Origin of the sequence: Pseudomonas sp. s4, assembly GCF_046764235.1 — a bacterium.
Lineage (GTDB): Bacteria > Pseudomonadota > Gammaproteobacteria > Pseudomonadales > Pseudomonadaceae > Aquipseudomonas > Aquipseudomonas asiatica.
Genome location: NZ_CP177209.1, coordinates 197501 through 560000 on the forward strand (window position 1 = coordinate 197501; position 362500 = coordinate 560000).

The 362500-nt window shown below is 62.4% G+C and carries 303 protein-coding genes, 6 tRNA genes, 6 rRNA genes and 4 pseudogenes (1 of these 319 only partly in view); 168 read left to right on the forward strand and 151 right to left on the reverse strand.

Translation table 11 applies throughout. The features are described from left to right. From ACK56M_RS00940 to rrf (ACK56M_RS00975), 8 genes are all read left to right on the forward strand, one after another. Positions 1 to 1655, forward strand: a 23S ribosomal RNA gene (locus ACK56M_RS00940); it begins 1237 nt to the left of the window's first position. A 131-nt stretch (positions 1656 to 1786) separates the two neighbouring features. Further along, positions 1787 to 1902, forward strand: a 5S ribosomal RNA gene (gene rrf / locus ACK56M_RS00945). Positions 1903 to 2349: 447 nt separating this feature from the next. Then, positions 2350 to 3886, forward strand: a 16S ribosomal RNA gene (locus ACK56M_RS00950). Positions 3887 to 3971: 85 nt separating this feature from the next. Beyond that, positions 3972 to 4048, forward strand: a tRNA-Ile gene (locus ACK56M_RS00955). A 24-nt stretch (positions 4049 to 4072) separates the two neighbouring features. Beyond that, positions 4073 to 4148 (forward strand) — tRNA-Ala (locus ACK56M_RS00960). Positions 4149 to 4391: 243 nt separating this feature from the next. Continuing rightward, positions 4392 to 7283 (forward strand): 23S ribosomal RNA (locus tag ACK56M_RS00965). Positions 7284 to 7414: 131 nt separating this feature from the next. After that, positions 7415 to 7530: ribosomal RNA gene (rrf, locus tag ACK56M_RS00970) — 5S ribosomal RNA — on the forward strand. Between the two features lie 109 nt (positions 7531 to 7639). Continuing rightward, positions 7640 to 7755: ribosomal RNA gene (rrf, locus tag ACK56M_RS00975) — 5S ribosomal RNA — on the forward strand. Together the 16S, 23S and 5S rRNA genes with 2 tRNA genes alongside form the textbook arrangement of a ribosomal RNA operon. Before the next feature lie 90 nt (positions 7756 to 7845). On the opposite strand, the gene ACK56M_RS00980 is transcribed toward rrf (ACK56M_RS00975), so the two are convergent. From ACK56M_RS00980 to ACK56M_RS00995, 4 genes are all read right to left on the reverse strand, one after another. Then, complete coding sequence (locus ACK56M_RS00980; RefSeq protein ID WP_139657337.1) at positions 7846 to 10311, reverse strand: TonB-dependent siderophore receptor; 2466 nt, start codon at positions 10309 to 10311, stop codon at positions 7846 to 7848. 246 nt (positions 10312 to 10557) lie between these two features. Then, the gene (locus ACK56M_RS00985; RefSeq protein ID WP_015268510.1) at positions 10558 to 11514 is read right to left on the reverse strand and encodes a FecR family protein; all 957 of its coding nucleotides are present in this window, start codon (positions 11512 to 11514) and stop codon (positions 10558 to 10560) included. A 4-nt stretch (positions 11515 to 11518) separates the two neighbouring features. Continuing rightward, positions 11519 to 12022 (reverse strand): sigma-70 family RNA polymerase sigma factor, encoded by a 504-nt coding sequence (locus ACK56M_RS00990; RefSeq protein WP_015268511.1) that lies wholly within the window; start codon positions 12020 to 12022, stop codon positions 11519 to 11521. A 107-nt stretch (positions 12023 to 12129) separates the two neighbouring features. Next, entirely contained in the window at positions 12130 to 12819 is a 690-nt protein-coding gene (locus tag ACK56M_RS00995; protein ID WP_015268512.1) for a GntR family transcriptional regulator, read from the reverse strand. Positions 12820 to 13024: 205 nt separating this feature from the next. On the opposite strand from ACK56M_RS00995, the gene lapG reads away from it, so the two are divergent. Next, positions 13025 to 13786 carry a cysteine protease LapG gene (gene lapG, locus ACK56M_RS01000; RefSeq protein ID WP_015268513.1) on the forward strand — a complete coding sequence of 254 codons (762 nt, stop codon included), beginning with the start codon at positions 13025 to 13027 and terminating at the stop codon, positions 13784 to 13786. Between the two features lie 10 nt (positions 13787 to 13796). After that, entirely contained in the window at positions 13797 to 15743 is a 1947-nt protein-coding gene (gene lapD / locus ACK56M_RS01005; protein ID WP_411959214.1) for a cyclic di-GMP receptor LapD, read from the forward strand. Between the two features lie 154 nt (positions 15744 to 15897). On the opposite strand, the gene ACK56M_RS01010 is transcribed toward lapD, so the two are convergent. Together ACK56M_RS01010 and ACK56M_RS01015 are read right to left on the reverse strand one after the other, a co-directional pair. Further along, positions 15898 to 17274, reverse strand: a complete 1377-nt coding sequence (locus tag ACK56M_RS01010) for an HlyD family type I secretion periplasmic adaptor subunit (protein WP_015268515.1) — start codon at positions 17272 to 17274, stop codon at positions 15898 to 15900. Next, positions 17264 to 19420 carry a type I secretion system permease/ATPase gene (locus tag ACK56M_RS01015; RefSeq protein WP_015268516.1) on the reverse strand — a complete coding sequence of 719 codons (2157 nt, stop codon included), beginning with the start codon at positions 19418 to 19420 and terminating at the stop codon, positions 17264 to 17266. Before ACK56M_RS01015 ends, ACK56M_RS01010 begins: the two co-directional genes overlap by 11 nt. Before the next feature lie 141 nt (positions 19421 to 19561). On the opposite strand from ACK56M_RS01015, the gene ACK56M_RS01020 reads away from it, so the two are divergent. The 9 genes and pseudogenes from ACK56M_RS01020 (at position 19562) to ACK56M_RS01060 (ending at position 38742) form a co-directional block, all read left to right on the forward strand. After that, positions 19562 to 19744 (forward strand): hypothetical protein, encoded by a 183-nt coding sequence (locus ACK56M_RS01020; protein WP_137108949.1) that lies wholly within the window; start codon positions 19562 to 19564, stop codon positions 19742 to 19744. 662 nt (positions 19745 to 20406) lie between these two features. After that, entirely contained in the window at positions 20407 to 32607 is a 12201-nt protein-coding gene (locus ACK56M_RS01025; RefSeq protein WP_411959215.1) for a retention module-containing protein, read from the forward strand. Positions 32608 to 32912: 305 nt separating this feature from the next. Beyond that, complete coding sequence (locus ACK56M_RS01030) at positions 32913 to 33254, forward strand: hypothetical protein (RefSeq protein ID WP_015268518.1); 342 nt, start codon at positions 32913 to 32915, stop codon at positions 33252 to 33254. A gap of 199 nt (positions 33255 to 33453) precedes the next feature. Then, positions 33454 to 34353: a TauD/TfdA dioxygenase family protein gene (locus ACK56M_RS01035; protein WP_015268519.1), complete on the forward strand. Its 900-nt coding sequence runs from the start codon at positions 33454 to 33456 to the stop codon at positions 34351 to 34353. 18 nt (positions 34354 to 34371) lie between these two features. Next, complete coding sequence (locus ACK56M_RS01040; protein WP_015268520.1) at positions 34372 to 35391, forward strand: ABC transporter substrate-binding protein; 1020 nt, start codon at positions 34372 to 34374, stop codon at positions 35389 to 35391. Positions 35392 to 35397: 6 nt separating this feature from the next. Then, positions 35398 to 36261: an ABC transporter ATP-binding protein gene (locus tag ACK56M_RS01045; protein WP_100414145.1), complete on the forward strand. Its 864-nt coding sequence runs from the start codon at positions 35398 to 35400 to the stop codon at positions 36259 to 36261. 14 nt (positions 36262 to 36275) lie between these two features. Beyond that, positions 36276 to 37139: an ABC transporter permease gene (locus tag ACK56M_RS01050; RefSeq protein ID WP_015268522.1), complete on the forward strand. Its 864-nt coding sequence runs from the start codon at positions 36276 to 36278 to the stop codon at positions 37137 to 37139. A gap of 224 nt (positions 37140 to 37363) precedes the next feature. After that, positions 37364 to 37723: pseudogene (locus ACK56M_RS01055) on the forward strand (Hcp family type VI secretion system effector); the annotation flags it as partial. A 635-nt stretch (positions 37724 to 38358) separates the two neighbouring features. Beyond that, positions 38359 to 38742, forward strand: a complete 384-nt coding sequence (locus ACK56M_RS01060; protein WP_411959216.1) for a hypothetical protein — start codon at positions 38359 to 38361, stop codon at positions 38740 to 38742. 143 nt (positions 38743 to 38885) lie between these two features. Here ACK56M_RS01060 and ACK56M_RS01065 read toward each other — a convergent pair whose 3' ends face one another. Beyond that, complete coding sequence (locus tag ACK56M_RS01065; RefSeq protein ID WP_100413107.1) at positions 38886 to 39449, reverse strand: WYL domain-containing protein; 564 nt, start codon at positions 39447 to 39449, stop codon at positions 38886 to 38888. A gap of 207 nt (positions 39450 to 39656) precedes the next feature. On the opposite strand from ACK56M_RS01065, the gene ACK56M_RS01070 reads away from it, so the two are divergent. The 10 genes from ACK56M_RS01070 to ACK56M_RS01115 all read left to right on the forward strand — a co-directional run bounded on the left by ACK56M_RS01070 (position 39657) and on the right by ACK56M_RS01115 (position 47774). After that, positions 39657 to 40451 (forward strand): tetratricopeptide repeat protein, encoded by a 795-nt coding sequence (locus tag ACK56M_RS01070; RefSeq protein WP_100413106.1) that lies wholly within the window; start codon positions 39657 to 39659, stop codon positions 40449 to 40451. Between the two features lie 237 nt (positions 40452 to 40688). Next, positions 40689 to 41141, forward strand: coding sequence for a MarR family winged helix-turn-helix transcriptional regulator (locus tag ACK56M_RS01075; protein ID WP_100413105.1), 453 nt, complete (start codon positions 40689 to 40691; stop codon positions 41139 to 41141). Then, positions 41138 to 43225, forward strand: a complete 2088-nt coding sequence (locus ACK56M_RS01080) for an FUSC family protein (RefSeq protein WP_411959217.1) — start codon at positions 41138 to 41140, stop codon at positions 43223 to 43225. Before ACK56M_RS01075 ends, ACK56M_RS01080 begins: the two co-directional genes overlap by 4 nt. After that, complete coding sequence (locus ACK56M_RS01085) at positions 43222 to 43434, forward strand: DUF1656 domain-containing protein (RefSeq protein ID WP_003255905.1); 213 nt, start codon at positions 43222 to 43224, stop codon at positions 43432 to 43434. Before ACK56M_RS01080 ends, ACK56M_RS01085 begins: the two co-directional genes overlap by 4 nt. Next, a complete protein-coding gene (locus tag ACK56M_RS01090; protein WP_010951565.1) occupies positions 43431 to 44306 on the forward strand; it encodes an HlyD family secretion protein in 876 nt (291 codons plus the stop codon). The genes ACK56M_RS01085 and ACK56M_RS01090 overlap by 4 nt, the downstream gene beginning before the upstream one ends. Beyond that, positions 44303 to 45721 carry an efflux transporter outer membrane subunit gene (locus ACK56M_RS01095; protein WP_015268531.1) on the forward strand — a complete coding sequence of 473 codons (1419 nt, stop codon included), beginning with the start codon at positions 44303 to 44305 and terminating at the stop codon, positions 45719 to 45721. Before ACK56M_RS01090 ends, ACK56M_RS01095 begins: the two co-directional genes overlap by 4 nt. A 526-nt stretch (positions 45722 to 46247) precedes the next feature. Next, the gene (locus tag ACK56M_RS01100; protein WP_411959218.1) at positions 46248 to 46574 is read left to right on the forward strand and encodes a type II toxin-antitoxin system RelE/ParE family toxin; all 327 of its coding nucleotides are present in this window, start codon (positions 46248 to 46250) and stop codon (positions 46572 to 46574) included. A 13-nt stretch (positions 46575 to 46587) separates the two neighbouring features. Then, the gene (locus ACK56M_RS01105) at positions 46588 to 46872 is read left to right on the forward strand and encodes a helix-turn-helix domain-containing protein (RefSeq protein ID WP_003260206.1); all 285 of its coding nucleotides are present in this window, start codon (positions 46588 to 46590) and stop codon (positions 46870 to 46872) included. Positions 46873 to 47250: 378 nt separating this feature from the next. Continuing rightward, entirely contained in the window at positions 47251 to 47526 is a 276-nt protein-coding gene (locus ACK56M_RS01110) for a hypothetical protein (RefSeq protein ID WP_003260202.1), read from the forward strand. Then, positions 47523 to 47774 (forward strand): DUF3077 domain-containing protein, encoded by a 252-nt coding sequence (locus tag ACK56M_RS01115; RefSeq protein WP_015268532.1) that lies wholly within the window; start codon positions 47523 to 47525, stop codon positions 47772 to 47774. Before ACK56M_RS01110 ends, ACK56M_RS01115 begins: the two co-directional genes overlap by 4 nt. A 204-nt stretch (positions 47775 to 47978) precedes the next feature. On the opposite strand, the gene ACK56M_RS01120 is transcribed toward ACK56M_RS01115, so the two are convergent. Next, the gene (locus ACK56M_RS01120) at positions 47979 to 48434 is read right to left on the reverse strand and encodes an REP-associated tyrosine transposase (protein ID WP_015268533.1); all 456 of its coding nucleotides are present in this window, start codon (positions 48432 to 48434) and stop codon (positions 47979 to 47981) included. Between the two features lie 319 nt (positions 48435 to 48753). On the opposite strand from ACK56M_RS01120, the gene ACK56M_RS01125 reads away from it, so the two are divergent. After that, positions 48754 to 50697, forward strand: a complete 1944-nt coding sequence (locus ACK56M_RS01125) for an FTR1 family protein (RefSeq protein WP_264209714.1) — start codon at positions 48754 to 48756, stop codon at positions 50695 to 50697. A 133-nt stretch (positions 50698 to 50830) separates the two neighbouring features. Here ACK56M_RS01125 and ACK56M_RS01130 read toward each other — a convergent pair whose 3' ends face one another. Both ACK56M_RS01130 and ACK56M_RS01135 read right to left on the reverse strand, forming a co-directional pair. Next, a complete protein-coding gene (locus ACK56M_RS01130) occupies positions 50831 to 51076 on the reverse strand; it encodes a TIGR02647 family protein (protein ID WP_015268535.1) in 246 nt (81 codons plus the stop codon). A 70-nt stretch (positions 51077 to 51146) separates the two neighbouring features. Then, the gene (locus tag ACK56M_RS01135; protein ID WP_015268536.1) at positions 51147 to 51449 is read right to left on the reverse strand and encodes a hypothetical protein; all 303 of its coding nucleotides are present in this window, start codon (positions 51447 to 51449) and stop codon (positions 51147 to 51149) included. A gap of 147 nt (positions 51450 to 51596) precedes the next feature. On the opposite strand from ACK56M_RS01135, the gene ACK56M_RS01140 reads away from it, so the two are divergent. Beyond that, positions 51597 to 52259 carry a glutathione S-transferase gene (locus ACK56M_RS01140; protein ID WP_015268537.1) on the forward strand — a complete coding sequence of 221 codons (663 nt, stop codon included), beginning with the start codon at positions 51597 to 51599 and terminating at the stop codon, positions 52257 to 52259. Positions 52260 to 52391: 132 nt separating this feature from the next. Here the strand turns inward: ACK56M_RS01140 and argH are convergent, their stop codons facing one another. Next, the gene (gene argH, locus ACK56M_RS01145) at positions 52392 to 53786 is read right to left on the reverse strand and encodes an argininosuccinate lyase (protein ID WP_015268538.1); all 1395 of its coding nucleotides are present in this window, start codon (positions 53784 to 53786) and stop codon (positions 52392 to 52394) included. Between the two features lie 298 nt (positions 53787 to 54084). On the opposite strand from argH, the gene ACK56M_RS01150 reads away from it, so the two are divergent. The 7 genes from ACK56M_RS01150 to ACK56M_RS01180 all read left to right on the forward strand — a co-directional run bounded on the left by ACK56M_RS01150 (position 54085) and on the right by ACK56M_RS01180 (position 60536). Next, positions 54085 to 54828, forward strand: coding sequence for a LytR/AlgR family response regulator transcription factor (locus ACK56M_RS01150; protein ID WP_015268539.1), 744 nt, complete (start codon positions 54085 to 54087; stop codon positions 54826 to 54828). Positions 54829 to 55020: 192 nt separating this feature from the next. Beyond that, complete coding sequence (hemC, locus tag ACK56M_RS01155; protein WP_015268540.1) at positions 55021 to 55962, forward strand: hydroxymethylbilane synthase; 942 nt, start codon at positions 55021 to 55023, stop codon at positions 55960 to 55962. Continuing rightward, positions 55959 to 56726, forward strand: coding sequence for a uroporphyrinogen-III synthase (locus tag ACK56M_RS01160; RefSeq protein WP_015268541.1), 768 nt, complete (start codon positions 55959 to 55961; stop codon positions 56724 to 56726). Before hemC ends, ACK56M_RS01160 begins: the two co-directional genes overlap by 4 nt. Before the next feature lie 45 nt (positions 56727 to 56771). Then, the gene (locus tag ACK56M_RS01165; RefSeq protein ID WP_015268542.1) at positions 56772 to 57872 is read left to right on the forward strand and encodes a uroporphyrinogen-III C-methyltransferase; all 1101 of its coding nucleotides are present in this window, start codon (positions 56772 to 56774) and stop codon (positions 57870 to 57872) included. After that, positions 57869 to 59107 carry a heme biosynthesis protein HemY gene (locus ACK56M_RS01170; protein WP_015268543.1) on the forward strand — a complete coding sequence of 413 codons (1239 nt, stop codon included), beginning with the start codon at positions 57869 to 57871 and terminating at the stop codon, positions 59105 to 59107. Before ACK56M_RS01165 ends, ACK56M_RS01170 begins: the two co-directional genes overlap by 4 nt. A gap of 221 nt (positions 59108 to 59328) precedes the next feature. Then, complete coding sequence (locus tag ACK56M_RS01175; protein WP_015268544.1) at positions 59329 to 59835, forward strand: disulfide bond formation protein B; 507 nt, start codon at positions 59329 to 59331, stop codon at positions 59833 to 59835. A 230-nt stretch (positions 59836 to 60065) separates the two neighbouring features. After that, complete coding sequence (locus ACK56M_RS01180; protein WP_015268545.1) at positions 60066 to 60536, forward strand: Rsd/AlgQ family anti-sigma factor; 471 nt, start codon at positions 60066 to 60068, stop codon at positions 60534 to 60536. Positions 60537 to 60545: 9 nt separating this feature from the next. On the opposite strand, the gene ACK56M_RS01185 is transcribed toward ACK56M_RS01180, so the two are convergent. Beyond that, positions 60546 to 61184, reverse strand: a complete 639-nt coding sequence (locus tag ACK56M_RS01185; protein WP_411959219.1) for an FKBP-type peptidyl-prolyl cis-trans isomerase — start codon at positions 61182 to 61184, stop codon at positions 60546 to 60548. Between the two features lie 380 nt (positions 61185 to 61564). On the opposite strand from ACK56M_RS01185, the gene ACK56M_RS01190 reads away from it, so the two are divergent. Further along, positions 61565 to 62683, forward strand: coding sequence for an AlgP family protein (locus ACK56M_RS01190; protein ID WP_015268547.1), 1119 nt, complete (start codon positions 61565 to 61567; stop codon positions 62681 to 62683). Here ACK56M_RS01190 and ACK56M_RS01195 read toward each other — a convergent pair. Beyond that, the gene (locus tag ACK56M_RS01195) at positions 62659 to 63141 is read right to left on the reverse strand and encodes a TIGR02444 family protein (protein WP_100413102.1); all 483 of its coding nucleotides are present in this window, start codon (positions 63139 to 63141) and stop codon (positions 62659 to 62661) included. The genes ACK56M_RS01190 and ACK56M_RS01195 overlap by 25 nt on opposite strands. A 50-nt stretch (positions 63142 to 63191) precedes the next feature. On the opposite strand from ACK56M_RS01195, the gene ACK56M_RS01200 reads away from it, so the two are divergent. The 3 genes from ACK56M_RS01200 to ACK56M_RS01210 all read left to right on the forward strand — a co-directional run bounded on the left by ACK56M_RS01200 (position 63192) and on the right by ACK56M_RS01210 (position 66525). Beyond that, positions 63192 to 65102 (forward strand): ATP-binding cassette domain-containing protein, encoded by a 1911-nt coding sequence (locus ACK56M_RS01200; protein WP_015268549.1) that lies wholly within the window; start codon positions 63192 to 63194, stop codon positions 65100 to 65102. Continuing rightward, on the forward strand, positions 65102 to 65689 hold the full coding sequence (locus tag ACK56M_RS01205; RefSeq protein WP_015268550.1) for a mechanosensitive ion channel family protein: 588 nt from the start codon (positions 65102 to 65104) through the stop codon (positions 65687 to 65689). The genes ACK56M_RS01200 and ACK56M_RS01205 overlap by 1 nt, the downstream gene beginning before the upstream one ends. 203 nt (positions 65690 to 65892) lie before the next feature. Beyond that, entirely contained in the window at positions 65893 to 66525 is a 633-nt protein-coding gene (locus ACK56M_RS01210; protein WP_015268551.1) for a LysE family transporter, read from the forward strand. Positions 66526 to 66573: 48 nt separating this feature from the next. Here ACK56M_RS01210 and ACK56M_RS01215 read toward each other — a convergent pair whose 3' ends face one another. Next, positions 66574 to 67326: a slipin family protein gene (locus ACK56M_RS01215; RefSeq protein ID WP_015268552.1), complete on the reverse strand. Its 753-nt coding sequence runs from the start codon at positions 67324 to 67326 to the stop codon at positions 66574 to 66576. Between the two features lie 2 nt (positions 67327 to 67328). Beyond that, positions 67329 to 68675, reverse strand: a complete 1347-nt coding sequence (locus tag ACK56M_RS01220) for an NfeD family protein (RefSeq protein WP_015268553.1) — start codon at positions 68673 to 68675, stop codon at positions 67329 to 67331. A gap of 98 nt (positions 68676 to 68773) precedes the next feature. Between ACK56M_RS01220 and ACK56M_RS01225 the strand changes: the two genes are divergently transcribed. The 3 genes from ACK56M_RS01225 to ACK56M_RS01235 all read left to right on the forward strand — a co-directional run bounded on the left by ACK56M_RS01225 (position 68774) and on the right by ACK56M_RS01235 (position 70244). After that, a complete protein-coding gene (locus tag ACK56M_RS01225) occupies positions 68774 to 69232 on the forward strand; it encodes an aminoacyl-tRNA deacylase (RefSeq protein WP_015268554.1) in 459 nt (152 codons plus the stop codon). A 61-nt stretch (positions 69233 to 69293) separates the two neighbouring features. Beyond that, entirely contained in the window at positions 69294 to 69536 is a 243-nt protein-coding gene (locus ACK56M_RS01230; RefSeq protein ID WP_015268555.1) for a DUF2789 domain-containing protein, read from the forward strand. 69 nt (positions 69537 to 69605) lie between these two features. Then, positions 69606 to 70244 (forward strand): hypothetical protein, encoded by a 639-nt coding sequence (locus ACK56M_RS01235; protein WP_015268556.1) that lies wholly within the window; start codon positions 69606 to 69608, stop codon positions 70242 to 70244. 6 nt (positions 70245 to 70250) lie between these two features. On the opposite strand, the gene ACK56M_RS01240 is transcribed toward ACK56M_RS01235, so the two are convergent. The 6 genes from ACK56M_RS01240 to ACK56M_RS01265 form a co-directional block, all read right to left on the reverse strand. After that, positions 70251 to 70688, reverse strand: coding sequence for a CBS domain-containing protein (locus ACK56M_RS01240; protein ID WP_015268557.1), 438 nt, complete (start codon positions 70686 to 70688; stop codon positions 70251 to 70253). A 232-nt stretch (positions 70689 to 70920) separates the two neighbouring features. Further along, a complete protein-coding gene (locus ACK56M_RS01245) occupies positions 70921 to 72651 on the reverse strand; it encodes a dipeptidase (RefSeq protein ID WP_015268558.1) in 1731 nt (576 codons plus the stop codon). Between the two features lie 174 nt (positions 72652 to 72825). Next, positions 72826 to 73149 (reverse strand): hypothetical protein, encoded by a 324-nt coding sequence (locus ACK56M_RS01250; RefSeq protein WP_015268559.1) that lies wholly within the window; start codon positions 73147 to 73149, stop codon positions 72826 to 72828. 57 nt (positions 73150 to 73206) lie between these two features. Further along, positions 73207 to 73737: a DUF5384 family protein gene (locus ACK56M_RS01255; RefSeq protein WP_015268560.1), complete on the reverse strand. Its 531-nt coding sequence runs from the start codon at positions 73735 to 73737 to the stop codon at positions 73207 to 73209. Positions 73738 to 73748: 11 nt separating this feature from the next. Then, positions 73749 to 74258, reverse strand: coding sequence for a hypothetical protein (locus tag ACK56M_RS01260; protein WP_003260236.1), 510 nt, complete (start codon positions 74256 to 74258; stop codon positions 73749 to 73751). A 210-nt stretch (positions 74259 to 74468) separates the two neighbouring features. Beyond that, positions 74469 to 74545, reverse strand: a tRNA-Arg gene (locus ACK56M_RS01265). Positions 74546 to 74753: 208 nt separating this feature from the next. Between ACK56M_RS01265 and ACK56M_RS01270 the strand changes: the two genes are divergently transcribed. The 8 genes from ACK56M_RS01270 (at position 74754) to ACK56M_RS01305 (ending at position 81950) form a co-directional block, all read left to right on the forward strand. Further along, on the forward strand, positions 74754 to 75503 hold the full coding sequence (locus ACK56M_RS01270) for a GntR family transcriptional regulator (RefSeq protein ID WP_015268562.1): 750 nt from the start codon (positions 74754 to 74756) through the stop codon (positions 75501 to 75503). Continuing rightward, entirely contained in the window at positions 75500 to 77224 is a 1725-nt protein-coding gene (locus ACK56M_RS01275; protein WP_411959220.1) for a fumarate reductase/succinate dehydrogenase flavoprotein subunit, read from the forward strand. Before ACK56M_RS01270 ends, ACK56M_RS01275 begins: the two co-directional genes overlap by 4 nt. A gap of 63 nt (positions 77225 to 77287) precedes the next feature. After that, positions 77288 to 77533, forward strand: coding sequence for a ferredoxin family protein (locus ACK56M_RS01280; protein WP_008096634.1), 246 nt, complete (start codon positions 77288 to 77290; stop codon positions 77531 to 77533). Positions 77534 to 77651: 118 nt separating this feature from the next. Further along, complete coding sequence (locus tag ACK56M_RS01285; protein WP_100413099.1) at positions 77652 to 79058, forward strand: ABC transporter substrate-binding protein; 1407 nt, start codon at positions 77652 to 77654, stop codon at positions 79056 to 79058. A gap of 15 nt (positions 79059 to 79073) precedes the next feature. After that, positions 79074 to 79856: an ABC transporter permease gene (locus ACK56M_RS01290; protein ID WP_100413098.1), complete on the forward strand. Its 783-nt coding sequence runs from the start codon at positions 79074 to 79076 to the stop codon at positions 79854 to 79856. Further along, positions 79856 to 80707 carry an ABC transporter ATP-binding protein gene (locus ACK56M_RS01295; RefSeq protein WP_054573374.1) on the forward strand — a complete coding sequence of 284 codons (852 nt, stop codon included), beginning with the start codon at positions 79856 to 79858 and terminating at the stop codon, positions 80705 to 80707. Before ACK56M_RS01290 ends, ACK56M_RS01295 begins: the two co-directional genes overlap by 1 nt. Continuing rightward, positions 80704 to 81669: a HEAT repeat domain-containing protein gene (locus ACK56M_RS01300; RefSeq protein ID WP_015268567.1), complete on the forward strand. Its 966-nt coding sequence runs from the start codon at positions 80704 to 80706 to the stop codon at positions 81667 to 81669. The genes ACK56M_RS01295 and ACK56M_RS01300 overlap by 4 nt, the downstream gene beginning before the upstream one ends. Beyond that, complete coding sequence (locus tag ACK56M_RS01305; RefSeq protein ID WP_100413097.1) at positions 81669 to 81950, forward strand: DUF971 domain-containing protein; 282 nt, start codon at positions 81669 to 81671, stop codon at positions 81948 to 81950. Before ACK56M_RS01300 ends, ACK56M_RS01305 begins: the two co-directional genes overlap by 1 nt. Before the next feature lie 33 nt (positions 81951 to 81983). Here the strand turns inward: ACK56M_RS01305 and ACK56M_RS01310 are convergent, their stop codons facing one another. Then, on the reverse strand, positions 81984 to 82847 hold the full coding sequence (locus ACK56M_RS01310; RefSeq protein WP_100413096.1) for an ABC transporter ATP-binding protein: 864 nt from the start codon (positions 82845 to 82847) through the stop codon (positions 81984 to 81986). After that, positions 82844 to 84433, reverse strand: a complete 1590-nt coding sequence (locus ACK56M_RS01315) for an ABC transporter permease (RefSeq protein WP_249353021.1) — start codon at positions 84431 to 84433, stop codon at positions 82844 to 82846. The genes ACK56M_RS01310 and ACK56M_RS01315 overlap by 4 nt, the downstream gene beginning before the upstream one ends. A gap of 297 nt (positions 84434 to 84730) precedes the next feature. On the opposite strand from ACK56M_RS01315, the gene ACK56M_RS01320 reads away from it, so the two are divergent. Next, positions 84731 to 85768, forward strand: a complete 1038-nt coding sequence (locus ACK56M_RS01320; RefSeq protein ID WP_191472023.1) for an ABC transporter substrate-binding protein — start codon at positions 84731 to 84733, stop codon at positions 85766 to 85768. A gap of 37 nt (positions 85769 to 85805) precedes the next feature. After that, a pseudogene (locus ACK56M_RS01325) lies at positions 85806 to 86724 on the forward strand (TauD/TfdA dioxygenase family protein). 129 nt (positions 86725 to 86853) lie between these two features. On the opposite strand, the gene ACK56M_RS01330 reads toward ACK56M_RS01325, so the two are convergent. Then, a complete protein-coding gene (locus tag ACK56M_RS01330) occupies positions 86854 to 87768 on the reverse strand; it encodes a LysR family transcriptional regulator (protein ID WP_411959221.1) in 915 nt (304 codons plus the stop codon). Positions 87769 to 87924: 156 nt separating this feature from the next. On the opposite strand from ACK56M_RS01330, the gene ACK56M_RS01335 reads away from it, so the two are divergent. The 5 genes from ACK56M_RS01335 (at position 87925) to ACK56M_RS01355 (ending at position 96632) form a co-directional block, all read left to right on the forward strand. Continuing rightward, on the forward strand, positions 87925 to 90297 hold the full coding sequence (locus ACK56M_RS01335; RefSeq protein WP_411959222.1) for a TonB-dependent receptor: 2373 nt from the start codon (positions 87925 to 87927) through the stop codon (positions 90295 to 90297). A 17-nt stretch (positions 90298 to 90314) separates the two neighbouring features. Then, the gene (locus tag ACK56M_RS01340) at positions 90315 to 91991 is read left to right on the forward strand and encodes an aryl-sulfate sulfotransferase (protein ID WP_015268575.1); all 1677 of its coding nucleotides are present in this window, start codon (positions 90315 to 90317) and stop codon (positions 91989 to 91991) included. Between the two features lie 338 nt (positions 91992 to 92329). Beyond that, positions 92330 to 93772, forward strand: coding sequence for an NADP-dependent succinate-semialdehyde dehydrogenase (gene gabD, locus ACK56M_RS01345; RefSeq protein ID WP_015268576.1), 1443 nt, complete (start codon positions 92330 to 92332; stop codon positions 93770 to 93772). A gap of 183 nt (positions 93773 to 93955) precedes the next feature. Beyond that, positions 93956 to 95233: a 4-aminobutyrate--2-oxoglutarate transaminase gene (gene gabT, locus ACK56M_RS01350; protein WP_015268577.1), complete on the forward strand. Its 1278-nt coding sequence runs from the start codon at positions 93956 to 93958 to the stop codon at positions 95231 to 95233. A gap of 136 nt (positions 95234 to 95369) precedes the next feature. Further along, positions 95370 to 96632 carry a response regulator gene (locus ACK56M_RS01355; protein ID WP_411959223.1) on the forward strand — a complete coding sequence of 421 codons (1263 nt, stop codon included), beginning with the start codon at positions 95370 to 95372 and terminating at the stop codon, positions 96630 to 96632. Between the two features lie 115 nt (positions 96633 to 96747). Here the strand turns inward: ACK56M_RS01355 and ACK56M_RS01360 are convergent, their stop codons facing one another. Both ACK56M_RS01360 and desA read right to left on the reverse strand, forming a co-directional pair. Then, positions 96748 to 97776: a GGDEF domain-containing protein gene (locus ACK56M_RS01360; protein ID WP_137137833.1), complete on the reverse strand. Its 1029-nt coding sequence runs from the start codon at positions 97774 to 97776 to the stop codon at positions 96748 to 96750. Positions 97777 to 97876: 100 nt separating this feature from the next. Further along, a complete protein-coding gene (gene desA / locus ACK56M_RS01365; protein WP_411959224.1) occupies positions 97877 to 99061 on the reverse strand; it encodes a delta-9 fatty acid desaturase DesA in 1185 nt (394 codons plus the stop codon). A gap of 146 nt (positions 99062 to 99207) precedes the next feature. On the opposite strand from desA, the gene dibA reads away from it, so the two are divergent. Further along, positions 99208 to 101103 (forward strand): phosphodiesterase DibA, encoded by a 1896-nt coding sequence (gene dibA, locus ACK56M_RS01370; protein ID WP_043935215.1) that lies wholly within the window; start codon positions 99208 to 99210, stop codon positions 101101 to 101103. 92 nt (positions 101104 to 101195) lie between these two features. Here the strand turns inward: dibA and ACK56M_RS01375 are convergent, their stop codons facing one another. The 9 genes from ACK56M_RS01375 to tcyJ all read right to left on the reverse strand — a co-directional run bounded on the left by ACK56M_RS01375 (position 101196) and on the right by tcyJ (position 110229). Next, complete coding sequence (locus tag ACK56M_RS01375) at positions 101196 to 101840, reverse strand: methionine ABC transporter permease (RefSeq protein WP_008096606.1); 645 nt, start codon at positions 101838 to 101840, stop codon at positions 101196 to 101198. Next, positions 101830 to 102939 (reverse strand): methionine ABC transporter ATP-binding protein, encoded by a 1110-nt coding sequence (locus ACK56M_RS01380; protein WP_139657345.1) that lies wholly within the window; start codon positions 102937 to 102939, stop codon positions 101830 to 101832. Before ACK56M_RS01380 ends, ACK56M_RS01375 begins: the two co-directional genes overlap by 11 nt. A 1-nt stretch (position 102940) precedes the next feature. Then, positions 102941 to 103741, reverse strand: coding sequence for a MetQ/NlpA family ABC transporter substrate-binding protein (locus tag ACK56M_RS01385; protein WP_054573381.1), 801 nt, complete (start codon positions 103739 to 103741; stop codon positions 102941 to 102943). Next, positions 103734 to 105125 carry an LLM class flavin-dependent oxidoreductase gene (locus ACK56M_RS01390; protein WP_015268584.1) on the reverse strand — a complete coding sequence of 464 codons (1392 nt, stop codon included), beginning with the start codon at positions 105123 to 105125 and terminating at the stop codon, positions 103734 to 103736. Before ACK56M_RS01390 ends, ACK56M_RS01385 begins: the two co-directional genes overlap by 8 nt. After that, entirely contained in the window at positions 105125 to 106306 is a 1182-nt protein-coding gene (locus ACK56M_RS01395; protein WP_411959225.1) for an SfnB family sulfur acquisition oxidoreductase, read from the reverse strand. The genes ACK56M_RS01390 and ACK56M_RS01395 overlap by 1 nt, the downstream gene beginning before the upstream one ends. 134 nt (positions 106307 to 106440) lie before the next feature. Then, the gene (locus ACK56M_RS01400) at positions 106441 to 107682 is read right to left on the reverse strand and encodes an SfnB family sulfur acquisition oxidoreductase (protein ID WP_191472021.1); all 1242 of its coding nucleotides are present in this window, start codon (positions 107680 to 107682) and stop codon (positions 106441 to 106443) included. Between the two features lie 326 nt (positions 107683 to 108008). Next, on the reverse strand, positions 108009 to 108767 hold the full coding sequence (gene tcyN / locus ACK56M_RS01405) for an L-cystine ABC transporter ATP-binding protein TcyN (protein ID WP_013970435.1): 759 nt from the start codon (positions 108765 to 108767) through the stop codon (positions 108009 to 108011). Between the two features lie 2 nt (positions 108768 to 108769). Continuing rightward, positions 108770 to 109438, reverse strand: coding sequence for a cystine ABC transporter permease (tcyL, locus tag ACK56M_RS01410; RefSeq protein ID WP_003255849.1), 669 nt, complete (start codon positions 109436 to 109438; stop codon positions 108770 to 108772). Next, positions 109435 to 110229 (reverse strand): cystine ABC transporter substrate-binding protein, encoded by a 795-nt coding sequence (gene tcyJ / locus ACK56M_RS01415; protein ID WP_015268587.1) that lies wholly within the window; start codon positions 110227 to 110229, stop codon positions 109435 to 109437. Before tcyJ ends, tcyL begins: the two co-directional genes overlap by 4 nt. A 392-nt stretch (positions 110230 to 110621) precedes the next feature. Between tcyJ and epsC the strand changes: the two genes are divergently transcribed. Both epsC and betT read left to right on the forward strand, forming a co-directional pair. After that, complete coding sequence (gene epsC, locus ACK56M_RS01420; RefSeq protein WP_015268588.1) at positions 110622 to 111554, forward strand: serine O-acetyltransferase EpsC; 933 nt, start codon at positions 110622 to 110624, stop codon at positions 111552 to 111554. A 333-nt stretch (positions 111555 to 111887) separates the two neighbouring features. Continuing rightward, positions 111888 to 113849 (forward strand): choline transporter BetT, encoded by a 1962-nt coding sequence (gene betT, locus ACK56M_RS01425; RefSeq protein WP_167506610.1) that lies wholly within the window; start codon positions 111888 to 111890, stop codon positions 113847 to 113849. Positions 113850 to 113963: 114 nt separating this feature from the next. Here betT and tauD read toward each other — a convergent pair whose 3' ends face one another. From tauD to tauA, 4 genes are read right to left on the reverse strand one after another with little or no spacing between them, the layout of a single operon-like run. Continuing rightward, positions 113964 to 114797, reverse strand: coding sequence for a taurine dioxygenase (gene tauD, locus ACK56M_RS01430; RefSeq protein ID WP_015268590.1), 834 nt, complete (start codon positions 114795 to 114797; stop codon positions 113964 to 113966). Between the two features lie 48 nt (positions 114798 to 114845). Next, positions 114846 to 115685 (reverse strand): taurine ABC transporter permease TauC, encoded by an 840-nt coding sequence (tauC, locus tag ACK56M_RS01435; RefSeq protein WP_411959226.1) that lies wholly within the window; start codon positions 115683 to 115685, stop codon positions 114846 to 114848. Continuing rightward, on the reverse strand, positions 115682 to 116470 hold the full coding sequence (tauB, locus tag ACK56M_RS01440; RefSeq protein ID WP_023660883.1) for a taurine ABC transporter ATP-binding subunit: 789 nt from the start codon (positions 116468 to 116470) through the stop codon (positions 115682 to 115684). Before tauB ends, tauC begins: the two co-directional genes overlap by 4 nt. 27 nt (positions 116471 to 116497) lie before the next feature. After that, positions 116498 to 117469, reverse strand: a complete 972-nt coding sequence (gene tauA, locus ACK56M_RS01445; RefSeq protein WP_013970443.1) for a taurine ABC transporter substrate-binding protein — start codon at positions 117467 to 117469, stop codon at positions 116498 to 116500. Between the two features lie 508 nt (positions 117470 to 117977). Between tauA and ACK56M_RS01450 the strand changes: the two genes are divergently transcribed. From ACK56M_RS01450 to ACK56M_RS01485, 8 genes are all read left to right on the forward strand, one after another. Then, positions 117978 to 119312, forward strand: coding sequence for an OprD family porin (locus ACK56M_RS01450; RefSeq protein WP_015268593.1), 1335 nt, complete (start codon positions 117978 to 117980; stop codon positions 119310 to 119312). A 165-nt stretch (positions 119313 to 119477) separates the two neighbouring features. Continuing rightward, positions 119478 to 120116 (forward strand): peroxiredoxin, encoded by a 639-nt coding sequence (locus ACK56M_RS01455; protein ID WP_015268594.1) that lies wholly within the window; start codon positions 119478 to 119480, stop codon positions 120114 to 120116. 289 nt (positions 120117 to 120405) lie between these two features. Then, positions 120406 to 120999 (forward strand): NADPH-dependent FMN reductase, encoded by a 594-nt coding sequence (ssuE, locus tag ACK56M_RS01460; protein WP_024087992.1) that lies wholly within the window; start codon positions 120406 to 120408, stop codon positions 120997 to 120999. Positions 121000 to 121083: 84 nt separating this feature from the next. Continuing rightward, on the forward strand, positions 121084 to 122049 hold the full coding sequence (locus tag ACK56M_RS01465; protein ID WP_015268596.1) for a sulfonate ABC transporter substrate-binding protein: 966 nt from the start codon (positions 121084 to 121086) through the stop codon (positions 122047 to 122049). Between the two features lie 58 nt (positions 122050 to 122107). Next, entirely contained in the window at positions 122108 to 123256 is a 1149-nt protein-coding gene (gene ssuD, locus ACK56M_RS01470) for an FMNH2-dependent alkanesulfonate monooxygenase (RefSeq protein WP_100413091.1), read from the forward strand. Between the two features lie 10 nt (positions 123257 to 123266). Further along, positions 123267 to 124064 carry an aliphatic sulfonate ABC transporter permease SsuC gene (ssuC, locus tag ACK56M_RS01475; protein ID WP_015268598.1) on the forward strand — a complete coding sequence of 266 codons (798 nt, stop codon included), beginning with the start codon at positions 123267 to 123269 and terminating at the stop codon, positions 124062 to 124064. Continuing rightward, a complete protein-coding gene (gene ssuB, locus ACK56M_RS01480; protein ID WP_013970450.1) occupies positions 124061 to 124873 on the forward strand; it encodes an aliphatic sulfonates ABC transporter ATP-binding protein in 813 nt (270 codons plus the stop codon). Before ssuC ends, ssuB begins: the two co-directional genes overlap by 4 nt. A gap of 44 nt (positions 124874 to 124917) precedes the next feature. Further along, complete coding sequence (locus ACK56M_RS01485) at positions 124918 to 125133, forward strand: TOBE domain-containing protein (protein ID WP_003255829.1); 216 nt, start codon at positions 124918 to 124920, stop codon at positions 125131 to 125133. 127 nt (positions 125134 to 125260) lie between these two features. On the opposite strand, the gene ACK56M_RS01490 is transcribed toward ACK56M_RS01485, so the two are convergent. The 4 genes from ACK56M_RS01490 to ACK56M_RS01505 form a co-directional block, all read right to left on the reverse strand. Next, a complete protein-coding gene (locus ACK56M_RS01490) occupies positions 125261 to 125887 on the reverse strand; it encodes a TetR/AcrR family transcriptional regulator (RefSeq protein WP_054573387.1) in 627 nt (208 codons plus the stop codon). Next, entirely contained in the window at positions 125887 to 127464 is a 1578-nt protein-coding gene (gshA, locus tag ACK56M_RS01495; protein WP_411959227.1) for a glutamate--cysteine ligase, read from the reverse strand. The genes ACK56M_RS01490 and gshA overlap by 1 nt, the downstream gene beginning before the upstream one ends. A 153-nt stretch (positions 127465 to 127617) precedes the next feature. Next, on the reverse strand, positions 127618 to 128001 hold the full coding sequence (locus ACK56M_RS01500; protein ID WP_003257433.1) for a PaaI family thioesterase: 384 nt from the start codon (positions 127999 to 128001) through the stop codon (positions 127618 to 127620). Next, the gene (locus ACK56M_RS01505; protein ID WP_015268601.1) at positions 128001 to 130325 is read right to left on the reverse strand and encodes a Tex family protein; all 2325 of its coding nucleotides are present in this window, start codon (positions 130323 to 130325) and stop codon (positions 128001 to 128003) included. The genes ACK56M_RS01500 and ACK56M_RS01505 overlap by 1 nt, the downstream gene beginning before the upstream one ends. Positions 130326 to 130542: 217 nt before the next feature. Between ACK56M_RS01505 and ompR the strand changes: the two genes are divergently transcribed. After that, positions 130543 to 131283 carry a two-component system response regulator OmpR gene (ompR, locus tag ACK56M_RS01510; RefSeq protein WP_012270052.1) on the forward strand — a complete coding sequence of 247 codons (741 nt, stop codon included), beginning with the start codon at positions 130543 to 130545 and terminating at the stop codon, positions 131281 to 131283. A 13-nt stretch (positions 131284 to 131296) separates the two neighbouring features. Further along, entirely contained in the window at positions 131297 to 132610 is a 1314-nt protein-coding gene (locus ACK56M_RS01515) for an ATP-binding protein (protein ID WP_013970454.1), read from the forward strand. Positions 132611 to 132724: 114 nt separating this feature from the next. Here ACK56M_RS01515 and rimK read toward each other — a convergent pair whose 3' ends face one another. Beyond that, complete coding sequence (gene rimK, locus ACK56M_RS01520; RefSeq protein WP_013970455.1) at positions 132725 to 133630, reverse strand: 30S ribosomal protein S6--L-glutamate ligase; 906 nt, start codon at positions 133628 to 133630, stop codon at positions 132725 to 132727. Then, positions 133627 to 134043 (reverse strand): ATP-dependent zinc protease, encoded by a 417-nt coding sequence (locus ACK56M_RS01525; RefSeq protein WP_230491514.1) that lies wholly within the window; start codon positions 134041 to 134043, stop codon positions 133627 to 133629. Before ACK56M_RS01525 ends, rimK begins: the two co-directional genes overlap by 4 nt. Positions 134044 to 134218: 175 nt before the next feature. Here ACK56M_RS01525 and ACK56M_RS01530 point away from each other — a divergent pair, with 175 nt between their 5' ends. Further along, positions 134219 to 134620, forward strand: a complete 402-nt coding sequence (locus tag ACK56M_RS01530; RefSeq protein ID WP_013970457.1) for an RNA-binding S4 domain-containing protein — start codon at positions 134219 to 134221, stop codon at positions 134618 to 134620. 194 nt (positions 134621 to 134814) lie between these two features. Here ACK56M_RS01530 and ACK56M_RS01535 read toward each other — a convergent pair whose 3' ends face one another. Continuing rightward, a complete protein-coding gene (locus tag ACK56M_RS01535; protein WP_015268603.1) occupies positions 134815 to 135609 on the reverse strand; it encodes a phosphatase PAP2 family protein in 795 nt (264 codons plus the stop codon). Positions 135610 to 135731: 122 nt separating this feature from the next. On the opposite strand from ACK56M_RS01535, the gene hslO reads away from it, so the two are divergent. The 3 genes from hslO (at position 135732) to ACK56M_RS01550 (ending at position 138969) form a co-directional block, all read left to right on the forward strand. Continuing rightward, positions 135732 to 136631, forward strand: coding sequence for an Hsp33 family molecular chaperone HslO (gene hslO, locus ACK56M_RS01540; RefSeq protein WP_015268604.1), 900 nt, complete (start codon positions 135732 to 135734; stop codon positions 136629 to 136631). A 179-nt stretch (positions 136632 to 136810) separates the two neighbouring features. Then, on the forward strand, positions 136811 to 138352 hold the full coding sequence (locus ACK56M_RS01545; RefSeq protein WP_015268605.1) for a phosphoenolpyruvate carboxykinase: 1542 nt from the start codon (positions 136811 to 136813) through the stop codon (positions 138350 to 138352). 176 nt (positions 138353 to 138528) lie between these two features. Then, on the forward strand, positions 138529 to 138969 hold the full coding sequence (locus ACK56M_RS01550; protein WP_411959228.1) for an acyl-CoA thioesterase: 441 nt from the start codon (positions 138529 to 138531) through the stop codon (positions 138967 to 138969). 55 nt (positions 138970 to 139024) lie between these two features. Here ACK56M_RS01550 and ACK56M_RS01555 read toward each other — a convergent pair whose 3' ends face one another. From ACK56M_RS01555 to fdhD, 3 genes are all read right to left on the reverse strand, one after another. Next, positions 139025 to 139507 carry a glycine zipper domain-containing protein gene (locus ACK56M_RS01555; RefSeq protein ID WP_015268607.1) on the reverse strand — a complete coding sequence of 161 codons (483 nt, stop codon included), beginning with the start codon at positions 139505 to 139507 and terminating at the stop codon, positions 139025 to 139027. Between the two features lie 317 nt (positions 139508 to 139824). Further along, complete coding sequence (locus tag ACK56M_RS01560; RefSeq protein WP_015268608.1) at positions 139825 to 142170, reverse strand: FdhF/YdeP family oxidoreductase; 2346 nt, start codon at positions 142168 to 142170, stop codon at positions 139825 to 139827. A 5-nt stretch (positions 142171 to 142175) separates the two neighbouring features. After that, the gene (gene fdhD / locus ACK56M_RS01565) at positions 142176 to 143006 is read right to left on the reverse strand and encodes a formate dehydrogenase accessory sulfurtransferase FdhD (RefSeq protein WP_015268609.1); all 831 of its coding nucleotides are present in this window, start codon (positions 143004 to 143006) and stop codon (positions 142176 to 142178) included. 185 nt (positions 143007 to 143191) lie between these two features. On the opposite strand from fdhD, the gene lysM reads away from it, so the two are divergent. Beyond that, the gene (lysM, locus tag ACK56M_RS01570) at positions 143192 to 143632 is read left to right on the forward strand and encodes a peptidoglycan-binding protein LysM (protein WP_054573391.1); all 441 of its coding nucleotides are present in this window, start codon (positions 143192 to 143194) and stop codon (positions 143630 to 143632) included. 112 nt (positions 143633 to 143744) lie between these two features. On the opposite strand, the gene yrfG is transcribed toward lysM, so the two are convergent. Continuing rightward, a complete protein-coding gene (gene yrfG / locus ACK56M_RS01575; RefSeq protein ID WP_054573392.1) occupies positions 143745 to 144407 on the reverse strand; it encodes a GMP/IMP nucleotidase in 663 nt (220 codons plus the stop codon). Positions 144408 to 144471: 64 nt separating this feature from the next. Here yrfG and nudE point away from each other — a divergent pair, with 64 nt between their 5' ends. Both nudE and cysQ read left to right on the forward strand, forming a co-directional pair. Next, positions 144472 to 145038: an ADP compounds hydrolase NudE gene (gene nudE, locus ACK56M_RS01580; RefSeq protein ID WP_015268611.1), complete on the forward strand. Its 567-nt coding sequence runs from the start codon at positions 144472 to 144474 to the stop codon at positions 145036 to 145038. Continuing rightward, positions 145035 to 145853, forward strand: coding sequence for a 3'(2'),5'-bisphosphate nucleotidase CysQ (gene cysQ / locus ACK56M_RS01585; protein WP_054573393.1), 819 nt, complete (start codon positions 145035 to 145037; stop codon positions 145851 to 145853). Before nudE ends, cysQ begins: the two co-directional genes overlap by 4 nt. 213 nt (positions 145854 to 146066) lie before the next feature. On the opposite strand, the gene ACK56M_RS01590 is transcribed toward cysQ, so the two are convergent. From ACK56M_RS01590 to rfbC, 4 genes are read right to left on the reverse strand one after another with little or no spacing between them, the layout of a single operon-like run. After that, the gene (locus ACK56M_RS01590; protein WP_015268613.1) at positions 146067 to 146522 is read right to left on the reverse strand and encodes a YiiD C-terminal domain-containing protein; all 456 of its coding nucleotides are present in this window, start codon (positions 146520 to 146522) and stop codon (positions 146067 to 146069) included. Further along, positions 146522 to 147928 carry a sigma-54-dependent transcriptional regulator gene (locus ACK56M_RS01595; protein WP_015268614.1) on the reverse strand — a complete coding sequence of 469 codons (1407 nt, stop codon included), beginning with the start codon at positions 147926 to 147928 and terminating at the stop codon, positions 146522 to 146524. Before ACK56M_RS01595 ends, ACK56M_RS01590 begins: the two co-directional genes overlap by 1 nt. Then, a complete protein-coding gene (locus ACK56M_RS01600; protein ID WP_054573394.1) occupies positions 147925 to 149739 on the reverse strand; it encodes a sensor histidine kinase in 1815 nt (604 codons plus the stop codon). Before ACK56M_RS01600 ends, ACK56M_RS01595 begins: the two co-directional genes overlap by 4 nt. A gap of 42 nt (positions 149740 to 149781) precedes the next feature. Then, complete coding sequence (rfbC, locus tag ACK56M_RS01605) at positions 149782 to 150327, reverse strand: dTDP-4-dehydrorhamnose 3,5-epimerase (RefSeq protein WP_015268616.1); 546 nt, start codon at positions 150325 to 150327, stop codon at positions 149782 to 149784. 279 nt (positions 150328 to 150606) lie between these two features. Between rfbC and aguA the strand changes: the two genes are divergently transcribed. Then, complete coding sequence (gene aguA, locus ACK56M_RS01610) at positions 150607 to 151713, forward strand: agmatine deiminase (protein WP_054573395.1); 1107 nt, start codon at positions 150607 to 150609, stop codon at positions 151711 to 151713. A gap of 186 nt (positions 151714 to 151899) precedes the next feature. Beyond that, a complete protein-coding gene (locus ACK56M_RS01615; protein WP_080563721.1) occupies positions 151900 to 152097 on the forward strand; it encodes a hypothetical protein in 198 nt (65 codons plus the stop codon). A gap of 131 nt (positions 152098 to 152228) precedes the next feature. Here ACK56M_RS01615 and ACK56M_RS01620 read toward each other — a convergent pair whose 3' ends face one another. After that, positions 152229 to 154307 carry a TonB-dependent receptor gene (locus ACK56M_RS01620; RefSeq protein ID WP_015268618.1) on the reverse strand — a complete coding sequence of 693 codons (2079 nt, stop codon included), beginning with the start codon at positions 154305 to 154307 and terminating at the stop codon, positions 152229 to 152231. A 502-nt stretch (positions 154308 to 154809) separates the two neighbouring features. Here ACK56M_RS01620 and ACK56M_RS01625 point away from each other — a divergent pair. Beyond that, positions 154810 to 156129 carry an OprD family porin gene (locus ACK56M_RS01625; protein WP_015268619.1) on the forward strand — a complete coding sequence of 440 codons (1320 nt, stop codon included), beginning with the start codon at positions 154810 to 154812 and terminating at the stop codon, positions 156127 to 156129. 117 nt (positions 156130 to 156246) lie between these two features. Here the strand turns inward: ACK56M_RS01625 and ACK56M_RS01630 are convergent, their stop codons facing one another. The 3 genes from ACK56M_RS01630 to ACK56M_RS01640 form a co-directional block, all read right to left on the reverse strand. Then, positions 156247 to 157914, reverse strand: a complete 1668-nt coding sequence (locus tag ACK56M_RS01630) for an FMN-binding glutamate synthase family protein (protein WP_054573663.1) — start codon at positions 157912 to 157914, stop codon at positions 156247 to 156249. Between the two features lie 240 nt (positions 157915 to 158154). Next, positions 158155 to 159522 (reverse strand): ATP-binding protein, encoded by a 1368-nt coding sequence (locus ACK56M_RS01635; protein ID WP_411959229.1) that lies wholly within the window; start codon positions 159520 to 159522, stop codon positions 158155 to 158157. 1 nt (position 159523) lies between these two features. Beyond that, positions 159524 to 160243, reverse strand: coding sequence for a response regulator (locus tag ACK56M_RS01640; protein WP_054573664.1), 720 nt, complete (start codon positions 160241 to 160243; stop codon positions 159524 to 159526). Positions 160244 to 160383: 140 nt separating this feature from the next. Between ACK56M_RS01640 and ACK56M_RS01645 the strand changes: the two genes are divergently transcribed. Then, positions 160384 to 162681 (forward strand): TonB-dependent siderophore receptor, encoded by a 2298-nt coding sequence (locus ACK56M_RS01645; RefSeq protein WP_309671931.1) that lies wholly within the window; start codon positions 160384 to 160386, stop codon positions 162679 to 162681. 281 nt (positions 162682 to 162962) lie between these two features. Here the strand turns inward: ACK56M_RS01645 and ACK56M_RS01650 are convergent, their stop codons facing one another. From ACK56M_RS01650 to ACK56M_RS01660, 3 genes are all read right to left on the reverse strand, one after another. Continuing rightward, the gene (locus ACK56M_RS01650; protein ID WP_015268624.1) at positions 162963 to 163169 is read right to left on the reverse strand and encodes a DUF3079 domain-containing protein; all 207 of its coding nucleotides are present in this window, start codon (positions 163167 to 163169) and stop codon (positions 162963 to 162965) included. Between the two features lie 152 nt (positions 163170 to 163321). Further along, positions 163322 to 163397 (reverse strand) — tRNA-Thr (locus tag ACK56M_RS01655). 98 nt (positions 163398 to 163495) lie between these two features. Continuing rightward, positions 163496 to 163744, reverse strand: coding sequence for a hypothetical protein (locus ACK56M_RS01660; RefSeq protein WP_015268625.1), 249 nt, complete (start codon positions 163742 to 163744; stop codon positions 163496 to 163498). Between the two features lie 563 nt (positions 163745 to 164307). Here ACK56M_RS01660 and ACK56M_RS01665 point away from each other — a divergent pair. Beyond that, a complete protein-coding gene (locus ACK56M_RS01665; protein WP_015268626.1) occupies positions 164308 to 164583 on the forward strand; it encodes a DUF3077 domain-containing protein in 276 nt (91 codons plus the stop codon). 351 nt (positions 164584 to 164934) lie between these two features. Here the strand turns inward: ACK56M_RS01665 and ACK56M_RS01670 are convergent, their stop codons facing one another. The 5 genes from ACK56M_RS01670 to ACK56M_RS01690 form a co-directional block, all read right to left on the reverse strand. Beyond that, complete coding sequence (locus tag ACK56M_RS01670; RefSeq protein ID WP_054573666.1) at positions 164935 to 166140, reverse strand: methyltransferase; 1206 nt, start codon at positions 166138 to 166140, stop codon at positions 164935 to 164937. 128 nt (positions 166141 to 166268) lie between these two features. Beyond that, a complete protein-coding gene (locus ACK56M_RS01675) occupies positions 166269 to 166958 on the reverse strand; it encodes an ABC transporter permease (RefSeq protein ID WP_015268628.1) in 690 nt (229 codons plus the stop codon). Continuing rightward, positions 166958 to 167650 carry an ABC transporter permease gene (locus tag ACK56M_RS01680; protein WP_015268629.1) on the reverse strand — a complete coding sequence of 231 codons (693 nt, stop codon included), beginning with the start codon at positions 167648 to 167650 and terminating at the stop codon, positions 166958 to 166960. Before ACK56M_RS01680 ends, ACK56M_RS01675 begins: the two co-directional genes overlap by 1 nt. 54 nt (positions 167651 to 167704) lie before the next feature. Continuing rightward, positions 167705 to 168460, reverse strand: a complete 756-nt coding sequence (locus ACK56M_RS01685; RefSeq protein ID WP_015268630.1) for an ABC transporter substrate-binding protein — start codon at positions 168458 to 168460, stop codon at positions 167705 to 167707. An 11-nt stretch (positions 168461 to 168471) separates the two neighbouring features. Then, on the reverse strand, positions 168472 to 169245 hold the full coding sequence (locus ACK56M_RS01690; RefSeq protein ID WP_003257472.1) for an ABC transporter ATP-binding protein: 774 nt from the start codon (positions 169243 to 169245) through the stop codon (positions 168472 to 168474). 664 nt (positions 169246 to 169909) lie between these two features. Between ACK56M_RS01690 and gabP the strand changes: the two genes are divergently transcribed. Further along, complete coding sequence (gene gabP / locus ACK56M_RS01695) at positions 169910 to 171295, forward strand: GABA permease (RefSeq protein WP_013970487.1); 1386 nt, start codon at positions 169910 to 169912, stop codon at positions 171293 to 171295. Positions 171296 to 171474: 179 nt separating this feature from the next. Here the strand turns inward: gabP and ACK56M_RS01700 are convergent, their stop codons facing one another. Both ACK56M_RS01700 and ppk2 read right to left on the reverse strand, forming a co-directional pair. Then, on the reverse strand, positions 171475 to 171918 hold the full coding sequence (locus ACK56M_RS01700) for a hypothetical protein (RefSeq protein ID WP_013970488.1): 444 nt from the start codon (positions 171916 to 171918) through the stop codon (positions 171475 to 171477). A 57-nt stretch (positions 171919 to 171975) separates the two neighbouring features. Further along, a complete protein-coding gene (gene ppk2, locus ACK56M_RS01705; protein WP_015268631.1) occupies positions 171976 to 172956 on the reverse strand; it encodes a polyphosphate kinase 2 in 981 nt (326 codons plus the stop codon). 243 nt (positions 172957 to 173199) lie between these two features. Between ppk2 and ACK56M_RS01710 the strand changes: the two genes are divergently transcribed. Next, positions 173200 to 173502: an addiction module antidote protein gene (locus ACK56M_RS01710; protein ID WP_015268632.1), complete on the forward strand. Its 303-nt coding sequence runs from the start codon at positions 173200 to 173202 to the stop codon at positions 173500 to 173502. Between the two features lie 138 nt (positions 173503 to 173640). Here the strand turns inward: ACK56M_RS01710 and ACK56M_RS01715 are convergent. The 4 genes from ACK56M_RS01715 to ACK56M_RS01730 form a co-directional block, all read right to left on the reverse strand. Further along, positions 173641 to 173716 (reverse strand) — tRNA-Phe (locus ACK56M_RS01715). A 90-nt stretch (positions 173717 to 173806) separates the two neighbouring features. Then, on the reverse strand, positions 173807 to 174079 hold the full coding sequence (locus ACK56M_RS01720; protein WP_003257478.1) for an oxidative damage protection protein: 273 nt from the start codon (positions 174077 to 174079) through the stop codon (positions 173807 to 173809). Beyond that, on the reverse strand, positions 174076 to 175143 hold the full coding sequence (gene mutY / locus ACK56M_RS01725; RefSeq protein WP_015268633.1) for an A/G-specific adenine glycosylase: 1068 nt from the start codon (positions 175141 to 175143) through the stop codon (positions 174076 to 174078). The genes ACK56M_RS01720 and mutY overlap by 4 nt, the downstream gene beginning before the upstream one ends. Beyond that, positions 175140 to 177386, reverse strand: a complete 2247-nt coding sequence (locus tag ACK56M_RS01730) for an AsmA family protein (protein WP_191472015.1) — start codon at positions 177384 to 177386, stop codon at positions 175140 to 175142. The genes mutY and ACK56M_RS01730 overlap by 4 nt, the downstream gene beginning before the upstream one ends. Positions 177387 to 177691: 305 nt before the next feature. Here ACK56M_RS01730 and ACK56M_RS01735 point away from each other — a divergent pair, with 305 nt between their 5' ends. The 6 genes from ACK56M_RS01735 to hisF all read left to right on the forward strand — a co-directional run bounded on the left by ACK56M_RS01735 (position 177692) and on the right by hisF (position 182676). After that, positions 177692 to 179353 (forward strand): OFA family MFS transporter, encoded by a 1662-nt coding sequence (locus tag ACK56M_RS01735; RefSeq protein WP_015268635.1) that lies wholly within the window; start codon positions 177692 to 177694, stop codon positions 179351 to 179353. 283 nt (positions 179354 to 179636) lie between these two features. Continuing rightward, positions 179637 to 180230: an imidazoleglycerol-phosphate dehydratase HisB gene (hisB, locus tag ACK56M_RS01740; RefSeq protein WP_003255736.1), complete on the forward strand. Its 594-nt coding sequence runs from the start codon at positions 179637 to 179639 to the stop codon at positions 180228 to 180230. Continuing rightward, positions 180231 to 180869 carry an imidazole glycerol phosphate synthase subunit HisH gene (gene hisH / locus ACK56M_RS01745; protein ID WP_013970493.1) on the forward strand — a complete coding sequence of 213 codons (639 nt, stop codon included), beginning with the start codon at positions 180231 to 180233 and terminating at the stop codon, positions 180867 to 180869. Next, positions 180870 to 181130 (forward strand): DUF2164 domain-containing protein, encoded by a 261-nt coding sequence (locus tag ACK56M_RS01750; RefSeq protein ID WP_003257483.1) that lies wholly within the window; start codon positions 180870 to 180872, stop codon positions 181128 to 181130. It begins immediately after the preceding gene. Between the two features lie 27 nt (positions 181131 to 181157). Beyond that, the gene (hisA, locus tag ACK56M_RS01755; protein WP_003257484.1) at positions 181158 to 181895 is read left to right on the forward strand and encodes a 1-(5-phosphoribosyl)-5-[(5-phosphoribosylamino)methylideneamino]imidazole-4-carboxamide isomerase; all 738 of its coding nucleotides are present in this window, start codon (positions 181158 to 181160) and stop codon (positions 181893 to 181895) included. A 10-nt stretch (positions 181896 to 181905) separates the two neighbouring features. Continuing rightward, on the forward strand, positions 181906 to 182676 hold the full coding sequence (hisF, locus tag ACK56M_RS01760) for an imidazole glycerol phosphate synthase subunit HisF (protein ID WP_013970495.1): 771 nt from the start codon (positions 181906 to 181908) through the stop codon (positions 182674 to 182676). Between the two features lie 120 nt (positions 182677 to 182796). On the opposite strand, the gene choV is transcribed toward hisF, so the two are convergent. The 3 genes from choV to ACK56M_RS01775 all read right to left on the reverse strand — a co-directional run bounded on the left by choV (position 182797) and on the right by ACK56M_RS01775 (position 185849). Beyond that, entirely contained in the window at positions 182797 to 183975 is a 1179-nt protein-coding gene (gene choV, locus ACK56M_RS01765) for a choline ABC transporter ATP-binding protein (RefSeq protein WP_003257485.1), read from the reverse strand. Further along, complete coding sequence (gene choW, locus ACK56M_RS01770) at positions 183972 to 184820, reverse strand: choline ABC transporter permease subunit (RefSeq protein ID WP_169774667.1); 849 nt, start codon at positions 184818 to 184820, stop codon at positions 183972 to 183974. The genes choV and choW overlap by 4 nt, the downstream gene beginning before the upstream one ends. An 81-nt stretch (positions 184821 to 184901) precedes the next feature. Continuing rightward, a complete protein-coding gene (locus ACK56M_RS01775; RefSeq protein WP_015268637.1) occupies positions 184902 to 185849 on the reverse strand; it encodes a choline ABC transporter substrate-binding protein in 948 nt (315 codons plus the stop codon). A gap of 453 nt (positions 185850 to 186302) precedes the next feature. Here ACK56M_RS01775 and ACK56M_RS01780 point away from each other — a divergent pair, with 453 nt between their 5' ends. Continuing rightward, entirely contained in the window at positions 186303 to 187679 is a 1377-nt protein-coding gene (locus tag ACK56M_RS01780) for an L-serine ammonia-lyase (RefSeq protein WP_015268638.1), read from the forward strand. A gap of 456 nt (positions 187680 to 188135) precedes the next feature. Continuing rightward, positions 188136 to 189242, forward strand: coding sequence for a GlxA family transcriptional regulator (locus ACK56M_RS01785; protein ID WP_015268639.1), 1107 nt, complete (start codon positions 188136 to 188138; stop codon positions 189240 to 189242). A 120-nt stretch (positions 189243 to 189362) separates the two neighbouring features. On the opposite strand, the gene ACK56M_RS01790 is transcribed toward ACK56M_RS01785, so the two are convergent. The 5 genes from ACK56M_RS01790 to choX all read right to left on the reverse strand — a co-directional run bounded on the left by ACK56M_RS01790 (position 189363) and on the right by choX (position 193413). After that, entirely contained in the window at positions 189363 to 189620 is a 258-nt protein-coding gene (locus ACK56M_RS01790; protein WP_003257487.1) for a hypothetical protein, read from the reverse strand. Between the two features lie 367 nt (positions 189621 to 189987). Next, positions 189988 to 190464, reverse strand: coding sequence for a thioesterase family protein (locus tag ACK56M_RS01795; protein ID WP_411959230.1), 477 nt, complete (start codon positions 190462 to 190464; stop codon positions 189988 to 189990). Positions 190465 to 190474: 10 nt separating this feature from the next. Beyond that, positions 190475 to 191440 carry an L-carnitine dehydrogenase gene (locus tag ACK56M_RS01800; RefSeq protein ID WP_411959231.1) on the reverse strand — a complete coding sequence of 322 codons (966 nt, stop codon included), beginning with the start codon at positions 191438 to 191440 and terminating at the stop codon, positions 190475 to 190477. Positions 191441 to 191458: 18 nt separating this feature from the next. After that, positions 191459 to 192343: a 3-keto-5-aminohexanoate cleavage protein gene (locus ACK56M_RS01805; protein ID WP_015268642.1), complete on the reverse strand. Its 885-nt coding sequence runs from the start codon at positions 192341 to 192343 to the stop codon at positions 191459 to 191461. 125 nt (positions 192344 to 192468) lie between these two features. Further along, a complete protein-coding gene (gene choX, locus ACK56M_RS01810) occupies positions 192469 to 193413 on the reverse strand; it encodes a choline ABC transporter substrate-binding protein (protein WP_015268643.1) in 945 nt (314 codons plus the stop codon). A 147-nt stretch (positions 193414 to 193560) separates the two neighbouring features. Between choX and ACK56M_RS01815 the strand changes: the two genes are divergently transcribed. Next, complete coding sequence (locus ACK56M_RS01815) at positions 193561 to 194505, forward strand: GlxA family transcriptional regulator (protein WP_015268644.1); 945 nt, start codon at positions 193561 to 193563, stop codon at positions 194503 to 194505. Positions 194506 to 194626: 121 nt separating this feature from the next. Here the strand turns inward: ACK56M_RS01815 and ACK56M_RS01820 are convergent, their stop codons facing one another. From ACK56M_RS01820 to ACK56M_RS01850, 7 genes are all read right to left on the reverse strand, one after another. Further along, positions 194627 to 194878 carry a bacteriocin immunity protein gene (locus tag ACK56M_RS01820; protein ID WP_015268645.1) on the reverse strand — a complete coding sequence of 84 codons (252 nt, stop codon included), beginning with the start codon at positions 194876 to 194878 and terminating at the stop codon, positions 194627 to 194629. A 2-nt stretch (positions 194879 to 194880) separates the two neighbouring features. Beyond that, positions 194881 to 196197 (reverse strand): S-type pyocin domain-containing protein, encoded by a 1317-nt coding sequence (locus ACK56M_RS01825; protein ID WP_411959232.1) that lies wholly within the window; start codon positions 196195 to 196197, stop codon positions 194881 to 194883. Between the two features lie 250 nt (positions 196198 to 196447). Next, the gene (locus tag ACK56M_RS01830; protein ID WP_058178368.1) at positions 196448 to 197428 is read right to left on the reverse strand and encodes an IS5-like element ISPpu18 family transposase; all 981 of its coding nucleotides are present in this window, start codon (positions 197426 to 197428) and stop codon (positions 196448 to 196450) included. Between the two features lie 40 nt (positions 197429 to 197468). Continuing rightward, a complete protein-coding gene (locus tag ACK56M_RS01835; RefSeq protein WP_411959233.1) occupies positions 197469 to 198005 on the reverse strand; it encodes a hypothetical protein in 537 nt (178 codons plus the stop codon). 780 nt (positions 198006 to 198785) lie between these two features. Then, positions 198786 to 199337, reverse strand: a complete 552-nt coding sequence (locus ACK56M_RS01840; protein ID WP_015268648.1) for a hypothetical protein — start codon at positions 199335 to 199337, stop codon at positions 198786 to 198788. Between the two features lie 66 nt (positions 199338 to 199403). Continuing rightward, positions 199404 to 200120, reverse strand: a complete 717-nt coding sequence (locus ACK56M_RS01845) for a hypothetical protein (protein WP_080958440.1) — start codon at positions 200118 to 200120, stop codon at positions 199404 to 199406. Between the two features lie 115 nt (positions 200121 to 200235). Continuing rightward, positions 200236 to 200637 carry a lysozyme inhibitor LprI family protein gene (locus ACK56M_RS01850; protein WP_003257504.1) on the reverse strand — a complete coding sequence of 134 codons (402 nt, stop codon included), beginning with the start codon at positions 200635 to 200637 and terminating at the stop codon, positions 200236 to 200238. Positions 200638 to 200924: 287 nt separating this feature from the next. Between ACK56M_RS01850 and ACK56M_RS01855 the strand changes: the two genes are divergently transcribed. The 7 genes from ACK56M_RS01855 to ACK56M_RS01885 all read left to right on the forward strand — a co-directional run bounded on the left by ACK56M_RS01855 (position 200925) and on the right by ACK56M_RS01885 (position 210166). Next, positions 200925 to 201902: a dipeptidase gene (locus tag ACK56M_RS01855; RefSeq protein ID WP_003257506.1), complete on the forward strand. Its 978-nt coding sequence runs from the start codon at positions 200925 to 200927 to the stop codon at positions 201900 to 201902. Positions 201903 to 201979: 77 nt separating this feature from the next. Further along, positions 201980 to 202510: a DUF5943 domain-containing protein gene (locus ACK56M_RS01860; protein ID WP_013970507.1), complete on the forward strand. Its 531-nt coding sequence runs from the start codon at positions 201980 to 201982 to the stop codon at positions 202508 to 202510. 15 nt (positions 202511 to 202525) lie between these two features. After that, entirely contained in the window at positions 202526 to 204586 is a 2061-nt protein-coding gene (dgcA, locus tag ACK56M_RS01865) for a dimethylglycine demethylation protein DgcA (protein ID WP_025337383.1), read from the forward strand. A gap of 177 nt (positions 204587 to 204763) precedes the next feature. Continuing rightward, positions 204764 to 206716, forward strand: coding sequence for a dimethylglycine demethylation protein DgcB (gene dgcB, locus ACK56M_RS01870; protein ID WP_411959234.1), 1953 nt, complete (start codon positions 204764 to 204766; stop codon positions 206714 to 206716). Then, positions 206716 to 207948 (forward strand): electron transfer flavoprotein subunit alpha/FixB family protein, encoded by a 1233-nt coding sequence (locus tag ACK56M_RS01875; RefSeq protein ID WP_411959235.1) that lies wholly within the window; start codon positions 206716 to 206718, stop codon positions 207946 to 207948. Before dgcB ends, ACK56M_RS01875 begins: the two co-directional genes overlap by 1 nt. 10 nt (positions 207949 to 207958) lie before the next feature. Then, positions 207959 to 208729, forward strand: a complete 771-nt coding sequence (locus tag ACK56M_RS01880; RefSeq protein WP_003257512.1) for an electron transfer flavoprotein subunit beta — start codon at positions 207959 to 207961, stop codon at positions 208727 to 208729. Between the two features lie 678 nt (positions 208730 to 209407). Continuing rightward, a complete protein-coding gene (locus ACK56M_RS01885; protein ID WP_411959236.1) occupies positions 209408 to 210166 on the forward strand; it encodes an RHS repeat-associated core domain-containing protein in 759 nt (252 codons plus the stop codon). Between the two features lie 33 nt (positions 210167 to 210199). Here the strand turns inward: ACK56M_RS01885 and gbcA are convergent, their stop codons facing one another. Next, on the reverse strand, positions 210200 to 211492 hold the full coding sequence (gene gbcA / locus ACK56M_RS01890) for a glycine-betaine demethylase subunit GbcA (RefSeq protein WP_015268653.1): 1293 nt from the start codon (positions 211490 to 211492) through the stop codon (positions 210200 to 210202). Between the two features lie 294 nt (positions 211493 to 211786). Here gbcA and gbcB point away from each other — a divergent pair, with 294 nt between their 5' ends. The 6 genes and pseudogenes from gbcB (at position 211787) to ACK56M_RS01920 (ending at position 216700) form a co-directional block, all read left to right on the forward strand. Next, positions 211787 to 212887 carry a glycine-betaine demethylase subunit GbcB gene (gene gbcB, locus ACK56M_RS01895; protein ID WP_015268654.1) on the forward strand — a complete coding sequence of 367 codons (1101 nt, stop codon included), beginning with the start codon at positions 211787 to 211789 and terminating at the stop codon, positions 212885 to 212887. A 118-nt stretch (positions 212888 to 213005) separates the two neighbouring features. Further along, positions 213006 to 213713 carry an RHS repeat-associated core domain-containing protein gene (locus ACK56M_RS01900; RefSeq protein WP_102059501.1) on the forward strand — a complete coding sequence of 236 codons (708 nt, stop codon included), beginning with the start codon at positions 213006 to 213008 and terminating at the stop codon, positions 213711 to 213713. A 342-nt stretch (positions 213714 to 214055) separates the two neighbouring features. Next, positions 214056 to 214286: a hypothetical protein gene (locus tag ACK56M_RS01905; RefSeq protein WP_003257514.1), complete on the forward strand. Its 231-nt coding sequence runs from the start codon at positions 214056 to 214058 to the stop codon at positions 214284 to 214286. Further along, complete coding sequence (locus tag ACK56M_RS01910) at positions 214283 to 214585, forward strand: cell division protein ZapA (protein ID WP_003257516.1); 303 nt, start codon at positions 214283 to 214285, stop codon at positions 214583 to 214585. Before ACK56M_RS01905 ends, ACK56M_RS01910 begins: the two co-directional genes overlap by 4 nt. 360 nt (positions 214586 to 214945) lie before the next feature. Further along, positions 214946 to 215788 (forward strand): annotated as a pseudogene (locus tag ACK56M_RS01915) (cache domain-containing protein); the annotation flags it as partial. Positions 215789 to 215995: 207 nt separating this feature from the next. Then, complete coding sequence (locus tag ACK56M_RS01920; RefSeq protein ID WP_397427731.1) at positions 215996 to 216700, forward strand: methyl-accepting chemotaxis protein; 705 nt, start codon at positions 215996 to 215998, stop codon at positions 216698 to 216700. Positions 216701 to 217003: 303 nt separating this feature from the next. Here ACK56M_RS01920 and ACK56M_RS01925 read toward each other — a convergent pair whose 3' ends face one another. After that, positions 217004 to 218044 carry a threonine aldolase family protein gene (locus ACK56M_RS01925; RefSeq protein ID WP_015268657.1) on the reverse strand — a complete coding sequence of 347 codons (1041 nt, stop codon included), beginning with the start codon at positions 218042 to 218044 and terminating at the stop codon, positions 217004 to 217006. A 338-nt stretch (positions 218045 to 218382) separates the two neighbouring features. Here ACK56M_RS01925 and ACK56M_RS01930 point away from each other — a divergent pair, with 338 nt between their 5' ends. From ACK56M_RS01930 to purU, 6 genes are all read left to right on the forward strand, one after another. Beyond that, a complete protein-coding gene (locus tag ACK56M_RS01930) occupies positions 218383 to 219636 on the forward strand; it encodes a serine hydroxymethyltransferase (protein WP_013970518.1) in 1254 nt (417 codons plus the stop codon). A 15-nt stretch (positions 219637 to 219651) separates the two neighbouring features. Beyond that, entirely contained in the window at positions 219652 to 220902 is a 1251-nt protein-coding gene (locus tag ACK56M_RS01935; RefSeq protein WP_003255680.1) for a sarcosine oxidase subunit beta family protein, read from the forward strand. Between the two features lie 14 nt (positions 220903 to 220916). Continuing rightward, positions 220917 to 221252: a sarcosine oxidase subunit delta gene (locus tag ACK56M_RS01940; RefSeq protein WP_039613194.1), complete on the forward strand. Its 336-nt coding sequence runs from the start codon at positions 220917 to 220919 to the stop codon at positions 221250 to 221252. Further along, positions 221249 to 224266, forward strand: coding sequence for a sarcosine oxidase subunit alpha (locus tag ACK56M_RS01945; protein WP_061303832.1), 3018 nt, complete (start codon positions 221249 to 221251; stop codon positions 224264 to 224266). Before ACK56M_RS01940 ends, ACK56M_RS01945 begins: the two co-directional genes overlap by 4 nt. Positions 224267 to 224445: 179 nt before the next feature. Then, positions 224446 to 225078 (forward strand): sarcosine oxidase subunit gamma, encoded by a 633-nt coding sequence (locus ACK56M_RS01950; RefSeq protein WP_013970521.1) that lies wholly within the window; start codon positions 224446 to 224448, stop codon positions 225076 to 225078. Positions 225079 to 225090: 12 nt separating this feature from the next. Then, entirely contained in the window at positions 225091 to 225948 is an 858-nt protein-coding gene (gene purU / locus ACK56M_RS01955; RefSeq protein ID WP_013970522.1) for a formyltetrahydrofolate deformylase, read from the forward strand. A gap of 6 nt (positions 225949 to 225954) precedes the next feature. Here the strand turns inward: purU and ACK56M_RS01960 are convergent, their stop codons facing one another. Then, positions 225955 to 226287: a hypothetical protein gene (locus ACK56M_RS01960; RefSeq protein WP_061550718.1), complete on the reverse strand. Its 333-nt coding sequence runs from the start codon at positions 226285 to 226287 to the stop codon at positions 225955 to 225957. 271 nt (positions 226288 to 226558) lie between these two features. Here ACK56M_RS01960 and fdhA point away from each other — a divergent pair, with 271 nt between their 5' ends. Continuing rightward, the gene (gene fdhA / locus ACK56M_RS01965; protein WP_039613198.1) at positions 226559 to 227758 is read left to right on the forward strand and encodes a formaldehyde dehydrogenase, glutathione-independent; all 1200 of its coding nucleotides are present in this window, start codon (positions 226559 to 226561) and stop codon (positions 227756 to 227758) included. Between the two features lie 175 nt (positions 227759 to 227933). Here fdhA and ACK56M_RS01970 read toward each other — a convergent pair whose 3' ends face one another. Continuing rightward, positions 227934 to 228866, reverse strand: coding sequence for an RHS repeat-associated core domain-containing protein (locus ACK56M_RS01970; protein ID WP_191472011.1), 933 nt, complete (start codon positions 228864 to 228866; stop codon positions 227934 to 227936). A 221-nt stretch (positions 228867 to 229087) separates the two neighbouring features. Here ACK56M_RS01970 and ACK56M_RS01975 point away from each other — a divergent pair, with 221 nt between their 5' ends. After that, the gene (locus ACK56M_RS01975) at positions 229088 to 229669 is read left to right on the forward strand and encodes a DUF2780 domain-containing protein (protein ID WP_100413394.1); all 582 of its coding nucleotides are present in this window, start codon (positions 229088 to 229090) and stop codon (positions 229667 to 229669) included. 214 nt (positions 229670 to 229883) lie between these two features. Here the strand turns inward: ACK56M_RS01975 and ACK56M_RS01980 are convergent, their stop codons facing one another. After that, positions 229884 to 231233: an APC family permease gene (locus ACK56M_RS01980; RefSeq protein WP_003257525.1), complete on the reverse strand. Its 1350-nt coding sequence runs from the start codon at positions 231231 to 231233 to the stop codon at positions 229884 to 229886. A 246-nt stretch (positions 231234 to 231479) separates the two neighbouring features. Beyond that, the gene (locus tag ACK56M_RS01985) at positions 231480 to 232367 is read right to left on the reverse strand and encodes an acyltransferase (protein WP_025337401.1); all 888 of its coding nucleotides are present in this window, start codon (positions 232365 to 232367) and stop codon (positions 231480 to 231482) included. Between the two features lie 182 nt (positions 232368 to 232549). Between ACK56M_RS01985 and ACK56M_RS01990 the strand changes: the two genes are divergently transcribed. From ACK56M_RS01990 to creD, 4 genes are all read left to right on the forward strand, one after another. Beyond that, positions 232550 to 233050, forward strand: a complete 501-nt coding sequence (locus ACK56M_RS01990) for an ATP-dependent zinc protease (protein WP_015268670.1) — start codon at positions 232550 to 232552, stop codon at positions 233048 to 233050. 240 nt (positions 233051 to 233290) lie between these two features. Beyond that, on the forward strand, positions 233291 to 233971 hold the full coding sequence (creB, locus tag ACK56M_RS01995) for a two-component system response regulator CreB (RefSeq protein ID WP_309672021.1): 681 nt from the start codon (positions 233291 to 233293) through the stop codon (positions 233969 to 233971). Beyond that, entirely contained in the window at positions 233971 to 235407 is a 1437-nt protein-coding gene (creC, locus tag ACK56M_RS02000; RefSeq protein ID WP_015268672.1) for a two-component system sensor histidine kinase CreC, read from the forward strand. Before creB ends, creC begins: the two co-directional genes overlap by 1 nt. Before the next feature lie 190 nt (positions 235408 to 235597). After that, positions 235598 to 236926 (forward strand): cell envelope integrity protein CreD, encoded by a 1329-nt coding sequence (gene creD / locus ACK56M_RS02005; RefSeq protein WP_309672024.1) that lies wholly within the window; start codon positions 235598 to 235600, stop codon positions 236924 to 236926. A 131-nt stretch (positions 236927 to 237057) separates the two neighbouring features. On the opposite strand, the gene ACK56M_RS02010 is transcribed toward creD, so the two are convergent. From ACK56M_RS02010 to aceE, 5 genes are all read right to left on the reverse strand, one after another. Continuing rightward, complete coding sequence (locus ACK56M_RS02010; protein ID WP_061550870.1) at positions 237058 to 237681, reverse strand: glutathione S-transferase; 624 nt, start codon at positions 237679 to 237681, stop codon at positions 237058 to 237060. A gap of 3 nt (positions 237682 to 237684) precedes the next feature. After that, on the reverse strand, positions 237685 to 238353 hold the full coding sequence (gene msrA, locus ACK56M_RS02015) for a peptide-methionine (S)-S-oxide reductase MsrA (RefSeq protein ID WP_003257532.1): 669 nt from the start codon (positions 238351 to 238353) through the stop codon (positions 237685 to 237687). Between the two features lie 168 nt (positions 238354 to 238521). Further along, the gene (locus ACK56M_RS02020) at positions 238522 to 241212 is read right to left on the reverse strand and encodes a putative bifunctional diguanylate cyclase/phosphodiesterase (protein WP_015268675.1); all 2691 of its coding nucleotides are present in this window, start codon (positions 241210 to 241212) and stop codon (positions 238522 to 238524) included. 282 nt (positions 241213 to 241494) lie between these two features. Further along, a complete protein-coding gene (gene aceF / locus ACK56M_RS02025) occupies positions 241495 to 243135 on the reverse strand; it encodes a dihydrolipoyllysine-residue acetyltransferase (protein ID WP_015268676.1) in 1641 nt (546 codons plus the stop codon). A gap of 13 nt (positions 243136 to 243148) precedes the next feature. Continuing rightward, entirely contained in the window at positions 243149 to 245794 is a 2646-nt protein-coding gene (gene aceE, locus ACK56M_RS02030) for a pyruvate dehydrogenase (acetyl-transferring), homodimeric type (RefSeq protein WP_003258640.1), read from the reverse strand. 383 nt (positions 245795 to 246177) lie between these two features. On the opposite strand from aceE, the gene glnE reads away from it, so the two are divergent. From glnE to ACK56M_RS02070, 8 genes are all read left to right on the forward strand, one after another. After that, the gene (glnE, locus tag ACK56M_RS02035) at positions 246178 to 249111 is read left to right on the forward strand and encodes a bifunctional [glutamate--ammonia ligase]-adenylyl-L-tyrosine phosphorylase/[glutamate--ammonia-ligase] adenylyltransferase (RefSeq protein WP_411959237.1); all 2934 of its coding nucleotides are present in this window, start codon (positions 246178 to 246180) and stop codon (positions 249109 to 249111) included. 224 nt (positions 249112 to 249335) lie between these two features. Then, a complete protein-coding gene (gene waaF / locus ACK56M_RS02040) occupies positions 249336 to 250385 on the forward strand; it encodes a lipopolysaccharide heptosyltransferase II (protein WP_013970536.1) in 1050 nt (349 codons plus the stop codon). Next, positions 250386 to 251444: a lipopolysaccharide heptosyltransferase I gene (gene waaC, locus ACK56M_RS02045; protein ID WP_015268679.1), complete on the forward strand. Its 1059-nt coding sequence runs from the start codon at positions 250386 to 250388 to the stop codon at positions 251442 to 251444. Then, a complete protein-coding gene (locus ACK56M_RS02050) occupies positions 251444 to 252568 on the forward strand; it encodes a glycosyltransferase family 4 protein (protein WP_015268680.1) in 1125 nt (374 codons plus the stop codon). Before waaC ends, ACK56M_RS02050 begins: the two co-directional genes overlap by 1 nt. After that, positions 252565 to 253371, forward strand: a complete 807-nt coding sequence (gene rfaP, locus ACK56M_RS02055; RefSeq protein WP_013970539.1) for a lipopolysaccharide core heptose(I) kinase RfaP — start codon at positions 252565 to 252567, stop codon at positions 253369 to 253371. The genes ACK56M_RS02050 and rfaP overlap by 4 nt, the downstream gene beginning before the upstream one ends. Next, a complete protein-coding gene (locus ACK56M_RS02060) occupies positions 253371 to 254105 on the forward strand; it encodes a lipopolysaccharide kinase InaA family protein (protein WP_015268681.1) in 735 nt (244 codons plus the stop codon). Before rfaP ends, ACK56M_RS02060 begins: the two co-directional genes overlap by 1 nt. After that, complete coding sequence (locus ACK56M_RS02065; protein WP_015268682.1) at positions 254102 to 254854, forward strand: lipopolysaccharide kinase InaA family protein; 753 nt, start codon at positions 254102 to 254104, stop codon at positions 254852 to 254854. The genes ACK56M_RS02060 and ACK56M_RS02065 overlap by 4 nt, the downstream gene beginning before the upstream one ends. Further along, positions 254854 to 256296, forward strand: a complete 1443-nt coding sequence (locus tag ACK56M_RS02070; protein WP_013970541.1) for a lipopolysaccharide kinase InaA family protein — start codon at positions 254854 to 254856, stop codon at positions 256294 to 256296. The genes ACK56M_RS02065 and ACK56M_RS02070 overlap by 1 nt, the downstream gene beginning before the upstream one ends. Here the strand turns inward: ACK56M_RS02070 and ACK56M_RS02075 are convergent. From ACK56M_RS02075 to ACK56M_RS02110, 8 genes are all read right to left on the reverse strand, one after another. Continuing rightward, on the reverse strand, positions 256257 to 259076 hold the full coding sequence (locus ACK56M_RS02075; protein WP_411959238.1) for a dermonecrotic toxin domain-containing protein: 2820 nt from the start codon (positions 259074 to 259076) through the stop codon (positions 256257 to 256259). The genes ACK56M_RS02070 and ACK56M_RS02075 overlap by 40 nt on opposite strands. Before the next feature lie 66 nt (positions 259077 to 259142). Then, positions 259143 to 259328, reverse strand: a complete 186-nt coding sequence (locus ACK56M_RS02080; protein ID WP_100413392.1) for a hypothetical protein — start codon at positions 259326 to 259328, stop codon at positions 259143 to 259145. Continuing rightward, positions 259325 to 260437 carry a PepSY-associated TM helix domain-containing protein gene (locus ACK56M_RS02085; RefSeq protein ID WP_100413391.1) on the reverse strand — a complete coding sequence of 371 codons (1113 nt, stop codon included), beginning with the start codon at positions 260435 to 260437 and terminating at the stop codon, positions 259325 to 259327. Before ACK56M_RS02085 ends, ACK56M_RS02080 begins: the two co-directional genes overlap by 4 nt. A gap of 129 nt (positions 260438 to 260566) precedes the next feature. Then, complete coding sequence (locus ACK56M_RS02090; protein ID WP_015268685.1) at positions 260567 to 263002, reverse strand: TonB-dependent siderophore receptor; 2436 nt, start codon at positions 263000 to 263002, stop codon at positions 260567 to 260569. A 219-nt stretch (positions 263003 to 263221) separates the two neighbouring features. Further along, complete coding sequence (locus ACK56M_RS02095; protein WP_015268686.1) at positions 263222 to 264178, reverse strand: FecR domain-containing protein; 957 nt, start codon at positions 264176 to 264178, stop codon at positions 263222 to 263224. Next, entirely contained in the window at positions 264175 to 264693 is a 519-nt protein-coding gene (locus tag ACK56M_RS02100) for an RNA polymerase sigma factor (protein ID WP_015268687.1), read from the reverse strand. The genes ACK56M_RS02095 and ACK56M_RS02100 overlap by 4 nt, the downstream gene beginning before the upstream one ends. 205 nt (positions 264694 to 264898) lie before the next feature. After that, complete coding sequence (locus ACK56M_RS02105) at positions 264899 to 265609, reverse strand: PolC-type DNA polymerase III (protein WP_015268688.1); 711 nt, start codon at positions 265607 to 265609, stop codon at positions 264899 to 264901. After that, complete coding sequence (locus ACK56M_RS02110; RefSeq protein WP_015268689.1) at positions 265606 to 267543, reverse strand: putative nucleotidyltransferase substrate binding domain-containing protein; 1938 nt, start codon at positions 267541 to 267543, stop codon at positions 265606 to 265608. Before ACK56M_RS02110 ends, ACK56M_RS02105 begins: the two co-directional genes overlap by 4 nt. A 116-nt stretch (positions 267544 to 267659) precedes the next feature. On the opposite strand from ACK56M_RS02110, the gene ACK56M_RS02115 reads away from it, so the two are divergent. Further along, complete coding sequence (locus tag ACK56M_RS02115) at positions 267660 to 268199, forward strand: response regulator (protein ID WP_043935237.1); 540 nt, start codon at positions 267660 to 267662, stop codon at positions 268197 to 268199. Positions 268200 to 268338: 139 nt separating this feature from the next. Here ACK56M_RS02115 and ACK56M_RS02120 read toward each other — a convergent pair whose 3' ends face one another. After that, positions 268339 to 270516, reverse strand: a complete 2178-nt coding sequence (locus ACK56M_RS02120; RefSeq protein WP_015268691.1) for a malate synthase G — start codon at positions 270514 to 270516, stop codon at positions 268339 to 268341. 450 nt (positions 270517 to 270966) lie between these two features. On the opposite strand from ACK56M_RS02120, the gene ACK56M_RS02125 reads away from it, so the two are divergent. Beyond that, positions 270967 to 271485: a glycine cleavage system protein R gene (locus ACK56M_RS02125; protein ID WP_013970551.1), complete on the forward strand. Its 519-nt coding sequence runs from the start codon at positions 270967 to 270969 to the stop codon at positions 271483 to 271485. Between the two features lie 92 nt (positions 271486 to 271577). On the opposite strand, the gene ACK56M_RS02130 is transcribed toward ACK56M_RS02125, so the two are convergent. From ACK56M_RS02130 to ACK56M_RS02150, 5 genes are all read right to left on the reverse strand, one after another. Next, entirely contained in the window at positions 271578 to 272549 is a 972-nt protein-coding gene (locus ACK56M_RS02130; RefSeq protein WP_411959049.1) for an IS110 family transposase, read from the reverse strand. Between the two features lie 493 nt (positions 272550 to 273042). Next, positions 273043 to 273930 (reverse strand): EamA family transporter RarD, encoded by an 888-nt coding sequence (gene rarD / locus ACK56M_RS02135; protein WP_013970552.1) that lies wholly within the window; start codon positions 273928 to 273930, stop codon positions 273043 to 273045. Positions 273931 to 273994: 64 nt separating this feature from the next. Further along, positions 273995 to 274969: a serine/threonine protein kinase gene (locus ACK56M_RS02140; RefSeq protein WP_100413389.1), complete on the reverse strand. Its 975-nt coding sequence runs from the start codon at positions 274967 to 274969 to the stop codon at positions 273995 to 273997. 101 nt (positions 274970 to 275070) lie between these two features. Then, the gene (locus ACK56M_RS02145) at positions 275071 to 275835 is read right to left on the reverse strand and encodes a TOBE domain-containing protein (RefSeq protein ID WP_024086132.1); all 765 of its coding nucleotides are present in this window, start codon (positions 275833 to 275835) and stop codon (positions 275071 to 275073) included. Positions 275836 to 276008: 173 nt separating this feature from the next. Next, the gene (locus ACK56M_RS02150; protein WP_100413387.1) at positions 276009 to 276740 is read right to left on the reverse strand and encodes a ComF family protein; all 732 of its coding nucleotides are present in this window, start codon (positions 276738 to 276740) and stop codon (positions 276009 to 276011) included. An 89-nt stretch (positions 276741 to 276829) separates the two neighbouring features. Here ACK56M_RS02150 and bioB point away from each other — a divergent pair, with 89 nt between their 5' ends. The 10 genes from bioB (at position 276830) to ACK56M_RS02200 (ending at position 288620) form a co-directional block, all read left to right on the forward strand. Beyond that, a complete protein-coding gene (gene bioB, locus ACK56M_RS02155; RefSeq protein WP_013970556.1) occupies positions 276830 to 277888 on the forward strand; it encodes a biotin synthase BioB in 1059 nt (352 codons plus the stop codon). A gap of 1 nt (position 277889) precedes the next feature. Then, positions 277890 to 279062 (forward strand): 8-amino-7-oxononanoate synthase, encoded by a 1173-nt coding sequence (bioF, locus tag ACK56M_RS02160; RefSeq protein WP_139657361.1) that lies wholly within the window; start codon positions 277890 to 277892, stop codon positions 279060 to 279062. Continuing rightward, complete coding sequence (locus tag ACK56M_RS02165; protein WP_015268698.1) at positions 279055 to 279786, forward strand: alpha/beta fold hydrolase; 732 nt, start codon at positions 279055 to 279057, stop codon at positions 279784 to 279786. Before bioF ends, ACK56M_RS02165 begins: the two co-directional genes overlap by 8 nt. Further along, positions 279779 to 280597, forward strand: coding sequence for a malonyl-ACP O-methyltransferase BioC (gene bioC, locus ACK56M_RS02170; RefSeq protein WP_137137858.1), 819 nt, complete (start codon positions 279779 to 279781; stop codon positions 280595 to 280597). Before ACK56M_RS02165 ends, bioC begins: the two co-directional genes overlap by 8 nt. A gap of 10 nt (positions 280598 to 280607) precedes the next feature. Continuing rightward, on the forward strand, positions 280608 to 281288 hold the full coding sequence (bioD, locus tag ACK56M_RS02175; protein WP_015268700.1) for a dethiobiotin synthase: 681 nt from the start codon (positions 280608 to 280610) through the stop codon (positions 281286 to 281288). A gap of 230 nt (positions 281289 to 281518) precedes the next feature. After that, positions 281519 to 281815 (forward strand): hypothetical protein, encoded by a 297-nt coding sequence (locus tag ACK56M_RS02180; RefSeq protein WP_003258614.1) that lies wholly within the window; start codon positions 281519 to 281521, stop codon positions 281813 to 281815. Positions 281816 to 282101: 286 nt separating this feature from the next. After that, positions 282102 to 283907 (forward strand): phenylacyl-CoA dehydrogenase, encoded by a 1806-nt coding sequence (locus ACK56M_RS02185; RefSeq protein ID WP_015268701.1) that lies wholly within the window; start codon positions 282102 to 282104, stop codon positions 283905 to 283907. A gap of 269 nt (positions 283908 to 284176) precedes the next feature. Further along, positions 284177 to 285460, forward strand: a complete 1284-nt coding sequence (locus ACK56M_RS02190) for a diguanylate cyclase (RefSeq protein WP_411959239.1) — start codon at positions 284177 to 284179, stop codon at positions 285458 to 285460. Positions 285461 to 285583: 123 nt separating this feature from the next. Then, the gene (locus ACK56M_RS02195) at positions 285584 to 287362 is read left to right on the forward strand and encodes an acyl-CoA dehydrogenase C-terminal domain-containing protein (RefSeq protein WP_054573689.1); all 1779 of its coding nucleotides are present in this window, start codon (positions 285584 to 285586) and stop codon (positions 287360 to 287362) included. A 286-nt stretch (positions 287363 to 287648) separates the two neighbouring features. Further along, entirely contained in the window at positions 287649 to 288620 is a 972-nt protein-coding gene (locus ACK56M_RS02200) for an IS110 family transposase (protein ID WP_411959049.1), read from the forward strand. Between the two features lie 322 nt (positions 288621 to 288942). On the opposite strand, the gene ACK56M_RS02205 is transcribed toward ACK56M_RS02200, so the two are convergent. Further along, positions 288943 to 289866, reverse strand: a complete 924-nt coding sequence (locus tag ACK56M_RS02205) for a LysR family transcriptional regulator (protein WP_004375209.1) — start codon at positions 289864 to 289866, stop codon at positions 288943 to 288945. 208 nt (positions 289867 to 290074) lie between these two features. Here ACK56M_RS02205 and ACK56M_RS02210 point away from each other — a divergent pair, with 208 nt between their 5' ends. Beyond that, entirely contained in the window at positions 290075 to 291355 is a 1281-nt protein-coding gene (locus ACK56M_RS02210; RefSeq protein ID WP_015268704.1) for an aspartate aminotransferase family protein, read from the forward strand. A gap of 153 nt (positions 291356 to 291508) precedes the next feature. Further along, positions 291509 to 291667, forward strand: coding sequence for a YqaE/Pmp3 family membrane protein (locus ACK56M_RS02215; RefSeq protein ID WP_009681539.1), 159 nt, complete (start codon positions 291509 to 291511; stop codon positions 291665 to 291667). Positions 291668 to 291799: 132 nt separating this feature from the next. Here the strand turns inward: ACK56M_RS02215 and ACK56M_RS02220 are convergent, their stop codons facing one another. From ACK56M_RS02220 to ACK56M_RS02260, 9 genes are all read right to left on the reverse strand, one after another. Beyond that, positions 291800 to 293623, reverse strand: coding sequence for a prolyl oligopeptidase family serine peptidase (locus ACK56M_RS02220; protein WP_411959240.1), 1824 nt, complete (start codon positions 293621 to 293623; stop codon positions 291800 to 291802). After that, on the reverse strand, positions 293589 to 294749 hold the full coding sequence (gene pqqE, locus ACK56M_RS02225; RefSeq protein WP_015268706.1) for a pyrroloquinoline quinone biosynthesis protein PqqE: 1161 nt from the start codon (positions 294747 to 294749) through the stop codon (positions 293589 to 293591). Before pqqE ends, ACK56M_RS02220 begins: the two co-directional genes overlap by 35 nt. Next, positions 294721 to 294996, reverse strand: coding sequence for a pyrroloquinoline quinone biosynthesis peptide chaperone PqqD (gene pqqD / locus ACK56M_RS02230; protein ID WP_004375207.1), 276 nt, complete (start codon positions 294994 to 294996; stop codon positions 294721 to 294723). Before pqqD ends, pqqE begins: the two co-directional genes overlap by 29 nt. Beyond that, positions 294993 to 295748: a pyrroloquinoline-quinone synthase PqqC gene (pqqC, locus tag ACK56M_RS02235; protein WP_003255592.1), complete on the reverse strand. Its 756-nt coding sequence runs from the start codon at positions 295746 to 295748 to the stop codon at positions 294993 to 294995. The genes pqqD and pqqC overlap by 4 nt, the downstream gene beginning before the upstream one ends. A 156-nt stretch (positions 295749 to 295904) precedes the next feature. After that, positions 295905 to 296816, reverse strand: a complete 912-nt coding sequence (gene pqqB / locus ACK56M_RS02240; RefSeq protein WP_253153046.1) for a pyrroloquinoline quinone biosynthesis protein PqqB — start codon at positions 296814 to 296816, stop codon at positions 295905 to 295907. A 78-nt stretch (positions 296817 to 296894) separates the two neighbouring features. Continuing rightward, positions 296895 to 296966 (reverse strand): pyrroloquinoline quinone precursor peptide PqqA, encoded by a 72-nt coding sequence (gene pqqA, locus ACK56M_RS02245; protein WP_003243383.1) that lies wholly within the window; start codon positions 296964 to 296966, stop codon positions 296895 to 296897. A 158-nt stretch (positions 296967 to 297124) separates the two neighbouring features. Further along, entirely contained in the window at positions 297125 to 299425 is a 2301-nt protein-coding gene (pqqF, locus tag ACK56M_RS02250; protein ID WP_411959241.1) for a pyrroloquinoline quinone biosynthesis protein PqqF, read from the reverse strand. Between the two features lie 159 nt (positions 299426 to 299584). Next, the gene (locus tag ACK56M_RS02255; RefSeq protein WP_411959242.1) at positions 299585 to 300379 is read right to left on the reverse strand and encodes a carbon-nitrogen hydrolase family protein; all 795 of its coding nucleotides are present in this window, start codon (positions 300377 to 300379) and stop codon (positions 299585 to 299587) included. Between the two features lie 14 nt (positions 300380 to 300393). Beyond that, complete coding sequence (locus ACK56M_RS02260) at positions 300394 to 302076, reverse strand: flavin monoamine oxidase family protein (protein WP_015268710.1); 1683 nt, start codon at positions 302074 to 302076, stop codon at positions 300394 to 300396. Positions 302077 to 302676: 600 nt separating this feature from the next. Between ACK56M_RS02260 and ACK56M_RS02265 the strand changes: the two genes are divergently transcribed. Further along, entirely contained in the window at positions 302677 to 302967 is a 291-nt protein-coding gene (locus tag ACK56M_RS02265) for a hypothetical protein (protein ID WP_015268711.1), read from the forward strand. 13 nt (positions 302968 to 302980) lie between these two features. On the opposite strand, the gene ACK56M_RS02270 is transcribed toward ACK56M_RS02265, so the two are convergent. Further along, positions 302981 to 303442, reverse strand: coding sequence for an Lrp/AsnC family transcriptional regulator (locus tag ACK56M_RS02270; RefSeq protein WP_015268712.1), 462 nt, complete (start codon positions 303440 to 303442; stop codon positions 302981 to 302983). 469 nt (positions 303443 to 303911) lie between these two features. Between ACK56M_RS02270 and nicB the strand changes: the two are divergent. After that, positions 303912 to 304850, forward strand: a pseudogene (gene nicB, locus ACK56M_RS02275) (6-hydroxy-3-succinoylpyridine 3-monooxygenase). Between the two features lie 74 nt (positions 304851 to 304924). Here nicB and ACK56M_RS02280 read toward each other — a convergent pair. From ACK56M_RS02280 to rpsU, 5 genes are all read right to left on the reverse strand, one after another. After that, positions 304925 to 305001 (reverse strand) — tRNA-Ile (locus tag ACK56M_RS02280). A gap of 16 nt (positions 305002 to 305017) precedes the next feature. After that, on the reverse strand, positions 305018 to 308761 hold the full coding sequence (locus ACK56M_RS02285) for a bifunctional diguanylate cyclase/phosphodiesterase (protein WP_015268714.1): 3744 nt from the start codon (positions 308759 to 308761) through the stop codon (positions 305018 to 305020). Between the two features lie 313 nt (positions 308762 to 309074). Continuing rightward, positions 309075 to 310925, reverse strand: a complete 1851-nt coding sequence (gene rpoD / locus ACK56M_RS02290; protein ID WP_013970578.1) for an RNA polymerase sigma factor RpoD — start codon at positions 310923 to 310925, stop codon at positions 309075 to 309077. A gap of 67 nt (positions 310926 to 310992) precedes the next feature. Then, on the reverse strand, positions 310993 to 312975 hold the full coding sequence (dnaG, locus tag ACK56M_RS02295; protein ID WP_013970579.1) for a DNA primase: 1983 nt from the start codon (positions 312973 to 312975) through the stop codon (positions 310993 to 310995). A 303-nt stretch (positions 312976 to 313278) separates the two neighbouring features. Then, positions 313279 to 313494, reverse strand: coding sequence for a 30S ribosomal protein S21 (gene rpsU, locus ACK56M_RS02300; RefSeq protein WP_003255575.1), 216 nt, complete (start codon positions 313492 to 313494; stop codon positions 313279 to 313281). A 204-nt stretch (positions 313495 to 313698) separates the two neighbouring features. Here rpsU and tsaD point away from each other — a divergent pair, with 204 nt between their 5' ends. Next, positions 313699 to 314724 (forward strand): tRNA (adenosine(37)-N6)-threonylcarbamoyltransferase complex transferase subunit TsaD, encoded by a 1026-nt coding sequence (gene tsaD, locus ACK56M_RS02305; protein ID WP_015268715.1) that lies wholly within the window; start codon positions 313699 to 313701, stop codon positions 314722 to 314724. Between the two features lie 3 nt (positions 314725 to 314727). Here the strand turns inward: tsaD and plsY are convergent, their stop codons facing one another. Further along, entirely contained in the window at positions 314728 to 315297 is a 570-nt protein-coding gene (gene plsY, locus ACK56M_RS02310; RefSeq protein WP_004375186.1) for a glycerol-3-phosphate 1-O-acyltransferase PlsY, read from the reverse strand. A 74-nt stretch (positions 315298 to 315371) separates the two neighbouring features. Between plsY and folB the strand changes: the two genes are divergently transcribed. Continuing rightward, positions 315372 to 315728 (forward strand): dihydroneopterin aldolase, encoded by a 357-nt coding sequence (folB, locus tag ACK56M_RS02315; protein ID WP_004375185.1) that lies wholly within the window; start codon positions 315372 to 315374, stop codon positions 315726 to 315728. Further along, complete coding sequence (folK, locus tag ACK56M_RS02320; protein ID WP_015268716.1) at positions 315719 to 316228, forward strand: 2-amino-4-hydroxy-6-hydroxymethyldihydropteridine diphosphokinase; 510 nt, start codon at positions 315719 to 315721, stop codon at positions 316226 to 316228. Before folB ends, folK begins: the two co-directional genes overlap by 10 nt. A 48-nt stretch (positions 316229 to 316276) precedes the next feature. On the opposite strand, the gene ACK56M_RS02325 is transcribed toward folK, so the two are convergent. The 11 genes from ACK56M_RS02325 to ACK56M_RS02375 all read right to left on the reverse strand — a co-directional run bounded on the left by ACK56M_RS02325 (position 316277) and on the right by ACK56M_RS02375 (position 330413). Beyond that, on the reverse strand, positions 316277 to 317383 hold the full coding sequence (locus tag ACK56M_RS02325) for a multifunctional CCA addition/repair protein (protein WP_015268717.1): 1107 nt from the start codon (positions 317381 to 317383) through the stop codon (positions 316277 to 316279). Between the two features lie 55 nt (positions 317384 to 317438). Then, positions 317439 to 319007, reverse strand: coding sequence for a SpoVR family protein (locus ACK56M_RS02330; protein ID WP_013970585.1), 1569 nt, complete (start codon positions 319005 to 319007; stop codon positions 317439 to 317441). After that, positions 319004 to 320275, reverse strand: a complete 1272-nt coding sequence (locus tag ACK56M_RS02335) for a YeaH/YhbH family protein (RefSeq protein WP_013970586.1) — start codon at positions 320273 to 320275, stop codon at positions 319004 to 319006. The genes ACK56M_RS02330 and ACK56M_RS02335 overlap by 4 nt, the downstream gene beginning before the upstream one ends. 130 nt (positions 320276 to 320405) lie before the next feature. After that, positions 320406 to 322328 (reverse strand): PrkA family serine protein kinase, encoded by a 1923-nt coding sequence (locus ACK56M_RS02340; protein ID WP_015268718.1) that lies wholly within the window; start codon positions 322326 to 322328, stop codon positions 320406 to 320408. Positions 322329 to 322611: 283 nt separating this feature from the next. After that, complete coding sequence (gene glpE, locus ACK56M_RS02345) at positions 322612 to 322941, reverse strand: thiosulfate sulfurtransferase GlpE (RefSeq protein ID WP_100413378.1); 330 nt, start codon at positions 322939 to 322941, stop codon at positions 322612 to 322614. 14 nt (positions 322942 to 322955) lie between these two features. Beyond that, entirely contained in the window at positions 322956 to 323822 is an 867-nt protein-coding gene (locus ACK56M_RS02350) for a symmetrical bis(5'-nucleosyl)-tetraphosphatase (RefSeq protein ID WP_100413377.1), read from the reverse strand. Continuing rightward, complete coding sequence (gene apaG, locus ACK56M_RS02355) at positions 323822 to 324202, reverse strand: Co2+/Mg2+ efflux protein ApaG (protein ID WP_013970590.1); 381 nt, start codon at positions 324200 to 324202, stop codon at positions 323822 to 323824. Before apaG ends, ACK56M_RS02350 begins: the two co-directional genes overlap by 1 nt. Before the next feature lie 320 nt (positions 324203 to 324522). Beyond that, positions 324523 to 325323 carry a 16S rRNA (adenine(1518)-N(6)/adenine(1519)-N(6))-dimethyltransferase RsmA gene (rsmA, locus tag ACK56M_RS02360; RefSeq protein ID WP_100413376.1) on the reverse strand — a complete coding sequence of 267 codons (801 nt, stop codon included), beginning with the start codon at positions 325321 to 325323 and terminating at the stop codon, positions 324523 to 324525. Then, positions 325320 to 326309: a 4-hydroxythreonine-4-phosphate dehydrogenase PdxA gene (gene pdxA, locus ACK56M_RS02365; RefSeq protein ID WP_038408583.1), complete on the reverse strand. Its 990-nt coding sequence runs from the start codon at positions 326307 to 326309 to the stop codon at positions 325320 to 325322. Before pdxA ends, rsmA begins: the two co-directional genes overlap by 4 nt. Then, positions 326306 to 327625 (reverse strand): peptidylprolyl isomerase, encoded by a 1320-nt coding sequence (locus tag ACK56M_RS02370; protein ID WP_054573706.1) that lies wholly within the window; start codon positions 327623 to 327625, stop codon positions 326306 to 326308. Before ACK56M_RS02370 ends, pdxA begins: the two co-directional genes overlap by 4 nt. Then, positions 327606 to 330413, reverse strand: coding sequence for an LPS-assembly protein LptD (locus tag ACK56M_RS02375; RefSeq protein WP_102084038.1), 2808 nt, complete (start codon positions 330411 to 330413; stop codon positions 327606 to 327608). The genes ACK56M_RS02370 and ACK56M_RS02375 overlap by 20 nt, the downstream gene beginning before the upstream one ends. Positions 330414 to 330543: 130 nt before the next feature. On the opposite strand from ACK56M_RS02375, the gene ACK56M_RS02380 reads away from it, so the two are divergent. Genes ACK56M_RS02380 through ACK56M_RS02390 form a run of 3 tightly spaced genes read left to right on the forward strand, consistent with a single transcriptional unit; the run spans position 330544 to position 333000 of the window. Next, positions 330544 to 331563: an aminoglycoside phosphotransferase family protein gene (locus ACK56M_RS02380; protein WP_015268724.1), complete on the forward strand. Its 1020-nt coding sequence runs from the start codon at positions 330544 to 330546 to the stop codon at positions 331561 to 331563. Then, a complete protein-coding gene (gene murU / locus ACK56M_RS02385; RefSeq protein WP_015268725.1) occupies positions 331560 to 332231 on the forward strand; it encodes an N-acetylmuramate alpha-1-phosphate uridylyltransferase MurU in 672 nt (223 codons plus the stop codon). The genes ACK56M_RS02380 and murU overlap by 4 nt, the downstream gene beginning before the upstream one ends. 1 nt (position 332232) lies before the next feature. Continuing rightward, positions 332233 to 333000, forward strand: coding sequence for a TerB family tellurite resistance protein (locus ACK56M_RS02390; RefSeq protein WP_015268726.1), 768 nt, complete (start codon positions 332233 to 332235; stop codon positions 332998 to 333000). Positions 333001 to 333108: 108 nt separating this feature from the next. Here the strand turns inward: ACK56M_RS02390 and ACK56M_RS02395 are convergent, their stop codons facing one another. After that, on the reverse strand, positions 333109 to 334107 hold the full coding sequence (locus ACK56M_RS02395) for an alpha/beta hydrolase family protein (RefSeq protein ID WP_054573709.1): 999 nt from the start codon (positions 334105 to 334107) through the stop codon (positions 333109 to 333111). A gap of 94 nt (positions 334108 to 334201) precedes the next feature. On the opposite strand from ACK56M_RS02395, the gene ACK56M_RS02400 reads away from it, so the two are divergent. The 9 genes from ACK56M_RS02400 (at position 334202) to trpE (ending at position 345223) form a co-directional block, all read left to right on the forward strand. Beyond that, positions 334202 to 336589 (forward strand): PAS domain S-box protein, encoded by a 2388-nt coding sequence (locus tag ACK56M_RS02400; protein WP_100413372.1) that lies wholly within the window; start codon positions 334202 to 334204, stop codon positions 336587 to 336589. Positions 336590 to 336596: 7 nt separating this feature from the next. Next, positions 336597 to 337229: a response regulator transcription factor gene (locus ACK56M_RS02405; protein WP_170929296.1), complete on the forward strand. Its 633-nt coding sequence runs from the start codon at positions 336597 to 336599 to the stop codon at positions 337227 to 337229. A 294-nt stretch (positions 337230 to 337523) separates the two neighbouring features. Beyond that, positions 337524 to 338648 carry an ABC transporter ATP-binding protein gene (locus ACK56M_RS02410; RefSeq protein ID WP_012270208.1) on the forward strand — a complete coding sequence of 375 codons (1125 nt, stop codon included), beginning with the start codon at positions 337524 to 337526 and terminating at the stop codon, positions 338646 to 338648. A gap of 40 nt (positions 338649 to 338688) precedes the next feature. Next, positions 338689 to 339723: an ABC transporter substrate-binding protein gene (locus ACK56M_RS02415; protein ID WP_015268730.1), complete on the forward strand. Its 1035-nt coding sequence runs from the start codon at positions 338689 to 338691 to the stop codon at positions 339721 to 339723. 154 nt (positions 339724 to 339877) lie between these two features. After that, positions 339878 to 341125: an ABC transporter permease gene (locus tag ACK56M_RS02420; protein ID WP_013970602.1), complete on the forward strand. Its 1248-nt coding sequence runs from the start codon at positions 339878 to 339880 to the stop codon at positions 341123 to 341125. Between the two features lie 11 nt (positions 341126 to 341136). Next, the gene (locus ACK56M_RS02425) at positions 341137 to 341964 is read left to right on the forward strand and encodes an ABC transporter permease (protein ID WP_015268731.1); all 828 of its coding nucleotides are present in this window, start codon (positions 341137 to 341139) and stop codon (positions 341962 to 341964) included. Between the two features lie 218 nt (positions 341965 to 342182). After that, a complete protein-coding gene (gene rpe / locus ACK56M_RS02430) occupies positions 342183 to 342857 on the forward strand; it encodes a ribulose-phosphate 3-epimerase (protein WP_411959243.1) in 675 nt (224 codons plus the stop codon). After that, positions 342854 to 343672, forward strand: a complete 819-nt coding sequence (locus ACK56M_RS02435) for a phosphoglycolate phosphatase (protein WP_013970605.1) — start codon at positions 342854 to 342856, stop codon at positions 343670 to 343672. Before rpe ends, ACK56M_RS02435 begins: the two co-directional genes overlap by 4 nt. A gap of 69 nt (positions 343673 to 343741) precedes the next feature. Further along, on the forward strand, positions 343742 to 345223 hold the full coding sequence (gene trpE, locus ACK56M_RS02440; protein WP_013970606.1) for an anthranilate synthase component I: 1482 nt from the start codon (positions 343742 to 343744) through the stop codon (positions 345221 to 345223). A gap of 32 nt (positions 345224 to 345255) precedes the next feature. Here trpE and estP read toward each other — a convergent pair whose 3' ends face one another. Continuing rightward, entirely contained in the window at positions 345256 to 347136 is a 1881-nt protein-coding gene (gene estP / locus ACK56M_RS02445) for an esterase EstP (protein ID WP_015268733.1), read from the reverse strand. A 368-nt stretch (positions 347137 to 347504) separates the two neighbouring features. Between estP and ACK56M_RS02450 the strand changes: the two genes are divergently transcribed. The 4 genes from ACK56M_RS02450 to ACK56M_RS02465 all read left to right on the forward strand — a co-directional run bounded on the left by ACK56M_RS02450 (position 347505) and on the right by ACK56M_RS02465 (position 350795). Then, entirely contained in the window at positions 347505 to 348098 is a 594-nt protein-coding gene (locus tag ACK56M_RS02450) for an aminodeoxychorismate/anthranilate synthase component II (RefSeq protein WP_015268734.1), read from the forward strand. Between the two features lie 9 nt (positions 348099 to 348107). After that, positions 348108 to 349157, forward strand: a complete 1050-nt coding sequence (gene trpD / locus ACK56M_RS02455) for an anthranilate phosphoribosyltransferase (protein WP_013970609.1) — start codon at positions 348108 to 348110, stop codon at positions 349155 to 349157. Further along, positions 349154 to 349987, forward strand: coding sequence for an indole-3-glycerol phosphate synthase TrpC (gene trpC, locus ACK56M_RS02460; RefSeq protein WP_015268735.1), 834 nt, complete (start codon positions 349154 to 349156; stop codon positions 349985 to 349987). Before trpD ends, trpC begins: the two co-directional genes overlap by 4 nt. 103 nt (positions 349988 to 350090) lie before the next feature. Continuing rightward, complete coding sequence (locus ACK56M_RS02465) at positions 350091 to 350795, forward strand: biotin/lipoate A/B protein ligase family protein (RefSeq protein WP_015268736.1); 705 nt, start codon at positions 350091 to 350093, stop codon at positions 350793 to 350795. Here ACK56M_RS02465 and crp read toward each other — a convergent pair. Beyond that, entirely contained in the window at positions 350792 to 351436 is a 645-nt protein-coding gene (gene crp, locus ACK56M_RS02470; protein ID WP_012270218.1) for a cAMP-activated global transcriptional regulator CRP, read from the reverse strand. The genes ACK56M_RS02465 and crp overlap by 4 nt on opposite strands. Before the next feature lie 191 nt (positions 351437 to 351627). Between crp and ACK56M_RS02475 the strand changes: the two genes are divergently transcribed. Beyond that, positions 351628 to 352056, forward strand: a complete 429-nt coding sequence (locus ACK56M_RS02475) for an OsmC family protein (protein WP_013970613.1) — start codon at positions 351628 to 351630, stop codon at positions 352054 to 352056. Positions 352057 to 352172: 116 nt separating this feature from the next. On the opposite strand, the gene ACK56M_RS02480 is transcribed toward ACK56M_RS02475, so the two are convergent. The 6 genes from ACK56M_RS02480 to hemJ all read right to left on the reverse strand — a co-directional run bounded on the left by ACK56M_RS02480 (position 352173) and on the right by hemJ (position 356599). Beyond that, positions 352173 to 353213: a hypothetical protein gene (locus ACK56M_RS02480; RefSeq protein ID WP_015268737.1), complete on the reverse strand. Its 1041-nt coding sequence runs from the start codon at positions 353211 to 353213 to the stop codon at positions 352173 to 352175. A gap of 10 nt (positions 353214 to 353223) precedes the next feature. Next, a complete protein-coding gene (gene coq7 / locus ACK56M_RS02485; protein WP_015268738.1) occupies positions 353224 to 353871 on the reverse strand; it encodes a 2-polyprenyl-3-methyl-6-methoxy-1,4-benzoquinone monooxygenase in 648 nt (215 codons plus the stop codon). Between the two features lie 65 nt (positions 353872 to 353936). Continuing rightward, positions 353937 to 354275, reverse strand: coding sequence for a histidine triad nucleotide-binding protein (locus tag ACK56M_RS02490; RefSeq protein WP_013970615.1), 339 nt, complete (start codon positions 354273 to 354275; stop codon positions 353937 to 353939). Between the two features lie 63 nt (positions 354276 to 354338). Continuing rightward, on the reverse strand, positions 354339 to 355121 hold the full coding sequence (locus tag ACK56M_RS02495) for an SDR family NAD(P)-dependent oxidoreductase (protein WP_013970616.1): 783 nt from the start codon (positions 355119 to 355121) through the stop codon (positions 354339 to 354341). 67 nt (positions 355122 to 355188) lie between these two features. Further along, complete coding sequence (locus tag ACK56M_RS02500) at positions 355189 to 356145, reverse strand: NAD(P)H-dependent flavin oxidoreductase (protein WP_410952077.1); 957 nt, start codon at positions 356143 to 356145, stop codon at positions 355189 to 355191. Between the two features lie 28 nt (positions 356146 to 356173). Continuing rightward, positions 356174 to 356599 carry a protoporphyrinogen oxidase HemJ gene (gene hemJ, locus ACK56M_RS02505; RefSeq protein ID WP_003258833.1) on the reverse strand — a complete coding sequence of 142 codons (426 nt, stop codon included), beginning with the start codon at positions 356597 to 356599 and terminating at the stop codon, positions 356174 to 356176. 141 nt (positions 356600 to 356740) lie between these two features. Here hemJ and argC point away from each other — a divergent pair, with 141 nt between their 5' ends. Both argC and erpA read left to right on the forward strand, forming a co-directional pair. After that, the gene (gene argC / locus ACK56M_RS02510) at positions 356741 to 357775 is read left to right on the forward strand and encodes an N-acetyl-gamma-glutamyl-phosphate reductase (RefSeq protein WP_411959244.1); all 1035 of its coding nucleotides are present in this window, start codon (positions 356741 to 356743) and stop codon (positions 357773 to 357775) included. Between the two features lie 146 nt (positions 357776 to 357921). Further along, a complete protein-coding gene (gene erpA, locus ACK56M_RS02515) occupies positions 357922 to 358272 on the forward strand; it encodes an iron-sulfur cluster insertion protein ErpA (protein ID WP_015268740.1) in 351 nt (116 codons plus the stop codon). 59 nt (positions 358273 to 358331) lie between these two features. On the opposite strand, the gene ACK56M_RS02520 is transcribed toward erpA, so the two are convergent. Continuing rightward, positions 358332 to 359423, reverse strand: a complete 1092-nt coding sequence (locus tag ACK56M_RS02520; RefSeq protein WP_217190200.1) for an anhydro-N-acetylmuramic acid kinase — start codon at positions 359421 to 359423, stop codon at positions 358332 to 358334. Positions 359424 to 359427: 4 nt separating this feature from the next. Continuing rightward, on the reverse strand, positions 359428 to 360849 hold the full coding sequence (locus tag ACK56M_RS02525) for a peptidoglycan DD-metalloendopeptidase family protein (RefSeq protein ID WP_015268742.1): 1422 nt from the start codon (positions 360847 to 360849) through the stop codon (positions 359428 to 359430). Between the two features lie 213 nt (positions 360850 to 361062). Here ACK56M_RS02525 and tyrS point away from each other — a divergent pair, with 213 nt between their 5' ends. After that, positions 361063 to 362262, forward strand: coding sequence for a tyrosine--tRNA ligase (tyrS, locus tag ACK56M_RS02530; protein ID WP_411959245.1), 1200 nt, complete (start codon positions 361063 to 361065; stop codon positions 362260 to 362262). The last annotated feature ends 238 nt before the right edge of the window (positions 362263 to 362500 follow it).

A 362500-nucleotide genomic window follows, 5' to 3' on the forward strand; every position in this document is an offset into this window, starting at 1 on the left:
TGCGAATGCTGACATGAGTAACGACAATGCGAGTGAAAAACTCGCACGCCGAAAGACCAAGGTTTCCTGCGCAACGTTAATCGACGCAGGGTTAGTCGGTCCCTAAGGCGAGGCTGAAAAGCGTAGTCGATGGAAAACAGGTTAATATTCCTGTACTTCCAGTTATTGCGATGGAGGGACGGAGAAGGTTAGGCCAGCCTGGCGTTGGTTGTCCAGGTTTAAGGTGGTAGGCTGAAATCTTAGGCAAATCCGGGATTTCAAGGCCGAGAGCTGATGACGAGTTGCCTTTAGGCGACGAAGTGGTTGATACCATGCTTCCAAGAAAAGCTCCTAAGCTTCAGATAACTGGGAACCGTACCCCAAACCGACACAGGTGGTTAGGTAGAGAATACCAAGGCGCTTGAGAGAACTCGGGTGAAGGAACTAGGCAAAATGGCACCGTAACTTCGGGAGAAGGTGCGCCGGCGAGGGTGAAGGACTTGCTCCGTAAGCCCATGCCGGTCGAAGATACCAGGCCGCTGCGACTGTTTATTAAAAACACAGCACTCTGCAAACACGAAAGTGGACGTATAGGGTGTGACGCCTGCCCGGTGCCGGAAGGTTAATTGATGGGGTTAGCGCAAGCGAAGCTCTTGATCGAAGCCCCGGTAAACGGCGGCCGTAACTATAACGGTCCTAAGGTAGCGAAATTCCTTGTCGGGTAAGTTCCGACCTGCACGAATGGCGTAACGATGGCGGCGCTGTCTCCACCCGAGACTCAGTGAAATTGAAATCGCTGTGAAGATGCAGTGTATCCGCGGCTAGACGGAAAGACCCCGTGAACCTTTACTATAGCTTTGCACTGGACTTTGAATTTGCTTGTGTAGGATAGGTGGGAGGCTTTGAAGTGGGGACGCCAGTTCTCATGGAGCCATCCTTGAAATACCACCCTGGCAACTTTGAGGTTCTAACTCAGGTCCGTTATCCGGATCGAGGACAGTGTATGGTGGGTAGTTTGACTGGGGCGGTCTCCTCCCAAAGAGTAACGGAGGAGTACGAAGGTGCGCTCAGACCGGTCGGAAATCGGTCGTAGAGTATAAAGGCAAAAGCGCGCTTGACTGCGAGACAAACACGTCGAGCAGGTACGAAAGTAGGTCTTAGTGATCCGGTGGTTCTGTATGGAAGGGCCATCGCTCAACGGATAAAAGGTACTCCGGGGATAACAGGCTGATACCGCCCAAGAGTTCATATCGACGGCGGTGTTTGGCACCTCGATGTCGGCTCATCACATCCTGGGGCTGAAGCCGGTCCCAAGGGTATGGCTGTTCGCCATTTAAAGTGGTACGCGAGCTGGGTTTAGAACGTCGTGAGACAGTTCGGTCCCTATCTGCCGTGGACGTTTGAGATTTGAGAGGGGCTGCTCCTAGTACGAGAGGACCGGAGTGGACGAACCTCTGGTGTTCCGGTTGTCACGCCAGTGGCATTGCCGGGTAGCTATGTTCGGAAGAGATAACCGCTGAAAGCATCTAAGCGGGAAACTTGCCTCAAGATGAGATCTCACTGGGATCTTGAATCCCCTAAAGGGCCGTCGAAGACTACGACGTTGATAGGTTGGGTGTGTAAGCGCTGTGAGGCGTTGAGCTAACCAATACTAATTGCCCGTGAGGCTTGACCATATAACACCCAAGCAATTTGCTAGCGCAGATTGCGGTGGTGAAGACGAAACAACCGAAAGTTCGCAACATCACAAATATCGCATATCCGAATTCGCTGGGCTGTCCATCTGGACATTCTGGCAGCAGAATTTCTTGACGACCATAGAGCATTGGAACCACCTGATCCCATCCCGAACTCAGCAGTGAAACGATGCATCGCCGATGGTAGTGTGGGGTTTCCCCATGTGAGAGTAGGTCATCGTCAAGATTCATTTCGCAAAACCCCTATCTGCGCATGCAGGTAGGGGTTTTGTCTTTAAGTAGAAGCTATCGCTTCTCCTGGTAGGCTGAAGGCCAGCCGGTGGTGGTAAAAAGGTGGTTGACAGCGTTTCTGAATGCTGTATTATTCACCTCCCGCGACGAGAGATCGAAGCGAGTTAAGTGTCTGAAGTTAAACGAGTTTCTCGCCAAAAACTTCAAAATAAACGCTTGACAGCAAATGAGGAAAGCGTAGAATGCGCGCCTCGGTTGAGACGAAAGGCTCTTAACCAAATGCTCTTTAACAAATCGAATCAAGCAATTCGTGTGGGTGCTTGTGAGTACGGACTGATAGTCACAAAGATTATCAGCATCACAAGTGGCCATGCGAGAAATCACATAGTCATTTGAGATTGCTGAGCCAAGTTTAGGGTTTCTTAAAAACCCAAGCAGTATTGAACTGAAGAGTTTGATCATGGCTCAGATTGAACGCTGGCGGCAGGCCTAACACATGCAAGTCGAGCGGATGACGGGAGCTTGCTCCTTGATTCAGCGGCGGACGGGTGAGTAATGCCTAGGAATCTGCCTGGTAGTGGGGGACAACGTTTCGAAAGGAACGCTAATACCGCATACGTCCTACGGGAGAAAGCAGGGGACCTTCGGGCCTTGCGCTATCAGATGAGCCTAGGTCGGATTAGCTAGTTGGTGAGGTAATGGCTCACCAAGGCGACGATCCGTAACTGGTCTGAGAGGATGATCAGTCACACTGGAACTGAGACACGGTCCAGACTCCTACGGGAGGCAGCAGTGGGGAATATTGGACAATGGGCGAAAGCCTGATCCAGCCATGCCGCGTGTGTGAAGAAGGTCTTCGGATTGTAAAGCACTTTAAGTTGGGAGGAAGGGCAGTAAGTTAATACCTTGCTGTTTTGACGTTACCGACAGAATAAGCACCGGCTAACTCTGTGCCAGCAGCCGCGGTAATACAGAGGGTGCAAGCGTTAATCGGAATTACTGGGCGTAAAGCGCGCGTAGGTGGTTCGTTAAGTTGGATGTGAAAGCCCCGGGCTCAACCTGGGAACTGCATCCAAAACTGGCGAGCTAGAGTACGGTAGAGGGTGGTGGAATTTCCTGTGTAGCGGTGAAATGCGTAGATATAGGAAGGAACACCAGTGGCGAAGGCGACCACCTGGACTGATACTGACACTGAGGTGCGAAAGCGTGGGGAGCAAACAGGATTAGATACCCTGGTAGTCCACGCCGTAAACGATGTCAACTAGCCGTTGGAATCCTTGAGATTTTAGTGGCGCAGCTAACGCATTAAGTTGACCGCCTGGGGAGTACGGCCGCAAGGTTAAAACTCAAATGAATTGACGGGGGCCCGCACAAGCGGTGGAGCATGTGGTTTAATTCGAAGCAACGCGAAGAACCTTACCAGGCCTTGACATGCAGAGAACTTTCCAGAGATGGATTGGTGCCTTCGGGAACTCTGACACAGGTGCTGCATGGCTGTCGTCAGCTCGTGTCGTGAGATGTTGGGTTAAGTCCCGTAACGAGCGCAACCCTTGTCCTTAGTTACCAGCACGTTATGGTGGGCACTCTAAGGAGACTGCCGGTGACAAACCGGAGGAAGGTGGGGATGACGTCAAGTCATCATGGCCCTTACGGCCTGGGCTACACACGTGCTACAATGGTCGGTACAGAGGGTTGCCAAGCCGCGAGGTGGAGCTAATCTCACAAAACCGATCGTAGTCCGGATCGCAGTCTGCAACTCGACTGCGTGAAGTCGGAATCGCTAGTAATCGCGAATCAGAATGTCGCGGTGAATACGTTCCCGGGCCTTGTACACACCGCCCGTCACACCATGGGAGTGGGTTGCACCAGAAGTAGCTAGTCTAACCTTCGGGAGGACGGTTACCACGGTGTGATTCATGACTGGGGTGAAGTCGTAACAAGGTAGCCGTAGGGGAACCTGCGGCTGGATCACCTCCTTAATCGACGACATCAGCCTGCTGATGAGCTCCCACACGAATTGCTTGATTCATTGTAAAAGACGATGCTGTAACGCGACCCTGTTATAGGTCTGTAGCTCAGTTGGTTAGAGCGCACCCCTGATAAGGGTGAGGTCGGCAGTTCAAATCTGCCCAGACCTACCATTACATGGTTCAGCCGTAGAATACGGGGCCATAGCTCAGCTGGGAGAGCGCCTGCCTTGCACGCAGGAGGTCAGCGGTTCGATCCCGCTTGGCTCCACCACTTTCGCCGTACGCAGTAGCTTGTCAGAACTTAGAAATGAACATTCAGTTCGAATGTTGATTTCTGACTTTTGTCAGATCGTTCTTTAAAAATTCGGATATGTGATAGATATAGACTGATGGCCAGTTTCACTGCTGGTTAATCAGGCTAAGGTAAAATTTGTGAGTTCTGCTCGAAAGAGCAACATGCGAATTTTCGGCGAATGTCGTCTTCACAGTATAACCAGATTGCTTGGGGTTATATGGTCAAGTGAAGAAGCGCATACGGTGGATGCCTTGGCAGTCAGAGGCGATGAAAGACGTGGTAGCCTGCGATAAGCTTTGGGGAGTCGGCAAACAGACTGTGATCCAGAGATCTCTGAATGGGGGAACCCACTCAGCATAAGCTGAGTATCTTGTACTGAATACATAGGTGCAAGAGGCGAACCAGGGGAACTGAAACATCTAAGTACCCTGAGGAAAAGAAATCAACCGAGATTCCCTTAGTAGTGGCGAGCGAACGGGGACCAGCCCTTAAGTTGATTTGAGATTAGTGGAACGCTCTGGAAAGTGCGGCCATAGTGGGTGATAGCCCCGTACACGAAAATCTCTTGTCAATGAAATCGAGTAGGACGGAGCACGAGAAACTTTGTCTGAATATGGGGGGACCATCCTCCAAGGCTAAATACTACTGACTGACCGATAGTGAACCAGTACCGTGAGGGAAAGGCGAAAAGAACCCCGGAGAGGGGAGTGAAATAGAACCTGAAACCGTATGCGTACAAGCAGTGGGAGCCTACTTTGTTAGGTGACTGCGTACCTTTTGTATAATGGGTCAGCGACTTATATTCAGTGGCGAGCTTAACCGAATAGGGGAGGCGTAGCGAAAGCGAGTCTTAATAGGGCGTTTAGTCGCTGGGTATAGACCCGAAACCGGGCGATCTATCCATGGGCAGGTTGAAGGTTAGGTAACACTGACTGGAGGACCGAACCGACTACCGTTGAAAAGTTAGCGGATGACCTGTGGATCGGAGTGAAAGGCTAATCAAGCTCGGAGATAGCTGGTTCTCCTCGAAAGCTATTTAGGTAGCGCCTCATGTATCACTCCAGGGGGTAGAGCACTGTTTCGGCTAGGGGGTCATCCCGACTTACCAAACCGATGCAAACTCCGAATACCTGGAAGTGCCGAGCATGGGAGACACACGGCGGGTGCTAACGTCCGTCGTGAAAAGGGAAACAACCCAGACCGTCAGCTAAGGTCCCAAAGTCATGGTTAAGTGGGAAACGATGTGGGAAGGCTTAGACAGCTAGGAGGTTGGCTTAGAAGCAGCCACCCTTTAAAGAAAGCGTAATAGCTCACTAGTCGAGTCGGCCTGCGCGGAAGATGTAACGGGGCTCAAACCATGCACCGAAGCTACGGGTGTCATCTTTGATGACGCGGTAGAGGAGCGTTCTGTAAGCCTGTGAAGGTGAGTTGAGAAGCTTGCTGGAGGTATCAGAAGTGCGAATGCTGACATGAGTAACGACAATGCGAGTGAAAAACTCGCACGCCGAAAGACCAAGGTTTCCTGCGCAACGTTAATCGACGCAGGGTTAGTCGGTCCCTAAGGCGAGGCTGAAAAGCGTAGTCGATGGAAAACAGGTTAATATTCCTGTACTTCCAGTTATTGCGATGGAGGGACGGAGAAGGTTAGGCCAGCCTGGCGTTGGTTGTCCAGGTTTAAGGTGGTAGGCTGAAATCTTAGGCAAATCCGGGATTTCAAGGCCGAGAGCTGATGACGAGTTGCCTCTAGGCGACGAAGTGGTTGATACCATGCTTCCAAGAAAAGCTCCTAAGCTTCAGATAACTGGGAACCGTACCCCAAACCGACACAGGTGGTTAGGTAGAGAATACCAAGGCGCTTGAGAGAACTCGGGTGAAGGAACTAGGCAAAATGGCACCGTAACTTCGGGAGAAGGTGCGCCGGCGAGGGTGAAGGACTTGCTCCGTAAGCCCATGCCGGTCGAAGATACCAGGCCGCTGCGACTGTTTATTAAAAACACAGCACTCTGCAAACACGAAAGTGGACGTATAGGGTGTGACGCCTGCCCGGTGCCGGAAGGTTAATTGATGGGGTTAGCGCAAGCGAAGCTCTTGATCGAAGCCCCGGTAAACGGCGGCCGTAACTATAACGGTCCTAAGGTAGCGAAATTCCTTGTCGGGTAAGTTCCGACCTGCACGAATGGCGTAACGATGGCGGCGCTGTCTCCACCCGAGACTCAGTGAAATTGAAATCGCTGTGAAGATGCAGTGTATCCGCGGCTAGACGGAAAGACCCCGTGAACCTTTACTATAGCTTTGCACTGGACTTTGAATTTGCTTGTGTAGGATAGGTGGGAGGCTTTGAAGTGGGGACGCCAGTTCTCATGGAGCCATCCTTGAAATACCACCCTGGCAACTTTGAGGTTCTAACTCAGGTCCGTTATCCGGATCGAGGACAGTGTATGGTGGGTAGTTTGACTGGGGCGGTCTCCTCCCAAAGAGTAACGGAGGAGTACGAAGGTGCGCTCAGACCGGTCGGAAATCGGTCGTAGAGTATAAAGGCAAAAGCGCGCTTGACTGCGAGACAAACACGTCGAGCAGGTACGAAAGTAGGTCTTAGTGATCCGGTGGTTCTGTATGGAAGGGCCATCGCTCAACGGATAAAAGGTACTCCGGGGATAACAGGCTGATACCGCCCAAGAGTTCATATCGACGGCGGTGTTTGGCACCTCGATGTCGGCTCATCACATCCTGGGGCTGAAGCCGGTCCCAAGGGTATGGCTGTTCGCCATTTAAAGTGGTACGCGAGCTGGGTTTAGAACGTCGTGAGACAGTTCGGTCCCTATCTGCCGTGGACGTTTGAGATTTGAGAGGGGCTGCTCCTAGTACGAGAGGACCGGAGTGGACGAACCTCTGGTGTTCCGGTTGTCACGCCAGTGGCATTGCCGGGTAGCTATGTTCGGAAGAGATAACCGCTGAAAGCATCTAAGCGGGAAACTTGCCTCAAGATGAGATCTCACTGGGATCTTGAATCCCCTGAAGGGCCGTCGAAGACTACGACGTTGATAGGTTGGGTGTGTAAGCGCTGTGAGGCGTTGAGCTAACCAATACTAATTGCCCGTGAGGCTTGACCATATAACACCCAAGCAATTTGCTAGCGCAGATTGCGGTGGTGAAGACGAAACAACCGAAAGTTCGCAACATCACAAATATCGCATATCCGAATTCGCTGGGCTGTCCATCTGGACATTCTGGCAACAGAATTTCTTGACGACCATAGAGCATTGGAACCACCTGATCCCATCCCGAACTCAGCAGTGAAACGATGCATCGCCGATGGTAGTGTGGGGTTTCCCCATGTGAGAGTAGGTCATCGTCAAGATTCATTTCGCAAAACCCCTATCTGCACATGCAGGTAGGGGTTTTGTCTTTAAGTAGGAACTACAGAGATTCGCAGGTACGTCCGAGGGACGGGCCAGCACACAGAATTTCTTGACGACCATAGAGCATTGGAACCACCTGATCCCATCCCGAACTCAGCAGTGAAACGATGCATCGCCGATGGTAGTGTGGGGCTTCCCCATGTGAGAGTAGGACATCGTCAAGATTCAAATCCAAAGCCCCTGTCTGCGATGCAGACAGGGGCTTTGTCTTTCAGGGCCCAAAGACCCCAGGGCTTGTGTGCGTCGCAATCAGCTCAGAACTGATAGCTGACCGTGGCACTGACATTGCGCTCTTCACCCATGTAGCAGTAGTTCAAGCTGGCACACGAAGTGATGTAGCTTTCATTGGTAAGGTTGTTGGCGTTCAAGCGCACATCCATCCCCCGCAGCCCGACCTTGCCCAGGTCATAGCCGATCGAGGCGTCGAACAGGGTATAGGAGGGCACCTTCATACTGTTTTCCGCATCCACCCAGCTGTACCCCACATACCGCACCCCACCACCCAAGCGCATGCCATCCAGGGCCCCCTGGTGGAAGTTGTAGTCAGCCCAAAGCGAGAACATCTGTTTCGGTGCCTGGGTTGGCGAATTGCCCTTGTTATCCAGATTGCCGGACACCAGGCTGGGCATCGACTTTGCGTACTCGATATCGGTAAAGGTATAGCCGCCCAGCAGCTTCAAGCTGTCGGTCAGTTGCACATGGGCCTCCAGTTCAAGCCCTTGTGAGCGAACTTGCCCTACAGGGCGATAGAAGTCCTCGTCAGGCTGCTTCGAGGCCAGGTTCTCTTGCTCGATGCGGAACACCGATGCGGTGAACAGATTGTCGCTACCCGGCGGCTGATACTTGATGCCAGCCTCCCATTGAGTGCCTTCGGTCGGTGCCAGAGGGCGTCCTTCCTGGTCGGACACGGTATTGGGGTTGAACGACTCCGAGTAGCTGAAATAGGGCGCAATGCCGTTCTCGAACAGGTAGAGCACCCCTGCGCGGGTAGTGAACCTGGAGCGCTGGTCACTGACCTTTGTGTTGCTGTCGCGATTTTCCTCGGACACCTTCACCCAGTCCTGGCGCAGCCCCAACGAGAAGCGCCATTGGTCCAGCTCCACCAGGTCCTGCAGGTAAACGCCCGTTTGCTGCAAGCGCCGCTGGTAGCGGTTCTCGCCCAGCACCTGAAGGTTGCCGTTGCCGTACTGCGGGTTGCCTGCATCCAGCGGATCGACTGTGCCATAACGCCAGGCCACGTCAGCCTTGCGTCGCTGGTAGTCGGTGCCCAGCAGCAAGGTGTGTTTGGCGGCCCCGGTGAAGAATTCCGCCTGCAGCATGTTGTCGATGATGTACGAATGCAGGCGTTCGTCGCCGCCGGTATAGGCGCGGTTGAGGATATTGCTGTCGGCATCCGCCCAGCCGGCGGAATACACCTGGTCCATCGACACGTCGGAATCCTGATAGCGGAAGTTCTGGCGTGCCGTGAACACATCGTTGAAGCGATGCTCGAACTGATAGCTGAAGGACTGTTGGGTACGCTCGTAGTTGTCGATACCCGGCTCGCCTTCGAAGAAATGGTCCGAAAGGCGCAAGCCGTTGCGCTTGTGCAGCATGCCATCTGCGGGGTTACCGCCGTGATAGCCGCCGTTGGGGTCATGTTGCAGGTAGGCCTGCAGGGTCAGCGAAGTGTCTTCGCTGAAGTCGATGCTGACGGCCGGCGCGATGGCATAGCGTTCTTCCTTGTTGTGGTCGAACTGCGTGTCGGAAGCATCCGCCAGGCCTGTCAGGCGATAAGCGATACGCTTGTCGTCATCCACGGGGCCGCTGAAATCGAAACCCATGCCGCGCTGGCCTTGGGTACCGAGGGTGGCCTGGACTTGATGGTAGGGGGTGAACAGCGGCTTCTTGGTGGTCAGTGCCACCAGGCCTCCTGGCGAGCTACGGCCATACAGTACCGAAGACGGTCCCTTGAGGATATCGATGCGCTCCAGGAAGTACGGGTCCACCTGCATGGTGCTGTAGGTGCCGTTGTCTCCCATCGACTTGAGCCCGTCGACGTAGATGTTGTCTACCGAGCCGTCGTTGAAGCCACGCATGGCCACATAGTCATAACGATGGGTCGCCCCGTAGGGGTTGGTCAGTACCCCAGGTGTGTAGCGCATGGCTTGGGCAACCGTTTGTGAGCCTTGGTCGTCCATCTGCTGTCGGGTAACCACCGAGACCGATTGTGATGTCTCTACCAGCGGCATGCTGGTCTTGGTCGCCACCTGGCTGTGGGTAGCGTTGTAACCCTCCATGCTGCCCAATGCATTGCCAAGTGTGAAGCTACGGACATCGGTGTCTGGCAATGACAATGCAGCGCCTTGGGGTTGTACCTGCAGCACGTAGCTGCGGCCGTTCTGGTTAACGGCTCCCAGGCCGCTGCCATTTAGCAACTGGCGCAGTGCCTGATCGGTAGAGTACTGCCCCTGCAGACCATTCGACTGCAAGCCTTGGGTGAGCTGGGGTGTGCTCGACAGGGTGATGCCAGCCTGGCGGGCGAACTGGTTGAGCACATCATCCAACTGGCCGGCCGGGATCGCGTAGTGGTGGCTTACCTGGGCCGTTTCTGCTGCTATGGACAGTGGTGTGACGGCTGTCAGGCCCAAGGAGGTGCCAAACAGGGCAGCCCGGACTGCATTGCGTAAATATACTGAGTGCAAGACAGGTCGAAAATCATTCGCGTTAAATGTGCGCATATGCGCGGGAGCGGTAGGCATGAGGGGTCCGTTGAAGTGAGAGGGCAGGAGGTGTCGCTTACTGTCCTAGCCGGACCGACATTCAAAACCCGTCAAAAAAGTTATTGGGGCCGCCACGCGCCCCATCGCCGGCAAGCCAGCTCCCACAGGTATTGCATAGCCCTCAGGCCTTTTGCGATCTCTGTGGGAGCTGGCTTGCCGGCGATGGGCTGCATAGCAGCCCTGAACGCAAAAGCCGCCGTCAGTTCAGGCCAGCCCCTCCACGCGCACCCACCAGCGTGTACGTTGGCGAAGCCGTACGGGTAGCGTCCGTGGTATCAGCTGTAGCAGTTGCTCCGGGTCTTCGAGGCGAAATACACCCGACAGGCGCAAATCGGCAATGTCGTCGCTACAGCCCAGGTAACCATGGCGATAACGGCTGACCTGCGCAAGGAAGTCGAACAGGCGCATGTCCCGGGTGACGATCAGGCCTTCTGTCCAGGCCATCGCATCCATGTCCACCTGTTCGAGCTGGTGTGTGCCTAGCGCATCCAGGCGCCAGTTCTGGCCGCTTTCGATCCATTGCAGCTGGCCATTGTCAGGCCGGTGTATCGCCACCCTGCCATGGCTGACACTGACCTGCGTGCAGTCGCTGTCCTGACGTGCCACAAAGCGTCCTTCGAACCCTTCCAGTAACGCGTCACGAGTTTCTACAAGCAAGGAACGCTGCGGGTTGCAGGCAATCATCAATTCCCCCTGCTTCAGGCGGACCAGGCGCTGCTGGTCATTGAAGGCCAGGTCGACGGTACTGCGGGTGTTGAGTTGCATCTGCGAGCCATCGGGAAGCGCAAAGCTGCGTCGTTCGCCCGTGCCGGTGGCGTAGTCTGATGTCCAGGCGTTGACCGCATCGAGGTCTTTTCCCAGCCATGCCGCCGTCCCTACCATGGCAACGCCGCCAAGCAGTTTCAGCGCCTGCCGACGATGCAGGCGGCGCTGGCTGGTCTCCAGGGTTTGCAAAGCCAGCCCGGCACCGGGTATGGCACGCAGGTCGAGGTCCTGATGCAGGTGAATTACTCGTTGCCAAGCCTGCTCGTGTTCGTGGTGGGCAGTGCGCCATTGCCTGCACTCTTGTTGCAGGGCAGGGGCATGCCCGCTCTCGCGCAGCCTCAGCATCAACTGGATGGCCTGCTTGACTGCTGTTGCGCCGGGCTGTGAAGCGGTCATTACGTCAACACTCGTCGGCGTAGCGCAGCAAGTAGCAATGGTAGAGCGCGTCGGCGATATAGCGCTCCACGGTACGCACCGAGATCCCCATCTGGTCGGCGATCGCCTGGTGCTTCAGCCCCTCGCATTGGGCAAGCAGGAATGCACGACGTACTTTGGGCTTGAGGCCTTCGAGCATGCGCGCGATGCGCTCCAGCAATTCCAGCAGCAGCTCACGGGTTTCGGCCGAAGGGGCCTGCGCTTCCGGCAACTGTGCCAGTGCTTCGAGATAGGCCCTGTGCAGTTCCTCGCGCCGCCAGTGGTCGATCACGAGCCCACGCGCAACCGTTCTCAGGAAAGCCCGGGGTGTGTTCAGTTGCAGATGTTCGCGACGTTGCAACAGGCGTACGAAGGTGTCCTGAGCCAGGTCTGCGGCATCGGCGGCGTTGCCCAGCTTGCTGCGTAGCCAGGCATGCAACCAACCGTGGTGGTCACTGTAGAGCGTTTGCACGGAATCGTTGCTGGGCATGGGAGGGCGCTGCCACCAATGGACATGAATGATAATTAGTCTCATTGTTGACAAGGGCAGATCAATTTGCAACCTATTCGACCGCACCTTGATGCAGTCACTGCTCGCTAGCGGCTCCGTTGTGTATCCAGGTACTTGCGGATTACCCGCGATGCGTTATTCAGGTGTCGTTCCAGCACCGTTACTGCTTCATCCACCAGCTTGTCGCCAGCCGCATCCGCCAGTGCGTTGTGATCGTCCTGGGTGAGCTTGCCCAGGCCCATGGACGAAAGATGAAACCGCAGGAAGCGCTCTTCCTCGTTCAATTCGTCCTCGATCAGGCGCAGCAGCTTCTTGTTCGGCGCCTTGCTGTACAGCGACATGTGGAACAGGCGATTGAGGCGGCCGATTTCGGCGTGACGGGTTTCGTTTTCCAGTTGCTGGATATACCCGCGGGCACTGGCGATGTCGTTGGCATCGAGCAGCGGAATGGACTGGCGCAGTGCCTCGGTCTCAAGCAGCACGCGCAGGGCATAGGTGTCCACCGCATCCTCGCCGATCAGCGGCGCAACAACCGCGCCCTTGTGCATTTCCACTTTCAGCAGTGATTGCGCTTCCAGCTGGCGCAGGGCTTCGCGAACGGGCATGCGGCTTACACCGAACAAGGTAGCGAGCTCTTGTTGGCGGATGGCAGTACCAGGGGGCAAACGGCCATCAAGAATGGCACTACGCAGGCGTTCTTCGATCACGCCACGGGCCTGGTGCGGCAACAGCTGCTCGCTGGCCAGCACATTGCTCAATTTGATTTTCTCGGCCACGCGACGTCTGCCTCAACGATGACTAAAGTTGGATCCAATGAAGCTAGTAACAGCTCTTGGGGGTGTCAAACCTGTACACCTAATGGAGCAGGCGCCCCCAAAAGCGCGGCTATGGTGGATGAAGTCGAAGGGCAAAGGAAGCGGCCCACACAAGGTTATAACCAGAAAGTGTAGGTCGACTGACCGGCGGGTGCATGATTGCAGGATGCCATTGTCTTTTGCCGTTGCAGGCCGCACCATCGCTGCTTTCGACTGGCCTGAACAGGGCTTGGCAGTGGCGATATCCTGGATGCTCAAAACCGTTGTGCAACGTGTCGGCCTTGCTGCGCTGCTGGGCAGCCTGCTGCTGGGCGGGCTGTACGCGGATTGGGACTTTTCCCAGATCAGCCGCAAGTCGCAGGCCCTGTATGGCCCCTTGGGCGCCGGGCAGGGCCGTATCGATGCCTGGCAGAGCCTGATGGCTACGCAGAAGCAGGGTACGGAGCTTGAGCGATTGCAGGTGGTCAACCGCTTCTTCAACCAGCAATTGCGCTATGTAGAGGACATCGACCTGTGGCACGAGGTCGACTATTGGGCCACGCCGGTGCAGGCGCTGATCAAGGGTGCAGGGGACTGCGAGGACTACGCCATCGCCAAGTATTTCAGCCTGCGGCGCATGGGTATTCCCAGTGAAAAGCTGCGCATTACCTACGTAAAGGCGCTGCGGCAGAACCGGGCGCACATGGTCCTGACCTATTATTCAAGCCCACAGGCTCAACCATTGGTACTCGACAGCCTAATGGATGCCATCAAGCCGGCCAGCCAGCGTACCGACCTGCTGCCGGTGTACGCCTTCAATGGTGAGGGTTTGTGGCTGACGGGCGCCGCAGGCAACAAGAAGGTCGGCGATACCAAGCGGCTGTCACGCTGGCAGGATTTGCTGAAGAAAATGCAGGCCGAAGGGTTCCCGGCCGAGCCGGTTTACTGAAGGAGCACAGATGTCACTGTTCAAACAATTGCTGTTGGCCATTTGCCTCTTCCTGGTGGTCGCCTTCAGTGGCAGTTTCATGGTCAGCCTGGAAAGCTCGCGCAGCCAGTACGTCAACCAGTTGCGCTCGCACGCCCAGGATGCGGCGACAGCGCTGGCGCTGTCGCTGACGCCGAATATCGATGACCCGGCGATGGTCGAGCTGATGGTCAGTTCGATCTTTGACAGTGGTTATTACTCAAGTATCAAGGTTGTCGACCTAGGTTCCAATGCTGTGCTGGTAGAGCGCCACGCCGAGCCGGACCCCGGCGGTGTACCGCGCTGGTTCGTGGGCCTGATCGGCCTGGAAGCTGCCGGCGGCGACGCCATCGTCAGCCGTGGCTGGCAGCAGGCTGCGCGTGTTGAGGTGATCAGCCACCCGATGTTCGCCATTGCCAAGCTCTGGCAAAGCGCCCTGGGCAGCCTGGGTTGGCTGCTGCTGTGTGGCGCGGCCAGCGCCGTACTCGGCGCCTTGCTCCTGCGTCGCCAGTTGCGGCCGCTGGACTACATGGTCGAGCAGTCCCACGCCATTGCCCGCCGCGAATTCCTCAGCCTGCCTGAGTTGCCGCGCACACCGGAGCTGCGCCGGGTAGTGCAGGCGATGAACCAGATGGTCGAGAAGCTCAAGGCACTGTTCACCGAGCAGGCCGAGCGCAGCGAGCGGCTGCGTGCCGAGTCCTATCAGGACAGCCTGACCGGGCTCTCCAACCGCCGTTATTTCGAGATGCAGTTGAACACCCGGGTGAGCAACCTGGAAGAAGCGCGCGCCGGCTACCTGCTGTTGCTGCGGGTCCAGGGGCTGGCGGGGTTGAACGCCCGTCTTGGCGGCCAGCGTACCGACCAGTTGCTACAGGCTGTGGGTGAGCAGTTGCGTCGCACCTGTGCCAGCTACCCGGAAACCAACGACCTGATTTCCCGCAGCCGCGGGGGCGAGTTCGCCGTGTTGGCGCCGGGCATGGTGCATGAAGAGGCGGTACAGCTTGCCCAGGCCTTGGAAGCAACGCTGCACAGCCTGCACGAAACAGGCGCTAGTGATATAGACCCGGTGGCTTGTATCGGCCTGGCGCCGTTCAACCCCGGTGATTCACCACAGGCATTGCTGAAGCTTGCCGACGAGGCGCTGGCACGCGCCGAGAACCAGCCAACACCGGGTTGGGTATGCCTTGAACTAGGTGTGGCCGCAGTTGCTGCGGATAGTCAGCATGTCTGGCATGAGCGGCTGGACCAGGCATTCAATAATGGGCAATTTGAACTGTTCTTCCAGCCAGTCGTAGATTGCGCTTCTGTACAACGGGTACTGCACCACAAGGTGATTTCGCGTTTGCAGGATGGCCAGGGCGAGGCGCTGCCGGCAGGCCGCTTCCTGCCCTGGCTGGAGCGCTTCGGCTGGATGCCGCGGCTTGATGTGCTGGTGTTGGAGAAGGTGCTGGCGCACCTTCGAGGGCATGAACAGGTGTTGGCGCTGAACCTGTCCGCCGCCACCCTGGCCGACCCCAAGGCCCTGCAGCGTGTCTTCGAGCTTCTGGGCCAAAACACGGCGCTTGGTCCGCGGCTGGTTTTCGAAATTGGCGAGGAACAGTTGCCTGAGCAGGCGGTTCTGGAACAACTCACCCGGCGCCTGCACGCGCTTGGCTTCGGCTTGGCGCTGCAACGCTTTGGTGGGCGTTTCAGCATGATCGGCAACCTGGCGCACCTGGGCCTGGCATACCTGAAGATCGATGGCAGCTACATCCGCAACATTGACCAAGAGCAGCACAAGCGGCTGTTCATCGAAGCGGTCCAGCGTGCCGCACACAGTATCGACCTGCCGCTGATTGCCGAGCGGGTCGAGACGGAAGGTGAGCGGTTGGTGTTGCGGGAGATGGGTGTAGGCGGGATTCAGGGGCAGTTGGTTGGTGAGCCTGCCCCCTGGCGCTGAGGGTATGCGGTCCCTTGTAGGAGCGGCCTTGTGTCGCGAAAGGGCTGCACAGCGGCCCCAGGATTTCAGCAAAGACGCAAAAATCGCTGGGGCTGCTGTGCAGCCCTTTCGCGACACAAGGCTGCTCCTACAACGAACACGGTAGGAATGGCGGTCAACGCTCGCGCAACGCCTCCGAACGCGCCTTCATGATCGGCTTGAGCAGGTAGCTCATGATGGTCTTCTTGCCGGTCATGATATCGACCGTCGCCACCATCCCCGGAATGATCAGCAGCGGCTTCTCGTCAGTGCCCAGGTGGCTGCGGTCGGTGCGCAGCTTGATCAGGTAATAGGTGGTCTTCTTGTCTTCATCGGTGATGGTGTCGGCACCGATCTGCTCCAGCTTGGCCTTCAGCCCACCGTAGATGGTGTAGTCATAGGCCGTGAACTTGACCGTCGCTTCCTGACCAGGGTGCAGGAAGGCGATGTCCTTGGGCAGGATCTTCGCCTCGATAACCAGTGAGTCGTCCAGCGGCACGATTTCTATGATATCGCTGCCCGGCTGGATCACCCCGCCAATGGTATTCACCAGCAGTTGCTTGACGATACCGCGTACCGGCGAAGTAACCATGGTGCGGTGCACGCGATCATCCAGCGCCTTGCTGGTTGCCGTGGCTTTGTTCAGCTCTGTGCGCGCTTCGTTCAGCTGGGTCAGCGCTTCGCTACGGAATTTGCCACGGGTCTCTTCGATCTTGCTTTGCACCTCGCGAATGGCCGCCTCGGCACGCGGGATAGCCAGCGCTGTGGAGTCCAGCTGACCGCGGTTCTCCACCTCGGCACGACGCAGGCGCAGCACTTCAACCTGCGAGATTGCGCCGGTTGCCACCAGTGGCTCGGACATGCTGATCTCTTTACGCAACAGTTCCAGGCTGTTGGCGTACTGGGCGCGCTTTGAGCTGAACTCGCGCAGCTCCTGCTGGCGCTGGACCAGTTGTTGCTGCAAGCCACCAATCTCGTCCTGCAGTTGCTGGCGCCGGCTCTGGTACAGCGACTCTTCGCTTGCTGCCTGGCTTGGCGCGGCCTTGCGCAGTTCCTCATCGATCTTCAACGGGGTGTCGCCCACTTCGGCACTCAGGCGCTCGACGCGCAAAGCCATGGCCAGGCGGTCGGCCTCGGTTTCACCCACATTGGAGGCGAATCGGGTTTCATCCAGGCGCAGCAATGGCTGGCCCACTTCGACGATCTGCCCTTCCTTGGCGAAGATCTCGGCGACTATACCCCCCTCCAGGTTCTGAATCTTCTGCACCTTGGACGACGGAATGGCCTTGCCTTCACCCCGCGTAACTTCGTCGATGGGCGCGACGCTGGCCCACACGATCAGGAACACGAAGAACAGGATCACGCCCCAGATGGTCAGCCGCACGACTCGCGGCGCATCCTCGATCAGGGCCTTGTTGACCTCTGGCAGCGGCTGCCCGCCCAGTGAATCGGACCCTTTGAAATAGCGCCGCAGGCCTTCCTTGAATTGCCCTACATCCAGCTTATGCAACACTGATCTGCCCCTTCTTCAGCGCATCCATGACCGCGGCTTTCGGGCCGTCGGCGACAATCTGCCCGCGATCGATCACGATCAGTCGGTCCACCAGTGACAGCAGCGAGGCACGGTGAGTGACCAGCAGCATCGTCTTGCCTTCCACTACCGCCTGCAGCCGCTGCTTGAGGCGTTCTTCGCCGGTGTTGTCCATGGCGCTGGTCGGTTCGTCCAGCAGCAGGATCTGCGGGTTGAGCAACAGCGCGCGGCCCAGGGCGACGTTCTGTCGCTGGCCGCCGGACAGGTTCTGCCCGCGCTCACCCACCTGCAGCTCGTAGCCGTCCGGGTGCAACCGGGCGAATTCATGTACGCCTGCCAGTTCAGCAGCCTGCAGGATCAACTCATCCTCGATGTAGCGGGCCCCGCTGACCAGGTTATCGCGCAGGGTACCGGCCAGCAGCTGAATGTCCTGCGGCACGTAGCCGATGTTGTGGCGCAGTTCGCTGACGTCAATCTGGCGAATGTCCACGCCGTCGACCAGCAGCGAGCCGCTGTCGGCCTCGTACAGGCCGACGATGAGCTTGGCCAACGAGCTCTTGCCCGAGCCACTGCGGCCGATAATGCCCACCTTCTCGCCGGGGCGGATGGTGAGGTTGATGTTCTTCAGGGCCTGGTTCTGTTGGTTCGGATAGGTGAAATCGACCCCGCGGAACTCGACGCTGCCCTGCAGCACCTTGCGGCTCAGCGGGCGTTCTTCGAAGTTGCGCTCTTGCGGTAGTTCCATCATGTGGTCGGTGGAGACCATGGTCACCTTGGCTTGCTGATAGCGGGCGAGCAGGCCGTTGAGCTGGCCCAGCGGCCCGAGGGCGCGGCCGCTGAGCATGTAGCAGGCTACCAGGCCGCCCATGCTCAGGTTGCCGTCGATGATCAGGTATACGCCGACGCAGATCATTGCCACGCCTGCCAGTTGCTGGATCAGCAGGGTGATGTTCATCGCCAGGCTCGACAGCACTTTCACCCGCAGTTCCAGGCGGCTGAGGGTACCGAGGGTCTGCTCCCACATGTACTGGCGTTCGCTTTCGGCGTTGTTGACCTTTACCGCATCCAGGCCGGCAAGGGTCTCGATCAGGCTGGACTGGCGCTCCGAAGCCAGGGCCATGGTCCGTTCCATGGTCGCCATCAGTGGCCGTTGCAGTGCGTAGCCGATGCCCAGGGCCAGTGGGAAGGCGATGATCGGGATCCACACCAGGTGCCCGCCAATGATGGCGATGACAATCAGAATAAGGACGGTGAACGGCAGGTCGATCAGGCTGGTCAGGGTCAGCGAAGCGAGGAAGTCACGCAGGCCCTGGAACTCATGAATGTTCTGGGCAAAGCTGCCGACCCTCGCAGGGCGGTACTTCATCGACATGCCGACGATACGTTCGAACAGCGTTGCCGAAATGATCAGGTCGGTCTTCTTGCCAGCCAGGTCCAGGCACAAGCCGCGCAGGCCCTTGAGGATCAGGTCGAAGATGTAGGCGCCGGCGATGCCGACGGCCAGTACCCAGAGGGTCGAGGTGGCCTGGTTGGGTACCACCCGGTCATATACGTTCATCACGAACAGTGGCGCGGCCAGGGCGATCAGGTTGATCACCAGGCTGGCGGCGATGGCGTCGATATACAGCCACTTGCTGCGCAGCAAGGTATCGCGGAACCACGACTTCGCCCGCGGGATGAGGTTGCCGTGGTTGACGTCGAACTTGTGCTGCGGCTGGGCAAAGAATACCCGACCACTGTAATCGCTCTGCAGGGCTTCGCGGCTGACATGCACCTCGCCGCCATCGCTCTCGCTGAGCAACAGGCGTGCGGTGTCTTCGTTCTCCCAGCCCAGCAGGACGGCGCTGCGGCCTTCCTTGAGCAGCAACATGGCTGGCATGGCGATGCTCGGGATCTGCTCCAGCTTACGCTGCAGCAGGCGCCCCTGCAGGCCGGCCCTGGCGGCAGCGCGGGGCAGCAACTCGGGGCTCAGGCGCTGGGCCGGCAACGGCAGGCCGGTGGTCAGCATGACCCGGCTTGCAGGTTTCTGGTGCAGGACACACAGGCTCAACAGACTATCCAGCAGGGGATCGTCATGCTGACTGCGTGGATCGTGGCTGAGTTGGACTCGACTGACTTCGGATTCCACGCGGCGCTCTCTTCATCCTTGTGGTGGGTGGGGTGGGTGTGCCGCCGTTCAGGCTGGCTCACCCGTGCTGCCAGGCAGTGGTCATGAGGCTACGGCACCCTGGCGCTTGGGCAACCGGCTAATGGTCGCCTTGAATCGGTATTGAGTAAACAGTTCTGCGGTCTTCATTCCTGGCAGACGGTGCTGGGTGGTGGATGTTTCATTTTTGATCCAGTCAGCATCCAGATCGAATCAGTTTTCAGCATAGCCTGCCATCCAGCTGGCGACAGAGGTGTTGCGGTATTGCTCTGCACCATGGTCAAGAAACAGGCGCTGATTTGTTGACGAACTTGCGCGACTAATTAGGCAAAATTCATCTATTAGAAAAGCGTTCTCTGACAAACCTGGTCTATACAAACGGTGACGCTTTCTCGTATTAGGGCTGGCAGTATTTACGCTGTGGTTCGCTATCTCTTTGATCTGCGGCAAATTGGCACCCTTATTGTGCAACTGTACTGGCTACCGAGAGTCGCGAACTGTCACAAGGCCCAGGTTCTGCGCGGCCTCCAGTAACCGTCGGGCCCCCTTTAGGCAAGGTTTGTGCTTTTGACAAAGCTATTGTTTGAACGAGCTGAAGGTGATTTGTAAATTGACGCTCGAATTTTGACAGTTGCCGATGAAAGGGTGTCCTGACCCATCCGATACCATCACCTAAGCGCCGAGAAAGATGCTCTGAATGTCGCGTTGCGCGCGCTTTAGGTGATGTATGACACTTGTCCCCAGAAAGCACATGGTTAATATGCGAATATCAATGTGACATTACATTGGCGATTGTTTAGGATGGCAGAATGCAGGTCAATAGTTTGGCATTTGGTAAATTTAAATAAGTTATAGACGGAATATTGACGCCGGTAAGCGTCGAAAGATCATCAACATATTTCCGCCTGAAGTGGTCTGCGAGTGCCGCTCTGGCAGGGAAGTACCTATCGGGTCACACGGAGAGTCCAATGAGCAGCGTTGTAGCCATCGTCAAAAGTCTTGTTGGCCAGGTTATTGCGGTATCCCCAGAGGGCATTCGGCGTGTTCTGATCGAAGGGGACCGCCTGCTGGCTGGTGAAGAAGTGCTCACCGGCCCAGGCGGTGCAGTTACTTTGGAGCTGGCCGACGGCCGTTTGCTTGACCTGGGTCGAGACAGCCAGTGGAGCGCTGATGCGCCTGACAGCAGCACCGACCTGAGTCAGGCTACCGCGCAGGCCGCGCCGTCAGTGGAAGAGCTGCAACAGGCGATCGCCGCCGGTGTCGACCCGACTACCGAGCTTGAAGCAACTGCGGCTGGCCCGTCGTCGGCGGGCGGTGGTGGTGCACTTGGCGGTGGCCACAGCTTTGTCATGCTCGAAGAAACCGCAGGCCGGGTCGACCCTACCGTCGGCTTTCCGACTGATGGGCTGGGCTTTGCTGCCGTGCTCGATGGCGAAGAGGTTGGCCAGCTGGATGCCACCAGCAACAACCAGGTGACTACTCCGACGACCGATACCAATGTTGCTACCGACCTGGTTCTGGGCGCTACCTCTTCCATCAGTGAAGCGGGTGGCGTAATCGTTTATACCGCTACGGTTGGCCAGGCGCCGACCACAAACCTGGTGGTCACCCTGTCCAACGGTGCCGTGATTGTCATTCCGGCCGGGCAGACCACTGGGAGCGTAAACGTCGTGGTCCCCGCGAACGATACCCCGTATATCGACGGCGGCCAGATTTCGGCGACCGTAACGGGCACCACCGGGGGCGGCGGGCTGATAGTGACTGTGCCGCAAACACCAGCGGTTACTCAGGTTACCGATACCGTCGACACCACCACCGCGACCCTGACGGCGACCCCGTCGGTGACCGAAGGCGGGGTGATCACCTACACCGTGACCCTGAGCAACCCGGCTCAGACTCCGGTGACCGTGACCCTGTCCAATGGCCAGACCATCACCGTGGAAGCCGGCAAGACCCAGGGCAGCGTCGACTTCGAAACCCCGGCCAATGACGTCTACAACAACGGCTCGACCGTTAGCGTGACCATCGAGAGCGCCACCGGCGGCAACTTCGAGCAACTGACGCCGAACCCGACCCCGGCCCAGACCACGATCAACGACTCGGTCGATAACACCACCGCGACCCTGACGGCGACCCCGTCGGTGACCGAAGGCGGGGTGATCACCTACACCGTGACCCTGAGCAACCCGGCTCAGACCCCGGTGACCGTGACCCTGTCCAACGGCCAGACCATCACCGTGGAAGCCGGCAAGACCCAGGGCAGCGTCGACTTCGAAACCCCGGCCAACGACGTCTACAACAACGGCTCGACTGTCAGCACCACGATTACCGGTGCGACCGGTGGCAACTTCGAACAGCTGACGCCGAACCCGACCCCGGCGCAGACCACGATCAACGACTCGGTCGATAACACCACCGCGACCCTGACGGCCACTCCGTCGGTGACCGAAGGCGGGGTGATCACCTACACCGTAACCCTGAGCAACCCGGCCCAGACCCCGGTGACCGTGACCCTGTCCAATGGCCAGACCATCACCGTGGAAGCCGGCAAGACCCAGGGCAGCGTCGACTTCGAAACCCCGGCCAACGACGTCTACAACAACGGCTCGACTGTCAGCACCACGATTACCGGTGCGACCGGTGGCAACTTCGAACAGCTGACGCCGAACCCGACCCCGGCGCAGACCACGATCAACGACTCGGTCGATAACACCACCGCGACCCTGACGGCGACCCCGTCGGTGACCGAAGGCGGGGTGATCACCTACACCGTGACCCTGAGCAACCCGGCTCAGACCCCGGTGACCGTGACCCTGTCCAACGGTCAGACCATCACCGTGGAAGCCGGCAAGACCCAGGGCAGCGTCGACTTCGAAACCCCGGCCAACGACGTCTACAACAACGGCTCGACCGTTAGCGTGACCATCGAAAGCGCCACCGGCGGCAACTTCGAACAGCTGACGCCGAACCCAACCCCGGCGCAGACCACGATCAACGACTCGGTCGACACCACCACTGCGACCCTGACGGCCACTCCGTCGGTGACCGAAGGCGGGGTGATCACCTACACCGTAACCCTGAGCAACCCGGCTCAGACCCCGGTGACCGTGACCCTGTCCAACGGCCAGACCATCACCGTGGAAGCCGGCAAGACCCAGGGCAGCGTCGACTTCGAAACCCCGGCCAACGACGTCTATAACAACGGTTCGACTGTCAGCACCACGATTACCGGTGCGACCGGCGGCAACTTCGAGCAGCTGACGCCAGACCCGACGCCTGCATCGACTGTCATCAATGACAGTATCGATACCGTCACCGTAAGCATCGTCAGTAATGGCAACGTGACAGAGGACCAGCAGCCGTCCTTTACTGTGAAGGTAAGCCAGGCACTGGACCGTCCGTTGACAGTTACTCTGTCGAACGGCGATACCGTGACCATTGAGGCCGGCAAGACCGAAGTGGAATACAAGACCGCAGCCCAAGGCGATGATGTCATCCAGGATGCCGGCTCCGTCACGCTCAGCGTGACAGATGCCACCGTCTCGGGTGCCACCTTCGAGAAGCTGGCGTTCGGAGGCCCGGCTACCGTTGAGATCTCGGACACCATCAGTGAAGTCGTCGCCAAACTGACCGCTACTGAGTCCGTAACCGAAGGTGGCGAAATTACCTACACCGTCACGCTGACCAGCAAGGATGGACTGCCGCTCAACATCCAATCGCCGCTGTATTTCACTCTCAGCGATGGCAAGACCGTTATTGAGGTACCGGCCAACAGTACAACCGGTTCGATAACCGTTGCCGCGCCGGACAACGTCTACATGGGCGCCAATCCACCGGTAGTCAATGCGATCGATTCGGTCAGCGGTGCTGATGTATGGAAGTTCGAGAAACTGACCTTGGACAAAACCGAGGTCACTACCACCGTGACTGATGAATCCGGCACCCCAGGCTCTGGTGGTGACCTTGTGTGGGTTAGCATCGAGGCCGACCAGGTATCGGTCCTCGAGAACCAGAACCCGACCTTTACCGTGAAGGTCAACACCGTGCTGGCGCACGATCTTGTCGTGACCTTGAGCAACGATGCCCAAGTCACGATCAAGGCGGGAGAAACCAGTGCGCAGTACACCCATGCCGTACAGGGCGACGACGTTTACCAAGACGCCGGCACTATCAGTGTCGGCCTCAAGTCGGCGACCGATACCGCAGGCAGCACCTTCGAGAATCTGCAATTTGGCGGAGCCGCGTCGGTGGGAGTGACTGACACCATCAACGAAGTAGTGGCCAAGCTGACGGCTACCGATTCCGTCACCGAGGGTGGCGAAATTACCTATACCGTCACGCTGACCAGCCAAGACGGCCTGCCGATCAACAACCACTCGCCGCTGTACTTCACCCTCAGCGACGGCAAGACCGTAGTTGTGGTGCCGGCCAACAGCAACACCGGCTCGATCACCGTTACCGCGCCTAATGATGTCTATGTAGGTGCTCAGCCTGTAGTGAATGCGATCGACTCGGTCAGCGGTGCAGATGCCTGGAAGTTTGAAAAGCTGACCCTGGACAAATCGGAAGTCAGCACAACGGTTACTGATGGCCCAGGCTCAGAGGATATTACCTGCCTGACGCTTTCTGCCACACCGACAGTGGCCGAAGGTGGCACGATCACCTACACCGCCACCTTGACCAACAAGGCCGGCACTGACTTGGTCATCAAACTGAGCAACGGCGAAACCATTACCATCGCGGCAGGCCAGAAGGAAGCTTCGATCATCGTCGACGCCCCAGGGGACGATGTGTACATCGATGCCAAAGACCTCAGCGTGACCATCACCGATGCCACGGGTGGCAATTTCGAGAAGCTGGATGTCAGCAGCAAGGCGGCCGTGACCAAAGTCACCGATACCATCGACACTACCACCGTGACCTTGACGGCCACGCAAAGCGTGGTCGAGGGTGGTGTGGTGACCTACACCGCGTCGGTCAACCACAAGGTCACCGGTTCTGACCTGGTGGTGAAATTGGCCAACGGTCAGACCATTACCATTCCGGTGGGTGAGTCGTCGGCGTCGGTGCCCTTCACCGCGCCAGACAATGCCTACAACACTAATCTGGACCTGACCAACAAGATCACCGACATCTCGGGCGGCAATTACGAGAAGACCGTAGCCGTTGGCGAGCCGGTGACGACCGTGACCGACGGACCAGGCACCAAGGACATTACCCACCTTACCCTGAGCGCGACACCGACGGTTGCCGAGGGTGGCAAGATCACTTATACCGCGACCTTGACCAACAAGGCCGGCACCGATCTGGTGATCAAGCTGAGCAACGGTGAAACCATCACCATTGCCGCCGGCTCGAAGGAGGCTTCGGTCATCGTCGACGCCCCAGGCGATGATGTCTACATTGATGCTGAAGTACTGCAGGTCAAAGTGACCGAAACCACGGGTGGTGACTTCGAGAAGCTGAATGTAAACAGCGGCGCAGCCGTGACCAAGGTCACCGATACCATCGACACCACTACCGTGACCCTGACCGCGACCTCGACCGTCGCTGAAGGTGGTGTGGTGACCTACACCGCATCGGTCAATCACAAAGTTACCGGTTCGGACCTGGTGGTAAAACTGGCCAACGGCCAGACCATCACCATTCCGGTGGGCGAGTCGTCGGCGTCGGTGCCGTTCACCGCGCCGAACAACGTCCATAACACCAACCTGGACCTGACCAACAAGATCACCGACATCTCGGGTGGTAACTACGAGAAGACCGTGGCTGTTGGCGAGCCAGTGACCACTGTCACCGACAACCCGGCGACCCCGGACGTCACCACACTCACGCTGACCGCGACAGATACCGTGGCCGAAGGCGGCAAGATCACCTACACCGCAACGCTGTCCAACCCGGCGGGTACTGCGCTGACCGTCAAGCTGAGCAACGGCGAGACCATCACCATCGCGGCGGGTCAGAAAGAAGGTTCGATCACCATCGACGCGCCGAGCGACGATGTGTACATCGATGCGGGTACCGTTCAGGCCAATATCGATAGCACCAACGGCGGCGACTTCGAGAAGCTGGACGTCAGCAGCACTGCGGCTGTGACCAAGGTCACCGATACCATCGACACCACTACCGTGACCCTGACCGCCACGCAAAGTGTGGTCGAGGGCGGCGTAGTGACCTACACCGCGTCGGTCAACCACAAGGTCACCGGTTCGGACCTGGTGGTAAAACTGGCCAACGGCCAGACCATCACCATTCCGGTGGGCGAGTCGTCGGCGTCGGTGCCGTTCACCGCGCCGAACAACGTCCATAACACCAACCTGGACCTGACCAACAAGATCACCGACATCTCGGGTGGTAACTACGAGAAGACCGTGGCCGTTGGCGAGCCAGTGACCTCTGTCACCGACAACCCGGCGACCCCGGACGTCACCACACTCACGCTGACCGCGACAGATACCGTGGCCGAAGGCGGCAAGATCACCTACACCGCAACGTTGTCCAACCCGGCGGGTACTGCGCTGACCGTCAAGCTGAGCAACGGCGAAGCCATCACCATCGCCGCCGGTTCGAAGGAAGCCTCGATCACCATCGACGCGCCGAGCGACGATGTGTATGTCGATGCCGAAGACCTGAGCGTGACCGTTACCGGTACCACCGGTGGTGACTTCGAGAAGCTGGACGTCAGCAGCACTGCGGCTGTGACCAAGGTCACCGATACCATCGACACCACTACCGTGACCCTGACCGCGACCTCGACCGTCGCTGAAGGTGGTGTGGTGACCTACACCGCATCGGTCAATCACAAAGTTACCGGTTCGGACCTGGTGGTAAAACTGGCCAACGGCCAGACCATCACCATTCCGGTGGGCGAGTCGTCGGCGTCGGTGCCGTTCACCGCGCCGAACAACGTCCATAACACCAACCTGGACCTGACCAACAAGATCACCGACATCTCGGGTGGTAACTACGAGAAGACCGTGGCCGTTGGCGAGCCAGTGACCTCTGTCACCGATAATCCGGCGACTCCGGACGTGACCACACTCACGCTGACCGCGACGGATACCGTGGCCGAAGGCGGCAAGATCACCTACACCGCAACGTTGTCCAACCCGGCGGGTACTGCGCTGACCGTCAAGCTGAGCAACGGCGAAGCCATCACCATCGCCGCCGGTTCGAAGGAAGCCTCGATCACCATCGACGCGCCGAGCGACGATGTGTATATCGATGCCGAAGACCTGAGCGTGACCGTTACCGGTACCACCGGTGGTGATTTCGAGAAGCTGGACGTCAGCAGCAAGGCGGCTGTGACCAAGGTCACCGATACCATCGACACCACTACCGTGACCCTGACCGCGACCTCGACCGTCGCTGAAGGTGGTGTGGTGACCTACACCGCATCGGTCAATCACAAAGTTACCGGTTCGGACCTGGTGGTAAAACTGGCCAACGGCCAGACCATCACCATTCCGGTGGGCGAGTCGTCGGCGTCGGTGCCGTTCACCGCGCCGAACAACGTCCATAACACCAACCTGGACCTGACCAACAAGATCACCGACATCTCGGGTGGTAACTACGAGAAGACCGTGGCCGTTGGCGAGCCAGTGACCACTGTCACCGACAACCCGGCGACCCCGGACGTCACCACGCTCACGCTGACTGCGACAGATACCGTGGCCGAAGGCGGCAAGATCACTTACACCGCAACGTTGTCCAACCCGGCGGGTACTGCGTTGACCGTCAAGCTGAGCAACGGCGAAGCCATCACCATCGCCGCCGGTTCGAAGGAAGCCTCGATCACCATCGACGCGCCGAGCGACGATGTGTATATCGATGCCGAAGACCTGAGCGTGACCGTTACCGGTACCACCGGTGGTGATTTCGAGAAGCTGGACGTCAGCAGCAAGGCGGCTGTGACCAAGGTCACCGATACCATCGACACCACTACCGTGACCCTGACCGCGACCTCGACCGTCGCTGAAGGTGGTGTGGTGACCTACACCGCATCGGTCAATCACAAAGTTACCGGTTCGGACCTGGTGGTAAAACTGGCCAACGGCCAGACCATCACCATTCCGGTGGGCGAGTCGTCGGCGTCGGTGCCGTTCACCGCGCCGAACAACGTCCATAACACCAACCTGGACCTGACCAACAAGATCACCGACATCTCGGGTGGTAACTACGAGAAGACCGTGGCCGTTGGCGAGCCAGTGACCACTGTCACCGACAACCCGGCGACCCCGGACGTCACCACGCTCACGCTGACTGCGACAGATACCGTGGCCGAAGGCGGCAAGATCACTTACACCGCAACGTTGTCCAACCCGGCGGGTACTGCGTTGACCGTCAAGCTGAGCAACGGCGAAGCCATCACCATCGCCGCCGGTTCGAAGGAAGCCTCGATCACCATCGACGCGCCGAGCGACGATGTGTATGTCGATGCCGAAGACCTGAGCGTGACCGTTACCGGTACCACCGGTGGTGACTTCGAGAAGCTGGACGTCAGCAGCACTGCGGCTGTGACCAAGGTCACCGATACCATCGACACCACTACCGTGACCCTGACCGCGACCTCGACCGTCGCTGAAGGTGGTGTGGTGACCTACACCGCATCGGTCAATCACAAAGTTACCGGTTCGGACCTGGTGGTAAAACTGGCCAACGGCCAGACCATCACCATTCCGGTGGGCGAGTCGTCGGCGTCGGTGCCGTTCACCGCGCCGAACAACGTCCATAACACCAACCTGGACCTGACCAACAAGATCACCGACATCTCGGGTGGTAACTACGAGAAGACCGTGGCCGTTGGCGAGCCAGTGACTACTGTCGCCGACAACCCGGCGACCCCGGACGTCACCACGCTCACGCTGACTGCGACAGATACCGTGGCCGAAGGCGGCAAGATCACTTACACCGCAACGCTGTCCAACCCGGCGGGTACCGCGCTGAACGTCAAGCTGAGCAACGGCGAGACCATCACCATCGCGGCGGGTCAGAAAGAAGGTTCGATCACCATCGATGCGCCGAGCGACGATGTGTACATTGATGCCGGTACCGTTCAGGCCAAGATCGATGGCACCACTGGCGGCGACTTCGAGCTGCTGGCTACCAGTGGAGCCTATGCGGTAACCAAGGTCAGCGACACCATCGACCACACTGGCCTTAGCCTCAGCGCCACGCCAACCGTCGCAGAAGGTGGCCAGATCACCTACACCGCCACCCTGACCAACAAGGCTGGCACCGACATGACCATCAAGCTGAGCAACGGCGCTGTGATCAGCATCGATGCGGGCAAGCTCTCCGGCTCCGTGACCGTTCCGGCGCCAGCCGATGACGTCTATATCGATGCAGGCAACGTTTCGGCGAAGATCACCGAAACCAGCGGTGGCAACTTCGAGAAATTGAACGTCAGCGATACGGCGGCGGTCACTGCGGTCACGGATACCATCCAGACCACCACCCTGAGCATCAGCGGCACCGCCGCGGTCGCCGAAGGTGGTAATGCCACGTACGTCCTGAACCTGACCAACAAGGCCGAGACCGACGTCACCGTCAAACTGACCTACACCGGCACCGCGGCCGATGGCACGGACTACACCGGCGTGGCTACCGTAGTGATCAAGGCCAACAGCTCGCAGGCAACGTTCACCGTCCCGACCTTCAAGGACAACGCCACCGAGGGTACCGAGCACTTCACGGTCAAGATCGATTCGGCCACTGGCGGTAACTTCGAGAAGCTCGACATCAGCTCCAGCGCCGGCAGCGTGACCACCCAGATATTCGAGCCAGCTCCGGTTCTGGACCTGGATGGCAACGACTCCAGCGGCAAGACCGGAGCCGACTACCAGACCACCTTCACCGAGAACCAGCCAGGCAGTGGTGTGTCGATCGGCGATGTGGACGTCACTATCACCGACTTCGACAGCTCGCAGCTGACGGGCGCGACGGTCACCCTGACCAACCGCCAGCCGGGTGATGCGCTGAACCTAGGCAACAGTGTCAACGGCATCACGATCAACGCCAACAGCACAGACGGCAAGGTAGTCCTGACCCTGAGCGGCGCTGCGTCGCTGGCCGACTATATCCAGGCGATCAAGAACATCACCTTCATCAACAGCAGCGAGAACCCGAGCACCACGCCTCGCATCATCACCGTGACGGTGACCGACGGCGTTAATACCTCGAACACCGCCACGACCACGGTGAATGTGATCGCTGTCAACGACGCACCGGTCGCCACTGGCGGCGCCGTCACTGGCGTCGAAGACACGCCGCTGGTGCTGACCTGGAACGACTTCAACATTTCCGACGTCGACAGCGCCCTGTCGAGCCTGGGTGTGACCTTCACCCAGCTGCCAGCGGGTTCCCTGCAGCTCTTCAACGGCACCGCCTGGGTCAACGTCGCCCAGAACCAGACCGTCAGCCAGGCTGACATCGCTGCCGGCAACCTGCGGTTCGTGCCAAAATCCAACGAGTCGGGTATCGACGGATATGGCGGAACGGGCGTCGGCAACAAGCAGGCCGACTATGCCCAGATCAAGTACAAGCCTACCGACGGTACCGCTGCTGGTGGCGAGGCCACGCTGAAGGTCGATATTGCACCTGTAGCCGACAAGCCTGGCCTGAACATCGGCAGCAACACTCCCGAATCGCTTGGCCTGACCAAGGAAACCTGGAACAGCCTCACGGGCCTGGGCACCAACGGCAACGGCATCAGCGGTACTGCGCTGAAGAACGTGTTCGCCAACTCTGGCAGTGCCAGCAAGACCGAGCAGGTTACCAGCGCCGATTCGGGCGGCAGCGTTGCCGCCGGTACGGGCTCCAAGACCTCCGGCCTGATCTACCTGGAAGCCGGCCAGACCTACACCTTCAGCGGCACCGCCGATGACAGCTTGCAGGTCTATATCGGCAAAACCAGCGTGGTCGGCGCCACCTGGGGGGCGGGCGGTACGATCTCCGGCAGCTTCTCGCCGCCTGTCAGCGGCTACTACACCTTGGAGATCTACCACGCCAACCAGTCCGGCCCGGGCAGCCTGGATATCAACGTCAAGGTCGGTAACGGCCCGGTGACCGACCTGAGCAGCTCGGCCATCCCGATGTACCCGAACGTTGCGGCGATGGGGAGCGCGGGGCTTTCCGTGTCCGATTTCCATGGCAGTGACGGCCAGGGCTACTACGACGGCTACAAGCTCAACGAAGGGCCGGAGAACGGCACCGTCAAGCTGGTCGGCATTTCCACCAACCTGACCGACACCGACGGCTCCGAGAGCCTGAGCGTCAAGCTGGACGGCATTCCGGCAGGTTCGGTGCTCAGCGATGGCGCCGGTCATACCGTAACCGTCGGCGCCACGTCGGTTGACGTCACCGGCTGGAGCCTCAACGGCCTGAGCATCAAGCCGCCGGCGTACTACCAGGGCAGTTTCGATGTGAAGGTCACCTCGACCGCTACCGAAAGCGTGGGCGGCAGCAAAGCCTCCACCGAAGGCACGATCAAGGTAACTGTCTATCCGGACAGCTATACCGCCAGCAACCTGACTACCGACAGCGACAGTTTCACCGGCACCACCACCAGTGACATCATCGTTGCCGACATCAGTGGCCTGCATGTGACGCCGGGTCAGGACTACAACATTGCGTTCATCGTCGATACCTCAGGCAGCATGGGCAGCGCGGTCGATGCCGCGCGCAACTCGCTGAAGTCGGTGTTCGATACGCTGGCCAACAGCGTCAAGGGCGCGCAGTCCGGTACAGTGAACATCCTGCTGGTGGACTTCTCCACCCAGGTGAACAGTACGGTTTCGGTCAACCTGGGCGACAAGAACGCGTTGAGCACGCTCTACACTGCGCTCAATACGCTCTATTCCAGCGGCTCGACCAACTACGAGGATGCCTTCAAGACCACCGCCAACTGGTTCAAGCAATTGATGGACGTGGGCAACACCGGCAGCCGCCAGACGTTCTTCATCACCGACGGCCAGCCGAACGTGTACCAGGCTGGCGAACGTGAGGGCACCTTCAGGAACATCGGCACAACGGTGGATTCCGTGCTCAAGTCGATCGGCTACAAGTTGGGTGACGTGGTCACCAACAAGATGGTGGGCAGCGACAACCGCTTCAGCATCGATGCCAAAGGCAACATGACCGCCGAATACTGGGGCAAAAAGGGCTGGACCAACGACAATGGTGCGTCTGGACAGCTGCATGCCCAAGGTGATGGCACCTTTGAGTTCTCCTACGCTGAAAGCGGTTACTACTATGTGGACTACAACTCGCAACAAAGCTTCCTGTTGCTGTCCAACCTGTCTGGCGTGGAAGCCATCGGCCTGAACAGCGCGGTCAATGTCAACGACCTGAAGCCTTACGACACCGATAGCAAGCCGCAGACCAACATCGACCCGAGCAAACTGGCGGAAGCGATCCTGGGCCACACCGAAGCCACCGTGCCGGGCAATGACACCGTCAACGGTGGTGATGGCAACGACATCATCTTCGGTGACCTGGTGAGCTTCGGTTCGGTCGCCGGCAACGGTGTCGAAGCCATACAGAGCTATGTTGCAGGCCAGCTGGGTGTGGCCCTGGGTGATGTCGACGGTCGCGTGCTGCACAAGTACATCGTCGAGCACGTCAGCGAATTCGATGTCTCGCGCAGCAACGATGGCAATGACATTCTCAACGGTGGCGCGGGCAATGACCTCCTGTTCGGCCAGGGCGGCGACGACACCCTCGACGGTGGCAAGGGCAATGACATCCTGATCGGTGGCCTGGGCAAGGACACTTTGCTCGGTGGTGAAGGCAATGACATCCTGCTTGGCGGCAAGGGCGATGACACCATGACCGGTGGCAGCGGTGCCGACACCTTCGTATGGAAGGCTGGCGATACCGGCAATGACGTGATCAAGGACTTCAAGGTGGCCGAAGGCGACCGCATCGACCTGAAGGACCTGCTCCAGGGCGAGAAGGGCAGCACCATCGACAACTACCTGAAGCTCACCACGGTGGAAGGCACGACGACGCTGCAGGTCAGCAGCGAAGGCAAGCTCAATGCCGCCGGTGGTATCGCCAATGCCGACGTGACCATCAAGCTGGAAGGGGTGAACTGGTCCAACACCACGATCAACTCGTTGATCAGCGGTGCTGACCCGACCATCATCGTCCACAACAAGGACAGCTGATGCGCCAATGGGCTGCCCTGCAGCCCATCGCCATCACCGGCTTCAGGCTGGCGCTGTCCCTGTAGGAGCGGCCTTGTGTCGCGATGGGCTGCAGAGCAGCCCCCAGGTCTCCGGCATTGTTGCCGAAACCGTGGGGCCGCTTTGCGGCCCTGTCGCGACACAAGGCCGCTCCTACAGGACGCGTGCCTGGGCCTTTCCCGCAACTCCATGACAGCGCATACTCTGGCGCCGGGCCTGCGTGCCCGGTGATCTTTGCCTATGCTGCTGTCTACCACCCAGGAACCAATGTGACGAGGGACACCGCCATGTTCTACGTGCAACGCGATGCCGCTGGCCAGTTGCAGCGGGTCGAAGCAGCCGCTTTTGACCAGTTCACCGAAATGCTCCCCGCCGACCATGCCGATATCCAGGAATGGTTTGCCGATGACGTCGTGGAAAACAGCCTCAACCAGCTCAAGCAAAGCGATCTCGACATGATCCGCGTGCTCGAGGACTTGATCGATGTGCTGACTGCCAAGGGTGTGTTCAAGATCACCGACCTGCCCCCCGGTGCGCAGGCCAAGCTGCTCAACCGTTCTACAGCGCGCAAGGCGCTCAGCAGCCTGAACAACCTCATCGATGAGGAAGAGCAGGGCGGGTTGATCTGATTGCGCGCCGCCTCTGACAGCCGTGCTATGGTTATTCTTTATCGGTATTTAAAATATAACCCTTATGACTTTATAGTCGCTTCCACTGCGTACCCGTCGACCAATCGATGCGCCGCACGACTTGAACCCACACGGGAAATCCCCGTGCGTTTCTGATCGTTGCGCGCCATTGAAGTCGCGCACTGCGTGGGAGTGAAAAATGTCAGCCGCCTCGAACGCCTTGTCGATCATCGACAGCGCACTGCCGCAACGCTTCGAAATCCGCCCTTTTTCCGGTGCTGTAGGTGCCGAGATCATCGGCCTGGACTTGGCCAGGCCGGTCAACGCCGTGGATTTTGCCCGTATCCATCGCGCCCACCTCGACCACCATGTGCTGGTGTTTCGCGACCAACGCATCAGTCCCGACCAGCAGATCGCCTTCAGCCGCCGTTTTGGTCCATTGCAGATCCATGTGCTCAAGCAGTTCCTGCTCGCCGGCCACCCCGAGATCCTGATCGTTTCCAACATCATCGAGAATGGCCAGAACATCGGCCTGGGTGATGCCGGCAAGTTCTGGCACTCGGACCTGTCGTACAAGGAACTGCCCAGCCTCGGTTCCATGCTGCATGCCCAGGAACTGCCCGGCGAGGGCGGCGATACTCTGTTCGCCGACATGCACAAGGCCTGGGACGCTGTACCCGCGGCCCTGCGCAAGGTGGTCGAGGGCCGCAGTGCCGCTCACTCCTACACCGCCCGTTACGCCGAGACCAAGTTCGAAGGCAACTGGCGCCCGACCCTGACCGCCGAGCAGCTGGCGCAGGTACAGGAAGTCATCCATCCGGTGGTGCGTACCCACCCGGAAAACGGCCGCAAGGCGCTGTTCGTCAGCGAAGGCTTCACCACCCGTATCGTCGGCCTGCCAAGTGACGAAAGCCGCGACGTGCTGCAACAGCTGTATGCCCTGAGCGTGCTGGAGCAGAACATCTATCGCCACCAGTGGCAGCCTCACGACCTGGTGTTCTGGGACAACCGCTCGCTGATCCACCTGGCCACTGGCTGCCCCGCACACCTGCGGCGCAAGCTGTATCGCACCACCATCCAGGGCGATGCCCCGTTCTGACGACTGAGGAAACCCATCATGCGTAAATCCATCAGCCGCCTGGCGGCAAGCATCGGCCTGGGCGCAAGCCTTGTCGTCGGCAGCCTGGCGGCCCCCGCCACGGCGCAAGCAGAAGGCAAGATTCGCATCGCCGAACAGTTCGGTATCGTCTACCTGCTGCTGAACGTAGTGCGTGACCAGCATCTGATCGAAAAACATGGCAAGGAGCAGGGCATCGACATCGAAGTCGATTGGGCCCAGCTGTCGGGTGGTTCGGCTATCAACGACGCACTGCTGTCCGGTTCGGTGGACATCGCCGGTGCCGGCGTCGGCCCGCTGTTGACCGTGTGGGACCGTACCAAGGGCCGACAGAACGTCAAGGCCGTGGCCTCGCTGGGCAACTTCCCGTACTACCTGGTCAGCAGCAACCCCAATGTGAAGACCATTGCCGACATCTCCGACAAGGACCGCATCGCCGTACCGGCGGTAGGCGTTTCGGTGCAGTCGCGCTTCCTGCAGTACGCCGCCGCCCAGCAATGGGGCGACAAGGAATACAACCGCCTCGACAAGTACACCCTGGCCGTGCCGCACCCGGATGCCACTGCCGCGCTGCTGGCCGGCGGCACCGAACTCAACGGACACTTCTCCAACCCGCCGTTCCAGGACCAGGTGCTCGCCAACAAGAACGTGCACGTTGTACTCAACAGCTACGACCTGCTCGGCCCCAACTCGCCGACCTTGCTGTTCGCCACTGAAAAATTCCGCAAGGACAACCCCAAGACTTACAAGGCCTTCGTTGATGCGCTGGCCGAAGCCGCGGACTTCGCCCAGAAGGACAAGGCGGCTGCCGCCGACACCTACATCCGCGTGACCAAGGCCAAGATCGACCGCGACACGTTGATCAGGCTGATCGACAACCCGCAGTACGAATTCACCGTCACGCCAAAGAACACCTACAAGTTGGCCGACTTCCTCTATCGGGTAGGCGCCATCAAGCACAAGCCGGAATCGTGGAAGGACTACTTCTTCCAGGATGAACGCCCGCTGCAGGGGAGCTGACCGATCATGACCGCCCCATTGCCAGGCCACACGGCCAGCAACCTGAGCCGTGTCGCAACGCCGCCTTTGCTCAAGGTGAATAACCTCAGCCTCGAATACCGCACCTCGCAACGCGTGGTGCGGGCCACCCATCAGGTCAGCTTCGAAGTCGACCGTGCCGACCGCTTCGTGCTGCTCGGCCCCTCCGGCTGCGGCAAGTCCACCTTGCTCAAGGCCGTGGCCGGGTTTATCTCGCCCCAGGAGGGGCAGATTCTGCTGCAAGGTCAGCCAGTCAGCGGTCCGGGCCCCGACCGCATCGTGGTGTTCCAGGAGTTCGACCAGCTGCCGCCATGGAAGACGGTGAAACAGAACGTCATGTTCCCTCTGCTGGTGTCGGGCCAGCTGAAACGCGCCGAGGCCGAGGAGCGGGCACTGCACTACCTGGAAAAAGTCGGCCTGGCCGCCTTCGCCGATGCCTACCCACACACCCTGTCGGGCGGTATGAAGGCGCGCGTGGCGATTGCCCGGGCCTTGGCCACTCAGCCGAAGATCCTGCTGATGGACGAACCGTTCGCGGCACTTGATGCGCTGACCCGGCGCAAGATGCAGGAAGAACTGCTGCTGCTATGGGAGGAGGTGCGTTTTACCCTGCTGTTCGTTACCCACTCCATCGAAGAAGCGCTGGTGGTCGGCAACCGCATCCTGCTGCTGTCGCCCCACCCGGGGCGGGTGCGGGCCGAAGTGCACAGCCACCAGTACGACTTGGGCAGCCTGGGTGGTAGCGACTTCCAGGCCAGTGCCCGGCGCATCCATCGTTTGCTGTTCGATGAGGCGGATGCCCCCGAACAGCCCGACGATCTTGGTTTCAACGATATCCGTATCGCCTACTGACAGGAGCTTCAGCCATGACCACTACACCTGTACGCCAGGAATACGAGGTGCAGCTGGAGCCTTTGCTCAGTGTGCCTGTGGAACGCAACCTGCCATTGGCTCAGCGCCTGTGGCAGCACGGCTGGTTGCGCAAGGCGGTCATCCTGCTGGTGATCGCCGTACTGTGGGAGGCCATTGCCCGCTATCAGGGCAACGATCTGCTGCTACCGACCTTCCTGCAGACGGCCACGGCGTTGTGGGACGGCATGGTCAGCGGTGAGTTGCCGGCCAAGGTTGGCGTGTCGCTGGTGATTCTGCTCAAGGGTTACCTGCTGGGGATCATCCTGGCCTTCGGCCTCACCAGCTTGGCGGTGTCGACCCAGCTTGGGCGCGATCTGCTGGGCACTCTGACTTCGATGTTCAACCCGTTGCCGGCGATTGCTCTGTTGCCGCTGGCCTTGTTGTGGTTCGGGCTGGGCGACAACAGCCTGATCTTTGTGCTGGTGCACTCGGTGCTCTGGGCGCTGGCGCTGAACACCTATGCGGGCTTCCTAGGCGTGTCGGAAACCTTGCGCATGGCCGGGCGCAACTACGGCCTGAAAGGGCTGCGGCTGGTACTGCATATCCTTGTCCCGGCGGCGCTGCCGTCGATCCTGTCGGGGCTGAAGATCGGCTGGGCATTCGCCTGGCGAACACTGATCGCTGCCGAGCTGGTGTTCGGCGCCAGCAGTGGCAAAGGCGGGTTGGGCTGGTACATCTTCCAGAACCGCAACGAGCTGTACACCGACAAGGTGTTTGCCGGGTTGGCGGTGGTGATCCTGATCGGTTTACTGGTGGAGGGGCTGGTGTTCAACACGCTGGAGCGGTTGACCGTTCGCCGCTGGGGGATGCAGCGCTGACGCGCATGTGCTTGGTTGGCCCGATCGCCGGCTTGCCGGTGATCGGGCTAATGTTGTCGGCCCAAATGGCGTAACCCTGAAACACTTTCAAATGTTTTCAAGCCGACTTGTCGCATAAATTGTAAGAAAATTCCTAATTTAGCATCGATCTCCGCAGAATGATTGCGTTGGAGTTTTTCCGTGCCTAGCCTGTTCCGCTCAATTGTTTACAAGGAACAGTAACCATGGCTTTCGACGCTTATATTCAAATCGCGGAAATCGCTGGCGAAGCAAAGGACGAGCAGTACAGTAACTGGATCGAAATCCTCGGCTACACGTTCGGCAGCAGCCAAAGCGCCTCCGCCACCGCCAGTTCCGCAGGCGGCGCCACTTCCGGGCGTACCACCCTGAGCAACCTCACCTTCACCAAGTACCTGGACAACGCCAGTTGCAAACTGCTCGAAGCCAGTTGCGCCGGGCAGCACCTGAAAGAGGTGAGGCTGGTCGTTTGCCGCGCTGGCGGCGATAAACTCAAGTACTACGAAGTGGTGCTCGAAGAAGTGATCATCGCCGACTACGCACAAAGCGCGCATGCCGGCGTACCTACCTAGTGGAGGGGCCGGTGCATTAGCGTGCGCGGTGGTCGGTGGAGCCGTAGGTGGAAAGATTGGTGGTGAAAATGGTAAAGAGGGTGGTGAGTGGCTTGGGGAAATTCTCTACGAGAGCATTAAGCCATGAGCTCATTTGAGATGAATGTGGTTGCGATTTGTTTTTTCTTCTTGGGCATAGTCGCGCTTTTAGTGCAGATATATATCGCCATAAGATATCTTGATAGGATTGAAGGGCTGCTATGGAAAAGTGATTTTGTATCGGGGAATAGGAGGCTTTATTTGCATGCGGGCATCCTCGGTAAAATTATGCGTATCTGTACCATATCAACACTTCTGAGCGCGCCATACCTATTTGCTCGCAAGGGATTGGTTGACGAGGCGCAACTGCAGAACTTTCCGGCGCGTATGAAAAGACTGCTTATAGTAACGTGGTGCACAATGTGTATTTCTTCAGTCGCATTCCTCGCGCTCGGGTCTTTTTAAGAAAGTGTTTGGAGGAAGCGCGCAGGCTGCAGTGTGATACGCGGTGCTCAATTTCGCCTTGTCTGAGGAAGCTTGCCGGGAAGATGGGAGCAACACGGTTGTTGGTTTGACCAGCTTGGGAGGCGAGTGTGTGGAAAGAGGATTGAATGAAATCGACAGCTGAAGTAATAGGAATGTCCATGTTGTTATTCTGGATAATGATCAGTGTGGGTATTATGATTTACCTAGCCTGCCGATATCTTGATTTGGTTGAATCGAACCTGTCGGGATGCAGTTATGTACGAGATAATCGGTTAAGTTTCTCATCAGCGGGTTTGCTAGGTAGAGTGTTGCGCATCTGTCTGGCCGAAAATATGCTTATGATGCCCGGTGTCTTTGTTAGCAAAGGTGTTGCGGATGCTTCCGAAATATTGCGCTTTCCAAAGGATCTGAAAATTAAAATTCTAGTTTCGTGGGGAGGGCTAATGACTTCTACGGTTATTTTTGTTGTTGCCCATAATGTTCTGAAGCTTTTAAGCTTGCCCAGTTGATTCTATCGGCTTAATTTATTATTAATTGGAGGGGTAAAGTGCCACTTTGCTATAAGCGGCTTGTGCTCTACTTTCATCTCGCAATTGCAGGCCAGGTTCTTAGCCATGGGAAATCGAGACTTGCTGGTGGGTGAGCCTTAAGCTCAATGGCCATCCTGATACTGTGCAGCCGCTTCAACGAGTGTCCTGGCAATCTCCATGCGTAGCTGGCTGGGCTGCTCGATCACCACGCCTGCTCCCTGGCTCAGCACCCACCAGCGCAACCCCCAGCCATCTTCCACGGTGGCCCGCAGCCGATGGCCATGCTCCAGCGCTGTCAGCTGCATATCGACACTCAACGGCGCTTCGCGCAACTGTCGAGCCAGCAGGTCGCTGACCCAGGCCTGTAGCTCGACCCCTTCACCTTGCGCCGGCTGCAGCGAACCACCGCGCAAAAAACCCTGCAGATCGAAATTCCCACGCAACTCGCCAGCAACGCTCGCCGACCAGTGCCAGCCAAACGGAATGCTCTTGTCATTGCGCTCCAGCGGAAATATCAGCGACAGCTCATTGAGATCACGCTCGACAGTGCGTTTGCTGACGGTGAAGCCCACGTCACGCAGGCGCCAGACCAATTCGGCGCTGGTAATGCCAGGGGAACGGCTGGGCAACTGGCGCAGCAGCGCCCACTGTCGGCTGAGGGTGGCGCGAGTGGTGGCGAACGGCAAAAGATAACGTCCTTGTCTAGGCTTGCCGCAATAGGATGGCGGCAGGCGTGGGTCATGGCAATTGGCCACAGCCTGCTCAGATCAAGGAAGTCGCATTTGGTTGCCTGGTGCCGAATCGTTCGCGACAGGTTTTGACGTTACGTCACGCAGAATCACGCCTCATCACAGCCGAAGGTTGGGGTTGTGTGTCGTTCAATGAGGATGAACATGTCTGCTGCCAGCAATATCCATTCGCTGCTTGCCCGCCTTTTGCCCGAGCGGGTCATTGCCCCACCGGCCGCTGTCGGGAGGCGACAGCGACTGTTTGCCGGGATAGGGTTGCCCAGCCAGCGCTCGCTGCTGGTCAGTCGCCTGGACGAAGCCAGCGACTTGCAGACGGTTTACGTCGACCTGCGCCGCCAGGCCTTGCAAGGCAACGTGGCGGCGCTCAACGACCTTGGCTGGATCTGGCTCAACGGCAAATACTGGCGTGCTGACACCGTGTTGGCCGGCCACCTGTTGCGCATGGCGGCCCTGCAAGGCAATGCCGCGGCGTGGTTCAACCTTGGGCAGCAACATTACTTCGGCAAAGGTATCGAACCCTCTTACCTACAGGCGGCGGAGTGCTACCGGCAGGCTTTCGAGCGGGGCATGCTGCATGCCGCTGCTGCGCTGGGTGACCTGTACGAGGAAGAAGTGTGCGATGGCAGCCTGCAGTGGCAGGTAGATCTTGTACAGGCCTACCAGTGGTTCCTGCGCGGGGCCGAGCAGGGCGAGGCACGCTGCCGTTTCGAGGTGGGCTACCGGTTGATGCACGGGCTGTACGTGGAGGTTGATCTCAAGGCCGCACTGTACTGGCTGGAACTGGCGGCAGCTGCGGGGGTGGTGCAGGCGGCCGAAGAGCTGGCGGTACACTTCAGCAGCCGTGACGAGGGCCGCTACCAGGAGTGGCGTGACCGGGCGGTGCAGATGGGCAGTACATTGGCCTTGACCATGAAGCTGGAAGACCAGATACAGCCCTGAATTTGCTGCTGCTTGTCCGGGCCCTTTCGCGGGCTCGCCCGCTCCCACAGGAATTGCACAAACTTCAGGTCCTGTGAGGGAGGTCCCTGTGGGAGCGGGCAAGCCCGCGAAAGGGCCAGTAAGACAAAAGCATGAACAACATTTCACCCAGGCTATCCGTCACCCCCGGTTGACGAAAGGGGGAGGCAAAGGCGTATATTGATAGTTAGCAAACTATGAATATCCTTGGTTCCTGTCATGTCCCTTGATCTCCTGCGCCTGCAAGTCAGCAGCGGCATGGTGGTTGCCGCCCGCCATTGGCGGCGTATCTGCCATACCGCCCTGACCGGTTACGGCATTTCCGAGGCTTGTGCCGTGCCGTTGCTGATGATCGTGCGCCTGGGTGACGGCGTGCATCAGGTGGCCGTGGCCCAGGCCGCCGGCCTGGAAAGCCCGTCGCTGGTGCGCCTGCTCGACCAACTGTGCAAGGCCGGCCTGGTATGCCGCAGCGAGGACCCGCTGGACCGCCGCGCCAAGGCCCTGAGCCTGACCGCCGCAGGCCGCACGTTGGCCGAGTCCATCGAAGCCGAACTGGTGCGCCTGCGCCGCGAGGTGCTGCATGGCATCGACCAGGCCGATTTGGAAGCCGCCTTGCGCGTGCTGCGTGCCTTCGAAGCCGCCGGCCTGGGCAACACAGGCGGGACAGCATGAGCGGTTTCTTCAGCTCGGTGCCCCCGGCCCGCGACTGGTTCTATGGCGTGCGTACCTTTGCCGCCTCCATGATCGCCCTGTACATCGCCCTGCTCATGCAGTTGCCGCGCCCCTATTGGGCCATGGCCACGGTGTACATCGTCTCCAGCCCGTTCCTTGGCCCCACCAGCTCCAAGGCCCTGTACCGTGCCGTGGGCACGCTGCTCGGTGCTGGCGGGGCGATTTTCCTGGTACCACCGCTGGTGCAGTCACCGTTGCTGCTGAGCATCGCCATCGCCCTGTGGACCGGCACCTTGCTGTTCCTTTCGCTGAACCTGCGCACCGCCAACAACTATGTGCTGATGCTGGCCGGCTACACCTTGCCGATGATTGCCCTGGCGGTGGTCGACAACCCGCTTGCTGTGTTCGATGTGGCGTCTTCCCGCGCCCAGGAAATCTGCTTGGGGATCGTCTGCGCGGCGGTGGTCGGAGCGATCTTCTGGCCACGCCGGCTGGCGCCAGTTGTAGTCGGTGCCACTGGTAGCTGGTTCATCGAAGCGATCCGCTACAGCGACACCTACCTGGCCCGCCAGGCCAGCGCAGACCAGGTTGGCGGCATGCGCGGGGCGATGGTCGCCACCTTCAACTCGCTGGAGCTGATGATCGGCCAGCTCGGCCATGAAGGTGCCGGTCCGCACACCCTGAAGAATGCCCGCGAGTTGCGCGGGCGCATGATCCACCTGCTGCCCGTGATCGATGCCCTCGACGACGCCTTGGTCGCCCTCGAAGGCCGCGCCCCGGCACAGTTCGCCCAGTTGCAACCGTTGCTCGATGCCGCCCGCGAATGGCTCAAGGGCACTGTCGACAGCGCCTCGGTCGCCCGCTGGACCGCCCTGCACGAACAGATCGAGCGCCTGCAGCCGGGCGCCGCTGCCCTCGACCAGCGCGCCGAACTGCTACTGTCCAACGCTCTGTACCGCCTGACCGAATGGGCCGACCTGTGGCAGGACTGCTGCAGCCTGCAACATGCCCTGCGCAGCGACGATTCCAAACCCTGGCGCGCGGTGTACCGCCACTGGCGCCTGGGCCGCCTGACGGCGTTCTTCGACCGTGGCCTGATGCTGTATTCGGTGGCCTCAACCGTGCTGGCGATCGTTGTCGCCTGCGGCCTGTGGATCGGCCTGGGCTGGAACGACGGCGCCAGCGCAGTGATCCTCGCCGCCGTGTCGTGCAGCTTCTTCGCCGCCATGGACGACCCGGCGCCGCAGATCTACAGGTTCTTCTTCTGGACGCTGATGTCGGTCATCTTCTCCAGCCTGTACCTGTTCCTGGTGCTGCCCAACCTGCACGACTTCCCGATGCTGGTGCTGGCCTTCGCCGTGCCATTCATCTGCGTTGGCACCCTGACCGTGCAGCCGCGCTTCTACCTGGGTACCTTGCTGACCATCGTCAACACCTCGACCTTCATCAGCATCCAGGGTGCCTACGACGCTGACTTCTTCACCTTCCTCAATTCCAACCTGGCCGGCCCCGTGGGGCTGCTGTTCGCCTTCATCTGGACCTTGGTGATGCGCCCGTTCGGTGTGGAGCTGGCGGCAAAGCGCATGACCCGCTTCGCCTGGCGCGACATCGTTGAAATGACCGAGCCGGCCACCCTGGCCGAGCACCGCCAGGTCGGCGTGCAGATGCTAGACCGCCTGATGCAGCATCTGCCGCGTCTGTCGCAAACCGGCCAGGACAGCGGGGTGGCACTGCGCGACCTGCGCGTGGGGTTGAACCTGCTCGACCTGCTGGCCTATATGCCGCGTGCCGGCCAGCAGGCTCGTGAACGCCTGAACACAGTGGTCGAGGAAGTCGGCGCGCACTACGCCGCCTGCCTGCGCGCCGGCGAGCGCCTGCACGCCCCGGCCGCGCTGCTGCGCAACATGGAGCGCGCGCGCCTGGCGCTGAACCTGGATGAGCTGTACGAGCGCGGCGATGCCCGTACCCACCTGCTGCACGCGCTGAGCGGCCTGCGCCTGGCGCTGCTGCCGGGCGTGGAGGTGATGCTCGAGCCAGCCGAACAACCGCAACTGCCCCCCGGCCTCGACGGAGCGCCCCTGTGATTGGTGAACTGGATATCAGCGGGGTATTCCTGCCCACGCTGCTGGTGATGATGTTTGGCACCTACCTGCTGTTCCTCGGGGTGCACGCGGTGCTGGTGCGCCTGCATTTCTACCGCCTGGTCTGGCACCGGGCGTTGTTCAACGTTGCTCTTTATGCCGTGCTGCTTGGTGCGGTGGACCACTTTTGCCGAAACCTGATGCTGCCATGAAAAAACCTTTGCTGACCCTGGGCCGTGTGGTCCTGACCTTGCTGGTAGTGACCTTCGCCGCCGTGCTCGTGTGGCAGATGGTGGTGTACTACATGTTCGCCCCCTGGACCCGCGACGGCCACATCCGCGCCGACGTGATCCAGATTGCCCCGGACGTGTCCGGGCTGATCCAGAAGGTCGAGGTGCGTGACAACCAGACCGTCAAGCGCGGCGATGTGCTGTTTACCATCGACCAGGACCGCTTCACCCTGGCCCTGCGCCAGGCCAAGGCGACCCTGGGTGAGCGCCAGGAAACCCTGGCCCAGGCCTCCCGCGAAGCGCAGCGCAACCGCAAGCTGGGCAACCTGGTGGCCGCCGAACAGCTGGAAGAAAGCCAGTCCCGCGAGGCCCGTGCCCGTTCCGCCGTCAGCGAAGCGCAGGTGGCCGTCGATACCGCCCAGCTCAACCTCGACCGCTCGGTGGTGCGCAGCCCGGTGGACGGTTACCTGAACGACCGAGCACCGCGTAATCACGAATTCGTCACCGCCGGCCGCCCGGTGCTGTCGGTGGTCGACAGCGCCTCGTACCACGTCGATGGCTACTTCGAGGAAACCAAGCTTGGCGGTATCCACATCGGCGATGCCGTGGACATTCGCGTCATGGGCGACAACACCCGCCTGCGTGGCCATGTGCAAAGCTTTGCCGCCGGCATCGAAGACCGTGACCGCAGCAGTGGTGCCAACCTGTTGCCCAACGTCAACCCGGCATTCAGCTGGGTGCGCCTGGCTCAGCGTATTCCGGTGCGCATCGCCTTTGATGAAGTGCCGCAAGACTTCCGCATGATTGCCGGGCGAACCGCCACGGTGTCGATCATCGAGGGCCAGCGCCCATGAAACAGCTGATCCTGGCGGGGCTGTGCCTGTCGTTGGGGGCCTGCATGATGGTCGGCCCCGACTATGAGGTGCCGAAGGACGCGGCGGTGCAACGCAGCGACCTCAACGGCCCGCTGCGCCAGGATGCCGACAGCGTGGTATCGGCACCGGTGCCTGAGGACTGGTGGCAGCTGTATCAGGATCAACGGCTGAACGAGCTGGTGCGCCAGGCCCTGAGTGCCAACACCGACCTGCGCGTGGCTGCCGCCAACATTGCCAAGGCGCGCGCCCAGGTCGAAGTGGCTGAGTCGCAAGGTGGCTTCAACGGCGGCGTCAAGCTTGGCGCCCAGCGCCTGCAGGAATCGGGCGAGGCCTTCCTGCTGCCAGAGAAAGTGCCGGTGGCCAACATCGGCGAAGCCATCATCAGTGCCTCGTACCAGTTCGACCTGTGGGGTACTTTCAAGCGTGGCACCGAGGCGGCCAAGGCCAATGCCGACGCAGTGCAGGCCGCCGCCGATACCGCCCGCATTACCCTGGTGGCGGATGTGGTCAAGGCCTACACCCAGGTGTGCTCGGCCAACGAGGAATACCACATTGCCCGCGAGTCGCTCGACCTGCAGGAGCAGAGCGTGAAGCTCAACCAGCGCCTGCGTGATGCCGGGCGTGGCGACGAAACCCAGGTCACCCGCTCGCAGACCCAGTTCAAATCCTTGCGCGCCGAACTGCCACGCTTCAAGGCAGAGCGCGAGACCGGCATGTACACACTGGCTGCCTTGTTGGCCAAACCGGTCGATCAGCTGCCTGCCGGCACTGCCGATTGTGCCGAGCTGCCGCACCTGAACCAGCTGGTGCCGGTGGGCGATGGCGCGGCGCTGCTCAAGCGCCGTCCAGACGTGCGCCAGGCCGAACGGCAGCTGGCCGCTGCCACTGCCTACATTGGGGTGGCTACCGGCGCCCTGTACCCCGACATCAGCATCGGCGCCCAGGTTGGCACCATTGGTATCCTCGAGAACCTTGGCGAGCCGGCGACCAACCGCTGGGGCTTTGGCCCGCAGATCAGCTGGACCATCCCCACCAACGGCACCCGTGCCCGCATTCGCATGGCCGAAGCCTCGACCCAGGCAGCCCTGGCGAATTTTGATGGGGTAGTGCTGAACGCCATTCGCGAGACCCAGACCCGCCTGGCGCAGTACAGCGCCCTGTTGGACCGGCGTGACGCGCTGGCCGAGGCGGAGAAGTCGGCCAAGGAAGCGGCGGACCAGACGCACCGGTATTACCAGGCGGGGCGTGAATCGTTCCTGGCCGACCTGCAGGCGACGCGTACCTATACCGACATGCGCGCGCAGCTGGCAGCGGCCAATAGCCAAGTGGCTCAGGGGCAGATCGGTGTGTTCCTGGCGTTGGGTGGGGGTTGGAAGGGCACCGCCAAGCCTTGAGGCCAAATCGCCGGCAAGCCAGCTCCCACAGGTACTCCACCGCTTTTGAGGCCTGTGGTTCACCTGTGGTAGCCAGCTTGTGCATGCCTTGAAGTTGGTCCGGACCATGTGTGTGTGGCTTGCCGGCGATTGAGGGCAAAGCCCTCGCCTAGGTTCTAGAGCTGTAAGACATTTCCGAACCAGAAACCAAATGCTTCAGTTCGGACGCCCTGTCGAATTATCCTACAGCACCTGTCGGAAGGTGCTGTCTTGGCTGGGAAGCACACCAGGTTTAATGTCCTCGGCTCGCCTTTTCAGGTGAGTTGCCTCACTTCTGTTGCCCATTCCTTTCTGTTTATTCGGTGTCGATAAAGGACATTTACAGGCTTGATGTTATATCGGTATCGATATAATTTGTGTGCAGGCTCCTGAAATCTGTGCATTGCCATGTACGCCAGAAAGGTGCAGCGGCATGACCAAACACACGGGTGAGGCATGAGGCGCAAGCGCAGCTGGCGATTGGAGCGATGGCGAAGGGGTATGCGGCATGTGGGACGGTCAGAAGCCTATCGAATGGGTAGGCGGCAGCAAGGATGATGTGCGCAGGTTTCCACCAGCGGCGAGGCAGCGGGCTGGGTATCAGCTGGACTTGATCCAGTCCGGTGAAGAACCTACCGACTGGAAGCCGATGGAGAATGTGGGGCAGGGTGTGCGGGAGATCCGCATCAAGTGTAAAGACGGTGCTTTTCGCGTGTTCTATGTTGTGAACCGCCCGGAGGCTGTCTATGTCCTGCATGCATTCCGCAAGACAACTGAAAAGACGGATAAGCGCGATATTGATGTGGCGAAAGCCCGTTTCAAGTCGCTGGACTGAGAGGTGATCAACAATGGCGAATGAACGCTCGGCATCTGTATGGGACGCGTTGGCTGATACGCCAGAAGAGGCCGACAACCTTCGGCTGCGCTCGCAGTTGATGCGTATTTTGGTCAAGACGGTGCGTGCCTGGGATCTACCTCAGAAGGATGCGGCGCGTCGGCTACATGTCACTCAACCGCGCTTGAGTGAGCTTTTGAATGGGAAGATTGACAAGTTTTCCCTGGATGCCCTGGTAAATCTGCTGGCCAATGCCGATCTGGAAGTGGATTTCACGGTGAAGGAAAAGCTCGCCTGAATCGGTGGCTGGACCATGAGGGCCAGGCCTTGCCGTTTTCAACCCGCACCGAACTGAGGCGTCGTAAGACATTTCCGAACCTGAAACCAAATGCTTCAGTTCGGATGCCCTGTCGAATTATCCTACAGCACCTGTCGGAAGGTGCTGTCTTGGCTGGAAAGTGTTCCCGGAATACTGTCGTGGGGTCGCCTCGCAAGGCGATCGGGCGTGAGACACCCGGATTTCATTCGGTAGCACCGCTTTATGGCGGTCGTGTGCGGACAGGCTTCGGTCTGGCCGGGGTTACCGTATGTCCCGTGTCTCACACCGTGCACGACTGCCACCCAACTTCGTGAGACAAGGAGGAGAGCAGTTCAATCCCCCATACGGAGTTCCGCCATGAACAAGCTCGTCCCCGATCCACCAGTTACCGATCTGCTTCTGCTCGACCCTCCCGCACTCTCACTAATCGATCCACTCAGCCCCAAAGACTGCGAAGAGCTGATCAGCGCCATCACCCTGACCATCGACCACACCACCACAGTCCTGCTCGACAACCCTCCCGGCGACATGCGCAATGCCATGGGCATGAATATTCGATTGCTCTGCCGCCTGATCAATGCCGTGTGCGACCGCACCCATGCAACCCGCCACGATCAAGGAGCGACCCGATGAGCGATGATCCAAGAGACTCTGCAACCGCAGGTGTGGAAACCTTCGACTTGTTCCGCCTGCAGCCAAATGTGCCGTTCAGCCATGCTTTCTCGCAGCTATCTGTGCTGCTGGGCTGTATTCGCCACCTGACCACCGAAGCGGAAATGGAAAACGACCGCATTGCCGGTAGCGCTGTGCGGATACTAAGCGAGATGGCCAAGGCCTTGATCGATGATATGGAGCGGGGGATGAACAAGGTTCTTCAATAACCCTAAAGACCCCGGGGCCGCTGTGCGGCCCATCGCCGGCAAGCCAGCTCCCACACCTGTACGTTCACTGCTATCGAGTCCTGTGACTGACCTGTGTGGCTTGCCGGCGATGAGGCCCAGGCAGGTCAGCGCCTGCCACAGGCCTGATGTGTACCCTGTGGGAGCTGGCTTGCCGGCGATAGGGCCCTGACAGGCAAAGCCCCATCAAAGCCAAATTGCATCCCAATGCGGATAATCCCCCACCCTCGCGACCAATCCTGCCCGCTTCGGATTCATGACGATGTACCGCGCCACCGCCTGCACATCCTCCTCCCGGCGCAAGGCCCGGTCATGAAATCCCTTCTGCCAGAGCTGGCCGCTTCGCCCTTGATACCTGTTGATCATCATGGTGCTGCGAGATTTCACCCTGCGCATCAAGCGCTTCAGGCTGCCCGGTCCAAGCTCGACCAGCCAATGAAAATGATCTGGCATCACCACCCAGGCCAGCGATCTGACGGCACCTTCCTCTTCAGCCTGGCGCAACTCGGCAACCAGAAAGCGGGCCGAGTGAAAGTCATTGAATATTGGGGCCCGGTCGAGGGTTGTGCTGGTAAGCAGATACAATCGACTGGTTTCCGAAAAACGGCCAAGCCGTAACTGGTCTGAGTGGGGACGATCCATGTTCCCTGTCTCCTGATGGGTTGCTCCTCAGGCTAGTGGCTATGGATCTGCGAATAACCAATCAATTGGTACCCGGTGTTTCCAGTGACATCGGCGCAACCTTTATCGCCGGCAAGCCAGCTCCCACCTCGACCTCATCTCCCTCAAGCCATGTGCAATACCTGTGGGAGTCTGGCTTGCCAGCGATGAGGCCCGAACCGGCAACACAAGACAGAATCTCCCACAGGTTCAGCGCATTCCCCCTCTTCATCTGATTTGTAGCAAGATTTTTCATTAAATCCGCCCAGCACCCTTGAGTGAAGCAAAGTGGGAGTGAACAATGTTCTCTTTCGCATTCCCTTCGAGACTGGCCATGAAAACCCGTTCCCGTCTGCTTGCCTGGCTGCCGGTTATTTTGCTCGGCCCGGTGCTGGCGCTGTGCAGTACCCTGGCGCTGGCCGAAGCCCCCGCCGAGGCCTCCAAGGCCCTGCACCTGCTGGACTACATTGGCGCCGACTACCCGCCCACCGTGCAAGACGGCAAGGTGATCGACGATGGTGAATACCGCGAGCAGCAGGAGTTCAGCGCGGTATTGGCCGACTTGGTCAAAGGCCTGCCTGCGCATGCTGAACAAGCAGCCCTGGAGCAGGGCGTCCAGGCGCTGCGCCAGGCCATCGACCAGCGCCAGGACGGCCCGGCTGTTGCCAGGCAGGCCCGCCAGCTGGGTGCACGCCTGGCGGTGGCCTACGAGGTCAGCCAGGCTCCGGTGATTACCCCGGACCCGGCCCGTGGCGCTTCGCTGTATGCGCAAAACTGCTCGATCTGCCACGGCGAAACTGGCGCCGGCGACGGCCCGGCCGGCGTGGGCCTGGAGCCTGCACCCGCCAACCTGCGCGATGTTTCGCGCCTCGACCAGTTGAGCCTGTTCGACCTCTACAACACCCTGGCCCTGGGCATCGATGGCACCGAGATGCCTTCGTTTGCCGACCAGCTGGACGACCGCCAGCGTTGGGATGTGGCTGCCTACATCGCCAGCTTCACCGCCAAACCAGAAGCCGGCAAAGGCGACAAGACCTGGAACATCGCCGACCTGGCCCGCCAGACCCCGGCCGAAGTCGCCGCCAGCGAAGGTGCCACGGCCGTGGAGGCGTTCCGCGCCCAGCGCGCGCAGCCGCCGCAGGTCAAACGTGGCCCGGCGCAATTGCTCGAATACACCGCCAGCACTCTGGACAAGAGCCTGGCGGCCTACCGCGCAGGTGATCACGACCAGGCCTATGACCTGTCAGTAGCGGCCTACCTGGAAGGCTTCGAGCTGGTGGAAAGCTCGCTGGACAACATCGACACCCAGGCGCGCAAGGACACCGAAAAATCGCTGATGGCCTACCGTCAGTCGCTGCAGGACGGCTTGCCCGTGGCCCAGGCCGAGCAACGCCTGAGCGAAGCCAAGGCCAAGCTCGAGCAGGCTTCCAAACTGCTGGGCAGCGATGGCCTGAGCTGGTCGCTGAGCTTTGTATCCGGCTTGCTGATCCTGCTGCGCGAAGGCCTGGAGGCGATTCTGGTGCTGGCGGCGATCCTGGCCTTCCTGCGCAATACCGGCCAGCAGTCGGCGGTGCGCAGCGTCAACATCGGCTGGGGCCTGGCGCTGGTGGCCGGTTTCGCAACCTGGGCGCTGGCAGCCTACGTGATCGACGTTGGTGGCGCCCAGCGCGAGCTGCTGGAAGGCTGCACGGCGCTTTTCGCCGCGGTGATGGTGCTGTGGCTTGGCGTGTGGATGCACGACCGCCGCCATGCTGCCGCCTGGCAGGATTACATCAAGAGCAGCCTGGTCAGTGGTGGCGGACGTTTCGGTTTTGCCGTGCTGGCGTTCTTCTCGGTTTACCGCGAACTGTTCGAAGTGATCCTGTTCTACGAAACCCTGTGGCTGCAGGCCGGCCCAGCCGGGCACCAGGCGGTGCTGGCGGGTGGCGCCACGGCGCTGGTGCTGCTGGTGGGGTTGGCCTGGGTAATCCTGCGTGGCTCGGCCAAGCTGCCGCTGTCGCTGTTCTTCAGTATCAACGCCGCGCTGCTATGTGCCTTGTCGGTGGTGTTCGCCGGGCATGGCGTGAAGGCGCTGCAAGAGGCCGGGGTACTTGGCACGCGGCCGGTGGCGTTCTTCGAGTTCGACTGGCTGGGGGTTCACGCTGACGCCTACTCGCTTTCGGCGCAGGCGCTGGCCTTGCTGGCCATCGTGTTCCTGTACGGGCGCTCGCGCCTGGCGGAAAGGCGCAGGGCAGCGGCCAACTGATTAGGGCCGCGCTGCGGTCCATCGCCGGCAAGCCAGCTCCCACTCCGACCGCATCGGCTTCAAGCCATTTGCTGTACCTGTGGGAGCCGGCTTGCCGGCGATGGGCTGCAAGGCAGCCCCTGGCATTATCAGTTCAGGCCGGCTGTGGCGCCTTGAGAATGTTCTGCAGCAACTGGACACTTTCGACAGCGTCATGACCCAGGCTGGTCAGATAGCCGCCATCAGGTTGATCGGTCAGCCCCTTTTCATGCAGGCGTTGCGCGGCGGCTACCAGGGCAGGGGAAGCGTTCTTGTGAATCTTGATGCCTTCCTGGCTGCTGTCGTGCTTGAACAGCGAAAGTACTTCCAGTTCAGCAATCAGATCGGGGGTAAAAGGCATGGCGACTCCTGACTTCCAGACAAGGATGACGGCACCGTTCTACGGTGCCTGATCTTCGAGTGTAGCCGGGTTATTCGTCCTCGCCTTGATCCATCTCAGGTGGTAACTCTGGCAGCGCCCGCAGCGCGCTTTCATACCACTCGCTGTTGAACGCGCGGTCTTCCACCAGCATGTTGTCGATCTCGAAGGCCAGCACATGGGCCATCAGGTTGAGAATGTCTTCACGCTCATAGCCAACCAGGGTCAGCTTGTTGAAGGTGGCCTTGGCCGCAGGCGGCTCGCCGCTTTCTATCTGGTTCTCGATAGCCTGGGTCAGCGTTGCCTCGGCGAAGGCTTCGTCGTCGTCATTGTCGATTTCGGTGGGCTCGCTCATGGCGGTACTCCTGTGATGGGATGCACAGTGTGCCACGCCCGTGGCGGCAATGCCCGGGCATTGACAGGGTGCATGACGCTGGTCAGGGGCGGTCGTACGGTCTATAAAAGCCGGGCCAACCCCTTACGGCCTGGAGGCTGTTACCTCATGCTCAAGCTTCATGGATTCTCGGTCAGCAACTACTACAACATGGTCAAGCTGGCCCTGCTGGAAAAAGGCCTGCCCTTCGAAGAAGTCATCTTCTATGGCGGCCAGGCGCCACAGGCGCTGGAAGTGAGCCCGCGAGGCAAGGTGCCGGTGCTGCAGACCGAACACGGCTTCCTCAGCGAAACCAGTGTGATTCTCGACTATATCGAGCAGACCCAGGGCGGCAAGGCGCTGCTGCCTGCCGACCCGTTCGGGCAGGCCAAGGTGCGTGAGCTGCTCAAGGAAATCGAGCTCTACATCGAACTACCGGCGCGTACCTGCTATGCCGAGTCTTTCTTTGGCATGCAGGTCGAGCCACTGATAAAGGAAAAAGCTCGCGCGGATCTGCTGGCCGGTTTTGCCACGCTCAAGCGTAACGGCCGCTTCGCCCCCTATGTGGCGGGTGAGCAACTGACCCTGGCAGACCTGATGTTCTGCTTCTCGGTCGACCTGGCCTACGCGGTGGGCAAGAAGGTGCTGAACATCGACTTCCTGGCGGACTTCCCGCAGGCCAAGGCGTTGCTGCAGCTGATGGGCGACAACCCGCACATGGCGCGGATCGTGGCGGACAAGGAGGCGGCGATGCCGGCCTTCATGGAGATGATTCGCAGCGGTAAACGCTAAAAGCTGGGGCTGCTTCGCAGCCCATCGCCGGCAAGCCAGCTCCCACAGTTACAGCGCTTACCTTGAGGGTCACGCCATACCTGTGGGAGCTGGCTTGCCGGCGTTCGAGGGCAAAGCCCTCGCCTTGAGGCCTTAACGCGAAGCCAGCAGCGCCTTGCCGCGGGCGACGGCCGCACGCACCTGCGCCGGTGCGGTACCACCAATGTGGTTACGGGCATTCACCGAGCCTTCCAGGGTCAGCACGGCAAACACGTCCTGCTCGATCTGGTCGCTGAACTGGCGCAGTTCGTCCAGGCTCATTTCGGCCAGGTCCTTGCCGGTTTCCACGCCATACTTCACCGCGTGACCCACGATCTCATGGCAGTCACGGAACGGCAGGCCACGGCGTACCAGGTAGTCGGCCAGGTCGGTAGCGGTGGAGAAGCCGCGCAGGGCCGCTTCACGCATGATGGCGTGCTTGGGCTTGATGGCCGGAATCATGTCGGCAAAGGCACGCAGCGAGTCGCGCAGGGTGTCGGCGGCGTCGAACAGCGGTTCCTTGTCTTCCTGGTTGTCCTTGTTGTAGGCCAGCGGCTGGCCTTTCATCAGGGTCAGCAGGCCGGTCAGGGCGCCGAACACACGGCCGCTCTTGCCACGTACCAGTTCCGGCACGTCCGGGTTCTTTTTCTGCGGCATGATCGAGCTGCCGGTGCAGAAGCGGTCTGGCAGGTCGATGAACTGGAACTGCGCGCTGGTCCATAGCACCAGCTCTTCGGAGAAGCGCGACAGGTGCATCATCGCCACACTGGCGGCGGCGCAGAATTCGATGGCGAAGTCGCGGTCCGACACGCCGTCCAGCGAGTTGCCGGCCACGGCTTCGAAGCCCAGCAGCTTGCAGGTGAGCTCGCGGTCGATCGGGTAGGTGGTGCCTGCCAGCGCGGCGCTGCCCAGGGGCATGCGGTTGGCACGCTTGCGGCAGTCGACCAGGCGCTCGTAGTCGCGGCTGAGCATTTCGAACCAGGCCAGCAGGTGATGGCCGAAGGTGACCGGCTGTGCCGTCTGCAGGTGGGTGAAGCCGGGCATGATGGTTTCGGCTTCACGCTCGGCCTGCTCCAGCAGGCCCTGCTGCAGGCGAGTAATCTCGGCCAGGATCAGGTCGATTTCGTCGCGCAGCCACAGGCGAATGTCGGTGGCCACCTGGTCGTTGCGGCTACGGCCGGTGTGCAGCTTCTTGCCGGTGATGCCGATACGGTCGGTCAGGCGTGCCTCGATGTTCATGTGCACGTCTTCGAGATCGACGCGCCAGTCGAAGGTGCCGGCTTCGATCTCACCCTGGATGGTCTTCAGGCCATCGATGATGGTGTCGCGCTCGGCATCGCTGAGCACGCCGACCTGCGCCAGCATGGTGGCATGGGCGATCGAACCCATGATGTCGTGGCGGTACAGGCGCTTGTCGAAATCGACCGAGGCGGTGAAACGGGCGACGAAGGCGTCGACGGGTTCACTGAAGCGGCCGCCCCAGGACTGATTGGTCTTGTCGGTGCTCATGGATTCACTCATTGCAGGCGTGAACGAAAAAGTGGCGCCGATGATAGCAGGGTTTGGGCCGGCCGCCGCAGGGCGCTGGTCGACAGAATTGCGCGGAAAACGATAGAGAAGGATTTGCAGGAATGAACGGCAGTGTTCCACGGACCGTCTACAGTTGGACAGGAGGACTGGCAGTGAATCTGCCGGCCGAGTGAATCTTTGGCCTTCGCACCGGTCTAGAGCGTGACCTTAGTGTCGCTCGAACCATACCTGTCTACGCTATACCTGTGCGAGACTCATTCAGGAATCCAGCGCAATTATGAATGTCCTGATCGTTGATGACGAACCCCAAGGCCGTGAGCGCCTTAGCCGGCTGCTCGGCGAACTGGAGGGTTACACCGTGCTGGAGCCTAGCGCCACCAACGGCGAGGAGGCCTTGGCGCTGATCGAAAGCCTTAAGCCCGATGTGGTCCTGCTGGACATCGGCATGCCAGGCCTGGATGGCCTGCAGGTTGCTGCTCGCTTGTGCGAGCGCGAGGCGCCTCCGGCGGTGGTGTTTTGCACCGGGGACGATGAATACGGTGCCGAGGCTTTCAAGGACAGTACCCTCAGCCATGTGACCAAACCTTTCCAGGCCCAGGCCTTGCGCGATGCCCTGCGCAAGGCCGAAAAGCCCAACCGCGCCCAGTTGGCGGCGCTCACCAGGCCGGCCAACGAAGGCGGCGGCCCGCGTAGCCACATCAGTGCCCGCACGCGCAAAGGCATCGAGCTGATCCCTTTGCCCCAGGTCATCTATTTCATTGCCGACCACAAGTACGTGACCTTGCGCCACGAGGCCGGGGAAGTGTTGCTCGACGAGCCGCTCAAGGCCCTGGAAGACGAGTTTGGCGAACGCTTCGTGCGTATCCACCGCAATGCCCTGGTCGCCCGTGAGCGTATCGAACGCCTGCAGCGCACGCCGCTGGGGCATTTCCAGCTATACCTGAAAGGCCTGGACGGTGACGCCCTGACCGTCAGCCGGCGCCATGTGGCCGGTGTGCGCAAGATGATGCAAACCCTCTGAGCCTGTACCGGCCCAATCGCCGGCAAGCCAGCTCCCACAGGTATAGTGTCAGCCTTGAGCCTTGCACGGCTGAGGGAGCTGGCTTGCCGGCGATTGGGCGGTACAGGTAAGCACAGGATCCTGATCCACATCTGCTAGCGATACCGGCGATGCTGTTATCATCGACAGCATTTCTCTGGATCGGGGCGTTCCATGTCCACTCGCGAAATCCGCATTGCCACCCGTAAAAGTGCCTTGGCCCTGTGGCAGGCCGAATACGTCAAAGCCCGCCTCGAGCAGGCCCACCCCGGTCTGCTGGTGACCCTGGTGCCCATGGTCAGCCGTGGCGACAAGCTGCTCGACGCGCCGCTGGCAAAGATCGGTGGCAAGGGGCTGTTCGTCAAGGAACTGGAAACCGCCCTGCTGGACAACGAAGCCGACATCGCCGTGCATTCGATGAAGGACGTGCCCATGGACTTCCCCGAAGGCCTGGGCCTGTACTGCATCTGCGAGCGCGAAGACCCGCGCGATGCCTTCGTTTCCAATACCTTTGACAGCCTCGATGCGCTGCCTGCCGGCAGCATTGTCGGTACCTCCAGCCTGCGTCGCCAGGCCCAGTTGCTGGCGCGTCGCCCGGACCTGGAAATCCGCTTCCTGCGTGGCAACGTCAACACCCGCCTGGCCAAGCTAGATGCCGGTGAGTACGACGCTATCATCCTTGCCGCTGCCGGCTTGATTCGCCTGGGTTTCGAGGACCGCATCACTTCCGCCATCAGCGTCGATGACAGCCTGCCGGCAGGCGGCCAGGGTGCGGTGGGTATCGAATGTCGCAGTGCCGACCACGAAATCCATGCACTGCTGGCACCGCTGCACCATGCCGATACTGCCGACCGGGTGGTGGCCGAGCGTGCCCTGAACAAGCGCCTGAATGGTGGCTGCCAGGTACCGATTGCCTGCTATGCGGTGCTTGAAGGTGACCAGCTGTGGCTGCGTGGCCTGGTAGGCCAGCCCAGCGGCGGTACCCTGTTGGTGGCCGATGCCCGCGCACCACGTACTGCCGCCGAAAGCCTGGGCGTGCAGGTGGCCGAGGACCTGCTGGGGCAGGGCGCCGAGGCCATCCTCAAGGAAGTCTACGGCGAGGCCGGCCACCCGTGAGTTCGTGGCGCCTGTTGCTGACCCGGCCTGCCGAGGACTGTGCGGCACTGGCGCAAAGCCTGGCAGCGGCGGGGGTAGCCAGCAGCTGCCTGCCGCTGCTGGCAATCGAGCCCGTCGCTGTGGACAACCAGCAACGCCTGTTGCTGGAAGGCCTGCACGCCTTCCAGGCGATCATCGTGGTCAGCAAGCCGGCAGCCCGTTTGTTGCTTGAGCAATTGGCCGAGGCCGGCCTGCGGCCACCCATGCAAGGTTGGTTCACCGTGGGCGAGGCGACCGCCGCCGTGCTTCAGGGTGCAGGCGTGGCGGTGAGCGTCCCGCCACGCGGCGATGACAGCGAAGCGTTGCTGGCGCTGCCAGCCCTGCACCAGGCAGTTGCCGTGCCGGCACCGCGGATCTTGATCGTTCGTGGTGTGGGAGGTCGCGAACTGCTGGCAGAGCGTCTTGCAGAGCAAGGTGCTAGTGTCGATTATCTGGAACTGTATCGTCGCTGCCTGCCGGCTTACCCGGCGGGCACCCTGATGCGCCGCATCGAAGCGGAACGCCTCAATGGCCTGGTGGTCAGCAGTGGGCAGGGTTTTGAACACTTGCAGCAGATGGCCGGCGCCGATTGGCCGCAGCTGGCGCGTCTGCCGCTGTTCGTGCCCAGCCCTCGGGTTGCCGATCAGGCCAGGGCCGCCGGGGCCCAACAGGTTGTGGATTGCCGTGGCGCCAGTGCCACGGCCTTGCTGGCAGCCGTGCAGCGCAGCGCTGCACCTGCCTCTTAAGGCGCTAAGCTGAACGCGATGCGCCCCCATGCAAAGGATGGATACGTGAGCGAGACTGTCTTGTCCAATAACGATCAGCCGTCGGCACAGGCGCCGGCGGAACCCGTCACCACCCCACCTGCCAAGCGCTCCGGCAGTGGCCTGGCAACGCTGGCCCTGCTGTTGGGCGCGGCCGGGGTGGCGGTAGGTGGCTGGGGTGTCTGGCAGGTGCGTCAACTGCAAGGCAGCGAATTCAACCAGGGCCAGCACATCGAGGCGCTGAACCAGCGCGCCGAGGCCCTGCAGCAGCGTGAGCAGCAGATCAGCGCGCAACTGGCCAGCCTGCCGGCAGCCAGCGAGCTGGAAGACCGCCGCCGCCTGGTGGCACAGTTGCAGGGTGACCAGCAACGTCTCAGCCAGCGCCTGGAAACCATACTGGGCGAAAGCCGCAAGGAATGGCGCCTGGCCGAGGCCGAGCACCTGCTGCGCCTGGCCACCCTGCGCCTGTCGGCGCTGCAGGACATCACCAGTGCCAAGGCCTTGGTCGAGGGGGCGGACGAGATCCTGCGCGAGCAGAGCGATCCGGGTGCCTTCGCCGCCCGTGAGCAATTGGCGCGCAGCCTGGCCACGCTCAACAGCACTCAGCAACCGGACCGTACCGGCCTGTTCCTGAAACTCGCCGCTCAGCGCGAGCTGGTGCAGCAACTCAGCGCCCAGTCGCCAGAGTTCGACACCAATGCCGATGCCCTGGGCGCGCTCACCGCCGATGGTGATGGCGCCAGTCGCCTGTCCCAATGGTGGGCCGAAATCTCCAAGTACTTCCAGATCGACTTCAACGCCGATGACAACGTGCGTCCGCTGCTGGCCGGGCAGCAACTGAACCAGCTGCGTCTGGCCCTGAGCCTGACCATCGAGCAGGCCCAGTGGGCAGCGCTCAATGGCGATAGCAAGGTCTACACCCAGGCGCTGGACGACGCCCGCAGCGTGCTGCTGGCCAACTTCAACGCCGACAACCCGCAAAGCAAGGCCATGCTTGACAGCCTCAATGCCTTGGCCGAACAGCCGGTGTCGGTGGTTACCCCTGACCTCAGCGAAAGTCTGGCCGCAGTGCAGGCCTATATCCAGCGCCGCCACCTGCCGGCCGATGCTGAAGGGGGCAAGCCATGAAGCGTGTCTACCTGCTGGCCGTGCTGGCGATCGTGGTCGCCGCGGCGCTAGGTATCGCGGTCGCCAAGCACAGCGGCTACGTGCTGATCTCCTATGGCAGCTTCCGCTACCAGTCGGGGCTGTGGGCGGCCTTGGCCGGCTTGCTGGTTGTGGTGCTGTTGCTGTGGCTGGTGCGCTACCTGGTCGGCCTGGTGCTGACTTCCAGTGGCGTGGTCAACCCGTGGTCGCGGCGTAATCGCAGCCGGCGTGTTCGTCTGGCCATCGAGCAGGGCCAGCTGGACCTCGCCGAGGGCCGTTGGGCCAGTGCCCAGCGCCATCTGCACCGTGCCGCCGAGGCCGAGCGCCAGCCGTTGCTGTATTACCTTGGTGCCGCGCGTGCCGCCAACGAGCAAGGCCGAACCGAAGACAGCGACAACCTGCTGGAACGTGCTCTGGAGCGCCAGCCGCAAGCGGAGCTGGCTATTGCCCTGACCCATGCGCAATTGCAGATGGACCGTGGCGAAAGCGACGGCGCGCTGGAAACCCTGCTGGCGATGCAGGAGCGCCACCCGCACAACGGCCAGGTGCTGCGCCTACTGCAGCGCCTGCACCTGGAACGCGGCGACTGGTCTGCCCTGATCCGCCTGCTGCCTGACCTGCGCAAGGGCAAGGTGCTGCCGGCCGCCGAGCTGGCTGCCCTGGAGCAACGTGCCTGGGGCCAGAACCTGAGCCTGGCCACCACCCGTGGCGAGGATGCGCAAAGCGCCCGTCAGGCTCTGGAGCGCGCCTGGCAGCAACTGACTGCTGCCCAGCGCCAGGAGCCACAACTGGTGCTGGCCTATGCCGAGCAATTGCGTCAGGTGGGCGCCCAGAGCGAAGCGGAACAAGTGCTTCGCACCGCTCTCAAGCGTGAATACGAAAGCCATCTGGCACGCCTGTACGGCCTGGTGCGCGGCGATGACCCGGCGCGCCAGCTGCAAACAGCCGAAGGTTGGCTCAAGGCCCACCCGCAAGATGCCAGCCTGCTGCTAACCCTGGGCCGTCTGAGCCTGCAGAACCGCTTGTGGGGCAAGGCACGGGACTATCTGGAAAGCAGCCTGCGCATGGAACGCAACCCCGAGGCCTGTGCCGAGCTGGCGCGCCTGCTCGCCGGCCTTGGCGAGACCGAGCGCAGCAACCAGCTGTTCCAAGAGGGCCTCGGCCTGCTGGACGAGCGCCTGCTGGCCCTGCCTTTGCCCGAAGGCGTACGCGCCTGACCTACCCCAGGGCCCGCGCAAAGGTGCGGGCTTCGGGGGCGGGTAACTTTTCTCTCTGTGTAAGTTAGATCTGCAGTCCATTTCTTCAGACGTTTCCTACCGCATGGTTGGAAATTTCCTTAGCGATTCAGCGACTTGTCCTTACTGTCGCGCCTTGAAACAAAGCGCTTCTTTCCTCTACCGTTTCAAGCCTCTTCATTATCCCGGGACCTTCACCGCCCATGCTGCCGGCCCGTTTGCGCACCTTTTTCCTACCTGCCTGCCTTGCTGCACTGGCGGTACTGGCTGCGTCCTTCCACCTGGAAAGCGTCCTCGGGCTGGTGCCCTGCCCGTTGTGTTTCAGCCAGCGGTTGCTGCTTGGAGTGTACGCAATGCTGTGCCTGGCGGCAGTGCTGCAGGCACCGGGTACGGCGGGCATTCGTTGTTATGCGCGGGCGACGCTGGGCTGTTCGCTGGCCGGGGCGTTGCTGGCAGCGCGACATGTGTGGTTGCAGGGGGATGACGGGGCCATCGCTGTCTGCCCGGTGCCGCTCGGGCGGCTGATCGAGCAATCCTGGGGCGAGGCAGCCCGGCAATTGTTGTTCGGCGGCCCGGATTGCAACTCGCTGACCTGGAGCTTCCTCGACCTGACCCTGCCCGAGTGGAGCCTGTTGGCGTTCCTGCTGCTGGCAATGCTGCCCTTGAGTTGTCTGCTGGCGTATCGTTTCCGCACCCTGGCGAGAACATGACTTGGCGCAAGGTTGCACCATTGGCACGACCAATGGCCGTGTAACTGGGTATTAAACACTTGTATGAACTTTGTCCGCTGCGTACCTTGAAGGGCAGCACGCGCGGGAATAATCTCCCTGCACGCATACCGAAAACACAACTGCTCGATGCCGCCTGCTGATGTCACCTTTGTGCTGCACGGTCGTGGTGCGAGGTGCAGCGGCATCTACCCAGAAGGGAAGAGATCGCCATGCTCGATAGTTGTCAGAACGCTCAGGAACGCTGGGGTGGGGTTCACAAACTGATCGACCGCTGGCTGGAGGAGCGCCAGGAACTGGTGCAGGCTTTCCGCGCGCTGCGCGATGCCAAGCCGGCCTTCGCCGACAAGGACACGAACGGGGACTTTTGCGCGCTCCTCGTTGACTACGTTTCGGCGTGGCATTTCGAAGTCTGCGAGCAGTTGGTCAGTGAGGCCAAGGCCTTCGGCGACGAGAAGGCGCTGAAGCTGGCCGAAGAGATCAACCCACGGATCAACGACAGTACTCAGGTCGCATTGGCCTTCAATGACCATTGCGCCAAGGGTGAGTGCAAAAACACCGAGCGCTTTGCCGAAAAGCTGGGCAAGCTGGGTGGCCTGCTGCACGAGCGCTTCGAACTGGAAGACTGCCTGATCGAAGTGTTGCACAACGCGCACAAGGAAGAAGGCGCATTACCGGCGTGAGTGTTGGCGTCAGTCGCCAACCGCCAGCAGTTCTATCTCGAACACCAGGGGGGTGTAGGGTGCAATCAGGTCGCCCGCACCCTCGGCGCCATACGCTAGCGCCGACGCGATCACCAGGCGCCATTTGGCGCCAGCGTGCATTTTTGGCAAGGCCACCTGCCACCCTTCGATGACTGAGTCCAGGCTGAACCACTGGGGCGTCTGGTTCTGGTCGAACACCGAGCCGTCTGGCAGCCTGCCCACATAGCGCACCTGCACCTTGCCACCGGCTTTGGGCTGCGCGCCCGTGCCTGTTTGCAGTTCGCTGTAGAGCACACCCTCCGGTAGTTCGTGCACGCCATAACGACCACGCTCGTTGGCCATGAAGCGTGTTTCGGCAGCTTGCAGCTTCTGCATGGCGGCATCGCCTTCCTGTGCTTCCTGCTGCTGGAGCAAAGCCTGCATGCGTGCCTTGTCGAGTTTCAGCGGTTGCCCCTGGTAGGACTGGCGCAGGCCTTCTACCAGCGCATCCAACTGCAGGCCCGGCATATCCTGGCGCAGCCGCTCACCCAGGCTGGCGCCGATGCTGTAGGCGAGGTCATGTTCTTCGCTGTCGGCCAGGGCGATGGGTGCCAGCAGGCATAAACCTAAAAGAAGATATCGAGGCATGGTCAGTTCCTGCGCCAATGAGCGGGGAAGTATGCCAGTGTTCCGATTTGTATTGTGTGCTCGCGGTCCCTGTAGGAGCGGCCTTGTGTCGCGACAGGGCTGCAAAGCAGCCCCGGCAATATCTGCGGTGGTGCTGAAATCAAGGGGCTGCTCCGCAGCCCATCGCGACACAAGGCCGCTCCTACAGGAGTGCTGTGCAATACAGATAACTGCCAAATATCAGCAATGATTTATTCAGCAACTACACTTGCTCGGAGCTGCAAGATAACAACTTTGCCCAGGCATGCAACGCGGCGTAAACAATACTGTCAACATGCCCTAGCGGCGGTAGCAGCAGAAGCATAGTATGAGCCGCAATCTCGTCAGCCAGGAGGTAAACCATGTCGGCTAAAAAGAAGCCAGTAAGCACGCCGTTACACCTGCTCCAGCAACTTTCGGGCAGCTTGCTCGAACACTTGGAAGATGCCTGCTCGCAAGCGCTGGCTGATGCGGAAAAACTGCTGGCCAAGTTGGAAAAGCAGCGTGGCAAGGCCCAGGAAAAACTGCACAACGGTCGCCTGAAACTGCAAGACGCGGCCAAGGCAGGTAAAGCCAAGGCGCAGACCAAGGCGCAAAAAGTCATTGGCGAACTTGAAGAACTGCTCGACTCCCTCAAGGAACGTCAAACCCAGACTCGTTCTTATATTCAGCAACTCAAGCGCGATGCCCAGGACAGCCTCAAGCTGGCCCAAGGTGTAGGCAAGGTTCGCGAAGCTGCAGCCAAGGCGCTTGACCAGCGTGCTGCCAAGACCTCCAAACCGGCAGCCGCCAAACCCGTCACCAAGGCTGCTGCGGCCAAACCTGCAGCCAAGCCGGCCGCCAAGGCCACTGCTGCTGCCAAACCTGCAGCCAAGCCAGCCGCCAAGGCCACTGCTGCTGCCAAACCTGCGGCCAAGCCAGCCGCCAAGGCCGCTGCTGCTGCCAAGCCTGCAGCCAAACCAGCTGCCAAAGCCACTGCTGCTGCCAAACCTGCAGCGAAGCCAGCCGCCAAAGCCACTGCTGCTGCCAAGCCTGCAGCGAAGCCAGCCGCCAAGGCCACTGCTGCTGCCAAACCTGCAGCCAAGCCAACTGCCAAGGCTACTGCTGCTGCCAAACCTGCGGCCAAGCCAGCCGCCAAGGCCACTGCTGCTGCCAAACCTGCAGCCAAGCCAGCAGCCAAAGCCACCGCAGCCGCTAAACCTGCAGCCAAGCCAGCGGCGGCCAAAACGCCAGCCAAAGCCGCTGCTGCCAAGCCGGCCGCGAAACCAGCTGCCGCCAAGGCCCCAGCACGTACGGCCGCCAAACCCGCCGCCAAGCCAGCAGCTGCCAAGCCTGTTGCCAGCAAGCCAGCCGAAGCCAAACCGGCTACGCCAGCCGCCAGCAATCTGGCCGCCGCGACCAACTCGGCCACCCCGGCAGCTTCGGTAGCGCCATCGGCACCTGCCAGCACCCCGGCTCAGGCACCGTCTTCGGCGTCCTGAAGCGCTGCCGCCGCGACGCGCAATCCAACCAGCGCGTCGTGGTGGCGGGCCTGGTCCGGCGCCAGCCGGGCCAGCCAGTCGTCCATGGGCTCATGGGCGCTTGCCGGCCATTGTCGCGAACGCTCCTGCAAGCGTTCCAGCAAGGCTTTCTCGGCCTGTAATTCCAACCCTTTAACCTGCTCACGCAACGCCGCCAGCTGCGCATCACTTTGCGCTGCTGCTCGCCACTGTTGGCGCAAGCTACGTAATGGGTTGACCACTTCGCGCTGCCAGGGCTCGGTAACCTCGCGCAATGCCTGTACGCGTTCGTCCCGCACGGCCACGCCACGCGCCTGCAGCCAGGTTGCGCACAGCAGCAGACAGACATCGCCACCCAGCGCCTGCAGTTCAAGGCAGGCGGCTTCCACGCCGGGCCTGGCGTACAGGGCCAGGGCGTGATTCCACAGGTCGGTGTGCATGGTTCCACTCGCGCTATGGGCCGAGGAAGCTGGTAGACTCCGCGACCATCATGATCAGACTATCCAACCTCACTTTACAGCGTGGTCCGCAGCGCTTGCTAGAAGGCGCCGAGATGACCCTGCACACCGGTCACAAGGCCGGCCTGATCGGCGCCAACGGCGCCGGAAAATCCAGCCTGTTCGCCTTGCTGCGCGGTGAGCTGTCGCCCGATGCCGGCGATTGCCAGCTGCCCGGTGACTGGCGCATCGCCCACATGCGCCAGGAGGTCGATACCCTCGACCGCCTGGCCGTGGACTATGTGCTCGACGGTGACGTGCGCCTGCGCAAGGTCCAGGCCGAACTCGCTGCGGCCGAGCAGGCCCACGACGGTACCGCCCTGGCGCGCCTGCACATTGAGCTGGATAGCGCCGACGGCTATACCGCCGACGCCCGCGCACGCAAGTTGCTGGCCGGCCTTGGTTTCACCAACGAACAGATGGACCGCCGCGTCGGCGACTTCTCCGGTGGCTGGCGGATGCGCCTGAACCTGGCCCAGGCCCTGATGTGCCCCTCCGACCTGCTGCTGCTCGACGAGCCCACCAACCACCTGGACCTGGACGCTATCCTGTGGCTGGAGGACTGGCTCAAGGGCTACCCCGGCACGTTGTTGCTGATCTCCCACGACCGCGACTTCCTCGATGCCGTGGTCGACCATGTGCTGCACGTCGAGCAGCGCAAGCTGAACCTGTACAAGGGCGGCTACACTGCCTTCGAGCGCACCCGGGCCGAGCGCCTGGCGCAACAGCAGCAGGCCTACGAGAAACAGCAGGCCCAGCGTGCGCACATGGAAAAGTACATTGCCCGCTTCAAGGCCCAGGCCACCAAGGCCCGCCAGGCACAGAGCCGGATCAAGGCCCTGGAGCGCATGGAGGAGCTATCGGCGGCGCATGTCGATTCGCCGTTCGACTTCGTTTTCCGCGAGTCGCAGAAAATCTCCAGCCCGCTGCTGAGCCTGTCCGAAGGCCGCCTGGGCTACGGTGACAAGGCGATCCTCGACAAGGTCAAGCTGCAGCTCACCCCCGGTGCGCGCATTGGCCTGCTCGGCCCCAACGGCGCTGGCAAGTCGACCCTGATCAAGAACCTCGCTGGCGAGCTCGAGCCACTATCGGGCCGCCTGGTGCGGGGTGAGAACCTGGCCGTGGGCTACTTCGCCCAGCACCAGCTGGACTCTCTGGACGACAAGGCCAGCCCGCTGCTGCACCTGCAGCGCATTGCTCCCACCGAGCGTGAGCAGACCCTGCGCGACTTCCTGGGCGGCTTCGACTTCCATGGCGATCGCGTCGACGAGCCGGTGGTGAACTTCTCCGGTGGTGAGAAGGCCCGCCTGGCGTTGGCCCTGATCGCCTGGGAGCGACCGAACCTGCTGCTGCTCGACGAACCGACCAACCACCTCGACCTGGAAATGCGCCTGGCGCTGACCATGGCCCTGCAGGAGTTTGCCGGTGCCGTGGTGGTGGTGTCGCACGACCGTCACCTGCTCAAGAGCACCACCGACGACTTCCTGCTGGTGGCCGACGGCAAGGTCGACATCTTCGATGGTGACCTGGACGACTACAGCCGCTGGCTGGTCGAGTACCGCCAGCGCAGCGCGCCGGCCAGTACCACCCCGGTCAACCCGGACAAGACCGACAAGAAGGCCCAACGCCAGGCTGCCGCAGCCTTGCGTCAGCAACTGGCCCCGCACAAGAAGGCTGCCGACAAGCTGGAAGCCGAGCTCAACCAGGTGCACGCGCAACTGGCCGAGATCGAGACCGCGCTGGGTGATGGTGGCCTCTACGACGCGTCGCGCAAGGACGAGTTGCGTGACCTGCTGGCGCGCCAGACCAAGCTGAAGCAGCGCGAAGGCGAACTGGAAGAGGCCTGGATGGAAGCGCTGGAAACCCTCGAAAGCATGCAGGCCGAGCTCGAGGCGCTGTCCTGATGGAGGAACTGCGTTCGCTGCTGCCAGGGCAATGGATGGACACCTTCTGGCTGGGCTTGCAGATACTGTTGATCCTGGTAGTGGCCTTCGTCCTGCAGCGCATCGTTGCACGCGGGCTGAGCCGCCTGAGCCAGCGTTACCCGTTGCCGCCGGAGCTGCTGGTGCCGGTGCGTGGTGGCCTGCGCTGGCTGATCATGGGCAGCGCGTTGCTGTTCGTGCTGGAGCGCCTGGGTGTATCGGCGACGGTACTGTGGACAGCACTGTCCGGCTTCGTCGCGGTGGCAGCAGTGGCTTTCTTCGCCATGTGGAGCGTGCTGTCCAACCTGCTGTGCGCGGTGCTGATCTTCACCGTCGGGCCGTTTCGTATTGGTGATGTGGTCGAACTGGTCGACACCCTCGACAAGCCGGGCGTCAAGGGCCGGGTGATTGCCATCAACCTGCTGTTCACCACGCTGATGGAAATGCCCGAGGCGGGCGGGGCGCTGGTGCAGGTGCCCAATAGCCAGTTCTTCCAGAAGTCAGTACGGCGCTGGCGCGGGGCTGAGGTGCAGTCCATGCACAAAGAGTCGTCCGCCGAGGTGGATTGATTAATCCTGTACGGCCCTCTTCGCGGGCTTGCCCGCTCCCACAGGAAATCCATAGCCTTTGAGAGCAGCGCAATACCTGTGGGAGCGGGCAAGCCCGCGAAGAGGCCGGTACTGACGGAGTAAATCCTGCAAAATTTACTGGTTATTTTTTCACCAACACCTTAGCTTAACGTTTTGCAACATATGTCCGAGCGAGGTGTGTGATGTCGATGGAAGTGTGGTTGGGCTTCTTTGCCGCCTGTTGGGTGATCAGCCTTTCACCCGGCGCCGGGGCGATTGCCTCGATGTCCAGTGGCCTGCAATACGGTTTCTGGCGTGGTTACTGGAACGCCCTGGGCCTGCAACTGGGCCTGATCCTGCAGATCGCCATCATCGCCGCCGGCGTCGGTGCTGTTCTGGCTGCCTCGGCCACGGCGTTCCAGATAATCAAATGGTTCGGTGTCGCCTACCTTGTCTACCTGGCCTACAAACAGTGGCGTGCGCTGCCCTTGGACATGAGCGATGAATCCGCCGTGCGTCCGATCGGCAAACCGCTGAGCCTGGTGTTCCGTGGTTTCCTGGTCAACGTCAGCAACCCCAAGGCGCTGGTGTTCATGCTGGCGGTGCTGCCGCAGTTCATCAATCCGCATGAACCGCTGTTGCCCCAGTATGTGGCGATCACCGTGACCATGGTCGCCGTGGATATGCTGGTGATGGCGGGGTATACCGGGTTGGCTGCGCGGGTGTTGCGCTTGCTGCGTACGCCCAAACAGCAGAAGCGTTTGAACCGGACTTTCGCCGGGTTGTTCATTGGCGCGGCCACCTTCCTGGCGACTCTGCGTCGCGCGCCAGTCTGACAGACCGTATGTAGGCCATTCGCGGGCTTGCCCGCGAATGGGCCACCTCTATTTCTGCTTGTCCACCAACCCCTTGAGCAAATCCACCGGCAGCGGAAAGACGATGGTCGAGCTCTTGTCCCCGGCAATCGTCCCCAGCGTCTGCATGTAGCGCAACTGCATCGCCCCTGGCTCCTTGCTCAGCATCTGCGCCGCCTGCATCAACTTCTCCGACGCCTGCAACTCACCTTCGGCATGGATCACCTTGGCCCGACGTTCACGCTCGGCCTCGGCCTGGCGGGCAATGGCGCGCACCATCGATTCGTTGAGATCGACGTGCTTGATCTCGACGTTGGCCACCTTGATACCCCAGGCATCGGTCTGTGCATCAAGCACCTGACGAATGTCCGAGTTCAGTTGCTCGCGTTCGGCCAACAGTTCATCCAGTTCGTGCTTGCCGAGCACCGCGCGCAGCGTGGTCTGGGCCAGCTGGCTGGTCGCCACGAGGAAATCCTCGACCTGGATGATCGCCTTCTGCGGGTCGAGCACTCGGAAGTAGAGCACGGCGTTGACCTTGACCGAGACGTTGTCGCGGGTGATCACATCCTGAGGTGGTACATCCAGCACCACGGTGCGCAGGTCCACCCGCACCATTTGCTGGATTACCGGGATCAGCAGGATCAGCCCCGGCCCCTTCACCTGCCAGAAGCGCCCCAGTTGGAACACCACGCCGCGCTCGTATTCGCGCAGGATGCGGAACGCCGACAGCAACAGCATCGCCAGCACGATCAGCACCGCGCCGAAGCCCAATTGCATGAACATGGTCATTCTCCTTGCGCCGCGGGCGCGGCGGCGCTCACTTCCAGCATGACGCCATGGCGCGCGGTCACCCGCACGTTCTGGCCCGCTTGCAGTGGCGTTGCACACTGCGCTTGCCATTGCTCGCCCTGGGCCAGCACAAAGCCACAGAACGGGTTGCCCGCCATCACCTGTGTGACGGTGACCAGGCTGCCGACCAGGCCGGCGTCACCGCTGACCAGCGCCCGTCGGCGGGCCTTGAGCGCCATGCCCAGCACACCGCCGATCAGCAGCGCCGAGAGCACCGCCAGGATGCCGATCAGGGCCAGCGGGATACCGAAGCCAGGGGCATCGGTGTCGATCAGGATCAGCGCGCCGACCACGAAGGCGACAATGCCGCCAAAGCCGACCACGCCGAAACTGGGCAGGAAGGCTTCGGCGATCATGAAGGCGATGCCGAGCAATATCAGCGCCACCCCGGCGAAGCTCACCGGCAACAGCTGCAGGGCATATAGCGCCAGCAGCAGGCATATACCGCCTACCACGCCGCCGACCGTCGAGCCGGGGTTCATGAATTCGAACAGCAGGCCGTACACACCGATCATGATCAGAATCAGCGCCACGCTGGGGTTGGTGATGACCGCCAACACCCGTGTGCGCCAGTCCGGCAGGTGCTCGACCAGGTTGGCGCCGGCGGTCTGCAGTTGCAGGGGCTGGCCAGCGACAGTGAGCGTTTTGCCATCGAGCTTGTGCAGCAGGTCACGCAGGTCATCGGCCATCAGGTCGATAACGTCAAGCCTCAAGGCCTCGCTGGCGGACAGGCTGACCGCCTCGCGCACGGCCTTCTCCGCCCAGTCGGCATTGCGCCCGCGCAGCTGCGCCAGGCCACGGATGTAGGCCGCCGCATCGTTGACCTGCTTGCGCGCGAGGGTATCGTCATCGCTGCCTTTGGCCTTGTCATCCTTGGGCGTGCCTGGCGGAGCACCGACCTGCACGGGGGTTGCGGCCCCCAGGTTGGTACCGGGCGCCATGGCCGCGACATGGCTGGCATAGAGGATATAAGTGCCGGCGCTGGCGGCGCGGGCTCCGCTGGGGGCGACGAAGGTTGCGACCGGCACTGGGCTGGCGAGAATCGCCTTGATCATCTGGCGCATGGCGCTGTCCAGCCCGCCCGGGGTGTCCATGCGGATAACCACCAGTTGTGCACCCTGTGCCTTGGCCTGGTCGAGGCTGCGCACCAGGTAGTCTGCGCTGGCAGGGCCGATGGCGTCATCGACACCCAGCACCCAGACTGCACCAGGCGCTGCCTGACCGCCTGGCGTAATGCCAAGCAGCAACACCAGCAACAGCCAGCGCCAGCAGCGGGCGATCACCTGTCGTCACCTCGTTTGCCTCTATTGCACAAGTTTAGCCCTGCCTGCTGGTACCCGGCCTAAAATTGGAAATTGGGGGGCGAAACCGGAGGTGCATCATGCGTATGGCAAAGACCCTGCAGGATCGCCTGGACAAGGCCAACTGCGATTACGACATCATTCCCCATCCACATTCGGCCACCAGCCTGGAGTCGGCCCGTACGGCCGGCGTGCCCGCCGAGCGGGTCGCCAAGTCGGTGATGCTCGATGACCGTCATGGCAACTACATCATGGCCGTGCTACCGGCCAACCGGCATCTGGACATGACCAAGGTGCGCATGTCCGGGGCCTGGCAACTGACCCGTGAAAGCGGCCTGCCGAGCCTGTTCGGCGACTGCGAGCGCGGTGCCGTACCGGCCCTTGGCGATGCCTACCAGATAAAAATGCTGGTCGACCCGAGCTTGACCCGCCAGGGCGATGTCTACCTGGAAGCGGGTGACCACGATCACCTGATCCACATGAGCATGGAGCAGTACATGAAACTGGTGCCGCACGCCGAAGTGCGCGAGCTGTGCTGATGTTTTCACACCAATGCCGGGCGGGCGTCGTGGACGGCTTGCCTGGCTCTCAGGAGGAACCATGGAAGCGCCGATTCATCCCTTTGCCGAGCTGTTCAAACAACTGGGCCTGCCTGACGATGCGGTGAGCATCGATCAGTTCATCGCCAGCCACTCGCCACTGAAGAACGACATCAAGTTGGTGGATGCGCCGTTCTGGACCGCTTCCCAGCGCGAGTTTCTCAACGACAGCATCAATGAGGATGCCGACTGGGCGGAGCCATTCGATCAACTCAACGAAGCGTTGCGCCGCCCTCGAAAATAAAGCGCCGAGTGGCACCTGACGAGTGATTGGCCGTTGCTATGCTCAGGAAAACAACAAGGGGATAGCGCGATGAAAGATCCCTACGCACCGGGTTTCTGGTGCTCCGTGACGATCCTGGGCACCCTGACGGCCAGTTACTTCTACGGCATCAGGCAATCGCAACAGATGAACCAGGCAGTGCACTTCCTGTATGCCGCTGCCGCCGTCACCGTGGCGGTTGCACTGGTGGCGCTGGCCTGGATCGCCTGGCAGCAACTGCACCTGAACAAGCGCGAGGTGGTGCAGGGGCGAACGTTGCTGACCATCTGGAACACCAAGGTTGCGCTGCGCCGCGTCGAGACGGTGTTCGACCGCTACTTCTGGGGCAGCTACTGGCATTCGGGGCGCACCTTCGAAGAGGTCATGGGCGAGCTCAAGGGCACGCCGCTGGAGCAGAGCCTGGATGCCCTGAAACGCCAGTGCCGCTTGCTCGACCGCGAAATTCATGACCACCACCACCACTGGCTGGCCAATGCCCGCGACCTGTCCAGCGTGGCCCAGGCCATGGCCCGTGAACGCTACCAGCTGGATCTGGGCGAACCAACCCGCAGCGGCAATGGCAACACTGCCGTGCTCAATCGGGATCTGGAAGTGCTGGTGTACACCTGGTCGGCGCGCCTGCGCAGCTTCGACCATCAGCTGGACGAACTGGAGCGCGCCTACCATTGAGGTGCTTCATTCACCGCGGATGTATTGCTCCAGTTGCAGGATCAGGCTGGCCTGTTCGGCGATGGTTTCCTTGACCAGGTCGCCGATCGACAGCAGGCCGAGCAGCTGGCCATTGTCGACCACCGGCAGGTGGCGCAGGTGGCGGTCGGTCATCAGGTTCATGCAGTAGTCGAGCTTCTGCTTCGGTTCCACGGTGACCACCGGCGCACTCATGATCTCGCGCACAGGGGTGGCGGCGGACGAGCGGCCCTTGAGCACCAGTTTGCGCGCATAGTCCCGTTCACTGACGATACCCACCACCTGGTTGGCCTCGACCACCGGGAGCGCACCGACGTTTTTTTCCGCCAGCATTTTCAGTGCGTCGAGTACCGAGTCATCCGGGCCGATGGTGTACACGGTCTGATGCTGGGACTTGGTCTTGAGGATTTGTTCGACGGTCTTCATACGGGCCTCTGCTGGGGAAAAAGCGATGTCTCGGAGTAAATAAAGCATCCGGCACGGCGCTCTGCACGGCAATGCAGGAAACGGCATCGAGTCGATTGAAAAACGTCATGAGTTGTCGCCTGTGCCGGCCTCTTCGCGGCTAAAGCCACTCCCACAGGGATAGCACCTGGCTCGAGGCCGATGCGGTCGAGGTGGGAGCGGCTTTAGCCGCGAAGAGGCCGGTAGAGTTGGCTCAGAGCTTCGGCATCTGCCCGATCCGCGCCACCATCTCGCTCACCACCTGCAAGTCCAGCATGAACTGCTCCACGGTCTTGAACTCGTTGTCGTTGTGCCCGGTGTACTTCACATCCGGCATGGCCAGGCCGAACTGCACGCCGTTAGGCAGGTCGTGTACCGAGGTAGCACCCGCCGAGGTGCCGAACTCGTGCTTCATGCCCAGGTTCTCGGTGGCAACGTCCAGCAAGGCCTTGACCCATTCGCCTTCGGGGTTGCGGTACATCGGCTCGTCCAGGCTGTAGTCGAAGGCCACCGAGGTATGGCTCTGCCGGGTCCATTTGCCCAGCTTGTCAGCCAGTTCGTCCTTGATCTTGGCAATGGGCTTGCCCTTCGGAATGCGCAGGTTCACCGCCAGTTTCAGGCCTTTTTCATCCACCCCGACAAAGGTCAGCGAGGCGGTCAGCGGGCCCATGAACGAATCCTTGAAGGCCACGCCGAGCTTGTTGCCCAGGTAGTCCAGGCCCCAGTTGTCGGCGGCATAGCGGGCGGCATCGGTGAAGTGGTTGTGCTTGAGCGGCACATCCTTGCCCAGGCCGTTGATGAAACCAAGCATGCGCGCCACCGGGTTGACCCCGGACTCCGGCTCCGAAGAGTGGGCGGAAACGCCGGTCACGGTGAGCAACACCTGCTTGCCATCGGCCTTGGCAGCGATGCTGAAGTCGCCGCCATTGCGCTTCACGTAATCGGCGCCGGCTTTTTCCAGCTGGCTGGCCAGCTTCGCCGGGTTGTCGGTGACCAGGGTCGCGACCGAGGTTGTCGGGATCTGGTTGGTGGCCAGGCCGCCGGTCAGGTTGACGATCTCGGCACCCTTGCCACTGGCCTGGCGCTTGCTGAAGCTGGCCATGATCGTGCCGTAGCCTTTCTCGGCGATGACCACCGGGTAGCCGCCATCGAGGGCCAGGTTGTAGTCGGGCGTGGGGTTGCGCTCGAAGTAGTAGGGGATGGCATCACCGCTGGTTTCTTCAGTGGTGTCGATCAGCAGCTTGAACTGGCGGGCCAGCGGCAGGTTTTCGTCCTTGGCCACTTTCAGCGCGTACATCGCCACGACAATGCCGTTCTTGTCGTCTTCGGTGCCGCGGCCGTACATGCGGTCACCGACCAGGGTGACCTTGAACGGGTCCAGGCGCGTGCCATCGGCCAGCTTCCAGTTGTCCGGGTTGACCGGCACCACGTCGGCGTGGGCATGGATGCCGACCACTTCCTTACCGCTGCCCAGCGAAATCTCGTACACCCGGTTGTCGATATTGCGGAAAGCCAGGCCGAAGCTGTCGGCCAGGGCCTTGATCTTTTCGGCGATCCTGAGGAACTCGGGGTTCTCGTGCTGCGGCGTGCCTTCGACATTGAAGGTGGGGATGGCCACCAGTTCACGCAGGGTTTCGCTGGCAGCCTTGCCGTACTTGATGCGGGTATACAGGCCGAGCAGGCGGTTGATCTCGTTCTGCTGCTCGGCGGCCAATGGCTTGCCGGCCAGGTAGGCATCCAGGGTTGCCGCGAGGTTGTCGGCCTTGGCCAGGTCGCTGCCTTTGAGCTTGCCGAGGAACTGCTTGAAGTCGCTTGGGTCGCTGCCGTCGAAGGCTTTGACGATGGCCGCGGACTGCTGCTGGGTAAGGTTGGCCTGTGCCGGTTGGGTGAACAGGCCGATGCTGGCCAGCAGCAGGGTGGTGGCGGTAAGTTTTTTCAGGTGCATGGTTGTGCGCATTCCTTCGCCAATCATTGTTGTGGGTTACCCGTCGGGAAACGGGAAGACGCCCACGCTAACACCAATGACCCGTGGCACGGGAGTGCCAGAAACGCGACATGTCGCACAAACGAAAAAGCCCCGGGCGCGTTGCCGGGGCCTTTCCAGTGCTTCCAACGGTGATTACAGCCCGTTGGGCAGGAACCTCGTGGCACCGCTGACATCGTCGATCTTCTTGATGCGGAAGGCCTTGATACAGGTTTCGTTGCGGGTATTGCTGTCCGGGCAGTATTGCTGGACGAAGTCGTTGAAGGCCATGTCCTGGCCATTCACGCTGAGGACGCGCTTGAAGTACTCGCCCTGGATGCCCTGCGCCTGACGCGATGCGGTCATTTCCTGGTCGACGACCAGGCGACCGTGCAGGTCGACGGTGGGGAACTTGGCTTCTTCCTGCAGGCAGCCGCTCAGCAGCAGGCCGGCCGTGGCCAGCATGATCAGACGTAGCATGATGTTGTCTCTGCAACGGGCGGTCACGGCCTGCGGGCCGGGACCGCACCTGGATGGTTACTCGCCGAACAGGCTGCCGGCGCGTTTCACTTCCGCCTTGCCGGCGTCCTCGAGCAGCGACTTGGCGCCCGAGGTGACGTTGCGTGCGGAGTCTGCATTGGACTGGATCACGTCGGTGCGTGCAGCGCTGTCGCGCAGTTCGGCATCGATGTAGTCGTTGGCGCGGGCGACCTTTGCCTTTTTCGCTTGCAGGGCCAGGCGACGCTCTTCCAGCTCCAGCGCACGCAGGTCGTCCTCGTAGGCTTCTTCGCGGGTCTGCACGCGCTTGCGCTCGGCTGCTTGCGCCTGCTGTTTCTCGGCGGCACGCTGCGCGGAGGCACGTTGGGCCGCTGCGCGCTGCTGGCGGGCAGCAGCTTCGCGAGCTTCGGCGCGCTGCTCGGCGGCGGCGGCCTGGCGCAGGCGTTCGGTTTCCAGGGCGGCTTCGGATTGCTTGGTCTGCTGTTCGATCTGGTAGAGCTGATCGAACTGGCCTGCCATGGCAGTGGCGGCAGACAGTGCGAGGGCGGTGCCCAGAACAATGTGCTTCATGTGCTCAGGCCTCAGCTCTTTTTCGGATCTGGGCAGGTCGCATTTGGCTGGATGCGGGTTTCGTTGGAGATGGTCATGACCATCAGGGAGATGCCCCCCACTTCGAAATCGCACGGGCGGCCAACCTGGGCGGAGGTGTAGATCTTGCCGTTTTCCGAGTAGCCGATCAGTACGCCGGGCACCAGCGAGGTATCGCTGACCAGGGACCCTGCCAGTGCGCCGGCGCCACCGCCTGCCACGCCGCCGATGATCGCGGTGTCCTTGTTGTGGCCTGCACCCAGCGCCGCGCCACCCAGCGCACCCAGTACACCACCCACCATCATTGCGGCTTTCTGGTTCTTCTCGTTGCTGACCTTGATCTTGGTCGGCGAGACCGTGATGATTTTCACGGTCTTGGCTTCCTGCTGGGTGTTTACCTGGCTGGCATCGAACACATCGGATTGGTATTGCTCACCGGTCGCCTGGCAACCCACGAGGGTGGCGGCGATGGTCAAGGCCAGACAGTGTTTCAGCATTTTCATTCCTGATTCCCTGGAGGGTATGGTTAACCTTGCGACGATCCATCTGAAGGATGAGGCATAATGCCACTATTCTAAGCAGATGGATCCAACCAGGTAAAGCCATCAGGACTAAAGCCGGCTTCAGTAAGCGCCAAACGAAATAACGCGAGCAGGCCGACACTGTCTTGCAGAAGCGACAAAGCCCGCGCAAGGCGGGCTTTGTGAGGGGTATGGCGCACTCGGCGGGATTCGAACCCACGACCCCTGCCTTCGGAGGGCAGTACTCTATCCAGCTGAGCTACGAGTGCAACGCGCACGCATGATACCCATCTGATCCGATGGCGTCCATCGCCTTGATCTGTAGCTGTTTTTACCTTTCGCCGAGAAGAGGCCGGCAGAAGCAATCACAAACGCATCTATCCATATGCGATATCGATATTTCCACGGCAGTTATTATGCCCTCTATTCTCTGGTCACAACTTGTTATAACAAGTATCCGATCAGCGAAGAGACCCCATGGCCGAACTGCTCCCCCTGTCCCCGGTACCGCTTTACACCCAGCTCAAGGAATTGCTGCGCGAGCGCATCCTCGACGGCACTTATCCATCGCATAGCCGCATGCCCTCGGAAAGCGAACTGGGCAAGGCTTTCGACGTCAGCCGCATCACCGTGCGCCAGGCGCTGGGCGACCTGCAGAAGGAAGGGCTGATTTTCAAGATCCACGGCAAGGGCACCTTCGTCGCCAAGCCCAAGGCTTTCCAGAACGTCAGTACCCTGCAGGGGTTGGGCGAGTCGATGACGCAAATGGGTTACGAGGTGATCAACCGCCTGCGCAGTTTCCGCCATGTGCCAGCCAATGCATTGGTGGCCGCGCGGCTGCAGGTCGAGGAGGGCAGCCTGGTCACCGAGATCCGCCGAGTACGGCTGATCAACCGCGAGCCGGTGTCGCTGGAGCTGACCTGGTTGCCCAAGGCCGTCGGCGAAAAACTGGAAAAGGCCGACCTTGTCACTCGCGACATTTTCCTGCTCCTGGAAAACGACTGCGGCATTGCCCTTGGCCACGCCGACCTGGCCATCGATGCCGTGCTGGCCGACAGCGACCTGACCCAGGCCCTGGATGTTGAAGAAGGCTCGCCGATCATGCGCATCGAGCGCCTGACCCATGCTGCCGACGGTACGCCACTGGACTTCGAACACCTTTACTACCGCGGCGATGCTTTCCAGTACCGCCTGCGCATCGACCGCCAGAAGGGGAGCAAGGCATGAGCATCCAGACCCAGGACTACGACATCATCGTCATCGGTGGCGGTACCGCCGGGCCGATGGCGGCGATCAAGGCCAAGGAGCAGGACAAAAACCTGCGCGTGCTGCTGCTGGACAAAGCCAACGTCAAGCGCAGCGGAGCCATCAGCATGGGCATGGATGGCCTGAACAACGCGATCATCCCAGGCCATGCCACCCCCGAGCAGTACACGAAGGAAATCACCGTGGCCAATGACGGCATCGTCAACCAGGCCACGGTGCATGCCTACGCTACCCACAGCTTTGAAACCATCGAGCAACTCGACCGCTGGGGGGTGAAGTTCGAGAAGGACGAGACCGGCGACTACGCGGTGAAAAAGGTTCACCACATGGGCGCCTACGTGCTGCCCATGCCCGAAGGCCACGACATCAAAAAGGTGCTGTACCGTCAGCTCAAGCGTGCCCGGGTCGAAATCAGCAACCGTATGGTCTGCACTCGTGTGCTACTCGATGGTGAAGGTGCGGCCGCTGGTGTGCTGGGTTTCGATTGCCGTAGCGGCGAGTTTCGCGTGGTGCGGGCCAAGGCGGTGATCCTTGCCTGCGGCGCGGCCGGGCGCCTGGGCCTGCCGTCGTCGGGCTATCTGATGGGCACCTACGAGAACCCGACCAACGCCGGTGATGGCTACGCCATGGCCTACCATGCAGGTGCCGAACTGGCCAACCTCGAGTGCTTCCAGATCAACCCGCTGATCAAGGACTACAACGGCCCGGCCTGTGCCTACGTCACCGGCCCACTGGGTGGATATACCGCCAACAGCAAGGGTGAGCGCTTTATCGAGTGCGACTACTGGAGCGGCCAGATGATGTGGGAGTTCCATCAGGAACTCGAGGGTGGCAATGGCCCGGTGTTCCTCAAGCTCGATCACTTGGCCGAGGAAACCATCCAGAACATCGAAGAGATCTTGCACAGCAACGAGCGCCCCAGTCGTGGCCAGTTCCACGCCGGGCGTGGCACCGATTATCGCCAGCACATGGTCGAGATGCATATCTCGGAGATCGGTTTCTGCTCCGGGCATTCGGCGTCGGGGGTGTGGGTCAATGAAAAGGCCGAGACCTGCGTCAAAGGGCTGTATGCCGCGGGCGATATGGCAGCGGTGCCGCACAACTACATGCTCGGGGCCTTCACCTATGGCTGGTTTGCCGGTGTGAACGCTGCGCATTACGTGACCGGGCGCGAATTCGCCGAGGTCGATGCCGAACAGGTCGAGCGCGAGCGCGCGCGGGTGTTTGCCCCGCTGCAGCGTCAGCATGGCCTGCCGCCAGCGCAGGTCGAGTACAAGCTCAGACGCATGGTCAACGATTACCTGCAGCCGCCGAAGGTGACCAAAAAGATGGAAATCGGCCTGGCGCGCTTTGCCGAGATCGAACGTGACCTGGACCAGATGAAGGCCAGCAACCCTCATGAACTGATGCGTGCGATGGAAGTTTCGGTGATTCGCGATTGCGCCGAGATGGCGGCGCGGGCCTCGCTGTTCCGCGAGGAAAGCCGCTGGGGGCTGTACCACCACCGAGTGGACTTCCCCGAGCGCAACGATGGCGAGTGGTTCTGCCATTGCCATCTGAAAAAGGGCGAGAACGGTGAAATGACCAGTTTCAGGAAAGCGGTCGAGCCTTACCTGATTGCGTTGGACGCACAAGAGCAGACCGCCTACGACCAGCTGCGGGTAAAGGCCGATGCAGCCTAGGCGACGCTGTGTCCTGTGAACACTTCGAAGAACGAGGGCCGCAGGCCCCGAGGACTCCGTGAAATGGCCTACCAGCCGCAAGAAATCTTCTTCCGCAGCAGCGCCCCCGTCACCATCGACGAAGACAAGTGCATCGCCGAAAAAGGCTGCACCGTCTGCGTGGAGGTTTGCCCCATGGACCTGCTGGCGATCAACCCGGCCACGCAGAAGGCCTACATGGCCTTCGACGAATGCTGGTACTGCATGCCCTGCGAAAAGGACTGCCCCACGGGTGCGGTGAAGGTCGACATCCCATACCTGCTGCGCTGATTCATCCCGCCATCCGGCGCACCACCGGACGCCCTCCTGCTGTGCCCCTCGTTTCCCACCACCCAAGCCGGGCGGCGGAGACGACCCAACTCTTATAACGACTCGAGGGGAAACACCCATGCGCCTTGTTGCAACCGTGGCCGGCCTCGTGCTGGCGCTCACTGGCCTGAATGCCAGCGCCGAAACCATCCGCATCGCCATTGGCACCCAGGACACCACCATCAACTGCGCCACTGGTGGCCTGCTGATACGCGAGCTTGGCCTGCTGGACAAGTACCTGCCGCATGACGGCAAATACAAAGATGCCAAGTATCAGGTGGAGTGGAAGAACTTCACCAGCGGTGCGCCACTGACCAATGAAATGGTCGCTGGCAAACTCGACTTCGGTGCAATGGCCGACTTCCCCGGGTCGTTCAACGGTGTTGCTCACCTGGATGCCGGCAAGCGCAGCCTGTTCATAAGCGTGCTGTCGGGCAGCGTGCACGGCAGCGGCAATGGCATCGTCGTACCGGCGGCGTCCAGCGTGCAGTCGCTGGCTGAACTCAAGGGCAGGACCATTTCCGTGCCGTTCGCCTCCACCGCCCACGGCATGCTGCTGCGTGCCGTAGCAGCCCAGGGCTGGGACCCGCAGAAGGATGTGCGAATCATCGCCCAGGCGCCGGAAATCGCCGGTTCCGCCCTGCGTAGCAACCGCATCGAGGCCCATGCCGACTTCGTGCCGTTCGCCGAACTGTTCCCCAACCGCGGCTTCGCCCGCAAGATCTATGACGGCGCCCAAGCCAACGCACCGACCTTCCATGGCGCTTTGGTCGATGCCGATTATGCGAAGAAGTACCCCGAAGTGGTCACCGCCTACCTGCGCGCCAGCCTCGAAGCCGATCGGCTGATCGCTGCGGAACCTGAGAAGTACAGCGAGTTGATCGAGAAAGTCACCGGCATCGAGGCCGAGGTCAATTACCTGTTCCACGGCCCGCTCGGCCTGCAGACCCGCGACCTGACATGGAAGCCTGAATACCGTCAGGCAGTCGCAACCTCCATCGATACGCTCAAGCTGCTTAAAAAGACCGACCGCGGCCTCGACACCGACAAGTTCATCGACGACCAGTACATCCGTGCGGCCTTCAAGGAGGCTGGCCTGGACTACGACAAGGCGCTGAAAGACTATGATCCGCAGCCACTCAAGGCCAATGACGCGCTGACAGGCAAACCGATCACCGACTTCAGCCGCCTGGCACAGATCTGGGTGCGCGGCGAAGGCAAGGTCCGCCACTACGCTTCGCCGGAGGCCGCGCTTGGCGCCTTGGCCCAGCTGGAGCACGAGGGCAAGGACATCCGCGCCATCTACGCCCAGGCCGCCGACAGCGGAATCAAGTTGCTGGCGAACCAGGCCTGGTTCGTGCGTAACGCCAAGGGTGAACTGGCGGCGTTCCTGCTCAAGGACCAGGCCGAGCAGTATGCCAAGGCCCATGGCGGTGAAGCGCTGGACTTCGTCAGCGCCAACCAGAAGCTGGTCGCCCAGCGCTGACCGGGAGGCACCGACATGACCTGCAACCTCAAGCGCTGGACGGTGCGCCTGGTTTCGCTGCTGGCCTGCCTGCTGTTCTGGCAGGTCGCGGCGAGCGTGAAGCTGGACCTCGGGCTGCTGACGTTCACCTATGTCCCCACACCGAAGGCGGTGCTGGCAGCTGGCTGGCAGTTGCTGACCTCCAGCACCCTGCTGGCGCACCTGGGCAGTAGCCTGTCACGGGTTTTTGCCGGATATGGCGCCGCGGCGCTGATTGGCGTGGCCCTGGGGTTGTTGATCGGCCGCTCGAAATGGGCCGAGGACACCCTGCTGCCGCCACTCGAAGTGCTGCGGCCGATTCCGGCGGTGGCGTGGATCCCGCTGGCGATCCTGATGTTCCCATCATCGGAACTGTCGATGGTGTTCATAACGTTCACTGGCGCGCTTTTCCCGATCCTGCTGAACACCGTGCACGGCGTCGAGGCCATCGACCCGCGCCTGGTGGCGTCGGCGCGCAGCCTCGGTGCAGAGCGTTGGTCGATCCTGCGCGAAGTGGTGTTGCCTGGATCGTTGCCAAGCATCGTCACTGGCCTGGCCATCGGCATGGGTACTTCATGGTTCTGCCTGGTCACCGCCGAGATGATTTCCGGACAGTTCGGTATCGGCTACTACACCTGGGAGTCGTACACCTTGCAAAACTACCCGGACATCATCGTCGGCATGCTGCTGATCGGCGTGCTGGGCATGGGCAGCAGCGCCCTGGTCAAGCGCCTTGGGGAGTTGGCCACGCCTTGGTACCGCACGCGGAGGGCCAGTTGATGAACAGTTATCAACCAGCACCAGGGCGTATCGACGGGCGTGGCCTGTCGATACGACTGGGGCATGGCAGCGAAGCATTCGAGGCGGTGCAGCGTCTGGACTTTGCCGTAGAGCCTGGCGAGTTCGTCTGCATCCTTGGCCCCTCCGGTTGCGGCAAGTCGACGTTGCTTGGCGCCCTGGCCGGGCACCTGGTGCCCAGCAGCGGCCAGTTGAGCGTGGATGGCCAGGCCGTTGGCGGGCCGTCACCACAGCGTGGCATGGTGTTTCAGCACCACACCTTGCTGCCTTGGCGTAGCGTGCTCGACAACGTGGCCTTCGGCCTGAAGATGCAGGGCCAGGGCCGCGCCGAACGTCGCCGGCAGGCTCGTGAAATGCTGCAACTGGTGGGGCTGGCCGACTTTGCCGGGCGCTGGCCCAGTCAGTTGTCCGGCGGTATGCAGCAACGGGCCGAGATTGCCCGGGTGCTGATCAACCGACCGCGCCTTTTGCTGATGGACGAACCCTTCGGTGCCCTGGATGCGCAAACCCGTGCACGCATGCAGGAGCTGTTGCTGGATATCTGGGCAAGCATCCGCACCACCGTGGTGTTCGTCACCCACGATATCGACGAGGCGCTGTTCCTGGCCGACCGTATCCTGGTGATGAGCCCGCGACCTGGCCGCTTTATCGAAGACCTGCACCTGGAGTTTCCGCGCCCACGCCGCGCCAGCCTGCTGACCAGCCCTGAATTCACTCACCTCAAGCGTCACTGTCTGGCCTTGCTCCGTCACGAGGAAGGCCGCGAACTCCCGCGCCTGACCCCGCTGGGCCTGCCGGACACTGAGCACCCACCGCTACGGATCGCGCTATGACTGAACGAACGACTGACAACCCCGACATCCTTGCTCTTCTGCCTCGCCTTGGTGCCGCTGATGCAGGCGTGCGCCGCATCGCCCTGATCGAACTGGCCGACCTGGAAGACCCGGATGGCTTGCCATGGCTCACCGATGCACTGCTGGTGGATGTCGCCGACGAGGTGCGTGCCGAGTCCGCGCGCCTGCTCGAGGCCTGGGAAGAACCCGAAGTTGTGCAGGCCCTGTGTGCTGCGCTGGCCGATGCTGCCGAGCCGGTACGGCTGGCTGCCGCCCAGAGCCTCAGCGAACTCAAGAGCCTTGAAAACGGTCAGCTGATCCTGCCATGGGTCAAGCATGCCGATGCCTTCGTCCGTGCAAGCGCCCTGCGTGCCTTGCGCGAGTTGCGCCTGGAAGATGCTGCAGAGCCTGCACTGCTGGCCCTGGCCGATGGCGACGCCGCGGTCCGGCGTGAGGCAGTGGGTATTCTTGGCTGGCTCAAGCACCAGCCGGCATTGCCAGCATTGGCAAAGCTTGCCGCAGACGAGCCGGACACCGAGGTGCGCCGCGCGGCCATTGGTGCGCTGGGCCTCGCCCGCGACAGCGCGGTGGTGCCAGCATTGGTGGCTGCATTGGCTGACAAGGCCTGGCAAGTGCGTGAAGAAGCCGCCACCACGCTAGGCAAGGTGGGCCTGGCCCCAGCAGGCCCGGCACTGGTAAATGCTCTTGCCGATGACTTCTGGCAAGTACGTCTGCGTGCGGCGCGGTCTCTGGGGCGGCTGCGTCACGTTGCGGCCCTGGACGCGCTTGGCGAGTTGCTTGGCCACGGCATTGCCAACCTGCGCAAGGAGGCGGCTCTGGCCCTGGGTGAGCTGGGCCAGGCGCGTGCCTTGCCGGTGCTGCAGGCCGCCGAGGCCGATAGCGATCCCGAGGTGCGCAAGGCTGTGCGGATCGCCATGGCGCAACTGCGCGGGGCCTACTGATGAAAGCCCCGCAAGCTATTCGCAACATGCGCGGGCCCGGGCAACTGGTGCTGCAATGGCAAGACGGCGAACACAGCCTCAGCCATGCCCGCCTGCGCGGTGCTTGCCCCTGTTCACAATGCCGAGCGGCACGGCTGCAGGGGAGCATCAGTCTGGTGCGCGATGATGTGCGCGTGGTGCAAATCGAGCCGCAAGGATATGGCGTGCAGCTGGTGTTCAGCGATGGGCATGAACGGGGTATCTACCCTTGGGCTTACCTGCGTGACCTGATTGCCCAGTGAGTCTTTTTCGCGGGCATGCCCGCTCCCACAGGCTCAGAGCGCAATCAGCTCCGGCCTTAGCCCTTCGACCCGTCGCACCGGCGGCGTCAGGTAGCCGCCATCCCCGGTGATCTGGTGCAGCACCTTCTCCCGCAGCTCGTGAAGTGCCGTGCCCGTACGCAACCGTGGGTGTGGCAGGTCGATCTCCACCACCGACTTGATCCGCCCCGGGCGCGGTTCCAGAACCACCACCCGGTCGGCCAGGTAGGTGGCCTCTTCGGCGTCATGGGTGACCAGCAGCGTGGTGATGCCTGCACGTTCGCGAATAGCCAGCAGCTCGTCCTGCAGTTGCTGGCGGGTCAGCGCATCCAGCGCGCCGAACGGCTCGTCGAGCAGCAGGATACGCGGGCTGGCTACCAGGCCTCGGGCGATCGCCACGCGCTGGGCCATGCCGCCGGACAGCTGGTGTGGGTAGGCTGACTCGAAGCCGACCAGCCCCACCAGTTGCACGAACTCGTGTACCCGCCGCGCGCGCTCACCCTGGGTGAGCGGTTCGTTGACCAGGCCCAGGGCAATGTTCTGTTCCACGCTCAGCCAGGGGAACAGCCGGTGCTCCTGAAACACGATGCCGCGTTCGCTACCAATGCCGCTGACAGTGTGGCCGTCCACACGGATGTTGCCGCTGTAGTCGGTATCCAGCCCCACCAGCAGGCGCAGCAGAGTAGATTTGCCACAGCCGGAAGCACCAACGATGGCGATGAATTCGCCTTGGTTGATCGACAGGTTGAAGTTGCGGATGGCTTCCAGCGGCTGGCCATCGACGCTGAACACTTTGCCGACCCCCTCGAAGCTGACCAGGGGTGGGGTGGCATCGGGCTGGTTGGCCGCGTGCAGGTGCGAGGTGTTGAAGGCGTTCATGCGGTTCTCCAGCGCGTGGCGCGCGATTCGAGGCGTTGTCCAAGGGTGCCGAGCAGGGCGCCGACCAGGCCGATCAGCAGCATGGCGGCCATTACCTGGTCCATGCGGAACAGCTGCTGGGCGCCGATCATCAGGCTGGCGATGCCTCCGTCCGAGGGCATGAAGTATTCGGCACCGATGGTGCCCAGCCAGGCGTAGATCAGCGACAGGCGCAGGCCGGCAAAAATGGCCGGGGCTGCGCCGGGTAGCACCAGCAGCCGCAGGCGTTGCCACAGGTTCAGGCGCAGGGTGCGCGCCGCTTCGCCCAGCTGTGGCGAGAGGCTGGCGATACCGCGCTGGGTGGCGATCAGCAACGGGAAGAACGCAGCCATGCCGACGAATACCTGCTTGGCCCCTTCACCCAGGCCGAACCAGGCTGTGAGCAGCGGCACCCAGGCAAACAGCGCCACCTGACGCAACGCCGACAGGTTAGGCTCGAAGATACGTTCGGCATTGGCCGAAAGCCCCAACAGCAAACCGGCCAGCAGGCCAGCGCTACCGCCCAGCAGCAAGCCGGCCAAAGCGCGCTGCAGGCTCAGCAGCAAGGCTTGCGGCAGCGAACCATCGGCCAGGCCGGTCAGCAGGGTGCGCAACACTTCAAGTGGTGAGGTCAGGATGTTGCTGTCTACCCAGCCAAAACTGCTACTGAACTGCCACAGGGCCAACAGTGCCAGTGGCAGCAGCAGGCTTTGCCAACACCGCGGCACGGGGCCACGGTGCTGCTCCCCTGTGGCCGCTTGCGGCCAGTACAGCAGGCGCTTTTCCAGGGCCGAGAAGCCGCGCTCCAGCAGTGCGCCGACCAGGCCGATCACCAGGATGCACAGCAGCACCAGGTCGAGCATGAACAGCTGCCGTCCCCACACCATCAGGTAGCCAATCCCTTCGCTGGAGGCCAGCAGTTCGACCGCCAGCAGCGAGGTCCAGCCGGTGGCCAGGGCGAGGCGTACGCCGGTGAGGAAGGCGGGCAGGGCAGCCGGTAGCAGCAGGCGCAGGAACAGTAGATGGCGAGGCAGGCGCAGCACCGCAGCGGCCTCTCGCAGCTTGGGCTGGGCATCGCGTACACCGACCAGCGTGTGCAAGGTGACGGGGACCACCACGGCTTTCACCAGCACCACCAGCTTGAGCAACTCGCCGATCCCGAAGAACAGCATGAACAACGGGATCCAGGCCAGGGTAGGAATCTGTGCCAGCGCCACGAAGGTCGGCAGCACCAGCGTTTGCGCCCGCCGCGAAGCTCCCAGCCAAACACCCAGCAGCAACCCGCTGCCGATGCCGACCGCCAGCCCCCAGAACAACCGCTGCAAGCTTATCCACAGGTGCCCCCACAGCTCGCCGGAGCCAAACTCCACCGCGCTCTGCCAAACCAATGCTGGCGCCGGCAGAATCTGCTCGCTCATCCAGTGCTCCCGGCTGGCCACTACCCACAGCACGGCAATTGCTGCAGGCACCAGGTATGCGAGGCCTTTGTAGGAGCGGCCTTGTGTCGCGATAGGGCCGCACAGCGGCCCCCGGAGCCACCTCCGATTCCTGCTCAGAATTCCATTCATCGGCCATCTCTCAAGACGTTGTTAGATTATTCATTTATGGAATTAAAAATTCTGAAAAATGACTTTCAAGAGATAAGAGCATGCGTTTCATGCATACGGAAGCCCCCCGCCGTTGCGTTTTCCTCATATTTTCCATGCGCTTTTCGCAAGCCAGTCGCAGGCCCGCATGCCGCCTGATTTATGCCATTCAGTTACTGAAGAATGAATTTTCTGTCTTTGTAGGTTCTAGCCAGACCTGCCTAGCTTCTGGCCAAAGCGCCGGCCATCGCCGGTGGCAGCCTGCCAAGGAGCCTTGCCATGAAAATCCCGCTGCGCCACCTGATCACCGCCCTTGGGCTGGCCTTCACCCTCAGCGCCCACGCAGCTGAACCGGCCAAGCCAGCAAGCATCCGCATCGCCGTGCCCGACCTCAGCGCGGGCAGCAAGCCCAGCGCCGGTGGCGTGGTCGACGTGCTGCGTGACCAGCAACTGCTGGAGAAGGAATTCGCCAAGGACGGCATTCGCATCGACTGGCACTTCTTCAAGGGCGCCGGGCCGGTGGTGAACGAAGCGTTGGCCAACGGCCAGGCCGATTTCGCCTACCTCGGCGACCTGGCCGCCATCGTCGGCAAGGCCAATGGCCTGGATACCCGCGTGCTGTCGGCGGGGGTACGTGGGGTGAAGAGCTACCTGGGCGTGGTGCCCGGTTCCGGCATCAAGACCCTGCACGACCTCAAAGGCAAGCGCGTGGCGGTGTTCCGTGGCACCGCCAACCAGCTGTCGTTCGCCAGCGCCCTGGCCAGCCAGGGGCTTAGCGAGCGCGAGCTGAAGGTGATCAACCTGGACTTCAACGCCGCCAATGCCGCACTGGCCGCCAAGCAGATCGACGCCACCTGGGGCCTGTCCAACCTGCTGTCGCTGCGCGAGCGCGGGCTGGTAGAGCTACCGGTCAACTCGCGTGATCTGGAAGGAGCCGGCAGTACCCAGGCGGTACTGCTGGGCGCTGGCGATTTCATCCGCAAATACCCCGAGCTGGTGCAGCGCCTGGTCAATGCCCAGCAACAGGCCAGCGCCTGGCTGCGCGACGAACACAACCGCGAGGCCTATGTCGAGCTGGTGGCCAGCAATGCCAACTGGCCGCGCAGCATCCTCAATGACGACCTGGCCAAGGAAGACCTGGCCCATTACTTCGATCCACGGCTGGACGCCGAATTCGTCGGCCAGTTGCAACAGGGTGTGGACCTGGCCGCCAAGGAGCGCCTGATCCGCCGTGGCTTCCAGGTGGCCGACTGGATCGAACCACGTTTCCTCGATGTTGCGCTGCAACAAAAACAGGCCGTGCAGGCCGCCCGCTGAACCCCGAAAACCCGACAATGACCGCAAGGACACGACCATGAGCAATGCCGCCCTGGCCACCGCGCCACAAACCCTCGAACTCGACATCCACCCGGTTGCCGGCCGCATCGGTGCCGAAATTCGCGGGGTGAAATTGTCCGCCGACCTTGATGCCGCCACCCTCGACGCCATCCAGGCCGCGCTGGTGAAGCACAAGGTGATCTTCTTCCGTGGCCAGACCCACCTGGATGACCAAACCCAGGAAGCTTTCGCCAAGTTGCTCGGTGAGCCGGTCGCCCACCCTACCGTGCCGGTGGTGGATGGCACCAGCTACCTGTTGCAGCTCGATGGTGCCGAAGGTCAGCGGGCCAACTCCTGGCATACCGACGTGACCTTCGTCGACGCCTACCCCAAGGCCTCGATCCTGCGCAGCGTGGTGGCGCCGGCATCCGGTGGTGACACCGTGTGGGCCAACACCGCCACGGCCTACCAGGAGCTGCCCGAGCCGCTGCGCGAGCTGGCCGACAAGCTATGGGCGGTGCACAGCAACGAATACGACTATGCCAGCGTGAAGCCCGATGTGGACCCCGCCAAGCTGGAGCGCTATCGCAAAGTGTTCACCTCCACGGTGTACGAGACCGAGCACCCGGTGGTGCGCGTGCATCCGATCAGTGGCGAGCGGGTGCTGCAGCTGGGGCATTTCGTGAAGCGCATCAAAGGTTACTCGCTGGCGGATTCGCAACACCTGTTCGCGGTGCTGCAAGGGCATGTGACGCGTCTGGAGAACACCGTTCGCTGGCGCTGGCAGGCGGGGGACGTGGCGATCTGGGATAACCGCGCGACGCAGCATTATGCGGTGGATGATTACGGGACCCAGCCGCGGGTGGTGCGGCGGGTGACCCTGGCGGGTGACCCTGGCGGGTGAGGTGCCGGTCGGGGTGGATGGCCAGTTGAGCCGCACCACGCGTAAAGGCTGATATCGCCGGGGCCGCTTTGCGGCCCTATCGCCGGCAAGCCAGCTCCCACAGGTACATCACAGGCCAGAAGGCTGCGGTGATCTTGTGGGAGCTGGCTTGCCGGCGATTCGGGGGCAAAGCCCCCGTCAGCTAAAACTCGGTATCGCAGGCAATCAACTGCCTGACCAGCCCCTGAGCCAACGGCGATAGCCCATACCCCACCCGGCTCACCACCCCATAACGGGTATAGAACGCTTCTTCCTGCTCCACCGTCAGGTCGGCCAGCTGCAATGCCACCAATCCCCCGTCACGCTGATACGGCCGCAAGTTGGCATTGCAGGCAATGCCGATGGTGTCCGAATGCATCACCACATTCAGCAGTGCATAGCCGTGCTCGCACTCTACCGTCGGCAGAAAATCCTGCCGCCCGCTGAGGTCGCTGAGGATCTTGCGGATGTTCGGCGGGCGGAAGGTCGTGGCCAGGGGGTATTCGAACAGGTCACGTGCCCGCACGCTCTCGCGCCCGGTCAACGGGTGCCCGACGCGGCAGCAGAAGTGCCAGCGCTGCGGCGCCAGCCTGTGCACCTGGTAGTCCGGGTCAGACTCGAACTGGCGGGTGTCGGCGACGAAGAACTCGATCTCCTCGGCAACCAGCTTGCGGTTCAGCGCCTGCCAGTTATCCACCTGGAAGCAGGTACGTGCCGCGGGGTATTCGGCGACGAAGCGTGCCACCGCCCGCGGTACCAAACCCCCTGCCGGCGCCGGGCCGGAGCCAAAGCGTACAACGCCGGTAGTGGCACCATTGAACTGGTGGATCTCGTTGACCAGGTTGTGCGCCCCATGCACCAGCCGCCGCGAATGCTCCAGCACCAGCAGGCCCTGGCGAGTCGGCGCCAGCTCCTTTCTGGCGCGGTCGACCAGGCGGCAGCCGATGTTGTGCTCGAGGGTCTGGATGCTGCGGCTGAACGCTGATTGCGACAGGTTCACCGCAGCGGCCGCAGCAACGAAGCTGCGGTGCTCGACAAGGGCGATGTAGTGGCGCAGCTGACGGAGATCGATATGCATTTTTTACATTGAAACTTTCGGTCGAATGCAATTGCTGACAAGGGTTAGCCCCCTTATAAAGGGAGTCACTTATTCCACAAAATATGAATTACAAATATTTATATCGCCTAAAAGAATATAAGCCCGACTGACCGCGATTCGGTTCCGCCAACGGAAATGCTCGCCAGGGCCCATGCCTCAAGGAGCATTTGCATGTCCGGAGTTTCCCGTTGGCCTGCGCGCGCGTCGCGTTTCACCTTGCAACCCTTGGCTGCCGGCGTGCTGCTGGCGGCGTCCTCTGCCAGCTTCGCCGAAGAGCCGGTCAGCGCCACCCCGGCGGTGGAGCAGGAAGCCAAGCTCGGCACTGTCACGGTCAATGCCCGCCGCCGCGAAGAAACCGCGCAAAGCGTGCCCACGCCGATCAGCGTGCTCGACAGCGAAACCCTGGAAACCCAACGCATCTACCGCGTGCAGGACCTGCAGCAACTGGTACCCAGCACCAACGTCGCCTACGTTCATGCCCGCCAGTCGAGCATTTCGATCCGTGGCCTGGGCAACAACCCCGCCAGCGATGGCCTGGAAGGCAGCGTCGGCATCTACCTGGACAACGTCTACCTCGGCCGCCCCGGCATGGCGGTGTTCGACCTGCTGGACGTGGAGCAGCTGGAGGTGCTGCGCGGCCCGCAAGGTACGCTGTTCGGCAAGAACACCACAGCCGGCGTGCTCAACATCACCACGCGCAAGCCCACCTTCCACCGCGAGGGCAGCATCCAGCAGTCGATTGGTGAAGACGGCTATCTGCAAACCCAAGGCAGCTTCTCGGGGCCGATCAGCGACACGCTGGCCGGGCGCATCAGCGCCTATCGCACCGAAGACGACGGCTATGTGAAGAACATCCACAACGGCGACGACCTCAACGGCGGCAAGCGCCAAGGTTTTCGTACCCAGCTGCTGTTCAAACCGAGCGAAACCTTCAACCTGCGCTGGATCGGCGAATACAACGAAGAAGACTCCGACAACGGCATCCTCAGCCTGTACAGCACCGGCCCTACCATCAATGGCGTCAACCGCTACGAAAGCCTGGCCGCCCAGGCCGGCGCGACGTTGGTGTCGGGCAAGCACCGCAAGGTCAACTTCGACGCCGACCAGCAGGTGACGGTGTTCCAGGGCGGCACCTCGGTGGAGGCCAACTGGACCCTGCCCAACGACTTCACCCTGACCTCGATCACCGCCTACCGCTGGTGGGACTTCACCCCGCGCAACGACGACGGCCTCAACGTGCCGGTGTTCTACAGCGCCGGGGTGTCGGTGCGCGACAAGCAGTACTCGCAGGAAATCCGCCTGGCTTCGCCCACCGGTGGTGCCTTCGACTACGTGCTGGGCGCGTACTACTTCAAGCAGGACCTGGACAACAAATCCTTCACTTTCTACGGGCCGCAGGCGGACATCTGGAACCTCACCCCGGCCGGCGCCCTGGCCAACGTCGACACCATTGGTAACGGGCACATCGACACGGACAGCTACGCGCTGTTCGCCCAAGGCACCTGGCACATCACCGACCGCCTGGACTTCACCGCCGGCGTTCGCGGCACCTATGAAGAAAAGAGCGCCTGGGTGACCCGCGATGCACCAACCGGCGGTGCGGCAGTAACCGGGGCCGCCGCAGCAGCACGCCAGGGCCGGGTAGGCGCCTACGATTCAGGCGACCTCAACCAGTACAGCTTCAGCCCCTCTGGCCTGCTGGGCCTGAGCTACCGCTTCAACGAGCAATTGCTGGGCTACGCCACCCTGACCCACGGCGAGAAGTCTGGCGGTATCAACCTTACCGTTGGCGCTGCGCCACGGCTGGGCACCGATTCGCTGCTGGTCGGCACCGAGCGGGTCAACAACGCCGAACTCGGCTTGAAAAGCTCGCTGTTCGACGACCGCCTGCAACTCAATACCAACCTGTTCTGGGCCGAAGTGCATGGCTACCAGGCCAACGTCTACGACCAGATCAACCGCGTGCAGTACCTGGCCAACGCCGGCCGCGTGCGCTCGCGTGGCCTGGAGTTCGAAGCCACGGCACTGCCGCTGCGCGGCCTCACGGTCAACTTCAACGGCTCGTGGAACGACGTGCGCTACACCGAGTACAAGGACGCCCCATGCCCGCCGGAAGTGAGCCTGGCCAATGCCACTGCCACCTGCGATTTGTCCGGCCACCAGGTGGTCGGCGCCTCCAAGTACATCGCCAACCTCAATACCCAGTACAAGTGGCAGGCCAGCGAGCACATCGAACCCTACGTCACCGCCAGCTACGCCTTCCGCTCCAAGGCGGTGGGCACCATCGACGACTCCGATTTCGGCCAGATCCCCAGCTACGCGCTGGTAACCCTCTCCGCCGGTGTGCGCCTGGACCAGGGCGACGGCGTGGTGGACCTGTCGCTGTGGGTGAAGAACGCCGGTGACAAGACCTACTTCACCAGCCTGTGGAACTCCGCCAACGGTGGCTATGCCGGCGTGCTCGGTACCCCGCGCACTTTCGGCGCCACCGCCCGTTACGACTTCTGAGCACAAGGAGCTTTGCCATGAATGCCAAGACCGAAACCCCTGTATTGCCTGAGGGCGCCTGCCTGACCGCCAAGGTCCCCGAACGTGACGAGGCGCTGCTCGGCGACGTGGTGGTCAACCCTTATCGCCTGGCGCCGCTGACCGCGATCATTCGCGACGGTGGGCGCAGCCTGAGTGCCGCGCACGTGCGCGTGCTGGGCCGGGGTGAGCGCGGTGTGGACATCGCCTACGAGGTGTCCGACCGTTCGTTGTGGACCTATGGCGGCATCCCGGTATTCGGCCTGTACCCGGACCACGTCAACCAGGTGGAAGTGACCTACAAGCTCGACGGCGAGCGCATCCGCGAGCAGTACCAGATCTACGCTCCGGCCGTGCGCCTGCCGGTGGTGGCCAGGCAGACCGCTGCCTTGCCTGAAGTGCAGCCAGTCAAGGTAGCGCCAGGTTTTGAACAGCGCCTGTACCTGTTCAACCACCTGCAGGGGGACATCCCGGGCGGGCGCGCCTTCAAGTGGAATGCCCTGGGCGGCGCGGCGGAATGGGACCAGGTGGGTAACAACTGGATCGCCGACAGCAATGGCGACGTGCGCTGGTACCTGGACATCGAGCAGATCCACGACTCCAACCGCCGCGATGGCCTGGGCGGCACCATGGGCTTCCAGCAGACCCGCGATGGCAAGCTGATCTGGGGCCAGGGCCAGACCTACTCCAAGTACGACCTGCTGGGCCGGCGCATCTGGCAGCGCAGCCTGCCCGACAAGTTTGCCGACTTCTCCCATGAAATCCGCGAGACCGCCAATGGCACCTACCTGCTGCGGGTGGGCACCAGCGACTATCGCCGGCCCGACGGCAAGCGCGTGCGCTCGATCCGTGATCACATCATCGAGGTCAACGAGGCCGGTGATGTGCTGGACTTCTGGGACCTCAACCAGATTCTCGACCCGTACCGTGGCGACCTGCTGGAAACCCTGGGCAAGGCAGCCATCCAATTGCCGGCCGGGGTGCAGAAACAGGACGAGCGGCTGGCCAACGAACTGGCCGAAGGTGACCTGCCCTTTGGTGACACCCCGGGCGTGGGCACAGGCCGTAACTGGGCACACGTCAATGCCATCGACTACGACGCCGATGACGACAGCATCATCGTTTCAGCACGGCACCAGGGCGTGGTGAAGATAGGCCGCGACAAGCAGGTGAAGTGGATTCTCGCCTCGCCTCAAGGCTGGCCTGAGCGTCTGCGCGAGAAGGTGCTGACGCCGGTGGCGAGCGAAGGCTTCGACTGGTCGTGGACACAGCACACCGCCTGGCTGACCGGCAAAGGCACGCTGACCGTGTTCGACAACGGCTGGGGCCGCGACTTTGCGCCGACCAGGCTGACGGGCAACTACAGTCGGGCGGTGGAATACCGCATCGACGAGGCCAAGGGCACGGTCGAGCAGGTGTGGGAATACGGCAAGGAGCGCGGCGACGAGTGGTACAGCCCGGTGACCTCGGTGGTGGCCTACCGGCCGGAGACCGACACCCAGTTCATTTACTCGGCGTCGGTGAACTTCCTGACCCCGGAGAAACTGACCACCACCGTGCTCAACGAGGTGCGGCGCGGGACCCAGGAGGTGCTGGTGGAGCTGAAGGTGCACAGCCGGCAGCCGGGCAGCGTGGGTTACCGAGCCTTGGTGATCGACCTGGCCAAGGCCTTCTGACCCATCCCTCCGGGAGGGCCGTCGGTCCTCCCATCACATTTCCTTCAGCTCGTTCGTCTAACCTGTACTGGCCCTATCGCCGGCAAGCCAGCTCCCACAGGGACCCCACAGGTGCTGAATTTTGTGGGGTCCCTGTGGGAGCTGGCTTGCCGGCGATAGGGCCGGTTGCTACGGCACAGAAATGTGAAATTTCCGCCAGGGTGTTCAACCATTCGTTCTTTTTTTCGAACAGCCTATTGTCCAACACCCCAGCAGCCGCTTAGCATTCGTTTGAGATTTCAAACGCTCGATGCCCTGCCTTGGGCGCTTTTCAACAATCAACAATTCGGGAAGCCGACATGCAGCTCAAAGACGCTCAGTTGTTCCGCCAGCAAGCCTACATCAATGGTGAGTGGCTGGATGCGGACAACGGCCAGACCATCAAGGTCACCAACCCGGCCACTGGTGAAGTCATCGGTACCGTGCCGAAGATGGGCACCGCGGAAACCCGCCGCGCCATCGAAGCCGCCGACAAGGCTCTGCCGGCCTGGCGTGCCCTGACCGCCAAGGAGCGTTCGGCCAAGCTGCGTCGCTGGTTCGAACTGATGATCGAGAACCAGGACGACCTGGCTCGCCTGATGACCACCGAACAAGGCAAGCCGCTGGCCGAAGCCAAGGGCGAAATCGCCTATGCTGCCTCGTTCATCGAGTGGTTCGCCGAGGAAGCCAAGCGTGTCTACGGTGACACCATCCCGGGCCACCAGCCAGACAAGCGCCTGATCGTCATCAAGCAGCCAATCGGTGTTACCGCGGCCATCACCCCGTGGAACTTCCCGGCCGCCATGATCACCCGTAAAGCCGGCCCGGCCCTGGCCGCCGGCTGCACCATGGTGCTCAAGCCTGCCTCGCAGACCCCATACTCCGCCCTGGCCCTGGTCGAGCTGGCCCACCGTGCCGGCATCCCGGCTGGCGTGCTGAGCGTGGTTACCGGCAGCGCTGGCGAAGTTGGCGGTGAACTGACCGGCAACTCCCTGGTCCGCAAGCTGTCCTTCACCGGCTCGACCGAAATCGGTCGCCAGCTGATGGAAGAATGCGCCAAGGACATCAAGAAGGTTTCCCTGGAGCTGGGTGGCAACGCCCCGTTCATCGTGTTCGACGACGCCGACCTGGACAAGGCGGTCGAGGGCGCGATCATCTCCAAGTACCGCAACAACGGCCAGACCTGCGTCTGCGCCAACCGTATCTACGTGCAGGACGGCGTCTACGACGCGTTCGCCCAGAAGCTGGCCGCCGCTGTTGCCAAGCTGAAGATCGGTAACGGCCTGGAAGAAGGCACCACCACTGGCCCGCTGATCGACGGCAAGGCTGTCGCCAAGGTCCAGGAACACATCGAAGACGCGGTTGGCAAAGGCGCCAAGGTACTGTCCGGTGGCAAGATCATCGAAGGCAACTTCTTCGAGCCGACCATTCTGGTCGACGTACCGAAGACCGCTGCCGTCGCCAAGGAAGAGACCTTCGGCCCGCTGGCGCCGCTGTTCCGCTTCAAGGACGAGGCCGAAGTGATCGCCATGTCCAACGACACCGAGTTCGGCCTGGCCTCGTACTTCTACGCCCGCGACATGAGCCGTGTGTTCCGTGTTGCCGAAGCCCTGGAATACGGCATGGTAGGTATCAACACCGGCCTGATCTCCAATGAAGTGGCACCGTTCGGTGGCATCAAGGCTTCGGGCCTGGGCCGCGAAGGTTCCAAGTACGGTATCGAGGACTACCTCGAAATCAAATACCTGTGCATCAGCGTCTGATAGCACGGTAAAGGCTTTACCTCTGCCAGCGGGGCGCGAGAGCGACGTCTCGCTGGCCTTTTTTACATCGCAGTACCTGGTGGCCAGGGCGTTCACGGCAGTCGATCAACGAATACTGTTCGCGAGCACTCCCAGCCACCCCCGAATAAAAGCGCCACTCCAGACCGGCGCAATGAGGGCATTATGAGCAAGACCAACGAATCCTTGATGCAACGTCGTGTCGCCGCCGTCCCACGTGGCGTTGGCCAGATCCACCCGATCTTCGTCGATACCGCGAAGAACTCGACCGTGATCGACGTTGAAGGCCGCGAACTGATCGACTTCGCCGGCGGCATCGCAGTACTGAACACCGGCCACCTGCACCCGAAAGTGGTTGCGGCCGTGCAAGACCAGCTGACCAAGGTCAGCCACACCTGCTTCCAGGTGCTGGCCTACGAACCCTATGTAGAGCTGTGCGAAAAGATCAACAAGCTGGTCCCAGGCGACTTCGACAAGAAGACCCTGCTGGTCACCACCGGCTCCGAAGCCGTTGAAAACGCCGTCAAGATCGCCCGTGCCGCCACTGGCCGCGCTGGCGTAATCGCCTTCACCGGCGGCTACCACGGCCGTACCATGATGACCCTGGGCCTGACCGGCAAGGTCGTGCCGTACTCCGCTGGCATGGGCCTGATGCCAGGTGGCATCTTCCGCGCTCTGTTCCCTAGCGAACTGCACGGTATCAGCGTTGACGACGCCATCGCCTCGGTCGAGCGCATCTTCAAGAACGACGCCGAGCCGCGCGACATCGCCGCGATCATCCTCGAGCCGGTACAAGGCGAAGGCGGCTTCCTGCCAGCGCCGAAAGAGCTGATGAAGCGCCTGCGCGCCCTGTGCGACCAGCACGGCATCCTGCTCATCGCCGACGAAGTACAGACCGGCGCTGGCCGTACTGGCACCTTCTTCGCCATGGAACAGATGGGCGTTGCGCCTGACCTGACCACCTTCGCCAAATCCATCGCTGGCGGCTTCCCGCTGGCCGGTGTGTGCGGCAAGGCCGAATACATGGACGCCATCGCTCCTGGCGGCCTGGGTGGTACCTACGCCGGTTCGCCGATCGCTTGCGCCGCGGCCCTGGCCGTGATCGAAGTGTTCGAAGAAGAGAAACTGCTGGACCGCAGCAAAGCTGTGGGTGAGCGCCTGACCACCGGCCTGCGCGAAATCCAGAAGAAGTACCCGATCATCGGCGACGTCCGTGGTCTGGGCTCGATGATCGCTGTCGAAGTCTTCGAGAAAGGCACTCACACCCCGAACGCAGCTGCCGTTGGCCAGGTTGTCGCCAAGGCTCGCGAGAAGGGCCTGATCCTGCTGTCCTGCGGTACCTACGGCAACGTTCTGCGTATCCTGGTTCCGCTGACCGCAGAAGATGCTCTGCTGGACAAAGGCCTGGCTATCATCGAAGAGTGCTTCGCTGAAATCGCCTGATGTGACCTGCTTCAGAAAAAACCCGCTTCGGCGGGTTTTTTTTGTGCCCAGGAAAGCCTTGGGGCGCTATCGTTGTCGGAGGATTTGCTCAGGAAGCTGCGACGGACTGTGTGGCAGGGCTATTCAGGAGTTGGCGATGAACGCTGCAGACCCCACCCCACCAAGCGTACTTATTGTCGAGGGCGACCCCTGGGTACGTGACATGCTCAGCGAAATGCTGCTGAGCGTGCGCTGTGATGCCCGCCTGCAGCTCTGCGCCGACGGCTCGCAGGCCTTGAGCGCGCTGTCGAGCAAGCCCGACCTGATCATTGCCGCGCGCGAACTGGCAGGTGTCGATGGGCTCGACCTGTTGCGCAAGGTACGCGCGAAAGACTCGAGGTTGCCGTTCATCCTCATGAGCAACCGCATTGACAGTGCCAGTGTGCATGAGGCGTTGCCCCTGCACCCTACTGCCTACCTGAGCAAGCCGCTGAACCTGGAAACTCTTCGCAAGCGCCTGGAAGAGCTGCTGCTGGCGGTTGGCGAAGAAATCGCCTGCCCGGTGCCGGCCTTGCAGCCAGGTGCCAGCCTGCCGGCCTACCTCGAGCAGCGTCGCGCTACCGCCGATGGCGGGCCGCTGCTGGCCGATGTGCAGGTGGCGATCAAGCGCGCGCTAAACCCCCAGGGCCTGAACCTGAGAGTGCTCGAAGAGGAAGTGCAGGGCGACCCGCAGATCACCGCTGTGCTGATTGCGGCGGCCAACAGCGCAGCGCTGCACCGCGAAGCACCAGTGCAGACGCTGCTGCAGGCCTTGAACAAGCTTGGCAGCACCCAGAGCATGAACCTGATCCTGGGCATGACCCTCAAGCGCAGCGCTCGCCTCAGCGACCCGCTGCTGGCGGAGCATGCTTCCCGCTACTGGGAGTTGTCGCTGCACGCTGCCGAATATGGCCGCACCTTGGCACGCATGCTCGAGCTGGACGAAGGGCGTTGTTATTGCGCGGGGTTGCTGCATTGCCTGGGCGACCTGGCGGTGCTGCGCTGCCTGCAGGAGTGGCGGCTGGCCGGGGGCGAGCTGGATGAGGATCAGGTGCAGCTGTCGCTCAATGAGTTCGGTGCGGCGTTCGGCTCGGCGCTGCGTACGCGCTGGCGGTTGCCGCTGGGGTTGCGAGAGTTGATCGCGGCGATCTACCAGCTGGGCGGCGGGGTGTACTCGCGGGAGATCCTGGCCATGAACCTGGCCGGGCAGTTGTCGCGGCTGTCGGCCGAGCAGGGGCTGGATAAGGTGGCCAGCAGCAAGACCGCGCGCCTGCTCAAGCTTGGCCTGCCGGAGCTGAGGCGGTTGCGTAAGGTGGAGAACCCGGAGGTGAAGCCGCAGCAGGAAGAACCGCCTTTAGCTGAGGGTGAAGTTTCGGGCTGAGGTCTTGGGGCCGCTTTGCGGCCCATCGCGACACAAGGCCGCTCCTACACGGGTACGCGGTTGCCGGTAGGAGCGGCCTTGTGTCGCGATAGGGGGGCAAAGCCCCCCCCAAGGCTCAGCCGCGGACGATCTGGTTCTTGCCCTGGCGCTTGGCCTGGTACATCGCCGCATCGGCCCGGGCATACAGGCTGTCCAGCGCCACATCCTCGTCAGTCAGCCCGGTCACCCCCTGGCTCACCGTCACCCCGTAGGTCTGCTCCCCATGGCTGAAGCTCAGCCGCTGGATCTGCCGCTGCAAGCGCTCGGCAATCTGCTCCGCGACCTGGGCACTACAGCCGGGGAACACTGCCGCGAACTCCTCGCCACCAATGCGCCCGAACAGGTCACCTCGGCGTAGCACGGCCTTGCCGCTGTCGGCGATCTGCTGCAACACCTGGTCGCCTTCCTGGTGACCGTAGCTGTCGTTGATGCGCTTGAAGTCGTCGATGTCCAGCAGCAGGAAGGCCAGTGGTGTACCGTCTTCGCGGGCGCTGTCGAAGGCTTGCTGGGCGCATTCGAAAAAGTGCCGGCGGTTGCTGCTCTGGGTCAGCACGTCGGTGGTGGCCAGGCGATGCAGTTCACCTTCGAGCTGCTTCTTCTCGGTGATGTCTTCTGCGATGCCGACGATGATCACCCGGTCGCCATCGCGTTGCTGGTTGATGTAGCACTTGTCGCTCAGCCAGCGCAACTGGCCGTCGGCATTGAGGATGCGGTACTCGCGGTCTTCCACCGAGCCCTTGAGCAGTACCTGGGCCAGGCTGCGTTCGGCGAACTCCAGGTCGTCGGGGTAGATGCTGTCTCGCCACTCGTTGTAGTCGGCCAGCACCAGGCTGGCCGAGCGGCCGAAGATGCGTTCGTAGGCGGGGCTGACGTAAAGCACCTGACGGGTTTCCCAGTCGAAGGCCCATAGCACCGCATTGACGCTATCGAGCAGCGAGCTGAACAGCTGTTCGCGCTCGCTCAGGCGGGCAACCTCGCCTTGGGCGTGGAGTAGCGCAAGCAAGGTCTGGGCGGCTTCCGGAGGCGGGGTGCCGGGCAGTGTCGTCGGAATGTTCTTGGCCATGTGCACGGAGCAGATCTCGGCGTGAAAGCGTGCGGCCAGCATCTGGCCCGCCACGCGGGCGATGTGCCAGATATGAGTGTAAACGAGAGGGCGAAGTTCCGGGCGGCACGCCCAGCCAAAGGGGCGTGCCGATCAACGGCGGTCAGGCGCCGGTCGGGCGCAGGGAGTACGTCTTCAGCTGTGCCGCGAAGTCCCGCAGGGCGTGGATGCCGCTGGTTTCCGCCTCATGTACCCAGTCCTTCATGGCGGCCAGCATGTCGTGGCCGTTGGCGCTGGTGCGCGCCCAGATCTGCTGCAGGGCCAGGCGTTTTTCGTAGATGGTCTTCAGCGCCTGGCTGTGGGCGAGCATCGACTCGATGCGCACATGGTGACGGTCTTCCAGCAGGCTGGTCTCGCGCGACAACAGGCGCTTGGCGCGGCGGAAGTGATGGCGCAGCGAAGCATCGACGCGGGCCAGCTCCTCCTTGACCAGCGGGCCGATCACCAGCTTGCGGTACTGGGCCATGATCTGGAAGCGGTTGTTGAGGATGGCCATGGCGGTGTCCATGTCCAGGCTGGCCTTGCCTGCCACCCGGTGGGCGATGGGCGCCACGCGCTGTACCTTGGCCAGGCGCAGCAGGCAGAACAGGCGGATCCACGCCCAACCCATGTCGAACTCCCAGCGCTTGACCGACAGCTTGGCCGAGTTGGGGTAGGTGTGGTGGTTGTTGTGCAGCTCTTCGCCACCGATGACGATGCCCCACGGCACCAGGTTGGTCGCGGCGTCGCGGCACTCGAAGTTGCGGTAGCCGAGAGCGTGGCCCAGGCCGTTGACCACGCCGGCGGCCCAGAACGGAATCCACATCATCTGCACTGCCCAGATGGTGATGCCGATGGTGCCGAACAGCAGCAGGTCGATTACCGCCATCAGCGCGATGCCGCCCAGCTTGTAGCGCGAGTAGAGGTTGCGCTCGATCCAGTCGTCCGGGCAGTTCTTGCCATAGATGCGCAGGGTTTCAGGGTTGCGCGCCTCTTCCCGGTAAAGCTCGGCACCCTTGCGCAGCACCGTGCCCAGGCCCTTGTACAGCGGGCTGTGCGGGTCGTCGGGGGTTTCGCATTTGGCGTGGTGCTTGCGGTGGACGGCGGTCCATTCGCGGGTGTTCTGCGCCGTGGTCAGCCACAGCCAGAAACGGAAGAAGTGCTTGAGCGCGCCATTGAGCTCCAGGGCCCGGTGCGCGGAGTAGCGGTGCAGGTAGACCGTGACGCTGACGATGGTCACGTGGGTCATCAACAGTGTAATGCCGACCAGTTGCCAGGCCGAGAAGTCGAGCAGGCCGTTGTACCACATAGGTGTAAATACCCTCGGAATGCAGGAGGAGGGGCTGATTATCCCTTGGGCAGGAAATAAATACAGTTACCCGTTCAGATAGGAAGTCACGACATGTTTCAGCCTTTATAATGCCCCATCATTTTTCATGGGCAATTGCACCCGACATGTCTGTTTCCGTTCGCGACGCCTTGCGCATGGCCGCGCTGTATGTGGTGCTCTCGATCCTCTGGCTGACGCTGGCCGAGGTGGTGTTGCACGGCATGACCGACGACCCCCTGGCACTGACCGTGGGCCGGCAGATCAACGTGGTGGTCTGGGTGCTGCTCAGCGCCTTTCTGATCTATGTGTCGCGGGTGCGGCTGCTCGACTTCATCGGTGTTGGCGCGCGTATGCGTGGTGAAGACCGTGAACGCCTGCGCATGGCTGCGGCAGTGTTCGACAGCACCCTCGAAGGCGTGCTGGTGACAGACCGCCATGGCCTGATCGTGCACGTCAACCGTGCCTTCATGCGTATCACCGGCTACCAGCAGGACGAGGTCATCGGCCAGCGCCCGAACAAGTTCAAGTCGGGCCGCCATGGCCTGGCGTTCTACCAGCAGATCTTCGCCACTCTGGCGGAAAAGGGCGAGTGGAGCGGCGAAATATGGAATCGGCGCAAGAGCGGTGAAATCTACCCGCAATGGCAGACCATTTGCGCCATCCGCGACGATCAAGGCGAGCTCAGCCATTACGTGGCGGTGTTCAGCGACATCAGCGCGATCAAGCATTCTGAACAGGAACTGGCCTACCTGGCTCACCACGACCCGCTGACCGACCTGCCCAACCGCCTGCTGTTCAACGACCGGGTCGAGCAGGCGCTGGCCGCAGCCCAGGCCAACAAGCGTGGTTGTGCCCTGCTGTTGCTGGACCTGGACCATTTCCAGAGCATCAACGACGGCCTTGGCCACACCATTGGCGACCAGTTGCTGAAGCTGGTGGGCGAGCGCCTGGCAGAGGTGCTGCGCAGCGGCGTGACCCTGGCGCGCCTGGGGGGCGACGAATTTGGCGTGCTGGCGGAAAACTGCCATGAGGTTGGCCAGGCGGGCAAGCTGGCGCAGGGCATCATCGAGCGCATGCGCGAGCCGTTCCAGTTCGACGGTCACCGCCTGTTCATCAGCGTCAGCGTGGGCATCAGCCTGTTCCCCAGCGATGCCTTGAGTGCCGAGCAGTTGCTGCGCAATGCCGACTCGGCGTTGTACAAGGCCAAGAGCAACGGGCGGGCCTGCTATGCGCTGTACACCGAAGAACTGACCGCTCACGCCCAACACCGGGTCGAAACCGCCGGCGAGCTGCGCCGAGCCTTGGAGCAGGACGAGCTGCGGGTGTTCTACCAGCCGGTGCACGACCTGGCGACCGGCCGCCAGGTCGGCGTCGAAGCCTTGGTGCGTTGGCAGCACCCTGAGCGCGGCCTGGTTCCACCGGGCGAATTCATCCCGATTGCCGAGCGTACCGGGCTGATTGCCGAGATCGACGCCTGGGTACTACGCCAGGCGTGTCGGCAGATGGTGCGATGGCAGGGTGAAGGGCGGCAGTTGGCATTCGTGGCGGTGAACATTTCCAGCCGCCTGTTTGGCCAGCACGAGCTGTACCAGCAGGTGGCCGAGGTGCTGGACGACACCGGCCTGGCCCCGGCCTTGCTGGAGCTGGAGGTGACCGAGAGCGCAGTGATGGAGGACCCGGAGGTGGCGCTGGAGCAGTTGCATCGCCTGCGCGAGCTGGGGGTGACCTTGGCTATCGACGACTTTGGCACCGGTTATTCATCGCTGCTGCGGCTCAAGCGCTTGCCGGTGCAGAAGCTGAAGATCGACCAAGGCTTCGTTGCCGGGTTGCCGCTGGATGAGGACGATATCGCGATCGTCCGGGTGATCATCGCCCTGGCCCGCAGCATGGGTATGCAAGTGCATGCAGAGGGCATCGAGCAGGCCGAGCAGGCCAGCTTCCTGCTGCATGAGCAGTGTCAGCTTGGGCAGGGGTACTGGTTCGGGCGGCCGGTGCCTGCCGGGGATTTGTGCTGGGGTTGAAGGCCCCTTCGCGGGCATGCCCGCTCCACAGGGATATCGTTGTATTCAAGCCCTGTGCAGTACCTGTGGGAGCGGGCGTGCCCGCGAAAAATTCAGCGCTTGTTCAAGCCTTTCGCCAACCGGTCTCCACCCAGTTGGATCAACGCCACCAACGCCACCAGCATGGCAATCACGGTCAGCATGATCTGGCTGTCGAAGCGCTGGTAGCCATAGCGGTAGGCGATGTCCCCCAGTCCCCCGGCACCGATCGCTCCGGCCATGGCCGAGGAGTTGATCAGGGTCACCAGGGTGATGGTGAAGCCCCCGACAATTCCCGGCAGCGCCTCTGGCAGCAGCACGTGCCAGACGATGTGCCAGCGCCGGCAGCCCATGGCTTGTGCAGCCTCCACCAGGCCGTGGTCGACTTCGCGCAGGCTGACCTCGGCAATCCGCGCGAAGAACGGAGTGGCGGCAATGGTCAGTGGCACCACTGCCGCCCACACGCCATACGTGGTACCCACTACCAAGCGGGTGAAGGGGATCAGCGCGACCATCAGGATCAGGAACGGGATCGAGCGGAACAGGTTGACGAATGCACCCAGCACCCGGTTCAGCAGCGGCGCCTCGAAGATCCCGCCCTTGTCGCTGGTGACCAGCAGCACCGCCATCGGTACCCCCACCAGCAGGGCGATCAGCGACGACACACCGACCATCAGCAGGGTATCGAGCAAACCTTCCAGCAGGCGATCAAACCACATGGCCCAGTACCTCCACGTCCTCAGCCCAGCGGCGGGCGCGCTCCAGCAATTGATGGGTGTCGTGCGGTGAGTGCTGCACCGACAGGATCAGCTGCCCCAGGGCATGCTCGCCAATGGTTTCCACACCACCCTGCAGCAGGCGTACGCGGCCGCCAAGGTCGTTGAACAGGGCAGACAGTTCGGGCTCGCCGAGCAGGGTCAGCCTCAGCACCACGGCACTGTCGCGGCTTGCCGGGTTGGCCCGCAGGCTGGCTTGCAGCGCGGCTGGCAACCTGGCTTGCAACGGTGCCAGCAGGGTACGGGTGACTTCGTGGCGTGGTGAGCCAAACACCCGCCAGACCTCACCCTGCTCGACCACTTCTCCACATTCAAGCACCACCACCCGGTGGCAGATATCGCGGATTACCGCCATCTCGTGGGTGATCAGCACGATGGTCAGGCCCAGGCGCTGGTTGATGTCGCGCAGCAGTTCGAGAATGGAAGCAGTGGTCTCCGGGTCCAGCGCCGAGGTGGCCTCGTCGCACAGCAGGATCTCGGGGTCATGCACCAACGCCCTGGCAATGCCCACGCGCTGCTTCTGCCCGCCGGACAGCTGCGCCGGGTACACGTGGTGCTTTTCCCGCAGGCCCACCAGCTCAAGCAGTTCGCGTACCTTGCGCTGGCGCTCCGCCTTGGCCACGCCGGCCACCTTGAGGGGCAGCTCGACGTTCTGCCACACGGTCTTGGCCGACATCAGGTTGAAGTGCTGGAAGATCATGCCGATACGCCGGCGCAGGGCTACCAGGTGGTCCTCGTCGAAGGGCGCGATGTCCACCTGGTCGATCAGCACCCGGCCCTGGCTGGGTTGCTCCAGGCGGTTGATGGTGCGCAGCAGCGATGACTTGCCGGCGCCGCTGCGGCCGATGATGCCGAAGATCTCGCCATGGCAGATGTTCAGGTCGATGCCTTGCAAGGCCGGTTGCGCCTGGCCCGGGTAGGTCTTGCCCAGGCCGATGAAGCGCACATGGGCTTCATTGACCTCCGGGCGCAGGGCCTGCTCCCTGGCCGTTGGCGGCAGTGGTTGTGTGGTGGGCGCCCGCAGCGCGCTGGCCTGGCTCATGTCAGCCCTCCCAACCGGCCTGGTAGAGCTTGCCGTGGGCTTTGTCCAAGGCTGCGCGCACCACTGGCGAGTGCTGGTAGATGTCGACGAACTTGGCCAGGCGTGGGTCGTCCTTGCTTTGCGGTCGAATGACGAACTGGATCACGTACTCCTTGTTCTCCAGGCCGTCGAACAGCAGTGCGGAGCCGGCGTCGAAGCTGTTGGCCAGGCGGATGTAGGCCGGGTAGCCCTGCACCAGGTCGGCGTCGTCATAGGCGCGAACCAGCTGTACGGCCTCGACCTGAAGGATTTTCAGTTTTTTCGGGTTGGCGACGATATCGTCCTCGGTGGCCTTGTAGCCGACCCCCGGCTTGAGGGTGATCAGCCCGGCCTTGGCCAGCAGCTGCAGGCCACGGCCGCTGTTGATCGGGTCGTTGGCGATGGCCACGCTGGCGCCTTCGGGCAGGTCGGCGAAGCTCTTGTACTTTTTCGAGTACAGGCCGACGTTGTTGATGATGCCCGGGGCGTAGGGCACCAGGTTGAAGCCTGCGGCTGCCTTGGCGTTTTCCAGGAACGGGATGTGCTGGAAGTAGTTCACGTCGATGTCGCCGCTATTGAGGCTGACATTGGGTGCGATCCAGTCGCTGAACTCGACCAGCTTCACTTCAAGGCCTTGCTTGTGCGCTTCTTCCACTGCGGCTTCCAGCGGGATGGCAAAGGCCGAGGTGGTGCCGATCTTCAGCGGTTCGGCAGCCAGCGCGCTGGCGGACAGACCGAGGGAGAGGGCAATGGCCGCGACGGGCCGGAACAATTTATCAAGCATGGTGCAGGGCTCCAGTCGGGGCAGGGGTAGAGGTAAAGCGGTAGGCCGAGCCAGGGTGGTCGGCGGGCAAATGCGGGTGGTCGGCCTGGAACAGTTTTTCGCGCAGGGTGCCTTCGGCATAGGCGGTCTTGTAGCGGCCACGCTGTTGCAACTGCGGGATGACCAGGTCGATGAAGTCCTCGAAGCTTTCCGGGGTTACGGTGCGGGTCAGGTTGAAACCGTCCAGACCGGTTTCATCGACCCAGGCGATCAGCTGTTCGGCCACCTGCTCGGGCGCGCCGACCAGGGTCACGTAACGGCCACCCAGGGCGTGCTGCTGCAGCAGGCGCCGGCGGGTCCAGACGTTGTCCTGCAACTGGCGCGTGGCCGACTGGATGGCGTTGCCCTGGCTGAAGGCAATCGGCTCGTCCAGGGCGTAGGCGGCGAAGTCGATGCCGGTGGACGCTGCGAAGTGCGCGACCCCGGCCTCGGCGCTGGCATGGCGCAGGTACTCGGCATGCTTGGCCTGGGCCTGCTGCTCGGTGGCGGCGACGATCACCGTGATGCCCATGAACACCTTGACCGCTTGCGGGTCGCGGCCAGCGGCTTGGGCGGCGGCGCGCACCTTGTCGACCTGGGCGCGGGTGGCGGCCTTGTCCTGGCCACTGATGAACACGCATTCGGCATGGTTGCCGGCGAAGGCCAGGCCACGCTGCGAGCTGCCGGCCTGGAACAGTACCGGTGTACGCTGCGGTGAGGGTTCGCACAGGTGGTAGCCGTCGACCTTGTAGAACTCGCCCTGGTGGTTGACCTTGCGCACCCTGTCGGGCCTGGCATAGACGCGCTGCTGGCGGTCGGCGACCACGGCATCTTCAGCCCAGCTGCCTTCCAGCAGCTTGTACAGCACCTGCAGGTACTCGTCGGCCTGGTCGTAGCGGCGGTCATGCTCGGGTTGCTGCGCCAGGCCCATGGCCCGGGCGGCGCTGTCGAGGTAGCCGGTGACGATGTTCCAGCCCACTCGGCCATGGCTCAGGTGGTCCAGGGTGGAAAGGCGGCGAGCGAACAGGTACGGCGCTTCGTAGGTGAGGTTGGCGGTAAGGCCGAAGCCCAGGTGGCGGGTGACGGCGGCCATGGCCGAGACCAGCAGCAGCGGGTCGTTGACCGGCAGCTGGATCGACTCCTTGAGGGTGACGTCCAGCGACTGGCCGTAGATGTCGTAGGTGCCGACGATGTCGGCGATGAAAAGCCCGTCGAACAAGCCGCGCTCCAGCAGCCGCGCCAGACTGGTCCAGTAGTCCAGGGTCTTGTACTGGGTCGAGGTGTCCCGTGGGTGGGTCCACAGGCCGTGGTTGATGTGCCCGATGCAATTCATGTTGAAAGCATTGAGCAGGATCTGCTTGGCCATCAGATGGTCCCCCGGCGTGGTGGGTTGGCATCATTGAGGTAGTAGTTGCCGATGGCGTGGTACTTCCAGCGCACCGGGTCGTGCAGGGTGTGCACGCGGGCGTTGCGCCAGTGGCGGTCAAGGTTGTGTTCGGCCAGTGTGGCCTGGCTGCCGCCCAGTTCGAACAGGGTGGTGCCGGCCGCGAGGGAAATCTCGGTGCTGATGGCGCGGGCCTCGGCCACCGCGATGGACGCGGCGGCCACGTTTTCGGCAGTGCTGTCGTCGCGGGCGCGGTCCAGATATTCGCCCGCGCGCTCCAGCAAGGCTTCGGCGGCGTGCAGACGGATCGCCAGATTGCCGAAACTCTTCAGCGTAAGCGGGTCATCGCTGGCCTTGTCCAGGCCGGAGTCGACCCAGGGGCGGCTGCGGGTGCGCACGAAGTGCAGGGCATCTTCGTATGCGGCGCGGGCGATGCCGGTGTCGATGGCGGCATGAAGGATCTGCGCCAGCGGGCCGACCGGGGTGGGGCGTTCGAAGGCGCTCTGGAACGGCACCACGTCGGCGGCACTGACATACACGTTATCGAACACCACCGAGCCGCTGCCGGTGGTGCGCTGGCCGAAGCCGCTCCAGTCGTCGATCACCTGCAGGCCCTGGCTGTCGGCCGGGACGAAGGCCAGGTGCTGCACGCCCTGCTCATCGACCACCGAAGTGGGAATGCGCTGGGCGTATATGGCGCCGGTGGAGTAGAACTTGCGGCCGTTGATGCGAAAACCATCGCCGTCGCGGGACAGGCGCGTGGTGCGGTCGTTGGCGGTCTTGGTGCCCAGTTCGGCCAGGGCGTTGCCGAAGCGGTTGCCCGCCAGTACTTCGGCGTACAAGCGCTGTTGCTGTTCGGGTGTGCCGTTTACCCGCAGGACTTCCAGGCCGTAGAAATGGTTTTGCGGGATCTGCCCTAGCGAGCCGTCGGCCTGGGCGATGCGGGCGATTACCTTGGCCAGGGTGATGTTGGACACGCCGGCGCCGCCGAAGGCCTTGGGTACGCTGATGGCCCACAGGCCGGAGCGAGTGAACAGTTCCAGTTCGGCGTGCGGCAGACGGCGCTCGCGGTCGCGCAGGGCGCTGTCGCGGCGCAGGTGTCGGGCGACTTCTTCGGCAACTTTCAGGGCCTGGGTGTCGCTGGTGATGATGTTTGTAGTCATGGTGTTTCTCCGGGGCCTCGGGGCCGCTCTGCGGCCCATCGCGACACAAGGCCGCTCCTACAGGAGGTACGCGATCCCTTGTAGGAGCGGCCTTGTGTCGCGATGGGCTGCAAAGCAGCCCCAAGGCCCTTAAATCAGATCCAGGAATGCCGTGCAGGCAAGGTGCCGTTGAGGTGGTAAGCGCCAACTGCGTGGTACTTCCAGCGCACAGGGTCATGCAGGGTGTGCACCCGGGCATTGCGCCAGTGGCGGTCGAGGTTGAACTCGGCGAGGGTGGCGCGGCTGCCGGCCAGCTCGAACAGCTTTTCGCTGGCCTGCAGGGCAATCTCGGTAGTCAGCACCTTGGCCTCGGCCACCGCGATCGAGGCCCGCGCTGCGCTTGCTGCATCGATCGGCTCGGCGTTGACCTCGTCGAGGACCCGCGCGGCCTTGCGCAGCAGGGCTTCGGCGGCGTGCAGCTCGAGCTTCAGGCGGCCGATGTCGGCGATTACGTAAGGGTCGTCGCTGGCGCGGTCGACCTTGGCTTCGATCCATGGCCGGGCCTTTTCGCGCACGAAGCTGATGGCGTCCTCGATCGCTGCTTCGGCAATGCCAGCATCGATCGCCGCCTGGATCAGCTGCGAGGCAGCGCCCTGGATGTTGGGAATGTCGCGCTGGCGCCAGTTGTCGATCACCAGGTCGGCATCCACCGGGACCTGGTCGAGTAGCACGGTGCCGCTTGCAGTGGTGCGCTGCCCGAAACCGGACCAGTCATCGACGATGCGCAGCCCCGGGCTGCCTCGGCGGACGAATGCCAGGCGCTGGCGACCTTCGTCGTCCAGTGCCTTGACCGCCACCCAGTGGGCGAACAGGGCGCCGGTGGAATAGAACTTCTCGCCGCTGATGCGATAGCTGTCGCCGACGCGGGTGATCCTGGCCTTGAGGGTCAGGGTGTCCTTGGTGCCGCGTTCGGGGCCGGCATTGCCGATGCGCCAGCCATCGAGCACGCTGCGGAAGATCACCGCCTGCTGCGCCTCGGTGGCAGTCAGGCGCAACAGTTGCAGCATGCCGAACTGGTTCTGCGGGATCTGCCCCAGGGCCGGGTCGGAGGCGCTGATGAGGCGGAACACTTCAGCCACGGTCTCGAACGACACCTCCGGGCCGCCATGTGCCTTGGGTACGCTGATGCTGCCAAGGCCGCTGCGGGTGAACAGTTCGATCTCGGCCCATGGCAGTTTGCGTTGCTGGTCGCGGCGGGCGGCCTGCTCGCGGGCGACCTCGGCCAGTTCGCGGGCTGCTTGCAGGGCTTCGGTGTCGTTGCGTAGAACCTTGGCCGGCAGCAGCAGGGGCGAGCTGTCGAGATCGCTGTGGAATTGGGTATCGGGTTGGCTGGACATCAGTACCGCTCCTTGGCTGCACTCAATGCCCTGGCGTTCCGCACTGGGGTGATCGTGATCCTGACCATTCCTGACCTCACAAATGAATTATGTCGCTAACAGCTGATCGCGACAGATGTGTGCTGGTCCGGTGGTCCGGTTTATATACCCTAATGCTTTATAAAAAGTTTATGAACTAACTCTTTGGAATATATATAGAAGGAGGGATTTGCTGTGGATGTACTGGCCCTATCGCCGGCAAGCCAGCTCCCACAGGACGCCACAGGTCTTGATTACTGTGGGGTATCTGTGGGAGCTGGCTTGCCGGCGATAGGGCCAGTGCAGGTTTACTCGGAGGCAGCAGTCCCCAGGAACTTGCGCAAGAACTGCCGGGTACGCTCTTCCTTCGGCGCCGCAAACAGCGCCTTGGCCTCGCCCTGCTCAACGATCACGCCCTTGTCGAAGAAGATCACCCGGTTCGCCACATCGCGGGCAAAGCTCATCTCGTGGGTAACGATGATCATGGTGCGCTTCTCCTCGGCCAGGCCGCGGATGGTCGCCAGCACTTCACCCACCAGTTCGGGGTCCAGCGCCGAGGTCGGCTCGTCGAACAGGATCACCTCCGGCTCCATGGCCAAGGCGCGGGCGATGGCCACCCGTTGTTGCTGGCCACCGGACAGGCGCCGCGGGTAGGCGTCTTCCTTGCCGGCCAGGCCGACCTTGGCCAGCAGGCGCCGGCCCAGTTCGATCGCCTGCTCGCGGGGTGTCTTCTTGACGATCACCGGCCCCTCGATCACGTTTTCCAGGGCGGTGCGATGAGGGAACAGGTTGAAGTTCTGGAACACGAACCCGGCCTGCTGGCGCAAGCGGCGAATCGCACTTTGCTGCCCACCCAGCGGGCGGTTGGCGTCGATGCTGATATCGCCAATCTGGATCTGCCCGGCATCGGGTGTTTCCAGCAGGTTCAGGCAACGCAGGAAGGTTGTCTTGCCCGAGCCGCTGGGGCCGATGATGGCCACCACTTCGCCGGGTTGTACTGTCAGGTCGATACCGTTGAGCACGGTCTGGCCTTTGAACCGCTTGGTCAGGCCTTTGACTTCAATCATGCTCAATGCTCCTGGTCATGCTGGTTGACTCGCGCTTCCATGCGGTTCTGGAAGTGCGCGAGGATGCTGCACAACACCCAGTAGATGACCGCCACCGCCACGTACATGGTGAACACTTCGAAGGTGCGTGCGGTGATCAGCTGGGCCTGGCGGAACAGCTCGGGCACCTGGATGGTTGCCGCCAGGGCAGTGTCCTTGACCAGCGAGATGAAGCTGTTGCCCAACGGCGGCAGTGCGGTGCGCAAGGCCTGGGGCAGGATCGCCCGGCGCATGGCCTGGACGCGGGTCATGCCGATACTGGCTGCAGCTTCCCACTGGCCACGGTCGATCGAGGAAATCGCCGCGCGCAGGATTTCGCAGATGTAGGCGGCCATGTTCAGCGACAGGCCGATCAGCGAAGCCGGGATCGGGTCGAGTTCGATGCCGATCTGCGGCATGCCGAAGTAGATGACGAACAGCTGCACCAGCAGCGGCGTGCCGCGGAAGAACGACACGTAGACCCGCGCCAGCCAGTTCAGGGGCAATATCTTCGACAACCGCATCAGTGCCAGGGCAAAGCCCAGCACCAGGCCGAAGAACATGCCGCCAACACTGAGCAGCACTGTATAGCCCGCGCCCTTCAGCAGGAAGGGCGCGGAGTCGACAACGAGTTGCAGGCTTTCAGCGATCATTTGGTGACATCGGCACCGAAGTATTTCTCGGACAGCTTGGCCAGCGTGCCGTCAGCCTTGAGCTTGTCCAGCGCCTTATTGATCGCTGCCAGCAGTTCCGGTTCACCCTTGCGCAGGGCCACGCCGCTTTCCAGGCGCGAGAAGGCATCGCCGGCCAGTTCGGTGTCCTTGGCTTTTTGCGCGTATTCCAGCGCGGCCAGGCGGTCGATCAGGATGGCGTCGATACGGCCGTTGCGCAGGTCGGCGAATTTGCTCGGGTCGTCTTCATAGGTGCGTACATCGGCTTGCGGCACGTCCTTCTTGACCCATTGCTCGTAGTTGGTACCCAGGCCTACACCGACCTTCTTGCCTGCCAGGTCTGCGGCCTTGTGGATGTTCAGCTGCTCGGCCTTCTTCTTCAGGATCAGCGCCTGGATGCCGGAGATGGTGTAAGGCTCGGAGAAGTCGTACTTCTTCTTGCGCTCTTCGGAAATGGTCACCTGGTTGATCACCACGTCCAGGCGCTTGGATTCCAGTGCGGCGAGGATGCCGTCCCACTTGGTCGGCTGCACCTTGGCCTTTACCCCCAGCTCCTTGGCCAGCAGCTCGGACAGTTCCACTTCGAAGCCGGTCAGCTTGCCGTTTTCGTCCTGGAAGCTGAACGGTGGGTAGGTGCCTTCGAGGCCGACGTTGATCACGCCTTTTTCCTGGATGGTCTTCAGCTGCTCGCCAGCGAAGGCCTGACTGAGCAGGCCGGCACCCAGCAGGAGTGCCAGGCTGGCGTTGAGTAGCGGTTTGGCGAATTTCGACATTTCAGAGCCCCGCGCTTGTTGTGTAAGTAGTGGGTGGCGACTATAGGGTCGGCTGCTTAGGCCAGGAAATACTAAAAAATTATTTTGTTATTTCCTTTTGGTTTTTGCCAGGTGCTGGCTGCATTGAGGGTAGGCGAGGTTGCCTGCTCCGTCATCGCGGCTTATGCCTGACTTAGCGCAGGATGGAATAAAGCGTTGTTTTTTCCAAGGGATGGATTTGCCGTAGAGTGAATTGCATGTAGGCAGGTCCGGCCCTTTCGCGGGCTCGCCCGCTCCCACAGGTACTGCACAGGGCTTGGAATTTGTGCGGTCCCTGTGGGAGCGGGCGAGCCCGCGAAGAGGCCGGACCTGCAAATAAAAATGAGTTTGGCCTACTCAGGCAGGAGAAAACCGTGAGCGAACAATCTTCATCCGGGCACTGGCAGTTGCAGAGCATCGTCACCGGCCTGCGCGGCGCCCGTGAACAATGGCGCACCCGCAATGGCCGCAGCAGCGGCGAGCAGGGCGGGCGTGAGCTGCCTTCGCGCGAAGCGATGCGGCACATCCTGGAGCAACTGTGCGGCGCACTGTTCCCCATGCGCCTTGGCCCGGTCGACCTGCGCGAAGAAAGCGAAGACTTCTACGTCGGCCATACGCTGGATGCCGCCCTGACCGCCTTGCTGGCCCAGGCCCGCCTGGAGCTGCGCTACGCCGCACGACAAAGCAAGGGCGAACTGGCCGGCGTCGATGCCCATGCGCTGAGCCTGGTGCAGGGATTCGCCGCCGCCCTGCCGGGCCTGCGCGTGCTGCTGGACACCGACGTTCTGGCCGCCTATCACGGCGACCCGGCTGCGCGCAGTGTCGATGAAGTGCTGCTGTGCTACCCGGGCATCCTGGCGATCATCCACCATCGCCTGGCGCACCATCTGTACCAGGCCGGCCTGCCGCTGCTGGCGCGGATCAGCTCGGAGCTGGCGCATTCGGCCACGGGGATCGACATTCACCCCGGGGCGCAGATCGGCCCGAGCTTCTTCATCGACCACGGTACCGGCGTGGTGATTGGCGAAACCGCGATCATCGGCGAGCGTGTGCGCATCTACCAGGCGGTGACCCTGGGCGCCAAGCGCTTCCCCAGCGATGAATCGGGCACCTTGCACAAGGGGCTGCCACGCCACCCGATCGTTGAGGACGATGTGGTGATCTATGCGGGGGCCACGGTGCTGGGGCGGATCACCATCGGCAAAGGCTCGACCATTGGCGGTAATGTGTGGCTGACTCGCAGTGTGCCGGCCGAGAGCAACATTACCCAGGCCAACCTGCAGCTGGATTGCCAGGACAAGAACTGATCTGGCATTTCATTGGCCTGTACCGGCCACTTCGCGGGCTTGCCCGCTCCCACAGCTACTGCACAAAATTCAATGTTCGTGCGGTCCCTGTGGGAGCGGGCGAGCCCGCGAAGAGGTCAGTGCAGGAGGGCACCAATCAGCGCCCCAATTCGCATTGAAATCCGATCCATGTTTAACTTGAACGCTTGTTCAATGAAAAAACGCTGGTCCGCTGCCGGTGTTCAACAGGAGGATTCCTTTGCTGAACCCGTTCATTCCGAGCCTTACGTCATTCGACGAGGTGCGCCCCCAATGAGTGCACCGAACCCTTCCCTTGCCAATGGCAAGATCCGCATGAACCCCCCGGTGTTCTATTTCGCGGCAAGTTTCATCCTCATCTTCGGCCTCGTGGTCATTTCCTATCCACAAGCAGCAGGCGATTGGTTGCTGGCGGCGCAGAACTGGGCGGCCAACACGGTCGGCTGGTACTACATGCTGGCGATGACGCTGTACCTGGTCTTCGTGGTGGTCACCGCCTTGTCCGGCTACGGCAAGATCAAGCTCGGTGCCGACCACGACGAACCCGAGTTCAGCTACCTGTCATGGGCCGGTATGCTGTTCGCCGCCGGCATCAGTATCACCTTGTTCTTCTTTTGCGTGTCCGAACCCCTGACCCACATGCTGCAGCCGCCCCAGGGCGAAGCGGGCACGGCCGAGGCCGGGCGCCAGGCGATGCAGATCCTGTTCCTGCACTGGGGCCTGCATGGCTGGGGCGTGTTCGCCTTCGTCGGCATGGCCCTGGCCTACTTCGCCTATCGGCACAACCTGCCGCTGGCCTTGCGATCGGCGTTGTACCCGCTGATCGGCAAGCGCATCAACGGGCCGATCGGTTATGCGGTGGACGGTTTCGGCATCATCGCCACGGTGTTCGGCCTGGGTGCCGACATGGGTTTTGGCGTGCTGCACCTGAACGCCGGCCTCGACTACCTGTTCGGCATCGACCACAGCCAGTGGGTGCAAGTGCTGCTCATCACCCTGATGATGGGCGCGGCGGTGGCCGTGGCGGTCGCCGGGGTGGAGAAGGGCGTGCGGGTTATGAGCGACATCAACCTGTTCCTGGCCTGCGCGCTGTTGCTGTTCGTGTTGTTCGCCGGGCCTACCCAGCACCTGTTCAACACGCTGATCCAGAACCTCGGCGACTACCTGGGTGCCTTGCCGCGCAAGAGCTTCGACGTTTATGCCTACGGCGAGAACCGTGACTGGCTGGGCGGTTGGACGGTGTTCTACTGGGCCTGGTGGATTGCCTGGGCGCCGTTCGTGGGCCTGTTCATCGCCCGCATCTCCCGTGGCCGCACCATCCGCGAGTTCGTCTTTGGTGTGCTGTTGATTCCGCTGGGCTTCACCTTGGCGTGGATGTCGATCTTCGGCAACAGTGCCCTGGACCAAGTCATCAACCACGGCATGACAGCGTTGGGCCAGTCGGCGCTGGATAACCCGTCGATGAGCCTGTACCTGCTGCTGGAGACCTACCCTTGGAGCAAGACGGTGATCGCCGTGACGGTGTTCATCAGCTTTGTGTTCTTCGTCACCTCGGCCGACTCGGGCACCGTGGTGCTGTCGACCTTGTCGGCCAAGGGCGGTGATGCGGACGAGGATGGGCCGAACTGGCTGCGTATCTTCTGGGGGGCGATGACCGCGCTGATCACCAGCGCGCTGCTGTTCGCCGGCAGCATCGACTCGCTGAAGTCGGCGGTGGTGCTGACCTCGTTGCCGTTCTCGCTGATCCTGCTGTGCATGATGTGGGGGCTGCACAAGGCGTTCTACCTGGAGTCGCAACGGCAGATCGCACAGATGCATTCGCTGGCCCCGTTCGCCCAGTCACGCCGCGGCCGTGGCGGCTGGCGCCAGCGCCTGAGCCAGGCGGTGCACTTCCCGTCGCGTGATGAGGTATACCGCTTCATGGACGACGTGGTCCGCCCGGCAATTGCCGATGTGCGTGAAGTGTTCGAGCAGAAGGGCCTGGTGCTGATTACCCAGGACGACCCGAGCCACGACAACGTCAGCCTGAAGATTGGCCATGGCGAGGAACAGCCGTTCATTTACCAGGTGCAGATGCGTGGTTACTTCACGCCATCGTTCGCCCTGGGTGGGCTGGGTACGCAAGAGTTGAAGAACCGCCGTTACTACCGGGCGGAGGTGCACCTGAGCGAAGGCAGCCAGAACTATGACCTGGTGGGCTACAGCAAGGAGCAGATCATCAACGACATCCTCGACCAGTACGAACGGCACATGCAGTACCTGCATCTGGTCCGCTAGATCGCTGGGGCCGCTTTGCGGCCCATTCGCAGCACAAGGCTGCTCCTACAAGGGATCGCGCTTCCCTGTAGGAGCAGCCTTGTGCTGCGAATGGAGGCCAAAGGCCTCCCAGTTTCAGAAGGGCGCATCCCCAAGGATGGTCGCCCGATGCATCACCCGCCGGTTCGGCCGGTAGTCATCCACCGCAAAATGCTGGGTCACGCGGTTGTCCCAGAACGCCACGTCATTCTCCTGCCACCGCCAGCGAATGCTGAACTCCGGCCGCGTCGCATGGGCGAACAGCAGTTTCAACAGTGCCTCGCTTTCCAGTTCGCCCAGCTCATTGATGCGCGTGGTGAACCCCTCATTGACGAACAGCGCCTTGCGCCCGCTCACCGGATGCGTGCGCACCACCGGGTGCGACAGCGGCGGGTTGTTCCGCCGGGTTGCTTCCCAGCGCGCCAGGTCTTCCGGCGTGGTACCAAAGCGCTCCAGCGGGAACGACTTGGTGAAGTCATGGGTGGCTGTCAGCCCGTCGAGCATCTCGCGCAGCGGCGCCGACAAGGCTTCGAAGGCAGCGATGCCGCTGGCCCAAAGGGTGTCGCCGCCGTAGGCCGGCAACTGCTTGGCGCTGAGTACCGCGCCCAGGGCCGGGGTCGGCAGGAAGGTCACATCGGTGTGCCACACGGCGTTGTCGCGCACATCGGTCACCGCCGTGTCGAGGATAAGCACCTGCGGGGTTTCCGGCACGTTGGGATAGATAGGGTGGATGTGCAGGTCGCCGAAGCGGGCGGCAAACCGCGCCTGCTGCTGCGGGTTGATCGGCTGGTCGCGGAAGAACAGCACCTGGTGCTGCAGCAGCGCCTGCTCGATGGCGTCTCGTTCTTCGACGGTGATATCGCGGCTGATGTCCACGCCGCTGATCTGGGCGCCGAGCGCCGGGCTGAGGGGGGTGATGGTCAGGCTCATGTCGGTCTCTTCAATCAGGCGCCAGGCTGCTGGCGTGGTCAACAGGATTCAGTGGCTCTGCCCGTGCCAAGGCACCAGTTTGCGTTGCAGGGCACGCAGGCTCATTTCCAGTGCGAAGGCGATCAGGGCGATCAGCAAAATCCCCAGCACCACCACATCGGTGACCAGGAACTGCGCCGCCGACTGCACCATGAAGCCCAGGCCGCTGGTGGCGGCGATCAGCTCGGCAGCCACCAGGGTCGACCAGCCAACCCCCAGGCCAATGCGGATGCCGGTGAGGATGTCGGGCAGGGCGCTGGGCAGGATCACGTGGCGGATCAGCTGGGCCTTGGTCGCGCCCAGCGAGTGCGCGGCACGCAGCTTGGCCGGGTCGACCGTGCGCACGCCGGTGGCAGTGGCAATGGCAATGGGGGCGAAGATTGCCAGGTAGATCAGCAGCACCTTGGACAGCTCGCCGATGCCGCACCAGATGACGATCAGCGGCAGGTAGGCCAGCGGCGGGATCGGCCGGTAGAACTCGATCAGCGGGTCGAGAATGCCTCGGGCCACGCGGTTGTAGCCGATGGCGATACCCACCGGGATGGCGGTGAGGGTGGCGGCAAGCAGGGCCACGCCGATGCGCCCCAGGCTGGCACCCAGATGCTGCCACAGGCTGGCATCCATATAGCCTTGGGTCAGCAGGGTCCCGGCCTTGGCCAGGATGTCGGCGGGCGAGGGCAGGAATAGCGGCTCGATCCAGCCGGCCGCGGTCACCAGCCACCAGGCCAACAGCAGGCTGGCCAGGGTCAGGGTGCTGATCCAGCGGGTGGGCAGGGGGCGGCGCAGCTTGGTGGCTGGCCGGGGTTGGGTGTTGCGCTTGCCGGTGACCGGCAGGTCCAGGCTGCTCATGCGCGCTCCTGCAGGCTTTGGCGTTGAGAGAACACCCGCGCAAGTACGTGCTCGCGGGTTTCGATAAAAGCCGGGTCGGACTTGATAGCCCGCGCCGATTCACCCGCTGCGTAGCGCTGGCCGAAGTCCAGTTGCAGGCGCTCCACCACGCGCCCCGGGTTGGGCGCCAGCAGTACCAGTTCACTGGCGAGGAACACGGCTTCTTCGATGTCGTGGGTAATCAGGAACACCGGCTTGGCGGTGCGTTGCCATACCTGCAGCAACAACTCCTGCATCTGCTCGCGGGTGAAGGCATCAAGTGCGCCGAACGGTTCGTCCATCAGCAACACTCGTGGATCGGCTGCCAACGCCCGGGCCAGGCCAACACGCTGCTTCTGGCCACCGGACAATTGCCAGATACGCCGTTCGCCAAAGCCGTCGAGGTCGACCAGGGCCAGCATTTCGCGGGCCTTGGCCTCACGCTCGGCGCGTGGCACGCCGGCCAGTTCCAGGCCGAATGCGACGTTGCCCAGCACGTTCTGCCAGGGCAGCAGCGCATCGTCCTGGAACACTACGCCGCGCTCGGCGCCGGGGCCCTGGACGGGCACGCCGTCCAAGGTGATGCGCCCGCCGCTGGGGGCGACGAAGCCTGCGATGAGGTTGAGCAGCGAGGTCTTGCCACTGCCGGAAGGACCCAGGGCCACCAGCAGTTGGCGCGGCCCCAGGCTCAGGTTGATGTCGGCCAGTACCGGGGTTTCGGCACCGGGGTACTGTGCGCTGATGCGCTCCAGTTCGAGCAAGGCCATGGCAGGCTCCGGTCGGTTTCTACAGGCTTAGTTGGGGAGGTACTTGGCGCTGACGTAGGGCGAGTAGTCCGGCAGCACCGCGTCGACCTTGCCTTGCTGCTTGAGGAAGGTGGCCGTGTCGGTCAGCGCCTGGGTGGTCGATGCGCCCAGTGCATTGGCCTGGTCGACGGCCAGTGGGTACACGTTGCCCTGCAGCAGCACCGGGATGTCGGCAGGCTTGGCGCCCGAAAGTTTGGCCAGCTTGCTCACGTTGTCGGGGTTTGCCAGCCAGGCTTGCGGGTTCTTGCGGTAGTCGGCGTAGGCGTCGAGGGTGACCTTGGCGAAGGCCTTGACCACGTCGGGGTGCTTGGCGGCGAAGTCCTTGCGCACGATCCATGCGTCGAAGGTCGGTGCGCCTTTCTCGGCCAGCTCGCCGGAGGTGATCAGCACCTTGCCGTTTTCCTTGGCCACACCCAGGGCCGGGTCCCAGACGTAGGTGGCATCGATGTCGCCGCGCTTCCAGGCGGCAATGATTGCCGGTGGCGCCAGGTTGAGGATCTGCACCTTGGCCGGGTCGATGTTCCAGCTCTTCAGCGCGGCCAGCAGGCTGTAGTGGCCGGTGGAGACGAAAGGCACGGCGACTTTCTTGCCGACCAGGTCTTGCGGAGTCTTGATGCTGTCGCGGGCGACCAGTGCTTCACCGGCGCCAATCTGCGTGGCGATCAGGAAGGTCTCGACCGGCAGCTTGCGGGAGGCTGCGGCGGCCAGCGGGCTGGAGCCCAGGTAGCCGATCTGTACATCGCCGCTGGCTACGGCGGTGATCACGTCGGCGCCGTTATCGAATTTGCGCCAGTCGATGCTGGCCTTGCTGGCTTTTTCGTAATCGCCATCGACCTGCGCCACCTTGGCCGGGTCGACGGTGGTCTGGTAGGCCACGGTCAGGTCAGCAGCTTGGGCCAACCAGCTGGCGCTGGCGAGGGTCAGGGCGGCGAACAGGCGCAGCGGGGCGTGCGGGATCATGGTGAACCTCTCGTCAGGCAATCGGTGTGGTGGATGACGAGAAGGCTAATTGATCTAAGAAATGTAAAATAAATAACTTTTTTGCATTAGCTTAGGAGCCAATGGTTTGAGACGCGTTAACAGGGAAACGCTGTGATTTCGCTCAATGGTGAAATCCGAGAGTGCTGCTAGGCTTTTTCGTCCCGATAGAACGATACGGAATTAGGTTATGAGCAAACGTTTGCAAATAACTATTGGTTATGAAAAGAATGCTGCTTCTAACGAATAGCAGTAATAATTCCTAACATATTCCTTAAAAATCTTACCAATTCATAAAACGGTCATTTTGGATTTATAGGATTGTCATTATCCTGTAGCGCAGCTGGCGTCTTAGACCAAAGTCGCGAAACGTTTAGAAACGATTGACTTTACGGTCACGCTTTGGGACTAAATCGCCAATCCACGGTGAGCGGGGCAGCAGATCCCGCCACCAGAGATACACAAGAATTAGAACGTAGAGGAGCAAAACATGTACAAGTCCAGCCTGGCCCTGGCCGTGGCACTGGGGGTTCTCGCCCAACAAGCAGGCGCTGCCGGTTTCGTTGAAGACAGCAAGCTGTCGCTCAGCTCGCGCACCATGTACTTCAACGATGACAACCGCGAAAGCGGTATCGACCAGAAAGAAAGCGGTCAGGGCTTCAAGCTCGACTACCTGTCTGGTTTCACCGAAGGCACCGTAGGTTTTGGTGTCGACGTCCAGGCTTTGTGGGGCATTCACCTGGATGGTGGCCGTGGTAGCCGTCCAGATGCCAACAACACCTTCTTCCCAAGCGACTCCGATGGTTCGGCAGTTCACGACTGGGCACGCATTGGTGGTAACGCCAAGGCTCGCTTCTCCAAGACCGAGGTCCACTACGGTAGCGCCCTGGCGCCTATGCTGCCGATCCTGGTCTCCAACGACGGCCGTCTGCTGCCGCAGACCTTCGAGGGTGGCACCCTCCAGTCGAAGGAAATCGACAACCTGACCTTCAACGCAGGTCAACTGACCCACGCCATGGGTCGTGCTTCGAGCAACCGTACCGGTCTTTCCGTTTCTGGCGCCTTCCGCGACAGCAACAAGTTCCAGTTCGCCGGTGGTGACTACAAGCTCACTCCCGACCTGACCCTGCAGTACTACTACTCGAACCTGGAAGACTTCTACAAGCAGCACTTCCTGGGTGCTACCCACGTCTTCAAGATCGCCGACAACCAGTCGTTCAAGACCGACCTGCGCTACTTCGATAGCCGCAGCGACGGCAAGAATGGCGAGACCGGTTACGCCTTCGACAACAACGGTGGCTACGCGAAGAACGGGGGCGAGGTCGACAACAAGACCTGGAGCGCCATGTTCACCTACACCCTGGGTGGCCATGCGCTGATGCTCGGTCACCAGCAAGTGGGTGACGATGGTGGTTTCGTCTGGCTGAACCAAGGTAGCGTCCGCAAGGACGGCGCCACTTCCTCGCTGGAAGGCAATGGCGGCGCAAGCTTCTACCTGTTCACCGACAGCATGATCAACCAGTTCGCTCGTGCCGGTGAGAACACCACCTTCGGTCAGTACTCCTATGACTTCGCGTCCCTGGGCGTTCCAGGCCTGAAGGCTTCGGTGGCCTACCTGCGTGGTGACGACATCCGCAACAAGTCGGGCGACGGCAGCTACAACGAATGGGAACGTGACGCACGCGTCGACTACACCATTCAGCAAGGCTCCCTCAAAGGCCTGGGCTTCAGCCTGCGTCAGGGTGTTTACCGTGGTAGCGGCGAAAGCATCGGGGACAAAGACCAGACTCGCTTCATCGTGAACTACACTTACAACTTCCTGTAAGCCGTAGCTGAACAAGAAGCCTCGCCTAGTGCGAGGCTTTTTTGTGTCTGCAATTTCGTATGTTTTTTGGTTATAAACAAATCAGTATTTATTCTTTTTGTTTTTAATCGAATGCAGGCACATTGAACCCACACGGTACAGAACCCAGCACAGGAGCCGCAGCCCATGAGCCTAAAACTCGGCGATATCGCCCCCGATTTCGAACAGGATTCCAGCGAAGGCAAGATCCGCTTCCACGAGTGGCTGGGCAACAGCTGGGGGGTGTTGTTCTCTCACCCAGCCGACTTTACCCCGGTGTGCACCACCGAGCTGGGCCTGACCGCCAAGCTGAAGGACGATTTCGCCAAACGCGGGGTCAAGGCCATCGCCCTGTCGGTGGACCCGGTCGATTCACACCACCGCTGGATCGATGACATCAACGAAACCCAGAACACCGTGGTCAACTTCCCGATCATTGCCGACGCCGACCGCAAGGTGTCCGACTTGTACGACCTGATCCACCCGAATGCCAGCGACACCCTGACCGTGCGCTCGCTGTTCGTCATCGACCCGAACAAGAAGGTGCGCCTGACCATCACCTACCCGGCCAGTACCGGGCGCAACTTCAACGAAATCTTGCGGGTGATCGACTCGCTGCAGCTGACCGACAACCACAAGGTCGCCACGCCAGGTAACTGGCAGGACGGTGACGACGTGGTAATCGTGCCCTCGCTGAAGGACGAGGAAGAGATCAGGCAGCGTTTCCCCAAAGGTTACCGGGCGGTCAAACCCTATCTGCGGCTGACTCCGCAGCCCAATCGTTAAAGGATTCCTCGTTGCATTGCTCTTAGCCAAAGCAGGGATATTCGGGCCGTTTCGACGGCCCTTTTTTATGCCTGCTGAAACTGCGTGGGCTTCTTCGCGGGTAAACCCGCTCCCACAGGAATAGTGCAAGTCCCAGGCCTTGTGCGATCCCTGTGGGAGCGAGTTTACCCGCGAAAGGGCCAAAACAGGAGATTGATAAAAATGGAATAAACAAATGAAAAAATATGATTTCTAGATATATGCGGTGACTGTTAATGTCACCTCCAACAAAACACAAGGAAGCGCTGCAATGCTGGTCGTCTCAATCGGTGGTAGCCCCAGTACCCGTTCACGCTCCGGCGTGCTGCTGGAGCGTTCTCGCCAGTGGCTGCAGGACCGTGGCGTCGAGGTAGTAACGTTCCAGGTACGTGACTTTCCCGCCGAAGACTTGCTGCACGCCCGTTTCGACAGCCCGCAGGTGCAGCACTTCCAGCAGCTGGTGGCCCAGGCCGATGGCCTGATCGTCGCCACGCCGGTGTACAAGGCCTCGTTCGCCGGTGCCCTGAAAACCTTGCTCGACCTGCTGCCCGAACGCGCCCTGGCACACAAGATCGTGTTGCCGATCGCCACCGGCGGCAGCATCGCCCACATGCTGGCGGTGGATTACGCGCTGAAACCCGTGCTGTCGGCACTCAAGGCGCAAGAGACCCTGCAAGGGATCTTCGCCGACGACAGCCAGGTCGCCTACGCAGAAGGCTCCAGGCCCGCGCAGCTGGTAGCGGCGCTGGAAGAACGCCTGCAGGACGCGCTGGAAACCTTCCACGTTGCACTGGCCCGTCGGCCGCGCCCCGTGGCCCCCGGCGTATTGAACGAACGCCTGATCAGCGCTCGCTGGAGCATCTGACCGGCCCAACCCGCTTCACCACCTTACTCGCCCGACAACGAGGCAAGCAGGTGCAACCCGAACCCACTCGCACAGGAGAGCGCCATGCGCACAGTCTTCTTGCGTCGCGGTCTGGTCGCCCTGTTTGCGGCGGCTGTGTCCTTCGGCGCCATTACCCAAGCCCAGGCCGAGAGCCTGCGTATCGGTTACCAGAAATACGGCACCCTGGTGCTGCTCAAGGCCAAGGGCACGCTGGAAAAGCGCCTGGCCGAGCAGGGCGTGCAGGTGCAATGGACCGAGTTCCCCGGCGGCCCGCAGCTGCTTGAGGGGCTGAACGTAGGCTCCATCGACTTTGGCGTCACCGGTGAAACCCCGCCGGTGTTCGCCCAGGCCGCCGGTGCCGACCTGCTGTACGTCGCCTACGAGCCGCCAGCGCCGCACAGCGAGGCGATCCTGGTGCCGAAGGGCTCGCCGATCCAGTCGGTCAAAGACCTCAAGGGCAAGAAAGTCGCCCTCAACAAAGGCTCCAACGTTCACTACCTGCTGGTTCGCGCCCTGGAAGACGCAGGCCTGAAATACAGCGACATCCAGCCGGTGTACCTGCCCCCGGCCGACGCCCGCGCCGCCTTCGAACGCGGCAGCGTGGACGCCTGGGTGATCTGGGACCCGTACCAGGCTGCCGCCGAGAAACAGCTGCAGGCTCATACCCTGCGCGATGGCAAGGGCCTGGTCGACAACCATCAGTTCTACCTGGCCACCCGCAACTACGCGACCCAGCACCCGGCAGTGATCAACACCCTGATCGAAGAAGTGCGTGCCGTGGGTGGATGGTCCCAGGCCAACCCGCAGGAAGTGACCGACCAGGTCGCGCCGCTGCTCGGCCTGCCCGCCGATATCACCCTGACTTCGGTCAAGCGCCAAGGCTACGGTGCCGCGCCGCTCACCCCGGAAGTGGTGGCCGCGCAACAGAAGATCGCCGACACGTTCCAGGCACTGAAGCTGATTCCCAAGCCGCTGAGCATCAAGGACGTGATCTGGACACCCCCGGCCAAGGTCGCCAGTGCGCCTTGATTGATTCGCCTGCGCCGGGGCGCCGCCCTGGCTGAGCCCCCTTGAGGAGACAACTCCAATGAGCCTTAACATCTTCTGGTTCCTTCCTACCCACGGTGACGGCAAGTACCTGGGCACCTCCGATGGCGCGCGCGCCGTCGACCATGGCTACCTGCAGCAGATCGCCCAGGCGGCCGACCGGCTCGGCTTTGGTGGCGTGCTGATCCCTACCGGGCGCTCCTGCGAGGACTCCTGGCTGGTCGCGGCATCGCTGATCCCGGTGACCCAGCGGCTGAAGTTCCTGGTCGCCCTGCGCCCCGGGATCATTTCGCCGACCGTGGCGGCACGCCAGGCAGCAACCCTTGATCGCCTGTCCAACGGCCGCGCGCTGTTCAACCTGGTGACCGGTGGCGACCCGGACGAGTTGGCCGGTGACGGCCTGCACCTGAACCATCAGGAACGTTATGAAGCCTCGGTAGAGTTCACCCGTATCTGGCGCAAGGTGCTGGAAGGCGAGGTGGTCGACTACGACGGCAAGCACATCCAGGTGAAGGGCGCCAAGCTGCTCTACCCGCCGATCCAGCAACCACGCCCGCCACTGTATTTCGGTGGTTCCTCCGAAGCCGCACAGGACCTGGCCGCCGAGCAGGTCGAGCTGTACCTGACCTGGGGCGAGCCGCCGAGTGCGGTCGCTGAAAAAATCGCCCAGGTGCGTGAGAAAGCCGCTGCTCAGGGCCGCGAAGTGCGCTTCGGCATCCGCCTGCACGTGATCGTGCGGGAAACCAACGAAGAAGCCTGGGCCGCTGCCGACAAGCTCATCTCGCACCTGGACGACGACACCATCGCTCGTGCACAGGCCTCGCTGGCGCGCTTCGACTCGGTCGGCCAGCAACGCATGGCCGCCCTGCACAACGGCAACCGTGACAAGCTGGAGGTCAGCCCCAACCTGTGGGCAGGTGTCGGCCTGGTGCGTGGCGGTGCCGGCACCGCGCTGGTGGGGGATGGCCGGACCGTCGCGGCACGCGTCAAGGAATACGCCGAGCTGGGCATCGATACCTTCATCTTCTCCGGCTACCCGCACCTGGAAGAGTCGTACCGGGTGGCCGAGCTGCTGTTCCCGCACCTGGATGTGCAACGCCCGGAGCAAGCCAAGGCCGGCGGCTATGTGAGCCCGTTTGGCGAAATGGTGGCCAACGACATCCTGCCCAAGTCCGTTGCGCAGAGCTGAGGGCCAGGCCATGAGTCGTGCAACTTCCAACAACCTTGGCCAGCGCCTGGCGCCATGGGCGCTGCCGGTACTGCTGCTGGCTGCCTGGCAACTGGCGGTCAGCGCCGGCTGGCTGTCGACGCGCATCCTGCCCGCGCCCAGCGCCGTGGTCAGCGCCGGCGTCGAGCTGGTGCGCAGCGGCGAGATCTGGACCCACCTGGCCATCAGTGGCTGGCGTGCCGGGCTGGGCTTCGTCATCGGTGGCAGCATCGGCCTGGTGCTGGGCTTCATCACCGGCCTGTCGAACTGGGGCGAACGCCTGCTCGACAGCTCGGTGCAGATGATCCGCAACGTGCCGCACCTGGCGCTGATCCCGCTGGTGATCCTGTGGTTCGGTATCGACGAGTCGGCAAAAATCTTCCTGGTGGCGCTGGGCACGCTGTTCCCGATCTACCTGAACACCTATCACGGCATCCGCAACGTCGACCCGGCGCTGGTGGAAATGGCGCGCAGCTATGGCTTGTCCGGCTTCAGCCTGTTCCGCCAGGTGATCCTGCCCGGGGCATTGCCTTCGATCCTGGTAGGCGTGCGCTTTGCCCTGGGCTTCATGTGGCTGACCCTGATCGTTGCCGAAACCATTTCGGCCAATGCCGGCATCGGTTACCTGGCGATGAACGCCCGTGAGTTCCTGCAGACCGACGTGGTAGTGCTGGCCATCGTCCTGTATGCCGTGCTCGGCAAGCTTGCCGACCTCGCAGCCCGGGGCCTGGAGCGTGTTTGGCTGCGCTGGCACCCGGCCTATCAAGTGGCCAGGAGGGAGGGCGCATGACCGTACTCAAGGAACAGCCGCCACGCCTGCTGCGTGGCATCCCGCTGGCTTCCAGCGGCCTGCGCAAGACCTTTGGCCAGCGCGAAGTGCTGAAGGGGATCGAGCTGCATATTCCTGCCGGCCAGTTCGTCGCGATCGTCGGCCGTAGTGGCTGCGGCAAGAGCACCTTGCTGCGCCTGCTGGCCGGTCTCGACCAGCCCACTGCAGGCCAGTTGCTGGCCGGTGCCGCGCCGCTGGAACAGGCCCGCGAAGAAACCCGCCTGATGTTCCAGGACGCGCGCCTGCTGCCATGGAAGAAGGTGATCGACAACGTTGGCCTGGGCCTGTCTGGCGACTGGCGCCCGCGTGCGCTGGAAGCGTTGGAGTCCGTTGGCCTGGCCGATCGCGCCAATGAATGGCCGGCGGCTCTGTCGGGTGGCCAGAAGCAGCGTGTGGCCCTGGCCCGGGCGCTGATTCACCAGCCGCGCCTGCTGCTGCTGGACGAGCCGCTCGGTGCACTGGATGCATTGACCCGTATCGAGATGCAGCAACTGATCGAACGCCTGTGGCGTCAGCACGGCTTCACCGTGTTGCTGGTTACCCACGATGTCAGCGAGGCAGTCGCCGTGGCTGACCGGGTGATCCTGATCGAGGACGGCGAAGTCGGGCTCGACCTCACTGTCGACCTGGCACGGCCTCGGGCGCGTGGTTCGCACCGCCTGGCCGCGCTGGAAAGCGAAGTGCTCAACCGTGTTCTGTCGGCCCCGGGCGCTGCGCCCGAGCCGGATCCTGTAGCCCCTTTGCCCACGCAACTGCGTTGGGCGCACTGACTGACTCACTTACCAGACTGAAGCCATAGAGAAGGAATCAAATCATGACCATCAAAGCCATCAACGTTCGCAACCAGTTCAAAGGCACCGTGAAGGAAATCCTGGAAGGTCCGGTACTGTCGGAAATCGACGTGCAGACTGCCTCGGGCATCGTCACTTCGGTCATCACCACCCGCTCCGTGCGTGAGCTGGAGCTGCAGGTGGGCAGTGAAGTGATTGCCTTCGTGAAATCGACTGAAGTGTCCATCGCCAAGCTGTGATGGGTGTTGGCCATGGGGCTGCTTTGCAGCCCAATCGCCGGCAAGCCAGCTCCCATAGGTGCCCACAAGCTTCAGGCCTTGTGCTGTACCTGTGGGAGCTGGCTTGCCGGCGATGAGGCCATCAAATTTAACGCTTGGCCAGAAATGGCGGCAGATACAACCCCAGATACGCCTCGAACACTCGCTTGCCTTCCTCGGCCATGCGCGGGGTGATCGCCTCATGCAGCTGCACCGACCGCGCATACACCCGGTCACTCAATTCCATGGCCAGGGCAAACACGTCCACATCCACCGGCATCACGGGCAGATGAAAATGCTGGTCGAACAACTTGTGCATCAAGTCGCCCAGTTCCATGTCGTGCTGCCGGTCGGCCTGCACCACTTCGCTCAGGCCATGCTGGGCCAGGATCAGCTGCCGCGCCGCCGCGTCCTCGTTATAGATATTCAGCATCCGCTGCTCGATCAGCCGTGACAGCTCGTGCCAGGTGTTGAACGCACTGCTGTCGATCGGCGCGCTCAGCGCTTCCCGAAAGGCCCGGTGCACATCGGCCGTCAACGCCTCCAGCAGCGCCGGCACGCTGGCGAAGAAGTGGTACACCGACGACGGTGGTATCTGTGCGCGCTCGGCCACGCTGTAGATCGACAGGCTCGCCACCCCCAGCTCGGCCAGCAACTCGCGTGCAGCAGCCAGGATCGCCTCGATCCTGGCCTGGCTGCTGGCGCGCGGCTTGCGCGGGGTGGCAGTGCGGGTCATCAGTTGCTGATCGCCAGGATGCTGGCCTGGTAGGCGCCGACGAACAGGTCGAAGTCGCCGACTTCCTGCTGTTCCAGGCGCGACTGCTCGGCCAGCGAGTCGCGGGCGAGGGTTTCGAAGGCCTGCTGGCGTTCGACCGGCAGTGGCTGCTCGCGGAAGGTTTCGGCGTGAATACGACTCTGGCGCAGGGCGAACTTGACGAAGCTTTCGTTATGCTCGGTCATGCGCGCCAGCACTTGGGCCGACGGGGTCAGCGAGGCGTCGTCGACCTTGGCCTGCTGGGCATCCAGGGCATTGCCGTGCTCTGCACCGCCTTGCGCCTGGTCGAGCAGATCGGCCAGTGGCCGGATTCGCTCGATCAGCTCGCTGGCCCAGGTCTTCAGGCCGATCGGCTGGCCATTGCGGCGCAGTTCCAGGCCCGGGCGTCGGCCTTCCTTGACCACTGTCAGGAAGTTGTTGGTGCACTGGCCGCATTCGCCGTTGTCCAGTTGCGGGCTGTCTTCCAGCGCGCAGAACAGCAGGAACGCGTCGAGGAAGCGCGCCTCGGTCAGGTCGATGCCCACCGGCAGGAACGGGTTGATGTCCAGGCAACGCACTTCCACGTACTGCACGCCGCGCGAGGTCAGGGCCTGGATCGGCCGCTCGCCGGTGTAGGTGACGCGCTTGGGGCGAATGTTCGAGTAGTACTCGTTTTCGATCTGCAGGATGTTGGTGTTCAGCTGTACCCACTCGCCATCCACGTGCGTGCCGACTTCGACGTAAGGCGGGTAGGGCGTGCCCACCGCCTTGCGCAGGCTGTCGGTGTAGCTGGCCAGGTTGTTGTAGCACGGCGTGAGGCCGGCCTGGGCGTTGCTCTGGTAGCCAAGGTCGCTCATGCGCAGGCTGGTGGCGTAGGGCAGGTACAGGGTTTCGGCGTCCAGCTCTTCGAGCTGGTGCGGGCGGCCACGCAGGAAGCCTTTGTCCAGGGCCGGCGAGGCGCCGAACAGGTACATCAGCAGCCAGCTGTAGCGGCGGAAATTACGGATCAGCTCGATATAGGCCGACGACTGGTAGTCGCGGTCGCTCTCGCTGCCGCCTTCTGCGGCGCGCAGCAACGGCCACAGCGCTTCGGGCAGCGAGAAGTTGTAATGGATACCGGCGATGCACTGCATGGTGCGGCCGTAGCGCAGGGCCAGGCCCTTGCGGTAGACATGCTTGAGCTTACCGATGTTCGAGCTGCCGTACTCGGCGATCGGGATGTCCTCCTCGGCTGGCAGCGTGCAGGGCATCGACGGGCTCCACAGATATTCGTCGCCCAGCTTGCTGTAGACGAAACGGTGGGTCTCTTCGAGGCTTTCCAGCACCTTGGCCGGGTCGGGAAGGGCCGGGGTGATGAACTCCAGCAGCGACTCGGAATAATCGGTGGTGATCTGCTCGTTGGTCAGCGCCGATCCCAGGGCTTGCGGATGCGGGGTCTGGGCCAGGCGACCTTCGTCGGTCACGCGCAGACATTCGCGCTCAATACCGTGCAGGCACTGCTTGAGCAGGGGAAGATTGGCGCCGAGCAGGCTCAGGCGGCGGTTGAGGAGGTCGCTCAAGATGTATTCCTTCACGCGTCAGTCGCCCCAATATGGGGGTAGAGATAACGGTCTACAAGGGTAGGAAGAAAGGAACTGGCGTTGTCGCCTGGTTAACGCGGATCCAGCAGTGCCAGCGCACTGCTGAAAATACCGCAGATAATGCTTGGTGAGCTAGAGAACCGCGAAGGTTCCTTGCGCTTTCGCCACCAGCTTGTCGCCCTGAACTACGTCGGCGTCGACCACCAGGGTACGCCGCCCGGCGTGCAGCACGCGGGCGGTGCACAGCACCTCGCCGTCACTGACGGCGCGCATGTAGTTGATCTTGCACTCGATGGTGACGCTTTGCTGGTCAAAACCATGGCTGGCCGAGCAGGCCAGGCCCATGGCGATGTCCACCAGGCTGAAGATCGCCCCGCCGTGCAGCTTCTGGCCACGGTTGCGCAAGTGTGGCTCGAGCGCCAGGGCTACCTCGGCAACACCTGTCTCCAGGCGTTGCAGGCGGCAGCCGAGGAGCTGGCTGAAGGCGCTTTCGACGTATTCGCGTGGAACGTCCATCACTTCTTCTTCAGCTGCTTGGCGTTGGCGAACAGGGCTGCCATGGCGTTGTTGGCCGGTGCTGCGGTGGCGGTTTCGCGCTGGCGCGGCGCCTGCTGCTGGCGGTTGCCGCCATTGCCACGGTTACCGCCGCGGTTGCCATCGACCTTCTCGCCAGGGGTGTCGCTCATGCGCATGGACAGGCCGACACGCTTGCGCGGGATGTCCACTTCCATGACCTTGACCTTGACCACGTCGCCGGCCTTGACCGCTTCACGCGGGTCCTTGATGAACTTCTCGGACAGCGCCGAAATGTGCACCAGGCCGTCCTGGTGCACGCCGATGTCGACGAAGGCACCGAAGTTGGTGACGTTGGTCACCACGCCTTCGAGGATCATGCCCGGTTCCAGGTCCTTGAGGTCTTCGACGCCGTCCTGGAAGGTGGCGGTCTTGAACTCGGGGCGTGGGTCGCGGCCAGGCTTGTCCAGTTCTTGCAGGATGTCGGTGACGGTCGGCAGGCCGAAGGTTTCATCGGTAAATTTCTTCGGGTCCAGGCGCTTGAGGAAGCTGCTGTCACCGATCAGCGAGCGGATGTCACGGCCGGTATCGGCGGCAATCCGTTGCACCAGCGGGTAGGCCTCGGGGTGCACCGCGGAGGCATCCAGCGGGTTGTCGCCGTTCATCACACGCAGGAAGCCGGCGGCTTGTTCGAAGGTTTTCTCACCCAGGCGGCTGACCTTTTTCAGTGCCGCGCGAGTGGCGAACGGGCCGTTGGCATCGCGATGGGCGACGATGTTCTGCGCCAGGGTAGCGTTAAGGCCGGAGATGCGCGTCAGCAGGGCCACCGAGGCGGTGTTGACGTCCACGCCCACGGCGTTCACGCAGTCCTCGACCACGGCGTCCAGGCCGCGCGCCAGTTTCAGTTGAGACACGTCATGCTGGTACTGGCCGACACCGATGGATTTCGGGTCGATCTTCACCAGCTCGGCCAGCGGGTCCTGCAGGCGGCGGGCAATCGACACGGCGCCACGGATCGACACGTCCAGGTCCGGGAATTCGCGGGCGGCCAGTTCCGATGCGGAGTACACCGAAGCGCCGGCCTCGGAAACCATGATCTTGGTGATCTTCAGCGCTGGGTACTTCTTGACCAGCTCCGCCACCAGCTTGTCGCTTTCGCGGCTGGCGGTGCCGTTACCGATGGCGATCAGCTCCACCGAGTGCTTGGCGCATAGTGCAGCCATGATCGAAATGGTGCGGTCCCAGTCGTTCTTCGGCGCGTGCGGGTAGACCGTGGTGTGGTCCAGCAACTTGCCTGTGGCATCGACCACGGCGATCTTGCAGCCGGTACGCAGGCCCGGGTCGAAGCCCAGGGTGGCGCGCGGGCCGGCCGGGGCGGCCAGCAGCAGGTCGTGCAGGTTGTGGGCGAACACATTGATCGCCTCGCCTTCGGCGTTGTCGCGCAGCTCGCCGAACAGGTCGGTTTCCAGGTGGGTGTAGAGCTTGACCTTCCAGGTCCAGCGCACCACTTCGCCCAGCCACTTGTCGGCCGGGCGGTTGCGGTTCTCGATGCCGACGTGGTTGCCGATCATCAGTTCGCACGGGTGCAGGGTGCCGGGCAGTTCTTCGCCGACTTTCAGCGAGGCGCTCAGCACGCCTTCGTTACGCCCGCGGAAAATTGCCAGGGCGCGGTGCGACGGCGCGTTGCGCAGCAGTTCGTCATGGGCGAAGTAGTCACGGAACTTGGCGCCTTCCTCTTCCTTGCCAGGCACGACGCGGGCGCTGAGCACCGACTCCTGCTTGAGGAAGCTGCGCAGCTTGTCGAGCAGGGCGGCGTCTTCGGCGAAGCGCTCCATGAGGATGTACTTGGCGCCTTCCAGCGCGGCCTTGACGTCGGCCACGCCCTTGTCGGCGTTGACGAAGCGTGCGGCTTCGCTTTCCGGGGCAAGGTCTGGGTTGTTGAACAGGCCGTCGGCCAGCTCGCCGAGGCCGGCTTCCAGGGCGATCTGGCCCTTGGTGCGGCGCTTCTGCTTGTACGGCAGGTACAGGTCTTCGAGGCGGGTCTTGGTATCGGCCAGCTTGATCTCGCGGGCCAGTTCCGGGGTCAGCTTGCCCTGCTCCTCGATGCTGGCCAGGATGCTGGCACGGCGCTCGTCGAGTTCGCGCAGGTAGCGCAGGCGCTCTTCCAGATGGCGCAGCTGGGTGTCGTCCAGGCTACCGGTCACTTCCTTGCGGTAGCGGGCGATGAAGGGCACGGTCGAGCCTTCGTCCAACAGGCCCACGGCCGCCTCGACCTGCTGGGGGCGTACGCCCAGTTCCTCGGCGATACGGCTGTTGATGCTGTCCATGTAAACCACCTGACATTTGTGAATACGGGGGTCGCCTGTGGGCCTGTCGCCCGGCGGCGCTGGATGAAAGCCGCGCATTATACCCATCGCAAACGGCTTGCGGTGATGGCGCCCGGCCAGCCGGAACTGGCGCCGGGGGAAAAATCTGCTAACAATGCTCACGCAACGTGCAGCAATGGCTACGCCATAATGCGCGGCGATATCAGAGGAGTTATTCATGACCGGCACGCCAAACACCGCTGAAGGTGACAAGATTCTCATCGTCGACGACGACCCGGGGCTGAGCAGCCTGCTGGAACGTTTCTTCACCAGCAAGGGCTACCGTGCCCGCGCGGTGCCCAACACCGAGCAGATGGACCGCCTGCTGCAGCGTGAGGTGTTCAACCTGGTGGTGCTCGACCTGATGCTGCCCGGCGAGGATGGCCTGTCGGCGTGCAAGCGCCTGCGCCAGCAGAACAACCAGATCCCGATCATCATGCTCACCGCCAAGGGCGACGAGCTCAGCCGTATCAAGGGCCTGGAGCTGGGCGCTGACGACTATCTGGGCAAGCCGTTCAACCCCGACGAGCTGATGGCCCGGGTCAAGGCCGTGCTGCGCCGCCAGGCACCGAGCGTGCCGGGTGCGCCGGGTAGCGAAGACGAGTCGGTCACCTTCGGCGACTACGAGCTGTCGCTGGCCACCCGCGAACTCAAGCGTGGCGACGAAGTGCACATGCTCACTACCGGCGAGTTCGCCGTGCTCAAGGCGCTGGTGATGCACGCGCGCGAGCCGCTGACCCGCGACAAGCTGATGAACCTGGCGCGTGGCCGTGAATGGGATGCGCTGGAACGCTCCATCGACGTGCAGATCTCGCGTCTGCGCCGCATGATCGAGCCGGACCCGTCCAAGCCGCGTTATATCCAGACCGTGTGGGGCGTGGGCTACGTGTTCGTGCCGGACGGAAACGCCGGTAAATGATGCCGCGCCGTCGATGAAAACACCGCTCTGGTTTCCGCAAAGTTTCTTCGCCCGCACCCTGTGGCTGGTGTTGATCGTCGTCTTGTTCTCCAAGGCCTTGACCCTGGTCTACCTGCTGATGAACGAGGACGTGCTGGTCGACCGTCAGTACAGCCACGGTGTTGCGCTGACCCTGCGCGCCTATTGGGCAGCCGACGAAGAAAACCGCGACAAGATCGCCGAAGCGGCAGGCCTTATCCGGGTCACCGGCTCGGGCGTGCCCGAGGGTGAGCAGCACTGGCCCTACAGCGAAATCTACCAACGGCAGATGCAGGCCGAGTTGGGCGAAGACACCGAGGTACGGTTGCGCATTCATGCACCGCCGGCGTTGTGGGTCAATGCGCCAAGCCTGGGGCCGGGCTGGTTGAAGGTACCGCTGTACCCGCACCCGCTGCGTGGGCAGAAGATCTGGAACGTGCTGGGTTGGTTCCTGGCCATCGGCCTGTTGTCCACAGCTTCGGCCTGGATCTTCGTGCGCCAGCTGAACCAGCCGCTCAAGCGCCTGGTGTTCGCCGCCCGGCAACTGGGCCAGGGGCGCAGCGTGCGCCTGCCGATCAGCGATACGCCCAGCGAGATGACCGAGGTGTACAAGGCCTTCAACCAGATGGCTGAGGATGTCGAGCAGGCCGGGCGCGAGCGCGAGCTGATGCTGGCCGGGGTTTCCCACGACCTGCGCACACCGCTGACGCGCCTGCGCCTGTCGTTGTCGTTGCTGGACAGCGACAGCGAACTGAGTGACGACATGGTCCGCGATATCGAGGACATGGACGCGATCCTCGACCAGTTCCTGGCCTTTATCCGCGACGGCCGTGACGAGCCGGTTGAGGAGGTCGACCTGGCCGACCTGGTGCGCGAAGTGGTGGCGCCGTACAACCAGCCGGAAGAACGGGTGCGGCTGTGCCTGGAGCCGATCCCACCGTTCCCGCTGCGCCGGGTTTCGCTCAAGCGCATGCTGGGCAACCTGATCGGCAATGCCCTGCACCACGCCGGCAAGGGGGTCGAGGTGGCCGCCTATGTGTCGGGCGACGAGAGTGCACCGTATGTGGTGCTGAGCGTACTGGACCGCGGGACGGGGATCGACGAGTCGGAGCTGGAGACCATCTTCAACCCGTTCATTCGTGGTGACCGGGCCCGGGGGGGCAAGGGCACCGGGCTGGGGCTGGCGATCGTCAAGCGGATCGCGGCGCAGCATGGCGGGAATGTGGAGTTGCGCAATCGGTCCGGGGGTGGGATCGAGGCGCGGGTACGGTTGCCTTTGGGGCTGTTGCTGCCGCGTAATGCCGTGTGATTGCCGGGGCCGCTTTGCGGCCCTTTCGCGACACAAGGCCGCTCCTAAAGAGGATCGCGTAATCCTGTAGGAGCGGCCTTGTGTCGCGATGGGCTGCGCAGCAGCCCCAAAATCTCAGCCCTTACCCTTGGTCCGAGTCTGATTAGGCCCGCCATTCTTCTCGAGATGCTCGATGATCATGGCGGCCACGTTCTTGCCGGTGGTCACTTCAATCCCCTCCAGCCCCGGCGACGAGTTCACCTCCATCACCAGCGGCCCGTGGTTGGAGCGCAGGATATCCACACCCGCCACACTCAAGCCCATCACCTTGGCCGCGCGTATGGCGGTCATGCGTTCTTCCGGGGTGATCTTGATCAGGCTGGCCACCCCACCTCGGTGCAGGTTGGAGCGGAATTCCCCCGGCTTGGCCTGGCGCTTCATCGACGCGATGACCTTGTCGCCGACCACGAAGCAGCGGATATCCGCGCCACCCGCTTCCTTGATGTATTCCTGCACCATGATGTTCTGCTTCAACCCCATGAACGCCTCGATCACCGATTCGGCGGCCTTGGTGGTTTCGCACAGCACCACGCCGATGCCCTGTGTGCCTTCCAGCACCTTGATCACCAGCGGGGCGCCGTTGACCATCTGGATCAGGTCGGGGATGTCGTCCGGCGAGTGGGCGAAGCCGGTAATCGGCAGGCCGATGCCGCGCCGCGACAGCAATTGCAGTGAACGCAGCTTGTCGCGGGAGCGGGCTATCGCTACCGACTCGTTGAGCGGATACACACCCATCATCTCGAACTGGCGCAGCACTGCGCAGCCATAGAAGGTCACCGATGCACCGATGCGCGGGATCACCGCATCGAAGCCTTCCAGCGGCTTGCCGCGGTAGTGGATCTGCGGTTTGTGGCTGGCAATGTTCATGTAGGCCCGCAGGGTGTCGATCACCACCATTTCGTGGCCCCGCTGGGTACCGGCTTCGACCAGGCGGCGGGTGGAATACAGACGCGGATTGCGCGACAGCACAGCGATCTTCATGCAGCACCTGTGGCAGTAGAAAGGGTGGCCGGGAAGGCCGGTTTGTCTTGTACGTATTTGAGGCCAGGGTTGACCACCAGCTGACCATGGATCAGGGCCTTGGAACCCAGCAACAGGCGATAACGCATGTTCTTGCGGCAGGCCAGGGTGAACTCCACTTCCCACACACCGTCGCCCAGGGCCAGTGACGTGCGGATGACATAGCGGGTCTGGGCCTGGCCGTTGGAGCTCTTGATGGTTTTCATGGTCACCAGCGGTGCCTCGCAGCGGCGGTGGCGCAACTGCACCACCGAGCCAAGATGTGCGGTAAAGCGGACCCAGGGCTGGCCGTCGCGCTCGAACGGTTCCACTTCGGTGGCGTGCAGGCTGGAGGTGCTGGCACCGGTGTCGATCTTGGCGCGCAGCCCGGCCACTCCAAGGTCGGGCAGGGCGACCCACTCGCGCAGGCCGATCACAGTCAAATGGTCAAATGTCTTCACGAAACGCACCCTGCGGATGAGGTGGTGAACTGTAAGCACGGCGGGGATTTTTTGCATCCGATCGTTACGGTAGTACAGTTCGATGAAACACAGCGTTCGAGGTAACGGGATGGCACAAAAAGCCGAAGACGACGACAAGGTCCGCCTGGACAAATGGCTGTGGGCGGCACGCTTCTACAAGACTCGCGCGCTGGCCAAGGCTGCGATCGAGAGCGGCAAGGTGCATTGCCGGGGTGAGCGCTGCAAGCCGGGCAAGGAGCCGCGGGTGGGTGACGAGTTCGTGCTGCGCACCGGATTCGACGAGCGCACCGTGGTGGTGAAGGCTCTGTCGGTGGTGCGGCGTGGGGCGCCAGAGGCGCAGACGTTGTACGAAGAGACCGAGGACAGCGTGCGCCGGCGTGAACAGGCGGCGGAACTGCGCAAGGCCGGGGCGATGGGCGTGACCACCGATGGGCGGCCGACCAAGAAGCAGCGGCGGCAGATTCACCAGTTGCATGGGAGCTTCGAATAGCCGGGGCCGTTTTGCGGCCCATCGCCGGCAAGCCAGCTCCCACAGGTACTGCGCAAGCCCTGAAACTTGTGCAATCCCTGTGGGAGCTGGCTTGCCGGCGATGAGGCCACGGCAGCCAGCACAAGGCCTGAGGCCTGCGCCCCCCTGTAGGAGCGGCCTTGTGCCGCGATGGGCTACGCAGTAGCCCCAAGGATCTAGCGGGTCACCGCCAAGCGCCCGACCAACGGTAACTTGGCCGCTATCGCGAACAACGGCGCCGTCCAGCGCAGCAGCACTGCACTCCCCTTGGCCGCCAGCGGCGTATAGCAGCTCCAGCCCAACGCCAGCACCGCCATCAGCAGCCCGCCGATGTAGTCATCCTGCCCCCAGTGGGCACCGGCCACCAGACGCGGCAACATGAACAATACCGCCAGCCCCCAGACCACCAGGTACTGCACCAGGCGGCGGCTGAACACGCTCATGAACAGCGCCCAGACCAGCAGTACCGAGGCATGATCCCCCGGGAAACTCTTGCTGGAACGGTCCTTGAGCTCCCAGGCCGCCTCCAGGTTCGGATAGTAGTCGCTGAGGTGCACCACCTCGTCGAACATCATCGACGGGCTCTTGTGCTGCCAGCCGGCTGCATCCACCCACTTGGAAAACAGCGCGCGAATCACCACTAAGAGGATTAGCGTGACCAGGAAGCCGAAAAAGGCCTGGCGCACCTGGGTTGCCTTGAACACCCAGTCACCACGGATAAGCACTGCCAGAAGGATCAGGCCGACGACGATGTCGAATGGGCGCAGGCTACCGACGGTCCAGATGTAGCGCCAGGTGGTGTTGTCGGCCAGCGGCGCATTCAGGCTGTGGAACAGCCACTCGTCGAAAGTCAGGCACAAGATCTGGCCAATGGGCCATAACCAGAAACACAGTAGAGCGATAGGAAGCAGCGTACAGGCTGCCAATGGCCCCCAGGACCACCTTGCTTGGAACAGTGGTCGATTGTCCATAAAATACCTCTATTGCAAACAGGAATCGGAGCGCCTTGTGAGCGCTCTGTCACGGGGTTCTCGCATGTTTTCCGACAACCCTTGTAACCATTTTGTCATCATTTTTCAGATAGCCAAAACCTATGAGCGACTTGCCTGATACCGATTTCACCCAACGTTTCATCTTCGACGAGCGCGATGTGCGCGGCGAGTGGGTGTCTCTCGATGACAGCTACGCCGCGGTGCTGGCGCGTCATGAGTACCCGCAGCCGGTGCAGGCACTGCTGGGCGAGCTGATGGCCGCCACCGCCTTGCTGGTGGGGGCGCTGAAGTTCGACGGCCTGCTGATTCTGCAGGCGCGTTCCGCAGGGCCGATCCCGCTGTTGATGGTCGAATGTTCGGGTGACCGGGACATCCGTGGCATGGCCCGTTACGAAGCGGACCAGATCCCGGCGGATGCTACCCTGTCGCAGCTGATGCCCGACGGCCACCTGACCCTGACCATCGATCCCGTCAAGGGCCAGCGCTACCAGGGCACCGTCGACCTCGACGGCGCCACCCTGTCGGAGTGCTTCACCAACTACTTCGTCCAGTCGCAACAGCTCAACACGCGCTTCTGGCTCAACGCCGAAGGCGGCAAGGCCCGTGGTCTGCTGCTGCAGCAACTGCCGCGCGATCGCCAGCCGGACGATGAAGAGCGTGAAGAAAGCTGGCAGCACGTTGTGGCATTGGCCACCACGCTCAAGGCCGATGAGTGGGCGCTGGACAACGAAACCCTGCTGCACCGCCTGTACCACGAAGATGCCGTGCGCCTGTTCGATATCCAGCCGTTGCGCTTCAACTGCAGCTGCTCTCGCGAACGTTCCGGCAATGCGCTGGTCAGTTTGGGCGAGCACGATGCCAAGGCGCTGGTGGAAGAATGCGGCGGGCAGGTGGAGATCGATTGCCAGTTCTGCAACGAGCGCTATTTCTTCGACGCCAGCGATGTGGCGCAACTGTTTGCCGGTGGCGGCACTGACGTAGCCTCAGAAACTCGTCACTGAAACGTTTAACTACAGGACAATCTCCTGTCGAATTGCGCAAAAGCGCAGTTCTGACAGGAGGGGCCTACTTTTTTTGGGCGTTTCTGGCATAATCCGGCCACTTTTTTCGCTGTAGTAGTTTTTTCAAGACAACTACAAAACGTTTGGAGCACTCGGCCTCGGGCCGGATGGGGTATCTCATGACGCAAGCCAACAACACCGTGTACACCGACCTGAGCGTCGATGAGCTGGTAAAAGAAGCGCTGCAACGCGGTGAAGGCGTACTAGCCGATACTGGCGCACTGGTCGTGGAGACCGGTCACCGTACTGGCCGTTCGCCGGCTGACCGTTTCATCGTCGAAGAGCCTTCCACCCAGGACGCCATTGCCTGGGGCCCGATCAACCGCAAGTTCCCGGCCGACAAGTTCGATGCCCTGTGGGACCGCGTCGAGGCGTTCAACAACGCCCAGGATCACTTCGTTTCCTACGTTCACGTAGGGGCGGCCGCCGAGCACTACCTGCCGGTGAAGATGACCACCCAGACTGCCTGGCAGAACCTGTTCGGTCGTTGCCTGTTCATCAACCCGGAGCAGTACAACCCGGCTGGCCGTGGCGAGTGGCAGGTCCTCAACGTCGCCAACTTCGTGTGCGAGCCTGAGCGTGACGGCACCAACTCCGATGGTTGCGTGATCATCAACTTCGCCCAGAAGAAGGTGCTGATCGCTGGCATGCGCTACGCCGGCGAAATGAAGAAAGCCATGTTCTCGGTGCAGAACTTCCTGCTGCCGGCTGCCGACGTGCTGCCGATGCACTGCGCCGCCAACATCGGCGAAGCAGGCGATGTGACCTTGTTCTTCGGCCTGTCCGGCACCGGCAAGACCACCCTGTCGGCCGACGAAAGCCGTTACCTGATCGGTGACGACGAGCACGGCTGGGGCGAGGGCGTGGTCTTCAACATCGAAGGCGGCTGCTACGCCAAGTGCATCGACTTGTCCGAGAAGAACGAGCCGGTCATCTGGAAAGCCATCAAGCATGGCGCCGTGTTGGAAAACGTCGTCCTCGACGCCAACAAGCACGCCGACTACACCGATGTCAGCCTGACCCAGAACAGCCGTGCGGCCTACCCGCTGGAGCACGTTGCCAAGCGTTCCGCAGCGAACCTGGGCGGCGAGCCGAACGCAGTCATCTTCCTGACCTGCGACCTGACTGGTGTTCTGCCTCCGGTTTCGATCCTGAACAACGAGCAGGCTGCCTACCACTTCCTGTCCGGCTACACCGCGCTGGTCGGTTCCACCGAAATGGGTTCGGGCAGCGGCATCAAGTCGACTTTCTCCACCTGCTTCGGCGCCCCGTTCTTCCCGCGCCCGGCTGGCGAGTACGCCGAGCTGCTGATCAAGCGTATCAAGGGCTTCGACTCGAAGGTCTACCTGGTCAACACCGGCTGGACCGGCGGTGGCTACGGCGTTGGCAAGCGCTTCAGCATCCCGACCACACGTGCCGTGATCGCTGCGATCCAGAGCGGCGCGCTGATCGGTGCCGAAACCGAGCACCTGGACATCATCAACCTGGACGTGCCTAAGGCCGTTCCGGGCGTTGATACCGAGCTGCTCAACCCGCGCACCAACTGGGCTGACAAGGCTGCCTACGACGAGGCCGCCAAAGGCCTGGCCAAGCTGTTCATCGAAAACTTCAAGAAGTTCGAAGTTTCCGACGCCATCAAGGCCGCTGGCCCGCAGCTGTAAGCTGCACCCGCCCGCAACGAGAAAGCCGCCCCTTGGGGCGGCTTTTTTGTTTTCTGATTCCCGGCGAGTGCAGTCTCTTGTAGGAGCGTGACCCGCGAAGAGGCCGGCACAAGCAGCGGAAATCCGGTTTTTCTGTTTCACTGTCAGCATTCATTGCGAAGACAAGAGCCAGCCAGATGACCGAATCCCCTCAGCGCACTGCCTTCTCCCACTTCCACCCCATCCTCACTCGCCCCCAGGACAATGACCTGAATGGCCACGTCGCCGGTGCCACCGTGCATGGCTTTTTCGAAACCGCCATCCAAGCGTTCCTCGTCGAACAGGCCGAACTGGACCTGCGTGACGGCGAGCTGGCGGCCTTCGTGGTCAGTTCGGCGGCGGATTTCTACGCGCTGCCAGGGTTCCCGGATGTACTGGAAGTGGGGCTGGGGGTGACGCGCCTGGCGGGCAGCACGGTGGAGTACCGCCTGGCCCTGTTCCGCCCAGGGGAGCCGGAGGCGTGTGCGGCAGGCACGGTGGTGCAGGTGTTCATCGAACGCGCCAGTGGCCGGCCAGTGGCATTGCCAGAGACGCTGCAGGTGATCCTGTCTGGTGTAGTGCTGGAACAGCAGACATAAAAAAGCCCCGCTGGCAGGGGCGGGGCTTTTGTTGCCGGGGCAGGGCCCTCAGGCGTTAGTCGCGCCAGTGGCGCTTGTGCTTGCGATGGCCGTAATGATGGCCGCGGTCCCAGTGGCGGCGGTCGTCGTCATAACCACGACGGTAACGGCGGCCATCGTGGTAATCGTCTCTGTCGGCCTCTTTACCAAGGTAGTTACCCAGTGCGCCACCGGCACCACCGCCGGCTGCTGCGCCAATGTAGCTACCGGTAGTGCCGCCCACGGAGCGGCCGACCACGTTACCGCCTGCTGCGCCCAGCGCGCCGCCGATTGCGGCTTCCCCACGCTGACGCTTGTCGGCACCCAGGGCACCGCCAGCCGCGCCGCCCAGGCCGGCACCAATGGCGCCGCCGGTGCTACCACCGATGGAGTTGCCCACCACGGAGCCCAGTACCCCACCCAATGCGCCGCCAATGCCGGCCTCGGTGGTGCCGCCTGCCATGGCAACGCCGCTGAGCAAGCTGAAAGACAACAACAGTATCGAGGAGTACTTCTTCATCAAGAGAGCCTCATTAGGATGACGGGGCGATTTTTGAGCCTTACAGGCGCGGCTGGCAACGGAAATCCGACGAGTAACACGAGTTGTACACAATTCTCTAACTTACTGTATTTACTGTGAAACTTTATCGTTTTTTCGCTGTCTGAGACCTTTATGACGAAGCCCTGAACCGCTATGGAACAGGGCTTTTTTGATTTTTGCGCAGGGGCTTCCGGCCTCTTCGCGGGTAAACCCGCTCCCACAGGGATATCACCGCTCTCGGTCCTTGAGTTGCCTCTGTGGGAGCGGGTTTACCCGCGAAGAGGCCAACACCGTTCCTACAGGATGCGCCCGTCGTCCCGCGCCCGCTCCAGTTTGATGGCAATGAACTTCGACGTCGGCGTATGGCTGCCATCGCCAATGCTCTCCAGCGGCACCAGCGGGTTCACCTCCGGGTAGTACGCCGCCGCCTGCCCGGCCGGGATGTCGAAGGCCAGCAGGGTGAAGCCGTGCACACGGCGCACATGCTCATCCCCCCACAACGACACGATGTCGACCTGCTGCCCCGGCTGGAAGCCCAGGCGGATGATGTCGGCTTCGTTGGCGAACAGCACCTCGCGCTGGCCACGCACGCCACGGTAGCGGTCGTCCAGGCCGTAGATGGTGGTGTTGTACTGATCGTGCGAGCGCATTGACTGCATGATCAGGTCTGGCACCTGGCCGCTGGCCCGTACACGCTCGTCGAGCAGCGTGTCGGGCAGCAGGTTGGCCTTGAAGTTCGCGCGGCCGGTGCTGGTATTCCATTCGCGGCTGGCGGCGCTGTTGCCCAGGTAGAAACCGCCCGGCTCGCGCAGGCGCTGGTTGAAGCCGCTGAAGCCGGCGATGGTGTCGCCGATCAGCTCGCGGATACGGTCGTAGTCAGCCACCAGCCAGTGCCAGTCCACGGGCTTCTTGCCCAGGGTGGCGGCGGCGATACCGGCGATGACCGCCGGCTCCGAGCGCATCTGCGTTGACAGCGGCTTCAGCTGGCCATTGGAGGCGTGGACCATGCTGAACGAGTCCTCTACCGTTACCGCCTGTGGCCCTTCTGCCTGCAGGTCGATGTCAGTGCGCCCCAGGCACGGCAGGATCAGTGCCTGCTTGCCGTGCACCAGGTGGCTGCGGTTGAGCTTGGTGCTGATGTGCACGGTCAGCTCGCAGTTGCGCAGTGCCTGGGCGGTGCGCTCGGTGTCCGGCGTTGCCTGGGCGAAGTTGCCGCCCAGGCCGATGAATACCTTGGCCCGGCCGTCGAGCATGGCATGGATCGCCTCGACGGTGTTGTGGCCGTTGTGCCGGGGCACGGGGAAGCCGAAGCGCTGCTCGATGGCGTCCAGCAGGGCCACCGGCGGGCGCTCGTTGATGCCCATGGTGCGGTCACCCTGCACGTTGCTGTGGCCACGCACCGGGCACAGTCCTGCGCCTGGCACGCCGATATTGCCGCGCAGCATCTGCAGGTTGACGATTTCCTGGATGGTCGGCACCGAGTGGCGGTGCTGGGTAATGCCCATCGCCCAGCACATGATCACCCGCTTGCCACGGCAGTACATGCGCGCGGCCAGTTCGATGTCGGCCAGCGCCAGGCCGGACTGGGTCTGGATGTGCTCCCACGGGGTGGCATCCACTACCGCCAGGTAGTCGTCGACGCCATGGCCATGTTCGGCGATGAAGGCGTGGTCGAAGACTGCCGGTTCGCCGTTGGCCTGGGCTTCGCGTTCCCATTGCAGGACGAACTTGGCCATGCCGCGCAGCAGCGCCATGTCGCCGCCCAAGGCCGGGCGGAAGAATGCGGTGTTGGTCGGCCGGTCGCTGTTGGTCAGCATCTCCAGCGGGTTCTGCGGGTGCTGGAAGCGCTCCAGGCCACGCTCCTTGAGCGGGTTGATGCACACCACCTGGGCACCGCGCTTTACCGCATCGCGCAGCGGGTCGAGCATGCGCGGGTGGTTGGTACCGGGGTTCTGGCCCCAGACGAAAATCGCGTCGGCGTGCTCGAAGTCGTCGAAGGTGACGGTGCCCTTGCCGACCCCGACGCTTTGCCCCAGGGCCACGCCGCTGGCCTCGTGGCACATGTTCGAGCAGTCGGGGAAGTTGTTGGTGCCGTAGGCCCGCACGAACAGCTGGTACAGGTACGCTGCTTCGTTGCTGGCGCGCCCCGAAGTGTAGAACTCGGCCTGGTCAGGGCTGGCCAGCTTGTTCAACTCGCGAGCGATCAGGGTGAAGGCGGCTTCCCAGCTGATCGGCCGGTAGCGGTCGCTGGACGCGTCATAGACCATCGGCTCGGTCAGGCGCCCCTGGTACTCCAGCCAGTAGTCGCTCTGCTGCAGCAGCGAAGTGACGCTGTAGCGGGCGAAAAAGGCGGCATCGACGCGGCGCTTGGTCGCCTCCCAGTTCACTGCCTTGGCACCGTTCTCGCAGAACTTGACCATGCCGCTTTCCGGCGAGTCGCCCCAGGCACAGCCGGGGCAATCGAAGCCGCCGTTCTGGTTGGTCTTGAGCAGCGCGCGAATGTTCTTCAGCGCGTTATCGCTGCCAACCCAGGCCTTGGCCACGCTGCGCAGCGCGCCCCAGCCACCGGCGGGGCCGTGGTAGGGCTTGTAACGAGGTGGAGAGGCTGGGGCGTTGTCCGGGAGGTGTTGGTACGAGGTCACGACTGTTACGACTCCGCCGCTGGGCTGTAGACCCGCGGTGCGCTGTGCTTGGGCAGATGGATAAGGTTGAGGTTGTGCTTGCGCGCCCATTGCAGGGCAAGGCCGGTGGGCGCCGACAGGCTGACCAGGGTCTGGATACCGGCCCGCAGCACCTTCTGGATCAGCTCCAGGCTGCAGCGGCTGGTGACGATGGCCAGGCCACCCTGGCTGTCGATGTCTTGGCGCAGCAAGGCGCCGATCAGCTTGTCGAGGGCGTTGTGCCGGCCGATGTCTTCGCGGCCGAGCAGCAGTTCGCCGTGGCGGTCCATGAACAGCGCCGCATGCACCGCGCCGCAGTGTTGGCCGAGGGGCTGGAAGGCATCGATGCGCTCACGCAGGCCGACCAACCATTGCGCGGGTGGCAAAGGTGCGCCAGGCAGCTTGGCCAGCTCTGGCAGTGCCTGCTCCAGCGCTTCGACCCCGCACAGGCCGCAACCACTGGTGCCGGCCAACTGGCGGCGTTGGTTTTTCAGGTTCCAGAACGCACGGCTGGAAATCTCCAGGTCGGCGTACATTGCCGAGCCGCTGCCGGAGAGTTTCAGGTCGTAGATTTCCGTTGTGCCTTCGACTATGCCGCTGCCGACACTGAAGCCGACGGCGAAGTCTTCCAGGTCGGTGGGGCTGACCAGCATCACCGCCTGGTTCAGGCCGTTGTAGGCAATGGCCAGGGCCACTTCTTCGGCCAGGGGCGTGCTGTCGCGTCTGGCATCGTTGAGCTGGACGTAATCGTAGGTGTTGCTGGCGGCGGGCATGGTCAAGGGCGATGAGGCCGCGCAGACCGGAGGCTTGCTGTTCATCGGAGCTGACTGTTCATCGGGCTATCGGCAACTTTCAGATAGCACAAGCCTAGGCGTGCGGGCTGGCGGCGTCTAATCGCTAGGGTCTATGCCTTGATAGACCGCGTCGATTGGTCGCATGGGGCGCCAGGGGAAAAGCTGGCCTAGACTGCTGTGTCCGAGGTTTCGTCAACAAGGAGAGCGTTATGAGCTTGTTCAGTTTCGTCAAGGAAGCGGGCGAGAAGTTGATCGACCTGCTGACCCCCGGCAATGCCAATGCCGAAGAGCAACTGAAGAAACACGTGGAAAGTGTCGGCCTGGGCAACCCGAATATCACGGCCACTGTAGAGGGAGACACGATCATCCTCAAGGGTGAGGTGGCCAGCCAGGAGGAGAAGGAGAAGATCATCCTGGCGGCGGGTAACGTCGCAGGCGTTGCCAGTGTGGATGACCAGATCACCGTGACCGGACCGGTGGCCAAGGCCGCGCGGTTCGTGACGGTGGAAAAGGGTGATACGTTGAGCGCCATTTCGAAGAAGGTGTATGGCGACCCCAACAAGTACCAGAAGATCTTCGAGGCCAATAAACCGATGCTCAAGCACCCGGACAAGATCTATCCGGGGCAGGTGTTGCGTATTCCTGACTGATCTCTGCAGCCTGTACCGGCCCTATCGCCGGCAAGCCAGCTCCCACAGGATTACCACAGGCCTGAGGGCCTGCGAGGTACATGTGGGAGCTGGCTTGCCGGCGAAAGGGCCCTCACAGGCCTACCAATAATTCCCGGTAATCCTCCACCGCCGCAAACTCCTCGGTATCCCGCGGCCCTGCCTGGCTATCCGGCTGGCGCACCGCCAGCAGATGCCCCACGCCAAACCGTCGCGCACTGCGCAGAATCGCCAGGGTGTCATCGATAAAAAGGCAGCGCTCCGGTTCAAAGCCGATGTCCGCCTGCAACGCGTCCCAGAACTGCGGGCTTTCCTTCGGGTAGCCGTAGTCATGCGAGCTGATCAGCCGTTCGAAGTACGGCGCCAGCTCCACCCGCTCCAGCTTCAGTGACAGCGAATCCCGGTGCGCATTGGTGATCATCACCACGCGCTTGCCCGCGTCGCGGATCGCGGCAAGGAAAGTATCGGCATCCGGGCGCAGGGCGATCAGGTCGGCGATTTCCTGTTTCAGCTCACGGATCGGCAGCCGCAATTCGCGGCTCCAGAAGTCCAGGCAATACCAGTTAAGCGTGCCGGCATTGCGTTCGAACAGCGGCTGCAGTTCCATTTCCGCCATGGCACGGCTCACCCCGTGCAGCTCGGCATAGCGCTGGGGCAGGTGGTCCAGCCAGAAGCGGTTGTCGTAATGCAGGTCGAGCAGGGTGCCATCCATGTCCAGCAGGACGGTATCGATGGCGGACCAGGGAAGAACAGGCATGGGAAACTCTCGATCAGTCGGCAAGCCACGGTATAGTAACCCGTTCACGCCAAGGAGCCGCCCCATGCGCCAGAAACCCACCGTCCTCAGCCGCGAAATCGTCGCCAGCAGCCGCCTGTTTCGCGTCGAAGCCGTGCAATTGCGCTTCAGCAATGGCAACGAGCGTACCTACGAGCGCCTGGTGGGCCGGGGTAATGGTTACGGCGCGGTGATGATCGTGGCCATGCTCGATGCCGAGCACGCGGTGCTGGTAGAGGAATACTGCGGCGGCACCGACGAATACGAGCTGTCGTTGCCCAAAGGCCTGATCGAGCCGGGCGAGGACGTGCTGGCGGCAGCCGACCGGGAGCTCAAGGAAGAGGCCGGTTTTGGCGCGCGCCAGCTGGAGCACCTGACCGAGCTGTCGCTGTCGCCGGGCTACATGAGCCAGAAGATCCAGGTGGTGCTGGCCAGCGACCTGTACGAGGAGCGCCTGGAGGGCGATGAGCCGGAGCCGATGCGGGTCGACAAGGTTAACCTGCGCGAACTCTCGGCCCTGGCCATGCACCCACAGTTCACCGAGGGGCGTGCCTTGGCGGCGTTGTATCTGGCGCGTGACCTACTGATTCAGCGGGGGCTGCTGGAAGCATGAACGACCTGCAATTGATGCACGAAGTGGTCAAGCTGGCCCTTGCGGCGGGCGAAGCGATCTTGCCGTTCTGGCGCGCCGATGTGGCCGTGACCAACAAGGCCGACGATTCGCCGGTCACCGCCGCCGACCTGGCGGCGCACCGGGTGATTGCCGATGGCCTGCTGGCGCTGGCGCCGCAGATCCCGGTGCTGTCTGAAGAGGATTGCAACATTCCGCTGGCCGAGCGTCAGGGTTGGAGCCGCTGGTGGCTGGTCGACCCGCTGGACGGCACCAAGGAATTCATCGCCGGCAGCGAGGAGTTCACGGTCAACATCGCCCTGGTCGAAAACGGCGAGGTGGTGTTCGGCGTGGTATCCATGCCGACCAACGGGCGCTGCTACTTCGGTGGGCGTGGGTTGGGCGCCTGGCGTGCGGAAGCGGGTGAGGCTCCGCAGCCGATCCAGGTTCGCGACGCGCCGCCGGCAGGTGGGCGTTTCACCGTGGTTGCCAGCCGTCGCCATTCCAGCCCGGAACAGGAAGCGCTGTTGGCCGGGTTGGGGGCGGCGGTGGGTGAACTGGAGCTGGCCAATATCGGCAGTTCGTTGAAATTCTGCCTGTTGGCCGAGGGTAGCGCTGATTGCTATCCCCGCCTGGCACCGACCTCGCAGTGGGATACCGCGGCGGCGCAGGGCGTGGTGGAAGGGGCCGGTGGCCAGGTAATCGGGTTGGACGGCTTGCCGTTCCGGTACCCGGCGCGTGAGTTGTTGCTCAACCCGCATTTCCTGGCGTTGCCGGCAAATGCTGCTTGGCGCGAAGCCTTCCTGAGCCTGATCTGACGGGTATCATCACACTCTGTTGGAGCTCAGGACTTCAGCTTCGCCGCCTATATCGCCGGGGCCGCTTTGCGGCCCATCGCCGGCAAGCCAGCTCCCACAAGTACTGCGCAGACCTTCAGCATGGCGCTGCACCTGTGGGAGCTGGCTTGCCGGCGATGGGCTGCGCAGCAGACCCAACAGCACTAACTGACTGGCATCAGTACTTGCCCGCGGTCAGCGGTGCAGCACGTATTGGCCGCTGAAGGTAACAGCAGGCTCGTCACTACCGGCATTGCTCACCGTGGTCTCCAGCGTCAACCGTGCCCGCCCGCGCCGCTGGTACATGGTCAGGAACCGCTCCCAGGTCTTCTCATCCGGCGGCGCACAGCGCGCCACCGCCGCCCCGGTAACCGGCAGCGGATAACTGATCTGCCCTTCCTGGATGACGATATGCCCGTCATCGATACCCGACTCGCGCAGGCGCAGGTGCAGCCAGCCCCAACCCACCAGCACCGCGGCGCAGTACAGGCTGCCGCCGAACATGGTGCTCTTGTGGTTGACGTTGGCCGCCAGCGGCAATTGCAGGCGCAGGGTGTGCTGCTGCCAATCGAGCACTTCCAGGCCCATCTCGCGGGTCAGGGGGATGTCGCCGTGCAGGACGGTCTGCAGGTACTGGCTATCGGTGTTCATTAACGGTTGTCCTCTTGATCGTCATGTCCGCCGCTACCGCCATCAAAGCTCAAGCCATGCTTGCGCAGCTTGTCGTGCAAGGTTTTGCGGGGGATGCCCAGCGCCTCGGCCAGGCTGCGCATGGAGCTGTGTGGCTGGGCCAGTTCGGCAGCGATCAGCGAGCGCTCGAACTGCTCGACCTGTTCGCTGAGGTTGCCGCTCGGCATCGGTACCGAAGGCATTGCCGCCGGCGGCGCCTGACCGTCCAGAGCCAGTTCCAGGCCAAGGGCGAAACGCTCGGCGGCGTTCTGCAGCTCGCGTACGTTACCGGGCCAGTCGTGACGCAGCAGCATGGCGCGCTGGGCCGGCTGCAGGGCGTGTGGCGGCAGACCATGGCGCTCGCTGGCGGCGTCGGCGAAGTGCTGGAAAAGCACCAGGATGTCATCGCCGCGTTCGCGCAGCGGTGGAATACGCAGCGGCGCCACGTTCAGGCGGTAATACAAATCGGCGCGGAACCGCCCTTGGTCAGCGGACTGGCGCAGGTCCTCCTTGGTCGCGGCGATGATGCGGATGTCCAGCGGGATCAGCTGGTTGCCACCCAAGCGCTCGACCACCCGTTCCTGAAGCATGCGCAGCAGTTTCACCTGCACATCCAGGCTCATGCTCTCGATTTCGTCGAGGAACAGTGTGCCGCCGTTGGCGAACTCGAACTTGCCGATGCGGCGTTTCTGCGCGCCGGTGAACGCCCCGGGCTCATGGCCGAACAGCTCGCTTTCGACCACCGACTCGGCCAGTGCGCCGGCATTGATCGCCACGAACGGCCCGTCGCGGCGGCTGGACAGGTCGTGCAGGGCGCGGGCCACCACCTCTTTGCCGGCACCGGTCTCACCCAGGATCAGCACATCGGCGCGGGTGCCGGCCAGGGCGCCGATCTGCTCGCGCAGGCGCTGCATGGACGGCGACTGGCCCACCAGGCGGGTGGCCAATTGCTGACGGTCGCTCAGGGCCAGGCGCAAGCTGCGGTTGTCCAGCACCAGGCGGCGCAGGGCCAGGGCGCGGCGCACGCTGTCCAGCAGGGCGTCGCTGGCAAAGGGTTTTTCCAGGAAGTCATAAGCCCCGGCGCGCATTGCCTGCACCGCCAGCGGCACATCACCGTGGCCGGTGATCAGCAATACCGGCAGCTCGTTGTCACGGCCGTGCAGTTGTTCCAGCAGCTGCAGGCCATCGATACCCGGCATGCGGATGTCGCTGACCACCACCCCGGGCCAGTCGGCCTCGATGCGTTCGGCCAGGCCCTGGGCGTCGGCCAGGGCGACCACCTTGAGCCCGGCCAGGTCCAGGGTCTGGCTCAGGGCCTGGCGCAAGTGCGGGTCATCATCGACCAGGATGACCTGGGCTCGGCTGTCGATCAGTGTCTCGGTGGTCATGCCGAGGGGTCCTCCGAATTGGGCAAAGTAGCGCCAGGCGCGGCCACACGCAGCTGCAGGGTCAGTAGTGCGCCACCTTCCGGGTGGTTGGCCAGCAGCAGTTCACCGCCCAGGGCACGCATCAGGCTTTCGCAGATGGCCAGGCCCAGGCCCAGGCCCTGGGTGCGGGTCTTGGTGGTGAAGAACGGCTCCTTGGCGTGCTCCAGGGCCTGGCGGCTGAAGCCGGGGCCGTTGTCGCGAATGTACAGGTAGACGCAGTCATCGCGCTGTTCGGCACTTAGCCACAGGCGGCGCGGGTTGGCTTTTTCGGTCAGGGCGTCGAGGGCATTGGCCAGCAGGTTGCCGAGCACCTGGCGCAGGCGGGTCTCGCCGGCCTGTACCCACAAGGTGGCTTCCGGCAGGTCGCGGATCAGTTCCACGGCCATTGCCCGGCGGCGCTTGGCCAGCAGCGCCAGGGCGTCGTCCAGGGCCGGCTGCAGGGCCACGCTCTCCGGGGCATGGCGGTCACGGCGGGCGAAGGCGCGCAGGTGGGCGATGATCGAGGCCATGCGCCCGGTCAGCTCGCCAATCAGCTTGAGGTTGCCGCGGGCTTCTTCGGTTCGCTGGTGGTCGAGCAGGATCTCGGCGTTTTCCGCGTAGCTGCGGATGGCGGCCAGCGGCTGGTTGAGTTCGTGACTGATGCTGGCCGACATGGTGCCGAGCACCGACAGCTTGCCGGCCTGTACCAGTTCGTCCTGGGCGCGCACGGCCTCCTGTTGGGCGTTCTCACGCTCCAGTACGGCGCTCTTGAGCCGGGTGTTCAGGCCTTCAAGGTCGGCGGTGCGCTCGGCCACGCGTTTTTCCAGTTCCTGGCGGCCGCGTGCCTCGAAGTCGATGCGGTCGATGTAGTGACGGCGCCGCTGCATCACCAGGCCAGCCAGCAGTATCAGCACCAGCAGGGTGCCAGCGCCGATGGCCATGACGGTTTGCACCGAACGGTCGACCAGCATGCGCGGAGCGAGGATGCTGACCTGCCAACCGGTTTCCTTGATGTCGCGGGTCTGGCTGATCCAGGCGTCCGGGTTGAGTACCAGCGGTTGCGGGGCTTGGGTCGGGTAGGGCTGGATGGCGATGATGGCCTGGCGCTCGGCCTCGGTCAGCGCACGGGTCGCGCGGAAGCGCCAGTCGGGCCGCGAGGTCAGGATGACCACGCCATTGTGGTCGGTCAGCAACAGCTGCTCGGGGGTGCGGCCCCACAAGGTTTCGGTGTGGTCGAGGTCGACCTTGACCACCAGTACGCCAACGATGCGTTCACGGTCTCGCACGGCGGCGGCGAAGAAGTAACCGCGCTTGGCCGATGTGGTGCCCTGGCCAAAGAAGCGCCCCAGGCGGCCGGCCATGGCTTCGTTGAAATACGGGCGGAAGGCGAAGTTGCGGCCGACGAAGCTGTCACGCTTGTCCCAGTTGGAGGCGGCCAGGGTGTTGCCGCTGACGTCCATCAGGTACATCACCTCGGCGCCGGTCTGCTGGACGATGTCCTTGAGCAGGCGGTTGGCATTGGTCACCGCTTCCAGGCGGAACGGGTCGGCCAGCACCCCGCGCAGCGCCGGCAGGTCGCCGAGTATCTGCGGCAGGGTTTCATAGCGGTGCAGGGTACCGAGCAGGTTGGCGACATACAGGTCGAGGGTCTGGCGGTTCTGCGAGGCCAGTTCTTCCTGGTAGTAACGTTCGGCCAGGTGATGCAGGGGCCACAATAACGGGACCAGGCACACGGCCAACAGGGCCAGGCTGCGCCAGCGGGGACGGCGTGGGGGCGTGGGTTTTGCAATCATCACGTAAATGCGCCAGAAAAGTCTGCCGCAATTATGCGCTAGTTAAGGTAGCAGTTCCGCCTCTGCCAGCGGCAGGCCGAGCTTGTCCTTGTCCGACAGCACCGGTGGCTGCTGCAGCCCCCAGTCGATGGCCAGCGTCGGGTCATCCCAGCGGATGCAGCGGTCGGCACCCGGGTTGTAGTAGTCGGTGGTCTTGTAGAGGAACTCGGCCGACTCGCTCATCACCGCAAAGCCGTGGGCAAAGCCTGGTGGAATCCATAACTGGCGATGATTGTCGGCCGACAGCTGCACCGCGACCCATTGGCCGAAGGTTGGCGAGCTCTTGCGCACGTCCACGGCAATATCACGGATTTCCCCCTGCACCACGCGCACCAGCTTGCCTTGGGTGTTTTCCACCTGGTAGTGCAGGCCACGCAGCACACCCTTGATGGAGCGCGAGTGGTTGTCCTGGACGAACTCGGCCTTCACGCCGGTTTGCCGGGCGAACTCGCGGGCGTTGAATGCCTCGAAGAAAAAACCACGGCTGTCACCGAAAACCTTCGGCTCGATGATCAGTACTTCAGGGATCGCGGTAGGGATGATGTTCATGGCGGTTCGCTGGCCCGTTCTGCTCATGTATTGACCCTAGCCGGTCTGGCCGTTTTTTCCGCCTCGGGCTTCAACGGCATTCACAAGGGCTGGCTATGGTAGATGTCGTGCCGTTTCGCTCCTCGGCCAAGGTTGGGGTTGTATCGATTCTTATCGATTTAATTTCCTTGATCGCTCATGATTTTCCCGATTATCGGGCTTCAAATATCGATATATATCGGTTATAAATTGACAAACGCCCCAGCACAGTCCGGCTCAGGGCCATCACAGAGGTCAATCATGAAAACCCTCAACTCCACTCCCCGTGCCGATGGTTTCCACATGCCCGCCGAGTGGGCCCCGCAAACCCAGGTGTGGATGGTCTGGCCGGAGCGCCCGGACAACTGGCGCCTGGGCGGCAAGCCGGCGCAGGCTGCCCATGTGACCCTGGCCAAGGCCATTGCCCGCTTCGAGCCGGTAACCGTCGCGGTTTCCGCTGGCCAGTACGAGAATGCCCGCCGCCAGCTCGACCAGCCGAACATTCGCGTGGTCGAGATCAGCAATGACGATGCCTGGGTGCGTGACACCGGTCCGACCTTCGTCATCAACGACCAGGGTGAAGTGCGTGGTGTGGACTGGGGCTTCAATGCCTGGGGCGGCTTCGACGGCGGCCTGTACGCACCGTGGAACCGTGACGAGGAGCTGGCGGCCAAGGTCCTGGAAATGGAGCGCTGCCAGCGCTACCACACCGAAGGCTTCGTGCTCGAGGGCGGCTCGATCCACGTGGACGGCGAAGGCACGGTGATTACTACCGAAGAATGCCTGCTCAATCGCAACCGCAACCCGCACCTGAACCGCGAGCAGATCGAAGCGGTGCTGCGCGATCATCTGGCGGTGGACACCGTGGTCTGGTTGCCGGATGGCCTGTACAACGACGAGACCGATGGCCATGTCGACAACTTCTGCTGTTACGTGCGCCCGGGCGAAGTGTTACTGGCCTGGACCGATGATTCCAACGACCCCAACTATGCACGCTGCCATGCCGCCATGGAGGTGCTGAAGAACACCCGCGATGCCAAGGGCCGCGAGTTCATCGTGCACAAAATGCCGATCCCGGGCCCGCTGTTCGCTACTGCCGAAGAGTGCGCCGGGGTCGATCAGGTGGCAGGCAGCCAGGAGCGTGACCCATCGGTGCGCCTGGCCGGCTCGTACGTGAACTTCCTGATCGTCAACGGCGGCATCATTGCGCCTAGCTTCGACGACCCGGCAGATGCCGAGGCCAGAGCGATCCTGGCGAAGATTTTCCCCGACCACGAGGTGGTGATGATCCCTGGTCGTGAGCTGCTGTTGGGCGGTGGCAACATCCACTGCCTGACACAGCAGCAGCCGGCGCCGTTCAAGCGTTGAGCGCACGGTGAATGAAGAGGCCCGTCACATGACGGGCTTTTTTGTTTCCAGGGGCCGTCCGCAGGCCTGTACTGGCATATGTTTTGTATTGTTTTTCAGACAGATAGCTCGGCCATGCTGAGCTCTCGAATCTGTAACAATCCTTACGTAGATTAGCCGCTCACGGGCCAGGGAGTACGTGTAGAAATGAATGCAGCAAGTGAGTCGGCTTTGCGCCCATCGGCAGTGAATCACCAATCGCTCAGACTTGTGGCGAAGTGGTTGAAACACCATGGAAGCATCAGGGTCAGGACGACCGACCCACGACGTCTGCTTGCCGGACGATACCCCCAAGGGCTGATCAGCGAAGCAGAAATGCAGGCGCTGATGGCGGTGTGGCACTGATCGATTGCTTCAACCTGTGCTGGCCCCTTCGCGGCTAAAGCCGCTCCCACAGGTACCCCACTGGGCTCGATACATGTGGGGTCCCTGTGGGAGGGCTTTAGCCGCGAAGGGGCCGGCACAGGCAATAAAGATCAGAATCTGTAGCTGCCAGTCACCACCAGGCTACGCGGGTCACCCACCTGGATCTGCGCCGCACTGGTTGCCGAGCTGTAATAGGTCTTGTCGGCGATATTGCTCAGCGCCGCCCGCACATCCCAGTCATGCGTGCGGTACCCCGCCAGTGCATCCCAGCGGCCATACCCCGGCAGCACCGTGGTGTTCTGGTTGTCCGCATAACGCTCGCCTACCAACGTCAGGCCGGTTTCGGCGTACCAGCCCAGTTCCGGTTTCCAGGTCACGAACAGGCTGCCGTTGCGCTTGGCCACGTCATTGATACGGTTGCCTTCCTGGCCGTTGTTGTCCTTGACGATGGTCGCGTCCTGCAGGCCGATGCCACCGCGCACGTACCAGTTGCCAACGATGTTGCCGGTGGCGGTCAGCTCGATACCGCGCGAACGCTGCATGCCGCTGAGCAAGATGTTTTCCGGGACAAGCGGGTCGCGGGTGCGGCGGTTGTACAGCTCCAGCTCGTAGATGGCCAGGGTGGTGGTCAGGCGCTGGTCGAGCCAGTCGCTCTTCACGCCGATTTCCTTCTGACGGGTTTCTTCCGGCTTGGCGTCGTTACCGTTGCCTTTTGCGCCTGGGGTGATGCCGATCAGCCCGCCGCCAACCGGCGAGAAGGTCTTGCTCCACGAGGCGTAGAACGAATGGTCGCGCCACGGTGTATAGACCACACCCAAGCGTGGGCTGGTGCTGTTGCTGTCCTGTGTTTCGCGCACGCCATCCTTGTTGGTGGTCTGCACGTCGAACTGGTCGAAGCGTACACCGGCAAGAACCTGCCACTGATCGTTCAGGCGGATCTGGTCTTGCAGATAAAGGCCGCGGCTATCGACCACGGTATGGTTGTCACTAAACAACGTCATTGGGCCATTGAGCTGCTGGTTGCGGCCGGGCTTGCCCAGGCCCTGGAGTTTCTGGTCGACCGCTTTGTACAGCACCGGGTCGCGCTTCTGGTTGCCGAACTCCAGGCCCAGCAACAGCTTGTGCTCCAGGCCCAAGGTGTCGAAGTCGCCCTCGGCCTCCAGGGTGTTGAACAGGTTTCTGGTGTTCAGGTCCTGCTGCCAGCGCTGGCGGGTCAAGGTGTCGGTGCTGGCGTCGTAGCCCGTGACGTAGGTGTTGTCGAACTCACTGTCGAGCTTGAACAGGCCAAGGGTATGGCGCAACTGCCAGGTTTCGTTCAGCTGATAGTTCAGGCGCGAGCGCAGCGACTGGGCGCGGTCGTCGATATAGTCGCGCTGTGTGTCGCCATAAGTGGTGCTGCGGCCGACATCGGCCGGGCGGCCGTTGACCCCGGGGATGCCTCGGTCCGGGGTGCGGTTGTAGCGGCTGTATTCGTATTGCACCAGCCAGTTCAGGTCGGGGGTGACCTGCCAGCTGATCGACGGGGCGAACAGCTGGCGGTTGCCGTCGATGCCGTCGCGGAAGCTGTTGTTGTCCTGGTTGCCCATGTTCAGGCGCAGGCTGACGGTGTCGCTGGGGTCGGCACTGAGGTCGGCATACAGGCTGCGCAGGTCTTCGCTGCCTGCCTGCGCCTCGATGCTCGAACGGCGGCCGTGCTCCGGCGCCTTGCTCACCCGGTTGACGATACCGCCCTGGCTGCCACGGCCATAAAGCACCGCTGCCGGCCCCTTGAGCACTTCGACCCGCTCGATGTTATGCAGGTCGCGGATGTACTGGCTGTCGTCGCGAATGCCGTCCAGGTAGAAGTCGTTGCTGGCTTCGAAGCCGCGGATGCGCACGCTGTCGAAGCGGGTGTCGGCACCGCTGCTGACGTTGGGGATGCCTTCCAGCGCCTTGCCCAGGGTGTTGCTGCCGTAATCCAGCACGTTGACGGTCTTTACCGTGTCGATGGCCTGCGGCACATAGCGTACCGGCGTCGAGGTGCGGGTCGCGGTGCTTACCTCCTTGACTCGCGGGTTGTCCTCTTCGCGCTCACTGTCGGCGGTTACCGACAGTTCCGGCAGGGTGGTGGTGGCGGCACTGGCCAGGCTGGCGCCGAACAGCAGCGACAGGCCAAGCGTCAGGGGTGAAAGACGGCAGGGTACAAGCATGGGCACATCCGGATCGAGCAGGTGAAAAAGAGATGCGGATGGTAATGCTTGTTATTTGCTATTGCTTGAGTATTTGTAAAGGCTTGTCATTACATCTGTGTCAGTTTGTTACGGTCTCCACCGCGCCGCGTTTCCCTGTAGGAGCAGCCTTGTGCTGCGAAAGCCCTCGCAGGAAATTGTCCATTCGATCAAAAGGCTATTTCTCACACGAGATAAATTGTCCGCTGATAGCGCAAACCTGCATGGAAATGCACCAGGCAAGCGCGCGATTTTGGTTATATCAACCTGCATTTCACGACTTTTTGACATTTGTAATCGCACACGGCTAGGATTCGGCCAACGCCTGCTGGCCATGATCTTGGCCATGCTGCTGCCAGAGGCCGCCGTGTGATTACCGGCAGGCCTTCCAGTCTGGATCCGCATAGCGTCGAACCTACGAAGGGGCGTTGGTTCCTGGCGTCATATTGCAGAGCGTTTTTGATTAAGAAATAAGGAAAACAACATGTTGAAAACCAGGATCAGCCTGGTCGCCCTGGCGATGATCGCCGCGACCCAGGCACAGGCCAATGATCAGGCCGACAGCAAAGGCTTCATCGAGGACAGCCACGCCAACGTCCTGCTGCGTAACGCCTACATCAATCGTGACAAGAAGCACGGCACCGACGACCAGATCGAATGGGGCCAGGGCGTCATCGCCAACTTCTCCTCCGGCTTCACCCAGGGCACCGTCGGTGTCGGCGTCGATGCATTCGGCCTGTACGCCGTGCGTCTGGATGGCGGCAAGGGCCACAACGGTGGCGCCGGTGTCGACTTCTTCAAGCCTTCGGACTTCAAGGACGAGAACGGCAACGCCAACTCGCCGCACAACCTGGCCCGTGGTGGCGCTGCAGTGAAGTTCCGCATCTCCAACACCGTGCTCAAGTACGGTGACCAGATGCCGGCACTGCCAGTGCTGCAGTACGACGACGCCCGTCTGCTGCCAGAAAGCTTCACCGGTACCCTGATCACCTCCAAAGAGATCCAGGGCCTGGAACTGAACGCCGGCCGCTTCACCCAGGAAGCGCGCAAGAGCGCCGAGCGCCGTGACGGTGGTGGCCTGAAGTCGATCAACGTCCTCGGTGGTAGCTACAAGTTCACCGACAACTTCACCGCTTCGCTGTACACCGCCGACAACGAAGACGTGATGAAGAAGCACTACCTGGGTCTGAACTACGTCTTCCCGATTGCCAACGACCAGTCCCTGACCCTGGACTTCAACGGCTACAAGTCGGACATCGACAACAAGTTCGTCAAGAGCGCCAAACTCAACGGCGACTCCAACACCATCTGGAGCCTGGCAGCGACCTACGCGTTCGGTGCGCACTCGTTCACCATCGCCCACCAGCGCAGCACCGGCAGCACCGGCTACAACTACGGCTGGTACCAGAACGAGGGTGGCGTGGGTGACGGTGGTTCGACCATCTACCTGGCCAACTCGTACTGGTCCGACTTCAACGCCGAAGACGAGCGCTCCTGGCAGCTGGGCTACGGCCTGGACTTCGGTGCCTACGGCATTCCGGGCCTGACCTACAAGCTGGCCTACGTGGTGGGTGACAACATCAACACCCGCAACGTCGACAACCCGCAGGGCTTCGGTGAAGGTAAAGAGCGCGAGATCTTCAACCAGATCCGTTACGTGGTGCAGGATGGCCCGGCCAAGGACCTGTCGATCAAGCTGCGTAGCTCGTTCGTGCGGACCAACAACGCCGTGCAGCAGAACGGTTACAACGACGACGGCAACGAAGTCCGCGTATTCGTCGAGTACCCGATCAGCATCTTCTGATCCTGATCTGATGGCCTAGGGGCTGCTTTGCAGCCCATCGCGACACAAGGCCGCTCCCACACGATTCTGTAGGAGCGGCCTTGTGTCGCGAAAGGGCCGCAAAGCGGCCCCCGGCTTTCAAGCCGTCTCCACCACTTCCCTGCGCCGCACACCAACAACCTTCACCTCTCCCTCCCCAGTCTCCGGCGCAAAGCTGTCACTACGCGCCATCCGCCACATCCGCGCATAAAACTCGCTTTCAATCGAGCCACTGAGCAATTCGCCCGGCTTGAGGAACGTGTGCAGGTCCGAGAACAGCCCGATTTCGCTAGGGCTGATACGCCGCGCCAGGTGCTTGGGCTTGAGTTCCGAAGGGTGCTCCAGGCCCGCGGCAGCCAACATTTCGGCCAACGTATGCAGCGTGTTGCGGTGGAAGCTGGCCACCCGCTCGGCCTTGTCCGGCACCACCAGGGCGCGCTGGCGCAGCGGGTCTTGCGTGGCCACGCCGGTCGGGCATTTGTTGGTATGGCAGCTCTGCGACTGGATGCAGCCAATGGCGAACATGAAGCCGCGCGCGGAGTTGACCCAGTCCGCCCCGATGGCCAGCACGCTGGCGATGTCGAAGGCGCTGACGATCTTGCCCGCCGCGCCAATGCGGATGCCGGCGCGCAGGTTCAGGCCGACCAGGGTGTTGTGCACGAACATCAGGCCCTCGCGCATCGGCACGCCCATGTTGTCGCTGAACTCGCGTGGCGCCGCACCGGTGCCGCCCTCCTTGCCATCGACGACGATGAAGTCTGGAGTGATGCCAGTGGCCAGCATGGCCTTGGCAATGCCCATGAACTCCCAAGGGTGGCCCAGGCAGAATTTGAACCCCACCGGCTTGCCGCCCGACAGCTCGCGCAGGCTGGCCACGAACTGCAGCAACTCGACTGGCGTGCGGAAGGCACTGTGCGCCGCTGGCGAGATGCAATCTTCGCCCACGCGCACGCCACGGGTTGCGGCAATTTCGGGGCTGACCTTGTGCCCCGGCAGGATGCCGCCGTGGCCCGGCTTGGCGCCCTGGCTGAGCTTGATCTCGATCATCTTCACCTGTGGCGAGCGCGCCTGCTCGGCGAATCGCTGTGGGTCGAAGCGGCCGTCCTCGGTGCGGCAGCCGAAGTAGCCACTGCCGATTTCCCAGATCAGGTCACCGCCATGTTCGCGGTGGTACGGGCTGATGCTGCCTTCGCCGGTGTCATGGGCAAAACGGCCCATGCGTGCACCGCGGTTCAGGGCAGCGATGGCGTTGGCGCTGAGGGCGCCGAAGCTCATGGCCGAGATGTTGAAGATAGATGCCGAATAGGGCAGGCGGCATTGCGGCCCGCCAATGGCGATGCGGAACGATGCCGGGTCTGGCGTGGCCACTGGCAGCATGGAATGGCTGATGAACTCGAAGCCGGGCTTGTAGGCATCGTTGAGGGTGCCGAAGGCCTTCTCGGCGCTTTCGTTCTTGGCCCGGGCGTAGACCAGCGAGCGCTGCGAGCGGGAGAACGGCAGCTTGTCGTCGTCGCCCTCGATCAGGTACTGGCGGATCTCCGGGCGGATGGTTTCGATCAGGTAGCGGATGTTGCCCAGGATCGGGTAGTTGCGGCGCACGGCGTGGTGGCTTTGCCGCAGGTCGTTCAGGCCGACCAGGCTGAGCAGCGCGGTGATCAGTGTCAACGGCCACAGCCAGGCATGCTGGGGTAGCAGCGGCAGGCTGGCGAAGGTGAACAGCAGGCAGAGGGCGAGGCAGGCGTAGCGGCTGGGTAGAGAGTGTTTCATGGGTCCATCGCAGGCAGGATGACCGGGCATAGGATAGGCAAAGGCGGGGAGGGGAAAACCTGGGTAATCGGTAAAAGACTGTTACCTGATTGTGGTTGTGTTGCCTGTGCTGGCCTCATCGCCGGCAAGCCTGCTCCCACCTCGACCGCACCGATTTCAAGCCATGCGCAGTTCCGGTGGGAGCTGGCTTGCCGGCGATGAGGCCAGCACAGGCGGCACAGTTCCTCCTCCACAAAAGTGTTAGCGAGGCAGCAACACGCTAACCCGCAACCCGCCCCCCTCGCGGTTCGCCAGCAGCAACTCGCCCCCATGGCTGGCAGCAATCCGCTGGGCGATGCTCAACCCCAGCCCATACCCCCCAGACGCCTGGTTGCGCGACCCTTCACCACGCACGAACGGGTCGATGATGGTCGCCAGCAGGCTCGGAGCAATCCCCGGGCCGCGGTCATCGATATGGATGAACACCCCCGTGCTCGCCTGTTCCAGCGTGACCGAAACCTCCTTGGCATAACGCAACGCATTGACCAGCAGGTTCTGCAGGCAGCGCTGCAGCAGCAGGGCATCGACTCGCAGGCTGCCCGCCTGGCCATTCACCGGCAGTGGCTCTTCGGCAGTGGCCAGCTCCGCGCACTGGCGCACCACCAGCCGGTCCAGGTCCACCTGCTGCAAGTTCTGCTGCTCCCCCGCGCGCAGGTAATCGAGCACCTGGCCGATCATGTTGTCCATCTGCGCTATGTTCTGCCGCAGGCGTTGCCGGTTGTCGTCGTCCGGCAGACGCTCCAGGCGCAGGCGCATGCGCGTCAGCGGGGTGCGCAGGTCGTGGGATACGGCGGCCAGGAAGTAGGCCTTGTCGTTGACCATCGCGATCAGCCGCTGCTGCATGGCGTTGAAGGCCTGGGCCGCTTGGCGCACCTCCTCCGGGCCATCCAGCGCCAAGGGCGGCTGCTCGAGGTTGCTGCCCAGGCCGCGCGCGGCATCGGCCAGGCGCCGCAGCGGGCGCAGGCACAGGCGCACGGCTATCAGGCACACCAGCAATACCGCGACGATGCGCAGCGCATACACCCGCAACAGGTAATCGCTGATCAGCACCCAGGCCGACTCGCCGCTCCAGCCTTGCAGTTCCTGGCCCTCGATGGTCAGCCAGTACCCATCGGCCAACGGCACCGCGAACTGCAGATGCGCCTGGGCCGTGAGCAGGCCGAACAGGCTGCGCCAGACGATCGGCTGGCCCTGTTCGTCGGTCAACTGCACCTTCATCAGGCGCACGTCCTGGGCATGCCCCAACTCGTACTCGAGGGCCTGGTGCAGCAACAGCTCGACACGCCTGCGCCCGCGGCGCTCGTCCTGCACTGGCGTGGGCAGGGCTTCACTGCAACGCAGTTGGTAATGCGCAGGCGCCTGCAGTGCACCGGCACCGCAGTCGGCCTGGGCGATCAACGGCGCGCTGCGTGCGGCAATCAGCCGGACAGGGGCCTCGAGAACCTGGGCGAAACGCACATCGAACCAGATGCTGCTGGACATCAACTGGATCAGCACGGTGCCGCTGACCATGATCAGCAGCAACTGGCCGAACAACGTGCGTGGCCACAGCCGGCGCAGCCAGCGCATGTCAGGCATCGGCCCCGTTGGCGGCGATACTCAGCAAATAGCCTTCGTTGCGGATAGTGAGAATTTGCGCGGCACCCGCCGGCGCGTGGCGCAGGTGCTGGCGCAGGCGGCTGACGCACATGTCCACCGAACGGTCGTCTGGCAGGTGGTCGCGGCCGAACGCACTGCGCGTCAGCTGGTCGCGGGACACCACGCGGTTGTTGGCTTCCAGCAGCTCGCGCAGTACGCGGTAGTCGGAGCGGGGCAGGGTCAGGGTCTCGCCATCGGGGCGGGTGAGCAGGCGTTTCACGTGTTCCAGGCGGAAGCCGGCGAACAGCTGGGCATCTTCTACCGGCTCTTCAGCGGGCGCATCCAGGCGTTGCGGACGACGCAGCACGGCCTTGATCCGGGCGATCAGCTCGCGTGGCTCGAAGGGCTTGGCCAGGTAGTCATCAGCACCCACCTCCAGGCCGATGATGCGGTCCAGCGTGCTGCCCTTGGCCGACAGCATGATCACCGCCAGCCCCGGCGTGGCTTGCAGCTGGCGGCACAGGCTCAGGCCGTCTTCGCCCGGCAGCATCAGGTCCAGCACCACCAGCTCCACTTTGTGCCGGGCCAGTTGCTCGCGCATCTGCTCGCCGTCAGCCGCTGCCAGCACGTTATAGCCGGCATCCGTCAGGTAATCACAAAGAAGTTCGCGGATCTCGTCGTCATCGTCGACAACAAGCAAAGTTGTGCTCATGCAGAAAAACACCTGTTCGGTGAGGGCCGGTGGCGCTCGTTACGTTCGATTACATCCCCGTACAAGCCGGGTCTGGAGCCCGGGGGGCCGATCCCTAGAATCCTAACAAAAAATCATCTGCAAATACGAAGCCTTCCCAAATGAACTCCGAGAGCACCCCGAACGCCTTCCCCTCCATCAGCCGAGGCGGCACGCGCCTCAAACCGCTGGCCCTGTTCATTGCCGTGGCCGTCAGCGGTGGCGCGATGGCTGCCGACAGCAAGCCCCTGGAACTGGAGGCCACGCAGATCGAAGACAGCGCCCTGCTGCCTGCCGACGAAGCTGGTCAGCTGGGTTACACCGTCGAAAGCACCCGCAGCTCCACCGGCCTGGCCTTGACGCCGCGCCAGACGCCGCAGTCGGTCACCACCATTACCCGCCAGCAGATGGATGACCGCGACATCCACACCATCGAGCAAGCGCTGGAAACCACCCCAGGCGTGACAGCGAGCAAGTCCGAAGTGGGCGGGCGTACCGACTACCGAGCCCGTGGTTACTCGATCAGCAACTGGAAGGTCGATGGCCTGCAGTTCCAGGGCGGCTCCGACTTCAGTGGTGGCGGCAACGCACTGAACATGGACCTGTACGAGCGCATCGACATCGTGCGCGGCGCCAACGGCCTGCTGGGCGGTACCGGCGACCCGTCGGCCACCGTCAACCTGATCCGCAAGGCACCGACCAGGACGTTCGGCGGCAGCGCCTATGCCACCTACGGCAGCTGGGACAAGCGCCGCCTGGGCGCCGACCTCAACCTGCCGCTGTCCGAAGACGGCCGCCTGCGTTCGCGCTTCGTGATGACCCAGCAGGACGCCAACTCATTCCGCGACAACCAGTCCGAGCGCTCCCGCGCCGCCCTGGCCAACTTCGAGTTCGACCTGGACGACGCCACCACCCTTGGTGCCGGCTACCAGTACGAGTACAACAAGATTGTTGGTGGTGGCTGGGGTGCGAACATCCCGATCTGGTACAGCGATGGCAGCAAGACCGACCTGCCGCGCAGCACCAACGTGGTACCCAGCTGGAGCTTTGGCGAGTACACCACCCGCACCGCGTTCGGCTCGCTGGAGCACCGCTTCGACAACGACTGGACGCTGGACCTGAAAGCCGCCCAGAGCACCGCCGAAACCCTCAACCACCGCGGCCTGGCCAAGGTCAACTCGGCGGGCCGTGGCAGCTACGGCGGCTACTGGGACCAGGATGGCAGCGGCGCCGTGCTCAACGGCCTGCACAGCTCCACCGACACCACCCAGCAGTCGGCGCAGATCGACCTGTCCGGCCCGTTCCAGCTGTTCGGCCGTACCCACCAGGCGATGGTTGGCTACAACGACAGCCGCACCGTGGCCTGGTCGCCGGAATACACCTGCACCATGGTTGGCGACGGCATGGCCAGTGCGCCTGCGCTGGGTTGCCAGTTCCGCGCCAACAACGGCTTCCCGCTGACCGACTGGCGCAATGGCGTGGATGACGACTACAACATCATCGCCTCGCGCACCGGCCGCCACAGCAAGACCACCACCCGCCTGCAGGGCATGTACGCGGCAACCCGCCTGAGCATCACCGACCCACTGTCGGTCATCCTCGGCGTGCGCACCAGCAACTACTCGGCCACCACCCGCAGCGTGGCTGGCGCACGTACCAGCCAGGAAGAGAACGGCATCGTCACCCCGTACCTGGGCGCCGTGTACGACCTCAACGACAACTACTCGCTGTATGCCAGTTACACCGACATCTTCACCCCGCAAACCGCTGAAACCAGCAGCGGCAGCAAGGTCGAGCCGATTCGCGGGCAAAGCTACGAGACGGGTATCAAGGGAGAGTGGTTCGATGGCCGCCTGAACGCCTCGGCGGCGTACTTCCGCACCAAGCAGGAAAACAAGGCAGTGCTCGACGGCGACCTGACCACGCCCACCGGTGGCGACGCCTACAAAGCCGGCTCCGGCCAGGAAACCGACGGTATCGACCTGGAAATCGCCGGCGCCCTGACCCCCAGCTGGAACGTGTACGCCGGCTACACCTACCTGCACTTCCGCCGCGTCGACAGCGACGGCCGCAGCGACCCATCGCACCTGTTCAAGGCCTCGACCACCTACCGCCTTTCCGGCCCTCTCGACCGCCTGACCCTGGGCGCCGGGGTTACTGCGCAGAGCAACATCCGCGCAATCTCCAGCCCGGCAGGCCAGCCGAGCAATGGTGTGAGCACCGGTGCCACTGACGTGAATTGGTCCGGTTATGCCATCTGGAATGCCATGGCCAAGTACCAGCTGACCGACGACACCAGCGTCAGCCTTAACGCCAACAACCTGTTCGACAAGCACTACTACACCCGCTACGGGTTCTATGCCGGGGCAATTTATGGTGACCCACGCAACCTGTCGCTGACGGTCAGCACAGCGTTCTGATCAACCGCACCTGGGGCTGCTGCGCAGCCCATCGCCGGCAAGCCGGGCTCCCACATATACAGCGCATATCTTGAATCCGGCGCGCCCCGTTGGTAGCAACTGCCGTGCTCAATTTCTAACAGGTGGCGCGATCCCTGTGGGAGCGGGCGCGCCCGCGAACACGGGCGAAGCCCGTGCCATCCACCGCAGCACCTCATTCGCTGGGCCGCATCGGCCTCAAGGCATGCGCTGTACCTGTAGGAGCCCGGCTTGCCGGCTATGGGCCGCAAAGCTGCCCTGTTTCACCTAGGGCCAGTCTCTTGCTGGCGATCAACCGGCTTCTCCAGCCGGTCCTCGAAACTGTCCCAGTCCTCGCCAAACAGTTCCGCTGGGTGCATGGTCCGACTCGCCCCATTGCCACAGGCCAATGACTTGGCCGGGCAGTACAGGTCGCAGCCCCAGCAGATGCGCTCCGGGTGGCTGGGGGTTTTGGGGAATTTCTTGGCCATGGTTTCCTTCCCTCAAGGGCTGACTGATCTCAGGCTAAGCTGCGTGCCGGCGTCAGGCTTGATTGAGATCAATCTTGGAGGAAGGGATCATGCAGAGCGTGCTGGAAACAAAAAAGGCCCACCTTTCGGTGAGCCTTTTTTGATACTGCGTATGGTGCCGGCACCAGGAATCGAACCCGGGACCTACTGATTACAAGTCAGTTGCTCTACCATCTGAGCTATACCGGCAATGGGGCGTCATTATAACGATCGGTTGGCGCCTGTAAACCACTTCGTTGCGAATGTTCGCAAATGACCTAAGTCACCGACCTGAAAGAAGAATTTTCCTACCAGCCGCGATGGATGGTGGTGACGCTCGGCTCGGTTTTGCCCGGGTTGAAGAACAGCTTGTCATTGTCGCAGCCGCGCTTGCGGCAGGGGCTTTCGGTGCGCAGGGGCAGGCCGTTGTCGCCGCCCAGCTGCATGCCGGGGTGGTTCCAGCCCAGGCTGCTGGTGGGGTGGGGAGCGGTGCCGCTGGCGCAGCCGGTCAGGGCCAGGGCGAGGGTCAGCAGGGCGAGGGGCTTGGCTTGGGTCACGATGGTCGGGTCCGTTAGTCCATTGTCGGTTCTGGCGCAACACCAGAAGGTCGCGGGGCTGGCGGGTAGCGCGCGACGTCACTTTTTAATCATTTGGGGGGCGGATGATACACCGTTGCGGCGGTCGGGCATTAGCTTTGTGTTGCTTGTGATGGCCTATTCGCGGGCTTGCCCGCTCCCACAGGATCTCCACAAGCCTTGAAACTGTGTAGTACTTGTGGGAGCGGGCGCGCCCGCGAATAGGCCATCAGCTGTACGAAGATTCTGAACTTTAGGGCTAACAGCTTCAGGGGTTGGTGGCTTCGGAACTATCCTACGCGCGCCGCCGAAGTATCGCTGTTGTCGGGGAAATGGCTCACGGATACCGTTTTCGGGTCGCTCTGGCGACCGGGTGTGAGAACCCTGATCGAATAAGCGCTACCCATTTATGGTGGCCGTACGCGGGCAGACTTCGGTCTGGCCGGGCTTCCTTATTCGACCGGTTTCTCACCCCGCGTACGGCTGCCACCCAAATCCGTGAGAAAGATTTCTGGCAGTCCCCTCCTCGAGTAAGGATTTATGCCATGAAGAAAACCATCATCGAACCCATCACTACCGCAGGCGTGGAAACCTTCCTCGCAGCCGGTAACCCATCCCTCAATCTGCTACGCGTGGAGCCTGGCGTCCCCGTCGATGCTGCCTATGAGCATGTCTCGATCCTGATGGGCTACATCAAGCATCTGGTGCGCGAGGGGGATATGGAGGATGACCATAAATTCCTGGGCGCCGCCGATTATCTGTGCGACATGGCCAAGGCGCTGATGAACGATATCGAGATTGCCAAGAACAAGGTGCATTGAAAGTCGTAGGAGCGGGTACCGCATCGCATGGCACGGGCTTCGCCCGTGTTCGCGGGCACGCCCGCTCCCACAGGAATCGCGTAAACCTGCAGATTTCTGAGCAAGAAAAAGAACCCACAAAGGCCGTGCAAACAATGCTTGCGCCAACCACAAGAAATGTTTATGCACAAGTGGCATCGGCGACGTGCGCGAAAGGCATGCCGGATCGATACACCGCCGGTCTTTGCGCAAACGCCTGTTTTTACTGGCCTTGACGCGCAAGCCGGAATAAGCCAAACGCTTGAAATAGCGCTTGGATCCAACAGGTAATCACAAGCTTGTTCACAGAGTTATCCACAGGTTGTGCTGCGGCTAACGGTCGCGTTCGGCAAGGATTAGCAGGTTGCGCGGGGTGAGTGGGTAGTCGCAGAACAAGCCAAGGCGCACGTTGTAGCCTTGTTCTTCGAGGAACAGGGCCCGATCGAGTACCAGCCACAGCTCCAGCGGCCGGCGGAACAGGTTGCGCACGCGCTCCAGGTTGCGGACCTCGGCCAGGCGTTGCCAGCCGGCGGCTTCCAGGGCAGCCCAGTCCGGGTTGCCAGTCAGCTGCAATTGCTTGAGTTCGGCCAGGTCGCGGCAGTACTGCTCGAAGGGCTTCTCCAGCCAGGCCACGGGTAGCGACGGTGTCGGCAGGTACTCGTCGGTCTGGCGCTGCTGGCGTTGCAGCAGGTCGAAGCCCAGGCGCCGGGCCATCGAGGTGTCGCGCTGGCGCCGCACACGGGCGCCGGCGGTAACGGTTTCGCTCAGGGGCAGGCCCAGGTCGTCCAGTGACAGCCGCAGGCCGGAGGCTTGGGCGGCTGTGGATAACGCCTGGTATTGCTGCGCCGCGATGCGGTTGTAGCAGCAGGGCGCCACGGCCAGTTGTCGGCAACCTTGCTGGCTGGCCAGTTGCATCAGGCGCACATGCAGGTCGCCACAGGCGTGCAGGGCAACCACGCTTTTGTCGCCAGCCAGGTGGCGGGCGCTGTCGTTGGCCATCACATCCTGGTGCACATGCTGCGCCGGCAAGTGGTGGTGCGCGCTCAGGGCCTGGCCGGCGGCGACCAGTTCGGCGTCGTATTCCAGGCAGGTCAGTTGTTGGCCGGGTTGCAGCAGGCGGCGGCCCAGGTGGCCTTTGCCGGAGCACCAGTCCAGCCAGTGACGGGGCTGTTCGCGGAAGGCCAGGTGGCTGGCGAACGCTTCGATCTGCTGCCATTTGCGGCCGGGGACGGCTACGTCGAGGCGGTGCGCGGCGGGGGGCAGGTCGGTTTCCGGGAGGTTGCCGAGTGCCGAAAGCTGTCGGGCTTGCTGGGCCAGTTGCGGGAATGGGGCGGGCAACGGGGCAGCGGTGGTGTCGGTTTCGGCGTCTGCCAGGGAGCATTGGCGCAGGTGGGCGGCAAGCTCGGGGTGGGCGGTTTCCCAAGCCAGCTTCAGGCTGGTGAAGGGGCGGGGTTTCCACAGCTGCTGGTGCTCGATCAGGAACTGGTCGAGGGCCTGGAAGCGGGTGCTTAGGTGGGGGCTGTGGAGGTGGTTGGGCATGGCAAGGATGTGTGGTGGTTTTGAGGGCCTCTTCGCGGGCACGCCCGCTCCCACAGGTATAGCGCCACATTCAAGGTAGGCGCTACACCTGTGGGAGCGGGCGTGCCCGCGAAGCAGTCAGTGAGGTCTCAGCGGCCCTGGCACGCATCCACGCGCAACCAGCGCTCCAGCAGCTTGAAGCCCTGCACCAGCACGAACGAGATCACCAGGTAGAACACCCCGGCGGCAAAGAAGATCTCTACCGGCAGGTAGGTGCGGGCGATGATGGTACGGGCCATGCCGGTCAGTTCCAGCAGGGTCACGGTACTGGCCAGGGCGCTGGCCTTGAGCATCAGGATCACTTCGTTGCTGTACGCCGGCAGGCCGATGCGCGCGGCGCGTGGCAGCATGATGTAGAACAGCGTCTTGCCTCGCGACATGCCCAGCGCCCGCGCCGCCTCGATCTCACCCTTGGGGATCGACTGCAGCGCGCCGCGCAGGATCTCGGCGATGTAGGCAGCAGTGTGCAGGGTCATGGTCAGCACGGTGCACCAAAACGGATCGCGCAGGTACGGCCACAGCGAACTCGAACGCACCGCGTCGAACTGCGCCAGGCCGTAGTAGACCAGGAACAGCTGCACCAGCAGCGGCGTGCCACGGAAGAAGAAGATGTAGCTGAACGGCACCGCGCGCACATACCAATGGCGCGAGGAGCGGGCGATGCCCAGCGGGATGGCCAGGATCAACCCGGCAACCACCGCGATGGCTACCAGCTCCAGGGTCAGGGTCGCACCCTGGGCCAGGCGTGGCAGCCATTTGATGATGACTTCCCAATTCATTATTCAGCCCTCGCAAAGCCGCGAGCGGCGCGTTTTTCCATGAAGTGCATGCCGGTCATGGCAATGATGGTCAGGCTCAGGTAGATGCAGGCCGCGACCATGTAGAAGGTGAACGGCTCTTTGGTCACGGTCACGCCGATTTGTGCGTGGCGCATGATTTCTTCCAGGCCGATTACCGACACCAGGGCGGTGTCCTTCATCAGGATCATGAACAGGTTGCCAAGGCCGGGCAGGGCGATGCGCCACATTTGCGGCAGGATGATCCGCGACAGGATGCGGCCTTTGGACAGGCCAAGCGCCAGGCCAGCTTCACGGTGGCCCTTGGGGATCGCCAGGATGGCGCCACGGAACACTTCGGTGGCATAGGCGCCGAAGCACAGGCCCAGGGCGATCACGCCCGCAGCGAACGCGCTGAGCTCCAGGCCCGGCATGTTCAGCGCTTCACCGAGGGCGTTCATCAAGCCGACGGTGCCGAAATAGATAAGCAGTACCCACAGCAGTTCGGGCACGCCGCGAACCAGGGTCGAATAGAAGCCACCAAGCCATTGCAGCGGCTTGGTCGCGGAAGTCTTGGCCAGGGCGCCGAGCAGGCCCAGGACCAGGCCCAGCAGCAAGGCGCAAAGCGCCAGTTTTACGGTCATCAGGGTGCCGGCCATCATGGCCGGACCGAATCCGTGCAGGTCGATATTCATGGGCAGGTCATTCTAGGGACTGGCGCGCCGCAAGGGCGCGCCGGTCGGGGCGGATCATTCGATGCTGAACGGGAAGTACTTGTCGTTGATCTTCTTGTACGTGCCGTCGGCCTTGATTTCTGCCAGGGCCTTGTTCAGGTCGTCGCGCAGCTTGGTGTCACCCTTGCGCACGGCGATGCCGATCTTGTCGCTGTCCATCACTGGCTCGCCCTTGAACTCGAAGTTCGAGCCGTCTTTGCTCTTCAGCCACTCGTACTGCACGTACTTGTCGGCCAGGATGCCGTCGATGCGGCCGGAAACCAGGTCGAGGTAGGCGTTTTCCTGGGTGTCGTACAGTTTGATCTCTACGTCGTTACCGTAGTTGTCTTCCAGCCAGGTGCCAGCCAGGGTGGCGCGCTGGGTACCGATTACCTTGCCCTTGAGCGAGGCCTTGTCAGTCTTGAAGTCGACGTTTTTCGGCGCGATGAACTGCAGCTTGTTGGAGTAGTACGGCTCGGTGAAGTCCACGGCCTGCTTGCGCTCGTCGGTGATCGACAGCGACGACACCAGGAAGTCGAACTTCTTGGCGTTCAGGGCCGGGATGATGCCGTCCCAGTCGGAGGTGACGACCGAGCATTCGACTTTCATCTTGGCGCACAGGGCGTCGCCGATGTCTTTGTCGAAGCCGACCACGTTACCGCTGGCATCCTTGTTGTTGAACGGTGGGTAGGCGGCTTCGATACCCATGCGCAGTTTTTCTGCGGCCAGGGCGTTGGCCGACATCACCAGCGTGGCAGCAGCTGCCAGGAGGAACTTCTTGTAAGTGTGCATGTATTGCTCCGTTAGCGGTGGCTGGACATGAATTGCTTGCAACGCGCCGAGGTCGGGTTCTCGAAGACCTGCTGCGGCGATCCCTGCTCTTCGACCAGGCCCTGGTGCAGGAAGACGACTTCACTGGACACATGGCGGGCAAAGCTCATCTCGTGCGTCACCAGCAGCATGGTACGGCCTTCTTCGGCCAATGCGCGGATAACGTTTAGCACTTCCTGGACCATTTCCGGATCGAGCGCCGAAGTTGGCTCGTCGAACAGGATGACCTTGGGCTTCATGGCCAGGGTACGGGCAATGGCGGCGCGCTGTTGCTGGCCACCGGAAAGCTGGGCGGGGTAGCTGTGGCGCTTGTCGTAGATGCCGACCTTGTTCAGCAGGGCTTCGGCGGCTTCGATGGCCTCGGCCTTGCTCTGGCCGAGCACGCGGCGTGGCGCCTCGATGATGTTGTCGAGGATCGACATGTGCGGCCACAGGTTGAAGTTCTGGAAGACGAAACCGATCTCGCTGCGCAGGCGGTTGATCTGGCGGTTGTCGGCGGCGACCAGGTCGCCGTTCTTGGCGGCCTTGAGCTTGAGGGCTTCACCGGCAACCAGGATTTCGCCCTGGTGCGGGTTTTCGAGCAGGTTGATGCAGCGCAGCAGGGTGGATTTGCCGGAGCCGGACGACCCCAGGATGGAGATCACGTCACCGTCGCGTGCGGTCAGCGAAATGCCCTTGAGAATTTCCTGCTCGCCGTAGCGTTTGTGCAGATTGCGGATTTCCAGCGCGGGCGTGGCCTGAGCCATGTGCGGTCCTCATGTGTACGGGTGCGTTCCCAGCTGTTGGCGGCCTTCCTGGCGTGCGCCACGCTAGCATAGCGGCATTATCACGGCCAACAGGGTCGCTGGGGACTCGGGGCGCTGGTGGGGCAGTTTGTCGCATCGTTGCAGCGCAACGTCGCGCGGATGTCCGCGAAGGTGTCGCCCAGCACCAGAGCCTTGATGAAAAAAGGCGCGATGGTGCCAGCTTTGGCCCGCTCATGGAAGCGGTTTTAGACCTTTCGCGGGCACGCCCGCTCCCACAGGTTCTTTAAAAGGCTCAAATGGTTGCACCTGACTTGTGGGAGCGGGCATGCCCGCGAACGGGGGCGGCCAGGTCTTTAGGTTGTACCTCTAGGTTGCACTTTTTTGCATTGCAGCGGTGCACAGGTGTTACCGGGGAGCACCTTTGGTGCGTTTGTAAGTGGGTATTTCAGTAATCCGATGATTTGGTGGCCTTTCGGTCAGCCGTTGGCCGAAAGCCCTCCAAACCGCATGCTAAAAGGGCTACCGACTTTTCTGACGAATGTATTCAGCACATGGCGCGCTTATTGCCAGCAGGAAACCGCCGATTGCAGCGACGCCCAGGTCAACCCCAGGCGCGCTCCGTAACCGCAGTCGGAGTGGTCCACTCCTTACAAAGGTAGTTTCAATGAGCGGTAACAATTCCAATGACCTCGCTCAGGGGCTCAAACAACGGCATGTGACCATGCTGTCCATCGCTGGCGTCATCGGTGCCGGCCTTTTCGTTGGCTCCGGCCACGCCATCGCTGCTGCCGGCCCAGCCGTGCTGCTGGCTTACGCTGCCGCCGGTACGCTGGTCGTGCTGGTCATGCGCATGTTGGGTGAAATGGCGGTCGCCTCGCCTGACACCGGTTCGTTCTCTACCTATGCCGACCGCGCCATCGGGCGCTGGGCCGGTTTCACCATTGGCTGGCTGTACTGGTGGTTCTGGGTACTGGTGATTCCGCTGGAGGCCAACGCCGCCGCGGCCATCCTGCATGCCTGGTTCCCTGCGGTCGACCTGTGGGCGTTCTCCCTGGTCATCACCTTGGCGCTGACCCTGACCAACCTGTGCAGCGTGAAGAACTACGGCGAGTTCGAGTTCTGGTTCGCTCTGCTCAAGGTTCTGGCGATCATCGGCTTCATCGCTGTGGGTTGTGCTGCCTTGTTCGGCTTTGTGCCGAGCAGCCAGGTAAGCGGTGCCAGCCACCTGTTCGACACCCAGGGCTTCATGCCTAACGGCCTGGGCGCGGTGCTGGCAGCCATGCTGACCACCATGTTCTCGTTCATGGGTACCGAAATCGTTACCATCGCCGCCGCCGAGTCGAAGGACCCGGGCAAGCAGATCAGCCGCGCCACCAACTCGGTGATCTGGCGTATCTGCCTGTTCTACCTGGTGTCGATCTTCTTGGTCGTGGCCCTGGTACCGTGGAACGACCCGGCCCTGGCCGAGACCGGTTCCTACCAGACCGTGCTGAGCCGCATCGGCGTGCCGAATGCCAAGCTGATCGTCGACATCGTCGTACTGATCGCCGTGACCAGCTGCCTGAACTCGGCGCTGTACACCTCGTCGCGCATGCTGTTCTCGCTGAGCAAGCGTGGTGACGCCCCGGCCATTGCCCAGCGCACCACCAAGTCGGCTACCCCGCATGTGGCGGTTCTGCTGTCTACCGCAGCAGCGTTCCTTTGTGTGTTCGCCAACTTCGTGGCCCCGGCCCAGGTGTTCGAGTTCCTGCTGGCCAGCTCTGGTGCCATTGCGCTGCTGGTGTACCTGGTGATTGCCGTATCGCAGCTGCGCATGCGCGCCCAGCGTGAGGCACGCGGCGAGAAGATCACCTTCAAGATGTGGCTGTTCCCGGGCCTTACCTGGGCGACCATTGCCTTCATCATTGCCATTCTGGTGGTAATGGCGCTGCGTGAGGACCACCGCGCCGAAATCATCGCGACCGCGCTGCTGAGCATTGGTGTGGTGGCGGCTGGCTTGCTGGTGCACCGCAAGCGTGAAGCTGCCGGGCGGGTGGCGCTGGATAACTGACCCGCGCTGGCTGAAATGAAAAGGCCGCGTCCTGTGAAGGGCGCGGCCTTTTTGTTGCCTGTTCCGGCTCTTTCGCGGGCTTGCCCGCTCCCACAGGGACGGCATTGCCTTTAAGCCTGGGGTGTACCTGTGGGAGCCGGCTTGCCGGCGATAGGGCCCGGGCAGGCTACACAGCCCTGTCAGCCAAATTGCTTCTGCTGCTGTTGCTGCTTGGCAACCAGCTCCGAAGCCGCCACGTAGGCGGCCTGGAACTCATCGCTCTCCAGCCAGGCCATGGTGGCTTCTTCGTCGGCCCCATCCAGCCATTTGCGGTAGGCATTGAACACCAGCACGATGTAATCGGTGGCGTGCTCTTCCTTGTGCCCCTTGAGCACCAGGGCCAGCAGAGGGTCTACCAGGAACACCGAAATCATCGGTACCAGGCCGCCTTCCTGGGCTTCCTTCATCTTCTTGAACAGCGGGTCGTAGCTGCCCGACTCCATGGCCTTGTTGTACACCTGCTCGATGCTGGCGCTGTCACCGGCACTGGCCTTGACCGCCTGGCCGCTGCGTACCATGCGGTTCTGCTTGGCCTTGCTGGCGGCGCGCTTGGCGCGTTTCTGTTGCTTGGTTGGGGTGGCCATGGTGAATCCTTGGTGGGGCGGAAATTGCGCGTATTGAAGCGCAGCAGGCACGCCGATTCAACTGGCCTGCGGCTCTGCCTCATCTTCCTCGAAGCCGTGGGACGCTCGCCCGACCAGTAGCGCATCCGGCGCATGCGCCACGCTGCGGTCCTTGCCCGGGTAGTCCAGCGAATGCAGGAAGTGCCGGATGCAATTGATCCGCGCACGCTTCTTGTCATCGGACTTGATCACCGTCCAAGGTGCATCGGCCGTGTCGGTATGGAAGAACATCGCCTCCTTGGCTGCGGTGTAGTCCTCCCACTTGTCCAGCGACTTGATGTCGATGGGGGACAGCTTCCAGTGTTTGAGCGGGTCGTCCCGGCGCGAGATGAAGCGGCGCAGCTGCTCTTCTCGGTTCACCGAGAACCAGTACTTGAACAACAGGATGCCGCTGTTGCACAGCATGCGCTCCAACTCCGGCGCCTGGCGCATGAACTCCAGGTACTGCAGTGGCGAGCAGAAATCCATCACCTTCTCGACACCGGCGCGGTTGTACCAGGAGCGGTCGAAGAACACCATTTCACCTGCCGTGGGCAGATGTTGGATGTAGCGCTGGAAGTACCACTGTCCTTTTTCCTGCTCGGAAGGCTTCTCCAGGGCCACGATGCGCGCGCCGCGTGGGTTGAGGTGCTCCATGAACCGCTTGATGGTGCCGCCCTTGCCTGCGGCATCGCGCCCTTCGAACAGGATCACCACGCGTTGGCCGGTTTCCTTCACCCAGCTCTGTACCTTGAGCAGCTCAATCTGCAGCGCATGCTTGGCCTTCTCGTAGTCCTGGCGACGCATGCGGGTGCGGTACGGGTAGCTGGTGGGCAAGCGGGCCGAGGTGCTGTCTTCGTTGCTGCCCTTGGGGGCGGTGGCGACTTCCAGTGCAGCAGGTTGCTGGCTGATGCTGGTGATCGTCGGCTCCGGCTTGCGCTGGCGTGGGCGGCGCGTGCGGGCTGGGGTGATGGCGGGCTCGCTGGGGGCGGGGAGTAGGAGGGGGGATTCTTCGCTCATGGAGGTCCTTGCGGGTCGGGTCGGATGTCCATCTGGCATTTTAAGTCGAGCGATTGGCGGCACTTTGATATCGGTCAACGGCGCTTCCACAAACAGTTCGAAACAGCGAAAAATTGAATGTAGTGTGAACTGTGGTTCACATTTTTTTATGTGCACACCCTCCTGGCGGGTGGCGATAAAACCCGCCAGGCCAGCGATATCAAATCTGCCCTCAAGCTGGCACGCGACCTTTAGGAGGCCGCCATGACAAATATCAAGCTGACCAAATGGGACGCTGTAGACCATTTGAAGACAGAGGAAGACATGGCCCTCTACCTTGAGGCCTGTCTTGAAGAAAACGATCCAGCACTGCTTGCTGCTGCCCTTGGTGATATCGCTCGTGCCCGGGGTATGGCTCAGTTGGCGCGTGATACCGGCCTGACACGAGAAGGGCTGTATAAGGCGTTGTCTGCGGAGGGTAACCCGAGTTTGGCGACCATCATGAAGGTGATGGCGGCCCTCGGGGTCAGGCTTCATGCCGAGGTGCTGCCGCGCGCGGCGGGGTAAGGTTTAGCGATCGGGAAGGGCAGTAACGGCAGGTAACTGCCAAGCCTCCAGCAAAAATGACAGACAACAAAAAACCCGCACTAGGCGGGTTTCTTGTTGTCGCTTCGGGTAACTTTGCAACCACCAGAAGCTTGAAGGTGGTGCCCAGAGACGGAGTCGAACCGCCGACACGAGGATTTTCAATCCTCTGCTCTACCGACTGAGCTATCTGGGCGACGAGGTGAATTAAATAGACTTTCAGACCGCTCGTCAACGACTTTTTGAAAAAATTTTAAATTAATTCCGTCGCTTACGTTCCGTGGGGTCATTCCGAGGGTGGAACGTAGCCTTCCGCCTGGGCGTATTCTTCGCCGGCGAAAAACTTGTCCATCTCGCCCTGGAGGAATTTGCGGTCCTCGGCGTTCATCATGTTCAGGCGCTTTTCGTTGATCAGCATGGTCTGGTGCTTCTGCCAGTCGGCCCAGGCTTTCTGCGAGATGTGTTCGAAGATGTCCTGGCCCTTGGCGCCGGGGTAGGGCGGGCGCTCCAGGCCTGGCAGTTCTTCTTTGTACTTGCGGCACATCACGGTGCGGGTCATCGGGCATCTCCTGCAATCAGTTCGTCGGCCGCGCGTTTGAGCAGCTTTTTCACCGGGGCGGCGAGGCCCAGGCGCGGCGGGGTGGCGAGGTTATACCAGAGCCAGTCGGCCTCGGCCACGTGCTGGCCGACCGGGTCGACGCGCACCAGCCAGGGTTCGATCGCCAGCTGGAAGTGGCTGAAGGTATGGGTCAGGCCGTCCATGGCGCGGCTGTCAGCCAGGCGCAGGCCGTGCTGGTAGGCCAGGTCGTCGAGCTGGGCAATGTCGTCCAGTTCCGGCAGGCTCCACAAACCACCCCACAGGCCGCTGGACGGGCGACGGTAAAGCAGGATGGCGCCTTCGTTGTTGGCCAGCAGCGGCATCAGCGTGCGGCGTTGCGGCAGTGCCTTGCGCGGCTTGGGCTCGGGGTAGCGGGTTTCTTCACCGTGCAGGTGCGCTTCGCAGCCGCGCTGCAGCGGGCAGATCAGGCAGCTGGGCTTGCTGCGGGTGCACAGCGTGGCACCCATGTCCATCATCGCCTGGGTGTAGTGGTTGGCGCGCTGCTGTGGGGTAAAGCGTTCGGCCGTGGCCCACAGCTGGTTGGCCACCTTGGGCTCGCCGGGGTAGCCGGCCTGGGCGGTGTAGCGGGCGAGCACGCGCTTGACGTTGCCGTCGAGGATCGGTGCGCGGATGCCCATGCTGATACTGGCGATGGCGCCGGCGGTGGAGCGGCCGATGCCGGGCAGCTCGGTGAGCTGCTCGACACTGCGCGGGAATTCGCCGCCATGCTGTGCGACCACGATCTTGGCGGCCTTTTGCAGGTTGCGTGCCCGGGTGTAATAACCCAGGCCTGTCCACAGGTGCAGCACTTCGTCCTCCGGCGCTTCGGCAAGGGCCTGCACGGTCGGCAGGGCCTGCATGAAGCGGTCGAAGTAGTTGAGTACGGTGCTGACCTGGGTCTGCTGCAACATGATTTCCGACACCCACACCCGGTACGGGTTGATGCCCTGTTGCCAGGGCAGGTCGTGCCGGCCGTGTTCGTCATACCAATCCAGCACAGCGCTGGAGAACTGCTCGGGGCTCATCGCTTGAACAGCCCCTTGAGCGCATCTTTCAGTTCGGGATTCACTTTGTCTCCGAGTTTCTCATCGATCTTTTCTTGCAGGCGGTTGCCTGCAAGCTTGGCGGCTACCTTGCCCAGGCCGTCACGGTCCATGCGGCATGCCTTGGCGCCCAGCTCGAGCGGCCCGCGGCAGCGCAACGGAATCTCGACACCGGCAAAGCGCTCATTGACCTGGCAGGCCGGGTCCGGCATGGCGCGCTGGTCGCCCTCGACGATCACGCCGACGTTGTAGTCCATGCCCAGTACACGCAGGTCGAGGTCACCATGGCCGTTGACGGTCAGGCCCGGGATACGCGCCTTGAGGTCCGGGTTGCTGGCAACGCCATTGCGTACCACCAGGCTGCCTCGCAGTTCCTGGAAGGGGGTGTCCTTGCCACGTGGCTCGCCACTGAGGGGCTTGCGGTTCAGTGTGGCGATGGCCTGGCACAGTTGCTGTTCCAGGTTGGCATTGACCAGCACGCCATCATTGATGACAAAGTTGGCGTTGCCGTTGAGGGTGTCGACCAGGGCCTTCTGGCTGTTGCCGGTGGCGGTCAGGTCGCTGGTCAGGGTCAGCAGGCCTTTGACCGGTGGCGTCTGCTCTTTGCCCTCGGTCTTGATGAAGTGTTCCACCGGCACCCGTTGGATGCTGGTGTTGACGCCCAGTTGCGGCACGGCAGGGCGTACATCGACCGTGCCCTTGGCCTCGAAGGTGCCGTTGTACAGTTCACCGCGCAGGGTTTGCAGGGTCAGCAGGCCGCCCTGGCCGATCGCCTTGAGCTGGGCGTCTTCGATCGGCAGTTTGTCCAGGGTCAGCGAACCGAAGGCCAGGTCGGCTTGCAGGTCGAGGACGCGCAGGCGGTCGACCGGCAGCAGCTTGTCGTCGCTCCAGGCGACCTGGGTCGGGGCGTTGGGGAGTGGCGTGGTGCCAGGGCCGGCGACCGCGGTGGCTTCCTGTTGCTTGACCTCGGCCTGACGCGCGGCGGTGGCGCCCTTGGCCTCTTCACTCTTGGCCGGCAGGTAGCGGTCGGCGTTGAAGGTGTCACCCTTGAGCTGCAGGCGCAGGGCCTGTTTGGCGAAGTCTTCGACGGCCACGCGGCCAGTGAAGGTGCTGTCGTCCAGCTTCACCGCCAGGTCTTCCAGGGCCAGGCTGTTCGGCGTGCCCTGCAGGCGGGTGACCAGTTCCAGCTTGGCGAAGGCCGCCGGGTCGTTGGTGGCCGGCAGCGGGCGGCCGATGCTGTCGAGGAAGGTGCGCAGGTCGAACTGGGCGATGGACAGGCCGCCGCTCAGCTGCGGTGCCTTGTCCAGGTCTCGCAGGTTCAGCTCGCCCAGGGCGCGCAGCTGGTTGGCCGAGACTTTCAGGCCGTTCCACGAGGCGACATTGGCGGCCAGGTCGACCAGCAATTGGCCTTGGGCGGCGAAGGTCACGGTCTTGCCGCCGGTGGGCTCACCCGAGGTTTCGCCCGACAGGCGCATGTCTTCGAAGTTGTAGCGCTTGAGCTTGCGGTCGAAGCGCAGCTCGCCGGCCAGTTCGGTGCGGGCCTTGATGTTCGGCTGGCTGGCGCTGAGGAAGGCGCTGGCCTTGAGTGGAATGTTCGCCCCTTCGTGGACCGGGCCGGTGCTCAGCTGGATGCTTTCGGCGCTGTAGCTCTGGCCGGTCTTGGCATCGGTGTATTGCACGCGGGCGTTGTTCACGGTCAGGCTGTCGATGTCCAGCTTGACGGCGCGTTCATTGCTGGCGACTGGTGCCGACGCCTGTTCGGCCGGTGCCTGGGCTGGAGCACTGGCCTGCCCATCGGCACTGGCGCCGTTCTGCGTGGGCAGCGGCTTGCCGATGTCTTCCCAGTTGCCATGGCCCTGTTCGTCACGGGCCAGGGTCAGGTTCAGGCCCTCGACGCGCACGTCGCTCATCTGCACTTCGCGGCGCAGCAGTGGCAGCACACGTACAGAAAGCCCGAGCATCTGCAGGTCGGCGAAGGGCTCCTTGGGTTTGTTCAAGGTGGCGATGCTCGCATCGTGCAACTCCAGGCCCAGCCACGGGAACAGACTCCAGCCAATGTCACCGTTGAGGGTCAGCTCGACGTGAGCCTTGTCACGTGCCAGCTGGCGAATCTCGTCTTTGTAGTCGTTGGGATCGAAGAGGTGGGTCAGGGCGAAGCCCAGCGCCACGATGATCAGCAGCAACCCGAGAAGCCCAAGTCCCAGGATTTTGCCGAACGCTTTCATGGGCGAGTCCTTGTAGTCCGTTTTTTAAATTCAAGCGCCAGAGTATAGCGCCGCAGTGGTTACCCCTGCGTATTCGACTAGAGATACGGGGCATTTCCTACGCGTACAGCAGATGGTACGGCTTTCGACAGCCATGATTTTGTCAGTTCCGAATGTGTGGCCTGTACTGGCCCTATCGCCGGTATAGGCAACATGACCGTTTCAGCCGAGCAAAAATTAACGATATCAGATTGCTTTCACGCTATTTGATACTGCTACCCTTGCGCCGCTTTGCCTGCACCCTCCCTATAAGAAGGATCTGATCCATGAGCAGTACCGTCGCGGCGGGGACCTTGGCCAGTGCGCCAGGCTTCCTGTCGAAGGAGCGCATCATCGCCCGTCCGGGCTTCAACCGCTGGCTGGTCCCACCGGCCGCCCTTGCCATCCACCTGTGCATCGGCATGGCCTATGGCTTCTCGGTGTTCTGGCTGCCGCTGTCGCAAGCCCTAGGCATCACCGCCCCGGTCGCCTGCGCGGCGGACATGGGCTTCATGGCCCGTATGTTCAGCGCCGAATGCGATTGGCCGATTTCCATGCTGAGCTGGATCTACACCCTGTTCTTCGTCTTCCTCGGTTGCTCGGCGGCCGTGCTGGGTGGTTGGCTGGAACACGCCGGCCCGCGCAAGGCCGGCCTGGTGTCGGCGCTGTGCTGGTGCGGTGGCATGCTGATTTCGGCGATTGGCGTGAAAACCCATCAGCTGTGGCTGATGTGGCTGGGTTCCGGCGTAATCGGGGGTATCGGCCTGGGCCTGGGCTACATCTCGCCGGTGTCGACCTTGATCAAGTGGTTCCCGGACAAGCGCGGCATGGCCACCGGCATGGCGATCATGGGCTTCGGTGGCGGGGCCATGGTCGGTGCACCACTGGCCACCGCGCTGATGGGCCATTTCGGCAATGCGCAGGAAGTGGGCGTGTGGCAGAGCTTCGTCGTCATGGCGGCGATCTACTTCGTGTTCATGACCGCCGGTGCCCTGGCGTATCGCGTACCGCCAACCGGCTGGAAGCCCGAAGGCTGGAGCGCCCCAGTGAAGAAAGCTGGCAACACCATGGTCACCGACCGCCACGTGCACGTCAGCGTGGCCTGGAAGACCCCGCAGTTCGCGCTGATCTGGCTGGTGCTGTGCCTGAACGTGTCAGCGGGTATCGGCATCCTCGGCATGGCTTCGCCGTTGCTGCAGGAAGTGTTCGCCGGCAAGCTGCTGGGCAACGGGCTGAGCTTCAGCGAGCTGAACAGCGCCCAGCTGGCGCAGATTGCCGCGATCGCCGCCGGCTTCACCGGCCTGCTGAGCCTGTTCAACATCGGCGGCCGGTTCTTCTGGGCGTCGTTCTCGGACTACATTGGCCGCAAGAACACCTATTTCGCCTTCTTTGCCCTGGGCGTGGGCTTGTACAGCCTGGTGCCGAACATGGGGCACCTGGGTAACGTGGCGCTGTTCGTGGCGGCGTTCTGCATCATCCTGTCGATGTACGGTGGTGGTTTTGCCACGGTACCGGCCTACCTGGCCGACCTGTTCGGCACGCAGATGGTCGGCGCCATTCATGGCCGCCTGCTGACCGCCTGGGCGGCGGCGGGGGTGCTGGGGCCGGTGCTTATCACCTACCTGCGCGAGTACCAGTTGGCGGCCGGGGTGGAGCGTGCGGCTGCTTATGACATGACCCTGTACATCCTCGCCGGCCTGCTGGTGCTGGGCTTTGTCTGCAACATGCTGGTGCGACCGGTGGCCGACAAGCATTTCATGAGCGATGCCGAACTGGCTGCCGAGCGGGCGTTGAGCCATGACAAGGGCGCCGACGGGGCGCGCTCGCTGGAGTGGAAGGCGGCGCCGGGTAGCCTGCCGCTGGTGCTGCTGGCCTGGGCAGTGGTGGTCGTGCCGTTGGCCTGGGGCGTTTGGATTACCCTGCAGAAGACGGCTGTGCTGTTCCATTGATCAGTGGTAAAACCGGCTGACTTTGCTGGCTGTACTAGCCCTATCGCCGGCAAGCCAGCTCCCACAGGTATGCTACAGGCCTGGAAGATTGTGAGGCCCCTGTGGGAGCTGGCTTGCCGGCGATGGGCTGCAAAGCAGCCCCAAGCCATGCGGTTGTATAGACCTGTAACGGTATCCAGCCTGCGTAATTCCGCGTTTTGCCATATGTCATCCGCGTTTCAAGCCGGCGCGTTCTAGGCCTATAATGAAGCCCTTTTCGCCTAATGATTTTGCGGAGCTGGTGATGGTCGAACGTAAGGCTTCCGTCGAGCGCAATACCCTGGAAACCCAGGTCAAGTGCTCGATCAACCTCGATGGCAGTGGCAAGGCCCGATTCGATATCGGTGTGCCTTTCCTTGAACACATGCTGGACCAGATTGCCCGCCATGGGCTGATCGATCTGGATATCGAGTGCAAGGGTGACACGCATATCGACGATCACCATACCGTCGAAGACGTCGGCATCACCCTGGGCATGGCATTTGCCCAGGCCATCGGTGACAAGAAGGGCATCTTCCGCTACGGCCACGCCTATGTGCCGCTGGACGAAGCGCTGTCGCGCGTGGTTATCGACTTCTCCGGTCGCCCGGGCCTGCAGATGCATGTGCCGTACACCCGCGCCAGCGTCGGTGGCTTCGATGTCGACCTGTTCCAGGAGTTCTTCCAGGGCTTCGTCAACCACGCCCTGGTCACCCTGCACATCGACAACCTGCGTGGCCACAACACCCACCACCAGATCGAGACCGTGTTCAAGGCTTTCGGCCGCGCCCTGCGCATGGCCATTACCCTCGACGAGCGCATGGCCGGGCAGATGCCTTCCACCAAAGGGTGCCTGTAAATGCAGACGGTAGCCGTAATCGACTATGGCATGGGCAACCTGCACTCGGTGGCCAAGGCGCTCGAGCATGTAGGTGCCGGCAAGGTACTGGTCACCAGTGATGCCACGGTCATCCGCGAAGCCGACCGCGTGGTATTCCCGGGCGTGGGCGCGATTCGCGACTGCATGGCAGAAATCCGCCGCCTGGGCTTCGACAGCCTGGTGCGTGAAGTCAGCCAGGACCGCCCGTTCCTCGGCATCTGCGTGGGTATGCAGGCACTGCTCGACCACAGCGAAGAAAACGACGGTGTCGACTGTATCGGCCTGTTCCCCGGCCAGGTTCGCTTCTTCGGCAAAGACCTGCAGGAAGACGGCGAGCACCTGAAGGTGCCGCACATGGGCTGGAACGAAGTCGGCCAGACCAACGACCACCCGCTGTGGCACGACATCCCCGACCGTGCGCGGTTCTACTTCGTGCACAGCTATTACATCAATGCCGGCAAGCCGGCCCAGGTGGTCGGCCGCGGCCATTACGGTGTCGATTTCGCCGCTGCACTGGCCGATGGCTCGCGCTTTGCCGTGCAGTTCCACCCGGAGAAGAGCCATACCCATGGCCTGCAGCTGCTGCAGAACTTCGTCGCCTGGGACGGGCGCTGGTAAATGAGCAGGTCGAAGACCAAGGCCCCGGTCATCACCCTGGCCCCCGAGCAGGAGCGCGAAGCGCTGCACACGCTCAAGCGCTTCCTCGAAGATCGTTTCGAGCTGGAGCTGGGGTCGTTCGAAGTGGCCGAAGTCCTCGAACTGTTCAGCAAAGAAATTGCACCCCTTTACTACAACAGGGCGATTGCCGATGTTCAGCTGCACCTCAAGGAGCGGTTCGAGAGCATCGAAAGCGATCTGTGGGCGCTCGAGAAGCCCTGAAACCCCAAGAACAGACAGGTTCCCAAGATGCTGATTATCCCCGCTATCGATCTGAAGGACGGTGCCTGCGTGCGCCTGCGCCAGGGCCGCATGGAAGACTCCACGGTATTTTCCGACGACCCGGTGAGCATGGCCGCCAAGTGGGTCGAGGGTGGCTGCCGCCGCCTGCACCTGGTCGACCTCAACGGCGCCTTCGAAGGCCAGCCGGTCAACGGTGAAGTGGTCACCGCCATTGCCAAGCGCTACCCGACCCTGCCGATCCAGATCGGCGGTGGCATCCGCTCGCTGGAAACCATCGAGCACTACGTCAAGGCTGGCGTCAGCTACGTGATCATCGGCACCAAGGCGGTCAAGCAGCCAGAGTTCGTTGCCGAAGCGTGCAAGGCCTTCCCGGGCAAGGTCATCGTTGGCCTGGACGCCAAGGACGGCTTTGTCGCCACCGACGGCTGGGCTGAAGTGAGCTCGGTTCAGGTCATCGACCTGGCCAAGCGTTTCGAGGCCGATGGCGTCTCGGCGATCGTCTACACCGACATCGCCAAGGACGGCATGATGCAAGGCTGCAACGTGCCGTTCACCAAGGCGCTGGCAGAAGCCACTTCGATCCCGGTGATCGCCTCGGGCGGCATCCACAATCTGGGCGACATCAAGGCCCTGCTGGACGCCAAGGCCCCGGGCATCATCGGCGCCATCACCGGCCGTGCCATCTACGAAGGCACCCTCGATGTCGCCGAGGCCCAGGCCTTCTGCGACAACTACCAAGGCTGAGGACTGAACCATGGCACTGGCCAAGCGCATCATCCCTTGCCTGGACGTGGACAACGGCCGGGTGGTCAAGGGCGTCAAGTTCGAGAACATCCGTGATGCTGGCGACCCGGTGGAAATCGCCCGTCGCTACGACGAGCAAGGTGCCGACGAAATCACCTTCCTCGACATCACTGCCAGCGTCGACGGCCGCGACACTACCCTGCATACCGTCGAGCGCATGGCCAGCCAGGTGTTCATCCCGCTGACCGTGGGCGGTGGCGTGCGCACCGTGCAGGACATCCGCAACCTGCTCAATGCCGGTGCCGACAAGGTCTCGATCAACACGGCCGCGGTGTTCAACCCAGAGTTTGTCGGCGAGGCCGCGGACCGTTTCGGTTCGCAGTGCATCGTCGTCGCCATTGATGCCAAGAAGGTGTCCGGGCCAGGCGAAGAACCACGCTGGGAAATCTTCACCCACGGCGGGCGCAAGCCGACCGGGCTGGATGCCGTTGAATGGGCGAAGAAGATGGAAGGCCTGGGTGCTGGCGAGATCCTGCTGACCAGCATGGATCAGGACGGCATGAAGAACGGCTTCGACCTGGGTGTTACCCGTGCGATCAGTGATGCGCTGGGTATTCCGGTGATTGCTTCGGGCGGTGTGGGTAACCTGCAGCACTTGGCTGACGGCATTCTGGAAGGGCATGCCAGTGCGGTGCTGGCTGCCAGTATCTTCCACTTCGGTGAGTACACGGTGCCGGAAGCCAAGGCCTACATGGCTTCGCGCGGGATCGTCGTTCGCTGACCCATTGTTGGGAGGGCTTTGCCCTCCTTTCGCGACACAAGGCCGCCCCTACAGGGATATGCGTTCCCCTGTAGGAGCGGCCTTGTGTCGCGAAAGGGCCGCAAAGCGGCCCCAATGGCATCAGCCGTGGTTCTTGCCGAGCAATGCGTGATAAAGCTCGGTATCCCCAAGTATCCCCACCACCTTGTCGTTATCCTGCAACACCAGCTTGTTGCCGGTCTGATAACGAATCTGCAGCGCCTCGCGCATGCCGATATCGGCATTTACCAACGTTGGGCGGCGGCCCAGCAGCTCCACATCCTGCCCTGGTGCCCAGTTCTGCAGGTCAAGCCCGTTCTGCCCCTGGCGTGCGCGCTTGATCGAGCCACCTTCGCCAAGGTCCAGCCACGAGTCGATGCCCGGGTCCAGGCACACCGAACCGTTCACCCGCTTGCAGTTGTCCAGGCTGCGCATCAGGCTGCGCCCGCACAGCACGTTCAGTGGGTTGGTATGGGCGACAAAGGTACGCACATACTCGTCGGCCGGGTTGAGCACGATCTCTTCCGGCTTGCTGTACTGGATGATCCGCCCGTCCTTCATGATGGCGATGCGGCTACCCAGTTTCAGCGCCTCGTCCAGGTCGTGGCTGACGAACACGATGGTCTTGCTCAGCTTGGCCTGCAGGCCCAGCAACTCGTCTTGCAGGCCCTGGCGGATCAGCGGGTCCAGTGCCGAGAACGGTTCGTCCATCAGCAGGATGTCGGCATCCATCGCCAGCGCCCGGGCCAGGCCCACGCGCTGCTGCATGCCGCCAGACAGTTCGTCCGGCTTCTTGTTGCGCCACTGGGTCAGGCCCACCAGTTCGAGCTTCTCGTCTACCAGCTTGCGTCGTTCCTTCTCGGGGCGGCCCTGCATTTCCAGGCCAAAGCTGATGTTCTCGCGCACCGTCAGCCAGGGCATCAGGGCGAATTTCTGGAACACCATGGCAATGCGCTTGGTGCGCATCATCTTCAGTTCGGCCGGGGTGCAGTGGGCAATATCGATGTGCTTGCCTTCGTGCTCGACGAACAGCTTGCCGCGGCTGACGGTGTTGAGGCCGTTGATGCAGCGCAGCAAACTCGACTTGCCCGAGCCGGACAGGCCCATCAGCACGCAGATCTCGCCCTTCTGGATATCCAGGTTGGCCTTCTCGACACCCACCACCAGGCCGGTCTGCTTGAGAATCTGCTCGCGGGTCTGGCCTTGGTCGAGCAGTGCCAGCGCTTCGCGCGGCTTGTTGGAGAAGATGACGTCGACGTCTTCGAAACGAATGATGCTCATGCTTCACCCCTTACCGGCAGGTCCGGTTGCTTGCAGATACGGTCGAGCATGATCGCCAGCAGCACGATTGCCAGGCCCGCTTCGAAGCCCAGGGAAATATCGGCGGTGTTCAGTGCGTTGACCACAGGTTTGCCCAGGCCGTCAGCGCCGACCAGGGCGGCGATCACCACCATCGATAGCGACAGCATGATGCACTGGGTAACGCCGGCGGCGATGCTTGGCATCGCGTGCGGCAGTTCGATACGGGTGAGCAGCTGGCGCCGTGAGCAGCCAAAGGCCTTGCCGGCATCCATCAGCTCCTGCGGGACGTCGCAGATGCCCAGATAGGTGAGACGGATCGGGGCGGCGATGGCAAACACCACTGTCGAGATCAGCCCCGGCACCACACCCAGGCCGAACAGGGTCAGGGTGGGGATCAGGTAGACGAAGGTAGGTACCGTCTGCATCAGGTCGAGTACCGGGCGCATGGCGGTATAGAACATCGGTTTGTGCGCGGCGACGATGCCCAGTGGCACGCCGATGGCCACGCAAACCACCGTGGCGAAGGTGACCTGCGCCAGGGTTTCCATGGTTTCCTGCCAGTAACCCAGGTTGAGGATCAGCAGGAACGACAGGGCGACGAATGCGGTCAGCGCCCACTTGCGCTGGATGAAATGCGCCAGGGCGGCGAACAGAGCGATGAGCACGAACGGATTGAAGAAAGTCAGGGCACTGGTTACGCCATGGATCATGAACTCCAGGCCTTGCGCGATGGCGTCGAAGTAATTCGCGCCGTTCTGGGTCAGCCACTCGACGAACGACGCGATGTACTGGCCCAGGGGTATTTTCTGATCGATAAGCATGATAGCGAGCTTCCACCTGCATAGATTGAACTCAACCCGGGGCAGGCACGGTCCTGCCCCGAGGTAGCGCTATTGCGTATTTCGTTATTGCGTCAGCTTGGCCTTGGCCGCCTCAAGGCCGGGTTTGCCATCCACGGTGGTTACGCCGGCCAGCCAGGCATCCAGTTTGCCAGGGTTGTCCTTGAGCCACTTCTTGGCAGCCGCCTCGGGTTTCATCTTGTCGTCCAGGACATAGCCCATCATGGTGCTTTCATCCTTGAGCTCGAACGACAGGTTCTTCAACAGCTGGCCAACGTTGCTGCATTCCTGCACATAGCCCTTGCGGGTGTTGGTCAATACGGTCGCCTTGCCGAAGTCGGGGCCGAAGAATTCGTCTCCGCCGGTCAGGTACTGCATCTTGAAGCGGGTGTTCATCGGGTGCGGTTCCCAGCCGAGGAACACGATGGCCTCGCCGCGTTTCTGCGCGCGGTCGACCTGCGACAGCATGCCGGCCTCGCTGGACTGAACGATCTTGAATCCGGCGTCCTTCAGGCCGAAGGCGTTCTTGTCGATCATGCTCTGGATGGTGCGGTTGCCATCGTTGCCGGGCTCGATGCCGTAGATCTTGCCGTCCAGTTCCTGCTTGAACTTGGGAATGTCGCTGAAATCCTTCAGGCCCTTGTCATAAAGCGCCTGGGGCACGGCCAGGGTGTACTTGGCGTTTTCCAGGTTGGCGCGCACGGTTTCCACGGTGCCGGCGTCGCGATACTGCTTGATGTCGTTCTCCATGGTCGGCATCCAGTTGCCGAGAAACACGTCCAGGTCCTTGCCGGTGGCCAGCGACTTGTAGGTCACCGGTACCGAGATCATGGTGGTGTGGGTCTTGTAACCCAGTGCTTCGAGCACAACGCTGGTGGTCGCGGTGGTGACCGTGATGTCGGTCCAGCCGACATCCGAGAACCGTACCGTCTTGCATTGCTCGGGTTCGGCGGCCTGGGCCAGCAAAGGCGCGGACAGCAACGCAACCAGCAACAGCGAGGGTGAACCTTTCATGGATGGACTCCTGTGATTTTGTCTTCGGGTTCGCGTGGGTCGCCGGGCTTTCTCAGGGTCCGGTCGACCAGGCCTGCAGAGGGCAGGATGCGTGGCCGTGCTTTACGAGTCGCTTTCGATAATCCTCCAGCGCCGTGCAATCGCCTACTGGTGGGGTCGTAACCAGTACGGAACGGGTCGTATCCAGTATGGGCGATGTCGTTTATGGATTTTTCCACCCCCTCAGCCGCATTTTTACGTCACCAGGCCGCCGTAAAGCGGCGTGGCAAGGGCAGCTCCCCGGTTGAAAACAGCGCGGCGCTGCTGGACAAAAGTACGTCGGTTGCAGACGGCGAGGGGGTTGGTAAAAGCCCGATGATGCGTGCATTCAAGGCGGCCCGCTGCTTCAGCCTAGCAGTTACCCCGCCCTGCGCATGGCGCGCAGAGACAAGCCCAGCAAGAGGTGATTCGACAATGGCCATCAGCGTGTTCGACCTGTTCAAGATCGGTGTCGGGCCCTCCAGCTCCCACACCGTAGGCCCCATGCGTGCTGGCGCCCTGTTCGTCCAGGGCCTGCGCGAACGCGGCGAGCTGGAACGTGTGAAGCGGATCGAAGTGCGCCTGTATGGCTCGCTGTCGGCCACAGGTGTGGGGCACGGCACCGACAATGCCACCATCATGGGCTTGATGGGTGAATGGCCTGACGCCATCGACCCGACCCAGATCGCGCCGCGTATAGCCGACCTGCGCGAAACCAACACCCTGCAGCTGGACAGCCGCCTGCCCATCGAATTCGTCTGGGCCCGCGACATGCTGTTGCTGGACGAGAATTTGCCGTACCACCCCAACGCCATGACCCTGGTTGCCGAAGGCGAACAGGGCGAGCTGCACCGCGACACCTACTACTCGGTGGGTGGCGGCTTCGTGGTTGATGCCGCCCAGGCCGCCAGCGGCGTGCTGGATGCTGACCAGACGGTGCTGCCGTACGATTTCAATAGCGCTGCCGAACTGCTGCGCCTGTGCAAGCAAAACGACCTCAGCGTGTCGCAATTGATGATGGCCAACGAGAAGGTCTGGCGCAGCGAGGAAGAGATCCGCGCCGGCCTGCACAAGCTCTGGGAAGCCATGCAGGAATGCGTCAACAACGGCCTCAAGTACGAAGGCACGCTGCCCGGCGGATTGAACGTGCGCCGCCGCGCCGCCAAGCTGCACCGCAGCCTGCAGGAAATCGGCAAACCCAACGTGATCGGCTCGACCATGAGCGCCATGGAGTGGGTCAACCTGTTCGCCTTGGCGGTCAATGAAGAAAACGCTGCCGGGGGGCGTATGGTTACCGCACCGACCAACGGTGCGGCGGGCATCATCCCGGCGGTGTTGCACTACTACATGCGCTTCAGCGATGCGGTGGACGAGTCCAGCGTGGTCGACTTCTTCCTCGGTGCTGCCGCGGTGGGCATCCTGTGCAAGAAGAACGCCTCGATCTCTGGTGCCGAAGTGGGTTGCCAGGGGGAAGTCGGCTCGGCTTGCGCCATGGCAGCGGCGGGTCTTGCCGAAGTGCTGGGCGCGACCCCGCCACAGGTGGAGAACGCTGCCGAGATCGCCCTGGAGCACAACCTGGGCCTGACCTGCGACCCGGTTGGCGGATTGGTGCAGGTGCCGTGCATCGAGCGCAACGCTATTGCTGCGGTCAAGGCCATCAACGCAGTGCAGATGGCCTTGCGTGGTGACGGCGAGCACTTCATTTCCCTCGACCAGGTGATCCGCACCATGCGCGATACCGGGGCCGACATGCACGACAAGTATAAAGAGACTTCGCGCGGTGGTTTGGCGGTCAGCGCGATCGAGTGCTGATAGCTTGACCGGAACTCAAGGGCCTCTTCGCGGGTGAAACCGTGAAGAGGCCCTTGAGTTTGACGCAGGTGCAGCACAGCCCCCCAATGCATCCTTATGGTGCAGCGCGACGCATACCAATCGTCGGGTGTCGTAATCAGTGCGGGCATTGTCGGTGACACTCAAGAGTGTCGTTTCTGGGCATCCTACACTGCGCGTGTCACCAAATTGCTCAGCCATTCCACGCACACCGCCTAGCACGCCCGTTCTACGATGATTGACCAACTCGATCAAAGCACCTGATTTGCCTAACAAAGGCGTCGTTTTCAGGTTTTTTTGGATGGCCGTTCAACTTCAGGCACGGCGTTTGCGTAGAGATTGGTACCAAGGCCCCCACACATGAAACCGGGGCCATACATAACAAGAAATCAGTGCTCGCCTGAGGCACCCCCTGCATTTGTGTGAGGAGAAATCGCGATGACGTCGTACACCTCCGGGAACCCAACCCAGAACCGCACAGCCCCCCAGTCCATCGGGTTTCTCCTATTGGACAATTTCACCCTGATTTCCCTGGCGTCGGCCGTCGAGCCGCTGCGCATGGCCAACCAGCTGTCCGGCCGCGAGCTGTACCGCTGGCACACCCTAACCGCCGATGGTGGACAGGTGTGGGCCAGCGATGGCTTGCAGATAACCCCTGACGCCGCGATGCACAGTGCGCCTCCCATCGATACCGTGATTGTTTGCGGCGGCGTGGGCATCCAGCGCAGTGTCACCCGCGAGCATGTCACCTGGTTGCAAACCCAGGCCCGCCAGTCGCGCCGCCTGGGCGCGGTATGCACCGGCAGCTGGGCCTTGGCCTGTGCCGGGCTGCTGGATGGTTTCGATTGCAGTGTGCACTGGGAGTGCCTGGCCGCGATGCAAGAGGCTTTCCCGCGCGTCAACATGAGCACCCGCCTGTTCACCCTCGACCGTAACCGCTTCACCAGCTCCGGCGGTACTGCGCCGCTGGACATGATGCTGCACCTGATCAGCCGCGACCACGGCCGTGAACTGTCGGCGGCGATCTCCGAAATGTTCGTCTACGAGCGCATCCGCAACGAGCAGGATCACCAGCGCGTGCCGCTCAAGCACATGCTTGGCACCAACCAGCCAAAGCTGCAGGAAATCGTTGCGCTGATGGAGGCCAACCTCGAAGAGCCGATCGACCTGGACGAACTGGCGGTATACGTGTCGGTATCGCGCCGGCAGCTCGAGCGCCTGTTCCAGAAGTACCTGCACTGTTCGCCGTCGCGTTACTACCTGAAGCTGCGCCTGATCCGCGCCCGGCAGCTGCTGAAGCAGACGCCGATGTCGATCATCGAAGTGGCGTCGGTGTGCGGCTTCGTGTCTACCCCGCACTTCTCCAAATGCTACCGCGAGTATTTCGGCATTCCGCCGCGTGACGAGCGCGTGGGCTCCAACACCGCGCAGCAGGTGGCGATGATGCCGATCCCGCAGGCCATGACCCTGTCGCCGCACAGCGGGCCGATGGCGGCCCTGAGCCAGGCGCGCAATGAGTCGACCTTTGCCAGTGTAAGGCTCTGAAACGGAGCCGGCCTCTTCGCGGGCTTGCCCGCTCCCACAGGAGGTGCACAGTATTTGAACTCTGTGCAATCCCTGTGGGAGCGGGCAAGCCCGCGAAGAGGCCGGTGCAGGAAAACTCTGTCAGCCGCGCTTGTTGAACTGCGCCAACGCCGGCAACAGCTGTTTGTCGATAGCCTGGCGCACCGCCGGCAGGATCGTCGCACTACCGGTATACATCTGCTCCACCATCCCCTTCAGCGCCCGTGCATTGGGCTCGGTCAGCCCACGCACCACCGCTTCGCACGCCTGCTCGGCAGTAGCGCCGGCCGGAATCTCGAACCCGCGCGCGCGCAGGTGGCCTGCCAGATCGTCCTGGTCAATCAAATCCGCATGCATCATGGCTGTTGTCCCTTTTATCGCTAAGAGAGTGCTGCTGTGATTTACGACCGATTCTGTGACGCCGGCGACATGCCCGCAACAACAGAATGGCGCCATGGCTGCTTTGGCTAAGAACAGGTCGTTTACGGCTAAATCCAGTGTTCGGTAAGTGCGCAAACTCAAGCCATCTGCCGCAACGGAGGGTTTGGTCACCCTCGTTCGTGTACAGTGGATGTTGCTCGCTCTTGGCCCCGGATGCTCACGGCTTTCCGGGGTTATTTTTTGCCTGAATACATGACCTGTGGGAGCGGGCGTGCCCGCGAATGCGATGGTGGATTTACCGCCGCATTCGCGGGCACGCCCGCTCCCACAGGTTATATGTTGCTGCTCAGTTTGGTGTAGGCAGGGCTATCACACGGCCGACGAACTCAGCCGGGGGCACATCCTGCTGCTCATCCACCAACCCTTGCAGCAACCCGACACTACGCTCACTGAACGGCGCCGACCTCGGCCCCGCCAGGTCCACATGCAGCAGCATCTGCTCACTGGCCGCCAGCGCTTCGGCGAACCCTGCCCGGTGCAGGCTGTGGTACGCATGCAGGCGCTTGCGATCAAAGCCGATGATCTGCGTCTGCACCCATACCTCGGTGCCCAGCTTCACTTCGTGCAGGTAGTTGATGTGCGCCTCCAGGGTGAACAGCGAGTTATCGCTCTGGCCGCGGCTGTCGGCATCCAGGCCGATGCGCTCCATCAGCGCGTCGGTGGCGTAGCTGAAGATCAGCAGGTAGTAGGCATCGCGCAGGTGCCCGTTGTAGTCGACCCAGTCCTCCTGGACCGGGGTGCGGTAGGTGATCAGTGCGGGCATCGCGGTCTCCTCAGTCGCCGAAAGCCATACCGTGCTTGGCCTTGCTGGTCTTCACCGCTTCCAGCACTGCCAACAGGGTGTCATCACGATAGCGCTCCAGCGCGGCGATGCTGCGATCCGCCAGTTGCTCGGAGGTCCCTTCGACCACATCGTCGATCAACTTGTCGGTGAGTTCCGGCGCCGGCAGGTAGGTCCAGGGCAGTTTCAACGCCGGGCCGAACTGGGCCATGAAGTGACGCATGCCCGCATCACCACCGGCCAGGGTGTAGGTGAGGAACGTGCCCATGAACGACCAGCGCAGGCCGGCGCCGAAGCGGATGGCATCGTCGATCTCGCCGGTGCTGGCCACGCCGTCGTTGACCAAGTGCAGTGCTTCGCGCCACAGCGCTTCGAGCAGGCGGTCGGCGATGAACCCGGGCACTTCCTTGCGTACGTGTAGCGGGCGCATGCCCAGGGCGGTGTAGATGGTCCGGGCCGCTTCGATGGCCTCGGGAGCGGTGCGGTTGCCGCCGACGATTTCCACCAGCGGCAGCAGGTACACCGGGTTGAACGGGTGGCCGACCACGCAGCGCTCGGGGTGGGTGGCCGACTCGTAGAACTCGCTGGGCAGCAGGCCCGAGGTGCTGGAACCGATGATCGTGTCGGGTTTGGCGGCGGCGCTGATCTTTGCGTGCAGGTCGAGCTTCAGGTCCAGGCGTTCAGGGGCGCTTTCCTGGATGAAATCGGCGTCGCGGACGCATTCCTCGATGGTGGCGACGAACTTCAGGCGGTCTTGTGATGCGCCTGGTGCCAGGCCTTGCTTTTCCAGTGCCGGCCAGGCGTTGGCGATGCGCTTGCGCAAGGCCTGCTCGGCGCCTGGCGCCGGGTCCCAGGCGACCACGTCCAGGCCGTGGGCCAGGGCGCGCGCGACCCAGCCGCTGCCGATCACGCCACTACCCAGCGCGGCGAAGGTCTTGATCTCGGTGATGAAGGTCATGTTGGGCTCCTGAAAGTGTCAGCGGCGTTTGAGGTTCATCTTTTCCCGGCCTTCGGCCGGGGTCAGCACACGGGCGCCAAGGCGCGAAATGATTTCCACCGCGCGCTCGACCAACTGGCCGTTGCTGGCCAGCACGCCACGGTCCAGGTAAAGGTTGTCCTCCAGGCCCACCCGCACGTTGCCGCCCAGCAGCACCGCCTGTGCGGCCATCGGCATCTGCATGCGACCGATACCGAACCCGGCCCAGGTGACGTTTGGCGGCAAGTTGTCGGCCATCGCCTTCATGGTGGTGGTATCGGCCGGAGCGCCCCACGGGATACCCAGGCACAGCTGGAACAGCGGGTCTTCGAGCAGGCCTTCCTTCATCATCTGCTTGGCAAACCACAGGTGGCCGGTGTCGAAGATTTCCAGCTCGGCTTTTACCCCCAGCTCGGTAATGCGCTTGGCGCCGGCGCGTAGTTGTGCCGGGGTGGAGACGTAGATCGAGTTGCCGTCGCCGAAGTTGAGGGTGCCGCAGTCGAGGGTGCAGATTTCCGGCAGCAGCGCTTCGACATGGGCCAGACGCTCCAGTGGGCCGATCAGGTCGGTACCCGCGCCGAACTCCAGTGGTGTTTCACCCGGGCCGATTTCCAGGTCGCCACCCATGCCCGCGGTAAGGTTGACGATGATGTCCACGTCGGCTTCGCGGATGCGCTCCATGACTTCTCGATACAGCGCCACGTCACGGCTGAAGCGGCCGGTTTGCGGGTCGCGCACGTGGCAGTGGACCACGGTGGCGCCGGCTTTGGCGGCCTCTACGGCAGACTCGGCGATCTGCTTGGGGGTGACTGGAACAAGGTGGCTTTTCGAGGCGGTGTCGCCGGCGCCGGTGAGGGCGCAGGTGATGATGACGTCGTGGTTCATGTCGGGGTTCCTTGAGAGAGCTGTGGTGGCCTTTTCGCGGGCATGCCCGCTCCCACAGGGTCTGCGCAGACCTTGTTCTATGCGCTGTACCTGTAGGAGCAGCCTTGTGCTGCGAAGGGGGGGTGTCAGTTGGCAGTGAGCTTGAGGTTGTCAGCAGCCGGCTTGCCATCGAAGGTGGTCACACCCTCCAGCCAGCGGGCCTTGTCCTCGGGGTGGTCCTTGAGCCACTGGCGGGCCGACTCCAGCGCATCCTTGTGGTCGAGCAGCGGCTGCATCATGCGGCTCTCGTCCTCGGCACTGAAATTCAGGTTGGCCAGCAGGCGGTGGGCGTTGGGGCAGCGTTCGGCGTAGTCCGGCGCGGTCACCGTCCACACTGTCGCGCGGCCTTCGTCAGGGCCCAGGGCGTCCTGGCTGTCGCCCAGGTAGACCATGTCGATATTCACGTTCATCGGGTGCGGTGCCCAGCCGAAGAACACCACAGCCTCGTTGCGCCGCACCGCGCGGTCGACGGCGGCGAGCATGCCGGCCTCGCTGGACTCGACCAGCTGGAACTTGCCCAGGCCGAACTGGTTCTTGGCGATCATCGCCTTGATCTGGGTATTGGCGCCGGAGCCTGGTTCGATGCCGTAGATTTTCCCACCCAGTTCCTTCTCGAATTTGTGGATGTCGGCGAAGGTCTTCAGGCCCTTGTCGGCCAGGTACTTGGGCACCGCCAGGGTGGCGCGGGCGTCTTCCAGGCTCGGCTTGTCGAGCACCTTGACCTGTTTGGCGTCGACGAACGGTGTGATGGTCTGGGTCATGATAGGGTTCCAGTAACCCAGGAACATGTCCAGGCGCTTGTCGCGGATGCCGGCGAAGATGATCTGCTGTGAAGCGCTGGTCTGCTTGGTCTGGTAGCCAAGGCCATCGAGCAGCACCTGCGCCATGGCGCTGGTGGCGATGACGTCGGTCCAGTTGACCACGCCCAGACGGACGTTCTTGCAAGCCGCGGGCTCGGCGGCGAATAGTGGGGAAGTGGCGATGCTGCTCAGGGCAAGGGTCAACAGGCTGCGGCGGATCAAGCTGTGCATGGTGGCTCTCCATCGGCAGTGCATATTGTTATTGGGGTTCGACCTCTCTGGGTCGTATGAAGAAGCTACGCTGCTGTCAGGGTGGAAAATCGCACCCTGGCGACCAACATTTGCACGGAGGCGACCACCTTTGCCGTGGAGCATGCAATGCCGCAAATCATTCACTTCCTGTTGTTGCCCGGGTTCTCGGCCATGGGTTTCATCAGTGCCCTGGAACCACTGCGGGTGGCCAACCGCTTCAAGGGCCCGTTGTATCGCTGGCAGGTGTTGAGCCTGGACGGCGGGGCGGTGCTGGCCAGCAATGGCATGTCGGTGAACGCCGATGCAGCGCTGGCGGCGGGCGAGCCTGGTGGCATCCTGCTGATCGTCGCCGGTTTCGAGCCATTGGCCTGTTATGGGCCGGCGCTGCAGCAGGCGCTACGCCGCCTGGACCATGAGGGGGTGGTTCTGGGTGGCATCGATACCGGCGCGGTGGTGCTGGCCGAGGCCGGCCTGCTCGACGGCCACCGCGCCACCGTGCACTGGGAGGCGCTGGAGGCGTTCAAGGAGCGCTATCCACGCTTGCAGGTGACCCAGGAGCTGTTCGAGATCGATCGGCGTCGCATCACCTGCGCAGGCGGTACCGCGTCAATCGACCTGATGCTTGACCTGATCGGCCAGGCCCATGGCAGCGAGCTGGCGGTGCAGGTGTCCGAGCAGTTCGTGCTCGGGCGTATTCGCCAGCGCCAGGACCACCAGCGCATGCAGATCGCCAGCCGTTACTGCATCAGCAACAAGAAGCTCGTAAAGGTGATCGGCGAGATGGAGCGAAATATCGAGCAGCCGCTCAACACCCAGGTGCTGGCCGATGCAGTGCAGGTGACTCGGCGGCAACTGGAGCGCCTGTTCCGCTTGCATCTGGACGACACGCCCAGTGGCTTCTATCTGCGATTGCGACTGGACAAGGCTCGGCAGCTATTGCGCCAGACCGACATGAGTGTGCTGGAGGTGGCGGTGGCGTGCGGGTTCGAGTCGGCGTCGTATTTCACACGCAGCTACCGGGCACGGTTCGAGCGGTGTCCGCGGGAGGATCGGTTGGCCCGGGTGGTGTGACTGGTCCTCGTGAGCCATTGAGGTTCAACTCTCGCCTCCTTGGAAAACTTGTTTGGTTAGACGAGGTGGGAGCCCCGATCAGTTATTTGACCGCCTTTACAACTGATCGGGGGGGCACATATTAGGGTTGAGCAAATCCTGGTTTGCCGTTTGCAGCACGCCAAGCCTTCACCTCGGCCACAATTTGCTCAGGGCTATCTTTCCCTTCCTCTGGGTAAAAAAGAAGATCTGATCCAGCAGGGTGCTCTGACAGTTGCTCAAATTTCTCCACAGCGCTACGGTGCGCTTCGTCGCTAGGGTAGTCAACTATGTATATTTTTTTTACAAACTCCAAAAAATCTGTTTCTTTAATATCGCTAATAGAATCATTCATTTTTAATTGCCTTGGTGAATTTGGATATGGAGGTCGGGAGTCGTAAGGAAAATGTTCTCTGCGTTGTACACTTCTCCGCCCCGAGAAATCAATGTTTTATGATGCAGTTCCACCACAACTCGTTTCCCGACACGAGCATTTTTGGGAACGTACGGAGCGAGCCCTTTTCTCATCCTAGAAATGTTCACCCGACTGAATTGTTTTGAAAGCATTTCGTCATTGCCAATTGCTTTCCAGATCGCTTCCCTCATGGACCGCCAATTTGGGAAGTTTCTCCCCCGCAGCAAGTCAGCAACCTGCATTGGAATGGGGGCTCCTTCACCTGTCGAAGCGCCTCTAGACCACGATTCGTCAACTTGAGGGCCGTACCCACTTGCCGTACCAGGATCTTCTCGCCGATCCCTGAACATTGTGTAGATTGGCGGCAGCCCCGAGTCTGCAGGAAAAACAACGATGTAGTCATCAAGGTTGGCGTCAGCAATACCTGGGTAGCTGTCAATCCTGATTTCAACCGGTAGCAATTCAGCTCCGGGATAAATCTTCGGAGGTTTTTGCTCAGAGGGCAGGCTGGTAGAGGAGTCTCCTGGTTTGTCGATAGGAGTCCAGGTGAGGGTCCGCGGCGGTGAGTCTGCGGTGGTCGCGGTATAGATGTTGCGTTGTGCGTCGAATGAAGCGGTAAGTACACGTACCTCAAATGGAACGGGGCCGCCGTTAGCTTTGACTACGAAAATTTCCGAGGCGCCCTCGGCCGTGGTCCGGGAGCTGAAACGGTAGGGCATCTCAGCTGTGCTGCTTATGCCTTCATTGGTTGCCAATGCTATGCTTACTTGGGGAGCTAGATCTGACAGCGGCGTTTGCAGGCTGTAGCGATCAGGGAGCTCACCATTACCGAGCCGAGGCGAGTAGAGCAAAGCCGAAACACCGACGATGAAACCCGAGCCTACAGCGACCGCATAACCTTCTAGTGCTCCAATCGCAGTTCCTAATACTGTGCGAAGTGAGAACAGGGGGGTATTACTCGACACTGTGCCTGCAGCCGTAAGCACGACCGAGCTGATTTGTGCAATGGAACCAGATGTAGAGTATGTATTTGCTGCTCGGACTGTGGCAGTTTCGGCGGCGATACGCTCGGCTTCGGCCTTCGCGGCAGCCTCGGCGGCGATACGCTCGGCTTCGGCCTTCGCGGCAGCCTCGGCGGCGATACGCTCGGCTTCGGCCTTCGCGGCAGCCTCGGCGGCGATACGCTCGGCTTCGGCCTTCGCGGCAGCCTCAGCGGCGATACGCTCTGCTTCGGCATTTGCGGCAGCTCTGGCTGCCATACGCGCGGCTTCTCGGGCTTGGACGCGGGCCCGTACTTGCTCTGTAGTGCTGCCCTGCAATTGTTGCGATAGATGATAAATCTGGAGTGCAATAAAGTCCCTAGGGAAGGTCTGAAGTAGCCCTGTATTTCCGGTCGACTTCAGCCCTCGCTGCTTTTGAAAGCGGGCCGTCGATCAAATTCGACCAGGTAACCCGCTCAGTTCTCCGTTTTTGGCCGCCGCGAGCACCTCGCAGCAGCCATTTTCCGCATTACAGGTGCACCTTTCCTGCGGTAGTCAGCAAATGTCGGCGCGCCATCCATAGGTTCGACAGCGCGAACAGCGTCACCAGCTGAGCGGTGTTCTTGGCCAGGCCACGGAAGCGCACCTTCACGTAACCGAACTGGCGCTTGATCACTCGAAACGGGTGCTCGACCTTCGCTCGCACTTGTGCCTTGGCCTTCTCGATCTTGCGCTTGGCTTTGTACAGGGCGCTGCGTTTATCGAGCTTCTTGTAGGTGCTGCGGCGTGCTGCGACCTGCCAGATCACTTCGCGGCCAGCATGTTCGGGGCGCTTTTCGACGCCGGTGTAGCCGGCATCGGCGCAGACGACGTTCTCGTCACCGTGCAGCAGTTTTTCGACCTGGGTGATATCCGCCACGTTGGCTGCCGTGCCTACCACGCTGTGTACCAGCCCCGACTCATCATCCACGCCGATGTGCGCCTTCATGCCAAAGTAATACTGGTTCCCTTTCTTGCTCTGGTGCATTTCCGGGTCGCGCTTGCCGTCCTGGTTCTTGGTCGAGCTGGGCGCGTGGATCAGTGTGGCATCGACGATAGTGCCCTGGCGCAGCGACAGGCCGCGATCCCCCAGGTAGCCATTGATTACGCCGAGGATGCCGGCTGCCAGCTCATGTTTCTCCAGCAAGCGACGGAACTTGAGGATGGTGGTTTCGTCGGGAATACGCTCGAGGCTCAGCCCGGCGAACTGACGCAGGATGGTCGTCTCGTAGAGCGCTTCTTCCATGGCCGGGTCGCTGTAGCCGAACCAGTTCTGCATCAGATGGATACGTAACATGGCCATCAGCGGATAGGCTGGACGACCACCTTCACCCTTTGGGTAGTGTGGCTCGATCAGGGCAATCAATCCCTTCCACGGCACCACCTGATCCATCTCGATCAGGAACAATTCCTTACGGGTCTGCTTGCGCTTGCCGGCGTACTCGGCGTCGGCGAAGGTCATCTGCTTCATGGAAAAACTCGGCTGGCGGGATCGGCGTATTTCACCAGATTCAGGAAGTCTTTTTCAGACCTTCCCTAGTCTTAGAGTGGGCGTAGCTCTGTGTGGCTCTCTGAACGAAAAGGTCTGGGTTGTCGCTTATTTTTCCATATTTTTGCTCGTAACTGGAGATGACGGATGCAGAAGACCTCCATGTAGGATTGAAACCTAATAGTTGTCTGGCATTAGTGTCGAGAAGCGGTATCTCATCTAGTTTTTGTAGAATTAGGTCCTCCATTGCATATTTTCGCGCATTGATGTCATTTGCGTAGAGAGTGGCTGCCAGTTCCTCAACTTCTTCAGTTACTGATTGAATAATGTTGCCTAATTCAAATTTGCTGGTGTTCTCACTTCTGATTGCATCCAGCAGTTGCTCTGGTTTCGGGAGTGCCGTTGGAGAAGGAGTGGCAGGTGGTATATCAGAGATGAATGGGCCAGGCGCGGCATATGGCCAGTGAGGTAACCCAAAGGGATAAAGTGTGGGGAGTATTACTGGGATTCTATTTGTAGGATAGACATACTGGTCAGGTAGAACTAAAGGGCCCTGCATGTGACGCTCCAATTGAAAAGCAGCAGTTAGCTGCGGAGCTTGGAATCTTCGGCATTTGGCAGGGTTTAATGGAGAGAGATATAGTTCCCGGCTATCTGGTGTTTCTTGACTTAGCTTGGATTTCACGGCGCATCTAATGACCGTATTATTAGCTGTGTTGGGCTAGGGCGGCAGCCAATACTGAGATCGAGAGCTGAATTTCGCTTTTTAAGTCATCTCATGATGGTTGTTTTGATTTTTTACAATGTAAGTGAGGAGCGGTGCGTGATGACTGCTGCCCCATGGACTGCAGGTATTCCGAGCGGTCATTGCTGCGTTACGTAAAGCAAGTATCCCAGACCGCCTGAAGCGCCTTGTTGCCAGGCTTGTCGGCATAGGGCTCGACCTCTCGGTCAGCATCCCGCAGCTGCGCCAAGAGCTTTTCGGCTGCGTCCATGCGCCGACCAAGGCAGTGTCCTTGTCGCTTTGATCGGCATACTGGTCGAGAATGTGCTGGATTAGGTCGCGCAGCGCACCGCAATTATCGGGGCGGCGATGAAGGGGCTTTCATCGTCTCAGATATGGATCAGGAGTATCCGCTGTCTGAGGGGCTGAGCATGGCGCAATCGGTAGGAGGTATCGAGCGAATCGGCCAAGTTACCTACCGAACAGAAGCCAAACTGGGAAAAAGTAACTGAAATCTTTCGCGCGGCCCATGGAGGCTCTGTGCCGTGCGTTCTGGCGACCAATATTTGCACGGTGGCGACCACCCTCAGCCTTGGAGCGTGCAATGCCGCCTGGTTAGAACTGATCGAGGTCAGAAAGCGCCTGGAGGCGGTTTTCGACCTGTACTCGCCGCGCCTCGAAAGCCCGGGCGTCGAGTTTCGCGCCCATGTGGTCCAGTTGCAGGGCAAGGCGCGTACGTGGGGCATCCGGGTCGGTCGAACAGCACAGGTTGAAGACGATCGCCAGCGGGCTTCCGCTATCATCCAGGTCAAATTCGATGCGCAGGTGCGAGCTGGCCGAGGTGCTGCGCAGCAGGGCGAGGTCTGGCTGTTTCAAGCCATTAAGTATGTCGTTGGCAACCCGCTCGAACTTGAGGTTGCGACGCTGGGGCGCTGGAATCCAGCCGTTGAAGACGTCTTGAAACACAGCATCCGTGGGTACGCAGTTGATGCTTTTCGTTGTCCGCTCGATCAGTTCGACACCGCTGTTTTCCAGGCCCTGCAGAAAACGGTTGAACCAGCGCTGGCCATCCTGTTGGCGATCGTGAACCTGGTTGGCTTCCAGTTGCGCCAGGCGCAAGCAGGCATGAAGGTCTTCCCAGGGTTGGGTGGCAGGTTTGGTGGGCATGCTTCTGGCCCTCGCCGTAGGCGTAGGAAGGGGAACCTGGCGCCGCATGGCGGCGCCAGGCGCAGGTCAGATGTCCAGCGCCAGGATGTCGAACGCTTGGCTGGCCAGCTTCATCCTGACGGCTTCGCGCATGGCGTCGAAGTGGCGAACACTGAACGAGCCCTGCTGCGAGGCCCGGTATACCCTGGTGTTCGACTTGTCGATGATGCGGCCAGCGGAACCTGCGGTTTTCTCAGCCTTGTCATAGCTCAGCTGAACGCTGGTCATGTGCATGATCGGCAGGCCTTGCGGTGTCATCTCGCAGGCCGAAATCTGAATGGTGCTGGATTTGCCCGAAACGCTCACGCTGCTTTCTTCGAGCAGTTGCTGCGCCTTGGGTGTTTGCACGATCACTTCGAAGGAGCGTTTTACACAGCGGCTCAGGCGGTGGCTGGCGCCGATCTGGACGGTGACGATCTGCGGCACCAGGGTGGCCAGCGTGTGGGTGTCCTTGTCGATTGCCTCCTCGACATGGGCGGCGCCGGTCAGCGTCCAGCCGAACTTGCCCAGGCCGTCGTTGTAGAAGTTGTACCACTCGCGCTGCTGGGTTTCCTTGTCGAACTTCTTGTTTGCCGACAGGTTCATCAAGCGCATGCCATCGAGCACGTCTTCGGCAACGCTGGCAGGTACATCCGGGGCAAAGATGCAGACGGTGTTGGCAACCATGACGGCGCGTTCTTCGCCTTCTTTCTTCAGGGCGGCAATGGCGCTGTTCATGTCGGTCTTGCTGATAGTAGAGGTCATGTCTTGGTTTCCGATCGAGTTCATCATCGGCACCTCGGGTGAGGCGCCGGGGACGCACTTTGGTTCGGATCGTCAAGACAGATAAGCCGAAAGCCTTTCCTGCCGAGGAACTCCCTTACTGCTGGCCGATGGACTGCAGGTACTCCGAGCGGTCATCGCTGCGTTGTGCCACGCAGGTGTTCCACGCTGCTTCGAACGCCTTGCTGCCCGGTTTCTCGGCATAGGTTTCGACCTTGCAGTCGGCATCGCGCAGTTGCGTCCACAGTTTCTCGGCCGCCTCCATGCGCCCTGCCAAGGCGTCTGCCTTGTCGCCTTCGTCGGCGTACTGGTCGCGAATGCGCTGTATCAGGTCGTCATACGCCGACTTAAGTTCACGCTCGGCCGTCTGCTTGTTGAACGCCGCGCAAGCGAATGTCTGCTGGTCGGTCTCGACGTTGTCGCACGGGGTGCTTTCTTCCTCGCCGGCCTGGGCGCCCGATACGACAGCCAGCAGTACCAGCCATGCCATTGATTTCATCCGTTTTCTCCTCAACAAGGCTGACGAATCGGCTGGATTCTCGCTCAGCCGCCGACAAGACGATAGCTCCCTGAAGAAATGTTCATGAAACGGTCGGGAATGTCGTTATCGAGACTGTCTCTCATCGCCAGACGGCGCGCCAGAGGGCGCGATGTCGCGCATTGACGCTTTCGGCAAACCCCCTGTCGTTTTTGCATCGGGGCGCCTTTGGGCACAGGCATATGCTGGCCCCAAAGCGCCGGCAATAAGGTTTGGCGCAAACCCATTCAATAAAAGGGGACAGCCTGATGAGCCCAGCCGAACTTCACGCCGACAGCATCGTCATCGACGGCCTGATCATTGCCAAATGGAACCGCGAGCTGTTCGAAGACATGCGCAAAGGCGGGCTGACTGCGGCCAACTGCACGGTGTCGGTCTGGGAAGGCTTCAAGGCTACCGTCGACAACATCGCCGCCAGCCAGAAGCTGATCCGCGATAACAGCGACCTGGTGATGCCGGTACGCACCACCGCCGACATCCGCAAGGCCAAGGAACTGGGCAAGACCGGCATTCTCTTCGGCTTCCAGAACGCCCACGCCTTTGAAGACCAGATCGCCTACGTCGACGTGTTCAAGCAGCTGGGCGTGGGTATCGTGCAGATGTGCTACAACACCCAGAACCTGGTCGGTACCGGTTGCTATGAGCGAGACGGCGGCCTGTCGGGCTTCGGTCGCGAGATCGTTGCCGAAATGAACCGCGTCGGCATCATGTGCGACTTGTCCCACGTGGGCTCCAAGACCTCCGAAGAAGTCATCCTCGAGTCGAAAAAGCCGGTCTGCTACTCGCACTGCCTGCCTTCGGGCCTGAAAGAGCACCCGCGCAACAAGTCGGACGAAGAGCTGAAGTTCATCGCCGACCACGGCGGTTTCGTTGGTGTGACCATGTTCGCGCCGTTCCTGGCCAAGGGCATCGACTCGACCATCGACGACTACGCCGAAGCCATCGAGTACACCATGAACATCGTCGGTGAAGACGCCATCGGTATTGGTACCGACTTCACCCAAGGCCACGGCCAGGACTTCTTCGAATACCTGACCCACGACAAGGGCTACGCCCGTCGGCTGACCAACTTCGGCAAGATCATCAACCCGCTGGGCATCCGCACTGTGGGCGAATTCCCCAACCTCACCGAAACCTTGCTCAAGCGCGGCCACTCCGAGCGCGTGGTGCGCAAGATCATGGGTGAGAACTGGGTCAACGTCCTCAAGGACGTGTGGGGCGAGTAAGCCGCTCTCCAAGCCTGAAAGCCCCTGCCAGCAACGCCGGGGCATCCCGATAAAAAATTTTATGGAGTTGAGTTTCCATGGCCAAGATCGCCCCGCAATTGCCAATCGAAGTAGACAGCGAGACCGGTGTCTGGACCAGCGACGCCTTGCCGATGCTGTATGTGCCGCGCCATTTCTTCGTCAACAACCACATGGGCATCGAAGAAGTCCTGGGCGCCGACAAGTACGCCGAGATCCTCTACAAGGCCGGCTACAAGTCCGCCTGGCACTGGTGTGAAAAAGAAGCCGAGTGCCACGGCCTGGAAGGCGTGGCGGTGTTCGAGCACTACATGAAGCGCCTGAGCCAGCGCGGCTGGGGCCTGTTCGAAATCCAGGACATCGACCTCGACAAGGGCACCTGCAGCGTCAAGCTCAAGCACTCCGCGTTCGTGTACGTCTATGGCAAGTGCGGCCGCAAGGTCGACTACATGTTCACCGGCTGGTTCGCCGGCGCCATGGACCAGATTCTCGCTGCCCGCGGCAGCTCGATCCGCACCGTGGCCGAACAGGTCTATGGCGGGTCGGAAGAAGGCCACGAAGATGGCCTGTTCGTTACAAAGCCGTTGTAAGCCGGAGATAGCGTCATGGCATTCGAAGCAATGTTCCAGCCGATCCAGATCGGTAAACTGACCATCCGCAACCGTGTGCTCAGCACCGCGCACGCCGAGGTCTACGCCACTGACGGCGGCATGACGACCGACCGCTACGTGAAGTACTACGAAGAAAAGGCCAAGGGCGGTATCGGCCTGGCGATCTGCGGCGGCTCGTCGGTGGTGGCCATCGACAGCCCGCAGGAGTGGTGGGCGTCGGTCAACCTGTCGACCGACCGCATCATCCCGCACTTCCAGAACCTGGCCGACGCCATGCACAAGCATGGCGCCAAGATCATGATCCAGATTACCCACATGGGCCGTCGCTCGCGCTGGGACGGCTTCAACTGGCCGACCCTGATGTCGCCGTCGGGTATCCGTGAACCCGTGCACCGCGCCACCTGCAAGACCATCGAGGTGGAAGAGATCTGGCGCGTGATCGGCAACTACGCGCAAGCTGCCCGCCGCGCCAAGGAAGGTGGCCTGGACGGCGTGGAACTGTCGGCCGTGCACCAGCACATGATCGACCAGTTCTGGAGCCCGCGGGTCAACAAGCGTACCGACGAATGGGGCGGTACCTTCGAAGGCCGCATGAAGTTCGGCCTCGAAGTACTGAAGGCTGTGCGCGCCGAGGTCGGTGACGACTTCTGCGTGGGCATGCGTATCTGTGGCGACGAGTTCCACCCCGATGGCCTCAGCCACGAGGACATGAAGCAGATCGCTGCCTACTACGACGCCACTGGCATGCTCGACTTCATCGGCGTGGTCGGTTCGGGTTGCGACACCCACAACACCCTGGCCAACGTAATCCCGAACATGAGCTACCCGCCGGAGCCGTTCCTGCACCTGGCGGCCGGTATCAAGGAAGTGGTCAAGGTCCCGGTGCTGCACGCGCAGAACATCAAGGACCCGAACCAGGCCACGCGTATCCTCGAAGGTGGCTACGTGGACATGGTCGGCATGACCCGTGCGCACATGGCTGACCCGCACCTGATCGCCAAGATCAAGATGGGCCAGATCGACCAGATCAAGCAGTGCGTCGGTGCCAACTACTGCATCGACCGCCAGTACCAGGGCCTGGATGTACTGTGCATCCAGAACGCCGCGACCTCCCGTGAATACATGGGCGTGCCGCATATCATCGAGAAGACCACCGGCGCCAAGCGCAAGGTGGTGGTAGTTGGCGCCGGCCCGGCCGGCATGGAAGCGGCCCGCGTGGCTGCCGAACGTGGCCACGATGTGACCCTGTTCGAGAAGAAGGAGCAGATCGGCGGGCAGATCACCATCGCCGCCAAGGCCCCGCAGCGCGACCAGATCGCCGGTATCACCCGCTGGTACCAGCTGGAGCTGGCGCGCCTGAAGGTCGACCTGCGCCTGGGCACCGCCGCCGACGTGGCTGCCATCCAGGACCTGCGCCCGGACATCATCGTGCTGGCGGTGGGTGGGCATTCCTTCCTGGAGCAGAACGAGCACTGGGGCGCCGCCGAAGGGCTGGTGGTCAGCAGCTGGGACGTGCTCGACGGCAAGGTTGCGCCGGGCAAGAACGTGCTGGTGTACGACACCATCTGCGAGTTCACCGGCATGTCGGTGGCTGACTTCATCGCCGACAAGGGCAGCCAGGTCGAGATCGTCACCGACGACATCAAGCCGGGTGTGGCCATGGGCGGTACTACCTTCCCGACCTACTACCGCAGCATGTACCCGAAAGAAGTGATCATGACCGGCGACATGATGCTGGAAAAGGTCTACCGCGAAGGCGACAAGCTGGTGGCGGTGCTGGAAAACGAATACACCGGCGCCAAGGAAGAGCGCGTGGTCGACCAGGTGGTGGTGGAGAACGGCGTGCGTCCTGACGAGCAGCTGTACTACGCACTGAAGGAAGGTTCGCGCAACAAAGGCCAGATCGACGTGGAGGCACTGTTCGCCATCAAGCCACAGCCGATCCTCAGCCAGCCGGGCGAAGGCTACCTGCTGTACCGCATCGGCGACTGCGTGGCCCAGCGCAACGTGCATGCGGCGATCTACGACGCCTTGCGCCTGTGCAAGGACTTCTGATCGAGAAAAATCGTCGCCACCGGGCGCGGTCCCTGTGGGAGCGGGTTCACCCGCGAAAGCGTCAGCACAAGCAACAGAGTTGTCTGATCTGACGCATTCGCGGGTAAACCCGCTCCCACAAGGGGCCAATCCCACCTTCAGAGTGGCGCAAGAATCCAGCTGTTGTGGGAGCCTCCCATGTTGAACACCCTTCTACCTATCCTGCTGTTCGCTGCCCTTGGCCTGGCAGTGCTCGGCGCCCTGCGCCGGGTGCGCATGTGGCGGCGTGGCCGGCCGTCCAAGGTCAACCTGATCGGCGGCCTGCTGGCCATGCCGCGCCGCTACCTGGTGGACCTGCACCATGTGGTCGAGCGCGACAAGTACATGTCCAAGACCCACGTGGCCACCGCTGGCGGCTTCGTGCTGTCGGCCGTACTGGCGATCCTGGTGCACGGCTTCGGCCTGCAGAGCAAGATCCTCGGCTACGCGTTGCTGGTGGCCACGGTGATCATGTTCAGCGGCGCCATCTTCGTCTTCAAGCGCCGCCTCAACCCGCCTTCGCGCCTGTCCAAGGGCCCGTGGATGCGCCTGCCGAAGAGCCTGCTGGCGTTTGCCGTGAGCTTCTTCATCGCCACCTTGCCGGTCGCCGGCATCCTGCCGGCCAACACCGGTGGCTGGGTGATGGTGGGCATTCTCGGCCTGGGCGTGCTGTGGGGCGTGTCGGAGCTGTTCTTCGGCATGACCTGGGGCGGCCCGATGAAACACGCCTTCGCCGGTGCCCTGCACCTGGCCTGGCACCGTCGCGCCGAACGCTTCGGCGGCGGCCGTTCCACCGGCCTCAAGCCGCTGGACCTGGAAGACCCGAACGCGCCGCTGGGCGTGGAAAAGCCGGTGGACTTCACCTGGAACCAGCTGCTGGGCTTCGACGCCTGCGTGCAGTGCGGTAAATGCGAAGCCATGTGCCCGGCCTTTGCCGCCGGCCAGCCGCTGAACCCGAAAAAGCTCATCCAGGACATGGTCATCGGTCTGGCCGGTGGCACCGATGCGCAGTTCGCCGGCAGCCCATACCCGGGCAAACCGATCGGTGAGCATGGCGGCCACCCGCACCAGCCGATCGTCAATGGCCTGGTCGACGCCGAAACGCTGTGGTCGTGCACCACCTGCCGTGCCTGCGTCGAGGAATGCCCGATGATGATCGAGCACGTCGATGCCATCGTCGACATGCGCCGTCACCTCACCCTGGAAAAAGGCGCCACCCCGAACAAGGGCGCCGAAGTGCTGGACAACCTGATCGCTACCGACAACCCGGGCGGCTTCGCCCCTGGCGGGCGCATGAACTGGGCCGCCGACCTCAACCTGCAACTGCTGTCGGAGGTGAAAACCACCGAGGTGCTGTTCTGGGTCGGTGACGGTGCCTTCGACATGCGCAACCAGCGCACCCTGCGCTCGTTCGTCAAAGTGCTCAAGGCGTCGGGCGTGGACTTTGCCGTGCTCGGCCTGGAAGAGCGCGACAGCGGCGACGTGGCGCGCCGCCTGGGCGATGAGGCGACCTTCCAGCAACTGGCCAAACGCAATATCCAGACCCTGGCCAAGTACAAGTTCCAGCGCATCGTCACCTGCGACCCGCACAGCTTCCATGTGCTGAAGAACGAGTACGGCGCCCTGGGCGGGGACTATCAGGTGCAGCACCACAGCACCTACATCGCCGAACTGATCGCGGCCAACAAGCTCAACCTCGGCCAGCACAAGGGCGGCAGCGTCACCTACCACGACCCGTGCTACCTGGGCCGTTACAACGGTGAGTACGAAGCTCCGCGTGCCGTGCTCAAGGCCCTGGGTATCGAAGTGCGCGAGATGCAGCGCTCGGGCTTCCGCTCCCGTTGCTGCGGCGGTGGCGGCGGTGCGCCGATTACCGACATCCCTGGCAAGCAGCGTATCCCGGACATGCGCATGGACGACATCCGCGAGACCGAGGCCGAACTGGTAGCTGTGGGTTGCCCACAGTGCACCGCCATGCTCGAAGGTGTGGTCGAACCGCGCCCGCAGATCAAGGACCTGGCCGAACTGGTGGCCGACGTGCTGATCGAAGAGGACGTGCCCTCTGCCCCAAAGCCGCAAACGGCCAAACGTGAACCTGCGGAGGTGCACTGATGAGCGACATTATCCGCCGCGACCCACGCGCCGAGTGGATCGCCCGTAACCGTCTGCACCCGCTGCATGCAGCGATGCAGATGCAGCAGACCAGCTGGATGGGGCCCAACGGCCTCATCCGCAAGAACCCCCACGCGATTGCCGCAGGCTTCATCGGCCCGGCCGGCATCAAGCGCATCGACCGCAGCGGCGCCCAGCAGGGTACCGCCGTGGGCGGGCGACGCACGGCGGCGGCCGAGGTCAAGCTGCCGCTGCACCAGGTGCCGGCGCCGGCGTTCTACATCGCCGTTGTGCCGGACATGGTCGGTGGCCGCCTGAGCAGCCACGACCGCGACCTGCTCGGCCTGGCCCACAGCCTGGCCGGCAGCGACGGTGCGGTGCTGGCAGTGGTGTTTGGCGAGCACAAGGAAAGCAACTTTTCCACAGCCGGGGTCGACCGCCTGCTGGTCATCGAAGGCGAGGCTTTCGAAGGTTATGCACCGGAGCAACTGGTACAAGGCCTTCGGGCTGTGGATAACCAGTTCACCCCGCGCCACTGGCTGCTGCCCGACAGCCGCACCGGTGGTGGCGAACTGGGCCGGCGCCTGAGCGCGGCACTGGGCGAGCGCCCGGCGACGCGGGTATGGCAGGTCAAGGACGGCCAGTGCATCGGCCGTGCCGGTGCCGGCCAGCAAGACCTGCAGCGCGCCGTACCACGCTTGATCCTGGCGGCGGCCGAGTGCGCCGAGCCGGTCAGCGAAACCCGGCACGAAGCGCTGCCCGTGGAGTTGTCCACAAGCGTGGCGCGCAGCCTGTCGCGCATCGAAGACCTCGGCTCGGTGGCCGTGGACCCGGCCACCATTGCCATGGCCGAAGCCGAGTTCATCGTCTCGGGCGGCAACGGGGTCAAGGACTGGGACCTGTATCACAAGGCCACCGCGGCCCTCGGCGCCACCGAAGGCGCCTCGCGGGTGGCGGTGGACGACGGCTTCATGCCGCGCAACCGCCAGGTGGGTGCCACTGGTACCTGGGTTACCGCGCGGGTCTACGTGGCTGTGGGTATCTCGGGCGCGATCCAGCACCTGCAGGGCATCGGCGCCTGCGACAAGGTGGTGGCGATCAACATGGACCCGGGCTGCGACATGATCAAACGGGCCGACCTGTCGGTAATTGGCGACAGTTCGGCGATTCTCCAGGCACTGATCGAGGCTGTGGACAACTACCGCAGCGGCGGCCAGCGCGACGCGGCATAAGGGCACGAGCATGAGTACGAAAGTGATCAGCCTGGTTTCCATCGGTGCCCACCCCAGCTCCGGCCGCGCTCGCCGCGCCGAGCAGGATGCGCGCGCCGTGGAGCTGGGTTTGCAGCTGGCTGGGGATAACTTGCAGGTGGTGCATGCCGGCGACCCACGGGAAGAGGCGCTGCGCGCCTACCTGGGGATGGGCCTGGACCATCTGGACGTGCTGGAGCAGCCGGCCGGTGCCGACGTGCTGGGCGTGCTCGGGGATTACCTGCGCGATGCCGGGGCACAGCTGGTGCTGACCGGTAGCCAGGCCGAGACCGGAGAAGGGTCGGGCATGTTGCCGTTCCTGCTGGCCGAAAAGCTCGGCTGGCCGCTGATTGTGGGGTTGGCTGAAGTGGAGTCGATCGACAACGGCACCGCCCAGGTATTGCAGGCGCTGCCGCGCGGTCAGCGGCGTCGGCTGAAGGTGCGCCTGCCGTTGCTGGCGACTGTGGATAACGCCGCGCCCAAGCCGCGCCAGAGCGCTTTCGGGCCGGCGCGTCGGGGTGTGTTGGCGGCACGCAACGTGGCTATCGTCGAGGACGAACTGCTGGCCGAAGCCGAACTGCAGCCAGCCCGCCCACGGCCCAAGCGGCTTAAGGTGATCAAGGCCAAGAGCGGTGCCGACCGGATGAAGGCGGCGACGGCCAAGGCCAGTGGTGGCGGTGGCAAGGTATTGAAGGACGTTTCTCCACAGGAAGGCGCCGAGGCCATCCTCAAGCTGCTGGTGGAAGAAGGCGTGCTGCGCTAGAGCCTCACGCGGTCCCGGTGTAGGAGCGGCCTTGTGTCGCGATGGGCTGCGCAGCAGCTCCGGTTATCTTGATTCGTAGTCGAGATCCTGGGGCCGCGCTGCGGCCCATCGCGACACAAGGCCGCTCCTACATTCCATACACAGCCTCGATCGGTCGCTTTTGCCCACCGAATCTGTTCGCCAAGGTGTGGATAAAGTGTTGGCGCATGGCCGCAGCCCTTGTATGACGTGACCTCCAAGCTTTTGATCAAAAAACGATCAGTATTATCCCTGCCTTCGCATGCAAAGCACGGCAGCACCCTGCTGATTTTGCCCACAATCGCTGTTAGCCGGTCTGTGGATAATCTGTTCGGCATCACCTGTAAGCGGCGTAGTCAAAGGCTTTGGCAGATCTGTTCAAAAATTGAACAATCCCGCCCGGATGCTACGCGATGCCTGAAAATCAAGCCCTTGGGTCACTTATCAACAGGGCGATAGCAAAAAGCTCATTGGTTGCCCACAAAGTCTGTTGGTGTTTCTGTGGACAAGATGTATGAACTCCGCTGTAGCCCAGTTAATACGCGACCTTGGCTGATATGGTCAAATAATGATCAAGGTCCTACCTGACATTTTTGCCAGTACGCAAATGTTCAACCGACCATTACCGTATCCACAGGTCTTCGTATTTGTGAATAACTCATGGCGACATACCTGCTAAATGCCGATCGGCAGCACTCTGTACTGGGTACGTATCCCGGCGGCCCCCGTGCTTATGCGCCTTATGGAGTCATGAGCGCCGCCTGCGCACCAGGGCTGGCATTTTGTGGAGAGTATCGGGACCCAGTGACTGGGAATTACCCACTAGGAAATGGCCATCGTACCTACACACCCTCGCTCATGCGTTTCCAGTCACCCGACACGCAAAGCCCGTTCGGCGAGGGCGGGCTCAATGCTTATTTGTACTGCCTTGGTGACCCGGTCAACCACCGCGATCCCACAGGGCAGAAGGCAGAGGATTATGTACTGCCAGTGCTGAGTATCCTTACCAACGTGCTAGGTCTGTTTATCAGCGGGCTACGATTCAGAGCTTTCGTCAAGCAGGTGGGTGCTAGTCGAAGAATTGCCGTGGAAAGCCTTTCACCGTCGATTATGCCGCCAACACGACAGGATTGGGCTTTGTCCAGCGTGAGTGCGGTCGCTGGCGTTGCGGGGTTGACCATTGGTGTTGTGAGAACGGCCGATCCTGAAAACAACTGGCAGACATGGGCCTTGGCTACGCTGACCGTTGTGTCGCTCGCAACGACGGGCTATGAGACATGGGGGCTGGCTCAGGAGAAGCCATGGAAACCGGATACGCCTGTCGCTGTGAGGCGGCGAGAATCTCCGCCTACCGCAGATGATGTGAACACTTCAGCGGCCGAGATCAGAGGCATGACCCCATCCCAGAAATACGGATAGCGACATCTGTCGCTATCCGCTTATCCCGGGCAGTTACTGCGCCTGCACTTCTTTCAGGTAAGGCGCAGGTTCCGCGCCCAGATTGTTCAGCAAGCGCTGGCTATACCAGTCAATGAAGTTGACCACGCCAAACTCGTAGGTCTTCGAGTAAGGCCCAGGCTGATAAGCAGTGGAGTTGATCCCACGCTGGTTCTCTTCAGCCAAACGACGGTCCTGATCGTTGGTTGCGTCCCAGACCTTGCGCATCTGCTCAGGGTCGTAGTCCACGCCTTCCACGGCATCCTTGTGCACCAGCCACTTGGTGGTGACCATGGTTTCCTGGGCGCTGATCGGCCACACGGTGAACACGATCATGTGGTCGCCCATGCAGTGGTTCCAGGAGTGTGGCAGGTGCAGGATGCGCATCGAGCCCAGGTCGGGGTTCTTGATGCGGCCCATCAGCTTCTTGCATGCCTGCTTGCCATCCATGGTCATCGACACGGTCCCCTTGAGCAGCGGCATGCGCACGATACGGTTACGCAGGCCATGGCTCTTGTGCAGGTACGGGATCTTCTCGGCTTCCCAGGCAGCGGCGGAGGCGGCTACGTGGTCCTTGAAGGCCTGGTCGGCGCGAGGGTCGTTGGTGTCGTCCCACTCCAGCAGGGTTTTCAGCAGTTCAGGGTGCGACCCATTGCAGTGGTAGCACTCGCGGTTGTTTTCCAGCACCAGTTTCCAGTTGGCCTTTTCCATCAAGGTGGTTTGTACCGCCACCTTGGTGTTTTCCATATCGTACGGTTCCATGTAGTGGTCCAGGGTGGCCAGGAACTCGTCGATGGCGGGCGGGTTTTCCGCCAGGCTGATGAAGATGTAGCCGCCAGCGACCTTCACGTTCACCGGCTTCAGGCCATACTGGTTCATGTCGAAGTCGGCGCCCATTTCAGTGCCGGCGAACAGCAAGCGGCCGTCCAGCTCGTAGGTCCACTGGTGGTAAGGGCAGACCAGCTTGGCCACCTTGCCTTTTTCGCTGGTGCACAGACGCGAGCCGCGGTGGCGGCAGACGTTATGGAAGGCATGCACCTTACCCTCGGCACCACGGATCACGATGATCGGGTTCTTGCCGATCTGCAGGGTCAGGAAGTTGCCCTTTGTCGGAATCTCGCTTACCAGCCCCGCGATCAGCCACTCCTTGTGGAAGATCTCCTGCATGTCGATCTGGAACAGACGCTCGTCGGTGTAGAAAGGCTGGGGCAGCGAGTAGGTGCGCTCGCGGGTCTGCAGCATCTCGGCGGTGGCCTTGCGTGCAGGTTCCAGTGGATCGCCCAGGCTCAGGGTTGCGGTGACGTCCATCGTGTATTCCTCGGGGCCGTGTGCGGCCGGCAAAAGGTGGCTAATCGTTGTTGTGGTGCCGCAAGGCTGCTCATCAGAAACAGCTAGTTGTTTTGCCGTGGAGTGTGCGTCCGAAGGCGTCATGAACCGTATCCATGGGCGACATGGCCGATTTGAATTACGACGCGCCAGCCCTTGCAGTGCGGGGCTGGTCGCGATAAGCACGCCGATGTCGCTGGCAGGAATGTACGTCGTCTTCAGCTTGCGCATTATCCAAGCCATAAAACGGCCAATAGTCGGCTGCTGGAGATGAACATGTCCGATACCTTCCTCAATCCGGTCACTACCCAGACCTGGGCCAACGGCCGCCACATCGTGCGCTGCGTCAAGGTCATCCAGGAGACCTGGGACGTGCGCACCTTCTGCTTCATGGCCGATCAACCGATCATGTTCTTCTTCAAGCCGGGGCAGTTCGTCACCCTGGAGCTGGAGATCGAAGGCAAGCCGGTGATGCGCTCCTACACCATCTCCAGTTCACCCTCGGTGCCCTACAGCTTCTCGATCACGGTCAAGCGCGTACCGGGCGGCCTGGTGTCCAACTTCCTTCACGACACCATGCACGAAGGCGCCGAGCTGCCGGTGCATGGCCCGGTGGGGCTGTTCAACGCCATCGATTTCCCGGCGCAAAAGGTGCTGTACCTCTCGGGCGGTGTCGGGATCACCCCGGTCATGTCGATGGCGCGCTGGTTCTACGACACCAACGGCAATGTCGACATGGTGTTCGTGCACAGCGCCCGTTCGCCGAAGGACATCATCTACCATCGTGAACTGGAGCAGATGGCCTCGCGCATCCCCAATTTCAGCCTGCACATCATTTGTGAAAAGCATGGCCTGGGTGAGCCGTGGGCGGGTTATCGCGGTTACCTCAACCAGCGCCTGATGGAGCTGATCGCGCCGGACTACATGGACCGTGTGGTGTTCTGCTGCGGCCCGACGCCATACATGACTGCGGTCAAGCGCATGCTCGAAGCGGTCGGCTTCGACATGAAGAACTATCACGAGGAATCGTTCGGTGCGACGCCGCCTGAGGCCAAGGCCGATGCGGTGGAGCATGCCGAGCAGGCTGCCGACGCGCCGGAACTGGATGCGGCCGACCTCAACCTGGTGGAGTTCATCGGCAGCGAGAAGAGCATCCGCATCGCCCCGGGCGAGACCGTGCACGCGGCGGCGGCCAAGGTTGGCCTGATGATCCCGAAAGCCTGCGGTATGGGCATTTGCGGCACCTGCAAGGTGCTCAAGCTGGGCGGCGAAGTGGAGATGGAGCACAACGGCGGCATTACCGAAGAGGACGAAGCCGAGGGCTACATCCTGTCGTGCTGCAGTGTGCCGAAAGGGGATGTGCGGATCGATTACTGATCCGGTGTTCCCAGGGCCGCAAAGCGGCCCTGTTCTGTTTCACAACTGGTATTTCCGACAGTTCCAGATTACCCGAGGTACCAAATAGAATTGCCTCAGTCCTCTTTGAGTATTGAGCATGAACCGTTGCCATTTGCTAGTTGTGGATATGAGCGGTTCAGTGTTTTACCGCAGCCACTGCAGAACACACGGCGCATATGACCCCTATGGTGCACATCCAGGCAATGCTGCTTGGGTACTCGCATTTAATGGCGAGCGCCGAGATAACCTCACAGGCTTTTATCTGCTCGGCAATGGCAGAAGAGCATATAGCTCCGCATCAAGGCGATTCTTGTCTGCAGACCAGCTGAGCCCATTTTCCAAGGGGGGTATCAATGCTTATGCCTATTGCTTGGGAGATCCGGTTAACAGGCAAGATCCGAGCGGAGCATTCAGCATTCTCTCGTTTCTCAAAAGCGCGATATGGCTAGGCTCGCGGATTAAAGCAGCTTGGGCTCGTCCAGCTGGATTGAAGGTGTTGGCTGAAGCGGCTAAATGGACGGCCGGTATCGGAGGCAGCCTGGCTTTTTACGGAGTACCTGGTGGTAAAGAGTTGGCGACTGCTGGGAGTATTGTGAAGGCCGGGTTAAAAGGATTTTCAGTCGGCAGGGCGCTGCAGAAAGAGGTTGAGAATAGTTTTGGGCCTCTCATGATGGATTTGGCTGGGGCTGAATTTTCGCCCTTCGTTGGCCCTACCACCGCCAGCGAGTCTCCAAGCCCCTTGGAGCTTGCTGAACAGATCAGGGCTGCATCTCGCCAACCCATTAAAGTCCAAGGCAAGGCGTGACAATTCTGCAATCACCGCACGGGTCTGTTGCGCCCCGGTAGCACTCTGCACCGACAGCTCATTGATGTTTGCCAGGTTGCGTCCACTTTCCGCGCCACTTCTTCCACAGCGCTGATCATCTCGATGAGGGTGCTGGCCGCCTGTTCGATTTCGTTGTTCTGCTGCTGGCCACGGGCGCTTTCGTCAGTCCTTTTCCTGACCGGCGGTTGATCCAGGTCGGAACAAGGGGCCGGCTACCCTGTCAATCTGCGGGTTAGACACTTTGTGAATCCGATATTTAATGGCGATGGGCCGCACTTTTCTTTATCGTGTGCGCCCCTCGCAACAACCTGAGATAGACCCATGCTGGAAGCTTCCCTGAATCAAATCGAGCAACTGGTCAGCGACCTGATGCAGAAGAACGCTCAACTCACCGAGCAGAACGCCGCCCTCGGTCAGGAACTGGCCCAGGCCAAGGAAGAGAACGAAACCCTGCAGCTGTCGCTGATGGAGCAGGAAGAGAAGAACGGCAGCACCGCCGCACGCCTGCAGGCCCTGCTCGAGCGCGCCAACGCCGGCGTCGTAGGCGCATGACACTGCGAGCGCAGCCGATCAATGTCGTGTCGATCCTCGGCAACGACTATTCGATCAAGGCGCCTGAAGGCCAGGAAGCGACCCTGGCCCAGGCGGTGCAGATGCTCAACACCGCCCTGGCCCAGACCAAGCGTCAGTACCCGACCCTGATCGGCGACAAGCTGCTGGTGCTGGCCGCGCTGAACCTGTGTTCGCGGCAGATCGAGCTGCAGGATGAGCACCGCAAGACGCTGGAGCGTACCCAGGCGCAGATCGATGCCACGGTGGACGCCATCGTGCGGACCATAGCCGAACAATAAGGCCTTGCATCGACCTCTGTGGGAGCGGATTCACCCGCGAATGCGTCAGTGCATTCAGCATCGCATTCGCGGGTAAACCCGCTCCCACAGGGTATCTGATTGCTTCAGGTCACTAGATTAACTGCATACGCAAGTGTATACACTTTCCGCAAACAATAATTATGCGGGGAGTAGGGCATGCGTATCTGGCGTAAAAGCATCCAGTGGCAGTTGATCTCCAGCATGGGCGCAGCCCTGCTGGCGAGCATCCTGGTGGTGGTCATCATTTTCACGGTGGCGCTAAACCGTCTCACCGAACGCTACCTGGTCGATACCGCGCTGCCCGCCAGCATCGAGGCCATCCGCAACGACATCGAGCGCATGCTCGGCCAGCCGCTGGTGGCGGCGGCAGATATTGCCGGCAACACCCTGCTGCGCGACTGGCTTGCCGCCGGTGAAGACCCCGCCCATGCCGCTCCATTCATCGAATACCTGACCGCCGCCAAGCAGCGCAACCGGGCCTTCACCACTTTGTTCGTTTCGACCGAAACCGGCCACTACTACAACGAGAATGGCATGGACCGTACCCTCAGCCGCGGCAACCCCAAGGACAAATGGTTCTACGGCTACATCGACAGCGGTGCCGAACGCCTGATCAACATCGACATCGACGGTGCCACCGGCGAGCTCGCGCTGTTCATCGACTATCGTGTGGAAAAGAATGGCCAACTGGTCGGTGTGGCCGGTATGGGCCTGCGCATGACCGAACTGTCGAAGCTGATCCATGACTTCAAATTTGGCGAGCACGGGAAGGTGTTCCTGGTGCGTAACGATGGCCTGATCCAGGTTCATCCGGACGCTGCCTTCAGCGGCAAACGCCAGCTCACCGAACAGCTCGGCGCGGATGCCGCCAAGGTGCTGATGACTGGCGGCGAAGGCCTGCGCAGCAGCCGCTTCAGCCGTGACGGCGAAAGCTACCTGGCGCTCGGACTGCCCCTTCGCGACCTCAACTGGACCCTGGTGGCCGAGGTGCCCGAGGAGGAAATCTACGCGCCAATGCACCAGGCGGTATGGCTGACCAGCCTGATCGGTGGTGCCGTGGCCCTGGTGTCGCTGCTGCTGGTGGTGCTGCTGGCGCGTGGCCTGGTGCGGCCGATCCGCCGCGTGACAGCGGCGCTGGTGCAGATTGGCAGCGGCGCGGGTGACCTCAGCCACCGGCTGGACGATTCACGCCAGGACGAACTGGGCGACCTGGCGCGTGGTTTCAACCGCTTCCTCGACAGCCAGCGCCGGTTGATCGGCGAGGTATTGCACACTTCCGAGCGGCTGCACCTGGCGGTCGAGCAGGTGACACAGGTGGTGGACAACACCGCCGAGCGTTCCGGGCGCCAGCAGGAAATGACCGAAATGGTCGCTACCGCCGTGCACGAAATGGGTTTGACCGTGCAGGACATTGCCCGCAATGCCGGTGATGCGGCCCAGGCCTCGCAGTCGGCGAGGGACGAAGCCCTGCAGGCGCGTGAAGTGGTGCAACGCTCGATCCGTGGTATCGAGGGGATGTCGGGTGATATCGGCAAGGCGGCCGATGCAGTCAGCCAGCTGGCCGAGGAAGTAGCTTCGATCGACGAAGTTCTTGCGGTTATCCGTAGTATTTCCGAGCAAACCAACCTGCTGGCGCTGAATGCCGCCATCGAGGCGGCCAGGGCAGGGGAGATGGGCCGTGGGTTTGCCGTGGTGGCCGATGAGGTGCGTACCTTGGCCCGGCGCACGCAGCTGTCCACCGACGAAGTGCAGCAGATGATCCAGCGCTTGAAGCAGGGCGCGGGTTCGGCTGTGAGTTCGATGCAGGCTGGGCAGCAGGCGACGGGTAGCGGGGTGGAGTCGAGCCAGCGCACCGGAGCGTCATTGGGGGCGATCACTGACCAGGTCGAGCACATCAGCGACATGAACCATCAGGTAGCTACTGCGACCGAAGAGCAGTCGGCGGTGACCGAGGAGATCAATCGTACGGTGCAGGGGATTTCCGACCTGGCGCGGGAGACCGCGGCGGAGGTGCAGGGCTGTCGTGAAGAGTGCCAGGCGCTGCGTGGCTTGGCGGATGACCTGGCGCGGCAGATGGGTGGGTTCAGGCTTTAGATCAGGGCTTCTTCGCGGGCTTGCCCGCTCCCACAGGTACTGCACAGCTCTCGACGGCTGCGATGTTCCTGTGGGAGATTGCCCAACCCTTTGGGCTGCGCTGTCGCGCAGAGAACCAATATCGCTCGTCTGACGCGTCCTTTGTAGGAGCAGCCTTGTGCTGCGAAGAGGCCGGTACAGCCAATAGACAGGCTTTGTCAGCCCCGGCCTCTTCGCAGCACAAGGCTGCTCCTACAGGGCCTCGCCGAACCAATGAGTCATGTGTTGCTCTATGAGAGCGGGCATGCCCGCGAATGCGGGCTGTCAGGCGCCGATGATGCTGCGGATATCCGCCGCCAGCTCGCGCACCCGCTCTTGCTCGGTATCCCACGAGCACATGAACCGCGCCCCGCCGCTACCAATGAAGGTATAGAACCGCCACCCCTTGGCGCGCAGTGCGTCGATCGCGTGCTCTGGCATCTGCAGAAACACCCCGTTGGCCTCGACCGGGAACATCAGCTCCACCCCCGGCAAGTCACTCACCAGCGAGGCGAGCAACTGCGCGCAATGGTTGGCATGCGTGCCATGGCGAAGCCAGGCGCCATCTTCCAGCAGGCCCACCCAAGGCGCCGACAGGAAGCGCATCTTCGATGCCAGTTGCCCGGCCTGCTTGCAGCGGTAGTCGAAGTCCTCGGCCAGTTGGCGGTTGAAGAACAGGATCGCCTCGCCCACCGCCATGCCGTTCTTGGTGCCGCCAAAGCACAGTACATCGACACCGGCCTTCCAGGTCAGCTCTGCCGGGCTGCAGCCCAGGAACGAGCAGGCATTGCTGAAGCGTGCGCCGTCCATGTGCAGGTTCAGCCCCAGCTCCTTGCAGGTGGCGCTGATCGCCTTCAGCTCGTCGGGGCGATAGACGGTGCCCACCTCGGTGGCCTGGGTAATGGTCACCACCCGTGGCTTGGGGTAGTGGATGTCCTGACGCTTCAGCGCCACTTCGCGGATCGACTGTGGTGTCAGCTTGCCGTTGACGCTGGGCGCGGTCAGCAGCTTGGAGCCGTTGGAGAAGAACTCCGGCGCACCGCACTCGTCGGTTTCGACGTGGGCGGTCTCGGAGCAGATCACGCTGTGGTAGCTCTGGCACAGCGAGGCCAGGGCCAGGGAGTTGGCGGCGGTGCCGTTGAAGGCGAAGAACACCTCGCAGTCGGTTTCGAACAGCTTGCGGAAGTATTCCGCGGCGCGTTCGGTCCACTGGTCGTCGCCGTAGGCGCGGTCGTGGCCATGGTTGGCCTTTTCCATCGCTGCCCAGGCTTCGGGGCAGATGCCGGAATAGTTGTCGCTGGCGAATTGTTGGCTCTTATCTGTCATGACACTGTCCTGTGAACGACGCAGAACAGCACTCTAAACCATCGATTCAGCAGTTGCCTATACAAGCGGTGCATCGGCTGATTTCAGCGGTGCCTGTACTGGGACTATCGCCGGCAAGCTGGCTCCCACAGGTACTCCACAGGGCTTCAGAGCAATGTCATTCCTGTGGGAGCCGGCTTGCCGGCGATGAGGCCAGAGAGGCCAGTGCAAAACGAATGTCGTAAACGCGCCATTGCAAGGCGTGCGCAGGCATCTGACCCGCCCCGGCCAGTCATAACATCGCCACAAAGGGCCACAGTGCCCCACGACAAAAAACGATCGCTGCCGGGAGATACACGATGTTCAGCAAGCAAGACCAGATTCAGGGTTACGACGATGCACTGCTGGCGGCGATGAATGCCGAAGAACAGCGCCAGGAAGACCACATCGAGCTGATCGCCTCGGAAAACTACACCTCCAAGCGCGTGATGCAGGCCCAAGGCAGCGGCCTGACCAACAAGTACGCCGAAGGCTACCCGGGCAAGCGCTACTACGGCGGCTGCGAGCACGTGGACAAGGTAGAGGCCCTGGCCATCGAGCGCGCCAAGCAGCTGTTCGGTGCCGACTACGCCAACGTCCAGCCGCACTCCGGCTCCTCGGCCAATGCTGCGGTCTACCTGGCCCTGCTGCAGGCTGGTGACACCATCCTCGGCATGAGCCTGGCCCACGGCGGCCACCTGACCCACGGTGCCAAGGTGTCGTCTTCGGGCAAACTGTACAACGCTGTGCAATACGGCATCGACACCAACACCGGCCTGATCGACTACGACGAAGTCGAGCGCCTGGCTGTCGAGCACAAGCCGAAAATGATCGTTGCCGGCTTCTCGGCCTACTCCAAGACGCTCGATTTCCCACGCTTCCGCGCCATCGCCGACAAGGTCGGCGCACTGCTGTTCGTCGACATGGCCCACGTAGCCGGCCTGGTTGCCGCTGGCCTGTACCCGAACCCGATCCCGTTCGCCGATGTGGTTACCACCACTACTCACAAGACCCTGCGCGGCCCACGTGGCGGCCTGATCCTTGCCAAGTCGAACGAAGAGATCGAGAAGAAGCTGAACGCCGCGGTGTTCCCTGGCGCCCAGGGCGGCCCGCTGATGCACGTGATCGCCGCCAAGGCCGTTTGCTTCAAGGAAGCGCTGGAGCCTGAATTCAAGGCCTACCAGCAACAAGTGATCGAAAACGCCCAGGCCATGGCCCAGGTGTTCATCGACCGCGGCTACGACGTGGTTTCCGGCGGCACCGACAACCACCTGTTCCTGGTCAGCCTGATCCGCCAGGGCCTCACCGGCAAAGATGCCGACGCCGCCCTGGGCCGCGCGCACATCACCGTCAACAAGAACGCCGTGCCGAATGACCCGCAGTCGCCATTCGTCACCTCGGGCCTGCGCATCGGTACCCCGGCCGTTACCACCCGCGGCTTCAAGGTCGCTCAGTGCGTGGCCCTGGCCGGCTGGATCTGCGACATCCTCGACAACCTCGGTGACGCAGACGTCGAAGCCGATGTGGCGAAGAACGTCGCGGCCCTTTGCGCAGATTTCCCTGTTTACCGCTGAGTGGAGTCACACACCATGCAACGTTACTCGGGCTTCGGCCTTTTCAAGCACTCCCTCAGCCACCACGAGAACTGGCAGCGCATGTGGCGCACGCCAACCCCTAAAAAGGTCTACGACGTGGTTATCGTCGGCGGTGGCGGCCATGGCCTGGCCACGGCCTACTACCTGGCCAAGGAACACGGCATCACCAACGTTGCCGTGATCGAGAAGGGTTACCTGGGCGGCGGCAACACCGCCCGTAACACCACCATCGTGCGTTCCAACTACCTGTGGGACGAGTCGGCGCACCTGTATGAGCACGCCATGAAGCTGTGGGAGGGCCTGTCCCAGGACCTCAACTACAACGTGATGTTCTCCCAGCGCGGTGTGTACAACCTGTGCCACACCCTGCAGGACATGCGTGACTCCGAGCGCCGGGTCAGCGCCAACCGCCTGAACGGCGTGGATGGCGAGCTGCTCAACACCGCCCAGGTCGCGGCCGAGATCCCGTACCTGGATTGCTCGAAGAACACCCGCTACCCGATCCTTGGTGCCACCGTGCAGCGCCGTGGCGGCGTGGCCCGTCACGACGCCGTGGCCTGGGGCTTCGCCCGTGCCGCCGACGCCCTGGGCGTGGACCTGATCCAGCAGACCGAAGTGATCGGCTTCCGCAAGGAAAACGGCGCGGTCATCGGTGTGGAAACCAACAAAGGCTTCATCGGCGCCAAGCGCGTCGGCGTGGTCACCGCCGGTAACTCCGGGCACATGGCCAAGCTGGCCGGCTTCCGCCTGCCGCTGGAATCGCACCCGCTGCAAGCACTGGTATCCGAGCCGATCAAGCCGATCATCGACAGCGTGATCATGTCCAACGCCGTGCACGGCTACATCAGCCAGTCCGACAAGGGCGACCTGGTGATCGGTGCCGGTATCGACGGCTGGGTCGGCTACGGCCAGCGCGGTTCGTACCCGGTGATCGAGCATACCCTGCAGGCCATCGTCGAGATGTTCCCCAACCTCTCGCGCGTGCGCATGAACCGCCAGTGGGGCGGCATCGTCGATACCTCGCCGGACGCTTGCCCGATCATCACCAAGACCCCGGTCAAGAACATGTTCTTCAACTGCGGTTGGGGTACTGGCGGCTTCAAGGCGACCCCGGGTTCGGGCAACGTCTTCGCCGCGAGCCTGGCCAAGGGCGAAATGCACCCACTGGCCGCGCCGTTCTCCATGGACCGTTTCTACAACGGCGCACTGATCGACGAACACGGCGCCGCCGCCGTCGCCCACTAACCGGAGACACCGTCATGTTGCATATTTTCTGTCCCCACTGCGGCGAGCTGCGCTCCGAAGAAGAGTTCCACGCCTCTGGCCAGGCGCACATCGCCCGCCCGCTGGATCCTAACGCCTGCTCCGACGAGGAGTGGGGTACCTACATGTTCTACCGTGACAACCCACGCGGTATTCACCACGAACTGTGGGACCACGTTGCCGGCTGCCGCCAGTATTTCAACGTCACCCGCGACACCGTGACCTACGAGATTCTGGAAACCTACAAGATTGGCGAGAAGCCGCAAGTGACCGCCAGCGGCAAGCAGAGCAGCGCCGCGTCGACCGTCAAAGGCCAAGGGGAAAAAGTATGAGCCAGACCTATCGCCTCGCCAGCGGCGGCCGTATCGACCGCAGCAAGGTCCTGAACTTCACTTTCAACGGCAAGACCTATCAAGGTTATGCCGGTGACAGCCTGGCCGCCGCATTGCTGGCCAACGGCGTCGACATCGTCGGCCGCAGCTTCAAGTATTCGCGCCCACGCGGCATCATCGCCGCTGGTACCGAAGAGCCGAACGCCATCCTGCAGATCGGCTCCAGCGAAGCCACCCAGATCCCCAACGTGCGTGCCACCCAGCAGGCGCTGTACGCAGGTCTTGTAGCTACCAGCACCAACGGCTGGCCGAACGTCAACAACGACGTCATGGGCATCCTGGGCAAGGTGGGCGGCAGCATGATGCCGCCGGGCTTCTACTACAAAACCTTCATGTACCCGAAATCGTTCTGGATGACTTACGAGAAGTACATCCGCAAAGCCGCCGGCCTTGGCCGTGCGCCGCTGCAGAACGACCCGGACAGCTACGACTACATGAACCAGCACTGCGACGTGCTGATCGTCGGCGCCGGCCCTGCTGGCCTGGCCGCCGCACTGGCCGCTGCCCGCAGCGGTGCCCGCGTGATCCTGGCTGACGAGCAGGAAGAGTTCGGCGGCAGCCTGCTCGACACCCGCGAAACCCTCGACGGCAAGCCTGCTACCGATTGGGTCAACGCCGTGGTCAAGGAGCTGGAAAGCCTGCCGGAAGTGACCCTGCTGCCACGTGCCACGGTCAACGGCTACCACGACCATAACTTCCTGACCATCCACGAGCGCCTCACCGACCACCTCGGCGACCGCGCCCCGATCGGCCAGGTTCGCCACCGCGTGCACCGCGTGCGTGCCAAGCGCGTGGTGCTGGCTGCCGGCGCCCACGAGCGCCCGCTGGTGTACGGCAACAACGACGTGCCGGGCAACATGCTGGCTGGTGCCGTTTCCACCTACGTACGCCGTTACGGCGTGGCCCCGGGCCGCAAGCTGGTGCTGTCGACCAACAACGACCACGCCTACCGCGCCGCGCTGGACTGGCACGACGCCGGCCTGCAAGTGGTCGCCATCGCCGACGCCCGTCACAACCCGCGTGGCTCGCTGGTCGAAGAAGCGCGTGCCAAAGGCATCCGCATCCTCACCTCCAGCGCCGTGATCGAGGCCAAGGGCAGCAAGCATGTTACCGGCGCCCGTGTGGCCGCCATCGACGTGCAGGCACACAAGGTCACCAGCCCTGGCGAAACCCTCGAGTGCGACCTGATCGCCACCTCCGGCGGTTACAGCCCGATCGTGCACCTGGCTTCGCACCTGGGCGGTCGCCCGGTATGGCGTGAAGACATCCTCGGCTTCGTGCCGGGCGATGCTCCGCAGAAACGCGAATGCGTGGGTGGCATCAACGGCGTCTACGCCCTGGGCGACGTGATCGCCGATGGCTTCGAGGGCGGCGTTCGCGCAGCCACCGAAGCGGGCTTCAAGGCCACCGTTGGCAGCCTGCCGAAAACCGTTGCACGCAAGGAAGAGGCCACTGTGGCGCTGTTCCAGGTGCCGCACGACAAAGGCACTGCCCGTGCACCCAAGCAGTTCGTTGACCAGCAGAACGACGTCACCGCAGCCGCCATCGAACTGGCCACCCGCGAAGGCTTCGAGTCGGTCGAGCACGTGAAACGCTACACCGCGCTGGGCTTCGGTACCGACCAGGGCAAACTGGGCAACATCAACGGCCTGGCCATTGCCGCCCGTTCGATCGGCATCACCATCCCGGAAATGGGCACCACCATGTTCCGTCCCAACTACACGCCGGTTACCTTCGGCGCGGTAGCGGGCCGTCACTGTGGTCACCTGTTCGAGCCCGTACGCTTCACCGCCCTGCATGCCTGGCACGTGAAGAACGGCGCCGAGTTCGAAGATGTCGGCCAGTGGAAGCGCCCATGGTACTTCCCGAAAGCCGGTGAAGACATCCACGCCGCCGTGGCCCGTGAATGCAAGGCCGTGCGCGACAGCGTGGGCCTGCTGGACGCCTCGACCCTGGGCAAGATCGACATCCAGGGCCCGGACGCGCGTGAGTTCCTCAACCGCATCTACACCAACGCCTGGACCAAGCTCGACGTGGGCAAGGCCCGCTATGGCCTGATGTGCAAGGAAGACGGCATGGTCTTCGACGACGGCGTAACCGCCTGCGTCGGCGACAACCACTTCATCATGACCACCACCACTGGTGGCGCCGCCCGCGTGCTGCAGTGGATGGAGCTGTACCACCAGACCGAATGGCCGGAACTGAAGGTGTACTTCACCTCGGTCACCGACCACTGGGCCACCATGACCCTGTCCGGCCCGAACAGCCGCAAGCTGCTCAGCGAGCTGACCGACATCGACATGGACAAGGAAGCCTTCCCGTTCATGACCTGGAAAGAAGGCAACGTCGGCGGCGTACCGGCCCGGGTGTTCCGTATCTCGTTCACCGGCGAGCTGTCGTACGAAGTCAACGTACAGGCCAACTACGCCATGGGCGTGCTGGAACAGATCATCGAGGCAGGCAAGAAGTACAACCTGACCCCGTACGGCACCGAGACCATGCACGTACTGCGTGCCGAGAAGGGCTTCATCATCGTTGGCCAGGACACTGACGGCTCGATGACCCCGGATGACCTGAACATGAGCTGGTGCGTGGGCCGCAACAAGCCGTATTCGTGGATCGGCCTGCGTGGCATGAACCGCGAAGACTGCGTGCGCGAGAACCGCAAGCAACTGGTAGGCCTGAAGCCGGTCGACCCGAACCAGTGGCTGCCGGAAGGCGCCCAGCTGGTATTCGACCCGAAACAGCCGATCCCGATGGATATGGTTGGCCACGTCACCTCAAGCTACGCGTCCAACTCCCTGGGCTACTCGTTCGCCATGGGTGTGGTCAAAGGCGGCCTCAAGCGCATGGGCGAGCGCGTCTACTCGCCGCAGGCGGATGGCAGCGTGATCGAGGCGGAGATCGTGTCTTCGGTGTTCTTCGATCCGAAGGGTGAGCGGCAGAACGTTTGACTCCGGGCCCTGTGGGGGCAGGCCAGGCCCAATCGCCGGCAAGCCAGCTCCCACAGGATCGATGCAGCTTTGAAGGTTGGCGAGCTCCCTGTGGGAGCTGGCTTGCCGGCGATGAGGCCGGTAGCCCCAACACACAAGCTGCGTCGCATCGACGAACAAGAATTCAAGGCAGGTAAGAAATGAGCGCTATCAACGTCTTCCAGCAAAACCCCGGCGCCGAGGCCAAGGCCCAGTCGCCACTGCACCACGCCGACCTGGCCAGCCTGGTTGGCAAAGGCCGCAAGAACGCAGGCGTGACCCTGCGTGAACGCAAGTTCCTCGGCCACCTGACCATTCGTGGCGATGGCCACGACCCGGAGTTCGCTGCCGGCGTGCACAAGGCCCTGGGCCTGGAGCTGCCAGTGGCACTGACCGTGGTCGCCAACAACGAAATGTCGCTGCAATGGATGGGCCCCGACGAGTGGTTGCTGATCGTCCCGGGCGGCCAGGAGTTTGCCGTTGAGCAAAAGCTGCGCGCAGCCCTCGAAGGCCAGCACATCCAGGTGGTCAATGTCAGCGGCGGGCAGAGCCTGCTGGAACTGCGCGGCCCGAACGTGCGCGAAGTGCTGATGAAGTCCACCAGCTATGATGTTCATCCGAACAACTTCCCGGTGGGCAAGGCAGTCGGCACTGTCTTCGCCAAGTCGCAACTGGTGATCCGCCGCACCGCCGAAGATACCTGGGAGCTGGTGATTCGCCGCAGCTTCGCCGACTACTGGTGGCTGTGGCTGCAGGACGCTTCGGCCGAGTACGGCCTGAGCATCGAGGCTTAAGGAGAACAGAACATGAGTCGGGCACCGGATACCTGGATTCTCACCGCCGACTGCCCGAGCATGCTCGGCACCGTCGACGTGGTGACGCGTTACCTCTTCGAGCAGCGCTGCTACGTGACGGAGCACCACTCCTTCGATGACCGGCTGTCGGGGCGTTTCTTCATTCGCGTGGAGTTCCGCCAGCCGGATGATTTCGATGAAGCCGGCTTCCGGGCCGGCCTTGCCGAGCGCAGCGAGGCGTTCGGCATGACCTTCGAGCTGACCGCACCTAACCATCGCCCCAAGGTGGTGATCATGGTGTCCAAGGCCGACCACTGCCTTAACGACCTGCTGTATCGCCAGCGTATCGGTCAGCTGGCCATGGACGTGGTCGCGGTGGTATCCAACCACCCTGATCTCGAACCCCTGGCACACTGGCACAAGATTCCTTACTACCACTTTGCCCTCGACCCCAAGGACAAGCCCGGGCAAGAGCGCAAGGTACTTCAGGTGATCGAGGAAACCGGCGCCGAACTGGTGATTCTTGCGCGCTACATGCAGGTGCTGTCACCGGAGCTGTGCCGGCGCCTGGATGGTTGGGCGATCAACATTCACCACTCGTTGCTGCCAGGGTTCAAAGGCGCCAAGCCTTATCACCAGGCGTACAACAAGGGCGTGAAGATGGTTGGCGCTACCGCGCACTACATCAACAACGACCTGGACGAAGGCCCGATCATCGCCCAGGGTGTGGAGGTGGTCGACCACAGTCATTACCCCGAAGACCTGATTGCCAAAGGGCGCGACATCGAGTGCCTGACCCTGGCGCGAGCGGTGGGGTATCACATCGAGCGACGAGTGTTCCTCAATGCGAACAGGACTGTGGTGCTCTGACCGCGTCTAGCTTTTATCGCGGGCATGGGCTTTCAGGGTTTCGCGGATGGCTGTAACGAACCTCTGGCGCATGTCCGCACCCAGTTTGTTACCTGGAATTGGATCGCCGTCGCGGTCCACCCAGCCTGCTTTGAACTCGTGAAGATCCATGCCTTCGGCTTCTTCGTCGAAGTCGTAGCCTGGACCATAAGCCGCGTAATAGAAGATCTTGTCGGCGTCCAGAAAGTACCGCTGTTTGCCGAACAATGCTGCTTCGATGTCTGGGTCGAAGCCCTGCTGCCTGGCAGCCTCGACCCAGTATGGCCAGAAGGCGTCCTCGGGGCGCTCAGTATCCGTCATGGTGGTTCTCCAGTTTGATAGACGATGGGTTACTGCATCCCTATCGAATCACTCGGTCGCCAACGTATTGCGGTAGATATTCATCGCCCCGGGCATGCGCGCGACCACCACCTGGCCGATTGCCGTTCAGAGGTATTTGCCTGTCGTTTCCAGTCAGCGCATCCGTCCCCATCAGGCCCACAATTCCCTGCATTCCAGTAACACATGCCGCCCACGGATGGCGGCGCGTTCAACCACCGCTGCATAAATATAAATCAAGCGAGGTAAGAGCATGTCTGGCAATCGTGGAGTGGTATATCTCGGCGCCGGCAAGGTCGAGGTGCAGAAGATCGACTACCCGAAAATGCAGGACCCACGCGGCAAGAAGATCGAGCACGGCGTGATCCTGAAGGTGGTCTCCACCAACATCTGCGGCTCCGACCAGCACATGGTCCGCGGTCGCACCACTGCCCAGGTCGGCCTGGTCCTGGGCCACGAAATCACCGGCGAGATCGTCGAGAAGGGCCGTGACGTCGAGCGCATGCAGATTGGCGACCTGGTCTCGGTGCCATTCAACGTAGCCTGTGGCCGCTGCCGCTCCTGCAAGGAAATGCACACCGGTGTCTGCCTCACCGTAAACCCTGCCCGCGCTGGCGGTGCCTATGGTTACGTCGACATGGGCGACTGGACCGGCGGCCAGGCCGAATACGTGCTGGTGCCGTACGCCGACTTCAACCTGCTGAAGCTGCCCGAGCGCGACAAGGCCATGGAAAAGATCCGTGACCTGACCTGCCTGTCCGACATCCTGCCGACCGGCTACCACGGTGCCGTGACTGCCGGCGTTGGCCCGGGCAGCACCGTCTACGTTGCTGGCGCCGGCCCGGTCGGTCTGGCTGCCGCTGCCTCGGCGCGCCTGCTGGGTGCTGCTTGCGTCATCGTCGGCGACCTCAACCAGGCCCGTCTGGCTCACGCCAAGTCCCAGGGCTTCGAAGTGGTCGACCTGTCCAAGGACACCCCGCTGCACGAGCAGATCGTCGATATCCTCGGCGAGCCTGAAGTGGACTGCGCCATCGACGCCGTTGGCTTCGAGGCCCGCGGCCATGGCCACGAGGGTGCCAAGCATGAGGCGCCAGCTACCGTGCTGAACTCGCTGATGCAGGTTACCCGCGTTGCCGGCAACATCGGTATCCCGGGCCTGTACGTGACCGAAGACCCGGGTGCGGTGGATGCTGCCGCCAAGATCGGCGCGCTGAGCATTCGCTTCGGCCTGGGCTGGGCGAAATCGCACAGCTTCCACACCGGCCAGACCCCGACCATGAAGTACAACCGCCAGCTGATGCAGGCGATCATGTGGGATCGAATCAACATCGCTGAAGTGGTTGGTGTGCAGGTGATCAACCTGGATCAGGCGCCGGAAGGTTATGGCGAGTTCGATGCGGGTGTGCCGAAGAAGTTCGTGATTGACCCGCACAAGATGTGGGGGGCGGCGTAATCAGCGCCGATTAACAAGAGCCCCTCGAATCGAGGGGCTTTTTTGTGGCTGTTGCACTGATCTCAACGCGTGCACCGCACCTGTGGGAGCGGGCTTGCCCGCAAAGAGGTTCGACCAAACAGCATATTAATAACCGTTGTCTACGCGGACTTAGAGCATTTATGGTGGAAGCACTTTATTGCTCGCTATATTTAGGTGGGCGTTTTTTTCGTGTTTCCATGTTGTCTCTGATGAAGTCTGCTTCCTCTCGAATTTTTTTGGCCTTACCGTAATAGTAATCGGCATTTCCTCGATGCTTGGGCTTGATTTTTTTACCATCCAAACGGCGGGTAAGTTCTCCGTGCACGAGTCGTTCTCTATTGCCAAGTGCTTCTAGGCTTTTGGCTCGATTTTCAAGTTTTACGAGTCTAGTCATTGTCTCGCTATCCGGCGTGAACCTGGAAAACTCAACTGTTTTGGTTTTTCCATCCGGAAGCATAGAGTATTCAGGAAGGCTAACAGTTGATCCTCCTATCTCGTTTTCGGTTGGCCGATATTCGGCCGATTGCAAAGAGCGTCTTCGATCAGAAGGTCTGGTTTGGGTCTTTGTTGCTCCTTTCGTGCGAAGCCCTAGCGTGTTAGCTATACCTTTAAAAAAACTTCTTATTGGATTGTTTCCAGATGGGTCAATAAAGTTAACTGGGTCACAGAAGCAATATGCGTAGCTGTTGAGGCCCCCGTCTTCGAAAGGACTATAATCGTCCGGCGAGTTGAATCGCATTCGCAAAGGCGAAAAAATTCTGTTTCCATTGCCAAGTGCGTAGCCTAATAGTGTAGAATTAAAAAGCTCGGCATTGAACCGGAGTAAAAAACTTGAGTCTTCTTGATTGGAGTAATGGCCGTATGCGGAATAGGTAAGTGAATTACTGCTTTGCTCGTCCAGTTCTTCAAGTACGGTTCCGTTCTCATTTGAGGCAAGCAGCTTTATTTCTTTTGAGCTATCATTGATGTTTTCCGCCAAGAGTAGTTCATGGGTCCGGAAAATTTTTCTCCACTGATTTTTTGACTTTGTATTGGATATTTTGCCCGTTTGATAGAAAAGCAGGTCACTGCTTGCATTCGTTTTCATGGGTTCTGGTTCCTATTCTAAGATAAGCGGATGCGCCCACCTGTAGGCAGTACCCAGTATCACTGACCATGCTCTATGGAGATACTGATAAAAATACTAGGTAATTGTATTTCATCTCTCGCATTACGCATGTCCAGCAGTACCGGTAACGGAACTAACCATCAATCTATCGGTCGAATTTCTCGTTTCCCTCGCCACCCCGGCCCACGAGGTCCTTCCCGATGAAAGCATTCACCTTGGCAACCCTGATGACCCTGGCCGCAAGCCCGGTGTTCGCCTTCAACCTCAGCGACGCCGCCAACGCCGTGTCGGCCATGCAGAACCAGAATCAGAGCCAGCAAGGCCAGTTCCAGGCACCCGAGGCGCAGGCAAACCTGCTCAATACCTTGGGCAGCCAATTGAATATCACCCCGGAGCAAGCCGTGGGCGGGGCAGGGGCCATGCTTGGGCTGGCGCGCAACAACCTGAGCAGCGACGACTATGGCCAATTGACCAAGGCCGTGCCAGGGCTGGACCTGCTTGCCGGGGCCAATGCACTGGGTGGCTTGAGTGGCCTGGGTGAGTTGCTGGGCAAGAACAGCGAGAGCCAGTCGGCTTTGAGCAATGCGCTGGGCAACAATGTGGAAAACCGCAGCGACCTGGACAATGCGTTCAAGGCGCTGGGGATGGATACCGGGATGATCGGGCAGTTTGCGCCGTTGCTGCTGCAGTACCTGGGGCAGCAGGGGATTGCTGGGTCGTTGTTGCAGAACCTGGGGAGTTTGTGGACCACTCCTGCTCCATTGACTCGACCTTCGGTCTGAGGGTTTTGCCAGCATCACAGCCTTGAAGGCTTACGCTGTACCTGTAGGAGCGGCCTTGCGTCGCGAAAGAGGCGCGAAGCGGCCCCGGCAATCTGTGTGGTGACGCTGAAATCCTGGGGCCGCTTTGCGGCCCTTCGCGACACAAGGCCGCTCCTACAAAGGCCAGCGCAGGCCATGAGAATGGTGTATCCCGCAAACACGGAATCGCGTCCTGTCAGGTCGCTTCCGTAAAGTCTACCAGGCGTACCGGGCGGCGGAAGCCGGCGGTCAGTACTGCCAGGTACGCAAGACCCAGCGCAAACCAGCACAGGCCAATCACCAAGGTAAGCGCCGACAGGCTGGTCCACAGCCACAGTGTCAACCCCAACCCCACCAGCGGCACCAGGCCATAGCTCAGCAGCCCTTTGAGGCTGCGCTGCGAGGCATCGTCCACCAGGTGGGTCTTCACCACCGCCAGGTTCACCGCCGAAAACGCCACCAGCGCACCAAAGCTGATCAGCGAGGCAAGGGTCGCCAGGTCGATCACCAACGCCAGCAACGAGAACGCCGAAACCAGCAGAATGGCGAACACCGGCGTGCCAAAGCGCGGTGACAGGTAGCCGAACGTTCGCTGCGGCAGCACCTTGTCACGACCCATGGTGAATAGAATGCGCGACACAGCCGCCTGCGAGGCCAGCGCCGAGCCCAAGCTGCCAGCCACATAGGCCGCAGTGAAGAAGTTGGCCAGGAACTGCCCGCCCGCCTTGAACATCACCTCGTTGGCCGCCGCATCGGCATTGGCAAAGGTGGTGCCGGGTAGTACCAGTTGGCTGACATAGGCCAGCACGGTGAACAGCACGCCGGCGAACAGGGTGGTGAGGATGATTGCCCGTGGCACATCGCGGCGGGCATCGCGGCATTCTTCGGCCAAGGTCGAGACAGCGTCAAAGCCGAGGAACGACAGGCACAGCACCGCCGCACCAGCCATCAGCGCGCCGAAGCCCGGCTGCGAACCGTCGCCCAGCAGTGGTGAAAGCAGGTCGAGCGGTTGGCCGGCCAGGGACTGGCAGGAAAGGGCGACGAACACCACGATGAAGACGATCTGTGCACCGACGATCAGGTTGCTGGTCTTGGCCACAGAGTGAATACCGACCACGTTGAGCACCGTGACCAGGGCGATAGAGGCCAGCGCGATCGACCACGCGGGGATGGCCGGAAAGGCGATGTTCAGGAACAAGCCGATCAGCAGGTAGTTGATCATCGGCAGGAACAGGTAGTCGAGCAGCAGCGACCAGCCGGCCAGGAAGCCAACGTTCGGGCCGAAGGCCATGTTGGTGTAGGAGTACGCCGAGCCCGCGACCGGGAAGCGTTTGACCATGAAGCTGTAGGAGGTGGCGGTGAACAGCATGGCCACCAGGGTGACGATATAGGCGCCGGCCGTGCGACCACCAGTAAGTTCGGTGACGATGCCGTAAGTGGTGAAGATGGTCAGCGGGACCATGTACACCAGGCCGAAGAACACCAGGGCGGGCAGGCCGAGGACACGGCGGAGCTGGACGGGGGTGGAGCTGGGGGGGTTGGCCATCGTTCGATCCAGAGCATTTTTTGTAGTTGTGCTTTGGTCGATTTTTATCCACTTAGGTGGGGTGTGACAAAGAAGTAATCCTAATGCTGATTATTAGCCAGGTTTTTAATCGGATTCTTGTAATGCCTGTACCTGCCTCTTCGCGGGCTCGCCCGCTCCCACAGGACCTGCACAGAATTCAAAAACTGTGGAGATCCTGTGGGAGCGGGCATGCCCGCGAAGAGGCCGGATCAGGCAGTAAAGATCTCAGCCCATCTCCACCCGCAGCTGCTCGATCCGCAAGTCCTTCTCCACCCACAACTGGTTCACCCAGGCCTGCACGGTCTGCCTGAACTCAGCATCATTCTCGTAATCCCCCGCCCACAGCATCGGGTCCAGTTCACGCACACGAATGTCGATAATCACCCGGCTGATGCTGCCATTGAGCAAATCCCAGAAACCCGGCGCCTTGTTGCCGGGGTAGACGATGGTCACGTCCAGCAAGGCATCCAGCTGCTCGCCCAATGCCGCCAGCACGAACGCCACGCCACCAGCCTTGGGCTTGAGCAGGTAGCGATACGGCGATTGCTGCTGCTGACGCTTGGCTTCGGTGAAGCGGGTGCCTTCCAGGTAGTTCACCACGGTCACCGGCTGGCGCTTGAACAGTTCACAGGCAGCCTTGGTGATTTCCAGGTCCTTGCCTTTCAGCTCGGGGTGCTTCTCCAGGAAGGCCTTGCTGTAGCGCTTCATGAACGGGTAATCCAGCCCCCACCAGGCCAGGCCCAGCAGTGGTACCCAGATCAGCTCCTTCTTCAGGAAGAACTTGAAGAACGGTGTACGGCGGTTGAGGCTCTCGATCAGCGCCGGGATATCGACCCAGGTCTGGTGGTTGCTGACGGCCAGGTACGAAGTGTCCTTGCGCAGGTTCTCGACGCCGCGGATATCCCACTGGGTAGGAATGCACAGGGCAAAGATGGCCTTGTCGATCTCCGACCAGGTCTCGGCCACCCACATCACCGCCCATGAGGCATAGTCACGCCCACGCCCCGGAAGCACCAGTTTGAGCAGGGCGAAGACCAGCAGCGGGCAGATCAACACCAGGGTGTTGAGCAGCAGCAGGGTGGTAGTGAGGATGCCGGTCAGCAGGCGACGCATAAAGAGACTCTTGTTGTAGGAGATAAACGGTTGGCAATGATAAGCAGGGCCGTGCCCTACGCCAAATTTCCAGTGCCCTGCGGCGAGGACAAATGTTTCACATTATGTTGGATAGGCTTGTGACAGCGAACCTATCCTGCCAGTGCAGTCTAAGCACTGACCCTCCTCAAGGAAGCTTGCCTGTGAAACCTCTGCTTGCCCTGTTGTCGTTGTTGGCGCTGCCGGTCATGGCCGCCGAGCCCACAATCTATGGCCGTTACGAGAACATAGCCCTGCCCGAACTGGGCGAAACCCTGAAAGCCAAGATGGATACCGGTGCCTTCACCGCGTCGCTGTCGGCCAAGGATATCGAGCTGTTCACCCGTGATGGCGACGAGTGGGTGCGCTTCCGCCTGGCCACCAAGGACTCGGACGGCAAGGTGTACGAGCACAAGGTCTCGCGCATCAGCAAGATCAAGGGCCGTGCCGATGAAGAGGAGGAAGGCGATGCGCCGGAAATCTCCAAGCGCCCGGTGGTCGACCTGGAGCTGTGCCTGGGGGACGTGAAGCGCACCGTCGAGGTCAACCTGGTGGACCGCAGCAGCTTCAACTACCCGCTGCTGGTGGGTTCCAAGGCTTTGCGCGAGTTCAAGGCGGCGGTCAATCCGGCCAAGAAGTTCACCGCTGGCAAGCCAGGCTGCTGATCGCAAGCCACCTGTACCGGCCTCTTCGCGGGCACGCCCGCTCCCACAGGGATGGCGCGTGTCCTTGTGGGCTGCGCGGTACCTGTGGGAGCTGGCTTGCCTGCGATGGGGCGCATAGCGGCCCCACGATCTCAGCGCTGATGCAGAAATCGCCGGGGCCGCTCTGCGGCCCTTTCGCGACACAAGGCCGCTCCTACACAATAGTGCGTCGCCATAGATATCTGCACAGGCCCGGACGCCATGCCCCACATCCTCATCGTCGAAGACGAAGCCGCCATCGCCGACACCTTGGTCTATGCCCTGCAGGCCGACGGCCATAGCACCGAATGGGTAACCCTGGGCAGCGCCGCCCTCGACCAGCAGCGCCAGCGCCCGGCCGACCTGGTCATCCTCGATATCGGCTTGCCCGATATCAGTGGCTTCGAAACCTGCCGTCAGCTGCGCCGCTTTAGCGAAGTACCGGTAATGTTCCTCAGCGCCCGCGACGGCGAGATCGACCGGGTGGTGGGACTGGAAATCGGCGCAGACGACTATGTGGTCAAACCCTTCAGCCCGCGTGAAGTGGCGGCGCGAGTACGGGCGATCCTCAAGCGCATGGGCCCCAGGGTCGAGCCAGCTGTCGAGACCACGCTGTTCCAGCTCGATACCTTACGCATGCAGATCACCTACCGCAGCCAGCCTCTTCCCCTTACCCGCCATGAATTTCGCCTGCTGCAATGCCTGCTCGAGCAACCGCACCGGGTATTCAGCCGCGAACAGCTGCTGGACGCCGTGGGCGTGGCCTCTGACGTTGGCTACGAGCGCACCATCGACAGCCATATCAAGAGCCTGCGCGCCAAGCTGCGCCAGGTGGCCAGCGACGCCGAACCGATCCAGACCCACCGTGGCCTCGGCTACAGCTACAGCCCGGACCATGCTTGATGCGCCTGGGCATCCGGATCTTCCTGGTGTACTTCCTGTTCGTCGGGCTGGCGGGCTACTTTCTGCTCAACACGGTGCGTGAACAGATCCGTCCGGTAGTGCGACAGTCCTCGGAAGAAACGCTGGTGGACACCGCCAACCTGCTGGCCGAGATCCTGCACGATGACGTCAAGGCCGGCACCCTGAACCAGAGCCGCTTGCCCGAAGTGCTCAAGGCCTACGGCTCGCGCAGCCCGGGTGCGCAGATCTGGGGGCTGGCCAAGAACCAGGTCAGCCACCGCATCTACGTCACCGATGCCAAGGGCACCGTACTGCTGGACTCCAGCGGCGAGGACCTGGGCAAGGACTACTCGAAGTGGAATGACGTGTACCTGACCCTACGTGGCCAGTATGGCGCCCGTTCCACCCGCAGCGACCCCGAAGATGAAAGCACCTCGGTGATGCATGTAGGCGCGCCGATCATCGACGATGGCAAGATCATCGGCGTGGTCACCGTGGCCAAGCCCAACAGCTCGCTGCAACCGTACATCGACCGCTCAGAACGGCGCTTGCTCACCTTGGGGCTGGGGCTGATCGGCCTGGGCCTGCTGATCGGTGCCGCGTTGTCGTGGTGGCTGGCGCGCTCGCTGCGCCGGCTGGCCCGCTACGCTCAGGCGGTCAGCGAGGGCGAGCGCGCCGCCCTGCCGCATTACAAGGGTGGTGAACTGGCTCACCTGGCCCAGGCGGTCGAGCACATGCGCACCCAACTGGAAGGCAAGGCTTATGTCGAGCGGTATGTGCATACCCTGACACACGAGCTGAAAAGCCCGCTGGCGGCCATTCGTGGCGCTTCCGAGCTGTTGCAGGGCGATGACATGCCGGCTGACCAGCGGGCGCGCTTTGCCGGCAACATCGAGCGCGAGAGCGAGCGTTTGCAGCAGATGATCGAACGCCTGCTCAACCTGGCCCGGGTCGAGCAGATGCAGGCGCTGGAGGATGAGCAGCAGGTGGCGCTGGCGGCATTGGTGGACGAGTTGCTGTTGGCCCATGCGGCGCGTATCGAAGGTGCCGATTTGCAGGTGCGTCAGCGGGTGCCGGCTGGTTTGCGCCTGTTGTGTGACCCGTTTCTGATGCGCCAGGCGCTGGCCAACCTGCTCGACAACGCGTTGGACTTCACCCCGGAGGGCGGCGCGCTGCTGTTCGACCTGGAGCGCGATGGCGAGCGGGTGGCGCTGAGTGTGTTCAACCAGGGGCAGGCGATACCTGCCTATGCCATTGGGCGGGTGAGCGAGCGGTTCTACTCGCTGCCGCGGCCGGGGAGTGGGCGCAAGAGTACCGGGCTGGGGCTGAATTTCGTGGCCGAGGTGATGCAGCTGCATGGCGGGGCGTTGGCGGTGGATAACGTCGATGGTGGGGTGCGGGTGAGGTTGTGGCTGCCGGTGCGGCGTATCAGCTGACATTGCCGGGGCTGCTGCGCAGCCCATCGCGACACAAGGCCGCTCCTACAAGAGCGCGCGTCCTCCTGTAGGAGCGGCCTTGTGTCGCGATGGGCCGCAAAGCGGCCCCAAAAACACACAATCTCCACACCATCTCCCCGAGGCCTCCACGCAAGGCGCAGACACTGCGCCCACTGCCACAGGAGGCCCCATGAACAAGACCCTCGGTTTCAAACTCGGCATGATCGCCGTATTGATCTTGCTGCTGCTCGTCCCGCTACTGCTGATCAGCGGCCTGATCGGTGAACGCCAGGCCCTGCGCGACACTGTGCTGCGCGATATCGCCCAGAGCGCTAGCTTCGACCAGCAACTCAGCGGCCCGCTGCTGGTGGTGCCCTACCGCAAGTACCAGCGCCGCTGGATCGAAAAGGACGGCGAGCGCACCCAGGAAACCAGCACCATTGCCGGTCACCTGTACTTCCTGCCGGAAACCTTCGACGCCGACCTGGGCGTGGACACCGAACTGCGCGCCCGTGGCATCTACCAGGCCCGGCTGTTCCACGCCAAGGGCCGTATCAGTGGCCGCTTCAAGCTCCCGGAACGCTGGGGCATCGACAAGGACTTCGACGACTACCGCTTCGACAAGCCGTTCCTGGTGGTGGGCATCAGCGATATCCGCGGCATCGAGAACGGCCTTGAGCTGAGCATCGGCGAGCAGAAAGTACCGTTCGAAGCCGGTACCCGGCTCGACTGGATGCGCGGCGGCGTGCACGCCAGCCTGCCGGGGCTGGACGGCTTGCAGGCGCGTGAATTCAGCTATGGTTTCGATCTCGCACTGCAAGGCACCGGCCAGCTGCACGTAGTGCCGGTGGGCCGCACCAGTGCCGTGGACCTGCGTGCCAACTGGCCGCACCCGAGCTTCGTCGGCAACTACCTGCCCAGTCGCCGCGATATCGACGCCCAAGGCTTCAGTGCCCACTGGCAGACCTCGTTCTTTGCCACCAACCTCGAAGACGCCCTGCGCCAGTGCGCCACCGCCGGGCAGTGTGCGGACTTCAGCGAGCGCAGCTTCGGTGTCAGCTTCGTCGACCCGGTGGACCAGTACCTGAAGAGCGAGCGGGCGATCAAGTACGCCTTGCTGTTCATCGCCCTGACCTTCGCCGGCTTCTTCCTGTTCGAAGTGCTTAAGAACCTCAGCGTACACCCGGTGCAGTACATCCTGGTGGGGGTGGCGCTGGCTTTCTTCTACCTGCTGTTGCTGTCGTTGTCCGAGCACATCGGCTTTGGTTTGGCGTATGGGTTGTCAGCTTCGGCGTGTGTGCTGCTGATCGGCTTCTACCTGGGCCATGTGCTGCGCAGCCTGGGGCGTGGGGTGGGCTTTGCGGTGGGGTTGGCGGCGTTGTATGCGCTGCTGTACGGGCTGCTGAGTGCCGAGGACTATGCGCTGTTGATGGGCTCGTTGCTGTGCTTTGGCCTGCTGGGGGTATTCATGGTGCTGACCCGGCGGCTGGATTGGGCCCGGGTGGGGAGGGTGGCATGAGGGAGGACAGAGAGATCGGGCGGTGGTTGGCCCTCAGGATCGGGCAGTTGTTTCCTGTGATACCGAGGTGAGGCATTCGCAGCACAAGGCTGCTCCTACAGGGGAGCAGCCTTGTGCTGCGAATGGGCCTGTCAGGCTGCCGGTGCTGTTGCCACCATCGACGGCCGCTTGGCCACCTCGGCATACCACGCAGCCAAGCCAGGCTGGTGCTCACGCCAGCCAAACTCGGGCTGGCGCAAATCCAGATACCCCAGCGCACAGGCCACGCCAATCGCTGCCAGGTCGAACCCGGACATCAACTCGGGCAAATGCTCCTGCTCCAGATTGGCCAGGCTACGGCGGATCTTGTCGCCCTGTGCCTGCAGCCAACCATCCCAGCGCTTGTCTACAGGGCGCAGGAAACTCTCGTAGCGGCTCGATACCGCCGCATCCATGATGGCATCGGCCTGCGACACTAGCGTCATGCGCCGCCAACGCGCCGAGCCTTCGCGCGGCAGCAGCGGCAGGCCGACGTGCTGCAGGTCGAGGTACTCGCAGATCACCCGGCTGTCATGCAGAACGGTGCCGTCTTCCAGGCGCAGGGCCGGGATCTTGCCGATCGGGTTGTCCTGGTTGAGCTGTGGGTCGCCGCTGACCGGGCTGATGTTCACCGGCTGCAGCTGCACGCGCTCAAGTTGGCCGGTCTCGTGCAACACCACCATGACCTTGCGCACGAAAGGCGACAACGGCGAGTGGAACAGAGTCATCGTGCTCATGCTTCAGTTACCCTGCAGGCTCGGTGGCAGACACACGCCGGTACCGCCGATACCGCAGTAGCCGTCCGGGTTCTTGGCCAGGTACTGCTGGTGGTAGGCCTCGGCAAAGTACACGGTCGGTGCCTGGTCGATTTCGGTGGTGATCTCACCGAAGCCGGCCTTGCTCAGTTCGGCCTGGAAGGCGTCGCGGCTGGCCTTGGCCTGTTCCAGCTGTTCAGGGCTGGTGCAGTAGATGGCCGAGCGGTACTGGGTGCCGATGTCGTTGCCCTGGCGCATGCCCTGGGTCGGGTTGTGCAGTTCCCAGAACATCGCCAGCAACTCGCGGTAGCTGACTCTGTCCTTGTCGAACACCACCAGCACCACTTCGGTGTGGCCGGTCAGGCCCGAGCACACTTCCTCGTAGGTGGGGTGGGGGGTGAAGCCGCCTGCGTAGCCGACCACTGTGCTGACCACGCCTTCACGCTGCCAGAAGCGGCGCTCGGCGCCCCAGAAGCAACCCAGGCCGAAGATGGCGAAGTCGATGGCACCTTCGAAGAATGGGCCGAGCAGCGGCGTGTCTTTGAACACGTAGTGGAACTCGGGCAGGCTCATTGGCGTTTCGCGGCCAGGCAGGGCCTGTTCCGCGGTTGGCATGACGTTTTTGTTCACCAGGATTTCCGAACGCAGGACCATGGCCGTTCCTCTGTGTTTATTCAGTTGGATAGGTGGTGGGGCCATCGCCGGCAAGCCAGCTCCCACAGGGATATCACAGATTTTGAGATATGAGCGGTCCCTGTGGGAGCTGGCTTGCCGGCGATAGGGCCCGAATGGGTTCTATAGTGCCCGAGGTTTGCACGGCTGTCAGGCCACTGGGCCACGCGGATAGCGCTTCAGCCGTTCAGCCAGCTCGCGCCCCGGAATCGGCCGGTCGAACAGGTAGCCCTGGCCCACGTCGCAGCGGTGCCGGCGCAGGAACGCCAGCTGCTCCGGCGTCTCGATACCCTCGGCTACCACCTTCAGCTTGAGGTTGTGAGCCATGGCTACCACCGCCGAGGTGATTTCCATGTCGTCCTGGTTGTCCGGGATCTCGTTGATGAAGCTGCGGTCGATCTTGAGGATGTCGATCGGAAACTTCTTCAGGTAGCTCAGCGACGAATAACCGGTGCCGAAATCGTCCATGGCCAGGGTCAGGCCCAGGGCCTTCAGTTCATCCAGCTGGCGGTGGGTATCTTCGGTGGCTTCCAGCAGCAGGCCTTCGGTCAGCTCCAGCTCCAGCAGGTGCGGGGGCAGGGCTTCTTCCTCTAGGATCGTGCTGATCGATGCCACCAGGTCCGGGTCGGAGAACTGCTTGGGGGACAGGTTGATGGCCACATGCAGGTTGCCCATGCCGGCTTCGCGCAGTTGCTGGCTCATGCGGCACGACTGGCGCACCACCCATTTGCCGATGGGGATGATCAGGCCGGTTTCTTCCGCCACGCTGATGAACTGGTCCGGGCGGATCATCCCGCGCTCAGGGTGGTTCCAGCGCAGCAGCGCTTCCAGCCCCAACAGGCGGCCGCTGCGCAGGCACAGCTTGGGCTGGTAGAACACCTCCAGCTCGTTCTGGGTCAGGGCACGACGGAGGTTGTTCTCGACGAACAGCTTGTAGCTGGCTTCGGCATTGAGCACTTCGGTAAACACCTGCACCTGATGCTTGCCGTTGGCCTTGGCCTTGTGCAGCGCCAGGCCGGCGTTCTTCATCAGGCTGGCCGGGTCGGCGCCATGCAGTGGCGCGCAGGCCAGGCCCACCGAGGCGGTGACGTTGATCAGCTGGTTGTCGACGAACATCGGTTTGTCGAGGGTGCGCAGCAATTGCTGGGCGACCCCCTGGCCATCTTCAAGGCTTGTATCGTCGAGCAGTACCGCGAACTCGTTACTGGCAAAGCGCGCCAGGATACCGCCCGAGTGCAGGCTGTTGCGCAGGCGCCGGGCCAGGCTGATCAGCAGCTTGTCGCCGGTCTGGTGGCCGAGGCTGTCGTTGATGCGCTTGAAGTTGTCGATGTCCACCAGCAGCAGACACATCGAGTATTCGCCATCACGGGCAAAGCGCTCGTCCAGGCTGCGAATGAACGCCGGGCGGTTGCCCAGGTTGGTCAGGTTGTCGGTATAGGCCAGGCGCTCGATGCGCTGCTGGGCCAGCTTGGTCTGGGTGACGTCTTCGTAGATGCCGATGTAGTGGGTCAGCTCACGGTTGTCGCCATATACCTTGGAAATCGAAAGCTGGCCCCAGTAGGGTTCGAGGTTCTTGCGCCGGCTCTTGAACTCGCCCTGCCAGCTGTTACCCATGGCCAGGCTCGACGGAGAGTCGAACAGCAGCTCGCTCAGGTTCTCCAGCGCTGGCAGCTCAGCCAGGTGGCGGCCTTGCACTTCTTCGGTGCTGTACTGGGTGATGGCAGTAAAGCTGGGGTTGACGTATTCCACCACACCGTCGCGGTTGACCAGCAGGAAGGCGCTGGCGCTTTGCTCGACTGCGCGCTGGAACAGGTGCAGGGCGCTGGCGGCGGTGCGCCGGTTGTGGTTGGTGATGACCTGGGCGAACTGGTCGGCCAGTTCGCCGGCAAAAGCGATTTCGTCCGACTGCCAGGCCCGTGTCTGGCCGGTCTGCTCCAGGCACAGCACGCCGACGACCTGGCCATCGACACGGATACTGGCATCGAGCATGGCCTTGTTATCCGGGCACAGGCTTTGTGTCAGGGCTCGGGTCCGCGGGTCGTGGCCGGCATTGTGGGCGTCGATGGCGCGGCTGGCGTGCAACGCGTCAAGGTAGTCGGGGAAGCGGCTGGCATCGATGGCTTCGGGCTGGCGGTGTTCTTGCGCGTCCCGGTACCAGGCGATGATCGGCTCCAGGCGCTGGTCTTCAAGGTGCCAGATACTCGCAATATCGACCTTGTAGATTTCGCAGGCGCTCTGGGTAATCAGCTGGGCGGCTTCCCGCAGAGAGTTGCCTGCGCTGTAGCGCTGGCGGGCCAGGCGCAGGATCAGGTCTTGCTGGCCACGTACCCGTTCCAGGTGTTCGAGTTGTTCCTGCTGCGCGCGCTGGTTCAGTTGCAGGGCTAGTTGCAGGCGGTTGTTGCGCGATTCCAGGTCGCTGGCACCGGCCTCGCTGGTTTCTTCGGCCTGGTCGTCGAGCACGCTCAGGTAGCCGCGCAACAGATGGCGGTTGTGCTGCTTGTAGGCTTCCCCAGCCTCCAGCAGGCGTAGCGAAGCAGTTGGCGTGTGCAAGGTGTAGCGCACGCGGTAGTACCCGCGCTGGGCCAGTTGCAGCTGGATCTCGTCGTGTAGCCGGTAGCGGGCCTCGGGTTCCATCAGGCTGGCGTAGGGTGCGTCTACCAGGGCGCAGAGGTCGCCAGCGTGCAGGCCGAACTGGCGCTCGCAGGCCGGGTCGAGGTAGAGCATGGCCCAAGTGGCTTCGTTGAGCCTTTCGAAGCGCAGCATGCCGAGCCGCGAGGGCACGGGTAACTGCGTGACGACCTCGGCCGCCACACGGCTGGCGGCATCGGGTTGGCTTTTCATCGAAGACTCGCTTGAAGAGGAAACGCGGCCTTTGGGGGCGGCAGGTCTGGCAAGGTTGCATCATGTCCCGGGGGCTGGCAAGCAGCCATGCGTGATGCTGTGGACGGGTTATCGGCTGGTGGGTGGGAATCTGTAGTCTGGCTGATATTTCCGGGGCCGCTTTGCGGCCCCAATGTGCCTTATGCGAGGCAAAAAAAAGCCCCGCCAATCGACGGGGTTGAGGTACGAGCGTGGCAGCTCGAAAAGCATACTGCCCCTCGCAGGGAGGGGCAGCGGGCTGCCTTACAGCAGCATGGTGCGGATATCGCCCAGCACGTCGCCCAGGCGCTTGGTGAAGCGCGCGGCGGCAGCGCCGTTGATCACACGGTGATCGTAGGACAGCGACAGCGGCAGCATCAGCTTCGGCTGGAAGGCCTTGCCATCCCAGACTGGCTGCATGGTCGCCTTGGAGACGCCCAGGATCGCCACTTCCGGCGCGTTGACGATCGGCGTGAAGCCGGTGCCGCCAATGTGGCCGAGGCTGGAGATGGTGAAGCAGGCGCCTTGCATCTCGTCGGCCGACAGCTTCTTGGTGCGGGCTTTCTCGGCCAGCGCAGCCGCTTCGGCAGCCAGTTGCAGCAGGCTCTTCTGGTCGACGTTCTTGATCACAGGGACCAGCAGGCCGTCCGGGGTGTCCACGGCAAAGCCGATGTGCACGTACTTCTTGCGGATGATGGCCTTGCCGCTTGGCGCCAGCGAGCTGTTGAAGTCTGGCAGTTCCTTGAGCAGGAAGGCGCAGGCCTTGAGCAGCAGGGGCAGCACGGTCAGCTTAACGCCAGCCTTCTCGGCCACGGCCTTCTGCGCAACGCGGAAGGCTTCCAGCTCGGTGATGTCGGCGGAGTCGAACTGGGTCACGTGCGGCACGTTCAGCCAGCTGCGGTGCAGGTTGGCAGCACCGACCTGCATCAGGCGGGTCAGGGCCACTTCTTCCACTTCACCGAACTTGCTGAAGTCCACGGCAGGGATTGGCGGGATGCCGGCGCCACCGGTTGCGCCGGCGGCTGCCGGTGCCTCCTTGGCCTTCTGCATCATCGCCTTGACGTAGACCTGCACGTCTTCTTTCAGGATGCGGCCGTGCGGACCGGTCGCGGCAACCGCGCCCAGGTCGACGCCGAATTCACGGGCCAGCTGACGAACCGCCGGGCCTGCGTGAACCTTGGCGTTGCTACCGGCAGCCGGTGCGGTAGCAACCGGTGCAGGGGCAGCAGCCGGGGCTGCAGCGGCAGGTGCGGCGGCCGGAGCCGCTTCAGCCTTGGCCGGGGCAGCAGCGGCAGGTGCCGGAGCAGCAGCCGGGGCAGCGCCCGCGACTTTCAGCTTGAAGATCAGGTCGCCAGTGCCGACTTCGTCTTCCAGCTTGCACAGGACTTCTTCGACCACGCCGGCAGCCGGCGACGGGATTTCCATGGAGGCCTTGTCGGACTCCAGGGTAATCAGCGACTGGTCGGCTTCGACGGTGTCGCCGACCTTTACCAGCACTTCGATGATCTTGGCCTTGCCCGACGAACCGATGTCCGGCACGTGGATGTCCTGCACGCTGGCGGCAGCCGGGGCTGCTGCCGGAGCTGGGGCAGGGGCGGCTTCGGCGGCCGGAGCCGGCGCAGCAGCCTGGGCCGGAGCGGCGGCCGGAGCCTCAGGGGCCGCTGCAGCGGCGCCCTCGGCTTCCAGGACCAGCAGCTCGTCGCCTTCTTTCAGGCGGTCGCCCAGCTTGACCTTCAGTTCCTTGATGACGCCGGCTTTCGGGGCCGGGATCTCCATGGAGGCCTTGTCGGACTCCAGGGTCAGCAGGCTCTGGTCAGCCTCGATACGATCACCGACCTTGACAAACAGCTCGATGATTTCACCTTCACCGCTGCCGATGTCAGGTACGCGAATGAGTTCGCTCACTTAAAAATACTCCTCAGCAGTCCAGTGGGTTGCGCTTGTCCGGGTCGATACCGAACTTGACGATAGCGTCTGCAACAACCTTTGGTTCGATCTCGCCGCGGTCAGCCAGGGCTTCCAGGGCAGCCAGCACCACGAAGTGGCGGTCGACTTCGAAGAAGTGACGCAGCTTCTTGCGGCTGTCGCTGCGACCGTAACCGTCGGTACCCAGGACCTTGAACTCTTTGCTCGGTACCCACTGGCGAATCTGCTCGGCGAACAGCTTCATGTAGTCGGTGGAGGCGATGACCGGGCCCTTGCGACCGTTCAGGCACTGCTCGACATAGGTCTGCTGTGGCTTCTGGCCAGGCTTCAGGCGGTTGGCGCGTTCCACGGCCAGGCCGTCGCGACGCAGTTCGTTGAAGCTGGTGACGCTCCACACGTCGGCACCGACGTTGAACTCTTCACGCAGGATCTTCGCTGCTTCGCGGACTTCGCGCAGGATGGTGCCGGAGCCCATCAGCTGTACGTGGTGCGCGGCTTCGCGGGTGTCTTCTTCCAGCAGGTACATGCCCTTGATGATGCCTTCCTCGACACCGGCCGGCATGGCTGGCTGCTGGTAGGATTCGTTCATCACGGTGATGTAGTAGAAGATGTCCTGTTGCTCTTCGGTCATCTTCTTCATGCCGTCCTGGATGATCACCGCCAGCTCGTAGCCGTAGGTTGGATCATAGGTGCGGCAGTTCGGGATGGTGCCCGCCATCATGTGGCTGTGACCGTCTTCGTGCTGCAGGCCTTCACCGTTGAGGGTGGTACGGCCGGCAGTACCGCCGATCAGGAAGCCACGGGTGCGGCTGTCGCCAGCGGCCCAGGCCAGGTCGCCAATACGCTGGAAGCCGAACATCGAGTAGAAGATGTAGAACGGCAGCATCGGCTGGTTGTGGCAGCTGTACGAGGTACCGGCAGCGATGAACGACGACATGGCGCCGGCTTCGTTGATGCCTTCCTCGAGGATCTGGCCCTTCTTGTCTTCGCGGTAGAACATCACCTGGTCTTTATCGACTGGCTCGTAGAGCTGGCCGACCGACGAGTAGATGCCCAGCTGGCGGAACATGCCTTCCATACCGAAGGTACGGGCTTCGTCCGGGATGATCGGGACGATGCGCTGGCCGATTTCCTTGTCCTTGACCAGCTGCGCCAGAATACGCACGAAGGCCATGGTGGTGGAGATTTCGCGGTCACCCGAGCCGTCCAGGATCGCTTTCAGCGTTTCCAGTGGCGGGGTCGGTACGCTGAAGCTCTTGGCGCGGCGCTGTGGCACGAAACCACCCAGGGCAGCACGGCGCTCGGCCAGGTACTTGGCTTCGGCAGAACCTTCTTCCGGCTTGAAGAACGGCAGGTTCTCCAGGTCGGCATCCTTGACCGGGATGTCGAAGCGGTCACGGAAGTGACGCAGGCTGTCGACATCGACCTTCTTGGTGTTGTGCGCGGTGTTCTTGGCTTCGCCGGCACCGGTACCGTAACCCTTGATGGTCTTGGCCAGGATGACGGTAGGCTGGTCCTTGTGGTTGACCGCCTGGTGGTACGCCGCGTAGACCTTGTACGGGTCGTGGCCGCCACGGTTGAGCTTCCAGATCTCTTCGTCGGACAGGTCTTCGACCATGGCCTTGAGCTCTGGGGTGTTGAAGAAGTTTTCACGAACGTACGCGCCGTCTTTGGCTTTGTAGTTCTGGTACTCGCCGTCGATGACTTCGTCCATGCGGCGCTGCAGGGCACCGTTGGTGTCCTTGGCGAACAGTGGGTCCCAGAAGCGGCCCCACACGACCTTGTTGACGTTCCAGCCACCGCCACGGAACACGCCTTCGAGTTCCTGGATGATCTTGCCGTTGCCGCGAACCGGGCCGTCGAGGCGCTGCAGGTTGCAGTTGATGACGAAGATCAGGTTGTCCAGCTTCTCGCGGCCGGCCAGGGCGATTGCGCCCAGGGATTCCGGCTCGTCGCACTCGCCGTCGCCCATGAAGCACCAGACCTTCTGCTTGCCGGCCGGGATGAAGCCACGGGCTTCCAGGTACTTCATGAAACGTGCCTGGTAGATGGCCTGGATCGGGCCCAGACCCATCGAAACGGTCGGGAACTGCCAGAAGTCAGGCATCAGCCATGGGTGCGGGTACGAAGACAGGCCGTTGCCGTCCACTTCCTGACGGAAGTTGTTCATCTGGTCTTCGCTGATGCGGCCTTCCATGAACGCACGGGCGTAGATGCCTGGCGAAGCATGGCCCTGGAAGAAGATCAGGTCGCCGCCGTGTTCTTCGGTCGGGGCCTGGAAGAAGTAGTTGAAGCCGATGTCGTACAGGGTGGCGCTGGAGGCGAAGCTGGAGATGTGTCCGCCCAGGTCCGAGTCTTTCAGGTTGGTACGCATGACCATGGCCAGGGCGTTCCAACGCACCATCGAGCGAATGCGGCGTTCCATGAACAGGTCGCCAGGCATGCGTGCTTCGTGGGTGACAGGGATGGTGTTGCGGTATGGCGTGGTGATCGCATACGGCAGCTGGGAGCCACTACGGGTGGCCAGCTCGCCCATACGGGTCATCAGGTAATGAGCGCGGTCTTCGCCTTCTTTGTCGAGGACCGACTCCAGGGCATCCAGCCATTCCTGGGTTTCGATTGGATCGAGGTCTTGCATGGCTTGCTCCAGGGCGGAAAGGCAACCAGAATCGATTGCCTGAGATTGCGACTGGCCTTATGGGCAGACGTCGTGAATTCTTGGATTACCGGGGTGTCCTCCGGCGCCGTGTAGTTTTACTACATTTGCTTTCGCATTTCATGCTTTTACACGACACGAGTAGTAGTAAAACTACATTTGTGCGACGTTTCGTCGCATGTTGGCTTGTGAGGAAAAACGTTCATGTTGGTTGGCATTGTGTCGCGAACGGGTAATTCTTGATGTTTGTTGCCATTTTTTCGCTTCTTTCAGCTATTTCCAACTTTTGTACGACAGTCTAACCGTGGTCCGGCTTCCCCTTGGCCGCTTCTTCCCCTCTATTTCACGCCGATCAAGGATAGACCATGCGCCTACCTTTGCCGTCCGATCTGCCCGCTTCCCTGCAGCCACTGGTCGCTCGCAACCAGCAATTCATCAGCGATGCCGTGGCTGCCCACCCGGAACTCGACCCCCAGGCCTGGAGCCCTCTGCACCGGCAACAGTTCGACCAGGTAGCCGCCGCCAGCGACTTCGTGCTCGGCCTGGTCCGACGCGAGCCAGCGATGCTGTTCGGCCTGCTGGCCAGTGGCGAGCTGGATCGGAGTTACGCCGCGGGTGAACTGTGCGGGCACATCGCTGCAGCCGCCCAGGCGGCGCAAAGCGAGGAGGAGCTGGCGCGCAACCTGCGCCGCGAGCGCAACCGCCAACAGCTGCGCATCATCTGGCGCGACATCACCCGCCAGGCCGCGCTGGGCGAAACCTGCCGCGACCTGTCCGACCTGGCCGACGCCGCCATCGACGAAGCCTACCAATGGCTGTACCCGCGCCACTGTCAGCAGTTCGGCACGCCTGTCGGCAACCGCAGCGGCCAGCCGCAGCACATGGTGGTGCTGGGCATGGGCAAGCTGGGCGCGGTGGAGCTGAACCTGTCGTCGGACATCGACCTGATCTTCGCCTTCCCCGAAGGCGGCGAAACCGAAGGGGTGAAGCGCTCGCTGGACAACCAGGAGTTCTTCACCCGCCTGGGCCAGCGCCTGATCAAGGCGCTGGACCCGGTCACCGTCGACGGTTTCGTTTTCCGCGTCGACATGCGCCTGCGCCCGTATGGTTCGGCCGGCGCGCTGGTGCTCAGCTTCAATGCCCTGGAGCAGTACTACCAGGACCAGGGCCGTGACTGGGAACGCTACGCGATGATCAAGGCGCGGGTTGTGGCCGGCGACCAGGCGACCGGGGCACAGTTGCAGGAGATGCTGCGGCCGTTCGTGTACCGCCGCTACCTGGACTTTTCCGCGATCGAAGCGCTGCGCAGCATGAAGCAGCTGATCCAGCAGGAAGTGCGGCGCAAGGGCATGGCCGACAACATAAAGCTGGGTGCCGGGGGGATTCGTGAGGTGGAATTCATCGCTCAGGCTTTCCAGCTGATCCACGGCGGGCGCGACCTCAGCCTGCAACAGCGGCCGCTGCTTAAAGTGCTGGCCACCCTCGAGGGCCAGGGCTACCTACCGCCAGCCGTGGTCGCCGAGCTGCGCGAGGGTTATGAGTTCCTGCGTTATACCGAACACGCCATCCAGGCCATCGCCGACCGCCAGACGCAGATGCTGCCGGACAACGAGATCGATCAGGCGCGGGTGGCCTACATGCTTGGCTATGCCGACTGGCAAAGCTTCCATGACCAGCTGACGCACTGGCGTGGCCGTATTGACTGGCACTTCCGCCAAGTGATCGCCGACCCGGATGATGAAGACGGCGAGGGCGAGCTGGTGGTGGGGGGGGAATGGTCACCGCTGTGGGAGCAGGCACAGGATGAAGATGCGGCTGGCCGTCAGCTGCAAGAGGCCGGTTTCCAGCAGCCTGCCGAAGCCCTGCGGCGCCTGGCCGCGCTGCGCTCCAGCCCGCAGCTGCGTTCGATGCAGCGGATTGGCCGTGAGCGCCTGGACGCCTTTATCCCACGGTTGCTGGCCCAGGCTGTGGAACATGACAACCCCGACCTGGTGCTCGAGCGCGTGCTGCCGCTGGTCGAGGCCGTGGCACGGCGTTCCGCCTACCTGGTGCTGCTCACCGAAAACCCCGGGGCCTTGCGCCGCTTGCTGACACTGTGCGCCGCCAGCCCGTGGATTGCCGAGCAGATTGCCCGCTACCCGCTGCTGCTCGACGAGCTACTTAACGAAGGCCGCCTGTTCAGCCCGCCACTGGCGCCGGAGCTGGCCAGCGAACTGCGCGAACGCCTGACACGCATTCCCGAGGACGACCTGGAACAGCAAATGGAGGCGCTGCGCCACTTCAAGCTGGCCCACAGCCTGCGCGTGGCCGCTTCGGAAATCAGCGGCAACCTGCCGCTGATGAAAGTCAGCGACTACCTGACCTGGCTGGCCGAGGCCATCCTCGACCAGGTACTGGCCCTGGCCTGGCGCCAGACCGTGGCCCGCCACGGCCAGCCCAGGCGCAGCGACGGCAGCCTGTGCGACCCGGGCTTCATCATCATCGGCTACGGCAAGGTAGGTGGCCTGGAGCTGGGTCACGGATCGGACCTGGACCTGGTATTCATCCATGACGGCGACCCGCAGGCGGAAACCGACGGCGCCAAGCCGATCGACAGTGCGCAGTTCTTCACGCGCCTCGGCCAGCGCATCATTCACCTGCTGACCACCCAGACCAACTCGGGCCAGCTGTATGACGTGGACATGCGCCTGCGCCCGTCGGGTGCCTCGGGCCTGCTGGTGAGCTCGCTGGGAGCGTTCGAGCGCTACCAGCAGAACGAGGCCTGGACCTGGGAGCACCAGGCCCTGGTGCGGGCCCGGGTGCTGGTGGGCTGCAAGCAGGTGGGCACGGCATTCGAAGGCGTGCGCGCCAAGGTGTTGGGCCAGGCCCGCGACCTGGAAAAACTGCGCAGCGAAGTGAGCGAAATGCGCGCCAAGATGCGCGACAACCTCGGCACCAAGGCCACCGCTGCCGGTACCGCAGCCAACGCCTTCGAGGCCGGTGTGCCGTTCGATATCAAGCAGGATGCCGGCGGTATCGTCGATATCGAATTTATGGTGCAATACGCCGCTTTGGCCTGGTCCCACGACCACCCGGCCATACTCCGATGGACCGATAACATCCGCATTCTGGAAGAGCTGGAGCAGGCGGGTTTGATGCCGGCCAGTGACGCGGTGCTGTTGCGTGAAGTGTACAAGGCGTTCCGCTCGGCCTCGCACCGCCAGGCCCTGCAGAAGCAGGCCGGGGTTATCGATGCGGCGCAGTTTGCCGATGAACGCCGCGAAGTGCGGCGGATCTGGGGTGAATTGGGTTTGACTTGAGATTGCTGGGGCCGCTTTGCGGCCCATCGCGACACAAGGCCGCTCCTACAGGAGATCGCATTCCCTTGTAGGAGCGGCCTTGTGTCGCGATGGGCTGCAAAGCAGCCCCAAAGGCTCATGCCTCACCACCGGTGGTACACTGTCCGCCACATAGCCTGAATATAAAGAGGGGAGGCCAGGCTGTACCGCAGCCTGTAGCCTCCCCGAGCGTTTCTGGACTAAGCATGAGAATACTGATCATTGGCCCCAGCTGGGTCGGCGACATGGTGATGGCGCAGACCCTGTTCCAGTGCCTGAAACAGCAGCATCCCGACTGCGTGATCGATGTGCTGGCCCCCGAGTGGAGCCGGCCGATCCTCGAACGCATGCCCGAGGTCCGTCAGGCCCTGAGCTTCCCGCTCGGCCACGGCGCACTGGAACTGGCCACGCGGCGACGCATCGGCAAGTCCTTGGCCGGCCAGTACGACCAGGCCATCCTGCTGCCCAACTCGCTGAAGTCGGCGCTGGTGCCGTTCTTTGCCGGTATCCCCAAGCGCACCGGCTGGCGCGGCGAAATGCGCTTCGGCCTGCTCAACGACGTGCGCAAGCTGGACAAGGCCCGTTACCCGCTGATGATCGAGCGCTTCATGGCCCTGGCTTACGCACCCGGCGCCGAGCTGCCGCAGCCGTACCCGCGCCCCAGCCTGCAGATCGAAGCGCAAAGCCGCGACGCCGCCCTGGCCAAGTTCGGCCTGGAGCTGGACCGCCCGGTGCTGGCGCTGTGCCCCGGTGCCGAGTTCGGCGAGGCCAAGCGCTGGCCGGCCGAGCACTACGCCACCGTGGCCGATGCGATGATCCGCCAGGGCTGGCAGGTGTGGCTGTTCGGCTCGAAGAACGATCACCCGGTCGGTGAGCAGATTCGCGATCGGCTGATCCCGGGCTTGCGTGAAGAGTCGTCCAACCTGGCCGGCGAAACCTCGCTGGCCGAGGCCATCGACCTGATGTCCTGCGCCCATGCCGTGGTGTCCAACGACTCGGGCCTGATGCACGTGGCCGCCGCGCTGAACCGCCCGCTGGTGGCGGTGTACGGCTCGACCTCGCCGGGCTTTACCCCGCCGCTGGCCGAGCACGTGGAAGTGGTGCGCACCGGCATCGAGTGCAGCCCGTGCTTCGACCGCACCTGCCGCTTCGGCCACTACAACTGCCTGCGCCTGCTGGAACCGGGCAAAGTCATCGCTGCCCTGCACAGCCTGACCGGGCCGGACCTGATCGATACCGTGGCCGAGGTCGACTAAGTGCGGGTACTGATCATCAAGACTTCGTCGCTGGGTGATGTGATCCACACCTTGCCGGCGCTTACCGATGCCGCCCACGCCATCCCGGGCATCCGCTTCGACTGGGTGGTGGAAGAAGGCTTCGCCGAAATCCCCAGCTGGCACCCGGCGGTCGACCAGGTGATCCCGGTGGCCATTCGCCGCTGGCGCAAGAACCTCTGGCAAACCATCAAGAGCGGCGAGTGGAAGGCGTTCAAGCAACGTGTACGCGAGCGCAAGTACGACCTGGTGATCGACGCCCAGGGCCTGGTCAAATCGGCCTGGCTGACCCGCTACGTGAAGGCTCCGGTGGCCGGCCTGGACCGCTATTCGGCCCGCGAAGGCTGGGCCAGCCGCTTCTATGACCGGCGCCTGTCGGTTGCCACCGGCCAGCACGCGGTGGAGCGGGTGCGCCAGCTGTTCGCCATGGCCCTGGCCTACGACCTGCCGGAAGGCATCGGCAACTACGGCCTGGACCTCGAGCGCCTGCAACTGCCGCCGGCCGCCCCCTATGTGGTGTTCCTGCATGGCACCACCTGGGCGACCAAGCACTGGCCCGAAGCCTACTGGCGCGAACTGGCCGAGCGCATGGGCCGGCGCAAGCTGGAGGTGCGCCTGCCGTGGGGCAACCCGGCCGAGAAGGCGCGGGCCGAGCGCATCGCCCAGGGCTTGAACAACTGCCAGGTGCTCCCCAAATTGAACCTTGCCGGCGTCGCACGCGTGTTGGCGGCGGCAAAAGCCTGCGTGGCGGTCGATACCGGCCTCGGCCACCTGGCGGCGGCACTCGATGTGCCCACCATTTCGCTGTTCGGCCCTACCAACCCGGGCCTGACTGGCGCCTACGGACGGACCCAGATTCACCAGGCCAGTGACTGGCCCTGCGCGCCCTGCCTGCAGAAGAAGTGCACCTACAAACCGAGCGCCGACGACCTGCGCCGGTTCGATCTGAAACGCGAGTGGCCATTGTGCTTCACTCGCCTGAATCCCGAGCATGTGGCGAGCCGCTTGAGCGCGTTGCTGCTGGCTGAGGATGTCCGTTGATGCAACTGGCTTTCGTGCTTTACAAATATTTCCCCTTCGGCGGGCTGCAGCGCGACTTCATGCGCATTGCCCTGGAATGCCAGAAGCGGGGCCACCAGATCCGTGTGTACACGTTGATCTGGGAGGGTGACATTCCGCCGGGCTTCGAAGTGCTGGTGGCGCCGGTGAAGGCGATTTTCAACCACCGCCGCAACGAGAAGCTCAGCGCCTGGATGGCCGCCGACCTGGCCAAGCGCCCGGTCGACCGCCTGATCGGCTTCAACAAGATGCCTGGGCTGGATGTGTACTACGCCGCCGACGGCTGCTTCGAGGACAAGGCGCAGACCCTGCGTGGCGGCCTGTACCGCCGCTGGGGTCGTTACCGGCACTTTGCCGAATACGAACGCGCGGTGTTCGCCAAGGACGCCCATACCGAAGTGCTGATGATTTCCGAAGTGCAGCAGCCGCTGTTCATCAAGCACTACGGCACCCCGGTGGAGCGTTTCCACCTGCTGCCGCCGGGCATTTCCCAGGACCGCCGCGCGCCGGCCAATGCCGGCGAAATCCGCACCGAGTTCCGCAAGGAATTCAACCTGGGCAATGACGACCTGCTGCTGGTGCAGATTGGCTCGGGCTTCAAGACCAAGGGTGTTGACCGCAGCCTGAAGGCCCTGGCCGCACTGCCGTCGACCCTGCGCAAACGCACCAGGCTGATGGTGATCGGCCAGGATGACCCCAAGGTGTTCCAGCTGCAAAGCGCTACCTTGGGCCTGGGCGAGCAGGTGCAGTTCCTCAAGGGCCGCAGCGACATCCCGCGCTTTCTGCTTGGCGCCGACCTGCTGATCCACCCGGCGTACAACGAGAACACCGGCACGGTGCTGCTCGAGGCACTGGTGGCCGGCCTGCCGGTGCTGGTCTCCAAAGTATGCGGCTACGCCCACTATATCGCTGAGGCCGACAGTGGCCTGGTGCTGGACGAGCCGTTCGAGCAGGAACAGCTCAATGGCTACCTGCAGCGCATGCTCGAAGACCAGCAGGCCCGCGCCAGTTGGTCGCGCAACGGCCTGGCGTTTGCTGAAACCGCCGATCTGTACAGCATGCCGCAGCATGCCGCCGACGTGATCCTGGGGCAGGAGTCCGCATGAAGCTGATACTGGCCGAACCGTTCAAGCGCCTGTGGGCCGGGCGTGATGCCTTCGATGCCGTGGAGGCGCTGCAAGGCGAGGTCTATCGCGAACTGGAAGGGCGCCGCACGCTGCGCACCGAAGTCGCTGGCGAGGGCTTTTTCGTCAAGATCCACCGCGGCATCGGCTGGGGCGAGATCTTCAAGAACCTGCTCACCGCCAAGCTGCCGGTACTCGGCGCCGGCCAGGAATGGCAGGCCATACAGCGCCTGCACCAGGTTGGCGTGCCGACCATGACAGCCGTCGCCTATGGCGAGCGTGGCAGCAACCCGGCCGCGCAGCACTCGTTCATCATCACCGAAGAGCTGGCGCCGACCATCAGCCTGGAAGACTTCAGCATCGACTGGGTCAGGCAGCCGCCCGAGCCGCGCCTGAAGCGCGCGCTGATCGCCGAAGTGGCGAAGATGACCGGCGGCATGCACCGCGCCGGGGTCAACCACCGCGACTGCTACATCTGCCACTTCCTGCTGCACACCGACCGCCCGGTGACGGCGGAAGACTTCAAACTGTCGGTAATCGACCTGCACCGCGCGCAGACCCGGGCGAAAATCAGCCGCCGCTGGCGCGACAAGGACCTGGCCGCGCTGTACTTCTCGGCGCTGGACATCGGCCTGACCCAGCGCGACAAGCTGCGCTTCCTGCGCGGTTACTTCCAGCGCCCGCTGCGGCAAGTCCTGAAGGATGAAGCCGCGCTGCTCGCCTGGCTGGAGCGCAAGGCGCAGAAACTCTACGATCGCAAGCAACGCTATGGGGATGCACTCTGATGGCGGGGTGGACACTGGCGCCGGGCTACGAACACCTGGCGGCGGACTTCGGCAGCCTCGATGCTGTATTTGCCCTGCAAGGCGAGCGCCTGACCCGCGACCCGCTCAGTGAGGTGGTGCGTATCACGCGTGACGGGGTCAATTATTACGTCAAGCGCTACACCGGGGCCGGCAAGCACATGCGCCGTTACCTGGGCCGGCCGCGGATCAAGGCCGAATGGCAGAACCTCAAGCAGTTCGCCAAGTGGGACATCCCCACTGCCGAAGTGGTGGCCTGGGGCCTGGAGCGCAATGGCCTGGCCTTTGGCCGGGGGGCCATGATCACCCGCGAACTGCCGCATACCGAAGACTTGTCGGCGCTGGCCGAGCGCAACGATGCACGCCTGGCCGATCGCGCCTGGGTCGGGCATGTCAGCAGCCAGCTGGCGCGCCACACCCGGGTCATGCACCAGCACCACTTCGCCCATAACGACCTGAAATGGCGCAACTTGCTGGTCGACGACCAGGGCACGCTATTCTTCATCGACTGCCCCACCGGCGATTTCTGGCGCGGCTTCATGTGGCGGCACCGGATGATCAAGGACCTTGCATGCCTGGACAAAGTGGCCAAATACCATCTGTCGGCGACCCAGCGCCTGCGTTTCTACCTGCAATATCGTGGCCGCGATCGGCTGAATGTGCGTGACAAGAAGCGCATTCGCCAGGTGGTGAGCTTTTTCGAGGGAAGGGAATGACCGATTACCTGGCCAGCGCGGACCTCGCGCTGCTCAAGCGCCATGGCCTGGACGACTTCGAGGCGCTGTGGGCGCTGCAACTGGATGCCGTGGACGAACCGAACACCGGCCGCGGTGGCTGGAGCAGCGTGTACCGCCTGGAACTCGAGGGCAAGGGCTACTACCTCAAGCGCCAGAGCGACTACCTGACCCGTACCCTGCACCGGCCATTCGGCGAGCCGACCTTCGCCCGCGAATTCCGCAACATCAGCCGTTACCAGAAACTGCAGATTCCGGCCTTGCAGGCGGTGTTCTACGGCGAGCGCAAGAAAGGCGGCACGCACCGGGCGATCCTGATGACTCGTGCTCTGGACGAATGGGCCGACCTCGACAGCTTGTTGGCCCGGTGGCCACAACTGAGCGATGCCGAACGCAATGGTGTCCTGCAGGCCTGCGGCCAGCTGGCGCGCACCCTGCACCGTGCCGGCCAGGTGCATGGTTGCTTCTACCCCAAGCACATCTTCCTGCGTCAGCGCCGCGAAGGCTGGGACGCGCAACTGATCGACCTGGAGAAGACCCGACCCCTGCTGTTCGGCATGCGTGACCGCCTCAAGGACCTGGAGCCGTTGCTGCGCCGCGCACCGGTCTGGGGCGAGCGCGATGTACGTACCTTGCTGGCCAGCTACCTGGCGCAGCCTGCCGATGGCACGCTGGTCGATACCTGGCTGCAACGCCTGACGCAACGCCGTCGTGAAAAAGAGGCCCGCTGATGCGTTTGTCTGAATTGAAAGAGGCCGGGCGCAGCCCCTCGTTGCCCCTGAGCATCACCCTGGCCGATGCCGCCGGCACGGCCGACCTGCAATTGCTCAGCCTGCTGCGCGTGCTGCCGGGCCAGCGCTATGTGGGTGCCGGCGTGTGGCGCGGTACCCCGGTGCTGGCCAAGCTGCTGGTCGGTGGTAACGCTGCACGGCATTTCCAGCGCGAATTGCAAGGCGTGAAACTGCTGGCCGAGCAGGGCCTGACCACGCCGAAGCTGCTGGCCGACGGCCTCAAGGAAGGCGAGGGCGGCTGGCTGCTGTTCGAATTCCTCGACGGCGCCGAGAGCCTGGCCGATGCCTGGGCGGCAGTGGAGAGCTTGCCGGTGTTGGCAGACGAGCAGCATCTGGTGCTGGGCGAGGCGCTCACCGCAGTGGCGCACATGCACGCCCGGGGCCTGTGGCAGGAAGACCTGCACCTGGACAACCTGCTGCGCCACGGCGGCAAGCTGTACCTGATCGACGGCGCCGGCATCAAGGCCGAAACGCCTGGCCAGCAGCTGTCACGCCCGCGTGTGCTGGAAAACCTGGGGGTGTTCTTCGCTCAGCTCCCCAAGCGCCTGGAGCCTTTCATCGAAGAATTGCTGGTGCACTATCTGCTGGCCAACGCCGAGCATGCGCTGCCGCTGGAAGCCCTGCAGAAGCAGGTAGACAAGGTGCGCAGCTGGCGCCAGAAGGATTACCTGGAAAAGGCTGGTCGTGAATGCAGCCTGTTCAGTGTCGAGCGCAGCCTTTCGGGCTTGCGGGCAATCCGCCGCGACGAGGTCGAAGCCATGCTGCCGGTACTGGAGCAGGCCGATGCGTTGATCGACCAGGGTCACCTGTACAAGACCGGTGGTGCGGCCAGTGTGGCGCGCATCGAGGTTGGCGGGCGCACGCTGGTGCTCAAGCGCTACAACATCAAGAACACCGCGCACTGGTTCAAGCGCTTCTGGCGCCCGAGCCGGGCCTGGCATTCCTGGATCGAAGGCCATCGCCTGGAGTTCCTCGACATTGCCACGCCGCGTCCACTCGCGGTGCTGGAGCAACGGGTGATGGGGCTGCGAAGCCGTGCCTACCTGGTCACCGAGTATATCGATGGCCCAGACCTGGCCGAATGCTTCGCGCCCTACGTGGATAACGGCGATGCGCCTGAGGAGCAGGTGGATGCCCTGGTGCATGTGATGCAGCAACTGATTCGCGAGCGTATCAGCCACGGCGACTTCAAGGGCCACAACCTGTTCTGGCACAACGGCCAATGGTCGCTGATCGACCTCGACGCCATGTGCCAGCACGCCACCCAGCTCAGCTTCGCCCCGGCCTACGCCCGTGATCGGGCGCGGCTGCTGCGCAACTGGCCGAGTGGCAGTGCCTTGCATCAGCGGCTGGACCGGCTGTTGCCCAAGCTGGCCGAGTAATCCGCCGGCAGTGCCAGCCAGTCGCTGCTGCGGCCTGGCTGGCGCACGCGAATGCGCCATTGGCCGCCCTGTTGGCGCAATACTGCCCAGGCGTGGACTGCGCCCAGTGCCTTCTCGGGCAGCAGCAAATGGTATTGCCCGGCAAGCAGGTGCCGTCGAACCGGCAACTGATGGTTACCCAACTGCAAATAGAGTTGCCCCCCAGCGTCGTGCAGGTCGGCGTCCCCTGCCACCGGTTCGCCCGCTAATGGTTGTTGCAGGCGTACCTCTTCCAACAGGTGGGCTATGTCAGGCAACCCGTCATGCCAAAGCACGATGGAATCGACCACCCAATTGCCGTTGCGCAGCCGTTTGATCGGCAGTTGCGCGTAGGCATCCGGCTGCCTGGGGTCGAGAACCCGCCAGCGATAGCCGTCGAAGTGGACGTTGTACAACCTCCCCTGGCTGTCCTTGACGAAGTACCGGTCCGGGCCTGGCACGCTGTTGATCTGTTCGTACACTTCCTCGCCATGAACGCCGTCGATCCGGTAGCGCAGCTTGCTCACATCCACGGCCGCTTCGTGGGTATTCGGCAGTGGGCGCGGAGGTTGCGGCGGCAGGCCGCGCATCGCCCGGCGCATGAGGGGCGAACCAGCGAAACTGGACAACCCGTCGGCGCTGTGGCTCAAAGCAGCCATGGCGTGGTGGAAGGTCGCTGCATAATCCTCTTTTTCCAGGGCTTCGAAGCCGTCCCACAGCGAAATCGACATACGGCCGAAGGCCAGGGCTGACATTGTCGGGGCCGGTAGCACGAGGCTGATCATGTCGAGAACCAGGCGCAGCGTCGACAGCCCGTACTCGCCGAGCAGCTCGCGGTTGCTGCGGCTGTTGGTATCGGCCTCGGCGATCATGGCGTGGACCTGGGCCTTGTAAAGGGCATCGAAGAGGTTGCCGTTGATCATTGTTCTTTGCACATATGGCCCGAGGCGGCCTTTGCGCACCAACTTGTCGAGCCGCTTGCCATCAGCCAGAGGCGCGCGCTGGATCATGTACTTTCGCAAGGACGGCGTGCTGCGAAGGGTTCTGAGCAGCGCCCGGGTATCGGGGTATTCACGCCATGCGCGCCGGTCGGGAGCGTCCGGCGTATACAGCACCAGCGACGGCTGGTTGTCGCTCTCGGCATTGAGCAGCAGTACCCCTTGCAGCGTGTGCCCGTCGATGATCAGTTGGCGCACCGCGATACGATGCTCGTCGATGGTAGGGCGCCAATTGTTGTCGGGGTGGTCGGTGACGGCTTTGACCCAGCGATAGCCCCGCTCGTGGGTATCGTTCAGAAAGTGCCTGGCATAGCGGGCCTTGGCCGCCTCGGCGCGCATGCGGGCGCGGTTCATGTTGCCGTGGCATTGCATGCGCCAGCGCGCACCTGGAGACTCCAGCAGGTGGGTTCGCAGGTAGCGGATGTAGCCACTGCCGGCGTCTAGCTCACGCACCAGGCGCTTTACCCCTTCCGCGGATATTGATTCCAGCGTGGAGCCGTCTTCGTGGTGTATTCGGGCAGTCAGCCAGTAATCGACGTCGAACCAGCCGATGTTCAACAGGGCCAGCTCGTCCAGGCGGTAGGTGGTGGTTACCAGCTCGATGGTGTCACCGACATGACGACGGTTGGCAACGGCCACGTAACCCGAAGGTGCCAGCGGGTTGATCAGCGGGCCGGTGCGGTGTGCAAGTGTGACGGTTATGCAGATTTTTTCGGCAGGCAATTCGATGGAGAATTCGCGCCGCAGCGCCTTGCCGAGGCGTTCGCGCACCCATGCCAGCAGGTGGTGGCGACTGCCGAACGCCTCAAGGGTCAAAAGGCCGGGTGCAGCGGCCTGTGTGATGGCCCCGGCGAGCTCCTGGATCGTTTGCATGATGTGCGTCAGGCTTTGCGTGGAGCTCTGGCGCAGCCAGGCGGGCAGGTGTTTTTCCAGCAGCAGCGCATAACGGGTGGACAACGCATATTGGCTGCCCATGAGATCGGTCAGTGACTGCTGTTTGGACAGGGTGCTTTTCAGTGCCGGTAGATCCGGGTTCTGGTCAAGCGCCCAGGCGGCGTGCCAGGCGATGGTGAGCCTTTGATGCTGCGCGTCGATCACGTCAGTGGCCTGATGTTCGACCAGGTCGCCGGTAAACCACTCGTAGCGCAGCCGGTCGGCACACCGGACCAGTTGCTGGTCCTGCAGGCGGGGTAGCAGTTGCAGCATTGGCCGGCTTTGCATGGGGTCGTCCAGGCGCTCGCACAGCTCCCTATGCAGTTCGGCCAGGTTGGCGAAGCCTTCAACGCCATGAGAAACGCTGCACAGCAGTGCCTGGCCCGTGGCTGTTGCAGGCTCGGCAACGGCCCCTTCCGGTGCGTCTGCCACCAATACCAGCACGCCGGGTAACGGCAACCGGCCATGGGGGCTTGAAAGGTTGAATACCGGCCGATAAACCTGGGCCCGGTGGGTGTCTGGCAGGTGGTTGCGCTGCCAGGGTAGCGGCAGCTCCAGGGAGGTGCGCAGCAGGCTGATGTGGCTGTAGTCCAGGGTCTGGTCGGCAAGGCGCAGTTCCAGCTCGGCCAGAAGTTGCTCATGACGCAGTTCGCGCAGTTGTCGGGCGCGGCTGTGGCCTGCTTCGACAGGGTCGTTCCAGAACGCTGCCAGGTCACCGAAAAAACGCTGACGTATGGCGGCCGGTTCCGTTTCACCCGCCAGTTCGGGCTTGCCTTGCTCAAGGGCGATGAGTTGTTGATCGAGCGCTTCGAGGCGCTGCAAAGGTGTCATGGTAAAGCTCCAGGGAAGATGGCAGCCAACCATGTCGCAGCAGAAGAGGGGGCGTGTATTACCCGATTACTGCCGTGAACGAGGGTAGAAACCTTGCAGGCCCAGAGCAGCCGACACTCCCAGGCCGAGCCAGGCGAGGCTGTCCCATGCCCCGTCCCCCAGCAAGGCGGCAAACAGCCCCACGGCAGTGAGCAAGGCCACGACCATCGGCCAGATGAAGATGCGCCAGGTCGGCAGTGATTTGTGGCTCATGCCCGCGCCTCCCGCTTCGTGCGCTGTTTGCCCCACCACAGATACAAGCCGCTGCAGAGGACGATGATGGTCAGCACATCGAGTAGCGCCCACAGGATTTGCATTGGCCGGCCACCGTAGTCACCGAAGTGCAGCGGTTGCGACAGGCCCATGGCATCCATGTACCAGGGGCGTTCGCCGACGGCTGTCACCGCCAGTGTTCGCGCATCGATCAGCACGGGCGTGAGCAGGTGCGAGGTCAGGTGCGTGGCGCCCTTCATGAACACCGCATAGTGGTGCTCGCTGGAAAAGCGTGTGCCCGGGAAGGCGATGAAGTCCGGACGCATGCCGGGGGCGGCCTGTTCGGCGATGGTCAGCAGGTGGGTGGCTGGGGCACGTTCGGTGAGCGGTGGGGCATCACGGTATGGGGCAACCATGGCGGCCAGGCTGTCGTTGCGCCAGGCGGCGATGACCAGGTCCGACAGCGCGCTGATGACACCGGTCACGCCTACCGTCAGTGCCCAGGCCAAGGTGACCACGCCGATCAGGTTGTGCAGGTCGAGCCAGCGCAGGCGACGGGATTTGCCGTGGCGCACCGTGCCGAAGTCCAGACGGCGCATGAACGGTGCATAGAGCACGGTGCCGGAGATGATCGCCACGACGAACAGCACGCCCATGAAGGCGAGCAGCAGCTTGCCGGGCAGGCCGGCGAACATGTCAACGTGCAGGCGCAGCATGGTCATCATGAAGCCGCCGTTGGCGGCCGGCATGGCCACGGCTTCACCGGTGCGTGCGTCGAGCATGAAGGTGTGCGACGAATTGGGTTCGGTGCCGGCGGTGGCGGCGGTGATGGCCACTACGCCGTTGGCTTCGTCCTCGTCGTAGCCGAAGTACTGCATGACCTCGCCGGGGCGGTGCTGCTCGGCCTTGATCACCAACTGCTGCAGGTCCAGGTGTGGGGTATTGGCCGGCATTTCCCGCAGTTCAGGGGCATCGCCGAGCAGGTGTTCGAGTTCGTGGTGGAAGATCAGCGGCAGGCCGGTGACTGCCAGCAATAGCAGGAACAGGGTGCAGACCAGGCTGCTCCAGGTGTGGATCACCGACCAGCGGCGGATGGTTGGGCTTTTCATCACGGTACCGATTTTTGCCTGTTGGAAGCTGGGGCTGCTGCGCAGCCCTTTCGCAGCGCAAGGCTGCTCCTACAGGGACCGCGTTGGCCGTTGTAGGAGCAGCCTTGTGCTGCGAATGGCCCGGCTCACTCAGAACTTGTAATTGACACTGGCCACCACGTTGCGCTCGTCGCCGTAGTAGCAGTAGTACCCGTCACAGGTAGACAAGTAGTCCTTGTTGAACAGGTTCTTCGCATCCACGGCTACGGTCACCCCCTTGAGGGTGCTGTTCAGGCGGCCCAGGTCGTAGTGCACCGATGCGTCGTAGACGGTGTATGACCCCACATGGCCCCAATCGGTATTAGTGGTATTACCGTAGGTATCGCCCACGTAGCGCACGCCAACGCCGACCCCGAACCCATCCAGTGGTCCGCTGTGCCAGGTGTAGTCAGCCCAGGCAGTAGCCTGGTTGCGCGGCACCTGCGCCATGCGCTTGCCTTTCTCGTCACTGGTGCCTTTGATGATTTCGCTGTCGTTGTAGGTGTACGAACCCACCAGTTTGAGGTTCTCGGTCACATCCGAGGTAGCCTCCAGCTCCAGGCCTTTGACACGCACTTCGCCTACCTGGCGGGTGACACCACCCTCGGTCACCGACATGTTCTCCTGTGTCAGGTCGAACACAGCAGCGGTGAACAGGCTATTGCTGCCTGGAGGCTGGTACTTGATGCCCAGTTCGTATTGCTTGCCTTCGGTCGGTTTGAAGGCATCGGTGCTGTTGACGGTGGAACCGGTGGCAGCCTGGAACGACTCGGCATAGGAGATGTAAGGAGTCAGGCCGTTATCGAATACATAGCTGAGAGCTGCGTTACCACTGAACTTCTTGTCGCGTTGGGTGTTGGTTGCGTCGCCTTGGTTGTGGAAGGTGGTGCCGGTGTGCACCCAGTCCTCACGGCCACCAAGGGTAAGGCGCCAGTTGTCCAACGCCATCTGGTCCTGGATATACAGGCCGGTCTGCTGGGTTTTCTGGTCGTAGTCGTACATGTCGAAGTACTGAACGTTCGAGAAATCCTGACCGTAGATGGGGTTGTGGATATTGCTCGGTGGCACACCCGCCGAGCCCCAGCGCCAGCGGGCATTACTGTCCGAGCGCTGGTGGTCTAGCCCCAGCAGCAGGGTATGGGCAACCTGCCCGGTCTGGAAGTCGGCCTGGAAGTTGTTGTCCAGGGCGAACTGTGAGATGTCCTCCTCGACGATACCGGCGGTGCGTTGCACGGTGCCATCGGCGCTGACAGCTTCGTCCGGGCCGGCTGGCCAGATCGAACCACCGGCGGTAATGCCCTTGAAGTCCAGTTCGTTACGCGCGTAGCGCAGGTTCTGACGGAACTGCCAGGTGTCGTTCAGGCGTGTTTCGAACGCATAGCCCAGGTGGTAGTAGGTGCGGTCGTAGGACTCCCAATCCGGGTCGCCCAGGTTCTTGTGGTGCGAAATCTTGCCTGCGGGGCTATCCAGTTTGGTGCCCTGCAGTGGCAGGAACTGGCCGGTGATGCCGGTGTCATCGCGGGTGTACTGGCTGATGAAAGTCAGCTTGGTGTCGTCGTTGATGTTCCAGGTCAGACTGGGCGCGATGTTGTAGCGCTTGTCCGGGATGTGATCGACCGGCGAACCGCTGTCACGCACGGTGCCGCTCACTCGGTACAGGAACTGGCCTGCATCGTCGAGCTTGCCGGTGCTGTCGAAGTTGATCTGCTTGTGGTTGTTGCTGCCAACCTGGGCTTCGACTTCGTGGCTGCTTTCCAATTGCGGCCGACGGCTGGTCATGTCAAGCAGGCCGCCTGGTGGAGTCTGGCCGTAGACCGAAGAGGCCGGGCCACGCAGTACGGCGATGCGCTCCAGGTTCCAGGGCTCGATCTTGGGGGTGGCGTAGTTGCCCTTGGGCAATGGCAGGCCATCGAGGAACTGGGTAGGCACAAAACCCCGTACCAGCAACCAGTCGCTGCGCGAGTCGGATCCATAGCCGCTGCTCTGCACGCCAGCGGTGTAGCGAAGGGCGTCGTTCAGGCTGAGCACCGGCCGGTCTTCCATCTGCTGGCGGGTGATCACGCTTACCGAGCGGGGAAGTTCGGCGATGGCGGTGTCGGTCTTGGTGCCTGCTGCTGTCCGGGTAGCGGTGTAACCCTCTACCGGTCCCCAGGCGCTTTCATAGCTGGAAGTCGCATTGATCGCAGTCTCCGGCAACGCCAGTGTCCCTTCCGGCGTAGCCACCAGGCTGTAGCTGCCCACGCTGCTTTGCTGCAGTTGCAGGCCGGTGCCGCGCAGGGCGGCCTGCAGGGCACCAAGGCCATCGTACTGCCCGCTCACCGGGGCCGAGGTGCGACCGCTGACCAGTGCCGGGTCGATGGCCAGGGTGATGCCGGCCTGGCTGGCGATCTGGTTGAGAGTGGTGGCCAGCGGGGCGCTGGGCAGGTCGTAGGCGCGCTGAGCGGATTGCTCGGCGGCGAACAGGGCAGGGCTGGCCAATGGTGCGGTCACGGCGATGGCCAGGGCCATCAGGCTGGGGCGCAGGATACGATCAACAGCACGGGACATGCAGAGGCTCCTCGACGGATAAGTGCTTTCTGCTTCCTTGCCGAGCGAGATTTGAAAAGTGACAGGGCGAATCTGAAAAAAATTGAGAATTATTTGAAGTTGGCTTTTGCCTCTACCGGCCCTTTCGCGGGTAAACCCGCTCCCACAGGGATCGCGGGGGCTTTGAGGCTGGTGCAATCCTGTGGGAGCGGGTTTACCCGCGAAGAGGCCAGTGCAGGCCTACTTGGGACCGACGGTCACCCACCACTGGGTATGCCGCTCGACCTTCACCGGCAGTGCCGGCACCAGCGACGACAGCGCCAGGTCGGTATCGTTCAGCGGGAAGCTGCCGGTCACCCGCAGGTCGGCGACCTGGTCGTCTACCCCAAGGTAACCGCTGCGGTACTGGCCAAGCGTGGCCAGCAGGTCAGCCAGGCGCACGTTGTCCACCACCAGCATGCCGCGGGTCCAGGCGTCGGCACCGGCTGGCACCGTGCCGATCCGGCCAAGGCCGTTGGCGTTCATCAGAACCTGCTGGCCTTCGCGCAGCACCTGTTCGTCGCCGCTGTTCAGCGGCATGGCGGCGACCGAAGCTTGCAGCACTTCCAGGCGCGTGCCGTCGTCCTCGCGGCGCACCAGGAAGCGCGTGCCCAACGGGCGCAGGCGGCCATCGTCGGTGCGCACCAGCAGCGGGCGCGGGTCCTGATGGCCGGTTTCGACCGAAATCTCGCCTTGGTGCAGCACGATCACCCGTTGCTTGCCGGCGTAGTCGATATCCACGGCCGTGTGGCTGTTCAGGCTCAACAAGGTGCCGTCTTCCAGGCGCAGGGTACGCAGTTCGCCGGTGGCGGTACGCTGGTCGGCCAGCCAGTAGCTCGGTGCCAGCGATGGTGCGCCGACCCAGGCCAGCAGCGAGCTCAGCAGAAACATGCCGGCCAGCCCGCCGCCGACCTTGCCGATACGTCGGCGCAGCCCGGCGCGCGATTGCAGCAGGGCCTGGCGTGCCGGGCCGGCAGCGGCGCTCACGCGCTGGTCCATGGCACCGAGTTGGTGCCAGGCGCGGGCATGCTCCTCGCTGGCGGCATGCCAGCGCATGAATTCGCTGCGCTCGTCAGGTGTGCCGCTGCCGTTGTCGAGGCTGAGCTTCCAGGCAATGGCGGCTTCCAGCACCCGGGACGAAACCGGTGAACTGCTCACGTCGGCTCCCCGTACAGGGCCACGTAGCACTGGCGCATGCCCTGGGCGATGTACTGGCGCACCCGCGAAACCGAAACCCCCATGCGCTCGGCGATTTCGGCATGGCTCATACCGTCCAGGCGATTGTGCAGGAATGCTGCGCGGGCCTTGCTCGACAGCTTGCCTAGCAGGCGGTCGATGGCCTTGAGGTCCTCGAGGATCAGGTGTTGCACTTCCGGGGAAGGTTGTTCGGCTTCCGGCATCAGGGCCAGTTCAGCCAGGTAGGCTTGTTCTAGCGCGGCGCGGCGGAAGTGGTCGAACATCAGGCCCTTGGCCACGGCGGCCAGGAACGCGCGGGGTTCGCGGGGCGTATCCAGTTGCGCACGGCCGAGCAGGCGCACGAAGGTGTCCTGGCTCAGGTCTTCGGCACGTTGGCGGCAGGCCATGCTGCGTTGCAGCCAGGCGAGCAGCCAGCCGCGATGGTCGCGGTACAGCGCACCGACCAGATCGGCGTGTGGGCTCTGTGCAGAAGACAAGCAGCGTCCCCCCGGAACGAATGCATTAACTAACGATAATTATTCGCGATTGTTGCAGAGGGGAGGGGGTGGGTGCAATGGACGCTTATCGGATGGCCATCATGGTTGGGGCTGACGGGGTGTAGGGCGTGGGTGATGTAGCGTTTATGAGATCGAGCGCCGCCCGCGCGGCGCTCGATCTCACAGGCGACTCAGCGCTCACGCCCTACAAACCGTGATTGTGCACCTTGCGCCTGCGCCACCCGCGCAAGCGCTGCTCCAGCTGCAGCGGGCTGTCCAGCTGCTGGCGCCGGGCCTGGCTGAACAGGATCAGCGCCAGTTCGGCGGTAACCAGCGCATCGGCGCTGGCGTGATGGCGCTCCTCTACCTGCAGGCCAAACCGCGCCACCCAGTCATCCAGCCCGGCCTCGCGCAGCACTGTGTCGGGGTTGAGCATCGGCGCCAGCTCGGCAACATCCAGGAAAGGTGACTGCAAGCGATAGCCCAGGCTTTCCTTCAGCGCGCGGGCGAGCATGCGCTGGTCGAACGGCGCATGGAATGCCAACACCGGGCTGTTGCCAATGAAGTCGAGCAGATCGAGCAAGGCCTCGGCCGGGTCGCAACCGGCAGCCAGGGCACTCGGGCCCAGGCCGTGGATCAGCACGCTGGCGTTGGTCTTCTGCAAAGGCCGGTGCAAGGTGCGTTCGAATTGCTGGGCAAAGTCGATGGCGCCGTCTTCGATGGCGACGGCACCAACCGATAACACCTGGTCACGGTTGGTGTTCAGGCCGCTGGTCTCCAGGTCAAGCACCACCCAGCGCTGCTCGCGCAGGGTACACACCCCCAATGGCGCTGACTTGGGCAGCCGGGCCAGGCGCTGGCGCGTGGCGTGGTCCAGTTCCGGCGCGCTGGGGCGCAGCCAGGCGAACAGGCTCATAGCTGGTACCGCAAGGCCAGGCTGCTTTGCAGGCGCTGGGCCTGGCGCAGGGACTCGCGCAGGATGCGCCGGTCCAGGTGGTTGAGGCTGTCCGGGTCCAGGCGGTTGGAATAGGGCAGGTTGTCGCGGGTCTGGCGCTGGTGCTGCTGCATGCGGGTTTGCTGGATGAAGTGGTAGGCCTCTTCATACGCTGCGCCATCCAGTGCCTCGATCACGCCCTTGGCCACGAGCTGGCGCAGGCGCTCCAAGGTATTGCAGGCACCGATGCCGTTGGCCAGGGCCAGCAGCCGCGCACCATCGACGAAGGGCGTCAGGCCCTGGACCTTGAGGTCGAGGGTGGCGGCCTTGTCGTTACCCTGGCGGGTCAGCACGAACTCGCGCAGGCGGCCCACCGGCGGGCGCTGGCGCAGGGCGTTGTCAGCCATCATGCGCTGGAAGATGCGGTTGTCGGCCACCTGCTCCAGCAGGCCCTGGCGCAGTTGCTCGCAACCTTGCTCGTCGCCCCACACCACACGCAGGTCGAAATAGATGCTCGAGCCCAGCAGGTTCTCCGGGCTGGCTTCACGGACAAAACTGGCAAAACGCCGCGCCCATTCAATGCGCGACAGGCACAGCTCGGGGTTGCCGGCCATGACGTTGCCCTTGCACAGGGTGAAGCCGCACTGGGCCAGGCACTGGTTTATGTATTGCGCCAGCGGCAGCAGGCGTGCGCGGATGGCGTCTGCTTCGATGCTGTCGGCGGCTTCGAAGAGGATGCCGTTGTCCTGGTCAGTGTGCAGGGTTTGTTCTTGTCGCCCCTCGCTGCCAAAGCACAGCCAGCTGAACGGCACGCCCGGGTCACCGCGCTCGGCCAGCGCCAGTTCGATCACCCGGCACACGGTGTGGTCGTTCAGCAGGGTGATGATCTGGGTAATCTGCGTGGAGGATGCGCCATGGGCCAGCATTCGCTCGACCAGCTGGCTGATTTCGCCGCGCAGCGAGACCAGGGTATCCAGGCGTGGCGCATGGCGGATGGTGCGTGCCAGGTGCACCAGGTCGACCCGTTGCAGGGAGAACAGGTCGCGCTCCGAAACCACACCGCACAGGCGCTGGTTTTCCACCAGGCATACGTGGGCGATGTGCCGCTCGGTCATCGCCATGGCTGCGTCGAAGGCGCTGGCCTGGGGGCTGAGGTAGAACGGCTGGGCGGTCATGTGGCGCGCGATGGGTGCACCCAGGTCGGCATCGGCCGCAGCCACCACCTGGCGCAAGTCGCGCAGGGTGAAGATACCGGTGGGGTAGCGCTGCTGGTCGACCACAACGATGCTGCCGACCTGCTGCTCGTGCATCAGTCGCACGGCGTCTCGCAGAGGCGTTTCGGGGCTGCACACCACCGGGTGGCGCATGGCCAGTTCACCCAGTGGCGTGTTCAGCGAATACTGGGTGCCAAGGGTTTCCACCGCGCGCTGGCGTACCTGCTGGTTGACCTGGTCGAGCAGGCTGCTGACCCCGCGCAGGGCAAAATCCCGAAACACTTCCGACATCGAGAACACGCGGATGAACGCGGCCTTGTTCAACTGCAGGCAGAAGGTGTCCTCACCTGCCAGATGCTCGGTGCGGGTCGCCCGCTCGCCGAGCAGGGCAGCCAGCGGGAAGCATTCGCCGCTGGTGATCTCGAAGGTAGTCTCCACACCAGGTTTGACCAGATGCTGGCGTTCGCCGACCACGCGGCCCTGCTTGACGATGTAGAAGTGCTCGACCGGCCCATCGGCAGGTTTGACGATGCTTTCGCCGCTGGCATAGAAGCGCAGCTGGCACTGTTCGACCAGGTAGGCCAGGTGGCTGTGTTCCATCTGGTTGAACGGCGGAAAACGCTGCAGGAACTGCAGGGTGCCCTGGATGTTCTGCAGCACTGCTGTCCTGCCCGCCTGGGTGTAGGCGTCCTTTTTGCTCATGAAACTGACCGTATCGCTATGCCGAACTATATATCTATATATATAGGTGCCGGCCATGTTGTTCTCTGCCTCCATGGTCGGCTTGCGGCGGGATGGTGCCCATTGGACGTAAGTCTATGAGCGCCCCTGTCAAAGACCCGACGAAAGGCCAACCGGGTTACGCAAGTTCTGCGGTCCTAATGCTGAAGCGGAATTTTTTTGACGAGATGAGCATGCCTGAGCAACACGACATCCTGAGTGACGCCGAGCGCGAGGCATTGGCCCTCGTAAGTGCGCCCGTGGTTGCCAAGCCCCTGGTGCTGGTGGTGGATGACAATGCGGTGAATCGTGAGGCGCTGATCCTGTACCTGAAAAGCCGGGGGATTGACTGTGTCGGGGCGGATGGGGCCGAGGAGGCCAGGCTGTACCTGCACTACCAGCAAAGAATCGGCTTGATGATCACGGATTTGCGCATGCAGCCCGAGGATGGCCTGGACCTGATCCGCAAGGTTCGCGAATCAGAGCGGGCGGCGTTGTCGATCATCGTGGTGTCGGGCGATACCGACGTGAAAGAGGCGGTGGACGTGATGCACCTGGGGGTTGTGGATTTTCTTCTGAAGCCGGTCGACCTGGACAGGCTGCTGGAGCTGGTGAAGAAAGAACTGCAGATCGGTTAGCTGAGGAGCCTGTTCCGGCCTCATCGCCGGCAAGCCAGCTCCCACAGGGACCGCACAGCGTTTGGGGCCTGTGCAGTCCCTGTGGGAGCTGGCTTGCCGGCGATTGGGCCGCAAAGCGGCCCCCTGTCGCAGATGTCGCTTACAGCCCGTTACGCGCCTTGAACTCGCGGCGACGGCGGTGCAGTACCGGCTCGGTATAGCCGTTCGGCTGCTTGCCACCTTCCACCACCAGTTCTACCGCCGCCTGGAACGCGACGTTGTCGTCGAAGTTCGGTGCCATCGGGCGGTACAGAGGGTCGCTGGCGTTCTGCTGGTCCACCACCACGGCCATGCGCTTGAGGCTTTCCAGCACCTGCTCCTGGCTGACCACGCCATGGCGCAGCCAGTTGGCCAGCAGCTGAGCCGAGATGCGCAGGGTGGCGCGGTCTTCCATCAGGCCGACGTTGTTGATGTCCGGCACCTTCGAGCAACCTACACCCTGGTCGATCCAGCGCACCACGTAGCCGAGGATGCCCTGGGCGTTGTTGTCCAGTTCGTTGCGGATCTCTTCGGCCGACCAGTTGGTGTCGGCGGCCAGCGGGATGGTGAGGATGTCATCCACCGACGCGGGTGTGCGCGAAGCCAGTTCACGCTGACGCGCCTGTACGTCCACCTTGTGGTAGTGCAGGGCATGCAGGGTGGCTGCAGTCGGCGACGGCACCCAGGCGGTGTTGGCGCCAGCCAACGGGTGGGCGATCTTCTGCTCGAGCATGGCTGCCATCAGATCGGGCATGGCCCACATGCCTTTGCCGATCTGCGCACGGCCTTGCAGGCCGGTGGCCAGGCCAACGTCGACGTTGTTGTTCTCGTAGGCACCGATCCACTTCTCGTTTTTCATGGCGCCCTTGCGCACCACGGCGCCGGCTTCCATCGAGGTGTGGATTTCATCGCCGGTGCGATCGAGGAAGCCGGTGTTGATGAACACCACGCGCTCGGCTGCGGCCTTGATGCACGACTTGAGGTTGACCGTGGTACGGCGCTCCTCGTCCATGATGCCGACCTTGACGGTATTGCGCTTCATGCCCAGCAGGTCTTCGACCTGGCTGAAGATTTCGGCGGCGAAGGCTACTTCCTCCGGGCCGTGCATCTTCGGCTTGACGATGTACACGCTGCCGGTGCGGGTGTTCTTGCGGCTGGTGTTGCCATTGAGGTTGTGCAGGGCGATCAGGTTGGTGAACAGGCCGTCCTGAATACCTTCGGGGATTTCGTTGCCTTGGGCGTCGAGGATCGCCGGGTTGGTCATCAGGTGGCCAACGTTGCGCACGAACAGCAGCGAACGGCCATGCAGGGTCACGCTACCGCCGTTGGGCGCGGCGTACTCGCGGTCCGGGTTCATGGTGCGGGTGAAGGTTTTGCCACCCTTGCTAACGCTTTCTGCCAGGTCGCCTTTCATCAGGCCCAGCCAGTTGCGGTAGACGATCACCTTGTCGTCGGCGTCAACGGCTGCAACCGAGTCTTCGCAGTCCATGATGGTGGTCAGCGCCGATTCCATCAGGATGTCTTTCACGCCGGCGGCGTCGGTGCTGCCGACCGGGGTGCTGGCGTCGACCTGGATTTCGAAGTGCAGGCCGTTGTGCTTGAGCAGCACGGCGGTCGGCGCAGCGGCATCGCCATGGAAGCCGATCAGCTGGGCATCGTCACGCAGGCCGCTGTTGCTGCCGCCTTTCAGGGCAACTACCAGCTTGCCGCCTTCGATGCGGTAGCCGGTGGAGTCGACGTGCGAGCCGGCCGCCAGTGGCGCGGCTTCGTCGAGGAAGGCGCGGGCGAAGGCGATGACCTTGTCGCCACGTACCTTGTTGTAGCCCTGGCCTTTCTCGGCGCCGCCTTCATCGCTGATGGCATCGGTGCCATACAGCGCGTCGTACAGCGAACCCCAACGGGCGTTGGCGGCGTTCAGGGCGAAGCGGGCGTTCATCACCGGTACGACCAGCTGCGGGCCGGCCATGTGGGCGATTTCTTCGTCCACGTTCTGGGTGGTTGCCTGGAAATCGTCGGCTTGTGGCAGCAGGTAGCCGATTTCCTGGAGGAATGCTTTGTAGGCTACGGCGTCGTGGGCCTGGCCTTTGCGTGCCTGGTGCCAGGCGTCGATCTTGGCTTGCAGCTCGTCGCGCTTGGCGAGCAGGGCTTTGTTCTTTGGAGCGAGGTCATTGATGATCTTCTCTGCACCGGCCCAGAACTGCTCGGCGACGATGCCGGTCCCTGGGATGGCTTCGTTGTTCACGAAGTCGTACAGGACCTTGGCGACCTGAAGGCCACCGACTTGAACGTATCCAGTCATTGCTTGCCTCACTCTGCTCAGCTATTTCGCTCTTCTGTATTAAGCCTGTAGCGCTTCTCTAAACACGGCACCAGTGCATGCCCCCGAGTAAACCCCGAGCGCGGCTGGGTGCGGCCTGCCAGACCGGCTGGCAGACAGTGTGCGTATTTTCACAGGCGCCTTGGCAGACATCCAAACGACGTTTTGTAGTCCGCGCCACGGGATACTACATGAAGCAGTAGGCGGGGCAAAATCAGACTAAAAGCGCCGTTATGCGACCCGTTGGTCGCGTATGGTCACGCTGGGAGTGAGTATGTTCGCAAAAAACAGGTGGATTGTTCCAGATAAATCTTGAAACAGTACACGATTCGTTGTGCGGATTGCCCTGCGGCAGGTTGCCGCGCCTTGCCTATACTGAGTCGATCCCCCGATTTTCTGCCGCACGGCGCGGTCCGACACGAGGAAGGGCTTGTGGATCATCTTGTACTGACTGTGATTGCCCCTGACAAGGCCGGCCAGGTCGAGCGCATTGCCCAGTGCATCGCCGACCACAGTGGCAACTGGCTGGAAAGCCGCATGTCGCGCATGGCCGGGCAGTTTGCCGGCATCCTGCGGGTGGCGGTGCCGGCGGAAAACTACGACGAGCTGGTGGCTTCGCTGCAGGGGTTGGTCCGATATGACATTCGCGTGCTGATCGCCGAGAGCGGCATCGAGCCGTCGTGCACCTGGAAGCCGATTGCCATGGAGCTGGTAGGTAATGACCGGCCAGGGATCGTGCGTGATATCACCCGTTTGCTGGCTGAATTGCAGGTGAACGTCGAGCGGTTTTCAACAGAAGTGCGGCCGGCGCCGATGAGCAGCGAGCCGTTGTTTCATGCAGATGCGTTGTTGGCTTTGCCGCTGACTCTACCGCTCGAAGAACTGCAGCAGCGACTGGAGAGTCTGGCGGATGACTTGATGGTGGAGTTGAAGCTGCGGCCGGAGGATTGATCCGAGATTGCCGGGGCCGCTTCGCGGCCCATCGCGACACAAGGCCGCTCCTACAAGGGTTACGCGTTCCCCTGTAGATACCGTCTTGACCCTCACCCTGCAAGAGGGATTTTGGGGTCAAACGGTATCCCCGACTTCACCACCCCATAAACCAGGTGCAGCAGCTTGCGCATCGCCGCGCAAACGATCTGTTTATAGGCTTTGTGTCGGCTGTTCAACCGCTCTGCCAGTGCCTTCACGACAGGGTTGTACCTGATCGAGACAGTGCCTGACATCCACAAGCCCGCCCGCAGCCTTGAGGCGCCTGTACGCGAGATAGTGCTCTGACCTATGAACTCTCCCGATTGCTGCACTACCGGGTTCAGGCCTGAGAACGCGACGATCGCAGAAGAGCTTTGGTATTTCAGTGGATCGCCCAGTTCGGCGAGCAGCAACGTAGCAGTGGTGTCACCCAAACCATCTATCGAAGTAATCAGATCACGTCGCTTGCGCAGGTCTGGATCATCATCGATCGTCTGTTCGATGGCCTTCCTGGTCTTTTCCAGTTCTTCGGTGATGTGCCCGATGACGTCTTGAATCGACTGCTGCACCGCATCTTGTGCGACATCCAAACGATTCTGCTCCATCTGGCGCATTTCCTTGAGGTCGTCCAGTCGCCGCACCAGAGCACGCAAACGGCGCTGTGCAGGTGGCTCCGGCTCCCACTGGCGAAGCGAGGCCGCCTTCTGCTGGCCATAAGCAGCAATGACTTTGGCGTCAGCTTTATCGGTTTTGACGCGCCGAAGCTCCACGTCAGCGAATTTCGCGATCACCGCCGGGTTCAGAATACACACCCGATAACCTTGGTTGTGACAGTGCTCGGCTAACGCTTCGTGATAGGTGCCTGTGGCCTCCATAACGATCCAGGCGCCTGGTTCGGCATGGCGCTCAAGCCAATCGCTGAACTGCTTGAACCCTCCAGGATCATTGGACAGCTTGGCTTTGGTGCGCGTCTTGCCGTTGGGAAGTGGGGTGGCAATGTCGAAAGATTTTTTGGCGACATCAACGCCAACAAAGGCGGACATGATCTTCTCCTTCAAACTACGAAAGTCGATCACCCTACACTCAGTTCAACCTTGTTAATGCGTGCTCACGCCGGGGGCGGGCACTAGATACCGTTCGAACTCGTCGAGTGGGGTTGAAAGGCCAGAGCGTTATCTACAGTGCGGGCTCGATGCCCTTGGAGCGGCTCCGCTTCAAGACCTTCCCTCGATGATCAGTCGAGAACTTTCGCCTCTTGGGAGGCGAAAGTCGAGATACAAGGAGCGGCCTTGTGTCGCGATGGGCTGCAAAGCAGCCCCCTGCGGTTATCCCGATATCACGGGGAAGGCCCTGTGGATAACCTGGGGGTTCCCCTCTCCAGCCCAGGCCGCGCGCGCCTTACACGGCTTTGATCAAAAAACACCCAAATATCAGCAGCTTGTGCACAAAGCACGGGGACGAGGGTGTGGATAACCTTTGGAGATGTCTCTGCAGGCCATGAACTACAGGGTCTGCAGAGTTATGATCATTTTTTGATCAGCTGCGCTTGCGCAAACTGACCCACGCATCGACGCTGTAAATCGCCAAACCCGCCCAGATGAACATGAACGCCACCAAGTTGCTCGACGACAAGTGCTCATCAAACAGCAGCACCGCCTGCAGCAGCACCAAGGTCGGCGCCAGGTACTGCAGGAAGCCCAGCGTGGTGTACGGCAAGTGCCGCGCGGCAGCGTTGAAGCACACCAGCGGCACCAGTGTCACCGGCCCCGCAGCCATCAGCCACAACGCTTCGCTGCTGGTGTAGAACGCGCCTTGGGCACTTGTCGCCGCCGGATGCAGCAATAGCCAGCCAAGCGCCAGCGGTACCAGCATCCAGGTTTCCACCACCAGGCCCGGCAGCGCCGCCACCGGTGCCTGCTTGCGAATCAGCCCGTAGAAGCCGAAGCTCAGCGCCAGTACCAGCGACACCCACGGCAGGCTGCCCACCTGCCACACCTGCTGAGCCACACCCACCGCGGCCATGGCCACGGCCAGCCACTGAAGCCGACGCAGGCGCTCGCCAAGAATCAGCATGCCCAGCAGCACGTTGATCAGCGGGTTGATGTAGTAACCCAGGCTGGCCTCGAGCATGCGCCCGTTGTTCACCGACCATACGTAGGTCAGCCAATTGCCGGCGATCAGCGCCCCGCTCAGGGCCAGGATGCCCAACCGGCGCGGGTTGTCACGCAGTTCACGCCACCAGCCGGGGTGTTTCCACACCAGTAGCAACAGCGAGCCGAACAGTGCCGACCACAGCACCCGGTGGACAATGATCTCCACCGCCGGAACGCTCTGGATTGCCTTGAAGTACAGGGGGAAAAGACCCCAGATGATGTAGGCGCTGAGGCCCAGTAGGTACCCGCGACGCGGGTTTGCGGCGTGCATGCAGAATCCTTGCTTAGGTAGCTAAATAAAGCGACGCCTATTGTAGACAGAGGCGGGCGTGCTTCTAGAACAATTTCAGCGGCGCTTCATCCAGTGCGGCCATTTGCTCGCGCAGGGCGAGGATCTGGTCTCCCCAGTAGCGTGGCTGGCCGAACCAGGGGAAGCTCGGCGGAAATGCCGGATCGTCCCAGCGCCGCGCCAGCCAGGCGCTGTAGTGCAACTGGCGCAGGGCGCGCAGGGGCTCGATCAGGGCCAGCTCGCGCGGGTCGAAGTCGTGGAACTCGTTGTAGCCGTCGATCAGTTCGGCCAGTTGCCCCAGGCGCTCCTCGCGGCTGCCGGCCAGCATCATCCACAAGTCCTGCACCGCCGGGCCCATGCGGCAGTCGTCGAGGTCGACCACGTGGTACACCTCGTCGCGGTGCATAAGGTTGCCGGGGTGCAGGTCGCCATGCAGGCGGATGAGCTTGTGCGGGGTGCGGGCATAGATGTCCTCCACTCGCTTGAGCAGGTCGCGGGCCACCGATTCGAACGCCGGCAGCAGTTCGCGAGGGACGAAATCGCCTTCCAGCAGGGTATTCAGCGAGGCGTGGCCGAAGTTGTCCACAGCCAGCGCTTCGCGGTGCTCGAACAGTTTGCTGGCACCCACGGCATGCAGGCGGCCGAGCAACTGGCCAAGACGGTAGAGCTGGTCGAGGTTACCCGGCTCTGGCGCGTGGCCGCCGCGGCGGGGGAACAGGGTGAAGCGGAAGCCCTGGTGTTCGAACAGGGTGCGGCCGTCGTGCTGCAGCGGGGCGACCACCGGCACTTCGCATTGGGCCAGTTCGGCAGTGAAGCTGTGCTCTTCGAGGATGGCCGCGTCGCTCCAGCGGCCTGGGCGGTAGAACTTGGCGATCAGCGGTTGCGCGCCCTCGATGCCCACCTGGTAGACGCGGTTTTCGTAGCTGTTCAGCGCCAGCACCCGGGCATCGCTGAGAAAGCCCAGGCTTTCCACGGCGTCCAGGACCAGGTCGGGGGTGAGGGTATCGAAGGGGTGGGACATGGGGGCTCCGGGGATAGGCGGCGTGGGGACCATGGTAACGCGTTATGCCTGTACCGGCCTCTTCGCGGGTAAACCCGCGAACCGCGCAAAGCGCGGCCAGGCTATGCAGGAATCCCAAGCAATACATAAGAGGGATGAAATTGAACCCGCACCGAACTGCCTGCTGCCACCCGCTGCCCAGCCAACCAATCCGTCTCGGCAAACGCACACAACGTCTGCCCATTCCCCAACGCCAACCGGACCTCACCAGGCCCATCAGCCTCCGCCAGCACCTCCTCTACCGTCGCCCGTAGGCAATTGCTATCCGCTTCGGCCTGTTCCTCGTCGGCCAGCAACCTCACCCACCCCGCCTTGAGCAGCGCCACTACCGTCGTCCCCAGCGTCAGTTCCAGCCGTGCGGTGCTGTCGTGGGTGATCAACGCTTCGATCTCCAACCCTCCGCCCAACGCCAGGCTGACGCGATCATGCCGTCCTTCGCGGCGCAGGCCGCTGACCTGGCCCTGCAACTGGTTGCGCGCGCTGGTACGCAGCATCAGCCGGCCGAGCAGGTCGAGGTCGCTGGACTCCTCGGCCGCTTCGAGGATTTGCGCCTGAAGGGCCTGCAGCCTCTGGTACAGGCGCAGCACCCGCTGGCCTTCCGGCGACAGACGGGCACCACCGCCACCACGCCCGCCGGTACTGCGCTCGACGAGGGGCTGGCTGGCCAGGTTGTTGAGTTCGTCGATGGCGTCCCAGGCGGCCTTGTAGCTGATGCCCGCAGCCTTGGCGGCGCGGGTGATCGAACCTTCTTCGGCAATGTGCTGCAGCAGCGCGATGCGCTGGGGGCGGCGGGCGATGTGCTGGGTGAGGTGGGGGGGCAGGGGCATGGGCATTTGGTCTTGTGGGGGCCTGAGGATGGATAGTGTGTAGGAGCGGCCTTGTGTCGCGAAAGGGGCGCGAAGCGGCCCCACGGATTCATGCCTTGGCAAATATCGCTGGGGCTGCTGCGCAGCCCGATCGCGACACAAGGCCGCTCCTACACCGGGCGATCCGCGCTTGCTCATACATACCCCGGCTTGGCCGTACGCGCCAGGCAATACACATCCACCCGCCGCGCACCGGCCTTGCGCAGCACTTCGGCAACCGCTTGCGCGGTCGCACCGGTGGTCAACACGTCATCGATAATGGCGACATGCTTGCCCGTCAGCTTGCCCGTGACGGTAAACGCCTGGCGCAAGTTGCGTCGCCTGGCCTTGGCGTCCAGTTGTTGCTGCGCAGGTGTCTCCCGTGTGCGCAGCAGCAACCGCTCGTCGCAACGTACCCCCACGTGCGACGACAGCCAGCGCCCGAGCATCCCCGCCTGGTTGAACCCCCGCTCCCGTAGTCGACGTTTGGCCAAGGGTACAGGCAACAACAGGTCGGGGCGCGGCAGCCCTTCGGTAAAGCGGTGCAGCAGCCCATGCGCGAGCAATTCGGCCATCAGGCGCCCCAAGGGCCACTGGCGGTTGTGCTTGAAACGGCTGATCAGCGTGTCCACCGGAAAGCCGAAATGCCACAGTGCAAGCACCTGCTCGAAGGCCGGTGCGCGGCGCTGGCATTGAGCGCAAGTCAAGCCGGCTATCGGCAATGGCAGGGCGCAGCGCAGGCAATGATCGCCCAGCCAGGGCAGTTCCTGTTCGCAGGCGACGCACAGCGGGTAGGCCTGCTCGGCAGGTTCATCGCACAGCAAACACAATTGGTTAATAAGTGAGCACTTGTAAACCAGCCTTTTCCAGTATGGTTGACAGTTCATAGGCCTTCCATGACTATGCGAGCTATCCGTGATGCGCTGGCGGGCTTTCCTGTCCCGGCGCCTGCTTCAGCCTAAACAAGGAAACGCCAATGAGCGCCAGCACAACTGCAACAACACGTCACGACTGGTCCCTGGCCGAGGTCAAGGCGCTGTTCCAGCAACCGTTCAATGACCTGCTGTTCCAGGCGCAGACCGTGCACCGCGCGCATTTCGACCCGAACCGCGTGCAGGTTTCTACCCTGTTGTCGATCAAGACCGGCGCCTGCCCGGAAGATTGCAAATATTGTCCACAGTCCGGCCACTACAACACCGGGCTGGAAAAACAGAAGCTGATGGAAGTGCAGAAGGTGCTGGAAGAAGCCGCCCGCGCCAAAGCCATCGGTTCTACACGCTTCTGCATGGGCGCGGCTTGGAAGCACCCGTCGGCCAAAGACATGCCCTACGTGCTGGAGATGGTCAAAGGCGTGAAGGCCATGGGCCTGGAAACCTGCATGACCCTCGGCAAGCTCGACCAGGAGCAGACCAAGGCCCTGGCCCAGGCCGGCCTGGACTATTACAACCACAACCTCGACACCTCGCCTGAGTTCTACGGCAGCATCATCACCACCCGCACCTACAGCGAGCGCCTGCAGACCCTGGCCTACGTGCGCGATGCCGGGATGAAGATCTGCTCCGGCGGCATCCTCGGCATGGGCGAGTCGCTGGACGACCGCGCCGGCCTGCTGATCCAGCTGGCCAACCTGCCCGAGCACCCGGAGTCGGTACCGATCAACATGCTGGTCAAGGTGGCCGGTACGCCGCTGGCCGAGGAAGAAGACGTCGACCCGTTCGACTTCATCCGCATGCTGGCCGTGGCCCGTATCCTCATGCCCAAGTCGCACGTGCGCCTGTCCGCCGGCCGCGAGCAGATGAACGAGCAGATGCAGGCGCTGGCCTTCATGGCTGGCGCCAACTCGATCTTCTACGGCGAAAAACTGCTGACCACCGCCAACCCGCAGGCCGACAAGGACATGCAGCTGTTCGCACGCCTGGGCATCAAGCCCGAAGCGCGTGAAGAGCACGCCGACGAAGTGCACCAGGCGGCCATCGAGCAGGCGCTGGTCGAGCAGCGCAGCAGCGAGATGTTCTACAACGCCGCGACAGCCTGAAATGGCCTTTGACCTGGCGGCGCGCCTGGCCGAACGGCGCGCCGCAGACCTGTATCGGCAGCGGCCACTGCTGGAAAGCCCGCAGGGGCCGGAAGTGGTGGTCGATGGCCAGTGTTTGCTGGCCTTCTGCAGCAATGACTACCTGGGCCTGGCCAACCACCCCGAGGTGATTGCCGCCTGGCAGGCCGGCGCCGAGCGCTGGGGTGTCGGTGGCGGAGCCTCGCACCTGGTGATCGGCCACAGTACGCCGCACCATCAGGTGGAAGAGGCCTTGGCCGAACTCACCGGGCGCCCGCGCGCGCTGCTGTTCTCCACCGGCTACATGGCCAACCTGGGCGCCATCACCGCGCTGGTGGGGCAGGGCGACACGGTGCTGCAGGACCGCCTGAACCACGCTTCGCTGCTGGATGGCGGGTTGCTCAGTGGTGCCCGTTTCAACCGCTACCTGCACAACGACCCGGCCAGCCTGGCCAGCCGCCTGGACAAGGCCATAGGCAATACCCTGGTAGTGACCGATGGCGTGTTCAGCATGGACGGCGACCTTGCCGACCTGCCGGCGCTGGCCGATGTCGCCCGCGCTCGCGGTGCCTGGCTGATGGTTGACGATGCCCATGGCTTGGGCACCCTCGGCACCCGGGGCGGCGGTATCGTCGAGCACTTCGGTCTGGGCGTTGAGGATGTGCCGGTGTTGATCGGTACGCTGGGCAAGGCTTGTGGTACCGCCGGTGCCTTTGTGGCCGGCAGCGAAGAGCTGATCGAGGCGCTGGTGCAGTTCGCCCGCCCGTACATCTATACGACCAGCCAGCCACCGGCGCTGGCCTGCGCCACCCTCAAGAGCCTGGAATTGCTGCGCCGCGAAACCTGGCGCCGCGAGCACCTGGCCGCGCTGATCCGCCAGTTCCGTGAAGGTGCGCAGCAGATCGGCCTGGAATTGATGGACAGCCCGACGCCGATCCAGCCCATCGTCATCGGCGACAGCGCAAAGGCCCTGCGCCTGTCACGCATGCTGCGCGAGCGCGGCTTGCTGGTGACGGCCATCCGCCCGCCCACCGTGCCGGCGGGCAGCGCACGCCTGCGGGTGACATTGAGCGCCGCGCACAGCGGGGCGCAGGTGCAGCTATTGTTGAATGCATTGGCCGAGTGTTATCCACAGTTGGAGAGCGCCGATGCGTAATCGACTTGTTCTGTTGCCTGGCTGGGGCTTGGGCACTGCTTCCCTGGAGCCGCTGGCCGCCAGCCTGCGTGCCCAGGACGCCCGCCTGCAGGTAGAGCTGATGCCCTTGCCGGAACTGGCCCATAGCGATGTGCAGGCCTGGGTCGACCACCTCGACCGCAAGCTGCCGAGCGATGTCTGGCTGGGTGGCTGGTCGTTAGGCGGCATGCTGGCCAGCGCGCTGGCGCACAAGCGCGGCGACCATTGCTGCGGCCTGCTGACTCTGGCCAGCAACCCCAGTTTCGTGGCTCGCCCCGACTGGCCCCACGGCATGGCCGAAGACACTTTTGGCACGTTCCTCGACGGCTGCCGCAGCCATACCCAGGTCACCCTGAAGCGCTTCCGTACCTTGTGCAGTGACGGTGCCCTGCAACCGCGCACCCTGCTACGCCAACTGGGTGTCGGCGTACCGGACACCGACCCGCTGTACCTGGCCACCGGCCTTGAAGTGCTGGCCAAGCTGGACACCCGCGAAGCACTGCAGGCCTACGGAGGCCCGCAGTTGCACCTGTTCGCCGGCAGCGATGCGCTGGTGCCGGCAGAGGCGGCAAAGGCGCTGAGCGAGCTGCTGCCCGATGTGGAAGTGGGCCTGGTCGAAGAAAGCTCCCACGCGTTCCTGCTGGAATACCCGCAGGAACTGGCGGCGGGCATCAAGAGTTTCCTGCATGAGAGTGGCGATGACTGACCTTTCCCGTCCGACCCTGCCCGGCGCGCTGCCCGACAAGCGCCAGGTAGCGGCCTCGTTCTCCCGCGCCGCAGCCAGCTACGACAGCGTGGCAGCCTTGCAGCGTGCGGTGGGTTCGAGCTTGCTGGAGCAGTTGCCGGAAGGCCTGCAGCCGTCACGCTGGCTGGACCTGGGCAGCGGCACCGGTCATTTCAGCAGGGCGTTGGCCGAGCGGTTCACCCAGGCCAGCGGCGTTGCGGTGGATATCGCCGAAGGCATGTTGTGCCATGCCCGCAACGAACAGGGCGGGGCGCTCTATCACGTGGCCGGTGACGCCGAGCGTTTGCCGCTGCGTGATGCCAGTGTCGACCTGGTGTTCACCAGCCTGGCCGTGCAGTGGTGCGGCCAGTTCGCCAGCGTGCTGGCAGAAGCGCTGCGAGTGATGCGCCCGGGCGGCGTGCTGGCCTTCAGCAGTTTGTGTGTGGGTACCCTCGATGAACTGCGCGCCAGTTGGCAGGCGGTGGATGGCCTGGTGCATGTGAACCGCTTCCGCCGTTTCGAGGACTATCAGCGCCTGTGCGCAGCCAGCGGCTTCGAACAGCTTGGTCTGCAGCGTTGTCCGCACGTGCTGCACTACCCGGATGTACGCAGCCTTACCCATGAACTCAAGGCTCTCGGCGCCCACAACCTGAACCCCGGCCGACCTTCCGGGCTTACCGGCCGGGCACGCATGCAGGGCCTGTTGCAGGCGTATGAGGCATTTCGCCAGCCCGAGGGGCTGCCAGCCACCTACCAGGTGGTCTATGGTGTGTTGCGCAAGCCACAGGCTTAAGGGGAGCGAGATGAGCCAGGCCTATTTCATTGCCGGTACCGATACCGATGTCGGCAAAACCACCATCGCTGCCGGCCTGCTGCATGCGGCACGGTTGCAGGGCATGAGCACGTTGGGAGCCAAGCCGGTGGCCTCCGGTTGCACGATGACGCCCAAAGGCTTGCGCAACAGCGACGCTCAGGCGCTGATCGATGAAAGCACGATCAAGATGCCCTACGAACAGGTCAACCCGTTTGCCTTCGAGCCTGCGATTGCGCCGCATGTGGCAGCACGTGAGGCCGGGGTGACGCTGGCCGTGTCGGACCTGCTGGCTGCGATGCGGAATGTGCTGCAACAAAATGCCGATTTCACCCTGATCGAGGGAGCCGGAGGCTGGCGCGTGCCGTTGTCGGGGCTGGAAAACCTGTCCGACCTTGCGGTGGCCCTGCGGCTGCCGGTGATTCTGGTGGTCGGGGTGCGGCTCGGCTGTATCAGCCATGCCTTGTTAAGCGCTGAGGCGATCGAGCGTGACGGGCTGCAACTGGCTGGATGGGTGGCGAACATCATCGAGCCGCGTACTTCGCGCCTGGAAGAGAACCTGGCCAGCCTGGCCGAGCGTTTGCCGGCGCCATGCCTGGGGCGGGTGCCCAAGTTGAAGCAGGCCAGTGCCGACATGGTTGCTGAACACCTTCAGCTGGATCTGCTGGATTAGCCGTTTCCAGGCTTGGCCCTTTCGCGGGCTTGCCCGCTCCCACAGGTACAGCGCAGGGTTCAGGTATCGCGCGGTCCCCTGTAGGAGCGGGCAAGCCCGCGAAGAGGCCGGTACAGGAATACCCAAGGCCTATCAAATGGCACGAGGCCATTAGGGATTTAAACGGGCCTTTTCGCCCCTGGCCTGCTTTAATGGGCCTGTTCGCCATCCAGCGTCAATGGAGTCCTGACATGGAAATCACCGGTAGCTCCGCCTATTACGCGGGCCTGAGCGCAATCCAGACCGGCCAGAACCGCGTCGATCAGGCTGCCAGCCAGATCGCCAGCACCACCGCCGAACGTAGCGCCACCAGCCAGTCCAGCGATTTTCAGGCCGAACGCCTGCGCGCGGTCGACCGCAGCCAGCAAATGGACCTGGCCACCAGCACCGTGCAGCTGGCCGTGGGCAAACTCGAAGTCGAGCTTGGCGCAAAGGTCGCCAAGGCATCCGACGAAATGCTCGGCCGGATCATCGACACCTACGCCTGACACGGCGGCCTTTCCCGAACATAACGCTATCCCTGTGGGAGCGGGTTTACCCGCGAATGCGTCCGCCCGGAAACCTCTGTTTTCCGGGCTGGCCCATTCGCGGGTAAACCCGCTCCCACAGGGGGACTTATCATGGCTTGACGCTTTTGCCATTTTTCGTGGCGTAAATGGCACCATAGTCCATCCTTGACATAAGGCGGAGCTAAACGTAAGTTTCAAACAACTGTTTGATCGACGGCCGCCACGTGCTGGTCACCCCACAGAACTCACCTAGAGGTTCATCGCAATGCCTGATTACAAAGCCCCCTTGCGTGATATCCGCTTCGTTCGCGACGAGCTGCTCGGCTATGAGGCGCACTATCAGAGCCTGCCGGGTTGCCAGGACGCCACGCCCGACATGGTCGACGCGATCCTCGAAGAAGGCGCGAAGTTCTGTGAGCAGGTGCTGTCGCCGCTGAACCGCGTGGGTGACCAGGAGGGCTGCACCTGGAGCGAGTCGGGCGTTAAAACCCCGACCGGCTTCAAAGCGGCCTACGAACAGTTCGTAGAAGGCGGCTGGCCGAGCCTGGCGCATGACGTCGAGCACGGCGGCCAGGGCCTGCCGGAGTCGCTGGGCCTGGCGCTGAGCGAAATGGTCGGCGGTGCGAACTGGTCGTGGGGCATGTACCCGGGCCTGTCCCATGGCGCGATGAACACCATCTCTGCGCACGGCACCCCCGAGCAGCAGCACACCTACCTGACCAAGCTGGTATCCGGCGAGTGGACCGGTACCATGTGCCTGACCGAGCCGCACTGCGGTACCGACCTGGGCATGCTGCGCACCAAGGCCGAGCCACAGGCCGACGGCAGCTACAAGGTGTCGGGCACCAAGATCTTCATTTCGGCCGGTGAGCACGACATGGCCGACAACATCGTCCATATCGTCCTGGCCCGCCTGCCGGACGCACCGGCTGGCACCAAGGGCATCTCGCTGTTCATCGTGCCGAAGTTCCTGCCCAACGCCGAAGGCGGTGTGGGCGAGCGCAACGGCGTGAGCTGCGGCTCGATCGAACACAAGATGGGTATCCACGGCAACGCCACCTGCGTGATGAACTTCGACGGCGCTACCGGCTACCTGATCGGCCCGGCTAACAAAGGTCTGAACTGCATGTTCACCTTCATGAACACCGCTCGCCTGGGTACCGCGCTGCAAGGCCTGGCCCACGCCGAAGTCGCGTTCCAGGGTGGCCTGAAGTACGCCCGTGAGCGCCTGCAGATGCGCTCCCTGACTGGCCCGAAAGCACCGGACAAGGCTGCTGACCCGATCATCGTCCACCCGGACGTGCGTCGCATGCTGCTGACCATGAAGGCCTTCGCCGAAGGCAACCGCGCGATGGTGTACTTCACTGCCAAGCAGGTGGACATCGTCAAGTACAGCCAGGATGAAGAAGAGCGCAAGAAGGCCGATGCCCTGCTGGCGTTCCTGACCCCGATCGCCAAGGCGTTCATGACCGAGGTCGGCTTCGAAGCCGCCAACCATGGCGTGCAGATCTACGGTGGCCACGGCTTCATCGCCGAATGGGGCATGGAGCAGAACGTACGGGACAGCCGCATTTCCATGTTGTACGAAGGCACCACCGGCATCCAGGCCCTGGACCTGCTCGGCCGCAAGGTGCTGATGACCCAAGGCGAAGCGCTGAAGGGCTTCACCAAGATCGTGCACAAGTTCTGCCAGGCGCAGGAAGGCAACGAAGCGGTCAAGGAGTTCGTCGAACCGCTGGCGGCGCTGAACAAGGAATGGGGCGAGCTGACCATGAAAGTGGGTATGGCCGCCATGAAGGACCGCGAAGAAGTGGGTGCGGCCTCGGTCGATTACCTGATGTATTCCGGCTACGCCTGCCTGGCCTACTTCTGGGCTGACATCGCCCGCCTGGCGGCGGAGAAACTGGCTGCCGGCACCAGCGAAGAAGCCTTCTACACCGCCAAGTTGCAGACCGCGCGCTTCTACTTCCAGCGCATCCTGCCGCGTACCCGTACCCATGTGGCGACCATGCTGTCGGGTGCCAACAACCTGATGGCGATGGACGAAGAACACTTCGGCCTGTCGTACTGATCCTGCCGCTGTACACGAAACCCGTCTGCCTTCACCGGCAGGCGGGTTTTTTCATTCTGCGGCCTGATGCCTATCTCTTTGTAGGAGCAGCCTTGTGCTGCGAAGAGGCCATAGCTGCCACAGAAAATCTTTTGTCATTGCGGCCTTTTCGCAGCACAAGGCTGCTCCTACAAGGAAAAGCGTCTGATTCGATATTCAACTGTTCATGTGCACTGCCGATGAAGTAAGGGCACAATGCCACCATTGATCTGCCGGGTTGGAGATTACCCTTGTTTCGTTTTAACGCTGTTCGCGCGAGTCTCTTCCTGCCTTCGCTGATTCTTTTGCTGGCAGGACTCGCCGCGGCCTATGTGAGAGACCTCAGTGTCTTTTTCACATCGCTGTTCAACGTCCTGCCCACCTTGGTCCTGCTGCTGGGTGGCGCCTACTGTGCGGTTTACCGTCGCCAGCGCGAGCTGTTCCTGATGCTCACGGTGTACATCGCCTACTACCTGCTGGACACCCAGACCGACTTCTACCGTGACCATGGCCGCGTTCGCGAGGACGCGGCGGTGATCTTCCACCTCGTGTGCCTGCTGCTACCCGCCCTGTTCGGGCTGTATGGTGCCTGGCAGGAGCGCACCCACCTGCTGCAGGACCTGGTCGCCCGTGGCGCCGTGCTGTTCGCCGTGGGTAGCGTGGCGGTGGCCCTGGAGCAAAGCTACCCCCAAGCACTACTGACCTGGTTGGCGGAAATCCGCTGGCCAACCTTGCATGGCCAGTGGATGAGCCTGATCCAGATGGTCTATCCGCTGTTCCTCGGCGTGTTCATCCTGCTGGTGGTGCAATACCTGCGTGCACCACGGCCGCTGCACGCTGCGCAGGTGATGGGCCTGCTGGGCATCTTCTGGATGTTGCCGCAAACCTTCATCCTGCCGTTTACCCTGAACATCATGTGCAGCCAGGTCATGCTGATGATCGCCGCAGCGGTGGCGCACGAGGCCTACCAGATGGCTTTCCGCGACGAACTGACCGGCCTGCCGGGGCGCCGTGCGCTGAACGAGCGCATGCAGCGCCTGGGACGCAACTATGTGATCGCCATGACCGATGTCGACCACTTCAAGAAATTCAACGACACCCACGGCCACGATGTCGGCGACCAGGTGCTGCGCCTGGTTGCCAGCCGCCTGTCCAAGGTTACCGGGGGGGGCCGTGCCTACCGCTATGGCGGCGAGGAGTTCGCTCTGGTGTTTGCCGGCAAGACCGCCGAGGAATGCGTGCCCCATGTGGAAGCCGTGCGCGAAATGATCGCCAACTACGTGATGCACCTGCGCGACCAGCACAACCGCCCGCAGGACGATACCGCCGGGCGCCAGCGGCGGGCGGGCAGCAGTGGGGGTACGGTTTCGGTCACCATCAGCATCGGTGTGGCGGAGCGCCAGGCCGATCATCGTAACCCCGAAGCGGTGCTGAAATCCGCTGACCAGGCGCTGTACAGCGCCAAGGGCGCAGGGCGCAATTGTGTCATGGTACATGGGCAACAAGCGCAGCGAGGGGCGGTGCGCACGGCGTGACCGAGTTAGACTATACGGTCTATTGATGACCCTATGTCTCGTAAAAGTTGTTCGGTTACACTGGCTGCAACCCAGTGTCGCGGTTCCCCGAGACCGCTCCGACCCGACTAGCGAGAGGTTGTCATGGCTGAATATAAAGCGCCCCTGCGCGACATGCGCTTCGTACTGAATGAAGTCTTCAACGTGGCCGAGCAGTGGGCGCAGTTGCCCGGGTTGGCCGAGGTTGTCGATGCCGACACAGCCATGGCCGTGCTGGAAGAAGCCGGCAAGGTCACCGCCAAGTCCATCGCACCGCTCAGCCGTGCCGCCGACGAAGAGGGCTGTCACTGGGAAAACGGCGCGGTAAGTACCCCAGCCGGTTTCATCGAGGCGTACAAAACCTACGCCGAAGGCGGTTGGGTGGGTGTGGGTGGCGACCCGCTGTTCGGCGGTATGGGCATGCCCAAGGTCATCTCGGCCCAGGTCGAGGAAATGGTCAACGCCTCCAGCCTGTCCTTCGGCCTGTACCCGATGCTGACTGCTGGCGCCTGTCTGTCGATCAACGCCCACGCCAGTGAAGCGCTGAAGGAAAAGTACCTGCCAAACATGTACGCCGGCGTGTGGGCCGGCTCCATGTGCCTGACCGAGCCGCACGCCGGTACCGATCTGGGCATCATCCGCACCAAGGCCGAGCCCCAGGCCGACGGCAGCTACAAGGTCAGCGGCACCAAGATCTTCATCACCGGCGGCGAGCACGACCTGACCGAGAACATCATCCACCTGGTGCTGGCCAAGCTGCCGGACGCACCAGCGGGGCCGAAAGGCATTTCGCTGTTCCTGGTGCCGAAGTTCCTGGTCAATGAAGACGGCAGCCTGGGGGCGCGCAACCCGGCCACCTGCGGCTCGATCGAGCACAAGATGGGTATCCAGGCCTCGGCCACCTGCGTGATGAACTTCGATCAAGCGGTCGGCTATATCGTCGGTGAGCCGAACAAGGGCCTGGCGGCCATGTTCACCATGATGAACTACGAGCGCCTTGGCGTTGGTATCCAGGGCCTGGCCTCGGCCGAGCGCTCCTACCAGAATGCCGTGGAGTACGCCCGCGACCGCCTGCAGAGCCGCGCCCCGACCGGGCCACAAGCCAAGGACAAGGCCGCTGACCCGATCATCGTCCACCCGGACGTGCGCCGCATGCTGTTGACCATGAAGGCGCTGATCGAGGGTGGCCGTGCCTTCTCCAGCTATGTGGCCATGCAGCTGGACAGTGCCAAGTTCAGCGAAGACACCGCCGTGCGCAAGCGCAGCGAAGAACTGGTGGCACTGCTGACGCCGGTTGCCAAGGCCTTCCTCACCGACCTGGGCCTGGAGTGCGCGGTGCACGGCCAGCAGGTGTTCGGCGGGCATGGCTACATTCGCGAATGGGGGCAGGAGCAACTGGTGCGCGATGTGCGTATCACGCAGATCTACGAAGGCACCAACGGCATCCAGGCCCTCGACCTGATGGGGCGCAAGGTGGTGGCCAGTGGCGGGGCGTACTACCGGCTGTTCTCCGACGAGATTCGCCAGTTCATTGCCAGCGCAGGTAGCGAGCTGGATGAATTTGCCAAGCCGTTGGGTGCCTGTCTCGATCAGCTCGACGGGCTGACCGAGTGGGTGCTGGAACAGGCCAAGGGCAACCCGAACGAGATTGGCGCGGCTTCTGTCGAGTACCTGCATGCCTTTGGTTATGTCGCCTATGCCTACATGTGGGCATTGATGGCGCGGGCGGCGCAGGCGGGTGAGGGGGATGCAGCGTTCTATTCGGGCAAGCTGGGTACGGCGCAGTTCTACTTTGCGCGGTTGCTGCCGCGGGTGGATTCGCTGGTGGCTTCGGTGAAGGCGGGGAGTGAGTCGTTGTACCTGCTGGATGCCGAGCAATTCTGAGGGATTTTGGGGGGCTGCTTTGCAGCCCATCGCGACACAAGGCCGCTCCTTGTATCTCGACTTTCGCCTCCCAAGAGGCGAAAGTTCTCGACTGATCATCGAGGGAAGGTCTTGAAGCGGAGCCGCTCCAAGGGCATCGAGCCCGCACTGTAGATAACGCTCTGGCCTTTCAACCCCACTCGACGAGTTCGAACGGTATCTAGTGCCCGCCCCCGGCGTGAGCACGCATTAACAAGGTTGAACTGAGTGTAGGGTGATCGACTTTCGTAGTTTGAAGGAGAAGATCATGTCCGCCTTTGTTGGCGTTGATGTCGCCAAAAAATCTTTCGACATTGCCACCCCACTTCCCAACGGCAAGACGCGCACCAAAGCCAAGCTGTCCAATGATCCTGGAGGGTTCAAGCAGTTCAGCGATTGGCTTGAGCGCCATGCCGAACCAGGCGCCTGGATCGTTATGGAGGCCACAGGCACCTATCACGAAGCGTTAGCCGAGCACTGTCACAACCAAGGTTATCGGGTGTGTATTCTGAACCCGGCGGTGATCGCGAAATTCGCTGACGTGGAGCTTCGGCGCGTCAAAACCGATAAAGCTGACGCCAAAGTCATTGCTGCTTATGGCCAGCAGAAGGCGGCCTCGCTTCGCCAGTGGGAGCCGGAGCCACCTGCACAGCGCCGTTTGCGTGCTCTGGTGCGGCGACTGGACGACCTCAAGGAAATGCGCCAGATGGAGCAGAATCGTTTGGATGTCGCACAGGATGCGGTGCAGCAGTCGATTCAAGACGTCATCGGGCACATCACCGAAGAACTGGAAAAGACCAGGAAGGCCATCGAACAGACGATCGATGATGATCCAGACCTGCGCAAGCGACGTGATCTGATTACTTCGATAGATGGTTTGGGTGACACCACTGCTACGTTGCTGCTCGCCGAACTGGGCGATCCACTGAAATACCAAAGCTCTTCTGCGATCGTCGCGTTCTCAGGCCTGAACCCGGTAGTGCAGCAATCGGGAGAGTTCATAGGTCAGAGCACTATCTCGCGTACAGGCGCCTCAAGGCTGCGGGCGGGCTTGTGGATGTCAGGCACTGTCTCGATCAGGTACAACCCTGTCGTGAAGGCACTGGCAGAGCGGTTGAACAGCCGACACAAAGCCTATAAACAGATCGTTTGCGCGGCGATGCGCAAGCTGCTGCACCTGGTTTATGGGGTGGTGAAGTCGGGGATACCGTTTGACCCCAAAATCCCTCTTGCAGGGTGAGGGTCAAGACGGTATCTACAGGTACCGCGCAAGCTTGAATGGCTATGCGTTCCCCTGTAGGAGCGGCCTTGTGTCGCGATGGGCCGCAAAGCGGCCCCTGTCGTGTAAGCCTTTTCCTACACAACGTGGTGACTTTTCACCACTGTTCTCAGATTGGATCCACGGTTATTCTTTACCACATGGACGTTGCGCAGGAAGCGCAAAGGACAGATCAAGGATGACGACGAAGGACACCTGCCAGGATGGCGGGGCGATACGGATGTCACAGGGAAACAGTCTGGAAAACCCCGCTTCGGCGGGGTTTTCTTTGTGCGCGTGTTTTTCAGCCCAGCACATCCAGCGGTGATGCACCCAACAGGCGGGCGTCCGTCTCTTCCTCCAGCAGCGTGCGCAGCAGCTCCACAGATGCCTGCTGGCGTTGGGCATCGCGGAACACCAAGCCAACCTTCAGCGGTACCCGTGGCTCGCTCAATGGCTTCCACAGCAGCCCCTGGTCATCCTCGGCGGCCTCCTTGGCCCGCCCCGGCAGGATGGTGGCCAGCGCAGTATGGGCCAGGCTGTCGAGAATCCCCGCCATGTTGTTCATCTCTGCCTGCACCTGCGGCCGACGCCCCTGGCTGGCCAGTTGCGCCTGCCAGATCTGGCGGATCTGGAATTCCTCGCCCAGCATCAGCATGGGCAGCTCGGCGGCCTGGCGAATGGACACCTTCTTGAAGTCCTTTAGCGGGTGGGTAGCGGGGATGACCAGTTGCAGTTCATCTTCATAGAGCAGCAGACCATGCAGCCCCGGCTGGCGTGGCGGCAGGTAACTGATACCGATGTCCAGGCTGCCATTGAGCAAGCGCCGTTCGATCTCCAGCCCTGACAATTCGTAGATCTGCACCACCAGGTGCGGCTGTGCCCTGCGCAGGCGTTCAAGCAGCTGCGGCACCAGGCTCGGCCGCACGGTCTGCAGCACGCCGATGGCCAAGGTACGCAGCGACTGGCCCTTGAAGTTGCGCATGGCCTCGTGGGCGCGCTGCAGGCCGTCGAGCAACGGCAGGGCGTGGTTGTACAGGGTGTGGGCGGCCAGAGTCGGCAGCAGGCGCTTGTTGCTGCGTTCGAACAGGCTCAGGTCGAGGCTGTGCTCCAGCTGGCGTATCTGCTGGGAAAGCGCTGGCTGGGACAGCGACAGGCGCTCGGCGGCGCGGCCCACGTGGCCTTCTTCATACACCGCGACGAAATAACGCAGTTGGCGGAAATCCATAAGTGATACTTATCGAAAATGCTGGAAAAACGAAATGGTCGAAACCCCTCGCGAGGCCTAGTCTATCGCCGTATTCCAACGGGTTACAGCGATGAATCGATCGATTGTTACCCCGGATGAAAAACACTTTTGATAGGCAAGGCAAAATATCGAGTGCCGCACCCAAGCCGCACCGTGACCGCCCCTGTCGTGATTGGTTGGAGCCCTGATGAACCTGTTCAACCTGCGCCGCCCGGCCCCTGCCGCCGTCGCCGAGCCCAAGCGTGCGCCGGTGATCGCGCCGGAAGCGCCGCAGCTGTCGCGTGAGCGCCTGATGCCCAGCACCGAACGCGCAGCGCAGGTATTCGTGCGTGGCCAGGGCTCCTGGTTGTGGGACAACGAAGGGCATGCCTACCTGGACTTCACCCAGGGTGGTGCAGTCAACAGCCTGGGCCACAGCCCCAGTGTGCTGGCGAAGGCGCTGGGCAGCCAGGCCCAGGCGTTGATCAACCCGGGCTCGGGCTTCCACAGCCGTGGCCTGCTGGGGCTGGTCAACCGCCTGTGCCAGAGCACCGGCAGCGACCAGGCCTACCTGCTCAACAGCGGTGCCGAAGCCTGCGAAGGCGCGATCAAGCTGGCGCGCAAGTGGGGCCAGCTGCACCGCAACGGCGCCTATCACATCATCACCGCCACCCAGGCCTGCCATGGCCGCAGCCTGGGCGCGTTGTCAGCGTCCGACCCGCTGCCCTGCAACCGCTGCGAACCGGGCCTGCCTGGCTTCAGCAAGGTGCCATTCAACGACTTGGCGGCGCTGCACGCCGAGGTGGACTCGCGCACCGTGGCGATCATGCTCGAGCCGATCCAAGGTGAGGCGGGTGTCATCCCGGCCACGCAGGAATACCTCAAGGGTGTGGAAACGCTGTGCCGCGAACTGGGCATCCTGCTGATCCTCGACGAGGTGCAGACCGGCATTGGCCGCTGTGGCGCGCTGCTGGCCGAGGAAACCTACGGCGTGCGCGCCGATATCATCACGCTGGGCAAGGGTTTGGGCGGTGGCGTGCCGCTGGCGGCCTTGCTGGCCCGGGGCACGGCGTGCTGCGCCGAGCCTGGCGAACTGGAAGGCAGCCACCATGGCAACGCGCTGATGTGCGCTGCCGGCCTGGCCGTGCTGGATACCGTGCTGGAGCCTGGCTTCTTCACCCAGGTGCGGGACAACGGCCGCCACCTGCGTGAAGGCCTGAGCCGGCTGGCCGGGCGCTATGGCCAGGGCGAAGTGCGCGGGCAAGGCCTGCTGTGGGCCCTGCAGATGAAAGAAAACCTGGCCCGCCAGCTGGTGGCGGCTGCCTTGCACGAAGGCCTGTTGCTCAACGCACCGCAGGCGGATGTGGTGCGTTTTTCGCCAGCGCTGACCGTGAGCAAGGGCAACATCGACGAAATGCTGCTGCGCCTTGCCCGTGCCTTTGCCCGCCTGCATGCCCAGCAGCAGGCCCGCCGCGAAATGCCAGCCTAGCGGCCTGGTGACATCGAGAATTCTACGAACCGTCTGGCGTTCCTGCGCATCGCCCTTGGCCTGTTTCATTCGGCCCGGGGCGTTTTTTTTTGCCTGTTGAACCTCTGTGGCGGGCGGCTAGTCTCTGATGTAACCCCTTCAGGAGAGACTCGCATGGACTTTATACGCATCATCATCGCCATCATCCTGCCGCCGCTGGGCGTTTTCCTGCAGGTGGGGTTTGGCGGGGCGTTCTGGCTGAACATCTTGCTTACCTTGCTGGGGTACATTCCGGGGATCGTGCATGCGGTGTATATCATCGCCAAGCGCTGAGATTTTTGGGGCTGCTTTGCAGCCCATCGCGACACAAGGCCGCTCCTACAGGTACAGCGCCACATTCGGGCTTGTGCGATCCCTGTAGGAGCGGCCTTGTGTCGCGATGGGCCGCAAAGCGGCCCCAGAATCTCAGCCCCCCAACACCCGGCAATAGAATTTCCATTCTTCTTCCAGCGCATGCGCCAGGTTTTCCGCCTTGCGGAACCCGTGCCGCTCCCCCGCGTAGAAGTGCCCTTCAGCCTCGATCCCGTTAGCCTGCAGTGCCGCCAGCATCGACCGCGTCTGCTCCGGCACCACCACCGCATCCAGTTCGCCCTGGAAGAAAATCACCGGTACCTTGATCTGCCCCGCATGCAGCAGCGGCGTACGCTGGCGATAGCGCTCGGCATCCTGCAGCGGGTCGCCAATCAGCCAGTCCAGGTAGTCCCCTTCGAACTTGTGGGTGGCCCGGCCCAGGGCAACCGGGTCGCTGACCCCGTACAGGCTGGCACCGGCTCGGAACACATCATGGAACGCCAGGGCGCATAGGGTGGTGTAGCCGCCCGCACTACCGCCGCGGATGAACGCCTTGCGGCTGTCGATCAGCCCACGTCCGGCCAGGTAATCCACCGCCGCGCAAGCATCGGCCACATCGCTTTCGCCCCAGCGCAGGTGCAGGGCCTGGCGGTATTCACGGCCATAGCCGGTGCTGCCCCGGTAGTTCAGGTCGGCGACGGCGAAGCCGCGTTGGGTCCAGTACTGGATTCGCGGGTCGAGCACGGGATAACAGGCCGAGGTCGGGCCGCCATGGATGAACACCACCAGCGGTGCGGCTCCTTGCGACCGGGCTGCCGGGTAGAAGAAACCGTGGGCGCGATGACCGTCACTGCCGTAGTGGATCGACTGCGGCAGGCTGATATGCCTTGCCGGCAGCACTTCGGTGCCACCAGCCAATACGCTGACCTCGTGGTCGTCGCGGGCGATGGCGATGACCGCCGGCGGGCTGATCGGCGAGGCGGCAATGGCATACAGGTGTTCGGCATCCATGGCCAGGCTGCGAAAGCGCGTGTAGGCGCTGGCGAAACGCTCCAGGCGGCCATCGGCTGTGCGCAGCCCCAGTTGCCCGAAGCCCTCTTCGAACCAGCTGGCCAGATAGCTTCGCGGCCCCAGCGCCAACCAGGTACTGGCGCCCAGTTGCCAGGGGGCTGCGGCGTGGTCCGCCGGTTTGGCAGGCAGGGCCTGCCAGCAGCCATCGATCTCGCCCCAGGGTTGCCAGAAGCCATTGCGGTCAGACAGGCAGTAGAGTCGGCCTTCGCTATCGAAGCGCGGCTGCTGCAGCGATTCGTCAGCGCCGGCCACACATTGCGCGGGCCCCCAGTGGCCACTTGCATCACGTGTGCGGCACATCAGCCTGGTGACGGTCCAGGGTTGTGCCGGTCGGTCCCATTCGACCCACGCCAGGCGCTGGCCGTCGATACTTACCGTAGGCGATGCATAGAAGTCGGCCCCCTCGGCGAGCACTTCGCGGGCTTGTTCACCCAGGGCGACCAAGCGATGCTCGACCCGTTCGCCATGCTGCTCCTCGACCGCCAGCACCAGGCCGTCCTGCCACTGCACATCGCCGTAGCGGCAGCTGGCATCATCGGTCATGGCGCGCGGTGCTGCGCCTTCCAGGGCCTGGGTATAGACCTGCTGGTCCTTTTCGTTGACGAACAGCAGCCCATCGCCGCCCAGGCAAAAGCTGCCACCGCCGTATTCGTAAACCCGGCTACGCACACTGAAGCCATCGGGGGTCAGGCAGCGGGCCTGCTGGTGCTGCCAGTGCCAGATGCGACAGGCACCATCGGCCGGGCGAAACTCGTTCCAGAACAGCCCCGCAGCGCTGACCTTGAGTTCGGCGAAGTCGGTGCCGGCCGCAACAGCCTGGGCCGCGCTGAACTCAGCCGCGGACGATGACACGGGAGTTTCGTTCATTGCGGAAGGTCATCTGTTCAATGGTGAGCTGGGCGCTTTCCGCCTCCTCGCGGGCCTTGAGGATGATGCCGTGGTCGGCCGACTTGGCGCACACCGGGTCGGCGTTGCTGGCATCGCCGGTGAGCATGAAGGCCTGGCAGCGGCAGCCGCCGAAGTCCTTTTCCTTCTCGTCGCAGGAACGGCAGGGTTCGGGCATCCACTCATAGCCACGGAAGCGGTTGAAGCCGAACGAGTCGTACCAGATGTGGTGCAGGTCGTGGTCGCGCACGTTGGGGAACTGCACCGGCAGCTGGCGCGCGCCGTGGCAGGGCAGGGCGGTGCCGTCCGGGGTGATGGTGAGGAACAGGCTGCCCCAGCCATTCATGCAGGCCTTGGGGCGCTCCTCGTAGTAGTCCGGTGTGACGAAGATCAGCTTGCACGGGTTGCCCTCGGCCTTGAGCTTTTCCCGATACTCGTTGGTAATGCGTTCGGCCCGTTCCAGCTGCGCGCGGGTTGGCAGCAGGCCCAGCCGGTTGAGGTGGGCCCAGCCGTAGAACTGGCAGGTGGCAAGCTCGACGAAGTCGGCTTCCAGGGCGATGCACAGCTCGATGATGCGGTCGATCTTGTCGATGTTGTGCCGGTGGGTGACGAAGTTGAGCACCATCGGGTAGCCATGGGCCTTCACCGCACGGGCCATTTCCAGCTTTTGCGCAAAGGCCTTCTTCGAGCCGGCCAGCAGATTGTTGACCTGCTCGTCACTGGCCTGGAAGCTGATCTGGATATGGTCCAGGCCGGCCTTCTTGAAGTCGGCGATGCGCGCCTCGGTCAGGCCGATGCCCGAGGTGATCAGGTTGGTGTAGTAGCCCAGCCGGCGGGCCTCGCCGATCAGTTCGGCGAGGTCCTGACGTACCAGCGGTTCTCCGCCGGAGAAACCGATTTGCGCGGCACCCATTTCCCGGGCTTCGGCCATCACCTTGAACCACTGTGCGGTACTCAGCTCCTGGCCCTGGGCTGCGAAGTCCAGTGGGTTGGAGCAGTACGGGCACTGCAGCGGGCAACGGTAGGTCAGCTCGGCCAGCAGCCACAGCGGCAGGCCGACTGCGGGCGTGGGCGGTAACTCAGGCGAGGACGATCCAGTGTTCGGCACGGGCCACCTCCATGAACTGCTCGATGTCATCGGCCACTTCCGGGACACCGGGGAACTGTTGTTCGAGTTCGCTGATGATCGCGGCAACGTCGCGTTGGCCGTCGATCAGGCCACCGATCAGGGCCGCGCTGTCGTTGAGCTTGATCATGCCCTCGGGGTACAGCAGCACATGGCCCTTTTGCGCCGGCTCGTACTGGAAGCGGTAGCCGGGGCGCCAGGCTGGCACTTGATTACGGTCGAAACTCATAGGGTGATCCCTTTGTGCCACACCCGTTCCTGGGTGACGGAATGATAGGGCGGGCGGTTCAGCTCGTAGGCCATGCTCATGGCGTCGAGCATGCTCCAGAGAATATCCAGCTTGAACTGCAGTATCTCCAGCATACGCTCCTGGCCCGCGCGGGTGGTGTAGTGCTGCAAGGTAATCGCCAGGCCATGCTCCACGTCACGCCGGGCCTGGCCCAGGCGGGTGCGGAAGTATTCGTAGCCGGCCGGGTCGATCCACGGGTAGTGCTGCGGCCAGCTGTCCAGGCGCGACTGGTGGATCTGCGGGGCGAACAGCTCGGTCAGCGAGCTGCTGGCCGCTTCCTGCCAACTGGCCCGGCGGGCGAAGTTGACGTAGGCGTCCACGGCAAAGCGTACACCGGGCAGTACCAGCTCCTGGGAGCGCAGCTGGTCCGGGTCCAGGCCCACGGCCTGGCCCAGGCGCAGCCAGGCTTCGATACCACCGTCCTCGCCGGGCGCGCCATCGTGGTCGAGCAGGCGCTGGATCCACTCGCGGCGTACTTCGCGGTCCGGGCAGTTGGCCAGGATCGCGGCATCCTTCATCGGGATGTTGACCTGGTAGTAGAAGCGGTTGGCTACCCAGCCCTGGATCTGTTCGCGGGTGGCGCGACCCTGGTACATCGCCACGTGGTACGGGTGATGAATGTGATAGTAGGCGCCCTTGGCGCGCAGGGCCTGCTCGAATTCGGCAGGGGACATTGGCAGTGCGTCGCTCATTCGGCTGGCTCCTGTAAAGCTGAGTCTCGGCTCACCTCGCCCCCTGTGGGAGCGGGCGTGCCCGCGAACACCGGCGAAGCCGGTGCCATACACCGTGTTGGATTTTTCGCGGGCATGCCCGCTCCCACAGGGGGTTGTGTCAACTCGCAGACCTTTTTACAACTCGATACTCATGCCATCGAAGGCCACTTCCACACCCCGGCGCAGCACTTCGGCACGCTCGGGCGAGTCTTCGTCGAGAATCGGGTTGGTGTTGTTGATGTGGATAAGTACCTTGCGCTGGCGCGGGAAGCCATCCAGCACCTCCAGCATGCCGCCGGGGCCGTTCTGTGCCAGGTGGCCCATCTCGCGGCCGGTACGGGTGCCCACGCCACGGCGCTGCATTTCATCATCCTCCCACAGGGTGCCGTCGACCAGCAGGCAGTCGGCGCCGTGCATCATCGTCAGCAGCTTGTCGTCCACCTGGCCCAGGCCCGGGGCGTAGAACAGCTTGCCGCCGGTGCGGGTGTCCTCGACCAGCAGGCCAAGGTTGTCGCCCGGGTGCGGGTCGAAGCGGTGTGGCGAGTAGGGCGGCGCGGCGCTGCGCAGGGGGAACGGGGTGAAGCGCAGGTTGGGGCAGGCGTTGATGACGAAGCTGCCTTCCAGCTCGATGCGGTTCCACTGCAGGCCGCCGTTCCAGTGGCTGAGCATGTTGAACAGCGGAAAGCCCGTGGTCAGGTCCTGATGAACCATGTCGGTGCACCACACCTGGTGCGGGCAACCTTCGCGCAGGCTGAGCAGGCCAGTGGTGTGGTCGATCTGGCTGTCCAGCAGGATGATGGCGTTGATGCCGGTGTCGCGCAGGGCACGGGCCGGCTGCATCGGGGCAAAGGCCTGGAGCTGGGCGCGGATATCGGGCGAGGCATTGCACAGCACCCAGTGCACGCCATCGTCGGACAGGGCGATGGAGGACTGGGTGCGCGGCGTGGCCCGCAAGGTGCCGTCACGCAAGCCCTTGCAGTTGACGCAGTTGCAGTTCCACTGGGGGAACCCGCCGCCGGCGGCGGAACCGAGAACCTGGATGTACATGGCCACTCTCTCTGCAGAAACCGTAGCGAAAAAACGAAAACGCCCCGGCAGGCCGAGGCGTTGAACCGTAAGCCGGGCTTAGCGGTTGGCGAAGTACATGGTGACTTCGAAGCCGATGCGCAGATCAGTGTATGCAGGTTTGGTCCACATGGAATTACTCCTTCCGGATGAGGGGGTGGGTTTGTCAGCTACTACTTGGGTACCGCCAATGGCTGGAGGTTCCCATGGCTGGGATTGCGCTATCTTACAAGAAAAATTTGTACCGAAAGGTTAATTATTCGAAAACTCCGTTGCGGTTTTCGTAACAATCATGGGTTTGAACCCAGCCAGGAAGCATCTGGTGCGGCTGCGTTGGCAAGGCATAGCCAAGTGGAATCTGTATCGAGCAAGTGGTTCAGCAACTGGTCCAGATCCGTCTGCCGCGTTTTCAGGATAGACCTGCGCAGTGCATCCAGCCTGCCGGGTTGTGTGGCCAGGAATGTCTGCCACGCCCATTCGGCGACTTCGGCGTTGCCCATCGCCGGTTCATCGAATTGCGCGGCCAGGGCCTGACCAGCGGCAGGGGCCAGGGTAACGCCCTGGCGCAGCAAGGTGAGCAGGTGGTCGAGGATCTGTACCTGGCTAGCATGAGGCGACTGGACCCCGAACAGCAGGCCGCCGACCCCCTCGACCTGACGAAAGGTACTGAACACCGCATAGCCGAGTTGCAGTTCTACCCGTAGCCGTTGGTAAACCGGCCCTTGCAGCAACTGCGCGAGCAGGCGGCCAGCGGCTTCCATGGCCGCTGGCAGTGGGCAGAACAGCAGCAGGGCATGCTCACTGCCGGGTACTTCGGCATGTTGCCAACGGTGCTTGGCCCAGGCGGGCAGAGGGCCAGGCGCCGAGCCTTGGCCAGGGCAGTGCTGCAGCACGGTGCCCAATGCGTTCAGGGCGGCATCGTCGAAGCCGGCAGCCAGGCCGTGCCAGCGTGTTTGCTGCCACAGGCTGTCGAGATGCGTCTGTGCCAGGGTGCAGGCCGGAGCAGGTGCAGGCGCGGCGCCCAGAACTGCGTCGGGTAGCTGCTTGAGCAGGGCACGGATGGGGATCAGTGCCGGAGGCTGCGTCGAACTCGGCAGCCAGCTTCCTGCCGGGGGCTTGAGCATCAGTGCCAAGGCCTGTTCCACAGTGCGCAATACCGCTGCCGGCAGCCCGGCGCAGCGCAGTTGCCAATATTCGCCAGCGGTACTGAACTGCAGCTGCACCGATACGCGCTCGCAGCGCTCCTGCAGGGGGGGCAAGGCGCGCTCGAGCAGCGCATGCAGGCGCTGGCGCAACGGCGAAGGGACATGCCAGCGCAGGTACAGCGCCGCGTACTGACGAGCACCAGGCAGCTGGTCGCTGACTTTCAGTGCCGCTGGCAGCGGGTGCGGCCTGGCATCAGGCAAGTCGGCCAGGAGCAAGGTGTCGACAGCGGGCAGTTGCCAGCGCCCATGTTCGCGGCCCGGCAGGCCTTCCAGCAGGACACGGAGCGCCTGCAAGCCTTGTGTGTCCAAACCGCTGAACGGCTGGCCGGCGCTGTCCCGGCGGGCCAGCTCAAGCGCACTGGCACTGCGTTCGCGGCTTTGCTGCAGCAGCTCGAATTCGGCACTCAATTGCTCAGGGGCGGCCTGGCGGATGAAGCCGAACCAGCCCTGCAACAGGGCATTGGCTTCCTCTGGGCAGGCGTCCTCGCTCAGCTTCAGATCAATGTGCCACAGCAACTGCCCGGCGAAGGCATACAGCGCCTCAGCCTTGAAGCCTTGCAGCCAGCCACGCTGGCGAAGTGCATCCAGCCAGGTGCCCGGGCGGCTATCGCCGAGGCTGGCGATGAGCAACTCAAGGGCCTGCTCGGCACCTGCCGGCAGGTTTTCGTGGCTGAACAGCAGGTGCGTGTCGGTCGCCGATAAAGGCGGTGGCAGAGCTTGTGGCACCCGTTCACCTGTAGCGAACAGCTTGGCATGCTGCCGGCCCAGTAATTCCAGTTCATCCAGCGATTGCGGGCCGCACAGGCTCAGGGTGACCTGGCCGCCTTGGTAGAAGCGCTGGTGAAAGCCACCGAGCGCTTGCTGGAAGGCAGGATCCTGCAAGGCCAGGGTGTGCCGGTTACCGGCATGAAAAGCGCCCAATGGATGGCCGGGCGCTGCCGATTGCAGCAAGGCGAACTGCTGCTGGGCCTGCGGGCTGCGCGACCAGGCAATGAACTCGGCATGGATTACTTCGCGTTCGCGGCGTTGGCGCTCGATACCCAGGTCTGGCTCGGCCAACATCTGGCACAGGCGCTCCAGCCCCCCGGCCAGGGCGCTGGGCGGGACCTCGAAGAAGAAGTCGGTGGTGCGTTCGCGAGTGCTGGCATTGACCTGGCCGCCGAGGGCCTGCACGTAGCGCATCAGGCCGTCGTCCAGAGGGAAGCGCGAGGTGCCGAGGAAGAACAGGTGCTCCAGGAAGTGGGCCAGGCCGGGCCATCTGGTCGGCGCGTCGTGGCTACCCGCGTGCACCCGCAGGGCCGCGGCCGAGCGCTTCAGGCGCGGGGCGTGGCGCAGGGTCAGTTGCAGGCCGTTGGCGAGGGTGAGGTGGCGGGTGGCGTCAGGCATGGAAACTCCGGGGCAGGTGTTCATGCTAACCCATTTGTGTTGGCAGGCTTGGCCCTATCGCCGACAAGCCGGCTCCCGCAGGGAATGCACATGCCTTGAAACCGGTGCGGTCGAGGTGGGAGCCGGCTTGCCGGCGAATGGGCCGCACAGCGGCCCCTGTCAGCCTTTACGCAGGTGCAGCTCCTGGCGCAGATCGCTCAGGTAAGGAAACGTCACCCGCCCCTGTACCACCCGCTCATGCTCCAGCTCCGCCAGCAACTGGCACTCGTCCCGCCCGGCCATGGCCAGCAGGCTACCATCCGGGCCGACGATGCTGCTCTGCCCGCAATACTGGATATCGTCTTCCGAGCCGCAGTAGTTGGCATACACCAGGTAGCACTGATTCTCCTGCGCCCGCGCCCTCACGGTCACCTGGCAGATGAAGTCGTACGGCGACATGTTCGCCGTCGGCACCAGGATCAGCTCGGCACCGTCCAGCGCCAGGCGTCGCGCGTTTTCCGGGAACTCGATGTCGTAGCAGATCAGCAGACCGACCTTCCAGCCATCCAGCTCCACCACCGGGAAGTGATCGGCACCTGCGCTGAACATCGAGCGGTCCAGCTCGCCGAACAGGTGGGTCTTGCGATAGTTGCTCAGGCTGCGGCCGTGACCATCGATCAACTGCACGCTGTTGTAGATCGCGCCATCATCGCCACGCTCCGGATACCCGTAGACGATGGCGATGCGGTGCGCCTGGGCGATTTCCACCACCTCCATGGCCGTCGGACCATCGGCGGCCTCGGCCAGGCGCTCGACCTGGGCCAGGCCGATGTTGTAGCCGGTCAGGAACATCTCCGGGCACACCAGCAAACTGGCGCCGCGTTCGGCCGCCAGTTGCGCCTGGTGGCGCAACCGTTGCAGGTTGCCGGGCACGTCCAGTGGCTTGGGTGCGCCCTGGAACAGAGCGATGCGCATGCTGCCTCCTTGTCTCAGTCCGGCAGGGCGATCGGGCCGATTTCGTCGAACACGTCGCCTGGGCCGGGGTTGTCCGGGTGGGTGCGGCCACCGAAGTGATTCATGATACCCCACACCGCATTCAGCGATGTCTGTACCGCGCCTTCCACCCAGGCCGGCGTCCACGACACATCGTCACCGGCAATGAACATGCCGCGCTGCTCGGCAGGCATGTCCTGCTGCATGAAGTGCGCGTACATGCGCTGGTTGTAGCGGTAGTGCCCAGGCAACGCGCCCTTGAAGGCGCCGAGGAAGTGCGGGTCGGCTTCCCAGGAAACGGTGATCGGGTCGCCGATGATGTGCCCGGCAATGTCGGTCTTCGGGTAGATCTTCTTCAGTGCATCCAGGGCCAGTTGCACGCGTTTTTCCACCGGGTGCGGCAGCATCTTCAGCGCATCGCTCATCCACGAGTAGGACAGGCAGATCACCCCCGGCTTGTCGTCACCGTTGTCGAACAGGTAGGTGCCACGGGTGAGGCGATCGGTGAGGGTCATGCTCATGAGGTCGCGGCCGGTTTCCGGGTCCTTGTCCTTCCAGAACGGCCGGTCGACCATGACGAAGGTCTTCGACGACTGCATGTAGCGGGTGCGGTCCAGGGCCATCCACATCTTTTGCGAGAACAGCGATTCCTCGCAGTCGATCTGGGTGGTCAGCAGCCAGGTCTGGCAGGTGACGAGCACGGCACTGTAGTGACGGGTGTCGCCCCAGTTGTCGGTGACCGCCAGGCGGCCATCGGCAGCGCGGGCGATGCGCTTGACCCCGGTACGCGGTGCGCCGCCATGCAGCCCGCTCAGGCTGGTGCCTTCCGGCCAATGCACGCAGCGCTCCGGTACATGGCGCCAGATGCCTTGCGGTACCTGTTCCACACCGCCGACTACCAGGTGCTGGTGGTCGTCGCAGTTGGTCATCACCACGCGGAAGATTTCCAGCATCGAGTTGGGGAAGTCCGAGTCCCAGCCGCCGGTGCCGAAGCCGACCTGGCCGAACACTTCGCGGTGCTGGAAGCTCAGCTGGGCGAACGAGCGCGAGGTGGCGACGAAGTCGTAGAACGTGCGGTCGTCCCACAGCGGTACCAGCTTGTTCCAAAGCTCTTTCAGGCGCGGTACGTCACGGTCGCGGATGGCCTGCTGGATGTCGGCGAACTGGGCACCGCTTTCCAGCGCGTCGGCCCAGGCATCGGCCACTTCGTGGAACAACTTGGGCAGGTCGGTGGGTTTTTCGGCGTAGTAGGTCTGGCCTTCCAGGTCGATCACAGTGCTGCCCGAGGCCGGGGTCAGTGGGTTGGGGAACGGTTTGGTCTCCAGGCCCAGCTTGTCCACGTAGTGGTAGAAGGCAGTGGACGACACCGGGAAGCGCATGCCACCCAGTTCGGCGATGATCCCGTCAGTGCCGTTGAAGGTTTGCGAGCGCAGCCGGCCACCCAGCTTGGATGCTTCGTACACCACCGGCTTTAGGCCCAGCTTCATCAGCTCGTAGGCCGCCACCAGGCCGGCGATACCGGCGCCCACGATTGCCACTTCCTCACCATGGCGCTCGGCCGGGATGCTGCCCAGGCCTGCGGGGTGTTCCAGCCAATCGTCGAAGGCGAAGGGGAAATCCGGGCCGAAGATGGTGACGGGTTTTTTACCATCGGCGGGGTGGCGGTTTTTCTTGTTCATGAAGTGACCTTGCCAGAGAGGCTGCGCAGGGGCGGAGCCTGAGTATAGGAGATGCCTGGAGGCCATTTTAGGGAGTGGGGTGTTCGTTATTAAGGTGCATATTGTTGTCTGAATGTAGCTTGAATCGTCGAAATGTATAAACAAGATTGCTTTATGACGAACAGGAAGCCTACCCATCTCAAGCACAGCATCGGCCCCCTGTGGGAGCGGGCGAGCCCGCGAAGAAGCCCCCGCGGTGTATGGCACGGGCTTCGCCCGTGTTCGCGGGCACGCCCGCTCCCACAGGGTGTGATCAGACAGTTCCTACACCCATGCCATGAATTAAAGAATTACCCTACGCCCGCTATAGCCTCGGTCTGGCTGCGTGGGAAACGCCTCATCGTTAACTTCACTGGGTCGCCGCTGTTCGGGCGACTGGGTGTGAGAACCCATCTCCAACTTCGTACCAAGGCTTATGTCATGGCAGCTGTGCGCGGGCAGGCTTTCGCCTGGCCGGATTTCCAAGTTGGCCGGTTCTCACCCCGTGCATGGCTGCCACCTATTTCCCGTGAGAAGGAGTTGGTAGGCGGTTTTCTCAAGACTCAATTTGGAAACTGCATCATGAAGAAGACTTATTCCGACCAACCCGAAAAACTGAAACCCACCGCAGAAAAAACCTTCTGCAACTGCGAAACCAGCCACCCGCCATTATTCGCCATACGCCCCGGCATCGACGCCGCAGACGCCTTGGTCCACGCCTGCCTGCTGGCCCGTGGCCTCAATCAGATCGCCACCGACTATGCCCAGCATCACGCCCCCGAGCGCAGCCGTGACATCGTCTGGTCGATGCAGCATTCCGCCGAAAGCCTTTCGGCGATTCTGGAAGGCCTGCTCGACGGCCAGGAGGCCTGACCGCCAGCCAGGTTCAGAGCGGCTGCCCTCGGTCCACCTTGCTGCTGAGAATGATCGACGTGGTGGTCTTCTCCACCCCGTCGACACTGCCGATCTGGTCGAGCAACTGGTCCAGTTGCTCGGGCGAATCCGTACGCAGCCAGGCCACATAGTCGAACTCGCCGCTCACTGCGCACAGCTGCTGTACCTGGCCCATGGCACTCAGGCGCCGCACCACCTCCTTGCCCGAGCGCGGCTGCACCTTGATCCCCACATACGCCTGCAGCCCACCCCCCATCACCCGCTGGCCCAGGCGCACGCCATAGCCGGAGATGACCTTGTTCTTCTCCAGCCGCTCCAGACGCGAGTTGACGGTAGTACGAGCGATGCCCAGCTGGCGGGCGAGGGTGGCGACGCTTTCGCGGGCGTTTATCTGCAACAGGGCGATCAGCTGGCGATCGATTTCATCCAGCGTGATGGAGCGGGAATCCGACATGGCGAGTCTCTACGGTTGACCCGCTAGCCTAGCCAGCCTGCGGTAAGCAGGGCAAGGGTAGACAGTTGGCCATGCGTTGCATCAGTGCTGCAATCCCGGGGCAGCTTCGCGGCCCTTTCGCGACACAAGGCCGCTCCTACAGCTGCTGCGCCGGCATGTAAGCATCGGGCGCAATGACAGAACTGCTCGATTGGTCCGGCAGGTCGAGGTGCGGTCTAGGGTGGAATAGGAGCTCACAAAATCTAACGATTTATAGCTGTTTAGATAGCCATGCCTGAGCAGAGAATGGCCCTCTCACGAACGTTGTGTTTCGGAGGACGAGGATGCCAGCCTACTACCTTGCATCAGCTCCCTCATTGCGCAATACTGCCGACAACAACTAACCCTCACGACCGGCGTGGCATGACCATCTGGTTGGAGGGGGAAAAAGCCGGCTTAAGCCGGTTTTTTCGTTTCTGGAGTGCAAAAAATGCAGAGAAAGCTTGATTCTGAGCCTCTGCGCACTCGTATCTATATCGACGGCTAAAACTTCTACTACGGCTGCTTGCGCGGCACACCGTACAAGTGGCTCGACCTGCTACCTCTCTTTGAAAAGCACATCTTGCCTTCCATACTGGTCACGGACAGCCATGGCCAGATCAGGGCATGGCGGCTCCTGGAATCCCCCTCGATCAAATATTTCACGGCAAAGATCATCGAGTCGGTCGCCCGTGCTGGCGATTCAGTGTCGTCACAAGCTCGCTACCACACTGCTTTGCGCAAGCTGCATGACGGTCGAATAGAGCTCATCGAAGGTTATTACGCCGTCAATAAAATGAAGGTGAAGATCGTCGACCCTGAAAATCCGGACAAGGCTCCGCGTGAGTGCCAGGAAATCCAGGCCTGGAAGGTGGAGGAGAAACAGAGCGACGTGAATCTGGCCCTCCAGGCTTACCATGATTCGATCACGGGGCAGGTTGACCATGCCGTCATCGTTACCAACGATACTGACATCGCTCCTGCACTTCAGATGATTCGTGCTCACACAGATGTGCGGATTGGCGTGGTTGTGCCGACGTCGGGGCAAAACCGCTCGGCGAATACCGACCTGATCAAGTTTGCGCACTGGAAGCGAGAGCACATCAATTCAGGCGAGCTTGCGGCCTGTCAGCTACCGAGAGTGATTCCAGGGAGGAAACCAACCATCAAGCCGGAGTCCTGGTATGGACAACCTGAACTGCTGCAGGAAATTCTGGATTTGGCCATTCCTGTACGCGGAAGCAGGGCGGCAGCGTTCAAGTGGATGGAGCAGCCCAATCAGTTCCTCAGTGGTGAGCGGCCGATAGAGCTGGTGGAAACTGCCGAAGGTGCGACACGGGTTCTTCAGTACATACACAGCTGGATAGCCCAGCAAGAGGAGTTGCCCTAGTCAGGAGAACATGACGACTGCAGTCCCTGAAATGACAAAGGCCTACGTTCTGCAACGTAGGCCTTTGAGTTTTCTGGTGGGCCCACACGGACTCGAACCGTGGACCAAAGGATTATGAGTCCTCTGCTCTAACCGACTGAGCTATAGGCCCTCAGTAAGTGGCCGGATTATAACGAGGGTTTCGCACCTGTGCCATCTGAAAGATCCGATAGTGCTATGCGAAGAAACGTCGCCGCGAAGTCGTCCGGGGGCAGGGGCAGGCTGACGATGTAGCCCTGGATCTGCTCACAGCCCTCTGCCGCCAGGAACCGTTGCTGGGCCTGGTTTTCCACGCCCTCGGCAATGATGGTCAGCTGCATGCTGCGGCCCAGGGCGATGATGGCGCGGGCGATGGCGGCGTCATGAGGGTCGTCGGGCAGCCCGCGGATGAACGACTTGTCGATCTTGAGAATGTCCAGCGGCAGGCGCTTGAGGTAGCTCAGCGATGAATAACCGGTGCCGAAATCGTCGATGGCCAGTTGCACGCCCAGTTTCTTCAGCTGGTACAGCACGGCCAAGGCTTCCTCTGCCTGGCTCATGATGAAGTTTTCGGTGATTTCCAGCTGCAGGTCACCGGCTGTGAGCTGGTAGTGCTTCAGCAACTGTTCGATGCGCCTGGCAAGGTGGGGATGGCGTAGCTGGGCGCCGGCGAGGTTTATCGACAGCGGGCCGAAGGGGTCGTAGTGCATCTTCCAGGCCTGCATCTGCCGGCAGGCCTGCTCCAGTACCCAGTCACCGATCTGGAGTATGGTGCCGTTCTCTTCCGCCAGGTGAATGAAGTGCTCCGGCGGCACTTCACCAAAGGTCGGGTGGCTCCAGCGTATCAGCGCTTCGGCACCGACCAGGCTCTGTGTCTTGAGGCTGAGCTTGGGCTGGAAGCACAGGCTCAGTTCGTTGCGCTCGATGGCGCGGCGCAGTTCGTGCTCCAGGGCGATGCGTTCGCTGGCCTGGGCGGTGAGGTCGAGGGTGTAGGCTTCGACGCGGTTACGGCCCTTGGCCTTGGAGCGGTACATGGCGGCGTCGGCGTTGCGAATCAGTGTGGCAACGTCGGTACCGTCCTGTGGATAAAGGCTGATGCCGATGCTGGCGCTGGTGAAGAACTCATGCTCGCCAGCCTGGAATGGCGCGTTGAAGCAGGTCAGCAGCTTGTTGGCGATGGCGCTGGCGTCACTGGGTTTGTGCAGGCCGGGCAGCAGGATGATGAACTCATCGCCACCCAGGCGGGCCACGGTGTCGACATCACGCACCTGCTCTTTCAGGCGTTGGGCGATGCCCTTGAGCAGCAGATCGCCGACCGGGTGGCCGAGGCTGTCGTTGATGTGCTTGAAACGGTCGAGGTCAAGGAACAGCACCGCGCCCTTGCGGTTGGAGACCTGCGCGCAGGTGAGCGCGGCCTGCAGGCGGTTCTCGAACAGGGCACGGTTGGGCAGGCCGGTCAGTGGGTCGTGGTGGGCCTGGTAGTCAAGCTTGGCCTGGGCGTGCTTGAGGCTGGAGATGTCGGCGAACACAGCGACGAAGTGGGTAATCTCGCGCTCGCTGTTGCGTACGGCGCTGATGGTCAGCCAGCCGGGGTACAGTTCGCCGTTCTTGCGCTTGTTATAGATCTCGCCTTGCCAATGGCCTTCATCGGTCAGCTGGTGCCACATGGCGGCATAGAACGCACTGTCGTGCTGGCCGGAGGCGAGCAGGCGTGGGGTCTGACCGAGGGCTTCGATCTCACTGTAACCGGTGATTTCGCTGAAGGCGCGGTTTACGGCACTAATGTGCTGGTCGATGTCGGTGATCAGCACGCCTTCGGCGGTGTTCTCGAACACGGTGGCGGCCAGCTGCAGCTTTTCCTGCATCAGATGGCGCTCAGTGATGTCGCGGGCGATGGTCAGTATGCAGTCGTCGCCAGCAATCGGCAGCGGCCGTGCAGAGAGTTCGCAGAGGCGAATCTGCCCGTCGCTGCGGCGCAGGTGGCACGTGAAGTCGCGTACGAAGCCGTCGCGTTTTAGCTGTTGGACCAGACGCTTGCGCTCGTTGAGGTCGACCCAGATGCCCAGGTCCAGCGAGGTCTGGTCGATGGTCGGGCTGAGATCATAGCCGGTCAGGCGGCAGAAGCCTTCGTTCACTTCGAGCAGCAAACCGTCGCTCTGGCGCGACAGCAGCAGGCCATCGGGCGAGGCATGGAAGGCCTTGGCGAATTTCTCTTCCGAGGTTTGTAGCTGCTCCTGGGTTTCCTTGAGCTGGCTGATATCGCGTACCGCCACCACGAGCGCGAGGTTGCCGTCGAGTTCAAAGGTTTCGGCCGAGGTCAGGCCGGTGAAGAGTTGGCCGTTGCTGCGGCGGAAGCTCATTTCCAGGTTGCGGATACCGCCTTGGTGCAGGCGTTCGAGCAGCCGCGGGCCGTCGCCTTCGACGCCCCACAGGTTGAGCTCGGTGGCGGTGCGGCCAATTACCTGGCTCGGGGTGAGGCCGATCTGCTCTTCGAAGGCCTCGTTCACCTCCAGCAGGCAGCCGTCGCTGTGGCGGGCGATCAGCAGGATGTCGGGGCACTGCTGGAACACCGAGGCGAACTTCTGTTCGGACAGGCGCAGGGCGTCCTCGGTGCGCTTGGTCTCGCTGATGTCGATCATCAGGCCACGCATCACCGGCTGGTGGCCATGCTCGATCATGCTGACGATGTTGCGTACCCACAGTGGCTGGCCATCGGCCCTGATCACCCGGTAGTCGAGGCTGTGGTCGCGGCCGGCGGCAGTCTCGCTGTCGCAGTAGGCCTGGGCCCAGAGGGCATCCTCCGGGTGCAGGATGCTGCGCCAGAAGCCAGGTTTGAGCCAGTCGGCCAATGGGTAGCCGAGCAGGCCTTCTGCGTGGGGCGAGACGTAGCTGTAGGTGAAGTCGTTGGCGTCGGCCTCCCAGGCTATGGCGGACAGGCTCTCGACCAGGCTGCGATAGTGGTACTCGCTGCTGCGCAGTTCCTGCTCCAGGGCGATGCGCCGTGAAATTTCCGAACTGAGCCGGCGGTTGATCCGGATGACCGCTGCCAGCACGGCCATCAATACCAGCACCGTGGGCAGGCCATACACCAGCAGGTCCGACCAGAACATCCGTTGGTCGACCACATTGCCCACCCAGCGTTGCTGGATCTGGCTGACTTCGCTGCTGCTCATGTCGGCTATCACTTTGTCGAGAATGCCGACCAGTACTTTCTTGTCGCGCGGGGCGGCCATGGCCAATTGGTAGCGGTAGGGCGTTTCGCCGCTGACGTAGAGGCCGTCGAGCTTGAGCTGGCGCAGGCTCCAGATGCTTGAAGCGAGGTCACCGACCACGGCGTCCACTTCGTCGGTGGCCAGGGCCTGCAGGGTAGAGCTGACGTTAGGCAGGGCCACCAGGTTGAGGTCTGGGTGTTGGGTGCGCAGCAGTTCGTGCGGGGCGTAGTTTTCGACCACGGCAATCTTCAGGCCGTAAAGGTCGTCCAGGTTGCGCGGCTGTGCACCGCCTTTGTGGGCGAGGATAACGATGGGGAAGTCGAGGTACGGCCGGGTGAAGGCCAGGTAGCCTTGGCGCTCGGGGGTGGACATGATGCCGGGCAGCAGGTCGATGCGGCTTTCGCGTGCTTGCGCCAGTACCTCGGTCCAGCTGCTGGGTTCGACCGGTTTGAGCGTCACGCCCAGGCGTTGCTGGATCGTGGCGATGTAATCGGCGGCCAATCCCTGGTACCGGCCCTCCTGGTCGCGAAACTCGAACGGTGGCCAAGAGGCGTCTACACCCAGGCTCAGCTGCGGGTGGGCAGCCAACCAGGCTTTCTCCTCGTCTGTCAGGGTCAGGGCGCCGGCCGTTGTGTTCCACAAGATCAGGAGCAGCAACAGGATGGCCGGCATCAGCGGCATAGCGGCCTCACATTCAAGTGGTATGAAGTCGAGTGTAGACGGGCATTGCTGTAGGTGTGCGGTGGAAGGCAGGGTCTTTTGTCAGAGGCAACAGGGCCTTGCGGGTGTGGGGCGACCTGCATGGCCTTCATGGCATGCGCACCCCCTGTAGGAGCAGCCTTGTGCTGCGAAGACGCCAGTCAGGCGAAAGATCATCTACTGTTGCAATGGACTCTTCGCAGCACAAGGCTGCTCCTACAGAGATCGCGCCAGAATTCAGATTTTGCGCAACAGCCGGAAAAGAAAAACCCCGGCCTGGGCCGGGGTTTTGTCATCACTCGTCGAGGAAGGAGCGCAGATGCTCGCTGCGAGTCGGGTGGCGCAGTTTGCGCAACGCCTTCGCTTCGATCTGACGGATCCGCTCGCGGGTCACGTCGAACTGCTTGCCCACCTCTTCGAGGGTGTGGTCGGTGTTCATGTCGATACCGAAGCGCATACGCAGCACCTTGGCTTCGCGTGCGGTCAGGCCCGAGAGCACGTCACGAGTGGCTTCCTTGAGGCTTTCGACCGTGGCCACGTCAATCGGGGACTGCATGGTCGAGTCCTCGATGAAGTCACCCAGGTGCGAATCTTCGTCGTCACCGATCGGGGTTTCCATGGAGATCGGCTCTTTGGCGATCTTCAGTACCTTGCGGATCTTGTCCTCAGGCATTTCCATGCGCTCGCCCAGCTCTTCCGGGGTCGGTTCGCGACCCATTTCCTGCAGCATCTGGCGGGAAATACGGTTGAGCTTGTTGATCGTCTCGATCATGTGCACCGGAATACGGATGGTGCGCGCCTGGTCGGCGATCGAACGGGTGATCGCCTGGCGGATCCACCAGGTGGCATAGGTCGAGAACTTGTAGCCGCGACGGTATTCGAACTTGTCCACCGCTTTCATCAAGCCGATGTTGCCTTCCTGGATCAGGTCGAGGAATTGCAAGCCACGGTTGGTGTACTTCTTGGCGATGGAGATCACCAGACGCAGGTTCGCCTCGACCATTTCTTTCTTGGCGCGGCGGGCCTTGGCTTCACCGATCGACATACGACGGTTGATTTCCTTGATCTCGGCAACGGTCAGGCCGGTTTCGGTCTCAAGGTCGATCAGCTTCTGCTGGCAAGCGACGATGGCAGCGTCCTTTTCACCCAGGGCGGCAGCCCATTTGGTGTTGCGCTTGGCCAGGTCACCGCTCCAGGTCTGGTCGGTTTCGTTGCTCGGGAACATGCGCAGGAAGTCGGCACGCGGCATGCGGGCGTCACGCACGCACAGCTGCATGATGGCGCGTTCCTGCTGGCGCAGGCGGTTCAGGGCGTCACGAACACGCTCTACCAGTACCTCGAACTGCTTCGGTACCAGCTTGATCGGCATGAACAAATCGGCCAGGGCCTGCAGGGCGTCGATGCTTTCCTGGTGGGTGCGACCATTCTTCTTCAGAACCTTGTTGGTGGCCTGAAGCTGGTCGTTGACCGCGCCGAAACGCTGACGGGCGACTTCCGGGTCCGGGCCGCTCTCGGCCTCTTCCTCGTCGTCACCGCTTTCGGATTCGTCCTCGTCGTCGTCGGACTCTTCCTTCGCAGCGGCGGCCTTGGTGCCTGGGATCGGCACTTCTTCGGTCGGCGCGGCGATATTGTCGTCAGGATCGATGTAACCGCTGAGAACGTCCGACAGACGGCCGCCTTCGCTGGTGACACGGTCATATTCGCTGAGAATGTAGTCGACAGTGCCCGGGAAGTGAGCGATGGCGCCCATGACTTCACGGATGCCTTCCTCGATACGCTTGGCGATTTCGATCTCGCCTTCGCGGGTCAGCAGCTCGACGGTGCCCATTTCGCGCATGTACATGCGCACCGGGTCGGTCGTGCGGCCGATATCGGTTTCAACTGCCGCCAACGCAGCAGCGGCTTCTTCGGCCGCGGCTTCGTCGGTGTCGGCTTCCGCCAACAGAAGGGCATCCGCATCCGGAGCACTCTCGAATACGTTGATCCCCATGTCGTTGATCATGCGGATGATGTCTTCCACCTGTTCCGGATCTGAAATATCCTCAGGCAGGTGGTCGTTGACCTCCGCGTAAGTCAGGTAGCCCTGCTCACGACCGCGGGTGATCAACTCTTTGATACGAGACTGCTGTTGCGCTTTTCCGGACATAACACCCTATCCACTGAAGGTCTTGGCGGGCAAAAAACAAGCCGAGGATTATACCCGAGCATGGGCCTCACGCGCCAGATGAGGTCGGCGTTTGTGCGGGAACATTCCGGCTCAGCAGGGCGAGGAGCTGGGTTTTTTCCTCGCTGGTCAATTCGCTTTGACGTGATTTCCTGAGCAGTTGTTCCAGGCTGCGCTCGCGTTGGCGGGCGGACAAGCTAGTTATAGTGTCGAAAAACTGTTGTTCAAGGTTGTCGGCCACGATCAGCCATTCCTTTTCCGCCAGGGCCCGCAGCAGGCGCCCCTGTTCGGTGCCGTGCCAACGTGCGATCAACTGCATTGAGCTTAGCCCAGGATTTTTCTGCGCGGCTTCGATCAGTGCCACCAGCAGCTGGCTGTACAAGTGTTCTTCATCGGCGAAGTGGCTGGCATCTTCCACCTTGCCGGCCAGCAGAGGGTGGTGCAGCAACGTGCGCAGGGCGGCCAGGGTGGGTGGCTCGACCGGGGCCGGTACGCGTGGTGGTGCTTCGTCACGCTGCTGCCATGGCTTGCCACCCTTGCGGTTCTTGTCCCAGGGTTTGTCGCCCCACTGCTTCTTGCCAGCGCCCTTGTTCGGCTTCCACTCCTGTTCCTGATGAACGGGGGCGAAGTCGTGCTGCGGCATGTCGCCGTAATCGGGGGTATAGCTGGCCATGGCGTCATAGTCGTAGCCAGGGTCGTAGTCCGGCACGCTGCTGGTGGCCGGGGCGTGTTGCGCCAGTTGCTCGACCTGCTGCGGGTCGAGGCCGGTGATTTCCTTAAGGCGGTTGCGCATCAGCTGGCGCAGGTTGGCGCCGGGGATCTTTTCGATCAGCGGTGCGGCAAGGGTCGCCATGTGCGCCTTGCCTTCCAGCGAGCGCGGGTCGGCTTCGACGCTTAGCTGCTCGAAGAAGTAATCGGCCAGCGGCTGGGCGTGCTGGTTGATGCGGGCCATGAAGGCGTCGGTGCCTTCGGCGCGCACCAGGCTGTCCGGGTCTTCGCCTTCGGGCAGGAACAGGAAGCGCGCGCGGCGGCCGTCCTGCAGGTTCGACAGGGTCGACTCCAGGGCGCGCCAGGCGGCCTTGCGCCCGGCCTGGTCACCGTCGAAGCAGAACAGCACGCTGGGTACCACGCGGAACAGGCGCTTGAGGTGCTCTTCGCTGGTGGCGGTGCCGAGGGTGGCCACGGCGTTGCGCAGGCCCTGCTGGGCCAGGGCAATGACGTCCATGTAGCCCTCGACGACGATGATTTCGTCGAGGTTGCGGTTGTGCTTGCGTGCCTCGTACAGGCCGTAGAGTTCCTGGCCCTTGTGGAACACCGGGGTTTCCGGGGAGTTCAGATACTTGGGCTTGTCGTCGCCGAGCACTCGGCCACCAAAGGCGATGATGCGTCCGCGGCTGTCGCGGATCGGGAACATCACCCGGTCGCGGAAACGGTCGTAGCGCTTGCCGCTTTCGGCGTTTTCGATCAACAGGCCGGCATCGATCATCACCTTCTGCTGCAAGGTGTCGGCACCCAGGTGCTTGAGCAGGTTATCCCAGCCTGGCGGGGCGAAGCCCAGGCCGAAGTCACGGGCGATTTCCCCGGACAGGCCGCGGCCCTTGAGGTAATCCACCGCTGCCTTGCGGGTCGGGTGGCTGCGCAGGGCCTGGCGGTAGAACTCCGAGGCGGCGTCCAGCAGCGGGTACAGCGGCGAATCGGTTGGCTGGCGCGGCTTGTGGTCGCGGCGACCTTGCTCGCGGGGTACTTCCATGCCGGCGGCGCGGGCCAGCTCCTCGACCGCCTGGGGGAAGTCCAGGTTGTCGTGGTCCATGACGAAGCCTAGGGCGTTGCCGCCGGCGCCGCAGCCGAAGCAGTAGTAGAACTGCTTGTCGGGGCTGACCGTGAAGGAAGGGGTTTTTTCCTTGTGGAACGGGCAGCAGGCGGAATAGTTCTTGCCGGTTTTTTTCAGCTGGACGCGCGAACTCACCACGTCGACGATGTCGAGGCGGTTGATAAGGTCGTCAATGAAACTCTGGGGAATCAGCCCGGCCATGGCAGTCTCGTCATCTGGCAGCTGGCAAGTCTAATCGCTCACGCGCCGAATGGGGCGAGTGCCGCTTGGGAAAGTGCGAGGGAATGTGTGCTCGTCGCCAGCCCCTGAGGGCCCGTCAGTCGGACGTGCACGTCTGGTCATACAACAAGGAGGACCAGCTCTGACGTTTCAGGCAGGTTGCCCATGTGCAGTTCGCATGAAGCTTGTGCAGGGCCTTGAGCTAGCTGCTCAAGTTTGAAACGACCACTGCCATCGCCCGGCGGTTAGCCGGGCAGGGCAGAAGCTTTGCGTAGAACGCCTGTATTAGTACAGACGAACGGCGCGGCGCTGTTCGCGCTGAACTTTCTTGGCGTGACGCTTAACAGCAGCAGCTGCTTTGCGCTTACGCTCGGCGGTCGGCTTCTCGTAAAACTCGCGGCTACGAACTTCAGCCAGTACACCGGCTTTTTCGCAGGAGCGCTTGAAACGACGCAGAGCTACGTCGAAGGGTTCGTTCTCTTTAACTTTGACGGCTGGCATCCAGGGCTACCTTAATTCATTACCGGGGTAGACGTGCTCCTGGCAAAACAAAGGTGTGCTGGAGAACGTCGGTTTTCAAGGGTTGCGGATGTTAACCCTTAGCAAGCCGGAATGCAAAGCCTCTGATCGAAAACCGCTGGTCGGCATCCGACACGGGGACTATCATGCGCGGCTTCGAATTCAGCCCCCACAAGGGACGAACCCATGCTAGTACTGGGATTGGAAACATCCTGCGACGAAACTGGCGTCGCATTATACGACAGCGAGCGCGGTTTGTTGGCCGACGCGCTGTTCAGCCAGATCGACCTGCACCGCGTGTTCGGCGGTGTGGTGCCAGAGCTTGCCTCGCGCGACCACGTCAAGCGCATGCTGCCACTCATCCGCCAGGTGCTGGATGAGGCCGGCTGCGTCGCCACCGAGATCGACGCCATCGCCTACACCGCAGGCCCTGGCCTGGTCGGTGCCCTGCTGGTGGGGGCCTCGTGCGCCCAGGCGCTGGCCTTTGCCTGGGACATCCCGGCGATTGGCGTACACCACATGGAAGGCCACCTGCTGGCACCCATGCTGGAAGAAAACCCACCGGAGTTTCCGTTCGTCGCTTTGTTGGTTTCCGGTGGTCACACCCAGCTGGTGCGGGTCGATGGCATCGGCCAGTACGAGCTGCTGGGCGAGAGCCTGGACGACGCCGCCGGCGAAGCGTTCGACAAGACCGCCAAGCTGATCGGCCTGAACTACCCCGGTGGCCCGGAAATCGCCCGTCTGGCCGAACGCGGTGTGCCTGGCCGCTTCGTGTTCCCGCGGCCGATGACCGACCGCCCGGGCCTGGAGTTCAGCTTCAGCGGCCTGAAAACCTTTGCCCTGAACACCTGGCAGCAGTGCCGCGATGCCGGCGACGACAGTGAGCAAACCCGTTGCGACCTGTCCCTGGCATTCCAGCAGGCGGTGGTGGAGACTTTGACCATCAAGTGCAAGCGGGCGTTGAAACAGACTGGCCTCAAGCGCCTGGTCATTGCCGGTGGCGTCAGCGCCAACAAGGCACTGCGTGCGTCCCTCGAGGACATGCTCGGCAGCATCAAGGGCAACGTGTACTACGCGCGCCCGCAGTTCTGTACCGACAACGGTGCGATGATCGCCTATGCCGGCTGCCAGCGGTTGTTGGCCGGGCAACAGCAAGACCTGGCAATCAGTGTGCAGGCACGCTGGCCGATGGAGCAGTTGCCGCCGCTTTAAGCTTCAGAAGTGCCGTTCGCGGCCTGCGAACAGGTCGCGCAGGTTGCTGCGATGGCGCCATACGATCATAGCCGTCAACACAGTGATCGGCAGCAGGGCCTCTGGCTCGCGCCAGGCCAGCAACGGCAAGGTCAGTGGTGTGGCGATCAGTGCCGCCAGCGAACTGGTGCGGGTGAGGTAGAAAGTCAGCAGCCAGGCGCCGATGGCCAGCAGCGCGGCTGGGAAATACAGGGCCATGAGCATGCCGGCGGCGGTTGCCACGCCCTTGCCGCCCTGAAAGCGGAAGTACAGCGGGAACAGGTGGCCCAGCACTGCGCAAACGCCAATCCAGGCCTGCGCTTGCAGGTCCAGGCCGGCACCGCGGGCGAGCAATACCGGCAACAGGCCCTTGCACAGGTCGCCAAGCAGGGTCAGGATCGCCAGTTTGCGGCCTGCCAGGCGTAGCATGTTGGTGGCGCCGGCATTGCCTGAACCGCTGGAGCGCGGGTCCGGGCTGCCCGTAAGGCGGCTGAGGACGATGGCGAAGGACAGCGAGCCAAGCAGGTAGGCGAGCAACGCCAGTAACCAAAACATGCTAACTATTCCGGGCGAGGACGCCCTGATTCTAACGGCGCCAGTCGCCCTTGTCGTGCTGTGGAGAGAAGTGCTTGGACAGAGTGTTCATCGAAGGCCTGGAAGTCGATACCGTCATCGGTGCCTATGACTGGGAGCGGGATATTCGCCAGTGCTTGCGCCTGGACCTGAGCTTTGCCTGGGATAACCGCCCGGCTGCGGCGGGTGACGACCTGAACCTGGCGCTGGATTATGCCAGTGTGTCGGCCCGTATCCAGGCGTTTGCCGAACAGGCGCGTTTCGAGTTGGTTGAAACTTTCGCCGAGCGCCTGGTGGCGACGTTGATGGAAGAGTTCCACATCCCGTGGGTGCGGTTGAAGCTGACCAAGCCGGGTGCGGTACCGGCGGCCCGTGGCGGTGTTGGCGTGGAGATCGAGCGCGGATGTCTCTGAGCACGGTTTACCTGGGCCTTGGCAGCAACATTGATCGCGAGGTGCATTTGTGCGCCGGGCTCGATGCGTTGGCAGGCATCCTGACCGACATGCGCTGCTCGCCGGCGTTCGAAAGCCAGGCGGTGGGGATCAAGAGCGGTCCGTTCATCAACTTCGTGGTGACTGGGCAGACTGCGTTGCCGTTGATCGAACTGGACCGCCGGTTGAAGTTCATCGAGGCCGACAATGGCCGCTATGCCCCGGACCGCAAGGGGCTGCCGCTGGATATCGACGTGCTGATGTATGACGACTTGCACGGCACGTTCGATGGGCTGGTGTTGCCTCGGGCCGAGATCCTGAAGAACGCCTTTGTGCTGTGGCCACTGTCGCTGCTGGCGCCGGAGCTTGTGCATCCGGGGGTAGGCAAGACAATGGCGCAGTTGTGGCAGGAGGCGCAAATTGATCAGGTGCTGGCGCCGGTTGCCTTTGAGTGGCGTGGGTTGCAGCTGACTCCCGCGTAAGCCTGTACCGGCCTCTTCGCGGGCACGCCCGCGAAAGGACCGGTATGCTCAATCGCGCTTGTAAGCCTCGAGCGCTTTCAGCCGCTCACTTTTGAGCGCTTCACCCAAGGCCTGGCCGGTCAGCCCTGCCTGCACCAATGGCTTAACATCCACTGCCCGCGCCGCCGCCGCTGCCCCTCGCAGGTAGTCGGCCTGTGGATAACCCGATTTTCCCTCGCCCAGTGCTGTCATCTCGCAAGCGATCAGGAAATCCTCGAACCGCTGCGGCCGCCGGTACACGTCGAACTTCTGCAACAGCTCCAGGATTGTCGCGGCAGGCAGTTCCTGCGCCTGGTTGCCTAGCTCCAGGCACTCACCCGTCAGCAACGCCAGCTCCTGACACTCTCGCGGCGCCTTCAGGCGCTTGTTGACTGCCTTGATGGCGTCCGGTGCCAGCGGCTGTAGCAGGCAGGCCCAGCGTATATGCAGGGGCTGGTCGTGCATTGCAGCCTGTTCCAATGCTGCCAGAGCCTGGGGGCCGTCATCCAGTTCGGGCAGCAGTTCCTGCAGAGCATCGCAAGCACGCAGCACCTGGAAAAACATCCGTGGCTGCGCCTCCATCAGCGCCCGCTCGATTTCCTTCCAGCTGCGCTCGGCGGTCAGCGCCTGCAATTCGCCAGAGGCACTGATCTGACGCATCAGCTCAAGCGTCTCATCGGCAACCCGGAATCCCAGCGGTGCATAACGGGCAGCAAAGCGCGCGACACGCAGTACGCGCAACGGATCTTCGGCGAATGCCGGGGAAACATGGCGTAAAAGGCGTTGATCGATATCGTCCTGGCCATGATAGGGATCGTATACCGTACCCGTCTCGTCCTCGGCCATTGCATTGATGGTCAGGTCACGACGGATCAGGTCTTCTTCCAGGGTCACATCGGGGCTGGCGTGGAAAGTGAAACCGCCGTAGCCACGCCCGCTCTTGCGCTCGGTGCGCGCCAGGGCGTATTCCTCGCCGGTTTTCGGGTGCAGGAACACCGGGAAATCAGCGCCGACCGGTCGAAAGCCCTTGGCGTGCATTTCCTCGACCGTGGCGCCGACCACCAGCCAGTCGATATCGCTGACAGGGCGGCCGAGCAGGCGGTCGCGCACGGCGCCGCCGACTTTGTAGATGTGCATGTGCAGCTCTCCATAACTGCCGACAGGATAACCCGTCGGCAGCCTTGAAGTTGCACTAGAGGTGGTGAATGACAGCCAGATCCATGCGGCCATAGTCGGCGCTTTCGCCGTGCTCGCCGCGTGGTGGCATGTGGTGGGTTTTCATCACCTGCTCTCCCTGGACGGTCTCCAGGTGGATGTCGAAGCCCCACAGGCGGTGCAGGTGCTTGAGCACTTCATCGGTAGAATCGCCCAGCGGTTTGCGGTTGTGTTGCTGGTGACGCAAGGTCAGCGAGCGGTCGCCGCGGCGGTCAACGCTCCAGATCTGCACGTTCGGTTCGCGGTTGCCCAGGTTGTACTGCGCCGCCAGTAGTTCGCGAATGGTCCGGTAGCCGGCCTCGTCGTGGATGGCAGGTACATACAGGTCGTCGCGCTGGTCGTCATCGAGGATGCTGAACAGCTTCAGATCGCGAATGACCTTCGGCGACAGGTACTGCAGGATGAAGCTCTCGTCCTTGAAGCTGCTCATGGCGAACTTGATGGTAGAAAGCCAGTCGCTGCCGGCAATGTCGGGGAACCAGCGCCGATCTTCTTCGGTCGGGTTTTCGCACATGCGGCGGATGTCGGTATACATCGCAAAGCCCAGTGCGTAGGGGTTGATGCCGTTGTAGTAGGGGCTGTCGAAGCCGGGCTGGAATACCACGCTGGTGTGCGACTGCAGAAACTCCATCATGAAGCCTTCGGTGATCAGCCCCTCGTCGTACAGGTCGTTCATCAGTGTGTAGTGCCAGAACGTCGCCCAGCCTTCGTTCATCACTTGGGTCTGGCGCTGCGGGTAGAAATACTGGGCGATCTTGCGCACGATGCGCACCACTTCACGTTGCCAGGGCTCCAGCAGCGGGGCGTTCTTCTCGATGAAATACAGGATGTTTTCCTGCGGTTCGGCGGGGAAGCGCGCATCATCTCGCTCGTTACCCTTGTCGGCGCTCTTCGGAATGGTCCGCCAAAGGTCATTGATCTGCCGCTGCAGGTGCTCCTCGCGCTCCTTCTGCCGCCGCCGCTCCTCTTCGGCGGAAATCGGATAAGGCCGCTTGTAGCGGTCGACGCCGTAGTTCATGAGGGCATGGCAGGAGTCGATCAGGTCTTCCACGGCATCAATGCCATGGCGCTCTTCGCACTGGGCGATGTACTGCTTGGCGAACACCAGGTAGTCGATGATTGAACTGGCGTCGGTCCAGGTGCGGAACAGGTAGTTGCCCTTGAAGAAACTGTTATGGCCGTAACAGGCGTGGGCGATCACCAGTGCCTGCATGCACATGGTGTTTTCTTCCATCAGGTAGGCGATGCAGGGGTCGGAGTTGATCACGATCTCGTAGGCCAAGCCCATCTGGCCACGGCTGTAGGACTTCTCCGTGCTGAGGAACTGCTTGCCGTAGGACCAGTGGTGATAACCCAGCGGCATCCCGACCGAGGCGTAGGCGTCCATCATCTGCTCGGCGGTAATGACCTCGATCTGGTTGGGGTAGGTGTCCAGGGCGTAACGCTCGGCCAGGCGGCTGATTTCCCGGTCGTAGGTCTGGATCAGTTCGAACGTCCACTCGGACCCGGTGGAAATAGGTTGGCGTCTCTGTGCTCTGGCGGTCATGTGGCTAACCTGCGCTGGAAGAGTTCACGGAAGACCGGGTAGATATCGCCGGCCGATACCAACTGCTGCTGGGCGAACGTGTCGGGGAAGGCTTCGCCGATGCGCTCGTATTCGTACCACAGCGCCTGGTGTTCACGCGGGGTGATTTCAACGTAAGTGTAGTACTGCACATGCGGCATGATCTGCTTGGCCAGGATGTCACGGCAGATCGGCGAGTCGTCGTTCCAGTTGTCGCCGTCGGAGGCCTGGGCGGCGTAGATGTTCCAGTCGCTGGCCGGGTAGCGTTCGGCCATGACCTCCTGCATCAGCTTCAGCGCGCTGGAAACGATGGTGCCGCCGGTTTCCCGCGAATAGAAGAATTCTTCCTCGTCGACTTCACGAGCGCTGGTGTGGTGGCGGATGAACACCACTTCGATGCGGTCGTAGTTACGCTTGAGGAACAGGTACAGCAGGATGAAGAAGCGCTTGGCGATGTCCTTGGTGGCCTGGGTCATCGAGCCGGACACGTCCATCAGGCAGAACATCACAGCCTTGGAGCTGGGGTTGGGCTGCTTGACCAGCAGGTTGTACTTGAGGTCGAAGGTGTCGAGGAAGGGCAGGCGGTTGATGCGTGCCTTCAGGCGTTCGATCTCGTGTTCGACTTCCTGGATATCGGTGAAGTTGTCTGGCTCCTCGACCTTCAGTCGGGCGAGTTCCTTTTGCGCTTCGCGCAGCAGTGCGCGGCTGCTGCCGGTCAGGGCGATGCGCCGGGCATGGGCCGAACGCAGGGTGCGCACGATGTTGATGCGTGACGGGTTGCCTTCGTTGGCGATACCGGCGCGCACGGTCTTGAAAGTGTCGGCCCCGGTCAGGTGACGTTTGACCAGGTTGGGTAGCTCGAGGTCCTCGAACATGAACTCGAGGAATTCTTCCTGGGTGATCTGGAATACGAAGTCGTCCATGCCTTCGCCGGAGTTGCCGGCCTTGCCTCGGCCGCTGCCACCGCCACCGCCTTGTGGCCTGGGGATGTGTTCACCGGCGGTGAATTCCTTGTTGCCTGGGTGCACGATGGTCTGCTTGCCCCCGCGACCATGGTGCAGCACCGGTTCGTCGATGTCGCGCCCCGGAATGCTGATCTGCTCGCCATGTTCCATGTCCATGATGGAACGGCGGCTTACCGCCTCTTCGACGGCTTTCTTGATGTGTTCGCGGTACCGCCGCAGGAAGCGCTGGCGGTTCACCGTGCTCTTGTTCTTGCCGTTCAGGCGTCGATCTATAACGTAGCTCATGGTCCCTCCGGTAGCTGGGAACAGCTGCGCGCTTCAAGCTACGAGCTGCTGCACATAAAGGCAGCAAAGCAGCTGCCGCCGCCCAGGGCTGGCATGGCAGCCCTGGGCGCGCGGTGGGTAGCTTGTCGCTTTATTGCGATTTCCTGACCCGCAGGTACCATTCCGACAGCAGACGAACCTGTTTGTCGGTGTAGCCACGCTCTACCATACGCGTGACGAAGTCGTTGTGTTTCTGTTGGTCCTCCTTGCTTGCCTTGGCGTTGAAGCTGATGACCGGCAGCAGGTCTTCGGTGTTGGAGAACATTTTCTTCTCGATCACCACCCGCAGCTTTTCGTAGCTCAGCCAGCTCGGGTTCTTGCCGTTGTTGTTGGCGCGGGCGCGCAGCACGAAGTTGACGATTTCGTTGCGGAAATCTTTCGGGTTGCTGATGCCGGCCGGCTTCTCGATCTTCTCCAGTTCTTCGTTGAGGGCGATACGGTTGAGGATTTCGCCGGTTTCCGGGTCGCGGTATTCCTGGTCCTGAATCCAGAAGTCTGCATACAGCACGTAGCGGTCGAAGATGTTCTGGCCGTACTCGCTGTAGGACTCCAGGTAGGCGGTCTGGATTTCCTTGCCAATGAACTCGATATAGCGCGGGGCCAGGTACTCCTTCAGGTAGCGCAGGTAGCGTTCGCGCACTTCCGCCGGGAATTGTTCCTGCTCGATCTGCTGCTCCAGCACATAAAGCAGGTGCACCGGGTTGGCGGCCACTTCATGCGGATCGAAGTTGAACACCTTGGACAGGATCTTGAACGCGAAGCGGGTCGACAGGCCGTTCATGCCTTCGTCGACGCCGGCGGCATCGCGGTACTCCTGGATCGACTTGGCCTTCGGATCGGTGTCCTTGAGGTTTTCCCCGTCGTACACCCGCATCTTCGAGTAGATGTTGGAGTTTTCCGGCTCTTTCAGGCGCGACAGCACGGTGAACTGGGCGAGCATCTTCAGCGTATCTGGCGCGCAGTGCGCCTTGGCCAGCGAGCTGTTGATCAGCAGCTTGTCGTAGATCTTGATTTCGTCGCTGACGCGCAGGCAGTACGGCACCTTGACGATGTAGATCCGGTCGATGAACGCCTCGTTGTTCTTGTTGTTACGGAAGGTGTGCCACTCCGATTCGTTGGAGTGGGCCAGTAGAATCCCGGAGTAGGGGATGGCGCCGAGGCCTTCGGTACTGTTGTAGTTGCCTTCCTGGGTGGCGGTAAGCAACGGGTGCAGGACCTTGATCGGGGCCTTGAACATCTCGACGAATTCCATCAGGCCCTGGTTGGCCCGGCACAGCGCGCCCGAATAGGCATATGCGTCGGCGTCGTTCTGCGGGAATTCCTCGAGCTTGCGGATATCGACCTTGCCGACCAGGGCCGAAATGTCCTGGTTGTTCTCGTCGCCAGGTTCGGTCTTGGCGATGGCGATCTGGTTGAGGATCGACGGGTACAGCTTCACCACCTTGAACTTGCTGATGTCGCCGCCGAACTCCTGCAGGCGCTTGGTGGCCCAGGGCGACATGATGGTGTTCAGGTAGCGCCGCGGGATGCCGAACTCTTCCTCGAGAATGGCCCCGTCTTCGGTGGCATTGAACAGGCCCAATGGCGACTCGAATACCGGCGAGCCCTTGATGGCGTAGAACGGTACCTTTTCCATCAGCTGCTTGAGTTTTTCGGCCAGCGACGACTTACCGCCGCCCACCGGGCCCAGCAGATAGAGGATCTGTTTCTTTTCCTCCAGGCCTTGGGCGGCGTGGCGGAAGTAGGACACGATCTGGTCGATGCACTCTTCCATGCCATGGAAGTCGGCAAAGGCCGGATAGCGGCGGATAACCTTGTTGGAGAAGATTCGCGACAGTCTGGAGTTGGTTGAGGTGTCGATCAGCTCCGGCTCACCGATGGCCAGCAACAGCCGTTCGGCCGCCGATGCGTAGGCACTGCGATCCTCTTTGCACAGCTCGAGGTACTCCTGCAGCGAGAGTTCTTCCTGGCGCGTAGACTCGAAACGTTGTTGGAAGTGGCTAAAAATACTCATGACGTCACCTCGCTCGATACGTGGAGACGACGCCGGATCAGTCAGCTGATGCTGGCATGCAACCGGGGCTGCCGATTGCTGTATACCCCCCAGAACACCCTTTAACGCTACCGATGACCCGCACGCCGGTGTACCGGCTCTCCCCTTTTTCTGGATGGCCTGCGCTTAAGAATAGTTGGTTATCCGCAAGGTCAAGGGCGAGGCGTGGAGAAGTTGCGAACGACCGTTCGTCAGATAAGCCGCAAGCCCGCATGGGGCGCGGGCTGCAGTAAAAATGAAAAAATTATTCGGCAGTGCCCTGGGCGGTTTCGGCCGGGTAGGTGGCGCGCCACAGCTCAAAGCCGCCGTCGATGCTGTATACGTCCGAGAAACCCTGGTTCACCAGATAGGCCGCAGCGTTCTGGCTGGAATTGCCGTGGTAGCACACCACCAGGGTTGGGGCGTCGAGGTCGGCATTGCGGATGAACTCGGCGACAGAATGGTTATCCAGATGCTTGGCGCCAGTGATGTGGCCGGCGGCAAAGGCCTGCGGGTCGCGAATGTCGACGACTACCGCACCTTGCGCGCGAAGGGCCAGGGCCTGTTCGGGATGGATGCGCTTGAATTCGCTCATGGGTACGGCTTCCTTCAGGATTGATCGTTCAGTGTAGGCGTTTGGGTGGGGAGGCGTAAGTTGCCGTCGTCGCTGCAGTCACAGCGGTGGTATTCGCCGCTGTCGACGTTGTACAGGGTCATGGCACCGCCCCATACGCAACCGGTGTCCAGGGCGATGATGCCGGGCTCGTCGACCTGCCCCTGCAGGGCGGCCCAGTGGCCGAAGATGATCTTCACGTGGCGTGAGCGGCGGCCTTTGTGTGCGTACCAGGGCTTGTAGCCCTTGGGGGCGGTATCCAGGCCTTCCTTGCTCTTGAGGTCGAGCTTGCCCTCGGCGGTGCAGAAGCGCATGCGCGTGAGGCAGTTGGTGATGACCCGCAGGCGTTCGATGCCGGTGAGGCTCTTGCTCCACTTGTTCGGCTCGTTGCCGTACATGCCGTCCAGGTACAGTTTCAGGCGCTCATCGTCACGCAGCACTTCCTCTACCTCGGCGGCCAGTTCCAGGGCTTTGCCCAAGGTCCATTGCGGTGGAATACCGGCGTGAACCAGCGCAATGCCACGGGGTTCGTCGTAATGCAGCAGCTTTTGCTGGCGTAGCCAGTCGAACAGCTTATCGGCGTCCGGTGCTTCGATGATCTCGCGCAGTGTGTCGCTTTTCTTCAGGCGTTCGACGTTATGCCAGACGGCCAGCAGGTGCAGGTCATGGTTGCCTAGCACGCACACCAGCGACTGGCGGATCGAATAAAGGAAACGCAGGGTTTCCAGTGACTCGGGGCCGCGGTTGACCAGGTCGCCGACCAGCCACAGGTGGTCGACGGCGGGGTTGAAATTGACCCGTTCGAGCAGGCACTTGAGTGGCTGCAGGCAGCCCTGCAGGTCACCGACGGCATAGGTAGCCATCAGTGCAGCGCCCCGGGCACCGCCAGGCGGAAGGGGGCGATCTCGGCATCGAAGCGTTTGCCGTCTTCGGCGAACATCTGGTAGCTGCCCTGCATGGTGCCCACGCGGGTGCTGATGACCGCGCCGCTGCTGTAGGTATGGCTCTGGCCCGGGTCGATATTGGGCTGCTGGCCGACCACGCCGGCGCCACGCACCTCCTCGACCTCGCCGTCACCGTTGGTGATCAGCCAGTGGCGCGACAGCAGCTTGGCCTTGAGCGAGCCATTGTTCTGCACAGTGATGGTGTAGGCGAAAGCGAAACGACTGTTTTCGGGGTCGGATTGTTCTTTGAGGTAGCGGGTCACGACGCTAACGTCGATTTTATAGCGAGGGTCGGACATGCAAGGGCCTTGGGCAAACTGACGCAGTAATGCAGTCTAGGCCATTGGGAGGGGTGAGGGCCAGCGGTGAGGGGCTTGGGGGTTTGTGTTGTCTGTCCCGGCCCTTTCGCGGGTAAACCCGCTCCTACCTGGAGAGCATGGGTTTCAAGGTATGCACAGGACCTGTAGGAGCAGCCTTGTGCTGCGAAGAGGCCATTACTGTCGAAGAAAATCCTTCTTCGCAGCACAAGGCTGCTCCTACAAGGTACTACGCAGATTTTGAGGGCTGTGCAGTACCTGTGGGAGCGGGTTTGCCCGCGAAGAGGCCGGTACAGGCGATATCAGGCTTGCTGATCGGCCAACTGGTCAGCCAGGCGCACGAAGGCGGCCAGGTCCAGCTGTTCAGGGCGCAGGCTGCCATCCACGCCGGCAGCTTCGATGGCCGTGCTGTCGAGCAGGCCTTTCATGGTGTTGCGCAGGGTCTTGCGACGCTGGTTGAAGGCTTCGCGTACCACCTGCTCCAGCAGCTTTGCGTCCTTGGCCGGGTGTGGCAGCACTTCGTGCGGCACCAGGCGGACGATGGCCGAGTCCACTTTCGGCGGCGGGTTGAAGGCGCCCGGGCCAACGTTGAACAGGTGCTCGACCCGGCAGTGGTACTGCACCATTATCGACAGACGCCCCCAGTCACCACCGCCAGGGCCGGCGGCCATGCGCTCGACCACTTCCTTCTGCAGCATGAAGTGCATGTCGCGGATCAACCCGGCATGGCTGAGCAGGTGGAAGATCAGTGGGGTGGAAATGTTGTAGGGCAGGTTGCCCACCACCTTGAGGCTGCGCGGTGGCACGCCTAGCTGGTTGAAGTCGAACTTCAAGGCGTCGCCCTGGTGCAGGCGGAAATTGCTGCGGTCGGCGAACTTGTGCTGCAGGATCGGCACCAGGTCCTTGTCCAGTTCCACCACGTCCAGTTGTGCCCCGCTGCCCAGCAGGCCTTCGGTCAGGGCGCCCTGGCCGGGGCCGATTTCCAGCAGATGTTCGCCGGCCTTGGCGTTGATGGCACGCAGGATGCGGTCGATGATGCCGGCGTCGTGCAGGAAGTTCTGGCCGAAGCGCTTGCGCGCCCGGTGTTGGTATTGCTCGTTCATGGTCGGTTCTCGGCCATCTGGTAGGCGGTTTCCAGCGCGACGCGCAGGCTGCCGGTGTCGACCTTGCCGGTACCGGCCAGGTCGAGGGCGGTGCCGTGGTCGACCGACGTGCGGATGATCGGCAGGCCCAGGGTCACGTTGACCGCAGCGCCGAAGCCTTTGTACTTGAGTACGGGCAGGCCCTGGTCGTGGTACATCGCCAGCACCGCGTCGCAGTGCTCCAGATATTTGGGGGTAAACAGGGTATCGGCCGGCAGCGGCCCGCGCAGGTCCATGCCTTCGGTGCGCAGGCGGGCCAGGGTCGGCTCGATGATGTCGATTTCTTCGCGGCCCAGGTGGCCGCCCTCGCCCGCGTGTGGGTTGAGGCCGCACACTAGGATGCGCGGGTTGGCAATGCCGAACTTGTCGCGCATGTCGGCATGCAGGATACGGGTTACACGCTCGACGCGCTCGGCAGTGATGGCGTCGGCAATGTCGCGCAGCGGCAGGTGCGTGGTCACCAGGGCCACGCGCAGGCCACGGGTGGCCAGCATCATCACCACTTGTGCGGTGTGGGTCAGCTCGGCAAGGAATTCGGTATGCCCGGAGAAGGCGATACCGCTTTCGTTGATTACGCCCTTGTGTACAGGGGCGGTGATCATCCCGGCGAAATGCCCTTCCAGGCAGCCTTGCCCGGCACGGGTCAGGGTTTCCAACACAAACGCGGCATTGGCCTTGTCGAGCTGGCCCGGCACTACCGGGGCCGCCAGGGGGGTATCCCAGACGTACAGGCTACCCGCTGGCGCCGGCTGCTCGGGCCATAGGCCCGGCGCTACCGGCAGCAGGTTGACGGCCAGCCCCAGCTGCGTGGCCCGCTCGGCGAGCAGGTCACGGCTGGTGATGGCGATCAGGGGGTGGGGCTGGGCGTCTGCGGCGAGCAGCAGGCACAGGTCAGGGCCTATGCCGGCCGGCTCGCCGGGGGTGACGGCGAAGCGCAGGGGCTTCACTGGGCGGCCTGGTCAGCGCCAGGCAGCTTGATTTCAACGTAGGCCTCGTCGCGGATCTGGCGCAGCCAGGTCTGCAGCTCTTCGTCGTACTTGCGGTTGCGCAGTACGTTCATGGCCTGTTGCTCACGAGCCTGTTCGGTGCTGTCGGTGGCGCGACGGCCCAGCACTTCCAGGACATGCCAGCCGTACTGGGTCTTGAACGGACGGGTGACCTCGCCTTGGGCGGCGTTGGCCATCTGCTCGCGGAACTCCGGTACCAGGCTGTTCGGGTCAACCCAGTTGAGGTCGCCGCCGTTGAGCGCCGAACCCGGGTCTTCCGAGAAGCTCTTGGCCAGCTCACCGAAGTCTTCACCGTTCTTGATGCGCTCGTACAGGCGCTCGGCGAGTTGCTCGGTGGCCGCCTCGCTGCGGATCTCGCTCGGCTTGATCAGGATGTGGCGAACGTGCACTTCGTCACGCAGCACGTTCTCGCTGCCACCGCGCTTCTCCTCGAGCTTGAGGATGATGAAGCCGTTGGGGATGCGGATGGGCTGGGTAATTTCGCCAACCGGCATGCTGCTGAGCATCTTGGCGAAGTCTGGTGGCAGCTGGCCGGCTTTACGCCAGCCCATCTCGCCACCTTCCAGGGCGTTTTCGCTGGCGGAGCGGGCAATGGCCATCTGGGCGAAGTCCGCGCCCTGCTTGAGCTGCTGGTACACATCGCCAACCTGGCGCGCGGCGGCCTGGATGGCTTCCGAGTTGGCCGCTTCCGGGGTCGGGATCAGGATGTTGGCCAGGCGGTACTCTTCCGACATCTGCATCTTGCCAAGGTCGGAGTTGAGGAAGTTCTTCACTTCCTGCTCGGAGACCTGGATACGCTCGGCCACGCGGCGCTGGCGCACGCGGCTGATGATCATCTCGCGCTTGACCTGCTCGCGGGCGTCGTCGAACGACATGCCGTCACGAGCCAGGGCGGCGCGGAACTGGTCCAGCGACATACCATTGCGCTGGGCAATGGTGCCCATGGCCTGGTTCAGCTCTTCGTCGGTGATGCGGATGCCGGAACGCTCGCCGATCTGCAACTGCAGGTTCTCGACGATCAGGCGTTCCAGCACCTGCTGATCCAGCGCACCGGCAGGCGGCATGCCGCCGCCACGCTTGGCGATGGTTTGCTGGACCTCGCGGACACGCTGGTCCAGCTGGCTTTGCATGACCACGTCGTTGTCGACGATGGCCACCACGCGATCAAGAGGTTGTACCGCGGCATGCACCGCGCCACTCAGCAATGCAACGCCCAGCAACGCCGGGCGCAGTCGATCAATAAGCTTGGTCTTCACGTTCACGATAACCTTGAATGCCTTGGTCGAGGAAAGATTCGACCTTGTTGCCGACTACACCACCGAGGCCTTTCAGCACGATCTGAAGGAAGATGCCGTGGTCGCCTTTTTCGTTCTGCGGCAGGGCTTGGCTGAAGTCGTCGTAGTCGATCCAGTAACGGTTGATCAGGCGCAGCTTCCAGCAGCAGTTGTCGTACTCGAAACCGCCCATGGCTTCCAGGGTGCGGTTGCGGTTGTAGTCGTGCTGCCAGCGAGCGATGACGCTCCACTGCGGAACGATCGGCCAGATGACCGAGAAGTCATGCTGCTGGATCTTGTAGTAGTCCTTGATGTAGTTCGGGTCGCCCGGGTTGCCATAGTCGCCGCCGCCCACTTTCCAGGTACCGGTGGTGGAGTCGTAGGCGATGGTGTCGTTACGGTAGCGATAACCGAGGTTGACCACCTTGTTCGGGTTGTCTTCAGGCTGGTAGTGGAACATCGCGCTGCCCGAGCGGGTGCTGCGGCTGTCCGGGTCCCAGTTGAAGTCCGAATTGAAGCGCCAGTCGCGGTTGAAATAGTAGTTGTACAGCAGGGCGTACGGCGACACATCGGATTGCGCATCCTTGCGGTCGCGGTAGTCGATGCCTGGCAACTGGACCTTGCGGTCTTTGAAGTAGTAGGCCTGGCCGATACTGAAGTTCTGGCGCTCGAAGCCGTTTTCCTCGATCCAGCGGGTGGTCACGCCCAGCGACAGCTTGTTCTCGTCGCCGATGCGGTCGACACCGCTGAAGCGGTTGTCGCGGAATAGAGAGTCGTAGCTAAAGAGCGTCTCCCCAGAGTCAAACAGCGGGATGTCGACCTGGTCCTTGTATGGAACGTAGAGATAGAACAGGCGCGGTTCGAGGGTCTGCTTGTAGTTCGTGCCGAACATGGATGTGTTGCGGTCGAAGTACAGGCCACTGTCGACGCTGAAGATCGGAACGTCACGGTCCTGGTTGCTCTTGAAGTCACCGTAAAGATCGATCCGGCCCGGGTTATCGATCAGGTCTTGTTTGCCCTTGCTGTCCAGATCAAGGTCATAATGCGTGTACATGTACTTCAGCTTTGGCGTGATATAGCCATAGCTGGCTTCCATCGGCAGGCTGATCGACGGTGCGACATTGAAGCGGTTGCCCGTGGAGCGAGCTACGCCGAAGATATTTTCGTCGAGTCGTTTACCCGGCACGCCGCCAACGCTGGTGTCTGGGTTGCCATCTTCGTCGAAGACGAAGTCATCTTTCAGATTGCGATCAAAGCGTACTGCTTCCGTCTCGTAACCGAAGTTCAAGCCGCTAGGATGGAACGGCAGCGTACCGTTGAATGTGATTTGCGGCAGGCGATCGTACGGCGTGATCTGGGAGATGGTCGCCATTTCATGGGCATGCACGTTCAGTCGCGCGGTGTAGCTGTCGCCGCGCCAGGTCAGTGCACCCTGTTGATCCAGGATGTCCTTGCTTTCAACACCGATCTGATCAGACTCCAGGTCCTGGAAATAGAACGGGTCGCTGATGTCGGTGTAGTCCACCTCGGTCATCAGGCGCTCGTCCAGCCCGCCCTTGTGCTGCCAGTTGACCATCCAGCGCTGCTCTTTGTAGTCAGTCTGGTCTTTACGGTCGTCGTTCTTGTCGTTGAGGTACGCGCCACCGAACTGGCCTTCGCTGGAAGGCGTCAGATAGCGGAACTCGCCTTCCATCAGCAGGCCGCGCTTGGTCATGTAGCGCGGATACAACGTGGCATCGTAGTTCGGCGCCAGGTTGAAGTAGTACGGCGTGACCAGCATGAAGCCGGTATCGCTGGTGCTGCTGAACGATGGCGGCAGGAAGCCGGACTGGCGACGGTCGTCGATCGGGAAGTAGATGTACGGTGTGTAGAACACCGGGAAATCCTTGACCCGCAGCGTAACGTTGGTCGCGGTACCGAAACCGGTGGCCGGGTTCAGGGTGATGTTGTTGCCCTTCAGCTGCCAGGCGTTGCTGCCCGGTTCGCAGGTGGTGTACGTACCGTCCTTGAGGCGGATGATGGCGTTCTCGCCACGCTTGGCGTACAGGGCACTGCCGCGGATGTGCGACTTGTGCATCACGTATTCGGCGTTGTCGACCTGGGCCTCGCCCGTGTCGAGCTGGATCTGTGCCTCGTCACCGACCACCAGAGAACCGTTGTCACGGATCTTGACGTTGCCCTTGAGCTCGCCACGGTTTTCGGTCTGGTAGAGGTTGGCCTCGTCGGCCTCGGCCTGCATGCTGCCCTGGCGCATCACCACGTCACCGGCGAGGGTAGCGATCTGCTGCTCTTGCTGGTACTTGGATACCTTGGCGTTGATGTAGGTCGGCGACTCGTCCTTCGGCGTGGTGTCGGCCATGCCAGGGCGGGTTGGCTCGATGTAGGCGCCTCCGCAGTACGGGCCGGTTTCGGCCAACTGTGCGGCAGTGAGCTTTTCACGCGGAACCCAGTCCAGGTGGCTGTAGTCTTCGCTACGCGACTTCAGGCCACGGCCCTTGGCCTCGGTGACCAGCATCGGCCGGTCCGCGGTTTCGCCTTCGCTCGCGGCTTCGGTGCCGGTGCTGACGGCAGCACCCTCGTGCACCGGGCGCGGCGGCAGGTTGTTGGTTGGGGTCTTGGGCTTGCAGTCCCAACCACCGGAGGCGGACACTTGGCAGTCGAACTGTTCGGCTGCCACCACGTAAGACGTGGCCAGAGGTTGCAGGGCCAGCAGACCGCCGGTTACCAGCAACGGAAACTTTCTACGAAACGCGGGGGATTTCAATGCCATCTTATTAGTCCGGGCTTCCTGCGTGCCATCTGCCCGCGTGTGGGGCCGCACGCCTCTCGATGGTCTGAAAAAGATGCTGGATAATAAAGCATGACCCGCTTGACGGCTAGGGCCGTCGGAGACCCTTGTAATGCCTGAACACGATGTACGCCTGCAACAACTGACGGTCTGGCTCGATGAGCAGCTCAATGATCTTTTCCGGAAAAATGCCTGGGGCGACGTGCCTGCAGGCAGCTTGACCGCGGCCAGCAGCGACGCCAGCTTCCGCCGTTATTTCCGCTGGCAGGGTGCCGGCCACAGCTTCGTGATCATGGATGCACCACCTCCACAGGAAAACTGCCGACCGTTCGTCGCCATCGACCACCTGCTGGCCAGCGCCGACGTGCACGTGCCGCTGATCCATGCCCAGGACCTGGAACGTGGTTTCCTGCTGTTGGGTGACCTGGGCCACCAGACATACCTTGATATCATTGATGCGGACAACGCCGACGGCCTGTTCGCCGATGCCATCGACGCACTGCTGGCGTTTCAGCGCCTGCCGATGGACGCGCCGTTGCCCAGCTACGACGATGCGCTGTTGCGCCGTGAAGTTGAGTTGTTCCCGGAGTGGTACGTGGGTCGTGAGCTTGGCCTGGCCTTCAGCGATGCCCAGAAATCCACCTGGCAACGAATCAGCCAGCTGCTGATCGACAGCGCACTGGCCCAGCCCAAGGTGCTGGTGCACCGAGACTACATGCCGCGCAACCTCATGCAGAGCACGCCCAACCCCGGCGTGCTGGACTTCCAGGATGCCGTGTATGGCCCGGTCACCTACGACATCACCTGCCTGTTCAAGGACGCGTTCCTCAGCTGGCCGCAGGCGCGGGTCGAAGGCTGGCTGCGCGACTACTGGCAGAAGGCGCAGGCTGCCGGCATCCCGGTGCAGGCCGATTTCGAGGCGTTCCAGCGTGCCAGCGACCTGATGGGTGTACAGCGCCACCTGAAGGTGATCGGTATTTTCGCCCGTATCTGCCACCGTGACGGCAAACCCCGTTACCTGGGCGACGTACCGCGCTTCTTCGCCTATATAGAAGAAGTGATCAGCCGCCGGCCCGAATTGGCGGAGCTGGGTGAGCTGATTGCCGAGTTGCAGGCCGGAGCGCGTGCATGAAGGCAATGATCCTGGCAGCGGGCAAAGGCGAGCGCATGCGCCCGCTCACCCTGCACACCCCCAAACCGCTGGTCCCGGTCGCCGGCCAGCCATTGATCGAGTACCACCTGCGGGCCCTGGCTGCGGCGGGCGTCACCGAGGTGGTGATCAACCATGCCTGGCTCGGCCAGCAGATCGAGGACCACCTGGGTGACGGCAGCCGTTTCGGCCTGAGCATCCGCTATTCGCCCGAAGGAGAGCCGCTGGAAACCGGCGGTGGCATCTTCAAGGCCCTGCCATTGCTGGGTGACGCGCCGTTCCTGTTGGTGAACGGCGATGTCTGGACCGACTACGACTTCGCGCGCCTGCAGGCTCCCCTGCAAGGCCTGGCTCACCTAGTGCTGGTCGACAACCCAGGCCATCACGGCCGCGGCGACTTCCGCCTGGTGGGTGAGCGGGTGGTCGATGGTGATGATGCGCCTGGCACGCTGACCTTCAGTGGCCTTTCGGTGCTGCACCCGGCGCTGTTCGAAGGCTGCCAGCCTGGCGCCTTCAAGCTGGCGCCGTTGCTGCGTCAGGCCATGGCTGCGGGCCAGGTCAGTGGCGAGCACTACCGTGGGCACTGGGTTGATGTCGGTACGCTCGAACGCTTGGCCGAGGCCGAGCGCCTGATCCGCGAGCGTGCCTGACATGTGGTGGCCAAGCACGGTGATTGGTGTCGGTGCCGGCTTTGCCGTTGCCAGCATCCCCGGGGCCTTGCTCGGGGCGTTGCTCGGGCAGGCCATGGACCGTCGCCTGCGTTTGCAAGGCTGGGAGGACATGCGTGAACGCCTGGGTGGGCGCCCGGCGTTGCAGGACGACGAATTGCTGTTCGTGATGCTCGGGCGCCTGGCCAAGTGCGATGGCCGGGTGGGCGAGCAGCATATTCAGCAGGCGCGCCAGGAGATGGTGCGCCTGGACCTGGCCGAAGAGGCTCGGCTGCGTGCGATTGCTGCGTTCAACCGCGGCAAGGCGGGCAAGGACCGGCTGGGTGGGCACCTGCGGCGCATTCGCCAGCAGCCGCATGCGGCCGAAGGTACCCTGCGTGCCTGTTGGCGCATGGTCTGGGCCGACGGCAAGATGGGCAACAAGGAGCGTGAACTGCTGCTGGACTGGGGGCAGAAACTGGGCCTGAGCCGGCGGCAGGTGCAGGCCATGTCGCTGGAGTACGAACCACGCAAGGCGGCGGGGCCGGAAGGGGTCGCCATGACCTATGCGGCGGCGTTGCGCTTGCTGGCGGTCGAGGCGGATACCGATGGCGACAAGGTCAAGCAGGCGTATCGTCGGCTGGTCAGCCGGCACCACCCGGACAAGCTGGCGGGTACTGGTGCCAGTGAGTCGCAGGTGCGTGAAGCAACCGAGCGGACCCGGGAGCTGCATCAGGCTTATGCCATGATCCGCAAGCGGCGCGGGCTTTGATGGCCCTATCGCGGGCAAGCCAGCTCCCACAGGTATTGCACTGACCCTGAACACTGTGGTGTACCTGTGGGAGCTGGAGTGCCGGCGACAGGGCCATCATGGCAAACCTTACCCCTGCGGACTCATCCACCCCCGCACCCGGCGGAACAGTTGCTCCTGCTCGGCCGCCTTGTTCCCCGGCATGGCAATCAGCGACAACTGCCGGTACTTGTTGTCCTTCTGCCGCTTGCTGGCCTGCAGGCGCTGTGCGGCTGCATTGCGGTCACTGCTGCGGGTGGCGTAGTAGATGTCGGCAGTCGGCACTTTCAAGGTTGGCGCCAGGCTTTCCAGGTCATGCTCCACCCGTGCTGGTGTCTGCGCGGCAACCATTACCAGTTTCTGCACCTGTGGTGGCTGCCTCTCGCTCAGATAGCGGGCCGCCCAATATGCGCCGCTGCCATGGCCGATCAGCACGATGCTGCGGGCGTTGTGCTGCTGGGCAAAGGCCACCGCAGCATCCAGGCGGGCGAAAATGCGCTCGGCATCGGCTGGGTCGGTTTGTTCGCTGGCCTGTTTGGCGTCAGTGCTCTCTGCGGTGTCGGCATCGGCTGCGGTAGCCTGGGCGACGTTAGCATTGGCATCGGCCGGCATGTCCTTGGCCGGGGCGCTTTCGCCCTTGTCTGGCTCCGGCTCGGTAGCCGGCTTGGCCTCGACTCGCGCCTGCGGGCTGTCGGCGAGCAGGTCAGGCAGGCTGATGCTGAGGCTGTGCCAGCCGATATCGGGGAACTTCTGCCGCAGCGGGCCGACCGCATTCGGCCAGTCAGCCGTTTCGCCAGCCCCCGGGACGATGATGACCGCGCCCTGTGGATCGCTGTCGTTGGCTGGTTTCCACAAGGCCAGGAAGCTGTCGGCACCGGCCTGAAGGGTCTGCTGTTCGGCCTTGGGCACCAGCCGTTCAAGTGCCTGGGCATCCTCCTGGCTGCGTTCCAGCAGCGGCGGGCGAGGAGCTTGGGCAACGGGTGCCTCGGTGGTGGTGGATGGTTTTTCGGCATCGGCGGCCAGGGCGCCGAGTGGAAGGATCGAGGCCAGGCAGCACATTGCCAGCGTCGTGCGATAAAGTGTGGACATGAGTCAACCCGGGGCCAGAATGATACCGGCAGCCTAATGGTATTTGCCCGTGACGGCCATGCTGCATGGCCGCTTTGCCAAGACGAGCGTGTAGATGAAGCGAGTGCGTCGCCTGTTGGTTATCGGCTGCTTTTGGCTGCCCTTGATTGCATTGGCAAGGCCCGAAGCGGTGCCCACGGTTGCCCTGGAACCTGCCCAGCAGCAATGGCTGGATACACATCGTAGCCTGCGTGTCGGCCTGGTGTTGCAGGCGCCCTACGCTCAGTTCGACCGGCGCCTGCAGCAACTGTACGGTGCCAACGTGGAACTGGTGAGCAGCCTGGCGCAGGCGCTGCGGCTGGACCTTACCTGGCGCAACTTCGCCGACCAGGCCAGCCTCGAACATGCCCTCCAGGCCGGCGAAATCGACTTTGCCCCGGGGCTTACCCAGACCCCTGCCAGCCTGCGTCTGTGGCTGTTCAGCGACCCTTACATGCGCGTGCCGCAACTGGTGGTGGGGCCGCGCACCGGGACGATGGCCGTGGAACTGGAAACGCTCGGAGCCGAGCAGCGGGTGGCGGTGCGCATGCCCAGCCAGCTGGCGGACTACCTGCGCGGTAACTACAGCAACCTCAACCTGCAAGGGGTACCCAACGAGCGCGAGGCCCTGCAATTGGTGGTGGGCGGCCAGGCCAGTTTCGCCGTGCTGGATGAAGCTCAGCTCAGCCGCCTGTCGCGCGAAAGCGAGTTTGGCGAGCTGGCTGTGGTCGGCGATATCGGCCTGCCGCAACTGTTGCGCATCGGTTCGCGGCGCGACTGGCCGCTGCTGGCTGATGTGCTGGAGCGTGGCCTGCAGGCGCTGCCGGCCAAGGAACTTGAGCAACTGCACCAGCGTTGGCTGCAGCCAAAGTACCCACGCTTGAGCGAGTCGACAGGATTCTGGAAGAACCTGGCACTGCTGTTCGGCTTGCTGCTGTTGTGCGCGCTGGCCACCCTGGTGTGGCAGCGTCGGCAACAGCGCCAGCTGGAGCGCAGCCTGTTGGCCACGCGCGAAAGTCTTGTGGAGCGGCAAGTGCGCGAAGAAGCGTTGCGCCTGAGTCAGTTTGCCATCGACCAGAGCACGGTGGGCATCCTCTGGGTCAACTGGGACAGCCACGTACGCTACGCCAACCATGCCGCCGAGCGCATGCTGGGCTACGGCGAAGGCGCACTGCTGGAGCGGCCGCTGAGCGACTTTGAACCCAGCCTGACCATGGATCGCTGGCTGGAGCTGTGGAAGGGCGCACGTACCGGGGCGGGCGGTGTTGGTCAGTTCGAGACGCAGTGCCGCCGGGCTGACCGCAGCCTGTTGCCGGTCGAGCTGTCGCTGAGTTTTCTGCGCTTTCGTGACTCCGAGTACCTGGTTGTGTACCTCGCCGATGTCACCGAGCGCTACCGCGCCCTGGCGGCCCTGCGCGAAAGCGAGGCGCGGCTCAAGGGCATTGCCGGCAACGTGCCGGGGCTGGTGTTCCGCCTGGAGCGCGACCCGGCCGAGGGCGACCTGGAATTCCCCTACATCAGCGAAGGCAGCGAGGCCTTGGTGGGCTATTCGCCCAGTGAGATCCAGGACCCGCAGATGGGCCTGCGCAACCTGGTGCACCCTGAGGACCGTGCCGATTACCACCGGGTGCAGGACCTGGCCTTGGCCAGCGACCAGGACTGGTCCTGGCAGGGGCGCATCCTCACCCGCCAGGGTGAACAGCGCTGGGCCGACATCAAAGCCAGTACCCGGCGCCTGGGTAACGGCCGGGTGGTATGGGACGGTGTGGTTTGGGACATCACGCAGGGCAAGCGGGCCGAGCTGGCGCTGGCCAGGTCCCAGGAGCAGCTGCGCGAACTGTCGGCCCACCTGGAAAGCGTGCGTGAGGAAGAAAAAGCCCGCATCGCCCGAGAAGTGCACGATGAACTGGGGCAGATGCTGACCGTGCTCAAGCTGGAAGTGTCGATGTGCGAGCTGGCCTTCGCCGAGCTGGACCCGGGGCTGAACGAGCGGCTGGCCAGCATGAAGCGCCTGATCGCCCAGCTGTTCCAGCTGGTGCGCGACGTAGCCACTGCCTTGCGTCCTCCGATTCTCGATGCCGGCATCGCCTCGGCCATTGAATGGCAGGCGCGGCGCTTTGAAGCACGCACGCAAATCCCCTGCCTGGTGCAAGTACCGGATAATCTGCCAGCATTGAGCGATGCCAAGGCCATCGGGCTGTTCCGTATCCTCCAAGAGGCGCTGACCAACGTGATGCGCCATGCCCAGGCCCATAGCGTGGAGATCGAACTGGTGCGTGAGCACGGGCAATTGCGCATGACCGTCAGCGATGACGGCCAGGGCTTTTGCCGCGACCAGCCTCGGCCCACCTCGTTCGGCCTGGTAGGGGTACGTGAGCGGGTGCTGATGCTGGGCGGCAGCATGGCGCTGGACAGTGAACCGGGCGAAGGCACCAGCCTGAGCGTGGCCATACCGTTGGAGTAGGAGAGCGATCGTGATTCGAGTGCTGGTGGCCGAAGACCACACCATTGTCCGTGAGGGCATCAAGCAGTTGATTGGCCTGGCCAAGGACATGCAGGTGGCGGGGGAGGCCGGTAACGGTGAGCAGTTGCTGGAAACCCTGCGGCACACGCCGTGCGAGGTGGTGCTGCTGGATATCTCGATGCCGGGTGTGAATGGCCTGGAGGCGATCCCGCGGATCCGCGCGTTGCACGACGCCCCGGCGATCCTGATGCTGTCGATGCACGATGAAGCGCAGATGGCGGCGCGGGCGCTGAAGGCCGGGGCGGCGGGCTATGCCACCAAGGACAGCGACCCGGCGCTGTTGCTGACCGCAATTCGCCGGGTTGCCGCTGGCGGGCGTTATATCGACCCGGCGCTGGCCGACCGCATGGTCTTCGAAGTGGGCCTGACGGAGTCGCGGCCATTGCACACGCTGCTGTCCGAGCGGGAGTTTTCGGTGTTCGAACGCCTGGCCCAGGGCGCCAACGTCAACGACATCGCCCAGCAACTGGCGCTGTCGAGCAAGACCATCAGCACCCACAAGGCGCGCCTGATGCAGAAGCTGAAAGTGAACTCGCTGGCTGAGCTGGTGAAGTACGCCATGGAGCACAAGCTGGTCTGATTGCGACATGCCTGTTCTCGGAACTTGCCGAGGTCCCTGTGGGAGCGGGCGTGCCCGCGAAAGGGCCTGACATGCCGATCTCTATGGCTGAACCGGCCCCTTCGCGGGCATGCCCGCTCCCACAGGTTGGGCGGGTGGCTCGGATGAGCATTCCAAACCCGCCATCTTTGTAGGGGAATCCCTACAACAAATCTTCCATCCGGATGATGGCATTCTCTCAGCACCCCCGATTTTCCGGCGCTTGCCGCTTGTCTAGTCTATGCCTACGCAGTCATCCAACAAGAAGGTGCAGGCATGAGCGAGGCGAAGTCGAACGCTGCAACCAGCGAAACGCTGGTCAGCTTCCGTGGTGTGCAGAAGAGCTACGACGGCGAGTCGCTGATCGTCAAAGACCTCAATCTGGATATTCGCAAGGGCGAGTTCCTTACCCTGCTTGGCCCGTCCGGCTCGGGCAAGACCACCAGCCTGATGATGCTGGCTGGCTTCGAAACCCCCACCGCCGGTGAAATCCAGCTGGCCGGGCGTTCGATCAACAACGTGCCGCCGCACAAACGCGACATCGGCATGGTGTTCCAGAACTACGCGCTGTTCCCGCACATGACCGTGGCCGAGAACCTGGCCTTCCCGCTGACCGTGCGCAACCTGAGCAAGACCGACATCAGCGAGCGGGTCAAGCGGGTGCTGAACATGGTCCAGCTCGATGCCTTCGCCAAGCGTTACCCCGGCCAGCTGTCCGGCGGCCAGCAGCAGCGTGTGGCCCTGGCCCGGGCACTGGTGTTCGAGCCGCAGCTGGTTCTGATGGACGAACCGCTGGGCGCGCTGGACAAGCAGCTGCGCGAGCACATGCAGATGGAGATCAAGCACATCCACCAGCGCCTGGGCGTGACCGTGGTGTACGTGACCCACGACCAGGGCGAAGCGCTGACCATGTCCGACCGGGTGGCCGTGTTCCATCAGGGCGAAATCCAGCAAATCGCCGACCCGCGCACGCTGTACGAAGAACCCTGCAACACCTTCGTCGCCAACTTCATCGGCGAGAACAACCGCATCAACGGCACCTTGTTGGCCAGTGATGGCAAGCGCTGCCAGGTGCAGTTGCCGCGTGGCGAGCGGGTCGAGGCGCTGGCGGTGAATGTCGGCCAGGCCGGCGAGCCGGTGACCCTGTCGATCCGCCCGGAGCGCGTGCGCCTGAATGGCCACAGCGAAAGCTGTGTTAACCGTTTCTCGGGCCGGGTGGCGGAATTCATTTACCTGGGCGACCACGTGCGGGTGCGCCTGGAAGTTTGCGGCAAGGGCGATTTCTTCGTGAAACAGCCGATTGCCGAGCTCGACCCGGCCCTGGCCGTGGGCGATGTGGTACCGCTGGGCTGGGAGGTGGAGCACGCCCGCGCGCTCGATCCGATTGCCGAAGCCCATTGATGGATTGCTTCACCAACCCTGTACTGTGGAGAGAATAATAATGCGCAAGCAGTTGAAACTGACCGCCCTGGCCCTGGGGCTGTTCGCCGCTGGCCAGGCCATGGCCGCAGACCTGACTGTTGTCTCGTTTGGTGGTGCCAACAAGGCGGCCCAGGTGAAGGCGTTCTACGAACCGTGGGAGAAGGCCGGCAAGGGCAAGATCATCGCAGGCGAGTACAACGGCGAGATGGCCAAGGTCAAAGCCATGGTCGACACCAAGAGCGTGTCGTGGAACCTGGTGGAAGTGGAGTCGCCAGAGTTGGCCCGTGGCTGTGACGAGGGCATGTTCGAAGAACTCGACCCGGCCCTGTTCGGTAATGAGGCCGACTATGTGCCGGGTGCCATTCAGCCATGTGGTGTTGGCTTCTTCGTATGGTCCACGGTGCTGGCCTACAACGCCGACAAGCTGAAGACCGCACCGACCAGCTGGGCCGATTTCTGGGATACCAAGAAATTCCCGGGTAAGCGCGGCCTGCGCAAGGGCGCCAAGTACACCCTGGAATTCGCCCTGATGGCCGACGGTGTGGCGCCGAAGGATGTGTACCAGGTGCTGGGCACCAAAGAGGGCGTGGACCGCGCCTTCAAGAAGCTCGACGAACTCAAGCCAAGCATCCAGTGGTGGGAAGCCGGCGCCCAGCCGCCGCAGTACCTGGCCTCGGGTGACGTGGTCATGAGCTCTGCCTACAACGGCCGCATCGCTGCGGTGCAGAAAGAGAGCAACCTGAAGGTGGTGTGGAACGGCGGCATCTACGACTTCGATGCCTGGGCCATCCCGAAAGGTGCCAAGGATGTCGAGGAAGCGAAGAAATTCATCGCCTTCAGCGTGCAGCCAGAGCAGCAGAAGACCTACTCCGAGAACATCGCCTACGGCCCGGCCAATTCCAAGGCCGTGAGCCTGCTGTCGGACGCTGTGAAGAAGGACATGCCGACCACGCCTGAAAACATCGCCAACCAGGTGCAGATCGATGTGGCCTTCTGGGCCGACAACAGCGAGCAGCTGGAGCAGCGCTTCAACGCCTGGGCGGCGAAGAAGTAAACGACCAGTGTAGGGGGCCGCTTTGCGGCCCATCGCCGGCAAGCCAGCTCCCACAGGGGGCCGCTCTAGAGCCAGCGCAGTATCTGTAGGAGCTGGCTTGCCTGCGATGGGCTGCGCAGCAGCCCCATTTTCAGTTCGTATCGCGGAGTTCGCCATGGCCATTGCAGTGCCCCTCAAAGAAGGCGCAGGTCCAAGTCTCAAGCAGCGCCTCAAGCATGCCGAGCGGGTCAACCGCTGGAAGGCGCAGGCGTTGATCGCGCCGCTGGCGCTGTTTCTCCTGCTGGTGTTCCTGGTGCCTATTGCGGCGCTGCTGTACAAGAGCGTCGGCAACCCGGAAGTGGTTGGCGGCTTGCCGCGCACCGTTGGCGTCATCACCCAGTGGGATGGCAAGAGCCTGCCGGGCGAGGACGTTTACAAGGCGTTGAGCCAGGATTTGGCCGAATCGCGCAAGAACCAGACCTTGGGCGACCTTTCCAAGCGCCTGAACATGGAGCTCGCCGGTTACCGCAGCCTGTTGGCAAAGACCGCGCGGGCGCTGCCGTTCAAGAGCGAACCCGCTTCGTATAAAGATGCCTTGCAGGCTCTCGACGAGCGTTGGGGCGACCCGGCCTACTGGCAGGCAATCCGCCGCAACACCAGTACGGTCACCTCTTTCTACCTGCTGGCTTCGCTCGACCACCGTATCGATGACCTTGGCGAACTGGCCAAGGCCACCCCGGACCAGGCCATTTACCTGGACATCTTCGCCCGCACCCTGTGGATGGGTGTGGTGATTACCGCAATCTGCCTGGTGCTGGCCTACCCGCTGGCGTACCTGCTGGCCAACCTGCCGACCCGGCAGAGCAACCTGCTGATGATTCTGGTGCTGCTGCCGTTCTGGACCTCGATCCTGGTGCGGGTGGCGGCGTGGATCGTGCTGCTGCAGTCGGGCGGCCTGATCAACAGCGCGCTGATGGCCATGGGCATCATCGACCAGCCGCTGGAACTGGTGTTCAACCGCACCGGCGTGTACATCTCGATGGTGCACATCCTGTTGCCTTTCATGATCCTGCCGCTGTACAGCGTGATGAAGGGCATTTCGCCGAGCTACATGCGTGCGGCGATCTCGCTGGGCTGCCACCCGTTCGCCAGTTTCTGGCGGGTCTACTTCCCGCAGACCTACGCCGGGGTTGGCGCTGGTTGCCTGCTGGTGTTCATTCTGGCCATCGGCTACTACATCACCCCGGCACTGCTGGGCAGCCCGAATGACCAGATGGTCAGCTACTTCGTGGCCTTCTACACCAACACCAGCATCAACTGGGGCATGGCCACCGCGCTTGGCGGGCTGTTGCTGCTGGCGACCGTGCTGTTGTACCTGATCTATAGCTGGCTGGTCGGCGCCAGCCGCCTGCGCCTGAGCTGAGGAGCCTTGTCATGCTGAGCCCTTACATGTCGCCCGTGGAGCGGGTGTGGTTCTACAGCCTGCGCATTCTTTGCGGCTTGATCCTGCTGTTCCTCATACTGCCGGTCCTGGTGATAGTGCCGCTGTCGTTCAACAGTGGCAGCTTCCTGGTGTACCCGCTGCAGGGCTTCTCGCTGCAGTGGTACCAGGACTTCTTCGGTTCGGCCGAGTGGATGCGGGCCTTGAAGAACAGCATCATCGTCGCCCCGGCAGCCACGGTGCTGGCCATGGTGTTCGGCACCCTGGCGGCCATCGGCCTGACCCGTGGCGACTTCCCGGGCAAGTCGCTGGTGATGGCGCTGGTGATTTCGCCGATGGTGGTGCCGGTGGTGATCATCGGTGTGGCCAGCTACCTGTTCTTCGCCCCGCTGGGCATGGGCAACAGCTTCACCTCGCTGATTCTGGTGCATGCGGTACTCGGCGTGCCGTTCGTGATCATTACCGTGTCGGCGACCTTGCAGGGCTTCAACTACAACCTGGTGCGTGCGGCAGCCAGCCTGGGCGCCTCGCCACTGCTGACTTTCCGCCGGGTAACCCTGCCGTTGATCGCGCCCGGGGTGATTTCGGGGGCGTTGTTCGCCTTTGCCACGTCGTTTGACGAAGTAGTGGTGACCCTTTTCCTGGCCGGGCCGGAGCAGGCGACCCTGCCGCGACAGATGTTCAGTGGTATTCGCGAGAACCTGAGCCCGACCATTGCCGCGGCGGCGACCTTGCTGATTGCCTTCTCGGTAGTGTTGCTGCTGACCCTGGAATGGTTGCGTGGGCGTAGCGAGAAGCTGAGGACCCAGCAGCCGACTTGATTAGTAGCTCAAGGCCTGCGCATTACCCTTGTAGGAGCAGCCTTGTGCTGCGAAGAGGCCGGTAAGACAAAAGCTATTCTTCGGCCCTACCGGCCTCTTCGCAGCACAAGGCTGCTCCTACAGACGCGAAGAGGCCGGTACAGGTTGATGCTAATCAGCCTTCATCCGCTTCCCTGGGTTACAATGCGCGCCACCGTGATTCTGCCAACAGGTGCGCCATGCAGCCCTACGCTATTGCCCCCTCCATTCTCTCCGCCGATTTCGCCCGTCTGGGCGAGGACGTCGACAAGGTATTGGCCGCGGGTGCCGACATCGTCCACTTCGATGTGATGGACAACCACTACGTCCCCAACCTGACCATCGGTCCGATGGTCTGCACCGCTTTGCGCAAGTACGGCGTCACCGCCACGATCGACGTGCACCTGATGGTCAGCCCGGTCGACCGCATCATCGGCGACTTCATCGAAGCTGGTGCCACCTACATCACCTTCCACCCGGAAGCCTCGCAGCACATCGACCGTTCTCTGCAGTTGATCAAGGACGGTGGTTGCAAGGCCGGTCTGGTGTTCAACCCGGCCACCAGCCTGGATGCCTTGAAGTATGTGATGGACAAGATCGACATGGTGCTGCTGATGAGCGTCAACCCGGGCTTTGGCGGGCAGAAGTTCATCCCTGGCACCCTCGACAAGCTGCGCGAGGCGCGTGCGCTGATCGACGCCAGCGGCCGTGATATCCGCCTGGAAATCGACGGTGGCGTCAACGTCAACAACATCCGCGAAATCGCTGCCGCTGGCGCCGACACTTTCGTGGCCGGCTCGGCGATCTTCAACGCCCCGGATTACCAGGAAGTAATCGCCAGGATGCGCGCCGAACTGGCTCAGGCCCGCCCATGAGCGGCTTCGAGCAGCTGTTCCCCGGGACGCTGCCCAGGCTGGTGATGTTCGATCTGGACGGTACCCTGATCGATTCCGTGCCAGACCTGGCCGCCGCCGTGGACCGCATGCTGCTCGAACTGGGGCGCCCGCCTGCCGGCCTGGAGGCGGTGCGCCACTGGGTGGGCAACGGTGCCCAGGTGCTGGTGCGCCGGGCGCTGGCCGGCGGCATCGACCACGCTGCCGTGGAAGATGCGCTGGCCGACCAGGCGCTGGCGCTGTTCATGGACGCCTATGCCGAAAGCCACGAACTGACCGTGGTCTACCCCGGTGTGCAGGACACCCTGCGCTGGCTGCGCAAGCAGGGCGTGGAGATGGCTCTGATCACCAACAAGCCCGAGCGCTTCGTTGGCCCGCTGCTGGACCAGATGAAGATCGGCAACTACTTCCGCTGGATCATCGGTGGCGACACTCTGCCGCAGAAAAAGCCCGACCCTGCGGCGTTGCTGTTCGTCATGCAGATGGCCGGTGTCACCCCGCAGCAGTCGCTGTTTGTCGGCGATTCACGCAGTGACGTGCTGGCGGCCAAGGCGGCTGGCGTGCAGTGCGTCGGCCTGACCTACGGCTACAACCATGGCCGGCCGATCCACGACGAATCCCCCAGTCTGGTGATCGACGACCTGCGTGCATTGCTGCCCGGTTGCGCAGACCCGGCCACTGGGATAACGTTGGCGGACCTTCAAGCCTCACAAGACAGAGAGTCCACCGTGGCGGTTACCGGCAAATTCTGGATGAAAGTCATCAAGGCCTTGGCCCGTTGGCGTTGGCGCGCCTGACTTCAGCCTGCCGGCGCGTGCCGGCCCGTCCGTTTGCCTGACCTATTGCTGCTTGCCACGAGGCTACCCATGACCCGCGAAGAATTCCTGCGCCTGGCCGCTGCCGGCTACAACCGCATTCCCCTGGCCTGCGAAACCCTGGCCGACTTCGACACGCCGTTGTCGATCTATCTGAAACTGGCCGACCAGCCCAACTCGTACCTGCTCGAATCGGTGCAGGGCGGCGAGAAATGGGGCCGTTACTCGATGATCGGCCTGCCGTCGCGCACCGTGATGCGTGTGCACGGTTACCACGTCAGCATCCTGCAGGATGGCGTGGAGGTGGAAAGCCACGATGTCGAAGACCCGCTGGCCTTCGTCGAAACCTTCAAGGACCGTTACAAGGTCGCCGATATCCCTGGCCTGCCGCGCTTCAACGGCGGCCTGGTCGGCTACTTCGGCTACGACTGCGTGCGCTATGTGGAAAAGCGCCTGGGCGCCAGCCCCAACCCGGACCCGCTGGGTGTGCCGGATATCCTGCTGATGGTGTCCGATGCGGTGGTGGTGTTCGACAACCTGGCGGGCAAGATGCACGCGATCGTGCTGGTCGACCCGGCGGAAGAGCAGGCTTTCGAACAGGGCCAGGCACGCCTGCAAGGCCTGCTTGAAACCCTGCGTCAGCCGATCACTCCACGCCGTGGCCTGGACCTGAGTGGCCCGCAGGCTGCCGAGCCGGAATTCCGCTCCAGCTATACCCGCGAGGATTACGAGAACGCCGTCGGCCGCATCAAGGAATACATCCTGGCTGGTGACTGCATGCAGGTGGTGCCGTCGCAGCGCATGTCGATCGACTTCAAGGCGGCGCCTATCGACCTGTACCGCGCGCTGCGCTGCTTCAACCCGACGCCGTACATGTACTTCTTCAACTTTGGCGACTTCCATGTGGTCGGCAGCTCGCCCGAGGTGCTGGTACGCGTCGAGGACAACCTGGTCACCGTACGCCCGATTGCCGGCACCCGCCCGCGTGGTGCTACCGAAGAGGCCGACCGCGCGCTGGAAGACGACCTGCTGTCGGACGACAAGGAAATTGCCGAGCACCTGATGCTCATCGACCTGGGCCGTAACGACGTCGGGCGCGTGTCCTCGACCGGCAGCGTGCGCCTGACCGAGAAGATGGTGATCGAGCGTTACTCCAACGTGATGCACATTGTGTCCAACGTCACTGGCCAGCTGCGCGAAGGGCTGACGGCGATGGACGCACTGCGGGCGATACTGCCGGCCGGTACGCTGTCGGGTGCGCCGAAAATTCGTGCGATGGAAATCATCGACGAGCTGGAGCCGGTCAAACGTGGGGTTTACGGTGGTGCCGTCGGTTACTTCGCATGGAACGGCAACATGGATACCGCCATTGCCATCCGTACCGCGGTAATCAAGGACGGTGAGCTGCATGTGCAGGCCGGGGGTGGCATCGTTGCCGACTCGGTGCCGGCGCTGGAATGGGAAGAGACCATCAACAAGCGCCGAGCGATGTTCCGCGCGGTGGCGTTGGCTGAGCAGACTTCCGCCAAATAAGTTGATCGGGGCCGCAAAGCGGCCCCATCAATTCAAAAGTCGACGCTGATGCCCAAGCTCACTCCCTGCTGCGTCAATTCATCACTCTTGCGCCAGTTGTAGTTGCCGCGCAAATGCACCCCCGCCACCACTTCATGGCTCACCCCCAGGCTCGCCCGGGTCAGGTCGCTGTGCGGCGTATACCCTGTCAGGGTGAAATCGTTCGCCGGCAGGCTGGTCAGGTGCATCGTCACATCCTGCTGGTCATCCTCGAACTCGTGCTCCTGCGCCACCTCGGCGAACAGCCGAGTACCTGGCAGCACCTGCACGCTACCCAGCAACCCCACGCCCAAACGGCGTGATGTACGTTCCTGGTCATCGAAACCCAGCGCCGTCGAGCGCCCGGTCTTCTCGTCATAGCCATCCACCTTCACTCGCGCATAGTCGGCGCTGATGAACGGCGCCAGCTGCCAGCTGCTGCTCTCGGCTGCCAGGTTGTAGCCCAGTCGCCCCGACATCGCCCAGGCCTCGCCATTGGTGTCGCCCTTTTCGCTGCGGTCGTTCACGCCAAGGGCGAAGGTGCGCTTGAGGTCGCTGTAGTCCAGGTGCCCGGCGGTCAGCGCCGCGTCGGCCCACCAGCGGTCCTGGCGGTATTGGGCGAAGGCGCTGGCAAGGTAGCTGTCCAGCTTGTAGTCCGAGTCCTGTGCGCCGGCTTCCAGCTTCTGCCGGTACACGCCTCCGGCCAGGCCCAGGCGCCATGCATCGTTCAGGCGGTAGCTGCCGCCCAGAGTCAGGTTGTAGCCGCGGCCGTCGCCGCTGGCCGCGCTGCGCTGGCCGTCGATGTCCAGGTCCTGTGCGCCGGTGGCAACGAAGGCCTGCCACTGGCCAACTGCCTGCCAGGGTGTCTGCCACTGGTTGCGCAGTTCGTCCTGGTGAGCGCGTAGGCTGGCGTGGGCCATTTCCGGGAGCAAGGTCAGTTCCCAGGGGGCGGCGATGATCGAATAGGCGTAGTCGGCAATCAGTTGCTGGCCGGCAATGGTCGGGTGCACCGAGTCGTTGAACAGCAGCTTGGTCGGGTCTGGCGTGGCGCCGTTGATGCCATACACGGGATTTCCCACACAGCCTTCGCCGCTGTAGCAGGTGCCGACCAGATTCTGGCCGCTGGCCAGGCCGAACTGCTCGGGGCTGGCCAGCGCTTCGCTCAGCAGCACAGGGATGTTCAGCGGAATGATTTCGGCATCGATCTGCCCCAGTTGGCTGAGCAGCGACTGGTTGAACGCGCCGGATAGCCGCGACAGTGGGTTTTGTTGCGGCGTACCGCTGAAGTTCGGTGTTTGCCCGAGGTCGGGCAGCAGCCAGACCATGATGTAGCGGGCGCCGCCTTGCTGCAGGGCCTGGGCGCTGGCGGCCAGGCGGGCGCCGGCGGCCACGGCATCGGTCGGGCTGTTGACCAGGCCTTGCAGGAAGTCATTGCCGCCGCCAGTCAGGTAATACAACGCGTTGGGGTCGGCGCGCAGGCCGTTGGCCAGGTAGCCCGGTTTATCACGCAGTACCAGCCCGGCGCCGGGTCGCCCTGGCGGGATGACGGTTTCGGAGGTACTGGTTATCGAGTCCAGGATCTGCTGGGTGGTGTAGCCACCGACTGCCCAGTTGTTGCCGTCGGGAAGGCCCAGCACCGGATTGACCGGTGAGGTGGAAGGGCCAAGCTCGGTCGGGCTCACACCGAGCCGCCCGCCCAGGATCATCGGTGACACTGGCGCATAATTGCCATTGGCATCGCGGTTGGTGAAGCGCACCCCGCCAAACTGCCCGGCGTCGCTGAGGCTGTCACCAAACACGATCATGCTGGAGTAGGGCGAGGGTGTCGCGAAGGCCTGGCTGCAGGCTAACGTCAATGAGGCGAGGGTAAAGCGCAATAACGGTGCTTTTCGCATCAGGGAACATCCTTTTCTTTGTTTTTATCAGGACAACCCCATCGACCTTAGCAAATCGCAGTGCATCCCTCCCAAGTCCATTCGTTTCCCCGTGTTTACGGGCATATTGCGCCCGCCGCCCCGGTAGGCTACTGTGCCGGAACGTATGAGCGAGACCTATCCTGTGTTGATCGTCAGCAAACTCTTGATGCGCGTTATCAAGGCCCACGCCCGTTGGCGTTGGCGCGCCTGACTTTATCCCCTGCCGGCCCGTCCGGCCCGCCCCCGTTTGCCTTCCTGACTACCGCCCCTGAATGGCCAAGCTGCGCCTTTGGCAGAAGCAGGAAGGTTCGAATTTTGAAGTCAGTAGATTCAAGAGGTTTAACCCGATGTTACTGATGATCGACAATTACGACTCATTCACTTACAACGTCGTTCAGTACCTTGGCGAGCTGGGTGCCGATGTAAAGGTCATTCGCAATGACGAAATGACCATTGCCCAGATCGAAGCCCTCAATCCCGAGCGCATCGTCGTATCTCCAGGCCCGTGCACGCCGAGCGAGGCGGGCGTGTCCATCGAGGCCATCCTGCACTTTGCCGGCAAGCTGCCGATCCTTGGCGTATGCCTGGGCCACCAGTCCATCGGCCAGGCCTTTGGTGGTGATGTGGTACGTGCCCGCCAGGTGATGCACGGCAAGACCAGCCCGGTACATCACCGTGACCTGGGCGTGTTCGCCGGCCTCAACAACCCGTTGACCGTTACCCGTTACCACTCGCTGGTGGTAAAGCGCGAAACCTTGCCCGACTGCCTGGAAGTGACCGCCTGGACCGCCCATGCTGACGGCTCGGTCGACGAGATCATGGGCTTGCGCCACAAGACGCTGAATATCGAAGGGGTGCAGTTCCACCCCGAGTCGATCCTGACCGAACAGGGCCACGAACTGTTCGCCAACTTCCTCAAGCAGACCGGCGGCCGCCGCTAAGGATCGAACATGGATATCAAGAGTGCGTTGAGCCGTATCGTCGGTCAGCTGGACCTTTCTACCGAAGAAATGCGCGACGTCATGCGCCAGATCATGACCGGCCAGTGCAGCGAAGCGCAGATCGGCGCCTTCCTGATGGGCATGCGCATGAAGAGCGAAAGCATCGACGAGATCGTCGGTGCGGTGTCGGTGATGCGCGAGCTGGCAGACAAGGTCGAACTGCAGAGCCTCGATGGCGTGGTCGATATCGTCGGTACCGGCGGTGATGGCGCCAACATCTTCAACGTGTCCACCGCCTCGTCGTTCGTACTGGCGGCGGCAGGTTGCACCGTGGCAAAGCATGGCAACCGCGCGGTATCGGGCAAGAGCGGCAGTGCCGACCTGCTGGAGGCCGCCGGTATCTACCTGAACCTGACGCCCACCCAGGTGGCCCGCTGCATCGATAGCCTGGGCATCGGCTTCATGTTCGCGCAAAGCCATCATTCGGCCATGAAGCACGCAGCCGGCCCGCGTCGCGACCTGGGGCTGCGCACCCTGTTCAACATGCTCGGCCCGCTTACGAACCCGGCCGGGGTGAAGCACCAGGTGGTCGGTGTATTCGCCCAGACCCTATGCCGCCCGTTGGCTGAAGTGCTGCAGCGCCTGGGCAGCAAGCACGTGCTGGTGGTGCACTCGAAAGACGGCCTGGACGAGTTCAGCCTGGCTGCACCGACCTTCGTCGCCGAACTGAAGAATGGCGAAATCACCGAATACTGGGTAGAGCCGGAAGACCTAGGCATGAAGAGCCAGAGCCTGCACGGCCTGGCCGTCGAGAACCCGCAGGCGTCGCTGGAGCTGATCCGCGATGCACTGGGCCGACGCAAGACCGAAAACGGCCAGAAGGCCGCCGAGATGATCGTGCTCAATGCCGGCGCGGCGCTATATGCCGCTGACCATGCCATGAGCCTGAAAGCCGGTGTGGAACTGGCCCACGACGTACTGCACACCGGGCTGGCCTGGGAGAAGCTGCAGGAGCTGGGTGCCTTTACTGCAGTATTCAAGGTGGAGAACGAAGCATGAGTGTGCCGACGGTGCTGGAAAGGATCATTGCCCGCAAGTTTCAGGAAGTGGCCGAGCGCAGCGCGCGCGTCAGCCTCGCCGAACTGGAGGGCCTTGCAAAGGCTGCCGACGCCCCGCGTGGTTTTGCCAAGGCTCTGATCGAGCAAGCCGCACGCAAGCAGCCGGCGGTGATTGCCGAAATAAAGAAGGCCTCGCCGAGCAAAGGCGTGATTCGCGAGCATTTCGTGCCGGCGGAAATCGCCGTCAGCTACGAGAAGGGCGGGGCGACCTGCCTGTCGGTACTGACCGATGTGGATTACTTCCAGGGCGCCGACGAGTACCTGCAGCAGGCCCGCGCGGCGGTGTCGCTGCCGGTGATCCGCAAAGACTTCATGGTCGACCCGTACCAGATCGTCGAGGCCCGGGCCCTGGGCGCGGACTGTGTACTGCTGATCGTGTCGGCGCTGGATGACGTGAAGATGGCTGAACTGGCGGCCACGGCCAAGGATGTCGGCCTCGACGTGCTGGTGGAAGTGCACGACGGCGATGAGCTGGAGCGCGCGTTGAAAACCCTGGATACACCGCTGGTGGGGGTGAACAACCGCAACCTGCACACCTTCGAGGTCAGCCTGGAAACCACCCTCGACCTGCTGCCGCGTATTCCGCGTGATCGCCTGGCGATTACCGAGAGCGGCATCTTGAACCGGGCCGATGTGGAGCTGATGGCGATCAATGAGGTCTACTCGTTCCTGGTAGGTGAGGCATTCATGCGCGCCGAGCAGCCAGGGCTTGAATTGCAGCGGTTGTTCTTCCCGGAACAGGTGAAGAAGACTGTTCAGCAACTGGACTGATCGAATGAAGCCGGCGTTATTGCCGGCTTTTTTGTATGCCTGCAATGGCCTCTTCGCGGGCGAGCCCTCGAAGAGGCCGGTAAAAAAAGACATAGGTGGATCAATGACCGATCAACCCCTGACCCTGACCGTAGAACAAGGCCTGCACGCCGAACAGGAATTGCTGGCCGCCGTCTGCCGCGGGGAGTGCGACAGTGGCGTGCTGTTCTGGCGCCCGACCGACCACGCCCTGGTCATGCCCCGGCGCATGAGCCGTCTGGAAAACTTCGAAGCCGCCTGCGCGGAGCTGGCGATTGCCGGCTGGCCGGTGCTGCTGCGCGAAACCGGCGGCGAACCGGTGCCGCAGTCACACTCCACGGTGAACGTAGCCCTGGTCTATGTTGCCCCCCGCAGCGAAGGAGACCACGGCCGTATCGAAAACGCCTACGAGCGCTTGTGCCTGCCGCTATGCGACGTGCTGCGCGAGTGGGGTGGGGTGGCATCGGTGGGCGAAATCGACGGTGCCTTCTGCGATGGCCGTTACAACGTCAACCTCAATGGCCGCAAATTGGTCGGCACCGCCCAGCGCTGGCGCCAGGGGCTGGGTGGCAAGCGCCCGGTGGTGCTGGTGCACGGTGCGTTGCTGCTGGACAACGAGCGTGATTCGATGGTGGCTGCGGTCAACCGCTTCAATGAGTGCTGCGAACTGGAGCAGCGCTGCCGTGCCGATGCGCACATCGCCCTGCACGAAGTGGCGCCCGCGGCCCCATGGTTCGAGCGGCTGTCGCAGGCCTATGCCAAGGTGCTGACCGACCTGCCCAGAGACTAGCGGGTACCGTAGACCACCATGGTCTTGCCTTTGACCTGCACCAGGCTGCGTTCCTCAAGGTCCTTGAGGACGCGGCCGACCATTTCCCGCGAGCAACCGACGATGCGGCCGATTTCCTGACGAGTGATCTTGATCTGCATGCCATCGGGGTGGGTCATGGCGTCGGGTTGCTTGCACAGCTCCAGCAGGCAACGTGCGACACGCCCGGTAACGTCGAAGAACGCCAGGTCGCCGACCTTGCGCGTGGTGTTGCGCAAGCGCTGGGCCATCTGGCTGCCCAAGGCATAAAGGATTTCCGGGTCTTGGCGCGCGAGTTCGCGAAATTTCTCATAACTGATTTCGGCCACTTCGCATTCGGTCTTGGCGCGCACCCAGGCACTGCGCTGCTGTTCACCTTCGACTGGTTCGAACAGGCCCAGCTCGCCGAAGAAGTCGCCATTGTTGAGGTAGGCGATGATCATTTCATGGCCGTCATCGTCCTCGATGAGGATGGTGACCGAACCCTTGATGATGAACGACAGTGTCTCGGCCCGGTCGCCGGCGCAGATGATGTTGCTTTTGGCGGTATAGCGACGGCGCTGGCAGTGCACCAGCAGCTTGTCGATGTTCTTGATCTTGGCGGGTAGGGCGGAAGCAACCATCACGAAATCCTGTTCGATATGACGCATAGGCTTTATATAAAGGTTGGCTGGCGGAGCGCGCCAGTCATTTGGCGCCAGCTTATCAGACACTACAGGATGTTTCGGTACTAAACCGACATGACTCGTACTTTTCCCACAGCCGTACAAGGTCTAAGCTGACACCCTTTTTCGTAAATCAGGAGTCCGGGTAGATGAAGGCACGTATCCAGTGGGCCGGTGAGGCGATGTTCCTCGGCGAATCGGGGAGCGGCCATGTCGTCGTGATGGACGGCCCGCCCGAGGCCGGTGGCCGTAACCTGGGCGTGCGCCCGATGGAAATGTTGTTGCTGGGCCTGGGTGGCTGCAGCAGCTTTGACGTGGTCAGCATTCTGAAGAAGTCGCGCCAGGCGGTGGAAAGCTGCGAGGCGTTCCTGGAGGCCGAGCGTGCCAGCGAAGACCCGAAGGTGTTTACCAAGATCCACATGAACTTCGTGGTGAAGGGGCGTGGGCTCAAGGAAGCCCAGGTCAAGCGTGCGGTGGAGCTGTCGGCGGAGAAGTATTGCTCGGCTTCGATCATGCTCGAGCGTGCCGGGGTTGAGATTTCCCACGGGTACGAGATTGTAGAGCTGGGTCAAGGCTGACATTTTGGGGCCGCTTTGCGCCCCATCGCGACACAAGGCCGCTCCTACAAGGGATCGCGTACCACCTGTAGGAGCGGCCTTCTGTCGCGATGGGGCGCGGAGCGGCCCTGGCAATTTCAGCTGCGAAGCGCCGGCAGCGCAGCCCGCACCCATCCCGGCAAACAATCGCGCATCACCCGGCTCAACCGCTCCCGCCGCTTCTGGTAAACCAGCCCCAGCCCGATAACCCCCAGCCCGATCAGGGTCACCACCACCGGGAACAGCAGCGAGTCGGCAAACACCTCGTACGACAGGTACCCCAGGTAAGCCGCCACACCCAACGCCCCGAACACCATGAACACCGGCCGGCGCAACAGCACCGCCATACCCATCAGGGCAATATTGATCAGGCAGTACAGGGCCTTGCCCAGCTCACTGCCGCTGTCCACCAGCGTCAGCCCGCCCCAGAATGCCGCCAGCCCGGCCAGGTAGCCCCAGTGGGCATAGTCTTCGCGGGTGCGGCCGTCCACACCAACAAAAAACACCAGCAAGCCCAGACCGAACCACAGCGAAACCTCGCGGCGCTGTTCCCAGCTGAATGGCGAGCCGAAGAACCATTCGCTCAAGTCCATCGACATGAACCACAGGGCGACGGCAATCGGCATGACGATAAACGGGTAGGGGATCAGCCTCAGCATCAACAGTCCGGCAAGTACCGTGGCTGCTTCCATTGCCAGCCAGCCGCCCTGCACGTAGGTGTAGTACTGGTGATAGTTCGCCTGCGCATCATCCATTGGCCACCAGCCGACCAGCCGTTCGATGGCGAACACCGCCAACGGCACGATGCTGACCGCCACCGCCGCCAGCACCCCGGCCGCGACGGGCTGTACGCGCCGTTGCAGGTTAACGGCGAACAGTGTGAGCAGCAGAATATAGAGGCTGGCGATGAGCAGCAGCGCCCAGTCGCCGATGCGCATCCAGGCTTCGGTGAGCAACCAACCCATGGCTGCCATGATCAGCATGGCGCCGAAGTAGAACGCGACATGGGCCAGCTGGAAGCTGCCACGCTGTGCTGGTCGCTGGCGCAGGAACGCCAGCAGGGCCTGGTCCTGGCCTGGCTGGAGAATGCCGGCTTGCACGGCGCGCGCCAGGTCCTTGGCGTCGAAACGGTCCGTCATGGTGATGCCTTCAGATACGGTAGGTACTCTTGGTCATGACTTTGGCCAACAGGCTCATGCCAAAACGGACTGGGGCAGGGAAGCGATAACCGCCGGCTTCCAGTGCAGACTCGGCGTGCTGTTCCTCGTCGACGCGCATCTGTTCGAGGATGGCCCGGGACTTTTCGTCTTCCTGCGGAATCTGCTCCAGGTGCTCGTCGAGGTGCTTGCACACCTGATGCTCGGTGGCGGCGACGAAGCCAAGGCTGACCTTGTCGCTGACCAGCCCGGCGAGTGCACCGATACCGAACGACATGCCGTAGAACAACGGGTTGAGCACGCTGGGGTGGCTGTTCAGTTGGCGAATGCGCTGTTCGCACCAGGCCAGGTGGTCCACTTCTTCCTCGGCGGCGTGTTCCATGGCCTTGCGCACTTCGGGCAGCTTGGCGGTCAGGGCCTGGCCCTGGTACAGCGCCTGGGCGCAGACTTCACCGGTGTGGTTGATACGCATCAACCCGGCAACATGGCGGGCCTGCTGTTCGTCAAGGTCGACGTCCGGCTGGACGATGGCCGGCGAAGGGCGGGTGGGTTGGCCGCTGAAGGGCAGCAAGGTGCGCATGGCGGTATCGGCCTGCAGCAACAAGCGGTCGAGCGGCGAGTAGTGACGTTCGGTAGCCATCGGGCACCTCCGCAAGAATGTGCCCGACAGTTTACCGCAATAGTGGCAGGGTCGCTTGCCGTGGATCAGCCCGGTGGCCAGTGCATCTGGCGCTGGCCAAGCACGTGCATGTGGATGTGGTAGACGGTCTGGCCGCCTTGCTCGTTGCAGTTCATGACTACGCGGAAGCCTTCTTCGCAGCCAAGTTCCTTGGCCAGGCGCTGGGCGGTGAACAAGATGTGACCAGCCAGGCCTTTGTCTTCCTCGGTCAAGTCATTGAGAGTGCGGATGTGCTTTTTCGGGATGACCAGAAAATGCACGGGCGCCTGGGGGGCGATATCGTGGAACGCCAGAACCTGGTCGTCCTCGTAGATGATCTTCGCCGGGATTTCCCGGTTGATGATCTTGATGAATAAATCGTCCACAACACTTGCTCCATGGTGAGGGTCGGGCCGAGTGTACTCAGCCGGGCGCCGCTCGCCCAGTAGCTATTCCATACCAACCGGGCAATAGCGGCGGTGGATGGCACCGGCCAGCTTGCGCACCAGCCAGCGCGGCAGCAGACGCGGGGCGAACGCCAGCCAGCGGTTGCGCCGGCCGGGCATGATCAGCGCGCGGTTCTTGTCCAGCGCGCGCACCGTGTACAGCGCAACTTCCTCAGGGCTGAGGCAGCGTGGCTTGCCATCCAGCCGCGGAATGCGCCGGCGCGAGGAGTGCACCGGGCCTGGGCACAGTACCGAAACCTTGATGCCGGTGCGCTTGAGTTCTTCACGCAAGGCCTGGGAGAAGCTCAGTACATAGGCCTTGCTAGCGGCATAGGCGGCCATCCACGGGCCAGGCGCCACCCCGGCCAGGCCGGCGACATTGAGGATCTGCCCACCGCCCTGCACGGCCATCAGGTTGCCGATGGCGTGGCACAGGCGGCTCAGGGCCAGCACGTTGACTTCCAGCAGGTCCTGCTCGTCCGCCCACTCATGGGCCAGGAATGGCCCGTAGGTGCGCAGGCCGGCACAATTGACCAGCAGGTCTATACGTCGCTCGCCTTCCTCCAGTTCAAGCACGAAGCCTGACAGGCGTAACGGTTGGCTGAGATCGCAGGCGCGGAATAGCACCTCGACACCGAAGCGTTGGGTCAGTTCGATGGCCACCGGCTCCAGCGTTTCACGCTGGCGAGCCACCAGGATCAGGTTGCGCCCGCGCCGCGCCAGGGCTTCCGCCAGGGCGAGGCCCAGGCCGCTGGAAGCACCAGTGATCATGGCGTAACGGGTCATGCAAGGCTCCTGGGGGCTGAAGAGGGCGCCTAGTGTACAGCTTGGCCAGTCAAGGTGTTGCCTTTTGCTACAAGGTACGGGCGCGCAGGGCCTGGCAGCGCTCCAGGGCGTCCCGGTACTCGTCATGCAGCCGTCCGATCAGCGCGCTGGCGCTGGGCAGGTCGTCTATACCGCCGACCCCCTGGCCCGCCGACCACACGGTCTTCCAGGCCTTGGCTTCGTCGTCGATCGGCTTGAGCTTGCCTTGCTCATGGCCGCCCTTGATGGCGTTCATGTCATAGCCGGCCTGTTCCAGGCTCGGGCGCAGGAAGCTGGCGGGGACGCCGGACACCGCCGGGGTGTGGACGATGTCGGCGGCATGGGAGTCGAGCAGCATCTGCTTGTAGGCGCTCGGGGCCTGGCTTTCTGCGGTGGCGATGAAGCGGGTGCCCATGTACGCAAGGTCCGCACCCAGCATTTGCGCGGCGAGGATCTCGTGGCCGTGGTTGAGGCAACCGGCCAGCAGCAGGGTCTTGTCGAAGAACTGGCGAATCTCTGCGGCCAGGGCGAACGGGCTCCAGGTGCCCGCATGGCCGCCTGCGCCTGCAGCAACGGCGATCAGGCCATCGACACCGGCTTCGGCGGCTTTCTCGGCATGGCGGCGGGTGGTGACATCGTGGAACACCAGGCCACCGTAGCCATGCACGGCATCGACCACTTCCTTCACCGCACCGAGGCTGGTGATGACGATCGGCACGCGGTGTTCCACGCACAACGCCAAGTCGGCCTGCAGGCGCGGGTTGGTCGGGTGGACGATCAGGTTGACGGCATAGGGTGCTGGCGCCTGCAGCTGTGCCAGGCCTGCCTCGATTTCCTCCAGCCAGGCCTTGAAGCCGGTGCTGTCGCGCTGGTTCAGGGCCGGGAAGCTGCCGACCACGCCGCTGGAGCAGCAGGCCAGTACCAGCCTGGGGTTGGAGATCAGGAACATCGGTGCGGCAACCACGGGCAGGCGCAGGCGTTGTTCGAGGGAGGCAGGTAACGACATGGCAAGGCTCCTTGAGCGGGTGGCTATGTCAGAACGGTTTGACCACCACCAGAATTACGATACCCAGCAGGAACAGCACGGGCACTTCGTTGAACCAGCGATAGTAGACGTGGCTGCGGGTGTTGCTGCCGCTGGCGAAGCGCTTGCGCTGGGCGCCGCACATGTGATGGTAGACGGTCAGCAGGATGACCAGGGTCAGCTTGGCATGCAGCCAGCCCTGGCTGAGCCAGCCGGGCGTGAGATAGAGCATCCACGCGCCGAACACGTAGGTGGCGATCATCGCCGGGTTCATGATGCCGCGAAACAGCTTGCGCTCCATGGTCACGAAGCGTTCCTGGCTGATGCTGTCCTGGCTTTGGGCGTGGTAGACGAACAGCCGCGGCAGGTAGAACAGGCCGGCGAACCAGCAGACCACGCTGACGATATGCAGCGCTTTGATCCATAGGTAAAGCATGGGGGAGTTCCTTCAGGTATTCACGGTCGTCAGATAGTAGTGGTCAAGCGCCCGAAGGGTCACCCGAAGAGTTGTTACAGGCGCCTTGCGCCCCTATTATCGTGCGCTTTCCAGACGGCTCGTTGATAAGGGGCAAGCGTTATGATCAAGGTCGGTATCGTCGGCGGCACGGGTTACACCGGCGTCGAACTGTTGCGTCTGCTGGCACAGCATCCACAGGCCGAAGTGGCGGTCATCACTTCGCGCTCCGAGGCGGGCGTTGCAGTGGCGGACATGTACCCGAACCTGCGCGGCCACTATGACGGGCTGGCGTTCAGCGTGCCGGACAGCAAGACCCTGGCAGCCTGCGACGTGGTGTTTTTCGCCACCCCGCACGGTGTTGCCCACGCCCTGGCTGGCGAACTGCTGGCGGCCGGTACCAAGGTGATCGACCTGTCGGCCGATTTCCGCCTGCAGGACGCTGCCGAGTGGGGCAAGTGGTACGGCCAGCCGCACGGTGCGCCAGAGCTTCTCAAGGACGCGGTATACGGCCTGCCTGAAGTCAACCGCGAGAAGATTCGCCAGGCGCGCCTGATCGCTGTGCCGGGTTGCTACCCGACTGCTACCCAACTGGGCTTCCTGCCGCTGCTGGAAGCTGGCCTGGCCGACCCGTCGCGCCTGATCGCCGACTGCAAGTCGGGTGTCAGCGGCGCTGGCCGTGGTGCGGCGGTGGGCTCGCTGTTCTGCGAGGCCGGCGAAAGCATGAAAGCCTATGCAGTGAAGGGCCATCGCCACCTGCCGGAAATCAGCCAGGGCCTGCGCCTGGCCGCTGGCAAGGATATCGGCCTGACTTTCGTGCCGCACCTGACGCCAATGATCCGTGGTATCCATGCAACCCTGTACGCTACCGTCGCCGACATCTCGGTCGACCTGCAGGCGCTGTTCGAGAAGCGTTACGCCGATGAACCGTTCGTCGACGTGATGCCGGCTGGCAGCCACCCGGAAACCCGCAGTGTGCGCGGCGCCAACGTCTGCCGCATTGCCGTTCATCGCCCGCAAGGTGGTGACCTGGTGGTGGTGCTGTCGGTGATCGACAACCTGGTCAAGGGCGCGTCCGGCCAGGCGGTGCAGAACCTCAACATCCTGTTCGGCCTGGATGAGCGCATGGGCTTGTCACACGCGGGCCTGCTGCCGTAAGCCGCCAGCGTTCAAAAAGGCCCGCGTCGTGCGGGCCTTTTTATAGGTCGCGACTAAAGCCGCACAATTCTTGACCGATTTTCTCGGGAAAGCGGATAATGCGCGTCATCGAGTTTTATGGCGGCTACCACGCCGGGAGAATCAACATGAGCGTCGAAACCTTCACCCCCACCGCTTTGGAATTCACCCACGGCGCTGCGCAAAAGGTGAAGAACCTGGTTTCCGAGGAAGGCAACGATCGTCTGAAGCTGCGCGTGTTCGTCACCGGTGGTGGCTGCTCGGGGTTCCAATATGGCTTCACCTTCGATGAAGACGTGGCTGAAGACGACACCATCGTCGAGCGCGAAGGTGTTTCCCTTGTGGTCGACCCAATGAGCTTCCAGTACCTCGCCGGCGCCGAGGTGGATTACCAGGAAGGTCTGGAAGGCTCGCGCTTCGTGATCAAGAACCCGAACGCTGCCACCACCTGTGGCTGCGGCTCCTCGTTCTCGATCTGAGGCCTGGCCATACGAAAACGCCGCGCAATTGCGCGGCGTTTTGCTTTCTGGCGTAACGTTCAGGCCGGGTAGATTGCGCCGAGTACGCGCAGGCCCTTGGCCGCTGTCACGCTAGGGCGATTGGCAGCGATGCCTTCCAGGCAGCAGTGGGCCAGCCAGGCGAAGGCCATGGCTTCGACCCAGTCCGGGTCCACGCCATGGGCGCCGGTGCTGGCGACACGGGCGTCGGGCAGCAACTGGCCAAGGCGTGCCATCAGGGCGCCGTTGCGCGCACCGCCACCGCAGACCAGCAGCGCTTCGGTGCCTTGCTGGGCGTTGCTCAACGAGTCGATGATGCTGCGTGCGGTCAGTTCCAGCAAAGTTGCCTGTACGTCCTCGTCGCGGTAAGCGGGCAGGCGGGCCAGGTGACCTTCCAGCCAGGGCAGGTTGAATACTTCGCGACCGGTGCTCTTCGGGCCGATTCCGGCGAAGAACGGGTCGGCCAGCAGTGCGCTGAGCAAGCCGGCTTGCACCAAGCCCGAGGCAGCCCAAGCCCCATCCGCATCGTAGGCCTGGCCGCGCTTGCGTTCGATCCAGGCATCCAGCAGCACGTTGCCCGGGCCGCAGTCGAAGCCGTGGACTGGCTTGTCGTGTTCGATCAGGCTGAGGTTGCTGAAGCCGCCCACGTTGAGAATTGCCAGGCGCTGGCCCAGATGGCTGAACAGGGTTTCATGGAAGGCCGGCACCAGTGGCGCACCTTGGCCGCCGGCGGCCACATCGCGGCGGCGGAAGTCGGCGACCACGCTGATACCGGTAAGCTCGGCCAGCAGCGCCGGGTTGCCGATTTGCACGGTAAAGCCGCGTGCAGGTTCGTGGCGAATGGTCTGGCCGTGGCTGCCGATGGCGCGGATGGCTCCGGCCGGCAGTCCTTGCCTGGCCAGCAGTTGGCAGATGCCTTCGCCTGCCAGGCTGGCCCAGCGGTTTTCCGCCAGTGCAGCGCGGGCGATCTCGTCAGGGCCGCTGCTGCAAAGGCCCAGCAGTTCCTGGCGCAGGTCGCCGGGCATGGGCAGGTAGTGGGTGGCGAGCAGTTCGAGCTGCTCGCCTTGTTCGATCAAGGCAATGTCCAGGCCATCGAGGCTGGTGCCGGACATCACCCCCAAGTATAGCGCCATGTGCTTAGCGCTTGTTCGCTGCGAGCAGGGTGGCCTTTTCCTGATCCATGCGGGCGATCAAGGGCTGGCTCTGCTGCAGGAAACGCTGGCGTTCGTTCCTGGCAATCGGGTCGGCCATCGGCACTTTCTGGCTCAGCGGGTCAACGTGCACACCGTTGACCTGGAACTCGTAGTGCAGATGCGGTCCGGTGGACAAGCCGGTGGTACCGATGTAGCCGATGATCTGGCCCTGCTTGACCGAGCTGCCGGTCTTGATGCCCTTGGCAAAGCCCTGCATGTGGCCATACAGCGTCTTGTAGCGGTTGCCGTGCTGGATGATCACGGTATTGCCGTAACCACCGCGACGCCCGGCCAGTTCGATGCGGCCGTCACCGGCTGCCTTGATCGGAGTGCCGCGTGGGGCGGCGTAGTCGACGCCTTTGTGGGCACGGATCTTGTTCAGGATCGGATGCTTGCGGCCGGCAGAGAAGCGCGAGCTGATGCGGGCGAAGTCGACCGGGGTGCGGATGAATGCCTTGCGCAGGCTGTTGCCATCTGCGGTGTAGTAACTGGTGTTGCCCTGCTTGTTGGTATAGCGCACGGCGGTGTAGGTCTTGCCGCGGTTGGTGAAGCGCGCGGAGAGGATGTTGCCGGTACCGACGACCTTGCCGTCCATCACCTTCTGCTCGTAGACCACGTCGAATTCATCGCCCGGGCGGATGTCCTGGGCGAAATCGATGTCGTAACCCAGCACGCGAGCCATGTCCATGGTCATGCTGTGGGACAGGCCGGCACGTTGGGCCGAGGCCGACAGCGAGCTTTTGATCACACCGTGGGCGTAGGCGGTACGCACGACCGGCTTGCTGATCTCGCGGTTGAAGGTATAGCCCTTGTCGGTCTTGGTCAGGCGAATGGTTTCGAGGTTGCTGACCTTGCTGTGCAGGCTGGCCAGCTGGCCGTCCTTGTCAAGCTCGAACTGCAGCACCTGGCCATGCTTGAGCTGGCTGAACTGCTTGGCCTGCTTGTTGCTGGCCAGAAGGTCGTGCACCGCGTTACTCGGCAGGCCGACCTTGGCGAACAGTGTGGAAAGGGTGTCGCCACGGGCCACGGTGACTTCACGGTGGCTGGGCTGCTTGGCAGCTTCGACGACCGGTTCGGCCGCAGGGGCTTCCTGCTCGGCCTTCTGGGTCTCGGGGGCGGCCTCTTCGATCTGGGCGAATGGTGAGCCTTGCTCACCTTCTGCCTGCACCAGCGGCGCAGCGCGGGATTCGTCCTTCAACTGCTCGGCAGGGCTCTCCAGCTCGAGGTTGAGGGTGGTTTTCTTGGCTTCCACTTCGCTGGAAGGAAATACCAGCAGGGCCAGGCTGAGCAGGGCGGCTATGCCGCTGGCGGCCAACAGATGGCTTTTCGGATAAAGCGGGGGCGCTTTAGGCGGTTCGTTGGTCATGGGCAAGGTGACTTTGAAAAAGGTGAAATGGAAAAGATGAATGACATGATGAAGATGAAATAACTGTATAAAATATAACCAAAACCATTTTCACGCAAGGGCGCGTAGACGCCGCAAGCCCGGGCTCGGGTCACATTCCTTTGCGAAACTTGTAATTGACGGCCGATCTTGTATGGTTGGCTCCCCCTGAATCTGAGCCTTGCGGGTTTGTCTATGAAGTCGGTTGAAGAGCAGCTGGCGCTTATCAAGCGCGGCGCGGAAGAAGTACTGGTCGAGTCGGAACTGGTGGAGAAGCTCAAGCGCGGCCAACCTCTGCGCATCAAGGCCGGCTTCGACCCGACCGCGCCTGACCTGCACCTTGGGCACACGGTGCTGATCAACAAGCTGCGCCAGTTCCAGGATCTGGGGCATCAGGTCATCTTCCTGATCGGTGACTTCACCGGCATGATCGGCGACCCGAGCGGCAAGAGCGCCACGCGCCCGCCGCTGACCCGCGAGCAGGTGCTGGAAAACGCCGAGACGTACAAGCAGCAGGTGTTCAAGATCCTTGACCCGGGCAAGACCGAGGTTGCATTCAACTCCACCTGGATGGACAAGCTGACTCCGGCTGATTTCATTCGACTGGCGTCGCAGTACACCGTGGCGCGCATGCTCGAGCGCGATGACTTCGACAAGCGCTACACCACCAACCAGCCTATTGCCATCCACGAGTTCCTGTACCCGCTGGTGCAGGGCTATGACTCGGTGGCACTGAAGGCTGATGTCGAACTCGGTGGCACTGACCAGAAGTTCAACCTGCTGATGGGGCGTGAACTGCAGCGCGCCTATGGCCAGGAGGCGCAGAACATCGTGACCATGCCGCTGCTCGAAGGGCTCGACGGCGTGAAGAAGATGTCCAAGTCGCTGGGTAACTATGTAGGTATCCAGGAAGCACCGGGGGTTATGTACAGCAAGTTGGTGTCGATCCCGGATACCCTGATGTGGCGCTACTTCGAGCTGCTGAGCTTCCGTTCCATGGAAGAGATCGAGCAGTTCCGTACCGACGTCGCCAATGGCGCAAATCCACGCGACATCAAGATCAAGCTGGCGGAAGAGATCGTTGCACGCTTCCATGGCGAGGAGGCTGCGGCCAATGCTCACCGTGCCGCGGGTAACCGCATGAAGGAGGGCGAGTTGCCGGAAGATCTGCCGGAGGTCGAAGTGGCTGCGGCTGAAAGCCTGCCAATTGCTGCCGTGCTGAACCGGGCTGGCCTGGTGAAGAACTCGGCTCAGGCGCGTGATTTGCTGAGTGGTGGTGCGGTCAAGGTTGATGGCGCGGTGGTCGATCGTGACTTCGTGTTTGCGCTGGGTGCAACCCATGTGTGCCAGGCGGGCAAGAAGTCGTTTGCTCGGGTTACCCTCAAGGCTGAGTGATAGCCGGTAGGTGTAGCTATGTAAAAGCGGGGAGGTCGGTAGGCCTCCCCGCTTTGTTTTTGGGTTGTTGGTTGTTGGTTGTGTCAGGGCTGCCGGGTGCCTGTCTTGAGATGGCATTGGCTTTGAGAGGTGGCTGTCTTGGGTTTTCTGGCGCCTGTGAGATCGAGCGCCGCCCGCGCGGCGCTTCGCAGCACAAGGCTGCTCCTACCGTTTGTTTCGGGCCAATTATTCCTGTGAG

Bases quoted from the DNA above. Each gene is read 5' to 3' on its own strand.
- choV (WP_003257485.1), bottom strand. From the start codon at position 183,975: ATGAGCATCATTCGTTTCGAAGACGTCGACGTCATCTTCTCCAACAAG.
- ACK56M_RS02270 (WP_015268712.1), bottom strand. From the start codon at position 303,442: ATGTCGGATTCCCGCTCCATCACGCTGGATGAAATCGATCGCCAGCTG.
- ACK56M_RS02520 (WP_217190200.1), bottom strand. From the start codon at position 359,423: ATGGCGCTATACTTGGGGGTGATGTCCGGCACCAGCCTCGATGGCCTG.
- ACK56M_RS01720 (WP_003257478.1), bottom strand. From the start codon at position 174,079: ATGACCCGCACCGTGATGTGCCGCAAGTACAAAGAAGAACTGCCAGGC.
- ACK56M_RS01630 (WP_054573663.1), bottom strand. From the start codon at position 157,914: ATGAAACACTCTCTACCCAGCCGCTACGCCTGCCTCGCCCTCTGCCTG.
- ACK56M_RS01970 (WP_191472011.1), bottom strand. From the start codon at position 228,866: ATGAAAACGAATGCAAGCAGTGACCTGCTTTTCTATCAAACGGGCAAA.
- ACK56M_RS01850 (WP_003257504.1), bottom strand. From the start codon at position 200,637: ATGAAATCAATGGCATGGCTGGTACTGCTGGCTGTCGTATCGGGCGCC.
- ACK56M_RS01945 (WP_061303832.1), top strand. From the start codon at position 221,249: ATGAGCCAGACCTATCGCCTCGCCAGCGGCGGCCGTATCGACCGCAGC.
- ACK56M_RS02050 (WP_015268680.1), top strand. From the start codon at position 251,444: ATGCAACTGGCTTTCGTGCTTTACAAATATTTCCCCTTCGGCGGGCTG.
- rfaP (WP_013970539.1), top strand. From the start codon at position 252,565: ATGAAGCTGATACTGGCCGAACCGTTCAAGCGCCTGTGGGCCGGGCGT.
- ACK56M_RS01930 (WP_013970518.1), top strand. From the start codon at position 218,383: ATGTTCAGCAAGCAAGACCAGATTCAGGGTTACGACGATGCACTGCTG.
- ssuE (WP_024087992.1), top strand. From the start codon at position 120,406: ATGCTGGTCGTCTCAATCGGTGGTAGCCCCAGTACCCGTTCACGCTCC.
- ACK56M_RS01385 (WP_054573381.1), bottom strand. From the start codon at position 103,741: ATGCTTGATAAATTGTTCCGGCCCGTCGCGGCCATTGCCCTCTCCCTC.
- ACK56M_RS01920 (WP_397427731.1), top strand. From the start codon at position 215,996: ATGGGTTTGACCGTGCAGGACATTGCCCGCAATGCCGGTGATGCGGCC.
- ACK56M_RS01645 (WP_309671931.1), top strand. From the start codon at position 160,384: ATGAACTCCGAGAGCACCCCGAACGCCTTCCCCTCCATCAGCCGAGGC.
- rfbC (WP_015268616.1), bottom strand. From the start codon at position 150,327: ATGAACATCATCCCTACCGCGATCCCTGAAGTACTGATCATCGAGCCG.
- lysM (WP_054573391.1), top strand. From the start codon at position 143,192: ATGAGCTTGTTCAGTTTCGTCAAGGAAGCGGGCGAGAAGTTGATCGAC.
- ACK56M_RS01625 (WP_015268619.1), top strand. From the start codon at position 154,810: ATGTTGAAAACCAGGATCAGCCTGGTCGCCCTGGCGATGATCGCCGCG.
- fdhA (WP_039613198.1), top strand. From the start codon at position 226,559: ATGTCTGGCAATCGTGGAGTGGTATATCTCGGCGCCGGCAAGGTCGAG.
- ACK56M_RS02070 (WP_013970541.1), top strand. From the start codon at position 254,854: ATGCGTTTGTCTGAATTGAAAGAGGCCGGGCGCAGCCCCTCGTTGCCC.
- gabD (WP_015268576.1), top strand. From the start codon at position 92,330: ATGCAGCTCAAAGACGCTCAGTTGTTCCGCCAGCAAGCCTACATCAAT.
- ssuB (WP_013970450.1), top strand. From the start codon at position 124,061: ATGACCGTACTCAAGGAACAGCCGCCACGCCTGCTGCGTGGCATCCCG.
- ACK56M_RS01615 (WP_080563721.1), top strand. From the start codon at position 151,900: ATGAATGCAGCAAGTGAGTCGGCTTTGCGCCCATCGGCAGTGAATCAC.
- gabT (WP_015268577.1), top strand. From the start codon at position 93,956: ATGAGCAAGACCAACGAATCCTTGATGCAACGTCGTGTCGCCGCCGTC.
- ACK56M_RS01805 (WP_015268642.1), bottom strand. From the start codon at position 192,343: ATGAACCACGACGTCATCATCACCTGCGCCCTCACCGGCGCCGGCGAC.
- ACK56M_RS01290 (WP_100413098.1), top strand. From the start codon at position 79,074: ATGACCTGCAACCTCAAGCGCTGGACGGTGCGCCTGGTTTCGCTGCTG.
- ACK56M_RS01130 (WP_015268535.1), bottom strand. From the start codon at position 51,076: ATGCCTTTTACCCCCGATCTGATTGCTGAACTGGAAGTACTTTCGCTG.
- ACK56M_RS01775 (WP_015268637.1), bottom strand. From the start codon at position 185,849: ATGAAAGGTTCACCCTCGCTGTTGCTGGTTGCGTTGCTGTCCGCGCCT.
- ACK56M_RS01935 (WP_003255680.1), top strand. From the start codon at position 219,652: ATGCAACGTTACTCGGGCTTCGGCCTTTTCAAGCACTCCCTCAGCCAC.
- ACK56M_RS01515 (WP_013970454.1), top strand. From the start codon at position 131,297: ATGAAAACACCGCTCTGGTTTCCGCAAAGTTTCTTCGCCCGCACCCTG.
- ACK56M_RS01340 (WP_015268575.1), top strand. From the start codon at position 90,315: ATGAATGCCAAGACCGAAACCCCTGTATTGCCTGAGGGCGCCTGCCTG.
- ACK56M_RS01690 (WP_003257472.1), bottom strand. From the start codon at position 169,245: ATGGCTCAGGCCACGCCCGCGCTGGAAATCCGCAATCTGCACAAACGC.
- dibA (WP_043935215.1), top strand. From the start codon at position 99,208: ATGTCTGTTTCCGTTCGCGACGCCTTGCGCATGGCCGCGCTGTATGTG.
- ACK56M_RS02180 (WP_003258614.1), top strand. From the start codon at position 281,519: ATGGAAATCACCGGTAGCTCCGCCTATTACGCGGGCCTGAGCGCAATC.
- ACK56M_RS01710 (WP_015268632.1), top strand. From the start codon at position 173,200: ATGACAAATATCAAGCTGACCAAATGGGACGCTGTAGACCATTTGAAG.
- ACK56M_RS01830 (WP_058178368.1), bottom strand. From the start codon at position 197,428: ATGAAGCAGATGACCTTCGCCGACGCCGAGTACGCCGGCAAGCGCAAG.
- rpoD (WP_013970578.1), bottom strand. From the start codon at position 310,925: ATGTCCGGAAAAGCGCAACAGCAGTCTCGTATCAAAGAGTTGATCACC.
- hisB (WP_003255736.1), top strand. From the start codon at position 179,637: ATGGTCGAACGTAAGGCTTCCGTCGAGCGCAATACCCTGGAAACCCAG.
- dnaG (WP_013970579.1), bottom strand. From the start codon at position 312,975: ATGGCCGGGCTGATTCCCCAGAGTTTCATTGACGACCTTATCAACCGC.
- ACK56M_RS01735 (WP_015268635.1), top strand. From the start codon at position 177,692: ATGAGCAGTACCGTCGCGGCGGGGACCTTGGCCAGTGCGCCAGGCTTC.
- ACK56M_RS02285 (WP_015268714.1), bottom strand. From the start codon at position 308,761: ATGCCGCTGATGCCGGCCATCCTGTTGCTGCTCCTGATCTTGTGGAAC.
- ACK56M_RS01245 (WP_015268558.1), bottom strand. From the start codon at position 72,651: ATGCACCTGAAAAAACTTACCGCCACCACCCTGCTGCTGGCCAGCATC.
- ACK56M_RS02060 (WP_015268681.1), top strand. From the start codon at position 253,371: ATGGCGGGGTGGACACTGGCGCCGGGCTACGAACACCTGGCGGCGGAC.
- ACK56M_RS01070 (WP_100413106.1), top strand. From the start codon at position 39,657: ATGTCTGCTGCCAGCAATATCCATTCGCTGCTTGCCCGCCTTTTGCCC.
- pqqF (WP_411959241.1), bottom strand. From the start codon at position 299,425: ATGCCTGACGCCACCCGCCACCTCACCCTCGCCAACGGCCTGCAACTG.
- murU (WP_015268725.1), top strand. From the start codon at position 331,560: ATGAAGGCAATGATCCTGGCAGCGGGCAAAGGCGAGCGCATGCGCCCG.
- ACK56M_RS02400 (WP_100413372.1), top strand. From the start codon at position 334,202: ATGAAGCGAGTGCGTCGCCTGTTGGTTATCGGCTGCTTTTGGCTGCCC.
- estP (WP_015268733.1), bottom strand. From the start codon at position 347,136: ATGCGAAAAGCACCGTTATTGCGCTTTACCCTCGCCTCATTGACGTTA.
- trpD (WP_013970609.1), top strand. From the start codon at position 348,108: ATGGATATCAAGAGTGCGTTGAGCCGTATCGTCGGTCAGCTGGACCTT.
- ACK56M_RS02375 (WP_102084038.1), bottom strand. From the start codon at position 330,413: ATGGCATTGAAATCCCCCGCGTTTCGTAGAAAGTTTCCGTTGCTGGTA.
- ACK56M_RS01820 (WP_015268645.1), bottom strand. From the start codon at position 194,878: ATGAATGATTCTATTAGCGATATTAAAGAAACAGATTTTTTGGAGTTT.
- ppk2 (WP_015268631.1), bottom strand. From the start codon at position 172,956: ATGAGCGAAGAATCCCCCCTCCTACTCCCCGCCCCCAGCGAGCCCGCC.
- ACK56M_RS02420 (WP_013970602.1), top strand. From the start codon at position 339,878: ATGGCCATTGCAGTGCCCCTCAAAGAAGGCGCAGGTCCAAGTCTCAAG.
- tauD (WP_015268590.1), bottom strand. From the start codon at position 114,797: ATGAGCCTGACCATCACCCCCCTCAGCCCGGCGCTCGGCGCCCAGATC.
- choX (WP_015268643.1), bottom strand. From the start codon at position 193,413: ATGCACAGCTTGATCCGCCGCAGCCTGTTGACCCTTGCCCTGAGCAGC.
- ACK56M_RS02205 (WP_004375209.1), bottom strand. From the start codon at position 289,866: ATGGATTTCCGCCAACTGCGTTATTTCGTCGCGGTGTATGAAGAAGGC.
- ACK56M_RS01550 (WP_411959228.1), top strand. From the start codon at position 138,529: ATGACCGAATCCCCTCAGCGCACTGCCTTCTCCCACTTCCACCCCATC.
- ACK56M_RS02500 (WP_410952077.1), bottom strand. From the start codon at position 356,145: ATGTCGTTACCTGCCTCCCTCGAACAACGCCTGCGCCTGCCCGTGGTT.
- ACK56M_RS00980 (WP_139657337.1), bottom strand. From the start codon at position 10,311: ATGCGCACATTTAACGCGAATGATTTTCGACCTGTCTTGCACTCAGTA.
- ACK56M_RS01200 (WP_015268549.1), top strand. From the start codon at position 63,192: ATGATCAGACTATCCAACCTCACTTTACAGCGTGGTCCGCAGCGCTTG.
- rpe (WP_411959243.1), top strand. From the start codon at position 342,183: ATGCAGCCCTACGCTATTGCCCCCTCCATTCTCTCCGCCGATTTCGCC.
- ACK56M_RS01390 (WP_015268584.1), bottom strand. From the start codon at position 105,125: ATGGCCAAGCAGATCCTGCTCAATGCTTTCAACATGAATTGCATCGGG.
- argC (WP_411959244.1), top strand. From the start codon at position 356,741: ATGATCAAGGTCGGTATCGTCGGCGGCACGGGTTACACCGGCGTCGAA.
- ACK56M_RS01205 (WP_015268550.1), top strand. From the start codon at position 65,102: ATGGAGGAACTGCGTTCGCTGCTGCCAGGGCAATGGATGGACACCTTC.
- ACK56M_RS01100 (WP_411959218.1), top strand. From the start codon at position 46,248: ATGTGGGACGGTCAGAAGCCTATCGAATGGGTAGGCGGCAGCAAGGAT.
- ACK56M_RS01360 (WP_137137833.1), bottom strand. From the start codon at position 97,776: ATGCTGGCCGCACGCTTTCACGCCGAGATCTGCTCCGTGCACATGGCC.
- tauA (WP_013970443.1), bottom strand. From the start codon at position 117,469: ATGATCCCGCACGCCCCGCTGCGCCTGTTCGCCGCCCTGACCCTCGCC.
- ACK56M_RS01785 (WP_015268639.1), top strand. From the start codon at position 188,136: ATGACGTCGTACACCTCCGGGAACCCAACCCAGAACCGCACAGCCCCC.
- erpA (WP_015268740.1), top strand. From the start codon at position 357,922: ATGAGCGTCGAAACCTTCACCCCCACCGCTTTGGAATTCACCCACGGC.
- rimK (WP_013970455.1), bottom strand. From the start codon at position 133,630: ATGAAGATCGCTGTGCTGTCGCGCAATCCGCGTCTGTATTCCACCCGC.
- gabP (WP_013970487.1), top strand. From the start codon at position 169,910: ATGAGCGGTAACAATTCCAATGACCTCGCTCAGGGGCTCAAACAACGG.
- glpE (WP_100413378.1), bottom strand. From the start codon at position 322,941: ATGAGCGAATTCAAGCGCATCCATCCCGAACAGGCCCTGGCCCTTCGC.
- ACK56M_RS01320 (WP_191472023.1), top strand. From the start codon at position 84,731: ATGAAAATCCCGCTGCGCCACCTGATCACCGCCCTTGGGCTGGCCTTC.
- ACK56M_RS01640 (WP_054573664.1), bottom strand. From the start codon at position 160,243: ATGAGCACAACTTTGCTTGTTGTCGACGATGACGACGAGATCCGCGAA.
- ACK56M_RS02165 (WP_015268698.1), top strand. From the start codon at position 279,055: ATGCGTAATCGACTTGTTCTGTTGCCTGGCTGGGGCTTGGGCACTGCT.
- ACK56M_RS01985 (WP_025337401.1), bottom strand. From the start codon at position 232,367: ATGCGTCGCCTGCTGACCGGCATCCTCACTACCACCCTGCTGCTGCTC.
- ACK56M_RS01310 (WP_100413096.1), bottom strand. From the start codon at position 82,847: ATGAACGCCTTCAACACCTCGCACCTGCACGCGGCCAACCAGCCCGAT.
- tauC (WP_411959226.1), bottom strand. From the start codon at position 115,685: ATGAGCAGCCTGGACCTGCCGGTCACCGGCAAGCGCAACACCCAACCC.
- hemC (WP_015268540.1), top strand. From the start codon at position 55,021: ATGTCCACTCGCGAAATCCGCATTGCCACCCGTAAAAGTGCCTTGGCC.
- ACK56M_RS01380 (WP_139657345.1), bottom strand. From the start codon at position 102,939: ATGAGCCAGGCCAGCGCGCTGCGGGCGCCCACCACACAACCACTGCCG.
- nudE (WP_015268611.1), top strand. From the start codon at position 144,472: ATGCGCCAGAAACCCACCGTCCTCAGCCGCGAAATCGTCGCCAGCAGC.
- betT (WP_167506610.1), top strand. From the start codon at position 111,888: ATGAACCCCCCGGTGTTCTATTTCGCGGCAAGTTTCATCCTCATCTTC.
- ACK56M_RS01910 (WP_003257516.1), top strand. From the start codon at position 214,283: ATGACACTGCGAGCGCAGCCGATCAATGTCGTGTCGATCCTCGGCAAC.
- ACK56M_RS02085 (WP_100413391.1), bottom strand. From the start codon at position 260,437: ATGAAAAGCCCAACCATCCGCCGCTGGTCGGTGATCCACACCTGGAGC.
- ACK56M_RS02255 (WP_411959242.1), bottom strand. From the start codon at position 300,379: ATGCGCATCGCTCTGTTCCAGGGCGCACCCAAGCCACTGGACGTGCCC.
- glnE (WP_411959237.1), top strand. From the start codon at position 246,178: ATGCGCCTACCTTTGCCGTCCGATCTGCCCGCTTCCCTGCAGCCACTG.
- ACK56M_RS02350 (WP_100413377.1), bottom strand. From the start codon at position 323,822: ATGGCTACCTATGCCGTCGGTGACCTGCAGGGCTGCCTGCAGCCACTC.
- gbcA (WP_015268653.1), bottom strand. From the start codon at position 211,492: ATGGACGTCACCGCAACCCTGAGCCTGGGCGATCCACTGGAACCTGCA.
- ACK56M_RS01035 (WP_015268519.1), top strand. From the start codon at position 33,454: ATGTCAGCCGCCTCGAACGCCTTGTCGATCATCGACAGCGCACTGCCG.
- ACK56M_RS01230 (WP_015268555.1), top strand. From the start codon at position 69,294: ATGGAAGCGCCGATTCATCCCTTTGCCGAGCTGTTCAAACAACTGGGC.
- ACK56M_RS01095 (WP_015268531.1), top strand. From the start codon at position 44,303: ATGAAACAGCTGATCCTGGCGGGGCTGTGCCTGTCGTTGGGGGCCTGC.
- ACK56M_RS02265 (WP_015268711.1), top strand. From the start codon at position 302,677: ATGAAGAAGACTTATTCCGACCAACCCGAAAAACTGAAACCCACCGCA.
- ACK56M_RS01375 (WP_008096606.1), bottom strand. From the start codon at position 101,840: ATGTGGTTTGATCGCCTGCTGGAAGGTTTGCTCGATACCCTGCTGATG.
- ACK56M_RS01275 (WP_411959220.1), top strand. From the start codon at position 75,500: ATGAGCATCCAGACCCAGGACTACGACATCATCGTCATCGGTGGCGGT.
- ACK56M_RS02115 (WP_043935237.1), top strand. From the start codon at position 267,660: ATGAGCGCCCCTGTCAAAGACCCGACGAAAGGCCAACCGGGTTACGCA.
- ACK56M_RS01185 (WP_411959219.1), bottom strand. From the start codon at position 61,184: ATGCCTCGATATCTTCTTTTAGGTTTATGCCTGCTGGCACCCATCGCC.
- ACK56M_RS01665 (WP_015268626.1), top strand. From the start codon at position 164,308: ATGAAGAAAACCATCATCGAACCCATCACTACCGCAGGCGTGGAAACC.
- ACK56M_RS01110 (WP_003260202.1), top strand. From the start codon at position 47,251: ATGAACAAGCTCGTCCCCGATCCACCAGTTACCGATCTGCTTCTGCTC.
- ACK56M_RS01795 (WP_411959230.1), bottom strand. From the start codon at position 190,464: ATGCCCGCACTGATCACCTACCGCACCCCGGTCCAGGAGGACTGGGTC.
- ACK56M_RS01880 (WP_003257512.1), top strand. From the start codon at position 207,959: ATGAGTACGAAAGTGATCAGCCTGGTTTCCATCGGTGCCCACCCCAGC.
- ACK56M_RS01285 (WP_100413099.1), top strand. From the start codon at position 77,652: ATGCGCCTTGTTGCAACCGTGGCCGGCCTCGTGCTGGCGCTCACTGGC.
- ACK56M_RS01670 (WP_054573666.1), bottom strand. From the start codon at position 166,140: ATGCCCAACCACCTCCACAGCCCCCACCTAAGCACCCGCTTCCAGGCC.
- ACK56M_RS01150 (WP_015268539.1), top strand. From the start codon at position 54,085: ATGAATGTCCTGATCGTTGATGACGAACCCCAAGGCCGTGAGCGCCTT.
- dgcB (WP_411959234.1), top strand. From the start codon at position 204,764: ATGTTGAACACCCTTCTACCTATCCTGCTGTTCGCTGCCCTTGGCCTG.
- ACK56M_RS01115 (WP_015268532.1), top strand. From the start codon at position 47,523: ATGAGCGATGATCCAAGAGACTCTGCAACCGCAGGTGTGGAAACCTTC.
- ACK56M_RS02150 (WP_100413387.1), bottom strand. From the start codon at position 276,740: ATGAACTGTCAACCATACTGGAAAAGGCTGGTTTACAAGTGCTCACTT.
- ACK56M_RS01105 (WP_003260206.1), top strand. From the start codon at position 46,588: ATGGCGAATGAACGCTCGGCATCTGTATGGGACGCGTTGGCTGATACG.
- rsmA (WP_100413376.1), bottom strand. From the start codon at position 325,323: ATGAACGAGCAATACCAACACCGGGCGCGCAAGCGCTTCGGCCAGAAC.
- ACK56M_RS01485 (WP_003255829.1), top strand. From the start codon at position 124,918: ATGACCATCAAAGCCATCAACGTTCGCAACCAGTTCAAAGGCACCGTG.
- lapD (WP_411959214.1), top strand. From the start codon at position 13,797: ATGTCACTGTTCAAACAATTGCTGTTGGCCATTTGCCTCTTCCTGGTG.
- ACK56M_RS01555 (WP_015268607.1), bottom strand. From the start codon at position 139,507: ATGAAGAAGTACTCCTCGATACTGTTGTTGTCTTTCAGCTTGCTCAGC.
- ACK56M_RS02495 (WP_013970616.1), bottom strand. From the start codon at position 355,121: ATGACCCGTTACGCCATGATCACTGGTGCTTCCAGCGGCCTGGGCCTC.
- ACK56M_RS02120 (WP_015268691.1), bottom strand. From the start codon at position 270,516: ATGACTGGATACGTTCAAGTCGGTGGCCTTCAGGTCGCCAAGGTCCTG.
- ACK56M_RS02020 (WP_015268675.1), bottom strand. From the start codon at position 241,212: ATGAAAAGCCAACCCGATGCCGCCAGCCGTGTGGCGGCCGAGGTCGTC.
- purU (WP_013970522.1), top strand. From the start codon at position 225,091: ATGAGTCGGGCACCGGATACCTGGATTCTCACCGCCGACTGCCCGAGC.
- ACK56M_RS02390 (WP_015268726.1), top strand. From the start codon at position 332,233: ATGTGGTGGCCAAGCACGGTGATTGGTGTCGGTGCCGGCTTTGCCGTT.
- ACK56M_RS01530 (WP_013970457.1), top strand. From the start codon at position 134,219: ATGGCACAAAAAGCCGAAGACGACGACAAGGTCCGCCTGGACAAATGG.
- ACK56M_RS01080 (WP_411959217.1), top strand. From the start codon at position 41,138: ATGAGCGGTTTCTTCAGCTCGGTGCCCCCGGCCCGCGACTGGTTCTAT.
- ACK56M_RS02395 (WP_054573709.1), bottom strand. From the start codon at position 334,107: ATGTCCACACTTTATCGCACGACGCTGGCAATGTGCTGCCTGGCCTCG.
- ACK56M_RS02465 (WP_015268736.1), top strand. From the start codon at position 350,091: ATGACCGATCAACCCCTGACCCTGACCGTAGAACAAGGCCTGCACGCC.
- ompR (WP_012270052.1), top strand. From the start codon at position 130,543: ATGACCGGCACGCCAAACACCGCTGAAGGTGACAAGATTCTCATCGTC.
- ACK56M_RS01835 (WP_411959233.1), bottom strand. From the start codon at position 198,005: ATGCAGGGCCCTTTAGTTCTACCTGACCAGTATGTCTATCCTACAAAT.
- ACK56M_RS01840 (WP_015268648.1), bottom strand. From the start codon at position 199,337: ATGCCCACCAAACCTGCCACCCAACCCTGGGAAGACCTTCATGCCTGC.
- ACK56M_RS02080 (WP_100413392.1), bottom strand. From the start codon at position 259,328: ATGAGCCACAAATCACTGCCGACCTGGCGCATCTTCATCTGGCCGATG.
- ACK56M_RS02450 (WP_015268734.1), top strand. From the start codon at position 347,505: ATGTTACTGATGATCGACAATTACGACTCATTCACTTACAACGTCGTT.
- ACK56M_RS01845 (WP_080958440.1), bottom strand. From the start codon at position 200,120: ATGACCTCTACTATCAGCAAGACCGACATGAACAGCGCCATTGCCGCC.
- ssuD (WP_100413091.1), top strand. From the start codon at position 122,108: ATGAGCCTTAACATCTTCTGGTTCCTTCCTACCCACGGTGACGGCAAG.
- coq7 (WP_015268738.1), bottom strand. From the start codon at position 353,871: ATGGCTACCGAACGTCACTACTCGCCGCTCGACCGCTTGTTGCTGCAG.
- ACK56M_RS01315 (WP_249353021.1), bottom strand. From the start codon at position 84,433: ATGAATGGAATTCTGAGCAGGAATCGGAGGTGGCTCCGGGGGCCGCTG.
- ACK56M_RS02075 (WP_411959238.1), bottom strand. From the start codon at position 259,076: ATGACACCTTTGCAGCGCCTCGAAGCGCTCGATCAACAACTCATCGCC.
- ACK56M_RS01875 (WP_411959235.1), top strand. From the start codon at position 206,716: ATGAGCGACATTATCCGCCGCGACCCACGCGCCGAGTGGATCGCCCGT.
- ACK56M_RS02185 (WP_015268701.1), top strand. From the start codon at position 282,102: ATGCCTGATTACAAAGCCCCCTTGCGTGATATCCGCTTCGTTCGCGAC.
- rarD (WP_013970552.1), bottom strand. From the start codon at position 273,930: ATGCACGCCGCAAACCCGCGTCGCGGGTACCTACTGGGCCTCAGCGCC.
- ACK56M_RS02380 (WP_015268724.1), top strand. From the start codon at position 330,544: ATGCCTGAACACGATGTACGCCTGCAACAACTGACGGTCTGGCTCGAT.
- ACK56M_RS02335 (WP_013970586.1), bottom strand. From the start codon at position 320,275: ATGAGCTACGTTATAGATCGACGCCTGAACGGCAAGAACAAGAGCACG.
- argH (WP_015268538.1), bottom strand. From the start codon at position 53,786: ATGAGCACCGACAAGACCAATCAGTCCTGGGGCGGCCGCTTCAGTGAA.
- ACK56M_RS01250 (WP_015268559.1), bottom strand. From the start codon at position 73,149: ATGCTACGTCTGATCATGCTGGCCACGGCCGGCCTGCTGCTGAGCGGC.
- tsaD (WP_015268715.1), top strand. From the start codon at position 313,699: ATGCTAGTACTGGGATTGGAAACATCCTGCGACGAAACTGGCGTCGCA.
- ACK56M_RS01595 (WP_015268614.1), bottom strand. From the start codon at position 147,928: ATGACCACCGAGACACTGATCGACAGCCGAGCCCAGGTCATCCTGGTC.
- bioD (WP_015268700.1), top strand. From the start codon at position 280,608: ATGAGCCAGGCCTATTTCATTGCCGGTACCGATACCGATGTCGGCAAA.
- mutY (WP_015268633.1), bottom strand. From the start codon at position 175,143: ATGAGCCCCGAGCAGTTCTCCAGCGCTGTGCTGGATTGGTATGACGAA.
- ACK56M_RS01030 (WP_015268518.1), top strand. From the start codon at position 32,913: ATGTTCTACGTGCAACGCGATGCCGCTGGCCAGTTGCAGCGGGTCGAA.
- ACK56M_RS01465 (WP_015268596.1), top strand. From the start codon at position 121,084: ATGCGCACAGTCTTCTTGCGTCGCGGTCTGGTCGCCCTGTTTGCGGCG.
- ACK56M_RS02215 (WP_009681539.1), top strand. From the start codon at position 291,509: ATGGACTTTATACGCATCATCATCGCCATCATCCTGCCGCCGCTGGGC.
- ACK56M_RS02220 (WP_411959240.1), bottom strand. From the start codon at position 293,623: ATGAACGAAACTCCCGTGTCATCGTCCGCGGCTGAGTTCAGCGCGGCC.
- ACK56M_RS02010 (WP_061550870.1), bottom strand. From the start codon at position 237,681: ATGAGCACGATGACTCTGTTCCACTCGCCGTTGTCGCCTTTCGTGCGC.
- ACK56M_RS01455 (WP_015268594.1), top strand. From the start codon at position 119,478: ATGAGCCTAAAACTCGGCGATATCGCCCCCGATTTCGAACAGGATTCC.
- ACK56M_RS01260 (WP_003260236.1), bottom strand. From the start codon at position 74,258: ATGAAAATGCTGAAACACTGTCTGGCCTTGACCATCGCCGCCACCCTC.
- gbcB (WP_015268654.1), top strand. From the start codon at position 211,787: ATGTCCGATACCTTCCTCAATCCGGTCACTACCCAGACCTGGGCCAAC.
- rpsU (WP_003255575.1), bottom strand. From the start codon at position 313,494: ATGCCAGCCGTCAAAGTTAAAGAGAACGAACCCTTCGACGTAGCTCTG.
- tcyJ (WP_015268587.1), bottom strand. From the start codon at position 110,229: ATGTCGAAATTCGCCAAACCGCTACTCAACGCCAGCCTGGCACTCCTG.
- apaG (WP_013970590.1), bottom strand. From the start codon at position 324,202: ATGTCCGACCCTCGCTATAAAATCGACGTTAGCGTCGTGACCCGCTAC.
- bioC (WP_137137858.1), top strand. From the start codon at position 279,779: ATGACTGACCTTTCCCGTCCGACCCTGCCCGGCGCGCTGCCCGACAAG.
- ACK56M_RS01045 (WP_100414145.1), top strand. From the start codon at position 35,398: ATGACCGCCCCATTGCCAGGCCACACGGCCAGCAACCTGAGCCGTGTC.
- ACK56M_RS02480 (WP_015268737.1), bottom strand. From the start codon at position 353,213: ATGACGGACCGTTTCGACGCCAAGGACCTGGCGCGCGCCGTGCAAGCC.
- tcyN (WP_013970435.1), bottom strand. From the start codon at position 108,767: ATGATTGAAGTCAAAGGCCTGACCAAGCGGTTCAAAGGCCAGACCGTG.
- ACK56M_RS01800 (WP_411959231.1), bottom strand. From the start codon at position 191,440: ATGACCTTCATCACCGAGATCAAGACCTTCGCCGCGCTGGGTAGTGGC.
- hemJ (WP_003258833.1), bottom strand. From the start codon at position 356,599: ATGCTTTACCTATGGATCAAAGCGCTGCATATCGTCAGCGTGGTCTGC.
- tauB (WP_023660883.1), bottom strand. From the start codon at position 116,470: ATGGCCTTGCTCGAACTGGAGCGCATCAGCGCACAGTACCCCGGTGCC.
- ACK56M_RS01975 (WP_100413394.1), top strand. From the start codon at position 229,088: ATGAAAGCATTCACCTTGGCAACCCTGATGACCCTGGCCGCAAGCCCG.
- msrA (WP_003257532.1), bottom strand. From the start codon at position 238,353: ATGGTCCTGCGTTCGGAAATCCTGGTGAACAAAAACGTCATGCCAACC.
- ACK56M_RS01400 (WP_191472021.1), bottom strand. From the start codon at position 107,682: ATGTCCAGCCAACCCGATACCCAATTCCACAGCGATCTCGACAGCTCG.
- ACK56M_RS02195 (WP_054573689.1), top strand. From the start codon at position 285,584: ATGGCTGAATATAAAGCGCCCCTGCGCGACATGCGCTTCGTACTGAAT.
- hslO (WP_015268604.1), top strand. From the start codon at position 135,732: ATGAGCGACTTGCCTGATACCGATTTCACCCAACGTTTCATCTTCGAC.
- ACK56M_RS02065 (WP_015268682.1), top strand. From the start codon at position 254,102: ATGACCGATTACCTGGCCAGCGCGGACCTCGCGCTGCTCAAGCGCCAT.
- ACK56M_RS01545 (WP_015268605.1), top strand. From the start codon at position 136,811: ATGACGCAAGCCAACAACACCGTGTACACCGACCTGAGCGTCGATGAG.
- hisF (WP_013970495.1), top strand. From the start codon at position 181,906: ATGGCACTGGCCAAGCGCATCATCCCTTGCCTGGACGTGGACAACGGC.
- ACK56M_RS01855 (WP_003257506.1), top strand. From the start codon at position 200,925: ATGAGCCCAGCCGAACTTCACGCCGACAGCATCGTCATCGACGGCCTG.
- ACK56M_RS01535 (WP_015268603.1), bottom strand. From the start codon at position 135,609: ATGGACAATCGACCACTGTTCCAAGCAAGGTGGTCCTGGGGGCCATTG.
- fdhD (WP_015268609.1), bottom strand. From the start codon at position 143,006: ATGAACAGCAAGCCTCCGGTCTGCGCGGCCTCATCGCCCTTGACCATG.
- bioF (WP_139657361.1), top strand. From the start codon at position 277,890: ATGGCCTTTGACCTGGCGGCGCGCCTGGCCGAACGGCGCGCCGCAGAC.
- ACK56M_RS01040 (WP_015268520.1), top strand. From the start codon at position 34,372: ATGCGTAAATCCATCAGCCGCCTGGCGGCAAGCATCGGCCTGGGCGCA.
- ACK56M_RS01950 (WP_013970521.1), top strand. From the start codon at position 224,446: ATGAGCGCTATCAACGTCTTCCAGCAAAACCCCGGCGCCGAGGCCAAG.
- creC (WP_015268672.1), top strand. From the start codon at position 233,971: ATGCGCCTGGGCATCCGGATCTTCCTGGTGTACTTCCTGTTCGTCGGG.
- ACK56M_RS02425 (WP_015268731.1), top strand. From the start codon at position 341,137: ATGCTGAGCCCTTACATGTCGCCCGTGGAGCGGGTGTGGTTCTACAGC.
- ACK56M_RS02090 (WP_015268685.1), bottom strand. From the start codon at position 263,002: ATGTCCCGTGCTGTTGATCGTATCCTGCGCCCCAGCCTGATGGCCCTG.
- aguA (WP_054573395.1), top strand. From the start codon at position 150,607: ATGAAAACCCTCAACTCCACTCCCCGTGCCGATGGTTTCCACATGCCC.
- dgcA (WP_025337383.1), top strand. From the start codon at position 202,526: ATGGCATTCGAAGCAATGTTCCAGCCGATCCAGATCGGTAAACTGACC.
- ACK56M_RS02325 (WP_015268717.1), bottom strand. From the start codon at position 317,383: ATGCACATCTACAAAGTCGGCGGCGCCGTGCGCGACCGCCTGCTCGGC.
- ACK56M_RS01210 (WP_015268551.1), top strand. From the start codon at position 65,893: ATGTCGATGGAAGTGTGGTTGGGCTTCTTTGCCGCCTGTTGGGTGATC.
- ACK56M_RS02105 (WP_015268688.1), bottom strand. From the start codon at position 265,609: ATGAGCCTGTTCGCCTGGCTGCGCCCCAGCGCGCCGGAACTGGACCAC.
- ACK56M_RS02110 (WP_015268689.1), bottom strand. From the start codon at position 267,543: ATGAGCAAAAAGGACGCCTACACCCAGGCGGGCAGGACAGCAGTGCTG.
- ACK56M_RS01075 (WP_100413105.1), top strand. From the start codon at position 40,689: ATGTCCCTTGATCTCCTGCGCCTGCAAGTCAGCAGCGGCATGGTGGTT.
- ACK56M_RS02130 (WP_411959049.1), bottom strand. From the start codon at position 272,549: ATGTCCGCCTTTGTTGGCGTTGATGTCGCCAAAAAATCTTTCGACATT.
- ACK56M_RS01305 (WP_100413097.1), top strand. From the start codon at position 81,669: ATGAAAGCCCCGCAAGCTATTCGCAACATGCGCGGGCCCGGGCAACTG.
- ACK56M_RS02200 (WP_411959049.1), top strand. From the start codon at position 287,649: ATGTCCGCCTTTGTTGGCGTTGATGTCGCCAAAAAATCTTTCGACATT.
- cysQ (WP_054573393.1), top strand. From the start codon at position 145,035: ATGAACGACCTGCAATTGATGCACGAAGTGGTCAAGCTGGCCCTTGCG.
- ACK56M_RS01490 (WP_054573387.1), bottom strand. From the start codon at position 125,887: ATGACCCGCACTGCCACCCCGCGCAAGCCGCGCGCCAGCAGCCAGGCC.
- ACK56M_RS01980 (WP_003257525.1), bottom strand. From the start codon at position 231,233: ATGGCCAACCCCCCCAGCTCCACCCCCGTCCAGCTCCGCCGTGTCCTC.
- ACK56M_RS01905 (WP_003257514.1), top strand. From the start codon at position 214,056: ATGCTGGAAGCTTCCCTGAATCAAATCGAGCAACTGGTCAGCGACCTG.
- ACK56M_RS01235 (WP_015268556.1), top strand. From the start codon at position 69,606: ATGAAAGATCCCTACGCACCGGGTTTCTGGTGCTCCGTGACGATCCTG.
- ACK56M_RS02415 (WP_015268730.1), top strand. From the start codon at position 338,689: ATGCGCAAGCAGTTGAAACTGACCGCCCTGGCCCTGGGGCTGTTCGCC.
- ACK56M_RS01300 (WP_015268567.1), top strand. From the start codon at position 80,704: ATGACTGAACGAACGACTGACAACCCCGACATCCTTGCTCTTCTGCCT.
- ACK56M_RS01025 (WP_411959215.1), top strand. From the start codon at position 20,407: ATGAGCAGCGTTGTAGCCATCGTCAAAAGTCTTGTTGGCCAGGTTATT.
- ACK56M_RS02330 (WP_013970585.1), bottom strand. From the start codon at position 319,007: ATGACCGCCAGAGCACAGAGACGCCAACCTATTTCCACCGGGTCCGAG.
- ACK56M_RS00990 (WP_015268511.1), bottom strand. From the start codon at position 12,022: ATGCCCAGCAACGATTCCGTGCAAACGCTCTACAGTGACCACCACGGT.
- ACK56M_RS01505 (WP_015268601.1), bottom strand. From the start codon at position 130,325: ATGGACAGCATCAACAGCCGTATCGCCGAGGAACTGGGCGTACGCCCC.
- creB (WP_309672021.1), top strand. From the start codon at position 233,291: ATGCCCCACATCCTCATCGTCGAAGACGAAGCCGCCATCGCCGACACC.
- ACK56M_RS01225 (WP_015268554.1), top strand. From the start codon at position 68,774: ATGCGTATGGCAAAGACCCTGCAGGATCGCCTGGACAAGGCCAACTGC.
- ACK56M_RS01780 (WP_015268638.1), top strand. From the start codon at position 186,303: ATGGCCATCAGCGTGTTCGACCTGTTCAAGATCGGTGTCGGGCCCTCC.
- ACK56M_RS02145 (WP_024086132.1), bottom strand. From the start codon at position 275,835: ATGCCCCTGCCCCCCCACCTCACCCAGCACATCGCCCGCCGCCCCCAG.
- tcyL (WP_003255849.1), bottom strand. From the start codon at position 109,438: ATGATCGCTGAAAGCCTGCAACTCGTTGTCGACTCCGCGCCCTTCCTG.
- ACK56M_RS01090 (WP_010951565.1), top strand. From the start codon at position 43,431: ATGAAAAAACCTTTGCTGACCCTGGGCCGTGTGGTCCTGACCTTGCTG.
- pqqD (WP_004375207.1), bottom strand. From the start codon at position 294,996: ATGAGTTTCGACCGTAATCAAGTGCCAGCCTGGCGCCCCGGCTACCGC.
- lapG (WP_015268513.1), top strand. From the start codon at position 13,025: ATGCCATTGTCTTTTGCCGTTGCAGGCCGCACCATCGCTGCTTTCGAC.
- crp (WP_012270218.1), bottom strand. From the start codon at position 351,436: ATGGTTGCTTCCGCCCTACCCGCCAAGATCAAGAACATCGACAAGCTG.
- ACK56M_RS01180 (WP_015268545.1), top strand. From the start codon at position 60,066: ATGCTCGATAGTTGTCAGAACGCTCAGGAACGCTGGGGTGGGGTTCAC.
- ACK56M_RS02410 (WP_012270208.1), top strand. From the start codon at position 337,524: ATGAGCGAGGCGAAGTCGAACGCTGCAACCAGCGAAACGCTGGTCAGC.
- ACK56M_RS01885 (WP_411959236.1), top strand. From the start codon at position 209,408: ATGGCGACATACCTGCTAAATGCCGATCGGCAGCACTCTGTACTGGGT.
- ACK56M_RS01450 (WP_015268593.1), top strand. From the start codon at position 117,978: ATGTACAAGTCCAGCCTGGCCCTGGCCGTGGCACTGGGGGTTCTCGCC.
- ACK56M_RS01240 (WP_015268557.1), bottom strand. From the start codon at position 70,688: ATGAAGACCGTCGAACAAATCCTCAAGACCAAGTCCCAGCATCAGACC.
- yrfG (WP_054573392.1), bottom strand. From the start codon at position 144,407: ATGCCTGTTCTTCCCTGGTCCGCCATCGATACCGTCCTGCTGGACATG.
- ACK56M_RS01960 (WP_061550718.1), bottom strand. From the start codon at position 226,287: ATGACGGATACTGAGCGCCCCGAGGACGCCTTCTGGCCATACTGGGTC.
- ACK56M_RS01335 (WP_411959222.1), top strand. From the start codon at position 87,925: ATGCTCGCCAGGGCCCATGCCTCAAGGAGCATTTGCATGTCCGGAGTT.
- trpC (WP_015268735.1), top strand. From the start codon at position 349,154: ATGAGTGTGCCGACGGTGCTGGAAAGGATCATTGCCCGCAAGTTTCAG.
- ACK56M_RS01860 (WP_013970507.1), top strand. From the start codon at position 201,980: ATGGCCAAGATCGCCCCGCAATTGCCAATCGAAGTAGACAGCGAGACC.
- ACK56M_RS01330 (WP_411959221.1), bottom strand. From the start codon at position 87,768: ATGCATATCGATCTCCGTCAGCTGCGCCACTACATCGCCCTTGTCGAG.
- ACK56M_RS01675 (WP_015268628.1), bottom strand. From the start codon at position 166,958: ATGAATTGGGAAGTCATCATCAAATGGCTGCCACGCCTGGCCCAGGGT.
- ACK56M_RS02140 (WP_100413389.1), bottom strand. From the start codon at position 274,969: ATGTCCCACCCCTTCGATACCCTCACCCCCGACCTGGTCCTGGACGCC.
- ACK56M_RS02435 (WP_013970605.1), top strand. From the start codon at position 342,854: ATGAGCGGCTTCGAGCAGCTGTTCCCCGGGACGCTGCCCAGGCTGGTG.
- bioB (WP_013970556.1), top strand. From the start codon at position 276,830: ATGAGCGCCAGCACAACTGCAACAACACGTCACGACTGGTCCCTGGCC.
- ACK56M_RS01135 (WP_015268536.1), bottom strand. From the start codon at position 51,449: ATGAGCGAGCCCACCGAAATCGACAATGACGACGACGAAGCCTTCGCC.
- hisA (WP_003257484.1), top strand. From the start codon at position 181,158: ATGCTGATTATCCCCGCTATCGATCTGAAGGACGGTGCCTGCGTGCGC.
- creD (WP_309672024.1), top strand. From the start codon at position 235,598: ATGAACAAGACCCTCGGTTTCAAACTCGGCATGATCGCCGTATTGATC.
- ACK56M_RS01940 (WP_039613194.1), top strand. From the start codon at position 220,917: ATGTTGCATATTTTCTGTCCCCACTGCGGCGAGCTGCGCTCCGAAGAA.
- ACK56M_RS02210 (WP_015268704.1), top strand. From the start codon at position 290,075: ATGAACCTGTTCAACCTGCGCCGCCCGGCCCCTGCCGCCGTCGCCGAG.
- ACK56M_RS02475 (WP_013970613.1), top strand. From the start codon at position 351,628: ATGAAGGCACGTATCCAGTGGGCCGGTGAGGCGATGTTCCTCGGCGAA.
- ACK56M_RS01270 (WP_015268562.1), top strand. From the start codon at position 74,754: ATGGCCGAACTGCTCCCCCTGTCCCCGGTACCGCTTTACACCCAGCTC.
- pqqB (WP_253153046.1), bottom strand. From the start codon at position 296,816: ATGTACATCCAGGTTCTCGGTTCCGCCGCCGGCGGCGGGTTCCCCCAG.
- hisH (WP_013970493.1), top strand. From the start codon at position 180,231: ATGCAGACGGTAGCCGTAATCGACTATGGCATGGGCAACCTGCACTCG.
- desA (WP_411959224.1), bottom strand. From the start codon at position 99,061: ATGTGGTACAACGGCCTGCTCGACTTCTCGGCCTGGCAACTGGTCGGC.
- ACK56M_RS01190 (WP_015268547.1), top strand. From the start codon at position 61,565: ATGTCGGCTAAAAAGAAGCCAGTAAGCACGCCGTTACACCTGCTCCAG.
- folK (WP_015268716.1), top strand. From the start codon at position 315,719: ATGTCTCTGAGCACGGTTTACCTGGGCCTTGGCAGCAACATTGATCGC.
- pqqC (WP_003255592.1), bottom strand. From the start codon at position 295,748: ATGAGCGACGCACTGCCAATGTCCCCTGCCGAATTCGAGCAGGCCCTG.
- ACK56M_RS01700 (WP_013970488.1), bottom strand. From the start codon at position 171,918: ATGGCCACCCCAACCAAGCAACAGAAACGCGCCAAGCGCGCCGCCAGC.
- ACK56M_RS01600 (WP_054573394.1), bottom strand. From the start codon at position 149,739: ATGATTGCAAAACCCACGCCCCCACGCCGTCCCCGCTGGCGCAGCCTG.
- ACK56M_RS01925 (WP_015268657.1), bottom strand. From the start codon at position 218,044: ATGACAGATAAGAGCCAACAATTCGCCAGCGACAACTATTCCGGCATC.
- trpE (WP_013970606.1), top strand. From the start codon at position 343,742: ATGACCCGCGAAGAATTCCTGCGCCTGGCCGCTGCCGGCTACAACCGC.
- ACK56M_RS01680 (WP_015268629.1), bottom strand. From the start codon at position 167,650: ATGAATATCGACCTGCACGGATTCGGTCCGGCCATGATGGCCGGCACC.
- ACK56M_RS01900 (WP_102059501.1), top strand. From the start codon at position 213,006: ATGAACCGTTGCCATTTGCTAGTTGTGGATATGAGCGGTTCAGTGTTT.
- ACK56M_RS01825 (WP_411959232.1), bottom strand. From the start codon at position 196,197: ATGGCAGCCAGAGCTGCCGCAAATGCCGAAGCAGAGCGTATCGCCGCT.
- ACK56M_RS01590 (WP_015268613.1), bottom strand. From the start codon at position 146,522: ATGAACACCGATAGCCAGTACCTGCAGACCGTCCTGCACGGCGACATC.
- ACK56M_RS01295 (WP_054573374.1), top strand. From the start codon at position 79,856: ATGAACAGTTATCAACCAGCACCAGGGCGTATCGACGGGCGTGGCCTG.
- ACK56M_RS01730 (WP_191472015.1), bottom strand. From the start codon at position 177,386: ATGAAAGCGTTCGGCAAAATCCTGGGACTTGGGCTTCTCGGGTTGCTG.
- ACK56M_RS01195 (WP_100413102.1), bottom strand. From the start codon at position 63,141: ATGCACACCGACCTGTGGAATCACGCCCTGGCCCTGTACGCCAGGCCC.
- ACK56M_RS01355 (WP_411959223.1), top strand. From the start codon at position 95,370: ATGAACGCTGCAGACCCCACCCCACCAAGCGTACTTATTGTCGAGGGC.
- ACK56M_RS01635 (WP_411959229.1), bottom strand. From the start codon at position 159,522: ATGCGCTGGCTGCGCCGGCTGTGGCCACGCACGTTGTTCGGCCAGTTG.
- ACK56M_RS01790 (WP_003257487.1), bottom strand. From the start codon at position 189,620: ATGATGCATGCGGATTTGATTGACCAGGACGATCTGGCAGGCCACCTG.
- ACK56M_RS01140 (WP_015268537.1), top strand. From the start codon at position 51,597: ATGCTCAAGCTTCATGGATTCTCGGTCAGCAACTACTACAACATGGTC.
- ACK56M_RS01815 (WP_015268644.1), top strand. From the start codon at position 193,561: ATGCCGCAAATCATTCACTTCCTGTTGTTGCCCGGGTTCTCGGCCATG.
- plsY (WP_004375186.1), bottom strand. From the start codon at position 315,297: ATGTTTTGGTTACTGGCGTTGCTCGCCTACCTGCTTGGCTCGCTGTCC.
- ACK56M_RS01125 (WP_264209714.1), top strand. From the start codon at position 48,754: ATGTTCTCTTTCGCATTCCCTTCGAGACTGGCCATGAAAACCCGTTCC.
- ACK56M_RS01500 (WP_003257433.1), bottom strand. From the start codon at position 128,001: ATGGACGTTCCACGCGAATACGTCGAAAGCGCCTTCAGCCAGCTCCTC.
- ACK56M_RS02260 (WP_015268710.1), bottom strand. From the start codon at position 302,076: ATGAACAAGAAAAACCGCCACCCCGCCGATGGTAAAAAACCCGTCACC.
- waaF (WP_013970536.1), top strand. From the start codon at position 249,336: ATGAGAATACTGATCATTGGCCCCAGCTGGGTCGGCGACATGGTGATG.
- aceE (WP_003258640.1), bottom strand. From the start codon at position 245,794: ATGCAAGACCTCGATCCAATCGAAACCCAGGAATGGCTGGATGCCCTG.
- ACK56M_RS01120 (WP_015268533.1), bottom strand. From the start codon at position 48,434: ATGGATCGTCCCCACTCAGACCAGTTACGGCTTGGCCGTTTTTCGGAA.
- tyrS (WP_411959245.1), top strand. From the start codon at position 361,063: ATGAAGTCGGTTGAAGAGCAGCTGGCGCTTATCAAGCGCGGCGCGGAA.
- ACK56M_RS01280 (WP_008096634.1), top strand. From the start codon at position 77,288: ATGGCCTACCAGCCGCAAGAAATCTTCTTCCGCAGCAGCGCCCCCGTC.
- ACK56M_RS01060 (WP_411959216.1), top strand. From the start codon at position 38,359: ATGAAATCGACAGCTGAAGTAATAGGAATGTCCATGTTGTTATTCTGG.
- ACK56M_RS01170 (WP_015268543.1), top strand. From the start codon at position 57,869: ATGAAGCGTGTCTACCTGCTGGCCGTGCTGGCGATCGTGGTCGCCGCG.
- ACK56M_RS01175 (WP_015268544.1), top strand. From the start codon at position 59,329: ATGCTGCCGGCCCGTTTGCGCACCTTTTTCCTACCTGCCTGCCTTGCT.
- ACK56M_RS01050 (WP_015268522.1), top strand. From the start codon at position 36,276: ATGACCACTACACCTGTACGCCAGGAATACGAGGTGCAGCTGGAGCCT.
- ACK56M_RS01255 (WP_015268560.1), bottom strand. From the start codon at position 73,737: ATGAAGCACATTGTTCTGGGCACCGCCCTCGCACTGTCTGCCGCCACT.
- ACK56M_RS00985 (WP_015268510.1), bottom strand. From the start codon at position 11,514: ATGACCGCTTCACAGCCCGGCGCAACAGCAGTCAAGCAGGCCATCCAG.
- ACK56M_RS01750 (WP_003257483.1), top strand. From the start codon at position 180,870: ATGAGCAGGTCGAAGACCAAGGCCCCGGTCATCACCCTGGCCCCCGAG.
- ACK56M_RS02525 (WP_015268742.1), bottom strand. From the start codon at position 360,849: ATGACCAACGAACCGCCTAAAGCGCCCCCGCTTTATCCGAAAAGCCAT.
- ACK56M_RS01685 (WP_015268630.1), bottom strand. From the start codon at position 168,460: ATGCACACTTACAAGAAGTTCCTCCTGGCAGCTGCTGCCACGCTGGTG.
- ACK56M_RS01650 (WP_015268624.1), bottom strand. From the start codon at position 163,169: ATGGCCAAGAAATTCCCCAAAACCCCCAGCCACCCGGAGCGCATCTGC.
- ssuC (WP_015268598.1), top strand. From the start codon at position 123,267: ATGAGTCGTGCAACTTCCAACAACCTTGGCCAGCGCCTGGCGCCATGG.
- ACK56M_RS01215 (WP_015268552.1), bottom strand. From the start codon at position 67,326: ATGTTCATGCAATTGGGCTTCGGCGCGGTGCTGATCGTGCTGGCGATG.
- ACK56M_RS01395 (WP_411959225.1), bottom strand. From the start codon at position 106,306: ATGACTACAAACATCATCACCAGCGACACCCAGGCCCTGAAAGTTGCC.
- ACK56M_RS02340 (WP_015268718.1), bottom strand. From the start codon at position 322,328: ATGAGTATTTTTAGCCACTTCCAACAACGTTTCGAGTCTACGCGCCAG.
- ACK56M_RS01620 (WP_015268618.1), bottom strand. From the start codon at position 154,307: ATGCTTGTACCCTGCCGTCTTTCACCCCTGACGCTTGGCCTGTCGCTG.